Source organism: Desulfoconvexum algidum (assembly GCF_055382125.1).
The window spans coordinates 403,699-865,071 of sequence record NZ_AP042394.1 but is presented as its reverse complement, the minus strand read 5'-3'; the positions used below and the strand labels follow the sequence as shown (position 1 = coordinate 865,071).

Genomic DNA, 461,373 nt, shown 5'->3' with positions numbered 1-461,373 from the left:
ACAAAGAGACTCAAATTGACTGGAACAAAAGAGAAGAAAAACTGTTGGCACTTTTAGACAAGCATCGAAAAAATGACGGCAGCTATGACTGCCTGGTTCCCGGCAGCGGGGGAAAAGACAGCGCATTACAGGCCCATGTTCTTAAATATAAATATGGGATGAATCCGTTGACGGTCACCTGGCCCCCCATCCTGTATACCGATTATGGTTATAAAAATTTTAAAAACTGGATCGATGTCGGCGGATTTGACAACATCAGCTTTAACCGAAACGGAAGGGTGATGAGAATATTAACCAAATTATCCATAGAAAATCTTTTTCATCCTTTTCAGACATTTATTTTAGGCCAAAAAAACATCGCACCAAAACTTTCTCTAAAATATAATATTCCCTTGGTTTTTTATGGTGAAAATGAGGCTGAATATGGGAACCCGATTGCTGAAAATTCAATATCCTTAAGAGATAAATCTTATTATACAATGAAAAATCTGAATGACATCTATCTTGGGGGAATCACTGTCAAGGAAATAATTGACACCCACGGCCTTTGTCTAAATGATCTGATGTCTTTTTTACCGCCCAGGGTTGATGAGCTTGAAAACTCAAACATGGAAGTCCATTATCTGGGCTATTATTTGAAATGGACTCCCCAGGAAGCATATTACTATGCCGTGGAACATACGGATTTTAAAGCCCGCCCTTTCCGGAGCCAGGGAACATATAGCAAGTATAACAGTATTGATGATAAAATAGACGATCTGCATTATTATACGACGTTTATAAAATTTGGTATTGGCAGGGCAAGTTATGATGCTTCCCAGGAGATACGGAATAATCATATAACACGGGAAGAAGGTCAGGCCCTTGTCAAACGGTTTGATGGCGAATTCCCGGATCGTTATTTTGGCGAAGTCATGGACTATTTACAAATTGATCCTGATTATTTCAGATCTGAATTGACGGACAAATTCAGATCTGATCATCTTTGGAAAAAAGTTAACGGGGACTGGAAGTTACGGCATACCGTAAATAATGACGGAGTGAATGATTAATCGACTATCTGTTCTGTATAGGATTTCCATTCATTTTACCGGTGACAAGACTTCCGGCCTTAAAAAAATAATGATCCAAAAGTTTGGCACCCTGAACAATGGTTGCATTTGATCCCACAAAGCTGCCGGAGCCGATCACAGCCTGCCCGTTTATCACGGCAGCAGTGGAAACATGGGTGTGAGCCCCTATCTTTACATCATGTTCAATAAGGCATCTTGTGTTTAAAATACAATTTTTTCCGATATCCGCACCGGCATTTACAATGGCTTGGTGCATGATGACACTAGCTTCACCTATTCTTGCATGCTTTGAAACATGGGCCAAAGGAGAAACAATAACCGGCAATGTATACTCAAGTTTTTTTAACCGGTTAAAAATTTTTTGCCGCAGGGTTGATGATCCGACCTGGCCAATGGATATAAATGCATAATCATATTTTAGCTTCAAGCGTTTAAGATCATCATCAGACCCTATAACTGGATATCCCAGGATCGTCTGAGCTTTATCACCCGGCTTTTCCACTATTCCTGCAATCTTAAATTCATTGCATACCTCTATAACATCAATACAAGACCGACAATGACCTCCCCCTCCGATAAGGATTATTTTCCTATCAGACATTAATCCTCGCTGAACTTGGCAGGTTTACAATTCTATCTGCAAGCCATCTTGCATTTTTCAAATCCCCTTTTTGGCAATTTTTATACATCCGAAGATCCGGCATTAACTGCCAGGCAGGCCTGGTCATAATTCCAGCTTCATTTGTTTTTTCCAGCAGGTCATCTCGCTGTTTTTTATCTGATGTCATTATTGTATTCAGCCAAAAATTACTTGTATATCCTTTGAGTTCGTTAAAAAACTGCCCCCATTGACTCGCTTTAAAAAAATTTTCATAGGCCATGCTCAATTTCCGTTTATCCTTTAAGATCTCATCCAATTGTTCAAGCTGGGCACAGGCAAGGGCTGCATTTAAATTCGGCATCCTGTAGTTATATCCGATTTCATCATGAATAAACTTCCAGGGATGATCTATTTTTGCCGTGGTGGTCAAATGTTTGGCACGGATTGCAATCTCTTGGTCATTTGTAATGATTGCCCCGCCCCCGCCGCAGGTGATGGTTTTATTTCCATTGAAACTTAGAATTCCCATTTTTCCAAAGGTTCCGCAAAATTTCCCCCCGATACTTGAGCCAAGTGCTTCGGCAGCATCTTCAATAACAGGGATATTCCAATCTTCTGCCAGGTCTGTTATTTTTTTTATTTCACACGGATGTCCAAAGGTGTGCATGGGAACGATTGCACTAACAGGCCTTCCAGTGACTTTATTAACAGTTTTATCCCCTTTTCTTATGGTTCTTTGACTTAAAAATTTTTCAAGGGCATCCGGACAAAGGCCCAATGTTTTCAGGCTTACATCAACAAACACGGGGTCGGCATTATTCTGGGCGATGGCGTTGGCCGTTGCAACAAAGGTTAAAGGCTGGGTTATGACTTCATCACCACTACAGACACCGGCCAGCTTAAGGGTCACCTGAAGTGCGGTGGTTCCGTTGACTATGGCAATGACATGATCTGCCCCGAGATAGGAGGCAAGGTTTTTCTCAAACCGGTTTACATATTCGCCCACACTGGAAACAAAGGTTGAATCAATGGCATCAAGAACATATTTTTTATCAATTTCCTTGAAACGCGGCTCATGTAGCGGGATAAAATCACGGGTTTGATACCAGCCCCTTATAAATTCAATGAGATCGTCAAACATTGTAAATATCTGTTTTATAACGTGACAGGTTGTTGGGATCCACAAACCAGTCAATGGTCTGTTTCAATCCCTGGGCCAGGGAATATTGTGGTGTAAAACCGGTCAACTGGCGAATTTTTGTATTGTCACAACAAAGCCTGAACACTTCTGAATTTTTGGGCCTCAATCGCTGATCATCCATTATGAATTCAACATCTGAGTTCATTATTTGTTTAATAAGATCAAGGGTGTCCGCCACGGAAATTTCAACTCCTGACCCGATATTGACCACCTCACCAATGGTTTTGTCTGACAGGGTCAAAGCGATAAATCCCTTGCAGGTATCTTTCACATAATTGAAATCACGGGTGGGTGACACATCGCCCAGCTTAATCTGTTTTTTACCCTTGGCAATCTGACCGATGATGGTCGGTATCACCGCCCTTGCACTCTGACGGGGGCCAAAGGTATTAAAGGGCCTGGCAATGGTCACGGGCAGGCCAAAGGACAGATAAAAGCTTAAGGCCATGTGGTCTGCCCCGATTTTACTGGCTGAATAGGGGGATTGTGGCTGCAAGGGGTGTTTTTCGTCAATGGGGACATATTGGGCCGTACCGTAGACTTCAGAGGTTGAGGTATGAATCAGACGTTCACACCCGTTTTCCTTTGCCCCTTGACAGATGTTCAATGTTCCCTTCACGTTGGTATCCACATAAGAATCCGGCGCAACATAGGAATAGGGTATGGCAATTAAAGCGGCAAGATGAAAAATAATATCCACCTGCTTTGTAATTTCCCTGCAGAAATGAGGGTCCCGGATGTCTCCTGAAACCACTTCAATATCATCCAGACAGCCAAGGGCTTCCAGCCATCCCCAGTCATTAAATGAATTATAATAACTTAAGGCCTTGACCTTGGCTCCGGATTCAACCAGCATTTCAACCAAGTGGGAACCGATAAATCCGTCAGCCCCGGTGACCAGAATTTTTTTGTTTTTTAATTTCAACTCTATATTCCCCGATGATTTATGCCTGCCGAAATCCTCGAAATGAAGCATCCCTGGTTTCATACAGCTCTTTTGTCTGCTCAGCCATGGATCTCTTTTTATTCTCAAAATAATTTTCGATCAACCGAATATTGGCATCTGCTAACTGGGAATACAACTCATCCTCAGATAGGTTTGTAAAATTGGCTGCAAACAGGTCTGAATTCAAATGCTTGTTTTCATAGAAATCCTGGATATCTTTTATCAAGCCATTTTTAATGGCATAGGCATACAAAGGAGATCCTGGATAGGGGGTAACCGGCCGAATGGTCCTCATCTGGGCGCCGTCATCATGATGGATCAAAAATTCCACGGCAGCGTTTAAACTTTCCCGGGTGTCGTCAATATGACCGAACAGCATATTCAGTCCCGGACTTATTCCGGCAGCCAATGTCTGTTCAATCCCCTGATCTATCTGCCGGATGGAAAGGGCCTTGTTCATTTTTCTCAGCACATCATCGTCATAGGCCTCTATACCGTAATTGATAAAAACGCACCCGGCTTTTTTCATAATCCCGAGAACCTCGGGTTTGGCATAGTTAAGTCTGCCGTTGCAGTCCCACCTGATATTCAGATCCGCCCTTAAAAATTCTTCACAGATCTCAACCGTGCGTTTTTGGGATGACATCAAAAGCTCGTCTGAAAAAGCGATATAGGATACGTTAAACTCTTTTTTTAAGTATTGTATCTCTTCTACAATGGCCCGGGCGCTTCTCGGGCGAAAGCCTTTATCCATGCGATAACAAAAATTGCAGTTAAAGGTGCATCCCCTTCCGGAAAGCAGGGGCATGACAAAATCAGAATGAGTGCAATGGGGCATTCTCAATAGCCTGTAATATTCCATGGGGAAAAGATCATATGCCGGCCAGGGAATGCTGTCTATATCCTGTATGAGCTCTCTTCTTTCATTAATTTGCACATTTCCGCCGTCCAGGTAGGCAATTCCCTTTATCTCTTTTAGCGAACTGTGAGTACCCAATGCTTCAAAAAGTTCTATAACCGTTTCTTCCCCTTCCCCGATCACAACGGCATCTGCACCGGTTTTTCTTAAAAAATATTCCGGTTCAGGTGATGGCCCGTGTCCACCTAAAATAAAATGTTCCGGCCGTTGTTTTGATTTTTGAATGGCCTGGGAAATAGCAAGCAATTTTTTATATTGGTAATAACCGGCAATAATGCTGACACCGATGATGTCAAATTTATGTTGATCCAGGTAAGCGGTCAAATGTTCATCGGGATAATGATGAACATCCTGGCTATAAATTTCAATTTCATACCCTTGTTGTTTCAAAACCGATGCGATATAAGCCAATCCCTGTGGAAACCAGTGAATATAGGAATCGTTATCATATACAACCAATAGAACTCTCAAAACGCTTCTCCTTTTTCTTTTATGCTTGATCCTCAAAACGAATTGGTTAGTATCGTTATTTTTCTTTTACCAAGTCAAGAAAAAAAATTGGGCAGCAGCGTTAAAAGCTGCTGCCCAATTCATAACGACTACCAGTTAATTCTATAAAATTACTGGAGCAGGCTCAAAACATTCTGTGAGGTTGCATTGGCCTGGGCCATGGCAAATGTACCTGCCTGGCTCAGAACCTGCATTTTAGTAAAATTGGCTGATTCTTCAGCAAAATCAACGTCACGAATGTTGGACTCGGCCGCACTCACATTTATCTGGGTTGTTGAAATATTGGAAATGGTGGAGGTCAACTGGTTCTGAACAGAACCCAAATCAGACCTTACCTTGTCAAGGGATTTCAGCGCAGCGTCTGCAACGGCAATCCCGATCTGGGCACCCTCCTGGGTGGTCACATCCACATCGGAAAGACGATAGGCCTGGCCGTCAGACACCGAAGAGCTGGTGCCGTCTGCAACGGCTGCATCATTTTTTGCCAGGGTTGAGTTAGCAAGCAGGATGGAGCCGCCTTCAATCTGCATATCCTTTGTGGTGGTAACCGCACCACTGGTGGTAATATCATAGGTCAGCGTAGTGCCTTCCAAAAATTTATCACCGCCCTTCGCGACAACATCATCGGTCAAGACAGTCCCTGCAGCAAGGGTGGACCCGCTGGCGATGGTAGAACCCGTGGCCAAAAGCATGTCTTTGTCATCATCCACCGTGATCTTCTCTGCAATCACACCGCTTGAGCCCAGGGAGGACCCGTCTTTGAGAACCGTCTTATTACCAAGGGTTGAACCGGTTTCAAGAACCATGTTACTGTCTACGTTACCATCACCGCTAAACTGAAAATTAGACGAAAACGAACCAGCAGAGAGGATACTGCCGCTTAAAATAGTTGTACCGCCCTTTACAGTCATGTCTCCAGTGGTGGTTACGTCTCCAGCAGCTGTAAATTGACTTTCTAATCTACTGCCAGCCTCAAGAACGGATCCGTTTGCCAAGACTGAACCAATTCCAAGAGTTGTATCGCTAGTCAGTGTTAAATCGGCCGTGCTTTTAACAGAAACGGCATCTGCACCACTTACCCGGGTATATACATCATCGCCGGTGCCGCTGACAATAACGGTTGCGGTTGCTATTCCTGAAAGACTGGCTGACACATCCCCTTTGAACACGGTTCCGCTGTTCACGGTAGAAGATGCTTTCAAGACTGAACCCTCAGCTACAAAACTGGTACCACTAGTTGTTGCGACTGCTCCAGAAGTTGTAAATGTGCCTTCGAGGACAGTTCCAGATGCGATGAGTGATCCGGAAGCCATTGTAGAACCCGCTGCAATAAGAAGGTTATCATCTCCTGCGGTTGTGGTTGTCTTACCGGAAATGGTAAATGATCCGGTAAGCGTTGTACCGGATGCAAGGGTGGTATCTGTTAAAGTGGAACCTGCCGTAATGACAGAATCCTGGGTAGTTACTGCGGCACCTGAAACAATTATGCCTCCCTCAACCGTTGAAACGGCAATACCAGCCTGGGCATTAGCATCGGTGATGGTAATCTGACTGGTGCCTTCCTGGCGAACTTCAATCTTACCAAGGGTGGACATATCTTCTGTGCCGCCCATGACAGCCTGGGTAGCTGAATCCATGGTGACCTCAATGGCTCGGTTGTCCGTGGTGGTCATGGTGAGAATTCCAGCTTCATCCACGGAAGCAGTCACCCCATGCTCAGAGGTTTTATTATTGATGGCTGCAACCAGAGCGCCGTCGGAGTCATTGACTGCAACCTCCAAAGCACCAATGGTAACCCCGTTGATGGCAAAGCTTGAATCTGTGGTGCCGGCTGTAATATTCCCATCTGTTGTGCTTTCAACAGAAGCTGTGGCAGAGATACCCAGCACATCGCTCAATTTATTGAGAGCATTTGCAATGGCGCCAACCCCATGTTCTGCATCATTGTCATAGGCCAGCTCAACCGAGTTCAGAGAATAGGTCTCGTCCTTCAGGTTGCTGTAAACATTAAGTTCAGTGACCCCGGCCCCTGCAAAAGTCAAATCGGAGGTGGTGACATGCCCGATCTTATTGGCTTCAGTGGACTGAATGGAGATATCAATGGTTTCACCGGCATAGGCACCGATCTGGAATGATTTGTTGGTAAAGTTACCGGAAAGAAGCTTCTGGTTATTAAAGGATGTTGTTTTGGCAATGGTATCCAGCTCTTCCCGGAGTTTTGAGATATCGGCCTGGATGGCTTTCCGAGATTCTGTGGTCTGTCCGTCCTGGGCCGACTGGATGGATTTTGTTTTGATCGTATTAACAATATTAATGGACTCTTCCAATGCCGCATCAGCCGTTTGAACAATGGAAATACCGTCATTTCCATTTCTGATGGCCTGACCCAGACCCAGGGACTGGGAACGCAACGAATCGGCAATGGCCATACCAGATGCATCATCAGCTGCCTTATTGATTCTCAAACCGCTGGACAGTCTACCAAGGGATTCTGAAAGGCTGTTGTCTGTATTGGTCAGGTTCTTGTGGGCGTTCATTGCTGCGATGTTGGTATTAATTCTTAATGACATGTTTTATTCCTCCTTGAGAGTGTTTAGTAAGGGAATCCTTTCCCTTGCTTTGTTTTATTCCGATATTCAGCCCCTTTGTCTTCCAAGCCCTCCCCTTAAAAAATTGTATGTTAAAATTCCGTTTTTTTAACACAGCCAAACATCCGAACCTGAAAGTCAATATCGACGCCCCGACCAATAACTTTAACATAATTTGAGGCATCTACTTTTTTTTAAATGAAGCAGATGGAATTAAACCCCTCTTTCCAGGCTGGCTTGAATTTTCACAAAATTATTTTTCTTAATGTTTTATATCCTTATCCGATAAGGTATATATAAGTAGATAAATTTTATAAATGATCTGCTCATGGTTTCATGAAAAAATATTATTATGGAGAAACGCTATGACAACAGGATCAATTTCATCCTTGGGGATAGGATCCGGGCTTGAGCTTCAGGACATCATTGATCAGCTCTATGCCATTGATGAGGCCCAAATCACGGCAAAAGAAACTGAGATAACAGAACTCGAAACCCAGGTTGATGCCTATAACACAGTCAATGCAAACCTTTTTTCCATTAAATCAGATGCCCTTAATTTATCCCTTTCATCAAATTATCTGGACAATTCTGTTTCTGTGACCGATGAAGATGTCATCTCTGCCACGGTGGGGGATGGGTATGAGGAATCTTCCTATTCCATTGAAACAACCCAAATAGCAAAAAGAAACTCATGGACATCAACCGCGGTTGAAAATAAAAATGATATCATGTTTGCCGAGCCTGCATCCGGGCTTGCAGACCATGATACAACAGAAGCAATCAGCGAAGATACCACGCTTACCATGTATTACGGCACCTATTCCGAAATCAGTACAGACAGCAGTATAGCTGCCGGTACAACAGACAGCACCTTTGCCATTAACGGGTTTACCATTGGGGAAGTGACGGTGCTTGACAATGATTCAGATGCAGCTTTAGTTACGGCCATCAATTTATTGACCGATGACCACGGCGTTACCGCCTCTGTGGATGATGACGGTATTCTTACCCTGGTGTCTGCGGACCACAGCGAGATTGAAGTGACAATGGATGCCAACACCCAGACCGTATTTGGCGGGACAAGCGACATGTCAAATCCTGGCCAGGAACAGATTGATATCGATCTGACATCTGGAATGACCCTTGGTGAAATTGTGGATGAAATCAACAATTCGTCGGACAACCAGGATTCAGACGGGAACCAGCTGATAACGGCGGCTTTTACACTGGGTGATGACGACCAATATTATATAAAACTATCTGCCGCATCAGGCGGGGACAGTGCCGACTCGGAAATAAGTGTATCAGACTTTAACTGGATTGGCGCCGACACCACCGTTTCCATCGCCCAGGATGGTGACACAATGTATGTGAGCGTACCCCCGGGAACAAGCTATGAAGAGATGGTGGATCTTATAAATGACGCCGACGACAACACCGGTTTAACCGCGGCAATTATCGATAATGGCGATTCAGATACCCCCTACCAATTCACTTTGACAGCAGATGACACAGGGGAGGATGCAAGGATAACCCTCAGTACAAATTTTACGGGCGCATCAGAAGTGACCGGTGCCGATTCAGCATCACTCAATTCAGCCTTTACCGTAAATGGCATCTCATACACAAGACAATCCAACACCGCCATAGATGATGCCATTACTGGTGTCACCTTAAGCCTGAAGAGCGTTGGAGAATCGACCCTTTCCATCGAGGTCAGCAATGAGACGGTTAAAGAAGACCTTATGTCCATGGTTGAAGGGTTTAATTCCGTTATTTCCTATCTTAAAGGCACAGATGCAGACGCAGACACAGAAGATGATACCGAAAATGTCTTTGATGGGCTAACCAGTGCCAATAGACTGGTTTCCCAGCTCAAGTCTCTTTTAACCACTGTTCTTGATGTGGATAATACCTACACAAGCCTTATGGATCTTGGACTTGAGATAAGCAGCGACGGCACCATCAGTATTGATGAGGATACCCTTGATGATGCAATTGCTGCAGATTCTGATGCCGTACAATCCTTGTTTTTAGGGGATTCAGACAATGAGATTACAGGACTTGCAGACACGATCAATGATGCCTTGACAAATATGGTAAGCACAACCGGCATCGCCTCAACTGAAATTGATGAGGCAGAAGTCAGAATCGCAAGGCTTGACGAGGAGATTGAGGAAGACACCGAGCGTCTTGATACAAAATATGACCTCATGGCTGCCTCCTTTGCAAACCTTGACACCTATATCAGCCAGCTGAATACCCAGTCAAGCCTTCTGACCTCTCTGTTTGAAGCATTCTCTAGTGCAAGCGAGTAACCGTGACAACTTTTATCTAATTAATCTCAAGAAAAGCATTCCGGACACCGATACAAGAACTAACAATAACCCCTCTATTCAGGAGATTTGAATGGCAGCATACCAGCAGATAAACACCTATTTAAACAATCACTATGACGGCATGGACCCCGAACAACTAATACTTATGCTTTATAAAGGAGCCTTACGCCGCATGTGCCTGACCCGGGAGGGAATCAAAGAAAAAAATGCCAAAAAAAAGGGAGAAAATCTTTCGAAGGCAATCGCCATCATCTCGGAACTTAACGCCTCTATCGATACCAATAAAGGGGATGAAACCACCCTCTTTTTAAGGGGGCTTTATGTGGCGATTCTTGCAGAACTGCCAAAGGTAAACTTAAATAATGATTTAAAAACCCTTGACCGTGCGGAAAAATATATATCCCGGCTCAAGGAAATTTGGGAAACTGATGTCATGGCGAAGAAAAAGAAACCCGTGACCAAAGGTATTAAGCCGTCGATTCCGTTAATCCCCCAGGCGACCTTTGACGGGACCCCGTCCAAGAGTTCATTTCATACAATTTCTGTTTAACAGGCAAACAACAGGATGGACTTATGGAAAAAGAATTTAAACTGATTGAAGAAAGAATAAACCGACTGTATGATATGCATGAAATTCATATGGCCTCCTTTGAAAAGGACGCCTTGCCCGACCTTGAAAAACAGTCTCAAGAACGGGAGAGTGAAATGAAAGCCCTGATAAAGGATGTTAAAAAATTGCTGGCAACAGCAGAAAACAAAACCGGGCCCCATGCGGGCTCAATGATCCTTGTTTTAAAAAACCGGGTGGCAACCCTTCTTGAACAAAACAAAGCCCTCCATACAAAGGTATCTGCCGTCAAGGACAAATTAAAAAAAGGCATGAACCAGTTGTCAAAAGGGAAAAAAGTCATCAGTTCTTACCGATCTGCGACGGCTGTTTCAAATCGCCCACGGGTTATCAGCATAACAACTTACTAAGGAGGCTCTCATGAATATAAATACGATAAACGCCATGGCAACATCAGTGGAAACAGTCCCGTTGGTATCAGCACCTGAAAAAAGTGATGCACCTGAAAAAACAAACAGCAATGTATCCGATGCCGCCCAAAAGACGTCTAATATGAAAGAAGAAAAGGAAAATAATTTTTCCCCGGAAGAGGCAAAACAACTGGCAACAGAAATGAATGAAATCATGGATGATCTCCAGACAAACCTAGGGTTCTCCATACGGGAAGACCACAACCAACAGGTGGTCGTGGAAATAACCGACAGGGTAACAAAAGAACTTATCAAACAGATTCCCACAGAGGAGATGCTGAACCTTAAAGAAAAAATGGAAGAGTTCTCAGGCCTTCTTTTTGACCAGAAAGTTTAGTGTTTTTTAGGAAGGCTCCAGAATATTGTGCTGGTGGGAATAGCTTGAATTGGATATGACAACCTGAATGGCCTCATTGTTCTTCGCATTGATGACGATGGGTCCGATTAAGTTGGCGGTGACTTTATTTTTCTTCTCCCCCTTAACAATATTGATAACCACATACACCAGCAGATCTTTTGTCTCAATGCCTTTCCAATCCCTCAATTCAATAAATCCCTCAAGATCAATTTCATAATCCGGCTTAAAAAGAAAAGGGTTCATCATGGCAAGGGCCAGATTGGGTTCTTCCGAAGACTGAAACCAGCAAAAAGGTGCTGATTTTGGATCTTCAAGCAGGACAAACCGCTCAAAGCCGGGAAAGCCGGGTAGTCCTTCGGGCATGGAAAGGATCTTGTTCTCGTTAATTTCTATCTCGCCGAATTTTCTGGTCTGTATTTTCACTCTTTTGTCTCCTTGGACAATTTCTTTTTGAAAAGGTCAACAGCCTCTGCAATATCCGTTACATCTTTTGAAGCAGCTTCAATGTTCTCATTTTTTATCTGTTCCAACACTTCCATGCGAAGGATTGTGATTTCTCGGGGCGCATCTATCCCGATTTTTACCACCCCGCCCTCTACACTCAGGACACTGACAATAATATTGTCTCCTATCTTAATCTTTTCCTCTGCCCTTCGGGTCAGAACCAGCATTATATATCTATCCTTTTATAAATGATCCACAAGGCTTAGCTTAAATAATCCACAAGGCTTAGTTGCATAATGGTTGCCGTTGAGCTCAAGGCCGCCTCATAGGCGGTTTGAATGGACTGCAGATTCAGGGTGGCCTCGATGATATCCACATCCTCTATGGTGGATTTTCTCTCGGTCAGACTCAAATTCACCTCACTGGTGATTTGGCTTCTGATCTCCAGTCGCTTATCCCGGATACCGATATTCACTATTTCCGATGTCATATTGTTAAACTCGGCGTCAAGCCTTCCCAATGTCCTCTCAATACCATCCACATCATTATCCGCTAAATATTGATTCAGGTCAAGCAGGGTATTGAATAGTCCCCATTCAACTTCCCGGTCACTTTCAACCGGGACGGCAGTATCATCGTTCGCACCAAACCCAAGGGTTTCCCCGATACTCTCACCGGTCCCCCCTGCTGAAAGGGGAGCATTTTCTCCTGTCTGCCACAACAGGTTGAACTCGGCAAGTCCAGAGCCATTCTCTTTAATGGTAAAATTTTTGGTATAGTCGTCCCAACTTACCGAATAATCGATCCGATTCCCGTCTTGATAGGATTCCTCCTCCAGGGCCTTCTCCACTTCAAGGGCAAGCTGGACATGGCTGGTATAGGTTTTATGCTCAATTGATGCGGTCAATTCATCCGCATCCTGGCCCTCATTTCCATAGAGGATCTCGCTGAAGTTAATTTTGTCATTGGTCCCGTCAATGGTGATATTTACAATGGGTTCATCACTTTCAGAAAAGGTGACCTCATCATCCCCGTAAAACCCAAGAAGATCTGCAGCACTCTGGTCTGTATTATCTCCGGTCTGCCACAGAAGAGAAAATCCTGTAATCCCTTCATCACTTCCCTTGATGGTGAACTCACCGGCCGTATAATCATAGGCCACCAAATAGCCGACCTTATGGGGAGAATCCAATCGCATGGCCGTCTGGATTGCCGATGCCACATCATCCAGGTCGGTGTAATCGCCTTTGGGGATCACAACGCTGATTTCATCTGAAACCGTTCCATCTGTTGAGATTTCTTCGAAATCGATCCCATTGTTGGTATCGTCAAAGGTCATCAACACCATGTCGCTGTCCCCGGTATAGGCCGTCCCGATGCCGCCGCCGGTATCGTTTGTGGCATCAAAACCCAGGCTGTCGCCGATGCTGTTGCCGGAACCATTGGCAGTGCTCCACAACAGATCCAGGCCGGTCAACACCCCGCCACCCGATCGCTGGATCGAAAACCTGTTGGTGGTCTCGTCATAGGAGGCATCATAGGTCACTGAATTTCCCGATGCAGCAGAGGCATCATCCATGGCGGTTTCAACCGCCGCCTCAAGATCGGCCATGCTTTTATACGTGCCTTCTTCAATACTGGCCCATAGGGTTCCGCTGGGGGTGCCGCCGCCATCAGTCTCTTCAAAAGCAAGGCGGTTGTTGGTGCTGTCTATTGTGATATATAATTGAGCCGTATTATCACTTGAGGGATAAGATACAATGTCGTCCTGGGGATAGTATCCCAGGGTAGCGGCCGTTGCCTCGGTTGTGGCAGAGCTGCTCCACAGAATCTGAATTTCATTTAAGGAACTGCCGTCTTCCCTGATATTAAACTTACTCTCCCCCGAATCATAGGAAACCGCATAATTAATGTTATTTCCTGTGGCTAAACTGGCAGCTTCCAGGCTGGTCTCGATGGCCCCGGCAAGATCATCCATATCCGTATAGGTGGTATTGGCAATGGTGGCGGAAAGGGTGGCACTGGCAACCCCGGATGAATCCACCTCCACAAAGTCGATGGTATTATTTACCCCGGCCGTAATGACAAGATCTGTGACAAAAACAGCCTGGGTGTCGGAGGTGGGGGGGGCATAGATGGAATTGTCTCCGTTAAAACCAATTTCATTGCCCACACTATGGTCCCCCTGGGCAGCGACAATATCAAACTCAATAGACTGGCCCCTTGTTGTGACCGGTGTAGAAAGGGTGATGGTGATATCTGCCGTACCAGACTCGTCCAGGTCAATACCAATGGTGTCATCGGTGCCGGATATGGTTGAGGGGATGATGACATACCCGGGGTTGTTGTCAATGTCCCAGGTTCCATCTCCCTGCCAGGTAAGCCTGAAGGGTTCCGTGGTATCAATGGTGAGGGCATCCGCATTTTCCACCACGAGATTAATGTCATCGACGTTGATCGAGCTACTGGCAGAAATATTGTTCACATAGGCGTCACCTCCCGTATCCCACATGAACTCGGTTCTCATATACCCGTCAAAGGACCCGTCCTCCCGGATGGAAAAGGTGCTTGCATCCGCGTCATAATCCACTTCATAGACAACTCCATACCCATCGGTTTGAGAAGCCTCGTTCAAAGCATTTCTCAAGGCAAGCTCAAGCTCTTCGGGCGTATATCCCCCGTCTTCGATAGTGGCTTCCAAAATGATTTCCGAAGCAGACCCATGGCCGTTGTCTTCTTTAAAGACAATGGTGTTATTGGTTGAATTAATCTCCACCTCATCGTCCCAAAAAATTTCCGAACCCACACCCCCCACCTGGACGATGAGGTTTTCGTCTGTTTTAATTGAAAACGGGATGGTGTTCCCATTATACGAGACCCAGGGCGGGTCATCCCCATCATTGTATTCCAGAGGTGCGACATCGGTATCGGTGCCGCTGAAAATATAATTGCCTGAAATCTGGGTATTGCCAAGACCGACGATCTGCTCGATAATGCCGTTGATGCTGCCAATGGCATCCTCTCTTTCACTGGCGCTCATGGAGGCATTGATCAATTGGCTCGACTGAGTTTTTACATCCAGAATAAGATCGTTCACGCTGTCCAGGGCGTTTTCAGTACCATCCAGCCATGACGCCCCCATATTCACATTCTTCTCAATCTGCTCAAGGTTGCCAAGGGTGGTATCCAGATCCAGCACCTGGGAAAGGCCGATGGGGTCATCGGAGATACTGTTGATCCGCTTCTGGGTTGCCATCACCTCATTGGCGGACTGCAAATCGCTGGTAAGGCCGCCAAGTCTGTATATGGAAGCATTATATAACGAAAGATTAGGAACCCGCATTGTTTTCTCCTGCTATATTACGTTAATCAGGGTTTGCATCATCTCATCGACAACCGTAAGAAGCTTTGACGCTGCCGAATATGCATTCTGGTATTCCATGAGTTTGATCATCTCCTCGTCCAGGGAAACCGCTGATACAGCATTCCGCTGCTCGGTCAGGTTGTTCACCATACTATCGGCAAATTCCAGTGATGTCTTGATCCCACTGGAAATAATTCCGACAGAAGCTGTCATTGTATTAAAATATCCGTTCAGGCTGGTGGTGCTCAGACTGGAGTAGGCACCAGATTCCCGGTCATAGGTCCATCGTTTCATGGTAATGTCCTGATACTGAACATCCCCCATTGACAAAGCATTTGTATTGTCTCCCTGGCTGATTTCCCCGGTTTCACTATCGATCCTGGCGGCGGCGACAAACCGGGTGTCGGCCATCATTTCATTTATCTCGATGGTATCCGCATCATACCCTTCAAAAAAATTATTGATGCCAGCGGCAGCGACAAGGCCTGAGGAGGCGCCGGAGTCATCCGAGAAAGCAAACCCGATGTCATCCGGGTCCCGTTTTTCAAAATCCATTTTCACAAACCCTTCCTCCACTACTTGCTGGCTAAAGAAAATCTGGATATCGGCCAGGCCGTCTGCGTTAAAATCAATCCCGAATCCATCATCATCCCCTCCCTCAGGGATAAAGGTGGCCACTCCCCCCGTGGGGTCATTCACCATTCCCCATCTGCCGGAAGAACTGCGGGCAAACTCCAGATCATCCACACTAAAATCAATGGCGCTCCAATCAATTACCGAAATACTGACATTTTCTTCGTTAAACCCGTTGCTGCCGGAATAGGTCACATTGGCAAGGGCATAATAGTCTTCCGATGCCGCAAACTGAAGCCGATTGTCCTCTGTGGTGGAGGCGGTCATCCCTTCGGCCTGCCGGTTAAACTCGTCGGCAAAGGAATCGATAGTCCAATGCCAGTCAGACATCAGTTCGCCGGTTGCCTTCCCGTCTTCATTGGTGGACAGGGGAACCCCTGAGGCATCCGTAGTAATGGTGAAAACATCATTTTCAAAGAGGGCACCGCCATAAAAGTTCAGGGTCATGCCGTCCACCTCCACTTCATAGGCAGCGCCTGTAGCAAGGGGAGGATCAGACCCTTCCATCTCGATGGTGCCGGAATCCGTGCCTGTCTTCCATTCAATAACAATGGGATCGTCCGCCGAAACAAGCCCCTCCACCGTTCCCCCGGAGGTAACCGTGAACTGGTAGGTTTCATTTTGGGTGTCGGCGGAACCGGAAACGGTAAAATCCAAAGGGTCCGGGCTCCCGGTTTCGTCTGTATTGATGGTCAGGATGTTCCCCGCCACCAGGCTTCCGGTGGAGAGATCAAAGGAAAGGGTGGGGGCCCCGGATTCGACAATGGAGATATTTCCGTCTTCTTCAACGGTTATCAACCCATCCTCCCCGGTAAAAAGCCCGTTGGAATCATATTTCTCCCATCGGATGATTCCCTGGTCCGCATAAAGGGAGGCGGTGGCAAAATTACGATAGGGATTATCCGATTCCAGCAAGTCATTTTCAGGGTTGCTGGTACCGCTGCCGGTTCCGGTGGTGACCGAAAGCGTGGCTTTATTGATACCGCTATCCGTAAAATTGGTAATGGCAATGGGATCATCAAAGGAAGCGCCTTTCAAGATTGAAACAGAAGAACCTGTCTGCAGGATCTCATAATCTGCATCCTTGCCGGCCGCAATCAGATCTGCATTCAATGCCGCCGCAAGTTCCGTGGCAAATTCCAGGTCAGTGGTTGATGCGGCGCCAACGGTATAATCAATGGTCGTACCATCCAGATCAAAGGAAATGGTATCCCCCGCATCAAAGTTGGAGAATCCGTTTTCCCCTCCCAGGGTCATGATGGAGCTGCCGGATTTTGCCCAGTTGCCGTCAAATAAACCACCGACGCCTAAAACATTTGAATGGATGGATACACCCGGATCCGTAAGAATCGTGAGCGTCCCCACAATAACCCCGGCAGATACACCACCGGCACTGGTCTCGTCAAGGGTGGCAAAGGTTCCATTTCCCGAAAATTCCAAAGTATCGGTACCCAGGGTATCGGCATCATAGGTCTCGACATCCCCTGCCCCATCAAACAAGAACACATTATTTCCCACAGACAGGCTTGTACCGGACAGCTCGTTGATATCAAACCTTGCATCAAGCCCGGTGTCGCTGTCCCCGTCCCGGACGGTGAGGTTGGACCCATCCGTGGTTCTCAATATGATGGCGTTGGTTGAAAGGTCCTGTTCCACGGTAAAGGGCACATCTGCAAGGGCCGCACTCAACGCATCGTAAAAAGCGGTTGCCATCAAAGCGTCGTCGCTGGTATCAATACCTGTGGGCAGGGAGACGGAGATATTGGTCGTGGTGGCAGCCGAGGTTCCGAAACCACTGGATTCCACCGTAAAGGTGACACTGTCCCCGGCATCAAAATTTGAAAAACTTTCAATCTGCACACCGGCATTGTCAACCACCTCAAACGCCTGAACACCAAGGGTACGGCCGGTGCTGCTGGTGATGTCCAAGCCGTTTGTGTACAGGTCCTGGTCATCATTGATGGTATTGATGTTTTCCGCAGCCCCCCTCAGGGCCTCTTCAAATTGCTCGGCCAGGCCTCCCAGGTCCTCATCCACGGTAAACCTCTGGTCAGAGGTCAATCCGTCCACGTAGAGGGAAAATTCTACCACATCCCCGTCCTCGGCATCGGCGATACCGGCCAGATCAAACTGGGCGGAAAGTTCAGAGGCATAGGCATCCACCCCATCGATGGCGGATAATGATTCGGCAATGGATGCGGCTGATCTTTGGGCATCCCCGCCCGTATCTTTGATTTCAATCACTTTAACACCCGAAGGAGTGTCATTAATGGTCAGGGTCTGTTCTGCCAGGGCCAAATCCAGGGCCGCTGCCACATCTGTATTGGAAGGTTTGACCTGGCCAAGCGTGGTCCCGTCTGTCTGGATAACCGATTTATCCCCAAGGGTTGCACTGTCAACCACCGTCAGTTTGTAGCTGTAGGCATCCAAGCCCGGAGCAGATCCTGACCAGCCGGAAATGCTGGCCTCGGACAGGTTCATATCCATCTCGGTCTTTGTATACTGGGTATCCGCGCTGGAATAATCAGCCATCCACATGACAAAGGCCTCGGCATAATCAATTTTATCACCAAAATCATAGCTGGAAAAAAGGCCGCTTTGATCGGTTGCATAATCCCCGGTGACAACCCCGGTAAAATACTCCAGTCCAGTTCCCTGGGAATGCTGATAGTTCATGGCCCAGATCAGCTCTTTTGTCAGGACATCCAGTTCCTCTGACACCTTGGGAAGAATTTCATCCCGCACCTCAAGCCATCCGGCAAGCTTTCCGCCGGAAATATTAGCAGTGATATCCTGGGCAACCCCGTATGACCCCTGCCAGAGAACCTTGTCATCACTCTGGGAAAGTGTGTTATATTCCGCCCCATTGACAAGGGGGAAGCCATTGCCGACAGTTACAATAACAGAACCATTGGACTTTTCAAAGGAATCAAGATCAATGAGCTGGCCCAGATCATCTATAATCGCGTTTCGCTGGTCCCTTAAATCATTTGCAGACATATTGCCCTCAAGACCGGTGATCTGGACATTCAAATCGGCTATCTGGCTGACATAGGAATTAATCTGGCTCACAGCGGCACCGATCTCCTGGTTTAAGTCTGTCTCCATGTTGGCAATATCGGTACTGGCAGAGTTAAGACGGTTTGCAAGGATAGTCCCCTGCTCGTATACCGTGACCCGTTCGGAGGACCCAAGCGGATTGTTGGAAAGATCGTACCAGGAATTCCAGAAATCTGTCAGCAGATTTCCAACACTTGAATCAGAGTCCGCATCAAAATATCCCTCAAGAATATTCATATAGGCTTCAGCTTCTTCATAGGCTGCCTGATTGGACAATTCATCGGTCAGCCGGTTTTCAAGAAAACTGTCGACATTCTGCTGGATCTGGGAGGTATCAACCCCTGTACCGAAAAGATATCCAGCATAACGGATGGACGTCATGGTGGTCTGATCGGCCGTCTGCATGCTATAATCTGGATTATTTACATTTGCAATATTGTTGCCGGTTACGGCCAACCCATATTGCTGTGATAAGATTGCCGACTTGGATATATTGAGAGTAGACCCTAAACCTGACATTTTACACCTCTACCCTTAAAAGCGTTTTCACGGAATTGTCCGTAAAAACCTTGCCGGTATTGTTATAGGCTTTCTTGTTTTCAGTGCCAATAATCGTTGCAAAAATACCATCAATCACCGACAGGTATTCGTTTGTATATCGTTTATTCTCCGATGCCAGGGCGGTGATTTCTTTCTTAAGGGTCTCTAACTTTACTTTAACTTTTTTCAGGCCTGATTTTGTTTTTACAGGGAGCGGCAGGCTATTTATAACCTGGGATAGACTGAAAGCGCTTGCCTGCATATTCAAAGAAAGTTTTTTCTCTTCAAAGAGAGAAAAAATCCGTTCTCTTATCCCCAGGATTTCCAAGGCCAGCTGCTTTTTTCTCTCCAGGGTTTCCCACAGGGAATCGACATTCATATCAACAATATATTTTTTTTCCTGCTCAAAGATCTTTTTCAACTCTTGATATAATAAAAGTTTTTCTTGAAGCATATTCTCTATTGCACAGGCAAAATTTTCCATGTTGATTCTCCTTTATATGCTATCGGTATCTGCCGGCATTTTTTTAAATTTAAAAAATGCACTAAATAGATAGAGAGGAATTTTTTTCCCCTATTCCCGATTTTATGCGCTGTTATTGAGCTATATATATGTAATAGCAACATGTATGCCATAAACTTAAACTTTGGGAATCGACAAGACTATAAAGGATACGGATTAGAGGGGCAAATTAGCGGGAACCTTTTAACTGCTGGTATAAAAAATCCCTAAGGCCAAGGGATTTTTGACTTTTTGACAGGGTCTCAGCCAAATTTTGATCCTGCATGGATTTATATATATTGGTGGCATTGGATTCTTTAAACAGGGCATCACCGGGCAGGGTCTTGCGCATGGATTGAAGCATTTCCTTCATAAAAATGGCTTCAAATCCGGCACAGGCATCTTTGAGTTCCCTGTCTTTTTCAGGATCAAGGACTTGACGTTTCATTTTATCAAGTCCTGAAACAGAAAGATTTTGATGAATTAAATCAATCGTATCGGTCATGGATTATCCTTTGTACAGGCATAAGATTACCTGGCTATAAAATTTCAAGCTCAGCCTGGAGTGCGCCGGCCGCCTTTATCCCCTGGAGGATACTGATCAGATCCCGGGGTTTAACCCCTAAAGAGTTCAGCCCCCGGACAAGCTCTCCTATGGTGGAACTCCCCTCAAGATTCATCACACTCTCCTGGGTTTGATTCCCCGGCGCAGTATCAATGGTGACAGACAGGTTTCCATGGGCAACAGCAACACTGGAAATGGTTACGTCTTGACCAATGACAATGGTGCCGGTTTTTTCGTTTATCACCACCTTGGCAATGGTATCTGGAATCACTGACAGGGTTTCAATATCAGCGATGAACTCGGCAACATTTTTTTCCCACATGCTGTCTGGAACATTCAAATCCAGAGCACTGGCATCGATTATTTTGGCGCTGCCCTCACCAATGGAAGCGTTGATGGTCTCAGCCATACGTTTGGCCGTGGTAAAATCCGGCCGAAACAAAGAAAGGACCAAGGTTCGTTTCCCATTTAGTTTGAAGGGAATCTCTTTCTCCACAGAGGCCCCATTTGTTACCCGCGCCACCAGAAGATGGCTGGCCCTGTCCCCGGTACCATCGGGGATAGCAAGACTTAAGGAACCCTGGGCAAGACCGTAAACCTGTCCATCAACCCCCTTCAAGGGGGTCATCAATAGGGTGCCGCCCTTAAGGCTCTTGGCATCCCCCATGGAAGAAACGGTCACATCCATTTTATCTCCGATCCTGGCAAAAGGCAAAATATCAGCCGTCACCATGACAGATGCCACATTTTTAACCTTAATATCCCTCACTGAATTATCAATATTCATTTTGTCCAGCAGATTAATCAATGACTGACGGGTAAAAAGGACATTGTTCTTATCTCCTGTGCCGTTCAACCCCACCACCAATCCGTAACCGGTCAACTGGTTTGTTCGAATGCCTTGGATGGCGGCAAGATCCTTTATTCTTGCCGCATCTGCCATGACGGGAAAAAGCAACCCCGCCAACAAAAGCAGAACAATTCCTTTTTTTTTCAGGCCAGGGGCACTGACTCTCATTGGATCTCTCCTAATTACCACGGCCAGATATTCTCAATCAACCGGGTTCCCCATCCAGGGTTCTGTTTATCCGCAAGGTTGCCCTTGCCATAATATTCAATGCGGGAATCGGCAAGATAGGTAGAATCAACCCGATTGCTGGCGGAAATATCCTTGGGCCGGATAATTCCGGAAACCACAATATATTGGACCTCGTTGTCCACCTTCATTGCCCGTCGGCCAAAAAGGCTGAGATTCCCGTTGGGAAGGACCTCTGTTACCCTGGCGGCAATGGAAGCCGTCACCTGGCCGCTTCTGTCACTTTCCCCTTCCCCGCTAAAAGAGCTTGAAAAATCTGTTTTCAAAAGGCTTGTGGCATCGGCGGCAGCCCCCAATTTGGAATCAATGCCAAACATGCTGATCGTGGGAACCCCTATATCCATACCAGTTTTTCGGGCGGACTCGGTATTAACATCCATTGATGAGGAGGAATTTTCCACGATATCAATGATAACCGTATCCCCCACATGATTGGCCTTAATATCCTCAAACAAGGACCCTTTATCATTGGTCCACAAAGAGCCTTCCGACACCCGATTGGCTGTATAATCCAGGGACAATGCCGGTTCAAGACTCCCCCCCGGCGGAAGTACAAGGGTGGAGGTATCCTTCCCCCCTGTGGCACACCCTGTCGCTAAAAGACCCAGCAGGAGAAAATCAAAAATTTGGGTTATATACTTAAAATAGGGCTTCATTGGCTCCTCCTTTTATCTCAATAGATAACTTCAACGGTTGAGCGTTCCTTAACCAGACCCCGGACTATTTTCCCCGATCCAATATTTTCAACCCGAATCAATTGATCGGCATATCCATCCTCTTTTGATATGGCGGATGTCACAATTAAAAGCGCATTTTTCCTGGCAACCAGGGTGATAATCTCCCCCTTGTGTATCAAGGGGTTTTCCGCAAGAGAAGATAGTTGAATATATGCGTCCTTTTTGACACTTTCTGATAAAATTTTTCCCTCTATTTTCTGGTTTGCCAGAACAACCTCACCTCGCAAATCAAATAAATTTTTCCGGGCAAAGTAAACATCTTTCTCAAGAAGTTGCTCCCCCTTTGCCAGCGTTCTCTTTGCACAAAGAATCCTATCATAAAGCGCCACCTTGCCGGATATCCGGATTCTGTCCTCCCGATTCCCCGCGATGAGAATATCCATCACAAGGCGAAGATTACCATGGGTGTCGATTTTGCTGCTTGATATCCCTGACAAATCCACATTCCCCTGGGGATAAGGGCCAATATCCTTGACCGTAAGCTGTTCCAACTCATAGTCTTTCCCTTTGAAATAATCTGACAAAAAAATTTCCACCTGATCCTGAAGTGCCTGTTGCCGGATCTGCTGGCTACCACGCTTCACATAAATTTTTTCGGGTATCTCAATTTCCACCCCCTCGGGCATACCCGTTTGTGACTGGATCAAAGAGGCAAGATGCTTTTTGCTCAATTGTTTAATTTCTCCTGGTTTGGGCGCACGCCCAAGTTCCATATTTTGTAGAATCTCCTTTAAAAAAGGACCGGCCTGGATCTGGGCAATCTCCCCAAGCAAAATTTCAGACCCTTGGACCACACTTGTTTTTGTCACCAGAATCTTCACTTCCCGGGAAACGGATGTACCTGCAGCCAAATCCATTGGGCAAACAAGAGTCCAAGCGACAAATGCCATCCCCAAAAAGGAACCCAGGCATGTTGCGCTTATTGACAAATAGTGTTTCATATTATCCTATGATTTAAGACCATTGGCGGTACTCAACATGGAATCGGCCGTTTGAACCGTTTTGGAATTGGCTTCATAGGCCCGCTGGCCCACGATCATGTTGACCATCTCTTCAACAACACTGACATTGGACAACTCCAGGTAATTGTTAATGGTGGTGCCAGCACCATCTTCTCCCGGGGTTCCTTCCTGGGCGTCACCAGACCCTTCCGTGGGTCGAAAAAGATTCTGCCCTGTGGCAAACAACCCGCTTGGATTGATAAAGGTAGAAACCAAAATGTTTTCAGTGGCAAGGATATCTTCGCTATCACCAAAAACAGTCAGGGTTCCGTCGGTCTCAAGGGTAATGGTGACCGCTTCTATGGGAATGGATATTTCGGGTTGCAATCGGTCACCGCTGGGGGTGGTTATGTATCCGTCACTGTCCAGGGTAAAATCGCCTGCCCGGGTATACATATCTTCATCTCCGTGGGTCACCCGGAAAAACCCATTGCCCTGGATGGCAAAGTCCAGTTGATTATCAGTTTCCGTATAATCTCCCTGGGTAAATATTTTCTGAACCCCCGAGGGTTTAACCCCCATACCGATCTGGATACCCGTGGGCACCTGTCCGCCACCGGGAGTTGTCTGACCTGCAACCAACAGGGTTCTGTACATCAAATCTTCAAAATGAGGCTTGGATTTTTTAAAACCCGTGGTACTTGAATTGGCCAAGTTATTTGCCACCACATCGGTGCTCAACTGCTGCGCCCCCATACCGGTTGCGCCTGAATAGAGTGATCGAATCATATCCTATCTCCTAAATTTTTACTGTGGCTTTCCGACCTCGGATATTGCCTTGTTATCCACTTCATCAAAGGTCATCATTGATTTGGTGAAAGTTTCAAACATTCTATGGTAATCAATCATTTTTACCATTTCTTCGGTCACCTGGACATTGGATCCTTCCAAAGCCATGTGTTTTATCACAACATTTTCCTGCAGGATCTCATCCCCCGTGTTCCCGGTATATACAAAAAGATTCTGTCCTTTTCTTTCCAGTTTGCTTAAATCCTCAAAGCTCACCACATCTAAAGTATCCACAACTTCTTCACCCACACGAATCTCACCGGCACTGTTAATTTCAATACCCTGCCCCTCTATGGTGGTTGTATCAATAAAAATGGCACCCCCCTGTCCCAGAATCGGATTGCCATTCATGCCCACCAGAACACCTTCACTGTTGAGGGAAAAACGGCCATCGCGCGTATATTGGATTCCCTCAACGGTCTCAACCTTAAAAAAACCAGGGCTTCCCAATGCTACATCAAAAGGGTTTCCCGTTGTTTTAATATCTCCCTGGGAAAAATCCCTATTCAATTGGGCTTTAAATTTTTTATCAAAACTGACAACATCCTTTTTAAAACCAGTTGTATCAACGTTGGCAATATGGTTGGATACAGCATCCAACTTTCGCTCCTGTCTCAATCCCCCTTGAACGGGACGGGTCATTTCAAGAATCATGGGTTCCCCTCTAAAAATATTCCTGGTCATGAAAAGTATTTGCAATATGGATGCCATGAATTTTATCTCATTACAAATAGCTGTTTCAGACGCTTTGACCGTATCATGTCCGGGGGCATGGAACCGAACATACAATAATAAAAACCAATAATTTCAATTGTTTTAGGTTGGAACCATTTGTTTAAAAAATATTTTTTTTAAAACAAGTTATTCTTTCTCCAAAATCCTTCCCGCCAAAAACCTGCCACAAACTTGGTTTAAAAATTGACGCACCCAGAAATTTTTTCCGATCTTTCCAGCCTGCCCAGGTGTTCTAAAAAAAACTCCCACATACAAACCTGTTCCCTGGTGTTACCGAGAATAAGCTTGCAAAATTTTAGATTTAGGGATAAAAACTGTTTTTTTCCCATATAATAAAAATTTAAAAAGCCCTTTTAAAAACCGTAAGGTTAAAGTGAGATTTAATGGAAACTGATTTTGAGAATGAGGAGAGTGGCACCCCGGTTATTCAGGAAAAAACAAAGGTTGAACTAACCGATTACTTTTGTCCTTTTTGCAATTTTAAATTGTTCCGGGGAAATGTACTAGACTTTAACATGGTCTGCTCCCAGTGCAATAAACTGGTAAGAAGTGCCATGATTGTTAACCCTGAAAAAAATCCAGAATCTTAAATTTCCTTCGTTCTTTACCCCCCTGTTGAGTTCAAACAAAAGTTTGCGACTCTCCAAAAACAGAAACCAGGATGATCTAGGACCCTTTCCCGGCATTGGCTGAATAGACAAACGCCAGTAATTCGGCTACTGCCACATAGATTTCCGATGGGATTTCTTCATTAATTTCAAGGGAGGATAATACTTCGATAAGGTCTGGATCATCTTTTATGGGAATATCATGTTTTTTTGCCAATTCAATGATATTTTCTGCAACCTGACCCTGGCCCTTGGCAACAACCCGGGGGGCATCATCTTTTTGTTTATCGTATTTTAATGCAATGGCTTTTTTAATATTTTTTTTTGGCATAGGATCCTATCAGATCACCCGATTAAATAACCCCGATTAAATAACAATGTTCAATACGGAATCATCCCCCGTTTCAAACAAGGACTCCATTAAAACATTGGGGTGTATTTCTGCCTTGGCACCCGTGAGACACTCAATATTGCCGATATCATATTCCAATTGTTCAAGCTTGGTTTTCAATTCCGGAATCAGGGTTTTCAGATAGGCACAGACCCCATCATTTTCCAGAAGAAATCTACCGGTAACAGCTTTTTTCAATATAGAAAAATCCGCCCGAACCGCTCCCAGCTGTGTCATATCCAAAAGAAAGGAAACCCGGATCACTCGATGGCCATCTTTCGTTTTATCTTGTTTTTTGTCACCGGTATCAATGAGCAATTGCCCAAAACTTAAATCGGAACCCACAAATACAGGAAAGGGAAGAAGATAACGGCCGGATTCAGAGGTCTGGGTATTGAGCAGTTGAAAACTTTCCAGGGTGTCTAAGAAAGCTGTGACCGGTTTTCCCAACTCTCCCTTGGATGTTGCCAGGGCATCGCCCAGGGAAGATGCCAGGGACAACTCATTTAAAAGCGCTCCCTTTAGATCCTGTTTCTGGAGTTGAGCCAGATTTAAATTAAGGGTATCCTGCCCTTGGGTTTTCAGGAGAGACCCCAATTTTTTTTCCCACATCATTCCATTGTTTTCAATGAGGCGGGGCAAAAAGGAATCATCCCTTTTCCCCGATTTCAATGCTGTTTCCTGAAGAATATCTTTTACAACAGGGTCCTTTATTTCGGTAATATCCGGCATGTTATTTTTTGAAAGGAAACGGATCAGGGAAACCAATTGTTTTTTTCCCGCGGCCTGTGGGAGTTCCTGCAACTTGAGTTGGACAATATCCTTTTCTTGAACCACCCTTAACTTAAGTTCCTCCCCGGGACTGAGAAGCAAACCGGTTTTTGCAATAATGGTTTCACCGTTTATCAACAACTGGGCTTTACCCGAAGATAAGAGGCTTAACACCGTTGCCGTGACAACCTGACCCTTTTTGAAAACAGATTTTTCAAGGGCCTTTCCAGCCTCTTTTTGAATCACCATCTCAGGGGGGGATATATGGATCTTGGAGATCACTGCCCCTTCTCCATTGCCATAAACTTTTCTTTAAGATCAATCACAAGTTGAACCTCCCCTTTAGGAATTGAAAGTTTTGCAGCAATGGTATCAACATCTTCTCTTTGATGGTAGAGATCAATAATCTGATTTTGCTGGTCCAAGACATTGCTCGCCCGAAAAGAAGAAGGAGCAGGCGTTAAAACCTGTGCCGGCTGCTGAATCGTTACCTGACGATCCTCCAATTTTTTCTGAAGGGAATCTGCTCTGGATAAAAGCAGGTTGATACTGATAATTCTTGTATCAAGGGCATCATTCAGGTCCCTGGATAATTTTCTTTTTTCCCGAATCTGTTCATCAAAACTTTGAGCGGCCTTCCTGGATTCTGTGACCAAAGGTTCCAGCAAATCAAGGATTTCCCTTGCGGATTCCAGCGCCGGATTTTCCCCTGGGATATTGGAAGGAGAATCCATCATCCCATCCCTTGATCCAAGGTTCATTTGCCCAGAGTTTATCTGCCCAGAGTTTATCTGCCCAGAGTTTATCTGCCCAGAGTTTATCTGATTGACCCGTTGATTTATCCTTTTGGCAAATAAAAGCAACAACACCACAAAAAAAACATCAATGATAAACAAAACTGAGATCAAAAATTCAAGAGAAACTATATCTGTCATACTGTGGTATCCAGCAACCGGCCCGTGGCATCCGGGTCCAGTCCCATTTCTTTGTCCTGATTGATTTTATTTTTTTTCCTGTCTGCCATTTGTTTTCGTTCTTGTTCTCGTTTTTCTTTCTTAAGGCGTTCAGATTCTTCAGAGCCTTGAACCGTAGATCCTTTAACAATTTCCTGGGCTTGTTGCTGTACAACCGCCTGATCCAGAGAGGGTTTAGGGGTATTCCCCTGGTTACTCAATTCCTGGGCAATACTTGACTGCTGTAGCATCTGATTGTGCCCGGGAATGGTTGTCATGAAAGAATCCCCCTAACTGGCCTTAAATGATTTAAAACTGACTTTCTCTATATAATCCGAGGGCAGCATTTTTTTCAATGAGGTTTCAATCCCCCATATCAAATCCGCTTCTGTTATCTCATTTCTTTTTTCCCCTAGAAGATTCTTTTGAATGGACTCATATATCAAATCCCTGTAGAAGGAAAGATTGTCATTAATTTCATGGTATGCCCTTTGATCGGAATAATCAATAGAGATATCAGCCGTAAGATAGGCCATATCCTTGGATAGATCAGAGGCCAGCACAACAAAATCTCTGAGAATAATATTGCCGGATTTTTTATGATCCATAGCTACCGTGACATCCATATCCACACTGGTCACTTCAATATCTCTGCCCGGCACTTCCATGACAATTGGAACAGATATTTTTTCCGGCACCTGGACAGGGGCCTGTGAAAAAAATAAAAAATAAACAATGGGAACTGAAATACCCAACACCAGTATGGCTGAAACAGTGGCAATCACAAGCTTGGACTTGGCCCAATTTTCCCATGGTTTACCCGCCTCATCTTCATCCGGGAAGTCATCTTCTCCCCCTGCAAGCACCACCTGATCCCCCCCAGACCCGTCATCGCCTTCATCGTCACCGTCCAGGATATCTTCATCATCAAAATCGTCATCCATGCCATCGCCCATATCATCGCCCATTAAATCCCCAAGAAGATCCTCATCTTCCTGGTCAGCCGCCATCAACAGAGTATCAATATCATCCTGGGAAATGAGGATATCCTCTTCATCCGCCATGAAATCCTCATCCTCATCTGACGCCTGCAACAAGGCATCAATATCATCCTGGGACACATCATCACCATCCAGGTTTCCCGTATTAATATCAGCATCATTGATATCGGTATTTAAAAGGTCTTCAAGTTCATCGGAAGCGCCAGATTCCAGATCATCCTCACCTTGATCCTCCAAAAAAACAGGCGAGGATTCAATATCTTCATCCAGCACCACAGGATCTGGCTCCACAGGATCTGGCACCACAGGATCCGAAATATCTTCAGGCTCAGGTGCATTTTTGATTAATTCATCAAGGGTTTCCTGGGTGATCAGGCATGCCGATACATCAAGGCCGTCAGCTTCATCAATCACAAAATCATCAGAAACTATTTCAGCCTCATTTGTTTGTGTCTCACTTATTTCATCAGGGCTGGGCTCTTCATCAGAAGGCGTCATCAGTTGGTCAATATCATTCTGGGATATCAATTCCATATCCACATCATCCCCGTCATCCTCATCTGCCGCCAGATCATTGCCACCCATGAGGCCGTCGATGTCATCCTGGGAAAGCTCTCCCATCTCGTCCACTTCTGCCGCCGCGTCATTGCCGCTCAAGAGACCGTCGATGTCATCCTGGGAAAGCTCTCCCATCTCGTCCGCTTCTGCCGCCACGTCATCGCCGCCCAAAAGGCCGTCGATGTCATCCTGGGAAAGCTCTCCCATCTCGTCCGCTTCTGCCGCCGTATCATTGCCGCCCAAAAGGCCGTCGATGTCATCCTGGGATAATTCCCCCGAATCATCCGGATCAGGGCTGTTCTCATTCCCTTTTTCAAGCGTTTCTTCCGCCTCTCCAAAGGAGGGTGAATCTAAAAGCTTATCAATATCATCCTGGGAGATTAAACTTTCCTCTTCTAAACTTGGATCCGACATGGGTGACCTCTATTCTTTAGGTTTCATAATCAACAAGCTTGGCTTTCATCTTAATCAGGACCGCCGAATGGATTTGACAGATACGCGATTCGGTCAGGGACAAGACCTCTCCTATTTCCTTTAGGGTCAATTCATCATAATAGTAAAGAGAAACCACCATCTGCTCTTTTTGGGTAAGCGTCTGGATGGTTTTCGCCAAAACATGTTTAATTTCAGCCCTGTCAAACTGATCGGCAGGATTATCTTTTCCCTTGACCCCGGATTGAAATCTGGTTTGGGAAAAGATATCATTTTTTTTGGTTTTGACAAATTCATCAAGGCTCAACACGGCAGCACCGTGAATATTGGTAAGCATATCCTGAAAGGTTTCCAGATCAATGCCTAACGATTCGCATATTTCTGAATCCGCTGCCGGGGAGCCTTTTTCGTCTTCGATCTTTTTTGTTGCCTTTGTAATGTCCTGGATTTTTTTTCGCATGGATCTTGAATAGGTGTCCATACTTCGCAGTTCATCAAGGATAGCCCCTTTGATTCTGTACTGGGCATAGGTTTTAAGACTGACATCCTTTGATGGGTTAAATTTATCCACGGCATCAATCAGCCCCAGAGATCCGGCCGAAATTAATTCATCCAGCAACACGCTTGTAGGGAGCCTTGTGGCAAACCGATACGCAATATGTTTGACAAGATAAGCATATTCAACAATGCTTTTTTGTCGCCATTCAAGATGCTTTTTTGTTGCCGGTTTTGTCATCTTCTCCTGTGTATACCTTTTCACCTTGCAGCCTGGAACACCCTGTTCATAAAAAAGGTTAAATTCCCATCCGCTCTGTTTTTATCCCCATCGCAAAGAAGCTTGGACGCAATGGTTTCCACTGCCTTTGACGCCGTTGCATCAGGGAATTCATCCAGCAACAGTCCCCGTTTTTGAACTGCCCTTTGAAGCTGCCGGTCAAAGGGAATATACCCCGTATATTCCAATACAACATTTTTCAAAAATTTATCCAGGGCATTGCTTAAAGAAGCATATACCCGTTTGGCATCCTTTTCAGAATCTGCCATATTTACCAGCAGTTTGAAATGCCTATACCCGTATTTTTGTGACATCACCTTCATCAAGGCATAGGCATCTGTAATGGAGGTAGGTTCGGTTGTGGCAACCACCAGACACTCATCCGATGCCGCATTAAAATACAACACATTGGAAGAGATCCCGGCCCCGGTATCCACAAAAATGATATCGGCTTTGTCTGCAAGGGTTTCGAACTCACTTAGCAGGGTGAGTTTTTCACCTTCATTCAATTGGGTCAGATCGGCGAATCCAGACCCCCCCGGTATAATGCCGATGCCATGGTGGGTTTTAATCATGACCTGGTCCAGGCTTTTTTCCGAAGAGACCACATGGCGAATATTGTATTCCGGCCGCAGATTAAAGACGATATCAATATTGGCAAGGCCAACATCCGCATCAATGATCACCACCCGTTTTCCCTTTTGGCTCATGGCCACGGCCAGATTTCCCACTATATTGGTTTTCCCTACTCCGCCCTTGCCGCTGGTAACGGCAATGACCCTTGGAAACTTCTTTTTCGGGGATGCCATGGCGGCTTTTCGCCTTGCCAGGGCATCTGTTTGTGCAATTTGCCGAAGTCCTTTTGCCTGATCCACCCTTATACCTCTCCTTTAGGTTCTTTGCCCAAAATTTCTTTGGGTTCTTTGCCCAGAATAATTCTCAATAACCTGTGTTTATCCGGGACAATTAAATCTTCAGGAACTCGCTGCCCATTTGTAATCAGCGAAACAGGCAGATTAAGATTATTTACCTGGTCCAGAATTTTACCGCAGCGTTTGGTCTCATCTATCTTCGTAAATACATAGGTATCCGGATTAAATACGGAGAACGCAGATGCCGCTTCCTTCATATTAATAGATTCAGCCGTAACACTCAAGGTTAAATGAACAGAAATCCCAAAATCACTTTTAATCAGCTTAAAAATTTCATCTATTTTTTTGTTATCGTAATGGCTGTGGCCGGCTGTATCAATCAAGACCACATCCATGGATTTCATCCGTTCCAGGGCACAAGACAGATCCTGGGCACTGAAGGCCGGCACACATAAAAGGCCCATGATAGAGGCGTAAGCCTTGAGTTGTTCAAAGGCGCCGATACGATAATTATCAATGGAAATAAGCCCTACCTTCATTTTCCGTTTAAGGCTTAACAGGGCGGCAAGTTTCGCAATGGTGGTGGTCTTACCCACCCCTGTCGGCCCTACAAAGGCTGCCACATGGGGAACGCCTGATGAATTGTTCCGATTAAAAAAATCTTTCACCCTTAGCTGCTCCAGGCAATGGGCCATGACATTCTTTTTTAAATGTTTGATCCGATCCGTTTGCCCAAGGTCAGGGGGCAGGGATACCATGGAACGTTCAATCAGGGAGATGGCCAACCGTTCACTGACCCCGGCCCGCAAAAAAGACGCCAGCACCCCCACAGATTCGAAATGAGAACACAAAATATTTTGAATACCGCTGCCAAATCCTGCAATGGCGATCATATCGCGAATCTCAGAAATATCTCCCTTCAAGGACTCAAACAGACCGTCATCACTTTTTTTGACGGCAGTGGCCCTTTTACCGCCACCCTCTTTTACCGTAATGCCGGCTTCCACCTCAAACATTTCTTTACCATAGGGATCCATTGGTTTTCTGGGAATTTTCCGGGTGGACAAAATCATGGCATCCTTCCCCATCTCTTCCTTAATATTTGCCAGGGCTTCCTGAATATTGGCTGCCCGGAAGATTTTTTTATTCATCTTTTAAACTCACCTTTCCAACGGCCTGTAAATTTATATCGTCCACTATTTCAGCATGGGATACCACAAAAACAGTGGGAAGAGAAGGTTCAATCAATTTTCTGAAGTGACGCCTGAGGGTGGGCGGCGTCATGACAACCGGCTGGCTATTGATAGCAATGAGTTTTTCCACCTGCTTTGACACCGCAGCCACCACTCCGGCCACAAGCGTCGGATCCAATGCCAGATAAGAACCGTGTTCAGTGCGTTTGATATTTTTAGTTAAAATTTCCTCAAGCTTTCGGTCAAGGGTAATCACCTGGAGCACCTTTCCTTCCTGTAAATAAGGCACCAGCATCCCCTTTGCAAGCCGTTGCCGGACATATTCGGTGAGCAAATCCGGGTCTTTACCCATGGGGGCAAAATCTGCAAGGGTTTCCACAATGGTGAGAAAATTTCGAATGGAAATGCGTTCCCTCAGCAAATTCTGAAGCACTTTTTGCACGACCCCTATGGTCAGCAGATTGGGGACAAGCTCTTCAACAGCTTTTGGATTGGTTTTGGCAAGATTGTCCATAAGATGCTGAACATCCTGGCGCCCGAGAAGGTCATGGGCATTGGCTCGAATAATCTCCGTCAAATGGGTGGCGATCACAGTGGAGTTATCCACCACGGTATAGCCGGCAAATTTTGCTTCTTCTTCCCTGTCCATGGGAATCCACAATGCCGGCAGATGAAAGGCCGGTTCCGTGGTTTTAATCCCTTCTATTTCCTGGGCAGCCCCCCCGGGATCCATGGCCAGATAATGATTCACCATCAATTCAGTCCCGTCAGCCTCAACCCCCTTAATCATCAAGCGATACTGGGCCGGGTTTAAGTTCAGGTTATCCCGGATATGAATGGGCGGAATAATGATTCCCATTTCCGTTGCAAACTGCCGTCGAATGGCCCGTATCCGGCCCAAAAGCGTCCCGTCCTGCTGTTTGTCCACCAAAGGGATAAGGCCGTACCCCACTTCCAATTCAATGGTGTCCAGGGATAACAAGTGATCCACATCTTCGGGCTGGCCCGTTGCAGCCTCTTCCTCTGCAGTTTCTACCAGGGAATCTTCCTCCTCCCGTTCATCTGTCCGCAGAAAATACCAGGCCAGGGTTCCCATGACAATCCCCAGGGTCATAAAAGGAAGGGTGGGAAGTCCCGGGACCATTCCCATACAAAAAACAATCACAGCGCCGATAAATACCGGCGTGGAACTGGCAAACAAATGTTTGGCAAATTCAGCCCCCATTTTGCTCTCAGAACCGGACCTGGAAACCAGAAGACCCGAAGCCGCCGATATCAAAAGGGCGGGAATCTGGGAAACCAGGCCGTCCCCAACGGTTAAAAGGGTATAAGTGGTCAAGGCATCCTGCATTTCCATGCCCTGCTGGAGAACGCCAATGACAAATCCGCCCACAATATTGATCATGGTAATCACGATCCCTGCAACCGCATCCCCCCGGACAAATTTGGAGGCACCATCCATGGCGCCATGGAATTCAGATTCCCGGGCAATGCCTTTGCGCCGATCCCTGGCCTCAACCTCATCTATCATCCCGGCATTAAGATCCGCATCAATGGCCATCTGTTTTCCCGGCATGGCATCCAGGGTAAACCTGGCCGCCACCTCTGCGATGCGGCCCGCACCCTTGGTGATGACCATGAAATTAATCAAAACCAGAATGATAAAGATGACCAGACCGACCACATAATTTCCCCCCACCACAAAATTGCCAAAGGACATGATAACGGATCCGGCAGCAGAAGGCCCCTCACTGCCGTGCAAAAGGATCAGCCGGGTGGATGCCACATTCAGGGAAAGGCGAAAAAGGGTCAGGACCAGCAAGAGAGAAGGAAAAATACTGAACTCCAGGGGCTTGGTCGTATACATGGTGGTAATGAGCACCATGATCCCAAATGAGATATTCAATGCCAGGAAAAAATCCAGAATCATGGGGTGGATGGGTAAAATCATTGCCATGAGGATGCCGATAAAGGCAACGATCATTAAAATATCCGATGATTCACTTTTTAGCCCGGCAAAAATGCTGGTTCCTTCTGCTGCCATTTACACCCCTTGTTTCATCTGTTTTGACGCCAACCGCTTATTTTGACACGGCCCGTCAAAACTTTGTCAATGTGAACCCGCATGGTATCACTGACTGTTTTTGAGTTTGTACACATAGGCCAGTAATTCCGCCACTGCCTGGTAATATTCGATCGGGACATTCCCACCGATATCTACATGTCTATACAAATTCCGGGCCAATTGTTTATCTTCAACCAGGGGAATTTCATTTTCCCTTGCAATTCTTCGGATATTTTCGGCCACAGGCCCTGCCCCCTTTGCCAGCACTTTGGGGGCATCCATGGTTGTCCCGTCATATTTCAGAGCCACGGCAAGCCGTGTCGGGTTGGTCACCACCACATCCGCCTCTGGTACATCGGCCATCATGCGCTTTCGGGCCGCTTGGTACTGGAGCTGCCGGATCCGGGACTTGACCATGGGATCCCCTTCTGTCTGTTTGGTCTCATCCTTGACCTCTTTTTTGGTCATTTTCTGGTCTTCTAAAAATTTCCATTTTTGATAGGCATAATCCAACAGAGCCACCACCAGCATAATCAAACAGACCTTAATGAAAATCCAGAAGGAGATATTCAGAAGATACAAAAAAATCTGACCGATGGAGTTATCATATAACCGGTTAATATTGTTCAATTCTCCCTTGATGGCAGAATAGGTCACCATGGAGATCACAGCGATTTTGGCAAGGTTTTTCACCATTTCCACCACGGCCCGGGAGGAAAATTTTTGTTTGAACCCGCTAATGGGATTCAACTTTGAAAATTTAGGCTCAATGGCTTTCCAGGAAATTTCAAACCCCACCTGGGCGACATTGGATAGAATGGCCAAAACATATACACCGGCAAAAAGCGGCAGGCAAATCATGAGCATTTTCTGTCCATGGACGGCCAGAAGCTCCACCATTTGCACCTGGGTAAAATCAGGGATTTTTTCAAAATTAAAATTATAGTGAAAAATCCCAATAACATTGTTATACATATAAGCTGCCGAGGACCACAGGGCAATTACACCCCCAAAAAGAACAAAAACAGATGGGATTTCACTGCTTTTGGCAACCTGACCTTCCTCACGCGCCTTGGAAAGCTTACGTCCCGATGCATCTTCGGTTTTCTCTCCGCCACTTTCCGGATCTTCAGCCATCTATCACCCACCCCCGGCATAAAACAACAGGGTCATTAATAAGCGTTTAAACCCGTCCACATATTCCCTTGTTACAAGGACGATGATTTCAAGGGTCAGCCCGAAAAGGAAAAGCCCGGTAACAATCTTCAAGGGAAAGGCCACAATCATGACGTTCATCTGGGGCGCAAACTTTGAGACCAGCCCAAACCCTACGCTGACAAAGAACAGGGCCGCAATCACCGGGGCACCGATCTTAATGGCAAGCAAAAAAAGTCCTCCGGCCAGATCCAACAGTTTCACCATTAAAATTTTTTGCATCACAAAAACCCCCACCGGAACCAGTTCAAAACTATTGATCAAGGCAGAAATAATAATGTGATGGCCGTTTAACATCAAAAAGACCACCACGCAGACCCAATACCCCAATTGATCCATGATGGAAACATTGGCACCGCTCTGGGGGTCCACCACATTGATCATGGCAAACCCCATTTGAAAGCCGATCACCTGACCTGCCAGCTGAACCGACCCAAAAAAGATTCTCAGGCAAAGGCCAAGGGTCAGGCCAACCATTGCTTCCGCTAAAATCAGAAGTCCCGTGGAGATCGCATCCAACGGAAATCGAGTCAGGTCCACGGGCACAACAGAATAAAAAAGCAGGGAAATCACCATGGCCAACCCCATTTTCAGGGTGGCCGGAAACACAGCGGATGAAAAAATGGGAAACATGAGAAGAAAAATACTCACCCTCAACAACACCAGCATATAGGTCCTTAACTGGACAGGATCGATAATGTTAAGGATATCCATAAAAAAAGACCTGCCTATCGGATATACATGGGAATATTTTCAAATACACGGATTGTGTAGCTGGTAATTTTTTCCAGCATCCAGGGGGCAAAAAATAAAAGTCCCATAAAAACAGCAAGAATTTTAGGGACAAAGGTCAGTGTCATTTCCTGAATCTGGGTGACGGCCTGGAAAACACTGATAATTAAGCCTGCCAAAAGCCCTAGGCCCAGCATGGGCATGGAAAGATAAATGGTCATGAGGATGGCTTCCTTGGCAAATTCAACAACGAATTCAGGGGTCATGGTTACACTCCAAAGCTTTTGATTAAAGAACCGCAAATCAGATGCCATCCGTCCACAAGGACAAAAAGCATGAGTTTAAACGGCAGGGATATCATGACCGGCGGCAGCATCATCATGCCCATGGCCAGCAAAACAGAGGCCACCACCATATCGATCACCAGAAAAGGAATATACAAGACAAAACCGATGATAAAGGCGGTTTTAAGCTCGGAGATTACATAGGCCGGAATGAGCACCAGCAAAGAGACATCCGCCCGTGTTTCAGGTTTTTTCATGTCGGCTTCCTTGACAAACAGGGCAATATCCTTTTCCCTTGTGTTGAGAAGCAAAAATTTACGAATGGGTTTTTGTGCCGCTTCAAAAGCCACCTCATAGGAAATCGTCCGCTCAAGATAGGGATTAAGAGACTGGTTATACACATCCAGGGCAACCGGCTTGATGATAAAAGCCGTCATAAAAAGTGCAAGGCCGACAATCACCTGATTGGGGGGACTGGACTGGGTACCAATGGCCTGGCGCAAAAAATGAAATACAACAATCAACCGGGTAAAGGGCGTCATTAAAATCAGGATTGCCGGTGCCAGGGAAATAACCGTTAAAAGCGCAATAATTTCAAGTACCACAGCGACTTCTTCCGGTTCTGTGGCCGTTGTAACATTCAATTCAAGGGAGGGGATGGGAAAGGTAACTGCCAGGGCAGACCCCTTGGCAAGAACCCACAAAAACAAGACAAGACCCAATTGCATAAAAATTTTATCCATTGAACGATTTTTACGCATTCTCCACCTTCTCCCCCGGGGTCTTTTTTAGGGGCCCATTTTTTTGAGGTCCATTTTTTTGAGATTCAGGGGATGACCGGTTCAAAGTCCTGTTCAAAAGGTCGGAAAATCCAGACCCCGCGTTTTTGGATAAAGGCTCTTGGGATACCGACACAACATCAGCCTGTTTTTCCATCACCTTGAGGGTTGAAATCTGGTTTGGGGTGACCCCGATGAGAATGGTTTCATCCAGAACATTGACCAGGATCAGCTTTTCCTTTGGAGAAAGATGGTGAACCGTCAGAACACGGATAAGATCCCGGTTGGTGTTTGCCCCCCTTGCTCCCATAAATCGTTTCATGAGATAAAAGACAAGCAGCAGCAAGGCCAAAACCATAAACAGCATGCCAAAAGAGCGTGCAAAGGCAAACCATATGTCTGAATCAGCGCTCAATGTCTTCCGCCGCCAAAGATTTAACCCGGTCTATGGGGGTAATCACATCGGTCAGCCTGACACCAAATTTTTCATTGACCACCACCACTTCTCCCCGGGCAATGAGTTTCCTATTGATATAGACCTCCAGGGGCTCACCGGCCAGCTTATTGAGCTCGATAATAGACCCCTGGCCCAATTGAAGAAGATCATTGACAAGCATCCTGGTTTTACCCAGTTCAACGGAAAGCTCCAAAGGGATATCCAGAATGAAATCCAATTCCCTTGCTTCCTGCTCTTCACTTTTTTCAACAATTTCTTCGGACTCTTGTGTGGTACCGTTTTCATCAACCATGTTTAACTCTCAATATCTGTTGTTATTTTTTCTTCTATCTTATATGCCTGGAATCCTCTTTGAACGCCGATGTATCCGGTGAGTTTTTCCAACCCGTCCACATAGCAGGACAAGGGATCCGATGCAGCATTGTCCAATTGAATCACATCCCCTTTTTGCATGTACAACACGCGTTCACCGGTTACCTCGGTTTTCCCCAGCTGGATTCTAAGCTCCACTGTCGACTTGAGAATAACTTCCTTGATCATCCGGAGCCAATTGGTATCAATCTCCTCAATTTCTGCCTGTACCCCGGAAGACAATTTATTGCGCATGGGCTCGATCATTGAATAGGGATAGCAGACCACCAGATTTCCGGCGGCCTGTTCCAATTCTATTTCAAACCGGGTAACAATGACCAGATCCGTCGGCAATACGATGGCGGTAAACTGGGGGTTCATTTCGGACCGGATCAAAGAGGCCCTTACCGGTTCAATGGGCGCCCAAGAGGCCTCAATATTTTTCAATACCGCCAGCACTGCCTTTCTAATCATCACCTCTTCAATCCGCGTGAATTCTCTTCCTTCCACCCGGGCTTTGCCCAGGGCCTCTCCCCCAAAAAAGGTGTCGATCAGGTTGTAAACCAACTGGCTTTCAAAAACCACCAGACCATGCCCCCTTAAGGGCTCCAACCTGAAAACATGGAGGCTTGTGGGTACAGGAAGACTTCTCACAAACTCTGAAAACTTCAAGGTATCAAAAGGATTGGCACTGACATCCACATTGGTTTGCAACAAAGTGGACAAGGTGGCACGCACTTCCCGTGAAAGCCGTTCATTGATCACATCAAAGGTGGGCATCCTTGCCCGGACCACCTTATCCTGGCTGGTGAAATCGTAGGCGATAATCCCATCAACCGACTCGGGAACTTCCGTCTCCTTCTTTGTTTCAACCTCGCCTGAATCCAGACCGTCTAATAGGCTGTCAACTTCGTCCTGGGATAAAATTTCACTCATGGCATCATCACTGCATTATTAAATTGGTAAAATAAATATTTCTCACCACAACCTTGGGAAAAATAGAATTGATTCGCTTGAGCAGCTCGTATTTCAATTGAATCTTGCCTTCTGGAGTCCTCAACTCAAGCCATCTCATTTCCCGGACCTGACCCATAATAATTTTTCTGATTCTGTCCTGCATAGAATATACCTGTTTTCTATAACGGCGATCCATTAATTCCAAGGAGATATTAAGGTTTATCAGTCCCATGGCAGAATTCCTCTTCAACGGAATACGTTCAAAGGGAGCAAGAGCAATAATATCCTCAAAAACAATCTCCTCTATTTGACCGGGGTCACCGGGGTCACCGGGTTCACCGGGTTCACCGGGAGCTTTGTTTTCTTGAGTGACAGATGTCCCATTGGCGAGAGTTGCTTCTTCGGGTGATCCCCTGAAAAAAAAGAACCCGGCCCCAGCGAATATGCCCAGGAGGACAACCCCGAGCACCAGAATCAAAAGAAGGCGTTTTTTGACAAAGGGATTTTTTCCCGATGGTTTCAGGGAAGACTCTCTGACCAGCTCAGAAGTTTCACCCTCCATTTCTCCGTCCATTTCTTCTATCAGATCTTCAGTCAAAATATCTCCCAACCGTTTGCCTTTGATTATTTAAACTAGATACTTGATGGATAAGATAGCAAACCTTATGCCAAGCACGATCTCTTTTTACCAGGTCCCTTTGGGAATACCCAGGATTCAATAGCAATTATAGGGGTTACAGGGAAAATTTGCAAAATATTTTATGGGAAGCAAAAAAACCAGAAAAGATGGACTGGCCATCTCCCCCGGTTTTTTTTATAAAAAGCGTCAGGCAAACCTGATTTTCGTCATCCTTTTGACAGTTCCCTACAGAGCTGTCCCAAAATTATTATTTCATCTGGATAACGGTTTGCATCATTTCATCAACGGTGGTGATGGTTTTAGAGTTTGCCTGAAACCCTCTCTGGTTGGTAATCAGGGAGACAAACTCTTCTGCAATATCAACATTTGACATTTCAAGGGAATTGGGAGAGAGAGTCCCAAGACCGTTTTCACCCGGTATATTGGTGATGGCAGAACCACTGTCGTTTGTTTCGCTATACATGTTCCCCCCCTCGGTCAGCAATCCGTAGTTATTTAAAAACTTGGCCAGACCCACCCGAAAAAGCGGAATCAGCTCCCCGTTGGAATAGATACCGGTCATGACACCATCCGATGCCACATCGACCCCCTGGAGATCTCCGGCAGAATATCCGTCCGCATCCTGGTAAACCGTTGAAGAGGATTTGGAATATTGAGTGGTGGACAGGGAATCGTTCACAAAATTGTTGCCGTCATACACGGTCCCGATATCCAATGCAATCTCCATTTCCGTGGTGCCAAAGTCTCCCCCGAGAAAATCTGCGGTAAAAGCAAAATATCCGTCGCTGGTCATATCATCGGTATCAACGGATGTCCAGGCAGTGGACCCGAGAATATCAAAACTAATGACACTCCTGTCATCATAGGGATCCGTGTTGGTGGCACCAGCTGATAAATCATCATCAAAGGTGAAGACGATATCATCTTTATCGGAACTGTTTCCCGAGCCGTCAAGATCAATGGTTACCTGGGAGGCATCCCCGGTTAATGTTGCATCGCTATAATTTACCGGTGGCGTATCAGGGTTGACATCAAATACCACGCTAAGCCCGCCCACGGCAGTGGTTGAACCGTCCGAGGCAGGGTCCAAAAACAAATCCACGGTTGAGTCATTGTCAAAATCGATGCCAATGCCCTCCGCGGGGGCACCGACACTGGAAAGCACCGCATTGGGATACTCCTCTGGCGGGGTTGGGTCAATTTGAAAGGTGATGGTCTGACCCCCTACCGCTGTCAGGTCCGAGCCAAATGAGTACAGCACAGTGGATGCACCTGTGGACGCGCCGATACCATCGTCCTGCCAGAGGGAAAACTGAACCTGGGTTTCATCACTGTTTCCTGCGTCAACCGTAACCACTGTTTCTCCGCCGCCGGCATCGGAAGCCCAGGTGGTTCCGTTCCAGGTCAAAGTGATGGTGGTTTCTGCCCCGGCATTATCGGTTGATGCCACTGCCCCCTGGCTTCCCACTGAAACAATGGTGAGTGCAGGATCATTGGTGGGTGAAAAATTAAACACTTCGCTGGCAAAATCCTCTTCTTTCAAGGGCATGTTCCAATCCCAGTCATCGGTCCTGTTGTTCACCATTAGGGTAATATCACTGGACATCATATCAAGATCTTCGGCATTTTCGATGGTGACAAATGTTTCGGCTGTCTGGGGAGTTCCAGCCATTTCAATACCGCTCACAAGGGAACCGGCTGAACTGGCGACCACAGGATTGCTCCAATACCATTGTTCTTCAGTCGGATTCCAGAGAATACCGATGTCGCTTTCGTCATGGGTCATCACGCTGGAATCATTAATGGTAAGGGTGGTGTTCTCGGAGGTCAACTCTCCGCTATAACTCAGGGACTCAACATTCTGAACATGGACATCATCATTCTCATTAATATCAAACCCAAAGGTATCGCCTGACACAGCCGAGGAGGATAATTCTATTCTAATATCCGGGTCATCATTTTCAGAAGTCAGGGAAAGCCAGACGTTGTTGGCATCCGAATACACAACAGATGCCGAGCCATAGTTCTCCGGCTTGTCTGCGGAAGTGATCACACCGTCATCTGTCTGGTCCACAAACTCCCACTCACTGCCATCATACTCAAATTCAAAGCCGTATCCGTCCAGACTCAATGTATCATAATCTTCAATGTAATATTGGATATCATCAACCCCGTTCACCCCTTCTGCGGTAAAATTACCCAAAAGACCTGTAAATTTTTCCATGGTCAAATCTGTAATATCTCCAGAGCTTTCGCTAAAAGAGATGGTCCCCCTGGCAAGAAGCCCCATGGAATCGGTATTTTGGACCAGATTCCGATTATCTTCCTCTGGATTGCTGGTTATAATATATTCCCAGTTGGAACCAGATACTTTGTCATAATAAATAGATACATCATGGGTACTTCCCAGGGAATCATAGACCTGGACAACCGTCTGGTATTCATAGTTTGACGAGCTGATATCGGTATCATCCCCGGAATCCCATGAATTTGACAGGACAACCGACTGGCTTTCGGCATCGGCATCCAGATTGGTAATCGCTGTCACCGTGGTGGTTTCTTCGGGGGAGCTGGTATAGGCATCCAGTATGATATCTGTAATTGAACCGGTGTTGTCTCCGGTATCCTCATCCAATTCCCATCCCTGTACAATATACCCTTCCGGATTTACCAGTTCGCCCAGCTCATTAAAATAAAAGTTACCCGCCCGTGTGTAAAATGTGTTTTCACTATCTGACTGACGCATGATAAAAAAACCGTCACCGCCAATGGAGAGATCTGTGGTATTCCCAGTGGATTCAAAGGAGCCCTGGGAAAAGTTCTGAGAGACATCCCCTACGGCCATGCCGCGCCCCACCTGGTCAGTGCCGCCTTGGGTTGCCACATTCTCATACAAGGTGTCTGCAAAGGTTGCCCTGCCCTTTTTAAACCCAACCGTATTTAAATTGGCAATGTTATTACCCGTAACCTGTAAAGCATTGCCCATATTTTTCAGACCGCTGGTACCTGTGAACAATGAACTTGATAAAGACATTTTTTCTCTCCTGTGCTTATATAAAACCCAACCGGATCTTATGGGTTTTCATTCTAGTGAATTGCCGTGATGGAAGAAATGGCGACCAGTCTTCCGGTATCCTTGAGTTCAAGGTATTGACTTCCATTGGCGTACCGAATGCCGGACACCTCTTCGGAAACTGTGGTGCTGGCCGCCGTGCCAGAATCCGTTGAAACCGTATAATAATATAATCCGTCATCCACGGCATATCCGTCGTTGCCCGTGGCATTCCAGGAAACCGTATTTTCCCCTGCCACGGAATCGTCTTCACCCAGGCTAAGGGTCTGGACCAGATTGTCAAAGGCGTCATAGATCTTGATGGTGGCCGCGTCTGCCGAATCCAGCTCAAATTTTAAATCCTCCCCAGACAATATGCCGTCGTCAATGGAAAGAATCGGTTTTTCTGAACTGATGGTCTGGCCCATATAGCTCAATACCGTTGCCGGGTCTGTGTCATCGTCATCAGAGCTGACCACTGAGGTCAGGGAATCCGGGTCAAGGAGCACCCCCTGAACCACCAGGTAGGGATTCCCATTGCTATAGGCAATACCGCTAACCGTGCCGGTCACATTGGTTGGCAATTCCTCATACCCGCTGCCAGAATTTGCCAGCACATTATATTTATAGGTGCCTTCGGCCACTGCAGCACCGTCTTCATCTGTGCCGTCCCATTCAATCAGCTGTACACCGGCAGCCTGAGTTCCCTTATAAAGGGTTTTGACGGTCTCTCCGCCCTCATCGGTAATTTTAATAATGACGTCTGCATTTTCCGCCAAATTGTAAAATCCGCCGGAAACACTCCCATCTTCTACCTGCATTGAATCCACATTGCCCGAAACCTGTTTGCCCAGATAGGACATCAAATCTATCTCCGAATCATCGGAAAAAGAGGCTGCCAGGGTTTCCATGGAGGTATTCAGGTTCATGAGCTGTTCCAATTGTGAAAACTGGGCCAGCTGTGCGGAAAAATCCGTACCATCCATGGGATTTAACGGGTCCTGGTTCTCCAATTGAGCCACCAGCATGGTCAGGAAATCATCCTTGCCAAGCGCATCGGATTCCTCGCTGCTTGTCGCTACAGTTGACTCATATGAACCTACAATCGAATCAAGTGATGAACTTCCCGTTGATGAAACTGACATGGTATTTCTCCTTTATGCAACAAAATGGTATGATCCTTCCTGGATCGTATCAGTCAAAGTGCCGGTATCCTGACTTTCCAAATGAATGGTGTCCAGTGAATTATCTTCCCGGTTCTTGTTTCTCTGCCTGGAATTATTGAACTGTTTTTTTGTATCGGCCATGGATTGCTGAAAATTACTGTTCATGTCCACCTCAAATTTGTCCAGACTGATGCCGACAGTTGCCAGGGCTGTTTTCAGCTCATTCACATGGGAGGCCAGAATATCTTTGGCCACGGAATTTTCAGTGATAATGCTCACTTTCATGCTGTTCCCCGTATTGTCAATGGTCAAAGAAATCCTCCCCAGTTCCGCGGGCTTTAACTGAAGTTTCAAGGTGCTTTCCCCCTGGTTGATGGCCCTGACAATACCTTTTTCCACCTGGTTCATCACATGATTGGGCATGTTCTTGAAAGTGGCCGTTGACTTCAAACTACTCCCAAGGGAATCTGTTTTAATCTCCGGTGCACTCACCTGGAGAGACTCGCCTCCCTTAGCAGACTCGGATTTGATAACTTTTGTTATCTCCTCCCCGTCCAGAACCAATGATTTAGGATCACCTGTTGTGCCCGATTTATCCGATTGGACAGATTCAAGTTCCTTGAAAAACTGCTCTGATTTTACAGTAGTTGTGCCCGGCTGCTCCTTGGAAAACAGACCATTTTTATGGGATTGATCCTTGTCTGGAATCAATAAATCATTTTTTAACTGATCTCTAACTTGCTCATAGGAAAATTCTGCCAGGCCTGTCTTTTCAGATTGAATTTCCATATGTTTAAAAAGAGAAGCGGTCAAAGAAGTAGAAGATTCTTTTACCGCATCATCCGCAGAATTAACAATCCCGGCAAGATCATCGGCCTGGTTTTTAGCATCAACTATTTTTTCCTTCTGCGCTTTCAGGGAGGCCAAAAGATCTCCCAGACCAAGCTGGGCTGTTGTATTTTCAGGCTGGGTAAGCCCCAATTGTTCAAGAAACATTGTAAAAGAGGTATCCCCTTCCTGGGTTTTGAACAACTGGCCTGTATCAATGGATGCCTCTTCAATGGCCGTGAGCTGGTCGATGACACCCCCAAGGCTGATTCCGTTTTCTCCCCTGTCGGCCTGGGATACAATCTGGCTAACCGTGTCCTTGGGAAGGCCCAGGGAGTTCAAAAGTGACGTTAAAAATGGCAAGGCCGATGTTTCCATAAAGATTTCCTCATCCATGGTGTCTTCTTCACTCTCCATAGGAAGCTTAAAAAGACCGTCCATTACCTCAGAAAGGCTGATATCTTTGCCTTCGGCCTTTTCAGACAATCCGGACATAAACGCCTCCAATTCTTCGGTTTCAAACCCAGCCTTTAACAAAATTTTTTTCAAGGCATCCAGTCCCTGGACATCTATGCTTATATTGTCCAAATCCCCATCAGACAATGTTAAAAACAAATTTTTCATTTTTGAAAGAAATGCGGCCCCTTTTTCCTGGCCCACCTCTTCTAAAAAAACGGTTTTTGCTTTATCCAGGTCTTCCAGTTTGCCGGCAACAGTTGCTCCTGATACAGCCGAATTGACAGAACTATATTTTTGAGCAGCTCTTGCATCTGTTATTACCTGCCTAAGATTATCCGCAAACAAAGTGGGGGGAGCTTCTGAGCTCTTAAATACACCAGATTCGCTTGACAGTGAACTGGATTGGGTCAAATTTTGAAACGCATTGTTTATGTCGGTAAAAGTCAAATTCATGGGACACCTTTTAATATTTTTCTTTCTGACATAATTGAGCAATGATCATGCCACACAAATACAAATCAAAATTTCTATTTAAAATCAGATAGTTAAATAAATTATAGCGTTCCTTCAAAACGGATTTCTCAGAAAGATTGGAATATATTGCCCCACTGGAAATGGGTCATGGGAAAATATTACCTAACCCTTTTACCGTGAATATATTTGAAGGGATAGCTATAATACCTTAGAATGATTGGGATTAGCCGCACCGGCCGGAAATGGGATGCAGTTCTTTGATTGAACAATTCTAACAGATTCTAAATTCCAGATTGATAACCATTCTTCTTTTTTTTTAGGGATGACCTAGGGTAACGCCGCAAATTTATCCTTCTGGAAACTGGCGGCAGTATTCATACAAAGCCATGTTGGCAGCAGAAGCGGCGTTGTAGCTATGGGGCATTCCCCATACGGGGATTTCGATAACTTCATCCAGTAGCTCAAGGATATCCTCCTTAATCCCAAGGCGCTCATTACCCACAACTAAAACCGATCGACACTTAAAAGAGAAGTGATGGATGTTCTGTGAGTTGGATGTTTGTTCTATCCCCACAATGGCGTAACCATCTGCTTTAAGTTTTTTTAGTACCGGACCTAAAGATCTGTGGGTTGAAATAGTTAGCTGCGAGGTGGCGTCTCTGGCAATTTTATGAATCAATGATGCGTTCCCGCAAATAATCATTTTCTCCACAGCACATGCACTTGCGGTGCGGGCGATCTGGGAAATATTCACGTTGCTGCGCATGGGTGCACATGCAACAATTAGCTCACGGGGCCGGGTTAAACCTGTTCGAAACTTATGGCGCTGGTGTTCAAAATGTCCCATTATATAGCCTCTGTCTGATCTGTTTTGATCGCATCATCCATGCTCTTTTTATCATAAAATACAGTATCAAGATAAAGACCTGAAGCGGGGGCTGTACCAGGCGCAGCCTTACGACTCTTTGCATCTATTATACGGGGAATATCATCGAGGTTTAATCTTCCCTCTCCAACCTTAACAAGTGTGCGAACTATATTGCGTACCATTTTATAAAGAAAACCGTCAGCAATAATTGAAAAGCACAGTAAGAAGTCTTCTTGTGTAAGTGTAAGAGAATGAACTATTCTTACCGATGTTGCCCTTTTATAGTTTGGAACTTTGGCAAACGAAGCAAAATCTTTAGTCCCTGTAAAATATGAACAGGCTTTATCCATCGCTTTAACATTCAATCTTTCAGGGACATACCAAACCTTTTCATTCATTTCAGATGGAAGCCTGGGGTGGTTCCAGATTTTATAGATGTAACGTTTCCCCATTGCGGATTCTCTTGCATGGAAGCTATCAGCTATCTTCTTTAAACTGGTGATTTCGATGTTTTTCTCAAGGACATCGTTAAGGTTAAACAAAACCTCTTTTTCGTTGATATCTTCGGGAAGACGAATAGATGCGACTTGTCCCGTTGCATGGGCTCCGCGATCGGTTCGTCCTGATCCCTCAACATTATGGCGCAATCCCAAGCATTTTGTCACAGCATGTTCCAATGCGCCCTGGATCGTAGGCTTGTCTTTATGCCGTTGCCATCCGTAGTAATTTTGCCCATCGTAACGGACATCCATCCTATAATTGGCAAAAGTTATATCATTGTCGTTTTTGTTTCTTTTCATAGGCTTCAATAATGCTTGATACAAGTTCATGTCGGACGACATCATTTTTTGAAAAATAAATAAATTCGATTCGATTTATTTTCTGTAATAGACCTTTCGCTTCTATAAGACCAGATTTTTTACCGGTGGGAAGATCAACCTGAGTGATATCTCCTGTAACAATGACTTTTGATCCATAGCCAATTCGTGTTAAAAACATTTTCATTTGTTGCGACGTTGTATTCTGGGCTTCATCAAGAATAATAAAAGAATTGCTCAGGGTTCTTCCCCGCATAAAAGCAAGGGGGGCAATTTCAATGGTGTCCTGCTCTATAAGTGTTTGTACTTTTTCATAGTCCATCATATCATAAAGCGCATCATACAAAGGGCGAAGATAGGGATTTATTTTCTGGGCAAGATCGCCGGGTAAAAACCCCAGAGTCTCTCCTGCTTCGACCGCAGGCCTTGCTAATATGATTTTTTTGATTTCCCCTCTTGAGAATGCGGCCATGGCCATTGCCATTGCAAGATATGTTTTGCCGGTTCCAGCGGGACCTATGGCAAAAATAATATCATTTTTAAGGCTTGCCTCTGCATATTCTTTTTGGGCAAGATTGCGTGGGGTGATGGGTTTGTTTCTGACTGTTTTAAAAATTGTTGTAGAAAAAATATCTTTGATATGGGTATTATTGTTGTGTTTTATGGTTTTTATGGCGGCATCAAAATCAGCTTCGTCAAAAGAAAATTTATTTTCCAAAAGCTGATAAAGTTGTTGGAGTATTTTTTCAGCAAGATCCGTATTGTGGGCTGTGCCATTAAGAGACAAAGAGCTGCCCCTTGTATTGATCTCCACATTAAACGCTTTGCAAATTTTATCCAGATTATAATTGTGATGACCGAAGAGCTCTCTGGTAAGCATCGGATTTTCAAACGTAACGTTTTTCATGGACCATAGGGTGCATTTTATTTGCTTAAAGGTCAATAAAAATTTTGACTAAAAAACTGCCTTAATTGTTATTTAAAAGGCACTTTTACTTAAAAACAAAAAGAAGAATTATGAAGGTACTTTCTAAGATATGGGTCCGTCCCTCAGGAAGGAGAAATTGCCTGTTGTCTGTATTTTTTCGCGGACAGTCTTTATGATTTAGATTTTATTATTTTTTCTTATAGGCCAGACGCTCGCTGATTTTAGCGGCTTTCCCGGAATCGACGAATGCCAGAATCTGGGCAGCAGATGATTCACGCATCCGCAAGAAAATCTCCTGGGCAACCTCCAGAGTCATTTTATCAACAATCAGGGCGGCATTTTTGGGTTTCATACCGGCATACATTTTTACCAACCTTTGGATCTTGGCTTCATAGGCAGCTTCTTTTGCAAATTCTTTCTGGGTTTTCTTTTCTTCAAGTGATGCCATATCGGCATTTATCTGCTTCTTTAAGGCCTCAAGAGCTATCAATTTTTCATCAATCTGTTCTTCATATCTTTCCAGCTCTTTTTTCTCCCGGGCAAGTTCTTTCTGGCTTTTTTCAATAAGCAATTTCTTGTCTTCAAGACCCCTTAAAACAATCTTGGCAGAATCCGGGCATTCAGGACATTCAGGACAAGGCGTTTGGCCTTCTGATTGGTCCTTGGTCGGGTCTGTTGCCTTTTTTTCTTCCGTGTCTTCGGCAAAGGCGTTAGGGGTAACACCTTTTAAAATATGGACATTCTTGTATTCCACACCCGTCAGGCCTGAAAATAAAAAACAGACCACAAGCGAGATAATAAGTTTATTATTCAGCATCATTGGAAATCTCCCTTGCTTTTTTTAAAGATGAAATTTCATCCAGCTCTTTTTGCTCTATCACCCGCAATTCCTGGTTATATTCTTTTGCCTGTTTTTCTCGTAACCGTTCAATGGCCTTTTTGTCAACGCTTTTTTTTTTAAGTACAAGGCGTTTTTTTTCAAGAACTTTTTCCAGTTGAATCTTTCGCCTTTTTTCCGCTGCGATCATCTGGGTCACAGCTGCTATATAAGCATGGTGCTGCTTGAATTCTGGAGCCGCCACCCCTTTTTGTACAATCAATTCCAATCTTTGCGCCGATTGCCCATGATTTGTTTGAAGTGAGCCAATCTGATTTTCACAATCACTGACCGCAAGGACGGTCTTGGCCATATCCTGCTGGGCCACCCGTTCAAGATGTTTTCTAAAATTCAACAAGGCCTGCAATTTAAACTCAAAGCGTTTCATGGCAATTTCTTATTTCTTTATTTCCAAGGCCTTTTTCAACCCAATTACACTGGCCTTATGATCCACTCGAGTATCCATATCCTGACGCAAAAACTGATTGATTCTTGGCATCAGTTTTTTGGCCAGGTCAACCTGGGGATCAGATCCATCCACATAGGCGCCAATGGTGATCATATCTTCTACATTTTTATACGCTGCCATCACATTTATGGCTTTTTCCCTCAGGGCAATATGCTCCGGCTCGCTGACATCCCGCATCACCCTTGATACACTTGCCATGACATCAATGGCCGGATAATGTCCTTTGTTGGCCAAATCCCGGGACAACACAATGTGACCATCCACTATGGAACGGACCGTATCCCCCACGGGATCATTCATATCATCTCCCTCCACAAGAACCGTGTATATCCCTGTGATGGATCCCCCGCTCTCCAAACTGCCGGCCCGTTCAAGCAATATGGGGATCTGGACGAAAAAAGAAGGGGTATACCCTCTTGTGGTGGGCGGTTCTCCTGCAGCCAGGCCCACATCCCTCGATGACATGGCAAACCGGGTAATGGAATCCACCATGAGCAGCACATTTTTCCCCTGATCTCTGAAATATTCGGCAATGGTGGTGGCAAGATATGCGCCTCTTATACGGGTCAAGGGCGGCATATCAGAGGTGGCCGCCACAACAACGGCCCGCTTTAATCCTTGTTCCCCAAGGGTTTCATTCACAAAATCCTTTACTTCCCGCCCCCGTTCCCCCACAAGTCCTATGACCACCACATCGGCACTGGTGTGCTTGGTCATCATGCCCATAAGCACGCTTTTGCCCACACCAGAGCCGGCCATGATGGCGACCCGCTGTCCCCTTCCCAGGGTAATCAGGCTGTTAATGGCCCCTACCCCCACATCCATGGGTTCTTTGATTGATTTGCGCTCCATGGGGCTGACGGGTTTTCCATATAAATAATATTCTGCCGTGGCTTCAATAGCACCTTTGCCGTCAATGGGATCTCCCATTCCATCAATGACCCGGCCCAGCAATAGATCCGAGACCCCCACCATGGGGGAGGAAGACACCGGGATAATACGGCTGCCAAGGCTGACTCCCCGGATATCCCCATAGGGCATGAGCAGGGCTTTTTCCTGTTTAAATCCCACCACCTCTGCCTTGATTTCCTGGCCCTGATTGTTGATGATGCTGCAAATCCCGCCGATTCCAAGGCCCAGGCTGTCGCCCTCGGCAATAAGTCCTACGACCTGAGTAATTCGGCCTTCAGGCCGCACTGTTTTTGTCTGATCAACCACCTTAAGATACTTTTGAAAATCAATTTTAGCGAACAGATCCTTTGTCATGCCGGGCCTGCATGTTTAATGGCAGCGGTTTTAATCGCAGCGGTTTTAATCGCGGCATTTTTAATGGCTTCATGGATGGCCAGAAGCTTTGATTCAGGATCCGTGGTGATGGATGCCGTGGCCGTTTCTATCTTGCACCCCCCCCTTTTGATAAGGGGGTCAGACTTGACTGCAACCTGTTTCAACGATCCAACCGCTTCAAAAAAATCATCCTTGACCATTTCAATATATTCGTAATCTTCAGACGCGACATTTAAAATAATTTCTTCCGGAGCAACAAGACTCGTCAAGGCATCCAGAATAGTATGCCGCACAATTTCATCATCCGTTTCCAGGCTGGCCATCACCACTTTTTCTGATATTTTAAATACCAATGAAAGAATCTGGGCTTCATATTTTTCAACCAGATCCTCCAGAAGATGGTCTGCTGTCTCCAGGGCATCTTTTAAGGGGTCAAGAATGTCTGAACTTTCTTTTTGAATTTGACTTTCACCTTTTGTGCGCCCTTCCAAAAACCCCTTCTCAAATCCATCGGACTCGCCCTTGGCAAACCCCTCGGGTTCTCCTTTTTCAAAGCCTTCTGACGCGCCTCGTTCATGGCCTCGTTCAAACCCTTGCGCATTTCCTTTTTCCTCACCCTGGGCAAGTCCCTGGTCAAATCCCTTTGCATACCCCTGCTCAAAGGCCTGCTCTTCAATGGAAATTTCAGGCGCTTCCCCTTGCCCTGCTTCCGGATCTGGGATTTCCAGGGAACTCTCCTCTTCTGGATGCCCCCGGTCTTTTCCGGTGCCCTCGATCAGGGGCTCAAATGACGCTTTTTTGACATTCTTGTCAAAGGAGTACAAGGCCTCAAAGGAAGTGGGTCCCTCTTCTTTAAGTTCAGCGGGATCAAACAACATTTTGAACCGTTCAAAATTCGGTTTGACTGCATCGGTTTTATGGGAAAGCTCGTCATCAAATGCGTCAAGGCTCGCTATGTCAATGGGTAAAAATTCTTCTTTTTCAATATCAGACAAGGACATCATCCTTTCCTTTACCAAGGGTTATGGTGCCATCGGCCTCCAGTTCTTTGGCAGCCCTGATCACTGCCTGCTGTGCTTCTTCAACCTCTGTCAAACGCACCGGCCCCATGGCATCAAGGTCGTCCTTAAGCATTTCCCCCGCTCTCTGGGACAGGTTGGAGAATATTTTTTCTTTCATTTCATCTGTGGCCGTCTTCAAGGCATATGTCAATTGCTGACCCTCAACCTTTTTCAATATTTCCCGCATGGCCGTATCATCGATACTGGTGAGGTCCTCAAAAACAAACATCAGGTTCCGGATATCATTGGCCATTTCCGCGTCATCTTCCTCAACAAATTCCATGACCGCATCTTCAGTTGATTTATCAACCCCGTTAATAATATCCACAAGAACCTCCAGGCCGCCGGCCTTTCCACCAGGACCAACAGCACCACTCAGTTCCATTTTCAAGGCCACGTCCACATCTCTTACCACATCTTCGGAAATCTGACCTAACCTTGCAATCCTAAGGGCTATATCTCCTTTTTGGTCATCGGGAAGGGTCATAAGGATCTCAGATGATATTTCACTGGGCATGTGGGCCAATATCATGGCAATGGTCTGGGGATGTTCCCCCACCACATATCCGGCAAGGGTTCCCACGTTAACATTCCGACTCCAGATAAAGGGTTTGTCCTGTTTCTTTTTTTCAAGATCATCCAGAATCGCCCGGGCATTATCTGCTGTCAATGTTTTAGAAACAATATTTTTGATAAAGGAATCCTTTTCAACGATTATCTTTGATTCACCCTCAAATTTTTCAACAAACTCTGCGGAAACTATTTTGAGCATTTCCGGGGTAATATGATCGACCTTTGACATTTCAAAGGCAATCTCACCAATCTCTCGTTCATTCATTTTTTCGAACACACTGGCGGCATAGTCTTCACCCATTGCCATGAGAAAGACAGCTGCTTTTTGACACCCTGTCATATTTTCCGGATCCAGTATATTTACCATATTTTTTACGACTCCTCGGTTTCGCTGACCCAGCCTTTGATAATATTAACGGTTTTGACAATGTCTTTATGGGCATAATGCTTGGCCTTTTCAATATCCGACATATTGCCAATATAAAGAACCCGGTCACTTGCCTTCATCTTATTTAAGAATTCCTCTTTTTGCGCTTCGGTCATCATCTCAAGAAATTCTTTCTGCTGATGACCATCCATCTGTGCAAACTCAGGCTCTTTTTCCTCTTCGCCTATAAGCGCGATGTCATCGGGAGCCGGCAAGGCTTCCTGTTCCACGGTCACCTTGATATCCTTAACCGTTTTGATAATCGGACGAATCACAAAGAGGAACAGGACCAAAACCAACAGGAGATTGGCGATGAGCCGGCCATATTCATTTTGAACCATGCGCCACCCGGTCAGGGCGGGGGCTGAAAGCTCCATGTCACCAATGGAGGCAAAGGGAAAACATTCCATGGAAACCTGGTCACTTCGATCTTCATTGTAGCCCATGGCCTTGATAACGATATCTTCAAATTGCTTCATCTCCGCAGCAGGCCTTGGCAAATATACCCGCTGCCGTTTTCCTTGTTCATCCTCTTTGAATTCATATTTTCCGTCAATCACGGCTGCCACGGAAAGCCGGTTCAATACAGCCATGGGTTTTCGGGTTTCTCTGATCCGCTTGCTGATCTCATAGTTTAAGGTATCATCACTTTTATTGACCTTTTCATTGGTCATCTCGCCCGGGTTGTTTTCATCGGTAATGGGATTTACACTGGAGGGAATCCCCATATCTTCTGTCAACTGGGTGACCTTTTCAGCTTTATTTTTACGACTCCGGATAAATTCTCCGCCCCTTTCAAAGGGATCATAGATTTCTTCATTCATATCGTTTTTTGAAAAATCCATCTCCGATGTTACCCGGACAATGGCCTTATCTTTGCCGACAATCCGTTCCAACATGGTTTGGATTCTTTTGGTCAGGTTTTCCTCATACCTCACCTTGTACTGGTATTGAGAATCGGCAAGATTATCCGCATCAATGCGGGCCTGTTCTGCTTCCGATTTTCCTTCAAACAAAATCCGACCGGCGGTATCCACAATGGTCACAAGCTTTGGGGTTAAATCCTGGACCGAACTTGCCACCAAATGGGCAATGGCCGTTACATTTTCCTTGGCGATATCGGTATTAAGCTCCAGAAGGATGGATGCCGAAGGTTGTTTGGTTTCCTCAACAAAAACAGAGTCCTTGGGCAAAACAATCATGACCCTGGCACTTTTTACCTCGTCAAAGGAGGTAATGGTTCTGGCCAACTCTCCCTGCAGTGCCCTTTTTTTATTGATCTTTTGTACAAATTCAGTGGTCCCAAATTCTGACTTATCAAAAATTTCATATCCAACCCCGCCGCCCTTGGGGATTCCTTCTTTTGCCATGGTAAGCCTGACATCATAGACAATATCTTCGGGCACCATAATAGTGGTCCCGTCTCCAGTCAGGCGATAGGGAGTATTTGACGCCTTTAAAATCTCCACCACAGAAGATGCATCTTCTTTTGTCAACCCGCTGTAGGCTGCTCTGAACTGAGTTTTATTGGTCCAGATAAACAGGGTGGTAAAACCTGCGACCAGAACCATGACAAAGAGTCCCAATCCGATTTTTTTAGACAGCGACAATTCTTTTAATGTTGTAATCATTCTTTCAATGACAGGATTCATCTGAGCCACTCCATTTTACCTTTATACTGCAAATTAATCCCCATTTATACCTGCATGTTCATGACTTCTTTATAAGCCGTCATAACCTTGTTGCGAACCTGGGCCAACAATTTCAGGGAGGTGTTTGCCTTGCTAAGGGCCATCATGCCTTCATGGATTCCCATTTTCCCCTGGATCACTTCCTCAATGGATTCATCCCCAATATTCTGATTGGCATTAACCTCGAGCACAGCTGACTTAAGTCTCTCGGAAAATTCAGGACTTCGCCGTTGAAGCCTTTGGGCCAAAGGCTCTGTATTCAAAGAAATTTTACCCTGGCCGATTCCACTAATATCTGTCATTTGTGTCTCCTTTTCTTCCTATCTCAACTGGCTTATTTTCCGATCTCAAGGGCCTTGGCCACCATGCTCTTGGTCGAGGACAAAACCGTTACACTGGCTTCATAGCTTCTTTTGGCGACCAGCATGTCGGCCATCTCCGTCAAATGATCCACATTGGGCATTTTCACGTATCCGGTGACAGGATCTGCGTCCGGGTGGGCAGGATTAAAAACCAGGGCAAAATCCTCCTGGGATCTGACAATCTCATCCACCCGCACCCCATTACCGCTATCCGCCCTTTTATCCGAATCAAATTCAATGGGGCTTAACTCAATGTTCGGTTCATTTTTTTTTGCCTGTTTTTGCTGGATGACACTTTTAAAGGAATTGATGTCATCGCCCTTAAGGATCACCATTTTTCTCCTGTAAGGACCGCCTTCAGCCGTTCTGGTGGTATCGACATTGGCAAGATTTTCCGCGATGACATTCAACTTGGTACGATGGGCAGCCAAGGCAGTCCCACTGATTTTTGCTGCATTCATAAGATCCATATCTTATTTCCCTCCTTCGTCAATGGAATAATTCAACATCGTCATTTTCCGCAACAATAACTCGGCTGTGGTCCTGTATTTGATATTGTTCTCCATGAGATTCATCATTTCTGTATCAATATTGACCGAATCCAGATGATAGATATCCACGTCCTCACTGTTGCTCCCGTTCATTGAAAAGGCATCTTCCCCAGAGGGGGACAAATGCCGGGGATTTGTTTTGTCCAGATAATCGGGCGCTTGGTCCCCCATAGCCCGCTGCAATGTTTTCCCAAAATCCAAGTCACTGGGTTCATATCCAATGGTATCCATATTTGCGATATTGCCCGAAATCAAATTGTGACGTCTGGCAGATATATCCAGGGAATTGGCAATGACCTTAAGGGGCCGGCCGAAAATTCTTGAATCTGTCATCTTCCTCTTTTCTCCCGATTAAAGAACCGTTAAAACCTGGACTCAACACATCCGGTCAAACCATATTAAATTACAGTCCAAACTAATATTAATAATTAACAATGCAAATTATATGCCGGAATAGAGATCAGAGGCTTTCTTTATATTCGTTGAGTTTGTTTCTCAGAGTTCTGACAGAAATGCCAAGTATTTTTGCCGCATGGGTCCGATTGCCCTCTGTCTGATCAAGGGTCTTGAAAATCATCTGCTGCTCCATTTCCTTCAAAGAGCCTGGGGTTGTGTCCAAAGAGGCTTCCGACCCCGATTCCACGGATGGTGCCATGGCGGCTGTCACCCCCTCCATTAAAAGATCCCCAGGGGTTATATAATCCGAATCTGCCAAAAGTACGGACCGATGAATGATATTTTCAAGTTCCCTGACATTTCCGGCAAAAGAATGGCCGGAAAGAAAAGAAATCGTTTCCCTTGTCATTCCTTTGACATCTTTTCCGTCAATTTTGCAGTATTTTTTTATAAAAAAATCACACAGAAGTGAAAGATCTGACATCCGATCCCGCAGGGGGGGAATGACCAAAGGGATGGTGTTGAGTCTATAATAGAGATCTTCACGAAAACTTTGGTTTTCAACCGCTTGCACGGCATCCCGGTTGGTGGTTGCAATGACCCGGACATCCACTTCAACCGGTTCTGTCCCCCCCACCCGGTCCACCACTCGTTCCTGGATTACCCGCAATAATTTTGCCTGGAGGTGAAACTGCATCTCCGTAATTTCATCTAAAAAAAGTGTACCATGGTTGGCCAGCTCAAACTTTCCTTTTTTTTGTGATATGGCACCGGTGAAGGCCCCTCGTTCATGGCCAAACAATTCACTTTCCAACAAATTTTCAGGAAGAGCAGCACAATTGATGGCAACAAAGGGCTGGGAATGACGGCTGCTTTTTTCATGAAGATAGCGGGCAAACAACTCCTTGCCCGTACCACTTTCTCCCTGGATCAGGACGGAAGCACTGGAATCTGCCACCCGGGACGCAAGTTTCAAAAGGCTTAACATCCCGGGATTCTGAGTAATAATAGCCACTTGTTTTTTTTTAGGGACGGCTTTTTCTATATCTTTTCCGGGCTCTTTGCCGGGCGCATTGAGCAGCAGCGCTCTTCTGGCGCTCAATTCCAGTTGGCGAAGATCAACCGGCTTGATAAGATAATCCATTGCCCCATATTGCATCAGGCTGACAGCATAATCCACCACGGGTTCCGGCGTGATAATAATGGTTTTACAATTTTGCCGGCTGTCTGCTACTTTTTTTAAAAATGTAACGGCAGAAAAATTGGGGGTGGTATCATCGGCAATCACAATATCGGGTTTGTTTTGGATCAGGTATTCAAGGGCCGTAGTTCCGTCGGGAACTGCATCCACCAGAAATCCCAGATCCTCAAACAGCCTGACATAGGCCATTCGTTCCTTGGAATTTTCCAGTATAATAAAAATTTTGTGTCCTGGCATATAAAACCCTTGTTCCCATCCCTTAAGAATTTATAACGGTTTCTGCCAGTTCCAGAGTCGTCAGACGTTGACGGGCAAGTCGTGCCCACACAGAATCATTATTGCCTGCCACCTGTTCAAAGGCTTCTTTTGCTTTTTTGATACTATTGCCCTTTTGATAGGCATCCCCGAGCAAGAATCCAAGATTGGCTTTTGCCCTATTCCCTTCTGAAAAACTCAAGGCCTTTGAAAAAGCATCGGCTGCCTGGCCATAGGATTCCAGGCTCAAATAGGTATTCCCCAGTGCCTGGTATGCCCCTGACAAAATTTCATAATTTGTGCCCGCTGCTGCAGCAAAATCCTTTACCGCCCCAGCCCGTAAATTGGAAGCAGTTTTCAAATCTTTTTGTCGTTCATAAAGATCGGCCTGCTCGAGCAAAATTTTTCCCTTTTCCAGAGGATCTGCTGACAGGGCATAGGCACGTTTAAATTTCCCAACAGCCTCTTTAAACTTATTTTTTCCCGAATAGATCGCCCCCATGCGGGTCAGGGCGAGAACCCTTTGTTTGCTCTTTGGAAATCGTTTTGAAAAAGCTGCAAACAATTTCACTGCATCATCATCTCTGGCAGACTCATCCATGGCAACCCCTAATCCAAACAACAACTCAGGGGATCTTGCAGATCTTTTATACTGTTTATAGGCATTAATCAAATGATTAAATGCCGGCTCATACAAGCCTGCCTTTAAATAAGCTGTTCCGACATAAAAAGCGATTTCCCGGCTTCCCATCTTATCAAGTTTGGTTACTTCCGATTCATATCGGTTCAAAATTGAGGTATACTCATCTGCCTTTAACTGTTCTTTGAACAAGGCTTCATATGCCTTTTGCATTAATTTGACCGCCTCATACCGCAACCCTCTGGGGTGGGTTGACAAAAGATCCTCAATTTCCTTGATGCATTTATTATATTCCTTATTTTTCTGATAAATTTCAGCCAGCCGCATCATGGCGATCCGGGCATAGGTATTTTCTGGAAATTTTTGTTTGATCATTTCATAAATTTTGATTTTTTCCGAATCAATTTTAAGGTACCGGGCAATCCCAATGGATGCGTTTACATACCCCTGTGAATCCGGAAATTTTTCCCTGACAAGTTCATAGATCTTCACCGCTTTTTCCGAATTGTTTTCCATGCCATAGGCATCCCCTGCTTTGCTCAACACAACGTCTCTGTCAGGGATATCAGGAAACAGATTTAACACCCGCATAAAATGTTGCCTTGCCTGGGCACTCAAGCCCAACTCAAAATTGGCCTGGGCCATATTCAGCAGAAGTTCCGGTGACGCATATACGCGTTTAACATCTCTTGCCACCACATAATTAAACACGGCCAGGGCATCAAAATACTGTCTTTTTTCAAAAAGAGCTCGTCCATATCCCACACCGGCCTCTGGGATATACCTGTTTTCAAAGGGAGACTCAAACACCTTCTTGTAATATCCAAGGGCCTTGTCAGTGTATCCTTTTGCCCTATAGATTTCGGCCAGGTAATAATGGACTTCGGGCATCCCGGGATATTGCGGATATCCCTGGTTTACAATATTCAAATAGCCTTCTGCGGCAGCATCGTTTTTCAAGGCGGTATTGATCATGCCAATGGCGGTATAGGCAAAGGGAAGCAGGTCAGAGGCTGGAAAGGACACCATGACATCCTGAAACATTCTCTCTGCCAAAAGCAGGCGTGTATAATCTTCATTCGGGATACTTTTATAGTAGCCATAGGCCCGAAGATAATTTGCCTGTTCAAGGCAGGAAACATTTTCCCGGGACAATAATTGATCCAGCAGATCAAAGGCTTTTCCATACAATTTTTTTCGAATCAGAAGAATGGCAGCGTCAATCTGTTTTGATTCACACCCAAATCGTTCAACCATTCGATAGAGATCACTGATGTCACCATCGAATTCACCTTTCTCCCTTTTCGGTGGGACATATCTGGAGGGCGGCAACACTTCAACACTCTTTTCTCCTTTGGGCGGAACCTTCACCTGGCTTTCAGGCTTAAGAGGTATTTGGGGGGATGGGGTTGACCCAGGAACAATTTTGGATTCCGGGCTAATTTTAAACGCTTCTTGATTTTTCTCTTTATCGAGCAGCGCTTTATCGAGCGGCGCTTTATTGCGCGTCTCTTTGGCAGGCGAAATTTTTTGGGGCGGGTTCAAACCTTTTATAGCAGGCGCAGGAACATTCCCAGGCATCTTTGGTCGTTCAAGGTTAACAGAAAAACGGTTAAAAGACGTGTTAAAACCGGAACTGATAGCGCCGAGGGGTGCCTTGGTTTTCACCACCACAGCCACCACATCACCATCAAGGGTTTCGACACTGATCTCATCGATGGCGGGATTTTTTCTATCCATGACCTTAAAATCCTGCGAAAGGGCTGCATTTTTCAATGCCACCAGCACTTCTCTTTTCTCAATTTTGATAACCTTGACAGGCACTCGCCCGGATACAAAGAACTCAAGTACCAGGGGATTGCCCTGAATGGCAATCTTTTCTATTGTGGTCTTTTTAGCAGCAACTATGCCAGGCATGAATACCTGGAGTAACATCAAAAGGCCCATAATCCATAAAAACTGAATCGACAGAATTGGCCTCTTTGACAGCCTCACATATTGAGTTTTTAATTCTCTCATAATCTTTTCATCGCCCCAGGGTTTATATCCGAAGGACTAACAAAGCAAATAATATGCCACAATACATTTCCCCCTGCCCGATTCCATAAAAGCAATGCTGACAGGCGATCCATTGATACAGCAAGGAATGCGGCAAGGCGTGTCCGGTAATCAGAACACCGAATATCCGTCAAAAAATTGGCGTTTCTATTTCAGGTTTGATATTCATTTTTTTTAATTTTTCCACCAGGGTAGTACGATTCATTTTAAGCATTTCAGCGGCCCTGGCCTTTACCCAGCCGGTTTCATTCAAGGCATGTGATATGAGGCTGCGCTGATAAAGCTCCACTGCCTCGTTAAAACCGATTCCCTCATTAAATACGGAAGAAACCGAGGGCGAGGTAGAATTCGAAAAATTGTTTATGATACATTCCGGTAAATCGTGAACCTGGATATCAATTTCCTCCACAAGAACAGATATCCGCTCAACCATATTTTCAAGTTCTCGAATATTGCCGGGCCATTCATATTGTTCAAGCGTCTGCCTGGCCTGATCTGAAAATTTTTTAATCTGGTAATCAGGGGTTCGGCGCAATAAATTATTTTGAAAATAGTCTGCCAGGGGAAAGATATCCTCCCTTCGTTCTCTCAGGGGCAGGATATGAATGGGAATCACGTTGAGCCGATAGTAAAGATCTGGGGTGGTGAAAATAAGCTGAAAAGGTTGAAAAATGATTTTGATTCAAGTTCCCATAAATATTCCCGTCTGAAGTCTGAATCACGAGCATTGTTGCAATCTGATTAAAATTTGATAGACACCCTCACTTCTTTATGTTAGGGGATAATAAATCCCTATAACATGAGGAGCAAAAATGGATACCCAAGAGCAAAAACCGAATAAAGTAGAAAATAAATATAAAAGCCCAATGTCGAAACTTGTTAGGTTTTTTGAGGGCAGCAGGAATGGGTGGAAAGAAAAGGCAAAAGACGCAAAGTACCAAATCAAGCTGCTCCGTAAAAAAGTTAAATATTTAGAGCAAAACAAAAATGAATTCAAAAAACGTTCAAAAAATCTTGAGATTGAGATTCAGCAAATGAAAGATAAAGAAAAAAGAATGTTGGCTGAAATAAATCGACTAAAAAAAAATCTTTGATTCAGGAAAGCAAGGCATCTCTTAAACAGTTTGAACAGAAGCCGAACTTTCATACCTATTCTTCCGGCCATGCCTTTTTGTTTATTTCATTGGTCCTTAATGCCTGTTCAAGCTTAAGAGGAGCGGAACGGACCTTGCTATTATTATCCACATTTTTGAACATTAATTTCACAACACCCTCATGGTATTCAGGACGTATTTGGCTGCTCCGCCTCGGTTATTACAAACTGACCCGGCCAAAAGTGATAGCCGATGACTGGATATGGATTGTTGACCATTCAGTTCAATGGGGTAAAGAAAAATGCCTGGCAATATTGGGAATCAGGCAAAGTCAACTCCCTGCTGCCGATACCATTCTTTGCCATGAAGATGTTGAACCCTTAGCATTATTTCCTGTAACCAAATCAAATGGTGATGTGGTCTATGCACAACTTCAAGAAACGATCTCGAAAACAGGTGTTCCAAAACAGATTATTAGTGATCATGGAACAGATGTCAAATCCGGAATCGAACGATTCTGTCAGGAATTTACCGATACTGTTTTTGTGTATGATATTACCCATAAAGCAGCCACAGTACTAAAACGAGAACTAAGCACCGATTATAAATGGATTGAATTCATCAGACTGGCAACAAGCACACGAAAACAAGTTCAACAAACACAACTGGCAGCCATCGCACCTCCTAATCAAAGGAGTAAGGCCCGATATATGAATGTAGAGCCATTGATTAAATGGGGTTTGGATAAGCTTTGTTTGCTTGATAATCCCAATGGCTTTTCATGTCTTGAATGTACAAGAGACCATATAACCCTGAAATTGGGGTGGTTGACCGATTTCAGGAGGGACCTTGAAGAATGGAAGGAACTTATCCATATTATCAAAGAGGCCGAAACATTTATTAAGTTTCAAGGGATTTATCGTAACTGCCATATTGATTTGATGATGCTTCCAACATTTAAGGCCAAAACACTCAGGGCAATGCGGATAAAAACAGAAATGCTTGATTTTGTTGAGCAAGAATCAAAAAAAGCCAGCAAAGATGAAAGATTGCTTGGTACGTCAGAAATCATAGAATCCGTTTTTGGAAAAATGAAGCGGCTTGAGCATGATCAGGCAAAAAGCGGATTCACCGTTTTTATTTTAAGTCTTGCCGCCATTGTTTCTAAAACCACAACAGAGATTGTTCACGAGGCGTTGGAAACAGTTCCCACAAAAAAAATTCACGAATGGTTCAAAGATAATATTGGCAAATCAGTCCAGGCCAAAAGAATGCAGGTCAATAATTGGATCAAAGATCAGGAACAAAAACAGAACCAAAAATATGCGTTTTAGCTATGTGATTTTCACCACCCCAGTAAAGATCCTCCCGGAACTCTCCTTGTTTAATGGCCGTAGCAAGATTTTTGTTGGTGGCTGAAATCACCCGGATATCCACCGAAATGGTCTGGGAACCCCCCACCCGTTCAAACTGTCTCTCCTGTATGGCCCGTAATAATTTCACCTGCAGGTCTGGACTCATATCCCCGATTTCATCTAAAAAAATAGTGCCCTGGTCTGCTATTTCAAACCGGCCTATCCTGGAACGATGGGCACCGGTAAAGGCTCCCCGTTCATGTCCGAACAATTCACTTTCCAAAAGTTCGCTGGGAATGGCACCGCAATTAATGATCACCATGGGGCCGTTGCACCGACTACTATTCCTATGAATAGCCCTTGCAATCAGCTCTTTACCCGTTCCGCTTTCTCCGGTAATCAGAACAGAGGAATCAGATTTTGCAACCTTTCGGGCTGTTTCTAACACCTTAAACAACCCCTTGCTAACACCTGCAATCCCTTTTCTATCAAAGTCTTTAATACTGCTTTTATCCTGTCTTGCAGAATTTTGGGGAGATGCTGTTGTCATGGAGCCAAGGCTCATCTCAAAATCTTTTCAAGTTTATCGGAAATGGCCTCTGCCGTAAAGGGCTTGACCACATAGTTGGAAACTCCCGCCTGAACTGCTTCAATAACATTTTGTTTCTGGGCCTCTGCCGTTACCATCAAAAAAGGTTTTTTCACATATCGGGAATCTGCACGCACCTTCTTCAAAAGTTCAAGGCCGGTCATTTTGGGCATATTCCAGTCTGATATGATCAAGTCAATTTCCTGATTCTCCAAAACGTCCCAGGCAGTTGTGCCATCATCAGCTTCCACAAGATTTTTAAAACCCAGTTGTTTTAAAATATTCTTAAGAATACGGCGCATGGTAGCAAAATCGTCAACAATCAGAATTTTGATGGATGTGTCCATTGCCACATTTTCCTCCTTATATGGATTAAAACCCCTTTTTTATCGTTCAAAACATACTTCAATCGTAAAATCCCCGCCATCGGTGTTAAAGGGGATGGCTATTTTGGGCCCGTCTGAATAATGCCGGATACTGTGGTTTTTACCCGTCACAACCGAAGGGATGGCCGCCTTAAAAACTTTACCCATCTGTTCCAGCCCCTTTCTGGCCTGACCGGAAATCATATTTGTCAACTCACCAACAGCATCTGAAATATCATCGTTCAACGTGTCCATGGGTTCTCCCAACATGTTGGAAACAATGGTCAAAATACATTTTTCTTCAAAGGTTACTGCAATGGTGCCATTGGCAATCCCTGTCAACCCCAGAATGCCTGTAACATCTCCAACCGCAAGATTGTCTTGTTTCACGTAAGGTTTGCCTGGCGTCACCTTGATAAAGGCCATGGTTTCCAGCACAAATATTGTTGCATCAATAAAAGGATTGATCAACGTTACATCCATTGCATCATCTCTCCAACGCTATCAATCTAAATCATCCATACGATTGTAATGCACAATATTTTTCAAATGGGAATAGGTATCCACATCCATGGAATTAAAAGCAATACCGATCCCCGTGTCCGTTTGCCTTACAATTGTTCCTTCTATCAACAATTCAATTTTCTCTATTCCACCGGTTAAATATATTTTTACAAAACAACTTGTCCCCCTGACAAATCGTATCGGGGTACTGACAAAAATCCCTTTCAGGCTCAAATCCTTTGAATTGCCCTCTAGCGTGACGTGATCTTTGGTTTTGAGGTCAATTCTTATTTGGGTAGCAAACCTGACTCTGGAATGTTTACGCCTGTTCTCATCATTTAAAACAGTCATGACATATTTGCTCCCTGTTTAGCATTGTTCTAGGATAATCTTCAGGTCAAATTACCACATTTTAATTTCATGCTCAAGCCATTAAAAATCATCGGGCAATTCCTGATCTGAAATCCTTAAGAACGCGTCAACCACCTCGGGATCAAACTGGGTACCAGAATTTTCTCGTATAATATCAAGCACAACACTTTTTTCCATTTTTGCCCGATAGGACCTGTCCGAGGCCATGGCATCATAACAGTCTGCCACCGATAAAATTCTGGAAAGCTTTGGGATTTCATCCCCCTTTAACCCATCGGGATAGCCTCGTCCATCATAGCGTTCATGGTGGTGCCGGATAATTTTCGTCTCCTGGTCCCATAATCCCATTTTGCTGATGATTTCAGCGCCTATCACCGGATGTTCCTTGATTTTCTCATACTCCTCGTCGGTGAGCCGTCCCGGTTTGAGAAGAATGTCATCCCGAATACCAATTTTTCCAATATCATGAAGGCTACCGGCAAAATTAATCACATTCAGCTCTTCTTCTGTGCAACCCATTTCCGATGCAATCATTTGCGCATATTGGGCCACCCGGCTGGAGTGTTTGCGGGTATACAGATCCCGCACCTCAAGGGCTGTAACAAAGGCAAACAGGGTGGAAAATAAATTTTCATAAATATTTTCATACAATGCTATATTTTCAATGGCAGAGGCTGCTTTCTGGGTGATAAAATTCATATAATAGATGTCTTTTTCACTAAAGGATCGGCCATCCTGAAAGATAAAGGCACTGGCAACCCCAAATACTTTTTCTCTTATTTTAAGGGGCACCACCATAAAAGAATTGACCGGCTCATCCAGGTGATTCTTTTTTCCGGATTTGGACATCAAAAAAGGATTTTCATCGGATTTAAGGAAATCAATGATATAGGCCTTGGCCCTGTCTGAAATATCCTTTCCAAACCGGTTTGAAATATCCTCATTTTCATAATCTGAACTTGATTTTGCAACCAAAACCAGGGAAGCCTCTTCCTCAGAATAGATATGGAAAAAAACCTTATCGGCCTTGAGTTCTTCCACCCCGAGATCAACCACTTTATTAAAAATACCATAACTGGAATCTGTGGAGGAGAAATCCTCCATGACCCGGTTCAGGGTGTTGACCTCTTCAATTCGATTCACCAGTTCGGTGTTCAACTCCCGAAGCCGTTCCTGTCTTTCAACCTCTTCTTTTAGAATGAGGTTTTCCACAAACAACTCCCGCTCCCTTAGGATGCGCGTCAGGGTCAACTCCATCTGCTCAAGGTTAACAGGTTTGATCAAGTAATCAACCACCCCGTTTTTCAAGGTCTGGATGGAATTTTCCAGGGAGGGATATCCTGTCATCACCACCACAGGAAGGGTGCTTTCTATATGCCGAACCCTTTCGGCTAGCTCAAGCCCATCCATTATCGGCATGTTGATATCGGTAAAAATACACCCAATTTTTACCCGATTCAGGATCTCAAGGGCTTCCACACCATTGCTGGCAGTATATACTTCATAGCCTTTCCTCTGGAAATACCCTTCGGTCACATCCAGAATACCCTCTTCATCATCCACCACCAGGATCTTTATCGTTTCCTTTATCATCGCATCAATGCCAACCCGTTATTACTTTATTTTAAGCATTCTCCTGGATAAATGTATATGAAACCATCCATTTTATCAACAGAAATCAAAGCACCATCTCTTTCGGGGTTTAAAAGAATATAATTCTTATATTTCATACAATATTAATACAATATTCTTGACATCATACTATAATCTGAATATAATACACAGTTAGCCCCTTATAAATAAATATTAAAGGCATAAAAAACATGGATACTATAGATCTCCAGATTCTTCAAATACTTCAAAAAAAAGCCAGGATCCCCAATGTGGAAGTTGCTAGAACCATAGGGATGGCCCCCTCTGCCGTACTTGAACGGATCAAAAAGTTGGAAGCCCGGGGGGTAATAGAAGGGTATGAGGTCCGCCTCAACCCGGAAATGTTCAATTGCGCCATGATCGCCTTTATCCATATGGGGGTAAAAGATCCTTCCCAAATCATAGAAACCGGGAATGCTGTCGCCGGCATTGAACAGGTCCAGGAAGTTCATTACCTGGCCGGGGAAGATTGCCTCATGGCAAAAATCAAAGTTTCCGGCAACAAGGAGCTTGAAAACATTTTAAGAACCCAGATTGCTAAAATCTCGTCCATACGAGACACCAAAACATTTATCGCCCTTTCCACTTACAAAGAGACAGCAAAGATCAAACTGCCGGATGCAAAACAATCCCCCGCAACAAAATAAGGAAACCAAGCCCCATGCCAATGTCATCTCATTTTAAAGATAGATTATCCCCCCTCCTGCCCCAAATCGTCCAGACCTTTGGAACCCCTTTCCATATTTATGATGAAGCCGGAATAGACCAAACCTGTGAAGAGGTCAATCTGGCCTTTGAAAAAATTGATGGTTTCAAGGAATACTTTGCCGTAAAGGCACTTCCCAACCCAGCGATTATGGCCCTGTTACAGGCGAAGGGCTTTGGTTTTGACTGTAGCTCCATACCGGAAATAACCCTGGCCCGAAATTTAGGCAGCCAGGCGACCGACATCATGTTCACCTCCAACAACACAAGTGTACACCAATTTCAGGCAGCCCTGGACAAAACGGGATGTATTCTCAACCTGGATGATATCTCTTTGATTTCAAAATTACCCGCAATACCCGAACTCATCTGCTTTAGATACAACCCGGGCAAAAGACGGACCGGCAATAAAATTATTGGTAACCCCATGGAAGCCAAATACGGGATCACCCATGATCAGCTCTTTGATGCCTATAAACGCTCCATGGACCTGGGGGTCAAACGTTTCGGAATCCATACCATGCTGGCTTCCAATGAACTGGACTATACCTATATGGTGGAAACCGCGGACATGCTCCTTTCCATCATAGGAGATATCCATGGAAAGTTGGGCATCCAATTTGATTTCATCAATATTGGGGGAGGCCTTGGTATTCCCTACACCCCCAACACACCCAAATTTGACTTATCTGCCATGGCCCTGGAGGTTACGGCTTCCTTTGAGGCCTTTAAAAAACAAAATGGCTGGGCCCCCAAACTCTATATGGAAAGCGGACGGTTTATCACAGGTCCCCACGGGGCATTGGTCACCTCGGTCATCAACCACAAAGAAACCTATCGAAGTTATGTGGGGGTGGATGCGTCCATGGCAGCCCTCATGCGGCCTGGCATGTATGAAGCATATCACCATATTCATATTCACGACAAAGAGGATGCCTCCGACCTAAAACGAGTAGATGTGGTGGGATCTTTGTGCGAAAACAATGATAAGTTTGCCATCCAGAGGGACCTTCCGGTCACACATGAGGGAGATATTCTGGTCATCCATGATACCGGTGCCCATGGGCATGCCATGGGATTCAATTACAATGGTCATTTAAGGCCCAAGGAACTGCTGCTCAAAAAAGACAAAAGCGTAGAGCTGATACGGCGGGCAGAAACCGTGGAGGACTATTTTGCCACCCTGAGCTTTGAACCTAAAACCATGGGGCCTGCCTAGGACTTACAAAAAGGACAAAAAATTTGAAATACACATTAAGAAGGCGCTTCAAATTTTTTGTCCACAAAGGTTCTGGCTTTTTCCAAGTCTTCCCCCCGGCACCCCGCCTTGAGCTGTGCATAGTGAAGGGCCCCTGCCCTGTCGTTGACACCAAGGGCACACCACATCATTCCCGACAAGGCGCCAATACCCTCTGGATTCAATTCCAGGGCAGACGAAAAGACTTTTTTGGCCAATGCGGTTTCCCCATTTTTATACAGGCCCCATCCCTTTAGATCCTGGGCAAGATAGGAGTCTTTAGAGGCCTCAACCGACCGGTCAAACCAGGAAAGGTCAATTAAATCGGTGTCTGCACTTGTTTCTTTGTTTTCACGACCCCGGATATAATTCAGATAAAGGATTTCTAATCCGCGTCCCAAAAAACCCAGTCCCCTGCCAGTAATCTGCTCGGGCCACAATGCCTTTTCAATGCCAACAAAGGGAAGTCCACAAGTTTCAAGCCAGTCAAAGAATTCTTCTCTCCCCGCAAGTAGCCCGTCAGACAATCCAAAGGCGAGACTAATTGTTGATGCTGACCCTTCTTTTGTGTCGTGGAGTACCAGGTCAAGGAAAAATTTTTCCCCTTTCCTACGGTAGGTTCCTTCAAGCCAGAACCGGACCTTTTCCCGGCTGCCCAGCGCCCGGATATCAGGAAACAAGTTATTCCCCCGGCAATACGCCTTAAAAAGCATCGGTTCCGGAAATATTTTTTTCACCCGCCATCCAAACCAGCACTCCATAAGACCGCCATGGACACCAAACAAATTGCCAAAGAAAAAATGGAGGCCAAGACCGATCCCATCAAAGGGCTGGCCGCCACGTGCTTGAAACGGCATAACAATAAGTTTTGGCCGGACAATACCAGGGGGTTTTTTTTTATCTACAGTCATTTTTATTTTTCTCCATCTGGTTTTCTCCATCTGGTTTTATACATCTGGTTTTATACATTTTTTGTTGATAATTCCTTTATATGACAACGATTATAAGACAACAATGATTTTAAAATTTCTTTAGCATTATACCCCCTCTTCTGGCAAACCCCAACATACCTGTTAACATGAATTTGTGTCTTGCTCCCTTTGAATTTTCTTTATATATTAAAAAAACATGGGATATCCCATAAACAATTGCTCATTTTATTTTTAATATATTGGCACAAATAAACGAGGACACTATGAACAAACAGCCCACCCCCATCAAACTAAAAGAAATAGGCAACATAATTTTACAGCACCTGGGCGGTCGGGACAATATAAATTGCTACATCGGGTCCAATTCTGCAACCCCCACCGCCAGTATTGAGGCATTAACAGACTTTATCAAAACCGATCCAGGACAACTTCCCTTTATGAAGATGATCCATATCCTGCTCCATGGAAAGGTTCCCTATGTGGAAGAAGGGCTCCAGAATAGGATAAAGGCCTATTCTATTTTTTCAGGAGGGGAGGTCAGAAAAGCCGCGGATGAAGGCCGTGCCTATTATCTGCCCTGTACCCTGGGGAACATGGACCGGCTCATGGGAAAAGGATGCGGATATGAAATCGACCTGGTCATCATGAAGGTCAAAAAAAATGAACAAACCGGAGAATACAGCCTTGGGCTTTCCGTGGATGCAATCCACGCGGCCCTTGAGACTGCCACCCTCGTGATTGCCGAATTGGACCCCTCCATGCCCTTTACCCAGGGCCAGAGTGTCATTTCAGCCCAGGATATCGATTATATCATTGACGAGGGTGTCAAGCCCGTTTATACCTTTGCCGCACCGGATTTTGAAAACCTTCCCAATGCAGAGCATCGCATCGGAGAAATGATCACCGAACATTTTCTGGAGGATGGCATGACCCTCCAGGTCGGCCTTGGTAAAATTCCCGATGCTGTGGTGGGGATAATCGCTACCTCCGGCCACAAAAATTCGACCTGTGCGGCTGGGTTAAGCCGCCAATTTGAAATTTAAGCCCTTCGTTTCAAACCATTTGTCATTTTCTTTATTTCTTTTTAAAGTAGTGATTGTTGCCAAGCCTACAGAACCAGCTTTTGACCAACTCATTCCATTATGTTTTTGACGATTTGAGACTACAAGATCATTCATCTTTTCACCGATAGCACTTGAATTACATAAGCCCAGTTCTTTCCTGACTGCATAGCAAGGGATGTATGGTTTATTCCTCCTCAGGTATTTAATCAGTTTATCTAACTTTTCCATTGCCTTTATGGAATCTTTATCAATTTCCTCCAGATAAACCACGGCTTCATCAATTAGCCCATACCATAATAATGGCTTGAGCTTGTCAAGAATCTCGTTACGGATGAATCGTCCTTTCAACGCCAGGCTCAATTGTTCTTTACATTTCTTTTCCAAATGATACCAATCAAGGATAATCCCAATATTCTTGTACCAACTGAAACACTTGAAAATTGTATCATTTAACATTTTATGACCATCGGTGAAAAACTGGATCCGATCATTTATCAAGCCATTATGAAACAAAAAAGCTGTTAAAAATAACAAAACATTTTTTATACCATGCCCATTTAACACATATTTACCAACGTCTTTTTTGGAGATATGGGCAATCGTGTTGTGGATAAATTTTCGCTTTCCTCGTTCCGATTTTATGCCCCCGGGGCGGAATTCTTCTTGTTTCTTTACATTAACATCATCAATCGAAATTTGGGTGCTGCTCTCTGAATTTTCGTACGGAACAGGGTTACTCAAGATGATTTCAACGCTGATGTCTTTATCCTGGCAGCATTTATCAATTGCGGATATTACCTGCTCCTTGGGTATTGTTACTGGTTGCTCATTGTTGTATTCAGGTTTGATATCCTCACATGTGCCATCTTCTGAAAAACCATTTTTAACAAGGAGACAACGTGCTCTTTTATTAATATAACTGAGAGCCTCTTTCCCTTCTTTTTCCGTACAGTCATGAAGTGTTCGAGAAGGGGTTCCTCCTTGTTCTTGATACCGAATACGATTAATCAATTGTGCTGTTTTTTGATAAGACTGCTCAGTGTCCCCATAGATCAAGGCAATATCTTTAAATCCTATGGTTTTATAGATCTCGACCCCTCTCAGCCTGACAAACAAATCTTGTGCTGTGTTGTATTGTCTTTGGTTTTCATGAAAAATGCTGTGTGTTGTAAAGGTGAATCGTCCAATTTCACCATCAACCTTGTATGGATAAGGATTTGCTAAAATTTCAATTTCTTCTCCGGCTTCTATTTCGGCTTTTTTTTTGAAATCTGACTTAAATGGTTCGACACCGCTTCTCGTATTGTAGGGTAAGCTGTTTGCAATACGGATTTTTCACACATATCAATGCTGATTGCATCTTGCTCGCTTATTATCATTGAGAAACTTCCATCATTATTTTTGTTGACCTCATGATTTTCAGTCTCATCATCACATTCTACAAACTCGACGCTGACCTTGATTTTGAATTTTGACATTGTTTCTCCTTTTGAGAATGTTATAGTTTTCTGTCTATACATCTCAAATAGAGAAACGAATGTCTACTACTTTTTATATTTGGAAGTTTTTTTAGCAATTATCATCCATTATATTTCTTCAAGCTACCCGCACAGGTCGCAAAAATTTAGGGGTCCAGACCGAACTCTATGGGGATGGCCTCATGTATCTCCAGGAAAAAGGGATCATCACCAACAAAGCAAAAAAAATCAATACAGGCTATAGCACCACCAGTCTGATCATGGGATCACAGGCCCTGTATGACTATGTGGATATGCGCTCCCAGGTCCAGATGCGGCCATGCATGTATACCAATTCTGCCCAAAAAATACAGGCCTGCGGCCCCTTTCTATCGGTCAACACAGCCATAGGCGTAGATCTGAGCGGCAACGTCTGGGCAGATTTCATAGATCCCTTGCGGTATTACGGCGGGGTGGGCGGCCAACCGGACTTTGTCAGGGCCCTGAGTCATAAACGCTATGGAACCCCCGTCATTGCCATGAAAAGCCTTACCAATAAAGGCGAATCCAAGATTGTCCCGGCCTGCCCCTCGGGCATCACCCTGACGGCCACAGCCTATGACGGGGTGGTCATCGTGACCGAATACGGTATCGCCGATTTAAGGGATCTGCCCACCGGGTTCAAGGGCCTGGCCATTGCCAGCATCTCCCATCCGGACCACAGGGAACAACTTTTAAAAACAATTTTTAATGACCCAAGGATGACCAAACCCAAGGGATTTTCCCTGGACAAGATTCCGCCGGGTGTTACCCTGTACAAGGGAAAGGTTTCGATTTAACCCCTGATGAAAAGAGATCTCCGGTTTTCCCTGTACATTCCTAAAAATTTATTTAATACTTGGCCCAGTCTATACCCATTTTAAAAACAGCAGGCTCACCAGGAGAACGACTCATGAATTTAAGGGAAACCTGTCCGGACAAACTTCTCACCCCTGAAGAAAGCGTCAAAAAAATCCACAACGGCAGCAGGGTCTTTCTTGGAACCGGCTGCGGAGAGCCGCAACGACTTATCAAAGCCATGGTCGAAGACCTGTCCATCCAGGATATCATTATTTATCAGATGCTCTCCTCCACCTTGTCCGATTATGTCAACGACAAAAATTTTCTTTCCCGGTTTTCCATCAAGCTGTTTTTTATCTCTGTTCTCATGCGCCAATCCGCCTTTGAAGGAAAAATTGATTATATTCCGGTCTACCTGTCCCAGATTCCCCAAATATTTGAAAATCATGAAATCGGCCTGGACGTGGCCCTTATCCAGGTCTGCCCCCCGGACAAACACGGCTATTGTTCCCTGGGTATTTCCGTAGACATCACCCTTTCGGGCATGAAAAATGCCGAGGTTGTCATTGCCCAGGTCAATCCCCAGATGCCAAGAACCTGGGGAGACTCGGTGGTTCACATTGATGAAATCGACTTTCTGGTCGAATATGAAGAACCCCTTTTGGAATCCCTGCCAGGCATCAAAAACCAGCAGGTGGTGGAGCGGATCGGCCACTATGTCAATATGCTGGTGGATGACGGGTCCACCATCCAGATCGGATTTGGCCACCTGCCCGATGCCATACTGCCCTATCTTGCCGACAAAAAGGATTTGGGCATCCACACTCAGGTCATCACCGATGGCCTATTGCCCTTGTTTCGAAACAAAGTGATTACCAATCGGAAAAAAAACTATCTACCGGACCGGGTGGTGGCAAGCCTGTGCATGGGTTCCAAAGCCCTGTATGACTATGTGGACAACAACCCCATGTTCTATTTTAAGTCCTCGGATTTTGTCAATGACCCCAATGTGATTGCCAAAAACGACAATTTCATTTCCATCAGTTCTGCCCTGGAAGTGGATCTCACGGGCCAAATCTGTTCCGACTCAAAGGGATACCTTTTTTACAGCGGGATCGGAGATCAGGTGGATTTTATCCGGGGGTCTTCCATGTCAAAGGGAGGATTTTCCATTATCATCATCCCCTCAACCGCACAGGACGGAGCCGTCTCCCGTATTGTCCCCCATTTGAGTGAAGGCGCCGGTGTGGCCACCACAAGGGGGGATATCGACATCATCGTCACCGAGTACGGCATTGCTGAAATGGGGCGGAAAAGCATTTTCCAGCGGGTCATGGAACTGGCCCAGATTGCCCACCCCAAGTTTCGCAAAGAACTGATCCGCCAAGCCAAAAGGAGACATTATATCTTCCCGGACCAGCTGCCCCCCACCAGCCAGGATCTTTTGTTTCTAGATTCCTATCATTATTCCATGAAGCTTGCCAATGGCAAACGGGTTGAATTCAGGCCGCTGTTACCCTCGGATGAATTTGAATCCCGCCATTTTTTCTATTCCCTCCAGGAAGAGTCCATCTATTATCGATTTTTCAACAAACGCAAGGTCTTCTCCAGAAAAATGCTCCAGGAGCAATGGGCTGAGGTGGATTATCGACGAAACATGACCCTGATAGGCCTGATGCAGCTTGGCAAGCGCAAACAGATTATGGCCATTGGCTCCTATGCCGATATTGGAAGCGATGCAGCGGAAGTGGCCTTTCTGGTCAAGGAGAACCTCCATGGCATGGGGATAGCGAGCTTTCTTCTGGCATCTTTGGAAACCATTGCAAAAGAAAACCATTACAAGCAATTCACTGCCACGGTTCTTGCGGAAAACCGAAAAATGCTCAAGGTGTTCCAAAAAAGATATCCCGATGCAAAATTTTCCAGAGGCGGCAGTAGCGAAGTGGAAGTGGAAATGCCCTTTCCCTGACCCGATAATAAAAACCGGTTCAACTATACCAGATCAAAAAAGGGCAAATCAATTAAGGATAGGCATTATCAATTAACGCCTAGGCACCCCTTATTTTTTATTTTTTAAACTCAGTTCCGGAAAATCCCAATAACAATATTCTTTACTCTCCTCTGTGGCATCAATTTCAGTATTCTGCAGGCTCATTTCACGGAGCTCAATCCGTCGGATTTTCCCGCTGATGGTCTTGGGTACCTCAGCGACAAATTCAATGATTCTGGGAATCTTGAACTTGGCCAGGATATTCATGGTGTGTTTAAACAGCTCCAGGGCAAGTTCCCTGTTCCCTTCATAGGTGGAATTTAAGATCACATAGGCCTTGACCAGTTGATACCGGTTGGGATCAGGGGCCCCCACAACTGCAGCTTCAGCAACCGCTGAGTGCTCCAAAAGGGCACTTTCCACTTCAAAGGGCCCGATACGGTAATCCGATGATTTGATCACATCATCAGCCCGCCCCACAAACCACCAATACCCATCCCCATCAAAGGAAGCCCTGTCTCCGGTATAATAAAAGTTATCCACAAATACAGAACTCATTTTTTCCGGATTGCCAATGTATTCTGAAAAAAGGCCAATGGGCCGCCAATTGTCCAATTTAACAACGATATGCCCCACCTGATCCGGTTCTATGATCTCATTGCCTTCATCATCTGCCAGGGCCACGTCATACATGAACGATGGTTTTCCAAAGGAACCCGAGCGCATTTTTCCCGTCATCCAGGGAGGATTTCCGATCATGGCCGTGGATTCGGTCTGACCGTAAAAATCCCTGATTTCTGTACCCGTATATTTTTTCCACCGGGTAATGACCTCGGAATTTAAGGGTTCTCCTACACTGATGGACTGTCTCAAGGTTGACAGGTCAAAGGACTCCAGATTCATGTTCACAAACATGCGCCAGGCAGTTGGCGGACCGCAGAAGGTCGTCACATGATTCCGGGAAAGGGCATCCAGGTATTGTTCCCCATCCAATACGGAAAACCGAAACCCGGTGGCGGTTGCCCCCACGTTAAAGGGGACAAAAAAGCTGGACCATGCCCATTTTGCCCACCCGGGTGCACTCAGGTTATGGTGGATATCATCGGGTTTGACACCGATCATGACGGTGGTGGACAGATGCCCCAGGGGATAGGAAACTGCCGTATGTCCCACCCGTTTGGGAAGGCCGGTTGTACCCGAGGTAAAAAAGCAAAATAGGATTTCATCGGAGGCCGTATCTGCTGCTGCTGCCTCAGTGGATTGATTTTGGATCTCGTCAAAGGAGATCCATCCCTCTCGTTTCCCCAGGACCAATTTGACCCTGGGCGCGATCCCGGTCTCCTGCGCTGCCCGGTCAATCAAATCGGCCGAGGCCTCATCGGCCATGACCACATCCGGCCGATAGGTTTCAAACCGATATTCAAGTTCCCGGGATGTCATGGTGGTGGCCGTGGGTACAGACACGATTCCGGCCTTGATACAGGCAAGGCTTGCAAACCAAATTTCAGGCAAGAGAGGGGTCATCATATACATATTATTCGTGTGGCCGATCCCCTTGCCTGCCAAAAAATTTATCAATTTATTTGCCCGTTCCAGCACCTGGCCATAGGAATAGGTGCGGGTCTCAAGGGTATGGATATCATTCCATATCAGGGCTGTTTTATCCGGTGTTTCCTTTACATGGAGGTCTTCAAAAATTTCTTTGGCCCAGTTAAACTGCAGGGGAAGTGTCATGGCATTTAATTTTCTAAAAAATAGCGTTGCCCGTTCTTCCTTGTTGGAATCGTCATCCATCTGGTTGATCTGGATCACTTCTCTGTAAAGCTCTTTCATACCGTTAAGACACTCCTTGCAATCCGCATTAATGTTATGTATAGAAAGGACCAAAAAATATTGACTGTATAATTTATCGTTCTTATACTTGTCAAAGTTTTTTTAATTTTTTAAGAATTTTCAAGATCCCCAGAGGCTGAAAAACACCCCATGAATACTGACAATATAGTGATTATACTGGCCCCCCTCCAGGGATTTACCGATGTCACCTTTAGAAATGTCTGGGCCAGACATTTTTTTGGCATTGACGAAGCAATGGCCCCCTTTATTTCCACCATGGGCCAGCAGCGGCTCAAACCGACACGGTTAAAAGATGTGGCCCCGGAAAATAACCGGCAGTTGCCGGTCATCCCCCAGATCCTGGGCAATGTGTCAGCGGACTTTATCTTCCTTGCCAGACATTTGTATGAAATGGGTCACCGCCGGATCAATTGGAACCTGGGCTGCCCCCATTCAAAAATTGCGAAAAAACACCGGGGATCCGGGCTGCTCCCCTATCCAGCAAAAATTGATGAACTGCTTGGCCAGATCATCCCCAACATATCCGCCTCCCTTTCCGTTAAAATCCGTCTGGGCCGGCGATCAAAGGATGAAATATATTCTTTGCTGGCCATGTTTGAACGACACTCCTTGGAAGGAATCATCCTCCACCCCAGGACCGGTATCCAGATGTACGAAGGCACTTCAGACCATGATGCCTTTGAAAAAGCCATCCAAAGCAGTCGCCACACCTTTACCTATAACGGAGATATAATTGATCTTGCTTCCTTTAAAAAAGTTCGGGACCGATTCCCCAATATCAACCAGTTCATGATCGGCAGGGGCATCCTGTCCAATCCTTTTCTGGCCGAAGAAATAAAACAAACGCAAAAAAACAGCACCCCCAGAATCGAGAGATTAAAGGGATTCCATGACGATCTGTTAGCTGAATACGACAAAATCTTTTCCGGGCCTGCCCATTTGGCCAGCCGGATGAAAGGGTTTTGGAATTATATGGGCCCCTCCTTTCAAGAGAGCGAAAAACCCTTGAAACAGATCTTAAAAGCAACCTCCCTCCCGGCCTATTCAGACCGGGTGGAGGCTTTTTTCGACCAGAATCTTGAATTTCTCCCAAAACCTTGAACCCGCTTTCAGATCAGGAACACTAAATATCTCGGGCAGCCCGATATCCCGCATGGACTGCATCAAAGGCTGTACCCACCTTGCCGGCATCCCCGATCACCTGGAAGGCCAAGCCCATTTGTTTTACAATTTGCTCAAGGGGATTATGGGAGGCAGATCCCGCCGCCACCACCACGGTATCGACTTCGATCTGTTGTGTGGCTCCACCAGGGGAAGCTCCTGGGGTTTCTTCGCCCGGAGTCTGGGCATATTCAATCCCAGTTTCAATTATTTTTGTCACCCTTCCCGAGGTAATGGTTGTGACGCCGAAACGGCCCAGATCCTGCATCATTCCCCATTTGGTTGATTTACCAATATCCTTTCCCACCCGGTCCATCATCTCAATCACACAAATCTGTTTACTCCCCTTTGTCGCCATTTCAAAAAGGGTTTCAGGCGTCTCTGCCTTGTTTACAAAAAGAAACTTCAAGATGTCCGCCGACAAGGTGCCTTTTTCCGCCAGGAACAGGGCGGTTTCAACGCCCACGGCCCCGCCGCCGATGATGGCAACCCGCCTGCCTGTGTCCACCTTGTTTTCCAAAACATCCCATGCATCTACCACATGGGGCAATTCCAGACCGGGAATGGGGGGAAGCAAAGGCTTGGCCCCGGTGGCAAGAAGAACGACATCGGGTGCCATGGCCTCTATCAAACCTTTGTCCACCAAGGTATTCAGGACCACAGGAATTTTTAAGACTCTCATTTGAGTCTCAAGATCCCGGGCAAGCTGGGCAAACTCCTGTCTTCCGGGAGGGGCAGCCGCCAGGTGCAGCTGGCCTCCCAAACGATGGCTGCTTTCATACAAAGTGACCGAATGCCCCCTTCGAAAGGCCGTCAGGGCCGCTGTCATCCCGGCAGCGCCCCCCCCGACCACCAATACTTTTTTACAGGAGGTAACAGGCAAGCTTTCTTCTTGTTCATACCCTGCCAGGGGATTACACAGGCATTCCACGTGTTTGAGTTTAAACAGATTGTCAAAACACCCCTGGGCACAGGCAATACAATGGACAATCTGGTCTTCCTTTCCCTGCCTGGCCTTTTGGGGCAGCATGGGATCGGCAATGAGACTGCGGCCCATGGCCACCATATCGCAATACCCTTCCTGGATCACCTCCCGGGCCTCTTTGGGATCATTGATCCTATGGCTGGCAATCACCGGGATATCCACCACCTCTTTTATGCCACGGGCAAGATAGGCAAAGGCGCCTCTTGGCACCTGGGCCACAATCTGGGGAACCCGGGCCTCATGCCAGCCCACATTTATGCACAAGGCATCCACGCCGCCTTTGGCCAAAGCCTTGGCATACTCGATAAGTTCTTCCCGGGGATTGCCCCCGGGCATGAAGTCGTTGCCGTTCATGCGGACAATCAAAGGGAACAGCGGTCCCACCTTTTCTCGGATGGCCGCCAGGATTTCAAGGCCAAAGCGCATCCTGTTTTCCAGACTGCCGCCATATTCATCACTTCTCTGGTTGGTCAGGGGGGACAAAAATTCAGAGATCAGGTAGCCGGTGCCGCTGAGCACCTCCACGGCATCAAACCCGGCTTTTTGAACCCGAACGGCGGCGGTGGCAAAGGAGTTCACCGTCTGTTTAATTTCCTCAATTGTCATGGCCTTGGGCGTCTCCTTGGTCATGCGGGAGGCAATGGCAGAAGGAGCCACCGGTTGTTTTCCGTCGAGAAAAAATGAAAAATTATACCGGCCGGCATGGTTGATCTGGACGGCTGCAAGGGACCCATTTTCTTTTATGGCAGACGCCAGACGCGTCAATCCCGGAATAAACCGATCCGCGTGGGCTCCGATGTTCTGGGTGTTACCGGACAATTCATCAACGGTGGCATACCCCACACAAATCATGCCGGCCCCCCCCTTTGCCCGCTGGGCATAAAAATTAACAATCTGATCGGTCACCTCAAATTCCTTGGCCATGCCAAGGTGCATGGCCGGCAAATAGATTCTGTTGGAAAGTTCCAGGGTATTGATCTTGATGGGATTAAAAAGGGGATCTGTCATACTGCCTCCAAATTAAATTTTATTAAGTCCTTTAAATTCTAATAAGCTCTTGGTCAGGGTCCGATCTATGATATAGGGGCGAAGCCCCCTGGCAAGTTTGGTCAGTTCCAGGGTAAGGCCTGCGTTTTCCTTAAAGTCCAAACCCGTTGTATACTTTTCCCGCAGCCCAATTTCTCTGTCCACAATCTGCCTGGCAAACTCGGGATAAAATGCCAGGTCGGAAGGTGCCACCCCCAGGTCCAGACATTCCTTGAGAAGCCTTGCCACGGCCAGATCCTGGTCGTCAAACCCATTTTTTTCAAGGGGAGAAATGAGTTCTAACCGGCACAATGCGGCCATTTGGGAGCTGCTAAGCCCTGTGGCCTTGCAAAAATGGTCCCGATCCAGGGTTTCCCCGGCTGACCCGAAGAGCATGGACTGAAGCTCCAGCAACGGGGCGATATCCCGTCCCTGGTCCATCTCCCGGATTAACCCCTTAATCGCGGCAAGGGGGAGCCTGTGACTTACCTGAACTTTTTTGATAAAGGCGATTCTTTCAATACACAGGGGATCGTAGTAGGCCATGTTGGGACTGGTTTTCACAGGTGCCGGCAGCAATCCCTTTTTCACATACAAGAGGATAGTGGATTTGGCAACGCCTGTGGCATCTGCCAGTTGCTTCATCTTGAGCAGGGGCTGATTGTTTTTTTTCACAGGCTTTGGATCTGAATCCTTCATGGGGAATCCTGTTTGTAAAAGTAACATCAAAAAGTGTAAACCAACGCTTTGCACTTTGTATATAGAACAGAAAGATTATAGCTGTCAAGCAGCAGGGCAAAAATACAATGAAAATTTTTAAAAAAGAGGGGGGGGGGGATATCAAATACCCAGGTTGGTTGAAAATCAAGCTGATTAAAAATCAAGTTGACCTTTTTTTACCTGCAAAGCCCATGAACAGATGAAAGGAATACCCCTTCATTCGATCCAATCTTCATGGGATTCATGGGCTTTGCGGGCTATACGGTTTCAGATTCAGTCCTTGTTTATATTCATTAAATCTGATTTTTTTTCTTTGTCTGTCACCTGACAGGCATTGCGCATTCATGTTGATACGCCCATCTTTGGCAGCAGATACATCTGCAAGAACAGATATATTGCCACAAATCCGCCAACATATAATAAAGATTCCATGGATCACCTTTCACTAAAAATTGCAGCCGCCGGACCTGATGATCATGGTTAATGCCATTTGTGCAGGATCAGGCCGGGACACGTTCCTAAGAATCATATCAAATATTATCTGTTATTTCAATCATATGAATCGATTCATACTGCTCAGAAATGGGCATGCCCCTTACCCGAATGATCCCCAGCACCGTCCGGGGTTGGATACAGCTCACGGATTGAACAATTCTGACAATTGCAATCAACGGTTCACCCGCATCCCGCACCGACCTCTGCCCAAGCCCCCTGCCTGCGTTTGCAGGAACAGGCCAGGTGGCAAAGCCGGTTGTTATTCTACCTACTTCCTGCTTCCCAAGCTTGGTTCAATATAAAATCTATAATAGCCAAGTAGGTTGCTTCCAATGAAAAGCCCCTCCATTGCGACAGCTGCTGGTGAACCAATCAAGATATTGTTAGTTAGCCAAAACCCAGTACCAACAAGCATGAACATCCTAAGATGTTTATCGTTTTTAGAAAAGGAGCCAGCAGTACCAAAAACAGACCCCAGGCCAGTAAGAATACTTAAATATCCGTCATAGGTAACCACCGCTATGAGGCAAGACAGGGTGATAAAAATCCACATCGTTTTCTTTGAAGTTGTCTTTATACTCACTAAAAATCGTAATGAGGATAGCCCAGCGAGCCCAGCAGCGGTCCACTGTTCCAGAAGAGCAAAATGAGACCCGATAAGAACGCAGGAGATGACCAGAACACTTAAAATTTTCTTTCGCTCTTTAAATTGAAAAGAAAGTGAATCGCAACAAATTGCAAAACCAATGAAAATTTGTGACAGAAAAAAGGGCGTCATAGTTTTCCAATAAATTGTTTGTAGTTGTTAAACTTCAACCTGAGAATAACGATATAAAACATTTGTTGAAAAATGTCTATAACGGCTCAGGACAAAGCAGTATTTTAGGGTGTTCACTGGCATTTGTAAGACTCCATTATCTGTTATTTCAATCATATGAATCAATTCATACTGCTCAAAAATGGGCATGCCCCTTACCCGAATGATCCGCACAGCACCGGCCGGGGTGGGATACAGCTCACGGATTGAACAATTCTGACAATTGCAATCAACGGTTCACCCGCATTCCACCCCGACCTCTGCCCAAGCCCCCAATTGGTATTAGAAATTACATTTTCATTTATGAAAAGTTTATAAAATACTACAAAGTATGAGCCATCAAGGCAATTGCATTGAGCATACCCCTGCTGAATCTTTCTTTCATACTGTTAGAAACATATGAACCCAGGCATGAAGCCAAAAGTAGTATTTTTGAATATATTGAAATATTTTATAACCGCAAAAGAAGACATCCTTGTCTATAGGACTTGTAAGCCCTCTGGATTTTGAATATAATCAGAAAACATACGAAAAGGCAGCATGACTTTGTGCCTACAAAAAACAAGAAAGATTAGAATAAGGAAAGTAAAAATTATGGTGCAGAAAAAGACAGCCTGGGTTCTGTATTATTCCAACTCCGGTAATACAAAGAAACTGGCGGATCTGGCGGAAGAAACGTTAAAAAATTGTGGCTGGGGGGTGGAAACAGCCTCCTTAATGGATTTTGATCCGGTTGAGATGAAAAAGCCTGGGTTGATTATTCTGGGGACCCCTGTCCATTTCTGGGCGGTTCCGGACATGGCTCAGAAAAGGATCGCCAGGCTTCCTAATTTATCAGGGGCAGCAGGCTTTGTTTTTTGCACCTTTGGAAACGTATTTTCCAGCCAGGTCCCTTATGTGCTGGCCCGGGAGTTGGAAAAACGGGATGCAAAGGTTCTGGGTGGCGCTGCCTTGGTGGGACACCACAATTTTATGGACGGAAAAGGTAAATGTCTGGGTGAAGTGTACCCGGAATTTGGCAAGGGCCAGCCCGATGATGCCATGCTTGCCAAGTTTGTCGGAGCCGTCAAAATTATTGCAGAAAAAGCCGGAAAAGAAGAGCTTTCCGGCTTTGATATAAAACGCCTCAAGTCCCCCAACCCGCTCCTGACTTTTTTGGACCGGTTCCTTCCTGTAACGCTGGAGCTCAAATCTCTGGCCCCTGTGCATTTCGATGTCTCCAAATGCTTGGACTGCGGTTTATGCCTCAAAAACTGCGACACAAAGTCCATCACCAAAGGGCTTGACGGGGTCAAAACAATCAATCAGAAGACCTGCAAACACTGCTATACATGCGCCCGGGAATGTCCTGTTGGAGCCATGACCGTCAACTGGGCCAGGAACGAAAAAATTTTGCGCCTTGCCAAAAAATTAGTCAAAAATCCTGGGTCAAGGATCATGGTTTAGTGGAGCGAGATTACCCGAGATTGAAGTGGATTGTTCATCAAAACAAAAAATATAACCTTGATCAAGAGCTAAATCAATAAAGTAATTAAGCCAACTTACTGTATTCTAATAGAATTCACTATTTTATTGTTCTGAGTATAGAAAAATAAACTTGTGATTGTAATATAATTCCAGGGGCTTATAGATAATTATCTAAAAATTTTTCAGACCATGTTCAAATTTTTGAACTTCATTATAGTATCCGAACTATTCCGTTCAGGTTATGTACATACGAATTTATTATAAAATCAAATGAAAATATCTTTATTTCAATGCCTTATAAAATAAATTAAATAAAAATAAAAATTTTTAGTGCATTGGCAGGATATTTGCTTTTAATAAATATTAACTACAAGTTAGTTTTTTCATCTTTTTTTCCTTTTCTAAAAAAGGCTGTCACTAAGAAATTATGGCAGCCTTTTTTTAGTTTCAGAACTGCAACATTCAAAATACCATAGATTAATTATGGGTCTGCAATGTTTGTCGTGTAAATTCAACATCTCCTGTCATTCCGCCCCATTTATCAGATCCCGCAACACTCCAGCACATTTAAAAGTAACAACCCGTCTTTTACCCAGCACCATGTCCTCCCCGGTAGCCGGGTTCCTTCCCTTCCGTGCCGCCTTGTCATTGACCTGGAATTTACCAAACCCTGAAATCATAACATCTTCTCCTGATGCCAAAGAGGATTTCATAATTTCAAGAAGAGTTTCGACTGTGTCTTTTGCTACCGAATCAATCTTTCACCGGAGTTCCGACAAAAAAAGTGGTTGAAATCCTCATCCTTTTAATACGATACGATCAAATCCAGAAACAGTTCCCTTGACCATATTTGAGAATCTGTCTATAATTTATTTCATGAGTCGCCTCCTTTTTCGTGGCGGTTGTGTTTCATTCTCTCATCTATAGCAAATGGGACGGTTCATGTCATCTATGAGGTGGGTTACGATATACCCCGCTTTGATCGTTTAACATTGAATTAATTTACTTAGAAAAGGAGAATAAAAATGGCAGACCCAAAAGATATGTATCAATGTCAAATACACAATTGCGGATATGTTTATGACCCTGACAAAGGCGAACCAAAGACAAATACCCCTCCGGGGACAGCTTTTAAAAATCTTCCGGATGCTTGGGAATGTCCCTTCTGTGGATCATCAAAAAAGACATTTAGACCGTTAGCCGGACCGGGGTCAACATTAGCTGAGGGCAAATTATAGTTGCTTAATGGCCCTTTGAAGAGAAGGCACTGGTCGATCTTTGGAGCAGGAATAGAACCAAGGATCGTCTCACCATTGCCATTGATAAAATCATGATTTTAGAAGGGAATTATTCAGGATTAATGAGCATTCCGGAATTCTTTTTATCACAAATTATTCCACTTTATAAATTGGCTCAAGAGTTCTTTTTAAGTGCGTCCAGCGTTTCAAGATTACACACATCAAAACTTTGTCCGCACCCACCGCAAACCATCTCACATTTATCCGGCACTCGTGATCTCCTCGCCTTTAATTGCGCTTGACATTCAGGGCATTTGAGTTCACTGGCGTCATTTTTATTATCAGCGTCATTTTTCATAAAATTTTCCTTTTATGATCAAAATTGATACTGTTTGGCTCAATTTATTTTGGTAGCCTTGTCAAACAAGCCGGTAATTTTTCAACTATCGGATACGCTATATAAGCCTGTCCGTCATGGCGGCCATGATAAAATCATTGATATGAAGCCCCTGTACCGTATGGGTCCACCAAGTCACACAAACCCTGCCCCACTCGGTTAAGATGGATGGATGATGGTCTTCTTTCTCTGCAATCTCTCCCAGTCTGTTGGTAAAGGCCAGGGCCTGTTGAAAGTTTTTAAACTTAAATTCCCTGTGTAATTTTTTCACACCGCAGACGTCAACGATTTCCCAATATGGAATGTTAGTTCTCTGAACTTTAATCTCTTCAGGGGTCATCAAGGGATCCCCCATCCGGCAGGATTCAAAAGGTTTACGATGGAGATCCTCCATGGGGCTGCTCCTTATTTATTAGAACTTTTGCGGTTTACACACATTTTCGGCCTTTGCTGTGCTGCGTCCACAGCCTTCGCAGTAATGGGTGGCCGGTTTGATAAGTGCAATATAGGCCTTTGGGTCTTTGACCTGCAACTCTTCTTCTATATGGGCGCATAATGTTTTCTGTTTATCATCACTCATTTTTGAATACCTCCATTTTGGTATAACGAATTTCTCTGTGTTTGTGCCGTCTGAATAAATGTGGCTGTAGTTTTTAAATTATGCGATAGAACTGATCTACGGGCAGGTCCCCGGTAGCGGTTATGATAGGCTCAAACAGCTTCGAATACTCCTCGTCGTTATCAACTTCGGCATCGATTCGCTCGTAGTCAGCCAGCGAAGCATAGCGTGTCTGAATCGTTGCTCGGCCCCTCTGTCCTGCTAAATTGTACATGAGATCTATCGAGATTTCAGGATATTTTTCCCCCATATATTCCTTGATCTTGACAAGTGTCTCAAAAAACTCCGAATAGTTCTTCGTATAACTTATTTCCCTCTGGTGAATAATCATTTTATCCCTCTTATGTTTCCGTACCATAATAAATGGCGAGAAAATATCGAAAAGCTATAATTAAATTAGTGTTAGTTATGAATAATTAAAATGACCACAATGTGGTATCTAAATAGAATAAGAGCGGATGATAATTTGTCAAGAGAGTCGTAGTCGTACATCATGTAACCTGCGTTTAATACCTCTGGAGAGCGAATACTTGCATTCACCTTTTCTGTTAGGTGGACCTAAAAACGATTACTGGATGATCAAATCATGGGGCAGGAAATATATTTTACTGCCCGACAATCATAGACAAAAGACTCACCCATGGCACTGGAATTTTTATATATGAAAAGCATTTTAAATTTTCATATTTTTCTATGCAACATGATATAGATTCGTTCATTTAATGTATGAGCCTATTTTCATGTTGCCCTCCCCTATGTAATCAGTGATTTTTTTATTTTAATTTTTTTGTGCAAAGTTACACCCAAAGAACGGTAAAAGATATAAATCTTGTGATGGTGAAACATTTGGTACAACAATTGCTTAATTGATTTTTAATCATAAATCATACAACCTATAAAAAAGGAGCAGGGGAATTATGATATCTTTGGTTTTCTTTTTAGTCTTGGTCTTTGGTTTTTTTGGGTTCATGGGATATATTTTGTACTGTGCAGGACCCCAATAAATAAATTAAAAATTATTCAATTTACTCTTCAGAGATGGACTTTTTATTATGCTTATCAAAAAATTAAATTTTAAAACCCTTCAGGGAAGACTAATCGTATTGTTATTGTTCCCCGTATTTTTGATCATCTTTTCCGGAGGAATTTTAAGTTTTTTGTATACTCGAAATGTCATCCTCGATCAGTGGAATGAATCGGCTGTGCTAAAACTTCAACGAGCAGCCCACTATATTGAAATGCGTCTTTTAAAACCCATTGAGTTAATGGAAATGTTGTTTCAACTTTCTAAAAAAAAGGAGACGCCGATATCCCCGGATACCATTTTGGATCATATAAAAACCCTGGAAGGCGTTATTGATGTCGAGTTTAAAAATTTATCAAAAAAGGATCACCTCATTTCAGTCCCTGAAAATTCAATGATGGTTAAACATGGGATGATGCATTTCCAGCACAGCCGAATATCCAAAATTTCTGATCCGGAATATGATAGCGATGTAGGGCATGAAACCGTGACGTTGATTTTGACATTAATTGATGTAAGAGGAAATGATAACGGCCAAATTGAGGTTAAAATGAGCTTTAATTACCTGCTCAAGGACATCATAAAGCTTGGATGGTGGCAAAGTGATATGGCATGTATTGTTGATCAGGAAGGCAAATATATGGCTCATACCAATATGACAATGCAAGGCCGGCAGACTCTGGGTGGGAAAAATGACCCATTGGAAAAAGCAATTTTGAATAAAATGGAGGCCGATTCCTTTGGCACGGTTCAATCAGAAGGACATCCTCCGGATATGGTGGCAGGATTTTATAAGCTTGAACAAATACCCTGGACGATTATCTTATTTGCAAAGGGAAAAAGCATTCTAAAGCCAATCACCCAATACAGAAATGTTTTTGCTATAGGCAGTGCTGGTCTAATTTTTATCATCCTAATACTTATCAGAACACATGTCGGTAAAATCGTAAGCCAGATAAAAATCTTGTCAAGAAATGCTAAAAAGGTCGCAAACGGAAAATATGGTTCTCCCATCAAAGCGAGTAGCAAGGATGAAATAGGGCAATTGGTGGATAACTATAATGACATGGTAAAAGGTTTGATAGAACGGGATTTCATAAGGGATTCCTTTGGCCGATATGTTGACCCGGAGTTTGCAAAATATTTGTTAAAACATCCAGATGCTGGAAAACTGGGAGGCAAAAGAAGAGAAGTGGTCATGATGATGTCTGATATCAGGGGTTTTACAGCACTCTCAGAAACATTGAGTCCTGAAATTATCATCCGGGTTCTGAATCAGTATTTTTCCCACATGATAAAAATCATTCAGGAGCACAATGGCATTATTGTTGATTTTTTTGGAGATGCGATACTGGTATTTTTTGAGCCGCTGTCTGGACCTGCCTCTGACACATCGCTTTGCTGCATTCAGTGCGCCTCTCGTATGCAGTCTGAAATGGCCGCTTTTAACAAAAAAATGCAAAAAGAGAAATTGCCCGGACTGGGTATGGGCATTGGAATAAATGCCGGCCAGGTAATTGTCGGGAATATCGGATCTGATACCCGGGCAAAATATGGGGTTGTAGGATCCGCCGTAAATATTACAAGCCGGATTCAGGCCAAGGCAGAGAAGCAGGAAATCGTTATCTCGGAATCGGTATACCACTACACAAAGGATCAAATTCAGATTAAAAAAACATTTTCCGCTGAACTAAAGGGGGTGGATAAGCCAATGACACTGCGGATAATAGAAAACATTGTTGGCTAACGCTTTATTCCCATACCCCTTGCTTGGAAAACGATTTTTTCCCGTTGTCGAGTGATTGGGCTGCTGCTACATAAATGGTAAACGATCCCAGGCAAAATATACTCTTTATAAAAACTCAGTTTCCACCCCCATCTTTCTTTATACTCATTCTATACAATTGCTTTTACCATGGCGGAGCAGAGAATCCAATCCGGTTAATTTTTAAACACCTTTCTCTATACACTGTCTAAAAATTAGACAATTCATACATACAAAACCAGGTTGCTAACTGTATCAATATTCTCCTAATAATCGCAAAAAGTTTAAAAGTAATGGGTTTTATTCAGAAATTATTCTTTTTTTCAAATTTAAAAGACTTGGCATACCTTGTGCAAATATTTTTTTCATATTGGACGAAAGAACCAACTAAATCCAAAAAACTTTTGGATAAAAATATGAGTGATCAGAATATGAATCATGATACTGTAGGCCATTATAAAATGGACCATGGAACCAATCAGAAAATGGCAAAGGATTTTTTCCAGGTGTGATGTAGAAAACCTGGATCGGCTCTATTTTAAAGATTGTAAGGGCGTATAAAAAAAAGTATACTTTGTACATTACCTTAAACTTAATACTGATTAGTCACCCTTTTTTTCCAAAGTTTAGAACAATTCTTTTAAGCTGACTTCTGTTCAATCCATTCAATGCAGCCAGACTGAAAAATGAGTCTGGTGCTGGTTTATAGCTTTAATATCTTTAACGCAAAAGGAATTGCAATGAAACTATTTACTATATTAGCAGTTTTTTTATGTTTTGGCTTCTTGACCTTTTCGCCGGACACTTCTTTTGCATCAGAAAAGGGGGGGCTTCCTGGAATAGAGGACAGGTTGTCTGAGCGCCTTGATCTGTCAGATCTACTCCACTACGCATATTTGTCAAATCCCTCTATTACAGCTTCACGGGAATCCTGGCAGATCTTTATCGAGAACTACAGGATTGGAAAAAGCTATCCAGATCCCCAGCTCATGACCACTTATTTCCCCAAGCCCATTGAAACAAGGTTAGGACCCCAGGACTGGAACCTGACGCTGTCCCAGGTAATTCCCTTTCCCGGGACTTTGTCACAAAAGGGCAAAGTACTGGAGGCCGATGTCAGGATCTCCAGGCTTATGGTGGATAAAACAGTTAAAAATATAGTCACCGCTGTTTCTTCTTCTTATTATGAATTGGTTTACATCCAGAGAGCCGTTGATGTGGCAAAAGCAAACTTGGGTTTGAACCAAAAATTATTGAATATTAGTCAAAATGCCTATGCCCAGGACAACGCTCTTTTCTACGATGTGTCCAAGGCCCGTGCGCAGACTGCACAGATTCAATACGACATCATGCTGTTACAGGAGCTGGAACAAACAGAAAAAACAAAGATCAATACTTTATTAAACAGGCCCCCCAATGAGGCCCTTGGCAGAGCAATGAATCTTCCCCCAAAACAGGTGGTTTATTCATTGGACGAAATTTATGGTCTCTCCATGATGTACCAGGAAGATAATCTTATTGCAGAAGAAGCCATTCTAAAGTCAGAAGAAGCCATTCAACTTTCCAAATATGAAAATTTACCCTCATTCAAGTTTGGTCTTTTTTATGCGGGAATAGGCCAGCCAGATGTGGCATCGCCTCCAAAGGATGCCGGGGATGATGCTGTCGGGGTACAACTGGGTTTAAATCTTCCGTTGTGGTTTGGTAAAAACAAAAGCCGAACAGCGAAGGCAAAGGCTTCCAAAGCAAAAGCCATGGCAGATAAAACCGTGACCGCTAACAGAACCAAAGCCAGGATCAGCCGCCTCTGGTTTAAGCTTCAAAATTCAAATCGTTTGATTCTCCTTTATGAAAACGATCTGCTGCCCCAGGCCCTTGAAGCAGTTAAAACATCTGAGACATGGTTCCAGGAAGGACAGGGGAAATTATCTGATTTCCTGGAGATCCAGGCAACCGCCTATAACTTTCAACTATCCCTTGAACGGGCAAAGACTGATTATAGTAAGACCCTTGTACAGCTTGAACGACTGGCCGGAGTAGTTCTTGATAGGAAAAACTCTGAACCTGAAGGAGAGAATCAATGAAAATACTAATAAGCGGTATATTTATTCTAAGTATTCTTTCGGTATCACTATTATATGCAAATTATGACAGCATGAAAAAAGACCTGGAAGAATACACTCCGCAAAAGAGTTTTGCCATAATAGCCGAACCCGGTATTCAAGAAACCGAGACGTTTCCTGATGATGCGCATGGCGTTGCAGAAATAAAAACCTTGAAAATGGGGTATGAACGAGAAATTTCCAACCCGAACAGCCGATTTGTCGAGATGGGGGTGGATGAAAAAATTCTCAAACGGCTTTCCGGGATATCTTCTGATCAAGATGCGCTCATTAAACATATTCAACAAAAAATCCGCTTGAATGAGATTAAAGTCATTGCTGTCTTGCGCAATCCGGCTATCCAGGCCGCCCAAAAAAAAGTAATGGCTGAAATTCAGTCCTTTGACCAGGTCATGAACCTGGACAACACGCTTACGCAATATGCCTCTTTCACTAAGACAATCAATAATAAGGTTGGCCCCCTGAAAGGGAAGGATTCCATTCGAATGAGTTATCCTTTTCCAGGGTTGTCCTCCCTTAAAGGCCGTATTGTTCAAAGCCAGGTGGCCATGCTGATAGAAAAGATGCAAATTATTAACAAACAGGTTCTCAGAGATATCGAAACAGTCTATTGGGACTTAATTTTTGTCGTAAAATCAACAAAAATCACCATGGAGACCATTGATGCGTTTAGACGTCTTGAGGGGGTCGCCACATCCCTGTACAAAAGCGGAAAAACCAGCTTCCAGGATGTGATCAAGATCAATATTAAGATAGAAGAACTCAAAGAAGATCTGGTTACCTTGAAAGCCAAAAAGAAAAATATAGAAATCCGGATTCTTGAACTTTTAAGCCTACCGGCTAACATCGATTTAGGCAAAACTGTTGTTGCCCCACAGCCTCCCGAAACGCCCCAGGCTGAAGCGCTGTTTCCCATTGCCAGGGAGCACCGCCAGGAACTCAAAGTAATCCAGTTTCAGATCAGAAAACTAACGTCCATGGTGGAAATGTCGGAATCCATGATAGAAGCGCCGCTTACCCTGGGGTTTTCAACTTCTGAAAATGATATCATCAACACAACGGGTACCAACGCCCCTAAAGAGGCCTTTGCCACCCAAACCATGGCGGCCATGAAAAATAACAGTCCTACCAAACCCTTATACGGGTTGGATGAACCCTGGCTTGCGCAAACAAGGCAAAATCTGTCAAGTCTTCGACAAACCCTGGTTTCCCAGGAAAATGCCACAAACCGGATGGTGAGAAATGCCTGGTTTAAAACAGACAAAAACCGAAGGGAGTTCAGTTTATATCAAAACAGAATTCTGCCTTTGGCAAAATCCAGCTTGGATGTGTCCACCAAGGAATACGAAGCCGGGTCCATCCCATTTTCCCAAGTCATTGATTCTTATACCTATTGGCTGAAAGTTAAATTGACAATTGCTAAAAAACAGGCTGACCTTGGCACCTCCTTTGCTGAACTGGAAAATATTGTGGGTAAAAAATTATAAAAACACAGGGGAAAACTTCATGAAAATAAAAGGGATTGGATTGACCATTGTCTTCACTGCATTGATAACGGGTACAGTTGTTTTTTATATAATGACAGGTCTCAGTACCGTTGCCCCGACAACAGGACAGGAAACTCAAGAGGGTACGAAAGAACAGAAGATCATTTATTGGAAGGCTCCCATGGACCCTACCGAGATCTATGAAGAACCCGGCAAAAGTAAGATGGGCATGGATCTTGTCCCTGTATATGAGGATGAGATGGCAGGAGAGGACGATGACAAGGAACGAAAAGTAGTTTATTGGAAAGCCCCCATGGATCCTACCGAGATCTATGATCAACCTGGTAAGAGTAAGATGGGCATGGAACTTGTCCCGGTGTATGAGGACGAACTGGTAGGCGGAGTGGACATTAAAATTAACCCTGTGGTGGAACAGAACATGGGCTTGAAAGTTGAGTCCGTTGAAAAAGGTCCCTTGAACCATACCGTCAAAACCTATGGCCATGTTACTTTTGATGAGACTCTGACAGGTATTATCAGTCAGAAATCTTCCGGCTGGGTAGAAACGCTTTATGCAAACTATACTGGTTTTATGGTTAACAAGGGAGACCCCTTATACGAAATTTATTCTCCCTCCCTACTGGCCTCCCAGGAAGAATACCTCTCGGCCTATAGAAATTACCAGAGAAGTAAAAGTAATTTAAACAAAGATCTGCTGGAATCAGCAAGGAAAAGGCTCCAGTATTATGATATTGCAGACCGGGAAATCAAGCGCATTGAACATTCTGGTCAGGTTCAAAAAACCTTGACCGTCCGATCCCCTTATCAGGGGGTGATCACCCATAAAAATGTCATTGAAGGGAGCTATGTAAAAACCGGTGCAAGCCTCTTTACCATTGCCGATCTATCCACCGTATGGGTAGAAGCTCATATCTTTGAATATGAACAAAATCTGGTTTATGAAGGGCAGGAAGTTGAAATGACCTTGTCCTATAATCCGGATAAGGTCCACACCGGTAAAATCTCTTATATTTTTCCCTATCTGCAACCCAAAACCCGGGATGTGATCATCCGGATTTCTTTTAAAAACACAAATGATGAATTAAAGCCGGACATGTTTGCCCAGATTAAGATCAATACCAACACTGGTAAAACAGGATTGTTTATCTCTTCTCAGGCCGTCATTCATTCCGGAGAAAAAAAAATCGTCTTTGTGGCAAAGGGTAAAGGGAAATTCACTCCCAGGCAGATCACCACGGGAATTTTTCTGGAACAAGAAAAGGTTCAAGTGTTAAGCGGCCTTGCTGCAGGAGAAAATATTGTGGTGTCCGGGCAGTTCTTACTGGATTCGGAATCCAAGCTTAAAGAGGCGATCCAAAAAATGATCGAATCAAAATCCGGTCCTGCCAAGGAGGGAAAGACAGAAGTCAAAGAAGGTTCCGATGATTTTTTTGATGAGATGGATGACAAACCTGCGGACGAGTTTTTCAAGGACATGGAATAGACGAGGAATCCTTCAGATGATAGATAAAATAATTGAGTGGTCTGTGCACAATAGATTCATGGTCATCCTGACAACCTTTTTTGTTATTGTAGGCGGTATCCTGGCCATGTTTAACACACCCTTGGACGCCATTCCTGACCTTTCCGACGTCCAGGTCATTATATATACTGAATACCCGGGGCAGGCTCCCCAGGTGGTGGAAGACCAGGTCACCTATCCATTGACAACCGCTATGCTCAGTGTGCCCTTTGCCAAAGTGGTCAGGGGATATTCCTTTTTTGGGGTTTCTTTTGTCTACCTCATTTTTGAAGACGGTACTGATATCTACTGGGCAAGGTCCAGGGTAATGGAATATTTAAATTTCGTATCCGGCAGACTGCCCCCCGGGGTCACCCCAAGTCTCGGCCCCGATGCCACCGGGGTGGGCTGGGTCTATGAATATATTTTAAAAGACACCACGGGCAAAACCGATCTTGCAGAACTTCGTTCTCTCCAGGACTGGTTTGTTCGCTACGAACTGACCGCCGTTCCCGGGGTATCTGAAGTTGCCAGCATAGGCGGATTTGTCAAGCAGTACCAGGTGGAAGTGGACCCCAACAAGCTTCTCTCCTACAATATTACCATCCAGAAAATTAAAAAGGCGATCCAGCGTTCCAATTCAGATGTAGGCGGCAAGCTCATTGAAATGGGAGAAACCGAATTCATGGTCAGGGGGCTGGGGTATATAAAGTCGGTTGAAGATATTGAACAGATCGCTGTTTCCTTTGACGAGAAAGGAACCCCGATTCTATTAAAGGATATTGCCAATATCCAAATTGGCCCGGAATTGCGTCGGGGTATCCTGGAATGGAACGGAGAAGGAGAAACCGTTGGCGGTGTGGTTATCATGCGGTTCGGCGAGAATGCCCTGGAGGTTATAAAGCGAGTTAAAGAGAAATTAAAAGACCTGGAAAAAGGGTTGCCCGAAGGGGTTGAGATTATCTCCGGATACGACAGATCCGCCTTGATTGAGCGGGCGGTTGCAACCCTTAAGACTAAGCTCACCGAAGAGATGATCGTGGTGGCCTTGATCTGTATCATTTTCCTGCTCCATTTCAGGTCGGCTTTTGTGGCCATATTCACTCTTCCCGTGGGCATCTTGATGTCTTTTATGATCATGTACCCCTTTGGGGTAAATGCCAATATCATGAGTCTGGGAGGGATTGCTATTGCCATAGGCGTCATGGTAGATGCCTCCATTGTTATGGTGGAAAATGCCCATAAACACCTGGAACGGGATCGGGGGAAAAAAAGCCACACACAGATTATTATTGATGCATCCAAAGAGGTGGGGCCTGCTCTGTTTTTTAGCCTTTTGATCATCACGGTATCTTTTTTACCGGTGTTCAGCCTCATGGAACAGTCAGGAAGACTTTTCAGGCCCCTGGCCTATACCAAGACCTCTGCCATGGCAGCATCTTCGATCCTGGCCATTACTATTATTCCGGTGCTCATGACCTTTTTTGTCCGGGAAAATACCATAGACCCCAAATTGCCGGGAAAACAAAAGCGCAAAATCTGGTTTCTTGCACTGGCAGGTCCCCCTCTGGCAGTTATTATTGCCAGGCTTGCCGGAGTTAAGTTGCCGGAGCTGAGCTTGGTCTTTGCCCTTGGGTTTTCAATATTTCTTGGATTATGCCTTTCCCCACAGAAAATCATGCCCGAAGGAAAAAATCCTTTGAATCGGTTTTTGATCCGGATATACCTGCCCATGATCAAGCTGGTGTTAAAATGGCGGAAAATCACCGTATTGGTTTCCCTTTTTGCCATTGCCGTTACCTGGTATCCCATGAGTCGGGTAGGAAGTGAATTCATGCCGCCCCTGAACGAAGGAGACCTCTTGTACATGCCCACCACGTTGCCGGGCATTTCCATTACCAAGGCAAAAGAACTTTTGCAGCAAACAGATAAGATCATTCAGCGATTTCCGGAAGTTAAAAGTACTCTGGGAAAGATTGGCCGTGCAGAGACCTCTACAGATCCGGCTCCTTTGTCCATGATCGAAACTGTGATCATGATGAGGCCCCAGGTAGAGTATGAAATGATTGACAAAGAACGGTTCTTTTCCAATTGGCCCGGATGGTTGAAAAAACCCCTAAGCTGGATCTGGCCGGAACAGATAAAAGGAAAGATTCTCCATGAATGGCGAAAGAAACCCATTGACTGGTTTTATTCTGACTGGCCCGGGCTCTTCCAGGCGCCCTTCACCTGGATATTGCCACAGGAACGGTATATTACTATCCAGGAACTGGCTGACGATCTGGAGCAGGCAGTTAAATTCCCCGGGCTTACAAATGCCTGGACCATGCCCATTAAAACAAGAATTGACATGCTCTCCACGGGGATTAAAACCCCTGTGGGTATTAAGATCATGGGGCCAGATCTTGAGATCCTGGCCAGCCTCGGTGAACAGATTGAGGCACTGCTTAGAAATAAAAAAGGGACCATGTCTGCATTTTCCGAGCGGGTCACAGGAGGCAATTACCTTGATTTTACCATCAAAAGAGAAGAGATCGCCCGGTACGGTCTTCATGTGCAAGATGTCCAGGACATAATAAAAACAGCCATCGGAGGGATGAATGTTACCTATACCATTGAGGGACTGGAACGATATCCGGTTAATCTTAGATACAACAGAGAGTTTCGGGATAATATCGACATGATCAAACGGGTATTGGTTCCCACCCCCTCCGGAGCCCAGGTTCCCCTGACTCAGCTAGCCGATATCTCCATCAAAAAAGGACCGGCCGGCATCAAGAGTGAAAACTCTAAGCGAAGTGCCTGGGTCTTTGTAGATATCAAAAACATGGATATCGGCACCTATGTGAAACAGGCACGTAAAATGGTAGATGAAAATATTGAGCTGCCTTCGGGGTACTCCCTGGTCTGGTCAGGCCAGTATGAATATATGGAAAAGGCCAGGAAAACCTTGAACATCATTGTCCCGGCCACCCTGCTGGTGATTTTTATCCTGTTGTTTATTCACTTTAACAATATTATTGAAGTGTTCATTGTCATGGCCAGCCTTCCCTTTGCCCTTCTGGGAGGCTTCTGGCTCATCTATATTTTGGGATACAATATGTCCGTTGCCGTGGGGGTCGGGTTCATCGCCCTGGCAGGCCTTGCCACTGAGACCGGTATTGTCATGCTGGTATACCTGGATGAGGTTTTTAAACGGAAAAAGGAGAAAAATCAAATGAATACGGCCGCAGACCTTCATGCATCCATTGTTGAAGGGGCTGTGGACAGGGTTCGGCCGAAAATCATGACAGTTGCCACAACCCTCATCGGTCTTTTACCTGTCATGTACGGCAGCGGGGCCGGCTCCCAGATCATGAAGCGAATTGCAGCCCCCATGGTGGGGGGCCTTGTCTCCTCTACCATTATGACTTTAATTATCATCCCGGTGATCTACGATTTGTGGAAAAACTGGGAACTCAATAAAACAAACAAACTTTAAAGAAAGGAATTTACCCATGAACTTTAATTTGAAACCCATCATCGCCCTTATTTTTGCCACATTAATTTTAACCTGTTCTGCCTTTGCCAGTGATGACATGAAAGGCCACGACATGAAAGGCCACGACATGTCTTCGTCAGACAAAATCGGAACCCTCGTCCATGAATCCGTAGTGGACGGTTATATGCTCTCCTATTACCTCATGGATCTTCGTGATGGCAAAGACGCTGACAAAAAAGATATGGATAAGCCCCATCACATCATGGTTTATATCATGGATAAAGATCATAAACCCGTTCTTGAGGGAAAAGTCGGATTCATGATCAAAAAAGGTGACACGGCACCCCCGCAAAAAGCCATGGCCATGTATATGAGCAAAGGATTCGGTATTACGGCTGATATGAAACAAAAAGGAGTCTACTCCATTACTGCCAAGGCGCTGTTGGGAGAAGCCAAACTCATGGACAGTTTTACCCATGAAATGAAATAATATCTTTAATCTCCAAAGGACACGGGGAGCCTGAAAACTCCCCGTGTCTTTAGACGTCAATTAATTAGGAGCCCAAAAAATGAAAGGTTACCGAAAATATACTGCTGCCTTGATACTGATTTTTTTTCTTTTATCCGGTTCCTATCTATGGGCCCATGGAGACAAGCATAAAAAACAAAAAGAGCAAAAAATGCAGCACTGGGCAGCACCACAGGAGGAAAAACTTCGAATTAACCCCATTCCTCTGACAGACGAATCCATTCTTCGAGGCAAGAATCTGTACACCAAAGACTGCACAGGTTGTCATGGTGTTAAAGGTGACGGAAAAGGACCGGATGCACCCTATATGACACCAAGGCCCAGTAATCTTAAGGCCATGGCAGGTCATCATCAAGATGGGGATCTGTCCTGGAAAATCAGGAAAGGGAAAGGAGCCATGCCTGCCTGGGAAGAACTCTTTTCAGAAGAACAAATATGGGATCTTGTTAATTATATTCAAAGCCTTAAATTCATTGATCAGAAGACGCCTTTGAATCAAGAATAAGTTTTGAGGTCACCACGCCATTTGAAGGAGAAGAAATCATATTTCCCCCGTGGGCAGTATGCGATCAAGAGACAGGTGATGTCGTTTCATTTTATTGTTCAGTGTTGTCCGGGTGATATTCAAAATTTTGGACGCTTCACTCTTATTCCCTTTTGTTTGTTTTAAGGTCTCAACAAGGGCCAGGCTTTCAATTTCATCAAGAGACTTTCCGCCCAGGGATAACTGAGTTTTAAACGAGGCTTCCGGACGGTACTCTTTCATCACATTTATCGGCAGGTCCTTTTCAGATACATATTGCCCCATGGATAAAATGACGGCTCTTTCAATGGCATTTTCAAGTTCCCGCACATTGCCGGGCCATTGATATTTCGTCAGGGCATCCATTGCCATTGGGGTGAATCCCTTCAGGGCTTTTCTGTTCTTTCGGGTATATTTTTTTAGAAATTTTTGAGATAGAATGGGGACATCGCCTGTTCGGTGTCTCAGCGGCGGGATCTCTATGTTTACGACATTTAGGCGATAAAAAAGATCTTCTCTGAAGGCCTTTTTTATGACCTCTTTTCCCAAATTACGGTTTGTTGCGGCAATGATACGAACATTCACTTTTATGGGGTTGTCACTGCCGACACTTTGAATCTCTTTTTCCTGAATGGCTCTGAGCAACTTTACCTGCATGGAAAGGGGCATTTCTCCGATTTCATCTAAAAAGACAGATCCCTTATCCGCTTGTCTGAACAGGCCATCACGTCGTTTGTCCGCACCGGTGAATGCCCCTTTTTCATGGCCAAACAATTCTGATTCCAAAAGGGTTTCGGTCAAGGCGGCACAATTTACAACCACCAGCATATGGTCTCGTCGGTAACTGGTTTTGTGAATCGCCTTTGCAAAAAGTTCTTTGCCTGTTCCACTTTCGCCGGTAATAAGAATATTGGCATCAGATTTGGCGGTAATTTTAGCAGTTTCCATGACCCTTTCCATAGCCCGGCTTGATCCAATGATGTCCGAAAAACTGCTGGCCGATAAAAGTTTCTCTTTAAGGATCTTATTTTCTATGGATAGCTTCAAATGGCTCATGGCCCTGTCGATTATAATTTTAAGTTCTTCGAAATTTAACGGCTTGGTTAAATAATCATAGGCCCCAAGTTTCATGGCCTCAACTGCTTTGTCCACTGAAGAATAGGCTGTCATAATAATGATAGGGATGGATGGATTAATTTCTTTGATCTGTTGTAATGCCTCAATACCATCAATACTGGACATCCTGACGTCCATAAGAATCAAATCATAGGGGTTTTCCTTGGCTGACGCTATGGCCTGTCCTCCATCGGTTGCCTTTTCAACTGTGTGACCCAAGCTGCCCAGCACGGTATTGAGCATGGTAAGATGCCCTAAGTCATCATCTACGATTAAGATGCGTCCTTTCATATCGGATTTTCCTTTTCGCCTATTATGGGTAAGACAATTGAAATTGTTGTGCCTGAATTTTCAGTACTTCTTGCCTGGATGAATCCGTTGTGGTTTTCTACAATCTTATGGGCAATGGCCAGCCCTAATCCAGTGCCGCTATTTTTAGTGGTGAAATAGGGATCAAAAATATGTTTTAAATTTTTAAGAGAAATACCAGTCCCCGTATCAGAGACATCTATGACAAGGTTCGGACCTTGCAGGTCTGCCCTGACTATCAGCTTTCCACCCTTTGTCATGGCTTGAATGGCATTGATGTATAAATTCAAAAGGACCTGGGTAAGCCGGTCCAAATCAGCCATTAGATACGGAAGACCAGGTGCTATCATTGGCGTTATTTGAATACCCACAGTCTCGGCTTCGTGAGAGACAATGCGGATAGAGTGAACAATTAGGTCACTGACCTTAATTTCCTTTAATTTCAGATCCGGAGGTCTTGCAAATTCAAGAAGTTCAGATATCACCCGGTTCACCCGATCCACCTCTTCTGCCATAAGATCTGCGGCTTTTCTATTTTCGCTGCTATCCTCGAACAGGCTGCCAAAATAGGTGACATACCCTTTTATAGAACTTAACGGGTTTCTAATTTCATGGGCAATACCAGCGGCCAAGTTTCCAACAGTGGCCAATTGTTCAATGCGTTGAGTTCTATTTTCAAGTACTCTAATCTCTGTTAGATCCTTGAAAACAAACATAAAGCCAATATAATTCCCATCTTCACCATGGATGTTCGTTGCACTCACAGCTACTGGGGTTGAACTGCTTTTTTCCCGTAAAAGACGAATTTCTTTTTCTGCTACCGGCTGTCCTGCTTTGATCCTATCATGTAAGCTCCATATATTGTTCGGGAGAAGTTCTTTGGCATCCACACCTTGTACTGCCAGCTCATTGGTCCCAAGAAGATTCCATGCAACAGCATTGCTGTATATGACCCGATACCGAATATCCATAACAAGAATCCCTACAGGTAAATGGCTCACTACTTCCGATGCAAATTTTCGGGTATCCTGAAGGAGTTTACGAGAGCGGGTATAGTTCTGGGCCCAGAATAGAGAAATAACTCCTGCAAGGCCAAGAGAAAAAATAATCGCAGCCATCACAATATTATGTTTCAAATCCTCTCTCATGGCTATTTCAAAAGGGGCGATATCCATTCCAATAAAAATATAGGGACGGTTAGTAGGGTCCATAATTTTTCGGGTTGTGACACTGCTTTCCCAGTCTATATGATCATGCCCCGGATGGTCAAAAACCGGTAAAAAGGTCTTGTATACTTCAAAATATTTTACCCCATTCTCCTGCCCCGCTATTCTCCATTGGGGCAGATGGGATGGGGAAAGGGTCTCTAAGATATCCATATCTATAAAGTTTTCCCCAATCAGGGAACTTTTATTATGGGCCAGAATTATCCCTGAACTATCTACAATACTAATATAGGAAATATCAGACTGCCCAGCAGTCTCTTTTAGAAGAACCTGCAAATGAATTTCATTCGCAAACACTCCCATCTTACCCATCATACCCTTCATGCCAGTACGTGTTCCAGCTTCAAAGGAACGGATCAGGGCAGCTCCTTTTTCTTTCAAAAGAGTTCCCATCTGCTCCTTATCCCGGTTGTAGTTGACAACGCCTAAAAATCCCACAATTGTGATAAGGAGCAAACTTGCCCCAATGATCATCCAGGGCGATATATGAATTTTGTGTTTCATAAGCATACCTGATTAAAAATTAGACATTTTTTGGATGAATGTATAATTATTAAACATATTATACAAATTAACAAGCGGTTTCAAAGGCAAAGAAATTCTTAATCTTAATCAAACGCTTAAAGAAGTTATTCCAGCCTATCAAGATAATTTTGCCCGTAGGATTCTCTTAATTCATTGAAAATATTCAAATCGAACAGCAGAGGATGTAATGGATGACATGAAGCATCTCCATTCAATCTTGACGCTGCAAAAAGGAGCGAGAAAACCAACACGTCACCTTGAGACACCAAGTAAGACCCAAGCCGAAGTCCTATCGGCTTTTGGGCCGGATTGATGAGGGTGGGGTCTTACAGGTCATGGATTGATAAAGCCCTATCAATTAAGGCGATGGGCGTCACATGCCGTCTTATCCACGAAACTCCTGTTAGAGGATTACGGACACGAATCAAGTTGATATTTGACAACATTCATATCTGAACACGCACTGCAGGCGTTGCTGTAAGTTTTCTGGCTACCATCGGCCAGTTCACCGCAAACTGGGACATATTCTTGAGTACAAATCTCCGGTCGTATTTCTTCACAGCGAATAAAGCTGTCTGTAGGCTCACTGGGTCTATACGTGCTATTGGAGCCCGAAACGCAACCGATGGCCAAGAGGCAGAATAATCCAATTAATATCCAAACAATCTTTTCGAATCTGTTTGCGCATCCATTTTGATTCAACATAAATCTTACCTTCCTGATAATCTTGATTTTACAAAATACTACCCATTATCTCTAACCCGCTTGATATTTATCGAACTGCCTTGGTAGTTTTGCAAGTGGCCACTTTGGAACCACTGTGCCAGCTTGTAACGGAAATCATTACCTTCTAAATTTCATTGTGCCGGTATCGTATTTGAGATCCAAATAGAGATAACCATCTTACGCTGCTTGGGATCATCTGCTGCCAAGCGACGAAAAAGTATTGAAGGACTGTTCTCGATAATGAGTTCAGCTAATTTCAAAGCCCTATTGCCTTTGCCTTCCACGCTGTTGCTTTTAATTCGGTGAACTATCAGATAAACATATGACGCATTGTGTGATCGGTCAACCATAGGTTAGAAAGGATTTAGTATAAATGGCTTTAACCTTTTGTCTATTTCAGTCTCAAGACTAAGTATCCTAAGGTGGACTATTCAACCGCCGAAATTGTCATGGATACCAAAATAATACATCACCGGGAATCTCGGTAGATGTCAAGCAAGTTGTCGCCTAAACATAGAAAAAATATCGTGCTTACCGCAACACCTTCTCATGACCTCCGACGGGTTTTTTTTGGATGCCCATTCTCGGCCATGAGAAACTGTTGCTCTTTTATAGATAAAATCAAGTCTTCTGGTCCGCAAAGACAATATCTGCGGTTTCTTTCCCATCAGTTGTTTTTCCTGGTGAATTGTTCCTCTTGTTTAAAGCCACTTCACCAATGTGCTTCCAATTTCTTGAAGTCCCGGTCCAGCGTTCCGGGTGAGAAGCCTTTGCCTCCAGATAGACCTGATGACGTTTTTCAAGGATTTCAATATCTTTTCGGTCATGTCTGTCTACTGGGGTTACAAAGCCAATACCGCTATGAAGATGCTCATTGTTGTACCATTGGGAAAATTTTTCTGCCCATTTTCGGGCACTGTTCAAGTCGTCAAAGGGATGTTCCGGGTATTCCGGCCGATATTTCATGGTCCGGAACAGCGACTCAGAATAAGGGTTGTCGTTGCTGATCCTGGGTCTGCTGAACGATGGAGCTACCCCCAGGGACTCCAGTTTTGCAAGCATGGTAAAGGCTTTCATTGGCCCGCCGTTATCAGAATGCAGAACCAGCTGATTCTTTTGCACTTTTTCTTGATGGCAGGTGTCTGTAATCAGAGCGGCTGCCAGCTCTCCAGATTCACAATCATAGACCTGGTATCCCACTGCTTTGCGGCTGTAGACGTCCATGATCATATAAAGGTAGAAAAAACGCCCTTTTACCCGGGCCGGTAAATATGTGATATCCCAGGACCATACCTGATTGGGGCCTGTGGCAATGTAAGCCTCCGGTCGTTTGCGGGCTCCTGCCTTGCTTGAGAGGCGGTGTTTGTTCATTTTCTGCTCTCTCAAAATTCTGTACATAGTGGCTTCTGAGCCCAGATAGATGCCCTGATCTGCAAGTTTGGGAACAATTTGGTGGGGATTGAAATCCCCAAATTCTGAGGATGTCAGCACATCCATGATTTGTGTCCTCTCTTTTTGGGATATCTTGTTCCCAGGCACAGCCCGGGAGCCTTTGCGGTGATCATTAAAGCCATGCTTTTCCCAACGTTGCACCGTTCGAAGCGGCAGCCCCAGAAGTTCTGCTGCCAGATGCTTTCGTGCACCAGCCTTACAGGCCTCCTGGGTCAGCATCAACGCCGTCTTTTTGTCGCCTTCACTGATCAATCGTCCCTGGGATCCCCCCAGATAAAGTTTGCTTTTTTTTTAAGAACCAGCAGGGCTGCCGTCTCGGCAAGTGCTTTATCCTTGCGGTTCAACTCTTTTTTCAGAGCAGCATTCTCCTTCTTTAACCGGGCAGTCCCTTTGACTCTAAGGGAGGCCTTGTTCGGGGTTAACAAGGAGAGGATGTCTTTTTTCCATTGTTCAAGGTGATGAGAAAAGATCCCTTTTTTACGGCACCAGGAAACACGCTCCCCTTCCGGCATGGCACCTGTTTCCATCAAAGCATTCAGTCGTTGTTCTACAGACCAGTCCTGGGGGCGTTTTTCTTTGTCAGTCAAATTTTCGATTCCGTTTTTTTTGTGGTTTTTAAGCCAGTAAGTCAAGGTGGACCGGCCGATACCGGCTTCGCTTGCTATTTCATGATGAGGTTTACCACCCATCAGTACTTTTTTTATCACAGCCTCTTTTGTTTGAATCGGGTATACCATAAAATCACCTCAATGCCCCCGGGTTTGATTTTCAATTGAGGCGACATCTATCCTGACACAGGGGGATCTGGACTAAAATTGACGCCAATCATCTTTGACTTTTTGACCTGTTGGAATACGAGGATTTTTTTATACCAGTAACTTTTCGCTTGACCGTCAAAAGGATTGTTGAGTATATGTGTACAATTTTCAACAACCCTATAATTCATGGAATAGCATCGTGGGCTTACAGACATTTATCAACTTTTATTTAAAGCTTTTTTTTATTCTTACCCCGTTCTTTGTGCTGTCTGCATTTCTCTCCCTTACCCGGGAGTTTCAAGATTTGGAAAAAAAGCAGATTGCCATCAAGGTGACTATTGCCGTGATGATCAGTTCGTTTGTGATCTATCTATTTGGAAAATATATTTTTGACTTGTTCGGGATCACGTTAGATGCTTTTAGGATTGGGGCTGGCACCATTTTATTTCTTTCTGCTCTATCCATGATATCAGGCAACAATGATACGGCAAGTCAGGGTAATGACCGAAATATTGCAGTCGTCCCCCTGGCATTACCTATCACTGTAGGCCCAGGTGTTATCGGTGTGCTTCTTGTCACAGGAGCCGAAGCAGGCTCTTACACGGAAAAACTCATCATCGGATCAGCTCTCTTTCTTGCCGTTGTAACGGTAGGATTAATCCTATACCTTTCAACCGGTGTGAAACGTCTGATCGGCGAGCAGGGCTTGATGATACTTCCAAAAATTACCGGGCTTTTTGTCTCAGCTATTGCCGCCCAAATCATTTTTACCGGGATTCAAAATTTTCTAAAGCTAAGCTGAACAAATGGAATTGAACTTTTTGCAAGCTCATGAAAAATGAATATGGTTTGGGTTTACTGACAGCTCTGTCCATTATTTCAGACGATTTCATGAACCTGAAACCCGTCTCAAAGATTTCGTAAACGGGAAAAAAGAACCAACAATCAAATGAAAAATTTTTATTAGGCACCAGTTAAGTATTATTATCCAAAGGTGGAGTGTTCAAAGCCTGGAATTGTTTAGGATACCAATCCAATTGTGAATTCTTTGGATGAAGGGATAAAGAACTGCCCGAATCAAGCCAAGGCTGTAAGGTTGTTTATGTAATTAAAGTGGACCCCATGTCAAGACCGATTTTTTCTTTTTTTTAAGCTACATTTTAAGTTTAATTTGCCCGCTAAAATGTCCCGATTCTATCAGATATGATGTATTGATTCCGGAGTTTTATATTTTAATGACTGGTGAAGCCTCTCCGTGTTATAAAATTTCAGATAATCTTTTAATGAGCTTTGAGCGTCTTTCATGCTCTGGTAGTCCTTTAAATAGACCTCTTCGTATTTAACTATCCGCCATAAGCGCTCCACAAAGATATTATCGAGTGCACGTCCCTTTGAATCCATGCTAATCTTGACATTGCTGTCTGTCAAAATCTTTAAAAAGTTTGTCGCTGTGTATTGGCTGCCTTGGTCTGTATTGAAAATTTCAGCTTTTGAAAAAGGTGCTGACAAACCGTGTCAAGATTAATTATCCTAATTGGAATTGTCAGGATACGTTCAAAATATCAACGATACAATTTCTAATCTTGATGTTGTCTTGTGATATCAGACAAGCTGAAAATAACGGCTTTAAAAAGACAGCACTTTTGGCTAGCAGTCCTGCCTTTTGAGACTTCAATAAAGAGAGTGGATTATCCCTGTAATTGTTCGCTTTCTTTAGATTTTTCTATTAAAATACTTGGCGTACCGCAATCTTCGATTTTGATGGTATGAGAATCAACAGAAGATAATCTGTTTTTAATTTTTGGTTATTTTCGGATAGTGGCAACCCTTCTTGCAAATTACCTGTTCAGATAATATCCTCCTGGCCTCGTTTATCTTGTGCCGGGTACACAAACTTGATATAAGGAAGAATCATCAATTATGATATTAAAGGAAACACAATATGCCTATTTTTGAATACCAATGCAAAAATTGCAAAAAAGAATTTGAACGCCTGGTCTTTGCCGGAGATGAAGGGAAGATCCTTTGCCCGGAATGCAAAAGTGCTGACATCAGCAAGAAAATGAGCGCTACCAGCTTCATGGGAGCCAGCATCGGTACCTGTGCCGCTGATTCACCCAAACAGTTTTCCTGAGCCGGTTAAAACCAATAGGCCGGTCGGCCTATCCACTACTGACACAAATCAAAAAGGAATCGCCCATGCACTGGTCTGATGCGGTTAACTCAAGTCTCGCCTGTATTGTAAAAATTGATACGCCCACCGGTCACGGTACCGGGTTTTTGTGTTTTTCAAATCCGGCAAAACCAATGATTGCCATTGCCACGGCAGGGCATGTGATTCACCATGCTGACAAATGGATGGAACCCATCCGGATCTATACCCATGATGGGTCAAAATCATTGCTCCTCAAGGCCGATGAACGCCACATCACCATGGGGAACCAATCTGACTCGGCACTCATTCTTTTTTCCAAGGACCAGAACCTGTTTGAAAACACCCCTCCCCTGCCCCTCCTGGACCAGGAATTTGTTCTCCGGGTCGGTACCCAGGTTGGCTGGATCGGATTCCCCACCCTGGAACCGGACACCCCCTGCTTTTTTTCCGGAATGATATCTGCCCGAAAGAACAACGCCTACCTTATTGACGGCGTTGCCATCAATGGTGTCAGTGGCGGACCGGTCCTCTATGTGGATGAGCAGGAAGAAACCCGTGTTGTGGGAACTGTATCTGCCTATAGAATGAACAAAGCCACCAAAGATACCCTTCCAGGTCTTCTCATCGCCCAGGACCTGTCCTTGTTCCATGATGTGCTCACCCATATCCGGACAGTGGAAACAACAGCTGCCAATATGCCCCTGCCTTGATAAAATAGGCGTTGGCATCCCCATGACCTAACCTGTGTTTTCATCTGTCACACCCATTTGATCCAGGTCTGTCTCATTTATAATAGACTGCTTATGTTTAATATTGCGCGAAATTAGCTTGCATATCAAAAATTTTGATTTACTATATGAATCATATTTGCCAACAACATCATAGATGGAGAAAACAACAATGATCCAGCCCCCTAAAAAAATTTTGTTTGCATCTGACCTGTCCACGGACATGAAGCAGGTGTTTGAACATGCCGCTACCATAGCCGCCTATTCACAATCAGAGATAATCGTCCTCCATGTCATGGAAGAAGCCAGTAAAAGCTCCGAAAGACTTGTCAAAATAGCTTTTGGAGAAAAACTATACCAGGACATCAAGAATGGACATCGAGACGGCGCGAAAAACCTGCTCATCGGAAAAAACGTGGATGCCCTTAGAATCCGCCAGGCAATTGCCGGTTTTTTCAAAGGGGAAGACAACAAAGCCAACCCCATTGACAACAACTCTCCCATTGCAAAAATTCTGGTGACAGAAGGTAAATCCATTGCCAATGAAATCACATTAACGGCAACGGATGAAGACTGTGATATCATCGTCATTGGGTGTAAGCAGCAGGGAATGCTCGCCGGAGCCATGGGGGACCATGTGGTCCGGAAAGTATTAAAAAGAACCAGTGTTCCGGTCTTTGTCGTTCCCTTTAGCCTGTAACACCATCACGCCGGACCGGGAAACAAAATTTTCTCACCTGTTCAAGATAGGGGGCCATTCCACGAAAAAAAATATCATTGTGGTTGGCCCCTTTTATTTCCAGCAAAAACTTTACATCGGACGGGCAGGCATCGTACAAGGCCTGACCCTGGGAAAACGAAATAAGATGGTCAAACTGGGCATGGATAATTAAACAGGGGCATACGACGCTTTTTATTCTGTCCAGATTTTCAAATCCCTGTTCTTCTTTAAATCCCATTAAAACAGGATCTATCCCCAGGGTGCGCAGCAAGGGTGCGGCCAGAGCAAAACCACTTTCAATGATCAGACTCTGGAGAGGAAACACTGAATTTGACCCAAGCTCCAGGGCCGGCGCACTGCCAAGGGAGCGCCCCATGACACAAACAGGGCCTGTCATCTGTTTTTTTTCCATATAAGAGGTCAAAAAATCCAATTGGATATGACAGTCTGCCATCATGGAAGAAAAAGTGGGATGCCCTGTGGAATTGCCATACCCCCGATAATCCACCACAAAAAAATTCACCCCGATATCAAGAAAGCAAACGCCGATTTCATCGTAGTCAGACACAATCTCGCCATTGCCGTGGAAAAAAAGAATCACCGGGGCGTCGCGATGTTTAAAATGAAAAGAGGCGCCCACTTCCACCCCCTGACCCACGGATATCATCAAATCATCCCGCTCCCCATGGGGTACCCTGCCCAAATCTTGTTTCCGGGGATGAAACAAAGACTGTAGAACACCGGGTTGATCCAGCACTGCATAATTTTGAAATTTCGTCATGGCATTTCTCCTTTACGGATGTTGATTCTGATGGTTGAGTGTCCGGGGCTACTCTTTTCCCCTGGCATAGGCAATGCCTGCCCCGGCAAAAGCTATCATGGCGCCGAACCCCATTACCTTTTGAAAACTTATCATAAAATAGGGGACCATGGCCGGGGTATAGTTGTCCAGCCCCACCCCCTGTGTCAAGTGGGTAAAAGAACTGGTGAAAATAGTAGTGGCAAGGGCCACGCCCATCACCATACCCAGATTTCTGGCAGTGGCAACTGCACCGGAGGCAATCCCCCGTCTTGCCATGGGCACCGCCCCCATGATGGTCGTATTATTGGGGGACACAAACAATGCCGTCCCCACACCGGCCAGCGCCATTCGCCACAAAATAGCCAAGGTCTCCATTCCAGGAAAAAGAGAAATGAGTGACACGAGAGACAGGCCCAGCAGCACCATCCCGAATGAACATAAAAGCCTTGAACCAAGCCGGTCCGCCAGGCCGCCCGCCACAGGAGAGATAAATAAAAGAAAAACAAAGGGCACAATCATGATACTCCCTGTCTTTCCGGCGGAAAACCCACAGGGATAGGTCAGATAAAAGGGCATCATAAAAACGATGGTAAAAAGCGCGGCAAAAAGAAGTCCCGAAGTCACAAGGGGCAGGACAAAAAGCCGGATCTTAAGCAAATCAAGATCAAACAAGGGATGTGCACAACGCCTGGCATTGATGATAAAGCCGACACCGGCAAGACCTGCCATCATCATACAACCGACAAACCTGAAGGACAAAATCCCCCATGTGGTCACCTGTGTCAACCCCAGAATCAAACTGGAAAGCCCTATTATCATGGTTAGACTGCCGACTGAATCCAGGGGTTCCCGGGATCCTTTGCCCCCGGGAATGGTTTTAAGCAAAAAGCCACCGGCAATGGTTGCCGCAATCCCAATGGGAATGTTGATATAAAAAATATACCGCCAGGACAGGTACTCCAAAATAAATCCGCCTGCCACAGGACCCAGGGTAAGCCCTGCAGCCACCACAGCCCCAATCATCCCCAAGGCACGGCCCCGCTGTTCTTTTTCAAACACATCCACAATCAATGCAGGGGAACAGGCCATGAGCATGGATGCCCCTGCCCCCTGGACCACCCGGGCCGTCACCAGGAACGAGACCGTGCTTGCCACCCCGCACAAGAAAGATCCCAGGGTGAACACCAGGAACCCCGCCACATATATAAGCCTTCGTCCTTTAATGTCCGAAAGCCGGCCAAAGGTCAATAAAAGGGAAGAAACCGTCAGAAGATAGATGACCACCACCCATTGAATGGTGGAAATATCAGTGGCCATCTCCTGCATGATATAGGGGAGGGCAACATTAACGATGCTCGAGTCCAGGGTTGACATAAAAATTGAGACGGCAACCAAGGAAAAAATTTTCCATTTTTGATTATAAACCAATACACTCCCCCATTCCATTCTTTAGATAATCAAAAGATTATGTTATATAATACAGGTTGACAAGGAAAAAACAATTAACGAGGAAACCATGGCCACAATTAAAGATATTGTATTGATCCATCTGGAAGATTCACCTGTTTCATTTGCCAGGGTTGAAAGCATTTTACCCGATCCCAAACAAGACTGGTACCAGATTAAATTGCTCATGCTTCAGATTCCGTTACAGGTGGTAACCTGGATATTAAAAGATGCGTATATCAATGGAGATGAGTTTCATATGAACGGCAAAAAAATGAAACTTCAAACCGTTGAATGCCCGGCTGAAGACCTGCCCATACCCACCCCGGCGAACAGGTCAGATCAACCAAACTCCACGCGTACCCCCCTAAAAAAAACAGAACCTACAGATGCCAAAATCATTTCTTTTGCAGACCTGAAAAACAGACAAAAAGACCATGGGCCAGACCCAGCGTAAGATCATATCGGCATCGAGGAGAACCGATATTCCCGGATGGTATACGCCCTGGTTCCTGGACCAGATCCAACAAGGGTATTTCACCATCAAAAACCCCTATAACAAGGTGGTTCGAACGGTGGATGCCCGACCCGAGAATATCCATTCCATTGTTTTATGGTCCAAAAATTTTGGCCCTTTTCTGGATCTTGGTGCAGACCAGATCCTGACAAAAAAGGGATATCACCTCTATTTTAATTTCACCATTAACTCCCGGGTGCCGCTTCTGGAACCGAAACTGCCGAATCTGTCCGAGAGGCTCCACCAGGCAAGGCTTTTGTGCGAAAGATTTGGACCGGACAGTATCTCCTGGCGATTTGATCCCATCTGTTTTTATAGAATCAACACCCAACAGCTTAAAAACACCCTGGGCGATTTTACCCTGATTGCCGATGCCCTTGCCAAAATAGGAATCACCCGGTGTGTCACCAGCTTTTACGATGGATATAAAAAGGTTTCGGCCCGGGCCTCATATTTATCGTCCCGGGGCAATCCCCTTGTTTCCTTTGTTGACCCTAGTCCAAAGGACAAAAAGCGGGTGATTGGGCGAATGGCAGATCGTCTGGAACAAAATGGGATGACCCTGCATCTGTGCTGTGAGGCCGCTTTATTTAACAGCCTTGAAAAGGAGACCACGGTTAGACAAAACGCCTGTATAGATGGAAAACTTCTTAAACGCCTCCATGGGGGGAACCCCGAGACCAGACGAGACTATGGACAACGGTCCAAACAAGGATGCAAATGCAGTAAGTCCATCGACATCGGCTCCTATACGGACCACCCCTGTTTTCATAATTGTTTGTTCTGTTATGCAAACACCGGCATTGATACCCAGATTCAACAAGGCAGATAATGATAAAGATCAAAGATCTTGAAATTCACGGCAAAACTTTTTTGGCCCCCTTGGCCGGCATCACAAATTTACCCTTCAGACAGCTTGTAAAGGAATGCGGATGTGCTGTGGTCTGCTCGGAAATGGTCAGTGCAAAGGGCATTTTTTATAATTCTAAAAACACCCTGACCCTGATGACCTCCCAGGCGGCTGAACGCCCCCTGTCCGTCCAATTGTTTGGATCCGAACCAGAATCCATGGCCCAGGCAGCCACATTTGTCGAAGAGATGGGGGTGGCCGATATCATTGACATCAATTTTGGCTGCAGCGTAAAAAAAGTGGTAAAACAGGGGGCAGGCGTAGCCCTGATGAAGGAACCCAAAACCAGTGAAGCCGTTTTAAGGGCCGTCCGGAAAGCCACCACCCTTCCTTTAACCATCAAAATAAGATCTGGTTGGGATGGGTCCGGCCTTCAGGCCTTTGCCCTTGCCGACATTGCCCAGGATGCCGGGGTGGATGCCATCGTCCTCCATCCCAGGACTGCGGCACAGGGTTTCAAAGGCCTTGCAAACTGGGACCATATCCAGCAGCTAAAGGAGACCCTGACGATCCCTGTCATCGGCAATGGGGACATCAACTCAGTTGAGGATGCGGCCAGAATGTTCGCCCAAACAGGTTGTGACGCGATCATGGTGGGGCGGGCAGCCATGTCCAACCCCTATCTTCTGTCCCAGATAGAAGAATATGTGAACAAGGGAACATATAAAGAACCAAAACCAGACGAAATATTCCGAAAAATGGAACGTTTAATTGATTTATATGTGGCTTATTTCGGGGAAGCACATGCGGCAAGGATGCTCAGGGGAAGGCTCGCCTGGTTTGTAAAAGGATTGCCAGGATGTTCCTCTTTTAGACGAGACCTGGCCCAGATAGAAACATCCGGCCAGGCCATGGACCTCATCAAGGCATATGAAACCCCCAATGAAGATTAATCTTATTTTTTTATAATTAATTTTTTATATACTGTGCAGTGGCAAGGGAGCTGACGCCGCCCCGGGGGGTAAATTCTCCGGTAACGTTCATGCTGAGCGGTGCGAGGACCTCAACCAGGTCGTCTAATATTTTATTAATGACATGCTCATAAAACATACCCACATTTCTGTACTATTTTGACCTATCATTTTTTTGACCGGTATGGTATCATAAAGATTAAATTGTTTCAATTCAATTCAATGGGTGGTCCAGAAAGGCCCTGTCCAAGAAAAACCAGGGGAGATAATCGTCTTGGTTCCACTCATAAAAAAAGCTTGACAAAGGCATTCAGAAAAAGGATAACTACCGGAATTTCGTAAAAATGCTGATAGATAAAAATCCCGCAGGTTCGCTTTCGATTCACGCTCGAATTACAGGGTTGAAATTCTAAGCACTAACATTGTCAGGCATCAATTCAGCCGACAGATATTATATAAGATCCCAAGGAGGATATTAATTAAATGAACGACTTTTTGCAAAGCCTTCGTAATGGTCAGGCAGAAAAACCGCGCACACCCAAAACACGGAAAAATTCTGACACATCATACCAATACAACAACAATTCCAGATTCAATTCCTATGGTGGGGGCGGTGGGTATCAAAACACCCGGAGCCATCAGATGAAACGCCACCAATCCCAGGGCAGCCCCCAGCAGATGGGCAACCAGATTCCAGCTGAAGATGCAAACATAACCCTGCTGGCCGATATCCTGGATAACCTTTCCAACCATGTTGAGACCCTGGTAAAAAACCAGGATTATATGGTCAACATCCAGGAAAGAACAGCCGACATGCTCGAACGGCAGGCCATTGCTATTGAACGTATTGCTGCCCATTTAAACCTTGACCCGGCACTGGATAGGCCCATGGATAGGCCCCATACCGATCCAGATGCACAACCGGCATTTGAAAACCATTATACGACTTCCCGGGAACCGGAAGAAACAACAGAAGACAACCTGGGAAATAGTTGGGAAGAACCTGTCTCAGCACCTTTTGTAAAACCTGTTGTAAAAGAGGCAAAAAAAATCCAGGCACCCCCTTCGGTCAAAAAAGCCGACACGGGCAAACCGGTTTTAAGAAAACGCAGAAAAATAGTAGCAAAAGAAATCGTTGTGCCCAAAACCACCCTGGCAAAAGCACCTACAAAAAAATCACCAAAACCATCAAGGTCGCCGAAATTACCAAAAACAACGGTATCACCAAAAACAATGGTATCACCAAAAACAATGGTATCAACTGATGCGAAACTAATGCCCCGGGATGCCATAATGGGTATCATCGAGAGCATGCGAAAAGACGGTGCCACATTTGATCAAGTTGCCAAACGACTGGTTGACTTGGGACAACCGACTTTTTCAGGCCGTGGAGAATGGCATGCCCAGACCATCCACAGGCTTTGCAGCAAAAAATAAATTGGATACCAATTAAAGTATAAACAAACAGCGGGAAAACTATTCCAGGCTTTTCCCGCTGTTTATTTTCTTAAGCGCTCCATATACCCGTCCCATTCAGCGGGCAGCAAACTACTTTTTTGGGTGTTGCATTCCTTGCAGCAGGGAACCAGATTGAATTTTTCAGATCGTCCCCCCCGGCCAATGGGGATAATATGATCCATGGTCAGCTCTGCCGGGAGAAAACGCCCCTGGCAATAGTGACAAACCCCAAGGGATATTTTTCGCTTCCACCACTGGCTTGCCCTTATTTTCCGGGCACGGGCCCGTTCTTTTTTTACAGCCGCCTCATCCATAAAGGTAAATGGGTCCAACCCTAGTACCCGAACTCGTTCAAGGCCTTTGCATTGCTGATCCAGTCCTTTGTCACTTTGACAAACAGCTTGAGCAGCACCTTAGATCCCGTCATCTTCTCAATATCAATTCGTGCTTTGGTGCCGATCTGGGTCAGCATGGACCCTTTTTTCCCGATGATAATCCCCTTTTGGGAATCCCTCACCACATGGATACTGGCATGGATGACGATGAGTTTTTTTTCCACATCAAAGGCATCCACGGTGACAGCACTTGAATAGGGGATCTCCATGCCGGTCAACCGAAACACCTTTTCGCGTATAATTTCTTTGACCATAAATTTTTCAGACACATCGGTAAAGGTTTCCTCCGGGTAAAGCCTGGGACCTATGCTCAGGGAAGATTCCACTTCTGTCAGCAATTGATCCACCTGGATATTTTTCTTGGCTGATATCGGGATAATCGCATGGAAATCAAACAGATCCTTAAATTCTTCCACAAGGGAAAAAACCTGGGCCTTTTGCGCCAGATCAATTTTATTCAAGGCCAGGATAACAGGTTTACCCGTTTTGTTCAATTGGGCAACAATAAGCTTTTCCGAAGAAAAATTGCGGGAGGAGGCATCCACCATGAACAAAACCACATCCACATCGGCCATGGCCAGCATGGCCTGGTCCACAATCCGCTTGTTTAAGAGGGTGTTACTTTTATGAATCCCAGGGGTATCCACAAAAATTATCTGGGAATTAGGTCTGTTCACAATCCCCAAGATTCGGTCCCGGGTGGTCTGGGGCTTTTTAGAGGTAATGGAAATCTTTTGACCCAGCACCTGATTGAGCAAAGTGGATTTACCCGCATTTGGCGCCCCGATAATACCCACAAATCCCGAACGTGTTTCTTCTTTCATGCAACCCCCTTTATTCATTATGCCAGCCGATAAGATGTTTGATTTCATCCAAAACCGTCTCCCTGCCCTGACGGGTTTTGGTTGAAAAAAGGATCACCCCCTGCTCTTCCCGGTTCAGCTGGGAACAAATGGCAGCACGCCTTTTTGCCTGTTTTGTTTTGGACAATTTGTCTGCCTTGGTCAATATGATCAAATAAGGCGTCCCATGGGACTCCAGCCATTTTACCAGATCAAACTCCTCTTTTCCCGGATCCCTTCGGATATCGATGAGCAGCACCAATCCGAAAAGACTGGCCCGCTTGGCGAGGTAGAGTTCCACCATGGGCTGCCACTGGGCCCTGATTTTTTTGGATACCTTGGCATACCCGTATCCGGGCAGATCCACAAACGAGACATCCCCATTGACCAGAAAAAAATTGATCAACTGGGTACAGCCTGGCTTGGAACTGGTTTTTACCAGGCCTTTGCGCTGGATCAGCGTATTGATCAGAGAGGATTTTCCCACATTGGAACGGCCGGCAAAGCCAATTTCCGGAAAATCGTATTCTGGATACTGATCCGGTTTAACAGCACTTTTTACAAACTCAACATCTTTAATTTTCATAGATTTCTTTACCCATGGTATACATTAACCGGTATACTTTAACCGATATCCTTTAACCGTCGTATTCTTTTAAATAGGTTTCCATCCGGTCCATGCCCTTGATCAGATTTTCCATGGAATTCGCATAGGAAAACCGCAAATATCCTTCCCCGTTGGCACCAAAATCAATCCCCGGTGTCACCCCGATGTGGGCTTTTTCCAGGATATCAAAGGCGAGGGAATAGGAATCATGGGAAATATGCTTGGCATTGACAAAAACATAAAAGGCACCGGTGGGTTCCACCTTTATTTTAAACCCCATGGCCTTTAACCGGCCGATCACATAAAGGCGACGGGTATTATAAATTTGCCGCATCTCGTCAGTTTCTCGTTTGGCATCGGTCAGGGCAGCAGCCCCGGCCAGCTGGGCCACGGAATTGGCACAGATGAAAAAATTTTGCTGGAGTACCTGCAAAGGTCTTACAAAATGGGGAGGGGCAATCAAATACCCCAGGCGCAGGCCGGTCATGGCAAAAAGTTTTGAAAACCCGTTGAGCACAAAGGCCTTGTCGGTAAACTCCAGTATGGAATGTTCCTGGCCTTCGTATACCAGCCCATGGTAGATCTCATCTGAAATAATATACAGCCCGTGGGACTCGGCCACCGCGACAATCTCCGCCATCCTCTCTTTAGGGATCACATTTCCCGTGGGGTTGGAAGGGGAATTAATAAAAATAGCTTTGGTTCTTGGGGTTATGGCAGCCTCAATGGCCTCAGGCGTATAAACAAAGCCTTCATCCTCAACCACCTTTACCTTTACCGGAACTCCCTGGACATAATTAATAAAATTGGCATAACAGGCATAGTGGGGATCAGAAATAATAATCTCATCACCGGGATCCACCAATGCGGAAAAGAGCAAAAGCATGGCAGGAGAGGTCCCCGAGGTAACCAGAATCTGCCCCGGGTCCACCGTCGTATTATAGGTGTCCTTGTGATAGCGACTGATGGCATCCCGAAGGCGTATATCCCCCAAACTGTGGGTATAGCAGGTTTCATTCCGGGCGAAGGCCTCCATACTAACCCTGTTGACGCATTCTGGCACACTGAAATCAGGTTCCCCGATTTCCATGTGCACCACCTCAATTCCCTGGGCCTCCATTTTGTGAATCTTTTCTAAAATATCCATCACAATAAAAGGGGTAATATTTTCACAACGCCTTGCAATCGTCATTTTATAACACCTTGTTCAAAGGATATTCTATAATGCCTTCAGCCCCTGCCTTGAGCAGCTTTGGAATCAAATCCCTGACAATCTGTGTCTCGACGATACATTCCACGGCAAACCAGTCCGACTGATACAGGGGCGAAACAGTGGGGCCGTTGAGACTGGGCAGCAGGGCAACAATCTTGGCGATTTTATTTTCCGGCACATTCATCTTAATTCCCACCAACTTGTCAGCCACCAAAGCGGCCTGGAGCAGCAGGGCAATCTGCTCGATCTTCTCCCGTTTCTTGGGATCTTCCCAGGCCTTTTTATTGGCAATGAGCTGGGTGTTGGTTTCCATGACCACGTGAATCACCCGCAGGTTATGGGCTTTGATGGTGCTCTCGGTCTCTGTAATTTCAACAATGGCATCGGCAAGACCCGATACGATTTTGGCTTCTGTGGCCCCCCAGGAAAATTTTACGTTTACATCAATATTTCGCTCCTTAAAAAAGCGTTTGGTAAACTGAAGCAATTCCGTAGAAATGGTTTTCCCGGCCAGATCTTCCAGGGTTTTGATGGGAGAATCATTTGCAACGGCAACTACCCACCGCGCACATCGGGCACTGACCTTTGAATAGATAAGGTCGGTGACCACATGGACATCGGATCTATGTTCCGCCACCCAGTCAAGCCCTGTTAACCCTGCATCAATGACACCGGCTTCAACATTGATGGACATTTCCTGGGCGCGACACAACGCGCATTCGATAGCATCATCGTTAATATCGGGGAAATAGCTCCTGCCTTCCACAGTAATCTTCCACCCTGACCGTCTGAACAGGTCAATGGTTGCATTCTGGAGACTCCCCTTGGGAATGCCCAATTTCAGTATTTTTTCCATTATTTATACACCTTATTTATTTATAAACCGTGTCAGGGTCAAACACCCTTTTCTCTACAATTTTCAATTCATTATTTTCAATTCGTGTAAAAAAACAACTTTTATAACCTTTATGGCAAGCGGCACCGCCCACCTGTTCCACCTTTAGCAGAATGGTATCATGGTCGCAGTCCACCCGGATTTCCTTTACCTGCTGGACATGCCCCGAGGTTTCCCCTTTTTTCCACAGGCTTTGCCTGGAACGGCTAAAATAGGTTGCCTTACCCGAAGCCAGAGTTTCATTGAAAGATGCCTGGTTCATATAGGCGAGCATCAAGACTTCACCGGTGTTGCAGTCCTGGGCAATGGCAGGAATCAATCCCTTGCCCTTTTTAAAATCAAGTTCAAAATCAAGTGTGACCATGACGATTCATCATTTCCTTATATTCATAGTATTAAAACCTTTTTATTTAACTGTTTTCATTAAAAAAGTCAATTCATATATGGCCGTAAAATAGAGCGATCCCATACAAATCACCATAAAAGGCAAAAAAATATAAATCATATTTTAGCAGATTTTAAATCAAAGCGTGTTGGATGGATAAAAAAGAAGGTGGTTATTTAATTTTGAGATTTGATGCAGAAAAACACTTAATAACGGGTGGAAAATTAAAATTTTGTTTGTAGCTTTCGTCTATCGTCGCCTTTGCGCCGGCTGGGTCTAAACGACAAACTTACGATTACACCATCCCTTACACTTTTTCTCCGGTCTCTCTTAAGTTTTCTTCTGTCACGTTTGAATTTTCGAAAAAATGTCTTTCTTCTCTCTTGAAAACCCTCTATCTTTTTAGGAGACTCGGTCAGGTGCTTTTTAATAGGGGTTATTTTTTGATCTAATGTCATAATCAATACCTCATGATGTTATTTTTAAACTTCCCACTTTCTCTTTTAATCGTCAAAAATTGTGATCAACTTTAATTCTCTTAAATTAAATTTTCCGTTAATGCCCCTGGAATCGGGCCGCCATTCTTATTGCCATCCGGGACGTTATCTGGTAATAAGCTATTAAAAATAGTCAATTTTAATAAAACTATAGGGTGTTATGGTAAACAAAAAAAGTAAATCCGAAGTCCTGAAAAAAAGAGCACGAAAAAAAGAAAACAGCCTCATTTTCACTTTTTTCAAATGGAGCCTTGTCGGATTCATCATTCTGATAGTCCTTGGGGGTGCCGGGATCACAGGGCTCTTTGTTTACCTGAGCCAGGACCTGCCCAAGATCAACTCCTTAAATGATTACCGCCCGGCAACGGTTACCAGTGTTTTCTCGGATGACGGCCGAAAAATCGGAGAGTTTTACAAGGAACGACGAATCGTCATCCCCCTCGCCCAGATGCCGAAAAATCTTATCAACGCCTTTGTGGCGGCAGAAGACTCCAGATTCCGGACACACCCGGGTATTGATATCAAATCCATTCTCAGGGCGTCCATTAAAAATTTTAAAGCCGGCACCATTGTCCAGGGAGGCAGCACCATCACCCAGCAGGTGACCAAATCTTTTTTGCTGACCCCGGAAAGGACCTTTAAGCGAAAAATAAAAGAAGCGATGCTGGCCTACAAGATTGAAAAAAAGTTCACCAAGGACGAAATTCTCTATCTGTATTTGAACCAAATTTATCTGGGCCATGGTGCCCATGGGGTAGAAGCGGCCTCGGAAAACTATTTTGGAAAACATACAAAGGACCTAAGCCTTGCAGAATGCGCCATGCTGGCCGGCCTTCCCCAGGCCCCGAGCAGATATTCCCCCTTTAGATTTCCAGACCGGGCCAAACAGCGACAAATTTACACCCTGAACCGGATGAAAGAAGAGGGAATGATCACCAACCTATCGGTGACAGAAGCCATTGATACGAAGCTGGATATCAAGCCCCGTAAAAATTGGTTTATCGAACGGGTACCCTGCTATACAGAACATGTCCGCCGGTATGTGGAAAAAAAATATGGAAAAGATGCCCTGTACAACCAGGGTCTTAAAATCCATACAGCCGTCAATATAGAGTTGCAAAAAATTGCCAGGGCTGCCGTTGGCAAAGGCTTGATGGAACTTGACCAGCGAACCGGCTACAGGGGGCCGGTCAAAAACATTTCCGCGCTTCAGGTGGAAAGCTTTTCCAAGGCGATAGCAGAAAAGATCAATACCAATCTTCTTGAAAAGGAAACCATTTACCAGGGAGTAGTCCTGGCAGTGGATGATGAAAACAAAGTGACCCGTGTCAGGGTCGGTGACTTCCACGGCCTCATCCCTTTAAAGACAATGGCCTGGGCAAGAACCCCGAATCAGAAGCTTGCCTATTACGAGACATCTGTTAAAAATCCGTCCCAGGTTTTAAAGTTGGGGGATGTCATCCTCGTTCAAGTGGTCAATGAAGTGGTGGAAGACAATGAGTATGAATTTGCCCTGTATCAGGAACCCATTGCCCAATCAGCCCTATTGAGCATTGAAGCGGAAACAGGACACGTCAAAACCATGATCGGGGGAAGAGACTACAGCGACAGCCAGTTTAACCGGGCATACCAGTCCCGGAGGCAACCGGGATCCGCTTTCAAGCCCATCATCTATGCGGCTGCTCTGGACAAGGGATACACAGCCGCCAGCGTGATTGTTGATTCCCCGGTTGTTTTTGAAGACACCGAAAGGGATTTTGTCTGGAAACCCCGTAACTACAAAGAAAAATTTTTTGGCGACACCCTTTTCAGGGAAGCCCTTGTCCATTCGCGAAATGTGGTTACCATCAAAATCCTCCAGGATATTGGTATTGACTATATCATTGATTATGCAAAAAAACTGGGCATCACCTCGGATATCAGCCACGATCTGTCCATTGCCCTTGGGTCTTCAGGGGTTTCCCTCCTGGAACTTGTGAATGCCTATTCTGTTTTTTCCAACCTGGGATATTTAATTGAACCGGTATTCATCACCAAGATATATGACCGGGACGGAAACCTCCTCGAATCCTCAAAACTTGTCCGGAAAAAAGTAATTGATATGGGCACCGCCTATATCATGACCAATATCATGGAAAGTGTCATCCGCTCAGGAACCGGACGACGGGTAAAAGCATTGAAACGCCCGGTGGCCGGAAAAACAGGAACCACCAACAATTTGTTTGACGCCTGGTTCCTGGGGTATACCCCCAGATACACCACAGGCGTATGGGTGGGCCTTGACCAGGAAGCTCCCCTTGGCAAAGGAGAAACCGGTTCCAGGGCGGCCAGTCCCATCTGGCTGGACTATATGCAGAACGCTTTAAAAGGCAAGCCGGCCAGGACCTTTAACGTACCCGAAGGCATCGTATTTGCCAAAATAGATGCAAAAACCGGACTACTTCCCATAGAAGAGTCTAAAAAAACCATTTTTGAGTGTTTCAAGGAAGGCACCATTCCCACACAGTTTACCCCGAAACCCAATGCCAAATCCGACTCTGAGGATCTGTTCAAGGAAAACATCTAAACAAACCCTCTGAAGCTCAGACATAATCAGACCTGGAATTTTCAGTCCTGGGGCTCAGTCCTGGGGCTCAGTCCTGGGGCTCAGTCCTGGGGCTCAGCCCTGAAGATCAGACAAGGGGCTCAGCCCTGAAGATCAGACAAGGGGATGCGCGTTTTTTATATCTACCTTCCCGGACAAGAGGCCATCATTGGTCTGAATGGAAAAGACAATCCCGGGATAGGCCCTGGCCAAGCGCTCAAGATTGCTGTTTTTATTCCCGCGAAGGCGGGACTCAAACCGGGGATGGACCGAGAGACAAATAGGGTGCCCCAGGGTGCCCTGGTCGGACAACAAAAAAGTTTCAAGTTTTTCGCACACCTGGTCATAGACAAGGGCTGACAGGACCAAATGGCCAAATGCCGGGTGCCATGGCCCTGCCAACACCTGGGTTTTATCCTCCATCATCTCAGATGCCTGGAGGCCCATGCGGATAACCTTCACATGGGCATGTTCAAATATCTTAACCATTTCTTTTACCAGGCCGACACTTTGATCCAGGCCCAGGGGGGTATAACTGCCGTCCTGATACCATCGGGCCAAAAGGCTTCCCTCAAGAACCATCAGGGGGTAAATCCGGGCCACATCCGGCGCCAGATCTGCAACCTGCCGGGTACTTTCGAGCAGTTGCTCTTCGGTATCCCCAGGCAGCCCCACCATGACCTGGACGCCTACCTTAAGCTTATACTCTTTTAACAGACCAATGGCCTGGCAAGTATCAAAACAGGTATGGCCACGGTTGGCTTTTCTAAGCACCGCATCACTCATGGACTGAACCCCCAGCTCAACCAACGTGACCCCATAGGGGGCAATCAGGTCAAGCTTTTGTTTTGTAATGGTGTCCGGCCGGGTGGAGCAACGAATGCCGTGGATGGAATGATTTTCTATATAAGGCGCTATTTTTTCCAATAACCTGACAATTTCCAAATCGGGAAGCCCCAGAAAAGTACCGCCGAAAAAAGCCAGTTCCACCCGGGAACGATGGCCCCTATAGCCCAGATACTGACCAATAATTTTGTCAATTTCCTGGGAACTTGGCAAACACCTTTTCTGACTGGTAATGATCGCTTGATTGCAAAAGGCGCATTGATGGGGACAGCCGGAATGGGGAATAAAAACCGGAATAACCAGAAGGGAGTCCATACCCTGTTCTATTCCTTTTGGTGGTGCACGATCTTAAGCGCATTTTTGGCAGCGTCCTGCTCTGCCGCTTTTTTGGTTTTTCCAATCCCCCTTGCCCGTATATCCGCCAATTCAAGGCAAATCTCAAAAATCTTATCATGGTCAGGCCCCATTTCTTTGACCACAACATAGCGGGGGGTCTTACCAAAGGTCTCCTGGGCATATTCTTGAAGAGAACTTTTATAATCCATGGTATGGAAGTTGAACAATGCCCCTTGAATGGCATCTTTAAAAACCGCGGCCACCATCCCATGGGTTTTATCAAAACCGGCATCCAGATAGACGGCTGCAAACAGCGCTTCAAAGGCATCGGAAAGGATGGAATCCTTGTCTTGACCGCCGGAAAGAAACTCTCCCTTTCCCAGTTTGATAAACCTTCCCAGGTCTATACTGCGCCCCATTTGTGCCAATCCTGGTTCACTGACAAGATTTGACCGAAGTTTTGACAATTCCCCTTCTTTTTTCGATGGGCTTTTTTCCATTAGAATATGCCCAACGCAAAGCCCCAACACAGCATCACCCAGAAATTCAAGGCGTTCATTGTCACAAGGGCAGATTTCCTGATTCTCGTTCACATAGGACCTGTGGCACAGGGCATTGTCAAGTAGGGACCGGTCCTTAAATTGGTAGTCAATGTTTTTTTCCAGAATCTCCAATCGCGGTGGAGAATTGACACGGGCAAGTCTTTTCATCAGGGCCTTGAAAACAGGATACCCCACTCGAAGATTGTCCTTGCCCCGGCCCAATTTAACCCCCTGGTTAAAACGACCGTGAAAATCGGATCCGCCGGTTGCCAGAAGCTTCCTTTCCTGGGCAAGGGTTTTAAGGTATTCCCGTTTTTGGGGGTCATGGTCTGTGTAAAAAACTTCAATGCCCTGGAGACCAAATTGCGTCAGCAACTCCACAAAGGATTCAAGTCCCCTGGAGCGATTAAATTCCAACAGACCGGGATGGGCCAACACGGGTAGCCCTCCGGCATCAAGGATGATGTGGATGGCCTCTTCACAAGAGATTTTGAACTTTTCCACATAGGCGGGCTTGTCCTTGCCAAGATAGGTGTCAAAGGCCTCACGAAAACTTTTAACAACCCCCTTTTCCTTCATCAGCTCTGCAATATGGGGCCGCCCGGTCTGGTCTGCACCAAACCTTTCGGCCACTTCGGCCAGGCTGATATCAACGCCTAGCTCGTTCAAGCGTTCAATAATCATAGGGTTTCGCTCATCCCTTGACCTGACCGCCTGTTTCAAAACCTGATTCAGCCGTCGATCATACACGGAAAATCCATACCCCAGCAAATGGACACTGCCGATGCTTTTAAAGGCTTCGGGCGGTTCACAGGAAATTTCAACCCCTGTAATGAACTCCATGGGGTATTGAGAAATGTTATCTTGGATTTCTTTGATTCCGGCAATGGAATCATGGTCGGTGAGGGAAATAGCCCTGACGCCAGCAGCGTGTGCCAGCGCCAGTATTTCTAGGGGAGAAAAAGACCCATCCGAAGCAGTTGAATGTATATGCAGATCAATCACAACGGGTTCAACAGCACCTATTAGATTCCAAGTGCTTTCTCCATATCCTCTTCACGGGTTTTGCAGTCAATGCACTGGGTGGTAACCGGTCTTGCCTTGAGCCTTTCAATGGAGATTTCTTCTTCACAGGTATCACATCGCCCAAAGGTCCCATTTTCAATACGAACCAGGGTCTTTTTAATTTTTTTAATTAATTTATGTTCCCTGTCCCGGATACGAAGCTCAAAACTTCTCTCTGCCTCATGGGATGCTCGATCCGTGGGATCAGCAAAATTTTCCTTGGGTTGTGTCATCCCGGTCACCGTATCATCGGCATGGGAAAGCAGCTCAGCAAGCCTTTGGTCAAAAGGTTTTTAAAAAATTCCAGGTCTTCTTTTTTCATGATCGCCGTCCTTCATTTAAATGTCCTTCGAACATCAGAAACAATTATTATACCAACTCATCTGACAAAGTAAAGAATTTAATACACTGATTCCTATAGAATTTGCAAGCAAATTAATAATCCCTTTTTAGTAAAAATAAAGGTGAGCATGAAAATTTTGGAATGAATAATGCGAATCCCCCCCCCCTCCCTAATTTTCCTTCTTGGAAAAATAAAGGTTCACAAGGGCCAGCAATGAAGTTCCCCCAATCATGAGAACAGAGATGGCATTGATCACAGGGGTGCTGCCGTCCCGGACCTGGAGATACAGGTTGATGGGAAGGGTTGCCTGGGAACCCACCAAAAACAAAGTGGTATTAAAATTTTCAAAGGACATGAGAAACGAGACGGCCATGGCCCCCAAAATAGCGGGTCTTAAAAATTTCAGGGTGATATGCAAAATGGTTTCAAATCGTGTCGCCCCCAGGTTCATGGCAGCCTCTTCCAGGGTGGGATCAAATTTTTTAAGCCTGGCAGAAACAATCAGGGTTACAATGGTGGTGATGAATGAAAACTGGCCCAGGACCACCAGCCAGAACCCCGGCCGAAAAAGACCCACATCAATCCCCAGATGGGTTTCAAAAAAAAGCCCCAGGGTATTGGAAAAAAGCAGAATGGAAATACCCAGGATAACACCGGGAATGACAAGGGGTGCCAGCATCAAAAAAAACAGCAGGGATTTAAAGGGAAAGTCTTCCTGTTCAAATAAAAAGGCCCCCATGGTGCCCACAAAGGTGGACAAGATAGATACAAAAAAAGCCACCTTAAAACTGACCCATATACTGTCCAGGTTGATCTGATCGTTAAATATGCCGATTCTTTCCAGGCTATTGCCCGTAAACCATTCCAGGGTAAACCCTTTCCAGGGAAGGGAGGGAAACATGGAATCGTTAAAGGCCAGGACGCAGGTAACGGCCAAGGGAGCGAAAAGAAAAACAAAATATAGAATCACGTAGAGCCTGAAGCCCCTGGAATATGTTTTGGTCTGGGGAATATTTCGTATCATTGGGCCACCTTGCCCAGACGCTGGTTTGTCAGTTTAAGTCCCAGCCAGATAATACCCGATGAAAGAATCAGCAGCAGGAACCCAAAGGCAGACCCCTGATTCCAGTTAAAACTGGCAATAAACTGATTATAGATCTGTTCAGTGAACCAGAGACCATTTTTCCCCCCCAGAAGATTGGGGGTCAGATAATTGCCCAGGGTCAGCATGAACACCACAATGGAACCGGAAACAATGCCGGGAAGGCAATGGGGGATCACAATTTTTCTGGCAATGGACCAGACATTGCCCCCCAAATCATAGGCCGCTTCAATCAAATTGTTGTCCAGGCTTTCCAGGGCCGATAACAGAGGCACCAGCATGAACAGCATGGAAGTGTAGACAAGCCCCATGACCATGGTCACATCATTATAGAGCATTTCAATGGGCTGTTCCAAGAGGCCGAATTTAATTAAAAAATGGTTAATGATGCCGCTTTCCCGCAGGAGGATCATCCAGCCGTAAACCCGGACAAGCTCACTGACCCAAAAGGGCATGAGAACAAGAACGGCCAAAAAACCCTGAAATTTGGGAGAAACCACCTTGGTGATGTAAAAGGCTACGGGCATGGTAATCAGAAAGGTCAAAAAAGTCACCAGCACAGAAAAAGTTGCCGTTCGTGCAAAGGTTCTCCAATAAATGGGTTCCATGAAAAACAATTTAAAATTACCAAGGGTAAACCCCATCACCCCCAGCTCATCTTCAGCCCGAATGGCCATGATAAACATATCCACCTGGGGAAGCAAAATCAGCAGGGTCAACCAGACCAGTACAGGCGTAATAAAAACAAGAAGCCCCCAACGGATATGACTCATAGGGCCACCTTTTCATTTTCCACTCGTTTGGCAAACATCATACCCGACTCCGGGCTCCATCCCGCCTCAACCCTGTTACCCGGCTCAATGTGATCAAATTGCCGGGTCTGGGGAAGGGATATCTGGATTTCCCGGTCAGATTCCGGCAATTGTGCAAGGATTCTGCTGTTTGCACCATCAAAGAGAATGGATTTTACAATAATATGAAACCGATTCAAGGCCTCAATGGCGGGATCTGGTTCCAAAACAATGGATTCGGGTCGCAGGAAAAGATCGATATCATCCCCTGAGTTAATCCGGCCCTGGATAACCACTTTAAAGGCCTGGCCCTCGGGGGTCATGATGGAAGCCACCTGCTGGCCCTGAAGGTTTTCAGTGGCAGTCACCTTTGCCCCCCATTGGTTGTTTTCGCCGACAAAACTTGCAACAAATGGGCTGGACGGTTTTGCATACAAATTTCTCGGGGTATCCACCTGTTCAAATTTTCCCTTGTTCATCACCGCCACATGATCTGACATGACAAGGGCTTCTGACTGGTCATGGGTAATATAAACAAAGGTGGTCCCCACCTGGGTTTGGAGGGTTTTGAGCTCAATTTTCATTTGCTCCCGCAGTTTCAGGTCCAGGGCACCCAGGGGCTCATCAAGGAGAAGAACCGCTGGCTCCAGGATCAGACTCCGGGCAATGGCAACCCGCTGCCGCTGCCCGCCGGACAATTGGTCCACCTTTTTTCCCTCAATCCCCGGCAGCCCCACCCGTTCCAGAATTTGGGCCGTTTTCCTTTGAATTTCCTGGCGTTTTTCCCGTCTACGCTCAAGGCCAAAGGCGATGTTTTCTCCCACATTCATCATGGGAAAGAGAGCTAGGTTCTGGAAAATTAGATTGACCGGCCGTTTATTGGGCGGGATCCCGGCCATTTTTTTCCCATTGATCTCAATGGTTCCGCTGGTGGGTTCAAAAAATCCGGATATCATCCGCAACAGAGTGGTTTTTCCACATCCCGAAGGCCCTAAAATTGAAAAAAATTTTCCTTTTTCTACATCAAAGGAAACACTGTCAACGGCTGTGAACTCTTGAAATTTTTTAATCACCCGAACAACTGAAAGATCTGTTGGCATTTTAGTCCTGACCTGAATAATAGTAAAAAAAATGGCCCTGGGGCTAACCAAGCCCCCTCCATGGCAAATAATCAACCGGAAGACCTGAGGGAAACCCCCGTAGCTCTCCCGGCCATTGTGCTTATAACGATCCCCCCCCTATTGCAATGGGGGGGGGATTTACTTTATTTTGATGCCTTTACCTTGTCCAGGACCATGCCTTCAATGGATTCCAGCTTGGCAGGAACCGGGGGATACCATTTGATGTTATCAATGTCGGCATCGGAAAAACTTCTCTCAAAATTGCCCCTGACACTGGTATCGGTCAATTTAATGGCCCCTTTGGATGCGGTGCCGTATTTTTCAAGGTTTGTAAAGATAGCTGCATTTTCAGGTTTGAGCATAAAATTAATCCATTTGTAAGCAGCCTCGGTATTCTTTGCCTTGGCAGGAATGGCAAAGGTGTCGATCCATCCCAGGGCACCGCTTTTGGGTGCTATAAAGTCAATGTCCGGATTTTCCCCGTGGAGCTTCCACCCGCCATTATCCCATGCCATGGCCACATAAACCTCGTTGGACCGCATGGACTGGAGCAGGGCATCTCCATTTGCCCAATAATTTTTCACAAGATGTTTGTTGTCCATGAGGGCTTGTCCCACCTTGTCCATGAGTTTTTTATAGGCCTTAACATCTGAATACTTGGCAAAGGGATCATCTCCCAGGGCAAAGGCCATGGCAATTAATGTGGGACGTTTAAGACGATAGCTTACCCGTCCCGCATAGGCTTCATTGAGAAGATCTGTATAGTCAGAAACAGCTGGTGCCAGCTTCCGGTTGACAACCAGACCCGAGGTACCCCAGCAAAAGGGAATTGCATGGGGTTTGCCGTTGACGGTGGTATTTTTTTGGACCGCATCCAGCATGGAGGTGATAATCTGATCGGCATTTATTTTTGTTACATCAATGGGCTGATAAATTTGATATTTTTCCTGGACAGAAGAAATTCTGTCCTGGCTGGGCTGTGCAAGGTCAAAACCTGCTCCCCTGGTGGCCCGAAGCTTTGCAATCATCTCCTCATTGTTGGTAAAGGTTACTTTTACATCAATCCCTGTTTCTGCTTTAAATTTGTCAACAAGTACCTTGGGGGCATACCCTTTCCAGGTAAGAATTTCAAGGGTTTGGGCCGATGCTGAAGTTGACAGGAAACACGCTCCTGCAACCATAATCATTAATAAAACCATATACTTTTTAAACATTTTTTTTCCTCCATTCTGATTTTAAATTAAGTACGGTGTCTGTAATACAACTGCTTTTCAGATTTTATCAAAAAAGAGAACCATAATCCAACTATTTTAAAACTATTCTAATCCTTTTCCGGAATATCCAAATCAAACAATTGCCGGGTAACATTCAAATACAGGGAATCATCCCTGTGGTCCCCTGTATTGCGTAAAAACTTGATGGGATCATGGATGGCCCTTGTTGCGATGGCCTGGGTCATGCGCCGAACCGCTTCCATATCAACCTGGGACAAATGCCCCCCCAGGGAGGACATGGTTTTATTGAATTCCAACTCCACAATGGCGGTCATCTTGTCGTTAATGGCCTTGATGGTGGGGACAATGGAAAGGCTGTCCATCCATTTCCTAAAACTTAATACCGCCTCCTCCACAAACCGCTCGGCCTTGATGGTTTCCTGCCCCCGCTGGTGAATATTGGTTTCAACAATGCCCGTTAAATCATCAATATCATAGACATAGGCATTGGACACCTTGTTGATTTTCGGGTCAATATCCCTTGGCACGGCAATATCAATAAAAAACAGGGTTCGGTGCTGCCTTTTTTTCATGGCCTGCTTTACCTGATCCTGGGTAAGGACATATTCCGTTGCTCCGGTGGAGCTGATAATAATATCCACATCCTTTAATACGGATTGCCTTTCTTCGAACTGGACCGCCTGGCCATTAAATTTTTGGGCCAGGGCCAGGGCATTCTTAAAGGTCCTGTTGGCCACCACAATCTTGTCCACATTGTGGGATATCAAATGCTCCACGGCCAGTTCCGCCATCTCTCCAGCCCCCAGCAGCAATACGCTTTTGCTGGAAAGATCCCCAAAAATCTTATTGGCAAGTTCTATGGCAGCATAGGAGATGGACACCGCATTATCCCCGATACCGGTTTCTTTTCTGACCCGCTTGGCAACGGAAAAGGATTTATGCATCATCCGATTGAGTATTACCCCGGAGGCCCCTTCTGCTACAGCCGTCTTGTACGCCTTCTTGATCTGCCCCAAAATCTGGGGTTCCCCCACCATCATGGAATCCAGACTGGAAGAAACCTGAAACATGTGCCGGATGGCCTCATCACCTTCATGGATGTACAGAGCAAATCGGAACTCAGGGATCCCTATTTTTTTATGGTCGGAAATAAATTGGATCATGGCCTCAATCTGGTCACCCTCTTCGGGGATGTACAAAATTTCCATCCGGTTACAGGTTGAAAAAACAAGCCCTTCTTTGATCTGGGGAGCATTTTTTAGATATTCAAGGGCCCCAAGGGTCTCCTCTTGTGTGAAGGACAATTTTTCCCGAAGTTCCACAGGGGCGGTTTTATGATTCGCACCGATTAAAAAGATATTTGGCATAATTTTTTCGCTATTTGGTAAATCCCTGGTGATGCCCGCCCAGAAAAATATTGACTCCCAGAAAGGTAAAAATGATGATCATAAATCCCACAATTGTCATGATGGCAGATTTTCGGCCCCGCCACCCGGAATGGAAACGAAAATGCAGCAGGGCCGCATAAACCAGCCAGGTGCCAATGGAAAACACCTCTTTAAAATCCCAATTCCAGAACCGCCCCCAAATGGATTTTGCATAGATAAACCCGGTGATCAGGCCAAAAGTCAGCAGGGTAAACCCTGTGGTAGTGCAGGTATAACTGACATTGTCCAGAAAATCCAGGGAAGGCAGGCGCTTATAGAAGAACCCCGGGGTTTTGGTTCGTATTCCCCTTTCCTGGATCAGATAAAGAATGCCGGCACCGCAGGCAAGGCCCAGGGAAGCATCCCCGGTAAAAACCAGGACGATGTGGGCAACAAACCAGAATCCTTTCAAAATTTCATTGGAAGCGACCTGAGTGTCGGGGACCAGCATCACCGCCAGCATCATAATGGACAAGAGGGTGGAAGCAAAAACACCCAAAATTTTAAGATTAAATTTATGCTGAAAATATATAAACATGCCGCCAAATGCCAGGGCTGCCATGGAAAGGCTTTGGGCCATATTTTTGATCGGCAGTTCCTGGACGGCAATCCCCGTAACCAGGAGGCTTAAAAAATGAACAATCACGGCTGCTGACACCAGGTGAAAAGAGATTTTCTGAATTCTGTCCCTCTGGTCAAACAAAAAAAACAGATACCCTGCCATGCTGAACAAATATAACAGGGTGGATATTTGCAATAGAATACTACTGGCACTACTGAGATTGCTGAGACTATTTAATTCCATTTATTGCTCCTGTGGTACAAGGCGTTCATATTCATACCCGGATCCCAACAGTTCAAGGAGAACCGAATCTATCCGGGTTTGATCATTGGCTGCGATCAGCTCAGGTATTTTTTTTTCAACCAGAGCGGTAAAGATTTTTTTATGGGTGCTGGGGTCATGGCCCTCTTCCAGCAATTTTTTCCGGGTATTGGCCATGAGCAAAAGAAAGTCCTTGTATTCCGGACCCAACATCTGCTCAAGATCTTTGCGGATTTTTTTGGCCAGGGCCGGGCTTGCACCGGATGTGGAAACGGCACACACAAGGTCCCCTCTTTCCACAACCGAAGGGAGAATAAAATCTGATCTGTCCGGGGCATCGGCAACGTTGCAAAGAATCCCCCGGGCGGTTGCATCTTCTCGAACCTGCTGGTTCAAGTCCTTGTTGTCGGTGGCAGCAAAAACCAGGAAAGCCGTGGCAAGATCCGATGGCTCATAGGATTTGCTCGCAAGGCAGATGTCAGACATGGTTTCAAGCTTTTGGGAAAAGGTTTTGCTGATCACCCGAACCCTGGCACCTGACCGGTACAGGCCCATGGCTTTCCGGGTGCCGACCTCTCCACCGCCGACCACCAGGCAGTCACGTCCTTTTACATCCAGAAAAATAGGATAATATTTCATCTTTGTTTAAGCCCTTGCCCACGTATCTTGTTTTAACAAAAAGTTTAGTATATATTGCCAACTATAATTTTTCAATATCTATTCACCCGATGATTAAGGATGTACCGTCATGATAATTGATTCTCATACCCATCTTTTTCCTGAATCGGTAAAAAACGACCGGTCCCTGTTTTTTGCCAAAGAACCCGAGTTCAAAATGCTCTACGACTCCCCCAGGGCAAAAATTGCCACGATATCAGAACTGATCCAGACCATGGATATCCATGGGGTAAATATTTCCGTTGTCTCGGGATTCCCTTGGAGAGACCCGGATCTTGCCAAAAAAAACAATGATACGCTTCTGGAAGCTGTCCAGGCGTATCCGGACAGGATAAAGGGGCTTGCCTGTTTTGACATGGCCTGGGAAGGGGCAGCCGATGAGGCCGTCCGCTGCATTGACGCGGGACTGTCAGGAGTGGGTGAACTTGCCTTTTATCTTTCCGGCATTGATGCAAAGGCCCTCAGACTTCTGGAACCTGTCATGGCAGCCTTGAGGGAGAAGGGCAACCGCCCCTGTATGATCCACACCAACGAACCGGTTGGTCATCCCTACCCCGGCAAGACCCCGATAACCCTTGAGCAGATTGATACCCTGGCCCGGACATTTCCCGATAACAGGATTATCCTGGCCCATTGGGGGGGCGGTATTTTTTTCTACCGTGTCATGAAAAAACAGGTAAAAGAAACCCTGAAGAACATCTGGTATGATACAGCCGCATCGGTATTTCTCTATGACCCTGAAATTTATAATATGGCCATCCAGGCCAATGTCATTGACAAGGTGCTATTTGGAACAGACTTCCCCCTGCTGACACCGGACCGGTATTACGCAGACATGGACAAATCCGCCATGACACCGGCCCATAAGCGGCAGGTGTTGGGCGAGAATGCCCTTGCCCTTTTTGGGTAACCGGCATGGCCGGAGCATGGTATTTGCGCCTTCAACTCCCTGTCCCGGGTCAGTGAACACCAGAATTATGGTACTTTCAAGACCCGACTCACACTCTGGGTTTTATTGGCTGACTGATCCCAGACAACAACCCGGTAAAAATAACGTTTGCCCTTTTGAACATGGACATCGGTATAGGTGGAATCACGAACCCGATCTCGATTAATTCGGATAAAGTCACGATTGTTGCGACTGCGAAGAACATCGAAGCCAGCGAGATCCTTATCCTTTGAGATCACGGTCAGCATCACGCGTTTTTTATCCATGACAGCGGTAAAATGGGCGATGGTCGGAGCCTGATGGTCGCGAACCTGCAGATTAAGCGGGTTTGAGGGAGTGGACTCATTGCCCGATTTATCCACCGCCGTGACCTCATAGACAACGCTTGCTGCAACGGGAGAACTGGCATCAACAAAAGCTGACAGCACAACAAGCTCGCTGGTAATTTTCAGCCGTTTCCCCGCCACCGATCTATAAATATGATAGCCGGCAAGGTCATACACATCCACATCGTTCCAGGTGAGAGAGACTTTTCCCCCACGCACCGAAGAACCGGTAAAGCCCGGAGCACGGGGTGGGGTGACATCCGGAAGCTGCACTTTTACCACCTCGGAAGGAGCGGATTCATTATAATGCGTATCAACGGCGGTAATCCGGTAATAATAGGGATAACGGGACAGGTTTTTGGTCAAGACATCGTCGTAGAATGGATCCGCAACCATTTCGGTGTTGATCAAGGACCAATCAATATTATCGGGCCGCAGGGTTCGGTAGATCCGATACCCCAGCAGATCCTCTGCTGTAACCCCATCCCACTGTAATTTTATGGTAGCTCGCTCCGACTCGCCCACAAGCGCTTGCACCACCGGGGGGGCAGTGTTATCTTTTGCAAGCCCCAGGACATTCAAAGAGCGTAAAGATTCATACCCGCCTTTGTTCACCGCCGTGACGGAATAAAAATAATTAAGATCCACCTGAACACTGGTATCCCGAAAAAAAGTCCCTTGTACCAAGTGCTCATTTAATTTGGTATCAGCGCCTTCGTATCGTTGAGAACGATAAATATTATAGCCCAGAATATCCTTATCAGAAGCGGGTTGCCAATGGATATCAATAAAGGTCTCTTTGGCCTCAACCGTTGGTCGCAACAGCACAGCAGGATGGGGGTCAACCTTGATCTTCCCGAGAACGGGCAGGGTGAACGGGCCATCATCGGAAAAGAAATCAACTCCCCTGACCTTATAAAAAACCCTTTGTCCTGGTTTAAGGGTGGTATCTGAATAAAAATACGGGGCGACATTCATTGTTCCATTGGCGTTCCTGCTGGCCTGTACCTGCACAGGGGCACCATTTATTTTCTCAAATGTTCCCTCATGGGTATCTGACCGATATACATTAAACATGGTATACGCTTCGTAGCCCTGCCATTTCAGACCAACCCCCCAATCAAAACGATGGGCCTGAAGCTCCCAGAGCATGGGCATTTCTGGCTGGCGAGTTAAATCGACACCGCGCTCCTGGGTAAATACAACATCCTTGCCCCTATAAACCTCCAGGGTGTAGACCACAGCGTTCATATCAACAGGGGGCTTATCCTCATAATATTGCCCAAGGGCCTTGGCAATCTCAGGTTCCCTCACCGACAGATACATGAGCATACTCAACCGATTATCATTCTGGGCAAGGGACTGATTCAACTCATTTCTATCCTTTGCTGTTTCAAAAGGAAACATCAGCTTCAAACCCGCCGGATTATCTTTAAGCACTGTTTTCGCCTGCTCAAAATCAAGCCGCTGCAATAGGGCAATCTGCTTTTTTTGATCAAGATGCCCCCCAGGCGCACGCCAAAGAACATAGGTGTAATCAAAGGTTCTATCTGTAACCAGCCACCGAAGCTTCACCCCTTGCCCTGTATTTTTAGTTTCAAAAACAAGGGAAGACGCCGCTTTGGCGCCAAAGGCAGCCCCGGAAAAGCTTGTGAACAAAAGACATGCAAGAAAAAACCCTAGTATCGTTTTCAGTAGTATCGTTTTCATCGTTATCACCTTATCGAATTGCCATTGGCATCTTGTAACGCATCTGTACGATCACTGGATGCAGGGCGGGACGTTCTTAACGTTGTAATAGAGCCGGTGGAATACAGAGGCTTACCTCGTTCAAGGCTATATTCCTGATCCGCTCCCTCGTCAGAGGAACCATTTTGCTCTAAAGCACGTTCCCACATGGCAACCCACCCAAGATTATTCAGCGAAATCCCCCTCGAACGATGATACTCAATCCACCCCACAAAAGTATTCCCATTAAACGAATCTCGATCATTGGGTACCAGCTCAAGTCGATGCTCAAGCGATCCTGTCTGACTGCGAATAATATACTCATCCGGGCCAAAGACATGGGAGGAGGCGGCCTTTGCCATATTTGAAAGAAATCCACCCTGACCAAAGGACAGCCCACCATTAAATTGTGGTTCAACATTAACCACAAACTCAACTTCATTCCAATTCACAGGCGCTTGTGTCGTAAATCGAAATTCCAAGGTTTTAAAATCTGCCACAGAATGGCGAACAAACGCCGCTTCTGAATAGGCATCAAATTGCTGTTGCACCGCAGCTAATTCCGCCTCCTGGGAAGCACAGCCGCGTAATGCCAAGGTGTAAATCCACCACTGCGCCATCTTGGAAAGATTCCGCACATCCTCCCAATTTGCAGGATACATGGCAGCAACCTCACCCCCTTCAACCGTGGCAAGATCATTGGGCGAATCAAATTGTCCACAGACTCTTTGCTCATGCATCTCAACATGGGTGTTTCCAGAACGGTCCACAACCGTAATAGGATACTGCACCGGTTCTCTTGCCATATTGGCCCAAAAGATATCAATGATAGGATCATAGACCATTCCAACCCGTACATGGGCAATATCAGCCCGATACGCCTCCTGGTCCACGGTGTAATTCACATAAAAATGAGGATCACTCACCGATTGGGAAATCACCTCCGCCGTGGAGTCATAAGGGACAGCATCTTCACCTTCTACAGGCGTCTCAATGGTGAAGGCGGAAGTGTAGACTTTTCCCTGCTCAGCGCCATTTTTAACCACTTGAATTACATGCTCCCCACTCCAATACCAATGATACGGTACTGGATATGCATCGTCCGTAAAGATAATGCCTCCAGACAAACGATCTTTCTCCACCTCTACTAAAGGACTCTTAGCAGCAGTTTGAATCCCAAGAGGAGTTGCCCCTGCTAAAGGACTCACAGCAACAATTTGAGTCCCAAGAGGTGTTGCCCCTGCTAAAGGACTCACAGCAGCCCTTTGAGTCCCAAGAGAAGTTGCCCCCGCTGAACGACTCTTAGCAGCCCTTTGAGTCCCAAGAGAAGTTGCCCCCGCTGAACGACTCTTAGCAGCCCTTTGAGTCCCAAGAGAAGTTGCCCCCGCTGAACGACTCTTAGCAGCCCTTTGAGTCCCAAGAGAAGTTGCCCCCGCTGAACGACTCTTAGCAGCCCTTTGAGTCCCAAGAGAAGTTGCCCCCGCTGAACGACTCTTAGCAGCCCTTTGAGTCCCAAGAGAAGTTGCCCCCGCTGAACGACTCTTAGCAGCCCTTTGAGTCCCAAGAGAAGTTGCCCCCGCTGAACGACTCTTAGCAGCCCTTTGAGTCCCAAGAGAAGTTGCCCCCGCTGAACGACTCTTAGCAGTCCTTTGAGTCCCAAGAGAAGTTGCCCCCGCTGAACGACTCTTAGCAGTCCTTTGAGTCCCAAGAGAAGTTGCCCCCGAGCCAACAACAGCAGTCACTGCAGACTCCTCTTCTACGGGAGGTTCTTCATAGGTAAATGGATTCTGATAACTGCCATCAGCAAGCACGACTGCTGGTAATTTTACCCCTGTAACGCCATTTTCAACCATTCGTATTGGTTTTAACGGCGCATCAGGAATAAAGCGGTTCATATACCGCATGGATCCTTCCTGCGCATCATAGGTCAACAGGGAGCCTTCCACATGGCCTGCAATTGTTTGATTTGCTGCGTCAACCACCTGAAAATCAACATTTGCTTCCTGCATTAAAGAATTCCAGTTCTGACCATCACGAATCGCTTTGGAAACCATATAAATATCGGTATCCGCGTAAACGGGCGTTGTCGAACTGGTTGGGTACACCTCAAATAATCCCTCGCGAAAAGAGATATCCTCCCTAGTGGTCTCAAAATGAACAACCAGATCTTCATGTTTTATTTCTTCTCGAACCTTGGCCATATCAAATTCTTCAGAATACGCCGTATGACCCTCCGGACCGTCCCATCTACACAGGGTCAGCCGGGCCTTATAAACAAAATCCCCCCCCCCGTATAAAATATTTTGCGGGGTATACTGCAATTTGGTTGTCCCTATTTTTCCACCAGCAACGCTGTAGGGCGCAGCTTCCGTCCCCATATCCATATATAATCTAAGCGCGTTATCCCAGGCATCCTGCCGGTCTGTCAGGTCGACATAGCTTGTCGCCGCGATGCTGTTACTGCCCTGAACCTTTTCCACCATCAGAACATACCAGTTACCATCATCATATCTGAACGGCTCCTCAATGGGAATCGTGGTATTGATGTTGATACTATCCACCCGACTGACCTCTGTTGCGCCTTCTTCGGGCAACGAATAGGCAATAAGCGGTATGGATTCAATGCCTTGATCGGCAATACCCGGTGGTGGGTTGTCAGGATAGGTAAAGGTCATATCCCAGGTGCCGGAAATCGTCCCCCATAAAAAGGAGTAACGCGCTTTACCATGGAGACCAATATAAATGGGGGGTGCCTTAAATTGGCCCCCCAGCTCGGCATAGGCACTGATGATTTCATAATCGTCACCCGCCACATGAACACCGGCCTCTAGGCCAATCCAGATCTTACCTTTCGCATCGATATAAAAAGGGTAGACACCCGCTGCAAGGTCAACTTCGGCCCCCCCATAGAGTCGTCCGTAAAAGATCCAGGCACTACCTTTTAGATTGAATTCTTTTTTAACCCCCATGGCAAGGCCACGACGATCAATCTGCAAATAGCCCTGGCCTTCCAAATAATGCAAGACCGTTGCACTCAATGGACTTTCTTTAGAGCCAAAATAAATGTGCCAATCATTCTGGGCAAAGAGGATGTCCACCTGACCATTGGCCGCCACCACATCCATATCACTCACCACTTTGCTGAAGTTTAATCCGGCCTTCAAAGAAAAGATGGCAGGACTGCCCCCCAGTTCAATGGTCCCGTATATATGGGCGGGGACCTCTGGAGAGCGTCCTTCCATAATCCATGAATCACCAGCGAGCATAACTCTGGCGTTGGAATCAACTGAAAGAGAAAACTCACCATACCACGACTTACCATTATCCGTGGAACCGATATCGACAAGGGCCGTTACGGTTAGCAGCGTTCCTTGATTGGCAACAAAGGCCACACCCCCTTTACTCGGGGTCACCAGCATATGATAGGCAATCCCCCCCCCTACGGAATATACCGTCAGGGGAAGCGGGCTCAGGGGTATTCGAGACGGAACTTTGAGCTGCACCTGCCAATACACAAAGGACGCGGCACCCTCCCCCTCACTGCCCACCTCAAAAAGTCCTTCCATGCCTTCAAAAAGACCGGCCACTTTCACAGCAAGCCCAGCCTTAAAATGGTCATCATCAAGGACCAAAGTCCCCCCCATATCAAAGGCAGGTTTATGGATATCAAGGCTCATCTCCTTGGTGAAGACAACCTTATTCTCGTACACTTCAAATCCTGTACCAATTTTAGCAAGACTGGCAAGATTCAAGTCCCCTGCTGCTGAAAGAAATAAACCATCGCCATCCACATAACCAAAGCCAATCTCCTTGAGCGTCAGGTCAACACTTGCAAGGCTCACGGTATAGTTCACCTCGGATGAAGCGCTGGCGCTATCAATTTTCACGGTATTGGCATACACCTCGATTCCGGACAGCGTTAAATCATCGGGCAAGGCCGACAAAACGGCATCTTCATTCATGGTAACCTTGGTATCCATGGAAAAATAGAGACCCCCATCCGCCGACTCATACCCCGCCCCGAGCCGGGTTAGCTCCAAGTTTGCAAAACCGGCATCCGCAGTGAACTTCTGACCTGTTTCACCACCCAGCCCCCATTCATCAACCCCGTCATTATCCAGGGTCAAATGGGCCGTGAGCGCAAGGTTAAAGAATTTTTCAAGCGTAAGTTCCATGCCAAGACTTCCCGCCGAGAGGGCAAAGCTATTATTAAACTCAAGGGAGGCCTGGGTGAGAAGCGCCCCAAAGCCAAGGGAGTCACTGAGATCAACATCAGATTCAAGGGTGACAGCGCCTGCTATCCCACTGGAAGAGAAGGTTAAAGCATCAACATCAAAGGCAATCTGTGTCTCTTCATAGGGAATGGCAATGAGGCCACCCACCGTCACGGTACCCGCTGCAAAATCAAAGGAACCACTGACGTTGCCCAGATCAATACCCGTACCCGGCAGGGTGAGTTTTGAGGCCGCGCCTGCGGTAAAACCATAGGCACCGTCAAGAAAATCAATGGCGGGGGCCATGCTGGTTTTATAGCCTGCCCCAAAGGCAAGGCTGCCATCAAGACCGCCGAGTACAAACATCTTGGTAATTTCTGATTGGGTGGAATCAAAGAGAATGGAAATGCGGGTGAGAACCGCATCAACGCCATAATTATCATCTTCAAATACATGGACGGTTTTGGAGCCCGACCAATTCACCGACCCCTGCAAACCGCCGCCTGTAAGACCAAGATTCGTTATGGAAACCCCTTCCAGTGCGGGAAGTGCACCCACCGCATTAAAACTGATGGTTCCGCCACGCACCTTGCCGTAGGGAGCACCACCTGCCATACCGACCTCAAACCCGTCAACCGAAGCATTGAAGTATTGCGTGTTCAGTGGAATAGGCGCATTCGGAGCAAAGACAATGGCACCACTGAGCAATTTCGGATTGCTCAGATCTGAAAGATCAAATTGCACATTTTTTATGGTGACCGGTAACTCGCCAAGGGAATTTTTATAGCCCTCCGCAGGGATGGCGTCCATAAGGGCACCAAGATGCAGACCGCCTTCCGCCTCAAAACCTGCCTCATTGGAAAAGGCAATGGAGCTGCGCAGGGAAAAATCACCAATGGCAATGGTAAGATTATCAGCACCAAAAGACGCCAACTCAAAATGGGGTGAATTATGATAGAGTTTGGCTGTCGCTGTAACCTCCTGCCCGGCAATATTGACACCACCGGCGAGAGCGATCCAGAAACGATTATCCGTTACCCCAAAACCATATTGGCTGAGCAACATGGACATGGAATTATTAATGGCAATGGTGGCGTTGGGAATATCTCGCATACCGCCGAGTCCGGCATCCGCCAGTTGCAACGCATTCTTGTAAATCTTTAACCCGTCAAAATCAAAGGTCTGGGGCAGGTCCGCAATGGCCTCATTTTCCAGGGCCAGATTACCATCAAGATCGACAAAGAAGGGTTCATCACCAAAGCCGCCGCCAATGGCAATGGCGTCCAGGGTCAGGGTGGCAAAACCACCAATGGTCAACGGCTTATTAATCTCATCCGCTGTTACGCTAAGCTTGCTAATCCCCTTATTCCCCAAAGCAACAAGGACGCCAATGGACAGATTATCAAACATGGAAAGTTTAATATCACCGGCAATGGAACCGGAAATGGTATTGGCCGTCACCCCAAAGGAGAAAGAGGTGATGTCAGCACCAAAGCCAGCAACCTTTATATCACGGCCCAGGCTGCCCAAATCAACATCAACCTCACCCGTGGTGGAGACACCTGCGGCCGACAGCACCAGAGCGTTTGCCTGGGTTATACCCACAGAGCCACCACCAAGATCAGATGGCAGCTGAATTTTACCCCAGACCGCCATCCGCTTGTCATTGAGATAAAGGCGGCCGTTGAGGTTATCCACATTAAAGGAGGTTCCAGGGATGGCAAAGGAAAGGCCCGATTGCAGACGCTCGGCCTCTTTTTGTGCCGCCTCACTTAAATCGGTAAGACTGGCAGCCCCCCAGGTGATACCCTTATCGGCAAGCATCCGCAGCTGGGTGACAGGCGCAGCCATTTTGTAGGCAGACCCCAGTTTAATGGCACCATCAAGATCGGTGAGACGAATTTTATCAAGAACATTGGTTGCCGTGGTATCAACGGCAACGGTTAACTCACTCAGGAGGAGCTCAATACCATATTCTCCTGTGAGGACAGGGATCTTTACAGGATTGGCCTTGGCCCGATAGGAAGCCGACCCCATAAAACCATCCGGGGAGAGCTCAATATCCGCAAAACTAATGCCGGATGGTGGCTTGGGCAGATCAATATCCGCCAGCTTCTCGATGCTGAAATCCCCATCAACCGACGCACCATCAAAGCCAAAACTCACCGAGCGAATCACCGCCGAAAAAATGCCAAAATTTGGGGTGAGGGGTCGCCTGAAAGGAAGGGTCACCCTGCCCGAGGTAATGGTTTTATTTTTAAGGTCAACACCAAGATCGCTAAATTCAACCTGTAATTCCCCGGTGAGAGGATCTTTGAGATTTTCAGGTAAATAGGCGGTCAAGAATCCGGCATTGATGGAACCTGCACCACTGATCTTACCGGCAATGGCTTCAGCGCTGGTGCGCAGACTGAAATCGCCCAGGGCCAGGTACAGCCCCTTAAAACCGAAATCCGAAATCTCGTAGGTGCCGTCCTGAAAGATTTTGGCGGTGAGGGACATCTCGTTATCAAGATAGGTGGCCTGGCCTTTGAGTCCAAACCACAACGCACCATGATACACCCCAAGCCCATACTCTTTCAGGCTTAACTTTGCCGCATTTACATTAAATGTTGCGTCCTCTGCACTATGCCAGTCATTCAGATTGCCGGCAAATTTGATTCCTGTTTTAAAGATACGTAACCCGGTAAAATCAATCTTCTTCCCATACTCCTTAAACAGGTCATGGGTGGGGGTGATATTACCATCAATCTCCACATAGAAATTTTCATTCTTTTCGCCTATGCTCACCTTGGACAGACCAAGGGTGGCGAATCCTTTCAGATCAAAACTCTTATCAAGATTACCTGAATCAATTTTAAATTCCTGCAGACCCTTCTTATCAATCTTAGCTGTTATTGCAATTTGCAACCCGCCAAACTGGCTGAAATTCAAATCCCCAGCCAGTGCTCCGGAGATATTACCATGACTCACATCAAGGCTCAATGCCGTAAGGGTGGTGTCTATACTGGCAAGGGGCAGGACGGGAAGATCCTCTGGATCAAAGACCAGGGGGCCACTGGTGGACAGACCAGCGGCAATAGATAATGTCAGCGGTCTATCAGGAGGAATCGTCAGGCTTGCTGACCCCATGGAGGGAGGCAGATAAAGCGTTCCGGCAATGGACAAAGATTTTTCCTCAAGATCCAGGGAGCCACCCAGATTTCCCAGGGAAAACAGGTCTCCGGGCAAGGTCAAACGGCCAAGGGAGCCCTGGGCATCTGTGGCGGTATTCTTACCCCAGGAGATCGCGTTACCCACAAGGAGTTCAAGATCAGGGATTTCAAGACTATTAAAACCGGAGCCAAAGACAAGCCCCCCTGAAAAGGTTTGCAGACTGACCATATTGGCCAGTGCTTTCCGGGTATCAACCGTTACGGACAGTGCATTCAGATTCAGGCTAAACCCATACGCCCCTTCCATAATATTAATGGTACGGCTTCCGGCGTCACCAATGAGATCAACCTCACCCGCAATACCATCTGCCCCGAGGTAGAGATCTGTAAAGGGTAGATCGCTAACAGGCAGTCCAAGACCCGCAAGACTGATGGACCCATCAATGGAAGCACTGGATGTGGTGAAAGAAATACCCGCAAAGGTCAGGGTTGCCGGCCCCAGCGTTACATTAAGGGGTGTGGCAGGCGTGTATCCCACAGATCCCAGTGACACGGAACGAGCGGCCACATCCACCTGAAAATTTTGGAGCTGAACAACCAACTCTTGCGCCTCATTCAATGCACCCGCAGGAAGTTCATCAATCAAGACCTGGGGTAATCCGCCAATATAACCTTGGGTATTATTGGCAATGGCCCCGCCCTCTGCAATGGCATCTCTTCCCACCTTAAGGAAAAAGTCGCCCAGGGAAAAATAGATATTGGTGAGATCAATGCCTTCAATGGCAGTGGACCCATCATGAAAAATTTTAGCCGTGGCACTAGCGCTGCTCCCACCAAGGGAAGCTTGCCCCCTAAGACCCAGCCAAAAGAGATTATTGTCAACACCAAGACCATATTTTTTGAGTTGGACCACGGCCCCTTCAAAACCTGCACTAGCGCCTGTAACATCGTGCCATCCCTCTAAATCAGAGGCCAAAGCGATGGCGTCAGGACGGATGGACAGACCGGTAAAGACGAGCTGCTCACCAATCCCGTTTATGGAGGTCAACAGATCATTCGTTGGGGTGATAGCACCATCCAGCTCAACTTCAAAACTGCTGTTTTCATAGGAGAGAACAACAGAGCTCAAGCTAAGTGTTGCAAAACCGCCGACATCCACCGAACGGGTTCCGCCTTCCGGCATAGCAGCCACACGAAGGCCAGACAAGCCGGATGCATCGATATCCGCTTGCATATCCAGTTTCACATCACCAAAATTGGTAAGGGTTACCTCTCCAGCCAAAGAACCGGATGGAATATTATTGTTTAAATTCAAGACCAGGGCCGAAAGCGCTAATGGGAAACCTGAAAGGCTGAAGGTTGGCGGTGTGCCAAGATCAAAAACAAGCTGCCCGGCAGTGGAAATACCAGAGGCCGAAAGGATCAAAGGCTTGTCCGCCGGCAGGGAAACCGAACCGCCCCCAAACTCAGCCGGAAAATCAAACGCTCCCGACATGGTTACAGATTTATCCTGCAAATTGATCGAGCCGCCCAGATTACTGATACAAAAATCGGTATTGGGGATGGTTATTTTACCGTCCAGATTCTGGGCTATTCCAGCAACATCCGAAGCCGTTGTTTGCGCTGCGGCGGCAGCATCCGCAACCGCCTTTGTCCCATAAGATATGTGGTTTTCAACCAGTTGTAAGTTCGGAATGGTGATGCCGCCATAACCGGAGCCAAGGAGTATCGAGCCATCAAGATTGGCGAGGCTTATGGGCGTTTGATTTGCAGTATTAATATTTACCGATAAGGCACTGAGTGCCAGACTCACCCCATAGGTTCCGGAAAGGATTTCAAAATTCTGGACAGGATCCGTAGCCTTCACAAGGGGCAGGGTATAATTAATGGCAGTGGGTGAAAAATTAAGGTGGGTAAAAGAAATTTCAGGTGCAGAAGGGATTACGAGGGTCGGCAGCGTCAAGGAACCCGTCGCTGATGCGCCATCCTTAGTAAACGTCAGGTTGGTGAGGCTGAAACTTGCATCACCGTAGCTGAAACTGAAATCAGGCTCAAAAACCACCGAACCATTAATAATGGTCGTGCCGTCAATCTCGAGATCAGAGACCGTCAAAAGCAGCTCATCAGTGCCAGGTTTTTTAAGAGCGTCCGGAACGAACTGTGCCAGCCAGCCTAAGGCCAAAGTGGCCTCCCCGTTCAAACGATTTTCAACCGCAGCCACCCCAGTGTGGAGAACAAAGTCACCCAGTTGATACGGTGTAAGACGATCAGCCGTTGAATAAGTACCCAGTGGCGAATCATCAAAAAATTCAATTCTACCATCACGCCGTACCACCTGAATGGACAAGTCATAGGCGGAATCAATTTTAGGTCGAAACGTGTAGGACCAGCGACTATCCCCCTTGGCATCCTGCCAGGACTTACCCCCGTTGAGAGATATCTGGACCAACAGATCAGAGGGTTTAAGGTCTTTGCGCTCACTTTCAAGAATACCCTTAATCTCCACCTGGCCGTCCCGATCCCGCAAATCTTCAGCGTAAAAAACGATTTCACGGGAATCAAGGTCTTCAAACAAGGTGCCGTTAACTGTGACCAGGTCCAGATAACCCAAGTCATCACCGTCATACCAAGAGGCGTGGGCGACAAAAATACCCAAGAAAAAGATCAAAATCAGAAAAAGAATAGAAAGGTGTGCAATGGTTCGTATTTTAGACTCATTTCTAATCGTCATCAAAATGTCCTTATAAAGGGAAAAATCATTTTTTCCTGCAGCTGCCGGAAAAAATACAAGTACATCAAGTATCGTTAAAAGGAGAACAGATAGGACAATTCCAGTATATTCTCATGATAGGTTTGATCACTGGTGGTGGAATCAGAAGAATATCTGCGTTGTTCGGCCGTAAGACGTATGGATTTTGACGCATCCCCCCAGGGGTGGTAGCCCGCCCTGGCCTGATATGCCCCATAATCTGTGTCATCTGCAAATTTCCGATTGCTATTGGTTGTTTGGGCCAGGATATCAAAGGTCCAGTGTTTGCCTGCATCATAGCCAAGGTCAATTTTCCCGCCCACCTTAGACTGGTCTCCCATGACTTGATCAATCAATTTGTAATCCAGATTGAGGGTGGAACGGAAAAGATGGTCATTGCTGAAACGCTTTTTCCACCCCACAGTGCCCCGCAGGGTGTTGATCTTCTGATCAACTGCACCGACAGCATCGTCATCAACATTTGTATAAATATAAGCCCCGCCCAAACGCCAGCCGGTTTTGGGTATTAGGTTAATATAAAGCTCTCCTTCATTGTAGCCCAGGTCCGCGCCCCGGCCGTCCATGGCCTTGGTCTGGAATCGCAGCCCCATCTCCCCCCGTTTCAAAAAATCAGGCCGGTAATCACAATAAAAGGTCCCATCACTGATGCTTTGGGTATCCCCCAGCTGGCCGTCAAGATTATCCCTGGAATATTTGAGGGTCATCCTGAATTTGAGCTGCCGGTCAAAATAATAGGAGGTGTCATTTTCAAAGCGTTCCCGGTCGGCGGCGCCTGAACCCACCAGGGGCTGAAAATTCGGATCAACATATTCATAGGTAAAATTAGAACGCAAGGAACGGGGCAGCGGCTTGGTAAGGAGTCGAAGCTTGACCGCATGGCTGGTTTTGGCAGCATGGTCATCTTGGAGATTATCAATGCCCTGCATCAATGCCATCGTGGCCTTGCCCGTAAGATACCGATTAAACCGCCAGTCCGCATCAATACCGCCATTAACCGCACTGGCTCCCAGGGAATTCACCTCTTCATAATCACCGGATTCAACCTTATCCCTTGCCATGGCCACGGTAAATGCCACACTTTGGCCGGCATCTTTCACATATTCAACATTGGCGCCGCCCAGCCAGCGGTCGGGCTGTTCATTGTCAACCGTGGTCACCATCTCCTGCCAGGTGGCCTTCTGAACACCGCCCACAAAGGAAGTTTTGAATCCGGTTCTTTTATTCTGCCCCAGATCCAACTTAACCCCTTTCAGGGAGGTGGAAAAGACGTAGGGATTATAGGAAGCTGCAATATCTCCGAGTTCTGACCGGCTTTCTTTTGTATACCGATATCCCCTGAAATAAAGAAGGCGCAATTCCTTTGAATCGATCTGCTCATCATTGGTTGCCCGGACCCTGAAATCAAACCCGAGCTTCCCCTGTTTTTCTCTATCCTTGGAAAGGTAAAAAGACAACTCCTGGCGATAGAACTCACCATCGTTCAAGGCTGTGCCGTCTGCCTCACCCTCGGTTTTTTTCACATTAAAATAAGTGGCTGACTGCCCCCGAACTTTCCATTTTTCTTCGGGTTTTACCGATGGGACTTCCCCCCCTGCCACAATAGAAACAAAAGAACACAAGATACCACAAACAATAAAGGTCCAGATTACCCGCTTCATACAAACTCCCCGCTCTCAATACAGATTGAAGTCAACCGTCATGTTATCAGATACGCCTGTTACCCAGGCAACAGAATCAAATTTCAGCCCAAAAAAATCAATATTTTAATAATCATACGGCACAGTATATGGACCTCCCGTGTTGTTGGTTTCGTTGCTTTCAGGAACCGTGTTATGGGGATCAATGGTGACAGACTCGAGATGATTACCAGAATCATAAGAATCGGTGCTTGTCGTCAGATGTGTACCCCCGGCAGGTATGGCAGGGATAAAAACATTTCCCACAGCTGACATCGGATAGTAACTACGGAAATTAACTGTCGTAGGCAGGCTTGCCGCTGATCCGGTATTGACGACGGTCATTTGAAATGTAAACGTGCTGGGGCCTCCAAGGTAATGAGCTGAACCATCCTGGATGGCAAGATCCGCCTGCCCGGTAGCAGGTTCGGTATCACTTCCCGGGTTATTAGCTGGAACTGCTTCCTGCCCAGGAACAGACGGTGTTTCCTCGGTCCACTCGGGAAGACTTGCACCAAAAAGATCGTTCCCTGCCAGCTCAACCAGCAGATAATCCCCATTTACCTCGTCAAACAAAAACCGAGAATATCCCCGTTCGGTCAATTGTCTCGCATCATCCAGGGTTTCATACCGTTTCTCCCAGCGGACATAGAGGAACTGCTTGACATTGTCGGCCACCACCCGGTCCACCCAATAATCCACCCGGAAAATCTCATAGGTCCGAAAATCAGAATACAAGGCATCTGTGAAGGTAAGGTAATCCTGACGGAAACGATCCTCGCTGACATAATCAAGAAATTCCCGGGCATCTTCATTTTCATAGGCCCCTATAAGACTTCGCAAAACCGTCTCAACCTTGTCGGCCCTGCCCTGGTTTTTTATCACCAGTTCCCGATCAAAACTGGAATCACCATACACCTGTGCGCTAAAGCAAAAAAAACATAAAAAGCAAAAAACCATTCCCCATGATACCTTGAATTTCATCCATATCTCCTTTAAAACAAAATTTTATACTTGATGAACATCTATACGTCATCGCTATTAATTATCTAAAGTTACAATCCCCCCTAAATAAAAACCAAATCAGAACCCCCTCGACAAGAGCAATATTAATGCCAAAAAAATACTTATTCCCAATGAATGTAATTCATTACTAAATTTCAGATAGTTAGTAAAAATAAGAGTGATTTTCTAAAATAAAGTTATTACATTATTTGCCCATTTTTATAACTTTTTTTACATAGACAACGCTATTAACACACATTTATTACACAAACAACACACAGTTATTACACAAACAACACAATTTGCACACATTTAGCGCACAAATAGCATGAATTTATTTTATTGATTGAATGATATTCAGAGAAAAAAAACAAGTCGTTGAATTCGAAACGCCGACGCGATGGTATCGCGATGGCCAGACAGCCACAGAACGTCTAAATACTGAACCCCGGATTTGATATCCGCTTTTGCCGAAACCACGCCCCCGGCAAAAATGTTTGGACCGAGCAGGAGGGACACGCCATCACAATTTTGATATTAGACGGGAATGCTGATGTTAAAGGTTGTGCCCTGACCCTTCTGACTTTCCACCTCGATCTTTCCACTGTGATACTGGACAATATGCTTAACAATGGCAAGCCCTAAGCCTGTACCGCCTTCGTTCCGGCTTCTGCCCTTGTCCACCCGGTAAAACCGGTTAAATATTTTTGGCAGATGTTCCTTGTCAATGCCGGTTCCAAAATCCTTAACCCTAATGACCACCATTCCCTTTTGACACATCGCACCAATGGTGACCCTTGTATTTTCCGGGTTATATTTAACGGCATTGTCCACCAGGTTAATAATGGCCTGCTCCATGAGGATGGGATCCATCATGGCCATTATGGTTTCAGAACAGTCCAGGGTAATCTGGATGTTTTTATCCATCGCCAGGGGCGAACAGATATGAAGGACACCCTCCAAAAGGGTTAAAAGGGGATGGGAATCAAACTTGATATCGGTTCCCTCAAGCCGTTCCAGCCGGGACAAGGCCAAAAGGTCATCTATCAATTCAACCATGCGGTTGACATTCTTTTCAATGATCTTTAAAAAAGTTTCGCTGTTTTGACTTTCATTGTCTGCCAGCATCTGCTGGAGGGTTTCAATAAACCCTTTTATGGTGGTTAACGGGGTTTTTAATTCATGGGAAACATTGGCGGCAAATTCCTTGTGCATCATTTCCAGACGCCGGATACGGGTAATATCATGGAAAATAATCAAGGTTCCCATTCGCTTTTTCCGGGTATCGTAGAGAGCGGTTGAATGGATGTTTAAGATGATGCTCTCATCGCGTTCAATTAAAATATCCTCCTCAACCGGCTCATGGGTGGACAATGCTCGCTGGATAAAGGTCTGGAGTTCATAATTTCGGGCCACTTCCAGAATGTTTTTTTTCTTGAGTGTCGGGGGGGGGAAATCAAATATTTTAGCGGCAGCCGTGTTAATGGTGATGATCTGCTCATTCTTGTCAATGGCAATCACTCCCTCCTGCATACTGGTATGAACCGCCTCAAGCTCGTGGCTCCGGTTCTTGAAGTCCAGAATTTTTCCGGATAGGTTTGCAGCCATTTTATTCATTGCCCGGGCCAATTGGGACAACTCTTGAGTGGCAGGAGCGGTTAATCTATTGTCCAGATTTCCCTTGGCAAACTCAATGGCCCCTCGTGTCATCTGCTCCAAAGGCTTTGTGACCCTTCTTGCCACATAAAAGCTGGCAATGGCGGCAGCAATGAGGGTAAGAATGAGGGCCACCAGGATATTATTCCGTACATCCGTAATTTTTTTATCAATGTCCGATATGGACACCGCCGTCCTGACCACGGCAATCACCTGGTTTGCTGGGTTGGCTATTTTAACTGATTTCTCTGGAACCCCCAATGCCCCCTGATCCTCCCGCTTTACGGGAAAAGCGATATACATCATATTCTGATCCAGGGTTGCGCTGTAACGGATGGAAATCCCTTTTTGACCTTTCAGGGCCGCTTGTATTTCAGGACGGGCCAAATGATTTTCCATGGTCTCAATCCGCCCAAAGGAGTCCCCGACCACCACGCCGGAAGGCAGGACAATGGTGACCCGTGTCTGGATGCTTTTCCCTACTTTTTTGCACTGGCTGTCAATTTGGGATATCGCTTGCCTGTCCTCCTTCAGGAGATGGGCAAACTTATTTTGCAGCAATTTTGCCTGAATGGTCAGTTCTCTTTCCGAATTCTCAAGAAAAAAATCCTTGAAATATCGGGTGGAATACCAGGTCACCGCGGTAAGGGACAGGAGGATGATGACCAGAAAGGAGGGAAATATCTGCCAGATAAGTTTTCGTCGTTTATTCATATGCCACCACTTTGCAATTAAGATTCCTTAAACCGATATCCAACCCCTCTGACAGTTTCAATATGGGAGGCATACTGTTTTAATTTTTTACGCAACCCCACAATGATCACATCAACGCTTCTTTCAGTGACGGCATAATTTTCACCGTGGACGGCATCCACAATCTGCCCCCGGGTGAAGACCCACCCCTTTTTATCTGCCAGGAAAGAAAGCAGATCAAACTCCGACAGGGTCAGATCAATCATCTGACCTTCTATGGTAACAATATGCTTGGCCCGGTCGATCGTCATATCCCCTTCCTGGTTGATCCGGGGCGGATCGCCAGGAATTGTTTTTTTGCGGCGCCTTAAAATAGCACGGATTCTTGCGGTAAGCTCCTTGGGACTAAAGGGTTTGGATATATAATCATTGGCCCCAAGCTCCAGGCCTGCCACTATATCGGATTCTTCCCCCTTGGCCGTTACCATGACAATGGGGATATCCATTGTCGCGTCCTCTTTTTTCAGATGCCGGGTCACCTCAAGCCCGTCAATACCGGGTAGCATGAGATCCAGAACCAGAAGATCCGGCTGGGACTTTTTGGCAATTTTAATGGCCTGTTCTCCTGTCATGGCGGTGAGGATGGTATATCCTTCGCTTTTGAGATTATATTTAATCAGTTCAATGATATCTTCTTCATCATCTACAATGAGTATGGTTTCCTTAGACATTTTCTATCCTGTTTTATGCGATTATCATCTGGTTTCATTTGGTGCCAGGGTATCAGGTATGACGGATAATTTCTCCCTCAATCAGATAAATTACCTCTTCGGCAATATTGGTGATATGGTCTCCGACCCGTTCGATATGCCGTGAAATCAAATACATATTAATGATTTCCTCAACCATTTTAGGGTGTTTTTGGATATCGGCCTTCATGATCCCATAGGCATCATTTCTCATGATATTGACGGTTTTGTCCATTTTCCGAACCTCATAGGCCATGTCAACATCCATGGAAACCAAGGCGTCCAGACTCATCTTCAACATTTTTGCAGCCAGATCCCCCATGGCGGTATAATCATATTTAAACTTATTGGGATTCCCGGAAGAAGTTTTATAGCGTTTGGAAATATTGACGGCATAATCAGCAATCCGTTCCAGGTCATTATTGATCTTGATCACCGCCACAATCAGGCGCAAATCCGTTGCCACGGGCTGGTACAGGGCAAGCATCTTGAGGCATTCCTCTTCGATTTCAATTTCCCGCTCATCCACTTTAAAATCAGTGTCAATTATAAATTGAGCCTGTTCCAGGTCCTCTTCCTGAACCGCAGTCACCGATCGTTTAAACCGGTCCTCCACCATGGCTCCCAAAGAAAGGATTTCTCGTTTGATCCGAAGCATTGCCCGATCAAGATGGATTGTCATTCTTGCCCCCGCAAATTTTGTCTTTTTTATTACTGGATTTATTGCACCAGACCTTCTGGCTTTAAAAGCGGTTTTACCCCATCTTAATTAGAATTGTGTTAGCATTATATTAACGCGAGATTAAATTTTATGAAGAAAGGAGCTTTTCCAGATATAGACGATTGCCCTTTTGATTATAGGAATACCGGGTAAAATAGGATCCCATAATAAAGAGCCCCCTGCCATGGGTCGTATCTCCCGGCAATCCGGAAAGCTGTTGGTCCTTCCAGTCAAACCCTTCTCCCTGATCTGCTATTTCAAGGCAGATGGATTTTCCCCTGTTAATTTTCAATTGAAACTCCACCAGTTTATCCGGATCATTTTTATTGCCATGGCGAACTGCGTTTGTCAGCCCCTCCCTCAGGACCAGATGAATGGCAAACAAGTGGGGGACAACCTCCTTATGGCCTGACTTCAAAAACTGGGTAACGGTCTTACAGGCGTCATCAATATATTCCAAAAAAGAGGGAAACCGGATATGAAGGTTGTCCTTGGACGTTGTTATCTCAAAAATATCAATATCTTTTTCCATGGCCCTATACCTCAATGCAAAGTAGAACAAGATCATCCTCGGGGCAAGCGTCATTGCCGAACAATTGGCTGATCATTTCCTTTGGTGCCCTGTCATAGGGAACATCTCTCAGGGTTTTATAGATAGGTAAAAGGCTGTCGGCACCACTGGCCCAGGTGATTTTATTTTCTGCTGACTCCACAAGCCCGTCGGAATAAATGAAGAACCGGTCTCCTTTGCTTACATGAAGGCTTTCCATACCAAAATGGGCATCTGAAAAAATCCCGCACACATCCCCATCGGATTTAATGAGAAAGGGGTCTCCCTTGACAGGCAGACATGCCACCGGCGGATGGCCGGCATTGATAATGGTCACTCGCATGGTGGTCCGGTTGATGTGCATGTAACAGGCGGTCAGATATTTACCCTGGGGCAGAATCTCCACCAGCACATCATTGATCATTTTCATACTTTCAGCAGGCGAATACACCGGGGTGCAGTTCTGGGCCAACAGGGCCTTTACCGATGCTGTCATATAACTGGTTTCGATATCGTGCCCCGAAGAGTCGGCCACAAAATAGCCGGTGATCTTGTCTGAAATATTTAAAATATCATAAAAATCGCCCCCGGCCTCCTGCAAGGCTTTATAATAGACACCAAACTTGGCATGGGGATGATCTTCGGACAAAGGCAACATGGCCACCTGGGCCTTGGTCACCTGGCGGAGTTTGGCTGCCTGGTCCTGGATCAAAGAATTGGTGGCAATAGAAAGTTTGAGATGAATCCTGACCCGGGCCAGCACCTCCTGGGGGTGAAAGGGCTTTGTAATATAATCAACCGCCCCCAGATCAAACCCTTTTAATTTGGCATCCACCTCGCTGACACCGGTTAGGAAAAGGACCGGTATGGCATTGGTGGCAGCTTCCTCCTTGAGTTTTTTGATCACGTCAAACCCGTTTTCCCCGGGCATTTCAATATCCAGCAATATCAGATCGGGCCGTTTCTCCAGGGCAATGGCCCTGGCATCTGGCCCGTTGTCCGCAATAAATATTTGATACCCTTCCTTGGACAATGAGCGTTCAATGATTCTTAAGTTCAGCAGATTGTCATCCACAGCCAGGACTGTGTAAGGGTGCGTATTTCCCATGATAAATGCCTCGGATAAAATTTAAATATCAGTTGGCGGCAAGGTTCTTGACCATGGTTTCAAGGTCAAGGATATAGGCATCAAAATTTTCCAGGCTGCCTGACCTTGCCTGGGATTCCATTTTTTTTGCCAGGACAAACATGTCGTCAAACCCCATGTTCCCGGCAGCGCCTTTTATGGAATGAGATGCCGCCGCCGCATCTTCGGGATGATTCGTGGAGACCCCCTGTTTGATTTTTTCCAGATCCGACAAAGTGGTGGTAATAAAAAGCTCAACCAGCTCCATAAAATCTTCTTCATCAAAACCAATCTTAGATGCAAGGTGTTTGAAATCCATGGAGACTCCTGTTGTAAAAAAAATACTTTTTTAGGGAAATATCAGTGTGCCAAAAAGTATAAAGAATTAATCTTTCCTTGTAAACCTTCAATTTAACTTGCACCAGGGTGCTGTTTTCACGAGAAAGATGCCATAAATTAAAATTGACATATAAAAAAAAAGTCCAATATTTATTCTTTTGGTAAGAAAGCAAAGGACATGACATGGGAAGCTGCAAAAAACATCCATCACGGGAAACGTCCCATCGATGTGCGAAATATGACATTTATCAATGCAAGGAATGCTTGCATTGTAAGGACCCCAAACTTTATTGTAAACACAGGCCCGCCTGCACCATCTATTTTATCACGGTAAAAGGGATGGACCCTGATTTTTGAAATATAATACAAGACTCTGTAATTTCACTTCATAACCGATAGCATATTGAACAAACGGACACAGCGATATATGAAAAAAGACACACATGATTTTATCCAGGGATACAAGGGACTGGGTGCCTTTGGCATGGACCGGGAAACAGATGAAGAGACGGTCATGTTTTATTTACAAAAATTTTCAGAAGATGGGTTTATGAAAACATTTCTTCCCAGACTTTCAGACACACAGTTGGAAGAGATCTATTTGTTTGTAAATAAACACTTGAAAAAACACATATCAGAAGATGAATACCATGGGCTGTTCTTAAAAGACAGATAGGATTATCGGTTAATGATGGTTCGTATGGGTCGATACAAGCAGGTTTCAATGGGATGCAAACGGTTTTTCTTGACAGATCACCCATATTCCCTTAATTTCATATCATATTCCCATAATTCCATACCATATTCTCATAATTCCATAGGTAACCGTATAAAATAAGGAGATATAAAAATGCACGGAAAAAAATTAGTTTCAAGTCTTTTGTCGGGGATTTTTCTGCTGGTGTTGGCAACGTACAGCCTGGCAAGTGACAAAAGTTTGATGATGGCCACCACCACCAGTACCGATAACACTGGTCTTCTGGAATATCTGATCCCCCATTTTGAACAGGAAACCGGGATTGCCCTCAAATGGACGGCCACAGGAACCGGCAAAGCCTTAAAATTAGGACAGAACTGTGACGTGGATGTACTGCTGGTCCATGCCCCCCCTGCTGAAAAAGCCTATATTGAAAAAGGATATGGCAAAGACAGAAGAGAAGTCATGTACAATGATTTTGTCATCATAGGGCCTGGGTCAGATCCCGCCGGTATTAAAGGAAAAAGCATTTCAGATGCCCTTGCAGCCGTCAAAAGCCACACCGCCCCTTTCATGAGCCGGGGGGATGATTCCGGTACCAATAAAAAGGAAAAACTGCTCTGGAAAGGGGCAGGAATCCCATTGCCGGACACAGAAAGCTGGTATATCCAGACCGGACAGGGCATGCTTGCCACCATCACTGTGGCCCAGGAGAAAAAGGGGTATACCATGACCGATCGGGGTACCTATATCAAATACCAGGACAGCCAGGGCGGAAACGCCCCCTTGAAAGTTTTGGTGGAAGGGGATAAGATTCTCTTGAACCAATACAGTGTGCTGACCCTTGATCCCGCCAACTGTCCCAAGGCCAAATACGACCTTGCCCTCAAATTCTCCGACTGGATGGCGTCACCCTCAGCCCAGAAACTCATTGGAGATTTCAGGCTTCTGGGTCAAGAATTATTTATACCCAACGCAAAATAGCGATAGGATTTTATGGATTTTATTGTTGCAGGTTTTATCAGGGCCATTGAGCTGCTGATAAATTTTGACCACTCCACCTATACGGCGGTTTCTGCAACATTGCAGGCATCCACCTGCTCCATGCTCATCAGCCTTGGAGCAGGTCTGCCCGCAGGGTTCCTTCTGGGATATTTTAATTTCAAAGGCAAAAGACCCCTTCGAACCGTTTTAGACACGCTTCTGGCGCTTCCCACGGTCTCGGTGGGACTTCTGGTCTATGCCTTTATATCCAGCCAGGGTCCTTTGGGTCAATTTGGACTTTTGTTCACCCTCACCGGCATTGCCATTGGCCAGACCATCCTTGCCTTTCCCATTGTAACGGCCATCACCGCCTCCATTGTGGAAAATATTGACCCGGAACTCAAGCTGACCCTGGTATCTTTAGGCGCCGGCAAACGGAACATAATTATGACCTGTTTGTGGGAAGTCAGATACGGATTGCTTGCAGCGGCGGTTACTGCCTATGGCCGTGTGTTAACGGAAGTGGGGATCTCCATGATGGTGGGGGGCAATATTAAATACCACACCAGAACCATTACCACGGCCATTGCCCTTGAAACCAACAAGGGAATGTTTGCCGACGGAATTGCACTGGGAATCGTCCTCATCGGCATCGCCTTTGCCGTCAACATTTCCCTCTCCTTTTTAAGAAAACAATAAAAATGACCCTGGCCACCTATAAACTAAACCAGCTCCAGCACTATTACGCGGATAAACGAGTACTGGATATCGATGGGCTGCAAATCCAAAAAGGGTCGATTACCGGCCTGACCGGCCCCAACGGCAGTGGCAAAAGCACCCTGCTCAAAATCATGGCCTTTGCCCTGAAACCAACCACAGGGGAAGTGTGGTTCAATGGGCGCCAAGAATTCCCCCTCTCCCCCCGGGTCCGCTCCAGGGTCACCCTGCTCACCCAAAAACCTTATCTTTTAAAGCGATCGGTTTTTGACAATATTGCCTATGGGTTGAAAATCCGACGAGACAGGGAGAACCTTGAAAACAGAATCAAGGAGGCCCTTAAAAGTGTCGGGCTTAGCTATAACGAATTTGCCCACCGGCAATGGCATGAGCTTTCCGGCGGGGAAGCCCAGCGGGTGGCCATGGCCGCCCGCCTCATCTTAAAGCCCGAGGTGTTGCTCCTGGACGAACCCGTGGCCAGCGTGGATACCAAAAGTGCCGGACAGATCCGGCAAGCCGCTCTGGCTGCCAGGCGAGACTGGGGATGCACGCTTCTGATCGCCAGCCATGATCTGCCCTGGCTCTATGAATGCAGCGACACACAGATCTCCATTGCCAATGGCAGACTCTTTTCAACGGGGAAAGAACATATCATTCCCCCGCCCTATGACCTGTCACAAAAAAAAGGCCCTGTAAAATGGATTGGCATCGAAGGAAAGGGTGAGTATATCCTGTTGCCCCCAAGTGAAAAAACCGATGGATTCGCCGTGATACAACAAAAAAAACTTCACATCTGCCTTGAAAAAGAAAAGGAAAGTGGGTGGGATAACCAGATAACAGGAGAAATCACCTCCATGCTCATGGAAAAAAGCTCCCATCACATCATGACCACCCTCCAGGCCAAGGATTTTTCACTGAACATCCGCTTTTCCCCGGATCAGGCAACGGCCCTCAACCTGTTGCCCGGCAAACGACTCATCCTCATGTTCCATTCCCGGGACATTGAATGGCGATAGCCAAATTTTGAAAAACAAAGAATGTAATCTTCAACCCTTAAGCGACATCCTTTCTACACCGCATCCCCTTTGGCGGGTATTTTTGACATGATATGTTCTGACAATGCCGTAATGGTCAAGCTTGGATTTACCCCAAGATTGGCAGATACCACGGATCCGTCTGCAACATAAAGGCCCGGGTAATTAAACAATTCTCCCTTGTCAGACACCACGCCCGTTTGGGCAGACTCTCCCATGCAGCATCCGCCCAGAATGTGGGCAGTGGTAGACATGTCCATAAGAACTTCGGGAAAGGAACTCAAGGGAATTCCGTCCATTTTTTGGGCCAGGCGCTTGGCCGTTTCATTGGCAACGGGGATATAGCTGGGGGATCTTTCAAATCCTTGGGGAATTTCAGAATTGATGGATTTTCCGCCCAAACGCCACCAGCGTTTTTTATAGCCCAGTTTAAGGTGATTTTTGTCGGTCTGCATCACCAGAAGTATGGAGATGGAGGCGGCTTTTCCCAGGGGCCATAAAAGCTTGAGAAACTGCAGTGGATGCCTTGCAACATTGCCCAAATACCGAATCACCCGGGGAATACTGCCTCCCCCCCCGGCCATAATGGTATACAGATTCAGCAGAACATCGGACCCTTTATTGTAGCGGACAATTTCGATGTGGGTGGTCTTGTCCGGGTAAATCCCTGAAGTAATAGCGATCTGGTCATTCCAGTCGCAGGTTTTATCAAAGGATTTAACGCCGATGAGGGCTTCTGAATTGGTCCTGACAAAATTACCCAGTTCATCGGAGATATGGGGCAAAAGCCCCTTGTCTTTGCACTGACTCAACAATTTGACCGTTCCCAGGACACCGCCGGAAAAGATCACGCCTTTGACCCTGTATACCTTTTCCTTTTTAAAAATCCCTTTAATACTTGTGGTGATCACCTCATATCCGTCGGCAATCGGTCTCACACCCGTCACCAATGTTTGGGCAATAACTTTGGCCCCTTTGCCCCGGGCAAGAAAAAGATAATTTTTGTCCAGGGTATTTTTTGCCCCCACAGGACAGCCGATCATACAGGCACCGCAAAAGGTGCACCCGGTCCGATCCGGTCCTTTGCCGTCAAAATAGGGGTCTGGAACTGTTTTTTCCGGTGTGCCGAAAAAAATCCCCACATCATTTTTATGAAAGGTATCCTGACCGGTCATGTCCATACCGACCTCTTTTAGCAATATATCGGCTTTGCCCACCTGGGGGCTGACATTGGCACCCAGCATTTTTTTGCCGGTTTCATAATGAGGTGCAAGGGTTTTTTCAGGATTTTCAATGCACCAGTCCTTACTTTTAAACACCTCTTCCGGCGGAACCAAGAGCTGGTTTGCATAGACCAGACTGCCGCCCCCCACGCCGCTTCCATGAACAATCATCACATGCTTAAAAAGAGTGAGCATCTGGTATCCATAGCAGCCGATCTGGGGAATCCACAGATATTTTTTAATATTCCAGTTTGTTTTGGGAAAATCTTTTGTCGCCCATTCCCTGCCCTTTTCAATCACGGCGACCCGGTAACCTTTTTCTGCGAGCCTCAGGGCGGATACACTTCCGCCAAAGCCAGAGCCAATCACAATATAATCAAAATCATGGGGCTTGGTTGAATTCATCTGTCATCCTTATTGAAGGGCCATTATGGCCGGATTAAGTTATGGGTACAGATAATTTGGCCTCAGGGTTTTAACACCAGAAAATACAATTGCCCCCGGGTATTCATATGACCTGCCGTGAACTCGGCATAGGGTCCATTGCCGCAAAAAAGGTCTGCCCGGCCAGGGCCTTTGATGGCTCCGCCGGTGTCCTGATTCAAGACAAACAGGGAAGTCTTCTCCCATTGTTCCAGGGGTTCAAGAAAATCCGGGTCGGGAAGAGCCGCCTGGGCAAAACACAGGGCGCCATTGGGAAACAGCCGCTGGTCCGTGGCAATGGACCGCAAGGGTGTGATCTCCACATTGATACTGCCGTAAGGGCCCCCTTCCTCGGTTTTAAAGAAAACAAAGCTTTCATTGTAGTGGAGCACCTCATCCATGCGATGGGGATTATTTTCCAGCCATTTCCGGATGGCCTGCATGGACATATCTTCTCTGGCAATTTCATTTTTCTCAATGAGGTACCGCCCCACGGACCGATAGGCATTGCCGTTACTGCCGGCATAATGGATCCGAAGCTGGCCCCCCTGTTCAAGGTTCACCCTGCCCGATCCCTGGATTTCAAGAAAAAATCGGTCCACCCGGCTTTCAAGCCAGGCCACCGGCTCTGCCCTGTTCAGAAAATCAGGAAGATTGTTGATCTGAGCCCGGGAATAATAGGGGACCACCCGGCGGGTGTCAGGATTAAGACGAGCCCTGAGACGTTTGTGCCCTTTATATTCATCGCTAAAAAGGGAAAGATCAATCTGCACAAGATCCATAGGCGTTGAATAGACGGGATAAACATAGGTATCGTCCTGTTCCAGACTGCCCTTGTAGGTGGGTTCATAATAGCCGGTGAACAAAACCTCTCCCGTGTCAGAGCCCGGACTCTTGAATACCAAAAATTCTTCTTTTATGCGGGCATTGAGTTCAACCGGGGAAAGATTTTCTGCCAAAAGGGCCTGGAATCTTTCCAGGGTGCGGATCATATGGCCAGCATCAAATATATCCTTTTCATAGGCATATTTCCGGGACAAAGGCACCCGCTTAAAATAGATCAGGCTCTGGTCAATGGAACGGGCAAGGCCCTCAAAACTGCGGCTGTCAAAAAATTGGGGATAATTTCGGGGCGCAACCTTTATCAAGGGCAGCTGGGAAGGTTCCTCTGGTCCTTTAAAAAACCCGCATCCGGAAAGAAAAACACAAAACCCGACACCCATCAAACAGGTCAAGACAAAACCATGCCAGGACAAAGGTTTAAACCGCATCATCATGCCTCGCATCATCATGCCTCGCATCATCATGTTTTGCATCATCATGCCTCGTATCATCATGTCTCGCATTAAAGTGCCGGGTGGTCTCGCACCCCGGGTCGATGAAATCAAGATCCGTCATCTTCCGGGAGGAAACCGAAAGGATTTCTAAACGTTTAGCAGAGGTCATCACCCGCTTTTCCATGGCCCCGACGGTCCGGTTAAAGGTGACGGCTGTTTTTTCAATATCCTTGCCCAGACGGTTCATATTATCGGTCATGGAACAAAGCCTCGCATATAATTCTCCCCCAAGTTCTCTAATCTGTTCTGCATTTTCATAGCCTTTTTGCTGCCGCCATGCATAGGAGACCGTCTTTAAAAGTGCGATCAAGGTGGTGGGGGTCGCAAGGATCACTCCCTTTTGTATCCCTTTTTCAATAAGGTCTGGTTTGCTTTCAAGGGCTGCGGAAAAAAAACTTTCCCCGGGAATAAAAAGGACCACAAACTCGGGAGTGGGGGAAAAATGGGCCGCATATTCCTTGGAAGCCAAATTGGCAACATGGGCGAGCACCTGACCGGCATGGGCCTTCATTCGCACCTTTCTTTCCGTGTCATCCTTTGCCTCCAAGGCGTCCAAATAGGCAATCAAGGGGACCTTTGCATCCACAATTATTTTCCGATTCCCGGGCAGGGTGACCACCATATCCGGACGCAAGCTTCCCTTGCCAGACCCTTTGGTCATCTGTTCTTCAAAATCGCAATGGTCCACCATGCCGGCCAGTTCGGCCACTTTTTTCAGGGTAATTTCCCCCCACCGGCCCCGAACATGGGGCTGCCTGAGCGCTTTCACCAGATTTCCTGTTTCCTGGTGCAGATGCGCCTGGGTCTGGGCCATTTCCCGAAGCCGTTCCGTTATGGTCCCAAAGGCATTTTCCCGGTCTCGTTCCATGAGCCCCAGATGGATTTCATATTTGTCTAAAATCTGACGAACCGGGTCAACCGTCCTTAAAATCTCGTCCCCTTTGATATCAAAATCTTTTCTAGCCTCCCTGACATATCCGCTAAAATAGGACTGGGCAAGTTCCATAAATTTACTGGAATTTTCATTTAACGCCTGGTGGGACAAATCCTTGAGCCTTGCTGAAAAAAACAGGGTGGAGGATCGGGCCAAAAATATACTCACCACAACGCCCAGAAAAAATCCCAGGGCAATCCCGATCCCAAGCAGTAAAAATGGTTCCAGGGAAGCCAGATTATTGTGAAGAGTTTGCATCTGCGTCTGCCGTATAGGTCCCGCTTTTGCCGCCTGACTTTGATTTCAGGTAGATCCCTGAGATACGCATTCCCCTGTCATAGGATTTACACATGTCATAAATGGTCAAGGCAGCCACAGAAACCGCTGTCAGGGCTTCCATTTCCACACCGGTCCGACCGGTCAACGAGACTTCTGCCTCAATAAATATCTTGGATTGGTCTATGTTCGGGAAAAAATCAACCCTGACATAGGTGATATTTAAGGGATGACACATGGGAATCAGGTCTGCGGTTTTCTTGGCAGCCATGACCCCGGCAATGCGGGCGGCCTCCAGAACATTCCCTTTTTTCACCCGTTCATCCAAAATCATGTTAAGGGTCGCAGCCTCCATGGAGATGGACCCCATGACCACGGCCACCCGTTTGCTCTCTTTTTTTTCTCCCACATCCACCATCCTGACCCGGCCTTGCGCATCAAGGTGTGTAAAATCTGTCATATTCTCTTTCCTTTTATATGAAACTTTGGCCCCGGTTATTGAGCAAAAATTTGCGTCTTTTTAGTAACTTCAGACTTGATCTGGTTCAGGGTGTCGGTCAGGGTTTTAATAACTGTCTCGCGGATATCCCCTGCCACCACTATAAACATTACATCATCTCCTACGGCCAGGTGTTTGTCCTCCTCTATATGAACCAGTATCTCCACAATACCGGGAGTCTCTCGCTGTTTTGCAAGAATCTGGGCCAAGCGTTGGTGGTCCACAGTGAGGGAAAGACCTGTGACAGCATCCCCTTCCCGGGTGGTGGCCCGGACAACACCATTATGGCATAAAATCATACCGGCCTTTGGGTAATCAGGGTGTTTTTTTATCTGGTCGAGCAGTGTCACGATATTCATGGGGCAACTCCTGTTTTATTTAGATTATTGTGGGAAGACCCGCCCATTTATTTTGTCTCTTTGGCCATTGATCTGGCGGTTTTAAGGTCCTCAAGTGTATTGACATTAAACATGAACCGCATGGAAGGGTCCAGCTTTTTCAAATCAGACACGCAAATTTCCTTAACTTTTTTCTTCCTGAAAGATTTTTTGATCATCAATATATTTTTTTCAAGGTTGGTTTCAATCAAGGGAATACATTCCCTTGAATAGAGGGCAGCCAGGGGTTCCAGTCCATCATCGGTGCGAGGAACAATCACCTCGACCCCCTGTTCTCTCTGGCCGATCAAATGTTGAATCACCTGTTCATTTGCAAAGGGAACATCACAGGCCGTGACATAGACCCAGGGGTTGGATGCATAGAACAATCCTGCATGGAGGCCTGCAAGAGCACATCGGGAGGGGTGGATATCTGTCACCACCATCATGTCCCATCCGATAAAATCCCTTGGGTCGTTGACCACAATGATGACCTCCTTAAACAATTTTGAAAACAACCCATGAATCCTTGTCAGCATCATATCATCCCCCACCCGGCGAAAGGTTTTTTTTTCCCCGGGAAGCCGGCTGTTTTCCCCGCCAGCCAGGATCACCCCTGTACAATCATATTTCATTCACACCCCATCCCGTAAAAAATTAAAAACCCCTCCTTTGATTATAAGAACTTGAACTTAAAATCAAGGTGTTGCCCCCCGGAAAAAAAAATGATACAGATTCTGGGGCAGAAAATGTCAGTTTATATGACACGGATCTTTTACCCCAGTACGGGAGAGGCAGTCTATGAAAAAGAAAAAAACGATTCTCAATGATCAGGATTTTAAACGAATCATTACAAGGATCGCCTATGAAATAATTGAGATCCACAAGGGGGTTCAAAACCTGGGCTTGGTCGGGATTCAGACCCGGGGGGATTCCCTTGCCAAACGGTTGGCCGATCAAATCAGGGACATAGAAAACATCATTGTCCCCGTGGGCAGCATGGACATTAATATGTACCGGGATGACTGGACCAAAATCAGTCATCAGCCAACGGTGAGGCCCTCCAACATCCCCTTTAGTGTGGATGATAAAAAAATTATCCTAGTGGATGATGTTTTGTATACAGGCCGTACCATCCGATCGGCCATGGATGCACTTATGGATTTTGGCCGCCCCTCCCGCATCGAACTTGCCATCCTCGTTGACAGAGGCCACAGGGAACTGCCCATCCAGGCAGACTACAGAGGAATTTTTGTGGACACGGAACAAGATGACATGATCCATGTCCATGTCCTGGAACATGATGATGAAGACCTGGTTTACAAGGAGATTGAACGATGAGTACCCTATTGCATAAACAAAATACCCCGGGCAATATCAAAATTGCCGTCATCTCTGTTTCCACCACCCGAAAACTTTCCGAAGACACGAGTGGGGCATGGATAAAAAAACAGGCCAAACGAGAAGGGCACGAAGTGATCATCCACCAGGTGGTCACCGACGAAATTATGGCCATCCAGGAACTTGTCCACCATGTAACCGATAAAATCAATCCAGATGCCATCATCATGACCGGCGGCACCGGGATCAGCCCCAGGGATGTTACCATTGAAGCGGTACGCCCTTTATTTGAAAAAGAATTAACGGCCTTTGGGCCTTTGTTTGCCAATTTAAGTTTTGAAGAGATAGACTCTGCCGCCATTTTATCCAGGGCCACCGCCGGGATCATAAAAGAAACCATCGTCTTTTGCATGCCCGGCAGTATCAAGGCCTGCAAAATGGCCTGCAATAATCTGATCTTTCCTGAACTTGGACACCTGCTAAAACACATAAAGGAATAAGTATGAAAAAATTTATTGAAGACTGGAAAGAAACAGATACCCGAACCAAACAAGCCTTTACAGAGCTGCTGGACCATTTAAACAGCCTGGAGGATATTACCCTTGATTTTAATGCCCGCCCAGGGCTCACTTATTCGCTTCGCCCCCGGCACGCAAACCAGACAGAGCGGTCTTTGTTTGCCATGGTGGATGTAATTGATGACGACCCAAAAGAAAGATGGCTTTCAGTCTGTTTTTACGGTGAGATGATCACAGACCCCGATGAAACCGGTGACCTTATTCCCGAAGGGCTTCTGGGAGAGGATGGATATTGTTTTGATCTCTATGAATATGACCCAGGCGAGATGGCCTATTTGAAAGAACGATTGACCCAGGCCTATAAAAACGCAGCAAAATAATACTTTTAGATGGGGGCTCTCCGGCATTGCCGCCCTGACCCCCATCCTGCTTTTTATTCTGCTGTTATTCGGAGTATCGCCTTTATACGGAAAATCGGATGTTTAAAATATCCCCGTCCTTAACAATATATTCCTTGCCTTCCACGTAGACCTTGCCGTTTTTCTTGAGTTCCGCCTCGGAGCCAAGCGCTATGAGTTCATCATATTTAAAGACCTCTGCCCGGATAAATCCGCGTTGAAGATCCGAATGGATGACCCCTGCTGCCACCGGGGCCTTGGAATTTTCCCTCACCAGCCACTGGCGGACCTCATCGGTTCCCACGGTAAAAAAAGAAATCAGGTTCAAGGATTTCAAGCAAAGCCGGGTCAGGGTTTCAAGGGTGGTGGTTGTAATCCCCAAGTCCTCTAAAAACTCAGCCTTTTCCGCTTCTGAATCCAGCAGGGCAATCTCGGCTTCCACCTTGGCAGAAACCAGCATCACCTCTATTGTCAATCGATCACAGCTCTCTTTGAACCCTGCCAGCAAAGCCTCATCGCCCAGGTCATCCTCGGACACGTTCACGGCAACCACCAGCTTTTTACGGGTGATAAAGGGGTAGGAGCGAATCAGCCGCTCCTCATCCTCGCTCAATTCCAAGAGCCGCAGGGGCAATTCTTGCTCCAGATGTTCCTTAAGCCGGATCATCAGGGTCAATTCTTTTTGCTGGTCCTCATCCTTGATCTTTTTCACCATGGCCTCAAGGCGTTCAATCCTTTTTTCCACAAAGATCTGGTCATGCATGACAAGTTCTGAGTTGACCATTTGAAAATCCCGTAGGGCATCCACTGATCCGTCTTCATGGTAAATGGCATCATCTTCAAAGGCGCGGACCACATGGCAGATGGCATCCATATCGGCAATATCCTTGAAAATATCCCCTCTTGCAATGGTTTCCGCCTCCATTTTCGGCAGGAGCACCAGGTCAATCCTGGCACGCACATCTTTTTTGGGCCCGTACATATCCCTTAGAATGTTGAATCTTGAATCCAAGATATCCGCTGTACCCGGAACAGGTTTTAATGCTTTGCCAGGCTCTGTAATTTCCTTGCCCGTTAAAATCTGAAACAAGGTTTTTTTACCTGTCTGGGGCAGGCCAATAATTCCAACCTTCATATTTTTTTACCTATCCTCTTTTACCTATCCTTATGTTTAATTTAAATTTACTTCACAAGGAAATTAATATATCAAATTTATGAAAATTTAAACAATGAAAATAAAGCTTGCAAAAGGAGCCCCTGGTGAAGGATTCTCAATATTACCCCCCTTTTTTATTTGGCAACGGCCATATCCAGACCATTTACCCGGCATTATTCCGGAAAAGCGCCTCCCTCGTTTATACAAGGGAACGTATTAAAACCCCGGACAACGACTTTTTAGACCTGGACTGGTCCATGACCGGCAGCAGCCGGCTTACCATCATCTCCCACGGCTTGGAAGGCAACACCACCCGAACCTATATAAAGGCCATGGCCCAGGCCGTAAATGACGACGGCTGGGACGCACTGGCCTGGAATTACAGGTCCTGCAGCGGTGAACCCAACAGACTTTTGCGTTCCTACCACAACGGCGCTACCGATGACCTGGCCTGTGTGATTGACCATGCCCGAGAAAAAGGAAAATATAATGAAATTGCCCTGGTGGGATTCAGCCTGGGCGGCAATCTGACCCTGGTTCACCTGGGACGGGACCGGGTGGATCCCCTGGTCAAACGAGCCATTGCTTTTTCCGTCCCCTGCAACCTTGAAGCCAGTGCCAGGGCGCTGACAAAACCTTCCAACAAGCTTTACATGAAACGGTTTCTGGTCCTGCTCCACCAAAAAATAAAGGACAAGATGGCCATTATGCCCCATGCCCTCAATGATGTTGGCTATGATAAAATTAAAACCTTCAAGGACTTTGACGATCGCTACACAGCCCCCATCCACGGTTTTAAGGATGCCCGTGACTATTGGGAAAAATGCTCCAGCCGCCAGTTTATCCCCGCTATAAAAATCCCCTGCCTGATCATCAATGCCCTGGATGATCCCTTTTTACCCCGGAAGTGTTTCCCTGTGGCAGAAGCCGACGCCAACCCCAACATTACATTAAAAATGCCAAAATCAGGCGGGCATGTGGGCTTTGTCTCTTTTAATAAAAAAAATCTTTATTGGTCGGAACAGCAGACGATCTCTTTTTTAAACCATCATCTGTAATGATAGGATAAAAAACAGGATATCAGGGTAGTTTTATTTTTTGTTTTGCAGGGTCTGAATGCTGGCGGAACAAAATAACCACATGCCCCACCATCCCGGCCACATGACTGTGTGTAATTGAGGCAATTTCGTCAACCAACGCAGTTTTCAACTCTTTTTCCTTGTGATCGCTAAATTTTATCTTAATCAATTCAGCAGCATCAAGGGCCATATTAATTTCATCGGTCAAAGAAGAGGTAATCCCCTTCTGCCCCACAAATGCAGCCGGGTTCAATTTATGGGCAAGCCCCCTTAAATACTTTCTTTGTGATCCTTTTAATGGTGTCAAAATCTATTCCTTTGATTATATCAATTTAAATCCTGTATTTTATCACAGGTTGGCAACGGTGAACAGTAAAAAGGAGAAGGTCAGCAATATCGGTCACAAGTTATTACAGGAAAATAAAAAGGAAAACCCGTTCCGGCCAGGCCACCTTGCACGCTCTGGACCTGGATCTGTTTTACAACTTCTAAATTCGCTTCACTAAACAGCAAAAACTGCGGGCAAGTATGTCCTCAAACAGTTTGCTGTTCTTAACGTTCCGCTTCATTAAGAATTTGTAAAAACAGATCCATAATCCGCCGCTTTGCAAGGCAACCTGTCCGTCACTGGATATTGCAGTTTATTTAAATCAAAAATTAAATATTTAATGGGTCTATGATCTCTTTTATTAACATTGTCTCCCAGTTTCTAAAAACCATGAATCGGAGATTAAATGGTGACGGAAAACCTCCTGATAAGTTTCAATCCTTGTTCTTCTGGATATAGGATTCAGACTGAAGGTGGCGCCCATCGAATCCATACGAAAAATAAAACACCAACTCTTTACCAACACCGTTTTGTGATGGAAAGTTCGATTCTGGAAAAACATAAGACACCAGGTGTAGTGGCTCCCAAATCTCTTCAGGACTGAGTCCTATTAATAATAATAGTCCTGGGTTTAAAATTAGTCGTTTTGGGAGTGGATGTATAAACAAAGTTTGCTCCACAGCAGAATGGATAGGCTGATGCTAAGGAACGACAAAAAAAAGTGGTCACAAAAAAGCTGGCCTGGCACAAAGGCGGGGCAAAAAGACCCCAGGGTAAAAAAAGTATAAATGATACTATCGTCGGTGCTCGATTAAAAACCGCCAATTTTCCCAGTTTTTGATCCGGGCTCAAATTTATTTTAAGCTGATTTCCAATTGCACTGGGTTATGATCTGAATGCTGAAAATCAAGATAAATACCCTGGACCTTTTTGACGTCAATATTGGGGGAGACCAGAAAAAAATCAATCACCGTTGTCAGGGTTGTTTTTTGATCATAGGGGGCGACAAGCCTTCTATTGGTTGGCGTTGTGCTGTCATAGGCCCAGTTCCATTGGGGAAGAAACGTTTTTTCAATGTCCATGCGATTTTCATTGTCCATGAGATTTTGTTTGAACCCAGGATTAAAGTCTGGCGGGCACTGGTTCCAGTCGCCGCCCACGATCACATAATTGCCCTTTTCATATTCCTGGGTTAAAAAACTCTCAAGATAGGCCATCTGGTTGCTTCTAAGTGTTCCATCGTCATAGGCAGAGTTGTGGGTATTGATGACCAATAGCTGTTTGCCTGTATCAAGTGTGTATCGGGATACAAGAAAGCACCGGTCCAGCATGAACAAACCCATGGGCCATTTATAATTGCCGGGAAAAGAATGCCGGGTCACTAAAGAGGGCTCAAACCGGGCCAGGGTATGAAGGCCGGACAAAACAGAGCCCAGGGGATTTAAAGGGGGAATAGGCACAAAAAAGACATCATAATTCTTTCCAAAGCTTGAATGGAATCCGGGAAATATTCCGGCGATTTTTGAATATTCATCCATGGCATAACTTCGCCTTGATTTTTGATCCACTTCCTGGAACAAGAAAAAATCAATGTCCTTTTGGCTGGCAATAAAGGCTTCAATGACAGATAGATTTTTCGTCACAATCTTTTTGACCGGTCTCACCTGTTTTCTGCCATCATAGAAAAAATCCATGTCCGCGCTTAAGCCGCCATACCCCAGGTTCCAGATTAAAAGCTTAAAATCTTTTTTGTCTGAAATGGCCCTGGCATCCTGTTTTTCAAACACAGGGGTGGTTGGATCAGGCCGATAGTCTGAAAGGGTGGCATACCCGACAAGCCCGAAAAATCCCAAGACTGCAACAAAAACGAGCCCGAAGATGATCTTGATTATTTTTTTCATGTCAAAAAACATAGGATATTCATTTATCAGAGTCAATATTCAAATTAATTTATGCAATGAAATCCTTTGAATTTATTATCAATATTGATTTGCAATCAATAAATAAAATTATACCATTATTTTAGATGGTTAGAGAAACTCGCAACATAACTCCAATCAAGTTTAATGGGCGTTTGATTTTGAATTTTCCCATATAATTGAATCTCTCTTTACAACCATATTTACTCTTGATACAAGTTTATCAAAAAATAATTCATCAATCAGCAGTTGGATAAAATAGAAAATTGATTGATATTCTGGTTTCCACAATTATTTATTAGGTGCTAATTAATAGGCAAAAAAAAGAGTTTTAAACATGGATGATTTCGAAAAATATGAAAAAGATTGCCAAAAGATAAGAAAAGCGAATGATGGTCTATTGAATGAGTTTGAGGTGTGGCTGAAATCATCTGGCATTTCAAAAAAGACGACAAACCAGCATGTTTCAAATATCGATTTCTATATAAACGAGTTTTTGCTTTACGAAGATGCAATAGAATCAAAAGATGGCGCTATCGAAGTGGGCATGTTTGTGGTTGAGGAGAATTATATTTTATTATCCGGGGCATTATACTATATGAACCAAATCCATTGTCAAAAACCATTTTTTCGTATTCAAGTGTATAAAATATATAAAAATTATGGGAGCCAGGAGCGGATTTCTGGCTATAGGGTTGGGTGTCCAAGCGTTACAAAATTCAGTTGGCTATCCTGTAAATCTCGCTTTTTTATAAACTTCTCCAGAAAATTGCGGACTCTTAAAGCCAGTTCTTCCATACCTTGGTAATCAGGATCAAAGGGAATGGATAGCGGCAGATATGCATATTTTTGAACGCCACAAATATCCGCCAGTGCATGAAAGGATTTCATGGCAGGCATTTAACAGCTTTTTAGGTGGCGGTTCCGAGATAATAAATAGAAACGACTAAATCATACTTTTTTAAACAATCATTAAAAATGAACCCCTCGATAAAAATTTGGGTCCCGATTTTTAAATTACCCGGCTGTGATGGAACAAAAAGCGTCTTCCATCTCCAATCTCAATGTCTTTATTTTAATTATTTCTTCTGTGATAGCGGTATCCTGGCAATGGCTTTTCTGATCTGGACAAAAATACCAGGTACACACAAAAGGGCGCAGGGTTCGGGGTAAGAGGCAACCGGTTTGGGTCAGGTGAACGCAATGGGGTCTGGTCTGCCCTGGTATTTTTTTTATCTGGCGGTCGGGAAATATGCCCGGCCCAAAGTACAAATAAAGAATATCCTTAAAATCATACCAGATGGTTGCCCTTTCACAGCAGACATCCTTGCAATCCGGGCAGGTGACGGCACATAGTTTTTCAAAGGGATCGGAAAGGGAATCAACCAGAACCCTTATCCTGCGGGCGAGAAGACGGACAGGTTCAAGGTCTGGCCCATGAACCCTTTGGATGGTATCGAAAAAAAAGTTGATTTCCCGCCATTCTGAATTCTCCTGCCAGGGTACGGGATGCATAGCACAATAGGACATGGCTTTGATTATTACGCCATATTTGACAAAGATTCAATATCCCTTATTATTTATCCGTGTACATATCAAAATCGAGAAACAAATTATTTAAACAAACTTATTTGTCTTTTGATGCTTAAAAACCTAAAAATATGGATATCAAAAAATGACAGATCAAAAAATAATCCTGACCGTAAACAATATGAGTTGCTCACATTGTTCCGGAATGGTTCAAAAAACCCTTGAGGCCATCAGCGGCGTATCCGATATATCCGTGGATCTTGCGGCAAAAAAAGCAAGCTTTTCCATCCAGGGAAAAAACCTTGTGGACCAGGCCATTGATGCCGTAACAAAGGCGGGGTATCCGGCGGCCCTGAGCTAACAAGACCTGCGCCTTGCAAAAGCCGGGACAACCAATTATTCTATAACAAGGGAGGTCATAAAATGAAATGTGATAAATGTGGCGGAACTATTCCGGGGGGAGAAAAGAGAAACTTACGTGGGCAAACCCTGTGCGAGGATTGCCTTATTTTCCTTCTTTCTCCTGCTAAAACCTTTGATCCCTGGGCTGTGCACAGGGCCAAACCAAATCAAAAATCGACTTGACCAAAAATCAATCGGCAATATTAGCAGTATTAAATAAAACAGGAACATCTATGAGCAGCAATGAAAATTCTCCCCTGGAGAAACCGCACTTGTCTACTTCCGGGGTGACGCTCATGCCCTCCATGGATAAGGTCAAGGACAAGGTTGAAGATAATTGCTGTGACCCGGTATCTGTCCATGAAAAACCCGGATACACTCTGTGCCCCTATGTGGATGGGTTTATCACCACCGATACAGGCCCTGTGCCCCGGATAAAAACAGCCCTTTCCATACAGGACCGGATATCCACCCTCATTGTCCGGTGCGGAATCAACCGCAATCAATACAAGGTGGCCCCGGGCCTGTATGGGGTGGGACAGCCTGACAAAACTTCAGAGGTGCTGGTCACTGCAAACTTCAAGCTGACCTTTGACCATTTGCGAAAAGAACTTGCCACCCTTAACACCTGGATACTGGTCCTGGATACCCGGGGAATTAATGTCTGGTGTGCGGCCGGGAAAGGGACTTTCGCCACCCGGGAGCTGGTCGACCAGATTCAAGGGGCCGATCTTGATAAAATTGTCGACCACAAACGGGTCATTGTGCCCCAGTTAGGTGCCACCGGTGTATCTGCAAGGGCAGTGAAAAAAGAATCCGGTTTCCGGGTGGTCTATGGTCCGGTGCGGGCCGAAGATATCCCAAAATTTCTGAAAAAAAACCGAAAAGCGGATCATGCCATGCGGACCGTTACCTTTACCTTTCTGGAAAGGATCGTCCTGACCCCGGTGGAACTGCAAATTGTACTCAAACCCGCATTGATAACCGCCCTGATTCTCTTGGTACTTTCAGGTCTGGGACCGGAATTTTTTTCTTTCACCCAGGCCTGGTCCCGGGGACTTACTGCCACGGCGTTTCTTTTAACCGGCATGGTGACAGGAGCGGTGATCACCCCGGCACTCTTACCTTATATTCCCGGCAGGGAGTTTGCCCTTAAAGGCATCATTACCGGCAGCCTTACGGGTATTGTTATGCTGGGAATAATTTCGTCGGCAATACCCTCTTTCAGTGCAGGCCTTGCCCTATTCTTGTTCTGCCTGTCCATCAGTTCATTTCTGGCCATGAATTTTACCGGCACCACCCCCTTCACCTCCCCTTCAGGGGTTGAAAAGGAAATGAAACGGCATATTCCCATCCAGTTGGTCACCCTTGTCCTGGCTGCGGGACTCTGGCTTTATTCAGCGTTTTAAGCAAAAGGAATACAAGAGATGAAAAAATTCAGACATTTAGAAGCGGTATCCACCCTGATGCTGGATGAAGACAAGTGTATCGGCTGCAGCCTGTGCACCGAGGTCTGTCCCCACCATGTGCTGGAAATGCACCAGAACAAAGCCAGGATTGTGGATTTTAACGGCTGCATGGAATGCGGGGCCTGTGTCAACAACTGCCCTTCCGGTGCTATTACGGTCAACCCGGGGGTTGGCTGAGCCAGCTACATTATCCAGGTCTGGATAAAAGGCAAAGAAAATGCATCCTGCGGAGACGGAGGATGTTGCTGACAATTAGGCTTTAAGGAGACCATATGTACAACAAAAATTTTAGGGGAGATGTCTGCAGCCACAGCCATTCCTTTTTTCTGGATAATTTTGTCCGCAGGCTCATCCAGAACCCAAAGCGAATTATTGGAGAATATATCCAAAAAGGTGACACCATCATAGACATAGGGTGTGGCCCGGGTTATTTTACCATTGATATGGCAGAGCTTACCGGCGAAACGGGAAAGGTAATAGCAGTTGATCTACAAAAAGAAATGCTGGACAAGGTGGGGAAAAAAGCCGCTGCAAAAAACCTGACAGAGAGGATACACCTCCATCAATGTGGACAAAACCGGATTGGACTGGCCCCGGAAACCAAGGCAGATTTTATTCTTGCCTTTTACATGGTCCACGAAACCCCGGACCAGGTTGCATTCCTGGAGCAGGTCAAAAAACTGTTAAGCCCCGGCGGCAGGTTTCTCCTAGTGGAACCCATATTCCACGTATCAAAGGGACAATTTAAAAACATACTGACCTTCGCCATAAAGATTGGATTTAAACAGGTTGATATGCCCAGAGGAAAGGGCGGCAGAAGTGTGCTGCTCTCGGTTTAATACATGGCTTCAATTATATCCTTGAACCGCTCGTTCACTACTTTTCGTTTGATCTTCATGGTGGGGGTCACCTCTCCGTCTTCCTCGTAAAGCCTCTTGGGCAGGAGGGTGAATTTGCGGATATTTTCCACCCTTGCAAGGGTTGCATTGACCTGTTTGATTTCCTTTTCAATCAAGCCGATGATCACCTCGTTCTGGGTAAGATCCCCATAGGTGGAAAACTGAACCTTGTTGTCCTGGGCATATTTCACCACATTGTCCTCGTCAATCATGACCAGGCAGGAGATAAATTTTCGTTTGTCTCCAATGACCACGGCATCATTGATATAGATACTGGCCTTGAGTTTGTTCTCAATGTACTGGGGGGTGATGTTCTTGCCCCCGGCAGTTACAATGATATCTTTTTTCCGGTCCGTGATCCTCAAAAATCCATCTGGGTCCAGTTTTCCCACATCCCCAGTGCACAGCCACCCGTCAATGACGGTCTTGACGGTTGATGCCTCATTTTTATAATACCCCTTAAAAACCCCCGGGGATCTCACCAGAATTTCTCCGTCGCCGGCAATTTTGATGTCTGTCCCCTTAATGGCCTGTCCCACACAGCCAAATTTGACCTGGCCTTCCGGAGAAAGGGTGGTGACCCCGGTGCCCTCTGTCTGGCCGTATCCTTCGATGAGATTCATGCCGATGGACTGGAAAAACCGCAGCACCTCCTGGGAAATGGGAGCTGCCCCGGAATAGGCCACCCGGATTCTTTCAAACCCCAGCCGTTCTTTGAGCTTGTTGAAAACCGCAACCCTGGCCAGGAAAAAAAGACCGGCTTGAACCGGGGAGACCGGTTTGAAATTCATGACCAGATCGGCCTGTTTTTCCCCGACTTTCAGGGATAGTCCAAAGACCAGCCGCTTAAACCAGGTGGCATCGGCCATCTTGATCATGACATTGGAATAATATTTTTCCCAAATTCTTGGCACGGCATACCCCACCGTGGGAGACACCTCCATCATATTTTGCATGACTGTATCGGGTTTTTCCACAAAATTAACGGTATAGGCGTAGCGAATATGGATAAACACGGTAAAAAGCCGCTCAAATATGTGACACAGGGGCAAAAACGAAAGCACCTGGTCCGTGTCAAAAACCGGATTGGTCCGGGCAACGGCTTGGGCTGTCCAGGTCACGTTCCCATGGGTGAGCACAGCGCCTTTGGGAGGACCTGTTGTGCCAGAAGTATAGATCAGCACTGCCGTATCTTCGGGAGTGACCCTGGCCTGGTGACGGGAAAACAGATCAGGATCTTTTCTATGGACAGCGGCCCCTATTTCCAGAAGTTCCTCAAAGGTCATGACCAATGGATCCTTAAAATGGTTAAGCCCCCTTGTATCCCAGACAATCACCTTTTTTAACAGCGGGGTCTCGTCCCTGAACATGAGCCACTTGTCCAGCTGTTCTTCATTTTCCACAAACAAAAACTGCGCATCCGAGTGGGTCACCACATATTCCACCTGGCTCCAGGCATTGGTTGAATAAACCCCTACACTGATTCCCCCCACACATTGGATGCCCATATCCGCCACCACCCACTCCACGGCATTGTCTCCGATGATACAGGCGGCATCCCCTTTTTTAAATCCCATGGAGACAAGGGCTGATCCCAGCCAACAGGCTTTTTTGTGATATTCTTCCCAGGTGATATTCTGCCAAAGCCCCAGATCCTTTGTCCGCAATGCAATGCGATCTTTGTTTTTGGTAACGGTTTCATTAAAAACCTGGGGAACCGTTTGTGCCGGTTCTGATTGAGCCGGTTCTGCTTGGACCAGTTTTGCTTGCACCTTATTTGGGTTCATCTCCATGCCTTTTTCCTCTTCCATCGTTGAAAGCCCTTGGCTGAGGTTTCAGATTTAACCCCCAGGTAAAACTCCTTGACATCCTTGTCTTCCAGCAGGTCCTTGGAAGCACCCTTCATCACAAACCGGCCATTCTCAAGGATCAGGCCGGTTGTGGAAATAGAAAGGGCCATTTTGGCATTTTGCTCCACCAAAAGGATGGTCACTCCCTCTTGATTGATCTTCTTGATAATGAAAAAAATCTCCTTGACCAGAAGGGGGGAGAGCCCCAGGGAGGGCTCATCTAAAATAAGCAGCTTGGGTCTTAACATCAGTGCCCTGCCAATGGCCAGCATCTGCTGTTCGCCGCCGGAAAGGGTGCCGGCCCACTGATTGCTCCGCTCTTTTAAAACGGGAAAAGATTCAAACACCTGTTCAATATCTTTTTTTATGGCAGCCTTGTCATTTCGGGTATATGCCCCCAACAACAGGTGGTCATAAACCGTGAGTTCCTCAAACACCTCCCGCCCTTCCGGGACATAGGCGATTCCCATGCGCACAATTTCTTCCGTATCTTTATGCTGAATGGGCTTGCCGTCAAAGGCAATGGTTCCCTTGTCCGGCTGGTCATCTATGAGCCCCATAACGCTTTTTAAAATGGTTGATTTCCCGGCACCATTATTACCCAGGATGGCGGTGATACTGCCCTCTTTTACGGCAAAGGAGACCCCCCTTATGGCATACACCAGATCATAATAGGTCTCAATATTTTTAACCTCCAGAAGATCTGTCATGCTTAATCCTCCTCGCCAATATATGCTTTGAGCACCTCAGGGTTCTGCTGCACTTCTTCGGGGAGCCCAATGGTAACAGGTTTACCAAAATTTATGGCCATCACCCTGTCGGAAATATCCATGACCATTTTCATATCATGTTCGATGAGTAAAATGGTGATGCCAAGATCATCCTGGATATCCTTTATCCAGAATATCATGTCCTGTTTTTCCTCTGAATTCATCCCGGCACAGGGTTCATCCAGCAAAAGGATTTCCGGCTCAAGCGCCAAGGCCCTTCCAAGTTCAATAAGTTTCTGGGTTCCATAGGGAAGTGCACCCACAAGCTTGTCCCTGACATTCTGAAGTTCCAGAAAATCAATTATTTTTTCCACCCGCTCCCTGTGTCGGATCTCTTCCTGGGCGGCAAAGGAGTTTCGCCCCCACATGAACATCCCCCGGAAAAGACCGGTTTTCATGTGAAGATGCCGGCCTGACATGATATTTTCCATGGTATTCATGTGGGAAAAAAGTTCAATATTCTGAAAGGTCCGGGCAATGCCCAGCCTTGCAATGACATCTGGTTTTTTCTTGTGTATCTTTTGGCCCTTAAAAACAATATTGCCCTGATCAGGTTTATACAGACCTGAAATACAATTAAAAAGGGTGGTCTTTCCCGCACCATTGGGACCGATCACAGAAAAAATCTCACCCTTTTCCATTGTAAAACTGATGTCCTGAAGGGCCTTAATACCGCCAAAGGAAATGAACAGATGATTAATATCAAAGAAAGAAATGGGTTCCATACTAATCCATCTTCATCCAGTCGGTGAGCTTCTTGGCTTTTCCCCCGGCCAGGCATTGTACCAGGAAGGTATCCCTTGCACCCTGGCGGGAATAAATATCATTGGCATCAAAGGGTTTGTAACTCACCTTGGCTCCAATGCCTTTAAACTCTTTTATGCTCTCCATTGCAGCAATAAATTTTTCCGTTGTCAGATCACGGCCAGCTTTTTTCAAGCCCTCGATCATGGGTTCTGCAAACACAATACCGGCGGTATAAAAAAGGCTGAACCGTTCTTCCTTGGATGCATATTTTTCAAACACCTCCCGTTTGTATTTGACGATCCCGGGATCATCCCCATCGGTCAGTTCACCAAAGGTGGCACAGATAACGCCCTCCCACAGCCCCTTTGAAATATGGGTCATCAAGGGAAAGTCAGACAATGTGCTGGTACTCATGAACTGGGGCTTAAACTGCATGGCCTTGGCAGTTCCCACAACGCGCACGGCAGCCCCCGGAGTTACCACCAAAAGGACCATGTCTGCCTTTGATTTTCTTAACTTCATCACGTGGGGTTTCATATCGGTATCAGATTTTTCCACGGGAACCTTGGCAACCACTTCCATATTGTGGGCGGCAAGTTCTTCCATGGCGCCCCTGAGCCCGTTTTTACCATACTCGTCATTGAGATAAATCACAGCAATCCGTTTTTTCTCCATTTTTTCAACTGCATATTTCACAAGGGTTTTTGCCTCGCTCATATAAAGGGGATATACACCAAACAGATATCTTTGGGGGGGAGAAACCCAGGTAAGGGACCCAGTGGAAGGTCCTATCCAGGGAATTTTTTTATCCATAAGATAATCTTTTACAGCAAGCCCCGGAGACGTGCCCACCCCACCGACCCAGGCAAATATGCCCGTGCCTTCCTGGAGTTCTTTTACCCCGGCCTTTGTTTTGGCAGGATTGTAGCCATCATCAAACATATGATAGACAATTTTCCGACCATGGATGCCGCCATTTTCATTGATCCATTTAAAATAGTCGCCGCTTCCCCTTGCCACAGACCCCCATGGGGCTGCCGGCCCGCTCTGGGGACCCCACTGCCCGATATGAATTTCTGTATCCGTGACACCTTCCTGGGCCATTAAGCCGGGAATAAAACCTATAAAAAAAGCCAGGGAAACAAACAACATCATCAATACTTTTTTCATCATTTCCTCCTTACAACATTAATATGGATTAAATAAAACCTTATACTTTTTTCACATAATGTCTTGCAAAAAGCCCGCTGGGTTTGAAGCAAAGCACAATCACAATAATGACAAAGGCAACCACAGACTTGAATTCAAGGGAAATATACCCGCCAAACAAATTTTCAATGATGCCCAGCATATAGGCGGCGACAACAGCCCCGGGCAAAGAGGTCATGCCTCCCATGACAGCGGCTGCAAACCCTTTGAGCATTGGATCCCACATCATATATGGCTGCATGATGACAGGGGACAACAATAACCCGGCAACCGCCCCCACCATTGAAGATATTCCCCAGGTCATCATCAAAATTTGGTTGGTCCGAATCCCCACAATCTTTGCGGCTGTTGGGTTCTGCTGGGTGGCTTTCATGGCAAGTCCCAATTTTGAATACTTGAAAAAAGAAAAAAGAACTCCCATTAAAAACATTGCCGCCACTAGGGTTAACACCTCTAATTTGCTGATAAAAATACCCCAGAACATAAAGGAATCATAGGGACCTATTGGAAAGGGCATTGTTTTTTGCTCTGCACCAAATTTCCAGGAAACAAGCCCTACGATAATCATTTCAATACCGATGGTAATGACGATCATTCCCAGGATACTGGGATCCTTTGCCCGTCTCAGGACTGCAAATTCCAAAAAACACCCCAGCAAAATAGCAAAAACAAGGGCAAGAAAAAAAGCAAGATAAAGCGGCATACTAAAAGTGGTGAGCAGCATCATGGCAAAAAAGGAAGAGACCAGGGCCATTTCGCCCTGGGCAAAATTGGGGACCTCAGATGTTTTGTAAATAATGACCATGGCAAGCCCCATGAGGGCATAGGAACTTCCCACGGCAATGCCGCTGACAATCATCTGAATAAAATCAACCATTTAGCCTCCTTACTATAACAAAACAAAAGAACCCGCTGCTTAGAAGGGCCAGGTCCGCCAATACCGCTTAGTTCTCAACCATATCCCATAGATTCCCAAGGGCTCAAACAGCATGATAAGCACCATGATGGACCCAAACACAATAAACTGAATATTGGATACCCCGGTAATGGAGAACCATGATTTAGAAAGACTCTCCAGCCAGTCACCGACATAGGGGATATCCAGGATATTTCGTAATTTCAGATCCAGCCAGCATAAAAGTGCGGCACCGGCGATGGAGCCCATCATCGATCCAAGGCCCCCCACCACCACCATGGCCAAAAACATGATGGACATCATGAGGGTAAAGATTTCCGGATCAATAAATTTTAAGACAAAGGCATAGAGACCGCCGCCAATACCGGCATAAAAGGCAGACACGGCAAAGGCAAGGGTTTTATAGTAGACGATATTGACTCCCATGGTCTGGGCAGCGATATCTGCATCTCGTATGGCGATAAAGGCCCTGCCCACACGGGTTTTAATCAGATTTCGCATAAAAAGCAGCAGGAGAATGGTCAGGGTGATCAACAAAAAATAGAATTCTTTATCCGTATCAATGATCCAGGGCCCAATGACGATATCCGGCGCATGGAGCCCTTCACGGCCGCCGAACAGTTCAATGCGCCCGATGATCTGGGTGATGGTCAGGCCGAATCCCAGGGTGGCAATGGAAAGATAGGGGCCTTCAAGGCGCAGGGCAGGCAGTCCTAAAAGAAAACCAAACCCGGCCGCAACAAGGGCTGCGCAGGGCAGGGCCAGTAAAAACGGGAAGCTGGCCTTGACCATGAGGATCACGGTGCCATAGGCCCCGATGGCAAAAAATCCGGCATGACCCAGAGATATCTGACCCGTATACCCCACCAGAAGGTTCAGGCCGGTGACCACAATAATATTGATGGCAATATAATTGGCGACATAGATATAATAATTGCCTACAAAAAAGGGAAACAGGTAAAGAAACACCAGAAGCGCTGCAAACCAAAAAGCCACAACCGGCGATGAAATCAGGCGAACATCCTCATAATAATCGCGCTTCATATCCATAAGCAACCCCTTTTTCAGATTTTAACAGATGTGCAATCGTTGCCGTACTTATTTTTTCCCAAAGCGATAAAAATTTTATATCATTGAAAGCGATATCCCCATAAATTCATGTTTAATAATGCACTTTATAGCTACAAAATAGCAATGTCAAGCGAACAAAACGAATGCTTATTTTGTTTTATACGATACCCTTAGGCCTGAGATAAAAGGGGTGAATAAACCCAATTATAAATTGGGCATATTCATCCACCGTTATATTTCTTTTTGAATATTTACCCCGTTTCAAATACCAGTCCTGGAGCATGGCTTTTATAACACTTGCGGCAAGTTTGTGGTTTGTTTCCCTGAAAACGCCTCGTTTTTGCCCGTCGATTAATATGCCTTCAATCAATTCCTCCGTGTACAGCTCATTTTGAACCGCTTTTTTTCTTTCTTCAGGGTTTAAATTTTTGGCCTCCATATATGAAAAATAAAACCACTTGTGCATTTTTTCGGTTAAAAACAGATGAACCTCCAGGGCTATTTCAAATTTGGCAACTGGCTCTTTTTCTCGTTCGATGAATTCATCCAGAATCTGCCAGACAATCTTCCGCCCTTCACTTAAAGATGCCCTGAGAATCTCCTCTTTGCTTGAAAAGTATGAATAGAGCGCCCCCATACTCAAACCGGCTTCACTGCTCAAATCACGCATGGTCATTGCCTGAAACCCTTTTTCAATGCCAATTTTCAAGGTGGCGTCAAATATTTTTTCCAGATTCTTGAGTATGGTCTTTTCCTTTTTAACCTTTATTTTTTCCCTGTTGGCAACAAATACAGCCCGGCATACATCAAGCCTTGAATCAGAAACACTATCGATAAATTCAGCGTATTTCATTTGATACTATTCCCCGGCAAATAAACGGCGCGGGTTTTCCCGGGTAATCCTATCAATCTGGTCATCCGTGACACCGCCTTTTTTAAGTGCGGGTATGATGTTTTTGAAAAGGTGTGTCGGGTACCAATTGGCCACCAGGGGCAGCGCTTCTTCCGGCAGATTCAGCGGCCGCCCCAGCCAGTTGAGAATAAAATCATGGGAAATCATTAACCGGTCTGCGTAGCCTTTTTTGATCAATTCGATCATAACAGGATACCGCTCTTCATCCATGGGGCATCCCACCAGACCCTGAAGGCCCATTCTGTCCCAGGCAACATAGACACCCTGTTTAAACACCGCCTCCTGGTAATCCATATCAAGGTTGTCACTCATGTGGCCAATTTGGATCCGCTTGGGGTCTGCACCCTCAGAAATCAAAAATTTTGCCTGTTCCGGCCCCATGGTGCCTTCCTGGGTATGTGTGATGATGGGCACACCGGTTTTTTTCTGTACACGGGCTGCGGTTTCAAACATCAATTTTTCATAGTCGGTAATGCAGCCTTGGCTTGAGCCGACCTTTATCACTCCCGCCTTGATCCCGGTGTCCCGGATACCGACCGTAACTTCCTTCATATACAGTTCATACAATTCGTCACGGACATCTCCCAGGCTGCTGCGAAACTTCCAATAGGCGGGTGCCCCTTCACCTTCAAAGTAGTATCCGGTCGAACAGATGATATGAACGCCGGATTTTTCGGAAACCTCCCTGTAGATTTCCGGCATGCGGCCGCCGTCCAGGGCCGTCGCATCGACATAGGAGTTAAGCCCGAATTCGTCCTTCAGCTGGGTAAGCGTTTCAACCGAGTTGTTCACGATCAATTCCCGGTTCAAAGGAGCTATGGACTGGTCCCCTTCCCAACCGGGATATCCGTAAAGAATGTGCTCATGCATCAATGTGATGCCCAAATCATCGGGTGAAATTGTTCCTGAAACTGTGTTTACCGTACTCATAGACGCCTCCTTTTTGTTTGTTATTTTGCGATTATTGTAACCCAGCAAGTTCTTTTTCCTGGATCTGGCGCCACATTATTTTCCCGGCACCACTTTTCGGCAGAGCATCTACAAATTCGATCAAACGGGGGTACTTATACGCCGACATCTGCTGTTTGGACCAAAATATGATTTCATCCGCCGAAACATCTGCCGCTTCAGGTCGGACAACGATGAATGCCTTTACGTTTTCCACCCGTTCCTCATCGGGCACACCGATGACACAGACTTCCAGCACGGCCGGATGCTTGTACAGGATCGACTCCACTTCTGCAGGCCAAACCTTGAAGCCGGCCGCATTGATCATTCGTTTCAGGCGATCCATGACATAAAAATACCCTTCCTCATCCATGCGGCCGATGTCTCCAGTCCTTAAAAACGCCTTGCCTTCAATCTCCACAAAGGATTCTTTGGTCGCCTCGGGCTTTTGCCAGTATCCTTTGAAAATTTGGGGTCCGTGGACCACAATTTCACCTTGTTCCCCTCCGGGAACCTCCTCAAGGGTAATGACATCCACGATACGGGCATCGACACCAAAAACAGGTATGCCGATGCTGCCGGGTATAGGTCTGTCCGGCGGATTCCAATGGGTCTGGGATATGGCCTCTGTCAAACCGTATCCTTCGGCATACTTCAGGCCGGTCATTTGCTGAAGTTTTTCACCCACGGCTGCGGGCAGCGGAGCACCTCCTCCGCCCACAAAATTCAGGGAACTTAAGTCACGGCTTTCGATTTCAGGAGTGGCCAGAAGATCAACCAGCATGGTCGTGATGTTGGCCCAGCTCGCCACATGATATTTTTCAATGGCCGCCAGGGCGGCAAGGCGATCCCATCGGGTCAGAATGACGAGTGTTCCGCCCATGGCAATCGGGCCCAGAAAGCAGTGAACCATGCCGGTGACATGAAAAAAAGGCAGGGCCGCAAGGGAGACAACAGAAGGAGATCCGTTGATCCAGTATACTGATCCCATGACATTAGACATGACCGTTGCGTGGGTATGCATGCACCCCTTGGGCACACCGGTGGAACCCGCTGTATACGGAAGAAGGCAAAGATCGTCCGGGCCGACTTCAACCGGTGGAGGTGCGGACGCTTCGGCCAGGGCAGAAAGCCAGCAATTGGTTCCCTCAATGACAGAAGGAATTGCATTCATGAAGTCCGGCACGGGAATTTGGGGATCTTCAGGCAGGTAATCGGTCAATGCGCCGACAATCACATTGTTGATTCCCAATTCTTTGCAGATGCCGGCAATTTTAGGATACAGTTCTGTTGTAGTGATAACAGCCCTGGCATCACTATCTCCCAACAGAGTGCGAAGTTCATTGTCCACCAGCATGGGATTGAGAGGGACGACCACCGTATTGGCCCGCATACTCCCCAGAAAACTTATGATAAAGTGTGGACAATTCTGCATGTAAACAGCCACGCGGTCACTTTTTTTCAGGCCCAGTCCTGCGAGGACTGCCGCCAAACGGAGGCACGAATCCCATAACTGGGCATACGTAATTTTTTTCCCATAATAAATTATCGCCGGTTGTTCGGGAAAACGGCGGGCATTTGTTTCCAGAGATTCAAACAGAGGCGTTTGGGGATAAATCATTGTCTTGGGAACACGTTTGGGCCAGAACTGATAATGTGCCTGATTCATTTAGACTCCTTTATTAATTATCTTTTTGGCTTCCTTTTCAAGAATTGCAACGGCAAAAACAAGCATGGCAAACCGCTTGTCCTTCGTCTGGCCGTGGAAATACCGATAATAAATCTGCTGGGCAATACCGGCCAGGCGAAACATGCCGAAAACAAGATAAAAATTAAAGCTGTCAATTTTCAATCCCGATTTTTCAAGATACCGTTCCACCAGTTCCTCCCTTGTCAAAAAACCGTCAAGGTGGGTCGGCAGGCTTCTCATGCCAATCATTTCCGCTGAGTCACTTTTTTGGACCCAATAGGCCAGCGAACTTCCCAGATCCATCAGGGGATCTCCCAGGGTTGCCATTTCCCAGTCCAGCACCCCGACAATCTTTGTGGGATTTTCAGGATCAAGCACCAGGTTGTCCAGTTTGTAATCATTGTGAATGATTCCCGGACGTTCACAGTCCGGGGGCTGATGCTTATCCAGCCATGCCATGACCGCTTCAAAATCAGGGGCATCAGCCGTTCTTGCATTCCGATATCGTTTGCTCCACCCTTCTACCTGCCGGCGTACATACCCATCAGGTTTCCCAAAATTTTCAAGGCCAATGGCGCGATAATCCACTGAATGGAGCTGATGCTGGATATCAAGGGAAGATTCACTCAGGGTTTTGGCCTGTTCCGGGGTAAAAGATAACCCCTCGGGCAAGTTTTTCCTCAGAATGATTCCCTGAAGTTTTTCCATGACATAGAAGGATGAACCGATGATAGACTCATCTTCAGAATACACATAGGGTTTGGGACAATAGGGGAAAACCGAATAAAGTGCGGTTAATATATTAAATTCCCTCCCCATGTCGTGGGCAGATTTTGCCTTGGTTCCAAAGGGGGGACGGCGCAGTATCAATTCTCTGCCACCGGCTGTTATCTGGTAGGTCAGGTTTGAAAAGCCCGAAGGGAACTGCTTCACTTCAAAGGGGCCTGACAATCCTTTTATCTCATCCTTTAAAAATGTTTCAAGCGTTGAAACATCCAGTTCCTCGCCTTCCCTGACTTTTGTTGGCGTATCAATCACATCCTTCATTTTTATTATCCCCCCTCTTAATATCCCCAATCTTAATTATCCAATCTTAATTATCCTATCTTAATTATCCTATCTTAATTATCCTATCTTAATATCCATGGTTGTATGGCTAATCCATATAACCTCTTAAAATTCTTTTGGCCACGGATGTCTTGTGAACCTCATCGGCACCGTCATAAATTCTGGCCCCCCGTTCATGGCACCAAAAGTATGAAAGAACCGTGTCCGAAGACATGCCCAGGCCCCCGTGGATCTGAATAGCCGTATCAAGCACCTTTTGAAGGGTGTTTGCCACCACATACTTGATCATGGATATTTCCTTTCTGGCAGCAGAAGCCCCCACATTATCGATCATCCAGGCCGCATGGAGTACCATCAGTCTGGCGCTCTGAATATCGGCTGCACACTCGGCGATCCATGCTTGAATAATCTGCTTTGAGGCCAGCTTTTTACCCGGTGCAATGGTTCTTTCAAGTGCCCGCCTGCACATCAGGTCAAAGGCCCGGTTACAGATGCCGATCCAGCGCATGCAATGGTGAATTCTTCCGGGTCCGAGCCGGTCCTGGGCCATGACAAACCCCTGCCCTTCACCGCCGAGAATATTCTCCTTGGGAACACGGCAATTCTGGTAAATGATTTCACCGTGGCTAAAATAGCCCGCTCCCGTGTGTCCCATGACAGGAATATTTCTGACCAGGTTAAACCCCTTGGTATCCGTTGGGACAATAATCATACTTGCCTGGAGATAGGTGGAGTTTTCAGGATTTGTCACGGCCATGACAATGGCAAACTCAGCGCCATCTGCGGAAGAAGAATACCATTTATGACCGTTAATCACATAATCATCCCCCTCCTTTACAGCCGTTGTCTCAAGCATGGCAGGGTTTGATCCGGGCATGTCAACCTCGGTCATTGAAAAGCAGCTTCTGATTTTTCCGTCAACCAGGGGCCTTAGATATTTTTCTTTCTGGGCCTCGGTTCCGTGCAGGTGGAGAATTTCGATATTACCCGCATCCGGGGCCTGGCACCCAAAGACATAATGGCCAAGGCTTGACTGGCCTAAAACTTCTGAAACCAGGGCATGCTCCATCAAGGTAAGTCCCATGCCGCCAAATTCTTTTGGGTGGTTGGGAGCCCACAATTCCATTTGTTTTACAATTTGGCGTTTCTTGTCCAACTCTCGTTCAAAGGCATCCCAATCATTGGACTCAAGATCCTTTTCAAGGGGGTAAAGTTCTTTTTTAATAAACTCATCCATCATTTCAACGATGATTTGTGTTTTTTCCGGTATGGTAAAATCCATTTATATCTCCTTTTTTATCTGTATGTTAAAAGTGTTGTATCGCCCGTCAATTCCAGATGGGTGATCTCATTAAACCCTGCCAGGCTTATATTGCACCTGTTGTATTTAATCCTTGTTATGGATGCGTTCATCACCTGCCAGGATATCGCTATTGCTTTTGTGTCGGAAAGATCCAGAGCCCTTTGCACCACGATGGAGATGGGTCCTCCCGAAGAAAAAACAGCTATTCTTTTTGAGGGGCCCCAGGTTTTTACAAGGGCGTTCAAGCCCAGGACAACCCTATTTTTAAACCCATCCCAGGTAACAATACCCGGGGCATCAAATTTTCCTGAAATCCATCTTTCCATCACCCTTGAAAAAATTTTCTGAAAGGCTTTTTTATTTGTCTGATCTTGCTTAAGTTCATCCAGAAGCCCTGGGTCATCCTCTAACATCATCTTTGTCTGGGATTGCCATACCAATGCGGAATCATACTCATTAAAGGAGGCGTCAACCAATGGATCCGGTACAAAAAGCCCTCGCTCACGATAGGCAGCCGTCATCGCTTCAGCAGTTTTTTCCTGGCGCTCCATCTCACCAAAACAGACGGCATCAAATTTCACACCCAGGCCGACAAGATGCCGGCCAAGTATTTTTGCCTGCAAGACACCTTTTTCAGACAGCCTGTCATAATTTTCTGACCCGAATGATGCCTGGCCGTGCCGTATGAAATAGATTTCGCTCATTTTACTTGTTTAATCCGCCTTGCCCAAATTAAGTATTTAAAAAAACCGAACCCCATAATGTTTTCTTTATGGAAAGACCATACCCATGCCTGCAAAAAGTGTCAAGATAAAAAACGAACGCTTGCTCTTTTTTTATCTTGACACAAAAACCAGGGTGTTTTAAACAAGGGATATGGAAAAATATAATTTTTACCGGCACTTTTATGCATTTAACAGATAACGCCCCGGGACTAAAAACAATGAAACTTCTGGTTTGTGTGAAACAGGTCATGGAATCCGGATCAATAATCCAAATCAATGATTCAAAAAAATGGGTCGATCATCTGGCTTCCAACCGATTTGAAATGAACAAATTCGATGCCTATGCCGTTGAGGAATCCTTATTGATAAAGGAACAATTTCCAGAGTCAAGAATTGACATCATAACCGTGGGACCGAACCATGCAGAGGACACACTGAGAAGAGCCCTTGGAATGGGAGCAGATGAGGGGATCCTCTTGGCTGACAACCATAAGGGCTACCGGCCGCCTTCGCTTACTGCCGCTTGGATTGCCGCCTATGCAAGGGACAAGGGCTATGACCTGATACTGACCGGAATAATGTCCGAGGATGAGATGAACGGTCAGACAGGACCGATGCTGGCACAAATTCTTTCAATCCCGTGCTGTACGGGGACCATCCGTGAAACCCTATCTCCTGACAAAAAAATGGTGTCCGTTGAAAGGGAAATAGAGGGAGGGGCAAGGGATATGTTTGACATAAAACTACCCTGTGTTCTGACCCTTCAGACAGGAATCAACAGCCCTAGATACCCTGCCCTTTCAAAGGTACTCAGGGCAAAGAAAAAAAAGTTGAATGTGATTGATGTAAATTTTCTTGAAAAAAACAAACAAACCCTCACCCTGAAAAACATTCAACACCCGAAAACGACCAGAAAAGGGGTCCTCCTCAACGGAACGACGGAAGACAAGGTCGACCAGTTGATGGATATTCTCAGCAAGAAAGCGCTCCTCCAGTAAAAAGGAAAAAAAGCATGGAAAAAAAAATAGCCATTATTGCCGAACATAGAAATGGCAAGGTGAAGCCAATCACCTATGAGCTTTACACCATGGCTCAAAAAATCCAGGAACTTGAACCCTCAGAATGTGACATCCAATTTTTTATACTGGGTGAAGACACGGAACAACTGGCCCACAGCATCAGTGCAAACACAGGGGAAATTACCCATTCAATAGACATCCCCGGACTTGCACACTATAACGGGTCTTTATACATAAACGTACTTTCAGCGTTATTTACAAAAACAAGATTTGACACCATATGTGCCCCCCATTCAACCTCGGGAATGGATTATGCACCGGCCCTTGCAGTGGTTCTCAAAGGCTCCTGCATTACCGGTGTGGAAGAGGTATGCCAAGAGGAGGGGGAAATTGGCTTTGTGCGGTCTTTGTTTGGCCAAAAAATTTTGGCAACCCTTATGATGGAATCTTACCCCCTGGTGATGACCCTCCAGCCTGGTTCTTTTAAACCTCATTGCGTTAAATTGGATTCCCCGGATAAAAAAAACAAGGGTAGGGTTGAAAAGGTTGTGTACGAATGCAATGAGGATAAAATGGTATTCACAGGGACCAGGCCATCCGCCTCAGCGGGATCTGACCTTGACAAGGCAGATGTCATCGTTTCAGGCGGCCGGGGGATAGAAGAAGAGGAGAACTATCAATACATAAAAATGCTGGCAGCACTTTTCCCGAGATCGGCGACGGGTGGATCACGACCCATTTGCGATTACGGATGGGTAAAATACAGCAAACAGGTGGGAATGACCGGCACTATGGTTTCGCCAAAACTCTACATTGCCTGTGGTATATCCGGGGCCACCCAACATGTCGAAGCCATAAGGGATTCAAAATTTATCGTCGCCATAAACACAGACCCTGATGCGCCTGTTTTTCGGATTGCAGATGTGTGTATCGTCGAGGATCTTATCGAATTCATTCCTTTGTTTGTTGAAAAATTCAATAGAAAGAAAAAGGCTAAAAACGAATAAAATTTTAGACCGGAAAAATTAAAGCCTGGGAAAATATAATCGCTTGACACAATACGCCAAATATGTTCTGGTAAATAATTATAACAGGAGTGAATAAGATGATTTTTTGCGACACAGACAACTTTTATTTTTATTTTAGGTATTTTTTTTATACCTGGCCGCCTGTGTTGCGCTGATTTGATTTTTTAATAATGAAAGCCGCAGGCAAACCGCCTGCGGCTTTTTTGTTTTTTGGCCGGGGCGGTAACAACACTGCAAAGGAAACCACCATGAAACAAACCTATGATGTCAATGTAAAAGAATTCAAACCTCTGACCTCTCCGGCCCTCATCAAAGAAGAACTGCCCATCTCCGAAAATGTTGCCCAAACCGTGATTGACGGTCGAAAAGATGTGGAAAATATTTTACGGGGAAAGGACAAGCGCCTCATGGTCATAGCCGGCCCCTGCTCCATCCACGACACGGATGCCGCTCTGGAATATGCCGAAAAAATGACAGCACTCCGGGAAGAAGTCAAGGACAAGATGAATCTGATCATGCGGGTTTATTTTGAAAAACCCAGGACCACGATTGGCTGGAAAGGCATGATCAATGACCCGGATCTTGATGCCTCTTACAATGTGGACAAGGGGTTGAGAAATGCCCGGTCTCTGCTCATCGATATCAATGGCATGGGACTGCCCACGGCCACGGAAATCTTAGACCCCATCACCCCCCAGTATATTGCCGGCCTTTTAACCTGGGTGGCCGTGGGTGCCAGGACCACGGAATCCCAGATCCACAGGGAGATGGCCTCTGGCCTTTCCATGCCTGTGGGGTTCAAAAACAGCACCGACGGCAGTCTGTCAGCCGCCATAAATGCCATTCAGGCTGCATGTGCCCCCCAGCATTTTTTGGGTATTGATCCCGATGGACATTCCTCGGTTGTCAGCACCACGGGCAACCGCTATGGCCACCTGGTCCTCCGGGGGGGCGTCACCCCGAATTACGACCCGGTCTCCGTTGGCAAGGCCCAGACAAGGCTGCGGGAAAAAGAGGTTATAGAGACGGTGATAATTGATTGTTCCCATGACAACTCAGGCCAAAAATTCAAGGGTCAGTCCTTTGTATTCAAAAGCGCCATAGACCAGCGACTGGATGGCAACGATGGCATTGCAGGACTGATGCTGGAAAGCAACCTCTTTGAAGGCAACCAAAAGTGCTGCAATGGTTTCGCCAACCTGAAATATGGGGTCTCCATTACAGATGAATGCATTTCCTGGGAAAATACCATTCGCCTGATCCGCTGTGCCCACGAAAAATTGTAAAGGCCATAGATCCCTGTTGCACCCGAAAACCGACCCAAACCCCGGGCTATACCAATGGTGCGACAGGGTTCATATGGATGACACCTCTGGTCGCATTTTTGCGATTCAGAAAAAATTTCCAAAAATTTCTGATCTGCTGACTAAAACTCAACCCACTGATTTTTAATCATTATTTTAAATAACTTCCCATAACACCGTCTTGGCACAGGCTTTGCTATTAAGCTCTTGGAAAACAACCAATGGATTTTAAAATGCTTTTGGAGAGTTATTAAATGAGTTGCCTAATAGTTAGCAGGGATAAAGAAAATTTTTCGAGCGTTGAGCAAGCCCTGATCAAAAATCATATGGATATTGAGTGGATTGACTCGGGGAAAAAACTTTTGTCCCTGCTTTCGGAATACCCCGCCAACAAAAAAATTGAACTTGTGATCATCGATGGGAACCTGCCCGATGAAAACGCCAGAGACCTTGTTGAAAAGGTCATTATGCAAGCTCCCATGACCAATTGTGTCGCGACCAGCGCCCTTTCCCCCGAGGATTTCCACGAGACCTTCGAAGGATTTGGTGTCTTGATGCAGCTGCCGTTAAAGCCCGAAGCCCGGGATGCACAAGACCTTGTGACCCATCTAAACAAAATATTGGGCATGAACGCCTAACCCCCTCTGGAAGCCTAAGAACAAGGAGACACCAATCAGATGATTATCAGCATAGCAAGCGGAAAAGGCGGGACCGGCAAGACCACGGTGTCCACCAATCTGGCCTGCGTCCTTCCGGCACCGGTAACGATTCTGGACTGTGACGTGGAAGAACCCAATTCACATCTTTTTTTAAACCCAACCTTCACGGGCAGGGAGAATGTTATTGCTCCCATACCTGAAGTTGATGATACCAAATGTACCTATTGTAAACGTTGCATGGAAATTTGTCGGTTTGGCGCCATTGCCGTGGCCGGCGAAAAAGTATTGATCTTTCCGGAACTTTGCCATTCTTGCGGTGGATGCGCGGCCATTTGCCCCGAAGGTGCCATAATTGAAAAGGATCGGATCCTTGGCATCATTGAAACAGGATTTGTCGAACCGGGGTTAACCGATCAGGGAAAAGATTCCGGGGAAAAGATCAAATTTGTCCACGGACTTATGGATATCGGCCAGGTCATGGCCCCTCCCATCATCCGGCAGGTCAGAACCCACGCAGATCCAAAGGGCCTCACCATTATCGATGCCCCGCCCGGAACCTCCTGCCCGGTTATTGCCTCAATGAAAGGGGTTGATTTTGTCCTTCTGGTCACAGAACCCACTCCCTTTGGCCTCCATGACCTGACCCTGGCCGTGGAAACGGTTAAAATCCTGGATATTCCCCACGGCCTTATCATCAACCGGGCCGGCATGGGCAATGATGATGTGAAAACCTATGCCCAGGAACAAGGGATTCCCATTCTCATGGAAATCCCCTTTGATCGAAGAATTGCAACGGCTTATTCAAAAGGAGAATTGATCATCTCCTGTCTCCCGGAATACAAGGAAAAATTTGTACAGCTGTATGATGACATCGAAGCACTGGTAGTAGCACAAAGGAGGCAAGTCCAATGAAGGAACTGATAATATTAAGCGGTAAAGGCGGCACCGGAAAAACAAGTCTGACAGCTGCGTTTGCCTGCCTGGCAAAAAACATGATGCTCTGCGATACCGATGTGGATGCGGCAGACTTGCACCTGCTCATGGCCCCAAAAATCCAGAAAAAAACCGATTTTGTCGGCGGAAATGAAGCCATTATCAATCCGGATAAATGCGTAGACTGCGGACTGTGTAAAGAGCTGTGTCGATTTGATGCGATAATCGAAACTACGGATCCCGTAAGCTATAAAGTTGATCCCATTGGCTGCGAGGGATGCGGGGTATGTGTAGACCTGTGCCCGGAAGAGGCCATTGATTTCCCCCAAAAAACCTGCGGGGAATGGTATGTATCGGATACAAGGTTCGGCCCCATGATCCATGCCCGCTTAGGCATCGCAGAAGAGAACTCTGGCCGCTTGGTCGCCCTGATCCGGGAAGAAGCCAGAAAGCGGACAAGAGAACAGCACCTTGACCTTATCCTCACCGATGGCCCTCCCGGTATCGGCTGCCCTGTTATTGCCTCCATGAGCCAGGCAAACTGCATTCTGATCGTGGCTGAACCCACGGTGTCCGGCATCCATGATATGAAACGGGTGGGACAATTGGCGGCCCATTTTAAGATCCCCGCCATGGTCTGTGTCAATAAGTTTGATCTGAACCCGGACCAGGGACTTGCCATTGAACAGATTGCCAGGGAGAATAATATTGGCATTGTCGGCAGAATCCCCTTTGACCCCAATTTTACCCAGGCCATGATCCAGGGAAAAACAATAATGGAAACCCATGAAGATTCGAGTACAAGCCAGGCTATAAAAGAAATCTGGCAAACCGTCATGAAAAATCCTGCCATGAAGCAAGAAAGAATCATGTAAAGCGTTAAAATAAAGCATAAAACATTTAAATTAAAAACAAAGGAGTTACCAGGTTATGAAAAACGGTAGAATTGCGATCCCCTCAAATGGAGAAGGCGGACTTAAAGGAACCCGGGCAGGTCATTTCGGACATTGCGATGTGTTTACTTTTATAGATGTGGAAAACGGAGAAATCAAAGAAGTCACCACCCTTTCCAATCTGGAACATGCCCAGGGCGGATGTATGGTACCGGTGAACCTTCTGGCAGATAACAGGGTCAATGCCCTGGTGGTCGGCGGCATTGGCATGCGTCCCCTCATGGGCTTTCGCCAGGTGGGTATTGATGTCTTCCATGACGACCAGCGCACAGACATTGAACCGGTTGTCATGGACCTGATCGCGGGCAAACTTGCTGAGATTACCAACGACCAGGTCTGCGGCGGTGGTGGCCAATAGCCTCCCCCTCCCCTTTTGGACCTAGGTTAAAAAAAAGGAACTTTTAAAATGAAAATTGCCATAACATCAAAGGGCCAGGATCTGAATGCCGAGGTGGATCCGCGGTTTGGACGGGCCGCCTACATTATCACTGTGGATACCGATACCCTGGCATTTGAAGTGGTCGACAATGCCTTGAACAAGGACTCTTTTAAGGGAGCAGGTATCCAGGCTGCCGCCAATATCAGTGACACAGGGGCTAAGGTTGTTCTCACTGGATTTTGCGGGCCCAATGCCTTTAAAACCCTTGATGCAGCCAACATTAAGGTGGCAAATGATGCAACGGGAACCGTTCAGAATGCCATTGACCAGTACCTTGCCGGCAAATTTGAATTTGCAACAGATGCCAACGTAGAGGGTCACTGGTAAAACAAAGGCCCTCTTTATCAACATATACCATGGAACTCTTGAAGCCCTGTGCTGGTGGCACCTTGCCCCCTATCTCACCCCTATCATTAAAGGTGTCATCAGCACAGGGCTTCATTTGTTTTTCAAGATACAAAACGAACCATTTGACATCACAAAACCGGGTGTGTTAAAAATTAAAATACAATTGATCCTATTATCTTTTAATAACCCCTTTTAATCTGGAAACAAAAAATGGAACTGACCGATATCTGCCCATTGGAAACATGGGAAGCGCTTGAAAACAACTTATTTACACGCTTTAATTTTCAGGGATCTGTATTTAACCCCAAGGGGATTCGTATCTCCCAGGTTAAAAACTGGAGCAATGACCTCTGCCCTGCCATCAAAGCCACGGAAAACGGCCAGACCTATATCTGCTCCGCTGCCCATATGAACATGAACGCCATGGCAAAAAAAAGCCAGGCACCCGTCATAGAAGAATGCGATGCAGGCTTTGTCAAGCTGCTGGTTCCCATCATATATAAGGATGAGTTCCTAGGAGTAGCCGGTGGCTGCGGTTTGCTGACAGAAGACGGAGATGCCGACACCTTTGCCATCAACAAGATGGCAGGCATAGATGAAGCAACGGTGGAAAAGCTTGCCCAGGAACTTCCTGTGATCACCGATGAAGAACTGGCTGCTGCCAGCACCTATCTCCAGGAACAGGTATCCCTTATCATGGACGCTTATACCAAAAAAGAATCCCTATAAAAATGACGCCTATATCAGACAGCCAGGAGACAGTCGGCCCATCTGCCTTTGAAAAAAGAGTCAAACGCAGAATATCGGCCCGGGTCCATGATTTTTTTGCCGTCTGCCCCCCGGGGCTGAAAACCACTTGTACAAATGAACTGGCACAACTGGGCCCTGAAATCCAGGACATCAATCCTCTGCTAGGCGGAGTGGCTTTCCGGACCAAATTGTCCACTGCCTGCATGGCCAATCTTTGCCTGGGAAGCCCCAGCAAAATTCTCATGCGCATTGCTGCCTTTAAGGCGGAAAACTTTCCAACCCTGGAAAAAAAGATCAAACAAATCGACTGGGAACTTTTTCTACCGGGGAATACAGAATTAAAACTCCAGGTCACGGCCCACAAGTCCCGACTCTACCATTCCGGCGCTATTGAAGAGCGCTGCCGGGCCATCATTCAGGCACGGCTGTTTGCACCGGGAAAAAAGTCGGAACAAAGCCTGTTCATCCGGGCCGACAATGATCAATTTGAACTCTCCCTGGATATGTCCGGAGACCTGCTCTTCAAGCGGGGTGTCAAACAAAAGGTGATCAGTGCCCCCCTGAGAGAAAACCTTGCCTTTGCCATCCTCAAGGCAGCCGGGTTCACTCGAGAGGATGTTCTGGTGGACCCCATGTGCGGTTCCGGCACCTTTTCCATTGAAGCCGCCATGATCCAGGCCAATATCCCCCCGGGATTTTTCAGATCCTTTGCCTTTGAAGAGTGGCCCGGATTCAGGCGAGAAAATTTCACCTATTTAAAGGCCCAGGCCCAAAAAAACTTCGACCTGAAAACCAGCCCGGAAATCTTTGCTTCAGACATTGATGGCGAAGGCCTTTCCCTGCTAGAGGGCGCCATTGAGCAACATGAATTTCTAAAAACCATCCAGGCCCAAAATATTGATTTTTTTGATATCCAACCCACTCAATTCACCCCGAAAAAAGGAGTGGTGGTATTAAATCCGCCCTATGGCAAACGACTGGGCAAACAAATGGATATGACCCGTTTCTTTTCAGAAATAGGAAAAAAGCTGGCAGCTGATTTCAAGGGCTGGCGGGTGGGAATTATTTATCCTGAAAAAGCCCTGGGCAAGGCCATGAGACTTCCCTTACAGCCCATGCCCTTTTTCCACGGTGGGCTGGATCTTTTTGCCGGTATCGGCAAAATAGGGGGGTAGACCCAAAATTTTCCCAAGGAGACATCATGCAGCCCCCTGCCATCCCCTTTAACAGATTTGTCTTTTTTTCTCGCCCCAGCCGCCTGACCGGCCTTGTCATTGCCATGGCTCTTGTCATGGCAATGACAATGGAATTGATGCTATTTCCATCCACTGCCGCAGCCATGGGCCGGGTGGACAACAGCATTTATGCGCGCCTGCTGGGCCAACATGTAAAGAAAAACCGGGTGGATTATGATGGATTTAAACGAGAGGAAGCCCTTCTGAATAGCTACCTTTCAATTTTGAGTGCAACAGATGTGAACAGGTTGTCCCACAACGACAGGTTTGCCTTTTATATCAATGCCTATAATGCCTTTACCATCAAATTAATCCTGACTAAATATCCGGGAATCAATTCCATCAAGGAAATCGGGTCCTTTTTTTCAAATCCCTGGAGCAAAAAATTCATTTCCCTGGACGGGCAAACCATTTCTTTGGATACCATTGAACATGAGTTTTTGCGCCCCGTTTTCAAGGATCCCCGGATCCATTTTGCCATCAATTGCGCCTCCAAGGGATGCCCACCCTTGTTAAACCAACCCTATGAGGGGCAGACCCTGGAGGTCCAGCTCAACACCGTGACCCGGGCATTTATCAATGACCCCAAACGCACCTTTCTAAAGGACAACACCCTCTTTGTCAGCAAACTTTTCAAATGGTTTGAAGAAGACTTTAATGATGCGCCCCTCTTGTTCATCCGGCAATATGCAAATGCTGAATTCAAAAAAGAGCTGGACAGGGCAGCCCCACAGATCAAATTGTCCTATCTTTATTATGACTGGACCTTGAATAGATAGTATAGGGCCAGGCCCGGGTTAGAAAGAAGAAGCCCACACAGATGCCAATGTTCCAAACCGGTTTAACACCAGGGCCGAAACAGGGGTTTCCACCACCTGGTCCAACACCTGGGATGGATCCTGGCCGGATGCCTCAATGGCCTGGGTCATATTTCCAATATAGGCTGTTTCGATGGCAGCATCGTACTCAGGGTGAAACTGAACCCCCCAGGCACACGAACCCATCTTGAATGCGTGGTGGGGTTCAAACCCGTTTTTTGCAATGACAACGGAAGATTCAGGCAGGCGGATAACCGTCTGGGAATGGACCACATGGGCCTTGAACCGTTGGGGAAGACCGCCGAACAAAGGATCGTCATCCTCTTGCAGGACACACTCAATATCTGTGGTACCGATCTCAAGCCCTCCTGGGTGGTAGTCTGCTATCCCCCCCATGGCCCTGGCAATCAATTGATGCCCATAGCAGATCCCCAGCAAGGGGACCTTTTTTTGAATCAATTTTGGAATCCAGGCTTCAAGTTCAAGGCTCCAGTCAAGATTTTCGGTCACCATGGAATGGGAACCTGCGATCACAACCCCTTTGACAGTATCAAGATTCGGCAGGGGCTGGTGTTGTTCGACATTGACCACCTGGATATCCTGGGGTGCCTGGCCCAATCCCCTGGCGATCCAGTCTTCAAAATCTCCCAGCACGGGTATAATCGAGGGGAAAGAATTTCCGGTTTTGACAATCACTATTTTTTGGGGTTTCATCGGACTATTCCTGGGAATTCAATTGTGTCATGACTTCATGGACAATGATATCTTCTATGGCCTCTATTGCTCCCAGATGCCGGGTAATGGAAAAACTCACCCCGGGATAGGTCTTGCCTGCCGTTTCAACCGCCTCGGGGATATCCTTTAGAAGGTGACTTCCCGCAGCAATAAAAAGAGGAAAAACAATTACCCTGTGGACGCCCCTTTGCACCAGATCCTCAATGGTCTCTTCTAAAAGGGGGGAGGCAAATTGCAAAAAGGCATGGGCCACCAGGTCAAATTTGTTTTGGTCAGATAGATTCCCGGCTTTTTCAGATATCTTCTGACAAAGGGCAGCCACCTGCTGGGCAGATTTTTTATTCCGGCTGCCATGGGCAACAATAATCAAAGCATTCACGTTTTTTCTCCTAGGCGCCCTATTCCAAGTCACCATATCTCAAGTCACCAGGCGCAGATTGGGTCAAAGATTTATTTTTTACAGCAATTTTAATAAAATAACAATCTGATGGGGTTTGGCAAGCCATCCTATGATTTTTTATCCAGATTTTTGCCCAAAAAAAGATCACAGATCACCTGACAGGAAGTATTTTACGGATACCCCGATCCTGGGGAAAGGTTTTTCTCGTTACCACGGCCCAGCACCCGGATAGCAGCCTCCCCGGGGACCGGGCAGACATGTTCACAAATGCCGCATCCGATACAGCGCTCTGCTATAATCCGGGGCTGTTTAAGAGGAGAGAGTTCGCCTTCGGCACCCGCAACCATTACCACATCAAATTGGATGGCCTTGTCATGGACCGGGCAATGTTCCTCACAGACAATGCAGGATTTATTCTCTGCATAGGGAAGACAGCGATTTTTATCAAACCAGGCTTTCCCCATGACAAAGGCCTTCTTTTTTTGTGTGGAAAGGAGGGAAATGGCCTGGGTGGGACAAACCTGGGCACAAAGGGTGCAATTAAATTCACAATACCCCAAACGGGGCACAAGCCTTGGGGTAAACATGGTTTCCAGGCCCTTTTCAAACCCAATGGGCTGAAGACCGTTGGTAATACAGACCTTCATACACTCTCCGCATCGAACACAGGTGGCCAGAAAATCTTGTTCCGCCATGGCACCCGGGGGACGAATCAGGTCATTGTCCGGCAATCTGTACAGGGCATTGGTCCGGCTGAGCCCGGGCAGACAGATCCCGACAACCCCGGCCGTTAAAAGCTGGCGCCGACTGATGTCCATAGCTTTTGGCTTAGGCAGACCAAAACCAAATCCTGCAATCCCCCGGGGGCAATAGGAGATGCAGTCCATGCAAAGGGTACATTCTTCAACCATCAATTGCCCCCTGGTATCACCGGTATCTGTTTCAAGGGTTCCGGGTTCAAGGGTTCCGGGTTCAAGGGTTCCGGGTTCAAGGGTTCCGGGTTCAAATGTTCCTGTTTCAAAGGCGTTCATGGGACATTTTATTTCACACAGCCGGCACCCCTTGCAGGCCTTTACGGGCGTTCTTTTTAGGATGGACAGCTTTGATATGAGACCCAAAAGTGCCCCCAGAGGACAAAGGTTCCTGCACCAGAAGCGTTTGCCAAAAATTTCAAGGGCAAAAATCCCTGTCACCAGGAGAAAAGAGAACGAAGAAAGATAAAAAAAGCTTTGCTTGTGGGGCAGGACAAAGGATTTTAACATGGTGTACACGGGTTCTGTCAAGTCTGATAACCAGGCCGGACCTGTCAGATAAATCTTGTCAAAAGCACCTGTTATCAGAAAGTTAAACAGCGGGTCAATTCCAAAGGCCATGCCCCGGACAAGGAGCGCAAAGGGGTCGAAAAAACCCAACAATTGAAGGGAAAACAAGGAAGAGATCAGGACCAGGACCAGAAGACCATATTTCAAAAACCTCAAATTGGCCCCGGGCCTTGACTTCAATTTTTGATAGGGCCGAACCCCCCTGCCGGCTATGTCAATCAGAGTTCCCATGGGACAAATCCAACCGCAAAAAAAACGGCCCAGAACGAGGGTGAGTACCACCAGCACAAGGCTGGGCCAGAGCAGAACCACAAATGTTTTTCCGGCCAGGGTTACACAGGCCCCCACCAGAGGATCTATCCGGAAAAGAATGTTCACGGCATAGGGGATTGTATCTGATCCGCCATAGTCGGTGAGGCGAAACAGGACCAAGAAGAGAACAAGGCCCAGGATCTGGCAAAAGCGACGAAGCTGTTTCCAAAAATTTCTTTGCAGGGAGCTACTCTTCATAGGATTGGTTTTCATGGGACAAGATTACACCATCCGAATGTGACAGCGATCCAGATCTATCTGACCAAGTCCGAGCTTAAACCCTTCCACAGTGGAGCCGATATCTTCCGGATGCAGCCCGAAAAGCGTTGTGGTATAGGCATCAACAGCGATTGGGTCCACCCCTGCGATGATAGTATCCAATTGTTTGACATCATCAAGGCTTCCTCCAGATGGGCCGTTCCGTGTGATCACCCGGGTGGCGTCCACCAGGATTAAATCCGGCCGGATAACCAGGTTCAAATCCGCAATCTTGGCACTTAAATCATAGTGGATTTTTCCCCGCCATCCCCCGATAACCCCCATGGCATTCTTAAGGCCCATGCTCAACCCGGAACTGCTATGATGTTTGGCCACCGGCACATTGATATAACAATCCGCCTCCAGAGCATCCTTATAAAAGGACCATTCCTTCAAAGATTTTCCCTGTTTTATGGTGATGGGGACAAATTTACGGTCATCCACATATGTACAGCTCACCCTTCTATCCTTCATCGCCTCAAGGGCCGGCTTGATCCCGCTGTTTTGATAGCACCGCCGTTCCTCATTACAGGTCCGGTCAAACACCATCACCTTGGCGGCACCGGCTTCCAAGGCAAGGACAGCAAGGGTTGAAACAATCACTGGATGGGTATTGGCCCCCTGGGCCACATTCCGATCCCAGCCGATGTTGGGTTTAATGACCACCCGATCCCCCATGCTGACAAATTTGCCCATGCCGCCGGCTGCATCTACTATCTTTCGGGTCATGGCCGGATAATCTTTTCCCTTGGTCACTAGAATATCCGGGGTCAGGGCAGATCCCGCCAGAACTTTTGGGGTGATGTCAAACACCGGCGGTATCATTAGGGTGCCGACAGACCACAGGGATACCTGCTTTAAAAATTTGCGCCTGTCCATTTGTATATCCGATGGCATATCTGCTGATCTATCCATGGGAATTCTCCTTAGATGGGTTTTAATTGGTATCATTAGGGAGACTTAAAGTTTACCCAATCTTTTTCCTTTGTCAAGAAGAATTCAAAAGGCTTTGACTAAACGGCTGGCATATATTATATTTGGTATACGTTATTCTTCTAAAATTACAAACGGCTTCATGCTGAACAATTTCCATCTATTTCTCTTATTTCCCTTTTATGCGGATCTCCTGGAATTATTACCTGCACAATGGCGGGGAGAAATATATCCTGCCAGGGTGCCGGCCTTATAACTTAAAATAATTTTAACCATAGGAGGCCAAAATGGATGAGCACACCATGTACTACGACACCATCATCAAACTCACCACTGCCATTTCCCAGTGCAAGGACCCCGAAGAAGTTGCACTGATAACGGCAGAAAGTGTCAAAACCGCATTTAAAGCCAAGGGATGCTCTGTATTCCTGGTGGACAGAGAGACAAAAGAACTGGGGCTTGTGGCTTCTTCCGGCCTGAGCAAAAACTATCTGCAAAAAGGCCCCATCCATTTCATGCAGACCATAAGAGAAGCCAAGGATGCGATTCCCGTTGCCATTTTTGATGTCATGGATGACCCCAGAATCGAGTACCCGGAACAGGCCCGGAAAGAAGGCATTGCCTCTTTGCTCGGGGTCCCCATTATCAGCCACGACAATATCATCGGCGCCCTTCGTATCTATTCTGCCACCCCCTGGGAGTTCTCCATTAACGACATCAATCTGCTCCAGGCAGTGGCCCTGATCTGTGGCATGGCCATGGACATGTGCCGGATGTACAAAGGGTATAAAACCAGCATCGAAATCCTTAAAAACATGCGGGGGAAAGATACCTACGGCGCCAACAAATAGACTTCCTAGGAAGGGGTTCCCACAAGTACCAACCCCTCCATTTGCGATTATTAACCCAAAAGCGCCTGTTTTATGGTATCGAGGCCAAGCCTGTCCACCATTCTGCCCATGCGTTCCCGCTTTGAATTCTCCCGGTAATAGTCCACCACATGGCCGACCATTTCCAGGGCTGCGTCAAAGGAGAGATCTTCCACCAGGATATCGGCCAACCGGGGCCTTGCAGAGCCATTTCCCCCGATCTGCAGGGTCCAGCCCTTCTGGGTACCATAGAGAGAAATATCCTTGATGCAATTTTCCGCACATTGAATCTTGCAGCCGGAAACCCCCATTTTCATCTTGCTGGGCAGGACCATGCCATGGTAGATCTGATCCAGTGCCATTCCCATTTTCAAGCTGTCCTGCTGGCCCAGACGGCAGTACTGAATTCCAGGACACACCTTAACACTGCGCACACAAAGGCCTGTGGCAAATCCGGCATCCATGTCCAGATCCTTCCACACCCCGTCCACATCTTCCTCGGAAATACCAATGATGGCAATCCTGGCGGCACTGGTGATCTTTAGTTCTGCCACCTTATATTTTTCCGCCACATCCGCAAGCTTGCGAAGCTGTTTTGGCTTGACCACCCCGCAGGGCAGATGAGGGGCAATGGCGTAGGTAATCTCTTCTGTACCCCGCTGGCGAATCACCCCTTTTTCTCCGTCTTTGAGCATTTTCATTCCTCTTTTATTATATCTGCGTTTATTTTGTCCGCTTTTCGTCCATTTTTAATCCAATGGCACCCCCTGTTTTTAATACTGGTGCCCATGGATGTCAATCCTGATTTTTTCAAAATGCTGCTCCCAATCATAGCCCCCAAGATGATCGCATTCAAATAAATCCTGTCTTTTTCTGAAAGTGAGTTTTTTATCTAATTTTAAACAATTTTGGTATTTTTTAGGGATATTAATTGAAAAAAGATATATACAATCTCATTATAGGAAATTAAATACAAAAAATTCAGTGGGGATGAAGTATGGAAACATTAAGATGTAAAAAAGGTTTTATCTGCGATATGGACGGCGTCATATACCACGGGGAGCGATTGCTGCCTGGAGTTAAGGAATTTGTGGACTGGCTCTATCGCGAGAACAAGCAGTTCCTGTTTCTGACGAATGCAAGCGGTAAAACCCCAAAGGAGCTGCAGCAGAAGCTTTGGCGCATGGGCTTGGACGTGGATCAAAGCCACTTCTACACAAGCGCTCTTGCAACCGCGAAGTTTCTAAGTCGTCAGAGCCCCGATTGTAGCGCGTATGTAATCGGTGATCCTGGCTTATACAATGCACTCCATGATGCGGGCATCGCAATAAATGACGTAGACCCTGATTATGTAATTGTGGGCGAAACCGTTAATTATAACTTTGATAAAATTTGCCGTGCAATGCATCATGTAATGAATGGTGCTAAGTTCATTGGAACAAATACAGATCTGACAGGACCGAGCGAAAACGGAATCATTCCGGCCTGCCGTGCCTTGGTAGCACCTATTGAAATCACAACCGGTGTTAGCGCATACTACATCGGCAAACCCAATCCTTTAATGATGCGCTCTGCAATTCACAGGCTCGGTGTACACTCTGAAGAAGCGGCTATGATAGGTGACAGAATGGATACAGACATTATAGCAGGTATCGAAAGCGGACTTGATACAGTTTTGGTACTCTCCGGTGTTACGTCAAAAGAGAACATAACGCAATACCCCTATAGACCAAGAATTATACTAAACGGAGTGAACGACATCCCGGGTTAAGGTAATATATAACCTAAAACAGAACTCCCCAACACGAAAAATGGAATGAACCATAAGAAACGGACATCACAAAAAAATTCACTTGCGATTGCCCTGTTATAGCCCCTGCCATACTTGCCAGGACATGCAGCCAACCGGGGCCTTGCAGAGCCATTTCCCCCGATCTGCAGGGTCCAGCCCTTCTGAGTACCATAGAGGGAAATATCCTTGATGCAATTTTCTGCACATTGGATTTTGCAGCCGGAAACCCCCATTTTCATCTTGCTGGCGATTAAGAAGGTAAATATTGCTTTAGTAAAGCCAAATTATCTTTTTTTATCTGTTCTTCGGTGATTTTGATAAAATCCATATACTTTTTTGCAACAGGCGATATAAGCCGGTCTTTCTCATACATAAACCCGTAATTTAATGTCATCCATGGCTTGTGGAATGGTATAATGCAAAAAATTTTCTCTTTTAGTTCTCGCTCAATTTGGACAGGGGCGGCCATACAGAATGCGTCACTTCTCAAGACAATTTGTCTTGCAAATGCAAGATCCTGAACCATCACTGAAGGCAACAATTGGGTAGAATGTTTTTCTGGAGAAAGGATTCCATGAAAGAAAGGCATTACGCGTTCTGGGAGTTTTACTCCCACAGAGGGATACTCATGAAAGTCGCTCCTGACGATCTGCTTTTTTTTCAGCATCGGGTGTCCGTGACGGCAGAAAAATACAACTTGATGTTGGGCAATGGGTTCAGTTAAAATCATTTTATTTTTTAGTGCTTTGCTGAGTTCAGCAAAACCGATATCAGCTTGTCTCTCCATTACCTGCCTTTCAACATCATCCCAATTCGATGAAGTAACTTTGCATCGAATTTTTGGGTGTTCAGATATGAGCGAGCCCAGTGCCTTGTAGCCTGATATTTCTGCAGGAAATGGCGCCATGGCTATGTTCAACTCTCCAACCAGAAGATCTCGGTGGATAGCGATTTCACGTTCAAGTTCTGATGTGGCTTTTAGAATCAACGCGATGTTTTTTTTGAGAATTTCTCCATATATAGTCGGGGTAACCCTCCCCCGATGGCGGTCAAACAGTTCTACTTCAAGAGTAGTTTCCAGGTTTGCGATACTCCTGGAAAATGCGGGTTGGGTGATATGTTCCGCTTTGGCGGCCTGCCTGAAACTCTGGTGAATTAAAAGAGCCTGGGCGTGAAGTATTTGCTGGTATTTAATCATGATGCTTAAAAGGTATCATTATCGAGCTTTAATTGCATTTGATTTTTAATTATATTTATTATAGTTATTATAGTTATTATTAATTGTGCTGAATACTTATAGTTCTGAGCACATGAATTGACACCTCCCGCTTATTCATAGTGGTGAAATCAGTATCAATTCATGTGCATATACCTATAGTAATCTGGTGTCATCGAAGTGGATTATATTTTCCCAGAGGTTAATTTTATAACTCCGGCAACCGGTATCTTACAGAGCAATCAGATAGCTGTAGTCGGGTACTAACAATGAATAAGGTAAATAATATGAAAAAAAAGAGTCTTATGATGGGGGCCATTGCGGCACATTTTCTTTTTATGCTTCTGGTCGGCTCAGCTGCCGGCCAAACGGATAAACCCAATATTCTTGTTATTTGGGGGGATGATATAGGACAATCAAATATCAGTGCCTACACCCATGGCATGATGGGATACAAAACGCCTAATATCGACCGAATTTCCGAAGAAGGTATGACCTTCACCGACTATTATGGTGAGCAGAGTTGTACTGCCGGCCGCTCCAGCTTTATCCTGGGGCAGTCTGTTTTTCGCACCGGTCTATCCAAGGTTGGTCTGCCCGGGGCTAAAGAGGGAATACAGGTAGAGGACCCCACCATTGCCGGTCTGCTCAAGGAGCGAGGATATGCCACCGGACAATATGGCAAAAACCACCTGGGTGACCAGGATGACATGCTTCCCACCAATCACGGATTTGATGAATTTTTAGGCAATCTCTACCACCTCAACGCAGAGGAAGAGCCGGAAAACGAGGATTACCCAAAGGATCCCGAGTTTCGTAAAAGATTTGGCCCCCGCGGCGTAATCAAGTCCTTTGCCGACGGCAAGATCGAGGATACCGGACCGCTGACCAAAAAACGTATGGAAACCATCGATGATGAAACCGTGGATGCAGCCATTGACTTTATCGAACGCCAGGTCAAGGCAGGCAAGCCCTTCTTCTGCTGGTGGAACGGTACCCGCATGCATTTCCGCACTCATGTAAAAAAAGAACTGCGCGGGATTTCCGGTCAGGATGAATATTCGGACGGCATGGTGGAACATGACATGCATATCGGGATATTCCTCAAGGCACTGGATGACCTTGGCATTGCCGATAACACCATTGTCTTCTACTCCACAGATAATGGACCGCACATGAATACCTGGCCAGATGCCGCCATGACCCCATTCCGCAGTGAAAAGAACACTAACTGGGAAGGCGCCATGCGTATACCCGCCATGGTCCGCTGGCCAGGCAAGATCGAGGCCGGTACCTGGTCCACTGAGATCATGCACCACATGGACTGGTTGCCCACTTTTCTGGCTGCTGCGGGTGAACCGGACGTCAAGAAGAAGCTCCTGACCGGTCATAAGGCGATCGGGCGCGACTATAAGGTCCATCTTGATGGCTACAACTTTCTGCCCTACCTCACTGGTAAGGAGGAACATGGTTCCCGAAATGAGGTCTTTTACTTCTCCGACGATGGAGATCTGACCGCCTTGCGTTATAATGACTGGAAGTTAATCTTCATGGAGCAACGGGCTGAAGCAACCTTCCAGGCATGGATAGAGCCTTTTGTGCCACTGCGTATACCGCTGATTGAGAACCTGCGTCGTGATCCCTATGAGCGCGCCATGGTAACCTCAAACACCTATTATGACTGGGTCCTTGACCATGCCTATCTGGGGGTTCCAGCCCAGGCCATTGTCGGACAATTCCTGTCGACCTTCAAGGAATTTCCACCACGCCAGAAGCCTGCCAGCTTTAGCCTGGATAAGGTGTTAGAGCAACTGGAAGATTCAGGCGCGCATTAAGCGACTTTAATCAAAAGAATTCCCCGATGCTCTGCATCGGGGTAGTTCATTCCAGGGAACAAAGCCGGTGGTAAAACAAATTTGTCACCGGCCTTGTCTTTCAGAACCATTGTGCAGTCGGAAGCGATTTTTTTTAGCCAGGAAAAGCAAAGGTTAGGAAGAAACATTCTTCGGGCCAGCAATCAATGTTAAGGATAGCAAGGAGGACTTATGAAAGCAAAATTATTCCCCGTTGTGATAATCACACTCCTGCTGCTGATGTTTTCAGCGTGGGCAGTTGCGGGAACAGTTAACGAAAAACCAAAACTCATACTTCAGATCACGATTGACCAGATGCGTGGTGATTTTCCCATGCGGTATAAGGATCGATTGGGAGAAGGCGGGTTCCGATATCTCATGGAGAAGGGAACCCATTACATAAACGCTCACTTTCAACATGCCGATACAGAGACGCCGGTCGGTCATGCAGCATTGTTCACAGGTGCTTATCCTTCCAGCAATGGTATTGTCGCCGGCAACTGGTTTGATATGGACAAGCAGAAAGTCATTTACAATTGTGAAGATGACAGATATCCCATGATCGGTAAAGAACCGGCAGCGGGAAAAGGCAGAGCACCCACAAATTTATTGTCTTCCACAATCGGCGATGAGCTGATTATTTCCAATAATGGTCAGTCCAGAATGTTCAGCGTATCCATAAAAGACCGGGGTGCCATCCTTCCCGGCGGTCATGCTGGCAAGGCCTTTTGGTATTCCAAGAGTGACGGATCTTTTACCAGCAGTACCTACTATTACGACAACTATCCAGCCTGGGCCAAGCAGTGGAATGCGCAAAAATTTGCAGACCAATACAAGGATACATCCTGGGAATTATTGCATGAGCCGTCAACCTATGTTTTTGGAAAGGATGATGACCGACCCTTTGAAGTTGACATATTTGGCCTGGGCATAACCTTCCCGCATCCTATAAAGGGAGATTCCAAGTATTTCTACGCATCTCTGATAGCCACCCCATTCGGGGATGAGCTGACAGCGGATTTTGCAAAGACCTTGATCAAAGCAGAAAAACTGGGGCAGGGCAAAGCCACGGATTTTATGGCCATAAGTTTTTCGGTTACCGATTATATCGGTCATGTTTTTGGGCCGTCGAGCCTTGAGGCGGAAGACAATATTTTACGCATTGACCGATTGCTGGCGGACCTGTTCAAGTTTATAGACGACCAGGTTGGGCTTGACCAGACCCTGATTGTTCTTTCAGCTGATCACGGGATGAGCGAGGCGCCCGAATACATGCAGAGCTTTGGATTTGAAGTGGGACGACTGACCTCCGAGGCCATTGTAAAGGGAACCATAAAGGAGGGTCTCAAAGATAGGCTGGGAGTGTCTGATGATGTAATCAGGCTGTATGAACATCCTTATGTTTATTTAAATGAAGAGGAAATCAGGAAAACCAAATACAGTGTGGCCCAGATTGAAACCGCAGTGGCCCAGGAAATTATAAAGGTCCCGGGTATCATAAATGCCCTGACCCGAACGGACCTGATAAAGGGGGCCTTTGCTCCGACAAAGGTGAACATGAGCATCCTGAATAATTTTCACTTAAAACGATCCGGCCATGTTCATGTGGTAGCTGACCAGTTCTGGTACTTTTATTATGAAATGGATACCACCACCAAACTTGCAGCGATTCATTGTTCGCCCTGGACTTATGACACCTATGTGCCTTTGTTCTTTGCCGGGTATGGCATACCGGCCCAAAAAATTGTCCGACCGGTTACCCCCTATGATATTGCTGCAACCCTTGCGGCCTGTCTTGAAATCAAACCTCCTTCGGGGTCAGAGGGGAATCCTTTGGTTGAAGTGCTGAAGGTGAAGTGATGAACGGACTTTAGGTGAATGAAGTCTATTTATATGGGGTTTTAAACCGGGTTCCGGCGGGGTGAAGGGGCAAACGGCGTATATAATCGAATCACCAGGGCGGTATAGATTTGATCATTTCCGCTAAATCCCGATGGTGCCGAGTACAAGACATCACCATTGGCTAAAAAAGAGTTCCATAACAAAAAAAATCAATTGCGATTGCCCTGTTATAGTCCCTGCCACCCTTGCCATGGGAAACCGAATCGTGTATAAAAATACAAATGGAAACTCAAATTAAAGCCCGGGTTCAAGCAGAGATGCTGGCCAACAAGGTCAAAAAAAGATACAAGCATTTACGAAAACGCTATGCTCGACAAAACCTTGAGGTTTTCCGGCTCTATGACTGGGATATCCCCGATATCAGGGCCGTGGTGGACTGGTATGGGGGCCACCTCATCATTGGCGAATACAGCCGGCAACAATCGACGCCTGACTGGTTGCCCCTCATGGGATCGGCCGTGGCCGCTGCCTTAAATGTCCCCACAGAAAAACTCCATCTCAAAATCCGCAAATCCGGTATTAAAGAAGGGACCCGGTACCAACGCCTCAACCATACCAACCAGAAAATCCCCATGTGGGAGAGGCAATTGCAATTTTATATCAACCCCAGCGATTATGTGGACACCGGACTTTTCTCCGACCATCGAAATACAAGACAACGGGTGGGGAAAATGGTCAACGACAAGGATTTTCTCAATCTCTATTGTTACACCGGCGCCTTTACCTGTTATGCCGCCAAAGGCGGTGCCCGCTCCACCCTGTCCGTGGACCGGTCTGAAACCGCCATCACCTGGGCACGGGAAAATTTGGAACTCAACAAGCTGACCGATCCCCGGCATACCCTGGTCCAGGAAGACACCCTTGATTTTCTGGCCAAGGCCAAATGGCGAAACCTTTCATTTGACCTGGCCGTAGTGGATCCGCCCTCCTATTCCACCACAAAAGAGACGGAAAAACATTTTGATATTGCCCGGGACTATCCCGTTCTTCTCAATGGGGTGTTTGAGCTCATGCGACCCGGGGGGACCCTCTTTTTTTCCACCAACCACCAAAATTTTGATATGGAGACCCATCGCTTAAATGCCGAGGATATCACCGAGATAACAGATACCACCATTCCCGAGGACTATCTCACCAAGCGAAAAAAGATCCACCGATGCTGGGAGATACAGATATAATGTCCTTTGCTCCCTTTGAAAACCGGTTGTGTCGGGATATCCGCAATGATCTGGCAGAAAGTTTCCTGACAGCTATCCAGGAACGCTGTATGGAACCTGTAGATCGTACCCTCCTGGTCCTGAAGCAACAGGAACTGGCCCCCTGGCATCTGGATTATATTGACAACCGGCTGGCCCGGTACCAGACCATCCTTGCCCATTTGGAATCCATTCCAGCCGATATCTTCACCACAGCCGTCCTGCTATGGGACCAGGCGCTTTTTTTTGAATGCCATGAATGGCTGGAACCCTTCTGGATCCAGGCTCAGGGGAGGGAGAAAAAACTGATCCAGGCCCTTATTCGATCGGCGGGGACCTATGCACTCCTGGAAGCAGGGCGAACCCCCGGGGCAAAAAAAACAGCAGAAAAAGCCCTGGCATTTCTAACGGCCAACACCTCCCTCATTCCGGGCATATTCACATCAGCCCGGTTGATAGCCGCCCTTAAATCCCTGGATTCACCCCCGCCCAAATTTATGCCTTAAATTTTATTTTACCCGTTAAAAAAAAGTTACCGACAGGCTATAGCCGCCAGAAAGGGACCCCAGTCTCGTTCACCGCATCCATATCCAACACGCTTTTCACATCAATCAGGCAACCGCCTTGTCTCAGGGTTGATACCAGATCTGCCACACTTTTTTCCCTGTAAGCCCCGTGGGGAACCGCCAGAATAATGGCCCCAAGATTTGTTAATGCCTCCCAGGAACAAAGTTCCACCCCATAATATTTTTTTGCCTCTTCCGGGTCTGCCATGGGATCATGAACCATGACATCACATCCGTAGGACTCAAGCTCGGCTATGATATCCACCACCCGGGTATTTCTCAGGTCTGGACAGTCCTCTTTAAAGGTCAACCCCAGGATTCCCACCCGGGTATCTTTGATGGGCTGCCCCTGGGCAATCATCATCTTAACGGTCTTTTCCACCACGAACCGCCCCATATTATCATTGATCCTACGTCCCGCCAGAATGATCTGGGGGTTATACCCTTCAGACTCTGCCTTAAAGGTCAGGTAATAGGGATCCACCCCAATGCAGTGCCCCCCCACCAACCCTGGTGAAAATTTTAAAAAGTTCCATTTGGATCCAGCTGCCTCCAGAACATTCTTGGTATCGATGCCCAACCGGTCAAATATCAATGCCAGCTCATTCATCAAGGCGATATTCAAGTCCCGCTGGGTATTTTCAATCACCTTGGCAGCCTCTGCCTCCTTGATATTTTTTGTCCGGTGAACCCCTGCCGTTACAATGGATTCATACAGGTCTGCCACCTTTTCCAGGGTGTCTTCATCATCGCCTGACACCACTTTGACAATGCGAGTCAGGGTGTGCTCCTTGTCCCCGGGATTGATCCGTTCCGGCGAATACCCCACATGGAAATCTTTTTTCCAGGTCATGCCGGACTCTTTTTCTAAAATCGGCACGCAGATATCTTCGGTTACCCCGGGATAAACCGTGGACTCGAAAATAACAATGGCCCCCTTTTTCATGACACGCCCCACGGTTCGGGCGGCACCTTCCACAGGGGTAAGATCCGGTCTTTTGGCCTGGTCAATGGGGGTGGGAACGGCCACAATGATAAAATCGGCGTCCCCCATCATTTTGGCATCAGTTGTGGCGGTAAACTGAACCGCCCCTTGAAAGTCCTCCGAACTCACCTCTCCTGTGGGATCTCTATGGACCCGGCAATTTTCAACAATGCTGTTCTTCAGATCAAATCCAATGGTGCTGTATTTCTCACCGAAATGAATGGCCAGGGGAAGGCCCACATATCCAAGCCCCACCACGGCTATTTTGCTGTTATCGTTCATCTAAGATACTCCAAAAATAAATTATTCAGTTTTTAAATTACCTGATTTTTAAATTATCCAGTTTTCAAGTTGTCCATATACCAATTTGCTGCCAGATCAAGCCCCTCGGTCACAGAAAATTTTGGTTTATACCCCAAAAGGGTTTGGGCCTTGGAAATATCCGCCAAAGAATGCCGCACATCCCCGGGCCTAAAATCCCTGTATACCGGTTCAATTTCAGCTATCTTTCCATATCGTTTGGCCACCCGGTCCCGGATGAGATAAAACAATTGGTTCAAGGTGGTTCTTTGTCCATAGGCCACATTATACACCTGGCCCGCTGCTGCCTCATCTGTCACAAGACAGGCCCGCAGATTGGCTTGTACACAATTGTCGATATAACAAAAATCCCGACTGGTCTCTCCATCCCCGTTGATATACACCTTCTCCCCTTTGATCATGGACGAAAACCACAAGGGCATCACAGCGGCATAGCCACCATAGGGATCCTGGCGCTTTCCAAACACATTAAAATACCGAAGCCCTATGGGTTTAAATCCATAGGTCGTGGCAAACACATTTGCATACAATTCATTGACATACTTGGTCACGGCATAGGGGGACAATGGGTTCCCGATGGTGTCCTCCTGCTTTGGCAAGCCCGGGTGGTCCCCATAGGTGGAACTGGAGGCTGCATACACAAACCGTTTTACCTTTGCATCCTTTGCCCCCACCAGCATATTTAAAAATCCGGTAATATTATTTTCATTGGTAATCAGGGGATCTACAACAGATCTGGGTACCGATCCCAGAGCAGCCTGGTGAAGGACAAAATCCTGCCCCTGGCATGCAGCGGCACAGACATCCGCGGCCCTGATATCTCCTTCGATGAAGGTAAAATTTTTCCAATTTTCTTTGCCAACGGCAGCACCTGCCTGATCAAGGTTGTACTGAAACCCCGTGGAAAAATTATCAAGCCCTGTGACCTTCTGTCCAAGCCCGAGCAAGGTCTCCACAAGGTTAGACCCGATAAACCCGGCACACCCGGTCACCAGCCAATGATAAGATGTTTTCCCAAGTTCTCTTGTAACCAGTGTTTTATTCATATCCATTTTGCCACGTCCACTTCATCTTAATACTCCCATATTATTAATATAGCGCCACCCCCTGGGGCAGTTTCAATAGACCTTATTTTTGATGGACCACCTTAGTTTATTTTCCAGATACCCGTCAAGGGTCTTGTTCGTGGGAATTTTTTAATAAACCTTCGCCTTTTTGTTTAAATGTTTCCCTACATATCGGGCCAAAATCTCTGCGGTTGCCCTTGGCGGTTTCACCGAAAGGTAGTTATCGATGATGGCATGGGCGATTTCATGGGCAAGCATCTCAGCAAACAGATCTTGAACATTGAGATAAATAGTGTTGTATTCAAAAATATACCAGGCGCGAAATTCTCTTTTTTTTTTATAAATATTGAAATAAGCCCCCTGCAAAGCCGTTTTATCGGGATAGAGTTTCACAATTACGTTCATGGGTTTTCGCATATCTAAAATCAGCTGAACCTTTTCAACCAGGGCATCCATTTTTTGTATCACTTGATTTTCAAGGGCTGTTCTCTCAATCTTCATTCCTCGGAGCTTAGTTCCCGACGGTTGATGGGCGCTTAAAAAACTGGAGAAACTGTTGGCATCAGCGGAAAAGTCGATTTTTTCATCGAAAAGGTTCAGGTCCTCGATATTTTCGTAGGTCACGGTCAGGTATTTTGCTTTCAAGGTCTCCCACCTACCGGTGGTTGTATCGCCCTCCGCAGTGTGGGTCAGACCGACAGCCAGTAGATATACCCCAAAAAACCCCAGGCAAAAAAACCGCCAAAAAATATTGGGGAAAATCCTATTCAAAGTTTAAAATGGGTATTGATTTTTTCATTAAACAGGACAATTTCCCGGCGGCAGCTTTCCGGCAGGTCTTCGTTCCGTGCCAGGGCATCGGCATCTCGTTTCATATCAGACACCTTATAGTTCAGGCTATCGATCATCTTGTTCAGGGAAACGGCAATGGCCTGGAACTGATCGCCTGTCCGGATATCGATCCTACTTTTGAGGTCTCCTGTGGAAATTTTGTCAATGTCTTGTTCAAAACGGAACATGGGGCCTGCAATTTTATGGGAGGCCAGAAGGGTTGCCATGATAACAATCAGGCCGATGACCAGGGTGCTTATCAAAGTAGTGTAAATGACCGAGGGCATAATGGCAAGGGAGGTGTTCTGGATCACCAATTTTGAATTGCTAAAGGAAGAGGTCAGGGTTTCCTGGGTATTATAGAGGGTGAGACCGATGGAAATGGCCCCCCCAAGGAGGAGGATGAGGCAAAATTTTAGGATAAACCGGGTCTGAAAACCTCTGTTGATGTAAAGTTGTCTTCGTTGGATGGAGTTTGGCTTTTTCTTGCTTGGATTCATCTTATTCACCTTATTCAATCTTTCGGGCCTTGTTTTATTTTCCACTCAGGAGCGCTTTATTGACATTGACATCAGCACAATCCCTTAAACTTTTGATCCATTTTTCCAATTTTATTTCCAGCTCTTTTGATTCAAGAACACATTTAATCCCTTCTTTTTCAGCCTCAAGCGACTGGATAAAATGCGCCTTGTTTTTTAAATAATAGGCGTAGATTTCACCATCGGTGATTAAAATTTCTTTCTTCAATTCAGCGCATTTTAAATCCAGAAGATTACGAATCAGGGTGGCTTCCCAGTAGCGTTCAATGGTCTGGACAAACTCTGCTTTACTATCCAGTTTCAGTTTGGCAGCTTCCTGGATCAATAGTTCCTTTCGAACCAGATAGTTAATAAACTGATCCCGGGTGTCTGTTGTCAAATCCATCTCCGGGTCAGCATAGGACTCAGCCTTTATCAACTCATTGAATTCTGCCAGGGAAATTTTACTATTATTAATCTGAAGGACGATATCATTTTTTTCGGAACCAGTGGTTGAACCGCACCCCATGAAAAGAGAAGACAGGATAAAACAAAAAAACAAGACCGTAAAAACAGACAGGGCCCATGTGCCAGCATGATTTCTCATTATATAAATCCTTTTTCCCAGACCGCGGGAGTTGCCCGGGATATTTGTCAAAGCCCCATCAATTTTATTCGTTTTTAGGATTAAAAATTTCAGGTTTTCCCGTGGCGTAATAGTTGACCATTGCATCTTTGTCATCCACCACCGTAACATTGACCAATTCCCCCGGTAAAACTGTCTCTGATTTCGGCTGGGTGGCCTTGGCCAATTTCCAGGCATACCGCCAGGTGGTGACGTCTGAATCCAGTGGTTTGTCCTCCAGGCCGGGAGAATACTCGGTTACCAACTCACCCTCAACCAATTGCTGGAACCTTACCCGATACCCCTTGGGTTTGGTTATCCAGCCCTCTGATATGCGTTTCAAGCCTTCGGCTAATTTCATCTTTTTCTCTCCTTTCCTTACAACACTTCCGGGCTTTAGCCGTTTTCTTGGCTGGGGGGTGTCTCCAGGTCATTCCTGTGGTAAACATTCATCTGAGGATAGGCAAATCTAATGGATTCGGCATCAAATCTGAGTTTTGTTTTTTCCTGCAATTCACACTTTGTGACCCAATACTTGGCGTTGTTAACCCAGCAGCGGCCGCCCAGTTTCACCCCGTTGAGACCCAGCTCCAAAACATAAACCTGGGGAGCGGGTTTGGTCAATATTCTTGCATCTTCTGTCATGACGGCTTCTATCAATTGCTTGGCCTTGAGAAGATCCTGGTCATAGCGGATGGTGACATCCACCTTAACCCGCCGGGTCTTGGTAAAATGATAATTGATGACAATATCATCCAGGATCTGCCGGTTGGGCACAAAAAAAGTCTTGCCGTCAAAGGTCCGAACTCTTGTGTTTAATATGGTAGTAGCCTCCACCTTCCCAAGCAAATCGCCGACCTTAACGGTGTTGCCAACCGTAAAGGGCAGGGTCGGAATCAAAGGCCTGAAAACCACAATCACCCCGATGACCGCAAGGACGATAATCATGATCAGCGCAATGAGGGGCCCTGGTTTTGCACCGATTTCCATTGCAGATGCCACAATGACAACACCCAGCATAAGAACCCCTACACTATTGGCGATGATGGAAATGGTGGCGGCATTCTTAGTGAATTTTGCCAACACTGTTTTCAGCACCTTGATGGCCCATTTTGTCAAAAACAGCCCCAAAATCAATATCAGTAGCGCAAGAATCAATTGAAGGCCGTGTTCTTGCATCACTTTGCCAAGTTCATGGAGTTTGGTTACCTGATCATTCATGTATCCTCGTTTCAAAAAGGTTAAAGATTATATTGTTGGATTCTATTTCATAATCAAATAGACTTTTTGTGTCAAGAAAGGATTTGTTAAAAGCGAAAAGACCGGAAGATGTGAGGCTTCCGGTCTTTTGTCATCGCCAGGGAAAAAGCCGATGGCTTATAGGTTCAATGGGTCGCTTATCTGACCAATATCTTATGGCTGGTAATAAGGGTTTCCACCACATCCGGATCCGCTAAAGTGGAGATATCCCCCAGCTGATCAAATTCGTCCGTGGCAATTTTCCTCAGGATCCGGCGCATGATTTTGCCGGACCTTGTCTTGGGCAGGGCCGGCGCGAAATTAATCACATCCGGCGTAGCAATGGGCCCGATTTCTTTTCGGACATGGGCCTTTAGCGAGGCCAAAAGCGCATCCGATGGTTCTGAACTGATCATGAGGGTAACAAAGGCATAAATCCCCTGGCCTTTAATGGCATGGGGATACCCGATAACGGCGGCTTCCGCCACTTCAGGATGACTGACCAGGGCGGATTCAACTTCGGCCGTGCCCATGCGGTGGCCGGACACATTGATCACATCATCCACGCGGCCTGTGATCCAATAATAACCGTCTTCGTCCCTGCGGCAGCCATCCCCTGCAAAATAATAGCCGTCAAACATCTGAAAATAAACTTTTTCAAACCGATCATGGTTGTTGTACACAGTGCGCATCTGTCCGGGCCAGGGTTCTTTCAGGGCCAGGATACCGTCACAGGCACCTTCCAACACCTCTCCCTGCTCACTGAGTAGTACCGGAGAGACAGAAAAGAACGGCAGGGTAGCGCTTCCGGGTTTCTGGTCAATGGCATAGGGCAGGGCAGATATCATAATACCGCCGGTTTCTGTCTGCCACCAGGTATCCACAATGGGACAACGTTCTTTGCCCACATGTTTGTGGTACCAGCGCCAGGCTTCAGGGTTGATGGGCTCGCCAACTGATCCCAGCAGCCTCAGGGAAGAAAGATCATATTTTTCAACCCAGCGTTCACCCTGGGCCATGAGGGCCCGGATGGCGGTGGGAGCTGTATAAAACTGATTCACCTTCCATTTGTCCACCGTGGCCCAGAAACGTCCGGGATCCGGATAGGTGGGCACCCCTTCAAACATGAGACTTGTGGCCCCCTGGGACAGGGGGCCATAGACGATATAAGAATGGCCGGTGACCCAACCGATGTCAGCCGTGCACCAATAAACGTCATTGTCATGGTAGTCAAAGATGTATTTAAATGTCACCCCGGTATAGACCATATAACCGCCCACATTGTGCTGAACCCCTTTGGGAGTACCCGTGGACCCTGAGGTATAAAGAATAAAAAGAGGATCTTCGGCATCCATCCATTCCACGGGGCAGTCCTGGGATTCTTTTGCAGCGGCTTCATGCCACCAGACATCTCTGTCTGGATACATTTCAACTTGGGAACCGGTGCGCTTGACCACAAAGCAGCATTCAACGTCATGCCCTTGTTCTTTGCACAGGGCCATGGCAGTATCGGCAGCACCCTTAAGGGGAACAGCCTTTGCACCCCGCATGACGCCGTCGGCGGTCACCACCACCTTGCAAAGACTGTCCAAAATCCTGTTGGACAGCGCTTCTGCCGAAAAACCACCAAATACAATACTGTGAATGGCACCGATTCTGGCACAGGCCAGCATGGTCACGGCCAGTTCCGGAATCATGGGCATGTAAATGGCCACCCGGTCTCCCTTGACAACACCTTTGGCTTTCAGGGCATTGGCAAACCGGCAGACTTTTTCGTGAAGCTGTTTGTAAGATATTTCAAGATCTTCCCCCACATTATTGCCCTCCCAGATAAAAGCGGTCTGATCCCCCCGGGTTTCAAGATGGCGATCCAGGCAATTATAGGAGATATTGGTCTTTGCGTTTTTAAACCATTCAATAAAGACTGGCCCCTTGGAGATGGAAAAATTATAATCTCTGACCTTGTCCCATCGGCGTTCCCAATAAAACTGGTCTGCCATTTTGGCCCAGAAGGTTTCCGGATCTTCAATGGATTGCTGGTACAATTCTTTGTACTCATCCATGCTTTTTACCCAGGCATTTTCGCGGTGCTCATCATCTGCGTGAAATTTGAATTCGCTCATAATTGCTCCTTTTCAATTTTAAGAATTTGCACTTGGCGTTTCAATATTTGGGTGTTGCTTTATTTGACATTCATTTTTTCAGGCACCGGGATACCGATAAACGTTTCTTTTTCCACCGCTGCCACCGGCGCCTTTGTCATCAAGGCCAGAACCGCTCCCAGTAAAAGGAGTCCTGCGGCCAGAATATAAGCTATCCTGGGACTTTGGGTATAGGCAACGATCATCTGGGAGACCCGAGGGAAGATAAATCCGCCCACGCCCCAGGCAGAGAAGACCAGGCCGTAGTTGACCCCAAAATTTTTCAATCCGAAAAAATCCTTGGTGGCCGAAGGGAACAAAGAAAGGTTCGTCCCGTAATTAAACCCGATCAGGGTGGCGGCGATAACAAGGAGGACAATCTGTGCCGGCGTAATAAAAAGGAGGGAAAAAATTACAATGGCCTGGGCCGTCATCATGATAAAAAGCGTGTTGGCCCTGCCGATTTTATCGGACAAAATTCCTGCCACTACCCGGCCCGATGCATTCCCAACCGCCATGAGAGCGACCACCACCCATGCCATGGAACCCATACCCGATTTTGCCATGCCGGCAACACCGCCGATGATCATGAGGCCTGCGCCAGATCCCACACAAAAAATGAGCCAGAGTTTATAAAAAGTACCGGTTTTCATCATTTCACTGGGGGAAAAATTCACAGTCACAGGAGCAGCCGAGGATGTCTTTGATACGGCATCTGGGTGAACATAGCCCTCGGGTGGATTCACCAAAAACTGGGCCAGAAAAGAAACTACAAACAAAAAGGCCACGCCAAAGATAAGCATGGACTGACTTAGACCAACTTTTCCGATCAAAAACGTCCCCAAGGGCGCGATATAAACGGAAGCCAGTCCAAACCCCGCCACAACGATCCCAGCGATCATACCGGTCTTTGCCGGGGGAAACCATTTAATGGCAGGGGGAGTAGCGGATGCATAGCCAAAGCCCAGCCCCATGCCCATGAGAACACCGAATCCTAGAATCCAAATGATCCAGGAGGTGGAAAATGCAATGAGAATCAGGCCTGCCCCGGTCAAAAGCCCCCCGATCACAGCCGTAACCCTGGGGCTTGTCTTGTCTTGAACCCGGCCGGCAAAGATCATGGCAAAGGCAAAAACCAGGCAGCAGACGGCATAGGGATCATTGAGGGAGGCCATGCTCCAGTTATACACCCCATCTCCGGCAAGGATGGATTCTTTGATGGTCATTTTAAAGATACTCCATGTATAGAGTATACCCAACGCCAGGTTAATGCCCAATCCTGCAAATGTAACGCGCCAGCCAAGGTTTTTAATCTCATTCATTTTAATTCTCCTTTAAAAATGCAGAGTCGATTACAGAGCTTTTGGATGGGGTAATCTTCCTACAAAAAATAATTGCCATTCATTTAGTACAATTAAAATATTAGCAATCCTTGTGCCGACGGCACAATTAAGATATATCTATCTGTTTTTACACTGTATTTATGATTTATTTTAGGAATAGTATTTTCTTTATTTTTACAACTTTAGTTGTAAAAATAAAGAAAATACCCAAGGAATGGGCTAAGGATAGGAAAGGGAGGTCTCCCCCACAACAAAAATTGTGAATACAACTTTTGTTGTGGGGCTGTTTTGAACTAGTTCTCCCCTGACTTTAACTTTTTGATACGTTTACTCAAGGCCTGCTGGGAGATCCCCAAAATCTTCGCCGCCGCAGACTGATTGCCGCCGGTCTGCTTGAGGGCCTTTTCGACCAACTCTCTGGAGGCCTCCTTCAGGGTGGGAAGATCCAACAGGGTCTCCCCTTTGGGGTTTAAACTGCTATTCGGGGCCAGCCCCTTGAACAGATCCGGGGAAAATCGTCCGCGTTTATAACGGGAAATTGCATCGTGAATCATGGACTTAAGCTCCCGGATATTCCCTTTAAAGGGATAAGCTTCCATTAATTCTATCAGATTTTTGGGAATGTCGGGAATGGGCTTGTCCAGCTCAGTTGCCGCTTTGCAGGCAAACCTATCCATGAGCAGGGGCAAATCCAAAAGTCTCTCCCGCAGGGGCGGCAGGGTCAGGGTATGGGTGGACAGGCGGTAGATCAAATCTTTTCGAAATTTTCCTTTTTTTTCGAGAGCCCATAGGTCCAGATTGGTGGAGGCCAGTATCCGCACATCTGATTTGCGGGTCCTATCAGATCCCAGTGGCAGGTACTCTCCTTCCTGAAGCAGCCGGAGGAGTTTGACCTGGGAAGACAACGCCAAATCCCCAATCTCATCCAAAAACAAAGTTCCTGCGACTGCCTGTTCAATAAGACCGGGCCGGGCCTTGTCCGCCCCGGTAAAGGCACCGGCCACATGGCCGAAAAGGGTATCGGAAAAAACATTATCGTCTAATCCGGCCACATTGACCTTGACCAACTTTCCCTTGCGCCGGCTTAAACTATGGATGGACTGACAGATAAGTTCCTTTCCCACACCGGTTTCCCCGAAAATCAACACCGGCTGGGATGAGGGTCCGATGGCTTCCACATAGTGGAAAATGGAATGCATTTTCTTGTCCTGGGTGATGATGTGCCGGAAGGCTTCAGGATTTTTAATCTGGGAAAAAAGATCCTTGGGAATCCCTTTTTTATCTGCGGTAAGATTCTCATAATCCAGGGCCAGGTTCACGGCAGCCAGCAACCGCGCTTCTTCAACCGGTTTCACCACATAGTCCAGGGCCCCTATTTTCATACACCGGACAGCCGTGTCCACATCAATGGCACCGGTGAGGACAATCACGGGAATCCGGGGCCAGGTTTTCCGGATAATCTGGAGCAGACGGCCGCCGTTGATATGAGGCATGTTCAGGTCCAGGAGGATAAGCCTTGGAATCTGACGTTCCATCAAACGGATCACATCCCGGGAATCGCTTACGGTGATGATATTGTCAAACCCGGCCATTCTAAGGGTGGTGTCCACCGCCACAAGAATTTCAGGTTCATCATCCACTATAAGGATGGGTCTTGCATCATTCTTTTGTTGACCTGATTTTTGTTGATCCATTTTTTGGTGGTCCACGTTTTGTTGATCCGCCATTTTAATGATCCGCCATTTTAATGGTCCGCCATTTTAATGGTCCCGGGAAATTATTTTTTATATTCCTATCTATAGATTATTTTAGGATGCAGGGCAAGAGGATCCTGGCAGTCAATCCCCGGCCCGGGGGAGAAGAAAATTCCAGCAGGCCGCCATGGTCACTGACAATTTTATCGGAAATGGAAAGACCGAGGCCGGTACCGCCCTCATCCCTGCGGGTGGTAAAAAACGGGTCCTTCATCTTTTTCAGGTCTTTTTCAGTAACCCCGGGACCTGTGTCTGTCACTTCAATGATCACAAAAGCTTTCTGATCATTAAAGGTGGTTTGTACATGGATGGATTGTTCCGGCTCAATGGCCTGCCCGGCATTCACCAGCAGATTGATCATCACCTGCTGCAGCTTTCCAAAACTGCCCCGGATCATTGGCAGATCTTTACCATAGGTCACGGACAAACAAGCGGTGGATTTTTTAAGAATGGCCGCGGTCAGGTCCAGGGACTTTTTCACCACCTGATTCACGTCGATTTCATGGTCCATCCGGGCCCCCGTAGACCGGGAAAAATTTTTGAGTTCTGAAATAATCCCCTTAATCCGGGCAGACCCGTCCTGGATGGCAGACAGCATCAACCCGATGCGGTTTCTCAATTCAGGGTAGCCCATGTTGCAAATCCTATCGCTGGGATTATCATGAAAATGGATATCCAAAATCGGGAGAAACGCATCCCATGCCTTCTTCAAATTAGGGGCATTGAGCATGAGAGAAGTGGCAGGATTATTAATTTCATGGGCAACACCAGCCACAAGGATGCCAAGGGAGCTCATCTTATCGGCCTGGATCAGCTGTTTTTCCCGCAGGCGTGACCGGGCCATGGCGCCTAACCGTTCTTTTTCCGCAACTGCCGCGGCCCAGATAATATAGGCGGACAACAGCAAGACAATTCCCATGATACAAAGACAGGTCCAAGTGAGGTGACGGGTGATGGTCAAAATCTCGGCCCGAACATCTTCCACATATATCCCGGTACCAATGATCCAGCCCCAGGGTTCAAAGGCTTTTACATAAGAAATTTTCGGGACAATCCTGGCGGAATCTTCCTGCCACTGCCACAAATAATCCACAAACCCGGCCTTGTTTTCTTTTGCCATATTCACCACTTCCACAAACAAGCGTTTACCGGCAGGATCTTCAAATTCGGTGACATCCTGCCCCACAAGATCCGGGCGGTAGGGATGCATGATCATGACAGGTGTCATATCATTGATCCAGAAATAATCCTTGAGATCCGGCCCATAGCGCAATTGCGCGAGATGATGGATGGCAGCGTCCCTGGCCGCAGCCTCCGAAAGGATTCCAAGGCGGGCTTGTTCATGGTAGAGACCAAGGGTACTCCATGCCGTTTCAGTCAAATGCATGATGGCCTGCCGTTTCCCCTCCATCATATTTTTTTCCAGCAAGGGAATGATCAGCAAAAAAATAGTCATGATAAAAAGGATCAGGGTCAAGGCCACGGGGATAATGATACGGACAGGCAACGCCTGCCTTGCGATCGGAGTCTTATTTGATTCTGGCACTATTTGTCCTCCCCGGCCTGTTGAATGATGCGCCCTGTTTTTTGAATAATCAAACCCTGGGCGTGTGTCAAGTGCTTTTATGACCCGGGGCAATCCTAGGCAACCTAGGAAAAACTACGCCTTGACTTGTGAAACAACCCTTTCTATCATCAGTTTCTATGATCAATTTCTATGATCGGAGCCAAACCTGAGAAAAGGAGCCCCATGTATAAACTTATAGGAAAAAACAATAGCGTTAACTACGGCTGCATTGATGAACCCATTGAATGGAATTATACAAAATTTAAACTTTTTGATTTTTTCAATCGAGAGATCAAAGGATTTAAAAAGAAATTTGCCTATCATCAATTTAATTATGTGGGCATCACTGCCGGAGACTATATCCTTGGATTTGCCACGGTGGATCTGGGATATTTATATAATGTGTTTGCCTTTATCTATTGCAAAGACCAGGGGATCATATTTGAGTCCGATGATAAAGCCTTGGGGTTATCCAATAAAATGAATTTCCCCAGAAATCCCGACAATTATCTGACCACCTTTAAATCAGGAAAAACATCTGTTCTGGTGGAAAAGAGCCATGAACGAGGCATCTTAAATATTGATTGTAATTTTAAAGATCGGCTCAAATTCAAAGGCTCTTTTTTGTTTTCAATAGAATCCCATCAACCCCTGAGGGTTTTAAATCCCAATGTTCCCACCCGATTTACCTATACGGAAAAGTGTTCCCCCTTGACAACAACTGATTTTGAGCTTTCTCTGGATGGCAATCCCCTGGTATATGAAATGGATAAGGTGGTGGCGATCTATGATTGGTCAGGGGGATACCTGGGCCGGGAAACCAATTGGTATTGGACCGCCTTTGGTGCGATACTGCACGATAACACAAGCATCGGCGCAAATTTTGCCGCCTTTACAAATGAGACCTATTTTTCAGAAAATGCCTTCTGGATTGATCACACGAGAACACGTGTCAACAGAGTCATATACGATTTCAATGAACAGGCCCCCTATGAGAGCTGGCATATTTATGACGAGGCCCGAACCATGGACATACGCTTTACCCCGGAAGGAGAAAGGAATGATAAAATGAATGGGGGGCCGCTTGTTAAAATGATCTTCCGCCAATTTGTGGGAACCTTTGATGGGTTTTTCAAACCGGAAAACAATAAAAAAATCGTTTTCAAAGGAATAAAAGGATTTTGTGAAATCCATAGAGCAATTTGGTAATCGCCCATCTCAAAAAAAAGGTCCTGGTATTCTCTGTTTTTTTTTATTATTAGAGGTACTGTATTTTATAACCTCGTCCCATCCCAGGATTAAATGGGCCATGGGCGTACAATGATTGAACAGGAAAGATAGCCCCATGTTGAAAATATTAATGGTAGGAATGGGTGGTTTTGCCGGCGCCATTTGCAGATACCTTGTCTACGAAGCAACCCTCATTTTTTATAAAGGATCCTGGCTCCCCCTGGGCACGGTTACGGTCAATATTTCAGGCTGTTTTATCATCGGTCTTCTGGGGGGGATGTCTGAAACCCGGGAGATCTTTACCCCTGAAATCCGGGCGTTAGTCTTTGTCGGATTTTTGGGCGGATTTACAACTTTTTCCTCTTTTGGGTATGAAATCTTTTTTTTGGCAAGGAACGGCCAGACAGGTGCAGCCATAGCAAACCTTATGCTCCAGATAATTCTGGGTCTTTCGGCGGTTTGGGCAGGATTTGCCCTCTCCAGATTTTTATAAAAGAACCCTGGGCACCGGCAACACACATTCCCAACATCTCAAATGGATTTAGGAAAAAAATATCTGTCTTGAAAAGAAAATGACTTAGCAGTATAGATAAAGGCCAACTACTAATTTTTGGAATTAAACATATTACCCCATGAAAAATAATGCTCCCCATCACTTTCCAATCCAGATTTATTACGAAGATACAGATCATTCCGGTGTGGTCTATCATGCCAATTATCTAAAATTTTTTGAGCGCGCCAGGGAAGATATCATTGGCGTCACAACCCTTGCAAAAATGTGGCATGAGCACACGATCGGATTTGCCGTTTATAAAACAAGTTTGGGCTTTCATGACGGTGCTGTATTTGGAGACCTCTTAGACATCCGAACCACCTGGGAAAAACAAGGAAACTATCGCATTGTTTTTTTCCATGAGGCATGGCGGCCAAAGGGAGAAAAACCAGCTGTATCCTGCACCCTGGAACTTGTCTGCCTGGGTGCTGAAAAAAAACTCATGCCCATTCCTGATCTTGAATTTCTGGATTAATCATATAAAGCCCGGAATAACATCCCGAAATATTGGTTTTAAACAGAGTGTGCCTGGGCATTATTTTTGTTACCCGCCAGCCATAAATCTTAATAACATCTTGTAATATCTGCTAAAAAACCTTTCCAAGATCAGGCTATTCAAATCACCTATATATTAGTAAACACTAATTGAAATTTTCTATACAAAACATTGACAGCCTTACTATCCCTTTATATACTGCCCTATTAATTTTCAAGCCCGCGGGGGGAATGATCTCCTGCGGAAACACGTGTGAAAGTTAGACTTTTAACAGCATCAAGGAGGTGCCCGTGAAAGACGAACAACAGTTGCCGGAAGTGCAACAAAAAAAAGCAGGAGTTTCCAGGAGGAACTTTCTGAAAACCGTTACTGGAACAGTCGCCGGAATCGGTATTTCTCAAGTCATCAATCCTGCACTCATCCAAGCCCTTGAAAAAGGTCTGAAACGACATCCGGTTCTCTGGGTTCAGGGTCAGGGATGTACCGGTTGTTCAGTATCGTTATTGAACAGTGTTTCCCCTCCCATCGCCGATGTCCTTCTCAAGGTTATCAGCCTGCAATTCCATCCCACGATTGGAGCGTGTGAAGGTGAACTTGCAATGGAACACCTGTATGCAGTAGCAGAAGAATACAAAGGCAGATTTTCCCTTGTGGTTGAAGGCGCTATTCCCACAGCCGCAGAGGGCAAATACTGCGTCATCGGTGAAATGAACCACAAAGAAATCACCATGGTCGATGTCGTGAAAGACCTGGGCGCCATTGCAGGCTCTGTCCTTGCCATTGGTACCTGCGCAGCCTATGGCGGGATCCCGGCGGCAAAAGGAAATGTAACAGGCGCCACCGGCGTGATGGATTTCTTTAAAACCCAGGGCATTAAAACACCTGTGGTCAACATTCCGGGTTGCCCCTCCCATCCGGACTGGATTGTCGGAACCATCGTTCATCTCCTGGAAAAAGGAATTCCCGAACTGGATGAAGTCGGACGGCCCACACTTTTCTTTGGCGAAAATATCCATGACAACTGCCCCAGGCTTCCCCTGTATGAGGCAGGTGAAATGTCTGCCACCTTGTCTGACCCCAAAGGCTGCCGGATGGATCTGGGTTGCAAGGGTCCTAACACCTATGCGGACTGCTATAAGAGAAAATGGAATAGCGGCCTGAACTGGTGCGTGGACAATTCCGTTTGTATTGGTTGCGTTGAGCCAGATTTTCCCGACGGCTCATCCCCCTTTTATGAACCCGCTTAATTCCGCAAATTTTCGCAATCTAAGGAGATTTTATTATGGCAGGCTGTAAACCACAGGCTGAACCGGCAGGAGCCGGCAAGAAAGTTAAGATCAGCATTGATCCTGTTTCCAGGATTGAAGGGCATCTTAAAGCAGAAGTTACCGTAAAGGGCGGTGTGGTCGTTGATGCACGAGTATCCGGCGGCATGTACCGCGGTTTTGAACAAATATTAACCGGAAGAGACCCAAGGGATGCCACCCAGATTACCCAGAGAATCTGCGGTGTTTGCCCCACAGCCCATGCCACAGCATCGGCTTTGGCCCTTGATGATGCCTTTGGCGTTGAATTGACAGATAACGGAAGAATCGCCAGAAACCTGATCCTGGGAGCTAACTTTCTCCAGAGTCATATCCTGCATTTTTATCATCTGGCAGCCCTTGACTATGTAAATGGTCCTGAGACAGCTCCCTTTATCCCCAGATACAAGAACAATGATGTCCGGGTTTCCAAAGAGGTCAATGACGTGGCCGTCGGGCAATATCTTGAAGCCCTTGAAATGAGAAAAGTCCTCCATGAAATGGTAGCGCTTCTGGGCGGCAAAATGCCCCATGTCGCGGGTATTGTTGTGGGCGGCTCCACGGAAATTCCCACCCGGGAAGCCCTGGATGCCTATCTTGTCCGCTTTAAAAAGGTAAAAGAGTTTATCATCAATAAATATGTTCCCATTGTGTATCTTCTGGCAGGTCCCTATGGGGATCTTCTCAAAGAAGGCGTGGGCCATAAAAACCTGGTTTCCTGGGGTGTTTTTCCCCTGGACAACAAGGGCAATACCCTTCTCAAACCAGGTGTTTACACCGATGGAAAGGATTATAAAGTAGATCCTTCCATGATCAAGGAACATGTAAAACATTCATGGTTTAAAGATTCAACAACCCAGCTGAACCCCACCGTGGGACAAACTCTGCCAGATCCCTACAAAGATGGCGCCTACAGTTTTATCAAGGCCCCGAGATACAATGGCAAACCCCATGAAGCAGGTCCGTTGGCAAGAATGTGGGCCACCAATCCCGAGTTGTCCAAAATCGGCCAGGACACCCTGGGTGTTAAAAACTTCCGTGATATCGGAGATGCAGCCTTCTCCACCCTTGGCCGCCACGTGGCAAGGGCTGAAGAAACAGCATTGGTTGCCATTGCGATGGAAGACTGGATCGCTCAGGCCCAGCCGGGCAAGGAAACATTTGTTCCCACACCCATCCCCAAAAACGCAGAAGGCCTTGGCATGACAGAAGCCCCCCGGGGTGCATTGCTCCACTATGTGGACATCAAAGATTCTGTCATCGCCAACTACCAGATCACCTCTGCCACCATCTGGAATGCCAATCCCAGAGACGATAATGGCGTGAGAGGCCCCATTGAGGAAGCCCTGGTAGGCGTTTTGGTTCCCGATATTGAAAATCCGGTGAATGTGGGGCGGCTTATCCGCTCCTACGACCCCTGACTGGGTTGTGCCGTCCACGTGCTGGACGCAGACACTGGCAAAGAAATTAAAGTAGAAGTACCGCTTTAATTTAAAAGTTTAAGAAGAGTAACCCCTTGGGAGGATGTGAAATTGCATTCCCCCCAAGGGGTTCTATAAAAAAAACTATCAGCAGGAAACGAAAAATGAAAAAACTACTGGTTATAGGCGTTGGCAACACCCTTATGATAGATGAAGGTTTTGGGGTTCATGCCATCTATGAATTCTGGAAAGAACGGGACGATTGGGATGAAACCCTGGTGGATTTTGTTGACGGTGGTACCTTTACCCAGGATATTTTTTATCTGTTTGAAGAATTTGAAAACATTCTGGTCCTTGATATTGTCAGGGCTAACCAAGAACCGGGTACTATTTTCAGCCTGGAAGAAGATCAATTAAGAAAAGAAGAAAAACAGATGCTCTCCCTCCATGACGTTGATCTTCTGGACTCCTTGGGCATGGCCCAGATGCGCGGCCACAGGCCCTATCTTCGGGTAATCGGTATTGAACCCAAAGAAATAAACTGGGGAACCGAATTGACTCCAGAACTTAAAAAAGCACTCCCCGACTATTTAGAAATCACCCGAAAACATATCCGGGAAATTCTGGCCACCTCAGACCAGACGACATAGGCCAGGATCTATCCCAGGATCTATCCCAGGATCTATCCCAGCACCCCAAGTTTAAAAGGGAAACTCCTTTTACAAGCTTAGAAGGGCCCCCAGAACGAAAGTTCCAAAGGGCCCGCTAAAAACCCCCCGCTAAATTTTAGCGACAGGCCTATCAATATTTCGGGTCAATATTTTCGGGTCAATATAGGATCAACAAATTCGAGGGAGCTGCTCTCCTGTGAGCATGTCCACAATTCTGGAACCGCCGATAAGGGTTTCCATAAATACTCGGCCAGGCTCCTTGTCCGTTACCTCTCCGATGATCACGGCATCCTTTCCGAATTCGTCTTGCTGAATAATTTCCAATACATTCTGGGCATCTTTTTCCGGTACAAAGGCGATCAATTTTCCCTCGTTGGCAATATAAAGGGGATCAAATCCCAACAGTTCACAGGTACCCCGAACCGCACCCTTTATGGGCAGACAGGACTCAAAAATTGTCATTCCCACACCCGACTGGACCGCAATCTCGTTGAGGGTGGTGCCAAGTCCGCCCCGGGTGGGATCCCGCAGTACATGAATATCATACTCCGAAGTCATCATCGACTGGACCATTTTATTTAAAGGGGCGGAATCTGTTTGAATATCAGAATCAAATTGTAACCCTTCCCGGGTGCTGAGCACGGTGATCCCATGGTCGGCAAGGGTTCCGCTGACAATGATCTTGTCCCCGGGCCTGGCATTGCTGCCCGACACATTGACCCCCGGGGCAATCACACCGATCCCGGAAGTATTGATAAAAATTTTATCCGCCTTGCCCCGGGGCACCACCTTGGTGTCACCGGTGACGATTTTCACCCCGGCCTTTCTGGCAGCCCCTGCCATGCTTTCCAGGATGATTTTTAAATCTGAAAGGGGCAGCCCCTCTTCGATGATCAGCCCCACGGAAATATATTGCGGAACAGCCCCGCACATGGACACGTCATTGATGGTCCCGTTGACCGCCAGATCACCGATATTGCCCCCGGGGAAAAAAATGGGTTCCACCACATAGGAATCCGTTGAAAAAGCAAGTTGCCCCGCCCCCACCGTCAAAATTGCCCCGTCATCTTGTTTGGCCAGCTCCGAATTGTGGAACAGCGGCAGTATCAGTTCTGAAAACATAGAATGGGAGATTTTACCCCCGGACCCGTGATCCAATAAAACTTTATCGTTCTTCATAATTATTCCTAAATATTTTTTTCCTATTTATTTAACCGTTAACTATATCTGTAAAAGGCGGCACAAGACCCTTCGCTGGAAACCATGCAAGGCCCCACCGGGGTCATGGGGGTGCACTGTTTCTTGTAAAGCTTGCACTCCTCGGGGGTTTTCAACCCCATGAGGATCTGGCCGCAGGCACATCCAGGCGGTTCCGGTACATCGGGCATATCCATATTAAATTTTTTGGCTGCATCAAAGGCCTTAAACTCCTCTTTCAGGCTCATACCGCTGGAAGGAATCTCACCGATTCCCCGCCAGGTGGCATCACAAAGCTCAAACACCTGATTTAAAATCGCCTTGGCCTTGAGGTTGCCATCGTCGGACACCGCACGGGTATAGCCATTTACCAGGGCCTTTACCCCTGTTTCATTCTGCTCGATGAGAAGAAGAACAGAATTGAGAATATCAAGGGGTTCAAACCCGGTAATCACCGAAGGTATATTATATCGCTCAAAGGTCTCCCTATAAGCATTGGTGCCAGTGATCACAGACACATGGCCGGGCAGGATAAATCCGTCGATCTTAACCCCATCAGTTTCCATGAGAGCAGCCAGGGCCGGAGGCGTCAGCTTATTGGCCGAATAGATAGAAAAGTTATTTACACCCTCCCCACGGGCAGACAAAATAGCGGCGGCAATGGTGGGAGTGGTGGTCTCAAACCCCACCGCGCAAAAAACCACCTCTTTGTCTAAGTTTTCCTTTGCAATGGCCACGGCATCAAACACGGAGTAGACCATTCTGACATCGGCCCCTTCAGCTTTTTCCTTTGATAGACTGGAACCAGACCCCGGCACCTTCATCAAATCCCCAAAGGTGGTAACAATCATATTTTCTTTTCTTGAAAATTCTACAAAAGCATCAATATCCCGCTGGGCCGTTACACAAACAGGACAGCCGGGGCCGGATAAAAGGGTGATATGATCGGGCAGCACACTTCTGATACCATTTTTAAAAATAGACATGGTATGGGTGCCGCACACCTCCATAAACCGTAACTTTTTATGACTTATGGCCTGGATTTTTTTTACTAAACTCCGTGCCAGATCCGGATCCCTGTACTCATCTATATATTTTAAGCTCATTATTCCTTTCCTCAGGTTAACCCCTTTGCTCTGGAGTGGTTGTGGCAGCTGCCACCAATGCCTGACCCAGGCAAATTCCCCCGTCTCCCGTGGGAACCTTTGTATGGGTGTATACGGTAAATCCCTGGTTTTCAAGCCCAGAAATGGTGTTATTTAATACAAGGGTGTTGTTAAATACCCCGCCGGACAAAACTGCCGTTTTAATGCCGGTATCCTGTTTTACCCTGGAAGCCGCAGCCACAAACCCCTTGACCAGGGTGTTGTGAAACCCGTTGCTGATCTCCCCGGGAGTGTGATCCTTTTTCACATCCTGAACAATTTCCCGGATACAGGGCATCATGTCAATCTCATAATAGGGGAAAGAATCGGAAGACGCTTCCTTTTGACTTTCAATTAGATCAAAGGAATAGACTCGCCCGTTTTTGTTGCCCTCCAGGCCCCCGGAAGCGACAGCAGCAGCTTCAAGCACCATGGCAGCCTGACCTTCATAGCTGACCCTGTGACAAAGGCCAACCAGGGAAGAAACCGCATCAAACAATCTGCCTGCACTGGAGGTTAAAGGGGAATTTAAATTTTTTTCCATCATCTGGCAAATAAACATCAGCTTTTTGGGGTCCATGGATCGAATAAAGGGGAAATCCAGATCCAGAAAAGAAGGGCCATGAATCTTGAACAAAACCGCCGCAGCCATACGCCAGGGTTCCATAACAGCTGCATCCCCACCGGGCATATGCACATAGGACAATTGGGCCCTTCGTGAAAACTTGCGGTGGGTGCAGACCAAAATCTCACCCCCCCAGATATGGCCATCGGTTCCAAGACCCGTTCCATCCAATGTCAGGGCGATCACCTCCTGGTCAATATGGTTTTCTCCCATGCAGGAGACGGCATGGGCGTGGTGATGCTGGACAGGGACGCAGGTGACCCCTTGGCCTTCAAGGGATCGGGCATAATCGGTGCTGTAATATCCCGGATGAAGATCATGAGCCACCAAAACCGGCTCGATTCCCAGAATTTTTTCCATGTGGTCAATGGTACGGGTATAAAACGCATAGACCTTGGGGTTGTCCAGGTCCCCTATGTGCTGACTTAAAAAGGCGTTGCTGTCCCGGGTCAGACAAATGGTACTTTTAAGGCCTCCCCCGCAGGCCAGAACAGACGGCAGCTTACGATCCAATCCAATGGGCAGGGGGGCATACCCCCGGGAACGCCGGAGAAACCTTTGTTTTCCTGCCTGAATCCGTGCAATGGAATCATCCGCCCGAAAATAAATATCCCGGTCATGGAAGAGAAAATAATCGGCAATATGGGCAAAGGCCGAAAGCGCATCCCCATTGTCAATGGAAAGGGGTTCCCCGGACCGGTTGCCCGAGGTCATCACCAGGATATCAGGTCCTTTTTCCAGAAGCAAATAATGCAGGGGTGCATAGGGCAGCATCACCCCCAGACAGCTGTTACGCGGTGCCAGATCAGGAGAAAGCCTCCCAGAATCTTTAAAATCATGCCCTTTAATATTTTTCCCCGGAACCTTCTTGGCCAGCAGCACAATGGGCCGGTGATAGGCTTGCAATAATGCCCTTTCTTGTTCATCCACAAACACATGGTCCGACAAGACAGAAACCGATGCCGCCATCAATGCAAAGGGTTTATCGGGCCGATTTTTTTTATCCCGCAGCCTTTCCACAGCCGATGTATTGGCAGCATCCACGGCCAGATGAAACCCGCCAAGTCCTTTGACGGCCAAGATCTTCCCCTGGTTCAACACCTCTGCCGCCTGGGAAAGTGCGTCGGCTGGGTCTTTGTCCAGCCGGTTTCCCCTTGGATCGGTCAGAAAAACCCTGGGGCCACAAACCGGGCAGGCATTGGGCTGGGCATGAAATCTTCGATCAAGGGGGTTGTCGTATTCTCGCTGGCAATCCTCGCACATGATAAACCCTTTCATGGATGTCTTGGGCCGATCATAGGGGACATCTTCAATAATGGTATACCGGGGGCCGCAATTGGTACAATTGATAAAAGGATATTCGTACCGCCGGTCCTCAGGATCCTGCATTTCTGCCAGACACGCATCACAGATGCTGACATCAGGAGAAATCAGGGTATTGCGAAAGTTGCTCGCCCGGCTTTTAACAATCTCAAAACAGGAAAACCCCTGGACAGGCACCTCTTGAGATTCAATCCCGGTCACAAGGGCAAGCAGGGGGGGGGTTTCATTGATGTCCCGGACAAAACTCTCCAGGCCCCTAGGACTTCCCTCCACCAGGACCGACACCCCCTTGGCAGTATTGGACACCTGACCGGTAAGATGATGGGTATGGGCCAGACCAAACAAAAAAGGCCGGAAACCAACGCCTTGAACCACACCGCTGATCTCAAGCCTTTTTGAAACGATTATTTTTTTAATTGACACCGGGTATGGGGACTAGGCCTGACCAGAATCAGCAGCCAGAATATTGCGCATATCCGTAAGTGTCTGAAGAGCGGATTCTTCATCCAGCTTACTGATGGCAAAACCGGCATGGACAATCACATAATCTCCAATTTTTGCATCTTCCAAAAGTAAAAGACTGGTTTCCCGGGTCACCCCATCCACATCCACCGTTGCTACGGTATCATTGATCTCAACAATTTTTGACGGAACTGCTAAACACATAAAATTAATCCTAAATATAGTGACACATAAACTAAAGTTTTACATTAAAACAGTTATTATAACATAAGAGAATTATGGGGCAATATTTATTTATATTTTACGGACAATTCCTCTTCTGGATCAATTTTCTAACAGATGAACACCCCTTTACAGGATAGAACATTGAGAATAAAATTTGGTTCTGGTATATAGGGTCTGTGATCAATAAATATAAAAGGACAGGTGAACATCATCGCATATATTAACAAACAGATTCTCACGGCGGTGGTCGCTGCAGAGAACGGAGAAATTTTTGAACTGGAGGGCTATGGCGCTGTTGGTATGTCAGGGAAAAAATTAAGCATACTGATCAAGGAGGATACCTGCGACATGCCCCATGGCAGCGAGCTCATGATGCTGCCCCATCGCCGGCCGATTGTATTTAATGTGGCAACGGACCAATTTGAGACCATGGAATTTAACCCCTACACCCCGGAGGAAAGAATCTATCCCGTGGGCGTCTTTAATTCCCCGGGCTATGTAAACCAGCATTTTTGTGCCTATGACGATGCCGGGATTGAAAACCCCCTGCCCCTTTTTTCCTATGGTGCTGTTGGGTTTGGTAAGAACGACTTTAGATCTGCTGCCATCCTTGTGGACACAGAACCCAGACAGGACTTAAGGCAGATGCCCAGGGAGGGTGTGGTACAGGGCGTTAGCCGCATCCAAAAATCATATCCGGACAACCGGCTCATGCGCCACCTTGAGACCTGTGCCCTGGTATACGGATGCCCGGCCGGGAAAAATTTTTTCCTGGGAAGATATGAAGCCCCCCTCCCGACTTCCACGGTATGCAATGCCAGTTGCCTGGGGTGTATCTCCCTTCAGACGGAAAATAATTTATGTGCCTGCCAAGATCGCATCAAATTCATCCCGACACCCCTGGAGATTGCCCAGGTTTCCCTTGAACATATCTTGCATGTCAAAAAGAGTGTGGTCAGTTTTGGCCAGGGATGCGAAGGAGAGCCCTTAACCTCAACAAAGGCCATTGCCCCTGCCATTGAAATCATTCGAAAACAAACAGACCAGGGCACCATCAACCTGAACACAAACGCCAGTTTGCCCGATTGTGTAAAAATCCTTTGCAAGGCAGGACTAGACTCCATGCGGGTGAGCATGAACTCGGTACGAAAGGTCTGTTACCAGGCCTATTTTCGACCCAAGTCCTATGAATTTTGTGATGTTCTCAAAAGTATTGATATTGCAAAGGAAAACGGAAAATTTGTTGCCATCAATTATTTGAATTGTCCCGGGTTTACGGATTCACAAAAAGAAGTGGACGCTCTGGTCCAATTTATCGGCACCCATGGTATTGATATGATCCAGTGGCGGAACTTAAACTTTGACCCCAACCACTACACCCGCATCATGGCAATGGCCGAAGATGGCGGCAATCCTGTGGGCATGGCAATGCTGATCAAAACTCTGTCCCTGGAATTTCCCCGCCTGATCCATGGATACTTCAACCCCCCAAAAGAGAATTATGTCCGCTAATAATCTGGGCCGGAAAATTCTTGTCATTGACCAGACTCTCAGGGAGGGCATGCAGTTCCAGGGGATTGTTTTTTCCCTTGCACAAAGGATAAAGATCCTTGAATTCCAGGAAGCCCTAGGGATAGACGTCTGCCAAGCCGGTTACCCCTCTGCCCATCCCATGGAGGCAAAGATTGTCTCCAAAGTGGCTGCCCACGCAAAAAAAAATAATTTTTGCATCCGAACATCAGCCCTGGGCAGGGCCTTTGCTCCGGATGCCGACATCCTGTGCAATACAAATGTTGATGATATCCATTTCCACCTTCAGGTAAAAAACACCATTACAAAAGAGGTACAGACCCGGTTGTTACAGGACATTGAAGCCCTCATCGGCCTTGTCCGCAACCGCAGGCCAGGGGCCGCAATCTCCATTGCCATGCTGGATATCGGCAAAACCGACAGCGACCTGCTCACCACCTGGGTCCACCTTTTAGGCCAGGACCTTGGCGTTGATATTCTCTCCTTGCCCGACACCTCGGGTATCATGGCCCCCAACCAGATCCATGACAAGATACTTGCCCTGTCCGCCCTGTCCCCAAAGGCCAGACTCTCGGTTCACTGCCACAATGACAGGGGCATGGCCTCGGCCAATTCCATCATGGGTATTATCGCAGGCGCCTGCGTCCTGGAAGTCTCTGCCCTGGGCATAGGAGAGCGAAACGGGATAGGCGATTTGTTCACCACAGCCAAACTGCTACAGACCCAGGGCATGACCCTGGGGGTTGATACGGACAATTTAAAATTATTTCAAGAATATTATGGCTTCCTGGATGCCATTGTCAGGGAACAGACAGGCGCAGCCCTTATCCAGTGCAACACCCCCGTATTTGGTGAGGCCGTCAAAACCCATGTGGCCGGTACCCATGCCCGGGGGGAATTTGGCACGCTGTCCGAAGAAAAATTTTATTTAAACCTGTTGTGCGGACAGACCCTGGTTCAAAAATACCTGAAGCATAAAAACATTTCCCATGACAAAGAAAAGCTGCATCAGATAACAGCAGCGATCAAAACCGAAAGCATCACCCTGGAAAGGCGCCTGACAAGGAGTGAAATAGAGGCCATTGTCCTCTGTGCTTTATAAATGATCAGATCAGACCTTAAATCAGGTGACACACCATAAAAAATATTTGCAAAACAGATCATAATCTGGTTTAAATGACGGTTTATATGGTATAGTAATTAGCATAAGGATGGTAATTTGAAACTCAATATAAATGGCATTGTTATTATTTGCGGAAATTATGGAAGTGGTAAAACCGAAACTGCCGTAAATCTGGCCGCTAAATCCAGGATAGAGGGAAAGGCGGTTAAAATAGCCGACCTGGACCTGGTCAACCCCTATTTCAGGACCCGGGAGGCAAGGGGTTTTCTTGAAGACTTAGGGGTTGAAGTGGTGCTGCCGGACAAACGCTACATGCACGCCGACCTTCCAATTCTTGCCCCTGCCGTGGCTGGCATGATCCAAAACCCTGCTGAGCTGACCATTCTGGATGCTGGTGGGGATGATGTCGGCGTAACGGTTCTGGCAGCCCTTGGGGATTTTCTGAGCAAACGAGAAGTTCACATGATTCAGGTAATCAATCCGTTTCGACCCTTCACCCAAACCATTGAAGGCTGTATTCAAATAAAAGAGAAGATTGAGGCATCTTCAAAGCTTAAGATCACGAGCATTGTCTCCAATGCCAATCTCATTGATGAAACCACACCGGAACACATTATAGAGGGATATCACTTTATTCGAGAAGTATCTAAAACCACCGGTCTGCCCATTGAATTCATAACCGCTTCATCCCAGATGATACCTCAACTTGATATGAACCAGTTCCATTGCCCGGTGCTGACCATTGACAGACAACTGGTATTCCCCTGGACAAGCAATTGATATAATAAGGAGTATTTTGTATGGCCTATAAACATATTATTGATTCCGAACGGTGTAAAGGATGCGGGCTCTGTGTCAATTTTTGCCCAAAGAATGTCCTTGAACTCACCCGTAAGGTAAATGCAAAAGGACATTTTCCCGTCCATCAGGCAAGACCGGAAGATTGTATTCACTGCGCCATCTGCTGTACTGTGTGCCCGGATGTTGCCATCCAGATTGTTGAAACCCAAACCACGTAAAATCGAACCCCATAGAATAAATTATATAGAATATTATATAGAATAGATTATAAGGATAAAACAAATGGCAAAAGTGTTAATGAAAGGAAACGAGGCAATCGGAGAAGCAGCTATCAGAGCGGGCTGTAAAGGTTATTTTGCCTACCCCATCACCCCCCAGTCAGAAGTTGCCGAATACATGGTAAAAAGAATGCCCGAAGTGGGCGGCGTCTTCCTACAAGGAGAGAGTGAAGTAGCAGTTGGATATATGATTTTCGGTGCAGCCGGTGCAGGAGAACGGGTGATGACCACCTCTTCTTCTCCCGGAATCAGTCTCATGAGCGAGGCCATCTCCTATATTGCTGCGGCCCAGTGCCCGGCGGTTTTTGTCAATATCATGCGCGGCGGCCCCGGTTTAGGAGGGATTTTGCCATCCCAGGCAGATTATTTCCAGGCCACAAAGGGCGGTGGACACGGGGACTATCGATTGCTGGTCCTGGCACCCGACGGTGTACAGGAAGCCGTTGAAATGACCATGCAGGCCTTTACCCTGGCTGAAAAATACCGGGGACCGGTCATGATTCTAGGAGACGGTCTCATCGGCCAGATGATGGAGCCGGTAGAATTTCCTGAAAATTTGGCCACCCAACCCTCCAACAAAGACGACTGGGCCACCAATGGCATGAGCACCCGGAAGAGCAAGCGAAGAAACCTGGTCAAATCCCTATTTTTGGACCCCACGGAACTCAATGCCAATAACCTGGCCCTCAAAGCCAAATATCAGCAGATGAAACAAGAAGAAATCCAGTTTGAACTGTATAATGCAGACAAGGATTATACGGTGCTGATCACAAGTTACGGCACCATGAGCCGAGTATGCAGAACTGCCATTGATCAGTTGAAAGAACAAGGCATTGAAGTGGCCCTGCTGCGGCCAAAAACACTTTTTCCCTTTCCGGAACAGGCTGTCTATGCGGCAGCTACAAAGGAAAGCTGTAAATCTGTCATCAGTATTGAAATGAGTATGGGACAGATGGTGGAAGATGTCGAACGATGTGTCAAAGGCCAACGGCCTGTTGAATTTTATGGCGAATGCGGCGGCGATATCCCGTCACCGGAAAAAATCATCGACATCATCAAAGCAATGATATAGGAGTAAAATAATGGGAAAAACATTTTCAAAGCCAGCCGCGCTCAGCGACACCATGACGCATTATTGTCCGGGCTGCACCCACGGAATTGTGCACAGGCTTGTTGCAGAAGTCATAGATGAGCTCGGCATTATAGACAGAACCGTTGGCATCGCCCCTGTGGGGTGCGCAGTTCTGGCCTATAATTATTTTAATTGTGATTTTCAGGAAGCGGCCCACGGCCGGGCACCTGCCATGGCCACGGGAATCAAACGGGTAAGACCGGATCTGATTGTCTTTACCTACCAGGGAGACGGGGACCTGGCCTCCATCGGCATGGGAGAAATCATCCATGCGGCCAACCGGGGGGAAAAATTCACCGTAATTTTTATTAATAATGCCATTTACGGCATGACCGGCGGCCAGATGGCCCCCACCACCATGCCCGGCCAGCGGGCAAGTACTGCCCCCATGGGAAGAGATACCGACCTGACCGGAATGCCTATCAAAATGGCCAATCTGTTGGGAGGGCTTGTCACACCGGCCTATATCACCCGACAGGCGGTTTTAAAACCCCAGCAGATCAACAAGGCCAAGAAAGCGATAAAACAGGCATTTCAATACCAGGTGGAAGGCAAGTGCTTCAGCTTTGTGGAAGTGATTTCAACCTGCCCGACCAATTGGGGGCTCACACCTCTGGATTCATTAAAATGGGCGGAAGAAACCCTCCTGCCCTACTATGAGCTGGGCGATGTTAAAACGCCTGAATAAACCCCTGGCATAAGATACTGATGTTAACACACTATAGTTGTTTTTGGAGAAACCAATGCAAACAGAAATAAAATTTGCAGGATTTGGAGGCCAGGGAATCTTACTGAGCGCCAAACTTCTGGCCTATGCGGCAATGAAAGAGGGATCCTTTGTTGCCTGGGTACCCTCCTACGGGCCGGAAATGCGCGGGGGGACTGCCTATTGTACCGTAGTCATCAGCGACAAGCTGATCGGCTCTCCCATCATTAAAAACCCCAGTCATCTGGTGGCAATGAACCGGCCGTCCCTGGAAAAATTTGCCGCTGACGTAAAACCCGGGGGCATTATATTTGTCAACAGCTCTCTGATTTCCGTCAGAAGCAATCGAACAGATATTACGGAACTTGTGGTGCCCATCAATGAAATTGCCACAGCAGCCGGCAGTGTCCGGGCGGCCAACATTGTGGCCCTGGCAGCCTTTAATGCAAAGGCCAAGCTGGTGGATCCGGACCTGCTGAAAAAATGCATAAAAGAAGAGTTTGCGGCCAAGGCCAAAATTATTCCATTGAACATGAAAGCATTTGATGAAGGAGTTAGCTTCGCAGAAAACAATTAGCCAGTGAACAATTACCGTTTAAAAAGGGGAGGACAAGATGATCAGACGTGAAATATCGCTTTTTCTAAAAAATGTACCCGGCGAGTTGGGAAAACTCACTGCCTTTTTGGGCGACGCCAATATTAACATTGACGCCATTACCATCCAGGATGCATCTTCCTATGTCCAGAACCTGTTTGAAGCCCGGGGCAAATCCTTGAAACGGCTGGCATCATATGCCAGCTATAGTTCCATGAGACGGGACTCTGCTGATTTTTCCCTGATCCGCCTGTTAACAGACAAACCAGAAGACGCCATTGCCCTGCTAAAAGACAATGACTATTTGTTTGACTCAAATGATGTGGTGGCCATTGATATTACCAACAAACCCGGGGAATTTGCAAAAATGACCAAAAAACTCGGGGAAGAAAAAATCAATATCAATTATGTCTACGGATCTGTGTCTGATTCAGACGGCAAATGCCTCTTTGTTTTCTGTCCCGAGGACGTTGCCTTTGCGGAATCCATTTTTGAAGGCGGTAAGTACTAACCTGCCCTATCACAGGAACGGACGGTATATTCTCTATTGCAAAATATACCGTCCTCCTGCTGATACAACAGTATCCAAACTCTGGTTTGATCTCCGGCAAAAAAGGCTGGATCTAGGGTTTTCTCTTGTCCCTTAAGATATGGTTTGAAATCACCATGCGCTGAATCTCGCTGGTGCCCTCATAGATGGTAAACACCCGGGCATCCCGGTAATATCGTTCCACATTGTAATCCTTGGTAAACCCATACCCTCCATGGATCTGGATCGCCCTTGCCGTGACCTTGTTCACCATTTCAGAGGCAAATAATTTGGCAATGGAGGCTTCCTTTGTATAGGGCTCCCCGCGGTCTTTCATGGAAGCCGCGGAAAAAATCAATTGCCTGGCAGCTTCGATCTGGGTGGCCATGTCTGCGATCTGGAACCGGATGGCCTGGTGCTTTGATATAACAGACCCAAATTGTTTTCTCTTCTGGGCATATTTTACGGCTGCATCAAAGGCCGCCTGGGCCACGCCCAGGGACTGGGCGGCGATACCAATTCTGCCGCTGTCAAGACCGGACATGGCAATCTTAAAGCCATCCCCTTCCTCTCCCAGAATATTGGCTGCTGGCACCCGGCAATTTTCAAATATCACATCGGTGGTATCAGAGGCCCGTAGCCCCATTTTGTCTTCCAGGTGACCCACCACAAGTCCCGGGGTTCCCTTGGGAACAATGAAACAGGAAATGCCACGATGGCCGACGCTCTCGTTGGTTTTGGCCGTTACCAGCACCACGCTGCTGTTTTTCCCCGAGGTGATAAACCGCTTGGTGCCGTTGATCACATAGGAATCACCCTCCCGAACCGCCGTTGTGGACTGGCTGACCGGATCAGAGCCTGCATCGGGTTCGGTGAGGGCAAAGGCGCCTATGATCTCTCCTGAGGCCAGGGGAACAAGAAATTTAAGTTTTTGTTCTTCGGTTCCAAATTTATAAAAACTTTCACAGACAATGGAATTTTGAACCGACATGACAACCGAAGTTGAGGCGCAGGAATAGGCTATTTCAGACAGGGCCAGGACATAGGAAACGGCATCGGCCTCTTCCCCGCCATAGATTTCCGGGATCATCATTCCCATCAGCCCCAGTTCCCCCATCTGCCTGAAATTCTCCGCAGGAAATTCCTTTGTCTTGTCCCGTTCGGAAGCAGTTGCGGCAATGACCTTTCTGGAGAATTCCCTGACCATATTTTGAATCATCAATTGTTCATCAGTAAGCTTGAATAACATGGGCAACTCCTTTATCATTAGGGGGCATAAACGACCACAATCAATTCCGCATCTGTATCTCCGGTATTGCGCAGGTCATGTTTGATCCCTGAATTAAAATGGAGAGAATCCCCTGGTTCCAAGACATTGATATGGTCCCCCACCTGAACTTCCACCTTTCCTTCCAGGACATAGACGAACTCTTCGCCTTCGTGGTGGAACCCCACACCATCATGGCTGGTATTTGCATCTACCACAATGCGGAATGCCTTTAGATGCTTGTTCTCCGCCCCTGGCGTCAGGGGCGTATAGGCATAATTGTCCGTTCTTTTGGTGTAAGCCTGGGACCGCTCTTCCTGGCTGTCTTCCTGCTCTTTGAGCAGGAAGCCCGAATCCAGTTGAAGGGTCCTTGAAATCTGAAGCAAGGTTCCCACGGAGGGTCTTTTTTCTCCGCCCTCAATCTTTTTAATAACCGCCTTTGCCAGCCCTGTTTCATTTGCCATGGTGTCCAGGCTCATTTTCTTGGCCAGCCTGGCCCGCCTGATTCGTGTTCCGATGGGGGTTATTTCTTTCTTTTTAGCCATTGGTTCTCCAATAGTTTGAGATCTTTCAAACTTCATTTTTGATTGAGCGCTCGTTCTTTCTTGCTTACTTATCCGCTCATTTATCCATGGTTAAACAACAAATCCGATATCTCTTTTCTCATTACACAAAAGAGTTATTCGACAACTTCAATCCAATTTTCCGTGTCCGGTTCTTTTCCGTATTGAATGCCAGTCAATGCATCATAAAATTTCATTGATGTCTTGCCCGGCGTGCCATCCCCAATGTTGATGACCCGGTCACCATAACGGATCTCGCCCACGGGTGAAATAACAGCAGCTGTTCCCGATCCAAAAACTTCAGTGAGACTTCCGTCTTCACTGGCCGTGAAGATCTCATCAATACTGATTTTTCGTTCCGATACCGTCATCCCCCATTTTTTTGCCAGGTCAATGACAGAGTACCGGGTAATTCCAGGCAAAATACTGCCGCTTAAGTTTGGTGTGACCAATTCACCCTTAATAATAAAAAAGATATTCATGGCACCGACTTCTTCGATATATTTCATCTCAAGGGCATCCAGCCACAACACCTGGGCATAGCCTTCTTTTTTTGCATGTTCCCCTGCACTGAGACTGGCTGCATAGTTAGCAGCCGTTTTAAATTCACCAACCCCCCTGCGAACGGCCCGGACATGGTCCTTGGCAACCCATATTTTTACCGGGTTAAATCCTTCGGCGTAATAGGCACCCACGGAACAAAGAATTATATAAAACTTAAAGGTAAAAGAGGATCTCACCCCCAGGTAGGGATCGGTGGCAATAATGGTCGGCCGGATATACAAAGAGGTCCCAAGGGTTTCGGGAATCCAGTTTTCTTCCAGTTTAACCAATTGTTTCAGGGCATCCATGACAAGATCAATATCCAGTTCAGGAATGCAAAGCCCCTTGGCAGACCGGTTCATCCGCTTGAAATTATCCCGGGCCCGGAAGAGCTGAATCTTATTATCCGGTGTTTTATAGGCCTTGAGCCCTTCAAAAATCGCCTGTCCATAGTGCAATACCATGGCTGCCGGTGACATTGAAAAATTAGCATAGGGTTCGATGCGCGGATCATGCCAGCCCTTATCAACCGAATAATCCATCACAAACATATGGTCTGTGAATGCTGTCCCAAATCCCAGATCCGCATCCTTTGGCCGGGTACCTGTTTTGGCAACCCGGGTCACTTTAATCTCCATTATTTCCTCCATCAAATTTGTTTATAATCAAATTATTATATTAAGGTATTCATTAATGTAAAGCAAAGGATTTTTACCGCCTGATTCCGGTAAATAGTTCCCTTAAAAACAGACCCCTGATTTTAGAGATAATTTATACCCTTGACATTCCCAGTCTTCTTATAGAGTATTTAAGATTAACTGCTTTTTAATTGAAGAGTTACAACAAACACTTTTTTTTTTTTTTGAAACGCCCATGAATATAGTATTAATTGCCACAGCATTTGTTTTTGGATTTGTTGCCAAGCAGTTTGGACTACCGCCGCTTATCGGGTTCCTTGCGGCCGGCTTTGTTCTTAATTTGTTTGGCGTTGAAGCCACTCCGGCCCTGCATCAATTGTCTGAGACCGGTATCATTTTGCTACTTTTCAGCATCGGCTTAAAAGTTAAGATAAAAAGATTACTGGCCCCACAAATCTGGGGAACCGCATCATTACACATGTTCACCATTGTGGTGCTGTTTGGTGCCTTCATACATGGGTTGAGCCTGACCGGACTCTCATTTTTCAGCAAGCTGTCGCTGTCCTCTTCCCTGATCATTGCCTTTGCCCTGAGTTTTTCCAGTACAGTATTTGCGGTAAAGATTCTCGAAGAAAAAGGAGAGATGTCTTCAAAACACGGCAGCCTTGCCATTGGCATTCTAATCATCCAGGACATGTTCGCCGTGATTTTCATCACCATCTCCAGCGGCAAAATTCCCTCTCCCCTTGCCCTGGGACTGGTTGGCCTGTTCTTTTTAAGAAAACCCCTTATGGCAATATTGGATAAAAGCGGTCATGGGGAACTTCTGGTGCTGCTATCTTGTCTTTTGCCCATTGCTGGTGCCGGGTTATTTGAATCCGTAGGGCTCAAGCCAGACCTGGGCGCACTGATCCTGGGAATGCTGCTGGCCGGATACACCAAAACCGACGAACTTGCCAAGGCTATGTTCGGTTTCAAGGATATGTTCCTTGTGGGTTTTTTCTTGACCATCGGCATGGCCGACCTGCCCACCCTTGATATGGTCTGGGCAGCCCTTTTGCTTGTGGCCCTTGTCCCCGTCAAGGCCATCCTGTTCTTCTGGTTGTTAACCCGGTTTTCTCTCAGGGCCCGGACCTCATTGCGCACTGCCATGAACCTGACAAATTATAGCGAATTCGGCCTGATTATCAGTGCCCTGGGCGTCACCCAGGGGTGGTTTGGCAGCGAATGGCTGGTGATCCTGGCCGTTGCCCTGTCAATCTCCATGATGATCGCCTCGCCTGCCATCAATCTGACAAACCAACTCTATTGTCGCTGGAATTCTTTTCTCAGACGATTTGAGACCCAAACCCGCCTGCCAGGAGATGATCTTGTTGATATCGGAACCGCCACTGTTGCGGTTTATGGGATGGGAAGAATTGGCACCGGTGCCTACGACACTTTAAAACAGCATTATGGCAGGCAGGTCATTGGAATCGATTTCGATGAAGAGCGTGTCGCATCCCATATCAAACAAGGCCGGCGAGTCATCCATGCAGATGCATCGGATGATGATTTCTGGCAACGCGGAATGACAGCCCCCCAGCAAATCAACCTGGGACTTTTGGCCATGTCCCATGGGGCTAATTTAGCCGCGGCAAAAAAGATTTCAGCCTTTCACCGTGTTGGAACACTTGCTGCCATCGCCCAGTACGAAGACGAAATAGACCCCCTCAAACGAGAGGGTGTTGACCTTGTCCTGGATATCTATGCCGAGGCAGGCGCGGGATTTTCAAATCATGTTTGCCAATTAATTGCCAAAAAAGTTTGAGGTTACTTCTATTTTATTATTTTCTAAGAGGCAGGTATGATAAAACTGAGCATATACACAAAACTAGCAATAGGTTTTGCTGCCATTATTGCGATAATGATCCTCTCCAACGCCTATGTTCTATTTGAGTTGAATGTCGTCGCCAATGGCGCAAAAAACATTCTTACCTCAAATGTCAGGACCCAGGAACTTGCAAGGCAACTGCATCCCGCTGTTCAAAATGAAAACGAATATGCCGAAAAATACCTGATTTCAAATGATGATGCCTATTTTTCCTTGTTCATTGAAACCAGCAAAGAAATCGCAAAAAACATAAACTTATTGTTTGAGACGCTGTCCTCGGATGAAGACCGATTATTGATAGAGAATCTGCAAAAAACACATGCGTCCATTGTTGTCAGTATGCAGCCAGAAAACCATAAACAAATTGCCCACAATGAAAATCAAAATCAGATACGGCTGGAAAACAAGAGATTAATGCTTGATTCCCTTGATCTCCTTATCCGGAAAAGCCATTTCTCCATTGGACGAGAAATGGCCCGGATTGAGTCGACAATAACCCGTTCCGGCAAAATCGCCCTGCTCTTAATCGCAGGGACTCTCTTTACTGCTGTGACAACCGCCTTGATCATTGCCCGCACCATTACCCGACCCATTGGCCAGCTGATCCGGGGAACTGAACAGATTGCACAGGGTAATTTTGAAGAGATTCTTGTGTCTTCCCATGATGAGATTGCGCAGCTTGCCTCCGCCGTCAATGAGATGAGCACCAAAATTAATGAGACAAATGAATTAAAAGCGCAGATGATGCAACAAATCTCCCATGAACTTAAAACCCCTCTTCAGGCAATGCAATCAGCCCATGATGTTTTAATGATCTCTGGATCTGCTACGGAGACAAGGCTTAGAATGCTTGCAGCCATTAAAAGAAGCATCGATAAAATAACAGATTTCAGCATGCAATACCTTGACCTTGCAAAGATAGAAACCGGTGCAATGCAATACAAGAGAACATTGTCTGATATCCATAAAATCGTCACACCTGTGGTGGATGAAGCAAAACTTGTTGCCGCGTCAAAAAATATACAAATAGAGCTTACGGCCGTTGCCGTTCCCAGGGTCCTGGTGGATATGGAAAAAGTGTCAATAATTATCAATAATTTAATCAGCAATGCGATTAAATACACGCGGGAAAAGGGTAAAATCAATGTGAGCATAGGCCTGAGCGATCTGGGGGTCCAAGTTGCTATTAAAGACTCAGGAATAGGGATCAACCCGGAAGAATTGCCTAATGTGTTTAACCGGTTTTATCAGGCCAGTAATATAGAAAAAATAAAAAGCAATGGATCAGGGGTGGGGCTTGCGATTGTCAAGGCATATACAGAAGGACAGGGGGGAAAGGTTCTTGCTGAAAGCATTCCTGATCAGGGGTCGACATTTAAAATTGTATTTCCAATAGAGGATAACCAGAACAAAATATCCCATGTATAAATCTTAATTTAAGTGATACTATCAATTTTAAGCGCCCCAAGGATAGCCATGATTTAACTTAAACATTTATGTCAATTAAACGGACCCATACCCCATGAAAATGATGAAAGCATTGGTAAAAGCAAAGCCCGAACCAGGTCTATGGTTGGAAGAGGTACCGATTCCCGGGATCAAACACAACGAGGTGTTGATCAAAATAGTTAAAACCGCCATTTGCGGCACGGATATTCATATCTACAACTGGGACAAATGGTCCCAGAAGACCATCCCTATACCCATGCATGTGGGCCATGAGTTTGTCGGCCGGATTGAAAAAGTGGGTTCCCATGTGGTCGATTTCAAACCAGGGGACCTGGTTTCGGGTGAAGGGCATCTGGTCTGCGGTCACTGCAGAAACTGCCTTGCCGGCCGCCGGCACCTGTGCAATGATACCAAAGGGGTCGGGGTGAACCGTGCCGGGGCCTTTGCCCAATACCTTGCCATTCCCGTGACCAATGTCTGGTATTGCGATGAAACAATCCCTCTGGATGTCCTGGCCTGTTTTGACCCCCTGGGCAATGCCACCCACACCGCCCTTTCCTTTGATGTTCTCGGAGAAGATGTGCTGATCACAGGCGCCGGCCCCATCGGCTGCATGGCAGCAGCCATTGCAAGGCATGCAGGTGCCCGGCACGTGGTGGTCACCGACGTCAATCCTTATCGCCTGGGATTGGCCAAACGAGCCGGTGCCACCCTCACCATTGATGTGAGCAAAAACAAAATTGAAGATGCCCAGCGACAACTTGGCATGAAAGAAGGGTTTGACGTGGCCCTTGAGATGTCCGGCAACCCTTTGGCCCTGAAGTCCATTTTAGATAATATGTGCCACGGCGGAAGAATTGCCATGCTGGGCATCATGCCCGACGACACGGCAATCGACTGGAACAAGGTGGTGTTTAACATGCTGACCATCAAGGGTATCTACGGCAGGGAAATGTTTGAAACCTGGTACAAGATGAGCGCCATGATCCAGAGTGGACTTGATATTTCCCCTTTAATTACCCACAAATTTCACTACACTGATTTCCAAAAAGGATTTGATATAATGAGGTCCGGGCAATCGGGGAAGGTAATTTTGGACTGGGATTAGGCCCCTTGAATTAGGACCCTTTATTTTTTTTATGGAGCAACTAAAATGAGCACAAAAAAACTTGACACGAGTCTGGAAAAAGAACTGATCGCCCTAAAAGAAGAAGGCAGGGCCAAATCTGAAGAACGGGTCATACAAGGCTATATCCCGCCATCAGGGACCAAAGGTCCCCGGTATAAACTTTTAGGCAGTGACAACGCGTTCATACGGCTCAACTCAAATTCTTATTTGTCCCTTTCAAACCATCCAAAGTTAATTGAAGCAGCTGACGAGGCCACCCATAAATTTGGTGTGGGTCCGGGGGCGGTCCGGTTCATTGACGGAACCTTTATCCTTCACAAACGTCTGGAACAGCGAATCGCTAACTTTTTGGGAAAACCTGGGGCCAAAATTTTCAATTCCGCCTATACCGCCAATTGCGGGCTTGCTTTGTCCATTTCCGACAAACGAACCCATTGGATCGGGGACCAGCTGAACCACAACAGCATTATAAGGGCCATGCGCATCAGCAATATTCCAAGGGAAAACAAGGGTATTTTCAAGCACAATGACATGGCAGACCTGGAACGCTGTCTTAGTGAGGTGGGACCAAAGATTGAGCGGGTGGTGGTGATCTTTGACGGAATCTTCAGCATGCGGGGGGACCATGCCCCCATTGATCAAATAATGAAAATCTGCAGGCGCTATGATGATCGCTTCACAGACGGGGTGATCACGGTAGTGGATGATTCCCACGGCATGGGGGCCTATGGAGATTCAGGACGGGGCACCCAGGATTTTTGTGGCGCTGTTCCGGATATTATCGTGGGTACCTTTGGCAAAGCCTTTGGGGTTAATGGCGGATTTATTGCGGGAAGCGACGTATTGGTTGAATCCATAAGACAAAAGGCAGATACCTATATTTACACCAATCCCTTGAGTGTGGCCGACTGTGCTGCCGCAGTAACCGCCCTGGATATCTGCGATTCTCAGGAAGGCCTGGGTTTGTTAAAACACTTGAAAGAAAGAACCGCACAATTTCGGCAGGGGCTTGACGACTTAGGCCTGGAATCGATTCCCGGCCCCCACCCCGTGGTTCCCCTCATGGTCCGGGATACCAACCGGACCCATACACTTGTACGCTATTTATATGACCATGGGGTATTGGTGGTGGGACTGACCTTTCCCGTGGTGCCAAAGGGAGACGAAACCATACGATTCCAAATAAATGCCGCCCATACCCGGGCAGATATTGATTCTGTTCTTGAATTATTAAAGAAATTTAAATAAAAGAAAGAAATCATATCCAACCTGACCATGGAATATACATCATGCTGCAAGGGAGGGAAAAGTGGACCATCAACACATTCTTAAGGGCAAAAGGATTCTTCTGGTGGACGATGAACCAGACATTCTTGAGACCCTTGAAGAACTGCTATATGACTGCAAAACAGATTCGGCTGCCACCTTTGAATCAGCCGTTTCCTTCCTTAAAAACAACCCCTATGATGCCGCCATCCTGGACATCATGGGGGTAAAAGGGTATTCACTCCTGAAAATCACCCACCGACTGAATATCCCCTCCATCATGCTCACGGCCCACTCCCTGACCCCGGACAATCTCAAACGTTCCATCGAACAGGGGGCAGATGCCTATGTGCCCAAGGACAAGCTGGTGGATATATCCCTGTTTGTGGCAGATGTGCTCTCGGCAAGAAAACAAGGAGAAAATGCCAATTCCACCTGGTTTTCAAGGCTGAATCCCATATTTGATAAATTATTTGGCAAAGAATGGCGGACAAGTGACCAGGCATTTTGGGATGAATTTGATAAACGGTAACCGGGTAACCGGGGTCAGGCTTGCGTTATTGCGCTTTTGATCAAAAGCACAATAACGCAAGCCTGACCCCTATAAAGGAATGGTCACGGTAAATTCAGCCCCTTTTCCGTCATCAGATGTCAGAATGAGTCCCCCCCCCATATCCTTAAGCAGTACCATAACACCAGCAAGCCCCAGCCCATGGCTCTCAATGGCAGATTCAATGGAACCGCCCGTGGTAAAATAGGTTTCAAAAATCCGTTGATGGTTTGCCGGCGGTATCCCCCGTCCATCATCCCTGACCTTTAAAATCATCTGTTTTTCTTCAATGCGGCCGGAAATTTCCACCACACAGGCGCGATGTTTAAAGGCATTGGTCACCAGATTTCTTAAGACCTGTTTTACCTTGGCAGCATCCAGATGGACAATTGTTTTCCACATTTTCCTGTCAAAGCCAAGCCTGAAACCGACGGTGTTCAGCACCTGTTCAAGCCCGGCATAGGACTCCAACTTCCGAATAATATCGGCAACGGGGGGATCTGATAGATCAAAGATCTCCACCAGCACTGACATCACAAGGGAGGAAACACTGAAATCAGAGGTGATCATCACCCCTTCCCGGCTCCTGCCAAGTTCCAGAACGTCATTGACAAGTCGCTGGGTGGTCAGGGTGTTCCGGATAATCCGCTTTAGCACCTTGATCTGCTTTTCCGTGAGGGGCCCATAGGAGTCTTGGCGGTTCAAAAGGGATTTTGCCCCGGCATCGATAACAGAAATAGGCACCTTAAGATCGTGAATCAAAATTTCAGTTTTAATCGTGGTGTTGGGCATATTCGTCTCTACCTCTTAAAATCCTTGCAATTGTTATCAAGGATTCTATATATTGATACCAATTGTTGCAGGCTTCATGCTGGCATCGGCCCCTTTTAAGAACGCTAAAATCATCAATTGTTATACGGGGATCCTTTAATCTTGTAAAGTCTTTTGGAGTTTTTATGAGTAGAGATGAAACAGATGCGCTGAAAAAAAGGATCGAAGAGCTGGAAGAAGAGAACCAGACACTGAGCAAGATTATTTTCAAAGCCCCGATTCCTATTTTTGTCCTGGACAAAAACCATAAAATTACCCATTTTAACCAGGCCCTTGAAGAGCTCACAGGGTTTAAGTCCAAAGGAATGGTGGGGACCAATTCCCAATGGAAAGCCTTTTATGCAAACAAACGGCCGGTCATGGCCGATCTTATGATTGCCAAGTCTTCAGATTGGGAGATCCTGGAGCATTACGACTATAAATATGACCTGGGCATTTCCAGCAATGAATTATTTGCAGCCACCGATTTTTTCCCTGATCTTCCACCGGAAGGCAAATGGCTGTTTTTCACAGCAGCCCCCTTCACAGACAGTAAGGGAGAAATTACAGGTGCCGTTGAAACCCTTCAGGATGTGACCGAAGAAAAAATCCAGGAACGAAAAATCAATGAACTCTATCGGATCTATCGAAATATTCTGGAATTTATCCCCTATCCCATTATCGTATACGACGAACGAGGCCTGGTCTCCTATGTAAACCCCGCATTTACGACCACCTTCGGGTGGACCCTGGAGAAACTTTTCGGCAAGCCCCTTCCCTTTGTACCCGACTTCCTGGAAGCCGAGACCCATGATATTTTAAATAAATTTCAAGCGGATAAAAAGCTGGGTCGGTATGAAACAAAGCGGTTAACACAGGACGGCAAAATTCTGGATGTGGTGATCTGGGCCGCCTCCCAGACCCGGTTCAAGGAGAACAAAACAGAAAACTTTGTTATTTTAAGAAATATAACAGAAGAAAAAAGAGTGGCTGCCAACAACAAGACCATCATGAGAATTTCAGCCGCCCTGCCGGAATATACAGACCTGGAAGAGTTGATGGATTATATTACACAAGAAATCAAGGAACTTCTCAACACCGAAGGCGCGGTTGTATTACTCTATGATGAGATAAAAGAAGACCTGTTCTTTCTTGGTGCCTCCTATGATGACTCGGACACCCAGGAGCGGGCCAGGGAATTTCGGTTTACCCTGGATGAGGTCTTTGCCGGCAAAGTCATGAAAACAGGCCAGGCGGAAGTGGTAAACGATACCGAGTTTTTATTAAAAGCCTACCCGGAAAGAGATAAGAAGCTGGGGTATCAAACCCGAAATATCATGGGGGTTCCCATTCGAAGTGATGGTCGTATCATCGGGGTTCTCTGCGCCATTAATAAAAAGATCAACCACTTTGATGACAATGATATGGAGCTGATGACCATGATTGGTGGGACTGCGGCCATCTCCATTGAAAATGCACGGTTTTCCGATGCTCTAAAAGAGTCTTACCGGGACGTGGCATCCCTGAACCGGGCAAAAGGCAAAGCCATTAACCACCTGTCCCATGAACTGAAAACACCGGTGGCCATCCTTACCGGCTCCCTGCAGATCCTGAGGAAAAAACTGAGCAACCTGCCCAATGTCAAAGTGGATGCCACCTTGAACCGGATTGAGCGAAACCTGAGCCGGATTGTGGATATCCAGAATGAAACAGCGGATATCATGGAAGACAAAACATATGCGGCAAGGGTTTTATTGCTCAAAATGCTGGAAGCCTGCCAGGATGAACTGGAAACCCTGGTTGAAAATGCCCTCCAGGGTAATAATTTTGATCCTAACCATCTCAGCGAATCCGTCCGGAACCTCATTGACAAGGAATTCGGCCACAGGTCACAGCACCACAAAACCATTGATTTTTCAAGGGCATTCCAGGAACTTTACCAAGCGATAAGCCCCCTGTTTCATTTCCGGAGAATCCAGATAAACATTGACATCCAGGAGGCGCTTCCCCCTCTCCTGATGCCACCGGACGTATTAAACAAGGTCATGGAAGGTCTCGTTAAAAATGCCATTGAAAACACACCGGACCAGGGCCGCATTAATATCTCTGCCCACCCCCGGGACAAAGGAATCCTTTTCAGGGTTCATGATTTTGGTGTGGGCATTGAAACAGATGATCAAAAACGGATTTTCGAAGGGTTTTTCACCACCCAGGAAACCCTGCTCTATTCCACCAAAACCCCCTTTGATTTCAATGCCGGCGGGAAAGGGGCCGATCTTCTGCGAATGAAACTTTTTTCAGACCGCCTGGGGTTTACCATAAAAATAAACTCCAAGCGGTGTTGTTATCTGGTTGAAAACAAGGCGGAAGCCTGCCCGGGAGATATTTTGAAATGCCAATTTTGCACCTGCCAGGAAGATTGCCTGACCTCAGGTCACACCCTGTTTTCAGTATTCTTTCCAAATGAACCATAACAAAAACAATGAAAATACAAAGGGAATACAAAAAAGTCTTTGACAAACCTGAACAAATTGACTTATTACAGAAGAGATGCTGAGACTGAGACTGAGCGCTCGTTCTGATTTATTTTGATAACCAAGACAAAAAGATAGAAACCAAAGATCACCTGTACCATAAACCTTTTAATATGTCCTTATCCCAAGGAGTAATGGTTCATGAACAGTCTGTACTCTTTAAGCTTTTTTGACATCTATGAAAAAAATGCACTGCTAAGCCCTGACCATTGCGCCATCCACTGGAACAATGAAGATATCTCCTATTCAGCGCTTTTTTTGCAAACCCGCCAGCTGGCAAAGGGACTCTTTGATTTCAATCTTGAACCCGGATCAAGGATCGCCATCCTCAGCACCAACCATCCTTTTTTTTTCCATCTTTTCGGGGCTGCGGCAGCCTTGAATCTTTGCCTGGTCCTCATCAACCGCCGGTTAAGCCCCGAGGAAGTCGCCCATATAATTGAAGACACCACTCCTTGTGTAATTTTCAGCGACGCTGAAATGGCCGACCAGGCCCAAGCTTTGGCATCAACGCATTCTTGTCTGGATCATTGTTTTACCATTGACAAAGATGTGTCTCCCCTGTATCAGTCCCCCCCCCTTACCCGGGCTGTTGAATTCCGTCCCCATGATCCCTTTGTGATCATCCACACGGCAGCAGTCCAGGGAAAACCAAGGGGAGCTGTACTGAGCCAGGAAAATATAATCTTGTCCAACCTGCAACTGATCCATACCTTTGGCCTGAACAAGACCAAGACCTATCTAAACATCCTGCCGTTGTTCCATATAATGGGGGTGAATTTTGGTTTGGCAGCCCTCATGGCCGGGGGAAAAAATGTTATAATAGAACGCTTTAATCCCCAGCACACCCTTGATCTTATCCAGGAACAAAAAGTAACACTTTTAGGTTCCTTCCCACCTATATTAACCACCCTCTTAGACCTCATTGAAACGGAAACTTTTGACCTGTCCAGCCTTGAAATTGTGGCAGGACTTGAGATGCCCGATACGGTAAAAAAATGGGAGGCCAAAACCGGCTCCACATTCTGGACCATGTACGGCCAGACCGAGACCTCGGGACTGATTTCCTTTTCTGAATACTTTAGGCAACCTGGGTCGGCAGGTAAAATTTCCCTGCTTGCCTTCATTCAAATTGTTGATAGCCTTGATACTTTTTTGCCCTTGAATACTATGGGTGAAATCGTCCTCAAAGGCCCACTGGTTTTCCAAGGGTATTGGAATGCCCCTGACCTGAACGAACTCACCTTCAGGGAAGGCTGGCACCATACCGGAGATCTCGGGATGATTGATTCCGACGGTTTTTTATTCTTCAAGGGTAGGAAAGCGGAACGAGAGCTCATCAAACCAGGGGGGGAAAATGTCTTTCCCGCAGAAGTGGAAAAGGCCATTCTCCAGCATGAAGCAGTGGAAAACGTCTGTGTATTCGGAGTGCCCGACCCAAAATTTGGAGAAGGTATCAAAGCGGTTATTGCCCTTCACCCCGGAAAAAAACTGACAAAAAAAGATCTGATTGCCTTTACCGGGTCTTTGATTGCCGGCTACAAAAAACCAAGATATATTGAATTCATTGACCAATTGCCAAAAACAAAAGACGGGTCCATTGACCGGATAAAAATAAAGACAGACTTTTCTTAAACTGTTCCGGCAATCGTATTCACTAGGTTTAAATCATTGATGATGGGAGGTGGCATCTGGTTCAATCATTTTTATCGTTTTGTACACCCTTTTTGTCTCGCAGTTTAGACTGCGAACGTTTTCGTTAATCTGACATAAAGAATTTGGACTTTATATGGCACATTTAAATATCTCAGATGTAACTCTCTCCTTTGGCGGACTCAAAGCCTTGTCCAACGTGGACATGAAAATTGAGCCGGGTCTTATCACCTCCATCATCGGCCCCAATGGCGCCGGCAAAACAAGCATGCTCAATTGTATCTCAGGTTTTTATCACCCCACAAAGGGGGATATTTTCTACAAGGAGAAAAAACTCACCCATGCCTCTCCCCACCAGGTGTCCACCATGGGGATTTCCAGAGCATTTCAAAATCTTGAACTTTTTTCAGGTCTTTCAGTCCTGGACAACCTGCTCCTGGCCCGGCATCAAAATTTGAAATACAGTTTTCTCCAGGCGGTCTGGTTTTATGGAAAAGCCTCCAGGGTGGAAGCTGAAAACCGAGCCTTTGTGGAAGGCATTATTGATTTTATGGAACTGGAACCCTATCGAAAAAGTCTTGTGGGCAACTTAAGTTACGGGGTTCAAAAAAAAGTAGAAGTAGCCCGTGCCTTAACCCTTGCACCGGATATATTGCTCTTAGATGAACCCATGGCCGGAATGAACCAGGAAGAGAAAGAGGACATTGTCCGATTTGTCATGGATATCCAAAAAGAGCGGGGGATTACCGTGGTCCTGGTGGAGCACGACCTCGGGGTTGTCATGGATATTTCAGACAGAATCTATGTTCTTGATTTCGGCGAGGTGATAGGGTCCGGAACCCCGGAAGAAGTCGCCCAGAATCCTACCGTTATTGAAGCCTATATTGGAGAGGACTAAATCTATGAGCAATAATGATCACTTACTTGAATACTCCATTCCCCAATTGCTGCGCTGGCGGGTGGGGACCTCTCCCAAACGGCCAGCTTTACGAGAAAAAGATTTTGGAATCTGGAATACCTATACCTGGGAAGACTATTATGATCATGTACGAAAAACAGCCCTGGGCCTGCAGCACATCGGGCTTACCCGCGGGGATACCATTGCCATCATCTCTGATAATATCCCGGAACTCTTGTTTACAGCCATTGGTGCCCACTCCATCGGTGCCATTTCAGCAGGTATTTACCAAACCAGCATGCCCGCTGAAATTGCCCAGATTCTTCAATACCTGAAAGTCTCTGTCGTCTTTTGCGATAACCAGGAACAGGTGGACAAGGTGCTTGATGTCAGAGATCTTATCCCCAATGTTAAAAAAATTATTTTTGAAGATCCAAGGGGAATGAGAGAGTATATGTCCGATGACTGGTTCATAGATATCCAGGATCTCTACAAACTGGGGGAGAAAGAACATGCCGTCTCTCCAGATCTTTTTGAAACCCTTGTGGATCAAGGGAAACCTGATGATCCCTGCCATCTCTGCCTGACCTCTGGAACCACGGGACTTCCCAAGGGTACCATCATGACCCATAAAAATTATATAAACATGGGGGTTCAAATCACCCAAGTCGACCCCCTGGAACCCACGGATGAATATGTCTCATTTCTGCCCTTTGCCTGGATCGGCGAACAGATGAACTCGTTTGGTATTGCCATGGCCACGGGAATTACCATCAACTTTCCTGAATCCGTTGAAACTGCCATGTCTGACCTCAAAGAAATCGGCCCCCACTTCATGTTTGGGGCCCCCAGGATTTATGAAACCATACGAAGCGAAATTTGGCTGAAAATTGACCAGTCCTATTGGTTGAACAAGCTGCTATACAATTATTTTATCAAGGTGGGTCTGAAAGCGGCAAGTTTCAAGATGACAGGGAAATCCATGTCCCTGGGATTAAGGCTGAAATCCTGGCTGGGCACCCAGATGGTCATCAGGCCCCTGATCAACCAAATCGGCCTCATGCGACTTAGACGGGCCTATACAGGTGGTGCGGCTCTAGGCCCTGAACTCTTTACCTTTTACCAGGCCATCGGTGTAAATCTAAAACAGATTTACGGCCAGACCGAAATCACAGGAATCGCCTACATGCACAGGGACGGGGATGTCCGTCCGGAAACCGTTGGCAAACCCCTACCCGGTACTGAATGCAAAATAGCCGATGACGGGGAAATCCTGTCAAAATCGGCCTCTGTTTCCCCCGGGTATTTTGATATGCCTGAAAAAAGCGCAGAAGCCCTGGAAGGCGGATGGCTTCATTCCGGGGATGCCGGGTTTATTGATGAGCATGGACACCTGGTGGTCATTGACCGTCTGTCAGATGTGATGCACAATAAAAAGGATGAGATGTTCTCTCCCATGTTCCTGGAAAATGCCCTCAAATTTTCTCCCTATATAAAAGAGGCGGTTATCTATGGGAACAAGGAAGATTTTGTGGCCTGTCTGATCAACGTCGACCCAGTTGTTGTGGGAAAATGGGCAGAGGATAAGGGGATTTCCTTTACAACCTATATGGATCTTGCCGGCAAACCGGAAGTGGCCAAACTTATGATGGAACAGGTTCTGGATGTTAACTCCCGGGCTGAAAAAGAACATTTTAAAATCAAACGGTTTGCCCTGCTCTATAAACTATTGGATATGGATGACGGGGAATTGACCAAAACCGGCAAAATTCGCCGTAAATTTGTACAGGAAAGATACCAGAACCTGTATGATGCACTCTACGATGAAACCATTGATACTAAAGAAGTTGAAGCCTCCTTCCAGTATCAGGATGGACAGTCGAATATTGTCAAAACAAGCATTGCTTTTTACACGGTGAAAGGAGTCTAAAGAAATCTGATGAGTTATTTTTTTCAAATTGTAATCAGCGGCATTGTGGTGGGCTCCATTTATGCACTAGCCGCATTGGGGTTGGTACTGGTGTATAAATCAAGCCGTGTGGCAAACTTTGCCCATGGACAGATTATCGCTGCCGGGGCGTTTATCACCTACTATCTTACGGTTTCACTGGGGGTGCCGATTTTCTTTTCTTTTATCGCCAGCATGATCATCACCTTCTTTCTGGCCATGAGTGTTGAGAAAATATTTTTGCGACGTCTGATCGGAGAACCCATCATATCCGTCATTATGGTCACCATCGGATTGGGATCAATTCTGGATGGGTTGATATATCTGACGCCCTTTGGAAGTGAAAATTTTTCATTTCCTAATTTTCTTCCCCAGGCCCCCCTGGCCCTTGGCGGTGTTTCCATCTCCTGGACACAGCTTGTGGGAATTATCATCACCTTCATCCTCATTGGCGGACTCTCCTGGTTTTTCAAAAAATCAACCATTGGCATATCAATGAGAGCCGTGTCCGATGATCAGTTCGGTTCCATGTCGGTGGGTATCTCAGTACCAAAAGTTTTTGGTCTTGCCTGGGCGCTGGCAGGTTTAACTGCGGCAGCAGCAGGGTGTATTATTGGTAATATTACAGGGTTGAATTTTGACACCCTCCATGCCTTTGGAATTATCGTATTCCCTGTCATCATTTTGGGGGGGCTTGATTCCATCCTTGGGGCTGTTGTGGCAGGCATCATCATTGGATTAATCCAGCAGTTTTCCAGCGGATACCTGGACGGCAATTGGGGGTTAAGCGGCACAGGTGAAGTCATGCCCTATATCATCCTGGTCGTTGTTCTTTTTTTTAAACCACATGGATTATTTGGAATCCATGAAATTGAGCGGGTGTAATCTATGTCAGCAAATTCATGGTTAGCAACGGGAAATTTTTTTACAACCTATAAACAGGAACAACGGACATTTCTAACAAGCCTGGACAGAACATTTTTCACCTTTTTCCTGGTCCTCCTGTTTGGATGGCCCCTGATGTTCGAGCTGAGCAATAAATATATGCTGGTGGTTGACAATGTTCTCATCGCCATTGTTGCCGTCATGGGTCTGAACCTTGTGACAGGATTTGCCGGACTGATATCCATAGGCCATGCGGCTTTTGTGGGAATTGGTGCGTATACCATCGCATCTTTTTGCCGTACAATTGGTGAATCTCATATTATCATTACCCATTTCTGGCCTGTATTGATTGTTGTAAGTGGTCTTGTGGGCGCAGTTTTTGGCGCAATTGTCGGCCTGCCCGCATTGAGATTGAAACATCTTTATCTCGCCATAGCCACCCTGTCCTTTCAGATGATTTTTGAATGGACGATCCAATTCATGACCTTTTTCAACCAGGGACAGACCATTTATGTTGGCAGGGTTTTCTGGTTTACCGGTAAAGTAGGAAGAAAGGATCATTACCTGTTCTGGTATTTCATTATCCTGACCATTGTCATTCTCCTGGGATTTGGGATCAGAAATCTTTTAAAAACCCGATACGGCAGATGCCTTATGGCTGTCAGGGACAATGATAGGGCTGCAGATGCCATGGGAATGAACCCGGGGCTGACAAAGGTATATGCCTTTGCCCTGGCCGGTTTTTTTGCAGGAGTAGCAGGTGCCCTGCATGCCTATGTTTACCGGGGGGTCGGGTTTGAATCCTTTACCCTCCACGAATCTGTCGGCTATCTTGCCATGGCCATTGTCGGCGGATTGGGAACCTTGAACGGGTCTTTCTGGGGACCAGTTGCCATAAAATTTTTGGACCTGCAGGTGGAAACCCTTGCTGAAACCGCAGCACAATACCTGCCATCCAGCATGAATCTTGCGACAGCACTGAAACCCTTTACATTTGGTCTGGTGATTGTCCTGTTTTTAATGTTTGAGCCCCGGGGGATAGCAAACTGGTGGCGGATCATAAAATCATATACCAAATTATGGCCATTCCGGTATTAAGGTGCATCAGGCCTTTAATATAGTTTTAGGTGTTATTAACCCAATAGGAGGAGAATAAACATGAAGAGCAGAAATTTTTTAACAGCATTACTGATTCTTATCGTTATGTTTGCATTTACCACTGTAAATGCCGGAGGAAAAGTTTACAAGCTTGGCATGTCCCTGGCAATCACGGGCCCGACATCTGATGCAGGAAATCCTTATGCAAAAGGTACTGAAGATTATTTTAAGTTTGTTAATGATACCAAAATGCTTGGGGAAGACACGATAGACTGTACCATCAGAGATGATCAATACAAAACCGACATCACCAAAAGAAATTTTGAAGAGTATCTTGATGACGGCATTGTCATGTATCTCAACTATTCCACCGGAAGTACCCTGGGCTTAAAAAGGGATTTTGATGAAGAAAAGATTGCGGTTCTTCCTGCCTCTTACCATAAAGGGAATCTGGATGATTCAAATTATATTTTCCTTCCCATTGCATCCTATTCAGACCAGCTTGTAAATCTTGCTGAATATGTTGCAAAAAATAATAAAGGCGGAAAAGCAAAAGTTGCTTTGTTTGTTCACCCTTCGGCCTTTGGCCGGGGTCCTGTTTCAGATGTGGAAAAAGCAGTTGCAGCGGGGCTTAACATAGAGCTTGTCGAAGTTGTTGAGCATGGTAAAGATCTTGACAATACCGCCATGTTAAAACGCCTTATGAGCAAAAATGTTCAGTATGTGATCTGCCAGACGATTCAGTCGCCGGTTGCAACCATGCTCAAAGATTCACAGCGTCTCGGGCTTACTGCCGCTTCTTTTGGGGAGAAAGGAAAAATAACCTTCATGGGTGCCCATTACACGGGGGGTAATGATCTTATTGCTCTGGCTGGAGATGCAACTGAAAATTATTTCTGGATAACTGCCTTTAATATTACGTCGGTTCCGGGCGAAGGAACGACAAAACAATTGGCCTTGGCAAAACTATTCGGTCGTGATGACAAAGCGGCTAATTCCCATAACTATGCAGCTGGCATCATGGTAGCCCAGGTTACAACAGAAGCCATCAAGAGGGCAAAAGTTGCCGGCCTTGAGATAAACAAAGCCAACCTTTACAATACACTCAACAAAATGAATGGTGCCAATGCATATAGTCCCTATACAACAACTGGTCCTGTAACCTATTCTAAAACAGACCGTGCCGGTGTTGATCTGCTCCAGATTTACAGTGTACAGGACGGTGTCTTTAAAGCAGTAGGAAAACCGCTGGCGTCTGAATACATGAAAAAAATCAAATAAGCGTTTTTTATTGAGCCCTAATCAATAAAAAATAAGCTGAACCTTAACTTACCGGAAATCCGTTTTAAATTAAAATTGGTTCCCGGTAAGTTTAACCCCATAATTAAAGCCCAAATATAAAGACAATACACATGGAAAAAAATCTGCTGGAAGTCAACAATATTGAAGTTGTCTATAACGACATTATTCAAGTACTTCGTGGTGTTAGTCTTAACGTGCCCAAGGGAAAAATTGTCGCTTTGCTTGGCACCAACGGTGCGGGCAAAACCACCACTTTAAGAGCCATCAGCGGCCTTTTAAAACCGGAAAACGGCGCCATCAAGGAAGGGTATATTAATTTTAATGAAACGAATACAACCCAGCTTTCAGGGACAGACATAGTGAAACTGGGAGCCGTCATGGTACCTGAAGGCAGAAGGATATTTAAACATCTGACAGTGAATGAAAATATTCTGGTGGGATCCATTACACGCAAAGACAAATCGAAAAAAATCCGAGAAGACAACGAACTGATGTACAAACACTTCCCCCGACTCTCCAAAGTGACCAACCGGATGGCGGGATACAGCTCCGGAGGAGAACAGCAGATGATTGCCATTGCAAGGGCCTTGATGGCTGCCCCTGAAATGCTCATGCTGGATGAACCTTCCCTTGGCCTTGCACCCATTCTTGTAAAAGAAATATTTGAAAACATAAAAAAAATAAACCGAGACCTTGACACCACCATCCTGGTGGTGGAACAAAATGCCAAGGTTGCCCTTGCCATTTCCGATTATGCATATATCATGGAGTCTGGTAAAATCGTTCTTGAAGGTCCCTCGGATGAACTGCAAAACAACCCGGATGTCAAAGAATTTTACATGGGCATCACCAAGGGCGGAGGTCGAAAATCTTTTAAGGATGTTAAATCTTACAAGAGACGCAAACGGTGGATGTGATATCCACCTGGTGGATGTAATACACCTGCTATAATGTAGACGGCTAATTTAGGAGTTCAAAATGAAGATACTGGTGGGTTATGATGGTGGAGAAGTTGGCAGGGTTGCATTATCCTTTGCAAGGGATATGGCAGGCATTTACAGTGCGTTTGTTTATGTGGTCACCTCCATGGAAGGGGGAAGTTCTGAACGGCAGGCAGATATCATCAAGGCCGAGGAAGACCTTGGGTTTGCTCGGCAACTCATGGAAAACTCAGGTATCGCCTGCGAGGCCCAGCAAAGTGTCCGGGGACTGTCCGCCGGCGAAGACCTGGTACTCTTTGCAAGGGAAAATGATATCGACCATATTTTTCTGGGCATCCGAAAAAAATCCCGTGCCCAGAAAGCCATTCTCGGCTCAACCGCACGATATGTGATTCTAAAAGCCCATTGCCCTGTCACAACCGTCAAGTTTGACGTTGCCTCTATTTTATCCGAAGACCTTTTAAAGGACAGACGCGTATTGGTGGTGGATGATGAACCCGATATTCTTGAAACCATTGAAGAACTCCTGGATATGTGCACCCTTGAGACAGCCAACTCCTTTGAAACAGCCAAACGCCTGATTGAAAACAATAGATATGACCTTGCCATCCTTGATATCATGGGGGTAAGCGGTTATGATATTTTAGAACTTGCCAGGGAGAAAAAAGTGCCCGCCCTCATGCTCACGGCCCATGCCCTGACGCCTGAAAATCTTAAGGAATCCATCCAGAAAGGGGCAGACTCCTATATCCCCAAGGATGAACTGGCAAACCTGACCGGTCATGCCGCAGACGTCATCCGGGCCAGGATTGAGGGCAAACAGGGGTATGGATCCTGGTTCTCCAATCTTAAGCCTTTCTTTGACAAATCATTCGGCAAGGGCTGGCGGGAAAAGGACCGATCTTTCTGGAACTCCTTTGATGACAAATATGGGGGATAAGATTTCAGGTCCCACTCCAAAAAAATGATTGAAATACAAAAGGGCAGTGAATATCGCTCCTGCCCTTTTTGCATTTCTCTCAACCTTCACGCAAAAAATATTCATCTGTTCTTATACATAGAAATATTGTATAACGCCCCATGTGCCAACTCAACTGACAAAGGAATCAACCATGAAAAAGTATTTATCCGTCATTATGTCTGTAGCGGCAGTTTTTTTTCTATCAAACCTGTCCCTTGCAAATGATGCCCCCCTTATCGGCATTTCAAAAATCGTTGCCCACCCGGCCCTGGATGCACTGGAACAAGGCGTTCAGGATGGGTTAAAACTAAGTTTTCCCAATGCAAAATTCGATCTTCAGAACGCCAACGGAGAGATCTCCACGGCATCATCCATCGCCCAGAAGTTTAAGGCTGAAAAGGTCGCCATAGCCGTTGGGATTGCCACACCAACGGCCCAGGCCCTGGTCAATACCGTTAAAGACAGTCCTGTCATCTATTGCGCTGTAACCGACCCTGTGGGAGCTGGCCTCATCGGCTCCACAACAACAGGAGAAAAAAATATCACCGGCATATCCGACATGACCCCGGTGAAAGAGCAGATTGAGCTTCTAACAAGGATCAAAGAGATTAAAACCCTGGGACACATCTACTCAAGCTCTGAAGCCAATGCGGTCAGCCTTGCCGCAATCGCCCGCCAGGTCTGCAAGGACAAGGGAATCGAGTTTGTCGAAGCCACCATCACCAATTCCGCAGAGGTAAAACAGGCGGTTCAGGCCATCGCAGGAAGGGTGGACGGGATATACCTGAGCAATGACAACACGGTTTTTTCCGCACTGGGAGCTGTGACAAGTGTTGCCAGAAAACATAAGATCCCGATCATGTCAGCAGACCCAAGCTCGGCCCAAACCCATGAAATTTTAATCGCATGGGGATTTGATTATTATAAAATGGGAGTGGCCACAGGCAAACTGGTTTCAAGGGTTCTAAAAGGGGAAAAACCGGAAACCATCCCGACTATTTTCATGACCGAACCTGGGGATGTGGATCTTCTGATTAACCTGGATCAGGCAAAATTTCTCGGACTGACCATTCCCGATGATATCATAGCTAAAGCAAACACCATCATTAAAGATGGAAAGGTAACACACAATTAAAACAGCTTCCAGTGAGCTTGTAACTCCCATCAAAGGCTAAAAATAAGATGATTGAAGGAATTTTTGTTGAGGGCCTGATCTATTCGATCATGGCCCTTGGCGTTTTTTTTACATTTCGGATACTTGATTTTCCCGACCTGACCGTTGACGGATCTTTTCCCATGGGGGCTGTTATCATGGCCATGTCCATAAAAAGCGGCATCAGTCTGCCCGTGGGTCTTCTGCTCTCCCTTACCGGCGGGATCCTGGCCGGTTTTGTTACGGCTGCCATCCACAATTACCTGAAGGTCCCCCATCTTCTGGCCGGGATTCTGACCATGACCATGCTCTATTCCATCAATATCAGAATCCTGGGAGGTCGGGCCAACCTTCCCCTGCTCAGGGTGGAAACCATCATGACAAAGGTATCAACCCTGACCCACCGCTTCATGCCAGAAGAAATTGCATACCTCGTGTTTTTCCTGGCCGTGGTGCTGATCATAAAATTGATGATGGATATTTTTTTCCACACCGATATGGGCCTTGTCTTTGGCGCCCTTGGAAACAATCAGCAGATGGTGGTCACCCAGGGGATAAATCCGGCAACCATGAAATTAATCGGTGTGGGTCTTTCCAACGGGTTAGTGGCTCTGTCGGGTGCCTTTGCCGCACAATACCAGGGATTTGCCGACATCAACCTGGGCCAGGGGATTGTTATTTCCGGCCTGGCATCGGTGATGCTGGGGGAGTTTTTGCTTAAATCAGAAAAGATTTCCATCCTGACCACAAGGGTCATACTGGGTGCCATTTTGTACAAGGCCATCATGTACCTGGGGCGATATTACGGGTATTATGTCAACCTGACGCCCAATGACTTGAAACTGTTGTCGGGAATTTTGATCATCGTCTCCCTGATGATCACCAATTATAAATCCATGCGCAGATAAAACTGGGCCGAGTATAAATATGATCCGTCTCACAGATATAAACAAACGGTTTAACGAAACAACCCCCAATGAGGTCCATTTAATTAAAGACCTCAATCTCCATGTAAAAAAAGGGGATTTTATCACCATCATCGGCAGCAATGGCGCCGGCAAAACAACGCTTTTCAATCTAATCTCAGGCAACCTTCTGCCAAGTTCCGGATCCATATTTATCCACCAACGAGAGGTCACAAAAGATCCGGAATACAAACGGGCAAACGACCTTGGCAGAATTTTCCAGGACCCGCTTCTGGGAACCGCTTCGAGTATGACCCTTGAAGACAATATGATGATCACCTATAAAAAAGGATTCAAATGGCTGAATATCAGCCTGGACAGAAAAATGCGGAATTTTTTCAAAACAGAATTGATCCAGCTGGACATGGGGCTTGAAAATCGCATGCGAGAAAACGTTTGCATGCTGTCCGGCGGCCAGCGCCAGGCCTTGACACTGCTGATGACCGTGCTTTCAAGCCCTAAAATCCTTCTTCTGGACGAACACACGGCAGCCCTGGACCCCAGGAATGCCGCCATTGTCATGGACCTGACCCGCCAATTCATCCGGGACCATTCCCTGACAACCCTCATGATCACCCACAACATGAAACATGCCATTGAATACGGGAACCGGCTCCTCATGATGGACAGCGGAGAGATCATCATCGATATTGACGGAGACGAAAAAAAGAATCTTACCCCGGGTAAACTGGTTGAAATGTTCAGTGAAATCCGCAAAAAAGAGTTTGAAAACGATGAAGTTCTCCTGACAAAATAATCACGCTCCCGCATGGGGAGCGACCCAACCTCCGGTATCCACGCATGGGGATAACTTTGTTTCAATCCACGCTCCCGCATGGGGAGCGCCGTTGTCAAGATCCTGTTTGATTTTCTGAATAATGGCTGACCTGTACTCCCCGCACATCAGTGCGGAAAGATGGATCGTCCCTTCCGGCATCAGCCGGAACAGCTCATAACAATCTCGGCGGGTATTGACCACACAAAGAACCTGATCGTATTTCTTAAGATTTTCCGCAATCTGTTCCCATGTGGACCGGGCATTTAAATCCTGCGGAAATACAGTCTGAGTTCGTTTGAGTTGTTCATAAAGTTTACCTGGATTTGCAATGATTTCACGAGGCTGGTCAAGACCCGTCAAGGACAGTTGCGTGGCGGTTGCAAGGACCATGGTGACCTTGTAGTGCCGGGTGAGATGATTGATAATGCTGACGCATGGTTCAAGAAGAGATGGGGGCAGAAGTTGCGCCTCGTCTAGGATGACGACACTGTTGACAATGTTGTGAAGTTTGCGGCAGCGGCCAGGTTTTGCCGCATATAAGGATTCGAAGAACTGAACGTTTGTGGTAACTCAACAGGGGCGTCCCAGTTTTCAGAAGCAAGTCGGGACCGCTGGGTTTCCTTTTCCGGATCAAGGTTGCTGTGATGTTCGACAATATTTTCCGCCCCAAAAATATCCCCAAGTATTTTTGCGGTTTGTTCAATAATGCTCGTGTAGGGGATTACATAAATGATCCGTTCTTTTCCTTTTTTTACGGCGTGGTCAAGGGCAAACGCCATCCCGGAAAGGGTTTTACCGCCGCCGGTGGGAACACTGAAGGAAAAGAGACCGGAATCGTTATTGGCTGCACTTCTGCAAGCGGATAATATATTATTCCGTATGGTATTGATGAATTTTCAGGATTTTTTTGGGTCATTTTCACCATATGGATATCGAACAATTTCTTTAATTCCGATACAGTGGGATATTCCCCTCTTGTTTTCGGATTATCCAGAGTCATAACCTTTTCCGTGTCCAGGAAATCAGCAGGCATTGTCCTTGCGGCAATAAAATCGTTTGTGACGAAACGGTTAAATTAGGAATCCACAATGAAACAGACAAAAGACCATACGACATCCAGCCGCATCCCGTCAACCAATTGTGATCTTTGGAGAAAATAATTTTGGACATGAAAAAAGGGCCTTTGCATTAGAGATGCAAGGAGAACCGGTCAGAATGATTTTTGGACAATTCTTTTCGAAAAATTCTTTGGGATTGCAGTTCTTCAAGACTATACAAGACACGCCTGCGAGGACAACATGCCAACCGGAACTATAATACCACCGTGATGGTATCCGGGTAAAGCGTCAGGGATTCAAGACCTGTTTTCGTAACCAGAAGGGTATTTTCTATTCCCAGCACTCCTTGGCCCGGAAGGATCACCTTGGGCTCAAGAGCTATGAGCATCCCTGCTTCAAGGGGTAGGGTCTGGCCCTCATTGGGGTTAAGGCCTGCCCCACCCGTGGGAGAGGCAAGGGCACCGGGGACGGCAGCGCCAGCACCGCACATGGTATGGCCGTAGAACAAATAATTGTCCCATATGCGCATACGGATCAATCCCTGGTGACCAAGTTTTCGGGCATCTGATCATACGTTTACATACAAAAAGAAGAAAATAAATGCGCGTCACAGAGATATACCATAAAAAACACCCTGTTATTTCAATAGAGTTCTTCCCCTATCGGGATGAAAAAACCCAACCAAATTTCAGCACGGTCGTTGATGATCTGACCACCTTGAACCCGGATTATCTGTCTGTCACATTCGGGGCAGGCGGATCCACAAAACTCGGTTCTTTTCAGACCGTCAAGACCCCGACAAAAGACAAGAACCTTCCCTGCGAGGCCTATATTGCAGGATATGGCCTGGGTCCGGATCAAATAACGGCCGTCCTGGATCAATACAAAGACCTTGGCATTGAAACCATCTTTGTCCTCCGGGGAGATAAACCCAAAAATGAAGACTTTATCGCCCATCTGGACAGTTTTACCTATGCCTCGGACCTGATCACATTTATCTCGGACCATTATGACTTCACCCTGGGTTGTGCGGAATACCCAGAAGGCCATATTGAAGCCCAAAGTCTTGAAAAGGACATGGAATCTCTCAAACTCAAGGTTGACAACAGTGCCCAATATTTCTACGACAATGATTATTTTTTCAAAAATGTTGAAAAATGCAGGCAAAAGGGCATAAATGTTCCCATTCTTCCCGGGGTCATGCCTGTTTATACCGTAAAAATGACCCGGGCATTATCCAGGATATGCGGTACAAAACTGACCGCCCCTCTCCTGGAAAAACTGGAAGCCGTAGATGCCGAAGACAAAAAAACCGTCCTGGATCTTGGCATTGCCTTTGGCGTTGCCCAGTGCAGGGACCTTCTCAAACGAAGGGTGGCGGGCCTTCACTTCTACACCATGAACCGAAGCCGCTCCACAAGGGAAATCATCACCCGCTTGAGACAAGACAAGGCCCTCTAAGCCTCTTGATTCAAGACTCGGCCATTGACAGCCAAAATCACGGCTGTCAATGCTTCTGAAACATTCTTTGAAATTCCATAGACCCAGCCCTGCACCCTGCCCAACAAATCCTGAATATGCCCAAATTCATTTATTTTATTTAAAAAAACAAGTTCAAATACGCACACATTCTTGTGTACAAGAGACCTGGCCTGTGATATCTAAAATGTCATAAGTTCAGCAGGTTTTATTAACCTTTTTTATTGCAAAATAGAGATATTAGTTATTATTCATGAAGCCCCTGGTTAAAAACACCATATTAAACACCCCTTTAAAAAAAAAATCAGTTGTCATGCTGGTAATAGATCGGATTAAACAGGCTCTAATTAATGGAGAACTGAAGCCCGGAGACTTTATTCCCTCGGAATCTGAATTGACTCAAAATCTGGGTGTAGGAAAATCAAGCGTGCGTGAAGCCACTAAAATGCTTCAGGCCATGGGGGTTCTTGAAGTCAAGCGCGGCCAGGGAACGGTTATTCGGAAAAATCCAGATGAAGACGCGTTAAATCCCATGGTTTTTCAGCTCATTCTGGCCAAGGGAATTCCCCAGGACCTGATTGACCTTCGTAAGATGTTTGAACCTGCCTATTCAATCATGGCCATGGAAAAAGCCACAGACGAGGATATCCTTACCATTGAAAAAACGCTGCTATCTTTTGAAGATGTTATACGCAACGGTATCCAGGATTCCAGCCATGATCTGGCCTTTCACATGGCAGTGCTTTTTGCCACCCATAACCGAATGGTCATCCGGATCGGAAAAACCCTTATGGAGCTTTTTGATGCGTCCATTGAGACATCAATGAAAGTTCTTCCCGACGTTGCCCTTAAAGATCACAAAGCAATTTTTAAGGCTTTACGCGAACGAGATGGAATCGCCCTACGTAAAGCCATTGTCACAAGTTCCATCAGCTGGGAAACCAGTCTTACCTACAAATAATTTAGAATAAAAAAGCCTGCTGTATTGTCTCTTTTGATGTCATCCCAGCGGCAAGAAGCACGATCAGTTTAATGCGGGCTTTTTTGCTGTCATAATCGTGTCCGGTTATGACTCCTTTTAACTTAAGGTCAACCACTCCGCCCGCAAAATCATATACGGGATGAACTCTTCCTTCTTCACATGCTGTGGTTATGATCACGTAAATTCCCTTTTCCACAGCTTTGGCAGCAGCCATTGCAACCATGGGAGTGACATGGCCGCGACCGACTCCTTCGATGACAAGTCCTTTGATTCCAAGGGTCACAGCACAGTCAATGAGCTGACCATCCCCACCCAGGCTTGCTTTTATGATTTCCACCCTGGGGATATCCTCTATGATTTCATAGGATTCGTGCCGGACGGGTCTGTTGATCATGAAAACCTCTCCCTTGTCAACATAGCCAAGATAGCCTGTGCCAAAACAGGTAAAAGTCTGTACATTAAAAGAATGCATTTTCTTTACATATTTAGCGCAAAACAAATATTCATTGAACAATACCAAAACCCCCATACCCCTGCAGTCAGGTGAAGAAGCCGCTGTGATGGCATCCCGGATATTGGTATAGGAGTCTGTTCCCTCTTCAAAGGGAGCCCGCTGGGAACCGGTCATGATAACAGGTCTTGGATCATTAATTACTAAATCCAAAAAATAGGAAGACTCTTCCAATGTGTCTGTTCCATGGGTTATGACAATTCCCATTACAGTGTCATCTGAAAAATATTCCAGAATTTTATTTTTAAGCAGAACAAGGTTTTCAAAGTCCATGGAATTGCTTGGAACCTGGAAAACCGAATCCACTTCAACGCAAATACCCGGATCAATTTTTTCCTTGTCAATCAATTTTTCCCCGGTCATGGCACCGGATGTAAATAACCCAGTTGTATTATTTTTAATACTGGCTATGGTTCCGCCAGTCGTTAGGACAACCACTCGTTTCATATGTTTAAAATCTCCCTGGATATATTTTTAATATCAGATAAAAATTGTCAGCAATTTTGGTATAAGAATGAAAAGAATCAGAAAGAAGATATAAACAAAAAAGTAAGGGATTACATCCTTTACAACAACTTCAAATTTTTCTTCTGCTATATTGCTGGCAATGAAAAGGTTGAGCCCCACAGGCGGAGTGAATTGTCCAACTGCAAGGGTAATAATGGTAAAGACTCCAAAGTAGATGGGATCAATGTGCATGGCATTGACAAGCCCGATCATTGTGGGAACAAAAAGCACAAGCGCTGCAACATTGTCCAGAAAAGTACCGATTACAAGGAGCATCCCCATGATAATAAACATGACCAGCATCTGACTGTCGGTCACACTCATGATAAAGGCTGCAAAATGCTGGGGAACCTGTTCTGCCGTTATGATAAAACCGAAAAGATTGGCGGTGCCCATTAAAAACATTATCAACGCTGCATTCTCAGACGTATTTTTCAGAATATTGAACAGGGTTTTTATCGTTAAGGTTTTATAAATAAAACATCCCACAATAACACCATACAGACAGGCAACTGCCGCAGATTCCGTGGCAGTAAAAGCCCCGGAGTATATGCCGCCCAATATTATCAAAGGCATGAGCAGGGCAAGCAGACTGTCCTTGATTACCTGTTTTTTCTTTTCCCTTGAAAGTTCTTGTTCACACTGGAACCCTTTTTTCTTGGCAATATAGTAGTTGAGTCCCATGATGGCCAGGCAGATCAACAGGCCGGGCAAAACACCGCAAAGAAAGAGATTGCCAATGGAAACGCCTGCAATTACCCCAAAGACAACCATTGTCAGACTTGGGGGAATAATCAGGCCCAGGGCACCTGAGGCTGCTATTACAGCAGCCGAATATGACCTGCTATACCCTTTTTTTATCATGGACGGGATCATTACCGTACCAATGGCAGCCGTGGTGGCAGGGGCTGATCCTGATATGGATCCAAAAAAAGCAGATGCGCCTGTTGCCATATGGGCAAGGCCTCCGGGGAATCTGCCAACCATGATGGCAGCCAGGCCCACAAGCCTGTCTGATATCTTGGCTTCAGCCATGATATTGCCTGCCAGTAAAAACATGGGTATGGCCATGAACGGGAAACTATTCATTCCATTAAACATTTTCTGGGCTAAAATAATAAACGGGATATTGCTGCCAAAATAGATTGCAATCAAAGAAGCAATCCCCAATGAAACGGCAATGGGCACTCCTAAAATAAGCATAATGAAAAAAAAGACGAATAAACTTGTAACCATAATATGCTCCTGTGTTTTCTATTTAGCCTTGTCTTGTTTGCCGACCATCTGTTCTAAAATGTAAAGAATTGATATTGCGGCACAAAATGGAATGGATGCCACAACATATCCTACCGGAATACCTGTTGATGGCGAGTTCTGGAGCATTGCACGTGTCGTTAATGCCCAACCCTGGCGTACCAGGATCACAAAAAATGCAAGTGTCAGCAAATAACAAATTTTATTGACTATCTTTGTTAAATTTGACGGCAATAATTCCACAAAATAATTTACAGCGATGTGGGTCTTGTTACGAACCGCAATGGTGGAGCCCAGCATGATAACCCAGACCATTGCATAAATCGATAATTCTTGGGTTTCACCAAGGGGGTTACCAAGAATATATCTAAAAAAGATCTGTGTAAGAACTAAAACAGTCATTATGCCCAATAATATGGCAGATAAAGTCTGTACCCAATTATTGAGCTTTCCCAGTAAGTCGGTTATTTTTTTCCCCATTTGAAATATTCCATGTGCTGTTAAAAGTTGATTCATCGGTAAGGGTATAAGATCCATTTGATTGTCAGGGCATACACTGCTGTTTTTTGCTTCAAACAGGGATCAAACAATTGTGATACTGCCCCTACCGATGATTATGTTTTATTTTTTCAATGTTTCAATTATTTCATCAATAATCTGGGCATTCAGCTTTTTTTTGTATTTTTCAATAACGGGTTTGACTGCATCCTGAAATGGTTTTTTATCTACGTCCAGAACTTCCATTCCGTTTTTAGCAACATCAATCCATTGCTGTTTTTCCATGTCTTCAACCATTTTGGTATGAATCGGCCCCATCTCTCTTGCCGTATCAAGAATTGCTTTTTGATACTCTTCCGGCATGCTGTCAAGCAATGCTTTGCTCATGACCAATGGTGAAGATAGATGAATGTGTCCTGTGCGGGATACATATTTCTGGACTTCATAAAATTTTTGGGTAAGAATATGGGCAGGCGGGTTCTCCTGACCATCTACTGTACCAAGTTGCAGGGCAGAGTATAATTCTCCAAATGAAATAACCGTGGGGCCTGCATTCAGGGTTTTGAAAGTATCAACAAATACTTCACCCTCGGGAACACGAATTTTTAATCCTTTCAGGTCTTCAGGAGTCTTGATAGGTCGTTTGCTGTTTGTGATATGGCGCATTCCATTTTCCCACCAGCCAATAACAACTGCTCCTAAGGGTTCAAGTTGTTTTGCCAGTTTGTCGCCAACAGGGCCGTCAAGGACCTTGCGTACTTCCCACATATCATTGAATAAAAACGGAAGGTTCAGAATACCCATATCCGGAACCCAGTTTGAAAGAACCGTGTCAGAAGCCAAAACCATATCCTGGGTTCCATACATACATCCTTCAACAGATTCCAATTGTTTACCCAACTGGTTGGCCGGGAAAACACTTATTTCAACCCCGCCATTGGTTTTTTGTGCAACAACTTTTGCAAATTGCAGACAAATCTCCTGATAATGGTGTGTGGGAGCACCCGTATGGCCGAGTTTAATTTTATAGGTTTTTTTTGCAAGAGCAGGCCCGCACAAAGTCAAACTAAATCCAAGAACAAAAATCAAAATTTTAAAAAAACATTTTTTCATAAAAATCTCCACTTTGTTAAAAAAAATTAATAAAAACGACAGCTTACCGCCATGCTTCCTTATTCTGAAAAATACCATATCATTTGCAAATAATAGAAGTCAACAAATATGGTGTCAGTTATCTCACATCAGACATCTGATGTCTTGAGCATTATGCATTTTCAGATGGCTTTGACCTATATTTGGAAACGAGAAATCCATTCATAATCGTAACAGGAAAAGGAAATAAAATCTGAAGTATTCCCCTTATGGATAAGACAATTGATCATTTGAAGGATTACAGACGACGGTTCCATACCGTATCATTCAATGAAACCAATAGCCCACTCTTCTATTCCATTCTGTCGGGGATACCACATATACTGTCCACCGATACTGTGTAGCTATCATGTTGAAGAATTATGGAGAAAAAGCCAGAAAAACGTGTCATGAGGTTCCACAAAAAGTTCATCCCCACCTGGTTCGACATACGCGTGCTATGCACCTCTACCAAAGCGAAATGCCTCTTTCATACATAGTGGAATTTTTGGGCCATGCAAACATCAACACTACTGAAATCTATGCTTCTGCAAATATAGCGATGCTACGCAAGGCTTTGGGAAAGGCAAATCCTGAGTTGGCTAATGAAATACCATTATGGAAGAATGAAAAAAATTTGAAAAAGCTTTCCAGGATGAAGTGTTAAAAATGCTCAAGAAAGAATGGTTTATGTCCCGACAGAAAAATCCGATGATGGTGTTGCCAAGGTCATTTACACATCCAAAGATAAAAAATCCAGAAAAGTTTTTACTACTTTGGACTGGCTTGCAAGACTGGTGACACATATTCCCGGAAGATACGAGCATACGGTTCGCTACTATGGCTATTTTTCGAACAAGTCCAGGGGTATGAGAAAAAAGGATCTAAATTGAAGCGTAAATTTGTGCGCTCCAAAGATGAGCAATCTGCTGGCTGGCACTATACCACCGTGATGGTATCCGGGTAAATCGTCAGGGATTCAAGTCCTGTTTCAGTCACCAGAAGGGTATTTTCTATTCCCACCACTCCTTGGCCCGGAAGAATCACCTTGGGCTCAAGAGCTATGAGCATACCCGCTTCAAGGGGCAGGGTCTGGCCCTTGGCAATAAAGGGGAACTCATCCAGTTCAATGCCAAGGCCGTGGCCGGTGAAGCGGATTTTCGGTTCTGCAGCGCCCATGAAACCATCTGCATATCCCTTGTCCCGGGCCATGGTCATCATGGATTCGTATACGTCTCCAGTGATTGCACCGGGCAGGGCCTGTTGTTTAACGGCTTCCTGGAGTTCAAGCATGGCCGTATGTGCCTGTTGCAGCTCCCGGGACACCTCGCCCAGGGAAAAGATTCTTGTATGGTCACTCAGATAACCGTCCAGGGCAAACACATAGTCCACCAAAATGGGTTCATTGGATTTTATGGGGGCAAAGGAGGGTCCCTGGCCCACATTGGGGTTAAGCCCTGCTCCGCCCGTGGGAGAGGCAAAGGCACCGGGGACGGCAGCACCGGCACCGCACATGATATGGCCGTAGAACAGGTAATTGTCCCACATGCGCATGCGGATCAACCCTTGGTGGCCAAGTTTTCGGGCATGGGCCTCCAGCATCCCGGCAAGTTCGACTTCCGTCATCCCTTCCCTGAGCAGCTCCGGCACCTTGGCCGCCACCCGGTCTGCCAAGACAGAGGCCTTTCTCACGCAATTTATTTCAAACTCGGATTTCACCGCCCGCTGGAGCCGGATAAGGGTGGAAATATCTATGATCTGAGTCCCGGAAAAAATCTGGCTGAACATGAGATACTGGTTGGCCGGCATCACATCCAGCTCCAGTCCCAGTTTCTCCGGAAGGGATATCCCAAGTCCGGTTAGGATATCTGGGATTTTTTTGGGACTGATCAGGGAAAGGATCTGTTCAAGGCCGGACTCAACCCGGGCCCGTTCAAGATCCTTGAAAACCATAAAAACAGGATCCCCCATGACCGGCACATAGAGCCAGCCCTGCTGGGTGGTACCGGAGTAATAGAAGAGATCTGCTTTCTGGACGATGAGGGCTCCGCAAAGATCCTGGTCGGATAGGATCTGCTGAAGCCCTTTTAACCTTGTTTCAAGCTCAGCTACAGGGATAAACCGGGTGTAGCGGGTACTAGGTATACTCATAGAACCCTTTACCGGTTTTTCTCCCCAGCCAGCCGACTTCAACATATTTTCTGAGCAAAGGACAGGGTCTGTATTTGGAATCCTTGAATCCGTCATAGAGGGTTTCCATGATGGCAAGACAGGTGTCCAGACCGATGAGATCTGCCAGGGCCAGGGGTCCCATGGGATGGTTCATCCCCAATTTCATCACCGTATCAATATCCTCGGCTTTTCCCACGCTCTGGTAGAGGCAGAAAATGGCTTCATTGATCATGGGCATAAGAATTCTATTGGCAATAAATCCGGGAAAATCATTGGCCTCTGCCGGGGTTTTATTGAAGCGTTCACACAACTCCCAGGTCAAATCAAATGTCTCCTGGGAAGTGGCAAGGCTCCGGATCACTTCCACCAATTTCATCACGGGAACAGGGTTCATGAAATGCATGCCGATTATTTTTCCCGGCCGGGAGGTTCTGGCGGCAATCCTGCCGATGGGGATGGAAGAGGTATTGGTGGACAAGATCACATGGGCGGGACAGATTTTGTCCAGATCCTCAAAAATTTTAAATTTCAGGTCTTCCCTTTCAACAGCAGCTTCCACAACAAAATCTACTCCTGCCATATCGGCAAGATCTGTGGTGGTCTCAATTCTTCCCAGAATCGCCTCTTTCTCACCGGCTTCCATTTTGCCCTTGGATACCATCCGGTCCAGGTTTTTGGCAATGGCGGCCATACCACGATCGCAAAAATCTTGTTTTATATCACTCATCAAAACCTTGAGTCCGCTGGCCGCTGCCACCTGGGCGATCCCGTTGCCCATCTGACCTGCGCCGATTACACCAAACTTTTCAACACCCATTTTTCTCTCCTTTTCCCATGCCCTTTTCAAATGGTTATAGAAAAAAGCATATTCTTTTATTTTAATTGTTCAGCAAAACTAGGACAAACCCATTACCGGTTCACAACCAGGGCCACGGCTTCGCCGCCCCCCAAACAAAGGGATGCAAGCCCTGTTTTTAAATCCTGCTTTTCCATTTCATAGAGCAGGGTGGTCAGCACCCGGGCGCCAGAACAGCCAATGGGATGCCCCAGGGCCACACTGCCGCCGTTGACGTTTACGCGGGCAGTATCCAGTTCCAACACCTTGTTGATCCCTACGGAAGATCCGGAAAAGGCCTCGTTGATCTCAAACAGATCAATATCGGAAAGGTTAAGCCCCTGTTTTTTCAACACCTTGGGGATGGCGTAAATGGGCGCCATGAGAACATATTTCATGTCAATACCAAAGGAGGCCTGGGCACCGATTTCGGCCAGAATGGTACAGCCCAGTTCCCTGGCCTTTTTCTCGCTCATGATCACAAGAGCTGATGCACCGTCAGAAATTATGGAGGCATTGCCCGCGGTGCCCAACCCGTCTTTTTTAAAGGCAGCCCTCATCTTGGCCAAGGCTTCATAGCTTGAATCCTGGGGACATTCATCTGTATCAAAAAGAATGGGATCCCCTTTTCTCTGGGGCAAGCTGACCGGCACAATCTCATCCTTGAACCGACCGGTGGCCACGGCCGCATTGGCCCTTTTGTAAGACTCGGCCGCAAACCTATCCTGGTCTTCCCTTGACACCGCCCAGCGCTCGCAGCAAAGTTCATTGGACATGCCCATGTGAAAGTCATTGACAATATCCCAGAGTCCATCGTGGACCATATGATCTTCAATCTTCCCGGGCCCCATGCGATGGCCCCACCGGGCCTTGTCCATGTAATAAGGGGCCATACTCATGTTTTCCATGCCGCCGGCCACCACCACCTCGGCGTCCCCGCAGCGTATGGCCTGGGCAGCCAGCATCACGGCCTTGAGGGATGATCCGCAGACCTTATTAATGGTGATGGCTTCCACTTCCCATGGAAGACCTGCTTTAACAGCAGCCTGTTTGCCCGGGTTCTGGCCGTACCCGCAGGGCAGGACCATTCCCATGATGCATTCGTCAACTTCTTTGTCCTCTATATTGGCCCGCTTAATGGCTTCTTTGATCACGATGGCACCCAGATCCGTGGCACCTATTTTACTCAATCCTCCGCCAAAACTGCCCAGGGGGGTTCGTGTTGCGCTGACGATAACTGCTTTATTCATTGGGATATTCTCCTCTATTAAAACTCTTGTAATTTTTCAAATAAACCCACAATTTTTACATATTTCTTCTATATTTACCACCCACTTCATACAAGGCCTGGGTAATGGTGCCAAGAGAACAGCAGCGGACCGCTTCCATGAGCTGGGCAAACATATTCCCTCCGTTCAGGGCGGTGAGTTTGAGTGCCTCAAGGGCTTGTTCCGATTCATTTTCGTGGGTGGTTTTAAAGGAGGCCAACCGTTCCAGCTGCGCGTCCTTCTGGTCATTAGTGGACCGGGACAATTCCAGATGATTGGCCATATCCGCATAATCGGCATCCGGGTCCTCAAAGGTGTTCACCCCGACCAGGGGAAGTTTTCCTGAATGTTTCAAATGTTCGTAATACATGGACTCTTCCTGGATTTTACCCCGCTGGTAACCAGTTTCCATGGCACCCAGGACCCCGCCCCGTTCGGTGATCCGGTCAAACTCAACAAGCACCGCCTCTTCCACCAAATCTGTCAGTTCATCCACGATAAAGCTGCCCTGGAGGGGGTTTTCAGTCTTGGCAAGCCCCCATTCCCGGTTGATGATCAACTGGATGGCCAGGGCCCGCCTGACAGATTCCGCCGAAGGCGTGGTAATGGCCTCGTCAAAGGCATTGGTGTGAAGGGAGTTGCAATTATCATAAATCGCACACAACCCCTGGAGGGAGGTTCGGATATCATTAAATTGAATATCCTGGGAATGAAGAGAGCGGCCCGATGTCTGGATATGGTACTTGAGCTTTTGACATTTTTCATTCCCCCCGTATTTGTTCTTCATGGCCACGGCCCATATCCTTCTTGCCACACGTCCTATCACCGTGTACTCAGGATCCATCCCGTTGGAAAAGAAAAAAGAGAGGGAGGGAGCAAACTCATTGATATCCATACCCCGGGATAAATAATACTCCACATAGGTAAACCCGTTGGCCAGGGTCAGGGCCAATTGGGTAATGGGATTGGCACCGGCTTCGGCAATGTGATACCCGGAAATGGAGACCGAATAAAAATTTCTCACCTGGTTGTCAATAAAGTATTGCTGAATATCCCCCATCATCTTCAGGGCAAATTCAATGGAGAAAATGCAGGTATTTTGGCCCTGATCTTCCTTTAAAATATCGGCCTGAATCGTTCCCCTGACATTGGACAGGGCAAATTGTTTAATCTCTGCTGCTTCTTTTCCCGAAGGTTCCCTGTCATTTTCCTGGCGAAATTTTTCCATCTGCTGATCAATGGTCGTGTTCATGAACATGGCCAGCATCATGGGAGCCGGTCCGTTTATGGTCATGGAAACCGAAGTGTTGGCAGCGCACAGATCAAACCCGTCATAGAGAAGTTTTACATCCTCCAATGTACAGATACTCACCCCGGAGGTACCAATTTTTCCATAAATATCGGGCCGCCGGTCCGGGTCAAACCCGTAAAGGGTTACTGAATCAAAGGCCGTGGACAATCGCTTGGCAGGATAGGTTCCGGATAAAAGCTTGAACCGGCGATTGGTGTCGGCAGGTCCGCCCTCCCCTGCAAACATTCTTGTGGGGTCCTCATCGGCCCGTTTCAAGGGAAACACACCGGCGGTATAGGGGAAATACCCTGCAAAATTTTCCCTGCGCATCCAGTCATATTGCTCGCCGGGATCTGAGAAACGCGGCAGGGCAATCTTGGGTATCGTTGAATGGGACATGGACTGGGTGTTCAGGGGCAAGCGAAATTCCTTGTCCCTGACATGATATACCAATTCATCCTTTTCATACTGCTTTGAGCAATGCTTGTAATCCGCCAGAATCTGGTCCGTCTCCCCTTCCACAAGCAGGCTTGCCTGGGTGACAGCATCCTTGAGCCGGGTCAGCCCGGTAAGTTCAGACTCCCCAAGGACCTTGGCGGTCTCCAGCAGATGCCATCGCTGTCTCACGGCATCGGATTGGCTCTCAGTCACCCTGTGATATTCCCGGATGGTGTCGGCGATTTCCGCCAGGTACCGGGTTCTCTCTCCAGGAATAATAATTGTCTTGGATGAAGATTCCTTGGAATCAGACCGGGGAATATTAGATTCGTATCGAATCTGTTTTTTCTCTTCAATCACATCCAGCAGACCATGGTAGAGAGCTGTGATACCATCATCATTAAATTTTGAGGCTATGGTCCCGTACACGGGCAGATCTTTGGGGGCTGTATTCCAGGCTTTTCTATTTCTCTGGACCTGTTTTCGCACATCCCGCAGGGCATCTTCAGACCCTTTTTTTTCATATTTATTCACCACCACGATATCGGCATAATCCAGCATATCAATCTTTTCCAGCTGGGAAGGCGCACCGAACTCTGCGGTCATCACATAGATAGACATGTCCACCAGGTCCACCACCCGGGAATCCCCCTGGCCAATGCCCGCGGTTTCCACAAGGATGATGTCATATCCGGCTGCCTTGGCCACGGCCACGGCATGGGGAAGGGCTTCGGGCAATTCTGTCTGGGAACGCCGGGTGGCAAGGGATCGCATATACACCCGCCCTGTTTCTATGGAATTCATGCGAATCCTATCCCCCAGAAGAGCGCCCCCGGTCTTGCGCCGGGAGGGGTCACAGGAAATAATGGCGATGTTCACATCACTAAGATCCCGCAGGATCCGGTTGATCAGTTCATCGGTCAAAGAAGATTTCCCGGCACCGCCGGTACCGGTGAGCCCGATGATGGGAACATTCCGTCCCTTACCCATCTTGTGGATACGGGACATGATTTTTTCTAACTTGTCCTTAGAGGAAACACAGGCTTCCTGAACGGCTGAAATAAAGTTGGCAGTTACATATTTGTTGTCAATGCTCAGCTCTGCATAGTCCAGGGTATCAAAATTAACAAATGGGTTATCCATTGCCTGGATCATATTATTAATCATTCCCTGGAGCCCAATTTTGGCACCGTCTTCAGGGGAATAGATCCGGGTAACGCCATAGGCATGGAGTTCATCCATTTCCGAAGGAATAATCACCCCGCCGCCGCCCCCAAATATTTTAATGCGGGATGCCCCCCGTTCTTTTAAAAGGTCCACCATGTATTTAAAATATTCCACATGACCGCCCTGGTAACTGGAGACAGCAATTCCCTGGGCGTCTTCTTCAATGGCGGCATCCACCACTTCCTTTGCGGATCGGTTATGACCAATGTGAATCACCTCAACCCCGGAATCCTGTAAAATCCGACGCATGATATTAATCGAGGCATCATGGCCGTCAAACAGAGAGGTGGCGGTTACGATTTTAACGGAATTGATGGGTTTATATACTTCAGCTTCTGGGTTCATAACTTCTCCTTTTCGAAAAACCGAGAGTTTGATTAAACTAAACAGAGTTTATAATATATGTACTGCCACATAAAATAAAAAAAATAAATACAAATTTTAACTTTTTTAGAAGATGAGTCCCAGAATAAAATCGGTTTGAATGGAGATATATTCATCAATGGTGAATTCTTTTTTCAAATGCCAGCGGCGAAAGGCCCACATCTGCCCCAGAACAGAGATATTGTGGCCCACAAGATTGAGTATTTTTCCAGAAAGTTTTGGAAAATTATTTTTACCCGACAGCTGCCCCAAAGTCTTGATAAAGATATCTGTAATGTTCAATTCATTGACCAGCACCTGCTCCTTCCATTTATGCGGCAAAAACTGGGTGACCTGGTACATCATCAAAATGTGGTCTGCCATCCTATCGCAGACATAAAAATATTGTCGGATCACCTCGGCCAGCTGCTCTCTTTCCTTTGCAGTGTTGGACAATGCATCTTCAACCGCATCCTGAACCTCCTCGTGGATGGCTTTGCAGACCAGATACAGCAGATCTTCCTTTGAACTGACATATTCATACAAAGACCCGATGGAAAAACCGGCAGCCTTGGCAATCATCCGGGTGGTGGTTTTATGGTAGCCGTGCTCTATAAAAAGGGTGACCGTTGAATCGATAATATGCCGCCGCCGTTCCCGGACCAGCTCCGGGTTCTTTATCTGGGTGGGGACCTCTTCGTCAATCGCTGGAATTGATTCCTGATTTATTTTAGCCAAACTTCTACTCCTTTACTGCATAGGTTCAAGTTTATCCTTTTTCCAGCTACTAACACTCTTGAACGAGCGCTCAGTCATATATTTTTGTCATTTATTCAATGGGTTGTCAAGCACAATAACCACCTCTTTTGCCATAAAGAGGATCCCGGGCATTCCAAGGCTTATTGGGGGACAGTGACGTGGGCGACAAAGATATTTATTTTGTCTTTTCCCTGGAATTTGCCGCATACAACAAACGTCGGATGGAATGATTAAAGGCTTTGATGGAGATCGGTTTCATGAGAAATTCGTCGATCATGGTGCCTGTGGTGTTGCTTTTGAATATTTTTTCGCTGAACCCGGTGCACAGGATAACCGGAATATCCTGCCGAAGATCCTTGATATAGCTGGCCAGAATATCTCCGGTCATGTTGGGCATTGTCATATCGGTAATCACCAGGTCAAAGGCCCCGGGATTGTTTTCCGGTATCACCGACAGGAAGGTATGATAATCCCGCCAGTCAAACTCAGGCGTAATGGCCGTGATCTGGTCAATGTAGGGAAACTGGATTGAGGTGTTGGTGATGTCCTGATAGTAGATCCAGGCCGTATCCAGAAACCGTCTCTATCGATCCCAAATTCCTGGGTCCTGAACCAACCCTGGATATCCTCATGATTTGCCCGGGTTTCAGAAAACAGGATATGGGCCAACCGCTGAAGTTCATGCAGGGCATCGGTACAGCTTTTAATATTAGCCCCCAATGAAGCTGTCGTCTGTTTGACCTGGTTTTGAATAGGACTGTCTTCGAGCATGACACCTCCTGTATATTCTCCACTGCTCCGGGAAGGCAGGGGACTTTTGGTAGATACCGTTAAAAACAAATAGTGTCAAGAACCCCAGCTTTGAGCTAGGGGGTTTCTCGACATGGACAAAGAAAAAAATCAATGATACAAAGAACGCCGACAATAATAATGAACAAACAAGAACCAAGTTTCGGAGTAAAACATGACCACCGAAGTTGACAGGCTGATCAAGATACTGGAAAACATTTCCCTGGGCGATTACTCCAACGATATCATGGCCTTCACAACCGGGGGGCATAGCAAGAGCATCCACCGCATCGCCGAGGCCGTGGGCATGATGATGGTCAAAATAGAGACCAGGGAATTTGGGCTCCGGCTCATGGTGGAACAACTACAAGAACTGAATGAAAAAATCAAGGCAAACACCCTCCAGACCGTTGGATCCATTGCAAAGGCCCTGGGAGCAAGAGACAAATACACCCAAGGCCATGCAGAGCGAGTGGCTTCCTATTCCAAACGCTTGGCCCGCCGCCTGGGTCTGTCCAAACAAGACACCCACGACATTCAGGTGGCAGGCGTGCTTCACGATATCGGTAAGATTGGTTTCTCTGACAAGGTCTTTGAAAACGCTGACACAAAGGTCTCCGATGAAATATTCGCAGAAATCCGCCAACATCCTATTCGGACCCGCCAGATTCTGCAGGGATTGGACTTTCTTGGCCCTGCCGTTGAATATGCCGCGGCCCATCATGAAAAAATTGACGGCACCGGCTACCCCGAAGGACTTGCGGGAGACCAAATTCCTCTGGGGGCCAAAATCCTTGCCGTGGCCGACTGTTTCGATGCCATCACCACCACCCGCTCCTATCAGGCCGCCCGGAGCACGGAAAAAGCCTTGAAAATCCTAAAAAAAATCAGCGGAAACCACCTTGACCCCTCCCTGGTAGAAACCTTTTCCGAGGAAATCCGGGAAAACGGTATGGAGACCAACACATAAAAATACCGTCGGTGGATGAATAATCTCATTTAACAATCTCATTTAACAATGAACACAGGGCATTCGGACTTATGCAATACCTGGTGGGCCACACTGCCCAGGAACAACCCTTCAAAATTTGAGACCCCCCGGGATCCCATGACGATTAAATCCATGTCCTCTAACCGGACAATATCCGCAATGGTACTTCCCGGCAGCCCTTCCAGAATTCTGACCTCATAGTCCACCCCACTTTCTTCCAGAATCTTTTCAAAGGGTTTTATCAACGCTTCGGATGTTTTCATGATTTCATCGATTGCCTGCTGGAAATAGGGCTCGGACAATACCACGGGGAATCGACTGTGGCAGTGTAAAAGCACAATTTTGGATTTAAATTGTTTGGCCAGTTCAATGGCAGCCAAGGTTGAATTCATGGAGTGTTCTGACCCGTCAACCGGGTTCAATATTTTTTCAAACTTCATTACGCCCCCTTTCCGGTAGCATATCAACCGGATACTATGGATTTAGCTCCTGCTAACAATAATATTATAACGCTTTGTCGGGATGATTAAAATTGTTTTCTTTTAAAAAAAAAACCTAACCCCCATTCTGAAGTTACAACCCCTTTTTCCATATCTCTTTACTTGTGCTATTTTGGGCATACAAAATTTTCCCCTTGCATCGGCACGTTTCTAACGTATTACGCCCGCACCTATTTTTTTCCCGCCATGGATAAAAATTGTTTGACAAAATAATTGCTTTAAATATAGTATCTTAAAAATAGACTGAGCGCTCGATCAGTTTTTTCCGATATCCCGAGTACAAGAGCTGAAGCCTATATGCAAAAATTATAGTTAACCCATAAATATGAAGGAGGCAAAGGGTGGATTTTGACCTTACCAAAGAACAGGAGATGATCCGTAAGGAAGTCAGAAAGTTTGCCCAAAAAGAGATTGCCCCCATTGCAGCTGAGCTGGATGAACGAGAAGAATTCTCAAGCAAGCTCACCCGCAAAATGGGAGAAATCGGTCTTTTCGGAATGTTTGTTTCAGAAGAATATGAAGGCCAGGCAATGGACTATATCTCTTATATCATTGCTGTGGAAGAGGTCGCAAGGATAGACGGCTCCCAGGCAGCCACCATTGCAGCGGGCAACTCCCTTGGGATCGGTCCGATTTACTATTTTGGCACAGAAGAACAAAAGCATAAATACCTGCCAAAGCTCTGCGCAGGAGAAGGATTGTGGGGATTCGGTCTCACCGAGCCCACGGCCGGGTCCGATGCAGGAGGAAGTAAAACAACGGCAGTTCTAGACGGAAATGAATGGGTAATCAACGGATCCAAAATCTTTATCACCAATGCCGCCTGTGACATGACCATGGGCGTCACGGTCCAGGCCATCACCGGCACCCGTGACAATGGGAAGCCTGAATATTCGTGTATCCTGGTAGAAGCTGGCACACCCGGGTTTAAAGCAATTCCCATGCACAAAAAAATGATGTGGCGAGCCTCCAACACGGCAGAACTTTATTTTGACGATGTAAGGGTCCCTAAAGAAAACATTCTGGGCAAAAAGGGGGACGGCTTCCACCAGATGCTGTCCACCCTGGACGGGGGAAGACTTTCCATCGGATCCATGGGCCTGGGCGGCGCCCAGGGTGCCTATGATCTGGCCCTTAAATATGCCAAAGAAAGACAGCAATTTGGCCAGCCCATTTCCAAATTCCAGGCAATTGCCTTCAAACTGGCTGATTCTGCCATGGAAATCGAATGCGCCAGAAACCTTTTGTACAAAGCCTGCTGGCTAAAGAGCAACCATAGGCCCTATGAAAAGGAAGCAGCCATGGGCAAGCTTTATTGCTCCGAGGTCATGGGTCGGGTGGCGAACCATGCGGTCCAGATCCATGGGGGATATGGTCTCATGAAAGAATACAATGTGGAAAGATTTTACAGGGACCAGAAACTTCTTGACATAGGCGAAGGGACCTCAGAAGTACAACGACTTGTTATTGCAAGATATATCGGCTGTTAAGCTGTTTTAATGGAGACAAATATGAACAATGAACCGCTTTTGCTGGCAGAGGAAAAAAATCAGGCAATCCTCTTGACGCTGAACCGCCCCAGGGTAATGAATAGTCTGAATTTTGACCTGCTGTATGCCCTCAAGGACGAAATAGAAGCCCTGCAATACAGAACCGACATCCGGTGCCTCATTATAACCGGTGCCGGAGAACGCTCCTTTTGCGCCGGGGCCGACTTAAAGGAAAGGGCCACTCTGGCCCCGGATGAGGTAAAACGCTTCATCCTCACCATCCGCAATCTCTTAACTGCCATCCAGAATCTTCCCCTGCCCGTCATCGCCGCCATTAACGGGATCGCCCTGGGCGGGGGGACCGAAGTGGCCCTGGCGTCAGACATCAGAATTGCTTCGGACACCGCCTCCATGGGACTCACCGAGGCACGGCTTGCCATTATCCCCGGCGGCGGCGGTACCCAGCGGCTGCCCCGAATCATCGGGGTGGCAAAGGCCAAGGAGTTAATTTTTACGGGCCGGCGGGTCGCTGCAGCAGAGGCCCTGGACATCGGTCTTGTCAACCAGGTGGTCCCCCAGGCGAAACTTTTGGATGCCTGCATGGAAATGGCCGGCATGATCGCCCAGACCGGACCCATTGCCGTGGAAATGGCCAAGTATGCCATTGACAAGGGCATTGAAACCGACCTTGCCACGGGTCTTGCCATTGAATCCAATGCCTATCGGGTGACCATCCCCACCGAAGATCGGGTGGAGGGGCTCACAGCCTTCAGAGAAAAAAGAAAACCAGTATATAAAGGGAGATAAAATAACCCATGACTGAAACAAGTACATTTTGGGAAAACGAAGAAGCAACTCTTTCGGCCCGCCAGCAAGAGGCCATCTGGCCCGGGGGCCAACGAGCCATCGATACCCTGGCCAAACGAAACAAACGTCCGGTCAGGGAATTGATCACAGACCTCATTGATCCGGACACGGCGTTTTTTGAACTGTCAATGCTTGCCGGATTTGGCATGGGCTATCCCGGTGTAGACGATGTGGCCTGTGCCGGCATTGTCACCGGCATCGGAAAAGTCCACGGAAACTGGACCATGATAATGGCCAATGATGCAAGGGTCAAGGCGGGCACCTATTTTCCCATCACCTTGAAAAAACATATGCGGGCCCAGGCCATTGCGGAAAACTGCGGTCTTAACTGCATCTATATTGCCGATTCCGGCGGGGTGTTTCTGCCCATGCAGGCAGAAGTGTTCCCCGATGACCAGCACTTTGGTTCCATCTTTTACAATATGGCCCGGATGTCGGCAAAAGGACTGCGCCAGGTAACGCTTAGCACCGGCGGCAACACCGCAGGCGGCGCCTATATTGTCTTCATGGCCTGTGAATCCATTATGATCGACCAGCAGTCCTTTTCCTTTTTGGGGGGACCGCCTTTGGTAAAAATGGCCACGGGCGAAGAGATTTCGGCCGAAGCCCTGGGAGGCGCCAAAGTTCACACCCAGGTGTCCGGCGGGGCAGACCATCTGTGTACCGACCAGACCCAGGCCATCAGTCGTGTCAGGGAACTGCTCTCCCTGACACGTCCCCAGGCGCTCAACCTGCACCGGTATCCGGTTCAAGAGCCCCTCGCCAAAGAATCCCTCTATGAGGTTCTGCCCACCTCTCCCCACAAGGGACTCAACGGTTATAAAGTCATCCAGGCAATTGCCGACGGATCTGAATTCATCGAGACCAAGAAAAACTTTGCCCCGGGACGGGGATCCAATATTCTCACAGGAAAAATCCGGATACAGGGGTTACCGGTGGGTGTCGTCTGCTCCAACGGCGCCGGCATCATCTTCCATGAAGCCGCCAAAAAAGTTGCTGAATGGGTGGTCAGATGCTCCTATGAACGAATCCCTCTGCTCTTTATTCAGAGTTCCCCGGGTTACATGATCGGGTCCGAGTCTGAACATGCCGGCATTGGAAAATTTGGCGCCGACATGGTAAGGGCGGTCTCCTGTGCCCAGGTTCCAAAGATTCAACTGGTCATAGGACCTGACAATGGGGCGGCCAACTATGGCATGTGCGGCCGGGCCTATAAACCCCATTTTCTTTTTTCCACCATGCGGGCCCGAACCGGTGTCATGAGCGGCAAAAGCGCCGGCGGCGTTCTGCTCCACATTGAGCAAGCCAAGCGCAAGGCCAAGGGCACTCCCATGACCACAGATGAGATAACCGCCTTCCAGCAGCGAATGATCGACAAATATGACGGGGAGGCCCATCCCTTTTTCTGCGCCTCCAGACTTTTTAACGACAGAGTCCTTAAATTTTCAGAAATAAGGGACTGGCTCGGCATGGCATTTGAGGTCAGCCTCATTAAACCCATTGGCGATGCCACCTTTGGAAATTTTAGATTTTAGCCAAATTTTAAAAAAAGGACTAAAAAGGAGAACCCCATGACAGAATATGATTATTGGAAAATTTTCCCCAGGATGCCCCGAAAAGTTACGATTGGCGATATCACGGTAAGAGACGGATTCCAGCATTTGGAAAAATTCATTTCCACCCAGGCAAAGATCACCTATCTTGAGGAATTGATATTTGCCGGATGCCGGAACATTGAGGTAACCAATCTTGGTAACCCCAGAAGCATGCCCCAGTTTGCCGATGCAGAAGACTTGCTGGCCCATTTAAGATCGAATAATTTTGTATCCCGGGCCGCCAAAAAGGGAATCGACATGAAGGATGTGGTCCTCACGGCCATCACCATCAGGGAATCGGCCGTGGACCGTGCCATTGAACTTAAAAGCCGCGGCGTCGGCCCGGACAGGCTTTTAATGATGGTCTCCACAGAAGAACAGCACCATTTTGCCAATTCCGGCACAAGTCTGCCCAATTATTGGGCGGAAGCAGCCCGGTGCATCGACAAATGCAGGGCAGTGGGGCTTAAAATGTGCGGCACCGTCTCAACCATCTGGGGCAGCCCCATTGGCGGGGCCACGGACATGCAAGACGCCGTGGAATTCTCCAAACACTGGCTTTCCATAGGGGCCAGTGACATTGAACATGCCGACCATGACGGATCCGCATCTGCCGCCGACGTGTACCGGTATTTTTCCATGATTTTAGATGAGATCCCGGATACAAGCCTGCACATCGCCCATTTCCATGAAACCAAACGGGTGGCGTCTGCTTCTGTCCTGGCCGCACTCCAGGCCGGCATCTGCCATTTTGAAGCCACCCTTGGGGGACTTGGGGGCCAACCGGCTAATTTCATGGATGATCGGCCCATCAAGGGAACCGGAGATTACTATTATGATGACCCCCGGTATGTGGGCCTGGTATGCCTGGAAGATACCCTTGTACAAATTGACGAAATGGGTATAGAACATGGATATGATATTGACCGGATCCTCTGGCTTGGCAAACAATTAGAAAGAACCGTGGGGCACAGGCTTCGCAGTGACGCCATCATTAACGGCCGCACCCTGAAAGAAGGTCATATGGAGTATGCCAGGCCAGGGCTTGCCAAATTAAAAGAGCGCTTGGGTGAAGCACCAGATCAAAACTTTCCCAAAATTTAGATCTGAACAGCGGATCTATCAAATTTAGATCGAACCATTAGATGAAACCAAAGGAGATGGCATGAAAGAAAAAGAAAACATCCCCCATATCAATGTAGACTATTTTGAAGACCTCACCGAAAATATTGACACTGGTAAAATAGGGGAAGTGGAAGAAGTGGGAGCCCGTATCCAGCAGCTGAGAAAAGAAAAGGGGATCTCCCTTGAAGACCTGTCCAGCCTCACCGGCTTTGATGTCTCCCGTCTGGAAGATATTGAAACCGGTAAAGAACAACCCCAGCTGGGCACGGTGATGAAGCTTTCCAAGGCCCTGGATTCTGCTGTGGGACGTCTTGTTTCCGGCATTGGCACCAAGCTCTATTCCATCACCCGGAAAAATGACAGAAAACAGGTGGTCAGAACGGCTTCCAAAACCAGCAAAAAAAATGTTTACTCCTATATGAGCCTGGCCCCGGAAGTCCAGGGGCGACACATGGAAGCCCTCATCGTCCAATTGGAAAAAAACGAGGAGAAAGAAGTTTCCGTACACAACGGAGAAGAATTTGTCTTTGTTCTGGAAGGGGTTGCCAACCTGACCATTGCCAATGAATCCTATGATCTTGAACCCGGAGACAGCGCCTATTATCTTTCCACCACATCCCATTATATCACGGCAAAAACCCAACGCGCTACCATCCTTGCCGTCCTATATGAATAAGGAGGTAAACAGCAATGAAAATTCCACTGTGGCAGCCATCTGAACCGAGAATAAAAAACACCAATATGTACCGGTTTATGACCCTGGTGAATGAACGCTTCAACAAAAAGTTTACAGAATACACAGATCTTTGGGAATGGTCGGTTGAAAACCTGGAGGATTTCTGGTCAACGGCCTGGGAATTTTTAGATATAAAGGCGTCTGTTCCCTATACCAAAGCCATTGACAACCCGGATAAAATGCCCGGGGCCAAGTTCTTTACCAACAGCAAACTCAATTTTGCCCAGAATCTCCTGCAATTCAGGAATGACCGGCCAGCCCTTGTTTTCCGGGGAGAAGATTCTGTCCGCCGAACCCTGACCTACAACCAGCTCTATGATGAAGTGGCAAAAACAGCTGCCTCCCTGCGAGCCATGGGGATCTCAAAGGGTGACCGGGTGGTGGGATTTGTCCCCAATATGCCCGAAAGCATCATTGCCATGCTGGCAGCCGCAAGCCTCGGCGCCATCTGGTCCTCCTGTTCGCCTGATTTTGGAATTAAAGGGGTATTGGACAGGTTTGGACAGACCCGGCCCAGGGTATTGTTCACAGCTGACGGCTATTTTTTCAAGGGGAAACCCCTGGACAGTATCCAGCGCATCGCAGGCATTGTAAAGGAACTGCCCTCCATTGAAAAAATAGTGGTCATTCCCTATACAACAGCAAAACCCGATATTTCCGCTTTGCCCAATGCCGTTCATTTTGCCGATTTCAAAGACCCGGATGCCACGCAGATTGAATTTACCCAAATGGATTTTGATGATCCCCTGTATATCATGTACTCCTCGGGCACCACAGGGCTTCCCAAATGCATGGTACAAAGTGGCGGCGGGGTCCTGCTCCACCAAAAGAAAGAACTGGTCCTCCATACGGATTTAACCGAAGCGGACACCATTTTTTATTTTACCACCTGCGGATGGATGATGTGGAACTGGCTCACCTGCTCTTTGAGTGTGGGGGCCACCATCATCCTCTTTGACGGCAACCCATTTCACCCGCAAGCCGATGCCCTGTGGAAAATGGCAGAAGAAGAAAAAGTCACGGTCTTCGGCACCAGTGCCGGTTATATTGAAGCCCTGAAAAATGCCGGGGTCAAACCAAAAGAACAATTTGATCTTTCTTCCCTCAAAGCGGTTCTTTCCACCGGCTCTCCCCTGTCAGATGAAAACTTTGAATTTGTCTATGCCCATGTGAAAGAAGATCTGCTCCTGGCTTCCATTTCCGGTGGATCCGACCTTAACGGATGTTTTGCCCTGGGCAATCCCATGGGAGCAGTTTACACAGGAGAGCTCCAATGCCGGGGCCTTGGCATGAAGGTGTATGCCTATGATGATGACGGAAAACCGGTGGTGGATCAACAGGCAGAACTTGTCTGCTGCGCGCCCTTCCCTTCCATGCCCATATATTTTTGGGGGGATACCGACGGCAGCAAATACCATTCTGCCTATTATGACCAATATCCCGGTATCTGGGCCCATGGAGATTTTATCCAGGTCACCTCCCGGGGCGGGGTCATCATGTTCGGAAGATCGGACACCACCTTGAACCCCGGGGGGGTCAGAATTGGTACAGCGGAAATCTATAGACGCCTGGATGCCATGGAAGAACTGGAAGACTCAGTGGTGGTGGGCCAATCCTGGAAAAATGATGTAAGGGTGATCCTCTTTGTTAAAATGGCCCAAGGATTTGAACTTACCGAGGAACTGGAAAAGAAAATCAGGAATGACATCCGGGCCAATGCCTCCCCCCGCCACGTGCCGGCCAAGATCATTGAGACCCCTGACGTTCCCTATACATTGAACATGAAAAAAGTGGAACTGGCCGTCAAAAAAATGATTGAAGGCAAGGAAGTCAAAAACAAAGATGCCCTTAAAAATCCGGACTCCCTTGATTTTTTTGCAAATCTTGAAGAACTAAAAGACTGATCCAAAAACCCAATGGCCGGAACAAAGGGGTACCTCCTTTGTTCCAGCCTAAAAAAGTCCAAAGGCCATGCATGGAATCCCCTGTAGAAGACCATTATCATTCCCAGAATCTATCCCAAAGAATTCAAGACGCCTTAACTTTATCGGATAAACCCACAACCCCCCTGGACACAAAACACCTGGCAGCCGTGGACCAGCTCCATACAGGGGGCGCCCCTGGCACCCTAAGGCTTCTGGAAAAAACAGATTTTTCAAAAAAAAATGGCACCAAAAATGTCCATATTCTGGATGCCGGATGCGGGCTTGGCGGTTCTTCCAGGCTTTTGGCCAAAACCTTCCAATGGCGTGTCACCGGTATTGATCTTGCCCCAGCCTTTATTGAAACAGCAGGGGATATAACCCGCTGGTGTGAACTGGATTCTTTCATTGATTATAAGCTGGGCTCTGTACTAAACATGCCCTTTAAAACAGACACCTTTGATGCGGTTCTCTGCCAGCATATTCTCATGAACATCCAGGACAAACGAACCGCCCTTGAAGAATTTTACCGGGTTTTAAAGCCCGGGGGAAGTCTCATTCTCCATGAAATTTTCCAGGGGGAAAACAAGGCAATCGCCCTGCCCGTTCCCTGGGCCGGTGACCCGGGTATTTCTTTTCTTTTGCCCTGGGAAGAATTTAAGTCATTCCCTGGTGGCCCGGGCTTTACTCTGGATCATTTCTCAGATGAGACCCAAAGTGCCTTGGCATGGTGGCAAATGGTCCAGGCCGCAGGAGCGAACAAAAAGCCCCGCCCCTTAAGTCCCCACCTTGTCTTTGGCCCCAATGCTGCTTTTTTTGCCATCAACATGGAAAATAATTTCAAAAATAATTCCATCCAATGTATTGAAGCTGTCTATAAAAAAAGCTAATATAGAAATCAAAAAAAGGAGAATCACATGATATCAAAAAAATTGGAAGAGGCTATTAACAACCAGATAAACCGGGAACTTTTCTCAGAATACTACTATCTTTCCATGGCATCCTATTTCAGCTCCACCGGGTTGAGCGGGTTTGAAAATTTTTTCCTGGTTCAGGTGGAAGAAGAACGGTTCCATGCCATGAAAATGTACCGGTTTCTCAATGAACGGGGAGGCCGGGTATTTCTCCAAGAAATTGAAGCGCCCAAAACTGAGTTTAACTCTCCTTTGGATGTGTTTGAACTGGCCTATGGTCATGAGCAACTGGTTTCCATCCTGATCAACAACCTCATGGACCTGGCCATCCAGGAAAATGACCATGCCGCAAAACGCCATTTTGACTGGTTTGTGGAAGAACAAGTGGAAGAAGAAGCCTCCATGGAAACCATTCTCAATAAACTTAAACTGGTCAAAGGAGAAGGACACGGCCTGCTCATGATGGACAATGAGTTGGCCCAGAGGGTCTTTACCCCCCCTGTGAAATAAAACTATGCACCCTTTCCATGAACAGCTGCCACCTGAGCTGCTGCCCCAGACCAAGGTGATTGTGGATCTTGGAGCAGTGGCTCATAATATCAGGGCATTAAAAGGGCTTTTATCCGAAAAAACAAAGTTTATGGCCGTGGTCAAGGCAGATGCCTATGGGCACGGAGCCGTCCAAATTGCCCGGACTGTCCTTGAAAACAGGGCCGATTGGCTGGCAGTTGCAAGGATTTCTGAAGTGATTGAACTTCGGGAGGCCGGCATTGATGCCCCCATCCTTTTGTTCGGAGATGTTCTGCCCGATCAGGTGCCCTACCTTGCGGCCCATGATATCCGGGTTACCCTTACCTGCCTTGAAACTGCCCGAATCATTGCCGCAGCAGCAAAAGAAAACAACGATACCCTGAAGGTTCATATCAAGGTGGACACGGGCATGGGCCGTTTAGGGCTTCTCCATGATCAATTGGCCACCCCGGACCAATTCGTAAAACCCGACAACAGCCTTGCCTCCCCCTTGCAATGCAGCGAGGAGATATTGGCAATCCACAACCTAAAGGGCATTGAAATAGAAGGGATATACACCCACCTGGCCAATGCAGACGCCAGGGACAAGGCCCATTCCCAGCGCCAGATATCCCGCTTTGGATGCCTTGTCAAGGAACTGGCTCAAAAGGGACTGACTCCGCCAATGATCCATGCAGCAAATTCAGCCGCCTTGATTGACATGCCCCAGGCCCACTTTAACATGGTCCGCCCCGGCATTGCCATATACGGACTATGGCCGTCGGGAGAAACAGACCATACCCGGAGTTACCTGAAACCGGCCATGTCCATCCGATCAAAAATCATCCATTTAAAAAAGGTATCCAAGGGATTCAAAATCTCTTACGGCTCCACCCATGTCACCCAGAATTCCACTTGTATTGCAACCATCCCCATTGGATACGCAGACGGATACAACCGCCAACTTTCCGATCAAGGAGAAATGATTGTCAGGGGATCAAGAGCACGCATCACCGGCAGGGTCTGTATGGATCTCACCATGATTGATGTGGGCCATATCCCCGGCTGTCGCCTGGGAGATGAGGTGGTGGTCATGGGGTCCCAAGAGAACGAAACCATCTCTGCCGACGATATTGCACGAACCATCGGCACCATCAATTATGAAATCACATCATCGTTGACCAAACGGATGCCCATCTGCTACATCCATCCAAAAAACGAATAAGATGCTGTCTATTTGTTTTTTTAGATTTTAGATTTTTGTTATAACATGGGCTAAACAAAATCATTCAAGGTTGTTTCAAATGCATTCTTAAGCATATCATTAATCAAAGAATCAACCTGTTCACCGATGGCTTTGAGCATACCACTGACACTGGTCCCTTCTTCATCTGTATTTGCCTGCGTATCTGTTTTATCCATATCCGATATGTTTTTTTGAAGCTGCTCAAACAACGAGATCAGAGGCTGCTGAGCCTTGGCCAGCGATTTTTCTTCCTGTTTCTCCAGGAACTGGGCCATTCTGTCAGCAAAGCCATTCATATGGTTAGACCGTTGGGAATTTTCAGAGCGAGAAATTTTCGCATCTGGATCAGAGGCCGACAATGGGTTGCTTGCCACAGAGCTTGTTTGTTCAGTCATGGAATAGGAGCGCTCATAGGAAATATCAGCTGAATACATGGAAACAGACGAATAATTGCCCATGGCCATGGCCTGTGCAACAGCCTCTTCCATATCCCCTTGCACCACTTCGGCAACGATCCCGTCAACGCCCTTCACAATGGCTTCAATATCCGCAAGTTCCTGTTCATTTAAATCCCCCTGAACGGAAAAAGAGAACTGATCCCCTGTCGTAAGCGTAATTTCCCGGGTGTGCTGGGTGATCAGCGCATTTCCGGTATCGGTTTGAATTTCTCCCCTGCTATTGTATTCAGACGAATTAAATTGAGCAAAACGACTTGAAGACAGGGTGACGATATCCCCCTCCCGGGTCTTTATGGTCAGGCCGGTATCAAGGCTTTCATAGGCATTGACGGTTTGTCGGCTGGAATTGCCTGAAAATTGGGTATTCTGCAAATTTCCCCGGTCCGGTGACAGCCCTGTTGTTGAGGTTTCAGGTATGCTGTTCATTGGATGTCTCCTTTAATCTAAAGTTCTGTATGGGAATACATATCGGCACATTCAAAAAAAACATTAATTTCTGGAATGGATTTCACTAAATCCGAGGTGGAACGATAAAACCGTCCCGGGTGGGTTCGATTCCCATGCACTTCCGCCATTCTTTTTCGTAAAATAAAATACTTATAAGAAAAGATGGCACCAAAAACTCTACCAAAACTCTACCAAACCCCGACTCTATTCCCGATCATAAAGCTTGAGATGTCCCTGGACCGATACTTAAAATCAAGTTTTTAATAATGTGTTATATGGATGCATGGACAGAAAGCATGACCTATATAAACCTCAAAATATTGAGGTCTGATTTAGATTTCAAAAACGAGGTTTTTTAATAATAATAGTCCGCCCCTTTAACGGACATTCCGCACCCATGGAAAAGAGATTTAAATCAAATAAACTCAGACTTTGAACAAAAACAGATCAATTTCAAAATTAATTAGACAAACGTATGAAAGTAGTTCATAATAATCTGGATACTTATTCTTTTAATGAAAAGGCCAGATTATCTATGCACACAATGGACACAAAAGTCAAACAGGTAGATGTTCTTCCTCTGGTTAAGCATTACATAACTGAGCTGAGATTGCATGAACTTTTTGATAAATATGTACCCAATAAGAACCGTTGTGAAATCAATCCCGCTCAAGTGCTATGCATGATGCTAATGAACATTGTAGTTGCGCCAAAACCGCTATACAAAGTGGATGAATGGTTGATTGAACATATAGATGGCAAAGCAGAAAACATGGTGAATGCGGACAAATATAATGATGATCGTTTGGGGCGCTGCCTTGATGCTCTGTTTAGAGCAGATCGTCAAAGCTTGATGTCAGAGACATCAGTATCAGCTATAAAAGTTCATAATTTGATAACAACACGAATCCACAACGATTCTACTACAGTAAGCTTTGCAGGTGCATATAAAAATCAAAGCCCAGCAGCGATACAACTGAACTTCGGTCATAACAAAGATCATCGCCCAGACTACAAGCAGATTGTATTTGGACTAAATATCACAGAGGATGGACATGTTCCGATAAGTTATCAAGTATTCAATGGAAACCAAGCAGATGTTAATACCCACATATTCAACTGGGATAGTTTACGCAAATTTTTAGCAAATGAGGAATTTTATTATATAGCCGACTCAAAACTCTGTAGTGAAGATAACATGCATCATATCGAAAAAAACAATGGCAAGTTCATCACAATTATGCCAAAAAACCGTAAAGAAGTCAGTGCATTTTATGACCGACTCCGACAAGGCGAAAATATCGAATGGCAACCTGCATATTTTACAAAGTATAGTCGCAAAAAAGGAGCATTGATAACCTATCAGACTTATTCTGAGGAGAGAAGTTGGGAAGGTTATCATTTGGTTTGGGTACATTCGAGCAGTAAGGAAAAACAAGACTGCAAAACCCGAAAAAGGCGGATTATTAAGGCAGAAGAAAATTTGAAGGCCTTATTACCCGGGCTCAACAAATATTATTTAAAGACCAAGGAACAAATCGAAAAAGCAACAAGGAAAGCATTCAAAGGAGCCGGAGATTTTATTAAAGTTGAAATAATAGAAGAGAAAACAACCCAAAAAGTTAAAATTGGTCCAGGTCGAATAGGCCCAAATACTAAATATGAAGACAGTGAAAAAGTTACCTACGACATCAAGTGCTCTCGTGATAAAGAAGCAATTGAGCGAGCATCAAAAATCGATGGGATATTCCCGCTGATTACAAATGCAACTCTACCGGCAGCAGAAATTTTAAAAATCTATAAGACGCAGCCTTTTTTGGAAAAGCGTTTTTATACAAAGAAATCGGTCTTGGAAGTCGCTCCTGTGTTTTTGAAAAAAAATGAGCGTATTGAAGCGATGATGTTTCTCTACTTTATTGCATTGATGATCGTGAGCTTGATTGAAAGGAACATTCGCCAACAGATGGCAGAAGAGCAGATTGAAAGTCTTCCAATTTTACCGTCAAGGATGAAAACAAAGACACCGACCTGGAATAATATTCGCTATTTCTTTCGTAATGTTCACTTGGCTCTAATCACAAAAGATGAGAGGGTTTTACAATCTACGGTTAAGGGAGTAACAAAAACACATCATCTGTTACTGAAACTATTGAAAGTTCCATTCAGCGTGTATGAAAATCTGCAAGATGGCTGGTGGAACTTTGAATTTTCATAATAAGCATGGTGAATTGGTAGGCTCATGAAAAAAACCACGGAGTTAAATTAGGAATTTTGTTACCAAAGAGTGCGGAATGTCCGCTTTAAAGCCAGCATCGTGGGAGAAAAATTATGGACAAAATCCGCACCATCGCAGAATGGATATCCGGTAATTTTTATCTCCAATTATGTTAATGGAGATTTGATTTTTTTGACTTTACTTCCGGCTATATATTGTAATTTCAAATCTGAAACTGAAAAAACTGCCCATACTATATCTTGTACCAAGACGAATATAATAAAACCCGGACTGGTGAAAGAAGCGCTCTGTAAATTGGGGGTTTTGACTCCTGAGCAATTATATCATTAAACACTATGGCATTCCTCATTTGGCTCAAGGATATCATTCGAATACATAATTATTTTGATCATCAACATGTATGCAAATCTTCATAACTTTTGGTTTCAACGAAATCAAATTGCTTTTGGCATTTCAGGTTATTACTTTCCCTGGGCATCTTCCAGGGCGATTTCAAGCAGAGCCACTCCTGTTTCAGATATGCCCAGTATATCCGCTTCTTTTGAGCCGATAATAAATGTCAGGTCCTGGTCAGGATCATTTCCTTCCATTTTATTACAAACCATATTTACCAGTCTGACAATGGTCAGGAGCATGTCAGAAGAATCATATTCATCGCTATGGTGCTCCTTTGCAATACAGCAGTACTGGATTGGCAGATGCCACTTGGTTAACAACTCATACCCCTGCTGGGTGTGGAGGCCGTCCAGGATTTTATCCACAAGATTCGGGGTGGGAATGAATCCTGCAATCTTTGTGGCAAACATTTTTTCCAGGGCTGAAAGGAGACACAGCTTTCCCATGTCATGGAGCAGGCCGGAAATAAAGGCTTTGGGAATCAAATCTTCCATTTTAAGATACCGGGCTGTCCACAGGGTTCCCATGGCACAGGCAACAGAATGATTCCACAGTCGCTTCTGGAATCCCTTGATCATGGGATTAACAGATGAAAAATTCTGTTTGTGGATCACCCGCATAACAATATTAATCAGTTCATTCTGACCCAATCTTACCAGGGCTTCCCGGATCGTTTCCACCTCACCCAGTCCTGTGTAAAAGGGTGAGTTGGCAATCTTTAAAATTTCACTGGTCAGGGTCGGATCTGTCCGGATAAGTTTTTTTACAGTATCAAAATCAGGATCATTTTTTATGACTTCATTTTGAAGTTTAATGGCCTGGGGGCTTAATACAGGGAAAGAATTCTCACTGGCAATATACTGCTGAACGATATCTATTATTTTGAGTTCCTTGTTCATCTAACTACACTCCTAACAACCGATTTATTTCCGGGACCGATCTTGGCAATATTAACCGTGGCACGCACCTGAAAATTTCATCCAGGGTGGTTATTCCGACAACTGCTTTGGACACTGCATCCTCCATTAATGTGACAAGATTTGTGGTATCAATACTTATTTTCCTAATTTCATAACTGGACTTATGGTTGATAATTGCTTCCCTGACATACTCGTTGAGAACCAGCATTTCAAAGACAGGTATCCTGCCCTTATATCCGGTGTAATTGCAGGCCTTGCATCCCGTGCCTTTCATGAATTTATACTGGGCGATATCCTGGGGAGTATACCCCAGAAGCTTAAGTTCCAGGGAAGAGGGTTTATAGGACTGTCCGCAATGCACACACACTTTTCGCAATAGCCTCTGGGACAAGATGCATACCACGGTTGATGAGATCAAAAACGCTTCTATATCCATATTCATCAACCGGATAAGCCCACTGATACTGTCTTCAGTATGAAATGAGGTTAGAACCTTATGCCCGGTAAGGGCGGCATGGACAGCCACATCAGCTGAATAATTGTCCCTGATTTCACCGATCACGATGACATCCGGGTCCTGGCGCACCACATGGCGCAGGGTCTCTTCATAGGTCAGATTGATATGGGGGTCAATGGAACACTGGGTGATGCCCTCCATCACATATTCCACAGGATCTTCCGCAGTGATAATGCTCAATTCCGGTTTTTTAATATGATTGATACAAGAGTACAGGGTGGTTGTTTTTCCGGATCCTGTGGGGCCGGTAATAATCAGTACACCGCTGGGCACACTCAGAACATCCCGCAGGTAGCGCTCCAGCATTTTGGGCTGCATGCCAATGTCCTCAATGTGAATGATCTGCTCAATCCGGTTCAGAACTCTCAGTACAATTTTTTCACCAAATATAGCCACATAGATTGAAACCCGAAGATCATAGGTATTCCCTCGGTCCTCAAAAGACATTCGGCCATCCTGGTGACGTCTTTTTTCGGCGATATTTGCCTTGCTCATCACCTTTATCCGTGCCGTAACCATGGCGATGACATCCCGGGGAAACTCCTTGTAGATTACCAGAATACCGTCTATTCTGAATTTCACCTGGAGTTTGTCCTTCATGGGCTCCATATGGATATCGCTGGCCTCCCGCTTAATGGCAGCACTGATGATGGTGTTCACGATACCGATGGCGGTATTTTCATCAATCACAGGTCGGGATTTTGTTTTTCCCTCTACCAATTGATCCAGATATTTTTCAATGGCGCCTGGGGAGGAAATAGCAATAATCAAGCTGTCTCCGTACAATTTCCTGGCACTGTTAATGGATGCCTTGTCAAAGGGATCGGCAAATGCCACAACCACTTTATCCTCTTTGTTGCGCACAGGCAAAAAATGATTGGACCGACACCATTGTATGGGTGCCTGGTTGAGAAGTTCCATATCAAGGTCTTCAACCGAAAGATTGACATAGGGAAATCCCAGCTGGACGGATAAAGCATCGAGAAAATCGTCTTCGCTCATGAATTGATGTTCAATGATAATCTGGCCAAGCTGCTTTTTGATGTCGGTTTTTTGAATATCCAGGGCAGAATGAAGTCTTTCCGGAGTAAGATACCCGAATTCCAGCAGAATATCCCCGATTTTAAGGGAGAGGTGGTTAGATCGAAAAACTTCTTTGAGCTGTTCGGAAGTTGCGTATTTAAGATCTTTGACAACATCAACAATCGTTTTTCCAGGGGGCAGCTTGGATTTTACCCGCTGGGCAGTCTTTGCCTTTTCAGGGCTTAAAACACCAGTCTTTACAAATGCCGCTAATATTTGATCTGATACCTGATCTCCAGTATCCTTATTTTGCATACAAATCCCTTTTATTCCTGAATTTCCCTATTTCGACGTCTACTTTGAAACCAAATAGATATATGATATTTCAACATGTTTATCAACCATTCAAAGCAATGCCTTTCAAAACGGAGGCAATACCACCTTGGTAAATAGGGCAGATAAAGCATTATTCCTTGCAAAATGAGGTGGGCGCAGTCAAGTTTTTTCTATTTAGTAATAATATTACTGCTTTCAAAACGGGCTCAATAATAACAATATATTCAATGTCATAAAGTTAAGATCGCTTCATAGGGAGTTCAATAAGACTTTGATTTTATTACTTTTTATGGTATAATATGCAAATACTATTGGAGAATCTAACATCATAAAATAAGGAGAAAAAATGTCAAAAAAATTAAAAGAAAAAACAATGTTTGGCATGGGACATGCATTTCAAGACATGTGCCGAGTTGATCGAATTTCTTAAAAAAATTCTCTATTCTCAAGATTTTGTTAATCGACACAAAAGATCTCCAAAAGACTTTATACGCAAACGACTGCTCACCTTTCAAATACTTTTTCTTTATTTCATAAACTTGCCGAAAGGATCATATCAAGATGAGTTAGACCATTTTTTTAAGGCCTTGTTTAAATTAGATGTCGCTGTTGCAGTGGTCTCCAAAATGGCATTATGTCTTGCACGTAAGAAGCTTGAATATTCTGCTTTTGTTGAATTGAACCAGCACCTATCCGAATTTTTCTACAAACATTTCAAAAGTGTCAAAACATGGCACGGATTCAATCTTTTCGGGATAGATGGTTCGACTCTCAAATTATTTAAATATAACGATATAAGAGATCATTTTGGTGTGATGCAACCAAATAAGGGCTCCGAGGTTCCTATGGCACGCGTATCACAAATGTTTGATGTTCTAAATAGAATATCTGTTGATGCTATTATCAGCCCCTACCATGTCGGTGAAAGAGAATTATTACACCAACACATGCTTAATTTGATGCCAAACGATTTGTTACTCTTGGATCGGGGATATCCTGCATATTGGATTTTTAATCTGATAATATCGCGTGGTGGAAATTTTTGTGCCAGGATTTCCAAACAATGGAAAATAGTACAAAGCTTTATCGAATCGGGATCAAACGAAACTATTGTAAATCTACATGCTTCGAATCAATCAAAAAAAGAATGCCTGGAGATGGGGCTTGATATATTGCCTTTACGCTTACGTCTCATCCGTGTTGAGCTTGAAACCGGCCAAATTGAAGTTCTTATCACATCACTAACCGATGAAAAAAAATTTCCGCAAGAAATATTCAAAGATTTATACCATCTACGCTGGCCGGTAGAAGTTGATTATTTATTTATGAAGGAGCGCATTCAAGTCGGAAACTTCTCAGGGGAATCTTCACTATCGGTTTATCAAGATTTCCATTCGAAGGTCTTCACTAAAAATCTTATTTGGGTTCTTGCTTCACCAGCCCAAGAAGCTCTTAAACAAACAAGGGAAGAGGACAAGCAGGAACAACAATTAAATATGACTCAAGCCATTTCAAAGTCCAAAGATACGCTATTTTTACTTTTCAAAAGACCTGCTGAAAAAATAGCGCAGTTAATTCAACAAATTTATGCGGTTTTCATATATGCGACTGAACCCATCCGGCCAGGACGGAAATTCGAACGAAACCACAAGGTGAACAAGCGCGAGCATTACATGAATTATAAACCTTGCCGTTAAGTTTATGACATTGACAATATATTGTGTGGAAAAATCAAGTAAATTGTGTGGAACTTGTGAAGTTAAACCATTTTTGGAGATTTCAAAAAGAAAGTATTTTTATGGGGTTTCGGCTGGAAATTAACGGCGTGAACTGGTGTTTTAAAGACTCAGTCCAGATCAAATTTGGACACCCCCACATATGGTATAGAGGTTTTTTTTCAGCTTTGAGATTTCGATTCAATTATATAAACCATGAGCATCATGCCCGGCCATTCTTCCAGAGTGTTTTTTATATAAAAAACATACTTGCCGGTCATCTATTTGCCCTCCAGGGCGCATACTCGAAGGCAACACCCTTGCTAAAACAATTCTGCATAATGTCCGGAGTATTTAATGGTGATCGATACAAGCGATCCTGTGTAAAAAACTTAAGGGGTCTTGCTCATGATCTTTTAAACTTTTTACTGAGCGAGGGCATTTTGATCTGGAAATTGGGAAAAAGAACCGATCTTTTCATTTCCCTTTATATCTCATTTTTTAATGTATGACCGACATCAAAAATATCGCTACAGGAAGGGCAAATAAAAAGCCATTTAGTAACCTTTCCTTTTTTTTAAGCATAGAATGAAAACCATCCTTATATCCACAAGATGGACAAACTTTAAATTCATCTTCCATTGTTACATTAATAATTTTGTAATCCACGGGATACCCCTTTTAAAAATTTCAATATTATGGAATTTAACTATTCCCAGTTTACCCATGTACTTTGCCTTTCCATATCTCCCATTCGCTGCTGGATAAATCAGGGAAGAAATCAAGTCCGGTAATAGCCTCAATAAGATTAACCGATATCAAATAGTTTTGGATGTCACCATGCTTTTTTATCTGATGTGTGAAAAAGAATGCCAGGACAGTTGGTTTCCCATTAGTTTCAGTAACGACAATCTTAAAAAACATCGGGGGAACTTCAACACCATTTCCAACTGGTGTCATATGATCCCTGAAAGGATAAGAGCTATTAGAATTATGTTCAGTCCCAAAGATAGACACAACACTATTTTATATATTTTTATTTTCCCCGCTTTTTTCCTTTCGGTCTTCTCAAAGGCTTGAGTGATCGTGTTAATTCCCATTGATTACACCTCCTGTCGCAGTTTGCACCCACCAGAGATTATACTTCGGGTTATAAGACCTCCTACTCTTTCATGATTGACCAGAGATATCGGTTTTTACTCTGTAGATCATACGAACTCCAATCCGAGGATCTCACCCAGCTTTCCCGACGCTCCCCTGAAATCCGTCTTTCAAATTTTCGCCTTTCTGACATTCCCTGATCAATGTTCAGTTTTCTGCGATTTATATTGCTTCTGGAGTCAATACCGGACCTTGGTATGTTCATATGGACCACCGCCTTAATTGCATTTAGAAATAAAAAATATGTACAATTTTTATTAGGACCGAAAAATAAGTTACAAAACAATAAACAGTGAGAATGAGGCTGATTTACGAATTTTATTGATAATAGATATCTGCACATCTGAGCGATGTCAATCAGGGAAACCCTTAATTTTGATTAAACTTGCCTGTTATTTTTAGAGTCTACCCGGCAGCTTCGCTACCCCAACCATCCCCACAATCAGTCCATCAAAAGTCTAATTCACTTTCCGACTTGTGTTCTTCAACGTTATCTACAAAATATGAAATGGTTTTATCATTATTTATATTGAAACTATAATAATGGTATTCATCATCGTTGCTGATATCATAGTCTACATAGACGCTTTCTGACCCATTATAAAAACGTATGGAAGGCTGTATGCCAGTACTACCTAACCTGGACAAGCCAGAACCAAAAAGGTTTCATTTAATAATAAGCGAATGTATAATGAATATCCAATAAGAAGAATTTGGTCAAGACCCGTTCCGGTCTGATCACCTTGCAATCGCTGATTTGATCATTTTAACAAACTCTACCCTCATTTCATTTGAACAGCAAAACTCTCTCGCTTCGCTCCCTCAAACAGTTGCTGTTCTATCATTCCATTCGGCAAGAGTTTGTAAAAAATGATCAAAAATACGCTCTTTACAAGGCAATCACACCTCCACTGGAAACCGTGCCTAACCCAAAGGAGGTCAAGTATGCTTTTTACAGAAAGATACTCCAAACAAATATCTGGTGTTTTACATTGTTACGATCGTGTCATTATTCAAGGTACTGTTCCCGGAATATGTTACGCAAAAGGCATGACCAGTTATCTTTATTCAAATAAAGTTAGAATTTTTGATTACCCAAAATTTGCCGAACCTTTCAAAGAAGAACTCCGAAATAATGCTGAAAAAGTTGCTTTAAATAATGAAATCCAGATTCAATTTCTTCCAAAGAGAAAAATTCGGAAAGAAAAAATAATAAAAGATATCATCAAAAAAAGAGGTGATCATCCCGGTCTTGTTCATATTATTTCGGCCATGGAAGCATGTCCTTCCTACAAACCTTGGCACAATAAAAAAACTGGCAAAACATATCTGAAATCAATTTTGGGGAAATGTTTGCATTATTATTTTTATTTTATTGATGAGAATTTGGGCCTTTGTTATGTCAGGGTTCCTACATGGTGTCCGTTTCGATTACAAATTTATTTTAATGGCCATAATGTCCTTGATGCTGCTATGAAACGAAAAGGCATTCAAAGTGTAATAAGGGACAATGCAATCATGAAAACTGAATCCTTTGAAGCTGCTCAAAAAATCAGCGATGCTCTAAATATTGTTCAAATACATGAAAAGCTAAATGAACTTGCAAACCGTTATTGTCCGGTTATCAAACATTTTCCTATGGGTTATCATTGGAGCATCATGCAGGTTGAATATGCGACCGATATTATTTTCAAACGTCAAGAAGATTTGAAACTAATTTATGAAAATTTAACCCGTACTGCTATTCATTCAGTCAAACCTGAAAACATCGCTACTTTTCTTGGCCGAAAACTCGATCCACAATATCAGGATGAAATGGGCAATAATTTTTCTACAAGGATAGAGGGGACATGCATCAAATTTAGAATGGGGTCCACCTCAATAAAAATGTATGATAAACACGGTATCATTCTCAGGATAGAAACAACGACCAATGATGTCTCTTTTTTTAGGCACTACCGAAAGGTAGAACATCGAGATGGAACAAGCTCCATGAAACTTACAGGTATGAAAAAAGGACTATACAGTTTGGGGCCTTTAACCGGCATATTATTGAATGCAAACAAACGTTTTTTAAAATTCATTTCAGATATAGTTGATCCGAGTGTTGGTATAAAAAAACTTAAAAAAATCTCAGAGACCGTTGTTCAAAACAACCGGCCATTCAAGGGGTTTAACTTTTTCAACGAAGATGACATGAACGTATTGCAAACAATAATGTCCGGTGAGTTTACAATCAGTGGCTTCCAGAATAAAAATCTCCGTAGTAAGCTTAAAAACTACTCCAGCAGTCAAGTATCAAGAACCTTAAAAAGATTGCATACACACGGTATGATCAAAAAAGTTGCCCACACTTATAAATACTATTTGACTCGTTTTGGAAGTCAAGTAATTACCATGGGGATGAAAGTTAAAACAATGGTTATAATCCCTGAATTGTCAAAGGCTTATGAGCCATTTGCATAATTCTTTTGCCAAAAAAACACGAATATAAGAGATAAGAAACTAAACCGTCATGAAACCACATTCCAGCGAAACGACCGCCAATATTTGACTGTGTTGTGCTTGCAGCATCCTCTGAACCTAAGGATAACCATGTATTCTGCCATGGATTAGCTGAATAATTACCTTTAAACCATGCACCAACACTAAGCCCTTCTTTAAGTTCGAATCTTTCATATGAGGTTAAACCACTTTGATGGCTACTATCACCATCAGGATCTAATGCTTTGCTATTTCCAATCCCTTCACCTGCAATGATTTTGGGAGCAGGGCTTCCCCATGATTTCCAGAGGCTTTCATTGATACCATCTTCCCAATTTTCCTCAAAAAGAGTTGCAGCAATGGAAACTTCGAAAAAAACAAAAATTAACCCTAAAGCTAACATACCCAAAAGAATTTTCTTTAACCTCATCTTATCTCCTTGTCAGTGGCTATGAGTTCCCTGTTTTTTATGGATTATGGAAAAAATGTTATCACTATTTAATTATTATATTCACCTGTCAAATTTTACAGGTAAATTCATTTCATGCAGACAAAAATTGAGTTCACATCTCTAAAACGCCCATACTACAGGCAATAGCAACTGCATGGGTTCTGTTTGTGGCATTTAGTTTTTTAATGATGTTGTTAATGTGAAAATTTACTGTTCGTTCACTAATATTTAGAATTACTGATATTTCCCAAGAAGTCTTTCCCAATTTAAGCCATTTTAAAGTCTCAAGCTCTCTATCTGTCAAAATTGTTTTCAGGTGAAGTAAGTTTCTTTTTTGTGGGTTCAGGCATCGATTATATGCTTCGTTAAGATGTGGAATTAAAATTGATAAAATCGTTTTTGTTCGATCACCCTTATCCAAAAAGGTATTTGCAAAAGAAAATGAAGAAGCCGTTCCAAGGTTTGTATTTATCACACCATGTGTGTACCCATCAATTATTTCATTGTCTTTTAGAATAGGCAAAAGTCCTTGGTTTTGATATTTTTTGAAACATTCTTTCCAATTCTGAACTTCAAACGTTTTAATATATTCTTTTGCAACTGGATCATCTATATGCATGTTTAGTTCCAAATAAGACTCGAGAAGGCCATTAGGAAAATTCACATCAAGATATTCAATCTGGGGATTTTTTGTGAGAGCCATTAGCTCTTTTAGATCTGCATAAAAGCAGTAAGCATAATCGAATAAGAATAAATAATCTAAATCAGGTATTAACTTTTTAAGCTCATTTATTCTTGTGATTTTAATTGCTCTATTACAAATTTCAATTAAGTTCAGGGTGTCTTGTCTTGAAAGAGATGTGTCATTGTATGCCAATTTTGATTCCATTGTTTTTATCAACCCATATAAAGATATCTGAAGTTTCACCAAAATCAAAGTGTAACGATCATGCAACCATGCGTAGCAGCATGTCAATGAAATATTTTTTCAAGGCTTTGGGGTGACTATGGCAAACAGTATCAAAATTCTCACTCAATGCGGCTTTGGCTATGATATGTCTATGGTCTGAGAAAACAAAGCTGTTCCGACCTCTTACCTTATGTCGACGTTCCGGGATATTTTCAAGACACGCACCATAAATCCAAACAATAGTGGCAGCCATCATTGAGAAATGAATGTTACAGCTGGGATGTCATGGATGCTACCTGGCTAACATGAACGTGGAGGGCAGCTATAATATTTTCTTTACTTGAGATATCTACCATATTATAACTTCACCAAATCTTGAACATTTGCCCATGATAATTGTAAAAAGGCTGAGTTGAATTGTTGGACGAAGCCGCTACGCGGAGACAGCAAGCCCCACCTTTTTTAAAAATCAACATATTGTAACTTTACCTTCTTATAGTAATATACCGGGAAAGGCGATGCCAACGCATCCGCCATTGACCAGTTACTTCAAAAAAGGAGGTTTACAATGAACACCAGCATGCCCAATGATCCACAAGTCAAAGAGTATTACCGCAATCATCTCCAGTACTTAAAACTGGCAGGCCTGCAACCCAAGACCATCGAGGCCTACTCACGGGCGATCAGGCGGATCGGCAACTATTTCGACTGCCGGGTCGAGAACCTGACCACAGACCAACTCCTTGATTATTTCACCGACCTGCTCGCATGTCGTTCCTGGAGTGCTGTCAAGCTCGACCTTTATGGTCTGAAGTTCTTTTACACCAGAGTGCTGAGCAAGACCTGGGAAGACATCCCCCTAATTAAACCGCCAAAGGCCACCAGGATTCCGGATATTCTTTCTGTTGCACAACTCCAACAACTGGTCTATGCCACGCGCCAATTGAGTTATAGGGTTTTCTTTTTTACCTCCTATTCCCTAGGCTTGCGTCTTGGAGAAGGGATCCAGTTGAAGGCCGGCGATATCGATTCTACCAATATGCGAGTCCACATCCGTGACGCCAAGGGGAACAAGGACAGGTTGGTCCCCCTGCCGGAGAAAACTTTACGGATTTTGAAGGCTTTCTGGTCTGTCCATCGGCACCCAGAGTTCCTTTTTCCGAACCGGAAGCGGGGTCTGAAAAATGCACATCTGGTTAATACACCCTTGGACAGAGGCGGCATTCAGAGCGCCATGAAGGCTGTGGTCAGGCAACTCGGCATCAAAAAAAAATTTCATGCCACTCCCTGCGCCACAGTTATGCCACCCATATGCTGGAATCCAGCGTAGATCTGGTCGAACTCCAGCAGATTCTGGGACATGTCAGCATCCTGACCACCTCCAGGTATACCCACCTGACGACCGTCACCAGGAACAACGCCCTTCGGGCCGTCAACTCCTTGACCGACACCTTCGATATTACCTGGGGAGGTGTCAAATGATTCTGATTTCCACAATAATCAACAATTTCAAGCATGGCTTTCTGGAGCAATACAAAGATTCAATCCTGCCCAGTCACCAAAAGGCCCTTTGGGCTATGGAGCAGTGCAGGCAGACGCATGGCCCGCACATGCTGGTACAATGCACCGATCATGACTGCGGCGAAAGAAAATATATTCCCCACTCCTGTGGTCACAGAAACTGCCCCCATTGCCAGAACCATGAAAACCAGCAGTGGATCGAAAATCAACTGGACAAGCAACTCCCGGCCGAATACTACCGGGTCACCTTCACCCTCCCAAAGCAACTTCGGGCCTTGGCATGGAGGCACCAGAAAATCGTCTATTCCCTGATGTTTGATTGTGTTCAGGAAACCTTAAAAACCTTCACCCGGAACGACAAAAAACTTGGCGGAACAGCCGGGTTCACCGCCATACTCCACACGCATTCACGAGAGCTCAATCATCATCCTCATATTCATGTCGTCATGCCCGCGGCAAGCATCAACATTCTGACCGGTTTATGGAAAAAAAAGACCGGATACCTCTTCAACGAAAGGGCCATGGCAAAGGTCTTCCGGGCAAAGATGCTGGAAGCTCTGGTCGATCAGGGCCTGAAACTGCCCGGGGATTGTCCCCAAAAGTGGATTGCTCATTGCAAAAGCGTCGGCAACGGCGACAAGGCCATCATCTACCTTGGAAGATATCTTTACCGAGGAGTCATTCAGGAAAAGGACATCCTGCGATGCGAAGACGGCATGGTGACCTTCCGCTACCTGCCCGCAAAGTCCAAAAAGTACAAAACACGGACCGTGACCGGAGAAAATTTTCTTTATCTGCTCATGTACCATGTCCTGCCCAAGGGTTTTCACAAAGTCCGGTGTTATGGATTCCTTCATCCCTGCAGCAAGAAACTCATTAAATTCCTCCAGGTGGTACTGCGGTTCAATCCGCTCCGCATGCTTGCTGGCAGACAGAAAAAACGCCCCGCAATCACCTGTCCCATTTGTGGAGCAAAGATGGAAATCATCCAAACACAAATTATCCTGCCGCTGCTCGCCTGACCGGCATGAACGATCCGAAAGGAGGTGTTGACTAATCCAAACTCCGCACATCACTATGCGTGAAACAAAACCGGTTCTCCCGGCAACGCATACCTGCGCGCAAAAAACAGCCTTTTTTGCTTCAAACGGCCTCTATAATCTGATGAATCTATTTCAAAGATCAATTTTTCGAAAAAAGAACCGGTCCTGCCCCACATCCGCCTGATCCGGCGACCCTGCCTCGAAAAAGATCAAAAAGCTATTTTCTATATATGGTGTGACCGGGCTTGTCCAACAAACGGTTCAGATTGTGGCTCGCTCCGCTTACACAATCTAACCTTATTCGTTAGAGTTGAATAAGTATATTGATAAAAATGATGCTATAAAAATACTCGATGTAACTTCACACTGCCTTCAAGTTAAAGATTTAGATACTTTTAAGAACCTTGTATATAATTTGCAGGACTTTTTCCCCCATACCAATTCATTTTGCACATTCGTGAACTTGAAAGAATTGGCAATATCAAATAATCCAGCTATTGAGATGGTTGATATAAATTATCCAACTGGTCTATTGGATTACTATTTTGAAATGGGATACAATGCGAATGATCCGGTGATAAAAGAGTTGATGAGTTCTCTAACTATCCAGAATTGGAATCTTGCTTTTAAGAAAAATGGGGTATCTTATCCTGATTGGATTATTGATGGCAATATAGGAAACGGCTATAGTTCCGTAACTATAGAACCAAATTTTTTAACAGCAGCAACATTCTCTTTCAGTGGAGTATCATCTCATTACCAAAAGAGAACCGAAGCAATAATCACTTATTTGACACCACATTTATCCGAAGCATTGAAAAGAAGTCTTGGAATTGAAACAGTAAATAATATTCGTTTGAAATCCATTCTTACAAATCGAGAAATTGAAGTGCTCAACTGGCTAAAACAAGGAAAATCATCCTGGGATATATCTGTAATCCTCAATATCAGTGAACGAACAGCAAATTTTCATGCAAATAATATTGTGAAAAAGCTAAATGTATCAAATAGGACTCATGCCGTAGCTATTGCTTACAATCTTGGAATTGTTCAGTTAGACTAAATTTAGTGGTAATCTAAACCCTTCCTAACAAGCGTTCTTTAATAATCATTAAAACCTGTAAAAACTGACAGGTTCTTTATACTCCTTATTGTGCTAATGGTTGAGGAGGTATCTTAATCCGAACCTTTTAATTCTGATAGTACTAAAAATATCGGTCAAACAGGATAATATGCATTCTTAGTTTGATAGGTTCTATTTATTATATTGATAATTAAAAACAATAACTGAAAGGAGTAATTTATGTTCTCTCTCAAAAAAGTCACAATTTTATTGTTTTTTTTATGTATGCTCAACCTTGTATTCAACGCCAATAAAAATAGCGCAGTATTCCTATGACCGAAAAACTGACTTATAAACAATTAGAGAAAAGAATTTTGGAATTAGAGCAATCAGAATATGAGCATAAAAAAGCTGAGAAGGCTTTGCAGGAGAGCGAAGCAAAGTTCAAGGGACTCGTCGAGTTTTCCAGTGACTGGATATGGGAAGTAGACGAAAACGCCACCTATACTTATAGCAGCCCACAGGTGGAGGCCATGCTGGGATACAAACCGGAAAAGATTATTGGTTTAACCCCTTTCGATTTGATACCACCAGAAGAGGCCAAAAAAATCTCAAAATTCTTCATGAATATAATAAAAAAAGGAACCTCATTTGCCGAATTGGAGAATGTTAACCGACACAAAGATGGTCGACTTATTGTTCTTGAAACGAATGGAGTCCCGATTTGTAACAAAGCAGGGAAGGTAATAGGCTATCGAGGGATTGATCGAAATATAACTGAGCGAAAATGGGCACAAAAGGGACGAGAAAAACTGCTAAAAGCACTTCAGAAATCAGTTGAGAATGTTAAAACATTAAATGTGTTACTCCCGATTTGCGCATGCTGTAAAAAAATCCGGGATGATAAAGGCCACTGGAACCAGATAGAAGAATACATCGAAAAATATTCCCATGCAAAATTCAGTCACGGCTTGTGTCCTGAATGCTCAGATGAACTTTATGGAAAACAAGATTGGTTTATAAAGGCAAAAAAGAAAAGATTGGTGAATAAGTCATAAATGGTTTAATCCTTGCTCTTTTATTTTTAATAAGCTCGAAAACTATATAATTGTTTCTTAACAAAAGTAAGAGTTTCCCAAATTGACAAACAAAAACAGATTCTCTAAGGGACAATTATAATAAATAATCAAAGGAGAATATTGATTATATGAATGATTTTTTACATAGACCTCGTAAAGGCAAAATTCGTAGATTTCATTCTAATAATTGCCAAAGGCCACCTTTACAAAATCAGAGCAGGAAGCAGATATCAACCAGACTTCGAGTCGCAGTTGAAAACCTGTGCAGTTTTATAGAAACCCTGGCAAAAAATCAGGAATATTTGATCAATAAGCAGAAAAAAACTGTTGATATGATGGAATGTAAGATTGTTGGTGTTAAAAAGGTATTGGATCAACTGAACATTTATCCAAAACAGTCAACATCTCAAAAATAACTGAAAGTCATTATCCAACTACTAAAAAAAGCTGACATAATTATCGAAAAACCTGTTGAAAAATTCACATTAGCCAAATCGCCTACACAGAAAACTCCCGGGCATGGACAAGATAAAGTTGATCTCCAATTATAAATTCATGAGAAATTTTAAAATTTGATTTCACCTTTTTCAATATAGTTTAATTGTACTACCGAAAACTTATTTGTTTTACACCACTATCTTGGACTTGTTAATTCAAAACTAATTCCGGTAGAACTTAAGTCTTTGGCGGATGGAATTCTTGTTCATGAAGCATCCCCAAAACAATCTGATTTGTGAAGTAAATTTCACAATATTTTTACCTATTAAAAAAACACGGGTTTTCCGTGAAAATAGGGGTTTATACCTATTGACTTGATATCTTTTTCTTGCTATCCAATCGTTAAATTGTATTGACATTCGTTTTCTTTTGGCCACCTTCTGTGGCACAAGTCAAGTGTTGTAACTTTTTCGATTTGAGTTCCGATTGTGTTAAAATTCTACTGCCTGTTTCAAATTTTCACATCATAATTTTGGTGGCAATATATTTGTTTAATTAATTATCAACACATATCTTGCCTGATTTATTTAAGAGAAAAGGAGAACCTTATGCCGATTATTTTAGTCGAAAGCCACTATCCATTGCACAAAAACAATGAAGTATTAACTGCTTGGTTAAGGGCAAATGAAAAATACCTAAAGCCAGAAGATTTTTTGACTACTTTGATTGATACGGCGGTTAGCAGCGATAAAGAAGGTTTAAAAGTTTTATCAGCCCATTTGACTAAACCCGGTAAATATGAAGAGGCATCTGCATATTTACGCAAATTTATGACTGAATTTTATAATATTGAAGGATTTGTTTATGAATTTAAAAACTGGTCAACAATTGAAGAGGCTATGCAGACAATAGGAGCAGATCTGCCTGAACGTTAGCCAAATAAGTAAAAATTATAGAGAGCAGATTATCACCTTTTTTTAATTGAGAGTGATAATTGCCCCAATAAAATATAATAAAATTTGGGGAAATTTGCTTGCACGGAGATCATAGCACATTTTCCGATCTGGCAGGCTCCTTAACTGCTGGCGGTGGATCAGGCGGCCAGGGCGGACCTGTTTATGATTCTGATTCTGTTCCGGGTGGTACTGGTGGAAGTGGCGATATTCTCGGAAACAATGGTTTCAGTAATCAGGGTTGCAACGGCGGGTCTGGAGGAGACCGTATTATTATTGAAACAGAAAGCGGCGGCAACGGTGGAAATGGTTGGTGTGGCGATGAAGCTTCCCATGGCGTAAGCGGCGCAAATGGTTACGGTTTGATCCGTTGGTAAAAAAACAACCCTTGATGAGAGGTATTAATGGAACGGGTTTTGTTTATAGCTGTTCCTAAAATAACAAAATCTCTATATGGATAAATCATATCAGTGTTCAAATATAAAAGCAGGGTCAGAAATGGCTCTGCTTTTTTTGTTTTTACTTTTCATTTTCTCTGATTTTAAATTACATTATATGAGCCACAGTTGTTGCTGACATGAATTCTACTACTATAATTTTTATAATATATACTTGAGTTTTCGAAAAAAAAATATTGACAAATACAAATGATATTTTATTTGTCATGCACACAATAGTATTTTTTCGTCTTGATGCCGATCAAGAGTGACTAATTGATTGTTTTTCTTCCTTTTTCTTGTAATATTTTTTCCTTCAACTGCTAACCACGTTGGAATAAAATTCTTATCCTGCTGAATTTTACCTAATATTGCCTTCAGATTTTCGTATTGTGCTTGACGGACTATTGAGGGAATCGTTAATGATTCCTTCGACAATTTCCCAGCAGTGCCTTGCTTGTAATTTTCAAAATGTAGGAGGGAGTCAATCCAGGACACCAGGCATAACGCTGTTGCTACACCTTGTTCACTCCTGATAGTGGCTCCCTCCATATCGGTAAGCTGTTTGGCATTCCTGAAAAATTCTTCAATAACCCATCTGTTGCTGTAAGTAAAGATAATCTTGGTGGCTTCCCAGGTAACTTCATTGGTAAGAAGATATTTCGTGGTTTTCTTGGCAGGATCTTTGCTCTCAATAAGGCGATGTTTGCCCGGAATCGAATTTAAACGAACAGTATCAGTTTTCGTATGGTAAAGGACTTTTGCTTTTTTCCCGGATTTATTATCTGCATCAAACCCACATGCGATAACAGACGTAATGTCTCTAAAATATTCTGGCAAGCTTATTAACTCAGTTTGATTTTTTGCCTTTCTTCCAGATGGAGTAAGCTTGGTATTCTTGCAGGGGACTTTGATTTTGTAACTACGTTTCACTTCAATAACATAACTGAGACAAAGTTTTTTAAGTCCGGTAATAAATGGTTCAATGCCGAACCATGAATCTGCTAATACAATACATTTAGGTAAACCAATTTTTAGAGCCCATTCAAGCATTTCCAGGGCAAGATCATATTTTGCTTTGCATTCTTTAGGTTTCCCACGTTGCCAGGACATGCAGTCTGTATCTTTATGGTAAATTCGATAAGTTATTGGAAATTTAATAAAACCACCGTCACTGTAATATAAAAAAACAATACAGGTGGCCTTGAGGTTAGTTTTAGCGGCATGGTCAAATAATACAAAGACTCCATGAATCCATTTGCAAAAATTAGTATGATGCTTCATTGTATCGTCAATACAATAGTATCCACCAGTCAACTTATACATTTTTTGAAGCTGGGCTACATAAAGAATTTCCATTTCAGGGATATAAAATTTAGCATCGGATAACAAATAGGAAAGGGTACTTACACTCTTTTCCTTCAACCACATACGGCTTATTTCAGTAAGATTGAACTTAGCTCCGAGTACCAATGCCGTCGCTATTAAAGTCAGATTACTAAATTGAATATTTGTAAGAGCTGGCTGTAGAAATGACAAACCGGTGACAATGAACGGGAGACGTTTGGCGCATGGAATTTTCATGGTCATACTTAACTCACAAGAAAAGATTTGATTATAGTACGCCACTTAATCATCTCATATTGCGTTTAGAATGTCTATAGCCATTTTTCGAAAACTCAAGTATATAAAGAACACGGTAGCCAAAGGAGGCTGCTGTTATTTTTTAATAGGGGTATTTGAAAATATTTCACTGATTTTGTCCGGGTGAGGATCGGGTGCCGTTGTTATTTTTTTTAAATCATGGACAATGCCTTTGCCAGTCCAAGGATAAAACAGAATTGTTCCCCCACTTTGCCCGAATCTGGTTCTGATGCTCATGGCTTCCATCTTGATATCTTCCGTTCGGATAAGCTCTTCAACCATTTTGATTCCATCTTCCCGGGCCTGGAGCTCCCAGTCTCCGATATGCCCAAATCCTTAAAAAGTTCTATAGCTTGCTATTTAGCGGGCTTTTGTAGAAAAATTGGTTATGAATAGCATCAGACAAGCCTGATGCTATCCATAACTTTTTTGGCCCTCGGATATGACTCAAAATAATCGGCTATTCAAATCCGGAGCACTTTGTATTATGAGTTTTTCTGTTCTATTTAAAAATCACTACTTGTTTACTGACTCATCATTACCCGCTTGGCTTCCGCTTCTAAATCAATATAGGGCGTACCTTCAACTGTTACGCCTACAAAGTCAAGTATTCCCCCACTAAATTTACTTGGAGTGGGATATAATTCACTCACAGCATCACCACTATCATATCCAACACATAAACCATCACCTGAAAGCGTAAATTTAGCAGGTTGTGTTCTCATTGGTCCTTTTGCAACTAATTTTTCATTTATATAGAGTTGAGTCACACCAATGGATTCCCCATGTTCTCCTGTTTCTTTCCTGATAAATTCCATACCTAAAGTATATTTCCCCGGAGAGAGTTTATCTGGAGATTCAAAAACTTGTTCCGGTTTTATTCCCAAAAAGTTATATACGTAATAGAGCTTATTATTTTTAATAAATAATGAGTGTCCTCCAAAACGTGAACCGTGGGCAAATAAAACACCTGAAGAATTTTTAGTGATTTCTACATTTGCCAATATTTTATAAGAACGGCCTCTTACATTTACAGCATTACCTTCCGGTACCGGTGCTGTGTTAGCATAATAAATATATCTATCTCTTGCCGGTTCTTGGGATGGCCTTTCTATACCAATTATTTCAGCTGCACTTCTGTCATCCAGGGGCAAAACATTATTTTTTTCAGCTTCTACAAACCAAGTATCAATTAATTCTTGTAGTTTTTCAGGGTTTTCTTTAGCCAAATCTTTAGACTCCGATCTGTCTAATGCTACATGGTATAGTTCCCAGTCATCTTTATCAAAGTTTCCTTTGCCTGAGAGTGGGGCATGCACGGCAGCCGCTTTCCAACCCTCTTTCCATATACCTCGTGAACCTAACATAGCAAAATATTGTACTTTTTTTTGTGTTGGATCATTTGGTTTTGCATCAAAACTGTATGCCATAGATACACCGGACAGAGGCTCTTGCTCCACGCCATGATAAACCGCTGGCATTTCTAATCCAACAGCTTCAAGAAGTGTCGGTACGATATCTACAGAATGGTGATATTGATGGCGAATTTCTCCTTTGGCTTTTATCCCTTTTGGCCAAGAAATTACCAAAGGATCATTTGTTCCGCCTGCATATTGTGAATAACGTTTAAACATTTTAAATGGAGCAGAAAAAGCAGATGCCCAACCGGTTGGGAAATGTTCGTATGTTTCCGGTCCACCTAATACATCAAAATATTTCATGTTTTCTGATAACTCATCTGGATAACCATTAAAAAATTTATTTTCATTTACCGAACCATTTGGGCTACCTTCTCCTGAGGCGCCATTATCGGCAGCGTATAAAACAATCGTATTTTCTAATTGACCGCTTTCTTCTAAGTAGTCAATAATCCTGCCAACTTGGGCATCGGTATATTCAGAAAACCCAGCATAAACTTCAGCCATTCTGGCAAACAGCTTTTTTTCATCATCGTTTAATGAATCCCAGGGACGTACATTGTCAACAGCCGCTGCCATATCTTCTCTCATAGGATTCATAGGTGTATTTACGGTACCTTCAGGTAAAATTCCTTTTTCAATCATACGCCCGGTAACCCATTCTCTATATGCATCATAACCCTTATCAAATTTACCCTTATATTTTTCTATGTATTCTTTAGGTGCATGATGGGGTGCGTGATTCGCTCCCGGATTATACCACAAATACCAAGGTTTTGAAGGGTTGGTCGCTTGCTGATCACGTAACATTCCGAGAGCGTGGTCTGCAAGGTCTTTTGAAAGGTGATATCCATCTTCCGGTCCATATTTTTGTTCAATAAAATGATTATCCTCTATTAAATCAGGATACCATTGATTGGTTTCGCCACCAATAAAACCATAAAATCGATCCCATCCCATTTGTAAAGGCCATTGTTTTTTACTGGCTCCAGACGCAACATCTTGTTCGGGTACATTGTGGTTTTTCCCAATCCAAAATGTGCTGTAACCGTTATCTTGTAAAATTTTTGAAAGTGGCGTTACACGTTCTGACATTCTTCCATTGGCACCCGGAAATCCATCAGCTGTCTCAGTAATCGCAGCCATACCATTTAAGTGATGATTTCTACCGGTTTGGATGGTGGAACGGGTGGGCGAACATAAAGCTGTCGTATGGAATTGGGTATAAGTTAAGCCATCCTTGGCAAGTTTGTCCATGGTTGGCATATTAATAGCGCCACCATAAGGCGACCAGGATCCTAAACCAGTATCGTCATACAAAACAAATAAAATGTTTGGAGACCCTTCAGGAGCTTGTTTAGGAGTATAAGCAGTCCAATCAGATTTAGAATCTCGAACATCTAAGCTTATTTTTCCTTTGAATTCTTGTTTGTCCTGGGGACCCTTTGTTGATGTTAAATGCGTACAACCTGAAAAAAATGAAATTAGAAAAACCATGATTAGCAAGTAGATTGAATTGTAAAAATAATTTTTAATTTCCATGCGCATTTCTCCTTTTTGTTTATTCATTATAATTAGGTGATGGTTTACCCTATTCCGAATATTTTTTTTTGCGGATTTTGATACCCCCAGAACCTATTCATCTTTTCTCATTAAATATTTCCGGTTTTCCGGTTACATAATAGTCGACTTGTCTGTCAGAATCATCAACCACGGTTATATTCACAAGTTCATCCGTGACGATGTCCTTGGACCCGGATTTGCTCGCCTCAAATAGTTTCCATGCATATCGCCATGTTGTAACATCAGAATCCAAGGTGCTGTCATCAAGACCGGGAGAATATTCCGTGACTAATTTTGAATCAACCAGTTTTTGATATTTAACTCTGAAACCCTTAGGTTTTCCTACCCAGCCGTTGGCAATAACCTTTAACCCCTGTGCTAGCTTCATATTTTTCTCCTTTTGCTATACTTGGTCTTCCTGTATTTCCCAGGGCAATTCTTTGGTATCCAAACCAGCAGATTCTTCATCCTTATAATGGTGAACATCCAATTGTGGATAGGCAAATTTAATCTTTTCGCTATCAAATCTGAATTTGGTTTTTTCCAACAATTCGCATTTAGCAACCCAGTATTTGGCATTGTTTACCCAGCAGCGTCCGCCAATTTCAACTCCGTGTGACGCCAGCTTTAACACATATACTTGGGGGGCAGGTTTTGTGAGGACCCTCGGGTCTGCTGTCATGATTGCTTCCAAAACCTGTTTTGCCTTTGCCAGGTCCTGGTCATATCGGATACTGACATCAACATTAATTCTTCTGGTTTTTGTTAATTGATAATTTATGACAACATCATCAAGTATTTTCCGGTTGGGAACAAAAAAAGTTTTACCGTCAAAGGTCTTCAACCTTGTGTTGAGAAGAGTTGTGGCCTCTATTTTCCCCAGGAGGTCTCCTGTTTTTACCGTATTTCCCACTTTAAAGGGGAGGGTGGGAATTAAAGGGCGAAAAATCACCATAACGCCAATGGCGCAAAGGACAACAATCATTATGAATGCAATCAAAGGTCCAGGTTTAGCACCGATCTCCATGGCAGCCGTTATTAAAACAATGGCCAAAAGAATGATACCCAGACTGTTTGAAATAATGGAGATGGTAGCAGCATTTTTTATTATTTTTGCCAGCAGAATTTTTAAATTTCTAACCGTCCATTTTGTGATAAAAAGTCCAACAACAAGAACACTCAATGCGATAATCAATTCAAGCCCATGATTTTGCATCAACTTACCCAGCTCTTGAAGTTTTGAGACCTGCTCGTTCATCGGAACCTCCTGTTTTTAATTACACTTAAATTAAGGGTAGATAACCTTCCATTCTTTTTTCATATCCACCACAGTCCAGCCATTTGAGTCAGCTTCAATCAGTGCTTTGTCCAAACGGCCGATATGGGAGTTTCTATCATAGGCAAATTCCCTTGTTTCATCGGTATGATGGACGATTCCTGCAAACCGTTTTGCGGTGACACCCAGAGTCGTATATTGCAGCATTTGTAAATCACCGTCGGAATTGCCAAAGGCAAAAATCGGGCGTCGCCCAATATGCTGGTTGATGCCAATCGGTTTTCCCGCTTTATCGTCGATAAAAATGACTTTCGCTTCCCTTACCAGCACGGGTTTTCCATCCTCTATTTTGAATTTAGTAACGATTGAACTGCCCACGACCCGTTCCGGTGGAATACCATATATTTCTTCACTCCAGGGCCTCATAAACTCAATACCGCCACCGGATACAATATAGTTTTTAAAATCGTTTTTCTGCAGGTAATCCAATAGTTCAAGCATGGGCTTAAAAACAAGTTCAGTGTACGGTTTTTTCAAGGTGGGATGCGTTGCGGTCTGCAGCCATTTTTTGACGATATCGGTAAAATCATTACTTGTCATTCCTGCATGGGTGACCATTATTAATTGGATCAATCCCTCTTCTCCTGAGGCCACAAGCGTTTCCATGTCTTCTTCAAGCACAGCTTTAAAAGGCTGCTGGTTCTTCCATTCCGGATGATCTGCTGCCAGCTCTTTGACCCGATCCATGGCAAAATAGAGTTGAAAGTAAGCAGGTTGTTCGGACCAGAGAGTACCGTCATTGTCAAAAACAGCGATACGTTCACCAGGCGGTACATAGTCAAGACCGGATTTATCGATTACGGCTTGGACAAATGCGATAATAGCGCTTTTGCTTGACCCTTCATTCCAGGATTGCAATGGGTCGTTCTGGGCCCAAGCAAAATGAAAGGAAGAGCAGAACAGGAACAATACGGCAAGGAATAATTTATTTGATTTATTCATTTTTTTCCTTTTTTCATAAAATTTTTGACACTTCCTTTGACACTTCCATTGTAGTACCCTACTGCAGAATCCTATAACTCTGTACAATAACGGTTTGTCGGGGTTATACGATTAATTCCTGGAAAATACTCAAAATCCATTAAACAAGAATTTATAATAAGAGCCTCTTGCAGATAAAACGTATTTTCAAGTTTTCGTCTGCATATTGTGGATTAGAAATTATGTTCATACAAATTGTTGTGTAGCTCCTTGCAAATGAAATGGTTCTGCAAGAACTTCATAATAGATCCTATTTTAAAATAATTCAATTGCATTTTTATCATCAAGTTAATAACATAAAGTTATATATTATTATTTTTCAGGTAGATTTTTTATGAATATTACAATTAGACACCTAAAACAAATTCAAGCGATTGATACCCATGGCAGTTTTGCTGACGCCGCTAAAGAACTTAATATATCTCAGCCAGCATTAAGCAGGTCAATTGCCACTTTAGAAGGAATTCTGGACGTCAAATTATTTAATCGCTCAAAAATTAAGAATCGCCCGACGGCGTTTGGTCAGCACATTATAGAAAAAGGGCTGCCGATAATTAGACAGATGTTTCTTCTTGAGCGTGATATAGAACTGATAAAAAACATAAAATCAGGAAAACTATCCATAGGCATGGGTTCTTTTGGGGCAAAAATGATGCTTGGTGGTGTTATAGAGAAACTCTGTACAAATTTTCCCCAAATAAACATTACTACATTTATAGATGCTGCACCGCTGGTAATTGAAAGATTAGAAAATTTTGATTTAGAAATGGCTTTGGTAGACCTACGGATAGCAAGCAAAATAATTCCATTGGATGAAATGAAAGTTTTTCCTTTAAATATACATCAATGCTATTTTTTTTGTCGAAATACGCATCCCATATTGAAACTAAAAAAAATCACTATGAAAGAAATCATAAATTACCCTCTCTCTACTGCATGGCTTCCTGACTTTGCCTATTTAGGAATGGCTCAAGAAGCCAAACTTCCTGACAGTTATAGATTGAAAATTAAAGATCAAGCCATCCAATGTGAAGATTGGGAAATTTTATTTAAGATCATTGCAAACGGAAATAGTATTGGATTGTCATCCCTACCGGTTATCCTGAACAGCCATCTTTCGAATCAATTTGTCACTTTACCCCCAAGCTTTGATGGGTGTTACACTAACCTTGGTATTCTCGTTAAAAAGGACATGTCGTACTCACCTGCAATGAAAAAATTTCAACAGTATTTGATTGAGGAGGATCAAATATTATCCATAATGGAGAAAAGTCATAATACAAAGGCTATAATGGGCCCCGAAAGTAAACCAGTTGCTAATGATCTGGTTTAATATGAAAGAAACCGGCCCATTAGTTCTTGGTCTGCCAGCTAGTTTACAATCTTTAAGGGATGATATGCGTCATGATGTATTGATCAGCCCAAAAAAAGAATATAGTTTCTACTATTTTGATGATCTTCGAAACGCCGGATGCGGCCCTCAATTATTTTTCCTGGAATACTGATGAATTCGATGGAAAGTTGTGAAAGAATTTGTTCAAACTGTTGATATCTTTCAAGCCCTCTTCTTTCTGCCGTAATGCTTTGGCTTTTTTCGAAATAGAAATCATTTTTTCCCGTCACCTATCAATACAGAACCAAAATCCAGGTTTGCTTCCGTGTCAAGGTCCTGAAAAAATACAGATTTGACTTGTTCGTCTTCTGCATGGGGGGTCAGTAGGCTTACTGCAACGGTCACGACCAGGGAGCAAGCGTAACCCCAGACTGAAGGCCAAATGTTCTGAGTACTGTAAAAATAGGATATTATTGAAGTTAGCAGGCCTGCCATCATACCCCAGACAATTCCGGCTCTGGTTGAATTTTTCCAGAACATAAGCGCAAGAAAGGGAATAGTCATGCAAGCGCCGGTGGTTTTGAAGGACAGCATGAGCAAAGGGATGATTTCCTGAGCGGCAAGAGCGATGATTAAGCCTATGCAAGAAAATCCAACAACCCCCAACCGGGAAAAGATAAGAATCTGTTGACTGGAAGCGTTAGGTCGTAGGTAGCGCTGGTATATGTCTCGGCTGATGGAGGCGCTTCCCATCAAGATAAAGGAATCTGCTCCTGACATGATAGCTGCGATTAACCCAACAATTATTATGGCGCCCAGCGTTGGAGGAAAAATGGTTTTGATGGAAACAGTAAAGACCTCCATGGGGAGAAGGCCGGGTTCTAAAAAGCCTATTGTGCTAATTCCGATGAAAAAAGAAAGGCAAAGAAGAATACCAGAAAAAAACAACCCTGCCACAATACCCCAGATAGCTACACCATCGCTTTTAGCTGCAAAATTTCGTTGCCATAAACTCTGCCAGACCAGGAAAGACATTCCTAAAGTGGCAAAAGAGGCTAAAACCGATACTACCCCCTCCTCTGGACCAAATGGTTTCCAAAAAGACTTGGGAGTGGATGTGAAAAGATCAAATCCTTCTCAGCCATGTTTCAGACTCAGGAAAAAGAAAAGAATCAGACCTGCTGCAAGAATAATGGCTTGGATTAAATCGGTCAAAATGGTTGTGGGAAGACCACCCAAAAAAGTATATGCTAAAATAATAAAAAAACCAATGTAAATACAATAGATCAAATCCATATCAAAAAAAGTATGGAAGACAACCCCCATCCCCAAAATCTGAGCGCCGAGCATGGGGGCGGCTAAAACAAAAATCTGAATTAGGGCTGGAAATAGACCTGCAGTTTTTCCATAGCGCAATGAAAAAACGTCAGAAATAGTGTAGATCTCAAGTTTTCGAAGACGACGACCGAAACACAGGGCAAAAATCAGAGCAAAAAAAAGGGCCGGCAATACCAACAAAAAGATTCCGTTGATCCCAGATGTATACCCCTGGCCAACAAATCCAATAAATGCCGCAGCGCCGCAAAATGTGGCCACAACTGTCCCCGCTGTGGAAAAAAACCCACTTCCCGTCCTGCAGCAAGATATTCCAGTGCTGTTCGGATACGAAGTGAATGGACGATGCCCACTGTGATCATTACAACCAGGTACAGCCCTATAAGGAAATAATAAATTTTATCGGCATCATTCATGAGATATACCCATCGAGCCTCCTCAGGACTATGATCAACCTATACGAAGGGCTGGCGGGGTATTATTCTAAAGAATGGGGCGGGGTCTGGCGGGGTAGCCACTGAAGACATCCTGTCAAAAGCAAAGAAGATGAGAAAAAAAAATTAAATCCAAAGAAAATACACTTTTTTTTAAAAAAAATAGAAAAAACTCGCAACAAAAAAAAGACGCAACATAATTGGAGACCAAGTTGATTCTGGTTTATACCCGAAAAATATTTTTCCAGAATCTACCAAAATATGATCTATATATTAAAAAAACCACTTTGGGAGAATGGCCGGGGATGGAGCCCATGGCTTATATAATTTAATGAAAATCTCAAGGCTGAAAAAGCCCTATATCCCATATGTTGGGGTGCCCAAATTTATCTGGCCTTAACCCTATGAATACATATTGTCACTGATCGGGCATATATAGACACTTCAAAATCAATTAAACGCCCCTTAAATAAAGGGTCTTACCCCATAAATAGAGTACCAGACAATATAACTGCTCTCGGTAATGCTGAAGGTGGAACCTTATTTGATCAAACATGAGCACAGATCAACAAATACTTGTTTATTATACTTTCCCTGTAGGACATCGGTTTTAATAATTTGCAATGCATCATATGGCTCTAATACTGCTCTAAATTTTTTATTCCGATATTTTAATGGTTCATAGCTATCTATCAGACCAATAACCTGTGCCTCAAATGAAATATTTTTTATACCATTTGGATATCCACTGCCGTCAAGTAGTTCATGATGCTCAAGGATGGTTAAAGAAATCGATTTATCAAAAGAAGGATACAATCTCATATCTCTATAGCCTTTAATTGTATGAGTTTTGAGTATGGCATATTCTTTATCAGTAAGTTTTTCATCGGTTTCAATAATATTTTTATCAATGTGGGATGTGCCTATATCATGCAAAAGAGCACAAAGAGCAAATCTCTTGATTTCATCATCAGAATATTTTTTAAAAAAACAATATTGGGAGGTAAGGGCTAATACATTCACAGAGTGTTCAATTATTTTGGTGCTATTACTATTCATTGCCGCAATGGCATGTAATAGATCTGAGTTTTTTTTTACGCCATAAAATAGAATCTCTATCGTTTCAGGCAAAGAAAAAAGGCTTATTTCAAGCGGGCCTTGTAATGCTTCTTCAACAATTTGGCAAAGACCTTGTTTGATAGCCTTCACCCCCTTTGAGCTTATCGCTTTTGCCAGTTTTATGTTTAAAACCGATTGCAATTTTTTAAGGATTGATGCTTCATCATCTTTGCTAATAAAAAACTGTGGGTACTGGTTTTTCTCCAACATCTCTCGATCTAATTTTTTATCAGTTGCTTTATAAAGAAGCGGCTCCCCATCCTTTGAAATATAGTATAAAGAAAAATCGTTATAAAGCATTATATGAGATTTTTTTATGGGTATTAATTCTTTCATCGCTTCAATAATAATTAATTTTCATTTTCACTATAAATATCAATGTCTGGGTAATATTTTTTTGCACACTCCTGGCAGATGCTATGGCTAAATTCTGCCTCGGAATGTTCGTGGATATAACTTTCTATTGTGTTCCAATATCCTTTATCATCCCTGATTTTTTTACAATGAGAGCAGATAGGAAGGAGCCCGCTTAAAGTTTTAACTTCTTTTAACGCTTTCTGGAGCTCAGAAATAAGCTTTTCTTTCTCGGCTTCGGCAATTTTTAGCAGGCGATTGTCATCATCAAGCTCAATAGATGTTTGTCGAAATATTTCCAGTGCTTTCGCCATTTTTCCTATTTCATTTTCTTTTTTCAAGAAAGGCACATTTAAAACCAGCTGTTTTTCCCCAAGTTTCCTTAGAATAGATGTTAAACGTCCAATTGGCGAAATGACCTTCGAGTTGATATAAAACATTATCAAAAACACGACTAACAATGAACCAGCACTGCTAACACTCTGAAAGATCAGTTGTCTCCAGTTTTCATTGAGATTGTAAACAGAATAAGATTTCGTTTCTAAAATGACAACATTCATGAAACGGGCAATTTCTTTAAGAGCTTTCACACCGTGACTAAGAAATTCCGCCTGGGAGTACGGATAGGGACCGCCTGTTTTAGCAAGAGGAAATATTTCGTTTCTATATGGAAGGTAGTTGGAAAAATAACTCTGTTTTAATTCATTGAGCGCATTTGGAATATCAGATTTTGAAAAGCCCTGGCATATAGCCGCTATGTTCTGAAAATGTTGAAGAGTATTGATATGAAGCTTTTCTATCTTTTCAATTAATTCCCCTTTAATAGGTTTTTGTGAAAGTATGGTCGCAGAAAGGATCGACATTTCTGGACCAGCTGTATTTCTTAAAGCTAATACTTCATGTTTTAGCGAAGAGAATCTACTTATAACTCCATCCGCATCACTGATATCTATCGAAATGGTCACGAGAAGTGTTTCAATGCTCTCGATGTATTTGGTCATTGCAGCAAACCAGATTGCCGCAAGGCCCTGTTTTCTGCTGCTTTGAGGTACCACCAAGTCTTTATTCGTTCTTTGTCTCAGTTTATTGATTTGGTCTTGTATTGTTTTTACTTGACGAACCTTTTTCTCTAAACCTGGCAGATCTATTTCTGAAAGGCTTTTGAGAGCTTTTGATAAGGAACCATCACCTTCATTACGACGTTTTATAATAAACGTCCTGTTAGCCTCCATCTTTTCAACAGGACCTGTATCATTGAGCACAACGTTAACCCGTCCCCTCTCAAAGCCATAATTTCCGACTGCTATAAAAAGATAATCGCTAACATCGTTAAGAAATGATACGCGTTTTGCACTCTGTAAACCGTCAAGAGATCTATATAAACCCGGGAAAGAAGAAAATAGATATAAAACGATAATTGCCACCAAGGAGGCAGAAAGAATAGTTTTTATTTGCTTGAAATCAGTATTGTTGCCTGTTTCTCCACCCATGCTTTTGTTGCTCGTAGTTTTTTGTGTTGGCTTTTAGTCGCCTGAACCCTGTACGAAAACACCACGCTTTAACAGTACTGTTATAATATGCAAATCTACCTAAAAAGGCAATACTCGGCCAAAGATTTAGTAAATCAAAACCGAACAATCATGGTATTATGCGTCAGGAGTCAAATTCAACAAATCACCGAGCGCTTCATCCACCAGTCCGGGCTTTTTTCAATTCCCCAAAATACCAGATATGGTATAGACAAATCTTTCTGGCTTTGATGTGAAATCAATCTATATGAGAAACGGCAGGGCCAAATGAACCAGTTTCCCATTAAATTTTATTAGAGTAGATTTTGGTATATACCCCGGAAAATAAATCAGGCATATTTGAACAACCTCCCCAGGGAAGCAAGTCTGAAATTCAAAGGATTTCATTGCATAAATTAATTTGAATATTGACTCTGATAAATGAATATCCTATGCTTTCTGACATGAAAAAAATAATCAAGATCATCTTCGGGCTCGTTTTTGTTGCAGTCTTGGGATTTTTCGGGCTTGTCGGGTATGCCACCCTTTCAGACTATCGGCCTGATCCAACCACCCCTGTGTTTGAAAAACAGGATGCCAGGGCCATTTCAGACAAAAAAGATTTTAAGCTTTTAATCTGGAACCTGGGGTATGGCGGCTTAAGCGCGGACATGGATTTTTTCTATGATGGCGGAAAACAGGTGAGACCGGTCAAAAAGATTGTGACGAAAAATCTATCTGTCATTGAAGCCTTTATTGCCAGCCAAAAGGACATTGATTTTTTCTTGTTCCAGGAAGTGGATCAAAAATCCAGGCGAAGTTATGCCATGGATGAATATTCAAAAATCGCCGGAATATTTCCCGGATTCCATTCAAGCTTTGGAAAAAATTATGATGTCTTTTTTGTGCCTATTCCCCCTTTAAATCCCCTGGGCTCTGTTTTGTCCGGCCTTCATACCCTGGCCCGGTTTGAGCCCTCTTTAGTGACCCGGCATTCTTTTCCCGGCAATTATAAATGGCCCATGGGTTTGTTCATGCTGGACCGGTGCTTTCTTGTATCCCGATACACACTTGATACAGGCAAACAGCTATTGGTCATCAATACCCACAACTCTGCCTATGACGATGGAACACTTAGAAGCAACCAGATGGCCTATCTTGAGAGTTTTTTAACCCAGGAATATGAAAAGGGCAATTATGTGATCGTGGGCGGCGACTGGAACCAGTGCCCGCCAGACTTTAATCCTGGGTTCAAACAAAATCTCATGGACAATGAAAACCGCATGGACATTGAAAAAACGTTTCTTCCCCAATGGAACTGGGCCTATGACAGCACAACGCCAACCAATAGAAGGCTTGTCGCCCCCTATGATCAAAAAACAACCCTGACAACGGTGATTGATTTTTTTCTGGTCTCCCCCAATATTGACGTCAAAAAGGTCCAGGGTATTTATCTTGATTTTCAGCATTCAGATCATAACCCAGTGCAATTGGAAATCAGCTTAAAATAAATTTGAGCCCCGATCAAAAACCGGGAAAATTGGCGGTTTTTGATCGGGCACTGACGATAGTATCATTTATAAGATTTTTTACTCTGGGGTTTTTTTGCCCCGCCTTTGTGTCAGGCCAGCTTTTTTGTGGCCACCTTGTCTTTGTCGTTCCTTAGCATCAGCCTATCCGAACAATAATTTAGTGCGCAGTGAAGTGCGCACTGTGAACCCTGTATGAGCGATTAAAAAAACAATTTAGTTCGAGGTTTAGTTCGAGGTTCAAATCAACTATTATCGGATAACAAATTTAGTCCGAGCCTCGGAAAACTTACTCCAGAAAACTCCAGTGCAGGCTGAAATTATAAAAGAGATGGATACCAGTGGTTCTGCTTTTTTATTTTTCTTGATGTCACAAAGGTTATGGTTTCAATGTAAATTTCCCCTGAACTATTCAACCAGGAGAGCGGATAGATATCTGGCTGCTGTGTTTTTGATATATTGGACACTGTGAAAAAATGTTCTAAATGAAACTTGTCAGTGAATAAAGTTGAACGTGACAATGTACTGAGTGAAGGGAAACCTGGTGTCCGAAAAAGCCGCGGGGACATCAAACTCTGTAAGCGAGAAAGGCCGCAGACCCTTCACATCAGATACGATTGTGTGGTTATGTGTTTTAATTTATTCTCATACGTTGACACTTTGAATTATACACCTACTTTTTTTTATTAGTCACCAATTACTTTATAGAAAGCTTCGATAAAAACATCATAGTTTTCATACTGGGGCATATGACCGAGTCCATCCAACTCAATAAGCACTGAACCTTTAACCATATCTTTAGCTCTTTTTCCGAGTTCTTTATATTCACCTAATTTTCTCTTTACACCTTCTTTTAACCAACCTCTACCGGGGCCAGTTTTATCTCTGGTACCAATGATTAAAAAAGTTTTACTCGTAATTTGTGAGAACCTGCCTATTATATTTTCTGAGAAAATAGGGCCATAAGTTAATGCATTATTCCAAGCAACAATTTTCCAATCTTCTCCTGCAAGCATTCCTTTTAAAGGAATTAAAAGCTCCTCGTATTCACTTGACCATTTTCCATCATAATAATTCTTTTTTTGATAATTTCTAGCTTTATCCAATGTTTTAGCAAGTTCTCTTTTATAGAAGAAATTGACATCTTTGAATTCTACATACTTTCCGTAGTCTTCTAAACCAATAGGGTTGATCAGAATAAGTTTATTAATAAATTTAGGATAATTAACAGCAAAGGTAGTAGCCAACATTCCCCCCATTGAGTGACCGACAAGATCAAATTTTTTAATATTTAAATTATCCAGCATGGATTTAGTATTTAACGCCAGCTGCCCAAAGCTATATTGGTATGAATCGGGCTTTGAGGATTTCCCAAAACCAATTTGATCCGGTATCACCACTCTGTATTTTCTCTTTACAAGATCTTTTGCAACTTTTTCCCAATAGTAGCCTGAAAAATTTTTGCCATGCAATAAGACAATTACTTTTTGCGCATCCTTATCTCCAATATCCATATATCGCATTTTTAAATCTTGATTTTGAGAATTAAACTTGTATGTGTTGACTTCAAATGGGTACTTAAACCCATCTAACTCTTTATTATACTTAATGGGGTTCTCAGCAAATGCCTGTAAAGTTACGGCAAAAATAAAAAATAAAAAATAAAAATACTTTTTCATATTAACTTCCTCCTTTTTTCAAATTTTTTAAGTTTGCTGGTGTGCAGTTTTTCACTTAATTTTTCCTAATAACATCACCGGTACAATGTGGTTTCGGGAAGAACCACCGGTTGATCGGTGCCCCCCCCCAGTTGAGTAGCCCAAGGGAACTTCCCCCTCAGGCTCTCTCAGATCCGTACGTGAATCTCTCGACTCATACGGCTCCTATCGCTCAGCCGTTTTTATACAAGACACTCCAATGGACAAAAATATTCGGCTGATGTTCAGCAATTTTCCTCAACCATCTGGTTGCCTTCCGTTGACGCCCCCTGAGTTTCTTATATTTACAGGTTGCCCAACGCACCAAGCGCCAGTTTATATGATCGAGAATCCCAAGCATTGCAGAAGGATTGAATCGCCCGTAGTAATTAATCCAGCCTCGAATTATCGAATTACATTCTCGAGCCAAATCTTCAAGCGTGTCCCCTGGCCGTAACTGCCAGTTCCAACTACGTACTTTCTGCCTGATTGCTTTTGCCGCCTTGTTGCTTATCGCTGGCGTGAAGCTTACAAAGAATTTTCCCCTGCGAGTCCTTGATAATCTGGAACGAAATGTATATCCCAAAAAATCAAATTTCATAACAGGATATTCTCCTTTACGATCCCCATCTTTGCAATAAACTATTTTTGTCTTTTCAGGGTGAAGCTCCAATCCACAATTACCAAACCGTTCCTCCAAATCAGCCTTCAATTGGTTGGCTTGAGATTCAGTTCGGCAGTGACAAACAGCATCATCGGCATAACGCTCAAAGGGAACATGAGAGTACTTCCGCTGCATCCAATTATCGAACACATAATGCAAAAATAAGTTTGCCAACAAAGGACTAGCCACTCCTCCTTGCGGAGTTCCTTTTTCAGGGTAAACAAGTGATCCGTCCAACATTGCAACTGGGGCTTTAAGCCACCGTTCAACATACAGAAGTATCCAGCGACAGTCGGTATGCTTTACTAATGCTCTCATCAGGAGTTCATGACTAATATTGTCGAAAAATCCTTTGACATCGAGATCTAATACCCAATTATATCGCCAGCATCTTTTGCGTGCTTGCCCCACTGCATCCAATGCAGACTTGTTCGGCCTATAACCATACGAGTCTGGGTGAAAGTGAGGTTCCAGTAGCGGTTCAAGATACTGTTTCACAACCATTTGGGCAACACGATCTGCCACAGTCGGTATACCAAGGGGCCTCATTCGACCATCCCCTTTTGGTATCTCTACACGCTTAACTGGTGGAGGAAAATAACTGCCGGAAGACATCCGATTCCATATTTTGAAGAGGTTATTGGAAATATCTTCTTCAAAATTACCTATGGATTGATTATCTATCCCAGCACCTCCACGGTTCGCTTTTACGCATTTGTACGCTTCCCAAACTTGACGTTTTGAGATATTAAACGACTTTACTTTTTCCAACAGAATCCTTCCCTTTTCGGGTTGTTCTTATGTTAAAAGTTGAACGACGCAACCCCTTTGCTCCAGCCCCATTACAGTGCCTTCATCACTACTACGAGTTGCTCCGCCCCTGTGCTCCGCATTGGTACTCTCATCCTTGTGGGGCTTCCACTTGGATTTCTCCCTTAACATCGGAACGACAGGTTCCCACGTTCCATAAGAAAGCCTAAGATAAGTTCATGCCGCCTTTATGCCGGATATCACCCAAGCAGTAACCAGATTCCCCTTGGACTCCTCATGGAACAGATCTGCAACCCCATTTTTGATATCACCATACACGCTTTCGACACGTCTTCAGCGGTTCGCTTGCGCTCATCTCCATATCTCATACCTGACAGGATCTTGTCCTGCCTTTTCCGTGACGCTCACCACCTTGACTCTTTATCAACGCAGCTCACGGCGGTTTGGCGACTACTTCTGGAAGTCGTCGCCGGAGGGCCTACCTCCATCTTTCTTACAGTTGCGAACAAAACCTACTTGCTCTCGTGGCACACCAGATCCCTACGTGAAGATTTCCCTCATACGGTGCCTCGACTCAGATCCTTTTACCGAATCATTGACCCTGCAGGCGACGCCCCGTATACTAATAAAAAGGACATTGTTTTTACCTCGGCCTTTTAAGAGCTAATGCCGAGTTGAGCGGTTGTCCGCATATCACTCTAAATATGGATAATTAACCGCATATCTTTAAAAGATGGGCATATGTGACTAAAAAATTAAATATCTAATCCCATATCAACATGTTTAAAGCCTGTAAAGTCATTTCAACAATTCAACTTTGGTGAAAATATAATTTATTCAGAAACTATCCACCAAAATAACCTTTATTGGAGATATCAGTTAAAACTGAAAAATTCTGCCGATATCCTTTATCATCAAACTGATCGGTCAATTTTCAAATTCTTTCCGGTGAAGTATATTTTTGGTATCCATAAAAATTTTGCTTCTTGAATACTCCACCTTAGTTTCTTATCTCTTATATTCGTGTTTTTTTGGCAAAAGAATTATGCAAATGGCTCATAAGCCTTTGACAATTCAGGGATTATAACCATTGTTTTAACTTTCATCCCCATGGTAATTACTTGGCTTCCAAAACGAGTCAAATAGTATTTATAAGTGTGGGCAACTTTTTTGATCATACCGTGTGTATGCAATCTTTTTAAGGTTCTTGATACTTGACTGCTGGAGTAGTTTTTAAGCTTACTACGGAGATTTTTATTCTGGAAGCCACTGATTGTAAACTCACCGGACATTATTGTTTGCAATACGTTCATGTCATCTTCGTTGAAAAAGTTAAACCCCTTGAATGGCCGGTTGTTTTGAACAACGGTCTCTGAGATTTTTTTAAGTTTTTTTATACCAACACTCGGATCAACTATATCTGAAATGAATTTTAAAAAACGTTTGTTTGCATTCAATAATATGCCGGTTAAAGGCCCCAAACTGTATAGTCCTTTTTTCATACCTGTAAGTTTCATGGAGCTTGTTCCATCTCGATGTTCTACCTTTCGGTAGTGCCTAAAAAAAGAGACATCATTGGTCGTTGTTTCTATCCTGAGAATGATACCGTGTTTATCATACATTTTTATTGAGGTGGACCCCATTCTAAATTTGATGCATGTCCCCTCTATCCTTGTAGAAAAATTATTGCCCATTTCATCCTGATATTGTGGATCGAGTTTTCGGCCAAGAAAAGTAGCGATGTTTTCAGGTTTGACTGAATGAATAGCAGTACGGGTTAAATTTTCATAAATTAGTTTCAAATCTTCTTGACGTTTGAAAATAATATCGGTCGCATATTCAACCTGCATGATGCTCCAATGATAACCCATAGGAAAATGTTTGATAACCGGACAATAACGGTTTGCAAGTTCATTTAGCTTTTCATGTATTTGAACAATATTTAGAGCATCGCTGATTTCTTGAGCAGCTTCAAAGGATTCAGTTTTCATGATTGCATTGTCCCTTATTACACTTTGAATGCCTTTTCGTTTCATAGCAGCATCAAGGACATTATGGCCATTAAAATAAATTTGTAATCGAAACGGACACCATGTAGGAACCCTGACATAACAAAGGCCCAAATTCTCATCAATAAAATAAAAATAATAATGCAAACATTTCCCCAAAATTGATTTCAGATATGTTTTGCCAGTTTTTTTATTGTGCCAAGGTTTGTAGGAAGGACATGCTTCCATGGCCGAAATAATATGAACAAGACCGGAATGATCACCTCTTTTTTTGATGATATCTTTTATTATTTTTTCTTTCCGAATTTTTCTCTTTGGAAGAAATTGAATCTGGATTTCATTATTTAAAGCAACTTTTTCAGCATTATTTCGGAGTTCTTCTTTGAAAGGTTCGGCAAATTTTGGGTAATCAAAAATTCTAACTTTATTTGAATAAAGATAACTGGTCATGCCTTTTGCGTAACAGATTCCGGGAACAGTACCTTGAATAATGACACGATCGTAACAATGTAAAACACCAGATATTTGTTTGGAGTATCTTTCTGTAAAAAGCATACTTGACCTCCTTTGGATTAGGCACGGTTTCCAGTGGAGGTTTGATTGCCTTGTAAAGAGCGTATTTTTGATCATTTTTTACAAACTCTTGCCGAATGGAATGATAGAACAGCAACTGTTTGAGGGAGCGAAGCGAGAGAGTTTTGCTGTTCAAATGAAATGAGGGTAGAGTTTGTTAAAATGATCAAATCAACGATTGCAAGGTGATCAGACCGGAACGGGTCTTGACCAAATTCTTCTTATTGGATATTCATTATACATTCGCTTATTATTAAATGAAACCTTTTTGGTTCTGGCTTGTCCAGGTTAGGATACTAATCCTTGACCGCAGAAATACTTCGATATGATAAAAAAAGTGGCTTAACCTCGGTATCAATTTTCTGAGGTAGGGCCCTTCATCTTTTGCGGCATCACCTTTGGATTAAAGATTTGACCTTGTAATATTTTGCCCAGGCAGGTAAATGTTATTCTTTGCCAAACCATATTGTGATTAAGGGAATAAACATTGAACAAACTTGAACTGATTCAGGAACTTAAAGAGAAAGGTCACTTGACCAGAGATGAAGCCTCCAAGGTTATTGAAATATTTTTTGGAGAAATGGCCAAAGCCTTTCTTAATGGTGAAAGAGTTGAAATTAGGGGGCTGTGTTCCTTCTTTATTAAAGATTACGAGCCCTATACCGGAAGGAACCCCAAAACAGGGGAAAAGGTTCAGATCCCTGCCAAGAAATTACCCTTTTTTAAGTGCGGTAAAGAACTGAAGGAACGGGTTGATTATCCGGCAAATTGATATTTGTAGGCCATTAAGTCCCTCGTAAATAAAGCATGTAGAAGATATGCCATTACAAATAAGGTGATTTCTGAGACCATCCATTCAGATAATTCTGAGGCAGAAGTTGTAAAACAGATCAATTAGAAAAGTGGTATTACATTAAAAGGATGAATCCCCAAAAGAATAACTATGGAAACCCAGGATTATTATCAAATATTAAATGTTTCAAAAGATGCCGATATGACGCAGATAAAAAAAGCGTATCGGGATCTGGCAGTTAAATATCATCCGGATAGAAATATGGATGATCCTGCTGCCCTTGATACGATGAAACAGATAAATGAGGCTTATGCTGTATTGTCTGATTCAAAGAAAAGGCAGGATTACGATTCTTTGCGGAATCAATATGGTTCTGCTGATGCATATACGCAGTTTCGGCAAAGTTATTCTGACCAGGATATTTTTAAAGGAACAGATATTCAAAAAGTGTTTGATGAGCTGGCTCAGTCTTTTGGGTTCAGAAATTTTGGCGATATTGTTCAACAATTTGATGGTGCTGGAAGTAAAAAATTTGAGTTCAAAGGATCTAATTTTTCTATGAAAGGCGGATTCTTTTTTGGAACCATGAATTTTGGCAAATCTCCATCAAAGAGTTCGCTGCCCGGAAAAATGGGTTGGGTTGCCCAAAAATTGCTGCAGAATCTATCAAGGTCCAAAATACCGCTTCATGGGAAAGATCTCCATGATACTATTAAAGTTAATAAGGATTTGGCGGAAAAAGGTGGGCCTTATGCGTATTACCACACATGGAAATCAAAGAAGTTGGTGATAACTATCCCATCCAATACCCGTAATGGGCAACAGATTCGTTTGAAAGGTATGGGGGCAAGAGATCAGGGGGGAGGGAGGCCAGGAGACCTGTATCTAAAAATAGAAACGAATGCATCTATAGTGAGTAAAATTAAAAAATTTCTGCCATTTTGAGACAGCGATTACCAGAATCGAAAAACAATAAAGATAGGAGTATTCCCTTATTATGGAGTATCCAGAAGGGGAGATCAATCAGACTGTTATGCCCCAAATCCACCGCCTATTTTTTTGTGCACCATGCCATCGGCAATTCGGGGAGATTTTTTTTAGGGGCGTTGGTTATTTTGATGAGCGAGTATTTTTTGAAGGTCCCTCTGCCTGATGTCACCAAGTTTTAGGCGCAGCTATCCCTTGGACGAACCATAAAAATATAATTTCTAACATGTTTTTTTCATCTGCCCTTATCCTGGTGGAGCCCAAGCTCCATTGAGTTTTGCTATTCTTCTGCGTGCCTCAACAAAAAGGTCATATGCCGGATGGCCTTGAGATAAACGCAGAATCAAACGGCGTGAATGGGTAATCACTCTGCCCGGTATATTGATGACGGAGTACCTGATGGCTTTCATTCGTTTAACTGCCATAATGGGAGCCAAGGCCAAGTTTTTCATCATTGCGTTCAAATTCAAGGAGATTATCATCATCCACCACCAGGCGGCATTTACACCGAAATCAGAAGATGGAAATTTTCCTCCGGCTAAATCATCTTTCATTACGGCATGGATCTCTTCACTTTTTCCACATCGCTCATGAAGCCAGTGAATTATGGTTTCTCCTTTCATGTCGGTGTATTTGATGTTGGTCACGACCCCGAAAACCTTGTACTTTTTTTCTTGCATTTCCATTGTAGGGAAAGGAAACTCTAACTGTTTGGGTCCTTCTATGCCCGGCAAAGGCGGTTGCTCCTCAAGGCGTTGCCGTTTGGCAATATACCGGTATGTAGGCGTATCTTTACTATGGCATAATTCATTGGGAACAAAGCACACTTCTGCCCATTCACTGCCGGTTTTTATTTTGACCCCCTTTTCGTTTTTATGAATCGGTCTCCATTCAAGATCCGGAACTTGAACCACAGCTGTTTTGAATGCTGTAGTTACATTACATCCGATTGCGAATTCTATCCTGCCGAAGCGTTCGTTTTCACCTATTTCACAGTACTTTAATAATTCATGCTGATATCCAGCCGTGTCTGATCTGAGTTTTACCTTTTTTACATTTTCCGGGAGGCAGGCCAAAGCTTCCTTGAATATTTTGAGTTGTTCATACCCGGCAGGTACATTGCCATCACGAAATTCCGTGTGCAGAATAATGCCTTGTTCATGCCACCAAACATTCAACGGCTGATAGGATTTAAATCCTTTATAACAATAGCGAGCAGCCTTTTTCATGGTCTCGGCCAGAGTCGCATCCATATCAAGGGTCGCTGTTGTTTGAGGCTTTGCCTTGTTCAACCCAGCACACATATCTTTATTGATTTCCCGAAGCCCTTTCAGATGTTCATTGTGTCTGGGGATAAACGCTTTAACATCTGAAGACAAACGAAGTTCCTCCTGTTTTGCATCATGAAATTTGGATAAATATCTGAAGACCGCAGAGGGTGACGGCACCGAGCGTTTTTTCTCTTTGCGCCACCGTCTTTCCAAAGCCCTCCGCACTTTACGTTTCAGCCCGTGTATTTCTGTTTTGTCCAGTATTGCGCAAAATCCTTGATCAGCTTCCAGAATTTTTAAATCATCAACACAATCACCGCCAGCCAAATTCAGCAATACTATCGCCAGCACAACCTGAGTGTCTGTCCAGCCTTGAGAGCCTGTTCTTATCTTTAAGTGCTTTTGAATGGATTTAGACAAGCCAATCACTTCAGCCAAGTCGAGATACAGTGGTAACCCCGCCAGGGCTGTCATCCCGCTATTTGATTTTTCTTCTTCGTACTTGAATGGTAATACGCCTTGTGTCATACTCTGTTTCACCCCGTTGATGATAGGTTTTTGGTCGCACAAACACTCTATCGGCTTGATCCATCAAGCGCAACGGGGTTTTTCTTTTTTTAGGCGGTGGATTGGGGTATGCCTCCCAGTGAATTCCATTTAATTTTTAATAAGAATACAGAGAAACCGCTGTCAATAAAATTTTAAAGATTAAAGAAAAAGGCAAGGAGAAATCTCCCCTTAAAAGATTATGTCACGTAACCATCAGAATTCATAATTGAATTGGTATTCTAAACTATTTCAGGCTCCGAATACTCCAGTTTCGGATACTTATTGTTGAGTATGAATATTCAGGGAAAGGCGTTCAATTGATCTACCAGTCAATACCAAATTGCTATCAGAGAGGCATGGGAATTACAACAAATTCTTTCCAAATAAGCCCGATAAATTCACTGATGGGCATTGCCATCCATTCACGGGAAACCACTTTAAAACAAAGCGTAAATACGCTTGGGTATAAAGCTGTAAAGGCTGGAGGATAGTTTCTAATTCTTTATTTAATCGAAAGAACCTGATAATTTTTGAATTCTATCGGAGATATTCCGAACAGTTATTTTTCTATTATCTATCCACCATTTGGCATCTGTTTTTTCCTGCCACTCCTGTAAAAACAAATCAAATGCCAGATCTGATGTTTCTTTCTTTTTATCATCATCATTAAATACAAGACTTTTTTTCAAAAAATTTACTTTGTTGATCAGGTCAGCCCTGATTTTTTCTGCCCAGGAAACTGTTTTTGGGGTCCCAATGAGTGTAGGAAAGCCTATTTTGGCATGAGATTTTGCCAATTTGGATGCCTGTTTTTCGAAATACTCAGTTTTGCACGTTTCGCAATACCAGTCTTTTTTGTCCACAAGCCATAAATTTTTCTCATGGCTTTCTAATAGTTGAGTTGTGAATTTTTTATAACAAGCCTTACACCTGACTTCATAATCGTAAATTTCTTTTGTCATTACAATTAGGCCCCAAATTTTTAGTATTTATTTTTAAAGGGTTGGCCTCTTGATACAAACGATTTACACTACATGAGAATTAAGAATTTGTAAAATAAAACACCAAGTTGCTGTTATATGGCTTAATACCAACAATTCCCAATCCCTGAATTCTCTTTAATTTTCTTTAAGTCCCAGAAATACGGGTACCAGGCCATCAAGTATCAGGTAAAATCTATCCGATTTCATTTTTGCCGCTTCAAGTTTTCTGCATATGGAAACTTTAAAATCTAAAGGAAATAGAAAACATTTGAATAATTTTGATCAGTGCCGAATTCGTTCTATTTTAGTATACTGGGGCCTACAGGTTGGTACTGAATATATTCCACACTCGGAAAGGTATTCAATGTAATCAGCATAGAGTCATTGTCACAAATTGCTATTCGAGCATTCTGACCGGTAGTAATAGATAATCGCTGGGTCAAATTCGCTGTCCATCAAAAAAATTAAATCTGGACAGAATTATAGTTTAATTTGAAACAAGACCAGGTCACAAATCTCAACTCCAAGGGAATTCAGAAACTTGACATGATAATTCCCAAAAAAATATTGCTCTTTGAAAAAGTGATCAATAAATGAAGCTGAGTTTTGGTCAAAATCAAATATCTGTAAATTAGCTCAAGTTGGATATACTGTAAATAAAATTTTCTTATGCCGCTCTGCGCCACTCATATCGATGATGAAGGCCACCAACACGGGGCAAAGTAATCACCTTTCCAGTTTCAGGTTTTTCCTGGACAGGCCTTCCTGATGGTGAATTTTTATCCAGGCCAAGATGCGTGCGATCCTCATGATAATATTTGAAATATTCGGAAAGCTCACACTTCAAATGATCTTCATTCAAAACAATCAGATGGTTAACACAATCATTCCTGATACTCCCGATTACTCGCTCGCAATAATGATTCTGCCATGGACTTTTTGCTGCAATTTTTATTTCTTCTATTCCCATACCTCGAACTCGATTTTGAAAAACCTTGCCATAAATTCCGTCACGGTCTCTTAATAGATATTTCGGTGCTGAATCCCATGGGCATGCTTCAACAATCTGTTGTGCGGTCCATTCGGCGGTTGGTACAGTGAAGGAATCTATAGCAAAGGTATTATGCATATGGTTTTCTAAAAATGTTCGCCATGTTTGGGAGGGAGGCTTTCCTGTCCTGAACGCTTCAAATAATTTGAGACCGTTGTTTCATCAATTTCAATACCCAGAGTCAACAACTCTCCATGAATGCGCGGTGCACCCCATGTTGGATTTTCGTTGGCCATTGTCTTAATAAGGTTTCTGATTTCAATTGATATTTTAGGTCTTCCGTGTCCTCTTTTTCGAAATTTCCGGGTCCAGAAAATTTTGAACCCTTTACGATGCCAGCCGATTACGGTTTCAGGTTTTACAATGATAACGGCATTTTTCCAATACCGTTATAAAAAAAACCAAAATAATCGATCTCGTAATCGGATTTTAGGTCGTTTATTGGAATGATGGTATATGGATAACGGTTGGCGCAGTGCAAGGTTTTCCATAGCAAGGGCAGAGTGATTTTTAAAAAGCGAAACAACGATTGAAAACAACAACTTTAGCAAAATTTCAGATTTCTCCGTTCAGTAACATCTTTATTTTGATATTCAGTGTATGTAATTCCCTGAAAATCCATTTAAATATCAGAATAAAGATTTAATCTTTGATAATAAATTTATCTATAATTACAGGCATTACCTAATTTTTCGGAGGGACAGGGCACAATCTCCCATCAGGGTTTTTTCCTTCATCACCAGAGTGCCTGGGGAAAAAAGGATACTCACCGCAAGGATACCACCTATCCGGGAAGAAAAAATTTTCAAGCAAGCGCTTATATTCATGTTTTTTCTTCTTTTTTGTATCTGGATATCTTATTCTTCCGTTTTTTCCCAGGAGCTGTCAGGATTGAAAAGCTTAATGTTCTGAGCCTCTTTCTCGGTATCCATGCCTAGGTCCTTCTCATAAACCACCCCAAGCTGATTCACCATAAAGGTCATGATACCTGAAGATTCGTACCTGGCAGGAAAGGCCAAAAGTGCAAAACCGCCACTCATTCTTCCCTTTACCATGTAGTCGTTAGCGCCTTCCGGTGCATTCTTTCCTTGACCCTTTAAAATTTTATAATAATACCCGTGATAAGGAACGGGGGTATCGTCTGGCTTGCCACGATAACCTTCTTCCAGGGCTGAGGCGACCAAGAGACCCATGGGGCTCTTTTCTTCACCCTTTTTTACATCCCAGTATAAACCGTTTTTCATCCCCTTGTCGCTTCTAAATTTTTCGGCATATTGAAAAAGACCGTCTGTGTCATGGTCCGTGCGTATGTATTCCTGCTGGGCATCCACATAGGTCAGGCAGCCTTGAATGGCATCCAATTCATTCCGCCCGATCCTTCGTGCCAGGATTTCATCACTGCCTTCTATGCTGTCAAAAAACCAGGCCCCATCCTTTTCCACGATGGGGATGGGAAAGGGCCAATCATCATTCCCAATAATGAGAATCGCCCTGTCGGCGGTCTGCTTCAGCTCGTTTTTCTCACCATACAATTTGAGAAAAGTTGCACGGCCGGACTGATCCGCTACCGGGTCGCCGGAGGTTATGAGATCCCGGCTGTCGGGACCGAAGATCGCTTCCAGGGCACTTATATCCTTTGAATTCAACGCTTTGAGCAAAACTCTTACCGCCTCATCAGGAGAGTCAAATCTAAGTTGATTCATCTCTTCTGCCAGGGATAAATTTGACGTCATCAACGTAATAAACATGACGATCATGAAAATCACCATGGAGGGTTCAACCCTAAATTTTTTTTTTGCCTTATTGATCTGTCGCATCATAATTTTTTTCCTTTTTGAAATCGGCTGAATGGTTCCAGGTCGTTTATCATCAGCGTCTGCCACCACGGCTGCCACCACGGCTACCACCACCGGCTCTGCCTGATGACATGCTTTTATGTCCCCGGTTGCTGGAATTTCTTGTCTGGTTTCCTTTATTATAACCACCGAAGGCGTTTGAGTTTTGTCGCTGGGTGCTTTTCCCGCTAGAAATTCCACTGCTATTTTTCCGCTGTTGTGTGTTACCACGGTCCATGGAACCGGCACTCGAGCGATCTTTAGAGCCCGGGCTGCTGTTTGTCGAGCGGTCTTTAAACTGACCAGTATCTCCTTTTGACGGACGTGTCGATGGCGAAGTCCCTTTGGATGGACGATTTGAAACATTATTTTTATTATAATTCCGATTGGCATTATTTTTGTTCACTGTATTAGAACGATTTCTGGACTTATTATAGTTATTAAAATTATTTGTGTTATGAACCGTTACTTTGTTGCCACCACCGCCATGAGGACCACCATGAGGACGACCATGAGGACCACCATGATAACCGCGATGGTGATGATAATTGTTATGGCGATAAATACCAACCGCCATTACAGTAAACGCTGCAAAATAGGGTGGATAATAGGCGTAATGATAGGGAGGATAATAGGGTACATACACAGGAGAATACACATATTGCACGATTGGTAATGTTTCAACCACGACAACAGTAGTTGATGCCGGAACACTCACCGTAACAGGATCGTCACCGGTATATGCGGGATTAGCTGTAATGGCAGGAGTTGCAGCCGTTTTAGGTTCAACAACATAATCTTTACCATACAAATCTTCATCACCGACAATCTGCAATGTAACTTTCTCATCTTTGTCTTTATCTATTAGAATAACGGCTACATCTTGTATCTCCTTTTCACTGATATCAGCCTGAAGTATAACTGAAAAAGACGTATCGTTCTGTTTAGTAACCACTTTGATAAAGTCAACTTTGTTATCCAGATTTAAATCCAGATTATTGATTCCGGTTTTTTCTTGGTTTAATGATTTTTCAAAGGCTTCAATGGTTTTTGATTTTTGAAAAAGATCTAATACGGCATAAAGGTCCAGGTTATCTCCGGGCAAGCCTAATAATGGCGTATCATCCGTTGTTTGAGAAAATGCAGGTAGACTGAAAAGGCTAATCGCCAGTATTATAAATAATAAAAAACTGTTTTTCATGATGTTATGATAAATCATATAAATGAATCCTCAAACATAATTTACAAAAATAAAATGGTTGGTAACCGACAAAATATTTTAATCGTCAAGCTGACGGTTAAGTGAGAGTACGTACTTAAATCAATATTTTGTTATTGGGCATCTTACCCATCATACAATACTTGACATCATATCCAATTTACAAAACTTATATTAATAACTACGTTTCGCTATGATTTTTGTCAATCTAAAAAACCGTATGCATTCATGGAGGGGGGGGAATGCATAATAAATTTTGCCTGGGCTGAGTCTTTAAAATATCAGTACACGTCGTTAATTTCCAGTCGAAACCTCGTATAGATACCATATGATCGCTTTTTGAGTATCTATGAAAGCTTAAACCTACTTACTATTTCCTTTAATTTTTCTGCCAGCTTTGAAAGTTCTTCTGCACTCATGTTCACCTTATTGCTGCTGGAAGAAATTTCCTCTGCCTCTTGATTCACGGCAGCGATATCACGTGCAATTTCTCTGGCAACTGCTGAGCTTTGGGCTACGTTTTCTGTTACTTCCTGGATGCCTTGGGATGCTTGTGAAACGTTTATTGAAACCTCTTTGGTCGTTGCAGCCTGCTCCTCCACTGCTGTCGCAATGGTTGCCACTATATCATTAATATCTCTTATAACTTCAGAAATATCTTTAATTTCATGTACAATTTTTTCTGTTGATTCTTGGGTGTGGGTGATTTTTTCTTTGATCTCTTGGGCAGCGGCAGCCGTCTGTTTGGCCAAATCTTTAATTTCATTAGCCACAACAGCAAATCCTTTACCGGCCTCGCCTGCTCTGGCGGCTTCAATGGTGGCATTCAGCGCTAAAAGGTTTACCTGCTCAGAGATATCGTTGATGGTTTCAACGACTTTACTAATTTCCTTTGCGGAATTTCCTAACTCTTCAACATTTTCTGACGCCTGTTGGGCCTGAAGTACTGCCTTGTCTGTTATTCCGTAAACAATTGGGGAAAAAAATTTTCCCATGCGTTTGACACCTCCCCCCGGGGGGTATGTTATAATTCATATAATATAGTGAATTATAACTGACGCTGATCCGAGACAAAGACCAGTGTCCTTGTTCATGCTATGCCGTGGCCACCTTTGCCGCATCCTGCCGATTCAAAAGCTTTGTCGCCATGTCCCGCAGCTTATATTTCTGGATTTTGCCCGATGCTGTGCTGGGATAATCGTCAACAAAAAAGAAAAATGCCGGGATCTTGTGAAAAGCGATTTTATCCCGGCAAAAAGCGGTAAACTCTTCGGGTTCAGCCGTCTCCCCGATTCTCAGCTGGATGTAGGCGGCAGCTTCCTCCCCGTATTTAAGGCTGGGAATCCCCACGACTTGGACATCAAGAACCTTGGGATGGGTGTAGATAAATTCTTCTATCTCTCTTGGGTAAATATTTTCCCCGCCCCGGATAATCATGTCTTTGATGCGGCCTGTGATCTTGCAATACCCGTTTTCATCCATCTGCGCCAGGTCTCCTGTATGCAGCCAGTTCCCGTCATCAATTGCCCGGGCGGTTTCTTCAGGCAGTTTGTAATACCCTTTCATGACATGGTAGCCACGGGTACACAGTTCCCCCTGAACACCGGGGCCGACTTGTTTCTCCGATACAGGATCCACTATTTTAACCTCGACATTGGACAGGGCGCGGCCCACCGTGCTGACCCTCAGATCAAGGGAATCATCCGGTCTTGTCTGTGTGATGCCCGGAGATGCCTCTGTCTGGCCGTACACGATGGTCATTTCCCTGGCACCCATTCGGTCCACTACTTTTTTCATCACCTCAATGGGGCAAGGAGAACCTGCCATGATGCCGGTGCGAAGGCTGGAAGTATCGTAGGTTTTTTTATCCATTTCTTCAAGCTCGGCAATAAACATGGTGGGAACACCATGAAGTGCTGTGCAACGGTTTGCCTCCACAATTTTGAGCACCATGTCGGGTTTGAACTGGATCACCGGGGACATGGTGGCTGCTGACACCACACAGGTCAGTGTACCCAGGACACAGCCGAAACAATGAAAAAAAGGAACAGGAATGCACAGGTTGTCCCGAAAACTAAGGTTCATGCGTTCACCAAGGCTTTTGGCATTACCGATGATATTGGTATGGGTCAGCATCACCCCCTTGGGAAATCCAGTGGTACCTGATGTGTACTGCATGTTGATGACATCATCGGGAGACAGGTATTCCTGGCGAATCTGCAATTGATCATTTGAAACGGATTTGCCCATTTCAAGGATCTCTTCCCATCCATACATGCCCTTGAGCCTGTCCGCTTCCGGACCGATATACACCACATTTTTGAGCAGGGGAAGACGGACGCAATTGAGTTGCCCGGGTTCACAATGATCCAGCTCCGGACAGACATCCCGGATCACCTTGAGATATTCGTCATGGGTCCGTACGCCGCCGATAAGCACCAGGGTGGAGGCATCGGACTGGGACATCAGGTATTCGAGTTCAAAACTTTTGTAACTGGTGTTGACCGTGACCAATACCGCCCCCATTTTACCGGTGCCGTATTGTGAATACAGCCATTGGGGAACATTGTTTGCCCATATGGCCACCTTGTCCCCTCGTTCAACGCCCAGGGCCATGAACGCTTTGGCCACATCATTGCATACCCCTTTGAACTGGCCCCAGGTGTGATCGATGGCGTATTCGTAATATTCAACGGCTTTGTTTTTGTTAAATTGATCTGCCACAAGGTCCACCAGCTGTCCAATGGTGGTTTGGCCTATTTGAAATTCAGGTCTTAGCATAGGTGCCTCCATATTTCTGATAGAGCTTTAGATTATATAAGAATACTTTATATAACAATCGGTGAGAAACCTAAATTTTATGTAGGTAGCTGCACCTACTTTCCCTGATCCTGGGGGGGGGGTATGCGTCAAACGCAAATTATAATTTCCACGGGATTCAAAGACTGGTATAAGAGATGCCATGGACACCTTTGGATTTACCCAAAAAAAGTTTGTCATGTTGTCCACCTTTTTTCTCACAGTGTTCGTAGATCTGCACGGGAAAAGAACTAAATAACCGGCATATATCTGTTGACTTTTAATATTTCGGCATTGATTGAATCGATAAAGAAAATCCTATCACTTTATCTGGCTATTCAGGACGTAAAACCAAATGATGCCGGATGTTCTGTTTTATCTGTGCTTCGGTGAATACAATCTTTCGATACTCTCCATTAATGAACATCTGAGCCTGATTATCATAAAAGTCACTCTGGAAGTTCCCTGAATTACCGATTGGCAGAATGCTGTAGCTCTGATCAGGATCTCCGATATTAATCAAACGTCGGGTTGAGGGTAATGAAGTAACCTTATAGTTGTGATCACCGATATTTGATTTCATCTTGTTAATCGATGTAAACTCAGACGGGCTAGGAAAAGGGCCCACATTAAATAGATAATTCAGCGGTTTTTTGCGTCCCACCGGGTGGACAAACTCGATAGTATGCACTTTTCCCCATTGCCAATCGCCCAGATCGTCTCCCAGTTTCTCCTGCATCTCTTTAACACCATCCTGAAATCCAGACAAAATTAAATCCTGCAAACTTTTGGGAGTCGTATTGTTCCGCCCTTGAAGTGGGGTTGCATGCCCATTCAGGATTCGTTTCAGGTAATCCCAGTGGGGTACCAAATTCAAATAGCGCTTGAGCAGCTCATCATCCATAAAGTCACCCAACGCATTTTTTAAAATATGATAAGTCGTAAATTGAAAAATTGTTCCTCCTGTCGAAGTCAGGTCCATGTTACCATCCCAATCCTTAATTGCCTTGAGAGCCTGCTTTTCTACGGGATTTAAAATCACTTTGGGCGTGGTAATTGTCTCGATAATTTTCTGTGTCATTTCAACACCATATCCCAATTGATTATCGGTCTGAACCTGCATCAGTTCACGTGTTGTCCAGGTTTCCCGGGTTGTAAGCAATTGATGAATTCGACGGGCCCGGTCCGCAGGTCGGAAATATCCAGTCACCAGGGGTAATGGCCCCACCGGTTTTAAGGTCGGCAGGTGGTTGGCTGTAATAATCATACCGTTGTCCGGGTTGATCAGTTTAGGATTCTGTGCAAATGGAACAATTCCCAGCCAATCCGCAGATCCGTTACTTCCATCATTGATTTCGTGTCCGGAAATACCCTCCGGACGGATGGAAAAACGTCCCACCGCCCACCAGCCGATATCCCCATTGGCACCCGCATAGGAAAGGTTTAAGCCGGGTGCCACCAGTTGTGAGACAGCTTTTTCAAATTCAACAATATTGTTTGCTATGCCCATCTCATATATCGCATCCAGAATCGGATTTTTTTCGGTTAATGCGATCCAGTGAACAGCTAACGGATTTCCTTTGTACTCCTTAATATAGTCACTGATGATAGGGCCATGTGGTGTAATGCGTATGGTTAAGAGCTCATCAGCCTCCCCTTTAACTTTGATCGATTCCTGGTAGGTCTGTATCTCCTCCCACTTTCCCTTATACATTACCCGGTTAGGGTTCTGTGGGTCAAAGGTTTCCTGGAACAGGTCAATATCGTCATTCAATAGCATTGTGACCGTCCAGCCTTTTATGGAATTATGGGCTATCATGGGAAACGGTATTAAAGGCAGGTGATACCCATAGTTTTCGTATCCCGGATAACGAATATGAGCTTCGTACCAAACTCCTGGATTAGCAATGCCGATGTGAGGATCGTTAGCGATCAATGCATGGCCACTCTTGCTGCGCTTGGGACCCAATACCCAGGAATTGCTCCCCAAGAAAGGAGGATCGATAGTTGCTGCCGTCAATAGCGTATCCTGAAGCTGCTTGAGCATCACTGCCATCGATTGATCAGACGTGTCAATTATACTATCCGAGTGGGTTGGGAGTGTTTTAGAATCCATTTTTGCAGTTGACTTGAATCCAGCGGATCCATCTGGATCAAGGATAGTCATCCGGTTTTCAAGAGTGTGAGCAGGAAAGATGTTTTTTAGATCCGCCTCTTTCAAGGTTGACTTCAGCATGGTCTGCAGGGAGTCACGCTGAATCCCGAATGTGAATGAATAGGCCATGTAACCCGCCATCGCCGTACAGTCCAATCGCGTAAATGGCCGAGGTTTAAATCCAAGCAATTTAAACTCTATGGGTAACCTACCTTGCTTAATAAAAGCGTTTACCCCAGACATAAATGCATCCAGTGTAGCGAGGGCTTTCGGATTGATCGAGGCTGAATCCTGCAGATACTGCTCTCCCCAACGCCGAAATTGCAAGGTGCGAAACATTTTATCCACTTTCAACAGATCTTTTCCCAATATTTCACAGAGCTCTCCCCTGGCCAGACGACGCTGCAGTTCCATTTGAAAAAGGCGATCCTGGGCTATTGTAAATCCATATGCAAAATAGGCGTCTTCCAACGAGTCCCCCTGAATATGGGGCACTCCCCACTGATCCCGACGAATATCTACCTGCTGGCTGATCCCTTTTTGAATGATAACCCCATCCAGTTCCGGTAGCTGCTGATGGACATAAAACCAGACACCTGCAACGGCAATGATGCAGACAATGACTGCTCCCGAAAGAATTTTAAAAACTCCTTTTGTAAATCGCCCCATGTTCCCTCCTTATTTTGGATGTTTTTGTTGATAATTTTATAAAAGTAAATAATATTCATGTTTATGATTGTTTATATAAAACAAGAAAGTTGTCAAGTAAAAATGAATTTTATTTACTTTTTTTGAAATCCGGTGCAAAGTAATCGAAACGATTCAAGAGAATCCGCTATTTTAAAAAAACTGAGCTGCCACGGGATTAAACTTAACTGTCAATATTTTTGATCAGTGTGGGTATACGACTCTCCCTCCTGTAGCATTTTATCATTCTTGTGGAAATTAAGTATTATGTCAAAAAATTCATTGGAACCGCGCAAGCAACCGACCCAAAAGCGCGCCAAAGACAAGGTCAATCAAATTTTCAATGCGACATTTGTATTGTTAGAAAAAGAGGGAGTTGAAGGGATCACCGCTCTCAAAATCGCCCAAGAAGCTAAAATTCCGGTGGCGACAGTTTATCAGTATTTTCCCAATACCAAAGCGGTAATTGCTGCTTTGTATCAAAAATGGCTGAACATGGCAGAGGAAAAACTGGACCAATTTGAGGCCGAATACTTGCTCAAGATTCCGATGGATCAGTTTTTCATCAATCTTGGCAAAAGCTTTTATAAGGGTTTTCCCTTCAGCCACCGATTACGAACTGAACTATTCTACGTATCAGAAATATATCCCGGAATACGTAAAATAAAAAAAACGTACAGCCTAAAAGTAGCAGACAAAATAGCCGGGTATCTAAAACAATATGAAGTAGATATCCCTGAAAAAAATGCGAAACTATTAGGGCTGTTTATCTTTCAAGTTAGCGAAAATGCACTCCAGAGGGCGTTCGAACAAGATGAAGAGACAGCCGATAGGTTTATAAGCTGGATGGAGTCCATGATAATACATCTGATCCAAGAAGAGATAAAAAAACAATGATCTGAAACACCAATCGTGGTTTGGCCTATTTTGAATTCAGGTCTTTTCATAATTATCTCCTTATTCTGGTAGATTTTTAGTCCGTGTCAAACCTATATTTTGATTCCTTCGGGGTTCAAAGACTGGTATAAGTGATGTCATGGACACCTTTGGATTTACCCAAAAAAAGTTTTTATGCCTTGCTGAAAAAAACCAGCATCGGCATATCATTGGCTGGTTATCGGCTTTTTACCAGAAAATTGCCACAAACCGGGTAACGGAAGCTGCCTTTGAGGATTTTTGCTCCCGATACGAAACCATATTAAAATGGATACATCTCCCCTTGCCCCCTCGTCCCGGAAGTGGCACAAGACCCCGGATCGAATATATTTCTGATGCCATCCAGTTCCACCGAAGGGCCGCAGGCACCCCCTTAAGGGATGACACACTTCTTGAGCCCATCACCTTTCAGGACCGGCCGACCCCTGGTGTAAAATTACCCGATTTCCACTACCAGGTGGCCCTGGACGGGCTTCGGAGTCTTTTTAATGTGGGATCTATTTTTCGAACCTGTGATGCGGCCGGTGTCCGGTCTGTCATCCTGGGAAACACCCTGGGCAAAGAACATCCCCAGGTTCAAAAGACCGCCATGGGCGCCCAGGAATGGATATCCCAGGAAAAAACATCAGACCTTGCCCAAACCCTGGTGGAAAAAAAAAGCCAGGGCTTTCGAATCATTGCCGTGGAAACAGCGGTAGGATCTGTTCCCTGCCATGAATTTGCCTGGCCTCCCAAAGGGGTGGTTGTATTTGGCAATGAGGAATACGGGATTTCCTCCCATGTAATGCCCATGGTGGACGATACCGTCCACATTCCCATGTTCGGGAAAAAAAATTCTTTAAACGTGGCCAATGCTGTGGCGGTGATTCTTTTCCAAATCGTACTTTCCGCAACTAAAAACTAATTTTCACCTGATAAACCCCGCTGTCCAGATTGGTTTTCAGGGGCAACTTTGTTTTTTCAAACACCTTGATCATGGCTTGATTCTCAGCGAGCACCTGGGCGGTCAGTCCTGCAAGCCCCCGTTTCCGGGCCTCGATGATGAGCAATCCCAGGAGATAAGAGGCCACCCCCATTCCCTGGTAAGGGGCATCAATGAGAAAGGCCACTTCCCCAAAATTCGAGGTTTCTTCCTGGATCAGCCGCGCCTCGGCAATAATTCTCCCATCACCTTTTTCCCCGCCGAAACCAACGATGGAGACCTCTCGTTCATAATCCACGTTCACATATTCCTGCATTTTATCGTGGCTCATGGTCTTGATGGAATAAAAGAACCGATAAAAAATCATTTCCCGGGTGCACCGGTAAAAAAATCGCCTCATGGCCTCTTCATCCGAGGGCTTCATGGAACGAAACCGAATATCATTTCCGCCTTTAAACCTTTTTGTATGAAAAATATGACTCGGATACAGATGGGCGGAACGGGTCACATAAATCTGGTTGGGATAAATGATTTTTCGCTCCCGGGCCTGCTTGATCAGGTCCTCTCTGTCATCGGGATGGGCAATGTCGATGATGGCCTGGGCCCTTTCCCTCAGGGACCGCCACTTGAGGACGGCCACCCCGTATTCCGTGGCGATCATATGGACCGATTCCTTCAACCGCAACTGGTTGGCATAATTTTGAATACTCGCCAGGATATTGGATTTACCCTCGGCATTCCGGCTGGGAAGACCGATAATGGTTCGGCCGTCCTTGGACGCTTCAGCCCCCTTAAAAAAATCAATGCCCTCCCCCGGCCCTGTTATAACCGCTCCTTTGAGGGGAAAGGCAACACTGCCCATTATACCGATTTTCCGGGCCTCGTAAATGGACACAAATTGGGGGTTTTTAGAAATAAACTTGGGATTGCATACCCAGTCTATCCCCTGAAATTCCACCAGGGGATTCCTGTCAAGCCAGGTCATCAGCTCTTTGGTTCCCAGGGCATAAGACGCCAGGGATTTACCACGAAAAGGGGATTTCCGGCGGTTATTGACCGCGCCGGAATTGACCAGTTCTGCCATGGCATCGGTAAAATAAAGGGAGTGAAACCCCAAATCCTTTTTATCGGACAAATAGGGCACCAGGGCCTCAAACAAAGCGCCCATGGAATAACTGAGACAATCCCCATCCTTGATCACCGATGCCACATTCGACGCCACCTTCTTCATGGTCTCTGTTACACGAGGGATTTCATAGGTGACCGGCTCCCGGTCAGACCGGATCAGCAGGTCAAAATCCTCAATGGAAACAAAGGTATCCCCGTAGGTAAAGGGCATTTTTGAATTGATCTCTCCTACGACCAGAGACGCATGTTCCATGACTTCGCGGGCCACATCCACGGCAACCCCCAGACTGCAATAGCCGGATTCATCTGGGGGCGTAATCTGGATAAAGGCCACGTCCACCTCTATTCTGCGGGACTTAATAATTTGCGGGATTTCAGACGAGTAGGCAGGGATCAAATCCACCTGGCCCGTGGAGATGGTATCCCAGGAGACAAACCCGGAAAAAAAAGTTTTCAGCCGATAGTTGGGGGCATTGAGTTTTTCAACGGAAAGGATGGTGTCCCCCTGGACTGCCAGCTGGATCAGTTCAAGGTCACGGATATTGTGGGCATCCACATCCAGCAAAGTGGTTATCAAGGTTCTGGGGGCAGCCGGACCCGTCCCGATAAAAACGGTCATCCCAGGCTTAATATGATTCAAAACGGTTTCAGGGGATACCAGATGCTCTTCCCAGTTTGACAGATTAAAATCTGACATTCACGCTCCTTAGATAATGACCTTTTTATTAAAACCACGAATTCCAATGACGAATCATATCGTCCAGATTTTCCAATGGGAAATACCCCCCCCTTTTTGACAGGCTCATAATACGCCAATTTTTATGAATTTCCAATCCTTTTAAATCAATCCCCCTTTGACGGGGGCTGACAAAGTTTAGCAAAAAACTTGACAGAGGGCCGGTTAGTCGATTATTAGAAAGACGCAATATTTGGCCAATCCGAGCAATAAATAACGAATACCAAATAACGAATACCAATGGAGACACACATATAATGAAGCTGATCCTTTTGTTGATTGCCCTGGTTGCCGGCATGATGGCACCATTGCAGGCAGGATTGAATGGAAAAATGGGACGGGCCATTGAAAGCCCTGTCTATGCCGCTCTGATATCGTTTGCCGTGGGAACCCTTGTCCTTTTTGGCTATGCTTTGGCCACCCGGATTGAGTTTACAAGTATCCGCCATGCAGCAGACACCCATTGGTCTGTTTGGTCGGCCGGCTTTCTAGGCGCCTTTTATGTTACCGCTACCATCATTTTAACCCCCCGACTGGGAGCGGCCCTGACCTTTAGCCTTGTGGTGGCAGGACAGCTTATAATGGCCGTGCTCCTGGATCATTTCGGTCTTCTGGGCGTGTCGGTTCAACCCATTAGCTGGCAGCGTCTTGCAGGGATTGCCCTGATAACGGCAGGGGTTATTTTAATCCGAAAATTCTAGGCTGTTTCTCCAAACCGAGACATCATTTTATCCCGCATACGCTGGGTCACAGCTACCCTGTCATGGCCATTGGTCAGCCGCTCTCCCAGCAATTTACCTGCCTGGACAGCAGCAGCCATCACATCGGCCTGTTTTTCCACATTGGGAATAATATTATCGGTTATCTTGACCCCGGGGCCGTGGATCATCATGGGAATTCCCACCTGGCAGGTTTCGCCATGACCACAGGTATAACAGGAAGCTGCCCCCTGACCCGTTACCTTGGCCACGGTTTCGATAAAATTATACATGAAAAATTTTTCCAGTTCATCCGCCGGAGCTGCCCCACTGGTCCCGCCAACCCCCACAGCAACAGCCAGTTTTCCCCACAGGGTACGGCCTGTCTGGTGCCGAAACTGGTACCAGCGTTCAAGAAAGGCATGGGTCAAGGCATTTAAGGTGGAATAATAATTGGGAGCCCCAATCACATAGGCATCGGCTGCGACGATTTTCTCCCTCAGGGGCTTTAAATCATCCTCTACCTTGCAGATATTGTCCTTAACGCACCCAAGACAGGCAATACAGCCCCCAATGGTTTTATTTCTCAAGGATATTAGTTCATATTCAACACCGGTGTTTTCCAAAACCGTTTGGATCAGTTTCGTTCCCCCGGATGTGCCCTCTTTGCGCGAACTTCCCGAGATGCCTAAAATTTTCATTTTTTTCTCCTTTTCCTATGATATAATATGATAAAACTTTAACTGCTGGACTCAGCCACAGTGAACACTCTTGAAAAAGAGGAGAATATCCCCTTTCCCTATCTAAATTGATGACTTGGATTTGGTGTCAGGATACACCATTCCAAGGCCCTGGTCCAGAAGGCAGACAAAAACAATTCGAAATAAAAAAAACTCTTGCATAAGAAGAAAATTCCATGTATGATTCTAAATTTTCGATGTGTCCTGCCGGTAACAATTTTCGATGTGCCCTGCCGGTAACACCGGCTTTTTTTTAAGGAATCCTATGTCCCAAGATAATTTACCCTTGATCGGGTTTGACGAAATGAACCTGAGTCCCCCTGTATTCGCAGCAGTACAGGATGTGGGCTATACCACACCCACCCCTATCCAGGCTTTGACCATTCCCCATCTCATCCAGGGGAAAGATATGATCGGCCAGGCCAGAACCGGTACCGGCAAGACCGCGGCCTTTGCATTGCCCCTATTGTCCAGAATTGACATTGATAACAGACGGCCCCAGGTATTGGTACTAACCCCCACCCGGGAGTTGGCCATCCAGGTGGCCCAGTCTTTTAAAACCTATGGGGCCAAAATAAAAGGGCTGAACGTATTGGCCGTATACGGTGGCCAGAGTTATGAAATCCAGCTGAAACAACTCAAACGGGGCGTCCACGTGGTCGTGGGAACACCTGGTCGGCTCATGGATCACATGCGAAGAAAAACCGTCTCCTTTTCCGATCTCGCCTGTATGATATTGGATGAAGCCGATGAAATGCTTCACATGGGGTTTATTGATGATGTGGAATGGATTCTGGAGCAAACCCCCAAGGAATCACAAACCGCACTTTTTTCAGCCACCATGCCAAGACCTATCCGGAATATTGCCCAAAAATATTTAAAAGATCCCAAAGAGATCATGATCAAACCGGACTCAACAGGGGTGGACACCATCAACCAGCAATACTGGATGGTTGCCGGGGCTAAAAAAGCCCAGGCCCTGATCCGTATCCTGGAAGCCGCTACCTTTGACGGGGTCATCGTGTTTGTCAAAACCAAATCCTCCACCCTTGATGTGGCAAAAAGCCTTGAGGACAGAGGATTTAAAGTAGAGGCCCTGAACGGGGATATTGCCCAGAATGCCAGGGAACGAACGATTAACCGGCTAAAAAGTGGGCACATCGACATCCTTGTGGCCACAGATGTGGCAGCCCGGGGCCTGGATGTGGACCGAATCTCCCACGTCATCAATTATGACATGCCCTCCAAGGCAGAGCCCTATGTCCACAGAATCGGCAGGACCGGCAGAGCCGGCAGAACAGGGGAAGCCATCCTGTTTGTAAACCGGAATGAACGCTGGATGCTCAAGGTTTTGGAAAGAACCACCCAGCGAAGCATCAAGGAAATCTCTCTGCCCTCCAACAAGGCCATTAATGATAAACGGGTGGCAGACTTTAAACAGGCCATTACCAAGACCCTTGATTCACAGGACTTAAATGTTTTCCAGGCCATGATAGAATCCTATGCCCTTGAACAGGATATCCCGGTAACCCAGGTGGCTGCCGCCCTTGCAAAGCTGGCCCATGGGGATACGCCCTTTCTTCTGGCTGCCCAGAAGGAAAAACCAGCCTTTAAAACAAAAACAGCCCGACCAGAACAACGAGACAGCCGCAGCCGGGAAGAGGCTTCCAGAAAAACCCATCGGCCCGATAGAAAGCCCCTTGCCGATAGAAAGCCCCTTGCCGATAGAAAGCCCCTTGCTGATAGAAAGCCCCTTGCTGATAGAAAGCCCCTTGCTGCAAAGAAACCCATGGCTGCAAAAAAAACAATGGCTGCAAAAAAAAGTCCGTCAATGGATGATGCTGCGCCCAGAAAAAGAGCCTCAACCCCAAAAGTCGCCAGACCCCAGGCAATCCCTGCCCTGCCCCTGAAAAAGGGAATGGAGCGGTATCGCATTGAGGTGGGCCGGACCCATGGGGTCCGTGCAGGAGATATTGTGGGGGCCATTTCAAATGAAGCCGGCCTTGACAGCAAATACATTAAAAGTGTTGATATCAACCAGGAATTTTCCTTTGTGGACCTGCCATCGGATATGCCACAAGATATTTTCAAAGTACTGCAAAATACCTGGGTACGATCCCAGCAAATGTCCATTTCAAAACATGCCTGAAAAATCAATCCATTGCCCAGCCCCTAAACGGCCGGGCAATGGACCCTGTATCCAGTTTGCCCGGCCCTGAAAAAGCCGTTCAACGAATATCGCCCCCCCTCCTTCTTCCAAAAAGTGCACTGTTCCAATAATTGCTGGGTAAAAAAGCCCATCCTTGACTTAGATTGGTCGAATGTTCTACTATTGTTGTGATTTCATGCTTAGGTGTTAAACTCAAAGAAAAAAATTAAGGTTATCATGATTCTTGTTCTTGGTGAAATACTCTTTGATATGTTTCCCCATCACAAACGAATTGGCGGAGCACCCTTTAACTTTGCATACCATTTAAAAAAACTGGGATTCCCGGTCCGGTTTGTTTCCAGAGTGGGCGCTGATACATTGGGCCGGGAGATTTTATCTTTTTTAAAACAGCATAATTTTGATCTGGACGATATCCAGATAGACCCTATCCATGATACGGGAACGGTTAAGGTAACCATGTCCGAAAAGGAGCACGCCTTTACCATCATTCCGGATACTGCCTGGACGCATATTGCGTTTGATGAACGGCTCGTAAAGCTTTTGCAGCAGCCTTGTGAGCTTATATATTTTGGCAGCCTCGTCCAGCACAGTGACAAGGGTTTTCAGCTGATTCAACGGGTGATGAACCAGAAAAAAACAGGAACAAGGGTTTTCTGCGATATCAATCTGCGCCCGGATTCTTATAATCAGGCGGTTATCAAGGCATCCCTTGCCGCGGCAGACGTTCTCAAATTGAACCAGGATGAATTGGAAAAAATATCACCAGAGACGAAGACGGATAACCATACGGCTGAAGAAATCATGGATCAGTTGATGGGATCCCATGAACTTGAATTGATGATTCTTACCTTGGGAAGCCATGGCAGCCAATGGGTTTCCCATGGAAAAAGATACCAGTGCGACATTGTTGCGCAAACAGCGCTTGTGGATACCGTCGGGGCAGGGGATGCCTATGCTGCCATATCAGCGGCCGGGTGGCTGAACGGGCTTCCCATTGAAACCATTATGGGTCTTGCCAGTGAGTTTGCAGGGTATATTTGTACGATTAAGGGAGCCTTGCCTGAAGATGAGCGGATCTATACTGAATTCAAAAGGAGGATAAAAAAAAAATGACGGATAAAAAGGGCCTTTATATACAGATGTTCAGCATTCATGGGATGGTGAGAGCCGAAAATATGGAGCTTGGACATGATGCCGATACCGGTGGCCAGATCAAGTATGTGGTGGAGCTGTGTAACATTCTATCTGCCAGTGATCAGATTCGGAAAATAGATTTATTTACCCGGTTGATTCAAGATAAATCCTGTTCAGAAGATTATGCCCAGCCCATTGAACAGGTCAATGACCGGTTTCGCATCGTGCGGATTCAATGCGGGGGGAAAAAATATATCCGCAAGGAATTGCTCTGGCCCCATTTGGATGAATTTGTGGACAAGACCATCAAATTTATCCGGCTTGAAAAAGATATCCCGGATATGGTTCATGGCCATTACCCGGACGCAGGATATGTGGCCATGGAGCTGGCCAGTTTTTTTGGTGTTCCCCTGGTTTATACCGGCCATTCCCTGGGGCGGTCCAAGCGAGCACGATTGCTTGAAGACGGGCTTGATATCAACGAGATGAATCGCAAATTGAAAATTGACCACCGGATTGAGATGGAGGAGACGATTCTTAAATCCGCGGAAAAGGTTATCACCAGCACCCGGCAGGAAATCGAAACTCAATACGGGCTTTACCGTAACCGAACCCTGCCCACATATAAGGTTCTTCCACCGGGTATCGGTATTGAAAAATTTTATCCCTACTATCAGGACACTTTTTTAGACAGCCGGGAAAGAGAAGAAGCCTTGTATGCAAAGGCATCGGTTACCCAAGAGCTCAACCGCTTTTTTAACCATCCAGATAAACCCATCATTCTGGTTCTCTGTCGTCCGGACAAGCGAAAAAATATTCAGGGTCTGGTAAAGGCCTATGGTGAAGATGCTGAACTCCAGGCCATGGCAAATCTTGCGATATTCGCCGGTATCCGCAAAGATATTTCAGACAAAGAAGAGAGTGAACGAGATGTCCTTACACAGATGCTGCTGTTGATGGATAAGTATAATCTGTACGGTAAAATGGCCATTCCCAAACGACATGATTTTGAGCATGAGGTCCCTGAACTTTACAGAATTGCAGCCCAACAAAGGGGGGTGTTTGTTAATCCTGCCTTGACAGAACCCTTTGGATTGACACTGCTTGAAGCATTGGCCTGCGGCTTGCCCATTGTCGCCACCAATGACGGTGGTCCCCGGGACATTGTCGAAAATTGCAAAACAGGGACCCTGGTGGATCCCACGGACACAGTCGCCCTGGCGTCTGCGATAAAGGATATTCTTGTTCATCCGGACAAGTGGAATGAATTTTCAAAAAATGGAATTTTAAATACCCGTAAAATATATTCATGGGAAGGTCATGCACACTCCTATTGCCATGAGATGAAAGCGCTTTGTCACCAATCTGAAAAAATATCCATATCAAATAGTGAGCCCAAACAAAGTGTGGGCAAACGACTTGCGAAACTCGATTATATGTTGATCTCCGATATTGATGATACCCTATTGGGGGGGAACCCGGAAAAACTGCAGACCTTAATGGACCTGCTTGAACAACACTCGGGGCAAATTGGATTCGGCGTTGCCACGGGAAGGATATTCGAATCTGCCATGGATATTTTGAAGGCCAACGGGGTAAGGATGCCGGACATTATTATTTCCTGTGTGGGCAGTCGGATCAGTTATGGAGATTCTCTTAATAATGATAAGGGGTGGGAAACCCATATTTCAAAAAACTGGACCCCTGACCTGATCGCATCTCGACTGGAAGAGGTCGATTTTGTCCGTCTCCAGAATGCAAGTGTTCAAGGTCCTTTTAAACTCAGTTATTACATGGATCCGGGTAAAGACCGACTGGCCAAGATTCATCATATCCTCAACAAAAACAGGTTCCGATACTCTTTGATCTATTCCCAGAACAGATACCTGGATATCCTTCCCTACCGGGCCTCAAAGGGAAAAGCAATCCGGTATCTGAGCTATAAATGGGGAATCCCCTTAAAAAATCTTCTGGTGTGCGGTGATTCGGGGAATGATGCAGAAATGCTCAAAGGAGAAACCCTGGGGGTGGTGGTGGGAAATTATAGCCCTGAACTTGAGACATTAAGATCTGCCAAACAGATATATTTTGCAAAAGAATCCCATGCCGGCGGTATGATGGAGGGAATGCAACATTATCAATTGATCCAAAAAGCAACGGGAGGTGGTAAACAATGACAATTAAAAATAAAATTCAATTGATCACCTATCCAGACAGTCTGGGGGCAAACCTGCCCGAGTTGCACTATGTGCTGCGTAAATATTTCTCCAAGGCAATCAAAGGGGTTCACCTGCTGCCGTTTTATCCTTCTTCTTCGGACAGAGGATTTGCCCCCTTGACCTATGATGAGGTGGACCCGCTGTTCGGTACCTGGGAGGATGTGGAAAAAATAGGCCAGGATTTTGACCTGATCATCGATTTCATGGTCAACCATATCTCACGCCAGTCTGTCTTTTTCCAGGATTATATTGCAAAGGGAAAGGAGAGTGAATATGCAGACATGTTTCTCAGTTTTGATAAAATTTCCCCCGACGGCTGGGTAAAGAAAGAGGACCTGGAAAAAATTTATACCCGGAAGCCCCGCCCCCCTTATCAAACCCTGGAACGCCCCAATGGTACCCTGGAAAAAATATGGTGTACCTTTGACAATGAGCAGATTGATCTGGATTATAATTCCCCCAAAACCAAGGAAATCATGCGCAAATTTTTGATCCGGCTTGCCAGGAATCGTCCCAAGATGATCCGGCTGGATGCTATTGCTTATACAACCGTGGAACTTGGCACCAATTGCTTTTTTTTAGAACCCCAGATCTGGGATCTTCTGGAATGGTTCAGCGATTATGCAACAGCCTTTGATACACAGATTTTACCTGAAGTGCATGAACATTATTCCTATCAGCTCAAACTTGCGAAAAAAGGATACTGGTGTTACGACTTTGCCATGCCCATGCTGGTTCTTCACGCCCTTTACATGGGAACAACCCGGTCTCTCAAATCCTGGCTGAAAAAATGCCCCCGACGACAGATCACCACTCTGGATACCCACGACGGAATCGGTGTGGTGGATGTAGACGGCTTGCTGACAAAGGATCAAATTGATCAGACCGTTGAAAAATTATATGAGAAAGGCTCCAATGTAAAGAAATCCTATTCCGGGCCGGACTACCAGAACCTGGATATCTATCAGGTAAATTGTACCTATTATTCAGCCCTTGGGTGTAACGATGATGCGTATATTGCTGCCAGAACCATTCAGTTTTTTTCACCAGGGGTTCCCCAGGTATATTATGTCGGCCTGCTGGCCGGTGAGAATGATATTGAGCTGTTGGAAAAAACAAAGTTGGGCAGAAACATAAACCGTCATAATTACACGATAGAAGAGATCCGGGAGGATATTAAAAAACCTGTTGTGCAGCGGCTGTTAAACCTCATGGAATTTCGGAACAGCTATCCTGCATTTAACGGAGAGTTTCACCTTTTAAAATCAACGGATACCGAATTATCCATTGAGTGGACCAATAAAAAACATATTGCAACGGCTCGTATAAATGTCAAAACCTATGCGATAAAAATTACCTATACGGATCCGGTTGCTTCCCGGATAGTGGAGTTCCAGGTTTAAACTATTAATTTTACCCACAGGATAGACAAATTTTTACGAAACATGCTGGGGGATTCAGCTGGCGTGATAGGTGCCGCACTGCTCTGATGATTCGGTCGAAGTTTTTTGAGGGAGGATCACAATACCAGAGATGTTTTTTAGACCTGCTCCCTCGAAAAAATAAAGTGTGAACCTCAGGTTAAAGAAGCTTCTCTGCCCCTTTATAAACCGCTTCAACCTTCAATGCCGTCGCGGCATGGCCCGGATGCTTGTCAGGGTTCCATTTTTTCATATCCTCGAAAATAGTGCCTTTCGTGTGGTATTCAATGCTTCCCTTCACCTGATAGGATTTGCCTTCCGGTGTGATAAACAAGATGGAACCACTGCTGCCGGCTTCTATGTTTTCCAGTGTTTTTGAAAAATAATTATTGGCAACCACCAGGGTATCTTCACTGTATTTGGAAACACAGGTGGCATAAATGGAATTGGGAATACCCTCTTTATTCACCGTTGACAAAATGATGGGACCTTTTCGGTTTTCCCATGCCTTGCTGACTTCTTCAGGTAATACGGCCATTATATTGATCCTTTGGGTAACAGGTTCTATAAAAAACAGGTGTCACTTATCTTAAATGAGACACCTTTCTCTTAAAGAAAATGCAAGGTTTATACCAAAAGAATTAGGTTAAGTTAAGATATGAATTATTCCAGACAGTTATTCAACAAAATATTGTTTTTTGCCACCTGCATACTCCTGAACGGTAGCAATACTGCACTGCCATGGCCTCGTTTATGGCCACCTCAATTCATTTTTACTTGACCCCCATCACTTGCTCAGGTTATTGAGTTAATGGATAGGTTCTCGTTAAACATGTTCTTGCTAAAGATTTGATGCACAATAATCTCGATGCCATCATTTAAAAATAAATTTTAGTCAGGAGACCTTAGGATGACCCAAATAACCACATATGAAAAATTGGAACAACAGGTGAGGTCTCTTCAACGTCAAGTTGCATCCTTAAAGCAAAATGAAGTTTCTTTAAAAGAATCGGCAAAACGATACAAGATTGCACAGAGCAATGATGCCATGCTCAGGATCTCCATGGCCCTGCCAGAATACCCGGACCTTGAAGAGCTGCTCGACTATATCACAGGTGAAATTAAGCGGTTGCTGGATACCCAGGGGGCGCTTGTCATTCTTCTGGATGAAGAGAGAAAAGAATTTTTTTTCCCGGGAGCCGCCGATAATGACAAGGCGACCCAAAAAAGGGTAAAAGAAATTCGGCTTCCCATTGACAGCCTGGCCTCTGCAAAGGTTGTCAAAACTGGAAAACCGCTGATTGTAAATGATGGGTACAAGGATGCGGCACGCTATTCCAAAAGAAATCATGAGTTTGGATATTCTTTTGACAACTATGTGCTGGTTCCGATAAAAAGTTATGATCGAATTATAGGTGTTCTGGCAGCATTCAATAAATCTGAAGGTCTTTTTGAAAATCCGGATATGAACTTATTGGAAATGATTGCCGGAACCGTGGGGCTTTCCATCGAAAATGCCAGGTTTTCCGATGAATTAAAACACTCCCATAAAGAGCTTCAAAGCCTTGACCGGGCGAAAAGCAAGGCAATCAATCATTTATCCCATGAATTAAAGACCCCGGTTTCCATCTTCAGCGGGACATTACAGATCCTTGAAAAAAAGCTTGAAACCCTTCCGGATGATTCCTGGAAACGATCCATGGACAGAGCCCAAAGAAACCTGGAACGAATCAAGGGCCTTCAGAATGAAATTGGTGACATCATATCGGAAAATAAATACGAACATCCGCAATTGCTGTCCTTTTGCCTTGATCAATGCACAGATTTACTTGAGGACACCCTGGAGATGGAAATAGGAGAAGCAAAGGTTCTCGATCGTGTTCGAACCCGTATCAACGATATTTTTAAAATTAAGAACACTGAACCTGAAGAAATCTGGCTTGATGAATTCGTCCGGCAAGGTCTTGAAAAAATGTGCCTTAAATTTACCCATCGCGAGATTAAAATCGAACAGGTCCTAGAACCGACGCCATCTGTTTTCATCGCATCTGAACCCTTGCAAAAAGTTATGGAAGGCTTGATAAAAAACGCGGTTGAAAACACCCCTGATCAGGGAAAAATAAAGGTGATCGTCTCAAATCAGGAATCCGGTCCCCGTTTTTCGGTTAAGGATTATGGCGTGGGAATTCTTAGGGATCATAGGACAAGAATTTTTAAAGGTTTTTTTACAACCCAGGGAACAGCTGCCTATTCTTCAAAAAAACCCTTTGAGTTTAATGCCGGCGGGAGAGGAGCGGATCTGCTGCGGATGAAAATATTCTCTGAACAATATAATTTTTCGATTCATGCGTCTTCAACGAGATGTAAATTTATTCCCGACAAAAACGACATCTGCCCGGGGAATATTGGCAACTGTTCTTTTTGCAAGAGTAAAAACGATTGTTATCAATCCGGCGGTTCTGTTTTTACCGTGGATTTTAAAATTTAAGGTGAACTTTTTAAATATTCAATCGGGCTCTGCCAGGTCAAGTTTTTAAGAGGATGGTAACGGCAAAGCCCCTGGGTTTTAGATTGCGCGCTGTGACCTTCCCCCGGCAGGTTTCCACACAGGTTTTCACGATGGCCAGCCCCAGGCCGACACCCCCTGAATCCCGATCCCGGGAAGGTTCTGGTCGGAAAAAAGGCTCGAAAAGCTGATCAAGAAGATCTTCGGGCACGCCGGGACCTATGTCCCGGACTTCTATGGAAACCCTATCTTTTTTCTTTTCGGCAAGAACATATATGGGACTATTGTGTCCGGCGTATTTGACGGCATTTCTCACAAGGTTGGCAAGGGCCCGGGTCAAAAGTTCGGCAGATGCTAAAACACGGATCTCAGGGTCTATTTTTATGATGATCTCTGGTGCCGGTGTGGTCTCCCGCTTCACTGCCGCCTGTACCACGGGAAGCAGGCTGATTTTTTCAAGCTTGACTGTTTGTGTATTCATTTGGGTCCGGGAAAAGGCCAGAAGTTCATTGACCAGTTTGGACATGTGGTCAATATCTTCCATGACATCGACGACCCGCCTGCGGTTTTCTCGGTTGACTCTTTGTTCCAGCGCACCGAGGCCGAACTGAATTCGGGCGATGGGCGAGCCCAGTTCATGGGCCACGTCACTTAAAAAACGTTTCTGGCCCTTCACAAAAACGGACAATCTCGCCGTCATGTGGTTTATCCCTTTGGCCAGCCGTCCGATCTCATCGGCCCTGGGTTCTTCATGAAGAACCACATCAAATCGGCCCCGGGCAATTTTTTCCGTAGCCCGGGTCATTCGGGTCAGGGGCCGCGTGATGTTTCTAACCATGGGAATCCAGAAAAATACCGAGATCAGTATCACCACAACTGCCACGATCATCCAGGGCAGGGGATCAAAAAAAAAGCCGTTTCCCGTTACGGAGTCCGACACTGCCAGCAGCAGGGCCGGGACCGGCGGATGCGAGGTGGCAGGGGGCAGCGGTATCCGAACCCCGGTCCAATAGCGGGTCGGATGCCGGGTTTTCATTATGAAACTCGGTCTTCTACCAAGCCCATCCGCGTGCAGGGGCAATTTTTTTTCCATGGCATTTTTTTTCAGCGATGTACTGCCATCATCGACGATGTGGTTTTTCGGGTATTTTTGAGGATCCTCAAACCCGGGGGGCGGCGGGAATCGGCCAGGTAAAGGGGGGTGGCGCAAAGCATTTTCAGCCTTCTTTATGACCGCATCAGGCAGGTCCCCTTCCGTAGAAGAAAAGCAATGGCCGTCTTCAAGCACAAGGGCAAAATCCACCTGGTGGATCTTTGCATGTCTGGACAGTACACCGGTCCAGTTCGTCTGCAATTTTTGGTTCAAGTCATGGGCGATCAGCATGCCTGCGGTGCGCAGGCGATTGGATCCCTGCTGGCCAAAAATAGCATGCAGGTTCACCTGTGGCTGGAATGCAAAAAATACGGACAGGGCTGCCACCACCAGGAGCAGGTTCAAAAAAAACCAAAACATGATTTTGGCAAATAAAGAGGATACCAGGTTCATGATTTCTGACGCTCTGGATCTTTGAACATATACCCTGCGGTACGCACTGTCTGGATGAATCGGGGATTGCGGGGATCTTCCCCGAGCTTGCGCCGCAATGACGAGATATGAACATCCACGGAGCGATCAAACACATCGTAGCTCCTGCCGGCCACGGAATCCAACAATTGGTCCCGGGTCAAAACCCGGCCCGGCGCCTTGGCCAGGAGTGTCAACAGATCATATTCAACCGGGGTCAGCGTCAAAACTTTTTCTCCTAAACGGGCCGTTCGGGCGCCTGGATCAATGTGCAGATCCCCAAATTTCAAGGTCGTATTCCTCGTTTGAGTGGCAGTCTTACGGTGAGAGGAATGTCGACGGGTAACGGCGCGAAGACGCGCTAAAAGCTCACGCGAGGAAAAGGTCTTTGGAAGATAATCATCGGCCCCCATCTCGAGCCCCACGATCCTGTCAGTTTCCTCCCCCATTGCAGTGAGCATCAAAACCGGTATGTCCGATTCTTTGCGCAATCGTTTCAACACCTCAAATCCGTCCATACCCGGCATCATGACATCAAGAATTACTGCCTCGTAGTTACCGGCCAGAATCATTTCCAGTCCTTTAACGCCATTGTGGGTTGCCTCCAGGGCATACCCCATGGGTCCCAGGTAATCGGCCACAAGTCGGCACAGTTTTTTGTCATCATCGATCATTAAAATTTTCATTTCACCTGGAATAGTTCCCTGATGCGTCATGTTTATCTCCACCTCTTCAGTCTTGAATAGAGTTTCATTTTTATACCATCGATACTATAAGCGCAATTTACTTTACAAGATCTTTACAATTTTATCCTTGATCAACATAAACGCTTTACATGCCGGGTCTATCTTATATTCAGAATCGAGGACAAATCCCCGATAAAATGACTGTAATTAAAGGAGATACACCATGAAATCTAAATTAAATCAAAAATTGAGCACCCACATTATTGTTGTTCTCATCACAATCTGTTTTATTCCGGCACTGGCGCTGGCAGGTACTCCCGGCGAATACCGTCAGGATAAAAGGGTTGAGATGAAGGGCCATCCCGGACCCCCTCTTGCGATCTGGCGGAACCTGCAAATAATTCAGGAACTGGCGCTTACCGAAAATCAGGTCAAACAAATCAAGGATATTGATTTTACCTTTCGTGAAAAACATCTGGTGTTGAAAGCGCAGCTCGACACCTTCCATCTGCAATTGGATAAGGCGTTTTCCGCTGACAATGTCGATGATACGGCCGTCCTCAAAATCGCGCAGGAGGTTTCCAATGTAAAAAGTAAACTCTTTGTTCAGAACGTTGAATCTCGACTGGCCCTTGGAAAAATCCTTACTGCGGATCAAATCAAAAAGATGAGTCTGTATGATATACAACCCAAAAGAAAAGGGCCGGGGCAAGGTGGGGAGCGCAAGCCTTCCAAATAAGGCTGATAGGTAAATATTGCCGCATAATAAACCGGATATCTTTTTGCTTTTGAAGACCCATAATAAATTTTACTGAAATAGTCCCATGGGATTGGTTGGGAAATTTCGAAAGAACGCATCCCTGATATGAAAATAAATCTACATAAAAATGCCAGCACCACCCCGGCACAGCGTGCTTTCATTCAGAATGCGGATCAGATGAGTATCTCAGACCTTGCCGACAGGATCGGAGTGAGTGAAACCACTATCCGGCGGTGGAAGAACCGTAATTTTGTCTTTGATAAACCCCACACCCCCAAAAAGGTCAAAACAGCAATGCCTCCTGGGCAGGAAATCCTGGTGATTCTTCTCAGAATCTGCCTTCACCTTGGTCTTGACGATCTCCATCAAGTGGTACAAAAATTTATTTATCCCGACTGTTCAAGATCCGGCCTGAACCGGCTTTTAAAACGGTACCATATTTCCAGACTCTCCCCTTTCAAAAAGGATTTGCCCAGGAAACCTGCTATTAACCTGAAGGATTATCGCGGCACATATTTTTATTATAACAAGGTAATTTTACCCCCCATGCCCGTCACACGGGCACCTTTCCATGTGCAGACCCTGCTGGACTATTCTTTTAAATATTTTTATGCAGACATCTGCATATCTCCTAACCCGCCGACCCAGTTTTTTATTAAACAGGCCCTCCATCATTTCCCCCTGCAGGTTCTGGGAATCATATTTACCGATCCCATTATTCTTTTTGACTCAGATATGCATATCCAGCAATCTGTTCATCTCCACAATCAGCTTATCAAAAACCACTGCCAGGGTCATGATCTCATTCCCTGGTACCTGAAAACTATTCCTGACCCGACCTTAGAACAGCTTAAGCGGACAATAGCCTCCATAGAAAAAAGATATCACCCCCCAAAGATTAACCTGCCCTGCTTTGACAATGCCGGCCTGCTGGAAAATATCTGGACGTATAATACAAAGATACGCCTGACAGCATTGAAACATAACACACCCAAACAGGCCATTCAAAAATATTACGCCCATTTTCCAAACAGCTTTAAAAAAAATCCAAACCAATCCTTTGAGACATCATTGCCACCCCAAAATATTGATTAGAATGCTTTCCAACGGCCCTCCGCCACCGCCAATGATGGGCGGCGGAGACCATGGCATAATCTTTTCAATTAAGGGGCGGTTGAAAGGCCGCCTCTTTTCTCACTAAAGCAGTAAAAAAATTATACAATTCCTTCAAAAATCTGTATTATAATTTATTTTTTTACCCCATATCCTTTAAGGAGAAGAAAATGAAATGTCATGAAGTGGATTATGAAATTTTTGGAAACGATATGCAAACCGTGGAAGTAGAACTGGATCCAGGCGAAACAGTTGTTGCCGAGGCAGGTGCCATGAACTGGATGGAGGACGGTATCTCCTTTGAAGCTAAAATGGGAGACGGATCCCAACCAGATCAGGGGCTTATGGGCAAACTCTTTAGTGCGGGTAAACGGGCAATGACCGGCGAATCCATGTTTATTACCCATTTTACCAACCAGGCCCGGGAAAAAAAACGGGTGGCCTTTTCTGCCCCCTACCCCGGAAAAATTATTCCCGTTGACATGGCAGCCATGGGCAGCGAACTGATCTGCCAGAAGGACGCCTTTCTCTGTGCAGCTTTAGGCACCCGCATCAGCATTGCCTTTAGCAAAAAACTTGGAACAGGATTTTTCGGAGGAGAAGGCTTTATCCTCCAGCGCCTCCAGGGAGACGGCATGGCCTTTATCCATGCCGGGGGCACCATTGTCCAAAAGCAGCTCAATAACCAAACCCTCCGGGTGGACACCGGTTGCATCGTGGGGTTCACCCCTGGCATCGACTATGACATTGAACGGGCCGGCAACCTCAAATCCATGTTTTTTGGCGGAGAAGGCATGTTTTTAGCAACCCTTTCCGGCCAGGGCACGGTCTGGCTCCAAAGCCTGCCCTTTTCCCGGCTGGCCGACAGGATCATTGCCCATGCCCCGTCTTCCGGTGGCACCGACAAAGGGGAAGGGTCTATTTTAGGCGGCCTTGGCCGGATGATCGACGGGAAATAATGCAAAGGAAGCATCATGAACGAAAGGTATGATTTTATTATTACCGGTGCAGGCCCCACAGGTCTCGCCGCTGCGATTACGGCCGGTCGTCTTGGTGCCTCATGCATCGTCCTTGAAAAAGGGTGCCGGCCCGGCCCTGAACCCAGGGGAGAAAGCATCGCTCAATATGAATTGATGGATGAGCTGCTTGGCCGAGACTGGTTAAAAAACAATGCCTCAAACGATCCCTCGTTCAGAAGGTTTCACAGCCCCATGGACCGCAAAAACACCCTCATTGATGTTCATAAACCCTATTATTTCTTCCATTGGCGTCATCTGATGGATCATATGAAAGCCCTTGCCATTGAGGCGGGGGCCAAGTTTTTGTTTGAATCCGAGGTATTGGATTTAATCGAAGAGGGCAAGTGCTGTACGGGCATAAAATACAAAGACAAACAAAACCATATCCATGAGATAAAGGGGACAACGGTCCTTGGATGCATGGGGCATAAAGACCCTTTGGGCAAAAAGTTCGGGATCATAAGAGAAAAGATCGACTGCCCCACAATTAAATATTACACCACCCATGCTCCCCGGGTAAACATATCGGAACATCCGAATCTTCAATTTTATATGATCCCCCCCAAAATGCTGGAAATAGCACCCAACCTGCCGCCGGCAGTCGCCTATGTTTTTCCATTGGCCGATGGAGAAATGGAAGCCGGATTAATGCTTCGTCTGGGACAGTTAAACAGTATAAAAAACATTGAAATCCCCGATGATAACTTGATGCACAAGGTATGGGATCATTTAACCCAAAGGTATCCCGGTTTTTCAGAGTTTTTTAAAGGCGCCCAGACAAATTATAAAAAATTAACGGTTATTTCCAACCGCCAATTATTTAAAAATATTATTCCCCATGAACGAGGCGGTCTGATATTGCTTGGAGACACCATTGGTTTCAGTGAAGCCAATGGATCATCCGGGTTATACTTCGGCATGGCACAAGCCGATTTCTGGGTTCGGCTGATCCTGAAAAGAAGGAAAATTCAGAGTGATATCTGGTCTGAGAATTTTGCAGCAACAGCCAGAAACGACTATCAAAAAGGGTCTGTTTATAAATATATCAAAAAATCCTATCGAGACATTGTCCTGGCCGAAAAGATAATGTTCAAGTTCTGTGGGTCTGATCGCTTGTTAAACAGATGGTGGAAACCGCTCATGGCACTTTTACAAATGAAGAGTTGAAACCCATTTCTTTTCCCCCGGGAAAGGAGGATATAGGTTCTTGAAGCCCTGGGCCAGCAAAGAAAATCTTGACAGCTATCAATTCTTTTCCTGGAGCATGGTGATCACCTGAACCAGCCGGGATACCAGGTGGTCATGGTAGATTTTGCCACCCTCAAGGGTTGCCTTGGAGGGCTCCCCGGTGGTGCCCTTGGACTTTAAGGTTAGTTTTTTCATCTCTTCGGGGCTTGAGGGCACATAACAGAGGGTATCTTCCCGGTATGAGGGGTCCACGCTGTACAACTTCGCGTTGGGATGGGGATTGTCAATGGCCCGGTCCATCTTGACCAGATCCGGGTACCGGTACATCATATGGGAGCCTTCGATCTCTTCGGCATGGCCCACAGCTCCCCAGCCAAGCTGATCCGTGATGGTCTTGGACATATAGGCCGGATCAAAAATCGCCAGTTTCACCCCAAGTTCCCGTTTGGCCCTCTCCCCTGCCATCTGCATCCAGGTGATATTGACGATGCGATGCCCATTGATCAATACAAAATTTTCAAACCCGTGGTGATGAAGGGAAGAGATGATATCAAAGGCCATCTCAGCCAGAATTTCAGGCCGGATGGTGATGGTGCCGGGTAATACCATGTGATGGGGACTCCACCCGAACCACAGGGGAGGCGCCACCGGGACATTGGTTTTTGATGCGGCATCCTCGGCCAGGGTCATGGCCACCATGGTATCGGTCCCCAGGGGCAAATGGGGGCCGTGCTGCTCTGTGCTGCCAAAGGGAAGCAGAATAGTTTTTGAGCTGATCTGAATTTTTTCTTGAATTTCCTCCCAGGTCATGTCCTGGAGCCAAACACTGTCGTCTGTCATATTCCCCTCACTTTATCGCTCTATAGTGGGTCCGGTCAATAAATTGCTCGGACCCGATTCATATTTATTCCATGGCGCTTATTCCATGGCGCTTATTCCATGGAGTCCAGAAAATGGGTGTCAATGTCTCCCCTTTGGAAACGTTCATCGTCAAAGACTCGCCCGTAAAACCCGATGGTGGTCTCAATACCCGTGATCTCAAATTCTGCCAATGCCCGTTTCATCCGGCGAATGGCAGAAGGCCTGTCCTTTGCCCAGACAATCAGCTTTCCGATGAGAGAATCATAAAAAGGGGTGACCATGTATCGGTCATATATATGGGTATCCACTCGAACTCCCGGGCCCCCGGGAAAAATCACAGATTCAATCTGACCCGGAGACGGCATGAAATTGTCAGCCGGATCACTCGCATTGATCCTGCACTCCATGGACCATCCATTGAGGACGATATCATCTTGTTTGAGCTTAAGGGATTCTCCTGCTGCAATCAAGATCTGCTGTTCCACAATGTCTACCCCTGTGACCATCTCTGTCACCGGATGTTCCACCTGGACCCTTGCATTTATTTCCATGAAATAATAGTTTTTATCCTTGTCCACCAAAAATTCCATGGTTCCGGCATTGGTATACCCAACAGCTTTAGCCACCTTGACGGCGGTTTCACCAAGGGTTTTGCGAAGGGTTTCATCCACAAAGCAAGAAGGGGATTCTTCGATGAGCTTCTGGTATCTCATCTGGATGCTGCATTCCCTTTCTCCCAAATGAATATAGTTGCCCTGGCTGTCACCTAAAATCTGAATCTCAATATGCCGGGGTTTTTCAATATATTTTTCAAGGTATAACTTGGGATTTCCAAAGGCTGCCTTTGCTTCTCCTGAGGCCATGGCAAAAGCCCCCACGAGGGCATCCGGGGTGTGGGCAATTCTCATTCCCCGGCCGCCACCGCCGCCAGCGGCCTTTAATATCACGGGATACCCAAGCGGACCGGCAATGGCGCAGGCCATGTCCGCCGATGAAACAATGTCATCACTGCCCGGAATAACACGAATACCAAGGGCAATGAGGGTCTGCCTGGCAACCGACTTGTCCCCGGCCATGGCAATGGTTTTAGCAGATGGGCCTATAAAGGTAATTTGATTGTCAACACAGGCCTGTGCAAAGTCAGCATTTTCCGAGAGAAACCCATACCCCGGATGGATGGCGCAGGCGTTTGTCTCCTTTGCCGCAGCAATAATGCGGTCCATGTTTAAATAACTTTTATAGCTCAGGGCAGGACCTATATTGACGGCCCTGTCCGCATATTTTACGTGTAGACTCTCCTTGTCGGCATCTGAAAACACCGCCACCGTCTCAATCCCCATTTCCTTACAGGCCCGGATGACCCGCAGGGCGATCTCTCCCCTGTTTGCGATTAATATCCGCTTAAATAACATAGTGCCCCCCATGGTTTTATCTGGCGTAGGTCTTAATTGAGCTCAATCTCTATCAATGCCTGGTTCTTCATGACAGGATCTTCGTTTTCAACCAATATTTTTTTGACCACCCCCGGGTGTTCGCTACGAAGTTCCGTGAAAATTTTCATGGATTCAATCACACAGATGATATCCGACGACGTGATGGACTGGCCTTCTTCCACCAGGGCTTTTTCCCCGGGTGCAGACGCCCTGTAAAAAGTTCCCATGACAGGCGAAGTGAGGGTATAGGTATTATCTCCCATTGATCTTTCTCCTTATGGTTCAATTTGCATTTATAATATTTAAGTTGTTGTTATCCATTGATAATTATACGATGATTTTTTTAAAATATACTTGACATATATTTTGAATCTATGTCAAGTATATTTTTATCTTGGCAAAAAACACCCAAAAAAAGGGTTATTTTACGGCATGAATAATAGGTCAAAAATACAAAAAATTCCCAAGCAACCATTGGCTGTTACTGCCTATGAAACAATCGTCAGAAGAATCATCTGTCTGGAATATCAACCCAGCCAGCACCTTGAAGAAAGTCAGCTAGTGGAAGACCTGGGCATCGGCAGAACCCCCATCAGAGAAGCCCTTGTCAGGCTCCATGGCGAAAAAATGGTGGAATCCCACCCAAAACGGGGGGTGATTGTCCGCCCCATTACCCTGCAGAATACCAAGGCCATGTTTGAAAGCATGAACCTCATCGAGATGGGCCTGGTGGACATCGCCATTAAAAAGGATTGTTCTACTTTCATCAAACGAATGAACGCCACCAATTTAAATGTTCAAAAGGCCATCCAGAAGAATGATGTTTTTGGTCTGGTGGAGGCAAACCATGAATTTCACATGAATTTTGCCAGGTGTTCCCAAAATGAATTTCTCGTCCGGGCGGTGGGGGATATCAGAACCGAAGCCAAGCGGCTCTCCTATTTATCCTATGATAATATCATTGACCCCAAAAAGCCCATTGAAGCCCACTATGAGGTGGTCTTTCAGGAGCATGAAAAAATAATAAAAGCTGTTTTGGAAAAAGAGGGGCCAGGCCTCAAAGAACTCATCCACGACCATATTATGACCTTCAGGCAGCGCATCATTGTTTTTATGACATCTTAGTTTTCATGTCATGACATCTTAAATTAAGGAGCGAAGCATCAATACGCATTTCATACACCCCAATAAAAAGGAGAAAAAAATGAAAAAAGTATTCGTTGGTTTGATGGGCTTATTATTTTCCCTCACCCTGTTTTCCACTGCCATGGCAAAAACCAAATGGGATCTGCACCTGAACTATCCTGCAGGTAATTTTCACTCCCAGGGAGCCAAAACATTTGCCGATAAAGTGGCCAAAGCAACCAATGGAGAGCTGACCATTGTACTGCATCCGGGCTCTTCCCTGGGATTCAAGGGACCAGAACTTTTAAGGGCGGTTGCCGAAGGCCAGCTGGCACTTGCCGAAATTCCCACGGGCATGGTTGAAGGAGATGCACCGGTCCTAGCGCTTACGGCCCAGCCATTTATCTCCACCAACGCCTTTGAACAGCGGCTCTTATATCAGCTTGCCAAACCCGTGTATGCCAAAAATTTAAAGCGATTTAACCAAAAGACCCTTTATACCTCCATCTGGCCTTTTTCCGGTATCTACACCCAGCGTCAAATCCAGTCCGAAGCAGATTTGAAAGGCTTAAAAATGAGGGTCTATGACGGCACGGGCCTCGCCTTTGGGAAAGCCACGGGTATTGCCGCCAGAAAAATGCCTTTTTCCGAAGTTTATCCGGCCATGAAAGCAGGTCTTTTAGATTCCATGTATACCTCTTCTCCTTCAGGTGTGGATGCCAAGGCATGGGAAATTTTAAAGTTTTTTACCCCCATCAATATTGTGGGTCCTGTGAACATGATCAATGTCAACCAGGCGGCCTGGGACAAACTGGACAAGAAAACCCAGGAAATTGTTCTTGAAATTGCCACCCAAATGGAAGACGACATGTGGAATCTTGCAGGCGACATGGACCGTAAAAGCCGGGCCACCCTGATCGAAAACGGAATGACCATTAATCCGGTCAGCAAGGAATTTAGGGCAGAGCTCAATGCCGTTGGTGAAAAGCTAAGGGCCCAGTGGGCAAAGAAAGCAGGATCAGATGCCCAGGCCGTTCTCAGCCAGTATTACCAAATTACCGGCCGTTAGAAGCAGCTTATATTATAAACCAGGTTGATTCCGGGGGGAATAGGCCTTTTTGGTCCATTCCCCTTAAATTTTGGTGATATACATGAATAAACTTGCAAGACTGGCAGACAGCTTAAGCGATCTTTCGGCCAAAATTTCTGCTGTAATTCTCGGGCTGATGACCGTGTTGATTTTGGTGGAGATTTTCATCTGGAACCTGTTTCAAAAAACCACCTTGATAGCCGATGAGTACAGTGCCTATGGTCTGGCTGCCATTATTTTTCTAGGGGCAGGCTACTGCCTCAAAGAAAAGGGTCATATCAGGATCACCTTGATCCTGGGCTTTTTGCCCCCCAGGGCGACCCGGATCATCACATTTGTGGCGACGATGATCACCACAGCCTTCATGGGGTATCTGTGGTGGTACCTGTTTAAAATGGTAAGATCAGCCTTTCGGTATGAATCCACCTCGGGCACCCTGACCCACACCCCTTTATGGATTCCCCAGGCCCTCATGCTCACGGGTGCCGGCATTTTTTTTATTCAATTGGTTGCCACCAGCATCAAGACCTGCCAGGCAATTAAAACCCAAGAGGAAATCGTATAATGGAAGCAGATCTCCTGGTAATGACCTGTGTGGTGTTTGGGGTACTTTTCCTGGCACTGTCCGCAGGGGTTTGGGTTGGCTTTGCCCTTTTCATTGTGGGATTTGTCGGCATGACCCTCTTTGGAACCCTGCCCGCCGGCAGCAACATGGCCTCATCGGTGTGGTCAACCATCGAAAAATGGGAATATGTGGCCCTGCCCCTGTTTATTCTCATGGGGGAAATCCTCTATCGATCCGGAATTTCGGAAAAACTTTTCAAGGCCCTGGTGCCCTGGCTTTATCGTCTGCCCGGGGGACTATTGCTCATGAATATTGTGTCCTGCACCCTGTTTGCCGCAGTCTCCGGTTCCAGCGCCGCCACAACCGCCACCGTGGGCCGGATTACCCTGGCAGAGTTTGATAAATTGGGATATGATAGAAGCCTTTCCATGGGCTCCCTGGCGGGCGCCGGCACATTGGGGTTTTTGATCCCCCCCTCCCTGATCATGATCATCTATGCCATTTTAGCCGAGGTTTCCATCGGAAAAATGTTCATGGCCGGCATTTTACCGGGGTTATTGCTTGCCGGTATTTATTCTTCCTACATTATTTACCGGGGAATCAAAAACCCTGAAATTGCCCCCCGAACCCAGGACAGCTATTCCTGGGCAGACCGCATCATCGGCCTTAAGGACCTTGCCCCCACCTTTGTGCTGATTCTCATGGTTCTGGGCAGTATTTACGGCGGCTATGCCACCCCGACAGAAGCTGCGGCCCTGGGCGTTTTCGGGGCCTTTGCCTTTGCCCTCCTCAACCGCCAGATGAACCTGAAAATTATATTTGAATGTCTTATGGGGGCCGTTAAGACCAATGCCATGATCATGCTCATCGTTGTGGGTGCCGGGTTTTTATCACGGGTCATGGGATTTTTGGGAATCCCGGCAGCCATTACCCAGGCGATTATGGAACTGAACCTGTCCCCCTATATGCTCATGCTGCTTTTGGGGGGGGTATACATTCTTCTGGGATGCCTTTTGGACGGATTTTCCATTGTGGTCATGACCCTGCCCATTGCCCTGCCCATGGTAACGGCAGCCGGATTTGATCCCATCTGGTTCGGCATCTATCTTATTTTAATGGTGGAAGTCAGCCAGATCACGCCGCCGGTTGGGTTCAACCTCTTTGTAATCCAGGGACTCACCGGTGAGCCCATCACAAAAATTGCAAGGTATGCCATGCCCTTCTTCTTTTTAATGTTATTGACAACTGTAATTTTGACAATTTTTCCGGAAATTGCCTTGTACCTGCCAAATCTCATGGCAGCCAAATAGAAAGGAGTGTGACCGATGACCGTTATCGACTTAAATTGTGACATGGGCGAAAGCTTTGGTGCCTACCGAATCGGCATGGATGACCAGGTAATGCAGCATATCACCTCGGCCAATATTGCCTGCGGCTGGCATGCAGGAGATCCTCTGGTCATGAATAAATCCGTAAAACTTGCCGTTGAACATGGGGTGGGTATCGGTGCCCACCCTGGCTTTCCCGATCTTTTGGGGTTTGGCCGAAGAAACATGGCCTGCACCGAACAGGAAATCCGAAACTATCTCATTTATCAAATTGGTGCCCTTGAAGCCTTCTGCCGAGTTCACAAGACAAAACTTGCCCATGTAAAACCCCATGGGGCCCTCTACCTTGAGGCCGTTGAAGATCAAACCATTGCCCGGGCCATTGCCACCGCGATCATGGACCTTGACCCGAATCTCTATTTTGTTGCCCTGGCAGGAAAGAAAGGGGAAACCATGCGGCGCATGGGAGAAGAGCTGGGGCTCAAGGTGGTCTATGAAGCCTTTCCCGACCGGGCCTACACGCCAGAGGGAACCCTTGTGTCCAGAAAACAGCCCGGAGCAGTTATTTCAAATCCAGATGAGGTGGCCCAGAGAGCCCTTGACATGGCCAATGGATTTGTCATTGCCATGGACGGTTCCACCCTTAAATTGGATGTCCAGACCCTTTGCGTCCACGGGGACACCCTGGGGGCTGTGAATCTGGTCAAAACCATCCGAGACGTTCTGGGGACAAACAATATTAAGGTTTGCCCCATGGGAGAGCAGGGTTAGCCATGGAATCACAACTCTTTAAACGAGCCGTATACCACCTGGCAGGGGACACAGGTCTTCTGGTGGAATTTGGAGAGGGCATTGACCCAAAGGTAAATGCAAAGGTCAGGGCCATGACCCGGGCCCTGGAAAAAACGATGCCGACTGGTGTCAGGGAAATTATCCCCACCTACAGGTCCCTTTTGTTCGTCTATGACCCCCAGGCAACCAATCCGGATATCCTTTGTCCCTTGATAGAACAGGTGGAAAATTCCCTTGAAACCCTTGCCATGACACCGGCCAGAATCGTCGAGATCCCGGTGTGTTACGGCGGCAGATTCGGTCCGGATATCGAGAATGTACAAAAGCCCCATGGACTGACCACAGACCAGGTGATCCAGCGCCATTGTGCACCTTCTTACCTCATCTATATGGTTGGATTTACCCCGGGGTTCCCTTTCCTGGGCGGACTGGATGCCACACTTTTTACCCCCCGGCTGACAACACCCCGCATGCACGTCCCCGAAGGATCCGTGGGAATTGCAAACAACCAGACCGGCATGTACCCCATTGCAAGCCCCGGCGGCTGGCAGATCATCGGAAAAACCCCCCTAAAACTTTTTGCACCCCATCGCTCCAATCCTTTTTTGTATAAGGCCGGCGATAAAATAAAATTTATTCCCATATCTGAGCCTGAATACACACAGCTTGCCCAGGAAGAGGAGAACAAATGAGCGCACTAAAAATTATGGCACCGGGCGGATTTACAACCATCCAGGACAAGGGAAGATTTGGATTCCAGCAAATGGGGGTCCCGACATCCGGTGTTCTGGATTCCTTTGCCTATGAGATGGCGAACCTTCTGGTGGGAAATGATGCCAGTGCCGTTCTTGAAATTACCGTCATGGGACCGAAACTTGAAATTAAAAAAGAGATGGACATTGCCCTTACCGGGGCAAAAATGGGAATGACCCTCAATGACACGCCTGTTGAACAATGGAAGTCCATTCGGGTAAAACCCGGCGATTTTCTGACAATCTCCCAGGTTCAACAGGGCTGCCGGGCCTACCTTGCGGTCAGCGGCGGGATAAAGGTTCCCCGGGTAATGGGAAGTTTTTCCACCTATGTGGGGGGAAAAATTGGCGGATTTAAGGGCAGACCCCTTCAACAAGAGGATACCCTTGAAACCCATGACGTCCCTCTGTTACCATCCCCCCGCACCCTTGCCCATGAATTTATCCCACGCTACCCGACCCATGCCCTTATCCGTGTTATTTCAGGCCCCCAGGACGATTACTTTAATCTGGAGGAAACCCCCTTATGGGGAAGCGACTACATGGTAACCCCAAAGGCAGACCGCATGGGATACCGTCTCATGGGCAATCCCTTGCCCATAAAAGAAAACATGCCAAAAAGCATCGTTTCAGAACCTGCCATGCCGGGAAGCATCCAGATCCCGCCGGACGGTCAGCCCATCATTTTGTTGGTGGAACAGACGGTGGGGGGATATGCCAAAATCGCCACCGTGATTTCCACGGATTTATCAAAGGTGGCACAAACCACCCCCGGGGACACCCTTGTCTTTGAGAAAATTAATTTAAAGGTAGCCCATGCCCTCCATAGGGAAGAAACCCTTAAAATTAAAAAAATCAAAGCCTCTTTTTGATTTCCTACCAGCCAAAGCGCCAAAGAAACAAAGAATTGTTTTTGGCTTTACAGGGCCTTTAATTGCTGATATGGATTTTTTAAAAATTCGGTTTAGCCCAGGCAACCTCAACCAATGGATAATAGGACAATGAAAATTCTGATCTGTTTATCGCTGCTGTTCACCTCACTTATTTGGTCCCCCCCTTTAATTGCCCGGGAAACCCTGACCTCCTCGGTGGCAGAAAAAAACAGTAATGGGATAGATGCAGAGATCTTAAATGCCATTGCCGAAAAGTTAAAGGTCACGCTTATCATCCGGGAAGATCCCTTTAAAAGAAGGCTTTATCTGATAAAAAATGGCACCATTGATCTTATGGCGGGCCTGCTGAAACGGCCGGAACGGGAGGAATATATCCACTTTGTCCAGCCCCCCTATAAGGAACGGTCAGACACTGTTTTCTTTGTTCCCAAGGGAAGGTCTTCGCTCATTCAGACCTATAAGGATCTCTATTCTTTAAAGATCGGAACCACCCTGGGATCAAAATATTTTCATCAATTTGACGGAGACAACCGATTAAACAAAGAACCGGCCCCCGGAGTAATGACCAATTTCAAAAAACTTTTGCTTGGGCGCCTGGACACGGTAATTTACCCGGAAGGCCGCGGTCTTGATCAAATTCATGCAATGGGATTTGCTGATAAAATAGAGATAGCCCGCTACCGCTTCAGCAAAAAAAAGCAGGTTTATATCGGTATTTCAAAAAAATCCCACCTGATGGGAAAAATTGACAAAATCGAATCTGTGATCCGTCAAATGATTGAACAGGGAGAAATCGAAAAGATTATCATTGCGTATTATACCCAGCGGAACCTGCCGGTTCCGGCCCACTAAATCCACTAAGCCCGAGCAGGCTTCAAACAGATCAGCCCACCTCCATTCCAGTTCTTCAACATTATTTTCAATGCATTGAGTTAGGCACTTGCCTTGATTTCCCCCTTTTAGTCAAAGAGAATCTCTTTTTTTTTTGTTGACAGGGCATTGATTACAGTTTACGTAAACGTTAACTGTAATTAATGTTTCAGGAGAGTCAATGGACAAAGAAAAACAAATCAACCCAAAAGAGGTGGATAAGGAGAGATGGACCATCTCCCAAATCGCGGACCAGCTGGATATCAGCACCCGGACCATCCGGTTTTACGAGGAAAAAGGACTGATCCAGCCCGGCCGGACCACCGGCAACCAGCGGGTGTATACCCCCCGGAACAAGGCAAGGCTCAAGCTGATCCTCCGGGGAAAACGGTTTGGATTCAGCCTGGAAGAAATTTCTGAGATGATCGGCATGGCCAATGCCGACCCGGATGAACTCCAGCAGATTGAAAAAAGTCTCGCGTACGGGGATACCAAATTAAAACAACTCCAGGACAGAAAAAAGGAGTTGGAACTTCTGGAACAAGATATTCTTGCGACCCGGCAAAAACTCATCCACCGCATCACGCAATTGAAACAGCAAACCAACGACCCAGACCAGGAGGGAAAAAAATGACGATCGTAAAACTTGTTGATACCAATGCGCAAAATCACCCGGACAAACTTGCCCTGTGTGACATGGAAACTGAATTCACCTTTCAGCAGGTCAAAGATAAAAGTGAACAGGCAGCGGCCTGCTTCCAGGCCCTGGGGATAAAAAAAGGGGATCCTGTGGCCATCATGGGCCAGAACAGCTTTGATTTTGTCTTTTCTTATTTCGGTGTTTTAAAGGCCGGCGGAATCGTGGTCCCGGTCAACCACAAACTCACGGCCCCTGAGGTGGATTATATCCTCAAAGACAGCCAGACTAGCCTTTTTTTGTTTGACGGCAGCCTCAAAAGCGTTGCCAACTTACTGGAACAAAAAATAGATAAATTAAGCATGGATACCCGGGCAGACAACATCGACTTTATGGGGGATGCCATGGCAAGGTCAGACACCTTTGCGCCGCTGCCCATCGAACCAGATGACCTGGCCCAGATCCTTTATACCAGCGGCACCACCGGTAACCCCAAGGGATGTCTTCACACCCATAAAAGTGTTGTCGCAGCCGGGATCACCGGTGCCAGGGCCATAAACCTTGATGAAAATGACCGGATGCTCATTGCCATGCCCATCTGGCACTCATCTCCCTTAAACAACTGGTTCATGGGTATCACCACCGCGGGCGGCACCGCTGTTATCATCCGGGAATACCATCCCCTGCTTTTTCTGGAGGCCATTGAGAAACGAAGGTGTACAGCCTATTTTGGCGCCCCCATTTCCTATCTCATGCCCCTTAAGGTGATCCCCCATTTTGCAGATTTCGACCTGTCGTCCATGAAGGCATGGATATACGGCGGTGGCCCCATTGCCCCGGAAACGGTAAAAAAGCTGGTCAAAAGCTATGGATCGGACCGGTTTTTTCAGGTATACGGCATGACAGAATCCGGTCCCACAGGAGCTGTTCTCACCCCCGAAGACCATGGAGAACACGCAGGTTCCATCGGCAACAAACCCCTTCCCGGTGCGAAGATGAAGGTGATGAAAGACGATACAACACCGGCCGCCCCCGGGGAAACCGGCGAAATCTGGCTCAAGGCTGACTCCATGATGAAGGCCTACCTGAATAACCCGGAAGCCACCCAGGCGGCATTTATGGACGGCTGGTACAAAACCGGTGACATGGTCAAGATTGATGAGGCCGGATATCTTTTTATCGTGGACCGCATCAAGGACATGATTGTCACGGGCGGAGAAAATGTGTATTCCAAGGAGGTGGAAGACAAGATCATGGAACACCCCGGCATCAGCGAGGTCGCCGTCATCGGAGCCGACCATGCCGACTGGGGGGAGACCGTCCATGCCGTGATTGTCCTGGACAAGGAGACCCAGTTGACCGCCGAGGACTTATCGGTATTTTTGGCCCAGCGCCTGGCCAAATTCAAAATGCCTAGAAACTTTCATTTTATATCTGAACTGCCCCACACCCCCAGTGGGAAGGTGATGAAATACAAACTCAGACAACAATTTAAAAACGAATAAGGACCCCCCATATGTTTGATTATCTTTTAAATGAAGAACAGAAAAAACTCCGGGACGAAACCCGGGATTTTGTAAAATCAATCCCAAGAAAAATGATACTGGACATGGATGCCGATATTATCCAGTTCCCAAAGGAATTTCTCCAGGAAGCTGGAAAACGCAACCTCATGGGATGCCGCTATCCCAAAAAATGGGGCGGCAGGGGAATGGACTGGGTTTCCACCTGCATGGTAATGGAAGAGGTGGGAACGCTGGGGTATATTTTTGCCTGCACCTTTGGCGTGGGGGCGGAACTTGTCTGCGATGCCATTATTCTCCACGGAAATGATGCCCAGAAGGAAAAATATGTCAAACCCCTTTTGGCGGGAGAGATCTTTGCAGCAGAATGCCTGACCGAGCCCCGGGGCGGGTCTGATTTTTTCGGCACCACCACCACGGCCGTGGACCGTGGGGATCATTTTGTGTTAAACGGTCAGAAACGATTCATCGTCGGCGGAGAAGGGGCTGATTATTTTCTGGTCTATGCCAGGACCGATCCGGATGCCAAGCCCCATGAGGGCATCTCCTGCTTTATTGTGGACAAAACCCAGGGCGTTAAAAGCGAATACCTCTACGGCCTTATGGGTTGCCGGGGCGGCGGGGCGGCCCGGATGGTGTTCGAGGATGTACGGGTCCCAAAGGAAAACCTTCTGGGAGAACTGAACCAGGGGGTGAAAATTTTTAAAACAATGATGATCCCCGAACGTCTAGGAACTGCGGCCATGACCATTGGGGCCGCCGCCCCGGCAATTGATGTGGCCACGGGCTACACCTCAAAAAGAAAGGCATTCGGACAGCCCGTGGCCCAGTTCCAGGGCGTCTCCTTCCAGGTGGCAGAAGCTGTCACCCTTCTGGATGCTTCCCGGGCCATGATCTATACGACGGCAAGAGCAGTGGATGAACAAATCAATGACAAACAGATCCGGCGCCTGGTCTCCCAAAGCAAAAAATTTGTAACCGAATCCTGCCAGAAAGCTGCGAACAATGCCATGCAGGTCATGGGCGGTATTGGATACACCAATATCTATCCGGTGGAACGAATCGTAAGAGACTTAAGACTTGCCTCCATCTGGACCGGAACCAACGAGGTCATGTCCGTAATCATTGCCAATGAATGGTACAAACAATACTGGCAGGATAAAAGCCAGGGTAAGATCCGGGATATGGAAGCAGATGCTGCCGAAGCCGAGGCGATTGACGAAAAAATTTTTGAATAACCGAGATCGGAGCATGGTAAGAACAAAACCCACCCCCCCTTAAACTTCAGGGCGGGTGGGTTAACATTCCAGGCTCAGGCGCCTTCTGTCAGCGCTTCAGCTAGTTTTTTTAAATTTCGGGTGGCAAGACAGATATCGGGTCTGTCCAAAATTGCGGATACGACTGCGACACCATCAATGTGACTTCCCTTTAATTTTAAGATATTATTTTCATTAATACCACCAATTGCCACAACAGGGATCCTCACACGTTTTGTGATCTCTTTTAAGGTATCAAAGGAGATACTTTGGGCATCAAGCTTGGTATCCGTGTTGAATACCGCACCTACGCCCAGATAATCTGCCCCGCAATCTTCAGCGGTCAGGGCTTGTTCCACCGTTTCAGCGGACACCCCAAGAATTTTATGTTTACCAATTATTTTTCTCACATCCCGGGCATTCATATCATTTTGTCCAACATGAACACCATCGGCATCAATTTCCATGGCAACATCAATATTATCATTAATGACAAAGGGGATGTGGTATGCATCAGCAATAAGCTTAATTTTTTTTGCCTCTCGTATAAATTCAGTCAAGGCTAATTTTTTTTCTCTTAACTGAATAAAGGTCGCCCCAGATTTAACCGCTTGTTCAACTTGATCAGCCAGAGATTCTTCTTTCAGCCATGCCCTGTCTGTTACAAGATATAAGCACAGGGATTTTTTATTTATCTTCAATTTAAACTCCTTATAAAATCTGCCACAGCCATTTTACACCCAGAAAAATTGTCACGAAAAAAGCCAGGCCGCCTCCGGCATTGAGCAAAAATGTATTCTTATTCTCCTTTGCCCAGTCTCGATCGTTGAGTAATTTCAGGAAGATCCCCACAAAGAGCGGGGTGCCGATAAATGACAGGGCAAGCATTAACATTAAAAGGTTCACGGGTTTCCCGGGAAGAAACGATCCCGGCAGGGCAATGAGGCACCCTGCCAATATGATCATCCTGTAGCGTTTATCCCCCACTTTCAGGTCCCATTTCATCTTATCCCCCAGGACATAGGATGCGGCAATAAAGGTGGGCATTATAGTTGAAAAAACAGCACACCAGATGCCAAGGCAGAAAAATCCATGGGCATATTCGCCCAAAAGCGGCTGAATGGCATCGGCCATTTCAAACAAGTTGGCAACTTTAATGCCTTCGGGGTGGAGCACACTTGCGCCGGTAAGATAAATGGCCGTGCAATATAATCCAAACGCCCCGAGAAGCGATACGGCGGTGTCGGTCAAGGCCAGTTTTAAATCGGTCTTTTTCCATCCCTTTTCATGGACAGTATAGGTCTGCATGGACAGGATGGTGACATGGATGGAACCGCCCATTATGGCGGTCATCATCAGTATCTCAGGCTTGCCAAAGGTCGTAAAATTTGGAACCAGGCCGCCCAAGGCCAACCCCAGGTCCGGCCTGGCGATGAAAAGAGTGGCAATAAAACAGATGACCAAAAGGGATACAACCAGTTTACAGATGGTTTCGATGGTTTTATACCCGCCCCAGGCAACAAGACCATAAAAAACAGCCACAAAAAACACCCCCCAGAACGGCGTGACCATACCGGTTACAAATCCGGTTACAGAAACCAGGATTTTCAATAAAACCACATTACACAGCCAGATAACCAGAAGGGCATCAATGGTAACCAGCCAGGCAAAAGATTTGCCCCACTTTTCTTCAACAATACCCACAATCCCCTTCCCCCCGATAAGGGCTGTCTTGGCCGCCATATACTGGCAGACAAAGGCCAAAACAACACTTAAAACAATTACCCACAAAAAGCTGTATCCATAAGTACCCCCAGCTTTTGCAACACTTAAGGTTGTGCCGGGACCTGCTGCCACCGCACTGATGACCCATGCCGGCCCAAAGGCTGAAATAGCTGTTTTAAGACGGGATTTTTTTCTTTTTTCAATATATTCCATGAGAGATTATTTCACTTTTCCACAATAAAATTGGGTTTAAATTATAATACCAGGACGATTGGATGCCACTTTCAGCCGGGTCTCCAGGGTCTTTTCATCCATATTATACAAAGAATCCAAAAAATGCGCCATGAACGTTCCCGGCCCACTAGCTTTTTGTGCAGCAAGCTCTCCTGCGATACCGGCGATTGAACAAGCGGCAATGGCGGCCTCCCCCCCATTGTCACTGACGGCATAAAAGGCGGCGGTTATGGCAGAAAGAATGCACCCTGTGCCCGTAACGGCACTCATAAGGCTTGAGCCATTCTCAAGGGTGATCCCCCCATTTTTATCAAAGATCATATCCTTAGCTCCGCTGACAATCAAACAGGAAGCAAATTCCAGGATGCTGTCCAGCCCGGATTGCTTGTCCACGGTAAAGTTGGTTTCCCCGTTGGCACGGCCATGCCCCATGAGTATTTTTTTGGCTTCTTTTTGGGCCACATTATTTTCTATGCCCCTTGTGGTGTGATTTTTGTCCACAAGTGCGCATACCTCAGATGCATTGCCCCTTATTATTTTATCCGGGGCAATGGAGAATAATTTTTTTGCAATGCCGGTTCGATAGGCACCTGCACCAGCGCCTACCGGGTCTAAAACAACCGGTTTCCCTGTCTCTTGTGCAAAGAGCATAAGAGATTCCATCACATCAATGCGGTCTTTGACAGGTGTCCCGATGTTAATGCAGAGGCTGTCGGAAAGCTTTGACAGATATGCGGCATCTTCCTGGGCCCAGGACATGGTGGGGGATGCGCCGATTGCCAGCAGGGCATTTGCCGTCTCATTCATTACTACAAAGTTTGTGACAACATGAACCAGCGGCCGCAGCTCACGTATTTTGCAGTACAACTCGTAGATCCTATGGGACAGTCCTTCTATTTCAATCATATACACCCCTGGTAACAAAATTAATCCATATCCTGTCCAAAAACGACAGGCATAAAATTTACAGCACAATTTTGATGCAGGGAAAAACACACAGGGAAGAGATGATTTAAACAATGAAACAAAAAGCTTCCCTTCATCGGTATTATCCGCATCAGGTTCCAAGGGTCAGGATACTCCTTCTCAGCCTTTTCAAGCTCCCCCAGCAAACACAATTTAACGATTCAATATGACCTTTGAAGCGGCAGTTGTCAACTCATTCGTACATGACTTCTGGTTGACGGATCATTAAACCAGTGACCAAAAAAGTTTGACCCCAAGGAGAAGCAATACGCCTCCCAATAGTTTTTTCACGGTTTGGGGATGCATTTTTTTTTGCATTAGTTTTGTCCCAAGGAATCCCCCTGCCCAGGCTGCCAATCCGGCAACAGCTAGGATTTTCCATGAAATCGATCCCATGGCAGCATATGCCACAAAGGCCGAAAAAGAAGAAAAGGGAACGGCAAAGGCCGTGACCATGGCCACTTTCTTGGGATTAAAGCCCTGGAGAATCATGAGAGGAGAAATAACACCGCCTCCGCCCACACCCAAAAGGCCGGAAATAAATCCTGCCAGGACCCCCACCAAAAGCGGGCCTAGAACGGGTCGATCTTCCCGGTACTGGTCCGCATATTTAGAACCCTTAAAAAAAAGCATCATTGATCCTGAGAAAAAAAGAAAACCAATGAAGATTAGAAGCAAAAAGCGGGTGGGCACCAGGTGTCCCACCCAGGCCCCCACAGGTGCCAGGATTATGGAAGACAAAATGATGGGAAGTCCCAACCGGATATCCAGACGCTTTTCCTTGAAATTGGAATAGGTGGCCCCCAGCATGCTCACACAATTGACAAACAGCCCTGTCGGTCGGGCCAGGTTAAAGGGGACCCCCAGCCAGGACAGGGTCGGAATAAGCACCACAGCAGAGCCCACACCACCAAGGGCAAAGAGAAAACTCAGGCCAAAGGAAAAAAATACAATGATAAGCGTAAGAGCGTCCATGTTATCTGTCCAATATTATAAAAAAATATGCCGATCTCTTCGGTCCAGACCCGGCATGGGATTTAAAGTTTGGCCAGGGGACCCTTGGAACCTGTCTCATTCCCCGCTCTTTACCGATGACGACTTGCCATTCATAAACAAAAACCCAAAACACATTATGACCAATGTGACCATGACAAAATGCAAAAACATATCCTTTTGTATGGCACCCCAGATAATAAACAAGGAACCTGCTCCGGCAAGGGCCGGGGCCATCACTCTTCCCATGAAGCCTAAATCATCAAAGTTCTTCATAACCCAGACATAGATAGAAATATAAATGACATATAAAAAAGCGATGGGCAATTCAGAAATATCCATGAAACCACCCCACCACCCGGCAAAATTCCCATACCAGACCCCGAGCCAGAAAGCAGATAGAATAAATCCCAGAAGCGCTGAATTTATGGTGGAGTTTGTTTTTTTATTGACCCGGCTAAAAAAATCAGCCTTCGGCCCAATGCCCCGGGAAGCGATGGAATACATGCCCCGGGCAGACCCCATGACAAGGCCGTTAAGTGTTCCCAGGCAGGAGATGACCACAAATACCGTCAAAAAAGTCCCCCCAAGGTTACCTAAAATGATTTCAAGGACCCTTACCGGTGCATCATCACCGGCTGCAATGACCTGGTCATTGGACAGGATTCCTGAAATGCCCAGATAGTAAAGCATATAAATAATAACAACGGCAAGGGTACCCACAATCAATGCTTTGGGCAATGTTTTTTTGGCATCTTTTAACTCGGCATTGATGGAGGTGGCGATGATCCACCCTTCGTAGGCAAAGGCTGTGGATAGGGTGGCCACGGCCAGGCCGCCACCACTGGAAACCGTTTGGGCTGCATGGGTAAAGCTCTGAAGGGTCTGTCCGTTCATCAGCCCGCAGATACTCCCCACAACGGCCACAATTGCCAGGGGGATCATCTTGATGATGGTGGAGGACACCTGCCAACGGCCGGCCAGTACCGGGGAATAGCAATTCAGGCAGAAAAAAGTGACCAGGTAAACGGCGGCAACTGGCCATACAGCCTGTTCCGCCCCCAGGAGTCCTGCGGTATAGTTGGCAGATACCCAGGCCAATACAGCGACCAGGGTGGGGTAATATACAAAGGTCATAAACCAGGCAACCAGATAGCCTGCTCTCTGGCCATAGGCCGCTTCAAAGTAATCAACAAGTCCGTTGACTTTTTCGATGCGCGTTGCAATCTTGGAAAAGACATAGGCGGTTACCACCATAATACCGCCACCGATAAGCCATGCAAAAAGGGCCGTGGGCAAGCTTCCCCCCGATGCAACCAGAACATCATCCGCCTTAAAGAACACGCCGGATCCAATGACAATGCCGACCACCATGGCGGTGGCCGTCCAAAAACCATATTTTTTCTGAAGATTTTCCACTTCACACTCCATATTAAAAATAATTAACGCACCCTTATAAACGAACAAAACTCCTTGCTGTCGGTTGTATCTCAATCCGACAACAGGAGTTCTATAAATCCCCGGTGCCTTTGACACGCGGGTTGGAAAAATATCACATCAGTTCTGGAGAATCCACCTTTGTTTTATTTTAATTCATTTTAAAATACGACACAATACCGGAACAAAAATTCACAAATAGACGGGTTGCAACCATCCTCACCGGATGTGTCTATTTTTTATTGCTCTGTTTCCAAATCCCCTGGACCTGTGCAGCCTTGATCAGATCATCCCTGAAATCAGGATGGGCCAGGTTAACAATGGCTTCGGCACGTTGCCAGGTCGGAAGACCGTGCATGCGTATCATTCCATATTCTGTGACCAGGTAATCCACCATCTGTCTCGGGATGGTGGTAATGGAACCGGGGGCAAAGGTAGGTACAATACGGGACTTCACAGTGCCCTCTTTGTCCGTAAACGTGGAGGCCAGACAGATGAAACTCTTTCCATTTTTTGACCATTGGGAACCCAGGACAAAGTCCCACATACCGCCGTTGCCTGATATCTGGGTATATCCGCTGCTCTCGGCATTCACCTGGGAATACAGGTCCACCTGAAGTGCATTGTTAATGGAAATAAAGTTGTCGTGGCGGCTGATGACCCGAGGATCATTGATATAAGTGACTGGATAGGAGGCTATTGCTGGGTTGTTGTTCATGAAATCGTACATCCGCTGTGAGCCGATGGCAAATGTATAGGCTACCCGGTTCCGGTCGAATATTTTTCTTGCGCCGTTCATTTTTCCGGATTCAATCATGTCAACGTAGGCATCCACAAACATTTCCGTGTGACCGCCAAGGTCCTTGAGATCACTTTCTGCAATCATTTTTCCTACGGCATCGGGCATACCACCGATACCCAGCTGGATGACGCTGCCATCGGTGATTTTTTCCATGACTCGCCCTGCAATCTGTTTATCTATTTCACTGGGCTGAACAGCCGGGGCATCAAAGGGCACTTGGTCTTCAGGGGCTTCCACGATAAAATCGACCTTTGATATATGAACCGCCTCTTCGGCACCGCCCAAGCAAACCGGCAGGTTCCTATTGACCTCAACAATAACCTTGCGGTTCACTTCCATCTTGGTCAGTGTCTCTGAATTCTGGGGCCCGAGATTGAACCATCCTTTTTCATCCATGGGACAGACCTGGTACATGCCGACATTTCTTGGTTCAGTTTCACCGTCCCGGATCAACCTGGGAAGCAGGTGGTACAGCACAGGCATGTAAAACAGGTTCTGATTTTGAAGGGCAAGGATACGGGTCAGTTTGCTGAACTGCAGATCATTGTATATAAAGGCCTCCGGCTTTGTCGCCACCATGGGAATCGGCGGCAGGGATACGGCACAGAAAACCGACACGTCTTCGAGTTCCCCGGACCGGTCCGCCAGGGCCTGGTCACAGACCCCCGGCTTTCCATTGAAAAAACCATAATCCACATTATCCCCTGACTTTACAATTTTGACAGCTTCTTCAGGGCTCCTGAGCTTTTCTCTGTATTTTTCCTGGTATGACAACACACTTCTCCTTTCAATTCTTTTTTAGAACTCCGTTAAAAAAAAATGTTTCAATCAACCCGACAGTCTCGCTAATCGTTTTCTTTTCTTCATTTTCCAGGCTGCTCATGAAGAAACCGTTAATGGCGCTTCGCAGGCACATCATAGACATTCCCGGAGGCAGGACAGTGAATTCGCCTTTTTCCTGCCCTTTGATTAATGCCTGTTCAACATGTGCTGCACAGGCCCTGTACCGGAATGCAAATTCTTTTGTAAGTCCGAATCCCAAATCCAACCCCACCCCGGCTGTGTCCCTCACGTACATGACCATCTGCCTTGGATAGGCTTCATATACTGCAGCTGCGGCACGGATATACCGCCGGACCATATCGACCTCATTTTCCGCGCCGTTCATGTGTTTTTCTATTTCTTTTTCAAATGCCCGGACTACGATTTCCATCATGGCATGGTAGATTTCTTCTTTTCCGCCGGGAAACAAGCGATAGAGGGTTCCCACACCGAATTCGACGGCTGCGGCAATCTCGGGCACGGTGACGCCTCGATACCCTTTTTTATAAAACGGAACTATGGCACACGAGATGACCTCCTCGCGGTTCCGATCCTTTTCCTGTTTTTTTCTGTCTTCCTTTTTTTTGCCCATATTTATCCTTCCATATGATCAGGAATGGATATTCCATATTTGGAATATCCATTCCTGAAATAGACCTATTTTGCACAAAAAACAAGGTATCTATGGTTATTTTTATCAAAAAAAATCAAAGATAATCATTCAGGTGAGTCACAGAGCCGGCTTGAATGGATGGAAGACGGGAGATATTGTATCGTTTTAGACACCGATTCAAGCTATACCGTGAATAGCTGGCCTGAATCCATGACATCATTTTGAGTTATATTTACTCGTATCGCATCGCCTCTATTGGGTTAAGCGCTGAAGCCTTTTTTGCAGGATAGTAACCGAAGAAAATTCCAACTGCCGCCGTAAATCCAACGCTGATGATGATCATGGAGGGTTCCACAATCACTTGGGTACCCATGGCTTTGCCCAATCCAAAGGCGATACCGATCCCGGTCAAAACGCCGATGATTCCACCTGAAAGACTGAGAATAACCGCTTCGATCAAGAACTGAATCAAGATATCAGAACTCCGGGCACCGATTGCAATGAGAATGCCTATCTCCCGGGTCCTTTCGGTTACCGAAACCAGCATGATATTCATAATACCGATCCCACCGACCAGAAGGGAAACACAGGCGACGGCACTGAGCAGCATGGTAAGGGTGCCGGTAACCTGGGTGGCCATACTGACAATCTCAGCCTGATCCCGTATTTCAAAATCATCATCGTTACCAATTGTTATGCCATGGTTTTCTCTGAGAATGCTGGTGATCTCAGCCTTTGCCTGGTCCATGGCCGATTCTGAAGTGGCACTGGCCATAATGTCATGCACAGTTTCGCCGTCACTCATTCGATAAAGGGCGGTGGTGAATGGAACAAAGACAATATCATCCTGGTCGTTTCCCATTGAAGATTGGCCTTTTTCAGCGAGAACGCCTATGACTTTAAAAGGGATGTTACCGATACGGATACGGGACCCCACAGGATTTTGACCAAAAAAAAGCTCATCCACAATCGTTTGCCCGAGTACCGCAACCTTGGCCTTCACCTTTATATCTCTCCTGCTAAAAAATGATCCCTGGGCTAGCTCATAGTTGCGAATCATGGGATAGGTGGTATCCACACCTTCAATGCTTGAATTCCAGTTGGCGTTACCGGCAATGATTTGGGATGAAACCCGAATGAGTGGCGAGACATATTGGATATTTTGGGCGGATTTAGCGAGAGTTGTAACATCATCCATGGTCAGGCAGCTTTTGGTTCCAGCTCCCCCCCTCACTCCGTGGGTCTTGGTGCTGCCCGGTTTAACCATAATCAGATTGGTTCCAAGGGAACTGATCTCTGATTCAATATCTGCCTGGGACCCTTTTCCCAAGGCAACAAGCGCTATCACAGAAGCCAAGCCGATAATGATTCCTAACATGGTAAGCAGGCTTCTCATTCTGTTCCGGGTTATGTTTCTAAGGGCACTGATAACAAACTTTCTTAATTTCATAATAGGGACCTCCATTTCATGGATATGATATAGTATCAGGATATTTGCATTGACGCATATCGTCGATGTGCAATTTCATAATTATTTATGATACGGCCGTCCCTCATATCGATCACACGTTTGGCATGCTCAGCCACTTCCATTTCATGGGTTACAAGAACAATGGTGATCCCTTCATCATTCAGTTTTTGAAACAGGGAAAGAATCTCCTCTGTCGTTCGGCTGTCCAGATTACCACTGGGTTCATCTGCGAGAATAATGGCAGGATCTGTCACCAAAGCTCTGGCAATGGCAACCCGCTGCTGTTGACCACCTGAAAGCTGGTTGGGTTCGTGGTGGATTCGGTTTGCAAGCCCGACCATATCAAGGGCCTCTTTTGCCTTTTTTCCAGGATTATTTATCTGTTTTCCCCTTCTATAGATGAGTGGCAGCTGCACATTTTCCAGGGCTGTTGTTCTGGGAAGCAAGTTGAACCCTTGAAACACAAAGCCGATTCTTTGATTCCGAATGTCAGCCAATTCATTCTTATCCATTTGACTCACCTTTAATCCCTCCAGAAAATACTCCCCGTGATCGGCCTGATCCAGGCAGCCGATGATGTTCATAAGGGTGGATTTCCCAGATCCGGATGTACCGATTACCGCCAGAAAATCCCCCCTCATAACGGTGAGAGAGATGCCATCCAATGCACGGACGGTTTCACCGCCCAGGTGAAAGGTTTTTTTGATATTCGTAAGTTGTATTGTTTTCATTTTTTCTCCACTTATGGATCATCCATAAGCTCTTTTGATTTAAAACCGCGTCTACCTTCTCGGCCCACCACCGCCTCCAGGGAGCTTTGGAAGAATTTTTGACAAAAAACCGTTGGAACTTTCGGTCTTCTCAATATTTTTTCCGATAATGACCGAGGTCCCGGGAGTCAGGGTTTCACCTTTTATCACCGTAGTTATGCCGTCTGTGATACCTAGGGTAACACAAACTCGTTTGGGGTTGCCCCCATCAAGCACATAGATGCCCGGATCCTCATTATTATTGAGGTTATCGAGCCTGAAATTCAGGGCAGCGTTTGAAACCAACAGCTGGTTTTCCGCCTTTTCCACCACAAAATCTGCTGTAGCGGTCATACCAGGAAGCAGTTTTCCCTCTTTGTTTGGTGCCGCCACAATCACGGTATAGGTCACTACATTGGATGTCTCGGTTGGATTCATCTGTATTTGGGTTACGGTTCCATAAAAGAGATCATCAGGATAGGACTGAACCATGAATGTCACCGCTTGTCCCTTGTTTACCATCCCGATATCCGTTTCATCAACGCTTGCTTCAATCTCCATGCTTGACAAATTTTCTGCAATAATAAACAAAGTTGGGGTACTTAAGCTGGCTGCCACGGTCTGACCCTCTTCGATATTCCGTTCGAGGATGACACCGTTAATGGGGGATCTGATCTGGGCGTTACGAAGATTTATTTTTTCTTTTTTCACAACAGCCTGGGCAGATAGAAGTTCCGCCCGTGTCGTCTCTTTTTCTGTCTCATAGATAAGGATCTCCTGGGAGGAGAGATGTCCCTGCTCGTACAACGGCTTATTTCTTTCATATTCGGCTGTGGCCTGTTTGTAGAGTGCCCGGGCCTTGATAACCGAAGCATCAGCAGCAGCCACTGCTGCATTCAAGGTGTCCAGATCCAGCTCGGCAAGGATTTGCCCTTTTGTCACCCGGTCATTATAATCCACCAATACTTTTTTGATTGTGCCGGACACCTGTGTCCCCACCTCCACGGTTCCAACCGCTGAAAGGGTTCCGGTACAGGAGATCGTATTTTCTATATTGCCCCTTTTGATTTTTTCAATCCGAAATTGGGGTGATTTTGGCGGCCCTTGATATGCGGCCGCTGCCCAATACCTTTGAATGGTAAGAAAAATCAAAAGAACACCACCGGCCATGAGAGCAAGTTTTAAAAATTTCATCCCGATTTTTAATAGTTTCATGACAATTTTCCCTTTAAGATATGTGACAATCCAAGATTTCCTTTGTAAAAAAAGATGGAAATAAGTTTCAGTATTTTATCCATTTTCGCTTCGATCATGTTATTTCGGGCATCCACTTGATCGGAGCGAATCTGTGTTAATTCAGTCAAATTGGCCGCACCCATTTTGTACCGTTGGAAAACCGATTCCAAGGCTTTGTTGGTATAAAACAGTCTGGATTTGGACACCATGATCGATTCACATGCTGTTTGGTAGTCGGCAACTGCCTGACCAAGCTCCACACGGATCTGTTGTTTTAATTTTTCCAGGGTCAGATTTGCCGATTGTTTGTCGATTTTTGCCTGGTTCACCTGGGTCCGGGTCAGATGCCTGTCAAAAATAGGCAGGGAGACCGAGACCCCTATGTAAGAATATAGATTGTCATCGCCGAACTGACCCCCAAAATTTTCACCATCCCGCTTGTCATACAGGCTTCCCATGCCAGCATTAAAATCCACTGACGGGTATTTGCCGGATGCCGCCTCCTTTATCTTTGCTTTTTTTGCAGAAACGCTTTTCTTCAAAGCAAGAAGATCTGGACGGATTTGAAAAGCGGCCTCTATGAGACCATGAGTATCTGTTTCAGGCATCGTTGAAAACATTGTTATTTGGGGTATCTCAATCTCGATATCGCCTGGGACTGAGACGCCAATGGTTTTCATTAGCTGCATTTTACTGATCTTGTAGGTGTTTTCAGCGCTGATCAAATCGAATCTGGCTTTAGCGGTTTCAGCCTGCTGCTGGTAAAGGTCTGTGGCCGGGATTTTACCGGCGTCATGAAAGGCTTTGATCTCTTTTTCCTGCTGGCGGTTGTTTGTCAGATTCTCCCGGGCCACTTCAATTTCCTGGCGTTGTTGTGCCGCATCAATATATGCACTCATGGTATCATAGATCACCTGCTGCTTCTGCCTGATCTGTGTGTGCTCCTCCGAGGACAAATCATAGCCCGCACTTTCAAGAGATGCCTTATCCGCAAATCCGTTGAAAAGATTGAGTTGGGCAAATACTTCTGCTCCCTGGGTATAATAGTCATGGTTTAAGCCTGATTTCCCATAGGCATTGTTCAGGGCCGTATTTGCGATGCCGGTTATTGCGGGTAAATAATCGTTTTTTTCCTTGTCCAGGGTAAACCGTGAGTATTGAACATTGTTTTTTGCAAGTTTCAAATCCTGGTTGTTTTTCAGGGCCAGCTCAACCGCCTCAACCAGACTCATTTTCTGAACTTCAGACGCCACTGCCGCCCCCTGGAAAAAAATATAAAAAAACAAAACAATCATCACCAGGAAAACGATTTGCTTATTCATCATCCATGGAGAAATGGTAGAATTCTGTATCATCTAAATTTTCCCTTCTGTTAAATCCTTCATTATTTTTGTTTTCCTGCTTTCCATTCTTTGGTTTAAATTTTGATCATGATCCCTTTCCATCGTGATTGTGATCTGAATATAACCCATCTTTTTCTCGCTTGCTGTAAAGTTATAGTTAAGCCAGGGTTAAGAATTGTAAATTCTGATCCAGATGGCTTTACGTTTCTTTACATGCAAAATGATCATATTCGTGTATAATTAAAATTTAGATTGTCTAGGCAACCATATAATTGAATTTATTAGATTTTTTTAAGCGTAAATAAAACTATGAACCGTATTCTTGTAATCGATGATGATGAAGAGCTCTGTGAACTGTTAACCGACTACCTGACCCCCGAAGGCTTTAATGTCAAGACAGTTCAGACCCCTGAAGAGGGTCTTTTGCTTGCCCTCAGCCAAGTCCATGATCTGGTGGTTTTAGATGTAATGCTGCCAGGAATGAGCGGGTTTGACACCCTGCGCCATATTCGAGCCAAATCTAAAATCCCAGTCATCATGCTCACAGCAAGAGGGGATGATGTCGATCGGATTGTGGGCCTTGAGATGGGAGCAGACGACTATCTGCCCAAGCCGTTTAATCCCAGAGAGCTTGTGGCAAGGATTCGTGCTGTACAGCGGCGGTTCGAGACAAGAGAAGACTCTGAAAATATTTCCAGGCAAAATCCCTCTCTTGAGATAGGAGATGTTATCCTCAATCCTGGACAAAGGACCGTGTTTCTAAATAAAAAACCAGTTTCGTTCACAGCAGTTGAATTCACACTTCTTCATGAACTCTTGAAAAATGCCGGTAATGTGGTGAATCGCGATTTTCTTTCTGAAACTGTTCTGGGCAGGAAACTGGATATTTTCGACAGGAGTATTGATGTTCATGTGAGCAGTCTCAGAAAAAAGCTGGGTCCCAAATATTATGATATTGAGCGAATCCAAAGTATCCGGGGCGTAGGATATATCTACTCACTGCCGGAAGAAGAGGCATAAGGAGACGCGTACAAATGATGAGCGCCCAAACAAAGAGATTTTGGTCTGGTCTTGTCTTAAACAACACCCTTTCCGGCATAATAAGAAAAAACTTATTCTTCAAGATTCTCTTTTTAGCTTGCAGTATCAATCTTTTATCCATGGGAATCGCACTGCTGGTTACATTTACCTCCAGTACAGGTCCTGCTGCAAGGATGAAGCAACAAGAGGAAAACCGTCAACAAAATCTGGCTCAAGTCCTTTATCTTTATTCAACCCCTTTGATTGAAAAGTGGGCCTTAGAAGGAAGACCCGCCGCTATTTCCTATGCCAATCAAGTAAAAACAATTCTTGATTTCGAACCTTATGTGTTTAATTCAGAAGGACATTCATTGACCAACAGAAAAATGTCGCCGGAATTTGAGGCAATTTTGACACAATTTCGAAAAAAAGAGTATCCGGTCATAAATACAAGTATCGCCGATGGCATTGTTGTAATGTGTCGACTGACCGGGCCGGATGGGAAAACATACACCATAGCAGGGCGTCAGGGCCGACCCAAAAAATTTTCGATTTTCCCGCCTGATTTCACAATAAGAATGATAATCTCTATTATTATGCTGACCCTGCTCAGTTTTCTGCTTACGCGCCATATCACAGGCCCCATAACAAAACTTCGCAGAGCAACCAGAAAAATTGCAACAGGGGACCTTGGAGCAAGGGTAAGTGAAACCTTTGGAAGGCGACAGGATGAAATCGCCCAATTGGGTTTGGATTTTGATCAAATGGCCTCCCAGATCCAGAATCTGATCAAAGACCGCCAGCAGCTTTTAAGGGACATTTCCCATGAGCTGCGCTCCCCCCTTGCAAGGCTCTCCATTGCACTGGAAATATCAAGAAACAAGGCATCGGACGAGGTCATGCCGAGCCTGCAACGCATTGAGCTGGAAGCAGAACGGCTCAATTTTCTCATTGGGGAAATTTTACTGCTGAACAGGCTCGAAACAGGGCCAAATTTAAGGATCTGTAAATCAGTTGACTTGTCTGATTTGATCCATCTCATAGGGGAAGATGCCAACTTCGAAGCACAAAGTAGAAATGTTTCTGTGGTCATTACCTCAACTTGTGTTATCAAAACCCACGGGTATCCGGAAATGCTTTATCGAGCCATTGAAAATGTCGTTCGAAATGCGATTCGGCATACAGCGGAGGGTACAACCGTGGACATCAATATTGAAACCCAAAACCTAGAAAAAGATCCCATCGTCCTGACCATTAAGGACCACGGTCCAGGTGTTCCATCGGCAGCGCTGCCTCATCTTTTCAAACCCTTTTACAGGGTAGAAGGAGACAGAGGAAGAAAAACAGGTGGCACCGGTGTGGGCCTTGCAATTGCGTACAGAGCTATTAAGCTTCATGAGGGAGAAATCAGGGCAGAAAATTCAAGGGATGGCGGTCTGAAAATCATTATCACTATTCCCAAAACAATCATTGCCAGTTAATGTACACAGTTCCGTTTGATGATAAAGGATATCCTGACAAAATTTTGGCACTACCATAAAAGTTGTCATGGTTCCACCCTGATGTGACGGCCGGATGTAATGTCTGCGGTCTCGATAAAGCAAAACCCGCCGTGCAGGCTACAGCTCCCGGGTCGCGTCGCCCCTCCATTTGGAACCCATCGTACCCAATTAAATTTTACATTAATATTTTTTATTGACATACATAGCTTGCTATGCAATATACATAGCAAGCTATGTGTTTGTTGCGTGAAATTTAACTTTTTATGTAGATGGAGAAAAAAAATGAATCAGTTAAAAGAAAAATCTTTGGGGTTTACCTTTCACTACACCACGCGTATGGCCATGGCGCTTCTCCAGGAAAGGATAAAACACTATAACGTGGCCGTTGGGCAATTCCCCATACTTGTCCATTTATGGGAAGAGCAGGGGATCACCCAGAAAGCACTTCGTGATCTTATCCGTGTTGAACAACCCACCCTTGCAAACACGTTAAAACGGATGGAGCGGGATGGATTAATAAAACGAGTACCAGATGAAGAGGATAAAAGGCAATGGCGGATTTATCTGACACAAAGGGCATTGGATATTAAAGAAGCACTGCAGGAGGCATCCCGCAGTGTAAATGAGATTATTATCGGAGGAATGAATGAAACCGAACAAAAAGAGTTCATGCGCCTGATCGGGATTATCACCTCAACCCTTGAAAAGAAATTGTCAAAGGACGTGTGAAATCCTTTGCTGTCAATTTTAAAAATTGTGTGGAATGCAGCCTGTGCATCAAACAATGCCATGAACGAGCGATTCAGATCGCTTAATTTTTCCTAAACAAATTAATTAAGAATAAGAGAAAAAAACAATGAAAACTCAATTTTGTACACTGTCAATAATAGCAGCTCTCCTTATTTCAGTAAGTGCAGCTTATGCACAAAATGATGTAAACCAAAGCCCAAAAGTTTATCAGGTTGAAACGAGACTGGATAACTATACGCGCCCGACAACATTTACCCCTACAAAAGCTATACCTGTAAATGGTGCTATTTCTGAAAATATTGTTACTACGACTCAGAACATCCTCAACAAAGAGGCTCATTTTCTTAAGAAAGGTCTCGTGAAACCTGTCGGCGAAAAACAATTCAGCGCATGGGAGCTTGTAAGTGATGAGGGTGGTTCGGGACATAGCCAAACAGCACCGAACCCTTTGACCTATTATGCGGCTGGAGCTTCTTCAAGCTTATTGACCCAGGTTGAAAGATTAATAAAAATATTGGCATTAGACGTTGAAGAGGTAAAAGTAGAATCAAAAATCTTTTTCAGATGGTTAGATCCGATGAGTAACAACTGGTCTGGTTATACTGATAAAGTTATCTCTAACATTCTCATTAAAAGCAGTGAATCACCTGAAAAGATAAAACAATTAAAAGAAAAAGCGCTTAAAGCGTGGGCGATTGGTGAAGGATTGGCAAATAAAACTACAATTGATGTAGGGATCCTTATCAATGCGGATGATTGGGCCGGGCTGAAAGCCCGTCCTGGCAAAGTAGCGTCACCGATATCCATCGATAATGGCCGCACTATCACCAATGTAACACCTGATCTGAACCTGCAAACAATAGAAATTGAAAAAGATCTTGGTCTGGATATGGGTCAGTTCCCTAATCCGGTTACATTTAGTGAAATATCCATAGCAGAATCTGCACATGATGCCACGCGTCCATACCTGCATAAAATCAGAGCGAAATCCTTGACTGAAAACTACCAGACCTGGGAGCTATATACCGATGACAGCCGTGGATATAAGGGTATGGACAAAGCACCTACATCAAGAGACTATTTTACCATGGGCACTTCGTTTTGTCTGATGAGTCAGCTTACAGCAAATAAAATGTACTTCCAGAAACAGGGCATCAATATCGATGATTTCAGAGTTGAACACCAGTTTAATTATCAACAGGATAATTTCATGACCCCGACAATGACCGGTCACCTTGACTATGTCATCACCAGAGTCATCGTAAAAAGTGATGCAGCAAAAGAGGCATTGACGGATTATGCGAAACAAGCCCTTCGCATGTGTTTTGCTGGTGAGGGTGTTCAAAATGAGACAGAGATGGAATCAAATATCTACCTCAATGGAACGATCGTCAAATAATTTTAAATGACAAATCTGTCAAGCATTCAGGCAGAATAAAACACAATGCCCCACCGGAAGGGAAAAAATAGTCAAAGAGGGACATGAAATCATTAAAGGAAGATATTGTGGCGCAAAGAAAAAAAGACAGTTTGACAGATACAGACGAGGTGAAACATTCCCGACGGAATATCCTTAAAGGGGCTGGCCTGGTCCTCATGGGAGGGCTCGCAGGGAAGATCAGCAGGGTCTCTGCCGCACCTGAACCAACAGCAACCCCGGCACCGCCCCTACCCTGGAAGTGGGTTGAGCTTGACCCCATGGAGGCAGGAACCCTGGCTTACCAAAGTTATCTTAAAAAGCACGGCGGATGAGGGACCGGAACCTGGCTGGGAGTTCTCAGCCTTCTGAAAGAAAAAGTCGGTTATCCCTGGACCACCCTTCCGGATTTTATGTTCGAACATGCCGGGCATGGCTACGCCGGAAGCGGGACCCTCTGCGGAGCTTTGGGTGTTAGTTCATGCCTTATCAACATGGTTCTCTACGATGATCATTACGGGTACATGGCCGTGATAGACTACCTGATGAAGTGGTATTCCGGCATGCAATTCCCAACAACACGGTTTGATCATCTGTCAAAATTTCCCAAACAGGTTCAGGAGCAGGCCATGACACCGCTTTGCCACACATCGGTTTCAAAGTGGGCCCTGTCAGCCGGAGTTGATGTCGATTCCATGGAAAAATTTGAACGCTGCGCCAAGGTGGCAGGAGAGGTCATCTATATGACAGTTCAAACCATCAATGAATACCTGGCGGGAAAATGGGCCCCGGAAAAATGGATGCCATCTGAAGAGACCGCTAAATGTCTTCAATGCCATGGTCCGAAAGTATTTCAAAAAGGTGAAGACGGGATGCATAACCAGATGGGTCAGATGAACTGCATGCTCTGCCATGAAGACCATACATAAGCGGGGTTATCGAAAGTGATGAAGCGGGTATCACCAATTTTGCCGGCATCTGCCCCCCATGGCCATCGAAGCCTGTCAAATAGAGTTGAATATTGCCCCCGATAAGCGTCCAACCTTGCCCCCTTCGATAAAAAGAATGCATCATTTTTAAAGCCAATACTCCTATGAATACTGGGCTTTTCAATAAAACCGCCTGCTGCTCGGATAACCGCTTGCTGGGGTCAATATCAGGCTGACTGGGGTCAAAATTGGACGCTGTTTGACATATATATTTTTATTTATTAAACAAAATTTAACATAGTCATACGTTGAAACCGATCCTGAAAAGCGTTATATGTGCAGTCATGAAAAAAATAGTTAAAAAAATATGGATCCCCACTCTTGCTATTATCATAATTGCTGGAGGGATGTTTTTTTACAATAGGCCGGTTGTGCTGCAAAAGGCCGTGCTCATGTCAACCCCGCTAATTTTCAGGGATAAATTGTCTAAACCCTATGACAGCCTGCCGCAAGATGTTGCGCCTCCCTTTCTTGATATATTTTATGCAACAGACCGTATGCCCACGGATATGGCCATCATAAATCCAATTTATTATGGAAACAATAGAAGTTCAAGCCTGTCCCTGGGGTTGGCAACCGTACAATTCGGTGATGAGGATATGGCTTGGAATGCAGTTGAAAAGGCAAGTTTTCAAAAGGACCGAGATATTGATGTCCCGTTACAGATAACCGAGATTAAAGAGCTAAGTACCATTGGAAATGCATCAAAGTTTTTAAAACATCCTGTGAATAGAGATGCTGATAAACCAGATGATTTTATGGCCTCAATTAAACGCCGGTTGTCAAATTCAGATAGCAAATCCATCTACATATTTGTTCCTGGTTTCAAGGTTGATTTTGCATACCCAGTTCTATTGGCGGCAGAACTCTGGTATTATTTGGGATACCCGGGGGCCTTTATCGCCTATTCGTGGCCTTCAGGGCAAAGGATAAGGGATTATCTCTCGGATGTCGAAACCACCGCTTTTACAGCTCAGCATTTTCGAATGCTTTTAATTTATCTGGCTAATGAAACAGATGTGGAGGCCATCCATATCCTCAGTTACAGTGCAGGCGCCCGAATCGTCAGTCAGGCCCTGCATGAATTAAGATTGATGACTCATGGATTTTCAAATTCCAAGCTGGAAAAAACCTTGAAAATTGATCAGGTTATTTTTGCCGCACCTGATATTGACATGATGCTCTTTGGGGCAAGGTACAGGGATGGGTTTGAGGATATTGCCAGAAATATAACCATTTACACCAATGCCAATGATACCGCATTAAATTGGGCATTACGGTTTTTTGGCTGGCCCCGCCTTGGGGCTCCCGGTGAGATGGGTATCACACCTGAAGATTTACAGCCGTATAAAATCTTTGATAAGACAAGAATAATTGATGTGGCGGCTGCTGAGGCAACTGCCTCCGGAAACGGGCACGGTTATTTTGTAAAAAGTCCTTGGGTGAGTACGGATCTTATTCTAACATTAAAATATAAGATCAATCCGTTTGAACGGGGCCTTTACAAAGATACCAAAGAGGCCATATGGAAGTTTCCAGACACCTATTTCCAGAGGATTAAAAAAATCGTTAATAAAAATCCATAATGACAGTTTATGACTTTTGCGGCTGTTCATAAACTCAATCATGACCAGAACCCAGGAAGCTTGCTGAAATCGACCCTTGACATAGGCTGTTCAGTTTGCCGTCACTATCATTTGATGTTTCCCCTTTAGCCATCTTTTTAGGCGTTAACTTCTTTTGCCAGTAGTGAGGGATACTCAAAACTTCACGGCGACAATATGTATTCATAGTCGTGACCATTCCACCCTTAAAATGTAAAAAGTCGCAGTCAACAATAAGTATCCGAAGGTGGAGTATTCGAAGCCTCGAATAGTTTAGGATACCAATCCAATTGTGAATTCTTTGGATGAAGGGATAGAGAACTGCCCGAATCAAACCAGCACTGTAAGGTTATTTATGTATTAGCCTTTCCTCCACCAGGGATATTTCTCCTGGCCACCTACCTGTCTTTTTTATTTATCAAATGATTCAAAAATCTGGATTGCCGTCTGGCGGGTTCGATTCAACTTTAATTCAAGTACATCCGGCCGAGAATAATGGCCAACCGGGTCAAAATTTTGTCTTTCTGCTCTGACACGCTGATGATCAATTTCAGCGGTAATTAATTTTTCTTCTTCAATATTTGGCTCAACTACCCATTCGCCGTCAGGTCCAGCAATACAGGAACCACCATTGGCCAAAAAACCTGTGCTGTTAGATAAAATTTTATCAAGATGAGGTGTGGTTTGGGGGAAATCTTTGGGCCGCATGATTGCTGAGGCTGAAATTATATAAGATCTGGATTCTCTTGCGATGAACCTGGTGATATCAGATGTGTTATGTATCCCACCTGGCCATAGAGCGACATGAAGATCTTCTCCCTGGGCATAGAGTGAAGCTCTTGCCAATGGCATCCAATTTTCCCAGCAATTCAACCCACCAATAGTAAATGCTCCTAATTTGTGAACCCTTAACCCATGACCATCACCAGGGGCCCATGTCAACCTCTCTTCGTAAGTGGGCATCAGTTTTCGGTGCACAGATTGGATGCCTTTCTTAGGGTCAATATAAACCATTGTACAATAAAGACTGTGTCTTCCCCGGTCAGCAGCCTTATCAATACAACCAAGATAAACAGCGATATTGCTTTTTGATGCAGCTTCACAAAGAGGGTCAAGATCACCGGCATCAATATCGACGGACTGATCTATATAATGGGCATGAAGATCCTTTTGGACTTTGGAATTGAATTCAGCACCATTGGTTCGTTCAATCCAGAAGGGATAACCAGGAAGTAATGCTTCTCCGAAAGTAACCAACTGACAACCCTCATTTCCAGCCAATTCTGTATATTTAAGGATCTTTTTTAGAGTTAGATCCCTGTTTAGCCATACCGGTGCAATCTGTGCGATACCGACTTTTATATTATTTCCTACCATGTCCCTATTTGATCCTCCCCGATATTTTGGATACTAAGTTAAGCAACTTTTTCATATAATATGGAAGTATTTTTTGAGGTCAAGGATTATTCTCCAAAGGTGGAGTATTCAGCCATCGAAATTATCATGGATACCAAAACAATACATCACCGAAAATCTGGATTAAAACTGATGCCAATCATGCAGTATTCTTGAGTTTCATCTGAGGAGCCTTGTCTCCAATTATGTTGAATGGCATTTTGATTTATTTGATGATGTCTTTCCTCATATAATGGAATTTTTTTTAAAAATTCATTTGTATTACATCACAATTAGTTGTAGATCTAAAATTGTCGAAATTGGACGGGATATCCGAGGTATTAGGTCTATATACTAAAAGCTTCTCCACTTTATACGCAAAATGAAAATCCTGTTAAGGGTTTTAAGCCTCAACTCCCATCAATGATGGAAATATTCATTTATGAACCAAAATCTTAAGAGAAAAGGACAATGTATGATGAAACGAAAAATTATGTCAAAACAGAACATAAGCATTCGGAGACTCAGATGTGGCGCAATTATAGCATTTCTACTTATGACTTTTGGAATAAGTGTTGCGATTAGCGGCATTGCTCTGGCGAAAGATCCATCTAAACAAGAACAACAGACGGAAATTCGTAAAATGGCAAAAGAAACTCTGGCCAGGCTATACAAGGAACAGCCAGCCTCCAAAAAAAACGTGGAGGCATCGGCTGGCTATGCTGTATTTAGCAATTTCGGTATGAAGATTTTCTTATTCGGTGGCGGTTCAGGGAAGGGAGTGGTGGTCGACAAATCCACTAAAAAAGACACCTTTATGAAGATGATCGAAGCCCAGGTAGGAATTGGTATGGGGGTGAAGAAGTTTAGACAGGTCTGGGTATTTAAAAGCAAAAAGAGTTTGAATGGTTTTATCAATTCAGGATGGGAGCTTGGCGGTCAGGGAACGGCTGCGGCCAAGTCCGGCAGTCAGGGAGGCGATCTTGCTGGGGCGATTGCAGTAGATGTGGATATTTTGTTATACCAGCTTACAGACGACGGGCTCGCCCTTGAACTCACTGGGAAAGGCACTAAATACTACAAAAATGACGATTTGAATTGATACTCGTTTGCTCGTGGTACATTAGAAGGAGAAGACCTTTCATATAAAAGTTGAGTTCAAGGCAATGATCAAGGGAATTGGCGGTTTTTGTTTGGGTACTAAGTATGTTTTAAAAATAATTCTAAATTATTTATGTCGTATCATAATTAGTACCTGCCCGAAAATTTCAACTCCATTATATAAATCAAACGTATCATTCTCGATAATATTTTCATATTCAATTTGATAAATATATAGATCACATTTTAGCAGATTTCATAAAAATATTTTCCAGGGTTTGAACTGCTGGATACTCCAATATAATTTAACGGGAAATTGGTTCATTTGCTTTTGGCCTATCCTATATAATTGAATAGCTATTTACACAAATTTGAAACACTGATATTGATTTACGGATCAAACTTTTTAATCTTTTCAGGTCGGATAACATTCAAATTGGTGGGTTATCCAGATCTGTATAATCCTTGCTTGGATTAAGCCCTGACGGGCGGACGGAGAGAGAAAAGTTGCTTTTACCCAAGGGAAAATATTGTGCCAAACTCTCCCGATAAATTGAGTTTGTCCAACAAATAAGTTGAAGCCGGACATCGAAGCATTTTTTTTGCGGTGTGGTGGCCGCTTAACGTTCGTTTTTGTAAGTTTGGGGTAACGTTATTTTAATGTTAATATTAAATTTTGGAAAGTTTTCATTGCGGTGATATTGTGGCATGATGACATTTTGACAAGCCACAGGTTGTTTACTAAAAAAGCAGAGTAAAAAAATTAATGATATGTTTAAAATAAGAAAGGCTGAACCAGATGAATATCCTAAAATTGAAAAAATTTTTGAAACTCAGGGATTAGAGAATAATAAAAATGGCGTTGAGATTTTCAAGGGATATTCGGTTGAAACATTTAACACGCTAATCGGCGGAGCAGAAGTCATGCTTCAAGATGGTGAATATTCTTTTTCTGTTGCTGTGGATGATGATTATAAAGGGCAGGGAATCGGAAAGTCCTTATTTCAACTGATTAAAAAAGAAATACGGGGTTTAGGGGCCAAAAGGATAATGATTCAAGCGAAAGTCCCTACTTATTGGTCAAAATTTGGGTTTGTGGAAGTTATTGATCTTGATGATGTACCAAAAAAATTCCGGTGTGATGGCTGTTCTAAATATGGTAAAGATTGTTTCCCTAAGGTAATGATTTTGGATTATTAATGTGAATCGGGGCCGACTTGATTTTTTATCCTATCCCATAAAACTGGAAGCCAAATTAAGCATATTTTGAAATATTACCAACAATGATTCTTCCCCGTAAAACTGGAGGATGTGTTAAGCTATGCTTGAGAAATGTAAACAAGAAAAATGAACTGGATTTCACCGGTTATTTGCAGTTATGCAAATAGACCAAATCTTATCCTTAATAAATAATTACCGATCGGAATATATATGAAATTATTAATACGTAACTTAGATCGATTAACTACAGAAGAAGAGCTGAAAGGTTTGTTCCAAAAGTTCGGTGCAGTTCAATCTTGCAACTTGGTAATCGACCGAGATAGTGGCAAGTCTAAAGGTTTTGGTTTCATTGAGATGCCAAAGTCAGACGAAGCAAAATCCGCAATCAAAAATCTAAACAACAAAACTATCGGCAACAATAAAATACGTGTTAAGGAAGCTGAAGATAGAAATGCATAACGCCACGCTGCAATCTGACACAAAAAAGCTCCGGCCAAAAAAACGGCCTCCACTTTTTTGTGCAGTTGAGCGTGGCGTTCATTTTCAAAATTTTTTAAGGAAACGAAGACCCCACAATGTGTCTATCTATGGTCGCCACAAGCCTTCCACCCAAAGGCGTTGACTTCTTTTGGCAATACTGCCTGGTATCAAAATACAGCCGGTCACGACTTGTATTCATAGGGCACAGTCCAGACGAAATTTGGGCACCCCCACATATGGTATAGAGGGCTTTTCCTGTCTTGAATTTTTTATTCAATTATATGAGCCAATGGCTTCATGGCCGGGCATTCTTCAAGATTACAGTTGATAAATATATAGACGTTAATGGGCCGGTTGATCCGGCTCAATAATAAGTATCCAAAGCTGAAGTATTCAACGCTTGGAATAGTTTATGATACCAGAACAATACATCATTAAAATTTTAGTGGGAGTCGCTTTCCCATAATAACAGTATGTTTGAGTTTCTGGCTTGATTAAAAACGAGTGAGACACTTTATTTTCATTGATCTTTTTTGGGGGCCAGGTATCAATGGAACGAAGAATGTTCTATCTCTATGTATAAAAAATCGAAAGATATTGACAACCACTTGAAAAAGTATACAATTCCACACATTTTTATAGCCAAACCTATCGCAAGGTAGGGACGGAAAGCCACGGGTCTTTTGAAAAAGATAGCCGAGTTGCAAACAGAAAATATAATTTCATAAATGCAACCGGGTTACCTTAAAAAGGTGCCCGTTTTTTTTGTTCATAAATATTAGAATTGGAATATCCGCAAATGACATTTAAAACGAATTGCCAATCATGGTAACCGAGCCGATCTGAATTAAATAAAAAAAATACACATAGAATCTGATTGATATAGTAAAAAATATTAAAATAGCGATATCTGGAAGAATACAGAAATAGTTTTTTGTGGCCTGGCGGATATTGACTAATGAAAATGATTTGGAGGAAAAAATGCAAAAAAAAATTGGTTTAAAGGGAAAGCTGTTGCTTTCGATCTGCAGCATCCTTTTTATATCTTTGGCGATTTCCATTTCGGTAATCAGCACCAAGGCTTATAAGTCATCCAAAGAGGAAGCATTGGAGAAAACCATGGCCATGACCCGTCATTTCGGGGCCCAGGTCCAGCTTGAAATGGAGAGAGCCATAGATTCGGCAAGGACCGTGGCCCAAGCCCTGGCCGGATTCAAGCAGCATGGTCAGGTGCCTGAAAGGGAGGTTCTCAACATCATGCTCAGGCAGATTCTTGAAGATAATCCGGAATTCCTTGGTATCTGGACAGTCTGGGAGCCTAATGCCTTGGATGGCAGGGACAAAGAATTTGCAGGGCAAAAAGGCCATGATGATACAGGCAGGTTTATTCCCTATTGGAACCGGGTGGGAGGTATGCATATTGAGCCCTGTGTAGATTATGAAAACGGCACCTATTATACCAAACCCATGTCAACGGGTAAGGAGGTGGTCATGGAGCCGGTTACCTATGAGATCGGTGGCAAGGATGTTACAGTGGTAAGTGCCTGTATACCCATAAAACATGATGGCCGTGTGGTTGGGGTGGTTGGTGCTGATTTTTCCATGGACAAGATGCGGGAGCTTGTTTTGGGAATCAAGGCCTATGAGAGCGGTTATGGCTTTCTTGTTACTGACACCGGCGCCATTGTGGCCCATCCAATTCCTGAGATGGTTGGAAAAAACATAAAGGAAATTGTTTCTTCCCCGACCTTAGCAGCCATTACCAGGGGAGAGGAGGCCGTTGAAGTCCTCACTTCGGCAAAAATCGGAAAGGCCATTCAGTTTGTTTTTGCCCCTGTGAACCTGGGCCGTACCGGGGGTGCATGGAACATATCCGTGGGGGTTCCTGTTGATGAAATCATGGCCAATGCCAGATCCCAGAGAAACATCAGCATCATCATCGGTTTGATCACCATGATTCTTCTCTTTGTGGCTATTTTTTATATTGCAGATGCGGTTATCGTAAATCCTGTGAAACAGGTACTGGCTGGCCTCAACGACATTGTCCAGGGTGAGGGTGATACAACCAAACGACTGAAGGTCACATCCCATGATGAACTGGGTGACCTGGCCAGGGCTTTTAACCTTTTCATGGAAAAACTCCAGGGCCTGCTTACTGTTATTTCAAAGGATACAGATTCCGTTGACAAAGCTTCGGGCTCCCTGGCAGACCTCGCAGGAGGACTGGCCACAGGGGCTGATGATACTTCGGAAAAATCCAGATCGGTGGCCGCAGCCACCGAGGAAATGAATACCAATATTAATTCGGTGGCTGCAGCCATGGAAGAGGCCTCGACCAACATCACCATGGTTGCCTCGGCCACCGAAGAGATGAATGCCACCATCAATGAGATTGCAGGCAATTCTGAAAAGGCCAGATCCATTGCAGGAGAGGCGGTTTCAAAAACGGACAGTGCCAAAGATCACATGACTGAACTGGGTAGGGCTGCCCTTGAAATCGGTAATGTAACTGAAACCATTAATGATATTTCCGAACAGACCAATCTTTTGGCTCTTAACGCCACCATTGAGGCTGCCAGAGCAGGAGAGGCAGGCAAGGGGTTTGCCGTGGTGGCCTCGGAGATCAAGGACCTGGCCCGGCAGACTGCAGAGGCCACCAAAGAGATCAAGAAGAAAATCGATGGAGTCCAATCAATTGCTCAGAGCAGCGTGTTAGAGATCCAGGACGTTGCCAGGGTCATTGTTGATGTTAATGACATCGTGACCACAATTGCTTCGGCGGTTGAAGAACAATCCATTGCAACTTCGGAAATCTCCGGCAATATCGGTAATGCTTCCCAGGGCGTCATTGAAGTAGGTGAAAACATGAGCCAGGTTTCTGTTGCCTCCAGCGAGATTGCCAGCGAGATTGCCCATGTCAATGTTTCGGCCGAAGAGATGAGTAATAGCAGCAGCCAGGTCAACGGCAATGCCGCTAATTTGGCCGATCTGGCCGGAAAACTAAAAGAAATCTTGGGTACTTTTAAAATCTGATCCTATTATTTTTACAGGATGATTTATATCCGATATAAAGACTGTGCTGATTCAGCCTGGGTCTCAGGATTCCGGAATCCTGAGACCCAGGCTTATTTGCTAAGAGGATGAAATATCTAAATAGATTGATCAAAGAACACAGACTCAACTGACGACTGTCCTTTAAGGGATAGAGTTGACTTGTACTTATCAAAAATTTTTCACGATGCTGTAAATAAACTTTTTATGTCACTGCTAAACGTTAAAAAGGATTGAGATGAAACATCACGGTGAGTTTGAAATAAAGATAGTCGGGCGTGTTGTTGAATTAATGTTATAGGCGCTTGGAACGAGGATACAGCAAGAGAGTATGTTGAAGTTTTTAAAACCCTTACTGCAAAGTTAAACACTTCACCTTGGGGAGTTCTTATTGATGCAACTGAATGGGAGTTGGGCACTCCGGAAACAAAAAAAATTATTGCAGATTTCATGATTTGGTGTATGGAAAATAATCAACGATATGAATCAACAATTATTGGTGAAAGCGAATTAAAAATAATATCAAAGTAATCGATATTACCAACATTTGGATGCTGATGTAATTGATCAACGTTTTTTTATCTCAATTAAGGACGCAATTGAATGGTTTTCAAACATTGGACTGGGGTGTAAATCATGGCCGTTGTAGTAATCGGACTGAAATTTAGTAGACAATCGCATTTCTTTATGTTAGGGGACAATAAACCCCTATAACATAAGGAGTCCTCCATGGAAAAAGACGCCTACCAAAAGATCATTGATGAGGTCAGCAAAAAATTAGCCGGAGAAATATTATCAAAAGAAAGAAACTTGGCCCAAAGGGCAATGACTATCGATCGTGATATCGCTGATATAATCAAAGATGTTGGCTTGAAAACCTGCAAACAGGTTATAGAGGAAACCCGAGACGAGATAGTAAAAAAAAACGCCGGAAAGGATTGATAATCCACAAGAATCCAACTGTGATATTCAATACAATCTTTGGGAAGCTTAAAATTTTATCCCCATATTTATGGCTCCAAGGGAGTTCATCCAAACCCTTGATTGATGATATGAAGATCTACCATAATAGCCGAAGTGAGGCTGTAAACAGGGCATTAAGCGATTTTGGAATTGAGGAGTCTTTTGCAAATGCAGTTATCCGATTCAAAGATCACTACTATTATGATATTGGACCAAGCGCAGTGGCCAGATCAACCAAAGATATAGCCCATCAGGCAATGGAATTCATAGAAAACAAGTTTTCAAATGTTGATTTTGCGCACGAGGATTCTGGTTTGGAAAAAATGCTGCTTGAACTTGACGGTTGTGAAATCCGCACGGCAAAACTTATTCCTGCTGAAGGGGAAAAAGAGACAACCCCGATCCGCAAGAATCCTAAAAAAGCTAAAATAATCAAGTGGCGTGATCGGTAGATGTCAAGCAAGTTGTCGCCTAAACATAGAAAAAATATCGTGCTTACCGCAACACCTTCTCATGACCTCCGACGGGTTTTTTTTGGATGCCCATTCTCGGCCATGAGAAACTGTTGCTCTTTTATAGATAAAATCAAGTCTTCTGGTCCGCAAAGACAATATCTGCGGTTTCTTTCCCATCAGTTGTTTTTCCTGGTGAATTGTTCCTCTTGTTTAAAGCCACTTCACCAATGTGCTTCCAATTTCTTGAAGTCCCGGTCCAGCGTTCCGGGTGAGAAGCCTTTGCCTCCAGATAGACCTGATGACGTTTTTCAAGGATTTCAATATCTTTTCGGTCATGTCTGTCTACTGGGGTTACAAAGCCAATACCGCTATGAAGATGCTCATTGTTGTACCATTGGGAAAATTTTTCTGCCCATTTTCGGGCACTGTTCAAGTCGTCAAAGGGATGTTCCGGGTATTCCGGCCGATATTTCATGGTCCGGAACAGCGACTCAGAATAAGGGTTGTCGTTGCTGATCCTGGGTCTGCTGAACGATGGAGCTACCCCCAGGGACTCCAGTTTTGCAAGCATGGTAAAGGCTTTCATTGGCCCGCCGTTATCAGAATGCAGAACCAGCTGATTCTTTTGCACTTTTTCTTGATGGCAGGTGTCTGTAATCAGAGCGGCTGCCAGCTCTCCAGATTCACAATCATAGACCTGGTATCCCACTGCTTTGCGGCTGTAGACGTCCATGATCATATAAAGGTAGAAAAAACGCCCTTTTACCCGGGCCGGTAAATATGTGATATCCCAGGACCATACCTGATTGGGGCCTGTGGCAATGTAAGCCTCCGGTCGTTTGCGGGCTCCTGCCTTGCTTGAGAGGCGGTGTTTGTTCATTTTCTGCTCTCTCAAAATTCTGTACATAGTGGCTTCTGAGCCCAGATAGATGCCCTGATCTGCAAGTTTGGGAACAATTTGGTGGGGATTGAAATCCCCAAATTCTGAGGATGTCAGCACATCCATGATTTGTGTCCTCTCTTTTTGGGATATCTTGTTCCCAGGCACAGCCCGGGAGCCTTTGCGGTGATCATTAAAGCCATGCTTTTCCCAACGTTGCACCGTTCGAAGCGGCAGCCCCAGAAGTTCTGCTGCCAGATGCTTTCGTGCACCAGCCTTACAGGCCTCCTGGGTCAGCATCAACGCCGTCTTTTTGTCGCCTTCACTGATCAATCGTCCCTGGGATCCCCCCAGATAAAGTTTGCTTTTTTTTTAAGAACCAGCAGGGCTGCCGTCTCGGCAAGTGCTTTATCCTTGCGGTTCAACTCTTTTTTCAGAGCAGCATTCTCCTTCTTTAACCGGGCAGTCCCTTTGACTCTAAGGGAGGCCTTGTTCGGGGTTAACAAGGAGAGGATGTCTTTTTTCCATTGTTCAAGGTGATGAGAAAAGATCCCTTTTTTACGGCACCAGGAAACACGCTCCCCTTCCGGCATGGCACCTGTTTCCATCAAAGCATTCAGTCGTTGTTCTACAGACCAGTCCTGGGGGCGTTTTTCTTTGTCAGTCAAATTTTCGATTCCGTTTTTTTTGTGGTTTTTAAGCCAGTAAGTCAAGGTGGACCGGCCGATACCGGCTTCGCTTGCTATTTCATGATGAGGTTTACCACCCATCAGTACTTTTTTTATCACAGCCTCTTTTGTTTGAATCGGGTATACCATAAAATCACCTCAATGCCCCCGGGTTTGATTTTCAATTGAGGCGACATCTATCCTGACACAGGGGGTGATGTTCGATTAGGCTTTGTAAGGCCATTAGATTCAGAAACCAAAATATTTGCAGGCAAAATGGATTCATACCAAACTGTTGTCAGTCAAATGCATAGCGCTGGCGTTTTAATCGGCATGACTCAAAAAACAGAGATTGTCGGAGTCGCAGACGGTGGCAAAGGGCTCAGCGAAGAACTGAAAAAGCAATTCCCCTCTATGCAATTTATATTGGATAAATCCCATTTCCGTGATCATTTATATGACACTGCAGAAGCCCTCGGAATAAAACAGGAGAACCGTTCTGACTGGGTTAATCCACGACTCAAAGCAGTTGCAAATGGAAACGTTGACGAGGTGCTAAAAGAGTTTGAAGTTGAGAACAAAAAGGATCCGATTCATCGACGAACCCGGTTAATTGGATACATCAAGCGTTTTAAAGATGCACTGGATTACAATAAATTTAAATCAAAAGGCTATCCAATCGGATCTGGGGAAATAGAAAGTGCTCATAAATCAATCCCCCAAAAACGGTTAAAAATACCGGGAGCAAGCTGGCGAAGTGATTCTATAAATCCAATATTTTCCTTACGCATCTTAAGAGCGAATGGCTGGTGGGAAGAATTTTGGGATAATCGGATTGAGGAGATGGCAGCAGCATGATTACTACAACGGGGTTGATTTACACCCATTGGACTGTACAAAGTATAACTTATCAATTGAGGTAGAAAACAGCCTGTGTTTCGCTCCAATTTTGTCGGCTCAAGTAAGAATTAAAAAGTCAATTTAATACAGTAATTACCGCCCTGGTGAGGGTTTCCGGAAAGGCCGGTAATTAATAAAAAATTGAGTTTTTCTATTTTTGCGACTCAATGATTAGTATCCTTATCTTGAGTATTTGGATGCCGGATTTCTTAAGGATACCAAAACAATTGGAAACTTTTTTCAACTGAAAATTTAGAGCAAAATCATGCAAGTATCATTGACTTTTGAGATTCGAAAAAAGCCTCTATGTTTTGGTTTGAAAGATTTTAAATTAAGTTTGGACTGACAGGAATAATCTGGGGGAAATCTTGAATCCTGAAGGGCCAAGATTATAGACAGTAGTCAACCCTTAGGACCACGGATTCTCACGCCGGAAACCGGGGTTCGATTCCCCGTGGGATCACCAAGTAAAACAAGGGTTTTCCCAACTTGTAGGAAACCCCTTGAGACAAGCATGGCTATATTGTATGGGAGCCTCCTCACAGCCCGACTATAAATCAAGCTGGCGGCCCCCACTGATTATTGAATTTCCTATTCTTTATTCACTTGCTCCTTTAAATGCACTCCAGTCTTTATCTACTTCCATAATATTATTTTTGGCCGTATATGATTCATATAATGCAATCATCTCTTTTAATTTATCTGGGTTTTCCTGTTCTAACGGCTTAGATTCAGAAGGGTCTGAAACCACATTATACAAGTGCCACTCTCCATCACCGAACATTCCAGTTCTAACTTTCATGGCTTTTAATTCTCCTTGCATAACATATCCATTTCCAAACAGTTCGAAAGCCCACCAATCGTTTTCTGTTCTTACTACTTCTGATTTTCCATCTAGAAATGGTTTCATACTTATTCCACTGGGGGGTACAATATTTCTGCCTTTATATTCAGTCATTGGGTGTTTCACATTTGCATATTCCAGAATAGTCATTGGAATATCTTTTACATAGGATACGGCGTTAGATATTTCACCAGAACGGGCATATTTTGAATTAAATGCACCAGGAGGAACTAATATCATTGGAACTCTAATCCCACCTTCTCCAACAAACCATTTCCACCATTGTAATCCACCTGTAGCAGCATTTGCCCAGGAAGTACCAATTACATTTTCGGAATTAGCTGTACCAATAGCTTCAAAGGAAGAATCGAATTGTTTTTCAATCCATTCTGCCAATTCTGGGTTACCTGTGTTTGGATTTGTAGGCTCTAACCCTTCTGGACCATTATCTGTTACATATACAATCAATGTATTATCTAACTGACCAGCGGTTTTAAGATAGTCCAGGATTTGACCTATTCTGTAATCTTGGTCTTCAATCATTGCTGCATAGGTAGCCATTATTTTTGCTTGCTTTTCTTTATCTTTTTGAGAAAGGCTTTCCCATTTTTTTGTCAAATTATTAAATGGTGCTTCTGTTGCTTCATGGGAAATCAATCCGTGTTCTTTCAGGCTCTTGTATCTTGCTTTTTTTAATCCCGCATAACCTAATTCTAAATATTTAGGATAATATTTCATAATTAAATCTTCAGGAGCTTGAACAGGGAAATGTGCCGTAGTAAACGCCATATATGCAAACCAGGGTTTATCTTTTTTCACGCCATCTTTTATAAACTCTAACATTTGATTTGTATATATTTCACCAGAATAAATTCCCTCTGGTCTATCGTATGGCTCACCGTTCAGGGTCCATTCTTCTACACGTTTCACATTAAGTCCATTTGGATCTTTGAAATCTGGTGTCATTGCTAAATTATTCCAGTGATTTGAACCACCGGAATAAATACCAAACTCTTTAGTGAATCCCCATCCTAAAGGTCCTTTACTGCCCGGTTTCTCGCCTCCTAGGTGCCACTTCCCAGACTTGTATACTTCATACCCCTCATCATTGAGAAGTTCAGAAATAGTTACAGCAGCATCCGTCAAATAAGTTTCATATCCTTTTTTCCCTCTGGTTGGAGGATATACAGAATAATCAAATGCACCTAAACCCACTTCAATACTGTTATTACCGGTTAAAAGCATTGATCTTGTAACAGAACAAACAGGTGAGACATGAAAGTTTGTAAACCGAATACCTTTATCGGCAAGTTTATCCATATTTGGTGTTTTAACCTCTGATCCAAAAGCACCTATGTCTGCAAATGCAGTGTCATCACCGACAAGCAATAAAATATTAGGTTTTTTTTGTGCGGGTTTCTTTGTGTCTGAAAGTTTATTGGTCTCTGATAAATGATTGCAGCCTAACAAAAACACTGCGGTTAAAGCAAAACAGATTAGTTTTTTCATGATTTTTTGTCTCCTTGAATTAGTCTCTCTTTTCCTTTCCCTATAGCCGGCCCGCCGCCACTGGCAAACACCAAGGAGGCACAACATGCCATATTTACCAATAGGACGGTTGTCAAAAATTAGTTTCGTTTCATCTTTGTTTCCTTTATCAGTAAGGCTATTTCACAGAATCATCACCTGTTGTGATGATTCAATTACAGACATTTCAATACCAAATGATTCAAACATACTCAGGGACTATAAAAGTCAACCTGGAACTCAAATTCAGTCAGTTTGTGACAAAACTGGAAGATGGGCATCAGTACCGTACAAATTGACAGCATTATTTGTGGAAAAATTTTTCATCCAGAATTCGTCGTATTCTTCCCACGGGTTAAGTAAGCATTGGAAATAACGAAAAAAATAATTATCAATGGTCACTCACAATAATCTTTCTATAGAATAAGATTAATAATAAAAACTATTCAGGCATTTGTCCATTGCAAGTTTTGCATACAATTGATCACTTTTGGTTATGACAATTACCCTCCGGCATCTATAGCAGGTTGATGCGCTGAACAAGTTTAAGAGCTTTGCGAAAGCAGAAAACTTACCCAGTCAATAACGCTATATATTTCCATCATAGTTTTTTGCCATTTCAAATAATATTTGATCTTCTTCAATCAAATATTGTTGAAATTTTTTCATTACAGGTGAGTACGACATATCTTTTTTAACGAGAATACCTAGATTTAGAGAGCATCCGTCAAAGCTTGGGGATAATGTGACAAATTGACTCGAAAGATGACTGTTCATGAGAACTGGTAGCGGTGACAAACCAATGCTATTTCCGTTCGCAATAACCTTAAATAAAATGTCCCAATCCTCACATTGGATGGCTCGATTTTTTATTTTTAATGCAGTATTGTCAGCAAGTTTGGCTTCTTGAGCTATTCCTAAATAAGCAAAGTCAGGTAGCCATACAGTAGATAGAGAGTACTCTATGATTTTTTTCATAGTAATTTTTTTTTGTTTCAATATTGGATGTGTGGTTCGACAAAAAAAATAGCATGGATGTATATTTAAGGGAAAGACCTTCATTTCATCTAATGAAGCTATCTTGCTTGCTATCCGTAAGTCTACCAAAGCCATTTCTAAATCATAATTTTCTAATTTTTTTATGACCAGCGGTGCAGCATCTATAAATAGATTAAGGTTTATTTGGGGAAAATTAGAACACAGTTTTTCCATAACACCACCAAGCATCAATTTTGCCCCAAAAGACCCCACGCCAATGGACAAATTTCCCAATTCCATATTTTTTATCAGTTCTATATTACGTTCAAGAAGGGACATCTGCCGAATTATCGGTAACCCTTTTTCTATCATATGATGCCCAAAGGCCGTGGGGCGATTTTTAATTTTTGATCGATCAAATAGTTTGACGTCCAAAATTCCTTCCAAGGTGGAAATTGATCTGCTTAGTGCCGGCTGAGATATGTTAAGTTCTTTAGCGGCGTTAGCAAAACTGCCATGGTTATAAATCGCTTGAAGTTGTCTTAGGTGTCTAATTGTAATATTCATAAAAAAAAATACCTACTCAGAAAACAAGAACGGATAACTATATGCTATCGTCTTAATAATAAAAATGCAATTGAATTATGTCAAAAGAAGCGATATATTTTATCGTAAACATCAGAAGGATACTCGTTTAAATACAAAAAAATTGCTTAAAAAAAATTTGACCATTGGGTTGTAATATTTTTCTTAAAAGGAGGATGTTAGTATGACCGAACAGGTTTCAAAGCTACAAGAATTGGGCAAGTTGATGCAAAATCACGGGCCTGAATTGATTATCGCCTTGATTGTTCTTGTTGTCGGACTTTTTCTCACAAAATGGGCTGTCAAAAATTTAAAAACGCTGCTTGCAAAAGTTACAAAAAATGCTGCTACTATCTCAATTATCTCAAACAGCATAGGGATCATTTTTTTGGCAATTGTTATAATAACCGCTGCCATGGAGGTAGGTGCGAAACCAGGGCCTTTAATTGCATTCATAATGATTATCGTCCTTGGGGCTATTGGCGTTATCGTGATTTTTCGTCCTTTAATCCCCACCCTGCCCTTTAAAGTAGGACATACAGTTAAAACAGGAGATCTTCTGGGTAAAGTAGAGGCGACAACGCTTCTTAACACAAGGCTTCGCACCTTTGACGGAAAAACTTTTTTCGTCCCAAACCGTAAGATCTTAGATGATATTGTCATCAATTACCAATTCACTGAAACCAGACGAATTAAAGTTGATGTCAGTATCCGTTATGACCAGGATCTTGCAAAGGCAAAACAGGTTCTGGAAGCAATCATGACGGCAGACCCGAGGGTTCTCCCAAAGCCTGCACCCCAGGTATATGTGTTAAAGCTGTCTCCGAACGGTGTGGATATCGGTGGGCGCTGCTGGGTGAACAACGCCAAATATTGGGTGGCCAAATGTGAATTAATGGAAAAAACCAAATTCAGATTTGACAATGAAAAAATTCTATTTGCTTACCCACAATTGAATATTTACCATTATGGAAACCATAAAATAGGTGATGTGAGTGCACGAATAACCAAGAACGATTCCACTGAGCCGGAAGAGAAAGAGGAGTAATTTTATGAAGCTAACACAGGGATTAAAAATAATTGCCAAGGACTGGATTGAAAAACCCAAGGGGTTTCGGGTGAGGTATCAAAAACAGATTGATTCAAAACTGGTCACTGAATACTCTCCTGGTCTTGATGACAGTCTCTTGGATTCTGATGTTACCACATGGCGGTATGCATGGAAACTTTTTATGGCAACCAAAGCTGAATCCAGTGATATCAGCCCGGATGAACTTGTCAATATCACAGTGGTGGATGATTCTGACAGACAAGTCGCCTATTATGTAACAGGAAAATCGGAAACATTTAATAAAAAATAATGAATAGGAATATATTTACATGATTGCAATCAAAAAATTAGCGACTGACTATATCAGGGATATTGCCCTCATAACTCTCCTGGCAATTATGGGATTAATTTTGGCAGCAGGTTTTTCCCATGCCGACAATGCCGCTGATATGGCCAAACAGTCGCAGAACCCCGTATCCAGCATTATCAGCCTTCCCTTTGAAAACAACACCAACTTTGGTGTGGGACCGGAAAATGCCGCCACCAATGTGCTGAACATAAAACCCATCTATCCGGTGAGTCTTGGGGAATGGAACCTGGTCCACCGGGGCATTCTTCCCATCATCTACCAGGGGGAACGATTCCTGGGCGAGGGCAGCGAATTTGGACTGGGAGATTTTAATTATCAGGGATTTTTCACCCCTGCTAAACCCGGAAAAATCATCTGGGGGGTGGGGCCATCCCTGGTATTCCCCACCCATACCGACGATCGCCTGGGATCGGGTAAATGGTCTGCAGGACCAGCTGCCCTGGTATTAACCATGCCTGGCTCTTGGGTCCTGGGAGTGTTGGCCCAGAATGTATGGTCTTATGCAGGGCCAAGCAATGAACCCGATGTCAATCAGTTTGTGTTTCAGTATTTTATAAACTACAATCTGTCCAATGGCTGGTATCTCACGTCAACCCCCACCCTGACAGCTGATTGGGAGGCGAATAACAGTAATCGCTGGACCATCCCCTTTGGCGGAGGGGCAGGCAGGCTGTTCAAAATCGGGGACCAGATAACGGATGTGAAAGCACAAGCGTTTTGGTATGCGGAAAAGCCGGAATATGCAGCGGATTGGACCCTTCAGATTATGTTTAAACTATTATTCCCTAAATAATTGGGACTGATTTTAATTCTATTTATAGGAGATTCAATTGATAATTAAAAATTATATTAACATTTTAGGCCGGATAAGATGGTTTTCATTTGTGGCAGTGGCTGTTTTTTGCATCCTGTTTGCCAGTATTGCCTATTCCCAGGAGACAACAGGCGGGAAAACAAAAAGTGACTTCCAGTTCTTATTTGAACCCTATCTTATGTTCACCAGCATTAACGGTGATGCATCCGTGGGACGGGCAACCGGTGTGAGCGTGGATTTAGACACCGGTGATATCTTTGAAAACCTTGAGTTTGGTATCATGTTCCACATGGAGGGCCTTTATAAAAACTGGGGGCTTGCCTTTGATTACGCTCTCATGGATTTGGAAAATAAAAATTCTGGCCCCAGGGACGGAATCATCACCGCCGGTGTCAAACAAAAAGTTATGGAACTTTTTCTTTTCCGACGTACCCTGATCAATGCCGGAAAGATTGATTTCTTAATAGGTGGCCGCAGTTGGTACAATAAGATATCCCTTACCCTTGATCCTGCCATATGGCCCGGTTCTGTTTCCACCCAGCAAAAGGAAACCTGGATTGACCCGTTTATCGGAATGCGTGCCTATTTTGACTTGGCCCGGGACTGGACTTTTTTTGTCCGGGGCGATATCGGGGGATTTGGGTTAGGGTCGGATTTCACGGCCTTGGGAAACCTGGGGGTGATGTACGATATCACAGAGCATATTATTTTGGATATCCAGTATAAAGCGTTGTGGGTGGATTATGAAAACGGAAATAAAAAAACACCGGGTTATTTTGCCTATGACACCGTTACCCATGGCCCCATAATCGGTTTGATTTTTAAATTTTAGACCCATCTCAAAAGGACCCAGTTCATATAGAATAAGGAGGAACCATGAGGATTAAAACCCCTTTTGCGACAAATGGTTGATCTAAAACTTCAACACCTGTAACCAGATGAACTGCTTTATTGCCTGTCTTTCTTAAACTGTGAAATAACTGGGAAGCCTTGGGTGTAAGAATATTGTATCTTCCAGCTTTCTTAAAACGATTATGGCATTGTCCTCTGGAAATACATCAATACTTGTCCTGGTAGCCACCTCCTAGGCCAATAATTCACCGAACTGACGTAACTTGATCAATGATGTATTAGGATCATCAAAGACATACTGTTCTGCCTGTACAGCGCATTGGGATAGAAGAGTGCTGTGTTCAGAAAGAAATGAAAAGTTTGGAGACTTATGTGTTTTATTTTTTACAGCTGTATCCATTTTTATTAGTCCCGATCTATAATTCCCGGTTTTTTTATCAATACACCAATTCCAAGAAAGCAGGGGAATGATTACACTTTTTTTATGAAGGAGCAATTTTGTCGTATGGTTGTTCCATTATTGGAATTTTTATTTGATGATACTTGAGGTCGGGTCAATTTAGAGAAAATAATATTTGATTAGAACAATAAAAACGCATCGGCTGTAAACTGTTAAAAATACCAGAGATAATCTTAACAATCCAAGGCTGAAAAAATCATACTCCAGGGCGACTATATTGTCTATTTATATGGGTTTCGGCTGGAATCCAACGGCGCTCACTGGTATTTTAAGGACTCAATCCAGACAAAATATGGGAACCCCTACATATTGTATACAAGGCTTTTTCAGGTTTTATCTGCTGTAAAGGAAAACGCCCATCGTGCTTCACCGGCAAGAAGATTTCAGAACCCGGCTTGGACAACCTAATTATACAACCAAATTATACAATCGGATAAATCATTTCCTGACGATACCCGGTGACCACCCGGATATAGCCTTTGAGCATCCGGTCTGTCTCTGGGTCACCGGTATCCACGAGAAACGGTTCTCCCCTGAGGCTGCCGATTTTTTCCAGGGTGGCCCCCACCCGAATGTTCTCTTTTCCGGCCCGCTGGATAATCTTTGGGCTGATCTGGTGGTTCCCCCGGCCAAAGAGGTAGCCCTGGCCGCCAATGGGGGTAATGATAATCTTAACCGGATGGTCTTTTATGATCTCAAGGATCTGCTTTTCCGAAGCATCTTTTTTGACAAGCTGCCGGTTTTGAACCACATCCACCCCCAAAAGACTGTGGGCAAGGTTCAGGTTGGACAGAATCGGCCGGGTGGTGGATCCGGGTCCCACCAGGTAAAAAATATCCTCTTCCATGGCATCGATCATGTCCAGGGAAATAAGATTCTGGGAGGCCTTCTGGCTTAAGGGAGTGCCTGATTTGCAGTTCTGAATCCGCCGCCCCTCATCGGGCATCTTAAGATACCCGTAAAGCGTTGTGCTGACCCGACCCTTGCGATAGGCATCCTCGTCTATGTCCAACACCTCCTGTTCACAGACCCGGCAGGAGGTGTTGTCCAAAAATAATTGAGCCAGCTCTCCGGCTGTTTCAGGAGTGGTGGCAAAGACCGGGGAATGGATTTTGACACCGGCGGGAATACCAATTACCGGAAGACTTTCCCCCAGGGCCGCACAAACATCACGGGCAGTACCGTCCCCCCCCCCCACAAAGAGGAGAAAATCCGCCCCAAGGGCCTGGATCTTTCTGGCGGCTGCAATGGTATCTTCCCCGGTCTTGGCTGCCGGAGGCATGTCCACCACCTGGGGGGAAAATCCTGCTGCCCGGGCAATGGTTTCCCCCATTGATCCCGGTGGGGTCAGGATGAGCACCCCTTCTTTTTCCTGGGGGTCTTTTTCCTTCGGGTCTTTGCCAGACCTGCTTTCTTTCAGGCCGGCCAGGGCCCGGGCACGGTGACACCTCGATACCCTTTTTTATAAAACGGAACTATGGCACATGAGATGAACTCCTCGCGGTTCCGATCCTTTTCCTGTTTTTTTATGTCTTATTTTTTTTTGCCCATATTTATCCTTTCACCTGTTCAGGAATGAATCTATTTTGTACAAAAAACAAGGTATCTATGGTTATTTTTATCAAAATATATCAAAAAATCCCGGACTGATGAAAGAAGCGCTCGGTAATTTGTTTGATTTGGCTCGTCTCCATAGATACCATTATTGTGGGGTTTGAGAACACTGGTAAAAAGCGCGTCAGGTGCTTACAATCATGACTTCACATATTTCCTCCAACCACAATCAGAAAAAAATTAAAATCAGCTTAAAAAAGATTGTATTTCAATCTATTCCTTGACAAGATGGTGTGATTTTAAATAAACACAGAAATATTTTATGCATATTTCACAATTGCAAAATGAGCTTGCTTTAAGCATCAGGCTGCAATTTCGAAAATTATTTTAAATAATCAATTGTGTTAGATACATGATTGAAAGGCCGTTTGATTAAAGGAGTCTGAACGATGAAAAAACTGGTCGGTGGTTCCGTTGCTATCCTGATAGGTATAGTCAGCTTTTCTATTTTTCTTAAAAGTTTTGTTATGGTTATACTCGGGATTGTCCCTGTTGTATTGGTTTTGTCCGGAGCGACCATAATCTATCTAAAACGTGATCTTTTGAAATTTTGGGAAAGGGGAAAGAAAGTAGCAGCTGAGAAAGTAGCAGCTGAGAAGGCAGCGGCTGAGAAGGCAGCGGCTGAGAAGGCAGCGACTGAGAAGGCAGCGGCTGAGAAGGCAGCGGCTGAGAAGGCAGCGGCTGAGAAGGCAGCGGCTGAGAAGGCAGCGGCTGAGAAGGCAGCGGCTGATAAGGCAGCAGCTGATAAGGCAGCAGCTGATAAGGCAGCGGCTGAGAAGGCAGCGGCTGAGAAGGCAGCGGCTGAGAAGGCAGCGGCTGATAAGGCAGCGGCTGAGAAGGCAGCGGCTGAGAAGGCAGCGGCTGAGAAGGCAGCGGCTGATAAAGCAGCGGCTGAGAAGGCAGCGGCTGATAAGGCAGCGGCTGATAAAGCAGCGGCTGATAAAGCAGCGGCTGAGAAGGCAGCGGCTGATAAAGAAGCAGCTAAGAAAGTAGCGGCCGAGAAAAAAGCGGCTAAGAAAGTAGCAGCTGATAAAAAAGCAGCTAAGAAAGTAGCGGCCGAGAAAGAAGCAGCTGAAAAAGAAGCAGCTGAGAAGGCAGCAGCTGATAAGGCAGCAGCTGAGAAGGCTTCCCTTGAGCAAGGGGAGGAAGCGCCATCTAAAAAGACCCCAGTAAAAAAAGAAACGACTCCAGCTAAAAAAACTGGGGAAAAAAAACAGCAGAAGCGGAAACCCAAGCAAAAACGGACGCCTAAGCAGAAACGGAAAAAATAAGGAACTGATCCTCATCTCTGAAAAAGGGACTGAAAAAATGAAAAGGGGGACAGGTTTATTTATTGAGGGCAATCCTTATTTGTGACCGGGTGGGAATGAATGAGAAAATAGTTCTGTCCCCTTTTTGTGCGCTTTCTTTGATTTTTATGTGCAGGAAAAATTCGATTTTCAGTAAAATTTTAAAAGAAAAGAAGCCCCCAGAATATGTCTATTTACAGTCGCTGTAAGCATATATCCAACGGGCGTTTAATTGGTTTTCCGGTACTTATGGGTACCAGAAATCATGCAGCGACAATTTGTATTCAAAATCAATAGTCCAATATTTCTTATTTTTAAAGATTTTTAAATTAAAAATTGAGCGACACATGTGTATATCTATATGGGGTTTCGGCTGGAATCCAACGGCGCTCACTGGTATTTTAAGGACTCAATCCAGACAAAATATGGGAACCCCTGCATATTGTATACAAGGCTTTTTCAGGTTTTATCTGCTGTAAAGGAAAACGCCCATCGTGCTTCACCGGCAAGAAGATTTCAGAACCCGGCTTGGACAACCTAATTATACAACCAAATTATACAATCGGATAAATCATTTCCTGACGATACCCAGTGACCACCCGGATATAGCCTTTGAGCATCCGGTCTGTCTCTGGGTCACCGGTATCCACGAGAAACGGTTCTCCCCTGAGGCTGCCGATTTTTTCAAGGGTGGCCCCCACCCGAATGTTCTCTTTTCCAGCCCGCTGGATAATCTTTGGGCTGATCTGGTGGTTCCCCCGGCCAAAAAGATAGCCCTGGCCGCCAATGGGGGTGATCATAATCTTGAACGGATCCTCTTTTATGATCGATAGGATCTGCTTTTCCGACGCATCTTTTTTAATAAGCTGCCTGTTTTGAACCACATCCACCCCCAAAAGACTGTGGGCAAGGTTCAGGTTGGACAGAATCGGCCGGGTGGTGGATCCGGGTCCCACCAGGTAAAAAATATCCGCTTCCATGGCATCAATCATGTCCAGAGAAATAAGGTTCTGGGAGGCCTTCTGGCTTAAAGGAGTGCCTGATTTGCGGTTCTGAATCCGCCGCCCCTCATCGGGTACCTGGAGATACCCGTAAAGCCGCGTGCTGACCCGGCCCTTCCGATAGGCGTCCTCATCTATATCCAGCACCTCCTGTTCACAGACCCGGCAGGAGGCTTTGTCCAAAAATAATTGGGCCAGCTCTCCGGCTGTTTCCGGAGTGGTGGCAAAGACCGGGGAATGGATCTTGACACCAGCGGGAACACCAATCACCGGAAGACTCGCCCCCAGGGCCTCACAAACGTCACGGGCAGTACCGTCCCCCCCCACAAAGAGGAGAAGATCCGCCCCAAGGGCCTGGATTTTTCTGGCGGCTGCAATGGTATCTTCCCCGGTCTTGGCTGCCCGAGGCATGTCCACCACCTGGGGGGAAAACCCTGCTGCCCGGGCAATGGTTTCCCCCATTGATCCGGGTGGGGTCAGGATGACCACCCCGTCTTTTTCCTGGGGGTCTTTTTCCTTCGGGCCTTTGCCAGACCTGCTTTCTTTCAGGCCTGCCAGGGCCCGGGCAGCCTTTTGAGGAGCCAGGGGACGGGCACCCATGGCAATGGCTTTTTCCGCCATGCCATCGGTACCCTTGAGTCCTACCCGGCCCCCAAGGCCTGCAATGGGGTTGATGATAAATCCAAGTTTCAATCAACCCCCTCTATTTTGCCGCTGTTTTTTTCAGATAACTGCGCCAGGTAATGGCCCATTGCGCTGGATCATCCGAGGGCGACCCATCCACCTGGTGACAAACCGAGCTATGGGGTGCCGATCGTATGATTTCAGGGGTGTCATAGGCTTCTTGGAATACATGTTTCAAGGTATTGATGTACTCATCCAGATCATCCCTGGAGGGGGTTTCAGTGGGTTCCAGAGTCATGGGCTCTGGGATATGATAAGGATGGTGGCTGGTCCAATAATGCATGCCAAAATCCATCATCCTGCGCTGGATATCCCCGGAGGTGATACCGGTATCTGTTGTCAGTTTTTCAATGGTATACCGTACCTGCTCAATCCGCTGCTTACCTTTGATATAAGGCGCTTCCACACAGGGAATTTCCATGAGTTTTTTATAGAGATAATTATTGTTGAGAACCGCCACCTTGGCCACCTCATAAAGACCTTGTGCTCCCAGGCTCATGATCCAGGCATAGGCCTTGAGAACCACCGGGGCCACTCCGTAAAAAGAGCGAATCTTGCCCACGGAACGAGAATCCGTCATAAAAGAAGCATCAAATCCAAATGTGCTGTCCTCTTTTTTGATGATCAAAGGCCCGGGCAAAAAGGGTTCCAATTCCTTTGTCACCCCGGTAACACCACAGGCAGGACCGCCGCAGCCATGGGGGGTGGAAAAGGTTTTATGCAAATTAAAAAAGCACATATCAAACCCGGCTTCTCGGGCACGGGTTACGCCCAGAAGCCCGTTGGCGTTGGCCTGGTCATAGCCGCACAAGCCCCCATGGTCATGAACCAACTGTGTAAATTCCATAACCCTGGGGTTGTATACACCGGTGTCTTCAGGGTTGGCCACAAAAAAACCAGCTGTTCTTTTGCCCACAGCCACCTTAAAGGCCTCAAAATCCGGATATCCATCCTTGTCCGGCGGAATATAAATAATCTTATATCCTTTGACCGCAGGGGCAGCTGCATCGGAAGGGTGGGAATAAACCGTGGTGATAATCTCATCGCGGACATCCTGTTCTTTCTTGTCTTCAAAGTACTTGTAGACCATGGAAGCCATGGTAAAAATCCCCTGGCTTCCCCCGCCGGGCTGGAAGGTAAACCGGTCAAGTCCTGAAATTTCCTTTAAAATTCCTTCGGTCCTGTGGAATATTTCCAGGATACCCTGGACCGTTTTTGTGGCCTGGAGGGGATGCAATTCACTTATCTGGGGCAGTTTTGCCAATTGGTCGTTTATCTTGGGGCTGTACTTTACCGTACAGGTGCCCTGGCCAATCTCAATGTTCACATCCGCACCAAGGGTTTCCTGGGACAGGCGCATATAATGACGAAGCACCCGGGGCTGGGAAATTTCAGGAAGGGCCGGGGGCTCATTGCGGCGCATATGGGCCGGAAGAAGGCTGATCCCGTCTCCCACAAGTTCCTGGATATGGGGTTCGGCTTTAGGAACCTGGATGCCCCGTTCCCCTTTGTTACTCAATTCAAATATAATGGGCTCATCCCATTTGGCCTGGTGGAAATTTTCCCTGACCTTTGCGCTTCTATCAATTCGTTCCATTTGTGTCTCCTTTTCTCGTTCCAGTTTGGGCAATTCCCACGGATCAGCCTGTGATCTCAGCAAGCGCTGCCACCAGGCAATCAATATCTTCCTGGGCATGAATCTCGGTGACACAATAAAGGGCAGATTGGCCAAGTAGAGGAAAATCCATTGATAAATCCTTGCCCCCGAAAATACCCCGGGATAAAAGGGCGTCATTGATATCCGCCACTGTTTTTCCGGTATCGGTGAAATCCACCACAAATTCCTTGAACCCAATGGACTGGAACCGGCTTCCCTTGACATTTTTTATGCCATTTATTCGCTCAATGGCATAAAGGGATTTTTGAAGAATGGTCTGGCCAAGTTCTGCCATGCCCAAAGGGCCCATGCTGGCCAGATAAACCCCGGCGGTGATTCCCCACAGGGCAGACTGGGTACCTACATACTCCTTGCCATGCTCCCTGTGATTCCCAAATGAGGTTCTGTCATAGGCCACATCATCAAACCCGTATTCCCCTTTTTTTTGGGTGGGGACAATCCCGAAGAGCCGGGAGGGAAATTCCATGACATACCGTTCCTCGTCCCGGGTGGCCATGAATCCTGCCTGGCCGCCGCCATAATTCATGTGCATGCCCAAAGGCTGGAGCTCACCGCAGATAATGTCTGCCCCATACTGGGCAGGGGGTGTCAAGACCCCAAGGGAACTTGGGTCCACGCCCACAATACTTTCAGCGCCTACCCCATGGGCCAGATCAGAAATTTTCTGGCCATGGATCTGGATAAATCCCAGGAAAGAAGGGTTTTCAAAATAAACGGCGGCACTCTTTTCAGACAGTTTGGATGCAAGATCTTCAAGATCAAGCTGACCGCTCACAGGGTCATGGCCCACCCGGACGAGATTTATATCCGGGCCGCAATAATTTTTCAGGACCAAAAATTTTTCAGGATCCATAAGATCCGGCACCAGGGCCTCTTTTCTGCCTGTCATCCGGGAGGCCATGCGGATGGAAGTGGCTGCGGCCTGGCACCAGTCCATGGTGGGAACATTGACCACCTCCATGTCCACCAATTCTCCCACCATACTCTGGTATTCAAACAAGGACTGAAATCTGCCAAAATCATTGTACATTTCGCCGCCATACCCGGTCAAAAATTCGCCCCTGGAATTGATTTCATCGCAGATGGCCGGCACATAATGCTGCCAGCACCCTGCCCCCAGAAAATTAAGATTCTCTTCGCAATGCCTGTTTTTGGCCAAAAGTTGCTTTACATGTTTTTTCAACTCAAATTCCGACCCCAACGCCTTGGGCAGATTCATGTTTTGGGTTAACTTCAGGGACGCAGGAATTTGCTCATGCAGCTCTTCCAGGCTGGATAACCCCAGTTCTGCCAGCATCTCATCCTGTATCTGCGGGACCGAGTTGGGAATATAGGGATGGCTTTTAAACCCCTTGATTGTCATGGATCTCTCCTTGTAACGAATGTTGATATTCATGGTCAATTAGTCAATAAATCTACCAATAGCATATTCTTAAACTATAGCATATTCCGTGCCGACACCTGGGTTGCACCCGGGATAGAATCTCAGACCTGCCTGTTTCCAATGCATTTGCCCTCAAAGGGACATAATTCCTTCTCCATCGGGTTTCCATATCACAGGGACATCAAACCCGGGAGTTGTCATTTTTGTCAATTTTATCCATCCTGTGACAAACCAGTTGTCAACCGCCCTGGAAAAGCGTAAAATATAATTTTATTCCCCTATAAACCGATACAAAAAAGAAGAAAAGACCTTGATGGACATGAACACCTGCAAACAGGATCTGGAACGAATCACCCAGATCATACAGGGCGCCCTTAAAATTGATGTGGCAATCTTTGATCTCCAAAGCCGCCTTATCGCCTGCACCCACGACTACCTTCAACAAAAGGGCAAAACAGTCCATGCCCCGTCCATTGATGAGGTGGTGGCCAATGGCAATATCATTGTCAACAAGCCCGGCCACATGACGGCCTGTGCCGGGTGCAGATTCCTGGGCAACTGCCCGGCCAAAATAGAAATTCTCAGAAGCATCTCCATCGGTACCACCCCTTTGGGGGTTATAACCTTTACCTCCTTTACCGCCGAAGGGCACGAACGGATCACCCGGGAAACCGATATCTATGTGGATGCCTTGGATATATTCTCGGACTTGATTTCCGAGCTTGTGTCCCAAAAAAGCCAACACAACAAACTGGATGAAACCGAGCAGATCCTCAACGCCGCCATGGAACTCACCCGTGAGAGTATACTGACCATTGACCCCAAAGGGGCTGTCACCCGGTGCAATCCACAGGCCTTAAAACTATTTTCATTCTGCGATCTATATACCCGGTCTGTCTTCCATATCCTGCCCGAACCCATTGTGGACAAAATCCTTGATGCCAGCCTTCTGAAAGATATCCGGGTGATGATCAACAACAGCCAAGCCTTTATTTCCGCCCGACCCATTTTTAAAGATGACCACTTCAATGGGGCCATCTTAAGTATTCAGCAAAACCAAAGCAGCGCCAATGGGTCTGACCCCTCCCTATCCTTGCCGGACAGTTCCCTTTCCCTTGACGCCATCCTGGGTAAAAGCCCGGGCATCAACCAACTCAAACGAATGATCACCCGTCTTGCCCGATCCAGGTCCACCATTTTAATCACCGGAGAGACGGGCACCGGCAAAGGACTTTTGGCAAAGGCCATCCACCATACCGGTGTCAGGTCCAAGGGGCCGTTTGTACCGGTCAATTGCGCCAGCATTCCCGAGACGCTCTTTGAATCTGAATTATTCGGATATGAGGAGGGTGCCTTTACCGGTGCTAAGAAGGGCGGGAAACCCGGCCGGTTTGAACTAGCCGAAGGCGGCACCCTCTTCCTGGATGAAATCGGAGAAATGCCCCTGCACATGCAGGTAAAGCTGCTAAACGTTCTCCAGGACTATGCCCTCCAGCGGGTGGGAGGCATCACGGTCACCCCCATTGATGTCCGGGTCATTGCCGCCACCAACCAGGACCTGGAGACCCTGGTCAAGAACAACCGCTTCAGGGCGGATCTCTTTTACCGGCTCAATGTCATCCCCATGGATCTGCCACCCCTGGCAGACCGGAAAGAGGATATCGAGATTTTGGCCAAGGCATTTCTCAAAGAATCCGACCAAACAGCCGGCAAAAAAATTCACCGGATTTCCCCCCAGGTAATGGCAGCCTTTTATACCCATGATTGGCCCGGGAACATAAGGGAACTCCAAAATATCATTGAATACAGTGTCAACATGGAAGACAGCGACACCCTCACCCTTGAAAGCCTGCCCCAGCGGTTTTTAGACAGGGACACTATCCTCTCCCCGGAACCGTCGGCCCCCACTATCCGGTCCGCAGCCAGAACTGCCCAGATGGAGGCCATTCTATCCTGCCTGGACCGCCACGGCCATGATGTCCAGGGGAAAAAACAAACCGCCAGGGAACTGGGCATCAGCCTCAGGACCCTGTACCGAAAACTTAAGGAGGACAATTAAATAAACGGCTTTATAAAAATCCATTGCCCCGGGCATTCTGATATTGTCCCGTTATATCAATTCACCCCTTTTTGAAACAATAAGGAGAAACAGATGGCAAAAATTCAAATGGAAACCCCCCTTGTCGAGATTGACGGAGATGAAATGACCCGGGTTTTATGGCCCATTATCAAGAAAAAACTTATTGCGCCTTTTGTTGAATTGAAAACCCAATATTACGATCTGGGTATCAAAAATAGAGATAAAACCGATGATCAGGTGACCCTTGATGCCGCAAATGCCATAAAAAAATATGGTGTAGGGGTTAAAAATGCCACCATCACGCCGAACCAGGCAAGAGTTGAAGAATACAGCTTAAAAAAACAATGGAAAAGTCCCAATGGAACCATCCGGGCCATGCTGGACGGCACGGTGTTCCGAAAACCTATCCTGGTAAACAATATCAAACCGGGGGTAACCTCCTGGAAAAAGCCGATTATTGTGGGCAGGCACGCCTATGGGGATGTATATAAAAATGCAGAGATAAAGACCCGGACCGGGGGCAAGGCAGAAATTGTCTTTACCGATACCCAGGGCAAAGAGACCCGGGAAACCATCATGGAACTGCCCGGTCCCGGCATTATCCAGGGGATTCACAATACAAATGCCTCCATCTCAAGTTTTGCCAGGGCCTGTTTTGAATATAGCCTTGACCAGAAAATTGACTGCTGGTTTTCCACAAAAGACACCATTTCAAAACGATATGACGAAACCTTCAAGCTTATTTTTGAAAACATTTTTGAACATGAATACAAACTAAAATTTGAAACAATGGGAATTACCTTTTTCTATACCCTCATAGACGATGTTGTTGCCAGGATGATGAAATCAGAAGGGGGAATGCTCTGGGCCTGTAAGAATTATGACGGGGATGTCATGAGCGATATGGTGGCATCGGCCTTTGGATCCCTTGCCATGATGTCATCGGTACTGGTCTCCCCCCATGGATATTATGAATATGAAGCGGCCCACGGAACGGTTCAACGACATTATTACAAACACCTGAAAGGGGAGAAAACATCCACCAATGCGGTTGCCCTTATTTATGCCTGGACCGGCGCCTTGAAAAAACGAGGTGAGATGGATGCCCTGCCACAACTTTGTGCGTTTTCAGAAAAACTGGAAAAAACCGTTATCAAAACCATTGAGGAGGGTTATATGACAGGGGATCTTGCGGCTATCTGCAACCCACCTGCTAAAAAAATACTTGATTCCAACCAATTTATAGACACATTGGCACAAAGGCTTAAAGATATCTTGTAGTAACCCGGGCCTGACACTGGCTCACGCCCGGGGATGTTTAAAATTTTATAACAATTTAAGTTCAGGCTGATTTGTTTTTCATTGTGATTTTGGGATTTTTAAGAAGGATATGTAATGCCTTTTCCTGTATCACATCTATATTGGATGGTTTTTTTAGAAATTCTATACGGTTTTTTTTGAAAAATATTGTTCTCTCAGGGGATGGTATTCCCGTAAAAAACAAGAACCGTTCATTGATGTTCGGGTAAATTTTACTGGCGTGTTCATAAAATTCAATGCCGTTCATAAGGGGCATATCAATGTCTGATATGATGAGCTTATAATACGTATTTTCAACTTTTTTAAGCCCTTTTTGGCCATTGTGGACAATATCAATATCCCCCTCATCATTGAGTATCGCTTTTAAAAGCTCTGCTATGGGTTCATCATCTTCAACGATCAGGATTTTCTCATTCCATATGGCAGGCAGTTGTTTTAAGTGATCTATCTTGTCCGCATACTCAGGGGAATTTTCGCAAAAGTATTCAAAGGCCCTCTTATGGGTTTGAATTTTCATGGCCGCATGGGAAAATTCCCTGAAATCTACTTTTAAGGTATTGATCACATAAAGGAAAATATCATTCCATTCAGAAAACTCAGTTTTGATAAGTGTTTCAATTAATCCACCCTTTGTCAGGGTCTTGGCGGCCATTTTTCGGTTAACTTCATGAAAGGCAGACTCTATTTTTTGTTTGATTTCTTTGCCAATTGCAATGTAAGGGTTTCGGGCTTCTATTTTGCCAAGGTGATTGGCTGCATTGATCATGATTTGATAGTGAGAGACTTCATCTTCGGCCGCACGTTTTAAAAATTTTGAAAATTCCTGATCCAGTTTAAAATATTCAGAGGCTTTTAAATAAACCTCACTTGCCAGATGTTCAACAACTTTTAACCATTTAACTGTCTCTTGCATTAAACCTCCAATTTCTTTGTGTCCGATATTGTCCGGGTTTTAATCCGCTCAGTCATGTATGAAAAAGGATTAATCATACCACAAAGTAGCATGGATCAAAAAGGAAAAAAGGAAATCGCAACCTAAACCCAAGTGCTGAATATGATAGCAGGAAAACAGGTCCATTGTGATTTTAAATTTTCTTGAATTCTTCCAAAAAATTTTGGATCATCCCAACGGATCGATCCAGGATCATATCGCCCTTGGCTTTAGTGGCAAACGTCGGGTTCCCATGAATGCCATTTTGTGTATCCATCTTGCTTCTGATACTTATAATCCGCCTGCCATTGACCACCGTCCCCTTAAAAGGTTCTCGATACTCTTCAACTGCCTTGTCCATTTTGACCAGTTCCGGCCGGATGGCTAACATCAAAGAGGTCTCTGCTTCATCGGCATGCCCGCCCTCTTTTTGTTGGCAGATCTGATGTTTAATATCTTTCCATATTTCACCAAAATCGGTAACCGCCACATATACGCCCAACTCATTGTGTAAATCCGAAGCCATCACGTGGAGGGGGGGTTGGGTGCTGACACCAATATCCAGGATCATAAATTTTTTAACACCAATGCAGGCAAAGGGTCTTATGATATCCGCGATCATATCAATGAAGGTTCTGGCGTTTATGGATATGCTTGCAGGCCAATCCACAAAGGCCGGATAATACCCATATGAAAGTGTGGGCAGCAAAACCACATCACAGTTCTCAACAATCTTTTTTGCCAATTCCTCCACAATATAAAAATCCGTACCAGCCGGCAGATGAGGACCGTGCTCCTTTGTCCCACCGCCTATGGGCAAGACCATTATACTCTCTTTATGAATGAGTTTTTCTGCTTGTTCATGGGTTTTTTCTGATAAAATAACACCTTTCATTATTGTGCATCCTTTCTTTGAATTGAATATAAATGGCAGGCCACGAAATGCCCGGGGGTATGTTCCTTAAATAACGGGGTTTCTTTTACACAGATATCCATTTTTTCTTTACACCGGGGAGAATAGAGACATCCCTTTTCAGCTAAGGAAAAATTCAACCTTAAGTTTTCTGTCTTTGTGAGTTTAAATTTTTTATTGGGATCTGCCAGAGGAATAGCGGATAACAGCTCTTTTGTATAGGGGTGCAAGGCCTTGTCATACAGGTCATCACAATCTGCCAATTCAAGGATTTTCCCCAGATACATAACCCCTGCCCGATCCGAAACATATTGAACAACCCCCAGGTCGTGGGAAATAAACAGATAGGTCAGTTTTAATTCCTTTTGTAAATCCACGAGTAAGTTTAAAATCTGTGCCTGGATGGAAACATCCAGGGCGGAAACCGGCTCATCGGCTACGATGAATTCAGGATTCAAGGCAAGGGCCCTTGCAATGGCAATTCTCTGCCGTTGCCCGCCACTGAATTCTCTGGGATATCGATCCATGAAAGAGGTGCTTAATCCCACGTAATCCAACAATTTATTAAGTCGTTTGCCCCGATCCTTAACATCGACGTCATGAATTTTTAACGGTTCTTCAAGAAGTTCTTTTAAAGACATTTTGGGATTAAGGGACCCATAGGGATTTTGGAAAACCATCTGGAAATTGCGCCGCATCCCCATTAATTTTTTTCCAGCGGTTGCCGTCAGATCTTGTCCTTTAAAAAATATTTTCCCGGATGTGGGGTCCAACAACCGCATCAACATTTTCCCGGTGGTGGATTTTCCACACCCGGATTCGCCCACAAGGCCGAATGTTTCACCCTTTAAAATGGAAAAATTCAATCCATCAACCGCCTTAAGAATTTTCCTTTTTTTGCCGAAAAATCCTTGTCGGATGGTAAACTCTTTTCTCAAAGATTCTATTTTAATCATCTCTTTATCCATGGCTCATGTCCCGTGTATGAAACATCGCACAAAATGATGGGGTATGGGCTCACTAAACCGGGGCGTTTCCCATTCACACCGGCCCATTTTTTGAGGGCACCTGTTAAAAAATTTACATCCCTTAAGAGGGGTCCCCATTTCCAGGTCTTGAATCATGGGGGTTAGTCTTTTCTTTTGTCCCGGAATCGGTATTGAATCCAGCAAGCCTCTTGTATAGGGATGCAAAGGATTCATAAATAGGCTGTTCACCTTTCCTTTTTCAATGATTTCACCCTGGAGCATGATGGCCACGGAATGACAAAATTGGGCAACGATGCCAAGATCATGGGTGATAAATAAAATGGCGGCACCTGTTTTTTCATGAAATTCATATAACAATTGTAAGATTTGAGCCTGAATGGTTACATCCAGCGCCGTGGTCGGCTCATCGGCAATGAGCAGTTCAGGATTTTTCGCCAGGGCCATGGCAATCATCACCCGTTGACACATTCCCCCGCTGAGTTGATGGGGATATTGTCTGGCCGTCCATTCAGGGGATGGGATTTCCACCATTTTTAAGATCTCAATACTTTTTGCCAGGGCCTGCTTTTTGGCCATTTTTTTCTGAACCATGAAAACTTCGGCGATTTGATATCCCACGGTGAAAACCGGATTCAATGAATCCATGGGGTCTTGAAAAATCATTGCCATTTCCCGGGATCTTAAATTCCCCTCCTGACCGCTGTTTTTCCCAAGCAGATCGTTCCCGTTCAGAAAAATGTTACCACTGATCATGGTCTTGCTTGAACCCTTTAACAACCCCAAAATCGACCTGGCGGTTACGCTTTTCCCTGATCCTGACTCACCCACAAGTCCCAGAATTTCTCCTTTTTCCACAGCCAGGGAAAGCTGATGAATCGCTTTAATTTTCTGACCATTATGGTTGAATGACACCGTCAGATTTTTTAATTCCAATAATTTTTCCATGGAGTTCCTTTATGTCAAATCTCACTTTGGCTGTCATGGGTATCCCTTAACACATCGCCCAGGATGGTCCACCCCAGGACAAAACTTAAGATGGCAATGGAAGGATAAAGATAGGTATAATAATAATGAAAGGGATGCCCCGGAATTCCGGAAATCCAGCTGCGAGAAAAATTTAACATCTGTCCCCAGTCTGCAAATCCAGGTTCTGAACCAACCCCCACAAAGCTTAATGAAGCGGCCACCAATACCATTCTTCCGATATTGATGGACATCAGGATCATGACAGGATAGATGGAATTAGGAACAATATGAATGAAAAAAATCCGCATGGAAGATGCCCCCATGCTCTTTGCCGCGAGGATGAACTCCTGCTCTTTCACCTTCAACACCTCGCCTCTCATCATTCGGGCATACTTGTGCCACCCAAAAAGGATCAACGCAAAAATGATCTTATCCAGCCCTTTCCCCAGGACCGTGGTCATGACAATGACGGCTATCAAAAAGGGAATGCTCATGAAAAGATCCACAATCCGCATGGTGACCTCGTCCAGAATCCCCCCATAAAACCCCGAGAGGCCGCCAATCAAGGTTCCCATTATTGATGTGGACAAAACCGTTGTAAGTCCGATGATGAGTGCGGTTCTGCTTCCCCAGACAATGCCATAATAGATATCATAACCGCCGGATGTGGCTCCCCAGGGCCAGAGCTTGCCAGGAGAAAGGGGAAGGGAAGAAAAACCATGACGCAGCATCATATAGGGATTGTTAAGATCCTGTGGTGGCGCAAGAACCGGTGCAAGAAGGGCAACGCCGATCCAGAAGAAGACAATCACTAGCCCCAACACCCCAAGGGGTTGTTTTATCAGCCTTCCCAAATTTTTTTTCACGCCACCCTCATTTGAGGATTAAACACCCCATACAGCAGGTCCACTGAAAGATTGCTGATGATGATCATGAGACTGATCACAAGGCTTGCTGCAATAATTGCCGGAAAATCCAAGCCCTTTGCCGCAGTAACGATAAAGGTTCCCATTCCCGGAAAATTAAAAATGGTTTCAACGATCACCGATCCCCCAAGCAGGGAGGGGATTTGCATGCCCATGAACGTAATGGAGGGCAACATGGCATTCCTTCGCACATGCCGGTTGATAACCATTTTGTCGGACAATCCCTTCATCCGGGCGGTATCCACATATCCTTTGGATAAATTTTCCAGTATGGAGGAGCGCATCAAACGAACCATGGCGGCAAGTCCGCCCATGGAATAGGCAATGGACGGCAGGAAAATGTGTTTAAGGGCATCCCAAAAAACATCAAGTCTATTGTTTAGCAAGGAATCGACCAGGTGCAGTCCTGTATAGGCCACAAACCCCTGGGAGTACACCACATCTGTTGCGAACAAACTTAATCTGCCCGGGGGAAACAGGTCATAGCTTACGTAAAAGAGAATCAACAGGAAAAGGGAAATGACAAATTCAGGAATGGAGACACCAATGGTCGTGATGCCCCGGATCAGATGATCAAAAAATCGATTCTGGTGTTTTGCCGCCAGGGTTCCTAAGGAAATCCCGCCAAAAAAAACAATCATCTGGCCCAACAGAAGCAACTCCACGGTGGCGGGGATACGCGTGGACAGCGCCTTGGAAATCGGCATCCTGGCAGAATTTGACCACCCCAGCTCCCCCCTTAAAATTCCGGTCATCCAGTTGGCGTATTGAACATAAAACGGTTTATCCAAACCATATCTTGCGATCAAATCCTCCATGGAGATATTTTGCAGGGCATCGGGACTGCTCACAAAAACCGCCACCCTTTCCGATGGACTTAAAAAAAGAACCAGGGAAAAGATGACCATGGACAGGATAAGCAGAACCAACGGGATGGAAAGGATCCGTTTTAAAACATATTTCTTGATGGTAATCCCCCAGTTTCACCAATCCACATCGCCACATCGTTTTGGCTTTCGCTTGCAGCCCCGCCAAAACGATGAACGATCATGGCCGCTTATTCCTTATAAATTTGATAATAATCAACAAGAAAGGGAAAGGGTTTGATGGAATAGCCTTGAATCCAGTCTCTCATGGCCACCTGACCGATCACCTGATAATGAAAGATGGAAAGGGCATCTTCATAGGAAAGCCGTTGCAGTTCATGGGACAGGGCCGTAAGTGTTTCCTTGTCAAAGGTGTGGGCCAATTGTTCGATCAGGGGATCATATTTTTTCTTTGCCAGATCTGAATACCCTTCTGCATTGGCATAATAATCTGCCGAATGCATATGATAGGACAAGGAACCATAGGGATGGCGATATTGGGGCAAAATGCCAAATATGGAAATCGGCATGATTTTGTCATTGATTGCGCCCACATAGGCGGCCCAGGGCAATGAGGTCAGTTCCAATTGAAATTTCGGGTTGATCTTTTTTAAATTGGCCTGAAGAATTTCAAGGGCACGTTGGCGGTGGGTGGAACCCGCTGAAAAGGGGACGACAAGCTTAAAGCCTTGTTCCCATACCTTCCCGCCAAATGCTTTCTTAAGGTGGTCGGCAGCCTTTTCCAGATCAAACGTATATTGCGGATTGTCCGGATTTGCCGTGGGATATCCGATGAGCACGGGGCCATAGGGTTTTTGCCCGCCACCAAGCAGAACATCCTTGATAAAGGTTTCATAATCAAAGGCGTAGCAGAACCCTTTTCGCACATCAATATCACTGAAAAAGTCCAGAGGTGTTCCCTTGTCTCCAAGGATTTTATCTCCCAGATACTTGTCCCCGTGCATATTAAAATTAAAATTCATCTTTATGAGTTGGGAAGAGGGGATATCCTTTACCACTTTAATCCCTTCATATCCTTCCACCTGCGGTAACTCCGATAAATTCAGACAGACAAAATCAACGTCTCCCCTCTGCAGCTGCTGAATGGCAACAAGGTCATCGGAAACAATTTGCCTGATCACACGATGAATCTTTGCAGGCCCCTGCCAATACCCATCAAATCGTTGAAGGGTCAGCCGCTCTCCCTGTTGCCAGGCTTCAACCTTAAAGGGGCCGGTCCCCATCATTTTGTCGTGCAGGGTATTTTTTTCGTCGGTAATGGAAATAAAATCCTTAACCGTTTCTGCCGTTCCGGGCCAGGCACCCTGGGCCATACACCATTTTTTATTTAAAATTCCATAGCAGCTTCCGTTATCGGCAATGATATCTAAGAACGGAGAAAAGGGCGCATTCAGTATGAAACTCACCTCCTGGCCATTAACAACAATGGCTGAGTCCAGAATTTTATACGCTTCCGCCAGGCCTGATGTGTCGATCAAATGTTTGAATGATCCTTCTCCGGTCAATGCCTGGCACAGGTTGGACAATGATCCGACAACAATTCCCCTTGTGAAGGTATACTTCACATCTTCTGGTATGAGTACCTCTCCGTTATGAAATTTTACGCCTTCTCTTATGGGAAATTTTATGGTCGTTTTTCCGTCCTTGCCAATTGAAATCAATTGATTCTCAATGGTTGGAACTTTTGTTGACAAAGAGGGCTCTATCTCATTTCCAGAACGATTGGAGAGTAAAGAATCATAAACATTGTAGGCAATGCAGGTGGTGGCCGTGCTGGACATGAAATGCAGATCCAGGGTCTCTATGCTGTTGCGCGTGGCTTCTATAAAGGTGTCCGGGTTTTTTATCTTTTGGGCCGCCGCTATTTTTGTTGTTTGTTCCTGGTTTGAACTTTCTTTTTCTTGATTCCCCTGGCAACCCGCGAAAAAGGCAATCAGCGCCGCCATGAGCAAAAAAAGACCAAAATATTTCAATTTTCTATTTTTCATATCCATATCCATTTTATAGGGGTTAACCAAACTAAAATTTAATTGTTCCTTGTATATATGATTCCCTTCTGTGTTGTCTAATTTGAATTGCCGATGGGATTGGGCTTAAGGCATAGGTATTTTCAATACTTATCTTTTTTCCTTTAAACTCTTCGGGTTTTAATTTATTATTTCCATTTTAATTCATGCTATTTGAGGGGATGATTTTGAAACTCACTGTTTTAGTAGATAATAATGTAATGATTGGAAATAATTTATCGGGTGAACCCGGGCTTTCTTTTTTTATTGAAACCAAAGGGGAGGCTATTTTATTTGATTCAGGCCTTACCCAAATTTTTTTACAAAATGCCTGGGAACTGAACCTGCCTTTGGATAAGCTTGACCATATTGTGATTTCCCATGGCCATGACGATCATATAGGCGGACTCTTTCATTTAATCAATTTTTACAAAAGCCATCCACCGAAAAAAAAGCCTCGTTTGACCCTTCATCCTTCGGCATTGGACATAAAATACTATCAGGATCAGATTGTGGGAAATATAATTTCCGAACAGGTTCTTGATCATTATTTTATCGTTAATAAAACAAGTCGGCCTTTCTGGATCACGGAGGATTTGGTTTTTTTAGGTGAGATAGAACGCAGGCTTTCCTTTGAAAATTTTATCCCAAAAGGGACATTTTATAATGGATCAACCCTTGAGCCGGATCATTTAATCGACGATTCTGCCATGGCCTATAAAACCGATGACGGCTTGGTCATCATTACCGGCTGTTCCCATTCCGGAATTTGTAATATTATTAATACGGCCATCTCTGTCTGTGGTCAAAATAAAATTTGCGATGTGGTGGGAGGCCTTCACCTGCTGGACCCTTCAAAGGAAAAAATTGACGGGACATTAAAATTTTTATCTGATCTTACCCCGGATGTTTTACATCCTTGCCATTGTACAAAGGCAAAATACAAATATATGCTGTCCCGGCAGTGTCGGGTTGAAGAAATTGGTTGCGGCTCTGTTCTGGAATATTGATTTCCCCTGGCAATTCAGGTTATACAATCTCGTCAAAATATTGAAGGATAAAGGATAGGAAATTCCGCTAAGCAACAAAAGAATTAATTCCAATAGCCAAGTACCGGGATTTGGGAATCTGAATAATCGTATACCAGTTCAGAAATGGTATCAGAAGAAACGGCGTTGGGATGTGTATAAAAATGCAGAGAGAAATACCTGGACCGGCGCCTTGAAAAAACGCGGTGAGCTGGATGCCCTGCCGCAACTTTGTGCGTTTTCAGAGAAACTGAAAAAAACCGGGCACCGGCAGGTCCAATTCCCCGCCTGCAGCCGGGCCGAATGGCGTCCCGGATTTAAAAAAGAGAGGTGTTTGAATCTTCCGGGGCGTTATCCCGGTTACCATCCGTATAGTCTCTGACCACTTCTGCCACGCGGATCCGGTAAGATTCGAACAGGGAATCCTTTCCGCTTTTCTGGGCTGTGCGGTGTTCCATCAGGTTGCGCCAGGTTTCGATGGATCCTTCATCTTCCCAGAAAGAAAGGCTCAGGACCTTGCCCTCTTCGATCAGGCTTTGAAAACGTTCAATGGAGATCAATCCCGGGCTGTCTTCCAGGAACTGACGCAATTGTGCGGCAAATTCCAGATATTTTTCTTTACCTGCTTCGGTAGGTTTTACCTCAAATATAACTGCGAACATGGTTCTCCTCACTGGATTAATTGTTTTTTGGGTTGCCCGATACCTGCCAGGCAGTAGTAATGGAAGGCCTCCAGGGCGATGAGCTTTTCCTTGATGTTCAGGCCGTGGGCCAACCCTTTTTCATCCCCGACCAGGATAATTTCACAGAGCCGGGTATTAAAATTTGTATAATACAGAAGGCTTCCTTGTTTACTGGTTCCAAAGGCAAAGAGCGGCATAGGCCCTGTAAGGCCGCCACTTTTCCGCCTGTTTTAATATCTCTTTTTTCCCGGGCCGTTTGCCATTTTTTTCCAGGGCCTTGATGATCCCAAGGTCTGTGGCCGGAAAACTGTCCACCATACCCAATCCCCTCATGGCCACGTAGTTCACCGTCCAGTCCCCTATCCCCCGGATGGCGGAAAATTCCTTTTGAAAATCCTCAAAGGGTTGGTTGGGATTCAGGGAGAATGCCTTGGCCATCAACCCCTGGGCAATATTAACGATGGTGGCCTGCCTGGCACTGGTAATGCCGATCTCCTCCAGGCTGTTTTCTACCACTTCCCCAGGTTCGGGGAAAAAATAATCCAATCCCGGGGGAAAGTCCTTTTCTGTCCGAATTCCTGTTTTTTCCGTAATGCGCGAGGCCAGGGTGGAGGCGGCCTGTACTGAAATCTGCTGGCCCAAAACAGCCCTGACACAAAATTCAAATGAATTAAACGCAATGGGCAGACGGGGAACATGGCCCTCCATCATCCCCTTGGAAAGATGCTTGTCCCCTTTAAATTTTTCATTGATGGCGGAAAAATCAGTATTCAGGTCGAACATCCGGCGGACCCGGTTATAAATTTCCATATAACAATTGATATCATCACAGAGGATGCTCAATTCCAGAGCAGATTTTCCGGGGTTATCCCTGACAGTGAAGTATCCTCTGGACCGTTCTGTCCTGAAAGTTCTGGAATAGCTCTGACCATCAATGACTTCCACCCCTTTCATGGCTCTGATTTTCATGAATTCAATCATCTGTAAAAAATGTAACGGCCTGGTATAGGGCAGTAACAGGGTCGTGTTTGTGTCGTTGGCGCTGCATACTTCTTTTTTTACCGCTGACGGCACTAGGCTGAAAACTTCCTTGAAATAAACCACATTCTCCTCTTTGGCCATGGGAGCGGGACAAGAAGGACGGCAGAAAATTCCCGTGCTTTTCTGAAATTCCGACAATTTTATACGGAATAAGCCCTCCTTAAAAATTTATTCGGTAGGTTTTCCCTGATTTTATTCTTTTGCCTGTCACAATATGTCTAATTCAGTCACACGCATTGCCATATGCATAAAAAAGGGGCCTTTATTTATCATTTCAATTACTGATTTAAGGGGATTGAATAATTTGTTTTCAGTCATGGAAAATCGTTTCCTTTCTCATGCAGGGAGGCCTGTTCAATATCAACAATTTTGTTTTTCAAGTATGGTTTAGACTGATACCGGACAATTCCCTGAATCTTGTGCATCAGTAGAGCCATTCGTTTGACGTTGGCCTGGATATTTTTTATCTCTTTACACTTGGAGTCGCTGCTTTCAATGTCCATCAAGAGTATTTCAGAAGAACCGGATATTACCTGTAAAGGCTGGTTCAGTTCGTGACAGATAGCGCCGGCCATTTCTAATACACCCTGGAGCTTTTCTCGTTCCAGCAGCATCCCTTCTTGTTCTTTTTGTCGTGTACTATCCTGGATCAAGCCTGTAACCTTGCATGGCTTGCCTGAATCATCTTTTTGAAGTTCTGCTATTGATCTGATAAATTTTTGTTTTGGCCCGCTAACCGGATCGATTTCAAATTCAAGGTCATATGGTGTGTTGTTTTCTATCAGATCAATCAGTGCCTGATGAACCCTTTCTCGATCCGGGATACAATTCTCGACCTCCGCTGTTGTAAAATTTTTACTTTCAGGATTAAATCCATAAATGCGTTTTGTTTCATCTGAGGCCCAAAAACTTCCTGTTACAAGATCATATTCCCAGTTCCCTACTTGACCCATTCGTTGAGCGCTCTTGTATCGTTGCTCACTTTTATGCAACGCCATTTCAGTCTGCTCACGTTCCATGATTTCTTGTCTTAATTCGATATTCGCCTTTTTCAGGCTCACTGTCGTATTTGCCAGATTGATTGCTTGGCTGTACGACTTGGCTAAAGACAATAACATGCCAAATAACAGCAGACTGATGGTGATGCCGAGCCATAAAATGAAGTTTGAATTGCCGGTCGAGATGTTTTTTTCGAAATGTTTTGAGGAAACGAAAGATAGCAACCAACGATGGCTGGCATATTCCAAGACAACTTGGTCAGTTGCAAAATGGCAATCTTCAGCGTAGTTGAAAGGTTCTTTTGCGCTATCGCTTTGATATAGAAGGGTTTCTTTTAGCGGCTTATCTCCATCAAAAATCTGAAGTTCAATGTAGCCCTTTTTTTCGGCCAGAATACCCTTTATGAACTCATTCATACGAAAAGGGCTGTAAACATATCCCATTAACGCCTTGCGTTTCTGCTCTGTTGTATCGTGCGGTTCTCCTTTGCGGTAAATCGCCTGGTAAATAAGAAAGCCCGCCTGTTTGTCCTTATCCGTTTCCTGGACCAAAGTGACCTTTTCGCTTAAGGCTGCATTTCCAGTGTCACGGGCTCTGATCATGGCTTCTTTACGGATAGGTTCAGAGAACATGTCATAGCCAAAAGCCCGTTGATTTCTCCAATCGAAGGGTTCCAGGAAGATGATTGAGGTGTATTCCGGCCGATCCCCTTCAGGGTTGATAGTGTATTTGGGGAAACCCTCACTGCGAATCTGGCGAATGTGAGCATCCTTATCAGAAGGAAGAATTCGTTTAGAAAAACCGACCCCTTGAATTCCCGGATAATATTGATTAATCTGCAACTTCGTTACATAGGTCCGCCAATCATCCCGAGTGACTTCATTGGTAGTCGAAAAAAGACCGCTCCCCCCTTGAAGCAGAAATTCATAGGCCTGGAGGCGCTCATAAATTTCTTTTTCTATTGTCTCGACCCGAAAATTGAAGCGTGTATGATCCCTTTTAATTGCTTCAGCTCTTGCGAAATACCAAGCGGTGAAAGTTAGTAGTAAGGCTGCAGACAGTACAATCCATGCACCCCGTATGCCCATAGGGGCGAGACAGTGGAAAATCGAAAATATGCCGGACATCCGAGTGGATGGTTGACCAGACAGTTCCGGTTTAATCTTATCTTGCATCATTTATAACCTCTGCCATCTTCAAGAATGCCCACTATATGGTTAAATTTATACATATCGCCCAATTTGACCATTTTTGCATAAAGTTTAGCTGTCATAGTATTCAGAGATTCAATTTGTAACTGGAAAAGATTCTAAAATGAACGTTACATTAAAAAGTTGAAAATTACAAAATTAATATATGATTTTAAGGACTTTCCTCCCGAGTATACAGTTGCGAACAGAACAGCTTTCGAATCATTGGGATCACTTTTTCAGGAGACAATGGGTTCGGGTCTGGATTTACGTTATTTGCGCCATACTTCAGGTTGCAACCACGTATCATTATTTAAAAAAAACTATCCATGCGTCAGCGCCAGTTTTTCAAACATGGTGGCCAGTCCGGTCGTCAGGGTATAAATGTTTTCAATTGGCAGATTTTTATCTGCCGTGGCGTCAAAGAAAAGATTCAGATCCGACGCCATCCCTTCTTCGGGATTATTGTAGCAAATCAGCAGCGGCAGAAGCGGCAGTGGTTTGATAATCAGGGAGATATCTGCATCATAATGATTTTCAACGGGTCTGCCATTGAAAAGCTCAATGATATTTTCGAAAAAAGACGGACTTGAGTCTGCGATCTTTTTAAAAAGATCAACGCATTGATGCTCAAAAAAACGGGCCCAATCCTTGGATGTTTTAAGTTCCCGGAACGGAACCCAGGTTCCAGTCAATGCAAGTCCCTTGCTTGACAGGATATAATTCATCACCGGCGGGACAAGCCAGTGATTGACATGAAGATCGGTAGAAATCTCACCATTGGTGTCAACGCTCAGATCTTTTCCCAGTATTTTCAAGGTCAGTCGGCCATTTGAGAACCTTTCACCAAGTATCCTGGCCCTGGATTCCAGGTCTGTCTGCTTAATTTTTTCTTTCAAATTGCGGATCGCTTTTTGATAATCGAGCTCAACCCCGGCTTTCACTTTATCATTTTTGTCTCCATGGGCCTTAATGGTTTCTTCATCAATAAACGGGCATTCACTTAAAGACGCCTGGCCTTGAAATACGGCTGCTGCAAATGCAAGACAGGTCGGTTTATTGCATTTGCGGCAATTGGTTTTTTCCAATAATTTAAATACTTCCATGACGTTTTTGAAATTTGACATATCAACTGCCTTCCTTTTTCCTATTTTAGTTCAACCGGTGAAATCTGCCTTAAAGATGCGGTTTATACCGCAAAACCCAGCGCAACCATCCTTAAAAGATGTCCCATTTTAAATAGTTTACAATTGAAATAATCATTATTAAACTCATTGGGCGTTACTTCAATTGACACCCATTTTACCACACTTAAACCATATCCTTCAAGACCCACCCGCTTTGTTGAATTGTTGGTCATCAACCGCATTGTCTTCAACCAAAATGGCTTGAAGGTCCATTGAGGGATCCTTCAGCACCAATTCTTCAAACTGGCCAGGGATAAAGCTGCAGGTCTGGGTATCCTCGAGGCAAACCGCAGTCACAGGGTACAGGCTTTTTTCCAAAAACATGTTCTCTCCTACAAAGTCTCCCCTTTTGTCATCTTCTTTCTCAATGTTTTTTTTGAAAGAGCTTCAACATCTTTTGGGCCAAGATTTTGAAATATCCAGAGGTTGCCGAGACATTGTGCCAAAATACCCTATCTTGCGTTCATCAAACTTTATTCTTATTTTTGTAACAATTGCTACAGAATATTTGGTTCCAGACACGTATGATTCAAAAAGATAAAAGTTAACCCGCATTGAACAGTAATAAAACCAATAAACAAAGGAAACTGCAGGTATGAGTTATTTTTTCCCGACAACAGACTCTGAAGCGGCAACAGGCCAGCTTCAGGAAACATACAATACACTGACAACAATGTTCCAGATGGTTCCCAAGGTTTTTGTGGCTCAGAGCATGAGGCCCGACCTTCTGGAACCCATTGTCAATTATGTTAACCGATTGATGGTAGAAGACCACGCTTTGCCAAGAAGTACCAAAGAGCTGATTGCAGCATATGTCTCAAAACTGAACGCCTGTGCTTACTGAGTGGATGCACACAGCGCCATGGTCATGGCGCAGGGATTTACTCAGGAACAGGTCCAATCCATCCTTGAAGACATAGACGGATCCTCTCTTATCGATGATAAAACAAAGAAACTGCTTGGTCTGGCAAAGACGACAACAGAAAATTCCCATAAAGTCCATGAAGGCACGATTCAGGAATTAAGAGATCAGGGATGTTCTGACCCGGAAATTTTCGAAGCAATAGCAGTTGTATCACTTTTCAGTTTTATGGATCGAATGGCTGACGCCTTGGGGGCTCCTGTTGAAGGCATGCAGGAAATGGTCAGTCAAATGCAAAACCAATAATCATACGAATTCAGAATTGACCGTAAAATTTACAAAGGGCAGGAGCCCCTCAGCGGATCTCCTGCCCTTTGTTTTAAATGTTTAGGATAAACTACCTATGCGATGTTTAAAGCAGGCAGGATAAGCCGTTTGCCTTCCAGGATAATTTTACCCGCCTCTTTAAGGGCTTTCATGGCCCGGGTAATTGAAACTCTGTGGGCACCCGTTAAAAAGCTTAAGTCCTCATGGGTTAAAGGAAACTGAATCACCACACCTTTAGGACTTTGGGCCCCGTGTTCCTTGGCAACGTTACTCAACACCCGATAGAGGCGGTCCTCAATGTTTGTTACCGCAAGATTTCCCACCCGGGTGGTAAGCCAGGAAATCCGCTCACTGAGAGTTTTGATAACCTGAAGTCCCACCGTGGGGTGCTTGAGCACCAGCTCTTCAAACTGGCTCCGGGTAAACCCGCAGGTTAGTGTATCCTCCAGACAGACAGCGCTGACAGGATATTCCCCTTCTTCAGAGAACATATTTTCCCCCACAAAGTCCCCGGATTTTCGCAGATCGAGCAGCAATTCGGTCCCATTTTCAAGAACCTTGGTGAGTTTAATGCGCCCCCCTTTGATGAGAAACACTTCATCGGCGGAATCGCCCTGCATGAATACCTTTTCCCCTTTTTTCAATTTTTTTCTCAAGGCCTTTTTGGCCAGGGCCTGAACATCTTCCGGAGCAAGCTTTTCGAATATCCAAAGGCTACCGATACAGGTGGGTGACAATTCAATGTCATCCCCTGCGATTTGTTGACATAAGCAACCCATATTATGTCCTCCATGCGGTACACGCATTATTCTAAATGTTTATTATATGAAAATCAGGTTTCCGTGTTTAACCTGGCAGATCCATAAGAATCCGGCAGCAAAATTATGGTAGCAATGATTACAAAAATACTTTTACCTTGTTGTTCAATCCATCCAATACCTGCTTGTAGGCATCAATTGACTGTGCCCCTTTTAGCACACCCGATTGGTTGAGAACCATTGTCGGCACGGATGTTACCCCCATGCCATGCCAGTAACTTTCCCGGGTGAAAATACGTTCCCGGATTTTTTCATCATTCAGGGTTACCAGCGCCTCTTCACCCTCCAGGCCGACTGCCTGTAACTCCCGGGCCAGAACCTGCCGGTCCGAGACATCTTTTCGTTCACTGAAAAAAGCTTCAAACAGACGGATTTTCAGTTCTGTCTGTTTACCAAACCCTTTGGCATAATCCAGCAAGATATGAACATCCCTGGTATTGACCATTTTCATCCCGTCAAAAAAATCGAATTTAAATCCGACTTCTGCCCCAACATCGCTCATATTCGAGAGGGTATGGATGCTCTCATCCCGGGTCATGCCGTATTTATCAGACATGTGACCGACGATCTCTTCACCTTGGGCCGGCATTTGGGGATTAAGTTCAAAGGGATGCCATTCAATGTCAACCCTCTCTTCTATCCCCAGTTCGAAAATTGCTTTTTCCAAGCGCCGGTACCCGATGATGCACCAGGGGCACACCACATCCGAAATAATGTCTATTTTTATTTTTTCTGTCATTACAAACCCTCATAATTTGGACTTAAATTTTTTCAATAATCATGGCAGTGGCCTCGCCACCGCCAATACAGATGGCTCCCATTCCAAACCTGGCATTTTTCTGCAAAAACGCCCATAGGAACATGGTGGTATAGATGTAAAAATGACTCGGATTGGAAAGCCTTTGGGAAAAAATATCAAAAAGCAATGGCTGACCAGGCAGGTTCAGCCATTGCAATCAGCCTTATCCGTTCAATGATTTTATAACGTCTATAATTTCTTCTGGTTCCGGCCGGAGCGTGTGATCGACGTTCACTTCGGCATGTCTGATAATGCCGCTGCTGTCCACAATATACCTTGCTGCCATAGGCAATACCCAGGAGTCGTTGCCGTTGAACCGTTCAAGATCAATGCCCAGAGTTTTATATATTTGCTTAAGTTTTTCAGGAAGGATAAAATCCAAGTTTAGTTGGGCAGCGTATTTGTTGTCCTGATCCGTCACTACTGGAAACGTTAGCCCGTTTTTTTTCACCACTTGTTTGGAGTATTTAGTTAACTGGGGACAAACAGAAACCAGAGAACCGCCGATTTCCTGAATCCGGTCATAGACCGCCTGCAAAGCTGCCAGCTCCACATTGCAGTAAGGTCACCATACACCCCTGTAAAAACTTATTGCCAGGGGACCTTTTTCAAGGAGCACCTTGGAGCTTACCATATTGCCCTGTACATCAGGCAGTATAAACTCAGGTAGCGCATCCCCTGCTTTGAGGGCTTTATCGGCAATGCCGGATTTTACCAGATTTTCGGTCTCCTGGAGCAGAGGGCCTATTAATTCTGGCGGTTTGGTCGCTATGGACTCCTGTTTCATTGCGCTGAGTTTTTCTTTTAACTTCATGCTGACCTCCACTGTTTGTTGGGATGAGAATTCTTTTTGCAACGGACGTTTCAACGTCTGCCTGATATTTATATGGTGATATTTATATCCCATACATAAAGACCATTTTTTCCGATGTAATCACATTGTCATTGGTCCACAGTATGGTAAGTTTGTTTTTTGTTTCCATGATCCTTCTTTTGTAATTATTTCTTATAAACAATCCTATTTTGAATGTACGTTCAAAATAAAGCACAAAAGCATTGCTGTCAACAACTTTTTGAACGATCGATCAAAATAATCTTGTAAATTATAATAATGATGTTAGAATATGTGTAATTTAAGAAATGGAAATAAGGAAAACCGAGGCTCCTATATGGCAAAAAACCTATTTGATAGAAATGATGTTATTGATAAATCCATCCAACTTTTTTGGAAAAACGGCTATAGCGCTTCTTCCATGCAGCAGGTCGTGAAAACCACCGGTCTGAAGCCGGGCTCCATTTACCACGCCTTTGGAAATAAAGAAGGCCTGTTCCGGGAAGCTTTGGAAAATTATGCCCAGAAAGGACTTGGGCAAATACGCAGAATACTGGATACGGCGCCAAGTGCAGGCCAAGGAATCTGCATGATTCTTGAAAAATATGTTCAAGAATCAACCCAGAAAGATTATTGCAGTTGTTTTTTGATTAAAACCCAGCTTGAACTGGCTGCCCAGGGGAACAAGCTTTATGAATTGGCTTCTGAAAAATTAGGGACCATTGAAGCCCTTTATGAAAGCTATCTTGAAAAAGAATTCGGCACCGAAGTAAGTAAGCCTCGTGCCACCAGCCTGATGCTGCATATTTTCGGGTTAAGAGTGTATGGCTATCAAAACGGTTCTGCCCTTCGCATGCAGGAAGGATTAAAGCAGGGCCTGCCCTGGCTGCCCTGGGATCAGGCCGAGTAAAGTGAAATTCTTACAATTTTTTCGGTCCCAAAAAGAAGACGCCCTGTTCAAAGGCCAGTGCGCAAATCAGTTCTCTGGGAATCAGGGCGTTTTTTTCATTAGTTCCCCTGTACACAAAAAGCCCCTTGTCTTTTTCTCATTTCAAACCGGGAAATGAATATGCCTGCAACAATCCCCACTGTGAGCATCATGTATGAGGTATGGTAAAATATTTGTTCTATACCATATTTTTTCATAACCATACCGTTGACCCATGTCCCCAGAGCACCGCCCAGAAAAAAATTAAAACTTACAACGGACATGGCAGTCCCGGTCATGCCGGGAAGCTTTTCCTGGGCCGTTGCAATCAGGGTGGACTGCAAAAGAACAAAGGAAAACCCAAACCCCAAAAGTCCCAGAGACAGGATCAATATATGGTGATGAGAAGACAGAGCAAAAAGTGAAACATATCCAAGGATTGCGGCTGAAACCAGAAACCCTTTCTTCATTTTCAGTCGAAGTTTTGGCGCCATCCGTCCGCCGAACACTGTACCCAGCCCGAACAAAGAGAGCATCAGCCCCACCAGAAGAACATTTAACCCTGTGGACTCCTGAATTAAAATCCCTGAATAGGTAAAGCAGCCGAAAACTGTAAATCCCATAAAAAAGATGAGTGTTGTCAGTCTCATAAACCTGTAATTGGTCAGTGCGGCCCCATAGGATGAAAAAAGATTCAGTTTATCGGTTACCGGTTTATCCCTTTTTAAGATCTTTAACATAACAATGGCCAGTATGAGCTCAACGATTCCATAAATGGCATATACAAACCGCCATGACGAAAGATATGCAATAGTCCCGCCGATGACCGTGGCGCTGGCAGCCCCGAGAAACATGAATCCCATTATTTTCCCGATGGCCCTCTGCCGGTTTTCATTGTCAAAGCTTTCCCCCATCAATGCCATGGTAACGGGAAAAATCCCGGCACCGAAAAGGCCGTTCATGGCCCTGAAAAAAATCAAAGAAGGCAGGTTAAAGGCAAAGGCCCCCAGAATACTGAATATTGCTGTCCCGACGGCGGCCATGTTAATGATTTTCACCTTGCCGAACCTGTCGGACAGAGGACCGAACAGCAAAGTAAAAGCCCCGAATGAGAGCATATAAGCGGTTACCGAGGATGCCGCAGCACTTACCGTGAGATTCAAATCCTTAGCCATACTGGTGATCAAAGATGCCGCAGCATAATTATCGCCATTGGCCAGAAAAGCCATTAATCCCAACACCAGCAGCATTCTTTCATTATTTGTACTTTTCAATGGTCCACTCCGATTAAAATCAGTGGATGTTGATTATTTCCTGGGCCAATTCTACTAAATCGGTTTTATTTATATCCGGTTGGAGGTAGAAAGGATTGAATATTTCCCTTTTACGTTCAATATAGGCTGTTTTAAATCCGGCTTTTTTTGCCCCGAACAAATCCCAGTCATGGGTGGCCACCATAACAACATCTTCTGGGGATATCTTTTCCATGCGGGCGGCATATAGATAGATTTCTTTAAAGGGTTTATATTTTTTAACGGCATCCACAGAGTAATATGAATGAAACAAATCAATGATGCCTGCATTGGTAAGCTGCTCTTTTATCATCTCCAATGAGGAATTTGATACGGCAATGGTTCTGATTTTGTTTTGATTCAAAAGGTCAAGTGCTTTGGGCACATCCCCATATGCGGGCAAATTTCTGAAAGAACCCAGGATTTCGGTTTTTATTTCCTTGGTCAACACTTTGCCGTTTTCATAAAAAAGATTTTCCAGTACAACGCCTGCAAGTTCCCCAAAGTTCCTGTATTCATTCATCACACCTGTTATTGTAGATGTGTGTAAGAGTTTGACAAACCAATATTTCAGTACGTAGTCGTCATCAAAATGTTTTTCAAAATTCTCTTTTAGTAAACTCAAATTCAACAATGTCTCGTTCATGTCAAAAAAAACAGCCTTTATCATAACTAATCCTCCTTTGGATTTGGTTTAAAACCCCCCAAGAAAATTCATCATTAAAACTCGATCCTTTTTCTGGCCTGAATACCGCCAGTAAAGGCATGTTTAACCAATGTCATTTCCGACCCTGTATCCGCATCTTCCTTTTTAAAGCATATTGTGCGTTGGGAATAATATGTACTATTGCAAAATTAAAAAGAAAATTCTGTAGCAACGGTTACAATAATAGAAAAAACCACATTTTTTTTTAAGGCAGCTTCCCATGTTTGCAACTGGTGCCGCAAACAGGCTTACCAGGCCTCACATTCCAGGCGTGAATACAGGAATGCCGTTTCTTTTTCAGACAGTCCACCCACATTATTGCCGACCCACTGCAGGTCTCCTGATCCAATGGCAGATCATATTCAAAGGACCCTTGACCGTACAAAGGGAAAGGTAGAAGGTAAGAACGCAGCCGCGGAAATGCTCGGGATCAACCCGGGGTCCCTGCGGGGGAGAATGAAAAAACTTAACATTTCCTAGGCCCGTAATTCACACAGAAAATATAAATCACAGTTACCCGAGAAAAGAATTTCACGGATATTTGTTAAGCTTATTTCAAATCTGCCAGCACTATCAAGCGCAATAGAACAACTGAAAATTTATTCATTTTCCCCTTTTTGACTGGTTCCGACTTCTACAACTTTTAATACAAGGGCGAGATCATTTCCATCCGGCATCACTAAATATGTCCGTTTGCAGTCAGGGCATTGAACATGGAGCCCTGAACCGCCATCCAATACCCCTGATTTGCCTAACAGCGGTTCCATACGTCCGCAAACGCATAACCATGCGGCATTGTTACCTGTTGCAATTCCCTTTGATATAGAACCATCTTTGAGTTTTACCTGGACAATTTTCTGTTTTTGGGGCATTTGATTTTTATCCTGTTACGGTTTAGTTCATATGTGAACGGAGGGTTATTCTTTAAATAATTAATGTGCATTCCAATTCCCGGTAGAATTTTTAATCCAGTTCCATGTTCAATCTGTCCAAGAATCAGAAATGGCTTTCTAATGAGCCTTTGTGATCGAAAATTAATTTGATTGAAGAGTACTCTGATTGCTGAATGAATTGCAACAGCATTTTGGGGAAATACAGATTCTTGGATACAAGGAATATCCATCGAAAAACGGCTAAAGAATCAGCTTACTATTATGCAAGGATTTTTGACTTTTGAAATTCGAAAAAAGCTCTATTTTTTGGTTTCGATAAGTTTAAATAAATATTTGACTAACAGGGATAGTCCGCAGGATCTTTTGAATCCTGGATACCCAGCTCTATAGCTAGTAATAGACCCTTTATAAAAAAATTATATTCTATATATTAAAAATTTTTTGAATAATTGTATACCACTAAGCTGCAGAGTTTGGAATTTCTTTGCACTGATCATTAAATAGTGCTACTGAATAATTAGTAATTTGATAGTTTTTGTTAAAAAACAGCAATTTAAATACCGAAAATAATTGATAATTGATTGATAATCAGATATTAACTTGCCAATTGAAATGGGAATAAAATGATAAAAATAATTAAATTAAATGATGATCTCGAAATAGAAGTTGAGGTTGACCAGAATCAAGCTCATGAAATTTCAAATAACAGTGTTGTAGATTCTTCAATTGATAAAATTCAACCACTTTTAACAAAAGTAATGCAACCCGTTGGTAGTACTTTCAAAGAATTGTATAAAAATATTAGTATAGAATCAGCAAAAGTTACTATAGGTATAAAAATTGGAGTTGAAGGAAATTTCATTTTAGCAAAAAGTACCGCTGGGGCAAATATTCAGGTAGAAATGACCTTGAGGCCAACTGATGCATAATTCTATCCTTCAAATTACGAATGAGAGTAAAACCTGCCTTGGTACTGGATTCGTTGTTGACAAAGATCATAAAGGTATATTTGTAGCTACTTGTGGGCATGTAGTGAATGACTGTGGAGAAACAATTTTAATTGAAGGTAAAAAGCCTTCAATACTAAAAAATAGTTATTCTGAGGGCTTGGATTTGGCTATTTTATATGTCGAAAATATAGATAAAGAACCCCTTCCAATTATAGATGACAAATCGGTTCAAACAGTTCAAGTGATAGGTTATTCTAAACTTTTGAACGATCCGAAAAGAGAATCAATTACTAATATTAAGATTAAAACTGGTATTGAGATAACAAAAAAATCAGATTTAAAAATAGATGCTATTAAATTATATCCAACTGAACCCATTTCCCGAGGGTATAGTGGTTCACCAGTTATATGTCAGACTTCAAATAAAGTGATAGGTGTTGTAAATATCGAAGTTGGTGATAATACGAATTATGCAATTAGTTCGAAGCATCTTCTTGAAATTCACAAATTTCCAGATATTACAACAGTTTCAACAGAAGCGATGAAAAAAGGACTTTTTACAAAAATTGATAAAGAAAGTTATATTTTTCTTGAAAAACAATTTGAGAAAAATATAGAAAAATCTTTAACATCATTTTCAACGCAACCTAAAATATGGGTAGAACCCAAGCTACATACTAAGAATGAAGATTCAATTCTTCATAATGGTAACGATACAAAAGTTAATATTTCAGATATTATAGACACACCCAAATCTTTTATAATTCAAGCCAGACCACAGTTTGGCTTGACTTGCCTGGCTCATTATTTCATTAAAGAAGCCTGGATTCATGAAACACCTTCTTTCTGGTTATATCTTGATTCAAACGAATTAAAACCACACAAAAATACGATTGAAAAGCTTGTTCAAAAAAAAATAAAATCTTATGGCCTCTCAATGGAAGATATTGAATGTGTCGTTTTGGATCAGTTTTCAGTTAATATTAATGAGGCTGAAAAAGTTCTTGATATAGTAAGTGACTTATATAAAGAATTGCCTATTATTTTGATGACGACATTTGTAGAAAATCCTCTTTTAAATGAGAAAATTGAATTTCCGAGAAATAGAAATTTTGATAAATTACATTTATGGGCATTGCCTAGACATGGTGTCAGAATAGTTGTTAATAAATATAATGATTCATGTTACATTGGAATTGAGAATACTGTTGTCGAAAAAGTAATCGCAGATTTAGAAGTCTTAAATATACCGAGAACACCGCTAAACTGTCTTACGATACTAAAAATATCTGAATTTGAATTTGATGATAGCCCTGTAAATAGAACGGAAATGATAAGGAGAGTTTTATTTCTTCTCTTTAATGTTGATCAAATTCCTAGATATAAGGCTCGACCAGACTTAAAAGATACAGAATACATTCTCGGCTATTTTTGTGAAAAAATGCTTAGGGAAAATAATTATTCTTTTACAAGGGAAGGATTCTTAAAAAGATTAAAAGCGTTTTGTGTGGATTGTGAAATAGATTTAGATGTTGATGTCATTTTTGATGTTTTATACGCAAACAATATTATTACTATGAGAGGTCAATTTTTTTGTTTTAAGTTTAATTATTGGATTTTGTATTTTGCTGCTCACCGTATGCATCATAATTCAGATTTTGCGAATTTTATTTTTGAAGATATGCATTATATTTCTTATCCAGAATTAATCGAATTTTATACTGGGATTGATCGTCGACGAGATGATGCATTAAAAATACTTATAAATGATATAAGTGATACTTGCAATAAAGTACAAAAAAAATGTGGATTACCGTCTGAATTTGATATCTATGAACTAGCGCAGTGGAATCCATCAAAGGATACCATAGAGCAAATGCATAGTGAAGTTGCTGATGGCGTTTTGAACTCAAAGCTACCAGATACAATAAAAGATCAATATGCTGATAGTTCCTATAATAGAGCTCGTCCATTGACACAGAGTATCCACACAATACTTGAAGAATATTCTTTATTACGTCTACTGAAAAGTGTTCAAGCTGGAGCAAAAGCACTTAGAAATAGCGATTATTCAGCCCCAATAATTCGGCATGAATTGTTAGAAGCAATTTTACGTAGCTGGGAGCAAATTACTAAAGTGCTAATAGTTATGGCACCTATTTTAGCAGAAAAAGGACATGCAACGGTAGACGGTGCTTCATTTACTTTAAATGCTGATGATTTTGAAGGATCAACAGAAAATAAATTTAATAGTATTATTCAAGTTCTACCAACTAATGTTGTAGGTTGGTATAAAGATGATTTGTTTTCAAAAAAAATGAAAACATTATTATACAAACATATAGATAATGAAAAAAACAAACTTAGAAGACATGAATTGAATTTATTAATAATCACTAAGCGGCCAATAGGATGGGATAAATATATTGAAAGTTATATTAAATATGAAAATAAAAATTCCTTTTACCTTTATGATATATATACGACTTTAATGGCAGAATATCAATTTAGTTTTGCAACGAGGGAATCATTAAGCCAACTAAAAAAACTTATTAAAATGACAGTTGCAAAACATGATTATGGTGTGAAAAAAATTAGCTTAAAAGCAATTAATAGAATTTCTGATGATATATTACCTGAGAGAGATGTTAAAATTTAATTATGAAATTATCTAAAAATATATTAGGGACGAATATACCTTTGTTTCTGTACGCAGAGAATTACTCTTTCACTATTAAATTAAAACTAGCGGATGCAAGATGTCTCTGAAATTTTTCCAAACTATCATTATTTAACATTCCAATAAAATATTTTTTGATTTAGATTCTTAACAATATTTATTTAGGCGAAAGGCTATCCACTGGAACTGCTGACTATGCTATGATTTTTCTCCCCAAATACTGAATCTAAAACCCCAGACTATTATTAATAGCCAACCCTTTTCAAAATTCAAAAAGGGGGGTAGACTTTCTACAAATGCTCTTTTCTTCTATAACTTTCAAACCACAATATATGGTATGCCAAATGTATTAATTCTGTAAGTACAATGATTCGGTTAATTGTCTTACCAATTGCCCCATCTGACAAAAGGGCCGTTCAAATATGCAAGATATGCCGGTTCCTACGGGGAGTTAATTCCCATGCTGCTGACCCTGAACTTAGGCAATTTTTATATGCACATGGCCGGGGAAAAAAATAATTATTCGTGACAATGTAGCAGATGCTACAGACGGATAAATGGAACTTTCATATATTGAGAATCGAAGTGGTGCAAAAAATCATTAATCAATTAAAAGGAGAATAGATCATGAAAGTATTGGTAACTTATTTCAGCCAGAGCGGCAACACAGAAAAAATAGCCAAAGCCATCTGCGAGGAAGCAGCAAAGGCCAGTGATGCCGACTTGAAAAAACTTGAAGAACTCACCCCGGATATGGTCGCCGAATACGATTGCATTTTCATGGGCTCACCCCTGCACTCAGGAAGCCTGGCAGCACCGGTAAAAGAATGTTTGGGTGTTCTCAAGGCAACTTCCGGTCAGCAGATGGCCGGGTTTATTACCCATATGGCCCCTGCCTACCCGGACCAGGATATGGACGCCTTTGCAGAACCCATGAAAGCTGCATGCAAAGAAAAAGGTATCGAATTCAAGGGGTGTTTTGACTGCCAGGGTTTTCTGGGTGAAGCCATGCACGCGCTGGTGCAAAAAAAATTGAATATGGATGATGATCAGTGGGCGGAAATGATCAAACAGATGACCGGCCGGCCGAACCAGGAAGATGTGGACAAGGCCAAAGCATTTGTTAAAGCGCTCTTTGCATAAAAAAAAACGCCGAAATTTCGTATATCGATCAGATCATAAACAACAGGCCTGTTGAAAGGCTTTTATTCAAAGACCCCGTGTCAAAAAAGAAAGTTGCTATCATTGATAAAGAAAAATGTGTTAAATGTATGAGTTGTTTTGATGAATGCCGGTTTGACTCTATTTTCTAACCTTTGCGGGACTGGCGGATTGAAGTAATGGGATGACGCGTTGTGAAAATTAAACGGTATGATGGATATGAAAAATGGAAAATATGTTGATATGCAAAAACAGTATGGGCACTTAACCGAGGAAGCGTTGAAACTTGGGGCAAGCTCCTGTAAGGTTATAGCGTCCGGGGAGATTCAGGTAAAGGATGACCTGGCAGCGCTATGCAACGGAGAGTATACCTGCCCGAATTTTGGTCTTGGTGCAAGTTGTCCCCCCCATGTAAAAGGCCCTGGTCAATTTAGAAAGTGGCAGGCGCTGAGCCGTTATTCCATTGTAGTGAAAATAGAATTACCCACATCGGTCATGTTTTCCAATGAACGAAACGGTGTGATGCGGCTGCTTCATCAGATAGTGGCCGGGGTAGAACAAAAAGCCATTGAAACGGGTTTTAAAAAGTCAAAAGCCTTTGCCGGAGGATCCTGTAAAGAGTTGTTTTGTGAGGATCAGGCAAATTGCTGTGTGCTGACGGAAAATGGACCCTGCCGTCATATTGAGTCTGCCCGCCCGTCCATGTCCGGATTTGGTATCGATGTCACGAAATTGATGGCGTCCTGCGGGTGGCAAGGTCAAAAAGCGGAAGAATCAGATGCGGCAGACAAGCAGTCTAGCAGCTGGGTAGCAGGCCTCGTCCTGCTTGCCTGAAAATGTAAATCATGACTATTTCAAAAAGCAATGCAAAAAGGGGGAAGACGGTATGCTAAAAGTGTATCTTGTGGGCTGCGTGTTCGTTCAATGGAGGGGGGTAAATAACCGCCATGAAATTTGATATCCCCTACATCCCGGACAGGGAGTACACCCATTTTATACAGCGCCACAGAGACCGGATCGACTCGGTTCACTTTGGACTCCACCAGGGACCTGTGCTCGATTCAAGGCTCAGGTTTAAGCAGGTTGACACCAAAAGACTTGCCCAACAGCTCAATGAGCTTTTGGTTCCCCATAGCTATTGTCTGTTGAACACACGGTTCATGGCACCCGACCTCTACTTTGACCCCCTGTTTTTGACCGGGATCATGGAAAATCTTGAGATACTCATGGAGGTCGCCAGCCTTGACGGAATTGTCTTTTGCGATGCTTATTTTCTAAATGCCCTCTCAAGCCATGGAGGAAACGCCCTTGGGGCGCTTGAGGCGGTTCCCGGCATCAATTGCATGATAGACTCCATGGACAAGGCCCGGGCCTACCTGGAACTGGTTGACCAAACCGCGTTCAAACCGCCGTCAAAACTTGTCCTGGACAGGTCATTGAACCGGAACCCCAAAGCCCTTGAAACCCTTGTGATCCAACTGAAAAAGGAGTATCCGGAGCTGAGGCTTGAACTCCTTGCCAACGAGGGATGCCTCTTTCATTGCCCGTTCAAGCCGGCCCACGATGCCCAGATATCGCTGAGCAACACCAGACTTGTCCGGGAACGGGGGCATGAGATTAACCGGGAGTGGGGGTGTATGAAGGTGTTGCTCAACAATCCAGAGCAACTGTTCAAGTCACCGTTCATCAGGCCGGAGGATATCGACGACTATTCTTCCCTGGTTGATACCATCAAAATATCGGGCAGGACCCTTGGCGCAGACTTTCTTAAAAACACCGTCTCAGCCTACATCCAAGGATCCTATGGGGGAAACCTCCTGGATCTTCTGGACGCCATGAATTGGATGGCGGACCATTTTTTTGTGGACAACAAAAAAATTTCAAAGCATGATGTCAACACATTGACAAATTGCACAAAAGAGTGCTCTCATTGTGAGCATTGTAAACAAATCCTTGATTCAACTACCCACAAAAAATCAATTCAATTCAACCGGTACACAAATCCTTGATGTAACCGTTGAAATCCACAAAATTATCGGATAAAATTGGTCATGGTTTTGGCAACCGGCTCAGGGGCGGGAAATTGTTCTTTTCCGTGTTCGATAATTTTCATGATCCATGCCATGTTTTTACCGAGAACCGCCATGATCTGTTTGCCTTCACCATCCTGCTCCATTTCCCCTGGGGCAAGGCCATGGGCCACATTCCAGTAGTTTGACGAGGGCATGATCATCTCGGAGTAATTGATATAATGATTAAGGGTGTCAACTGCGGGGATTCCTCCGGATCGTCTGACAGCGGCAACCCCAGCGCCGACTTTGTGCCGAAACAGGCCGCCGTTAACCGAAGAAACGAAAAAAGCCCTGTCAAGGAAAGATTTCATGGTCCCTGCAACACCGGAAAAATGGACAGGGGATCCAAACAGAATGCCGTCGGCCTCTTTCATCTTCTGAATCCATTCATTAACCGGATCATCTTCGATGGTACACGCTTCATTTTGGTTTTTTACACAGCCGTGACAGGCAATGCATCCTTGTATCTTTTTTTTGCCGACATGGATCATCTCCGTCTCAATACCGGCATTTTCCAGTTCTTCAAAAACCATGTTCATTGAACCGGCTGTATTCCCCTTTTTATTCGGGCTGCCATTAAATCCGACAACTTTCATTTTTATTCTCCTTTTTTTGTGATTATAATCAACCTTATCAATACCACAATTTGTGCTATTCCGGCAAATTCGTGTTCTGTTTACATTTCAATGGTATCGGCCAGCTCTGCAGGAAGGAAAAAATAATTGCCTGCCAGGTTTCTTTTTGGCAGCGCGTAATGATGACGGCAAAATATTTGTCTCCAGGGTCGTATCAAATCAATTTTGATAAAATTTAAAAACTGCTTATACTCTACACATGAAATTTTACAATAAATATATCCTGCCGAAACTGATCAATTGTGTCTGTTCTCAGGATGATATTGGCAGGATACGCAGACAATTGGTACCCATGGCCGAAGGAATAACCCTGGAAATCGGTATGGGATCGGGACTCAACCTGCCTTTTTATGATCCGTCCAAAATAGATCTGGTGATGGGATTGGAACCCATGGCGCAACTCAGGGAAATGGCTGAAAAAAAAGCCCTTGAACTTGCCTTTGAAGTCAATTTCATAGGATTGTCCGGAGAAGAAATCCCTTTGGAGAATCATTGTGTTGATACGGTACTGGTGACATACACCTTATGTTCCATCCCTGATATTTCTAAGGCCTTGAAAGAAATGAAACGGGTGTTAAAATCCAGCGGTAAATTGATTTTTTGCGAACATGGCAAATCACCGGATGACCATATTGCCAAATGGCAAAACAGGCTGAATCGGCCCTGGACAAAAATCAGCGGGGGGTGCCATTTAAACCGGCACATCCCCGAACTGATAAAAGAAAGCGGTTTTAAAATTGTAACCCTTGATGCCGGCTATAGCAGCCCGATGAAATTGCTAAGCTTCAACTACAAAGGGATCGCCGTCCCGGAGTAATCGGTGGGAAACTTACGTTTGAAAGGAAAAAAATGGGCAGCAAAGATTATATATTGATTATCGTTCTCTATGGATCTCTTCTTTCGGGGGTATTTTTCCCCCATATATCTGAAAAGATCTCTCCTTACATAAAATATCTGATGATGAGCATGCTCTTTTTATCCTTTATTAAAATTTCTCCGAAGGATGTGGGCAATGCCATGTTATCAAACCGAACCGGACTGATTTTGGGTCTGGTGCTTCGGTTGTTTATCACCCCCTGTATTGCCTATTATGTCACCTTGATGATTTATCCGCCGCTGTCCCTTCCGATTCTGCTGCTGGCCGGCGTATCCACGGGCGTATCATCACCGTTTTTCACCTCATTGTGCAAAGGTAACATTTCATACTGCCTGGTCATGGCCATTATAAGCAGCCTGATTGTTCCCGTCAGCCTGCCCTTTATTGTCAATCTGCTGGCCCAAAGCACACTGGATTATGATTTATTGGCAATGGCAATCTTTCTTACCATGATCATCTTTGTTCCCCTGGTTGCTGCATTTGGATTCAGGGCCATATCCCCGCATCTGCTGGATAGGGTTAACCGTATGGGATATCCCCTTTCACTGGTGGTGATTGCTGCAATCAATTTTGGTGCATTGGGGCGGTATGTCCCCTATTTAAAGGCAAATCCGGAACAAATCCTGTATTGTGCCATTTTTTCAATCGGCCTGGCTGTTCTTCTTGCCGGCATCGGTTGGTTATTTGAAAGGAAAAAACATTGGCCGGATAAAATGGCATCATCCGGAAGCCAGGTCTGGTTGAATAATGTAGTGATTATTGCCCTGGCCATTCAAATCGACCAACCTCTGGCAGCTACCTTGAGTGCCTTTTATTTTATTCCCCTGTATGGATTTGTAATCTTTTATTCGGTTCTTTCAAAACGCAGCACTTTACCAATCTTGACCCAAATGGCTTAAACTATTGAAGCCCAAAAAATAAAGCAGATGATCAACCGACTCAGCGGTGATAAAAAATATTGAGAAATAATCCGTGAACAGGTAGACTATTTATTTCCAGGGTCGTATCGTACAAATCAGTTCTGATAAAATTTAAAAAAGGGGTAAATAAATTATGATTTTAGGAATTTCCGGCAGCCCCAGACCAAAGGGAATTACAGCACATGCTGTAAAAAAAATACTTGAGGACTGTGAAGGAGAAACAAAATATATCTCTCTTGCGGGAAAGCATATCGGTGGTTGTATAAGCTGCCTTGGCTGTACCAAAGATAACCAATGCAAAGTTAACGATGATTTTCCCAAAATAGCGCAAGCAATGGTAGAAGCTGAGGCAATCGTATTTGGAATACCAAATTATTATGACGTACCGAATGGATTATCCCATTGCCTGTTAGAACGATGTTTTTGTTTCCGTCATCAAAGCGCATTTTTGTTAAAAGATAAACCCGCTATTATTTTTTCCACCGGCTATTCTGCTGATGAAGAAAACAGCCAGGTATTAAAAATAGTTGATCACTTTATGGTAATGAACAAGATGCCTGTTGTATCAAAGTTTTTAGTGGGTGCATTTTCTCAATGTTATACCTGCAAATACAGTAAGGACTGTGTGGACGGTAATGTCGTAAAAAACAATGGAATTGTCGATAAAATCACTCCCGATATGTTACCACCAAGATTTGATGAACAACCCGAATCAATTATTAAGTGTGAAAATGCGGCGCATGCGATAAACGCCACTATATAAAAATAAAAACCTTGAATATACATTAAGCAGTTTTCCCTGCTGTTTTTTGTATGAGCTTAGCTACGACCCGAGCAAATTAAAAAATCAACCCAAGATTTAGTCGCTTTTCTATTTTTGGGAAATATTATTTTTTGATTTGCATTTGGTATGGTGTTATATTATGGTTAATGAAAGTGAATGAATCAGCATTTTTTTTGATTGAAACACGATATTCTATTTCTCCCATCACACATATTTTAACAATAGCGAAAGGAGAACAATCATGCTTTGTAACCTTACCAAACTAAACGACAATGATCTTGATCAAATCCGATCACTGGAATCCGATTTAGGTGTTACAGTATTGGCTTTTTCCTGTCATGATGTACCACCAGCCACTTTGGAAGAAGAAAAGTTGGCTAAAATTCAACTGCTGGAAAAAAATATAGGGGTATCCCTGGTTGCCATCAGTCAATAAGGTTAGAACATCAGGGAAATTCAAGGTGTACTGGCGTGATACTTGGA

Annotated in this window: 421 protein-coding genes, 5 pseudogenes and 2 riboswitches (1 of these 428 only partly in view); of the genes and pseudogenes, 182 read left to right on the top strand and 244 right to left on the bottom strand. The window is 45.2% G+C overall.

Going from position 1 to position 461,373, the window contains the following annotated elements; all coding sequences use genetic code 11:
- A protein-coding gene (locus ACZ45G_RS03865; protein WP_464175362.1) for an N-acetyl sugar amidotransferase crosses the window boundary here: on the top strand, positions 1 to 1,052 show its 3' portion. Its footprint begins 181 nt before the window's first position; the window shows 1,052 of its 1,233 coding nt (coding positions 182-1,233); its start codon lies beyond the left edge, outside the window; it ends in the stop codon at positions 1,050 to 1,052.
- A 4-nt stretch (positions 1,053 to 1,056) separates the two neighbouring features.
- On the opposite strand, the gene ACZ45G_RS03860 is transcribed toward ACZ45G_RS03865, so the two are convergent.
- The 5 genes from ACZ45G_RS03860 to ACZ45G_RS03840 all read right to left on the bottom strand — a co-directional run bounded on the left by ACZ45G_RS03860 (position 1,057) and on the right by ACZ45G_RS03840 (position 7,820).
- Complete coding sequence (locus ACZ45G_RS03860) at positions 1,057 to 1,674, bottom strand: acetyltransferase (RefSeq protein ID WP_464175360.1); 618 nt, start codon at positions 1,672 to 1,674, stop codon at positions 1,057 to 1,059.
- Complete coding sequence (locus tag ACZ45G_RS03855) at positions 1,667 to 2,815, bottom strand: LegC family aminotransferase (RefSeq protein WP_464175359.1); 1,149 nt, start codon at positions 2,813 to 2,815, stop codon at positions 1,667 to 1,669. The genes ACZ45G_RS03860 and ACZ45G_RS03855 overlap by 8 nt, the downstream gene beginning before the upstream one ends.
- The gene (locus tag ACZ45G_RS03850) at positions 2,808 to 3,800 is read right to left on the bottom strand and encodes an NAD-dependent 4,6-dehydratase LegB (RefSeq protein WP_464175357.1); all 993 of its coding nucleotides are present in this window, start codon (positions 3,798 to 3,800) and stop codon (positions 2,808 to 2,810) included. The genes ACZ45G_RS03855 and ACZ45G_RS03850 overlap by 8 nt, the downstream gene beginning before the upstream one ends.
- 19 nt (positions 3,801 to 3,819) lie before the next feature.
- Positions 3,820 to 5,211, bottom strand: coding sequence for a B12-binding domain-containing radical SAM protein (locus tag ACZ45G_RS03845; RefSeq protein WP_464175356.1), 1,392 nt, complete (start codon positions 5,209 to 5,211; stop codon positions 3,820 to 3,822).
- Between the two features lie 149 nt (positions 5,212 to 5,360).
- Positions 5,361 to 7,820 (bottom strand): flagellin N-terminal helical domain-containing protein, encoded by a 2,460-nt coding sequence (locus ACZ45G_RS03840; RefSeq protein ID WP_464175355.1) that lies wholly within the window; start codon positions 7,818 to 7,820, stop codon positions 5,361 to 5,363.
- A 383-nt stretch (positions 7,821 to 8,203) separates the two neighbouring features.
- On the opposite strand from ACZ45G_RS03840, the gene fliD reads away from it, so the two are divergent.
- The 4 genes from fliD (at position 8,204) to ACZ45G_RS03820 (ending at position 11,555) form a co-directional block, all read left to right on the top strand.
- Positions 8,204 to 10,159 (top strand): flagellar filament capping protein FliD, encoded by a 1,956-nt coding sequence (fliD, locus tag ACZ45G_RS03835; RefSeq protein ID WP_464175354.1) that lies wholly within the window; start codon positions 8,204 to 8,206, stop codon positions 10,157 to 10,159.
- Positions 10,160 to 10,250: 91 nt separating this feature from the next.
- Positions 10,251 to 10,730 carry a flagellar export chaperone FliS gene (gene fliS, locus ACZ45G_RS03830; RefSeq protein ID WP_464175353.1) on the top strand — a complete coding sequence of 160 codons (480 nt, stop codon included), beginning with the start codon at positions 10,251 to 10,253 and terminating at the stop codon, positions 10,728 to 10,730.
- A gap of 23 nt (positions 10,731 to 10,753) precedes the next feature.
- Positions 10,754 to 11,158, top strand: a complete 405-nt coding sequence (locus tag ACZ45G_RS03825; protein ID WP_464175352.1) for a hypothetical protein — start codon at positions 10,754 to 10,756, stop codon at positions 11,156 to 11,158.
- 10 nt (positions 11,159 to 11,168) lie between these two features.
- Positions 11,169 to 11,555 (top strand): flagellar protein FlaG, encoded by a 387-nt coding sequence (locus ACZ45G_RS03820; protein ID WP_464175351.1) that lies wholly within the window; start codon positions 11,169 to 11,171, stop codon positions 11,553 to 11,555.
- A gap of 6 nt (positions 11,556 to 11,561) precedes the next feature.
- Here the strand turns inward: ACZ45G_RS03820 and fliW are convergent, their stop codons facing one another.
- The 11 genes from fliW to ACZ45G_RS03765 form a co-directional block, all read right to left on the bottom strand.
- A complete protein-coding gene (gene fliW, locus ACZ45G_RS03815; RefSeq protein ID WP_464175350.1) occupies positions 11,562 to 11,999 on the bottom strand; it encodes a flagellar assembly protein FliW in 438 nt (145 codons plus the stop codon).
- Positions 11,996 to 12,247 (bottom strand): carbon storage regulator CsrA, encoded by a 252-nt coding sequence (gene csrA / locus ACZ45G_RS03810; RefSeq protein WP_464175349.1) that lies wholly within the window; start codon positions 12,245 to 12,247, stop codon positions 11,996 to 11,998. Before csrA ends, fliW begins: the two co-directional genes overlap by 4 nt.
- Positions 12,248 to 12,282: 35 nt before the next feature.
- Positions 12,283 to 15,363 (bottom strand): flagellar hook-associated protein FlgL, encoded by a 3,081-nt coding sequence (flgL, locus tag ACZ45G_RS03805; RefSeq protein WP_464175348.1) that lies wholly within the window; start codon positions 15,361 to 15,363, stop codon positions 12,283 to 12,285.
- Between the two features lie 12 nt (positions 15,364 to 15,375).
- Positions 15,376 to 19,596: a flagellar hook-associated protein FlgK gene (flgK, locus tag ACZ45G_RS03800; protein ID WP_464175347.1), complete on the bottom strand. Its 4,221-nt coding sequence runs from the start codon at positions 19,594 to 19,596 to the stop codon at positions 15,376 to 15,378.
- 1 nt (position 19,597) lies between these two features.
- Positions 19,598 to 20,101 carry a flagellar export chaperone FlgN gene (gene flgN, locus ACZ45G_RS03795; protein WP_464175345.1) on the bottom strand — a complete coding sequence of 168 codons (504 nt, stop codon included), beginning with the start codon at positions 20,099 to 20,101 and terminating at the stop codon, positions 19,598 to 19,600.
- A gap of 208 nt (positions 20,102 to 20,309) precedes the next feature.
- The gene (locus ACZ45G_RS03790) at positions 20,310 to 20,624 is read right to left on the bottom strand and encodes a rod-binding protein (RefSeq protein WP_464175344.1); all 315 of its coding nucleotides are present in this window, start codon (positions 20,622 to 20,624) and stop codon (positions 20,310 to 20,312) included.
- A gap of 34 nt (positions 20,625 to 20,658) precedes the next feature.
- Positions 20,659 to 21,702 (bottom strand): flagellar basal body P-ring protein FlgI, encoded by a 1,044-nt coding sequence (locus tag ACZ45G_RS03785; RefSeq protein WP_464175343.1) that lies wholly within the window; start codon positions 21,700 to 21,702, stop codon positions 20,659 to 20,661.
- Positions 21,703 to 21,716: 14 nt separating this feature from the next.
- Positions 21,717 to 22,436, bottom strand: coding sequence for a flagellar basal body L-ring protein FlgH (locus ACZ45G_RS03780; protein WP_464175341.1), 720 nt, complete (start codon positions 22,434 to 22,436; stop codon positions 21,717 to 21,719).
- A gap of 17 nt (positions 22,437 to 22,453) precedes the next feature.
- Positions 22,454 to 23,458 carry a flagellar basal body P-ring formation chaperone FlgA gene (flgA, locus tag ACZ45G_RS03775; protein WP_464175340.1) on the bottom strand — a complete coding sequence of 335 codons (1,005 nt, stop codon included), beginning with the start codon at positions 23,456 to 23,458 and terminating at the stop codon, positions 22,454 to 22,456.
- 6 nt (positions 23,459 to 23,464) lie between these two features.
- Positions 23,465 to 24,247: a flagellar basal-body rod protein FlgG gene (flgG, locus tag ACZ45G_RS03770; protein ID WP_464175339.1), complete on the bottom strand. Its 783-nt coding sequence runs from the start codon at positions 24,245 to 24,247 to the stop codon at positions 23,465 to 23,467.
- A gap of 18 nt (positions 24,248 to 24,265) precedes the next feature.
- Positions 24,266 to 24,961, bottom strand: a complete 696-nt coding sequence (locus ACZ45G_RS03765; protein ID WP_464175338.1) for a flagellar hook-basal body protein — start codon at positions 24,959 to 24,961, stop codon at positions 24,266 to 24,268.
- Between the two features lie 464 nt (positions 24,962 to 25,425).
- Here ACZ45G_RS03765 and ACZ45G_RS03760 point away from each other — a divergent pair, with 464 nt between their 5' ends.
- Positions 25,426 to 25,632 carry a hypothetical protein gene (locus ACZ45G_RS03760; protein WP_464175337.1) on the top strand — a complete coding sequence of 69 codons (207 nt, stop codon included), beginning with the start codon at positions 25,426 to 25,428 and terminating at the stop codon, positions 25,630 to 25,632.
- A 76-nt stretch (positions 25,633 to 25,708) separates the two neighbouring features.
- Here ACZ45G_RS03760 and ACZ45G_RS03755 read toward each other — a convergent pair whose 3' ends face one another.
- From ACZ45G_RS03755 to ACZ45G_RS03585, 35 genes are all read right to left on the bottom strand, one after another.
- Positions 25,709 to 25,981, bottom strand: coding sequence for an EscU/YscU/HrcU family type III secretion system export apparatus switch protein (locus ACZ45G_RS03755; RefSeq protein WP_464175336.1), 273 nt, complete (start codon positions 25,979 to 25,981; stop codon positions 25,709 to 25,711).
- Positions 25,982 to 26,017: 36 nt separating this feature from the next.
- On the bottom strand, positions 26,018 to 27,094 hold the full coding sequence (locus ACZ45G_RS03750; protein WP_464175335.1) for a hypothetical protein: 1,077 nt from the start codon (positions 27,092 to 27,094) through the stop codon (positions 26,018 to 26,020).
- Positions 27,091 to 27,747 (bottom strand): hypothetical protein, encoded by a 657-nt coding sequence (locus ACZ45G_RS03745; protein WP_464175334.1) that lies wholly within the window; start codon positions 27,745 to 27,747, stop codon positions 27,091 to 27,093. Before ACZ45G_RS03745 ends, ACZ45G_RS03750 begins: the two co-directional genes overlap by 4 nt.
- Complete coding sequence (locus tag ACZ45G_RS03740; protein WP_464175333.1) at positions 27,744 to 28,043, bottom strand: hypothetical protein; 300 nt, start codon at positions 28,041 to 28,043, stop codon at positions 27,744 to 27,746. The genes ACZ45G_RS03745 and ACZ45G_RS03740 overlap by 4 nt, the downstream gene beginning before the upstream one ends.
- Positions 28,044 to 28,055: 12 nt before the next feature.
- On the bottom strand, positions 28,056 to 29,738 hold the full coding sequence (locus tag ACZ45G_RS03735; protein ID WP_464175332.1) for a hypothetical protein: 1,683 nt from the start codon (positions 29,736 to 29,738) through the stop codon (positions 28,056 to 28,058).
- A gap of 16 nt (positions 29,739 to 29,754) precedes the next feature.
- Positions 29,755 to 30,492, bottom strand: a complete 738-nt coding sequence (locus ACZ45G_RS03730) for a sigma-70 family RNA polymerase sigma factor (protein ID WP_464175331.1) — start codon at positions 30,490 to 30,492, stop codon at positions 29,755 to 29,757.
- Positions 30,493 to 30,512: 20 nt separating this feature from the next.
- A complete protein-coding gene (locus ACZ45G_RS03725) occupies positions 30,513 to 31,406 on the bottom strand; it encodes a MinD/ParA family protein (RefSeq protein WP_464175329.1) in 894 nt (297 codons plus the stop codon).
- Positions 31,407 to 31,408: 2 nt separating this feature from the next.
- Positions 31,409 to 32,554, bottom strand: a complete 1,146-nt coding sequence (locus ACZ45G_RS03720) for a flagellar biosynthesis protein FlhF (protein ID WP_464175328.1) — start codon at positions 32,552 to 32,554, stop codon at positions 31,409 to 31,411.
- Positions 32,547 to 34,640 carry a flagellar biosynthesis protein FlhA gene (gene flhA, locus ACZ45G_RS03715; protein ID WP_464175327.1) on the bottom strand — a complete coding sequence of 698 codons (2,094 nt, stop codon included), beginning with the start codon at positions 34,638 to 34,640 and terminating at the stop codon, positions 32,547 to 32,549. The genes ACZ45G_RS03720 and flhA overlap by 8 nt, the downstream gene beginning before the upstream one ends.
- A gap of 87 nt (positions 34,641 to 34,727) precedes the next feature.
- Positions 34,728 to 35,798 (bottom strand): flagellar biosynthesis protein FlhB, encoded by a 1,071-nt coding sequence (flhB, locus tag ACZ45G_RS03710; RefSeq protein WP_464175326.1) that lies wholly within the window; start codon positions 35,796 to 35,798, stop codon positions 34,728 to 34,730.
- 3 nt (positions 35,799 to 35,801) lie between these two features.
- Positions 35,802 to 36,590 (bottom strand): flagellar biosynthetic protein FliR, encoded by a 789-nt coding sequence (gene fliR, locus ACZ45G_RS03705; RefSeq protein ID WP_464175325.1) that lies wholly within the window; start codon positions 36,588 to 36,590, stop codon positions 35,802 to 35,804.
- Positions 36,591 to 36,604: 14 nt separating this feature from the next.
- Complete coding sequence (gene fliQ / locus ACZ45G_RS03700) at positions 36,605 to 36,874, bottom strand: flagellar biosynthesis protein FliQ (protein WP_464175324.1); 270 nt, start codon at positions 36,872 to 36,874, stop codon at positions 36,605 to 36,607.
- A gap of 2 nt (positions 36,875 to 36,876) precedes the next feature.
- Positions 36,877 to 37,653: a flagellar type III secretion system pore protein FliP gene (gene fliP / locus ACZ45G_RS03695; protein WP_464175323.1), complete on the bottom strand. Its 777-nt coding sequence runs from the start codon at positions 37,651 to 37,653 to the stop codon at positions 36,877 to 36,879.
- Positions 37,646 to 38,086 carry a flagellar biosynthetic protein FliO gene (fliO, locus tag ACZ45G_RS03690; protein WP_464175322.1) on the bottom strand — a complete coding sequence of 147 codons (441 nt, stop codon included), beginning with the start codon at positions 38,084 to 38,086 and terminating at the stop codon, positions 37,646 to 37,648. Before fliO ends, fliP begins: the two co-directional genes overlap by 8 nt.
- Entirely contained in the window at positions 38,076 to 38,420 is a 345-nt protein-coding gene (gene fliN, locus ACZ45G_RS03685; protein ID WP_464175321.1) for a flagellar motor switch protein FliN, read from the bottom strand. The genes fliO and fliN overlap by 11 nt, the downstream gene beginning before the upstream one ends.
- Before the next feature lie 2 nt (positions 38,421 to 38,422).
- Positions 38,423 to 39,415 carry a flagellar motor switch protein FliM gene (gene fliM, locus ACZ45G_RS03680; RefSeq protein WP_464175320.1) on the bottom strand — a complete coding sequence of 331 codons (993 nt, stop codon included), beginning with the start codon at positions 39,413 to 39,415 and terminating at the stop codon, positions 38,423 to 38,425.
- A gap of 7 nt (positions 39,416 to 39,422) precedes the next feature.
- The gene (locus tag ACZ45G_RS03675) at positions 39,423 to 40,034 is read right to left on the bottom strand and encodes a flagellar basal body-associated FliL family protein (protein WP_464175319.1); all 612 of its coding nucleotides are present in this window, start codon (positions 40,032 to 40,034) and stop codon (positions 39,423 to 39,425) included.
- Between the two features lie 289 nt (positions 40,035 to 40,323).
- A complete protein-coding gene (locus ACZ45G_RS03670) occupies positions 40,324 to 43,110 on the bottom strand; it encodes a flagellar hook-basal body complex protein (protein ID WP_464175318.1) in 2,787 nt (928 codons plus the stop codon).
- Between the two features lie 53 nt (positions 43,111 to 43,163).
- The gene (locus ACZ45G_RS03665; RefSeq protein WP_464175317.1) at positions 43,164 to 44,273 is read right to left on the bottom strand and encodes a FlgD immunoglobulin-like domain containing protein; all 1,110 of its coding nucleotides are present in this window, start codon (positions 44,271 to 44,273) and stop codon (positions 43,164 to 43,166) included.
- Between the two features lie 12 nt (positions 44,274 to 44,285).
- Entirely contained in the window at positions 44,286 to 46,034 is a 1,749-nt protein-coding gene (locus ACZ45G_RS03660; RefSeq protein ID WP_464175316.1) for a flagellar hook-length control protein FliK, read from the bottom strand.
- A gap of 367 nt (positions 46,035 to 46,401) precedes the next feature.
- Positions 46,402 to 46,902, bottom strand: a complete 501-nt coding sequence (locus ACZ45G_RS03655) for a TrmH family RNA methyltransferase (protein WP_464175315.1) — start codon at positions 46,900 to 46,902, stop codon at positions 46,402 to 46,404.
- Positions 46,902 to 47,723, bottom strand: a complete 822-nt coding sequence (gene truA / locus ACZ45G_RS03650) for a tRNA pseudouridine(38-40) synthase TruA (RefSeq protein ID WP_464175314.1) — start codon at positions 47,721 to 47,723, stop codon at positions 46,902 to 46,904. Before truA ends, ACZ45G_RS03655 begins: the two co-directional genes overlap by 1 nt.
- Positions 47,698 to 48,648 carry a PhoH family protein gene (locus ACZ45G_RS03645; RefSeq protein ID WP_464175313.1) on the bottom strand — a complete coding sequence of 317 codons (951 nt, stop codon included), beginning with the start codon at positions 48,646 to 48,648 and terminating at the stop codon, positions 47,698 to 47,700. The genes truA and ACZ45G_RS03645 overlap by 26 nt, the downstream gene beginning before the upstream one ends.
- A 208-nt stretch (positions 48,649 to 48,856) precedes the next feature.
- Positions 48,857 to 49,489, bottom strand: a complete 633-nt coding sequence (locus ACZ45G_RS03640; RefSeq protein WP_464175312.1) for a MotE family protein — start codon at positions 49,487 to 49,489, stop codon at positions 48,857 to 48,859.
- A complete protein-coding gene (gene fliJ / locus ACZ45G_RS03635; RefSeq protein ID WP_464175311.1) occupies positions 49,476 to 49,934 on the bottom strand; it encodes a flagellar export protein FliJ in 459 nt (152 codons plus the stop codon). The genes ACZ45G_RS03640 and fliJ overlap by 14 nt, the downstream gene beginning before the upstream one ends.
- Before the next feature lie 9 nt (positions 49,935 to 49,943).
- On the bottom strand, positions 49,944 to 51,281 hold the full coding sequence (locus ACZ45G_RS03630) for a FliI/YscN family ATPase (RefSeq protein ID WP_464175310.1): 1,338 nt from the start codon (positions 51,279 to 51,281) through the stop codon (positions 49,944 to 49,946).
- Positions 51,278 to 52,303 carry a FliH/SctL family protein gene (locus ACZ45G_RS03625; protein WP_464179853.1) on the bottom strand — a complete coding sequence of 342 codons (1,026 nt, stop codon included), beginning with the start codon at positions 52,301 to 52,303 and terminating at the stop codon, positions 51,278 to 51,280. The genes ACZ45G_RS03630 and ACZ45G_RS03625 overlap by 4 nt, the downstream gene beginning before the upstream one ends.
- A complete protein-coding gene (fliG, locus tag ACZ45G_RS03620) occupies positions 52,290 to 53,303 on the bottom strand; it encodes a flagellar motor switch protein FliG (protein ID WP_464175309.1) in 1,014 nt (337 codons plus the stop codon). The genes ACZ45G_RS03625 and fliG overlap by 14 nt, the downstream gene beginning before the upstream one ends.
- Before the next feature lie 5 nt (positions 53,304 to 53,308).
- Positions 53,309 to 55,015: a flagellar basal-body MS-ring/collar protein FliF gene (gene fliF / locus ACZ45G_RS03615; RefSeq protein ID WP_464175308.1), complete on the bottom strand. Its 1,707-nt coding sequence runs from the start codon at positions 55,013 to 55,015 to the stop codon at positions 53,309 to 53,311.
- Between the two features lie 44 nt (positions 55,016 to 55,059).
- Positions 55,060 to 55,356: a flagellar hook-basal body complex protein FliE gene (gene fliE, locus ACZ45G_RS03610; protein ID WP_464175307.1), complete on the bottom strand. Its 297-nt coding sequence runs from the start codon at positions 55,354 to 55,356 to the stop codon at positions 55,060 to 55,062.
- Positions 55,357 to 55,388: 32 nt separating this feature from the next.
- On the bottom strand, positions 55,389 to 55,886 hold the full coding sequence (gene flgC, locus ACZ45G_RS03605; protein WP_464175306.1) for a flagellar basal body rod protein FlgC: 498 nt from the start codon (positions 55,884 to 55,886) through the stop codon (positions 55,389 to 55,391).
- A 3-nt stretch (positions 55,887 to 55,889) separates the two neighbouring features.
- Positions 55,890 to 56,300 (bottom strand): flagellar basal body rod protein FlgB, encoded by a 411-nt coding sequence (gene flgB, locus ACZ45G_RS03600; RefSeq protein ID WP_464175305.1) that lies wholly within the window; start codon positions 56,298 to 56,300, stop codon positions 55,890 to 55,892.
- Between the two features lie 127 nt (positions 56,301 to 56,427).
- The gene (locus ACZ45G_RS03595; RefSeq protein WP_464175304.1) at positions 56,428 to 57,801 is read right to left on the bottom strand and encodes a sigma-54-dependent transcriptional regulator; all 1,374 of its coding nucleotides are present in this window, start codon (positions 57,799 to 57,801) and stop codon (positions 56,428 to 56,430) included.
- Between the two features lie 22 nt (positions 57,802 to 57,823).
- Positions 57,824 to 60,376 carry a tetratricopeptide repeat protein gene (locus ACZ45G_RS03590; RefSeq protein WP_464175303.1) on the bottom strand — a complete coding sequence of 851 codons (2,553 nt, stop codon included), beginning with the start codon at positions 60,374 to 60,376 and terminating at the stop codon, positions 57,824 to 57,826.
- 271 nt (positions 60,377 to 60,647) lie between these two features.
- Entirely contained in the window at positions 60,648 to 61,133 is a 486-nt protein-coding gene (locus ACZ45G_RS03585; RefSeq protein ID WP_464175302.1) for an AAA-type ATPase lid domain-containing protein, read from the bottom strand.
- Positions 61,134 to 61,329: 196 nt separating this feature from the next.
- On the opposite strand from ACZ45G_RS03585, the gene ACZ45G_RS03580 reads away from it, so the two are divergent.
- The gene (locus ACZ45G_RS03580; RefSeq protein ID WP_464173996.1) at positions 61,330 to 61,611 is read left to right on the top strand and encodes a hypothetical protein; all 282 of its coding nucleotides are present in this window, start codon (positions 61,330 to 61,332) and stop codon (positions 61,609 to 61,611) included.
- Between the two features lie 134 nt (positions 61,612 to 61,745).
- On the top strand, positions 61,746 to 62,945 hold the full coding sequence (locus tag ACZ45G_RS03575) for a hypothetical protein (protein ID WP_464173995.1): 1,200 nt from the start codon (positions 61,746 to 61,748) through the stop codon (positions 62,943 to 62,945).
- Here the strand turns inward: ACZ45G_RS03575 and ACZ45G_RS03570 are convergent.
- The 5 genes from ACZ45G_RS03570 to ACZ45G_RS03550 form a co-directional block, all read right to left on the bottom strand.
- A complete protein-coding gene (locus tag ACZ45G_RS03570) occupies positions 62,902 to 63,516 on the bottom strand; it encodes a sigma 54-interacting transcriptional regulator (RefSeq protein ID WP_464175301.1) in 615 nt (204 codons plus the stop codon). The two genes, ACZ45G_RS03575 and ACZ45G_RS03570, sit on opposite strands and share 44 nt — an antisense overlap.
- Before the next feature lie 11 nt (positions 63,517 to 63,527).
- Positions 63,528 to 63,902, bottom strand: coding sequence for a response regulator (locus ACZ45G_RS03565; RefSeq protein WP_464175300.1), 375 nt, complete (start codon positions 63,900 to 63,902; stop codon positions 63,528 to 63,530).
- 39 nt (positions 63,903 to 63,941) lie between these two features.
- Positions 63,942 to 64,403, bottom strand: coding sequence for a chemotaxis protein CheX (locus ACZ45G_RS03560; protein ID WP_464175299.1), 462 nt, complete (start codon positions 64,401 to 64,403; stop codon positions 63,942 to 63,944).
- A gap of 21 nt (positions 64,404 to 64,424) precedes the next feature.
- Positions 64,425 to 64,775, bottom strand: coding sequence for a PilZ domain-containing protein (locus ACZ45G_RS03555; protein ID WP_464175298.1), 351 nt, complete (start codon positions 64,773 to 64,775; stop codon positions 64,425 to 64,427).
- Between the two features lie 81 nt (positions 64,776 to 64,856).
- Entirely contained in the window at positions 64,857 to 66,389 is a 1,533-nt protein-coding gene (locus ACZ45G_RS03550) for an HD domain-containing phosphohydrolase (protein ID WP_464175296.1), read from the bottom strand.
- Between the two features lie 230 nt (positions 66,390 to 66,619).
- On the opposite strand from ACZ45G_RS03550, the gene ACZ45G_RS03545 reads away from it, so the two are divergent.
- Together ACZ45G_RS03545 and lysA are read left to right on the top strand one after the other, a co-directional pair.
- On the top strand, positions 66,620 to 67,096 hold the full coding sequence (locus ACZ45G_RS03545) for an Lrp/AsnC family transcriptional regulator (protein ID WP_464175295.1): 477 nt from the start codon (positions 66,620 to 66,622) through the stop codon (positions 67,094 to 67,096).
- A gap of 14 nt (positions 67,097 to 67,110) precedes the next feature.
- A complete protein-coding gene (gene lysA, locus ACZ45G_RS03540; protein ID WP_464175294.1) occupies positions 67,111 to 68,373 on the top strand; it encodes a diaminopimelate decarboxylase in 1,263 nt (420 codons plus the stop codon).
- A 35-nt stretch (positions 68,374 to 68,408) separates the two neighbouring features.
- Here the strand turns inward: lysA and ACZ45G_RS03535 are convergent, their stop codons facing one another.
- Positions 68,409 to 69,302, bottom strand: coding sequence for a tetratricopeptide repeat protein (locus ACZ45G_RS03535; RefSeq protein ID WP_464175293.1), 894 nt, complete (start codon positions 69,300 to 69,302; stop codon positions 68,409 to 68,411).
- 284 nt (positions 69,303 to 69,586) lie between these two features.
- Here ACZ45G_RS03535 and ACZ45G_RS03530 point away from each other — a divergent pair, with 284 nt between their 5' ends.
- Positions 69,587 to 70,366: a sugar phosphate isomerase family gene (locus tag ACZ45G_RS03530; RefSeq protein ID WP_464175292.1), complete on the top strand. Its 780-nt coding sequence runs from the start codon at positions 69,587 to 69,589 to the stop codon at positions 70,364 to 70,366.
- Here ACZ45G_RS03530 and ACZ45G_RS03525 read toward each other — a convergent pair.
- Positions 70,343 to 71,503: a hypothetical protein gene (locus ACZ45G_RS03525; RefSeq protein WP_464175291.1), complete on the bottom strand. Its 1,161-nt coding sequence runs from the start codon at positions 71,501 to 71,503 to the stop codon at positions 70,343 to 70,345. The genes ACZ45G_RS03530 and ACZ45G_RS03525 overlap by 24 nt on opposite strands.
- 131 nt (positions 71,504 to 71,634) lie before the next feature.
- Complete coding sequence (locus ACZ45G_RS03520; RefSeq protein WP_464175290.1) at positions 71,635 to 71,865, bottom strand: hypothetical protein; 231 nt, start codon at positions 71,863 to 71,865, stop codon at positions 71,635 to 71,637.
- Between the two features lie 182 nt (positions 71,866 to 72,047).
- Here ACZ45G_RS03520 and ACZ45G_RS03515 point away from each other — a divergent pair, with 182 nt between their 5' ends.
- Together ACZ45G_RS03515 and ACZ45G_RS03510 are read left to right on the top strand one after the other, a co-directional pair.
- The gene (locus ACZ45G_RS03515; RefSeq protein WP_464175289.1) at positions 72,048 to 72,683 is read left to right on the top strand and encodes an acetyl-CoA hydrolase/transferase C-terminal domain-containing protein; all 636 of its coding nucleotides are present in this window, start codon (positions 72,048 to 72,050) and stop codon (positions 72,681 to 72,683) included.
- Positions 72,684 to 72,796: 113 nt separating this feature from the next.
- A complete protein-coding gene (locus tag ACZ45G_RS03510; RefSeq protein WP_464175288.1) occupies positions 72,797 to 74,653 on the top strand; it encodes a GNAT family N-acetyltransferase in 1,857 nt (618 codons plus the stop codon).
- Between the two features lie 90 nt (positions 74,654 to 74,743).
- On the opposite strand, the gene ACZ45G_RS03505 is transcribed toward ACZ45G_RS03510, so the two are convergent.
- Positions 74,744 to 76,507 carry an AMP-binding protein gene (locus tag ACZ45G_RS03505; RefSeq protein ID WP_464175287.1) on the bottom strand — a complete coding sequence of 588 codons (1,764 nt, stop codon included), beginning with the start codon at positions 76,505 to 76,507 and terminating at the stop codon, positions 74,744 to 74,746.
- Positions 76,508 to 76,657: 150 nt separating this feature from the next.
- Between ACZ45G_RS03505 and ACZ45G_RS03500 the strand changes: the two genes are divergently transcribed.
- The gene (locus ACZ45G_RS03500; protein WP_464175286.1) at positions 76,658 to 77,629 is read left to right on the top strand and encodes a tRNA dihydrouridine synthase; all 972 of its coding nucleotides are present in this window, start codon (positions 76,658 to 76,660) and stop codon (positions 77,627 to 77,629) included.
- Positions 77,630 to 77,651: 22 nt separating this feature from the next.
- Here the strand turns inward: ACZ45G_RS03500 and ACZ45G_RS03495 are convergent, their stop codons facing one another.
- From ACZ45G_RS03495 to ACZ45G_RS03485, 3 genes are all read right to left on the bottom strand, one after another.
- The gene (locus ACZ45G_RS03495) at positions 77,652 to 79,682 is read right to left on the bottom strand and encodes an oxidoreductase (RefSeq protein ID WP_464175285.1); all 2,031 of its coding nucleotides are present in this window, start codon (positions 79,680 to 79,682) and stop codon (positions 77,652 to 77,654) included.
- A 12-nt stretch (positions 79,683 to 79,694) separates the two neighbouring features.
- Entirely contained in the window at positions 79,695 to 80,399 is a 705-nt protein-coding gene (locus tag ACZ45G_RS03490; protein WP_464175284.1) for a MerR family transcriptional regulator, read from the bottom strand.
- 784 nt (positions 80,400 to 81,183) lie between these two features.
- Positions 81,184 to 81,693: a YgjV family protein gene (locus ACZ45G_RS03485; protein ID WP_464175283.1), complete on the bottom strand. Its 510-nt coding sequence runs from the start codon at positions 81,691 to 81,693 to the stop codon at positions 81,184 to 81,186.
- 364 nt (positions 81,694 to 82,057) lie between these two features.
- Here ACZ45G_RS03485 and ACZ45G_RS03480 point away from each other — a divergent pair.
- Positions 82,058 to 82,276, top strand: a pseudogene (locus ACZ45G_RS03480) (IS3 family transposase); the annotation flags it as partial.
- A 50-nt stretch (positions 82,277 to 82,326) separates the two neighbouring features.
- Positions 82,327 to 83,178, top strand: a complete 852-nt coding sequence (locus tag ACZ45G_RS03475; protein ID WP_464175282.1) for an EFR1 family ferrodoxin — start codon at positions 82,327 to 82,329, stop codon at positions 83,176 to 83,178.
- A 545-nt stretch (positions 83,179 to 83,723) separates the two neighbouring features.
- Here ACZ45G_RS03475 and ACZ45G_RS03470 read toward each other — a convergent pair.
- Positions 83,724 to 83,957 carry an integration host factor subunit alpha gene (locus ACZ45G_RS03470; protein WP_464179851.1) on the bottom strand — a complete coding sequence of 78 codons (234 nt, stop codon included), beginning with the start codon at positions 83,955 to 83,957 and terminating at the stop codon, positions 83,724 to 83,726.
- Positions 83,958 to 84,224: 267 nt separating this feature from the next.
- Between ACZ45G_RS03470 and ACZ45G_RS03465 the strand changes: the two genes are divergently transcribed.
- The gene (locus ACZ45G_RS03465) at positions 84,225 to 84,437 is read left to right on the top strand and encodes a rubredoxin (RefSeq protein WP_464175281.1); all 213 of its coding nucleotides are present in this window, start codon (positions 84,225 to 84,227) and stop codon (positions 84,435 to 84,437) included.
- A 175-nt stretch (positions 84,438 to 84,612) separates the two neighbouring features.
- Here ACZ45G_RS03465 and ACZ45G_RS03460 read toward each other — a convergent pair whose 3' ends face one another.
- From ACZ45G_RS03460 to ACZ45G_RS03445, 4 genes are all read right to left on the bottom strand, one after another.
- Positions 84,613 to 84,795, bottom strand: a complete 183-nt coding sequence (locus ACZ45G_RS03460) for a hypothetical protein (RefSeq protein WP_464175279.1) — start codon at positions 84,793 to 84,795, stop codon at positions 84,613 to 84,615.
- Between the two features lie 97 nt (positions 84,796 to 84,892).
- A complete protein-coding gene (locus ACZ45G_RS03455) occupies positions 84,893 to 85,228 on the bottom strand; it encodes a 4a-hydroxytetrahydrobiopterin dehydratase (protein WP_464175278.1) in 336 nt (111 codons plus the stop codon).
- A gap of 18 nt (positions 85,229 to 85,246) precedes the next feature.
- Entirely contained in the window at positions 85,247 to 85,414 is a 168-nt protein-coding gene (locus tag ACZ45G_RS03450; protein WP_464175277.1) for a hypothetical protein, read from the bottom strand.
- Positions 85,415 to 85,487: 73 nt separating this feature from the next.
- Positions 85,488 to 85,784 carry a hypothetical protein gene (locus ACZ45G_RS03445; protein ID WP_464175276.1) on the bottom strand — a complete coding sequence of 99 codons (297 nt, stop codon included), beginning with the start codon at positions 85,782 to 85,784 and terminating at the stop codon, positions 85,488 to 85,490.
- Between the two features lie 721 nt (positions 85,785 to 86,505).
- Between ACZ45G_RS03445 and ACZ45G_RS03440 the strand changes: the two genes are divergently transcribed.
- The 7 genes from ACZ45G_RS03440 to ACZ45G_RS03410 all read left to right on the top strand — a co-directional run bounded on the left by ACZ45G_RS03440 (position 86,506) and on the right by ACZ45G_RS03410 (position 97,889).
- Positions 86,506 to 88,224 (top strand): adenylate/guanylate cyclase domain-containing protein, encoded by a 1,719-nt coding sequence (locus tag ACZ45G_RS03440; RefSeq protein WP_464175275.1) that lies wholly within the window; start codon positions 86,506 to 86,508, stop codon positions 88,222 to 88,224.
- Positions 88,225 to 88,982: 758 nt separating this feature from the next.
- On the top strand, positions 88,983 to 90,326 hold the full coding sequence (locus ACZ45G_RS03435) for a TolC family protein (protein ID WP_464175274.1): 1,344 nt from the start codon (positions 88,983 to 88,985) through the stop codon (positions 90,324 to 90,326).
- The gene (locus tag ACZ45G_RS03430; RefSeq protein ID WP_464175273.1) at positions 90,323 to 91,852 is read left to right on the top strand and encodes a TolC family protein; all 1,530 of its coding nucleotides are present in this window, start codon (positions 90,323 to 90,325) and stop codon (positions 91,850 to 91,852) included. Before ACZ45G_RS03435 ends, ACZ45G_RS03430 begins: the two co-directional genes overlap by 4 nt.
- A 19-nt stretch (positions 91,853 to 91,871) precedes the next feature.
- Positions 91,872 to 93,356: an efflux RND transporter periplasmic adaptor subunit gene (locus tag ACZ45G_RS03425; protein ID WP_464175272.1), complete on the top strand. Its 1,485-nt coding sequence runs from the start codon at positions 91,872 to 91,874 to the stop codon at positions 93,354 to 93,356.
- Positions 93,357 to 93,372: 16 nt separating this feature from the next.
- A complete protein-coding gene (locus ACZ45G_RS03420; protein WP_464175271.1) occupies positions 93,373 to 96,855 on the top strand; it encodes an efflux RND transporter permease subunit in 3,483 nt (1,160 codons plus the stop codon).
- A gap of 16 nt (positions 96,856 to 96,871) precedes the next feature.
- Positions 96,872 to 97,345, top strand: a complete 474-nt coding sequence (locus ACZ45G_RS03415; RefSeq protein WP_464175270.1) for a hypothetical protein — start codon at positions 96,872 to 96,874, stop codon at positions 97,343 to 97,345.
- A 79-nt stretch (positions 97,346 to 97,424) separates the two neighbouring features.
- Positions 97,425 to 97,889 carry a c-type cytochrome gene (locus ACZ45G_RS03410; protein WP_464175268.1) on the top strand — a complete coding sequence of 155 codons (465 nt, stop codon included), beginning with the start codon at positions 97,425 to 97,427 and terminating at the stop codon, positions 97,887 to 97,889.
- Between the two features lie 36 nt (positions 97,890 to 97,925).
- Here ACZ45G_RS03410 and ACZ45G_RS03405 read toward each other — a convergent pair whose 3' ends face one another.
- The 5 genes from ACZ45G_RS03405 to ACZ45G_RS03385 all read right to left on the bottom strand — a co-directional run bounded on the left by ACZ45G_RS03405 (position 97,926) and on the right by ACZ45G_RS03385 (position 103,998).
- Positions 97,926 to 99,314: a sigma-54-dependent transcriptional regulator gene (locus ACZ45G_RS03405; protein WP_464175267.1), complete on the bottom strand. Its 1,389-nt coding sequence runs from the start codon at positions 99,312 to 99,314 to the stop codon at positions 97,926 to 97,928.
- A complete protein-coding gene (locus ACZ45G_RS03400) occupies positions 99,311 to 101,062 on the bottom strand; it encodes an ATP-binding protein (RefSeq protein ID WP_464175266.1) in 1,752 nt (583 codons plus the stop codon). Before ACZ45G_RS03400 ends, ACZ45G_RS03405 begins: the two co-directional genes overlap by 4 nt.
- A gap of 432 nt (positions 101,063 to 101,494) precedes the next feature.
- Positions 101,495 to 101,788, bottom strand: coding sequence for a Kazal-type serine protease inhibitor family protein (locus tag ACZ45G_RS03395; protein ID WP_464175264.1), 294 nt, complete (start codon positions 101,786 to 101,788; stop codon positions 101,495 to 101,497).
- A 642-nt stretch (positions 101,789 to 102,430) separates the two neighbouring features.
- On the bottom strand, positions 102,431 to 103,513 hold the full coding sequence (locus ACZ45G_RS03390; RefSeq protein WP_464174964.1) for an IS3 family transposase: 1,083 nt from the start codon (positions 103,511 to 103,513) through the stop codon (positions 102,431 to 102,433).
- Positions 103,510 to 103,998: a transposase gene (locus ACZ45G_RS03385; RefSeq protein ID WP_464174963.1), complete on the bottom strand. Its 489-nt coding sequence runs from the start codon at positions 103,996 to 103,998 to the stop codon at positions 103,510 to 103,512. The genes ACZ45G_RS03390 and ACZ45G_RS03385 overlap by 4 nt, the downstream gene beginning before the upstream one ends.
- 220 nt (positions 103,999 to 104,218) lie before the next feature.
- Between ACZ45G_RS03385 and ACZ45G_RS03380 the strand changes: the two genes are divergently transcribed.
- Complete coding sequence (locus ACZ45G_RS03380) at positions 104,219 to 104,821, top strand: MarC family protein (RefSeq protein ID WP_464175263.1); 603 nt, start codon at positions 104,219 to 104,221, stop codon at positions 104,819 to 104,821.
- Positions 104,822 to 105,225: 404 nt separating this feature from the next.
- Here ACZ45G_RS03380 and ACZ45G_RS03375 read toward each other — a convergent pair.
- Positions 105,226 to 105,504, bottom strand: a pseudogene (locus ACZ45G_RS03375) (transposase); the annotation flags it as partial.
- Positions 105,505 to 105,961: 457 nt separating this feature from the next.
- Here ACZ45G_RS03375 and ACZ45G_RS03370 point away from each other — a divergent pair.
- The 3 genes from ACZ45G_RS03370 (at position 105,962) to ACZ45G_RS03360 (ending at position 107,602) form a co-directional block, all read left to right on the top strand.
- On the top strand, positions 105,962 to 106,153 hold the full coding sequence (locus tag ACZ45G_RS03370) for an FmdB family zinc ribbon protein (RefSeq protein ID WP_464175262.1): 192 nt from the start codon (positions 105,962 to 105,964) through the stop codon (positions 106,151 to 106,153).
- Positions 106,154 to 106,218: 65 nt separating this feature from the next.
- Positions 106,219 to 106,884, top strand: a complete 666-nt coding sequence (locus ACZ45G_RS03365) for a S1 family peptidase (RefSeq protein WP_464175261.1) — start codon at positions 106,219 to 106,221, stop codon at positions 106,882 to 106,884.
- A 190-nt stretch (positions 106,885 to 107,074) separates the two neighbouring features.
- Positions 107,075 to 107,602: a universal stress protein gene (locus tag ACZ45G_RS03360; protein ID WP_464175260.1), complete on the top strand. Its 528-nt coding sequence runs from the start codon at positions 107,075 to 107,077 to the stop codon at positions 107,600 to 107,602.
- Here ACZ45G_RS03360 and ACZ45G_RS03355 read toward each other — a convergent pair.
- Positions 107,592 to 108,404, bottom strand: coding sequence for an alpha/beta hydrolase (locus ACZ45G_RS03355; protein ID WP_464175259.1), 813 nt, complete (start codon positions 108,402 to 108,404; stop codon positions 107,592 to 107,594). The genes ACZ45G_RS03360 and ACZ45G_RS03355 overlap by 11 nt on opposite strands.
- Before the next feature lie 48 nt (positions 108,405 to 108,452).
- Positions 108,453 to 109,853, bottom strand: coding sequence for an MFS transporter (locus ACZ45G_RS03350; RefSeq protein ID WP_464175257.1), 1,401 nt, complete (start codon positions 109,851 to 109,853; stop codon positions 108,453 to 108,455).
- 88 nt (positions 109,854 to 109,941) lie between these two features.
- On the opposite strand from ACZ45G_RS03350, the gene ACZ45G_RS03345 reads away from it, so the two are divergent.
- Genes ACZ45G_RS03345 through dusB form a run of 3 tightly spaced genes read left to right on the top strand, consistent with a single transcriptional unit; the run spans position 109,942 to position 112,191 of the window.
- Positions 109,942 to 110,328 (top strand): hypothetical protein, encoded by a 387-nt coding sequence (locus ACZ45G_RS03345; RefSeq protein ID WP_464175256.1) that lies wholly within the window; start codon positions 109,942 to 109,944, stop codon positions 110,326 to 110,328.
- Positions 110,309 to 111,220 (top strand): DUF1848 family protein, encoded by a 912-nt coding sequence (locus tag ACZ45G_RS03340; RefSeq protein ID WP_464175255.1) that lies wholly within the window; start codon positions 110,309 to 110,311, stop codon positions 111,218 to 111,220. Before ACZ45G_RS03345 ends, ACZ45G_RS03340 begins: the two co-directional genes overlap by 20 nt.
- On the top strand, positions 111,220 to 112,191 hold the full coding sequence (gene dusB / locus ACZ45G_RS03335) for a tRNA dihydrouridine synthase DusB (RefSeq protein ID WP_464175254.1): 972 nt from the start codon (positions 111,220 to 111,222) through the stop codon (positions 112,189 to 112,191). The genes ACZ45G_RS03340 and dusB overlap by 1 nt, the downstream gene beginning before the upstream one ends.
- 16 nt (positions 112,192 to 112,207) lie before the next feature.
- On the opposite strand, the gene ACZ45G_RS03330 is transcribed toward dusB, so the two are convergent.
- Positions 112,208 to 112,354 (bottom strand): hypothetical protein, encoded by a 147-nt coding sequence (locus tag ACZ45G_RS03330; RefSeq protein WP_464175252.1) that lies wholly within the window; start codon positions 112,352 to 112,354, stop codon positions 112,208 to 112,210.
- Positions 112,355 to 112,692: 338 nt separating this feature from the next.
- Between ACZ45G_RS03330 and ACZ45G_RS03325 the strand changes: the two genes are divergently transcribed.
- Entirely contained in the window at positions 112,693 to 113,646 is a 954-nt protein-coding gene (locus ACZ45G_RS03325) for a hypothetical protein (RefSeq protein ID WP_464175251.1), read from the top strand.
- 62 nt (positions 113,647 to 113,708) lie between these two features.
- On the opposite strand, the gene ACZ45G_RS03320 is transcribed toward ACZ45G_RS03325, so the two are convergent.
- From ACZ45G_RS03320 to hisI, 6 genes are read right to left on the bottom strand one after another with little or no spacing between them, the layout of a single operon-like run.
- A complete protein-coding gene (locus ACZ45G_RS03320) occupies positions 113,709 to 113,999 on the bottom strand; it encodes an HNH endonuclease (protein WP_464175250.1) in 291 nt (96 codons plus the stop codon).
- A gap of 2 nt (positions 114,000 to 114,001) precedes the next feature.
- The gene (era, locus tag ACZ45G_RS03315; protein WP_464175249.1) at positions 114,002 to 114,886 is read right to left on the bottom strand and encodes a GTPase Era; all 885 of its coding nucleotides are present in this window, start codon (positions 114,884 to 114,886) and stop codon (positions 114,002 to 114,004) included.
- A gap of 10 nt (positions 114,887 to 114,896) precedes the next feature.
- Positions 114,897 to 115,490, bottom strand: a complete 594-nt coding sequence (yihA, locus tag ACZ45G_RS03310) for a ribosome biogenesis GTP-binding protein YihA/YsxC (protein ID WP_464175248.1) — start codon at positions 115,488 to 115,490, stop codon at positions 114,897 to 114,899.
- Positions 115,491 to 115,542: 52 nt separating this feature from the next.
- Entirely contained in the window at positions 115,543 to 116,703 is a 1,161-nt protein-coding gene (locus tag ACZ45G_RS03305; RefSeq protein ID WP_464175246.1) for a pyridoxal phosphate-dependent aminotransferase, read from the bottom strand.
- Position 116,704: 1 nt separating this feature from the next.
- The gene (gene hisG / locus ACZ45G_RS03300) at positions 116,705 to 117,580 is read right to left on the bottom strand and encodes an ATP phosphoribosyltransferase (RefSeq protein WP_464175245.1); all 876 of its coding nucleotides are present in this window, start codon (positions 117,578 to 117,580) and stop codon (positions 116,705 to 116,707) included.
- 16 nt (positions 117,581 to 117,596) lie between these two features.
- Entirely contained in the window at positions 117,597 to 117,983 is a 387-nt protein-coding gene (gene hisI, locus ACZ45G_RS03295) for a phosphoribosyl-AMP cyclohydrolase (protein ID WP_464175244.1), read from the bottom strand.
- A 678-nt stretch (positions 117,984 to 118,661) separates the two neighbouring features.
- Here hisI and ACZ45G_RS03290 point away from each other — a divergent pair.
- Entirely contained in the window at positions 118,662 to 121,067 is a 2,406-nt protein-coding gene (locus ACZ45G_RS03290; protein WP_464175243.1) for a penicillin-binding protein 1A, read from the top strand.
- Positions 121,068 to 121,199: 132 nt separating this feature from the next.
- Here the strand turns inward: ACZ45G_RS03290 and ACZ45G_RS03285 are convergent, their stop codons facing one another.
- From ACZ45G_RS03285 to ACZ45G_RS03240, 10 genes and pseudogenes are all read right to left on the bottom strand, one after another.
- Complete coding sequence (locus ACZ45G_RS03285; protein WP_464175242.1) at positions 121,200 to 122,246, bottom strand: elongator complex protein 3; 1,047 nt, start codon at positions 122,244 to 122,246, stop codon at positions 121,200 to 121,202.
- A gap of 8 nt (positions 122,247 to 122,254) precedes the next feature.
- A complete protein-coding gene (gene rnc / locus ACZ45G_RS03280) occupies positions 122,255 to 123,814 on the bottom strand; it encodes a ribonuclease III (protein WP_464175240.1) in 1,560 nt (519 codons plus the stop codon).
- A gap of 20 nt (positions 123,815 to 123,834) precedes the next feature.
- A pseudogene (dksA, locus tag ACZ45G_RS03275) lies at positions 123,835 to 124,196 on the bottom strand (RNA polymerase-binding protein DksA).
- A 190-nt stretch (positions 124,197 to 124,386) separates the two neighbouring features.
- Entirely contained in the window at positions 124,387 to 125,241 is an 855-nt protein-coding gene (locus tag ACZ45G_RS03270; RefSeq protein ID WP_464175239.1) for an ABC transporter permease, read from the bottom strand.
- Positions 125,238 to 126,092, bottom strand: a complete 855-nt coding sequence (locus ACZ45G_RS03265; protein WP_464175237.1) for an ABC transporter permease — start codon at positions 126,090 to 126,092, stop codon at positions 125,238 to 125,240. Before ACZ45G_RS03265 ends, ACZ45G_RS03270 begins: the two co-directional genes overlap by 4 nt.
- On the bottom strand, positions 126,089 to 127,210 hold the full coding sequence (locus tag ACZ45G_RS03260; protein WP_464175236.1) for an ABC transporter ATP-binding protein: 1,122 nt from the start codon (positions 127,208 to 127,210) through the stop codon (positions 126,089 to 126,091). The genes ACZ45G_RS03265 and ACZ45G_RS03260 overlap by 4 nt, the downstream gene beginning before the upstream one ends.
- A 164-nt stretch (positions 127,211 to 127,374) precedes the next feature.
- The gene (locus ACZ45G_RS03255) at positions 127,375 to 128,445 is read right to left on the bottom strand and encodes an extracellular solute-binding protein (protein ID WP_464175235.1); all 1,071 of its coding nucleotides are present in this window, start codon (positions 128,443 to 128,445) and stop codon (positions 127,375 to 127,377) included.
- 107 nt (positions 128,446 to 128,552) lie between these two features.
- A complete protein-coding gene (gene hemA, locus ACZ45G_RS03250; RefSeq protein ID WP_464175234.1) occupies positions 128,553 to 129,833 on the bottom strand; it encodes a glutamyl-tRNA reductase in 1,281 nt (426 codons plus the stop codon).
- A gap of 10 nt (positions 129,834 to 129,843) precedes the next feature.
- Positions 129,844 to 130,698, bottom strand: a complete 855-nt coding sequence (gene ccsA, locus ACZ45G_RS03245; protein ID WP_464175233.1) for a cytochrome c biogenesis protein CcsA — start codon at positions 130,696 to 130,698, stop codon at positions 129,844 to 129,846.
- On the bottom strand, positions 130,699 to 131,355 hold the full coding sequence (locus tag ACZ45G_RS03240; RefSeq protein ID WP_464175232.1) for a precorrin-2 dehydrogenase/sirohydrochlorin ferrochelatase family protein: 657 nt from the start codon (positions 131,353 to 131,355) through the stop codon (positions 130,699 to 130,701).
- Positions 131,356 to 131,464: 109 nt separating this feature from the next.
- Here ACZ45G_RS03240 and ACZ45G_RS03235 point away from each other — a divergent pair, with 109 nt between their 5' ends.
- Complete coding sequence (locus ACZ45G_RS03235; protein ID WP_464175231.1) at positions 131,465 to 132,304, top strand: amidohydrolase family protein; 840 nt, start codon at positions 131,465 to 131,467, stop codon at positions 132,302 to 132,304.
- 65 nt (positions 132,305 to 132,369) lie between these two features.
- Here the strand turns inward: ACZ45G_RS03235 and ACZ45G_RS03230 are convergent, their stop codons facing one another.
- From ACZ45G_RS03230 to ACZ45G_RS03185, 10 genes are all read right to left on the bottom strand, one after another.
- Positions 132,370 to 134,379 carry a hypothetical protein gene (locus ACZ45G_RS03230; RefSeq protein WP_464175230.1) on the bottom strand — a complete coding sequence of 670 codons (2,010 nt, stop codon included), beginning with the start codon at positions 134,377 to 134,379 and terminating at the stop codon, positions 132,370 to 132,372.
- 5 nt (positions 134,380 to 134,384) lie between these two features.
- Complete coding sequence (locus tag ACZ45G_RS03225; RefSeq protein ID WP_464175229.1) at positions 134,385 to 144,497, bottom strand: hypothetical protein; 10,113 nt, start codon at positions 144,495 to 144,497, stop codon at positions 134,385 to 134,387.
- A 74-nt stretch (positions 144,498 to 144,571) separates the two neighbouring features.
- A complete protein-coding gene (locus tag ACZ45G_RS03220; protein WP_464175228.1) occupies positions 144,572 to 146,194 on the bottom strand; it encodes a hypothetical protein in 1,623 nt (540 codons plus the stop codon).
- Between the two features lie 105 nt (positions 146,195 to 146,299).
- Positions 146,300 to 147,196 carry a CARDB domain-containing protein gene (locus ACZ45G_RS03215; protein WP_464175227.1) on the bottom strand — a complete coding sequence of 299 codons (897 nt, stop codon included), beginning with the start codon at positions 147,194 to 147,196 and terminating at the stop codon, positions 146,300 to 146,302.
- Between the two features lie 558 nt (positions 147,197 to 147,754).
- Positions 147,755 to 149,587, bottom strand: coding sequence for a HAMP domain-containing sensor histidine kinase (locus tag ACZ45G_RS03210; RefSeq protein ID WP_464175226.1), 1,833 nt, complete (start codon positions 149,585 to 149,587; stop codon positions 147,755 to 147,757).
- A 17-nt stretch (positions 149,588 to 149,604) separates the two neighbouring features.
- Positions 149,605 to 150,297 (bottom strand): response regulator, encoded by a 693-nt coding sequence (locus tag ACZ45G_RS03205; protein ID WP_464175225.1) that lies wholly within the window; start codon positions 150,295 to 150,297, stop codon positions 149,605 to 149,607.
- 52 nt (positions 150,298 to 150,349) lie between these two features.
- The gene (phoU, locus tag ACZ45G_RS03200) at positions 150,350 to 150,997 is read right to left on the bottom strand and encodes a phosphate signaling complex protein PhoU (RefSeq protein ID WP_464175224.1); all 648 of its coding nucleotides are present in this window, start codon (positions 150,995 to 150,997) and stop codon (positions 150,350 to 150,352) included.
- A 127-nt stretch (positions 150,998 to 151,124) separates the two neighbouring features.
- Positions 151,125 to 151,568, bottom strand: a complete 444-nt coding sequence (locus tag ACZ45G_RS03195; RefSeq protein WP_464175223.1) for an ATP-binding protein — start codon at positions 151,566 to 151,568, stop codon at positions 151,125 to 151,127.
- A 4-nt stretch (positions 151,569 to 151,572) separates the two neighbouring features.
- Positions 151,573 to 152,694 (bottom strand): PP2C family protein-serine/threonine phosphatase, encoded by a 1,122-nt coding sequence (locus tag ACZ45G_RS03190; RefSeq protein ID WP_464175222.1) that lies wholly within the window; start codon positions 152,692 to 152,694, stop codon positions 151,573 to 151,575.
- A 28-nt stretch (positions 152,695 to 152,722) separates the two neighbouring features.
- Positions 152,723 to 153,031, bottom strand: a complete 309-nt coding sequence (locus ACZ45G_RS03185; RefSeq protein ID WP_464175221.1) for an Hpt domain-containing protein — start codon at positions 153,029 to 153,031, stop codon at positions 152,723 to 152,725.
- A 447-nt stretch (positions 153,032 to 153,478) separates the two neighbouring features.
- Between ACZ45G_RS03185 and ACZ45G_RS03180 the strand changes: the two genes are divergently transcribed.
- The 4 genes from ACZ45G_RS03180 (at position 153,479) to ACZ45G_RS03165 (ending at position 156,465) form a co-directional block, all read left to right on the top strand.
- The gene (locus tag ACZ45G_RS03180; protein WP_464175220.1) at positions 153,479 to 153,727 is read left to right on the top strand and encodes a cytoplasmic protein; all 249 of its coding nucleotides are present in this window, start codon (positions 153,479 to 153,481) and stop codon (positions 153,725 to 153,727) included.
- Positions 153,728 to 153,901: 174 nt separating this feature from the next.
- Complete coding sequence (locus ACZ45G_RS03175) at positions 153,902 to 154,732, top strand: ABC transporter substrate-binding protein (protein ID WP_464175218.1); 831 nt, start codon at positions 153,902 to 153,904, stop codon at positions 154,730 to 154,732.
- Between the two features lie 12 nt (positions 154,733 to 154,744).
- Positions 154,745 to 155,431 carry an ABC transporter permease gene (locus ACZ45G_RS03170; protein WP_464175217.1) on the top strand — a complete coding sequence of 229 codons (687 nt, stop codon included), beginning with the start codon at positions 154,745 to 154,747 and terminating at the stop codon, positions 155,429 to 155,431.
- A gap of 2 nt (positions 155,432 to 155,433) precedes the next feature.
- On the top strand, positions 155,434 to 156,465 hold the full coding sequence (locus tag ACZ45G_RS03165) for an energy-coupling factor ABC transporter ATP-binding protein (RefSeq protein WP_464175216.1): 1,032 nt from the start codon (positions 155,434 to 155,436) through the stop codon (positions 156,463 to 156,465).
- 53 nt (positions 156,466 to 156,518) lie between these two features.
- Here ACZ45G_RS03165 and ACZ45G_RS03160 read toward each other — a convergent pair whose 3' ends face one another.
- The 6 genes from ACZ45G_RS03160 to mobA all read right to left on the bottom strand — a co-directional run bounded on the left by ACZ45G_RS03160 (position 156,519) and on the right by mobA (position 162,187).
- Positions 156,519 to 158,111, bottom strand: coding sequence for a GMC family oxidoreductase (locus ACZ45G_RS03160; protein WP_464175215.1), 1,593 nt, complete (start codon positions 158,109 to 158,111; stop codon positions 156,519 to 156,521).
- A gap of 62 nt (positions 158,112 to 158,173) precedes the next feature.
- Positions 158,174 to 159,451, bottom strand: a complete 1,278-nt coding sequence (gene mltA / locus ACZ45G_RS03155) for a murein transglycosylase A (protein WP_464175213.1) — start codon at positions 159,449 to 159,451, stop codon at positions 158,174 to 158,176.
- A complete protein-coding gene (locus ACZ45G_RS03150) occupies positions 159,390 to 160,658 on the bottom strand; it encodes a DNA recombination protein RmuC (RefSeq protein ID WP_464175212.1) in 1,269 nt (422 codons plus the stop codon). The genes mltA and ACZ45G_RS03150 overlap by 62 nt, the downstream gene beginning before the upstream one ends.
- Positions 160,639 to 161,136 carry a cyclic pyranopterin monophosphate synthase MoaC gene (gene moaC / locus ACZ45G_RS03145; protein ID WP_464175211.1) on the bottom strand — a complete coding sequence of 166 codons (498 nt, stop codon included), beginning with the start codon at positions 161,134 to 161,136 and terminating at the stop codon, positions 160,639 to 160,641. Before moaC ends, ACZ45G_RS03150 begins: the two co-directional genes overlap by 20 nt.
- Before the next feature lie 35 nt (positions 161,137 to 161,171).
- The gene (locus tag ACZ45G_RS03140; protein WP_464175210.1) at positions 161,172 to 161,534 is read right to left on the bottom strand and encodes a molybdenum cofactor biosynthesis protein MoaE; all 363 of its coding nucleotides are present in this window, start codon (positions 161,532 to 161,534) and stop codon (positions 161,172 to 161,174) included.
- A 47-nt stretch (positions 161,535 to 161,581) separates the two neighbouring features.
- Positions 161,582 to 162,187, bottom strand: coding sequence for a molybdenum cofactor guanylyltransferase (gene mobA, locus ACZ45G_RS03135; protein ID WP_464175209.1), 606 nt, complete (start codon positions 162,185 to 162,187; stop codon positions 161,582 to 161,584).
- A gap of 166 nt (positions 162,188 to 162,353) precedes the next feature.
- Between mobA and pyrR the strand changes: the two genes are divergently transcribed.
- The 3 genes from pyrR to ACZ45G_RS03120 are packed head-to-tail and all read left to right on the top strand — an operon-like array spanning position 162,354 to position 163,791.
- Complete coding sequence (gene pyrR / locus ACZ45G_RS03130) at positions 162,354 to 162,893, top strand: bifunctional pyr operon transcriptional regulator/uracil phosphoribosyltransferase PyrR (protein ID WP_464175208.1); 540 nt, start codon at positions 162,354 to 162,356, stop codon at positions 162,891 to 162,893.
- Positions 162,890 to 163,393 (top strand): MogA/MoaB family molybdenum cofactor biosynthesis protein, encoded by a 504-nt coding sequence (locus ACZ45G_RS03125; RefSeq protein ID WP_464175207.1) that lies wholly within the window; start codon positions 162,890 to 162,892, stop codon positions 163,391 to 163,393. The genes pyrR and ACZ45G_RS03125 overlap by 4 nt, the downstream gene beginning before the upstream one ends.
- Positions 163,394 to 163,395: 2 nt before the next feature.
- Entirely contained in the window at positions 163,396 to 163,791 is a 396-nt protein-coding gene (locus ACZ45G_RS03120) for a hypothetical protein (protein ID WP_464175205.1), read from the top strand.
- Between the two features lie 82 nt (positions 163,792 to 163,873).
- Here ACZ45G_RS03120 and ACZ45G_RS03115 read toward each other — a convergent pair whose 3' ends face one another.
- Positions 163,874 to 164,944 carry a DUF933 domain-containing protein gene (locus ACZ45G_RS03115; RefSeq protein ID WP_464175204.1) on the bottom strand — a complete coding sequence of 357 codons (1,071 nt, stop codon included), beginning with the start codon at positions 164,942 to 164,944 and terminating at the stop codon, positions 163,874 to 163,876.
- Positions 164,945 to 165,069: 125 nt separating this feature from the next.
- On the opposite strand from ACZ45G_RS03115, the gene ACZ45G_RS03110 reads away from it, so the two are divergent.
- Entirely contained in the window at positions 165,070 to 166,023 is a 954-nt protein-coding gene (locus ACZ45G_RS03110) for a YheT family hydrolase (RefSeq protein WP_464175203.1), read from the top strand.
- A 22-nt stretch (positions 166,024 to 166,045) separates the two neighbouring features.
- Here the strand turns inward: ACZ45G_RS03110 and ACZ45G_RS03105 are convergent, their stop codons facing one another.
- Positions 166,046 to 166,351, bottom strand: coding sequence for a YhbY family RNA-binding protein (locus ACZ45G_RS03105; RefSeq protein WP_464175201.1), 306 nt, complete (start codon positions 166,349 to 166,351; stop codon positions 166,046 to 166,048).
- Between the two features lie 875 nt (positions 166,352 to 167,226).
- On the bottom strand, positions 167,227 to 168,273 hold the full coding sequence (locus ACZ45G_RS03100; RefSeq protein ID WP_464175200.1) for an endonuclease/exonuclease/phosphatase family protein: 1,047 nt from the start codon (positions 168,271 to 168,273) through the stop codon (positions 167,227 to 167,229).
- Between the two features lie 355 nt (positions 168,274 to 168,628).
- Between ACZ45G_RS03100 and ACZ45G_RS03095 the strand changes: the two genes are divergently transcribed.
- Positions 168,629 to 169,099, top strand: a complete 471-nt coding sequence (locus ACZ45G_RS03095) for a hypothetical protein (protein WP_464175198.1) — start codon at positions 168,629 to 168,631, stop codon at positions 169,097 to 169,099.
- Between the two features lie 209 nt (positions 169,100 to 169,308).
- Here the strand turns inward: ACZ45G_RS03095 and ACZ45G_RS03090 are convergent, their stop codons facing one another.
- Positions 169,309 to 169,821 (bottom strand): hypothetical protein, encoded by a 513-nt coding sequence (locus ACZ45G_RS03090; protein WP_464175197.1) that lies wholly within the window; start codon positions 169,819 to 169,821, stop codon positions 169,309 to 169,311.
- 145 nt (positions 169,822 to 169,966) lie between these two features.
- Here ACZ45G_RS03090 and ACZ45G_RS03085 point away from each other — a divergent pair, with 145 nt between their 5' ends.
- From ACZ45G_RS03085 to ACZ45G_RS03070, 4 genes are all read left to right on the top strand, one after another.
- Positions 169,967 to 170,182, top strand: coding sequence for a heavy-metal-associated domain-containing protein (locus ACZ45G_RS03085; protein WP_464175196.1), 216 nt, complete (start codon positions 169,967 to 169,969; stop codon positions 170,180 to 170,182).
- Positions 170,183 to 170,456: 274 nt separating this feature from the next.
- Positions 170,457 to 171,632 carry a mercury methylation corrinoid protein HgcA gene (gene hgcA / locus ACZ45G_RS03080; RefSeq protein ID WP_464175195.1) on the top strand — a complete coding sequence of 392 codons (1,176 nt, stop codon included), beginning with the start codon at positions 170,457 to 170,459 and terminating at the stop codon, positions 171,630 to 171,632.
- 18 nt (positions 171,633 to 171,650) lie between these two features.
- Entirely contained in the window at positions 171,651 to 171,941 is a 291-nt protein-coding gene (gene hgcB, locus ACZ45G_RS03075; RefSeq protein ID WP_464175194.1) for a mercury methylation ferredoxin HgcB, read from the top strand.
- Between the two features lie 23 nt (positions 171,942 to 171,964).
- The gene (locus tag ACZ45G_RS03070) at positions 171,965 to 172,531 is read left to right on the top strand and encodes a class I SAM-dependent methyltransferase (protein ID WP_464175193.1); all 567 of its coding nucleotides are present in this window, start codon (positions 171,965 to 171,967) and stop codon (positions 172,529 to 172,531) included.
- Here the strand turns inward: ACZ45G_RS03070 and ACZ45G_RS03065 are convergent.
- The 12 genes from ACZ45G_RS03065 to ACZ45G_RS03010 all read right to left on the bottom strand — a co-directional run bounded on the left by ACZ45G_RS03065 (position 172,528) and on the right by ACZ45G_RS03010 (position 185,780).
- On the bottom strand, positions 172,528 to 174,402 hold the full coding sequence (locus ACZ45G_RS03065) for an AMP-dependent synthetase/ligase (RefSeq protein ID WP_464175192.1): 1,875 nt from the start codon (positions 174,400 to 174,402) through the stop codon (positions 172,528 to 172,530). The two genes, ACZ45G_RS03070 and ACZ45G_RS03065, sit on opposite strands and share 4 nt — an antisense overlap.
- Positions 174,375 to 175,151, bottom strand: coding sequence for an ABC transporter ATP-binding protein (locus ACZ45G_RS03060; protein ID WP_464175191.1), 777 nt, complete (start codon positions 175,149 to 175,151; stop codon positions 174,375 to 174,377). Before ACZ45G_RS03060 ends, ACZ45G_RS03065 begins: the two co-directional genes overlap by 28 nt.
- Before the next feature lie 2 nt (positions 175,152 to 175,153).
- Positions 175,154 to 175,936 carry an ABC transporter ATP-binding protein gene (locus ACZ45G_RS03055; protein WP_464175190.1) on the bottom strand — a complete coding sequence of 261 codons (783 nt, stop codon included), beginning with the start codon at positions 175,934 to 175,936 and terminating at the stop codon, positions 175,154 to 175,156.
- 1 nt (position 175,937) lies between these two features.
- On the bottom strand, positions 175,938 to 177,131 hold the full coding sequence (locus ACZ45G_RS03050) for an ABC transporter substrate-binding protein (protein ID WP_464175189.1): 1,194 nt from the start codon (positions 177,129 to 177,131) through the stop codon (positions 175,938 to 175,940).
- Between the two features lie 37 nt (positions 177,132 to 177,168).
- Complete coding sequence (locus ACZ45G_RS03045) at positions 177,169 to 178,044, bottom strand: branched-chain amino acid ABC transporter permease (RefSeq protein WP_464175188.1); 876 nt, start codon at positions 178,042 to 178,044, stop codon at positions 177,169 to 177,171.
- A 39-nt stretch (positions 178,045 to 178,083) separates the two neighbouring features.
- Positions 178,084 to 179,133: a branched-chain amino acid ABC transporter permease gene (locus ACZ45G_RS03040; protein ID WP_464175187.1), complete on the bottom strand. Its 1,050-nt coding sequence runs from the start codon at positions 179,131 to 179,133 to the stop codon at positions 178,084 to 178,086.
- 178 nt (positions 179,134 to 179,311) lie between these two features.
- The gene (locus ACZ45G_RS03035) at positions 179,312 to 180,007 is read right to left on the bottom strand and encodes a TetR/AcrR family transcriptional regulator (RefSeq protein WP_464175186.1); all 696 of its coding nucleotides are present in this window, start codon (positions 180,005 to 180,007) and stop codon (positions 179,312 to 179,314) included.
- A 6-nt stretch (positions 180,008 to 180,013) separates the two neighbouring features.
- Positions 180,014 to 180,997, bottom strand: coding sequence for a phosphotriesterase family protein (locus tag ACZ45G_RS03030; protein ID WP_464175185.1), 984 nt, complete (start codon positions 180,995 to 180,997; stop codon positions 180,014 to 180,016).
- 31 nt (positions 180,998 to 181,028) lie between these two features.
- Positions 181,029 to 182,684 (bottom strand): long-chain-fatty-acid--CoA ligase, encoded by a 1,656-nt coding sequence (locus ACZ45G_RS03025; RefSeq protein WP_464175184.1) that lies wholly within the window; start codon positions 182,682 to 182,684, stop codon positions 181,029 to 181,031.
- The gene (locus ACZ45G_RS03020) at positions 182,685 to 183,752 is read right to left on the bottom strand and encodes a phosphotransferase family protein (protein ID WP_464175183.1); all 1,068 of its coding nucleotides are present in this window, start codon (positions 183,750 to 183,752) and stop codon (positions 182,685 to 182,687) included.
- 109 nt (positions 183,753 to 183,861) lie between these two features.
- On the bottom strand, positions 183,862 to 185,055 hold the full coding sequence (locus ACZ45G_RS03015; RefSeq protein WP_464175182.1) for an acyl-CoA dehydrogenase family protein: 1,194 nt from the start codon (positions 185,053 to 185,055) through the stop codon (positions 183,862 to 183,864).
- A 14-nt stretch (positions 185,056 to 185,069) separates the two neighbouring features.
- On the bottom strand, positions 185,070 to 185,780 hold the full coding sequence (locus tag ACZ45G_RS03010; RefSeq protein WP_464175181.1) for a histidine phosphatase family protein: 711 nt from the start codon (positions 185,778 to 185,780) through the stop codon (positions 185,070 to 185,072).
- A 239-nt stretch (positions 185,781 to 186,019) separates the two neighbouring features.
- On the opposite strand from ACZ45G_RS03010, the gene ACZ45G_RS03005 reads away from it, so the two are divergent.
- The 11 genes from ACZ45G_RS03005 (at position 186,020) to ACZ45G_RS02955 (ending at position 195,248) form a co-directional block, all read left to right on the top strand.
- Complete coding sequence (locus ACZ45G_RS03005; RefSeq protein ID WP_464175180.1) at positions 186,020 to 186,799, top strand: electron transfer flavoprotein subunit beta/FixA family protein; 780 nt, start codon at positions 186,020 to 186,022, stop codon at positions 186,797 to 186,799.
- Between the two features lie 14 nt (positions 186,800 to 186,813).
- Entirely contained in the window at positions 186,814 to 187,827 is a 1,014-nt protein-coding gene (locus ACZ45G_RS03000) for an electron transfer flavoprotein subunit alpha/FixB family protein (RefSeq protein ID WP_464175179.1), read from the top strand.
- 269 nt (positions 187,828 to 188,096) lie between these two features.
- Positions 188,097 to 189,134 carry a 3-deoxy-7-phosphoheptulonate synthase gene (locus ACZ45G_RS02995; protein ID WP_464175178.1) on the top strand — a complete coding sequence of 346 codons (1,038 nt, stop codon included), beginning with the start codon at positions 188,097 to 188,099 and terminating at the stop codon, positions 189,132 to 189,134.
- Positions 189,135 to 189,406: 272 nt separating this feature from the next.
- Positions 189,407 to 189,790: a hypothetical protein gene (locus ACZ45G_RS02990; RefSeq protein ID WP_464175176.1), complete on the top strand. Its 384-nt coding sequence runs from the start codon at positions 189,407 to 189,409 to the stop codon at positions 189,788 to 189,790.
- 39 nt (positions 189,791 to 189,829) lie between these two features.
- Positions 189,830 to 190,723 carry an ATP-binding protein gene (locus ACZ45G_RS02985; RefSeq protein WP_464175175.1) on the top strand — a complete coding sequence of 298 codons (894 nt, stop codon included), beginning with the start codon at positions 189,830 to 189,832 and terminating at the stop codon, positions 190,721 to 190,723.
- On the top strand, positions 190,720 to 191,619 hold the full coding sequence (locus tag ACZ45G_RS02980; protein ID WP_464175174.1) for an ATP-binding protein: 900 nt from the start codon (positions 190,720 to 190,722) through the stop codon (positions 191,617 to 191,619). The genes ACZ45G_RS02985 and ACZ45G_RS02980 overlap by 4 nt, the downstream gene beginning before the upstream one ends.
- 55 nt (positions 191,620 to 191,674) lie before the next feature.
- Positions 191,675 to 192,055, top strand: a complete 381-nt coding sequence (locus tag ACZ45G_RS02975) for a NifB/NifX family molybdenum-iron cluster-binding protein (RefSeq protein ID WP_464175173.1) — start codon at positions 191,675 to 191,677, stop codon at positions 192,053 to 192,055.
- 48 nt (positions 192,056 to 192,103) lie between these two features.
- Positions 192,104 to 192,463: a NifB/NifX family molybdenum-iron cluster-binding protein gene (locus ACZ45G_RS02970; RefSeq protein WP_464175172.1), complete on the top strand. Its 360-nt coding sequence runs from the start codon at positions 192,104 to 192,106 to the stop codon at positions 192,461 to 192,463.
- Positions 192,464 to 192,694: 231 nt separating this feature from the next.
- Positions 192,695 to 193,213, top strand: coding sequence for a PocR ligand-binding domain-containing protein (locus tag ACZ45G_RS02965; protein WP_464175171.1), 519 nt, complete (start codon positions 192,695 to 192,697; stop codon positions 193,211 to 193,213).
- A 2-nt stretch (positions 193,214 to 193,215) separates the two neighbouring features.
- Complete coding sequence (locus tag ACZ45G_RS02960; RefSeq protein WP_464175170.1) at positions 193,216 to 194,409, top strand: THUMP domain-containing class I SAM-dependent RNA methyltransferase; 1,194 nt, start codon at positions 193,216 to 193,218, stop codon at positions 194,407 to 194,409.
- Positions 194,410 to 194,435: 26 nt separating this feature from the next.
- On the top strand, positions 194,436 to 195,248 hold the full coding sequence (locus ACZ45G_RS02955; protein ID WP_464175169.1) for a DUF547 domain-containing protein: 813 nt from the start codon (positions 194,436 to 194,438) through the stop codon (positions 195,246 to 195,248).
- A gap of 18 nt (positions 195,249 to 195,266) precedes the next feature.
- Here the strand turns inward: ACZ45G_RS02955 and ACZ45G_RS02950 are convergent, their stop codons facing one another.
- From ACZ45G_RS02950 to ACZ45G_RS02935, 4 genes are all read right to left on the bottom strand, one after another.
- On the bottom strand, positions 195,267 to 196,001 hold the full coding sequence (locus tag ACZ45G_RS02950; protein ID WP_464175168.1) for a glutamine amidotransferase: 735 nt from the start codon (positions 195,999 to 196,001) through the stop codon (positions 195,267 to 195,269).
- Positions 196,002 to 196,005: 4 nt separating this feature from the next.
- Positions 196,006 to 196,437, bottom strand: a complete 432-nt coding sequence (locus tag ACZ45G_RS02945) for a sirohydrochlorin chelatase (RefSeq protein ID WP_464175167.1) — start codon at positions 196,435 to 196,437, stop codon at positions 196,006 to 196,008.
- Between the two features lie 155 nt (positions 196,438 to 196,592).
- Positions 196,593 to 198,269 carry a 4Fe-4S dicluster domain-containing protein gene (locus tag ACZ45G_RS02940; protein WP_464175166.1) on the bottom strand — a complete coding sequence of 559 codons (1,677 nt, stop codon included), beginning with the start codon at positions 198,267 to 198,269 and terminating at the stop codon, positions 196,593 to 196,595.
- A 9-nt stretch (positions 198,270 to 198,278) separates the two neighbouring features.
- Positions 198,279 to 199,229: a DUF362 domain-containing protein gene (locus ACZ45G_RS02935; RefSeq protein WP_464175165.1), complete on the bottom strand. Its 951-nt coding sequence runs from the start codon at positions 199,227 to 199,229 to the stop codon at positions 198,279 to 198,281.
- Between the two features lie 305 nt (positions 199,230 to 199,534).
- Between ACZ45G_RS02935 and ACZ45G_RS02930 the strand changes: the two genes are divergently transcribed.
- A complete protein-coding gene (locus ACZ45G_RS02930) occupies positions 199,535 to 200,098 on the top strand; it encodes a GAF domain-containing protein (protein WP_464175164.1) in 564 nt (187 codons plus the stop codon).
- A gap of 50 nt (positions 200,099 to 200,148) precedes the next feature.
- Here ACZ45G_RS02930 and ACZ45G_RS02925 read toward each other — a convergent pair whose 3' ends face one another.
- A complete protein-coding gene (locus ACZ45G_RS02925; protein WP_464175163.1) occupies positions 200,149 to 200,811 on the bottom strand; it encodes an NAD(P)/FAD-dependent oxidoreductase in 663 nt (220 codons plus the stop codon).
- Between the two features lie 302 nt (positions 200,812 to 201,113).
- On the opposite strand from ACZ45G_RS02925, the gene ACZ45G_RS02920 reads away from it, so the two are divergent.
- The gene (locus ACZ45G_RS02920; protein WP_464175162.1) at positions 201,114 to 201,887 is read left to right on the top strand and encodes an HAD-IIA family hydrolase; all 774 of its coding nucleotides are present in this window, start codon (positions 201,114 to 201,116) and stop codon (positions 201,885 to 201,887) included.
- Here the strand turns inward: ACZ45G_RS02920 and ACZ45G_RS02915 are convergent.
- Together ACZ45G_RS02915 and ACZ45G_RS02910 are read right to left on the bottom strand one after the other, a co-directional pair.
- Entirely contained in the window at positions 201,884 to 202,141 is a 258-nt protein-coding gene (locus ACZ45G_RS02915) for a hypothetical protein (protein WP_464175161.1), read from the bottom strand. The two genes, ACZ45G_RS02920 and ACZ45G_RS02915, sit on opposite strands and share 4 nt — an antisense overlap.
- Before the next feature lie 17 nt (positions 202,142 to 202,158).
- Positions 202,159 to 203,106, bottom strand: coding sequence for a LysR family transcriptional regulator (locus ACZ45G_RS02910; protein ID WP_464175160.1), 948 nt, complete (start codon positions 203,104 to 203,106; stop codon positions 202,159 to 202,161).
- A 305-nt stretch (positions 203,107 to 203,411) separates the two neighbouring features.
- Here ACZ45G_RS02910 and ACZ45G_RS02905 point away from each other — a divergent pair, with 305 nt between their 5' ends.
- From ACZ45G_RS02905 to ACZ45G_RS02890, 4 genes are all read left to right on the top strand, one after another.
- The gene (locus ACZ45G_RS02905) at positions 203,412 to 204,959 is read left to right on the top strand and encodes an arylsulfatase (RefSeq protein WP_464175159.1); all 1,548 of its coding nucleotides are present in this window, start codon (positions 203,412 to 203,414) and stop codon (positions 204,957 to 204,959) included.
- A gap of 210 nt (positions 204,960 to 205,169) precedes the next feature.
- The gene (locus tag ACZ45G_RS02900) at positions 205,170 to 206,837 is read left to right on the top strand and encodes an alkaline phosphatase family protein (protein WP_464175158.1); all 1,668 of its coding nucleotides are present in this window, start codon (positions 205,170 to 205,172) and stop codon (positions 206,835 to 206,837) included.
- Between the two features lie 263 nt (positions 206,838 to 207,100).
- Positions 207,101 to 208,057: a class I SAM-dependent methyltransferase gene (locus ACZ45G_RS02895; RefSeq protein ID WP_464175157.1), complete on the top strand. Its 957-nt coding sequence runs from the start codon at positions 207,101 to 207,103 to the stop codon at positions 208,055 to 208,057.
- A complete protein-coding gene (locus ACZ45G_RS02890; RefSeq protein ID WP_464175156.1) occupies positions 208,057 to 208,581 on the top strand; it encodes a DUF309 domain-containing protein in 525 nt (174 codons plus the stop codon). The genes ACZ45G_RS02895 and ACZ45G_RS02890 overlap by 1 nt, the downstream gene beginning before the upstream one ends.
- Before the next feature lie 37 nt (positions 208,582 to 208,618).
- Here ACZ45G_RS02890 and ACZ45G_RS02885 read toward each other — a convergent pair whose 3' ends face one another.
- From ACZ45G_RS02885 to ACZ45G_RS02835, 11 genes are all read right to left on the bottom strand, one after another.
- The gene (locus tag ACZ45G_RS02885) at positions 208,619 to 209,908 is read right to left on the bottom strand and encodes a nucleotide sugar dehydrogenase (RefSeq protein WP_464175155.1); all 1,290 of its coding nucleotides are present in this window, start codon (positions 209,906 to 209,908) and stop codon (positions 208,619 to 208,621) included.
- A 53-nt stretch (positions 209,909 to 209,961) separates the two neighbouring features.
- Positions 209,962 to 210,999 (bottom strand): SDR family oxidoreductase, encoded by a 1,038-nt coding sequence (locus tag ACZ45G_RS02880; RefSeq protein ID WP_464175154.1) that lies wholly within the window; start codon positions 210,997 to 210,999, stop codon positions 209,962 to 209,964.
- Positions 211,000 to 211,143: 144 nt separating this feature from the next.
- Positions 211,144 to 211,659: a hypothetical protein gene (locus ACZ45G_RS02875; protein ID WP_464175153.1), complete on the bottom strand. Its 516-nt coding sequence runs from the start codon at positions 211,657 to 211,659 to the stop codon at positions 211,144 to 211,146.
- Positions 211,660 to 211,781: 122 nt separating this feature from the next.
- Complete coding sequence (locus tag ACZ45G_RS02870; RefSeq protein ID WP_464175152.1) at positions 211,782 to 212,345, bottom strand: HAMP domain-containing protein; 564 nt, start codon at positions 212,343 to 212,345, stop codon at positions 211,782 to 211,784.
- Between the two features lie 34 nt (positions 212,346 to 212,379).
- Positions 212,380 to 212,970 (bottom strand): SurA N-terminal domain-containing protein, encoded by a 591-nt coding sequence (locus tag ACZ45G_RS02865; protein WP_464175151.1) that lies wholly within the window; start codon positions 212,968 to 212,970, stop codon positions 212,380 to 212,382.
- 64 nt (positions 212,971 to 213,034) lie between these two features.
- On the bottom strand, positions 213,035 to 213,349 hold the full coding sequence (locus tag ACZ45G_RS02860) for a hypothetical protein (RefSeq protein ID WP_464175149.1): 315 nt from the start codon (positions 213,347 to 213,349) through the stop codon (positions 213,035 to 213,037).
- Between the two features lie 35 nt (positions 213,350 to 213,384).
- Positions 213,385 to 214,209 carry a mechanosensitive ion channel family protein gene (locus ACZ45G_RS02855; protein WP_464175148.1) on the bottom strand — a complete coding sequence of 275 codons (825 nt, stop codon included), beginning with the start codon at positions 214,207 to 214,209 and terminating at the stop codon, positions 213,385 to 213,387.
- A gap of 176 nt (positions 214,210 to 214,385) precedes the next feature.
- Positions 214,386 to 216,350 carry an acetate--CoA ligase gene (acs, locus tag ACZ45G_RS02850; protein WP_464175147.1) on the bottom strand — a complete coding sequence of 655 codons (1,965 nt, stop codon included), beginning with the start codon at positions 216,348 to 216,350 and terminating at the stop codon, positions 214,386 to 214,388.
- 59 nt (positions 216,351 to 216,409) lie between these two features.
- Positions 216,410 to 217,690, bottom strand: a complete 1,281-nt coding sequence (locus tag ACZ45G_RS02845) for an L-lactate MFS transporter (RefSeq protein WP_464175146.1) — start codon at positions 217,688 to 217,690, stop codon at positions 216,410 to 216,412.
- 314 nt (positions 217,691 to 218,004) lie between these two features.
- Positions 218,005 to 219,405, bottom strand: coding sequence for a sigma-54-dependent transcriptional regulator (locus tag ACZ45G_RS02840; RefSeq protein ID WP_464179849.1), 1,401 nt, complete (start codon positions 219,403 to 219,405; stop codon positions 218,005 to 218,007).
- A gap of 109 nt (positions 219,406 to 219,514) precedes the next feature.
- Complete coding sequence (locus ACZ45G_RS02835) at positions 219,515 to 220,954, bottom strand: cache domain-containing protein (RefSeq protein WP_464179847.1); 1,440 nt, start codon at positions 220,952 to 220,954, stop codon at positions 219,515 to 219,517.
- A gap of 261 nt (positions 220,955 to 221,215) precedes the next feature.
- On the opposite strand from ACZ45G_RS02835, the gene ACZ45G_RS02830 reads away from it, so the two are divergent.
- The 6 genes from ACZ45G_RS02830 to hysD all read left to right on the top strand — a co-directional run bounded on the left by ACZ45G_RS02830 (position 221,216) and on the right by hysD (position 226,686).
- Positions 221,216 to 222,241 carry a DUF2804 domain-containing protein gene (locus tag ACZ45G_RS02830; protein ID WP_464175145.1) on the top strand — a complete coding sequence of 342 codons (1,026 nt, stop codon included), beginning with the start codon at positions 221,216 to 221,218 and terminating at the stop codon, positions 222,239 to 222,241.
- Between the two features lie 136 nt (positions 222,242 to 222,377).
- Positions 222,378 to 222,755: a fluoride efflux transporter CrcB gene (crcB, locus tag ACZ45G_RS02825; protein WP_464175144.1), complete on the top strand. Its 378-nt coding sequence runs from the start codon at positions 222,378 to 222,380 to the stop codon at positions 222,753 to 222,755.
- A gap of 139 nt (positions 222,756 to 222,894) precedes the next feature.
- The gene (locus tag ACZ45G_RS02820; RefSeq protein WP_464175143.1) at positions 222,895 to 223,290 is read left to right on the top strand and encodes a YbgC/FadM family acyl-CoA thioesterase; all 396 of its coding nucleotides are present in this window, start codon (positions 222,895 to 222,897) and stop codon (positions 223,288 to 223,290) included.
- Positions 223,291 to 223,601: 311 nt separating this feature from the next.
- The gene (gene hysB / locus ACZ45G_RS02815; protein ID WP_464175142.1) at positions 223,602 to 224,558 is read left to right on the top strand and encodes a NiFeSe hydrogenase small subunit; all 957 of its coding nucleotides are present in this window, start codon (positions 223,602 to 223,604) and stop codon (positions 224,556 to 224,558) included.
- Positions 224,559 to 224,593: 35 nt separating this feature from the next.
- The gene (gene hysA / locus ACZ45G_RS02810) at positions 224,594 to 226,036 is read left to right on the top strand and encodes a NiFeSe hydrogenase large subunit HysA (protein ID WP_464175141.1); all 1,443 of its coding nucleotides are present in this window, start codon (positions 224,594 to 224,596) and stop codon (positions 226,034 to 226,036) included.
- A 164-nt stretch (positions 226,037 to 226,200) separates the two neighbouring features.
- Positions 226,201 to 226,686 carry a NiFeSe hydrogenase maturation protease gene (hysD, locus tag ACZ45G_RS02805; RefSeq protein WP_464175140.1) on the top strand — a complete coding sequence of 162 codons (486 nt, stop codon included), beginning with the start codon at positions 226,201 to 226,203 and terminating at the stop codon, positions 226,684 to 226,686.
- Positions 226,687 to 226,875: 189 nt separating this feature from the next.
- Here the strand turns inward: hysD and hypE are convergent, their stop codons facing one another.
- Genes hypE through ACZ45G_RS02785 form a run of 4 tightly spaced genes read right to left on the bottom strand, consistent with a single transcriptional unit; the run spans position 226,876 to position 231,663 of the window.
- The gene (hypE, locus tag ACZ45G_RS02800; RefSeq protein WP_464175139.1) at positions 226,876 to 227,886 is read right to left on the bottom strand and encodes a hydrogenase expression/formation protein HypE; all 1,011 of its coding nucleotides are present in this window, start codon (positions 227,884 to 227,886) and stop codon (positions 226,876 to 226,878) included.
- Between the two features lie 38 nt (positions 227,887 to 227,924).
- Positions 227,925 to 229,010 (bottom strand): hydrogenase formation protein HypD, encoded by a 1,086-nt coding sequence (gene hypD / locus ACZ45G_RS02795; RefSeq protein WP_464175138.1) that lies wholly within the window; start codon positions 229,008 to 229,010, stop codon positions 227,925 to 227,927.
- 16 nt (positions 229,011 to 229,026) lie between these two features.
- Positions 229,027 to 231,420, bottom strand: coding sequence for a carbamoyltransferase HypF (gene hypF / locus ACZ45G_RS02790; RefSeq protein ID WP_464175137.1), 2,394 nt, complete (start codon positions 231,418 to 231,420; stop codon positions 229,027 to 229,029).
- 12 nt (positions 231,421 to 231,432) lie between these two features.
- Positions 231,433 to 231,663, bottom strand: coding sequence for a HypC/HybG/HupF family hydrogenase formation chaperone (locus ACZ45G_RS02785; protein WP_464175136.1), 231 nt, complete (start codon positions 231,661 to 231,663; stop codon positions 231,433 to 231,435).
- Between the two features lie 231 nt (positions 231,664 to 231,894).
- Here ACZ45G_RS02785 and ACZ45G_RS02780 point away from each other — a divergent pair, with 231 nt between their 5' ends.
- The 8 genes from ACZ45G_RS02780 to ACZ45G_RS02745 all read left to right on the top strand — a co-directional run bounded on the left by ACZ45G_RS02780 (position 231,895) and on the right by ACZ45G_RS02745 (position 238,360).
- Positions 231,895 to 233,196 (top strand): radical SAM family protein, encoded by a 1,302-nt coding sequence (locus ACZ45G_RS02780; RefSeq protein WP_464179845.1) that lies wholly within the window; start codon positions 231,895 to 231,897, stop codon positions 233,194 to 233,196.
- Positions 233,186 to 234,316: a hypothetical protein gene (locus tag ACZ45G_RS02775; RefSeq protein ID WP_464175135.1), complete on the top strand. Its 1,131-nt coding sequence runs from the start codon at positions 233,186 to 233,188 to the stop codon at positions 234,314 to 234,316. Before ACZ45G_RS02780 ends, ACZ45G_RS02775 begins: the two co-directional genes overlap by 11 nt.
- A gap of 117 nt (positions 234,317 to 234,433) precedes the next feature.
- Positions 234,434 to 235,117 carry a cobalamin biosynthesis protein CbiA gene (locus tag ACZ45G_RS02770; protein ID WP_464175134.1) on the top strand — a complete coding sequence of 228 codons (684 nt, stop codon included), beginning with the start codon at positions 234,434 to 234,436 and terminating at the stop codon, positions 235,115 to 235,117.
- A 20-nt stretch (positions 235,118 to 235,137) separates the two neighbouring features.
- The gene (locus ACZ45G_RS02765) at positions 235,138 to 235,356 is read left to right on the top strand and encodes a 4Fe-4S dicluster domain-containing protein (RefSeq protein WP_464175133.1); all 219 of its coding nucleotides are present in this window, start codon (positions 235,138 to 235,140) and stop codon (positions 235,354 to 235,356) included.
- 64 nt (positions 235,357 to 235,420) lie between these two features.
- The gene (gene vorB / locus ACZ45G_RS02760) at positions 235,421 to 236,488 is read left to right on the top strand and encodes a 3-methyl-2-oxobutanoate dehydrogenase subunit VorB (RefSeq protein WP_464175132.1); all 1,068 of its coding nucleotides are present in this window, start codon (positions 235,421 to 235,423) and stop codon (positions 236,486 to 236,488) included.
- Between the two features lie 10 nt (positions 236,489 to 236,498).
- A complete protein-coding gene (locus ACZ45G_RS02755; protein WP_464175131.1) occupies positions 236,499 to 237,236 on the top strand; it encodes a thiamine pyrophosphate-dependent enzyme in 738 nt (245 codons plus the stop codon).
- 55 nt (positions 237,237 to 237,291) lie between these two features.
- On the top strand, positions 237,292 to 237,831 hold the full coding sequence (locus ACZ45G_RS02750) for a 2-oxoacid:acceptor oxidoreductase family protein (protein ID WP_464175130.1): 540 nt from the start codon (positions 237,292 to 237,294) through the stop codon (positions 237,829 to 237,831).
- Positions 237,832 to 237,868: 37 nt separating this feature from the next.
- Positions 237,869 to 238,360 (top strand): amino acid-binding protein, encoded by a 492-nt coding sequence (locus ACZ45G_RS02745; RefSeq protein ID WP_464175129.1) that lies wholly within the window; start codon positions 237,869 to 237,871, stop codon positions 238,358 to 238,360.
- Positions 238,361 to 238,472: 112 nt separating this feature from the next.
- On the opposite strand, the gene ACZ45G_RS02740 is transcribed toward ACZ45G_RS02745, so the two are convergent.
- From ACZ45G_RS02740 to ACZ45G_RS02730, 3 genes are all read right to left on the bottom strand, one after another.
- Positions 238,473 to 239,627 carry an acyl-CoA dehydrogenase gene (locus ACZ45G_RS02740; RefSeq protein WP_464175128.1) on the bottom strand — a complete coding sequence of 385 codons (1,155 nt, stop codon included), beginning with the start codon at positions 239,625 to 239,627 and terminating at the stop codon, positions 238,473 to 238,475.
- Between the two features lie 17 nt (positions 239,628 to 239,644).
- The gene (locus tag ACZ45G_RS02735; RefSeq protein WP_464175127.1) at positions 239,645 to 240,190 is read right to left on the bottom strand and encodes a helix-turn-helix domain-containing protein; all 546 of its coding nucleotides are present in this window, start codon (positions 240,188 to 240,190) and stop codon (positions 239,645 to 239,647) included.
- Between the two features lie 134 nt (positions 240,191 to 240,324).
- Entirely contained in the window at positions 240,325 to 241,389 is a 1,065-nt protein-coding gene (locus ACZ45G_RS02730) for a branched-chain amino acid aminotransferase (RefSeq protein WP_464175126.1), read from the bottom strand.
- Between the two features lie 235 nt (positions 241,390 to 241,624).
- On the opposite strand from ACZ45G_RS02730, the gene ACZ45G_RS02725 reads away from it, so the two are divergent.
- The 5 genes from ACZ45G_RS02725 to ACZ45G_RS02705 all read left to right on the top strand — a co-directional run bounded on the left by ACZ45G_RS02725 (position 241,625) and on the right by ACZ45G_RS02705 (position 247,638).
- Positions 241,625 to 243,199 carry a cation:proton antiporter domain-containing protein gene (locus ACZ45G_RS02725; protein ID WP_464175125.1) on the top strand — a complete coding sequence of 525 codons (1,575 nt, stop codon included), beginning with the start codon at positions 241,625 to 241,627 and terminating at the stop codon, positions 243,197 to 243,199.
- Positions 243,200 to 243,235: 36 nt separating this feature from the next.
- Positions 243,236 to 244,690 (top strand): HAMP domain-containing sensor histidine kinase, encoded by a 1,455-nt coding sequence (locus ACZ45G_RS02720; protein ID WP_464175124.1) that lies wholly within the window; start codon positions 243,236 to 243,238, stop codon positions 244,688 to 244,690.
- A gap of 94 nt (positions 244,691 to 244,784) precedes the next feature.
- A complete protein-coding gene (tdh, locus tag ACZ45G_RS02715) occupies positions 244,785 to 245,819 on the top strand; it encodes an L-threonine 3-dehydrogenase (RefSeq protein ID WP_464175123.1) in 1,035 nt (344 codons plus the stop codon).
- A 45-nt stretch (positions 245,820 to 245,864) separates the two neighbouring features.
- On the top strand, positions 245,865 to 247,088 hold the full coding sequence (locus tag ACZ45G_RS02710) for an aminotransferase class I/II-fold pyridoxal phosphate-dependent enzyme (protein ID WP_464175122.1): 1,224 nt from the start codon (positions 245,865 to 245,867) through the stop codon (positions 247,086 to 247,088).
- Between the two features lie 61 nt (positions 247,089 to 247,149).
- A complete protein-coding gene (locus tag ACZ45G_RS02705) occupies positions 247,150 to 247,638 on the top strand; it encodes a response regulator (RefSeq protein ID WP_464175121.1) in 489 nt (162 codons plus the stop codon).
- 69 nt (positions 247,639 to 247,707) lie between these two features.
- On the opposite strand, the gene ACZ45G_RS02700 is transcribed toward ACZ45G_RS02705, so the two are convergent.
- Positions 247,708 to 248,448 (bottom strand): sensor histidine kinase, encoded by a 741-nt coding sequence (locus ACZ45G_RS02700; RefSeq protein WP_464175120.1) that lies wholly within the window; start codon positions 248,446 to 248,448, stop codon positions 247,708 to 247,710.
- 164 nt (positions 248,449 to 248,612) lie between these two features.
- Between ACZ45G_RS02700 and ACZ45G_RS02695 the strand changes: the two genes are divergently transcribed.
- The 12 genes from ACZ45G_RS02695 (at position 248,613) to ACZ45G_RS02640 (ending at position 263,561) form a co-directional block, all read left to right on the top strand.
- The gene (locus ACZ45G_RS02695; RefSeq protein ID WP_464175119.1) at positions 248,613 to 250,940 is read left to right on the top strand and encodes a sensor histidine kinase; all 2,328 of its coding nucleotides are present in this window, start codon (positions 248,613 to 248,615) and stop codon (positions 250,938 to 250,940) included.
- Positions 250,941 to 251,141: 201 nt separating this feature from the next.
- On the top strand, positions 251,142 to 252,635 hold the full coding sequence (locus tag ACZ45G_RS02690; RefSeq protein ID WP_464175118.1) for an AMP-binding protein: 1,494 nt from the start codon (positions 251,142 to 251,144) through the stop codon (positions 252,633 to 252,635).
- Between the two features lie 154 nt (positions 252,636 to 252,789).
- The gene (locus ACZ45G_RS02685) at positions 252,790 to 253,551 is read left to right on the top strand and encodes an ABC transporter ATP-binding protein (RefSeq protein ID WP_464175117.1); all 762 of its coding nucleotides are present in this window, start codon (positions 252,790 to 252,792) and stop codon (positions 253,549 to 253,551) included.
- A 4-nt stretch (positions 253,552 to 253,555) separates the two neighbouring features.
- Positions 253,556 to 255,481 carry an AMP-binding protein gene (locus ACZ45G_RS02680; protein ID WP_464175116.1) on the top strand — a complete coding sequence of 642 codons (1,926 nt, stop codon included), beginning with the start codon at positions 253,556 to 253,558 and terminating at the stop codon, positions 255,479 to 255,481.
- Between the two features lie 9 nt (positions 255,482 to 255,490).
- Complete coding sequence (locus ACZ45G_RS02675) at positions 255,491 to 256,384, top strand: branched-chain amino acid ABC transporter permease (RefSeq protein ID WP_464175115.1); 894 nt, start codon at positions 255,491 to 255,493, stop codon at positions 256,382 to 256,384.
- A gap of 3 nt (positions 256,385 to 256,387) precedes the next feature.
- Positions 256,388 to 257,482, top strand: coding sequence for a branched-chain amino acid ABC transporter permease (locus tag ACZ45G_RS02670; protein WP_464175114.1), 1,095 nt, complete (start codon positions 256,388 to 256,390; stop codon positions 257,480 to 257,482).
- Between the two features lie 60 nt (positions 257,483 to 257,542).
- Complete coding sequence (locus ACZ45G_RS02665) at positions 257,543 to 258,763, top strand: ABC transporter substrate-binding protein (protein ID WP_464175113.1); 1,221 nt, start codon at positions 257,543 to 257,545, stop codon at positions 258,761 to 258,763.
- Between the two features lie 131 nt (positions 258,764 to 258,894).
- Positions 258,895 to 259,701, top strand: a complete 807-nt coding sequence (locus ACZ45G_RS02660; protein WP_464175112.1) for an ABC transporter ATP-binding protein — start codon at positions 258,895 to 258,897, stop codon at positions 259,699 to 259,701.
- Positions 259,702 to 259,762: 61 nt separating this feature from the next.
- The gene (locus ACZ45G_RS02655; protein ID WP_464175110.1) at positions 259,763 to 260,665 is read left to right on the top strand and encodes a universal stress protein; all 903 of its coding nucleotides are present in this window, start codon (positions 259,763 to 259,765) and stop codon (positions 260,663 to 260,665) included.
- 172 nt (positions 260,666 to 260,837) lie between these two features.
- On the top strand, positions 260,838 to 261,821 hold the full coding sequence (locus tag ACZ45G_RS02650) for an ABC transporter substrate-binding protein (protein ID WP_464175109.1): 984 nt from the start codon (positions 260,838 to 260,840) through the stop codon (positions 261,819 to 261,821).
- Positions 261,822 to 261,868: 47 nt separating this feature from the next.
- Entirely contained in the window at positions 261,869 to 262,747 is an 879-nt protein-coding gene (locus tag ACZ45G_RS02645; RefSeq protein ID WP_464175108.1) for an ABC transporter permease, read from the top strand.
- A 19-nt stretch (positions 262,748 to 262,766) separates the two neighbouring features.
- The gene (locus ACZ45G_RS02640; RefSeq protein ID WP_464175107.1) at positions 262,767 to 263,561 is read left to right on the top strand and encodes an ABC transporter ATP-binding protein; all 795 of its coding nucleotides are present in this window, start codon (positions 262,767 to 262,769) and stop codon (positions 263,559 to 263,561) included.
- Here ACZ45G_RS02640 and ACZ45G_RS02635 read toward each other — a convergent pair whose 3' ends face one another.
- The 3 genes from ACZ45G_RS02635 to ACZ45G_RS02625 form a co-directional block, all read right to left on the bottom strand.
- Positions 263,562 to 263,972, bottom strand: a complete 411-nt coding sequence (locus ACZ45G_RS02635; protein WP_464175106.1) for a hypothetical protein — start codon at positions 263,970 to 263,972, stop codon at positions 263,562 to 263,564. It abuts the gene before it with no gap.
- An 83-nt stretch (positions 263,973 to 264,055) separates the two neighbouring features.
- On the bottom strand, positions 264,056 to 264,451 hold the full coding sequence (locus ACZ45G_RS02630; RefSeq protein WP_464179843.1) for a DEAD/DEAH box helicase: 396 nt from the start codon (positions 264,449 to 264,451) through the stop codon (positions 264,056 to 264,058).
- A gap of 442 nt (positions 264,452 to 264,893) precedes the next feature.
- On the bottom strand, positions 264,894 to 265,169 hold the full coding sequence (locus tag ACZ45G_RS02625) for a M24 family metallopeptidase (protein WP_464175105.1): 276 nt from the start codon (positions 265,167 to 265,169) through the stop codon (positions 264,894 to 264,896).
- A 71-nt stretch (positions 265,170 to 265,240) separates the two neighbouring features.
- Here ACZ45G_RS02625 and ACZ45G_RS02620 point away from each other — a divergent pair, with 71 nt between their 5' ends.
- Both ACZ45G_RS02620 and ACZ45G_RS02615 read left to right on the top strand, forming a co-directional pair.
- Positions 265,241 to 266,101, top strand: coding sequence for a methylenetetrahydrofolate reductase (locus ACZ45G_RS02620; protein WP_464175104.1), 861 nt, complete (start codon positions 265,241 to 265,243; stop codon positions 266,099 to 266,101).
- Positions 266,102 to 266,372: 271 nt separating this feature from the next.
- Positions 266,373 to 267,080: a FadR/GntR family transcriptional regulator gene (locus ACZ45G_RS02615; RefSeq protein ID WP_464175102.1), complete on the top strand. Its 708-nt coding sequence runs from the start codon at positions 266,373 to 266,375 to the stop codon at positions 267,078 to 267,080.
- A gap of 1 nt (position 267,081) precedes the next feature.
- On the opposite strand, the gene ACZ45G_RS02610 is transcribed toward ACZ45G_RS02615, so the two are convergent.
- The 4 genes from ACZ45G_RS02610 to ACZ45G_RS02595 form a co-directional block, all read right to left on the bottom strand.
- A complete protein-coding gene (locus ACZ45G_RS02610; protein ID WP_464175101.1) occupies positions 267,082 to 268,059 on the bottom strand; it encodes an asparaginase in 978 nt (325 codons plus the stop codon).
- A 33-nt stretch (positions 268,060 to 268,092) separates the two neighbouring features.
- Positions 268,093 to 269,355 (bottom strand): TRAP transporter large permease, encoded by a 1,263-nt coding sequence (locus ACZ45G_RS02605; protein ID WP_464175100.1) that lies wholly within the window; start codon positions 269,353 to 269,355, stop codon positions 268,093 to 268,095.
- Between the two features lie 18 nt (positions 269,356 to 269,373).
- Complete coding sequence (locus ACZ45G_RS02600) at positions 269,374 to 269,853, bottom strand: TRAP transporter small permease (RefSeq protein WP_464175098.1); 480 nt, start codon at positions 269,851 to 269,853, stop codon at positions 269,374 to 269,376.
- Positions 269,854 to 269,994: 141 nt separating this feature from the next.
- On the bottom strand, positions 269,995 to 270,984 hold the full coding sequence (locus ACZ45G_RS02595) for a TRAP transporter substrate-binding protein (RefSeq protein WP_464175097.1): 990 nt from the start codon (positions 270,982 to 270,984) through the stop codon (positions 269,995 to 269,997).
- Positions 270,985 to 271,372: 388 nt separating this feature from the next.
- On the opposite strand from ACZ45G_RS02595, the gene ACZ45G_RS02590 reads away from it, so the two are divergent.
- Both ACZ45G_RS02590 and ACZ45G_RS02585 read left to right on the top strand, forming a co-directional pair.
- The gene (locus ACZ45G_RS02590) at positions 271,373 to 271,669 is read left to right on the top strand and encodes a tyrosine-type recombinase/integrase (RefSeq protein WP_464175096.1); all 297 of its coding nucleotides are present in this window, start codon (positions 271,373 to 271,375) and stop codon (positions 271,667 to 271,669) included.
- Between the two features lie 16 nt (positions 271,670 to 271,685).
- Positions 271,686 to 271,895 carry a transposase gene (locus ACZ45G_RS02585; protein WP_464175095.1) on the top strand — a complete coding sequence of 70 codons (210 nt, stop codon included), beginning with the start codon at positions 271,686 to 271,688 and terminating at the stop codon, positions 271,893 to 271,895.
- A 46-nt stretch (positions 271,896 to 271,941) separates the two neighbouring features.
- Here ACZ45G_RS02585 and ACZ45G_RS02580 read toward each other — a convergent pair whose 3' ends face one another.
- The 7 genes from ACZ45G_RS02580 to ACZ45G_RS02550 all read right to left on the bottom strand — a co-directional run bounded on the left by ACZ45G_RS02580 (position 271,942) and on the right by ACZ45G_RS02550 (position 280,126).
- Complete coding sequence (locus tag ACZ45G_RS02580) at positions 271,942 to 273,153, bottom strand: M24 family metallopeptidase (protein WP_464175094.1); 1,212 nt, start codon at positions 273,151 to 273,153, stop codon at positions 271,942 to 271,944.
- Entirely contained in the window at positions 273,140 to 273,991 is an 852-nt protein-coding gene (locus ACZ45G_RS02575) for a 3-hydroxybutyryl-CoA dehydrogenase (RefSeq protein ID WP_464175093.1), read from the bottom strand. The genes ACZ45G_RS02580 and ACZ45G_RS02575 overlap by 14 nt, the downstream gene beginning before the upstream one ends.
- Positions 273,992 to 274,083: 92 nt before the next feature.
- Positions 274,084 to 275,259: an acetyl-CoA C-acetyltransferase gene (locus tag ACZ45G_RS02570; RefSeq protein WP_464175092.1), complete on the bottom strand. Its 1,176-nt coding sequence runs from the start codon at positions 275,257 to 275,259 to the stop codon at positions 274,084 to 274,086.
- A gap of 55 nt (positions 275,260 to 275,314) precedes the next feature.
- Positions 275,315 to 278,578 carry a fused isobutyryl-CoA mutase/GTPase IcmF gene (gene icmF, locus ACZ45G_RS02565; RefSeq protein WP_464175091.1) on the bottom strand — a complete coding sequence of 1,088 codons (3,264 nt, stop codon included), beginning with the start codon at positions 278,576 to 278,578 and terminating at the stop codon, positions 275,315 to 275,317.
- Between the two features lie 105 nt (positions 278,579 to 278,683).
- Positions 278,684 to 279,334 carry a TetR/AcrR family transcriptional regulator gene (locus tag ACZ45G_RS02560; RefSeq protein ID WP_464175090.1) on the bottom strand — a complete coding sequence of 217 codons (651 nt, stop codon included), beginning with the start codon at positions 279,332 to 279,334 and terminating at the stop codon, positions 278,684 to 278,686.
- Between the two features lie 196 nt (positions 279,335 to 279,530).
- Positions 279,531 to 279,770, bottom strand: coding sequence for a response regulator (locus ACZ45G_RS02555; RefSeq protein WP_464179841.1), 240 nt, complete (start codon positions 279,768 to 279,770; stop codon positions 279,531 to 279,533).
- A 32-nt stretch (positions 279,771 to 279,802) separates the two neighbouring features.
- Entirely contained in the window at positions 279,803 to 280,126 is a 324-nt protein-coding gene (locus ACZ45G_RS02550; RefSeq protein WP_464175089.1) for a hypothetical protein, read from the bottom strand.
- A 193-nt stretch (positions 280,127 to 280,319) separates the two neighbouring features.
- Between ACZ45G_RS02550 and ACZ45G_RS02545 the strand changes: the two genes are divergently transcribed.
- Positions 280,320 to 281,114, top strand: a complete 795-nt coding sequence (locus ACZ45G_RS02545) for an HD-GYP domain-containing protein (RefSeq protein ID WP_464175088.1) — start codon at positions 280,320 to 280,322, stop codon at positions 281,112 to 281,114.
- Positions 281,115 to 281,152: 38 nt separating this feature from the next.
- On the opposite strand, the gene ACZ45G_RS02540 is transcribed toward ACZ45G_RS02545, so the two are convergent.
- Positions 281,153 to 281,575, bottom strand: coding sequence for a universal stress protein (locus ACZ45G_RS02540; RefSeq protein WP_464175087.1), 423 nt, complete (start codon positions 281,573 to 281,575; stop codon positions 281,153 to 281,155).
- A 401-nt stretch (positions 281,576 to 281,976) separates the two neighbouring features.
- Here ACZ45G_RS02540 and ACZ45G_RS02535 point away from each other — a divergent pair, with 401 nt between their 5' ends.
- From ACZ45G_RS02535 to alr, 9 genes are all read left to right on the top strand, one after another.
- Positions 281,977 to 283,125 (top strand): acyl-CoA dehydrogenase family protein, encoded by a 1,149-nt coding sequence (locus ACZ45G_RS02535; RefSeq protein WP_464175086.1) that lies wholly within the window; start codon positions 281,977 to 281,979, stop codon positions 283,123 to 283,125.
- 21 nt (positions 283,126 to 283,146) lie between these two features.
- Entirely contained in the window at positions 283,147 to 283,932 is a 786-nt protein-coding gene (locus tag ACZ45G_RS02530) for an enoyl-CoA hydratase-related protein (RefSeq protein ID WP_464175084.1), read from the top strand.
- 8 nt (positions 283,933 to 283,940) lie between these two features.
- Positions 283,941 to 285,527, top strand: coding sequence for an acyl-CoA carboxylase subunit beta (locus tag ACZ45G_RS02525; RefSeq protein WP_464175083.1), 1,587 nt, complete (start codon positions 283,941 to 283,943; stop codon positions 285,525 to 285,527).
- 36 nt (positions 285,528 to 285,563) lie between these two features.
- Positions 285,564 to 286,691: a beta/alpha barrel domain-containing protein gene (locus ACZ45G_RS02520; protein WP_464175082.1), complete on the top strand. Its 1,128-nt coding sequence runs from the start codon at positions 285,564 to 285,566 to the stop codon at positions 286,689 to 286,691.
- A 61-nt stretch (positions 286,692 to 286,752) separates the two neighbouring features.
- Positions 286,753 to 287,388: a helix-turn-helix domain-containing protein gene (locus ACZ45G_RS02515; RefSeq protein WP_464175081.1), complete on the top strand. Its 636-nt coding sequence runs from the start codon at positions 286,753 to 286,755 to the stop codon at positions 287,386 to 287,388.
- A 14-nt stretch (positions 287,389 to 287,402) separates the two neighbouring features.
- The gene (locus tag ACZ45G_RS02510; protein ID WP_464175080.1) at positions 287,403 to 289,352 is read left to right on the top strand and encodes an acetoacetate--CoA ligase; all 1,950 of its coding nucleotides are present in this window, start codon (positions 287,403 to 287,405) and stop codon (positions 289,350 to 289,352) included.
- 71 nt (positions 289,353 to 289,423) lie between these two features.
- Entirely contained in the window at positions 289,424 to 290,260 is an 837-nt protein-coding gene (locus ACZ45G_RS02505) for a class I SAM-dependent methyltransferase (RefSeq protein WP_464175079.1), read from the top strand.
- A 27-nt stretch (positions 290,261 to 290,287) separates the two neighbouring features.
- Positions 290,288 to 290,794 (top strand): ferritin, encoded by a 507-nt coding sequence (locus ACZ45G_RS02500; RefSeq protein ID WP_464175078.1) that lies wholly within the window; start codon positions 290,288 to 290,290, stop codon positions 290,792 to 290,794.
- Positions 290,795 to 290,798: 4 nt separating this feature from the next.
- Positions 290,799 to 292,019 carry an alanine racemase gene (gene alr / locus ACZ45G_RS02495; protein ID WP_464175077.1) on the top strand — a complete coding sequence of 407 codons (1,221 nt, stop codon included), beginning with the start codon at positions 290,799 to 290,801 and terminating at the stop codon, positions 292,017 to 292,019.
- A 50-nt stretch (positions 292,020 to 292,069) separates the two neighbouring features.
- Here the strand turns inward: alr and ACZ45G_RS02490 are convergent, their stop codons facing one another.
- Positions 292,070 to 292,924, bottom strand: coding sequence for a hypothetical protein (locus ACZ45G_RS02490; protein WP_464175075.1), 855 nt, complete (start codon positions 292,922 to 292,924; stop codon positions 292,070 to 292,072).
- Positions 292,925 to 293,420: 496 nt separating this feature from the next.
- On the opposite strand from ACZ45G_RS02490, the gene ACZ45G_RS02485 reads away from it, so the two are divergent.
- Complete coding sequence (locus ACZ45G_RS02485) at positions 293,421 to 295,160, top strand: IS1634 family transposase (RefSeq protein ID WP_464172804.1); 1,740 nt, start codon at positions 293,421 to 293,423, stop codon at positions 295,158 to 295,160.
- Between the two features lie 482 nt (positions 295,161 to 295,642).
- Here ACZ45G_RS02485 and ACZ45G_RS02480 read toward each other — a convergent pair whose 3' ends face one another.
- Complete coding sequence (locus tag ACZ45G_RS02480) at positions 295,643 to 296,476, bottom strand: HDOD domain-containing protein (protein ID WP_464175074.1); 834 nt, start codon at positions 296,474 to 296,476, stop codon at positions 295,643 to 295,645.
- Positions 296,477 to 296,480: 4 nt separating this feature from the next.
- The gene (locus ACZ45G_RS02475; protein WP_464175073.1) at positions 296,481 to 298,352 is read right to left on the bottom strand and encodes a GspE/PulE family protein; all 1,872 of its coding nucleotides are present in this window, start codon (positions 298,350 to 298,352) and stop codon (positions 296,481 to 296,483) included.
- 434 nt (positions 298,353 to 298,786) lie between these two features.
- Here ACZ45G_RS02475 and ACZ45G_RS02470 point away from each other — a divergent pair, with 434 nt between their 5' ends.
- Positions 298,787 to 300,070, top strand: coding sequence for an IS4 family transposase (locus tag ACZ45G_RS02470; RefSeq protein WP_464175072.1), 1,284 nt, complete (start codon positions 298,787 to 298,789; stop codon positions 300,068 to 300,070).
- A 519-nt stretch (positions 300,071 to 300,589) separates the two neighbouring features.
- On the opposite strand, the gene ACZ45G_RS02465 is transcribed toward ACZ45G_RS02470, so the two are convergent.
- Together ACZ45G_RS02465 and ACZ45G_RS02460 are read right to left on the bottom strand one after the other, a co-directional pair.
- Positions 300,590 to 300,757, bottom strand: a complete 168-nt coding sequence (locus ACZ45G_RS02465) for a hypothetical protein (RefSeq protein ID WP_464175071.1) — start codon at positions 300,755 to 300,757, stop codon at positions 300,590 to 300,592.
- A gap of 51 nt (positions 300,758 to 300,808) precedes the next feature.
- On the bottom strand, positions 300,809 to 301,048 hold the full coding sequence (locus ACZ45G_RS02460) for a DNA/RNA non-specific endonuclease (RefSeq protein ID WP_464175070.1): 240 nt from the start codon (positions 301,046 to 301,048) through the stop codon (positions 300,809 to 300,811).
- A gap of 1,146 nt (positions 301,049 to 302,194) precedes the next feature.
- Here ACZ45G_RS02460 and ACZ45G_RS02455 point away from each other — a divergent pair.
- The gene (locus tag ACZ45G_RS02455; protein ID WP_464175069.1) at positions 302,195 to 303,715 is read left to right on the top strand and encodes a MarR family transcriptional regulator; all 1,521 of its coding nucleotides are present in this window, start codon (positions 302,195 to 302,197) and stop codon (positions 303,713 to 303,715) included.
- Here ACZ45G_RS02455 and ACZ45G_RS02450 read toward each other — a convergent pair.
- On the bottom strand, positions 303,672 to 304,163 hold the full coding sequence (locus tag ACZ45G_RS02450; protein ID WP_464175068.1) for a hypothetical protein: 492 nt from the start codon (positions 304,161 to 304,163) through the stop codon (positions 303,672 to 303,674). The genes ACZ45G_RS02455 and ACZ45G_RS02450 overlap by 44 nt on opposite strands.
- Before the next feature lie 133 nt (positions 304,164 to 304,296).
- Positions 304,297 to 305,073 carry a helix-turn-helix transcriptional regulator gene (locus ACZ45G_RS02445; protein WP_464175067.1) on the bottom strand — a complete coding sequence of 259 codons (777 nt, stop codon included), beginning with the start codon at positions 305,071 to 305,073 and terminating at the stop codon, positions 304,297 to 304,299.
- A gap of 589 nt (positions 305,074 to 305,662) precedes the next feature.
- Here ACZ45G_RS02445 and ACZ45G_RS02440 point away from each other — a divergent pair.
- The 7 genes and pseudogenes from ACZ45G_RS02440 to ACZ45G_RS02410 all read left to right on the top strand — a co-directional run bounded on the left by ACZ45G_RS02440 (position 305,663) and on the right by ACZ45G_RS02410 (position 311,533).
- Positions 305,663 to 306,576: pseudogene (locus ACZ45G_RS02440) on the top strand (tyrosine-type recombinase/integrase).
- A complete protein-coding gene (locus ACZ45G_RS02435) occupies positions 306,573 to 307,637 on the top strand; it encodes an IS91 family transposase (protein ID WP_464175066.1) in 1,065 nt (354 codons plus the stop codon). Before ACZ45G_RS02440 ends, ACZ45G_RS02435 begins: the two are co-directional and overlap by 4 nt.
- 484 nt (positions 307,638 to 308,121) lie before the next feature.
- The gene (locus ACZ45G_RS02430) at positions 308,122 to 308,721 is read left to right on the top strand and encodes a helix-turn-helix transcriptional regulator (RefSeq protein WP_464175065.1); all 600 of its coding nucleotides are present in this window, start codon (positions 308,122 to 308,124) and stop codon (positions 308,719 to 308,721) included.
- 332 nt (positions 308,722 to 309,053) lie between these two features.
- On the top strand, positions 309,054 to 309,779 hold the full coding sequence (locus ACZ45G_RS02425; protein WP_464175064.1) for a PAS domain-containing protein: 726 nt from the start codon (positions 309,054 to 309,056) through the stop codon (positions 309,777 to 309,779).
- Positions 309,780 to 309,928: 149 nt separating this feature from the next.
- Positions 309,929 to 310,216, top strand: coding sequence for a hypothetical protein (locus ACZ45G_RS02420; protein WP_464175063.1), 288 nt, complete (start codon positions 309,929 to 309,931; stop codon positions 310,214 to 310,216).
- 630 nt (positions 310,217 to 310,846) lie between these two features.
- Entirely contained in the window at positions 310,847 to 311,173 is a 327-nt protein-coding gene (locus ACZ45G_RS02415; protein WP_464175061.1) for a hypothetical protein, read from the top strand.
- Between the two features lie 183 nt (positions 311,174 to 311,356).
- Positions 311,357 to 311,533, top strand: coding sequence for a hypothetical protein (locus ACZ45G_RS02410; protein WP_464175060.1), 177 nt, complete (start codon positions 311,357 to 311,359; stop codon positions 311,531 to 311,533).
- 320 nt (positions 311,534 to 311,853) lie between these two features.
- Here ACZ45G_RS02410 and ACZ45G_RS02405 read toward each other — a convergent pair whose 3' ends face one another.
- The 6 genes from ACZ45G_RS02405 to ACZ45G_RS02380 all read right to left on the bottom strand — a co-directional run bounded on the left by ACZ45G_RS02405 (position 311,854) and on the right by ACZ45G_RS02380 (position 318,531).
- A complete protein-coding gene (locus ACZ45G_RS02405; RefSeq protein ID WP_464175059.1) occupies positions 311,854 to 313,218 on the bottom strand; it encodes a transposase in 1,365 nt (454 codons plus the stop codon).
- Between the two features lie 129 nt (positions 313,219 to 313,347).
- Positions 313,348 to 313,554, bottom strand: coding sequence for a hypothetical protein (locus ACZ45G_RS02400; RefSeq protein WP_464175058.1), 207 nt, complete (start codon positions 313,552 to 313,554; stop codon positions 313,348 to 313,350).
- Positions 313,555 to 313,796: 242 nt separating this feature from the next.
- Positions 313,797 to 316,232 (bottom strand): arylsulfatase, encoded by a 2,436-nt coding sequence (locus ACZ45G_RS02395; RefSeq protein ID WP_464175057.1) that lies wholly within the window; start codon positions 316,230 to 316,232, stop codon positions 313,797 to 313,799.
- 97 nt (positions 316,233 to 316,329) lie between these two features.
- The gene (locus ACZ45G_RS02390) at positions 316,330 to 316,641 is read right to left on the bottom strand and encodes a hypothetical protein (RefSeq protein WP_464175055.1); all 312 of its coding nucleotides are present in this window, start codon (positions 316,639 to 316,641) and stop codon (positions 316,330 to 316,332) included.
- A gap of 15 nt (positions 316,642 to 316,656) precedes the next feature.
- A complete protein-coding gene (locus ACZ45G_RS02385; RefSeq protein WP_464175054.1) occupies positions 316,657 to 317,511 on the bottom strand; it encodes a mechanosensitive ion channel family protein in 855 nt (284 codons plus the stop codon).
- A gap of 30 nt (positions 317,512 to 317,541) precedes the next feature.
- Complete coding sequence (locus ACZ45G_RS02380) at positions 317,542 to 318,531, bottom strand: HAD family hydrolase (protein ID WP_464175053.1); 990 nt, start codon at positions 318,529 to 318,531, stop codon at positions 317,542 to 317,544.
- Between the two features lie 373 nt (positions 318,532 to 318,904).
- On the opposite strand from ACZ45G_RS02380, the gene ACZ45G_RS02375 reads away from it, so the two are divergent.
- Positions 318,905 to 319,903 carry a LysR family transcriptional regulator gene (locus tag ACZ45G_RS02375; protein WP_464175051.1) on the top strand — a complete coding sequence of 333 codons (999 nt, stop codon included), beginning with the start codon at positions 318,905 to 318,907 and terminating at the stop codon, positions 319,901 to 319,903.
- Positions 319,904 to 320,176: 273 nt separating this feature from the next.
- On the opposite strand, the pseudogene ACZ45G_RS02370 reads toward ACZ45G_RS02375, so the two are convergent.
- From ACZ45G_RS02370 to ACZ45G_RS02360, 3 genes and pseudogenes are all read right to left on the bottom strand, one after another.
- Positions 320,177 to 321,499 (bottom strand): annotated as a pseudogene (locus tag ACZ45G_RS02370) (sodium:solute symporter family protein).
- A 713-nt stretch (positions 321,500 to 322,212) separates the two neighbouring features.
- Positions 322,213 to 323,127 carry an HD-GYP domain-containing protein gene (locus tag ACZ45G_RS02365; RefSeq protein ID WP_464175050.1) on the bottom strand — a complete coding sequence of 305 codons (915 nt, stop codon included), beginning with the start codon at positions 323,125 to 323,127 and terminating at the stop codon, positions 322,213 to 322,215.
- A gap of 14 nt (positions 323,128 to 323,141) precedes the next feature.
- Positions 323,142 to 324,635 carry a HAMP domain-containing protein gene (locus ACZ45G_RS02360; protein WP_464175049.1) on the bottom strand — a complete coding sequence of 498 codons (1,494 nt, stop codon included), beginning with the start codon at positions 324,633 to 324,635 and terminating at the stop codon, positions 323,142 to 323,144.
- Positions 324,636 to 325,117: 482 nt separating this feature from the next.
- On the opposite strand from ACZ45G_RS02360, the gene ACZ45G_RS02355 reads away from it, so the two are divergent.
- The gene (locus ACZ45G_RS02355; protein WP_464175047.1) at positions 325,118 to 326,164 is read left to right on the top strand and encodes an endonuclease/exonuclease/phosphatase family protein; all 1,047 of its coding nucleotides are present in this window, start codon (positions 325,118 to 325,120) and stop codon (positions 326,162 to 326,164) included.
- A gap of 704 nt (positions 326,165 to 326,868) precedes the next feature.
- Here ACZ45G_RS02355 and ACZ45G_RS02350 read toward each other — a convergent pair.
- The 3 genes from ACZ45G_RS02350 to ACZ45G_RS02340 form a co-directional block, all read right to left on the bottom strand.
- Entirely contained in the window at positions 326,869 to 327,861 is a 993-nt protein-coding gene (locus tag ACZ45G_RS02350; protein WP_464175046.1) for an alpha/beta fold hydrolase, read from the bottom strand.
- A 211-nt stretch (positions 327,862 to 328,072) separates the two neighbouring features.
- Positions 328,073 to 329,314 (bottom strand): group II intron reverse transcriptase/maturase, encoded by a 1,242-nt coding sequence (gene ltrA, locus ACZ45G_RS02345; protein ID WP_464172888.1) that lies wholly within the window; start codon positions 329,312 to 329,314, stop codon positions 328,073 to 328,075.
- A 1,043-nt stretch (positions 329,315 to 330,357) separates the two neighbouring features.
- A complete protein-coding gene (locus ACZ45G_RS02340; protein ID WP_464175045.1) occupies positions 330,358 to 331,878 on the bottom strand; it encodes a MarR family transcriptional regulator in 1,521 nt (506 codons plus the stop codon).
- 505 nt (positions 331,879 to 332,383) lie between these two features.
- On the opposite strand from ACZ45G_RS02340, the gene ACZ45G_RS02335 reads away from it, so the two are divergent.
- Together ACZ45G_RS02335 and ACZ45G_RS02330 are read left to right on the top strand one after the other, a co-directional pair.
- Positions 332,384 to 332,668: an HU family DNA-binding protein gene (locus tag ACZ45G_RS02335; protein WP_464175044.1), complete on the top strand. Its 285-nt coding sequence runs from the start codon at positions 332,384 to 332,386 to the stop codon at positions 332,666 to 332,668.
- 171 nt (positions 332,669 to 332,839) lie between these two features.
- Positions 332,840 to 333,634 carry a DnaJ domain-containing protein gene (locus ACZ45G_RS02330; RefSeq protein ID WP_464175043.1) on the top strand — a complete coding sequence of 265 codons (795 nt, stop codon included), beginning with the start codon at positions 332,840 to 332,842 and terminating at the stop codon, positions 333,632 to 333,634.
- Positions 333,635 to 333,921: 287 nt separating this feature from the next.
- Here the strand turns inward: ACZ45G_RS02330 and ACZ45G_RS02325 are convergent, their stop codons facing one another.
- The 8 genes from ACZ45G_RS02325 to ACZ45G_RS02290 form a co-directional block, all read right to left on the bottom strand.
- Complete coding sequence (locus tag ACZ45G_RS02325) at positions 333,922 to 335,475, bottom strand: IS1380 family transposase (RefSeq protein ID WP_464172902.1); 1,554 nt, start codon at positions 335,473 to 335,475, stop codon at positions 333,922 to 333,924.
- Between the two features lie 527 nt (positions 335,476 to 336,002).
- Positions 336,003 to 336,458: a hypothetical protein gene (locus ACZ45G_RS02320; RefSeq protein WP_464175042.1), complete on the bottom strand. Its 456-nt coding sequence runs from the start codon at positions 336,456 to 336,458 to the stop codon at positions 336,003 to 336,005.
- Positions 336,459 to 337,146: 688 nt separating this feature from the next.
- A complete protein-coding gene (locus ACZ45G_RS02315) occupies positions 337,147 to 337,608 on the bottom strand; it encodes an integrase core domain-containing protein (protein ID WP_464175040.1) in 462 nt (153 codons plus the stop codon).
- Positions 337,609 to 338,387: 779 nt separating this feature from the next.
- Positions 338,388 to 339,440 (bottom strand): DUF2950 domain-containing protein, encoded by a 1,053-nt coding sequence (locus ACZ45G_RS02310; RefSeq protein WP_464175039.1) that lies wholly within the window; start codon positions 339,438 to 339,440, stop codon positions 338,388 to 338,390.
- Positions 339,400 to 340,584, bottom strand: a complete 1,185-nt coding sequence (locus ACZ45G_RS02305; protein ID WP_464175038.1) for a hypothetical protein — start codon at positions 340,582 to 340,584, stop codon at positions 339,400 to 339,402. The genes ACZ45G_RS02310 and ACZ45G_RS02305 overlap by 41 nt, the downstream gene beginning before the upstream one ends.
- A gap of 347 nt (positions 340,585 to 340,931) precedes the next feature.
- The gene (locus tag ACZ45G_RS02300; protein WP_464175037.1) at positions 340,932 to 341,579 is read right to left on the bottom strand and encodes a methyl-accepting chemotaxis protein; all 648 of its coding nucleotides are present in this window, start codon (positions 341,577 to 341,579) and stop codon (positions 340,932 to 340,934) included.
- Between the two features lie 100 nt (positions 341,580 to 341,679).
- Positions 341,680 to 343,365 carry an AMP-binding protein gene (locus ACZ45G_RS02295; protein ID WP_464175036.1) on the bottom strand — a complete coding sequence of 562 codons (1,686 nt, stop codon included), beginning with the start codon at positions 343,363 to 343,365 and terminating at the stop codon, positions 341,680 to 341,682.
- A gap of 352 nt (positions 343,366 to 343,717) precedes the next feature.
- Positions 343,718 to 346,207: a penicillin acylase family protein gene (locus tag ACZ45G_RS02290; protein ID WP_464175034.1), complete on the bottom strand. Its 2,490-nt coding sequence runs from the start codon at positions 346,205 to 346,207 to the stop codon at positions 343,718 to 343,720.
- 285 nt (positions 346,208 to 346,492) lie between these two features.
- Here ACZ45G_RS02290 and ACZ45G_RS02285 point away from each other — a divergent pair, with 285 nt between their 5' ends.
- Both ACZ45G_RS02285 and ACZ45G_RS02280 read left to right on the top strand, forming a co-directional pair.
- On the top strand, positions 346,493 to 347,122 hold the full coding sequence (locus ACZ45G_RS02285) for a TetR/AcrR family transcriptional regulator (protein ID WP_464175033.1): 630 nt from the start codon (positions 346,493 to 346,495) through the stop codon (positions 347,120 to 347,122).
- A gap of 139 nt (positions 347,123 to 347,261) precedes the next feature.
- Positions 347,262 to 348,065, top strand: a complete 804-nt coding sequence (locus tag ACZ45G_RS02280) for an RNA methyltransferase (protein ID WP_464175032.1) — start codon at positions 347,262 to 347,264, stop codon at positions 348,063 to 348,065.
- On the opposite strand, the gene ACZ45G_RS02275 is transcribed toward ACZ45G_RS02280, so the two are convergent.
- Entirely contained in the window at positions 348,055 to 349,908 is a 1,854-nt protein-coding gene (locus tag ACZ45G_RS02275) for a GNAT family N-acetyltransferase (RefSeq protein WP_464175031.1), read from the bottom strand. The genes ACZ45G_RS02280 and ACZ45G_RS02275 overlap by 11 nt on opposite strands.
- A 296-nt stretch (positions 349,909 to 350,204) precedes the next feature.
- Here ACZ45G_RS02275 and ACZ45G_RS02270 point away from each other — a divergent pair, with 296 nt between their 5' ends.
- Positions 350,205 to 350,648, top strand: a complete 444-nt coding sequence (locus tag ACZ45G_RS02270; protein WP_464175030.1) for a DMT family transporter — start codon at positions 350,205 to 350,207, stop codon at positions 350,646 to 350,648.
- Here the strand turns inward: ACZ45G_RS02270 and ACZ45G_RS02265 are convergent.
- On the bottom strand, positions 350,645 to 351,346 hold the full coding sequence (locus ACZ45G_RS02265) for a flavodoxin family protein (protein WP_464175029.1): 702 nt from the start codon (positions 351,344 to 351,346) through the stop codon (positions 350,645 to 350,647). The genes ACZ45G_RS02270 and ACZ45G_RS02265 overlap by 4 nt on opposite strands.
- Positions 351,347 to 351,650: 304 nt before the next feature.
- On the opposite strand from ACZ45G_RS02265, the gene ACZ45G_RS02260 reads away from it, so the two are divergent.
- The 4 genes from ACZ45G_RS02260 (at position 351,651) to gtfA (ending at position 358,311) form a co-directional block, all read left to right on the top strand.
- Positions 351,651 to 353,534 carry a DEAD/DEAH box helicase gene (locus ACZ45G_RS02260; RefSeq protein ID WP_464175028.1) on the top strand — a complete coding sequence of 628 codons (1,884 nt, stop codon included), beginning with the start codon at positions 351,651 to 351,653 and terminating at the stop codon, positions 353,532 to 353,534.
- A gap of 237 nt (positions 353,535 to 353,771) precedes the next feature.
- Positions 353,772 to 354,668, top strand: a complete 897-nt coding sequence (locus ACZ45G_RS02255; RefSeq protein WP_464175027.1) for a carbohydrate kinase family protein — start codon at positions 353,772 to 353,774, stop codon at positions 354,666 to 354,668.
- Positions 354,665 to 356,866 (top strand): HAD-IIB family hydrolase, encoded by a 2,202-nt coding sequence (locus ACZ45G_RS02250; RefSeq protein ID WP_464175025.1) that lies wholly within the window; start codon positions 354,665 to 354,667, stop codon positions 356,864 to 356,866. The genes ACZ45G_RS02255 and ACZ45G_RS02250 overlap by 4 nt, the downstream gene beginning before the upstream one ends.
- Positions 356,863 to 358,311, top strand: coding sequence for a sucrose phosphorylase (gene gtfA, locus ACZ45G_RS02245; protein ID WP_464175024.1), 1,449 nt, complete (start codon positions 356,863 to 356,865; stop codon positions 358,309 to 358,311). The genes ACZ45G_RS02250 and gtfA overlap by 4 nt, the downstream gene beginning before the upstream one ends.
- Positions 358,312 to 358,489: 178 nt before the next feature.
- Here gtfA and ACZ45G_RS02240 read toward each other — a convergent pair whose 3' ends face one another.
- Positions 358,490 to 358,867: a pyridoxamine 5'-phosphate oxidase family protein gene (locus ACZ45G_RS02240; protein WP_464175023.1), complete on the bottom strand. Its 378-nt coding sequence runs from the start codon at positions 358,865 to 358,867 to the stop codon at positions 358,490 to 358,492.
- Between the two features lie 372 nt (positions 358,868 to 359,239).
- Here ACZ45G_RS02240 and ACZ45G_RS02235 point away from each other — a divergent pair, with 372 nt between their 5' ends.
- Positions 359,240 to 360,817 carry a GAF domain-containing sensor histidine kinase gene (locus tag ACZ45G_RS02235; RefSeq protein ID WP_464175021.1) on the top strand — a complete coding sequence of 526 codons (1,578 nt, stop codon included), beginning with the start codon at positions 359,240 to 359,242 and terminating at the stop codon, positions 360,815 to 360,817.
- Positions 360,818 to 360,854: 37 nt separating this feature from the next.
- Here the strand turns inward: ACZ45G_RS02235 and ACZ45G_RS02230 are convergent, their stop codons facing one another.
- Positions 360,855 to 362,381 (bottom strand): sensor histidine kinase, encoded by a 1,527-nt coding sequence (locus ACZ45G_RS02230; RefSeq protein ID WP_464175020.1) that lies wholly within the window; start codon positions 362,379 to 362,381, stop codon positions 360,855 to 360,857.
- Positions 362,378 to 363,115, bottom strand: a complete 738-nt coding sequence (locus ACZ45G_RS02225) for a response regulator transcription factor (protein ID WP_464175019.1) — start codon at positions 363,113 to 363,115, stop codon at positions 362,378 to 362,380. The genes ACZ45G_RS02230 and ACZ45G_RS02225 overlap by 4 nt, the downstream gene beginning before the upstream one ends.
- 193 nt (positions 363,116 to 363,308) lie before the next feature.
- Between ACZ45G_RS02225 and ACZ45G_RS02220 the strand changes: the two genes are divergently transcribed.
- The 4 genes from ACZ45G_RS02220 to ACZ45G_RS02205 all read left to right on the top strand — a co-directional run bounded on the left by ACZ45G_RS02220 (position 363,309) and on the right by ACZ45G_RS02205 (position 367,144).
- A complete protein-coding gene (locus ACZ45G_RS02220) occupies positions 363,309 to 363,824 on the top strand; it encodes a Spy/CpxP family protein refolding chaperone (RefSeq protein WP_464175018.1) in 516 nt (171 codons plus the stop codon).
- Positions 363,825 to 363,950: 126 nt separating this feature from the next.
- Entirely contained in the window at positions 363,951 to 364,940 is a 990-nt protein-coding gene (locus ACZ45G_RS02215; RefSeq protein WP_464175016.1) for a transposase family protein, read from the top strand.
- Positions 364,941 to 365,128: 188 nt separating this feature from the next.
- On the top strand, positions 365,129 to 365,917 hold the full coding sequence (locus ACZ45G_RS02210; RefSeq protein WP_464175015.1) for a TIGR00266 family protein: 789 nt from the start codon (positions 365,129 to 365,131) through the stop codon (positions 365,915 to 365,917).
- A gap of 15 nt (positions 365,918 to 365,932) precedes the next feature.
- A complete protein-coding gene (locus tag ACZ45G_RS02205) occupies positions 365,933 to 367,144 on the top strand; it encodes an NAD(P)/FAD-dependent oxidoreductase (RefSeq protein ID WP_464175013.1) in 1,212 nt (403 codons plus the stop codon).
- A gap of 78 nt (positions 367,145 to 367,222) precedes the next feature.
- Here the strand turns inward: ACZ45G_RS02205 and ACZ45G_RS02200 are convergent, their stop codons facing one another.
- From ACZ45G_RS02200 to ACZ45G_RS02190, 3 genes are all read right to left on the bottom strand, one after another.
- Positions 367,223 to 368,005 (bottom strand): creatininase family protein, encoded by a 783-nt coding sequence (locus ACZ45G_RS02200; RefSeq protein WP_464175012.1) that lies wholly within the window; start codon positions 368,003 to 368,005, stop codon positions 367,223 to 367,225.
- Between the two features lie 92 nt (positions 368,006 to 368,097).
- Complete coding sequence (gene accC, locus ACZ45G_RS02195) at positions 368,098 to 369,438, bottom strand: acetyl-CoA carboxylase biotin carboxylase subunit (protein ID WP_464175011.1); 1,341 nt, start codon at positions 369,436 to 369,438, stop codon at positions 368,098 to 368,100.
- A 32-nt stretch (positions 369,439 to 369,470) separates the two neighbouring features.
- Positions 369,471 to 369,722 carry an acetyl-CoA carboxylase biotin carboxyl carrier protein gene (locus ACZ45G_RS02190; protein WP_464175009.1) on the bottom strand — a complete coding sequence of 84 codons (252 nt, stop codon included), beginning with the start codon at positions 369,720 to 369,722 and terminating at the stop codon, positions 369,471 to 369,473.
- A 169-nt stretch (positions 369,723 to 369,891) separates the two neighbouring features.
- On the opposite strand from ACZ45G_RS02190, the gene ACZ45G_RS02185 reads away from it, so the two are divergent.
- From ACZ45G_RS02185 to ACZ45G_RS02135, 11 genes are all read left to right on the top strand, one after another.
- On the top strand, positions 369,892 to 370,584 hold the full coding sequence (locus tag ACZ45G_RS02185) for a GntR family transcriptional regulator (RefSeq protein ID WP_464175008.1): 693 nt from the start codon (positions 369,892 to 369,894) through the stop codon (positions 370,582 to 370,584).
- A gap of 79 nt (positions 370,585 to 370,663) precedes the next feature.
- Positions 370,664 to 371,653, top strand: coding sequence for a TRAP transporter substrate-binding protein (locus tag ACZ45G_RS02180; RefSeq protein ID WP_464175007.1), 990 nt, complete (start codon positions 370,664 to 370,666; stop codon positions 371,651 to 371,653).
- Between the two features lie 82 nt (positions 371,654 to 371,735).
- Positions 371,736 to 372,239, top strand: coding sequence for a TRAP transporter small permease subunit (locus ACZ45G_RS02175; protein WP_464175005.1), 504 nt, complete (start codon positions 371,736 to 371,738; stop codon positions 372,237 to 372,239).
- A complete protein-coding gene (locus ACZ45G_RS02170) occupies positions 372,239 to 373,549 on the top strand; it encodes a TRAP transporter large permease (protein ID WP_464175004.1) in 1,311 nt (436 codons plus the stop codon). Before ACZ45G_RS02175 ends, ACZ45G_RS02170 begins: the two co-directional genes overlap by 1 nt.
- A gap of 15 nt (positions 373,550 to 373,564) precedes the next feature.
- On the top strand, positions 373,565 to 374,338 hold the full coding sequence (locus ACZ45G_RS02165) for a LamB/YcsF family protein (RefSeq protein WP_464175003.1): 774 nt from the start codon (positions 373,565 to 373,567) through the stop codon (positions 374,336 to 374,338).
- Positions 374,339 to 374,340: 2 nt separating this feature from the next.
- Positions 374,341 to 375,051, top strand: a complete 711-nt coding sequence (gene pxpB, locus ACZ45G_RS02160; protein ID WP_464175002.1) for a 5-oxoprolinase subunit PxpB — start codon at positions 374,341 to 374,343, stop codon at positions 375,049 to 375,051.
- Positions 375,048 to 375,983: a 5-oxoprolinase subunit C family protein gene (locus tag ACZ45G_RS02155; protein ID WP_464175001.1), complete on the top strand. Its 936-nt coding sequence runs from the start codon at positions 375,048 to 375,050 to the stop codon at positions 375,981 to 375,983. The genes pxpB and ACZ45G_RS02155 overlap by 4 nt, the downstream gene beginning before the upstream one ends.
- Before the next feature lie 129 nt (positions 375,984 to 376,112).
- Positions 376,113 to 376,856: a substrate-binding periplasmic protein gene (locus ACZ45G_RS02150; protein WP_464175000.1), complete on the top strand. Its 744-nt coding sequence runs from the start codon at positions 376,113 to 376,115 to the stop codon at positions 376,854 to 376,856.
- A gap of 199 nt (positions 376,857 to 377,055) precedes the next feature.
- A complete protein-coding gene (locus tag ACZ45G_RS02145) occupies positions 377,056 to 377,508 on the top strand; it encodes a MerR family transcriptional regulator (RefSeq protein ID WP_464174999.1) in 453 nt (150 codons plus the stop codon).
- Positions 377,505 to 379,016: a class I adenylate-forming enzyme family protein gene (locus tag ACZ45G_RS02140; protein WP_464174998.1), complete on the top strand. Its 1,512-nt coding sequence runs from the start codon at positions 377,505 to 377,507 to the stop codon at positions 379,014 to 379,016. The genes ACZ45G_RS02145 and ACZ45G_RS02140 overlap by 4 nt, the downstream gene beginning before the upstream one ends.
- 11 nt (positions 379,017 to 379,027) lie before the next feature.
- Positions 379,028 to 380,272: an acyl-CoA dehydrogenase family protein gene (locus ACZ45G_RS02135; protein ID WP_464174997.1), complete on the top strand. Its 1,245-nt coding sequence runs from the start codon at positions 379,028 to 379,030 to the stop codon at positions 380,270 to 380,272.
- A gap of 74 nt (positions 380,273 to 380,346) precedes the next feature.
- Here the strand turns inward: ACZ45G_RS02135 and thiE are convergent, their stop codons facing one another.
- The 11 genes from thiE to ACZ45G_RS02080 form a co-directional block, all read right to left on the bottom strand.
- Positions 380,347 to 380,991: a thiamine phosphate synthase gene (gene thiE / locus ACZ45G_RS02130; protein ID WP_464174996.1), complete on the bottom strand. Its 645-nt coding sequence runs from the start codon at positions 380,989 to 380,991 to the stop codon at positions 380,347 to 380,349.
- Between the two features lie 10 nt (positions 380,992 to 381,001).
- Positions 381,002 to 382,228, bottom strand: coding sequence for an Nramp family divalent metal transporter (locus ACZ45G_RS02125; RefSeq protein WP_464174994.1), 1,227 nt, complete (start codon positions 382,226 to 382,228; stop codon positions 381,002 to 381,004).
- Positions 382,229 to 382,264: 36 nt separating this feature from the next.
- Positions 382,265 to 383,155: a hydroxyethylthiazole kinase gene (gene thiM / locus ACZ45G_RS02120; protein ID WP_464174993.1), complete on the bottom strand. Its 891-nt coding sequence runs from the start codon at positions 383,153 to 383,155 to the stop codon at positions 382,265 to 382,267.
- A 111-nt stretch (positions 383,156 to 383,266) separates the two neighbouring features.
- Positions 383,267 to 383,366, bottom strand: a riboswitch (TPP riboswitch).
- 74 nt (positions 383,367 to 383,440) lie between these two features.
- Positions 383,441 to 384,190: a sulfite exporter TauE/SafE family protein gene (locus ACZ45G_RS02115; protein ID WP_464174992.1), complete on the bottom strand. Its 750-nt coding sequence runs from the start codon at positions 384,188 to 384,190 to the stop codon at positions 383,441 to 383,443.
- A 96-nt stretch (positions 384,191 to 384,286) separates the two neighbouring features.
- Positions 384,287 to 385,627, bottom strand: a complete 1,341-nt coding sequence (locus tag ACZ45G_RS02110) for an APC family permease (RefSeq protein ID WP_464174991.1) — start codon at positions 385,625 to 385,627, stop codon at positions 384,287 to 384,289.
- 250 nt (positions 385,628 to 385,877) lie between these two features.
- Positions 385,878 to 387,224 carry an acetyl-CoA hydrolase/transferase family protein gene (locus ACZ45G_RS02105; protein ID WP_464174990.1) on the bottom strand — a complete coding sequence of 449 codons (1,347 nt, stop codon included), beginning with the start codon at positions 387,222 to 387,224 and terminating at the stop codon, positions 385,878 to 385,880.
- A gap of 10 nt (positions 387,225 to 387,234) precedes the next feature.
- Positions 387,235 to 387,861, bottom strand: a complete 627-nt coding sequence (locus ACZ45G_RS02100) for a TetR/AcrR family transcriptional regulator (RefSeq protein WP_464174989.1) — start codon at positions 387,859 to 387,861, stop codon at positions 387,235 to 387,237.
- A gap of 253 nt (positions 387,862 to 388,114) precedes the next feature.
- Positions 388,115 to 389,332, bottom strand: coding sequence for an ABC transporter permease (locus ACZ45G_RS02095; RefSeq protein WP_464174988.1), 1,218 nt, complete (start codon positions 389,330 to 389,332; stop codon positions 388,115 to 388,117).
- Between the two features lie 35 nt (positions 389,333 to 389,367).
- Positions 389,368 to 390,084 (bottom strand): ABC transporter ATP-binding protein, encoded by a 717-nt coding sequence (locus tag ACZ45G_RS02090; RefSeq protein ID WP_464174986.1) that lies wholly within the window; start codon positions 390,082 to 390,084, stop codon positions 389,368 to 389,370.
- A gap of 51 nt (positions 390,085 to 390,135) precedes the next feature.
- Positions 390,136 to 391,317, bottom strand: a complete 1,182-nt coding sequence (locus ACZ45G_RS02085) for an efflux RND transporter periplasmic adaptor subunit (RefSeq protein WP_464174985.1) — start codon at positions 391,315 to 391,317, stop codon at positions 390,136 to 390,138.
- A complete protein-coding gene (locus tag ACZ45G_RS02080) occupies positions 391,314 to 392,693 on the bottom strand; it encodes a TolC family protein (protein ID WP_464174984.1) in 1,380 nt (459 codons plus the stop codon). Before ACZ45G_RS02080 ends, ACZ45G_RS02085 begins: the two co-directional genes overlap by 4 nt.
- A gap of 297 nt (positions 392,694 to 392,990) precedes the next feature.
- Between ACZ45G_RS02080 and ACZ45G_RS02075 the strand changes: the two genes are divergently transcribed.
- The 7 genes from ACZ45G_RS02075 (at position 392,991) to ACZ45G_RS02045 (ending at position 399,945) form a co-directional block, all read left to right on the top strand.
- Positions 392,991 to 393,701, top strand: coding sequence for a response regulator transcription factor (locus ACZ45G_RS02075; RefSeq protein ID WP_464174983.1), 711 nt, complete (start codon positions 392,991 to 392,993; stop codon positions 393,699 to 393,701).
- 14 nt (positions 393,702 to 393,715) lie between these two features.
- Positions 393,716 to 395,182: an ATP-binding protein gene (locus ACZ45G_RS02070; RefSeq protein WP_464174981.1), complete on the top strand. Its 1,467-nt coding sequence runs from the start codon at positions 393,716 to 393,718 to the stop codon at positions 395,180 to 395,182.
- Between the two features lie 303 nt (positions 395,183 to 395,485).
- Positions 395,486 to 395,932, top strand: a complete 447-nt coding sequence (locus ACZ45G_RS02065) for a MarR family winged helix-turn-helix transcriptional regulator (protein ID WP_464174980.1) — start codon at positions 395,486 to 395,488, stop codon at positions 395,930 to 395,932.
- Positions 395,933 to 396,059: 127 nt separating this feature from the next.
- Positions 396,060 to 397,352, top strand: coding sequence for an OsmC family protein (locus tag ACZ45G_RS02060; RefSeq protein ID WP_464174978.1), 1,293 nt, complete (start codon positions 396,060 to 396,062; stop codon positions 397,350 to 397,352).
- Between the two features lie 83 nt (positions 397,353 to 397,435).
- Positions 397,436 to 397,705 carry a hypothetical protein gene (locus ACZ45G_RS02055; RefSeq protein WP_464174977.1) on the top strand — a complete coding sequence of 90 codons (270 nt, stop codon included), beginning with the start codon at positions 397,436 to 397,438 and terminating at the stop codon, positions 397,703 to 397,705.
- Positions 397,706 to 397,720: 15 nt separating this feature from the next.
- Positions 397,721 to 398,299: a C-GCAxxG-C-C family (seleno)protein gene (locus tag ACZ45G_RS02050; RefSeq protein WP_464179839.1), complete on the top strand. Its 579-nt coding sequence runs from the start codon at positions 397,721 to 397,723 to the stop codon at positions 398,297 to 398,299.
- A gap of 407 nt (positions 398,300 to 398,706) precedes the next feature.
- Complete coding sequence (locus ACZ45G_RS02045; RefSeq protein WP_464174976.1) at positions 398,707 to 399,945, top strand: alpha/beta hydrolase; 1,239 nt, start codon at positions 398,707 to 398,709, stop codon at positions 399,943 to 399,945.
- A 429-nt stretch (positions 399,946 to 400,374) separates the two neighbouring features.
- Here ACZ45G_RS02045 and ACZ45G_RS02040 read toward each other — a convergent pair whose 3' ends face one another.
- Entirely contained in the window at positions 400,375 to 401,340 is a 966-nt protein-coding gene (locus ACZ45G_RS02040; RefSeq protein WP_464174974.1) for a carbon-nitrogen hydrolase family protein, read from the bottom strand.
- Between the two features lie 493 nt (positions 401,341 to 401,833).
- Here ACZ45G_RS02040 and ACZ45G_RS02035 point away from each other — a divergent pair, with 493 nt between their 5' ends.
- The 6 genes from ACZ45G_RS02035 to ACZ45G_RS02010 all read left to right on the top strand — a co-directional run bounded on the left by ACZ45G_RS02035 (position 401,834) and on the right by ACZ45G_RS02010 (position 408,626).
- Positions 401,834 to 402,460: a lipid-binding SYLF domain-containing protein gene (locus ACZ45G_RS02035; protein ID WP_464174972.1), complete on the top strand. Its 627-nt coding sequence runs from the start codon at positions 401,834 to 401,836 to the stop codon at positions 402,458 to 402,460.
- Positions 402,461 to 403,230: 770 nt separating this feature from the next.
- Positions 403,231 to 403,659 (top strand): GNAT family N-acetyltransferase, encoded by a 429-nt coding sequence (locus tag ACZ45G_RS02030; protein ID WP_464174970.1) that lies wholly within the window; start codon positions 403,231 to 403,233, stop codon positions 403,657 to 403,659.
- Positions 403,660 to 403,890: 231 nt separating this feature from the next.
- On the top strand, positions 403,891 to 404,139 hold the full coding sequence (locus ACZ45G_RS02025) for an RNA recognition motif domain-containing protein (protein WP_464174969.1): 249 nt from the start codon (positions 403,891 to 403,893) through the stop codon (positions 404,137 to 404,139).
- 652 nt (positions 404,140 to 404,791) lie between these two features.
- A riboswitch (cyclic di-GMP riboswitch) is annotated at positions 404,792 to 404,869 on the top strand.
- Between the two features lie 272 nt (positions 404,870 to 405,141).
- Positions 405,142 to 407,193 carry a methyl-accepting chemotaxis protein gene (locus tag ACZ45G_RS02020; RefSeq protein WP_464174968.1) on the top strand — a complete coding sequence of 684 codons (2,052 nt, stop codon included), beginning with the start codon at positions 405,142 to 405,144 and terminating at the stop codon, positions 407,191 to 407,193.
- A 747-nt stretch (positions 407,194 to 407,940) separates the two neighbouring features.
- A complete protein-coding gene (locus tag ACZ45G_RS02015) occupies positions 407,941 to 408,153 on the top strand; it encodes a hypothetical protein (protein WP_464174967.1) in 213 nt (70 codons plus the stop codon).
- 98 nt (positions 408,154 to 408,251) lie between these two features.
- Positions 408,252 to 408,626: a hypothetical protein gene (locus ACZ45G_RS02010; RefSeq protein ID WP_464174966.1), complete on the top strand. Its 375-nt coding sequence runs from the start codon at positions 408,252 to 408,254 to the stop codon at positions 408,624 to 408,626.
- 133 nt (positions 408,627 to 408,759) lie between these two features.
- Here the strand turns inward: ACZ45G_RS02010 and ACZ45G_RS02005 are convergent, their stop codons facing one another.
- Together ACZ45G_RS02005 and ACZ45G_RS02000 are read right to left on the bottom strand one after the other, a co-directional pair.
- A complete protein-coding gene (locus ACZ45G_RS02005; RefSeq protein WP_464174964.1) occupies positions 408,760 to 409,842 on the bottom strand; it encodes an IS3 family transposase in 1,083 nt (360 codons plus the stop codon).
- Positions 409,839 to 410,327 (bottom strand): transposase, encoded by a 489-nt coding sequence (locus tag ACZ45G_RS02000; protein WP_464174963.1) that lies wholly within the window; start codon positions 410,325 to 410,327, stop codon positions 409,839 to 409,841. Before ACZ45G_RS02000 ends, ACZ45G_RS02005 begins: the two co-directional genes overlap by 4 nt.
- 126 nt (positions 410,328 to 410,453) lie before the next feature.
- On the opposite strand from ACZ45G_RS02000, the gene ACZ45G_RS01995 reads away from it, so the two are divergent.
- Positions 410,454 to 411,035, top strand: coding sequence for a hypothetical protein (locus ACZ45G_RS01995; RefSeq protein WP_464174962.1), 582 nt, complete (start codon positions 410,454 to 410,456; stop codon positions 411,033 to 411,035).
- A 640-nt stretch (positions 411,036 to 411,675) separates the two neighbouring features.
- Here ACZ45G_RS01995 and ACZ45G_RS01990 read toward each other — a convergent pair.
- Entirely contained in the window at positions 411,676 to 413,430 is a 1,755-nt protein-coding gene (locus tag ACZ45G_RS01990) for an arylsulfatase (RefSeq protein ID WP_464174961.1), read from the bottom strand.
- A gap of 606 nt (positions 413,431 to 414,036) precedes the next feature.
- Positions 414,037 to 414,993 carry a LysR family transcriptional regulator gene (locus ACZ45G_RS01985; protein ID WP_464174959.1) on the bottom strand — a complete coding sequence of 319 codons (957 nt, stop codon included), beginning with the start codon at positions 414,991 to 414,993 and terminating at the stop codon, positions 414,037 to 414,039.
- Positions 414,994 to 415,195: 202 nt separating this feature from the next.
- Here ACZ45G_RS01985 and ACZ45G_RS01980 point away from each other — a divergent pair, with 202 nt between their 5' ends.
- The 4 genes from ACZ45G_RS01980 to ACZ45G_RS01965 are packed head-to-tail and all read left to right on the top strand — an operon-like array spanning position 415,196 to position 418,078.
- Positions 415,196 to 416,059: a mechanosensitive ion channel family protein gene (locus ACZ45G_RS01980; RefSeq protein WP_464174958.1), complete on the top strand. Its 864-nt coding sequence runs from the start codon at positions 415,196 to 415,198 to the stop codon at positions 416,057 to 416,059.
- Positions 416,060 to 416,063: 4 nt separating this feature from the next.
- Positions 416,064 to 416,372, top strand: coding sequence for a hypothetical protein (locus tag ACZ45G_RS01975; protein ID WP_464174956.1), 309 nt, complete (start codon positions 416,064 to 416,066; stop codon positions 416,370 to 416,372).
- Between the two features lie 19 nt (positions 416,373 to 416,391).
- On the top strand, positions 416,392 to 417,225 hold the full coding sequence (locus ACZ45G_RS01970) for a hypothetical protein (protein WP_464174954.1): 834 nt from the start codon (positions 416,392 to 416,394) through the stop codon (positions 417,223 to 417,225).
- 37 nt (positions 417,226 to 417,262) lie between these two features.
- Complete coding sequence (locus ACZ45G_RS01965; protein WP_464174952.1) at positions 417,263 to 418,078, top strand: outer membrane protein; 816 nt, start codon at positions 417,263 to 417,265, stop codon at positions 418,076 to 418,078.
- A gap of 901 nt (positions 418,079 to 418,979) precedes the next feature.
- Here ACZ45G_RS01965 and ACZ45G_RS01960 read toward each other — a convergent pair.
- Positions 418,980 to 419,918, bottom strand: a complete 939-nt coding sequence (locus ACZ45G_RS01960; RefSeq protein WP_464174951.1) for an ATP-NAD kinase family protein — start codon at positions 419,916 to 419,918, stop codon at positions 418,980 to 418,982.
- Positions 419,919 to 420,561: 643 nt separating this feature from the next.
- Here ACZ45G_RS01960 and ACZ45G_RS01955 point away from each other — a divergent pair.
- Positions 420,562 to 421,443 carry a histone H1-like repetitive region-containing protein gene (locus ACZ45G_RS01955; RefSeq protein ID WP_464174950.1) on the top strand — a complete coding sequence of 294 codons (882 nt, stop codon included), beginning with the start codon at positions 420,562 to 420,564 and terminating at the stop codon, positions 421,441 to 421,443.
- A gap of 572 nt (positions 421,444 to 422,015) precedes the next feature.
- Here ACZ45G_RS01955 and ACZ45G_RS01950 read toward each other — a convergent pair.
- Genes ACZ45G_RS01950 through gcvPA form a run of 3 tightly spaced genes read right to left on the bottom strand, consistent with a single transcriptional unit; the run spans position 422,016 to position 426,187 of the window.
- The gene (locus ACZ45G_RS01950; protein ID WP_464174948.1) at positions 422,016 to 423,155 is read right to left on the bottom strand and encodes an ATP-NAD kinase family protein; all 1,140 of its coding nucleotides are present in this window, start codon (positions 423,153 to 423,155) and stop codon (positions 422,016 to 422,018) included.
- A gap of 10 nt (positions 423,156 to 423,165) precedes the next feature.
- Positions 423,166 to 424,743, bottom strand: a complete 1,578-nt coding sequence (gene gcvPB, locus ACZ45G_RS01945) for an aminomethyl-transferring glycine dehydrogenase subunit GcvPB (RefSeq protein ID WP_464174947.1) — start codon at positions 424,741 to 424,743, stop codon at positions 423,166 to 423,168.
- Between the two features lie 43 nt (positions 424,744 to 424,786).
- Positions 424,787 to 426,187: an aminomethyl-transferring glycine dehydrogenase subunit GcvPA gene (gene gcvPA / locus ACZ45G_RS01940; protein WP_464174946.1), complete on the bottom strand. Its 1,401-nt coding sequence runs from the start codon at positions 426,185 to 426,187 to the stop codon at positions 424,787 to 424,789.
- Between the two features lie 340 nt (positions 426,188 to 426,527).
- Here gcvPA and ACZ45G_RS01935 point away from each other — a divergent pair, with 340 nt between their 5' ends.
- Together ACZ45G_RS01935 and ACZ45G_RS01930 are read left to right on the top strand one after the other, a co-directional pair.
- Positions 426,528 to 428,267: a sigma-54 interaction domain-containing protein gene (locus tag ACZ45G_RS01935; RefSeq protein ID WP_464174945.1), complete on the top strand. Its 1,740-nt coding sequence runs from the start codon at positions 426,528 to 426,530 to the stop codon at positions 428,265 to 428,267.
- 93 nt (positions 428,268 to 428,360) lie between these two features.
- A complete protein-coding gene (locus ACZ45G_RS01930) occupies positions 428,361 to 429,569 on the top strand; it encodes an NADP-dependent isocitrate dehydrogenase (RefSeq protein ID WP_464174944.1) in 1,209 nt (402 codons plus the stop codon).
- Positions 429,570 to 429,630: 61 nt separating this feature from the next.
- Here the strand turns inward: ACZ45G_RS01930 and ACZ45G_RS01925 are convergent, their stop codons facing one another.
- From ACZ45G_RS01925 to ACZ45G_RS01895, 7 genes are all read right to left on the bottom strand, one after another.
- Positions 429,631 to 430,521: a response regulator gene (locus ACZ45G_RS01925; protein ID WP_464174943.1), complete on the bottom strand. Its 891-nt coding sequence runs from the start codon at positions 430,519 to 430,521 to the stop codon at positions 429,631 to 429,633.
- Between the two features lie 172 nt (positions 430,522 to 430,693).
- The gene (locus ACZ45G_RS01920; RefSeq protein ID WP_464174942.1) at positions 430,694 to 431,434 is read right to left on the bottom strand and encodes a creatininase family protein; all 741 of its coding nucleotides are present in this window, start codon (positions 431,432 to 431,434) and stop codon (positions 430,694 to 430,696) included.
- Positions 431,434 to 432,420, bottom strand: coding sequence for an ABC transporter ATP-binding protein (locus ACZ45G_RS01915; RefSeq protein ID WP_464174941.1), 987 nt, complete (start codon positions 432,418 to 432,420; stop codon positions 431,434 to 431,436). The genes ACZ45G_RS01920 and ACZ45G_RS01915 overlap by 1 nt, the downstream gene beginning before the upstream one ends.
- Positions 432,421 to 432,423: 3 nt before the next feature.
- Complete coding sequence (locus ACZ45G_RS01910) at positions 432,424 to 433,386, bottom strand: ABC transporter ATP-binding protein (protein ID WP_464174940.1); 963 nt, start codon at positions 433,384 to 433,386, stop codon at positions 432,424 to 432,426.
- A gap of 14 nt (positions 433,387 to 433,400) precedes the next feature.
- Entirely contained in the window at positions 433,401 to 434,273 is an 873-nt protein-coding gene (locus ACZ45G_RS01905; protein WP_464174939.1) for an ABC transporter permease, read from the bottom strand.
- Entirely contained in the window at positions 434,270 to 435,262 is a 993-nt protein-coding gene (locus tag ACZ45G_RS01900) for an ABC transporter permease (RefSeq protein WP_464174937.1), read from the bottom strand. Before ACZ45G_RS01900 ends, ACZ45G_RS01905 begins: the two co-directional genes overlap by 4 nt.
- Before the next feature lie 128 nt (positions 435,263 to 435,390).
- Positions 435,391 to 437,208, bottom strand: coding sequence for an ABC transporter substrate-binding protein (locus ACZ45G_RS01895; protein WP_464174936.1), 1,818 nt, complete (start codon positions 437,206 to 437,208; stop codon positions 435,391 to 435,393).
- Between the two features lie 206 nt (positions 437,209 to 437,414).
- Between ACZ45G_RS01895 and ACZ45G_RS01890 the strand changes: the two genes are divergently transcribed.
- Positions 437,415 to 438,236 carry an MBL fold metallo-hydrolase gene (locus tag ACZ45G_RS01890; RefSeq protein ID WP_464174934.1) on the top strand — a complete coding sequence of 274 codons (822 nt, stop codon included), beginning with the start codon at positions 437,415 to 437,417 and terminating at the stop codon, positions 438,234 to 438,236.
- Positions 438,237 to 438,571: 335 nt separating this feature from the next.
- On the opposite strand, the gene ACZ45G_RS01885 is transcribed toward ACZ45G_RS01890, so the two are convergent.
- The 7 genes from ACZ45G_RS01885 to ACZ45G_RS01855 all read right to left on the bottom strand — a co-directional run bounded on the left by ACZ45G_RS01885 (position 438,572) and on the right by ACZ45G_RS01855 (position 443,678).
- Complete coding sequence (locus ACZ45G_RS01885) at positions 438,572 to 438,916, bottom strand: antibiotic biosynthesis monooxygenase family protein (protein ID WP_464174933.1); 345 nt, start codon at positions 438,914 to 438,916, stop codon at positions 438,572 to 438,574.
- A gap of 8 nt (positions 438,917 to 438,924) precedes the next feature.
- Positions 438,925 to 439,134, bottom strand: a complete 210-nt coding sequence (locus ACZ45G_RS01880; RefSeq protein ID WP_464174932.1) for a hypothetical protein — start codon at positions 439,132 to 439,134, stop codon at positions 438,925 to 438,927.
- On the bottom strand, positions 439,106 to 440,116 hold the full coding sequence (locus ACZ45G_RS01875) for a DNA-3-methyladenine glycosylase family protein (RefSeq protein WP_464174930.1): 1,011 nt from the start codon (positions 440,114 to 440,116) through the stop codon (positions 439,106 to 439,108). The genes ACZ45G_RS01880 and ACZ45G_RS01875 overlap by 29 nt, the downstream gene beginning before the upstream one ends.
- A 176-nt stretch (positions 440,117 to 440,292) precedes the next feature.
- A complete protein-coding gene (locus ACZ45G_RS01870; protein ID WP_464174929.1) occupies positions 440,293 to 442,155 on the bottom strand; it encodes a CHASE domain-containing protein in 1,863 nt (620 codons plus the stop codon).
- 335 nt (positions 442,156 to 442,490) lie between these two features.
- A complete protein-coding gene (locus ACZ45G_RS01865) occupies positions 442,491 to 443,294 on the bottom strand; it encodes a DUF3786 domain-containing protein (RefSeq protein WP_464174928.1) in 804 nt (267 codons plus the stop codon).
- A 62-nt stretch (positions 443,295 to 443,356) separates the two neighbouring features.
- A complete protein-coding gene (locus tag ACZ45G_RS01860; RefSeq protein ID WP_464174927.1) occupies positions 443,357 to 443,527 on the bottom strand; it encodes a hypothetical protein in 171 nt (56 codons plus the stop codon).
- Positions 443,493 to 443,678, bottom strand: coding sequence for a hypothetical protein (locus ACZ45G_RS01855; RefSeq protein ID WP_464174926.1), 186 nt, complete (start codon positions 443,676 to 443,678; stop codon positions 443,493 to 443,495). Before ACZ45G_RS01855 ends, ACZ45G_RS01860 begins: the two co-directional genes overlap by 35 nt.
- Before the next feature lie 271 nt (positions 443,679 to 443,949).
- Here ACZ45G_RS01855 and ACZ45G_RS01850 point away from each other — a divergent pair, with 271 nt between their 5' ends.
- Positions 443,950 to 444,198 (top strand): hypothetical protein, encoded by a 249-nt coding sequence (locus ACZ45G_RS01850; RefSeq protein WP_464174925.1) that lies wholly within the window; start codon positions 443,950 to 443,952, stop codon positions 444,196 to 444,198.
- Positions 444,199 to 444,522 carry a carboxymuconolactone decarboxylase family protein gene (locus ACZ45G_RS01845; RefSeq protein WP_464174923.1) on the top strand — a complete coding sequence of 108 codons (324 nt, stop codon included), beginning with the start codon at positions 444,199 to 444,201 and terminating at the stop codon, positions 444,520 to 444,522.
- Between the two features lie 95 nt (positions 444,523 to 444,617).
- On the opposite strand, the gene ACZ45G_RS01840 is transcribed toward ACZ45G_RS01845, so the two are convergent.
- The 5 genes from ACZ45G_RS01840 to ACZ45G_RS01820 all read right to left on the bottom strand — a co-directional run bounded on the left by ACZ45G_RS01840 (position 444,618) and on the right by ACZ45G_RS01820 (position 446,974).
- Positions 444,618 to 445,322 carry a Crp/Fnr family transcriptional regulator gene (locus ACZ45G_RS01840; RefSeq protein WP_464174922.1) on the bottom strand — a complete coding sequence of 235 codons (705 nt, stop codon included), beginning with the start codon at positions 445,320 to 445,322 and terminating at the stop codon, positions 444,618 to 444,620.
- A gap of 118 nt (positions 445,323 to 445,440) precedes the next feature.
- On the bottom strand, positions 445,441 to 446,100 hold the full coding sequence (locus ACZ45G_RS01835) for a DsbA family oxidoreductase (RefSeq protein ID WP_464174921.1): 660 nt from the start codon (positions 446,098 to 446,100) through the stop codon (positions 445,441 to 445,443).
- Between the two features lie 22 nt (positions 446,101 to 446,122).
- The gene (locus ACZ45G_RS01830) at positions 446,123 to 446,317 is read right to left on the bottom strand and encodes a hypothetical protein (protein WP_464174920.1); all 195 of its coding nucleotides are present in this window, start codon (positions 446,315 to 446,317) and stop codon (positions 446,123 to 446,125) included.
- Positions 446,318 to 446,323: 6 nt separating this feature from the next.
- Positions 446,324 to 446,713 (bottom strand): redoxin domain-containing protein, encoded by a 390-nt coding sequence (locus ACZ45G_RS01825; RefSeq protein ID WP_464174919.1) that lies wholly within the window; start codon positions 446,711 to 446,713, stop codon positions 446,324 to 446,326.
- A 12-nt stretch (positions 446,714 to 446,725) separates the two neighbouring features.
- A complete protein-coding gene (locus ACZ45G_RS01820) occupies positions 446,726 to 446,974 on the bottom strand; it encodes a hypothetical protein (protein WP_464174918.1) in 249 nt (82 codons plus the stop codon).
- A gap of 355 nt (positions 446,975 to 447,329) precedes the next feature.
- On the opposite strand from ACZ45G_RS01820, the gene ACZ45G_RS01815 reads away from it, so the two are divergent.
- A complete protein-coding gene (locus ACZ45G_RS01815; protein ID WP_464174917.1) occupies positions 447,330 to 447,902 on the top strand; it encodes a TetR/AcrR family transcriptional regulator in 573 nt (190 codons plus the stop codon).
- A gap of 98 nt (positions 447,903 to 448,000) precedes the next feature.
- Here ACZ45G_RS01815 and ACZ45G_RS01810 read toward each other — a convergent pair whose 3' ends face one another.
- Together ACZ45G_RS01810 and ACZ45G_RS01805 are read right to left on the bottom strand one after the other, a co-directional pair.
- Complete coding sequence (locus ACZ45G_RS01810; RefSeq protein ID WP_464174916.1) at positions 448,001 to 449,194, bottom strand: MFS transporter; 1,194 nt, start codon at positions 449,192 to 449,194, stop codon at positions 448,001 to 448,003.
- A 19-nt stretch (positions 449,195 to 449,213) separates the two neighbouring features.
- A complete protein-coding gene (locus ACZ45G_RS01805) occupies positions 449,214 to 449,882 on the bottom strand; it encodes a haloacid dehalogenase type II (RefSeq protein ID WP_464174914.1) in 669 nt (222 codons plus the stop codon).
- A 384-nt stretch (positions 449,883 to 450,266) separates the two neighbouring features.
- Between ACZ45G_RS01805 and ACZ45G_RS01800 the strand changes: the two genes are divergently transcribed.
- Positions 450,267 to 450,398, top strand: coding sequence for a helix-turn-helix domain-containing protein (locus ACZ45G_RS01800; protein WP_464174912.1), 132 nt, complete (start codon positions 450,267 to 450,269; stop codon positions 450,396 to 450,398).
- 119 nt (positions 450,399 to 450,517) lie between these two features.
- On the opposite strand, the gene ACZ45G_RS01795 is transcribed toward ACZ45G_RS01800, so the two are convergent.
- The gene (locus tag ACZ45G_RS01795; RefSeq protein WP_464174910.1) at positions 450,518 to 450,790 is read right to left on the bottom strand and encodes a hypothetical protein; all 273 of its coding nucleotides are present in this window, start codon (positions 450,788 to 450,790) and stop codon (positions 450,518 to 450,520) included.
- Between the two features lie 644 nt (positions 450,791 to 451,434).
- Between ACZ45G_RS01795 and ACZ45G_RS01790 the strand changes: the two genes are divergently transcribed.
- The 6 genes from ACZ45G_RS01790 (at position 451,435) to ACZ45G_RS01765 (ending at position 457,611) form a co-directional block, all read left to right on the top strand.
- The gene (locus ACZ45G_RS01790; RefSeq protein WP_464174909.1) at positions 451,435 to 451,740 is read left to right on the top strand and encodes a CU044_2847 family protein; all 306 of its coding nucleotides are present in this window, start codon (positions 451,435 to 451,437) and stop codon (positions 451,738 to 451,740) included.
- Positions 451,733 to 454,420, top strand: a complete 2,688-nt coding sequence (locus tag ACZ45G_RS01785; RefSeq protein ID WP_464174908.1) for a S1 family peptidase — start codon at positions 451,733 to 451,735, stop codon at positions 454,418 to 454,420. The genes ACZ45G_RS01790 and ACZ45G_RS01785 overlap by 8 nt, the downstream gene beginning before the upstream one ends.
- A gap of 648 nt (positions 454,421 to 455,068) precedes the next feature.
- Positions 455,069 to 455,584, top strand: coding sequence for a flavodoxin family protein (locus ACZ45G_RS01780; protein WP_464174907.1), 516 nt, complete (start codon positions 455,069 to 455,071; stop codon positions 455,582 to 455,584).
- A gap of 77 nt (positions 455,585 to 455,661) precedes the next feature.
- Positions 455,662 to 455,754, top strand: a complete 93-nt coding sequence (locus ACZ45G_RS01775) for a 4Fe-4S binding protein (RefSeq protein WP_464174906.1) — start codon at positions 455,662 to 455,664, stop codon at positions 455,752 to 455,754.
- Positions 455,755 to 455,845: 91 nt separating this feature from the next.
- Complete coding sequence (locus tag ACZ45G_RS01770; RefSeq protein ID WP_464174905.1) at positions 455,846 to 456,436, top strand: DUF2284 domain-containing protein; 591 nt, start codon at positions 455,846 to 455,848, stop codon at positions 456,434 to 456,436.
- 113 nt (positions 456,437 to 456,549) lie between these two features.
- On the top strand, positions 456,550 to 457,611 hold the full coding sequence (locus ACZ45G_RS01765) for a hypothetical protein (protein ID WP_464174904.1): 1,062 nt from the start codon (positions 456,550 to 456,552) through the stop codon (positions 457,609 to 457,611).
- Between the two features lie 23 nt (positions 457,612 to 457,634).
- Here the strand turns inward: ACZ45G_RS01765 and ACZ45G_RS01760 are convergent, their stop codons facing one another.
- On the bottom strand, positions 457,635 to 458,270 hold the full coding sequence (locus ACZ45G_RS01760; protein WP_464174902.1) for a flavodoxin family protein: 636 nt from the start codon (positions 458,268 to 458,270) through the stop codon (positions 457,635 to 457,637).
- A 238-nt stretch (positions 458,271 to 458,508) separates the two neighbouring features.
- Here ACZ45G_RS01760 and ACZ45G_RS01755 point away from each other — a divergent pair, with 238 nt between their 5' ends.
- The 4 genes from ACZ45G_RS01755 to ACZ45G_RS01740 all read left to right on the top strand — a co-directional run bounded on the left by ACZ45G_RS01755 (position 458,509) and on the right by ACZ45G_RS01740 (position 461,326).
- The gene (locus ACZ45G_RS01755) at positions 458,509 to 459,126 is read left to right on the top strand and encodes a class I SAM-dependent methyltransferase (protein ID WP_464174901.1); all 618 of its coding nucleotides are present in this window, start codon (positions 458,509 to 458,511) and stop codon (positions 459,124 to 459,126) included.
- A gap of 32 nt (positions 459,127 to 459,158) precedes the next feature.
- Positions 459,159 to 460,085 carry a bile acid:sodium symporter family protein gene (locus ACZ45G_RS01750; protein ID WP_464174900.1) on the top strand — a complete coding sequence of 309 codons (927 nt, stop codon included), beginning with the start codon at positions 459,159 to 459,161 and terminating at the stop codon, positions 460,083 to 460,085.
- A 154-nt stretch (positions 460,086 to 460,239) separates the two neighbouring features.
- Positions 460,240 to 460,869, top strand: coding sequence for a flavodoxin family protein (locus ACZ45G_RS01745; RefSeq protein WP_464174898.1), 630 nt, complete (start codon positions 460,240 to 460,242; stop codon positions 460,867 to 460,869).
- 262 nt (positions 460,870 to 461,131) lie between these two features.
- Entirely contained in the window at positions 461,132 to 461,326 is a 195-nt protein-coding gene (locus ACZ45G_RS01740) for a hypothetical protein (RefSeq protein ID WP_464174897.1), read from the top strand.
- Positions 461,327 to 461,373 lie beyond the last annotated feature (47 nt).

Bases quoted from the DNA above. Each gene is read 5' to 3' on its own strand.
- ACZ45G_RS03100 (WP_464175200.1), bottom strand. From the start codon at position 168,273: ATGAAAAAAATAATCAAGATCATCTTCGGGCTCGTTTTTGTTGCAGTC.
- ACZ45G_RS02870 (WP_464175152.1), bottom strand. From the start codon at position 212,345: ATGAATCCAAGCAAGAAAAAGCCAAACTCCATCCAACGAAGACAACTT.
- ACZ45G_RS02000 (WP_464174963.1), bottom strand. From the start codon at position 410,327: ATGGTATACCCGATTCAAACAAAAGAGGCTGTGATAAAAAAAGTACTG.
- ACZ45G_RS03085 (WP_464175196.1), top strand. From the start codon at position 169,967: ATGACAGATCAAAAAATAATCCTGACCGTAAACAATATGAGTTGCTCA.
- ACZ45G_RS02520 (WP_464175082.1), top strand. From the start codon at position 285,564: ATGACAGAATATGATTATTGGAAAATTTTCCCCAGGATGCCCCGAAAA.
- ACZ45G_RS03740 (WP_464175333.1), bottom strand. From the start codon at position 28,043: ATGACAACCATTCCCGGGCACAATCAGATGCTACAGCAGTCAAGTATT.
- ACZ45G_RS03225 (WP_464175229.1), bottom strand. From the start codon at position 144,497: ATGACGATTAGAAATGAGTCTAAAATACGAACCATTGCACACCTTTCT.
- ACZ45G_RS03210 (WP_464175226.1), bottom strand. From the start codon at position 149,587: ATGAATAAACGACGAAAACTTATCTGGCAGATATTTCCCTCCTTTCTG.
- ACZ45G_RS03520 (WP_464175290.1), bottom strand. From the start codon at position 71,865: ATGTCAAAATTCAAAATCAAGGTCAGCGTCGAGTTTGTAGAATGTGAT.
- ACZ45G_RS02255 (WP_464175027.1), top strand. From the start codon at position 353,772: ATGATTCTTGTTCTTGGTGAAATACTCTTTGATATGTTTCCCCATCAC.
- ACZ45G_RS02485 (WP_464172804.1), top strand. From the start codon at position 293,421: ATGAAAGTAGTTCATAATAATCTGGATACTTATTCTTTTAATGAAAAG.
- ACZ45G_RS01935 (WP_464174945.1), top strand. From the start codon at position 426,528: ATGAACACCTGCAAACAGGATCTGGAACGAATCACCCAGATCATACAG.
- ACZ45G_RS03000 (WP_464175179.1), top strand. From the start codon at position 186,814: ATGGAAAAAAAAATAGCCATTATTGCCGAACATAGAAATGGCAAGGTG.
- ACZ45G_RS02925 (WP_464175163.1), bottom strand. From the start codon at position 200,811: ATGCTCAAAGACGGAGAAAAAGGGGTGATTCGCCAGCGGGGTACAGAA.
- ACZ45G_RS02895 (WP_464175157.1), top strand. From the start codon at position 207,101: ATGGAAACTCAAATTAAAGCCCGGGTTCAAGCAGAGATGCTGGCCAAC.
- ACZ45G_RS02505 (WP_464175079.1), top strand. From the start codon at position 289,424: ATGGAATCCCCTGTAGAAGACCATTATCATTCCCAGAATCTATCCCAA.
- accC (WP_464175011.1), bottom strand. From the start codon at position 369,438: ATGTTATTTAAGCGGATATTAATCGCAAACAGGGGAGAGATCGCCCTG.
- ACZ45G_RS02725 (WP_464175125.1), top strand. From the start codon at position 241,625: ATGAATATAGTATTAATTGCCACAGCATTTGTTTTTGGATTTGTTGCC.
- ACZ45G_RS03665 (WP_464175317.1), bottom strand. From the start codon at position 44,273: ATGTCAGTTTCATCAACGGGAAGTTCATCACTTGATTCGATTGTAGGT.
- ACZ45G_RS02325 (WP_464172902.1), bottom strand. From the start codon at position 335,475: ATGACACAAGGCGTATTACCATTCAAGTACGAAGAAGAAAAATCAAAT.
- ACZ45G_RS02220 (WP_464175018.1), top strand. From the start codon at position 363,309: ATGAAATCTAAATTAAATCAAAAATTGAGCACCCACATTATTGTTGTT.
- yihA (WP_464175248.1), bottom strand. From the start codon at position 115,490: ATGAAAATTAAAGATGTTGAGTTTGTAAAAAGTGCTGTTAAACCGGAT.
- ACZ45G_RS03140 (WP_464175210.1), bottom strand. From the start codon at position 161,534: ATGAATATCGTGACACTGCTCGACCAGATAAAAAAACACCCTGATTAC.
- ACZ45G_RS02550 (WP_464175089.1), bottom strand. From the start codon at position 280,126: ATGCTCGAAGACAGTCCTATTCAAAACCAGGTCAAACAGACGACAGCT.
- ACZ45G_RS02700 (WP_464175120.1), bottom strand. From the start codon at position 248,448: ATGCCCAACACCACGATTAAAACTGAAATTTTGATTCACGATCTTAAG.
- ACZ45G_RS02990 (WP_464175176.1), top strand. From the start codon at position 189,407: ATGAGTTGCCTAATAGTTAGCAGGGATAAAGAAAATTTTTCGAGCGTT.
- ACZ45G_RS02425 (WP_464175064.1), top strand. From the start codon at position 309,054: ATGACCGAAAAACTGACTTATAAACAATTAGAGAAAAGAATTTTGGAA.
- ACZ45G_RS01745 (WP_464174898.1), top strand. From the start codon at position 460,240: ATGATTTTAGGAATTTCCGGCAGCCCCAGACCAAAGGGAATTACAGCA.
- ACZ45G_RS02115 (WP_464174992.1), bottom strand. From the start codon at position 384,190: ATGGACGCTCTTACGCTTATCATTGTATTTTTTTCCTTTGGCCTGAGT.
- ACZ45G_RS02935 (WP_464175165.1), bottom strand. From the start codon at position 199,229: ATGGATAGATCAGCAGATATGCCATCGGATATACAAATGGACAGGCGC.
- ACZ45G_RS03760 (WP_464175337.1), top strand. From the start codon at position 25,426: ATGGAAACTGATTTTGAGAATGAGGAGAGTGGCACCCCGGTTATTCAG.
- ACZ45G_RS03590 (WP_464175303.1), bottom strand. From the start codon at position 60,376: ATGCCTGGCATAGTTGCTGCTAAAAAGACCACAATAGAAAAGATTGCC.
- ACZ45G_RS03735 (WP_464175332.1), bottom strand. From the start codon at position 29,738: ATGTCGGATCCAAGTTTAGAAGAGGAAAGTTTAATCTCCCAGGATGAT.
- vorB (WP_464175132.1), top strand. From the start codon at position 235,421: ATGGCAAAAGTGTTAATGAAAGGAAACGAGGCAATCGGAGAAGCAGCT.
- ACZ45G_RS02285 (WP_464175033.1), top strand. From the start codon at position 346,493: ATGTCAAAAAATTCATTGGAACCGCGCAAGCAACCGACCCAAAAGCGC.
- ACZ45G_RS03570 (WP_464175301.1), bottom strand. From the start codon at position 63,516: ATGACAACAGCATCTCCCCAAAATTCTGCAAGACAGGATAAAAGCAGT.
- ACZ45G_RS03400 (WP_464175266.1), bottom strand. From the start codon at position 101,062: ATGAAACACAAAATTCATATATCGCCCTGGATGATCATTGGGGCAAGT.
- flhA (WP_464175327.1), bottom strand. From the start codon at position 34,640: ATGGCAGCAGAAGGAACCAGCATTTTTGCCGGGCTAAAAAGTGAATCA.
- ACZ45G_RS02730 (WP_464175126.1), bottom strand. From the start codon at position 241,389: ATGGAGATTAAAGTGACCCGGGTTGCCAAAACAGGTACCCGGCCAAAG.
- ACZ45G_RS02945 (WP_464175167.1), bottom strand. From the start codon at position 196,437: ATGGTGACTTGGAATAGGGCGCCTAGGAGAAAAAACGTGAATGCTTTG.
- ACZ45G_RS03780 (WP_464175341.1), bottom strand. From the start codon at position 22,436: ATGAAGCCCTATTTTAAGTATATAACCCAAATTTTTGATTTTCTCCTG.
- thiM (WP_464174993.1), bottom strand. From the start codon at position 383,155: ATGATTGAAATAGAAGGACTGTCCCATAGGATCTACGAGTTGTACTGC.
- ACZ45G_RS01930 (WP_464174944.1), top strand. From the start codon at position 428,361: ATGGCAAAAATTCAAATGGAAACCCCCCTTGTCGAGATTGACGGAGAT.
- ACZ45G_RS01970 (WP_464174954.1), top strand. From the start codon at position 416,392: ATGATTGCAATCAAAAAATTAGCGACTGACTATATCAGGGATATTGCC.
- lysA (WP_464175294.1), top strand. From the start codon at position 67,111: ATGCCAATGTCATCTCATTTTAAAGATAGATTATCCCCCCTCCTGCCC.
- ACZ45G_RS01750 (WP_464174900.1), top strand. From the start codon at position 459,159: ATGGGCAGCAAAGATTATATATTGATTATCGTTCTCTATGGATCTCTT.
- ACZ45G_RS03365 (WP_464175261.1), top strand. From the start codon at position 106,219: ATGCACTGGTCTGATGCGGTTAACTCAAGTCTCGCCTGTATTGTAAAA.
- ACZ45G_RS03185 (WP_464175221.1), bottom strand. From the start codon at position 153,031: ATGGATTTCAAACACCTTGCATCTAAGATTGGTTTTGATGAAGAAGAT.
- ACZ45G_RS02060 (WP_464174978.1), top strand. From the start codon at position 396,060: ATGAAAACTCAATTTTGTACACTGTCAATAATAGCAGCTCTCCTTATT.
- ACZ45G_RS02510 (WP_464175080.1), top strand. From the start codon at position 287,403: ATGAAAATTCCACTGTGGCAGCCATCTGAACCGAGAATAAAAAACACC.
- ACZ45G_RS02150 (WP_464175000.1), top strand. From the start codon at position 376,113: ATGAAAATTCTGATCTGTTTATCGCTGCTGTTCACCTCACTTATTTGG.
- ACZ45G_RS02175 (WP_464175005.1), top strand. From the start codon at position 371,736: ATGAATAAACTTGCAAGACTGGCAGACAGCTTAAGCGATCTTTCGGCC.
- ACZ45G_RS01925 (WP_464174943.1), bottom strand. From the start codon at position 430,521: ATGCAAGAGACAGTTAAATGGTTAAAAGTTGTTGAACATCTGGCAAGT.
- ACZ45G_RS02235 (WP_464175021.1), top strand. From the start codon at position 359,240: ATGACCCAAATAACCACATATGAAAAATTGGAACAACAGGTGAGGTCT.
- ACZ45G_RS01790 (WP_464174909.1), top strand. From the start codon at position 451,435: ATGATAAAAATAATTAAATTAAATGATGATCTCGAAATAGAAGTTGAG.
- ACZ45G_RS02250 (WP_464175025.1), top strand. From the start codon at position 354,665: ATGACGGATAAAAAGGGCCTTTATATACAGATGTTCAGCATTCATGGG.
- ACZ45G_RS03055 (WP_464175190.1), bottom strand. From the start codon at position 175,936: ATGGAACCCATTTCTTTCTTTGATATTAATCATCTGTTCATTTCCTTT.
- ACZ45G_RS03010 (WP_464175181.1), bottom strand. From the start codon at position 185,780: ATGAGCGAAATCTATTTCATACGGCACGGCCAGGCATCATTCGGGTCA.
- fliF (WP_464175308.1), bottom strand. From the start codon at position 55,015: ATGAATCCTGTCATTGAAAGAATGATTACAACATTAAAAGAATTGTCG.
- ACZ45G_RS03825 (WP_464175352.1), top strand. From the start codon at position 10,754: ATGGAAAAAGAATTTAAACTGATTGAAGAAAGAATAAACCGACTGTAT.
- ACZ45G_RS02900 (WP_464175158.1), top strand. From the start codon at position 205,170: ATGAAAGCAAAATTATTCCCCGTTGTGATAATCACACTCCTGCTGCTG.
- gcvPA (WP_464174946.1), bottom strand. From the start codon at position 426,187: ATGACAATCAAGGGGTTTAAAAGCCATCCCTATATTCCCAACTCGGTC.
- ACZ45G_RS02125 (WP_464174994.1), bottom strand. From the start codon at position 382,228: ATGGAATATATTGAAAAAAGAAAAAAATCCCGTCTTAAAACAGCTATT.
- ACZ45G_RS02840 (WP_464179849.1), bottom strand. From the start codon at position 219,405: ATGGATCAACAAAAATCAGGTCAACAAAAGAATGATGCAAGACCCATC.
- ACZ45G_RS02955 (WP_464175169.1), top strand. From the start codon at position 194,436: ATGCAGCCCCCTGCCATCCCCTTTAACAGATTTGTCTTTTTTTCTCGC.
- ACZ45G_RS02610 (WP_464175101.1), bottom strand. From the start codon at position 268,059: ATGAAACGAGTGGTTGTCCTAACGACTGGCGGAACCATAGCCAGTATT.
- ACZ45G_RS02595 (WP_464175097.1), bottom strand. From the start codon at position 270,984: ATGAAAAAATGTTTTTTTAAAATTTTGATTTTTGTTCTTGGATTTAGT.
- ACZ45G_RS02065 (WP_464174980.1), top strand. From the start codon at position 395,486: ATGAATCAGTTAAAAGAAAAATCTTTGGGGTTTACCTTTCACTACACC.
- hypE (WP_464175139.1), bottom strand. From the start codon at position 227,886: ATGAAGAACGATAAAGTTTTATTGGATCACGGGTCCGGGGGTAAAATC.
- ACZ45G_RS02755 (WP_464175131.1), top strand. From the start codon at position 236,499: ATGGGAAAAACATTTTCAAAGCCAGCCGCGCTCAGCGACACCATGACG.
- ACZ45G_RS02675 (WP_464175115.1), top strand. From the start codon at position 255,491: ATGAGTTATTTTTTTCAAATTGTAATCAGCGGCATTGTGGTGGGCTCC.
- ACZ45G_RS02920 (WP_464175162.1), top strand. From the start codon at position 201,114: ATGGAAACATTAAGATGTAAAAAAGGTTTTATCTGCGATATGGACGGC.
- acs (WP_464175147.1), bottom strand. From the start codon at position 216,350: ATGAGCGAATTCAAATTTCACGCAGATGATGAGCACCGCGAAAATGCC.
- ACZ45G_RS02385 (WP_464175054.1), bottom strand. From the start codon at position 317,511: ATGAACGAGCAGGTCTCAAAACTTCAAGAGCTGGGTAAGTTGATGCAA.
- ACZ45G_RS02455 (WP_464175069.1), top strand. From the start codon at position 302,195: ATGCTTTTTACAGAAAGATACTCCAAACAAATATCTGGTGTTTTACAT.
- fliS (WP_464175353.1), top strand. From the start codon at position 10,251: ATGGCAGCATACCAGCAGATAAACACCTATTTAAACAATCACTATGAC.
- ACZ45G_RS02450 (WP_464175068.1), bottom strand. From the start codon at position 304,163: ATGAGGTTAAAGAAAATTCTTTTGGGTATGTTAGCTTTAGGGTTAATT.
- ACZ45G_RS01880 (WP_464174932.1), bottom strand. From the start codon at position 439,134: ATGCCGCTCTTTGCCTTTGGAACCAGTAAACAAGGAAGCCTTCTGTAT.
- ACZ45G_RS02070 (WP_464174981.1), top strand. From the start codon at position 393,716: ATGATGAGCGCCCAAACAAAGAGATTTTGGTCTGGTCTTGTCTTAAAC.
- ACZ45G_RS03425 (WP_464175272.1), top strand. From the start codon at position 91,872: ATGAAAATAAAAGGGATTGGATTGACCATTGTCTTCACTGCATTGATA.
- ACZ45G_RS03215 (WP_464175227.1), bottom strand. From the start codon at position 147,196: ATGAAATTCAAGGTATCATGGGGAATGGTTTTTTGCTTTTTATGTTTT.
- ACZ45G_RS02355 (WP_464175047.1), top strand. From the start codon at position 325,118: ATGAAAAAAATAATCAAGATCATCTTCGGGCTCGTTTTTGTTGCAGTC.
- icmF (WP_464175091.1), bottom strand. From the start codon at position 278,578: ATGAACCCAGAAGCTGAAGTATATAAACCCATCAATTCCGTTAAAATC.
- ACZ45G_RS01860 (WP_464174927.1), bottom strand. From the start codon at position 443,527: ATGACCAACAATTCAACAAAGCGGGTGGGTCTTGAAGGATATGGTTTA.
- ACZ45G_RS01800 (WP_464174912.1), top strand. From the start codon at position 450,267: ATGGCAGATCATATTCAAAGGACCCTTGACCGTACAAAGGGAAAGGTA.
- flgG (WP_464175339.1), bottom strand. From the start codon at position 24,247: ATGATTCGATCACTCTATTCAGGCGCAACCGGTATGGGGGCGCAGCAG.
- alr (WP_464175077.1), top strand. From the start codon at position 290,799: ATGCACCCTTTCCATGAACAGCTGCCACCTGAGCTGCTGCCCCAGACC.
- fliN (WP_464175321.1), bottom strand. From the start codon at position 38,420: ATGGTTGATGAAAACGGTACCACACAAGAGTCCGAAGAAATTGTTGAA.
- ACZ45G_RS03785 (WP_464175343.1), bottom strand. From the start codon at position 21,702: ATGAGAGTCAGTGCCCCTGGCCTGAAAAAAAAAGGAATTGTTCTGCTT.
- ACZ45G_RS02980 (WP_464175174.1), top strand. From the start codon at position 190,720: ATGAAGGAACTGATAATATTAAGCGGTAAAGGCGGCACCGGAAAAACA.
- fliR (WP_464175325.1), bottom strand. From the start codon at position 36,590: ATGGATATCCTTAACATTATCGATCCTGTCCAGTTAAGGACCTATATG.
- ACZ45G_RS03025 (WP_464175184.1), bottom strand. From the start codon at position 182,684: ATGAATCAGGCACATTATCAGTTCTGGCCCAAACGTGTTCCCAAGACA.
- hgcA (WP_464175195.1), top strand. From the start codon at position 170,457: ATGAGCAGCAATGAAAATTCTCCCCTGGAGAAACCGCACTTGTCTACT.
- ACZ45G_RS02615 (WP_464175102.1), top strand. From the start codon at position 266,373: ATGAAGCCCCTGGTTAAAAACACCATATTAAACACCCCTTTAAAAAAA.
- ACZ45G_RS02375 (WP_464175051.1), top strand. From the start codon at position 318,905: ATGAATATTACAATTAGACACCTAAAACAAATTCAAGCGATTGATACC.
- ACZ45G_RS02995 (WP_464175178.1), top strand. From the start codon at position 188,097: ATGAAACAAACCTATGATGTCAATGTAAAAGAATTCAAACCTCTGACC.
- ACZ45G_RS03465 (WP_464175281.1), top strand. From the start codon at position 84,225: ATGGCAGACCCAAAAGATATGTATCAATGTCAAATACACAATTGCGGA.
- pxpB (WP_464175002.1), top strand. From the start codon at position 374,341: ATGGAATCACAACTCTTTAAACGAGCCGTATACCACCTGGCAGGGGAC.
- ACZ45G_RS02765 (WP_464175133.1), top strand. From the start codon at position 235,138: ATGGCCTATAAACATATTATTGATTCCGAACGGTGTAAAGGATGCGGG.
- ACZ45G_RS02540 (WP_464175087.1), bottom strand. From the start codon at position 281,575: ATGAAGTTTGAAAAAATATTGAACCCGGTTGACGGGTCAGAACACTCC.
- ccsA (WP_464175233.1), bottom strand. From the start codon at position 130,698: ATGGAATTAAATAGTCTCAGCAATCTCAGTAGTGCCAGTAGTATTCTA.
- flgA (WP_464175340.1), bottom strand. From the start codon at position 23,458: ATGAAACACTATTTGTCAATAAGCGCAACATGCCTGGGTTCCTTTTTG.
- ACZ45G_RS02020 (WP_464174968.1), top strand. From the start codon at position 405,142: ATGCAAAAAAAAATTGGTTTAAAGGGAAAGCTGTTGCTTTCGATCTGC.
- ACZ45G_RS03755 (WP_464175336.1), bottom strand. From the start codon at position 25,981: ATGCCAAAAAAAAATATTAAAAAAGCCATTGCATTAAAATACGATAAA.
- ACZ45G_RS03720 (WP_464175328.1), bottom strand. From the start codon at position 32,554: ATGAATAAAAAAATCTTCCGGGCAGCCAATATTCAGGAAGCCCTGGCA.
- ACZ45G_RS03035 (WP_464175186.1), bottom strand. From the start codon at position 180,007: ATGAAATACGCTGAATTTATCGATAGTGTTTCTGATTCAAGGCTTGAT.
- ACZ45G_RS02865 (WP_464175151.1), bottom strand. From the start codon at position 212,970: ATGAGAAATCATGCTGGCACATGGGCCCTGTCTGTTTTTACGGTCTTG.
- ACZ45G_RS03445 (WP_464175276.1), bottom strand. From the start codon at position 85,784: ATGATTATTCACCAGAGGGAAATAAGTTATACGAAGAACTATTCGGAG.
- flhB (WP_464175326.1), bottom strand. From the start codon at position 35,798: ATGGCTGAAGATCCGGAAAGTGGCGGAGAGAAAACCGAAGATGCATCG.
- ACZ45G_RS02695 (WP_464175119.1), top strand. From the start codon at position 248,613: ATGAGTAGAGATGAAACAGATGCGCTGAAAAAAAGGATCGAAGAGCTG.
- ACZ45G_RS03065 (WP_464175192.1), bottom strand. From the start codon at position 174,402: ATGGAAGAGGAAAAAGGCATGGAGATGAACCCAAATAAGGTGCAAGCA.
- ACZ45G_RS02855 (WP_464175148.1), bottom strand. From the start codon at position 214,209: ATGAATGATCAGGTAACCAAACTCCATGAACTTGGCAAAGTGATGCAA.
- ACZ45G_RS02600 (WP_464175098.1), bottom strand. From the start codon at position 269,853: ATGGGGAAAAAAATAACCGACTTACTGGGAAAGCTCAATAATTGGGTA.
- flgB (WP_464175305.1), bottom strand. From the start codon at position 56,300: ATGACAGATTCAAGAATTTTCGGCCGGCCCCTTAAGGTCATTGCCAAT.
- ACZ45G_RS01850 (WP_464174925.1), top strand. From the start codon at position 443,950: ATGAGTTATTTTTTCCCGACAACAGACTCTGAAGCGGCAACAGGCCAG.
- ACZ45G_RS01820 (WP_464174918.1), bottom strand. From the start codon at position 446,974: ATGAAGTTAAAAGAAAAACTCAGCGCAATGAAACAGGAGTCCATAGCG.
- ACZ45G_RS03655 (WP_464175315.1), bottom strand. From the start codon at position 46,902: ATGGGACATTTTGAACACCAGCGCCATAAGTTTCGAACAGGTTTAACC.
- ACZ45G_RS03265 (WP_464175237.1), bottom strand. From the start codon at position 126,092: ATGAGTCATATCCGTTGGGGGCTTCTTGTTTTTATTACGCCTGTACTG.
- ACZ45G_RS02975 (WP_464175173.1), top strand. From the start codon at position 191,675: ATGAAAAACGGTAGAATTGCGATCCCCTCAAATGGAGAAGGCGGACTT.
- ACZ45G_RS01765 (WP_464174904.1), top strand. From the start codon at position 456,550: ATGAAATTTGATATCCCCTACATCCCGGACAGGGAGTACACCCATTTT.
- ACZ45G_RS03410 (WP_464175268.1), top strand. From the start codon at position 97,425: ATGAAAGGTTACCGAAAATATACTGCTGCCTTGATACTGATTTTTTTT.
- ACZ45G_RS02655 (WP_464175110.1), top strand. From the start codon at position 259,763: ATGAAGATACTGGTGGGTTATGATGGTGGAGAAGTTGGCAGGGTTGCA.
- ACZ45G_RS02890 (WP_464175156.1), top strand. From the start codon at position 208,057: ATGTCCTTTGCTCCCTTTGAAAACCGGTTGTGTCGGGATATCCGCAAT.
- ACZ45G_RS02680 (WP_464175116.1), top strand. From the start codon at position 253,556: ATGAGCAATAATGATCACTTACTTGAATACTCCATTCCCCAATTGCTG.
- ACZ45G_RS01980 (WP_464174958.1), top strand. From the start codon at position 415,196: ATGACCGAACAGGTTTCAAAGCTACAAGAATTGGGCAAGTTGATGCAA.
- ACZ45G_RS02590 (WP_464175096.1), top strand. From the start codon at position 271,373: ATGTTGAAGAATTATGGAGAAAAAGCCAGAAAAACGTGTCATGAGGTT.
- ACZ45G_RS02340 (WP_464175045.1), bottom strand. From the start codon at position 331,878: ATGCTTTTTACAGAAAGATACTCCAAACAAATATCTGGTGTTTTACAT.
- ACZ45G_RS02525 (WP_464175083.1), top strand. From the start codon at position 283,941: ATGACTGAAACAAGTACATTTTGGGAAAACGAAGAAGCAACTCTTTCG.
- pyrR (WP_464175208.1), top strand. From the start codon at position 162,354: ATGAAAAAGAAAAAAACGATTCTCAATGATCAGGATTTTAAACGAATC.
- ACZ45G_RS01870 (WP_464174929.1), bottom strand. From the start codon at position 442,155: ATGATGCAAGATAAGATTAAACCGGAACTGTCTGGTCAACCATCCACT.
- ACZ45G_RS03040 (WP_464175187.1), bottom strand. From the start codon at position 179,133: ATGGATATGAAGCGCGATTATTATGAGGATGTTCGCCTGATTTCATCG.
- ACZ45G_RS02165 (WP_464175003.1), top strand. From the start codon at position 373,565: ATGACCGTTATCGACTTAAATTGTGACATGGGCGAAAGCTTTGGTGCC.
- ACZ45G_RS03285 (WP_464175242.1), bottom strand. From the start codon at position 122,246: ATGGACTCCCTTCTGGTTATTCCGGTTTTTATTCCCCATTCCGGCTGT.
- ACZ45G_RS03045 (WP_464175188.1), bottom strand. From the start codon at position 178,044: ATGGTTGATTTTATTCAGATGATTGTCAGCGGCATTGCCGTGGGAAGT.
- ACZ45G_RS03005 (WP_464175180.1), top strand. From the start codon at position 186,020: ATGAAACTTCTGGTTTGTGTGAAACAGGTCATGGAATCCGGATCAATA.
- ACZ45G_RS02970 (WP_464175172.1), top strand. From the start codon at position 192,104: ATGAAAATTGCCATAACATCAAAGGGCCAGGATCTGAATGCCGAGGTG.
- ACZ45G_RS01955 (WP_464174950.1), top strand. From the start codon at position 420,562: ATGAAAAAACTGGTCGGTGGTTCCGTTGCTATCCTGATAGGTATAGTC.
- fliE (WP_464175307.1), bottom strand. From the start codon at position 55,356: ATGACAGATATTAGTGGAATCGGCCAGGGTAAAATTTCTTTGAATACA.
- ACZ45G_RS03240 (WP_464175232.1), bottom strand. From the start codon at position 131,355: ATGAAATATTATCCTATTTTTCTGGATGTAAAAGGACGTGACTGCCTG.
- ACZ45G_RS02305 (WP_464175038.1), bottom strand. From the start codon at position 340,584: ATGATTTATCATAACATCATGAAAAACAGTTTTTTATTATTTATAATA.
- fliP (WP_464175323.1), bottom strand. From the start codon at position 37,653: ATGCGTAAAAATCGTTCAATGGATAAAATTTTTATGCAATTGGGTCTT.
- ACZ45G_RS02350 (WP_464175046.1), bottom strand. From the start codon at position 327,861: ATGAAAAAGTATTTTTATTTTTTATTTTTTATTTTTGCCGTAACTTTA.
- flgN (WP_464175345.1), bottom strand. From the start codon at position 20,101: ATGGAAAATTTTGCCTGTGCAATAGAGAATATGCTTCAAGAAAAACTT.
- ACZ45G_RS01760 (WP_464174902.1), bottom strand. From the start codon at position 458,270: ATGAAAGTTGTCGGATTTAATGGCAGCCCGAATAAAAAGGGGAATACA.
- ACZ45G_RS03260 (WP_464175236.1), bottom strand. From the start codon at position 127,210: ATGCCAACAGATCTTTCAGTTGTTCGGGTGATTAAAAAATTTCAAGAG.
- ACZ45G_RS03180 (WP_464175220.1), top strand. From the start codon at position 153,479: ATGAAAAAAGACACACATGATTTTATCCAGGGATACAAGGGACTGGGT.
- ACZ45G_RS03270 (WP_464175239.1), bottom strand. From the start codon at position 125,241: ATGATACGAAATATTCCCCAGACCAAAACATATTCCAGGGGCTTCAGG.
- ACZ45G_RS02015 (WP_464174967.1), top strand. From the start codon at position 407,941: ATGGAAAAAGACGCCTACCAAAAGATCATTGATGAGGTCAGCAAAAAA.
- ACZ45G_RS02280 (WP_464175032.1), top strand. From the start codon at position 347,262: ATGGACACCTTTGGATTTACCCAAAAAAAGTTTTTATGCCTTGCTGAA.
- ACZ45G_RS02580 (WP_464175094.1), bottom strand. From the start codon at position 273,153: ATGAGTATACCTAGTACCCGCTACACCCGGTTTATCCCTGTAGCTGAG.
- ACZ45G_RS03555 (WP_464175298.1), bottom strand. From the start codon at position 64,775: ATGACTGTTTTAAATGATGAGAACAGGCGTAAACATTCCAGAGTCAGG.
- ACZ45G_RS02930 (WP_464175164.1), top strand. From the start codon at position 199,535: ATGGATGAGCACACCATGTACTACGACACCATCATCAAACTCACCACT.
- ACZ45G_RS02315 (WP_464175040.1), bottom strand. From the start codon at position 337,608: ATGCATAATACCTTTGCTATAGATTCCTTCACTGTACCAACCGCCGAA.
- ACZ45G_RS02500 (WP_464175078.1), top strand. From the start codon at position 290,288: ATGATATCAAAAAAATTGGAAGAGGCTATTAACAACCAGATAAACCGG.
- ACZ45G_RS01785 (WP_464174908.1), top strand. From the start codon at position 451,733: ATGCATAATTCTATCCTTCAAATTACGAATGAGAGTAAAACCTGCCTT.
- ACZ45G_RS03235 (WP_464175231.1), top strand. From the start codon at position 131,465: ATGATAATTGATTCTCATACCCATCTTTTTCCTGAATCGGTAAAAAAC.
- era (WP_464175249.1), bottom strand. From the start codon at position 114,886: ATGAAAGAAGAAACACGTTCGGGATTTGTGGGTATTATCGGGGCGCCA.
- ACZ45G_RS02685 (WP_464175117.1), top strand. From the start codon at position 252,790: ATGGCACATTTAAATATCTCAGATGTAACTCTCTCCTTTGGCGGACTC.
- ACZ45G_RS03625 (WP_464179853.1), bottom strand. From the start codon at position 52,303: ATGTCCTTGTCTGATATTGAAAAAGAAGAATTTTTACCCATTGACATA.
- ACZ45G_RS02290 (WP_464175034.1), bottom strand. From the start codon at position 346,207: ATGGGGCGATTTACAAAAGGAGTTTTTAAAATTCTTTCGGGAGCAGTC.
- ACZ45G_RS02460 (WP_464175070.1), bottom strand. From the start codon at position 301,048: ATGACACCAGTTGGAAATGGTGTTGAAGTTCCCCCGATGTTTTTTAAG.
- ACZ45G_RS02650 (WP_464175109.1), top strand. From the start codon at position 260,838: ATGAAAAAGTATTTATCCGTCATTATGTCTGTAGCGGCAGTTTTTTTT.
- ACZ45G_RS02075 (WP_464174983.1), top strand. From the start codon at position 392,991: ATGAACCGTATTCTTGTAATCGATGATGATGAAGAGCTCTGTGAACTG.
- fliG (WP_464175309.1), bottom strand. From the start codon at position 53,303: ATGGTAAATATACTGGATCCGGAAAATATGACAGGGTGTCAAAAAGCA.
- ACZ45G_RS02200 (WP_464175012.1), bottom strand. From the start codon at position 368,005: ATGACAGACGACAGTGTTTGGCTCCAGGACATGACCTGGGAGGAAATT.
- ACZ45G_RS03290 (WP_464175243.1), top strand. From the start codon at position 118,662: ATGGTAAACAAAAAAAGTAAATCCGAAGTCCTGAAAAAAAGAGCACGA.
- ACZ45G_RS02820 (WP_464175143.1), top strand. From the start codon at position 222,895: ATGAAAAATAATGCTCCCCATCACTTTCCAATCCAGATTTATTACGAA.
- ACZ45G_RS02135 (WP_464174997.1), top strand. From the start codon at position 379,028: ATGTTTGATTATCTTTTAAATGAAGAACAGAAAAAACTCCGGGACGAA.
- ACZ45G_RS02530 (WP_464175084.1), top strand. From the start codon at position 283,147: ATGAACAATGAACCGCTTTTGCTGGCAGAGGAAAAAAATCAGGCAATC.
- ACZ45G_RS03325 (WP_464175251.1), top strand. From the start codon at position 112,693: ATGAACGACTTTTTGCAAAGCCTTCGTAATGGTCAGGCAGAAAAACCG.
- ACZ45G_RS01885 (WP_464174933.1), bottom strand. From the start codon at position 438,916: ATGTTCGCAGTTATATTTGAGGTAAAACCTACCGAAGCAGGTAAAGAA.
- ACZ45G_RS02785 (WP_464175136.1), bottom strand. From the start codon at position 231,663: ATGTGTTTAGCAGTTCCGTCAAAAATTGTTGAGATCAATGATACCGTA.
- ACZ45G_RS02985 (WP_464175175.1), top strand. From the start codon at position 189,830: ATGATTATCAGCATAGCAAGCGGAAAAGGCGGGACCGGCAAGACCACG.
- ACZ45G_RS02625 (WP_464175105.1), bottom strand. From the start codon at position 265,169: ATGCGCATATGGGACAATTATTTGTTCTACGGCCATACCATGTGCGGT.
- ACZ45G_RS03405 (WP_464175267.1), bottom strand. From the start codon at position 99,314: ATGAAAGGACGCATCTTAATCGTAGATGATGACTTAGGGCATCTTACC.
- ACZ45G_RS02940 (WP_464175166.1), bottom strand. From the start codon at position 198,269: ATGAAAACCAATCCTATGAAGAGTAGCTCCCTGCAAAGAAATTTTTGG.
- ACZ45G_RS03475 (WP_464175282.1), top strand. From the start codon at position 82,327: ATGGTGCAGAAAAAGACAGCCTGGGTTCTGTATTATTCCAACTCCGGT.
- ACZ45G_RS02750 (WP_464175130.1), top strand. From the start codon at position 237,292: ATGCAAACAGAAATAAAATTTGCAGGATTTGGAGGCCAGGGAATCTTA.
- ACZ45G_RS01855 (WP_464174926.1), bottom strand. From the start codon at position 443,678: ATGTTTTTGGAAAAAAGCCTGTACCCTGTGACTGCGGTTTGCCTCGAG.
- ACZ45G_RS02320 (WP_464175042.1), bottom strand. From the start codon at position 336,458: ATGACAAAAGAAATTTACGATTATGAAGTCAGGTGTAAGGCTTGTTAT.
- ACZ45G_RS02415 (WP_464175061.1), top strand. From the start codon at position 310,847: ATGCCGATTATTTTAGTCGAAAGCCACTATCCATTGCACAAAAACAAT.
- ACZ45G_RS02240 (WP_464175023.1), bottom strand. From the start codon at position 358,867: ATGGCCGTATTACCTGAAGAAGTCAGCAAGGCATGGGAAAACCGAAAA.
- ACZ45G_RS03490 (WP_464175284.1), bottom strand. From the start codon at position 80,399: ATGAAGGATTCAGATCCAAAGCCTGTGAAAAAAAACAATCAGCCCCTG.
- ACZ45G_RS03050 (WP_464175189.1), bottom strand. From the start codon at position 177,131: ATGATGAAAAAAGTATTGATGATGTTGTTTGTTTCCCTGGCTTTTTTT.
- ACZ45G_RS03500 (WP_464175286.1), top strand. From the start codon at position 76,658: ATGAATACTGACAATATAGTGATTATACTGGCCCCCCTCCAGGGATTT.
- ACZ45G_RS02620 (WP_464175104.1), top strand. From the start codon at position 265,241: ATGCGCGTCACAGAGATATACCATAAAAAACACCCTGTTATTTCAATA.
- ACZ45G_RS02185 (WP_464175008.1), top strand. From the start codon at position 369,892: ATGAATAATAGGTCAAAAATACAAAAAATTCCCAAGCAACCATTGGCT.
- ACZ45G_RS01985 (WP_464174959.1), bottom strand. From the start codon at position 414,993: ATGAATATTACAATTAGACACCTAAGACAACTTCAAGCGATTTATAAC.
- ACZ45G_RS03855 (WP_464175359.1), bottom strand. From the start codon at position 2,815: ATGTTTGACGATCTCATTGAATTTATAAGGGGCTGGTATCAAACCCGT.
- ACZ45G_RS02480 (WP_464175074.1), bottom strand. From the start codon at position 296,476: ATGAACAAGGAACTCAAAATAATAGATATCGTTCAGCAGTATATTGCC.
- ACZ45G_RS01895 (WP_464174936.1), bottom strand. From the start codon at position 437,208: ATGAAAAATAGAAAATTGAAATATTTTGGTCTTTTTTTGCTCATGGCG.
- phoU (WP_464175224.1), bottom strand. From the start codon at position 150,997: ATGACAATCCATCTTGATCGGGCAATGCTTCGGATCAAACGAGAAATC.
- ACZ45G_RS03560 (WP_464175299.1), bottom strand. From the start codon at position 64,403: ATGGATGTAACGTTGATCAATCCTTTTATTGATGCAACAATATTTGTG.
- ACZ45G_RS02100 (WP_464174989.1), bottom strand. From the start codon at position 387,861: ATGGGCAAAAAAAAGGAAGACAGAAAAAAACAGGAAAAGGATCGGAAC.
- ACZ45G_RS02445 (WP_464175067.1), bottom strand. From the start codon at position 305,073: ATGGAATCAAAATTGGCATACAATGACACATCTCTTTCAAGACAAGAC.
- ACZ45G_RS03420 (WP_464175271.1), top strand. From the start codon at position 93,373: ATGATAGATAAAATAATTGAGTGGTCTGTGCACAATAGATTCATGGTC.
- fliM (WP_464175320.1), bottom strand. From the start codon at position 39,415: ATGAGTGAAATTTTATCCCAGGACGAAGTTGACAGCCTATTAGACGGT.
- ACZ45G_RS01815 (WP_464174917.1), top strand. From the start codon at position 447,330: ATGGCAAAAAACCTATTTGATAGAAATGATGTTATTGATAAATCCATC.
- ACZ45G_RS02055 (WP_464174977.1), top strand. From the start codon at position 397,436: ATGAAATCATTAAAGGAAGATATTGTGGCGCAAAGAAAAAAAGACAGT.
- flgC (WP_464175306.1), bottom strand. From the start codon at position 55,886: ATGGATCTTATGAATGCAGCAAAAATCAGTGGGACTGCCTTGGCTGCC.
- flgK (WP_464175347.1), bottom strand. From the start codon at position 19,596: ATGTCAGGTTTAGGGTCTACTCTCAATATATCCAAGTCGGCAATCTTA.
- ACZ45G_RS02605 (WP_464175100.1), bottom strand. From the start codon at position 269,355: ATGGTTACAAGTTTATTCGTCTTTTTTTTCATTATGCTTATTTTAGGA.
- ACZ45G_RS02950 (WP_464175168.1), bottom strand. From the start codon at position 196,001: ATGAAACCCCAAAAAATAGTGATTGTCAAAACCGGAAATTCTTTCCCC.
- ACZ45G_RS03255 (WP_464175235.1), bottom strand. From the start codon at position 128,445: ATGTTTAAAAAGTATATGGTTTTATTAATGATTATGGTTGCAGGAGCG.
- ACZ45G_RS03840 (WP_464175355.1), bottom strand. From the start codon at position 7,820: ATGTCATTAAGAATTAATACCAACATCGCAGCAATGAACGCCCACAAG.
- mobA (WP_464175209.1), bottom strand. From the start codon at position 162,187: ATGAAATATGATTGTACAGGGGTGATCCTGGCTGGCGGGGAAAACAGC.
- flgL (WP_464175348.1), bottom strand. From the start codon at position 15,363: ATGCGGGTTCCTAATCTTTCGTTATATAATGCTTCCATATACAGACTT.
- ACZ45G_RS01975 (WP_464174956.1), top strand. From the start codon at position 416,064: ATGAAGCTAACACAGGGATTAAAAATAATTGCCAAGGACTGGATTGAA.
- ACZ45G_RS03165 (WP_464175216.1), top strand. From the start codon at position 155,434: ATGACCCTGGCCACCTATAAACTAAACCAGCTCCAGCACTATTACGCG.
- ACZ45G_RS01795 (WP_464174910.1), bottom strand. From the start codon at position 450,790: ATGCCCCAAAAACAGAAAATTGTCCAGGTAAAACTCAAAGATGGTTCT.
- ACZ45G_RS02215 (WP_464175016.1), top strand. From the start codon at position 363,951: ATGAAAATAAATCTACATAAAAATGCCAGCACCACCCCGGCACAGCGT.
- ACZ45G_RS02260 (WP_464175028.1), top strand. From the start codon at position 351,651: ATGTCCCAAGATAATTTACCCTTGATCGGGTTTGACGAAATGAACCTG.
- ACZ45G_RS02210 (WP_464175015.1), top strand. From the start codon at position 365,129: ATGAAATGTCATGAAGTGGATTATGAAATTTTTGGAAACGATATGCAA.
- ACZ45G_RS02095 (WP_464174988.1), bottom strand. From the start codon at position 389,332: ATGAAATTAAGAAAGTTTGTTATCAGTGCCCTTAGAAACATAACCCGG.
- ACZ45G_RS01770 (WP_464174905.1), top strand. From the start codon at position 455,846: ATGCAAAAACAGTATGGGCACTTAACCGAGGAAGCGTTGAAACTTGGG.
- ACZ45G_RS02670 (WP_464175114.1), top strand. From the start codon at position 256,388: ATGTCAGCAAATTCATGGTTAGCAACGGGAAATTTTTTTACAACCTAT.
- ACZ45G_RS02180 (WP_464175007.1), top strand. From the start codon at position 370,664: ATGAAAAAAGTATTCGTTGGTTTGATGGGCTTATTATTTTCCCTCACC.
- ACZ45G_RS03070 (WP_464175193.1), top strand. From the start codon at position 171,965: ATGTACAACAAAAATTTTAGGGGAGATGTCTGCAGCCACAGCCATTCC.
- ACZ45G_RS03395 (WP_464175264.1), bottom strand. From the start codon at position 101,788: ATGTTGAATCAAAATGGATGCGCAAACAGATTCGAAAAGATTGTTTGG.
- ACZ45G_RS02330 (WP_464175043.1), top strand. From the start codon at position 332,840: ATGGAAACCCAGGATTATTATCAAATATTAAATGTTTCAAAAGATGCC.
- tdh (WP_464175123.1), top strand. From the start codon at position 244,785: ATGAAAATGATGAAAGCATTGGTAAAAGCAAAGCCCGAACCAGGTCTA.
- ACZ45G_RS02960 (WP_464175170.1), top strand. From the start codon at position 193,216: ATGACGCCTATATCAGACAGCCAGGAGACAGTCGGCCCATCTGCCTTT.
- ACZ45G_RS02190 (WP_464175009.1), bottom strand. From the start codon at position 369,722: ATGGGAGATAATACCTATACCCTCACTTCGCCTGTCATGGGAACTTTT.
- mltA (WP_464175213.1), bottom strand. From the start codon at position 159,451: ATGATGATGCAAAACATGATGATGCGAGGCATGATGATGCGAGGCATG.
- ACZ45G_RS03095 (WP_464175198.1), top strand. From the start codon at position 168,629: ATGGATGATTTCGAAAAATATGAAAAAGATTGCCAAAAGATAAGAAAA.
- ACZ45G_RS02265 (WP_464175029.1), bottom strand. From the start codon at position 351,346: ATGAAAATTTTAGGCATCTCGGGAAGTTCGCGCAAAGAGGGCACATCC.
- ACZ45G_RS03495 (WP_464175285.1), bottom strand. From the start codon at position 79,682: ATGACAGATCCCCTTTTTAATCCCATCAAGATCAATACCCTGGAACTT.
- ACZ45G_RS03455 (WP_464175278.1), bottom strand. From the start codon at position 85,228: ATGGAGGATCTCCATCGTAAACCTTTTGAATCCTGCCGGATGGGGGAT.
- ACZ45G_RS02435 (WP_464175066.1), top strand. From the start codon at position 306,573: ATGATTCTGATTTCCACAATAATCAACAATTTCAAGCATGGCTTTCTG.
- dusB (WP_464175254.1), top strand. From the start codon at position 111,220: ATGATAAAGATCAAAGATCTTGAAATTCACGGCAAAACTTTTTTGGCC.
- ACZ45G_RS02390 (WP_464175055.1), bottom strand. From the start codon at position 316,641: ATGAAGCTAGCACAGGGGTTAAAGGTTATTGCCAACGGCTGGGTAGGA.
- ACZ45G_RS03640 (WP_464175312.1), bottom strand. From the start codon at position 49,489: ATGATGCTGAATAATAAACTTATTATCTCGCTTGTGGTCTGTTTTTTA.
- ACZ45G_RS02410 (WP_464175060.1), top strand. From the start codon at position 311,357: ATGATTCTGATTCTGTTCCGGGTGGTACTGGTGGAAGTGGCGATATTC.
- ACZ45G_RS03535 (WP_464175293.1), bottom strand. From the start codon at position 69,302: ATGACTGTAGATAAAAAAAAACCCCCTGGTATTGTCCGGCCAAAACTT.
- ACZ45G_RS02885 (WP_464175155.1), bottom strand. From the start codon at position 209,908: ATGAACGATAACAGCAAAATAGCCGTGGTGGGGCTTGGATATGTGGGC.
- ACZ45G_RS03435 (WP_464175274.1), top strand. From the start codon at position 88,983: ATGAAACTATTTACTATATTAGCAGTTTTTTTATGTTTTGGCTTCTTG.
- ACZ45G_RS03460 (WP_464175279.1), bottom strand. From the start codon at position 84,795: ATGAAAAATGACGCTGATAATAAAAATGACGCCAGTGAACTCAAATGC.
- ACZ45G_RS02035 (WP_464174972.1), top strand. From the start codon at position 401,834: ATGATGAAACGAAAAATTATGTCAAAACAGAACATAAGCATTCGGAGA.
- ACZ45G_RS02745 (WP_464175129.1), top strand. From the start codon at position 237,869: ATGATCAGACGTGAAATATCGCTTTTTCTAAAAAATGTACCCGGCGAG.
- ACZ45G_RS03450 (WP_464175277.1), bottom strand. From the start codon at position 85,414: ATGAGTGATGATAAACAGAAAACATTATGCGCCCATATAGAAGAAGAG.
- ACZ45G_RS03790 (WP_464175344.1), bottom strand. From the start codon at position 20,624: ATGACCGATACGATTGATTTAATTCATCAAAATCTTTCTGTTTCAGGA.
- ACZ45G_RS02045 (WP_464174976.1), top strand. From the start codon at position 398,707: ATGTTTTTTTACAATAGGCCGGTTGTGCTGCAAAAGGCCGTGCTCATG.
- ACZ45G_RS02230 (WP_464175020.1), bottom strand. From the start codon at position 362,381: ATGAACCTGGTATCCTCTTTATTTGCCAAAATCATGTTTTGGTTTTTT.
- ACZ45G_RS03355 (WP_464175259.1), bottom strand. From the start codon at position 108,404: ATGACGAAATTTCAAAATTATGCAGTGCTGGATCAACCCGGTGTTCTA.
- ACZ45G_RS01840 (WP_464174922.1), bottom strand. From the start codon at position 445,322: ATGGGTTGCTTATGTCAACAAATCGCAGGGGATGACATTGAATTGTCA.
- hemA (WP_464175234.1), bottom strand. From the start codon at position 129,833: ATGCCAAATATCTTTTTAATCGGTGCGAATCATAAAACCGCCCCTGTG.
- ACZ45G_RS03430 (WP_464175273.1), top strand. From the start codon at position 90,323: ATGAAAATACTAATAAGCGGTATATTTATTCTAAGTATTCTTTCGGTA.
- ACZ45G_RS02880 (WP_464175154.1), bottom strand. From the start codon at position 210,999: ATGGATATGAATAAAACACTGGTTACAAGAGAACTTGGGAAAACATCT.
- ACZ45G_RS01755 (WP_464174901.1), top strand. From the start codon at position 458,509: ATGAAATTTTACAATAAATATATCCTGCCGAAACTGATCAATTGTGTC.
- hysD (WP_464175140.1), top strand. From the start codon at position 226,201: ATGAAAAAACTACTGGTTATAGGCGTTGGCAACACCCTTATGATAGAT.
- ACZ45G_RS02140 (WP_464174998.1), top strand. From the start codon at position 377,505: ATGACGATCGTAAAACTTGTTGATACCAATGCGCAAAATCACCCGGAC.
- ACZ45G_RS01865 (WP_464174928.1), bottom strand. From the start codon at position 443,294: ATGTCAAATTTCAAAAACGTCATGGAAGTATTTAAATTATTGGAAAAA.
- ACZ45G_RS02845 (WP_464175146.1), bottom strand. From the start codon at position 217,690: ATGAATGAGATTAAAAACCTTGGCTGGCGCGTTACATTTGCAGGATTG.
- gtfA (WP_464175024.1), top strand. From the start codon at position 356,863: ATGACAATTAAAAATAAAATTCAATTGATCACCTATCCAGACAGTCTG.
- ACZ45G_RS03150 (WP_464175212.1), bottom strand. From the start codon at position 160,658: ATGCAAACTCTTCACAATAATCTGGCTTCCCTGGAACCATTTTTACTG.
- ACZ45G_RS03545 (WP_464175295.1), top strand. From the start codon at position 66,620: ATGGATACTATAGATCTCCAGATTCTTCAAATACTTCAAAAAAAAGCC.
- ACZ45G_RS03120 (WP_464175205.1), top strand. From the start codon at position 163,396: ATGAAAAAATTTATTGAAGACTGGAAAGAAACAGATACCCGAACCAAA.
- ACZ45G_RS02965 (WP_464175171.1), top strand. From the start codon at position 192,695: ATGGAACTGACCGATATCTGCCCATTGGAAACATGGGAAGCGCTTGAA.
- ACZ45G_RS03630 (WP_464175310.1), bottom strand. From the start codon at position 51,281: ATGACAAAGGATCTGTTCGCTAAAATTGATTTTCAAAAGTATCTTAAG.
- ACZ45G_RS02830 (WP_464175145.1), top strand. From the start codon at position 221,216: ATGTATAAACTTATAGGAAAAAACAATAGCGTTAACTACGGCTGCATT.
- ACZ45G_RS03360 (WP_464175260.1), top strand. From the start codon at position 107,075: ATGATCCAGCCCCCTAAAAAAATTTTGTTTGCATCTGACCTGTCCACG.
- ACZ45G_RS03580 (WP_464173996.1), top strand. From the start codon at position 61,330: ATGGATACCCAAGAGCAAAAACCGAATAAAGTAGAAAATAAATATAAA.
- ACZ45G_RS03230 (WP_464175230.1), bottom strand. From the start codon at position 134,379: ATGAAAACGATACTACTGAAAACGATACTAGGGTTTTTTCTTGCATGT.
- ACZ45G_RS02400 (WP_464175058.1), bottom strand. From the start codon at position 313,554: ATGGTTGAAGAGCTTATCCGAACGGAAGATATCAAGATGGAAGCCATG.
- ACZ45G_RS02420 (WP_464175063.1), top strand. From the start codon at position 309,929: ATGAATGATTTTTTACATAGACCTCGTAAAGGCAAAATTCGTAGATTT.
- ACZ45G_RS03860 (WP_464175360.1), bottom strand. From the start codon at position 1,674: ATGTCTGATAGGAAAATAATCCTTATCGGAGGGGGAGGTCATTGTCGG.
- ACZ45G_RS03015 (WP_464175182.1), bottom strand. From the start codon at position 185,055: ATGGATTTTACCATACCGGAAAAAACACAAATCATCGTTGAAATGATG.
- ACZ45G_RS03550 (WP_464175296.1), bottom strand. From the start codon at position 66,389: ATGATAAAGGAAACGATAAAGATCCTGGTGGTGGATGATGAAGAGGGT.
- ACZ45G_RS01835 (WP_464174921.1), bottom strand. From the start codon at position 446,100: ATGACAGAAAAAATAAAAATAGACATTATTTCGGATGTGGTGTGCCCC.
- ACZ45G_RS02570 (WP_464175092.1), bottom strand. From the start codon at position 275,259: ATGAATAAAGCAGTTATCGTCAGCGCAACACGAACCCCCCTGGGCAGT.
- fliQ (WP_464175324.1), bottom strand. From the start codon at position 36,874: ATGACCCCTGAATTCGTTGTTGAATTTGCCAAGGAAGCCATCCTCATG.
- ACZ45G_RS03090 (WP_464175197.1), bottom strand. From the start codon at position 169,821: ATGTCCTATTGTGCTATGCATCCCGTACCCTGGCAGGAGAATTCAGAA.
- ACZ45G_RS03485 (WP_464175283.1), bottom strand. From the start codon at position 81,693: ATGACGCCCTTTTTTCTGTCACAAATTTTCATTGGTTTTGCAATTTGT.
- ACZ45G_RS02905 (WP_464175159.1), top strand. From the start codon at position 203,412: ATGAAAAAAAAGAGTCTTATGATGGGGGCCATTGCGGCACATTTTCTT.
- ACZ45G_RS01780 (WP_464174907.1), top strand. From the start codon at position 455,069: ATGAAAGTATTGGTAACTTATTTCAGCCAGAGCGGCAACACAGAAAAA.
- ACZ45G_RS03220 (WP_464175228.1), bottom strand. From the start codon at position 146,194: ATGAAGCGGGTAATCTGGACCTTTATTGTTTGTGGTATCTTGTGTTCT.
- ACZ45G_RS02735 (WP_464175127.1), bottom strand. From the start codon at position 240,190: ATGGCTAAAAAGAAAGAAATAACCCCCATCGGAACACGAATCAGGCGG.
- ACZ45G_RS03020 (WP_464175183.1), bottom strand. From the start codon at position 183,752: ATGAAGGATGTGATTGATACGCCAACAAAAGTCAGGGAAGGCGAGGAA.
- ACZ45G_RS03125 (WP_464175207.1), top strand. From the start codon at position 162,890: ATGAGTACCCTATTGCATAAACAAAATACCCCGGGCAATATCAAAATT.
- ACZ45G_RS02360 (WP_464175049.1), bottom strand. From the start codon at position 324,635: ATGGGTGGAGAAACAGGCAACAATACTGATTTCAAGCAAATAAAAACT.
- ACZ45G_RS02720 (WP_464175124.1), top strand. From the start codon at position 243,236: ATGATAAAACTGAGCATATACACAAAACTAGCAATAGGTTTTGCTGCC.
- ACZ45G_RS03530 (WP_464175292.1), top strand. From the start codon at position 69,587: ATGAACAAACAGCCCACCCCCATCAAACTAAAAGAAATAGGCAACATA.
- ACZ45G_RS01995 (WP_464174962.1), top strand. From the start codon at position 410,454: ATGGATTCATACCAAACTGTTGTCAGTCAAATGCATAGCGCTGGCGTT.
- ACZ45G_RS02295 (WP_464175036.1), bottom strand. From the start codon at position 343,365: ATGCTAAGACCTGAATTTCAAATAGGCCAAACCACCATTGGACAGCTG.
- ACZ45G_RS03170 (WP_464175217.1), top strand. From the start codon at position 154,745: ATGGATTTTATTGTTGCAGGTTTTATCAGGGCCATTGAGCTGCTGATA.
- ACZ45G_RS03820 (WP_464175351.1), top strand. From the start codon at position 11,169: ATGAATATAAATACGATAAACGCCATGGCAACATCAGTGGAAACAGTC.
- ACZ45G_RS03345 (WP_464175256.1), top strand. From the start codon at position 109,942: ATGGCCACAATTAAAGATATTGTATTGATCCATCTGGAAGATTCACCT.
- ACZ45G_RS02915 (WP_464175161.1), bottom strand. From the start codon at position 202,141: ATGGGGGTTTCCGGCTGCAAAATCCAATGTGCAGAAAATTGCATCAAG.
- ACZ45G_RS03190 (WP_464175222.1), bottom strand. From the start codon at position 152,694: ATGGGAAATACGCACCCTTACACAGTCCTGGCTGTGGATGACAATCTG.
- ACZ45G_RS02515 (WP_464175081.1), top strand. From the start codon at position 286,753: ATGAAAGAAAAAGAAAACATCCCCCATATCAATGTAGACTATTTTGAA.
- ACZ45G_RS01805 (WP_464174914.1), bottom strand. From the start codon at position 449,882: ATGATAAAGGCTGTTTTTTTTGACATGAACGAGACATTGTTGAATTTG.
- ACZ45G_RS02145 (WP_464174999.1), top strand. From the start codon at position 377,056: ATGGACAAAGAAAAACAAATCAACCCAAAAGAGGTGGATAAGGAGAGA.
- ACZ45G_RS02585 (WP_464175095.1), top strand. From the start codon at position 271,686: ATGGTTTATGTCCCGACAGAAAAATCCGATGATGGTGTTGCCAAGGTC.
- ACZ45G_RS02090 (WP_464174986.1), bottom strand. From the start codon at position 390,084: ATGAAAACAATACAACTTACGAATATCAAAAAAACCTTTCACCTGGGC.
- ACZ45G_RS02710 (WP_464175122.1), top strand. From the start codon at position 245,865: ATGAGCACAAAAAAACTTGACACGAGTCTGGAAAAAGAACTGATCGCC.
- gcvPB (WP_464174947.1), bottom strand. From the start codon at position 424,743: ATGGAACGAATTGATAGAAGCGCAAAGGTCAGGGAAAATTTCCACCAG.
- hisG (WP_464175245.1), bottom strand. From the start codon at position 117,580: ATGGAAAAAATACTGAAATTGGGCATTCCCAAGGGGAGTCTCCAGAAT.
- ACZ45G_RS03415 (WP_464175270.1), top strand. From the start codon at position 96,872: ATGAACTTTAATTTGAAACCCATCATCGCCCTTATTTTTGCCACATTA.
- ACZ45G_RS01990 (WP_464174961.1), bottom strand. From the start codon at position 413,430: ATGAAAAAACTAATCTGTTTTGCTTTAACCGCAGTGTTTTTGTTAGGC.
- ACZ45G_RS02270 (WP_464175030.1), top strand. From the start codon at position 350,205: ATGAAGCTGATCCTTTTGTTGATTGCCCTGGTTGCCGGCATGATGGCA.
- ACZ45G_RS03030 (WP_464175185.1), bottom strand. From the start codon at position 180,997: ATGAGTACGGTAAACACAGTTTCAGGAACAATTTCACCCGATGATTTG.
- ACZ45G_RS02665 (WP_464175113.1), top strand. From the start codon at position 257,543: ATGAAGAGCAGAAATTTTTTAACAGCATTACTGATTCTTATCGTTATG.
- ACZ45G_RS03745 (WP_464175334.1), bottom strand. From the start codon at position 27,747: ATGACAGATATAGTTTCTCTTGAATTTTTGATCTCAGTTTTGTTTATC.
- fliD (WP_464175354.1), top strand. From the start codon at position 8,204: ATGACAACAGGATCAATTTCATCCTTGGGGATAGGATCCGGGCTTGAG.
- ACZ45G_RS02205 (WP_464175013.1), top strand. From the start codon at position 365,933: ATGAACGAAAGGTATGATTTTATTATTACCGGTGCAGGCCCCACAGGT.
- ACZ45G_RS03305 (WP_464175246.1), bottom strand. From the start codon at position 116,703: ATGACGATTGCAAGGCGTTGTGAAAATATTACCCCTTTTATTGTGATG.
- ACZ45G_RS03670 (WP_464175318.1), bottom strand. From the start codon at position 43,110: ATGTCTTTATCAAGTTCATTGTTCACAGGTACCAGCGGTCTGAAAAAT.
- ACZ45G_RS02490 (WP_464175075.1), bottom strand. From the start codon at position 292,924: ATGAACAGCATACCTGAAACCTCAACAACAGGGCTGTCACCGGACCGG.
- ACZ45G_RS02575 (WP_464175093.1), bottom strand. From the start codon at position 273,991: ATGGGTGTTGAAAAGTTTGGTGTAATCGGCGCAGGTCAGATGGGCAAC.
- truA (WP_464175314.1), bottom strand. From the start codon at position 47,723: ATGAAAAGAAACAAAAACGACAATGATATAACTTTTGCCAATTATAGG.
- ACZ45G_RS02690 (WP_464175118.1), top strand. From the start codon at position 251,142: ATGAACAGTCTGTACTCTTTAAGCTTTTTTGACATCTATGAAAAAAAT.
- ACZ45G_RS02225 (WP_464175019.1), bottom strand. From the start codon at position 363,115: ATGACGCATCAGGGAACTATTCCAGGTGAAATGAAAATTTTAATGATC.
- ACZ45G_RS02660 (WP_464175112.1), top strand. From the start codon at position 258,895: ATGGAAAAAAATCTGCTGGAAGTCAACAATATTGAAGTTGTCTATAAC.
- ACZ45G_RS02275 (WP_464175031.1), bottom strand. From the start codon at position 349,908: ATGTCAGATTTTAATCTGTCAAACTGGGAAGAGCATCTGGTATCCCCT.
- ACZ45G_RS02545 (WP_464175088.1), top strand. From the start codon at position 280,320: ATGACCACCGAAGTTGACAGGCTGATCAAGATACTGGAAAACATTTCC.
- ACZ45G_RS02170 (WP_464175004.1), top strand. From the start codon at position 372,239: ATGGAAGCAGATCTCCTGGTAATGACCTGTGTGGTGTTTGGGGTACTT.
- ACZ45G_RS03205 (WP_464175225.1), bottom strand. From the start codon at position 150,297: ATGTCTAAGGAAACCATACTCATTGTAGATGATGAAGAAGATATCATT.
- ACZ45G_RS03595 (WP_464175304.1), bottom strand. From the start codon at position 57,801: ATGCCAGGACACAAAATTTTTATTATACTGGAAAATTCCAAGGAACGA.
- ACZ45G_RS02380 (WP_464175053.1), bottom strand. From the start codon at position 318,531: ATGAATAAATCAAATAAATTATTCCTTGCCGTATTGTTCCTGTTCTGC.
- ACZ45G_RS03370 (WP_464175262.1), top strand. From the start codon at position 105,962: ATGCCTATTTTTGAATACCAATGCAAAAATTGCAAAAAAGAATTTGAA.
- ACZ45G_RS03515 (WP_464175289.1), top strand. From the start codon at position 72,048: ATGTATCTCCAGGAAAAAGGGATCATCACCAACAAAGCAAAAAAAATC.
- crcB (WP_464175144.1), top strand. From the start codon at position 222,378: ATGTTGAAAATATTAATGGTAGGAATGGGTGGTTTTGCCGGCGCCATT.
- ACZ45G_RS02155 (WP_464175001.1), top strand. From the start codon at position 375,048: ATGAGCGCACTAAAAATTATGGCACCGGGCGGATTTACAACCATCCAG.
- ACZ45G_RS03175 (WP_464175218.1), top strand. From the start codon at position 153,902: ATGCACGGAAAAAAATTAGTTTCAAGTCTTTTGTCGGGGATTTTTCTG.
- hypD (WP_464175138.1), bottom strand. From the start codon at position 229,010: ATGAGCTTAAAATATATAGATGAGTACAGGGATCCGGATCTGGCACGG.
- ACZ45G_RS03505 (WP_464175287.1), bottom strand. From the start codon at position 76,507: ATGAAAGAGCTTTACAGAGAAGTGATCCAGATCAACCAGATGGATGAC.
- ACZ45G_RS02040 (WP_464174974.1), bottom strand. From the start codon at position 401,340: ATGGTAGGAAATAATATAAAAGTCGGTATCGCACAGATTGCACCGGTA.
- ACZ45G_RS01910 (WP_464174940.1), bottom strand. From the start codon at position 433,386: ATGGAAAAATTATTGGAATTAAAAAATCTGACGGTGTCATTCAACCAT.
- ACZ45G_RS02475 (WP_464175073.1), bottom strand. From the start codon at position 298,352: ATGCAAAATAAGGATACTGGAGATCAGGTATCAGATCAAATATTAGCG.
- ACZ45G_RS02080 (WP_464174984.1), bottom strand. From the start codon at position 392,693: ATGATACAGAATTCTACCATTTCTCCATGGATGATGAATAAGCAAATC.
- ACZ45G_RS03645 (WP_464175313.1), bottom strand. From the start codon at position 48,648: ATGAAAAACGTTACGTTTGAAAATCCGATGCTTACCAGAGAGCTCTTC.
- hysA (WP_464175141.1), top strand. From the start codon at position 224,594: ATGGCAGGCTGTAAACCACAGGCTGAACCGGCAGGAGCCGGCAAGAAA.
- ACZ45G_RS03160 (WP_464175215.1), bottom strand. From the start codon at position 158,111: ATGAATTCAACCAAGCCCCATGATTTTGATTATATTGTGATTGGCTCT.
- ACZ45G_RS03510 (WP_464175288.1), top strand. From the start codon at position 72,797: ATGAATTTAAGGGAAACCTGTCCGGACAAACTTCTCACCCCTGAAGAA.
- moaC (WP_464175211.1), bottom strand. From the start codon at position 161,136: ATGACAGATTTTACACACCTTGATGCGCAAGGCCGGGTCAGGATGGTG.
- ACZ45G_RS02030 (WP_464174970.1), top strand. From the start codon at position 403,231: ATGTTTAAAATAAGAAAGGCTGAACCAGATGAATATCCTAAAATTGAA.
- ACZ45G_RS03115 (WP_464175204.1), bottom strand. From the start codon at position 164,944: ATGAAGGTTGGAATTATTGGCCTGCCCCAGACAGGTAAAAAAACCTTG.
- ACZ45G_RS01740 (WP_464174897.1), top strand. From the start codon at position 461,132: ATGCTTTGTAACCTTACCAAACTAAACGACAATGATCTTGATCAAATC.
- ACZ45G_RS03565 (WP_464175300.1), bottom strand. From the start codon at position 63,902: ATGGACACATCCATCAAAATTCTGATTGTTGACGATTTTGCTACCATG.
- ACZ45G_RS03730 (WP_464175331.1), bottom strand. From the start codon at position 30,492: ATGACAAAACCGGCAACAAAAAAGCATCTTGAATGGCGACAAAAAAGC.
- ACZ45G_RS02640 (WP_464175107.1), top strand. From the start codon at position 262,767: ATGATCCGTCTCACAGATATAAACAAACGGTTTAACGAAACAACCCCC.
- ACZ45G_RS01915 (WP_464174941.1), bottom strand. From the start codon at position 432,420: ATGGATAAAGAGATGATTAAAATAGAATCTTTGAGAAAAGAGTTTACC.
- ACZ45G_RS02365 (WP_464175050.1), bottom strand. From the start codon at position 323,127: ATGAAAGAATTAATACCCATAAAAAAATCTCATATAATGCTTTATAAC.
- ACZ45G_RS02300 (WP_464175037.1), bottom strand. From the start codon at position 341,579: ATGGGAAAATTTTTTTCCCCAATTGTTTACGGAATAACAGACAAGGCA.
- ACZ45G_RS02645 (WP_464175108.1), top strand. From the start codon at position 261,869: ATGATTGAAGGAATTTTTGTTGAGGGCCTGATCTATTCGATCATGGCC.
- ACZ45G_RS02910 (WP_464175160.1), bottom strand. From the start codon at position 203,106: ATGATTAAATACCAGCAAATACTTCACGCCCAGGCTCTTTTAATTCAC.
- ACZ45G_RS03660 (WP_464175316.1), bottom strand. From the start codon at position 46,034: ATGAATTTGACTTTTACCGACATAAACAATGCGTTTCAAAATTTGACC.
- ACZ45G_RS02405 (WP_464175059.1), bottom strand. From the start codon at position 313,218: ATGACCATGAAAATTCCATGCGCCAAACGTCTCCCGTTCATTGTCACC.
- ACZ45G_RS03385 (WP_464174963.1), bottom strand. From the start codon at position 103,998: ATGGTATACCCGATTCAAACAAAAGAGGCTGTGATAAAAAAAGTACTG.
- ACZ45G_RS02025 (WP_464174969.1), top strand. From the start codon at position 403,891: ATGAAATTATTAATACGTAACTTAGATCGATTAACTACAGAAGAAGAG.
- ACZ45G_RS03765 (WP_464175338.1), bottom strand. From the start codon at position 24,961: ATGATTCTTGAAATGACCCGTCCCGTTCAAGGGGGATTGAGACAGGAG.
- ACZ45G_RS02635 (WP_464175106.1), bottom strand. From the start codon at position 263,972: ATGGTCCTTGCAACCGCCACGCAACTGTCCTTGACGGGTCTTGACCAG.
- fliJ (WP_464175311.1), bottom strand. From the start codon at position 49,934: ATGAAACGCTTTGAGTTTAAATTGCAGGCCTTGTTGAATTTTAGAAAA.
- ACZ45G_RS03060 (WP_464175191.1), bottom strand. From the start codon at position 175,151: ATGACAGATCTTCTGGAGGTTAAAAATATTGAGACCTATTATGATCTG.
- ACZ45G_RS02085 (WP_464174985.1), bottom strand. From the start codon at position 391,317: ATGAAACTATTAAAAATCGGGATGAAATTTTTAAAACTTGCTCTCATG.
- ACZ45G_RS02740 (WP_464175128.1), bottom strand. From the start codon at position 239,627: ATGTTATTCAAGCTTACTGATGAACAATTGATGATTCAAAATATGGTC.
- hisI (WP_464175244.1), bottom strand. From the start codon at position 117,983: ATGGTCACACTTGATTTTGAACTTGATTTTAAAAAGGGCAAGGGATTG.
- ACZ45G_RS02395 (WP_464175057.1), bottom strand. From the start codon at position 316,232: ATGGAAATTAAAAATTATTTTTACAATTCAATCTACTTGCTAATCATG.
- ACZ45G_RS03440 (WP_464175275.1), top strand. From the start codon at position 86,506: ATGCTTATCAAAAAATTAAATTTTAAAACCCTTCAGGGAAGACTAATC.
- ACZ45G_RS02775 (WP_464175135.1), top strand. From the start codon at position 233,186: ATGTCCGCTAATAATCTGGGCCGGAAAATTCTTGTCATTGACCAGACT.
- ACZ45G_RS01920 (WP_464174942.1), bottom strand. From the start codon at position 431,434: ATGAAAGGTGTTATTTTATCAGAAAAAACCCATGAACAAGCAGAAAAA.
- ACZ45G_RS03195 (WP_464175223.1), bottom strand. From the start codon at position 151,568: ATGGAAAAAGATATTGATATTTTTGAGATAACAACGTCCAAGGACAAC.
- ACZ45G_RS02860 (WP_464175149.1), bottom strand. From the start codon at position 213,349: ATGAAATTAGCCGAAGGCTTGAAACGCATATCAGAGGGCTGGATAACC.
- csrA (WP_464175349.1), bottom strand. From the start codon at position 12,247: ATGCTGGTTCTGACCCGAAGGGCAGAGGAAAAGATTAAGATAGGAGAC.
- ACZ45G_RS03340 (WP_464175255.1), top strand. From the start codon at position 110,309: ATGGGCCAGACCCAGCGTAAGATCATATCGGCATCGAGGAGAACCGAT.